The organism is Allobaculum sp. JKK-2023 (assembly GCF_034745455.1).
In the GTDB taxonomy this organism is placed as follows: Bacteria; Bacillota_I; Bacilli_A; order Erysipelotrichales; family Erysipelotrichaceae; genus Allobaculum.
Map to the genome: position 1 here is coordinate 922,744 of NZ_JAYERV010000003.1, position 461,373 is coordinate 1,384,116.

A 461,373-nucleotide genomic window follows, 5' to 3' on the forward strand; every position below is an offset into this window, starting at 1 on the left:
TGAAACCAGCCATGGCTATCCAATGGCTCTAGCCAACGGTCTGGAAGAATACACATGGCAGGAACTGCTCAAGGAAATGGCTGGCAATACCCGTCGTTCTTTCCAGAAAACCGATCTGCCTTATATCGTGACTGTCCGCAAAGATGGAACCGAGGATTTCGATCTGACGGATTTTGACGAACTGTTAGAAGCCAGCGCTGAAAAGCATCATTTTGGTGTCGGCTCCAAAGAGCACCGCAAAGATCTGGTCCGCTCCTTTGGAAATCACGGCTATGTCTCGACCGCTTATCTGGATGTAGAAGCTTACGAAAACTTCCTGAATGAAAAAGAAGCTGAATTCACCGCCAAAGAACAGGCAGCTATGGAAGTCTGTGAAAAAATGCCAAACTCCAAAAAGAAACGCAACCAGCTGCTGGAAATCCAGGAGCAGAAAAACCACAACGAAAAAGAGATCGCAGCCCTGGCCGAACTGAAACAAACTGAACCCCGCAAGCGGATTCCTCTGGCCTCTGGCATCTTCCTAGAAACGCCATCAGAGATGATTTATCTCTTCGGAGGAAGCAACCCGGCTTTAGCCCGGTATATGGGACCCTATGCCAACCAGAAAGAAATGATCCGCCTGGCTTTGGACCACGGCTTGCAGCGCTATAACTTCTGGGGGATCAGCGGCAACTTTCAACCCGAAGAAGAAGGGTATGGCGTTTATTTCTTCAAGAAAAATCTGGGGGCAACAGTCGGCGAATATTGCGGAGAATTCTATCTGATTCTCAACAATGTCTTTGGCAAACTGTTCCTCGATAAAATCCGTCCCGACCGCAAGCAGGCCTGAATCAGGATTCTGGTTTTCTCTTCTAAACCAAAGGCAAACCCATTCTTCATTCAAAGAGAAACTGCCAATTCTCTTTTTGTGAGATCTTTCTGTGGCTGGAAGAGTTCTTCTGGCTCTGGAAAAAGCCTTTCTGGCTCTGGAGGTTTTCAAGATGGATCAGCAGTATTTTTTCGGCGCTGGATAGAGTTGTCTTACAGCGTAGATTTTTCATTTAATCCACGGTTTGATTAACCGTTTAATCCATTTATTTCATACTCGAAAGAAAATTTTCGTCTGGAAATCCCTGGCAGACGCTGTTTTCAATCAAACAATGCCCAACCAAATGCCGGCCATTTATAAGGATATTCGTCCTTATTTGGCCGGCTTTTTTCATAAAAACAAAACAAATGTTCGATTATTAAATTTAAACCACATCTCACAAAGCTGTCGTCTAGTATCCGATTTGATTGATATTTGCATATGGGAAACTTGACTTATGCACCAAACCAATAACCTGATTTTAAATTGGTGTCTGTTCGATCCGATTTCGTTCTTTTTTCGTTTGTTTGCGGTTTCGACCATTTTAAAAACTTTCAAAATGATTTATCCTAAAGCCATGAAGAACCTTCATAGCGAAATCCGCCAGGAAATGGAACTGCTGCACTTTTCTAAGGCTCTTGCCCTGCTGGATTCGATCCCTGAAGATGAAAAAAGCGCGGCAGACTGGTTTAATTCCGGGATCTGCCACAGTTCCGTATATGCCTGGAAAAAGGCAGAACAGGACTATCGCAAGGCTCTTGAGCTTTCCGATTCTCCTGATCTTTCCAATAAAATCGGGCTGCGGCTGACGCACTACTTCACCCAGACCGGGCGGTTAGATCAGGCTGCTCACTGGTACAATGAGGTTCTCGAGAACCCGGTTAACGGTTCAGATGGCGATCGCCTGTTTTATGGCGCCCTGCTCGACTATGAAAGGGGTGACTTAAATGGTGCTCTTGATCTGGCCCTGCGACTGGCCAAAGGTGAAGAAAAGGCATCAACAGGAAGAATCCGCTGCGAAGCATGGCTGCTTTGCGGAGATTTGTATTCCGCAAAAGGAGACTTAAAAAAGGCAGTCCAGTCCTATGGGGAATCCTTACGGCTTTTAGATTCCTGTCCGCAAAACTGGCGTATGCTTAGAAAAGCATTAATACTGAACAACCTTGCGGATGTCTATGAACAGTTTGAATACTGGGACCAAGCCGCTTCTGTTTATGAACAGGCCTGGAAATCCATTGAGGAAATTCAGGATGATCAGATTTTCGATCTGGATGGCTACCGGCTCGAAATTCTGATGTCCATGGCCAACTTTTATGCCCTTCAGGATAACCTGTCTCAGGCAGAAGAGATTTTAAAAAAAGCCAGACCGATCGCCAATCAGATTGACATGCCTTTACGCCTGTATTGGGAAAGCCGGATGGAATACATCAGCGGCCTTTGCGAGCTGTATTCCGAAAATCCGAAGTATACCCCGTTTATCAAGCTCTTCGATGCCTGGAAGCTTCAAAGCCAGTATCTCACCCGCTTTCCGGCCGCAACCAAAGAATATCTGGCCCGCACGGCCTACTATGCTGCGTATTGTTATGATCCAAAGCTGGCCGGGGATGTCAGCCAGCGCCAGCTGTATGAACAGGCTCTCGATGAGTTTGAGCGCTGTGTGTTTAAGGACCCAAAGTTTTTCCTGTTCTGTATTGCCTCTGTCCAAAACGAACTGGGAAACCTTGACGTCGAAAACAACCCGGCCAGGGCCATTGAGCTGTACGAGAAGTCTGTGGAAGGCTACCGGGCCTACTTGAAGCTGTGGCCAGAAGACTTGCTCGCGCAAAGCTCGCTGTTAGCGGTTCTGCTCAATCTGTTTGGGGTCTATGACGAGAGAACTCTGCGCCAGAAAGGAGCCAAACTGCTCGATACCTTTGAAAAGGCGCTTTTCTCTCTCGATCAGGATGAAGAAACCCGGGCGGCAGCCAGGGATGCCCTTGCCCGCCTGCTGGATGATGACAGGCTTTATGCACTCTATGCCGATCGTCTTGAAAAGATTCATAATCACATGCAAGACCAGACGCTTTGCTAGCTCTGGTCTTTTTCTTTACACATTTCTTGAGGAGTGTCTCGACACATTTGCGATCTCTCCTTTCTTCTGCTCTTCTGCTTTCGTTTTTCACTGATGCGCTAAACCGATGGGTTTCTTATTGCGCCTTATAATAAGGACATGAGTACCCGTCCTGTATATACGCCAAAGCTTTCCCGCCCTTTCTATACAATCGAAAATTTCGAGTTCGACTGGGCAGCGGGTCAGGCTGCGGCTCAAAAAAAGAAAAATTCTGCAACTTTACAAAGCCTGTGGAAAGAGAAACATCCTGAAGAAAAAATCCTGGAAGTCTCCACGAAATCTGACGACCCAGCTGGTGTCAAGCTCTCGCCGTTTAATCTGACTCGCCGGCTTCCGAGCTTACGCAAAGAATTTCCGGTTGAAAATATTTACCAGTCTTCGAAAACCTTCCGTCATGGCGGCCCATATGTGGATCTGCTTGGGGTAACGCCAAACAAAGCGCTGGCGGATCCCAGACTGTTAGATTCTGGGGATCTTGTCTCTTTCACCCTGGAAAAAGAACAGTATCCGGTCAATCCGGACTTCTTGTTTTATCAATGGCTCTACCTGACTGCCCTGCTTGAAAATCCTGGTCTGGCCGATAAAGTCAAAAAGACTGATGCCTTCTGTGACATTGAATTTAACCCAAATAAAGGAACAAACAACCAGGCAAGAGCCTGTGCGGTGTTCAATTCCCTCGCCCGGCTGAATCTGCTGGAAGAAGCCCGTACTTTTGAGGGGTTTAAAAAAATTATGATGGCTCAGGATATTACCGAGATCAAAGAGCAGTCCCAGAAAAAGGAAGGCCCGCTTCAGCTCAATGAGCTGCGTTCGGATAAGCGCCGCCAGTCCTTTCCAGTTGGCAGTTTTGTTTCTCATCCAACAATTGGGGTGGGCGAAGTCATCCGTAAAACACCGACTAGCTACATCATTCGTTTTAAGGTTTCCGGTCCAAAAACGCTGACCAAAGACTTTGTAGAGTTCAACTGCAAAAAAGCTTGAATTTCGTATCTGCAAAAAAATTCTCGACCAGAGAACAAGAACTTTCTTGCTCCAATCGAGATTTTTTAATGCTCCACATAAGTTCTAATCCCCCGGTGAAAGTTGAGACTGAATATAGCTGCCGCAGCTGTTCAGCACAAAAAGCGACAGAATCCAACCTCTCCTTCGAGCCGTTGTCTCTCTGTCGCATTTTTCAATCCGCTCCGTGAAACGGTAGATCTAGTCTCAAAAAAGATTCAGACCTTAAAAATCACAGCTTATAAGTTATCTTAGTCTTTTTTATTAGTGCTATTTCAGTCCGTACCAGGCAGTTCCTTCATCATGCCAGCCGACCTTCACCAGCATATCTTTTTCCGCTTTGTTGTTGGTGTAATGGTGCTGACCAACTTTGGCATTCGGATTATACAGACGATAAATCACTTCACCATCATTGGTCGCTGAGTACATGCCAATCCCTTCATCTTTCCAGCCAAATCCAATCAGCACATTCTTTTCCCCTTGGCTCAGTGTGTAATGATGATCACCGGAATTAGGATTGTATAGACGATAAATTGGATATTCAGATTTCATTGGCAGCTTCCAGTTTCCAGACTCAGAATTCCAACCGGAATTTTTCAATATATCATGTTCAGCTCGGTTAGTCGTATAGAAGTGTTCACCCGTGTTTGGATTGTATAGACGATAGGAAGCTACCGGCGTATGATCATCAGAAGGCTTTTGTGGATCTGCAGGTTTTGTTGGTTTAGATGTAGATGTTGATCCCGAGTCTGAACCAGATGGACTGGTGAACTCATCAAAATACAAAACATCCCAAGTATTCTCTCCACCAAACCGATAGGTTTCTTCTTCCTGATCATTGCCGATAAAACTACCTGGCAATACATTATTTTGAATGATATAGCCAATGCTTATCGCTGCCTCGATTGACTGACTCTCTTTCTTCGTAATAGCTTGCGATCCGATATCTGTTAGTTTTACATCTTTACCAACAAGATTTTTTAATTTTTCAAGAACTGATCGAAGTTCAATCTCGCCACGAAAACTCTTTCCACAACCCATTCCTTCAGTTGGAGAATGGCCTTGCCAGTAGAAGAAAGTCGTGCAAGGATCGCTTACGTTATTCACCGGACAATCTGATAGAGATACATCATAGTTTTTTCCAGTGGTATTCGACTGGCAGCGAACGGTCAGATGCTCCAGTTTTGTTGGCAGTGGTCCAACCACAAATTCTCCTTCCTTTCCCGTCACCAACCCTGCTTGATTCTCACCATTCATGTTTGTCAAAACATCTGTTGTAGAATCGAAGTCTTTGGTAATGTTCCCGTTAGAATCTTCAACAAAGCGAAATTGGAAGGAAGGATCTGGTTTAACTTGGGTTTTATCTGCTCCTTCACCTGGAAGATAACCATAACCTGGAACAAGATAAATATATTCGTCCGAGTCTACATTAGGTGTTACAGAAACAAGATAATATTTTTTGCCACTAGTTTGAGAAGTCAGAACATCATTCAGAACTGCGGTTGCTGTCGCAAAAGTACGTGTTTCAGTTGTTCCTGAAAATCGGCCATCCGCACGCAGCTTATGGACTGTATAGGTAAGAGATGTATTTTGTTGAATAGCTGGCCAGACTTTGGTATCAAACGTATTTTCCTCATTTGTTTCCACAGCAAAGGTAGTTTCAACTGCCCTCAGACTTGCTGCATTGGTCAGAGATAATACCGTCGCTAAGCTTACCGCAAGAATCTTGTTGTATTTCATTGTCTTTGTACGTTTCCTTTCTCTGTGTCTGTTTACGTGCTTGCTTCTTGCCGCAGAATACCGATTTATTCGCTTTTCTATTTCGCATTTTTGGCTAATCTACGAAATTTTTGGTATTCGCTCCTTACAGTGCAAATCTAAAGAGAAATAGCTGCTCATTTCTTTTTATCTTATTATTTAGATTGAGACCCCCAGCAGTCCGGGAGGTCCGGAAGAACTTTTTACCCTGATTATTTGCAATTTGACTGATTTATCGTTGTCTTCATTTTTCTGAACGCAGAATTAAACAACTATCTAAATCTTATCAGGGCTTGAACGATCCATTTCTTATGTACTTTTGCTTTACCGCTATATTATGTGAGAAATATGTTAACTTATTGATGATTGCCCCTAAACTAAAACCAGTTGATCAACGAAACTTATCGCAGATTAGCCAATTTTATCACCGTCGAACCGGCTGTTCTGCATCCCATAATTTTCGCTTCCAAGACCAGACTTCCTTATTGAGGGCTGGTTTTTTTAAGAGTGCTTTAACCCTTCAGGCATAAAAAAAAACCGCCAGAACTGAATCTGACGGCCTTGATTGTCATATGAGATAAGTTTACTGAATCCTGAAAACAGATCCAGTATTGGTTTAAAAGAAAGGCTTAGGCTTCCTTGAGAATTTCATCAACCGTTTCTACGGCTTCCTGATCTTCCTTGGTTTCTTTAATCACTTTGACGTCTTTGGACTTCTTATCTTTTTTGTCCTTTTTTTCCGAAGCCAGCGGTTTCATGGTTGGGAATAAGAGAACTTCACGGATGGAAGACTGGTCAGTTAAAAGCATAACCAGGCGGTCGACACCAAGTCCAACACCACCGGTTGGCGGCAGGCCGTATTCGAGGGCTTCGACATAGTCGATATCCATATCATTGGCTTCATCATCCCCAAGCTCACGCAGTTCGAGCTGTTTTACGAAACGTTCTTTCTGGTCGATTGGATCATTCAGCTCCGAGAAAGCGTTGGCGTATTCATGACCTTTGATGAATAGTTCATAACGGTCCGTGAATCGTGGATCTTCGGCGTTCTTCTTGGCCAGCGGGGAGATTTCGATTGGATAGTGGTAAACGAAAGTTGGCTGAACAATGGTTTCTTCGACATATTTTTCGAAGAACAGGCTCAGGATATGACCGATGGAATTGTGTTTCTTTTCCAGTTCGATGTCATGTTCTTTCGCCAGACGGACAGCTTCGTCAAAATCCGTGATCTTTTCAAAATCGATCCCTGTTTTTTCCAGAACGGCATCGTTCATGCGAACGCGTGCAAAGGGTTTAGACAGATCGATTTCTGTTCCCTGGTAAGTGATGACCTGCGTGCCCAGAACTTCCTGTGCAACCGAACGCATTAAACCTTCGATCAGATCCATCATGCCTTCCAGATCCGAGTAGGCCACATACGCTTCGAAAGTTGTGAATTCAGGGTTATGGGTCTGGTCCATGCCTTCATTACGGAACAGACGACCGATTTCATATACCCCTTCCATGCCGCCGACGATCAGACGTTTCAGGTTCAGTTCGGTCGCGATCCGTAAATACATATCAATATCTAATGTATTGTGGTGGGTAACGAATGGCTGAGCCGCAGCCCCGCCAAGAATCGTGTTCAGGACAGGCGTTTCGACTTCAATTAATCCCTGACCATCGAGATAATGCTGGATGGCGCGGATAATACGAGGTCTGGTGATAGCAATACGGCGGGCTTCGTCATTCATGATCAGGTCCACATAACGCCGACGGAAACGTTCTTCCACGTCAGTCAGGCCATGATATTTTTCTGGAAGCGGACGAAGCGCTTTTGTCAGGTGAGTATATTCTTTGGCGCGAATCGCAAGATCACCATGATCGGTTTTCATCAGCACACCTTCGATGCCGACGATATCCCCTAAATCCGCTTTCTTGTACAGTTCGTATTGTTCATCCCCAACTGTATCTTTACGGATGTAAATCTGAATCTGTCCATCCAGATCCTGAATGTGCATGAAGCCGGCTTTGCCCATCCGGCGTTTTGTCATGATTCGTCCAGCTACCTTTACAGGGATCTGGAGCTCTTCTAATTCTTCTTTGGTTTTATCCTGATAGACCGGCACAATATCACCGGTTTTATGGGTTCGATGGTAAGCATGACCAAATGGATCCACACCCATATCGCGCAGATCCTGCATTTTCTGGCGTCTGACTTTTTCCTGTTCTGTCAGTTTCACGCCGCCAGTATTTTTCTGACTCATTTCGGGTCTCCTTTCTGTCTGTATAAAACAACCAGACTTCATCCTTATGCCTGAGACGCTCTGGTTATTGTCGACTTATCTGTTTTACATTAAGAAGTTTTGATGCGTCTGTCAAATCCCACCTGAATTCGGGCCAAAAAGAGTTTCGCACAGGCTTACAGCGGCTTTCCTCAATGCCTGTTCAAAAGACATGAACCGGGATGGAGGAGAGATCTGAAGCCGGTTTTGATCCCTTTTGCATGAGAGATTCCAGTTCAGAGCAGACCGGTTTCCCTTCCTTTTCTTCTATCCTTTGCCTCTTCTGTCCTTTGCCAAGGTGGTTTTCCAGTCTGCCTTATTGCTTCTTTCCTGCTTTCCAGGCCTGTTCAATCTGTTCTTGGGAAATCGGGCCCTGGCGTAAAACGACCGGTTCTTCTTTTGTGCAGTCAATGATGGTGGATGCCTGTAAATCGTGGCAGTCGCCATCCAGGATGCCGTCAAGTCCAGGAAGCATGTCCATGGCCTCCTTTTTGGTCAGGGCGGCGGGTTCACCGGAAATGTTGGCTGAAGTCACCATTAATGGTCGATCCAGCTGATCCATAACCTTTAATAAAATCGGTGCGTTGGGAATGCGCACCGCCGCGGTATCCTTGCCATTGGTCCAGCAGCGATCAACATGCTCTTTTAAGGGCATGATCAGGGTTAAAGCGCCAGGCAAAAAGGCGTCAGCAAGAATCTTTGCCATGTCAGTGACCTCTACAATTGATTCAATGGCTTCCAGACGGGAGACCATCATGGGCACCGGTTTAGTTTCCGGGCGGTGCTTAATCTGTTTTAAACGGCTTAAGGCCTGGGCATCCCCATAAATTGTGCCTACGCCATAAACCGTATCGGTTGGAAAGGCCAAAATCTTTCCCTCGTTAAGGGCTTTTGCCATCTGTTCGACCTGATCGGCCTGATATTCTTTCACGAATGAATTCCTCCATTTCTGCTCTGGTTGTTTCGATTCTGGGATTTTGGTTTCATTGGGATTCACTTTTGTTCGTTGTAGACTTTGTAGACTTTGCGGACTTTGTTTTCCTGCCCGGCAAGCTGTCACCTCTGACTGTCGGGTTGTCTGTTTCACTGAGTCGTTTTCTTTTGTCTGGCAATGCATGGCGGATTTCGGCTGACGTGCCAAAAGCTCCTCTTTCCAAATTCGGGTATAGTAAAGAAAAGTGAACCAGCCTGATCCTCAGGTTTTGTTTCCAGAAAGGATTTGCATGTTTGATGATACCATTGCGGCCATCGCAACTCCCCTTGCAGAGTCTGCTATTTCCATTATCCGGCTTTCTGGCCCGGATTCGATTGCGATTGCCAATTCAATTTTCAGCCGGGATCTGACCAGGGCAGCCAGCCATACGATCAATTATGGCTATATCGTCGATGAAGACCAGCCTGTTGATGAAGTCCTGGTCAGTGTGTTTAAAGGACCAAAATCATATACCGCTGAGGACAGCGTTGAGATCAATGCCCATGGCGGACCCTTGGTTACCCGTGAAATTTTAAAGCTTGTACTCAGCCATGGCGCGCGGCTGGCAAGACCGGGTGAATTTACCCAGCGTGCTTTTCTCAATGGTCGAATCGACCTGTCGCAGGCCGAAGCCGTTGAAGATATGATCGAAGCCTCGACGGATTCTTCGCGCAAGCAGGCGATTTATTCGATCCGCGGTCAGATTCGTGAACTGCTTGAGCCCTTAATCGATGATCTGATGGATCTGATCGCCAACATTGAAGTCAATATTGACTATCCTGAATATGAAGATGCCGAACAGCTCACCGCAAAGACTTTGCTTCCCCGCTCCAAAGCCTTGCTTGCACGGATGGATGATCTGCTGAAACGATCCAGGCAAGGGGTCATGGTGCAGGATGGCATCCAGACCGTGATCGTCGGTAAGCCAAACGTTGGGAAAAGTTCTTTATTGAATGCTTTGCTTGATGAAGAAAAAGCCATCGTCACCGATATTGCAGGCACCACGCGCGATCTGGTCGAAGGACGGGTTCGGGTTGGCGGTTTTACCCTCAATCTGGTCGATACCGCGGGCATCCGGGAAAGTGCCGATAAAATTGAACAGATCGGCATTGATAAAAGCCGTCAGTCGCTGGAGGCCGCGGACCTGGTCCTGTTGGTTCTTGATGGCTCAAGACCGCTGGAAAAAGAAGATTATGATCTGTTGGAAAAAACCCAGGACCGTAAGCGGATTGTCCTGCTCAACAAAAATGATTTGCCATCAGCTTTTGAGCCTGAAGCGATTGGACTGAATCCAGTCGTTTCGATCAGTGCAAAAGAAAAGAAAATGGATGCGCTGGAAAAAGCCCTCGAATCCTATTTCGATACCGATTCTCTTGCCTGGAAACCACGTCTTTCCAACGAGCGCCAGATTGGTCTGCTGGAACAGGCGAGGACGGATCTGCTTCGAGCCCAGGATGCAATGGAAGCAGGCATTGAGCCGGACCTGATTGAAATCGATATCGAAGCCAGCCATAATCACCTGAAAGAGATTCTTGGGGAAGTTCATCGCGAGGATCTGCTGGATACGCTATTTTCCAATTTCTGTCTGGGGAAGTAAATGGTAGACTAGAGTACAATCTAGATAACAGAATAATTATGTCTGTCTTTTCTGGAAAGTTATCAAAATAGAAAGTCAGGAATTTGTATGCCATCTCTATTGTTTACCAGCGGCCTGATGGCCAGTGAAACCTATATGTCATCGAACACCAAGTTTCTGCATGAGCTGACCATGGACATTGCTTCCTGGTCGATGTACATCCTTGAATTGCTTTCGATCTGTATCATCGTGTTTTCGACCGTTGCAGCCTTCTTCAAGCTGTTCAGGCATGAACGCTATGCCAGAGTCTATCTGCTTCACGGCCAGTCTTTAGGCTTGTCCTTCAAGCTGGGTGCTGAGATTTTAAGAACCGTCACCGCCACAAGCCTTTTAGAAATCTTTGAAGTTTTTCTGTTGATTCTGATCAAAGCCTGTATGGTGATGCTGATTGAACGTGAGCTTCGTTCCGTGGATGAAGAGGATTTCAACCATCCCAACAAACCGGATCAGATTTTATCCAAGAAATCCCTTGGCGCAAAAAATTCAAAAACTGTTGTCTCCACGACAAGTGCAGCGGTGAGTGCAGCGGTCTCGGCAGCTGTTTCTTCCGCTGTTTTGGCAGCCATTCATAAACCGGAATCCTTGAGTCCTTCTTCAGAATCTGCACCAGTCTTACAACCGGATTCCCCCTCAAGTTCAGCTTCGAATCACTCATCGGCCCTCTGAGGTGCCAGAACAGGTTTGAAATCTGATTTGCGTTTTTCTTCAACGAACACAAACATCAAGGGGCGAATCTTCCATTGATCGGAAGATTCGCCCCTTTTGTGCGTCCAATCTCTATAGCATCGGATGAAATGCCTGCATCTGGTGATAGACATGGATCTGGTGAAGATTTTTGAATGAATCATCGAATGAATTCATCGAATGAGATCATCATCGGTGGAATGCTTATTCCATGCCCTCCTGATAAGCATCGTCAGGCGTTCCCTGTTCGTATTCTCCATCCCCTTCAACCGGCAGATCGGGATCAATTTCCACGTCTGGTTCTACAGCATCGGTTCCATTGTCGACATCCGGTTCAACATAATCCGGTTCGACATAGACAGGCTCAATATAGATGGGTTCCTGCTCGCTGTCCTGGATGGAAGGATCCTGTTCTTCCGTGTCCGATCCTGCAGAATCCGTATTCGTTGTGGTTTCAGCTGGCTGCGTGGATTGGGATGTGCTGGCCTGGGTCTGGCCGCCTTCATCCCATGTGACCTCGAGAATGTCGCCGTTTAAAATCAGGTCAGCCTTTTGGGCAATGGTATGGACCGGGAAATTTTCCAGACGGTATTCCTGTTCATCCTGGCCATCTTTTGTCCTGATGACCAGTTCCAGGTTATCGACTGCCTGGTCTTTGTTGGCAATGTAAAGATCTGCCTGCCGGGAATCCATCCAGGTACGCTCATTTTTAAGCAGGTTGACAGGGTCTTGCTGGTCGCCTGATGGCTGTAAAGAAACGCTGATAATCGTCTTGCCTGTCTTGTTGGTCAGGATCACCTTTTTAGCCTGATCAGATTCTTCACCTAAAACCAGGCGGGCGCTGGCGTTTTGGGTGGTCGATGTATTGGAAGTTGATGTCTGTTCGGGTTTAGCGGCGGATGAGCAGCCGGCAAAAACACTGGCCGCCATCAGCGCACTCATGAACAGAGAAACGGATTTTTTCATTGAGAAACTCCTCCTGAAATCTGGGTAATGGAAAAACATTTCTATTGTCAGCCACTGAATGGCCGGATCGACTTGACAATCGAATATGAGATCAATTTTATCGCGAAAAGATCCAGTCCTCTTTTCCATTTTTTACACTTTGGAAAGGTCAGGCTGACTCGCAGGAATTGTAACATTTCCAGTATTCGTGCCAATACAGGCAATGATTTTTCGATTCTTTACAGCGGTTACATACTGGCTTGATTGCACAGACAGGCCATTGAGCGAAATCTATTGGGTCCTCCTTTTTGGATTGATTTCAAATCCGCTTTTGTCTGGATTGGCTTCCAGTCCTGATCTTTCTGGATTGTGCTGCCACATTTGCCCGACAGGGCGATCCCTTTCAGACGCTCCGCTTTCACTTTCAGTCATGGAAAATGGAAAAAGCCGGATTCTTCTGGTAAGTCCGGCTTGTTGAATCTGATTTCAATCGTCCCTTAAATCTTCTTTCAAGAAGGCGCCGATCGATCCTGAATCACTGCTTAATAATTGTAAACAAAAGTTGTTTTGTCGATTGGCTGCATGTAGCAGTAATTGCGTGGAAAGCCATCCGCTTTGGCATACATTTCTGGATCGCAGATGTATTTCTGGCCATCCACAACAATTTCCACCCAGGCATGCGGAGTTTCACCCGAAGTGGTTTTGATGGTTCCAACAACCATTTTGGCCTGGTAGCCTAAGGCTTTAGCCAGTTCGGCATAGACCTGAGAGTAGACATACACGTTGCCTACGCGTTGCTGCAATCCGACCAGTGCGAAGGTCTGTTCCTGAGTCATGCCTGCGTTTGCGGGAAAGTATTCAGGTTCATAGTGTTTGTAGGCGATGTTTTTAGCGGTCCAGTCAAAGGCTTTGCCAAGGTCATGGCCAGTAGAGTCGAGGACTTCCAGCGCTTCAATCTGGATGGTTTCATCTGGAGTCAGATTGGTTTTAAATCCGTTGGAATCAAAGTTCATTCCGTTGACGCTCTGATTGCGGACGGCTTTGCCGGTGCTGTCCAGATAGACAAAGCGATACTCACCATCGGCCTGGCCCGGTTCGAGCAGTGTATACCCAGTCAGGGCCTGGCCAGTTCCGGCATCGAGGAAATAGCGTTCGCCATTATAGTCGACCTGACCTCTTTGCAGGTGGCCTTCATCGTTGAACAGGTAGTATTTGCCATCGATCTGATACGATCCGGTTGCGGCCTTATTGCCATTGGATGGATCAAAATAGAAGGTTGCCGCATCGAATGTATTCCAGCCGGACAGGTATTTATCCTCTTCCTGGTCGAAATACGTAAAGCCGCCATCGGCAGCCGGTTCTTTGAGGTAGCGGATCAGACCATACCAGGCAATGCCCTCTGCATTCCAGCCGAGTTTGACTAAGGTGTCATTTTCATTCTTGCTGACTGTGTAGTTGTGGTTGTTGGCATATTCGTTGGGATTGTACTCACGATAGACCGGCTGCGCGTTTACATCTTCTTCGGTGTTGTACATGGAATTCCAGCCAACTCCTTCATCACTCCAGCCGGCTGCAATCAAATCATCCCGTTCTTCTTTGGAACGCGTGTAGTGGTGTTCCCCTTCACGGCCTTTGCCATTGTAAAGACGATACACAGGATCCCCAATATTGACTGGCGCATACCAGCCAACGGCTTCGTCTTTCCAGCCGATGCCGATCAGAGTCTTGCGTTCGTTTCCATCTTTGGTGTAGAGATGTTCGCCGGAGTTTGGATTGTACAGACGATACATCGGAACCATTTCATATCGTTCAAGCTGGTTTTCAAGCTGATCAATATAGTCCTGGATCTGCTCTTTCATGGCCGCATTGGTTTCTTTTTCCAGACGGTCTTTCTGGGTTTTGAGTGAGGCTTTAATGTCTTTGATGGTGCTCTCGCCTACGGCGACGGGAGTCGACACTTCATCATTCGATGGACTCGATTCTTCAAAGCTTTCTTCTTGGGCAAAGACAATCGAAGGCACATTGGACAGGGCCATGGTTGCCGCTGCTAAAGCAAGAAGCGCTTTTTTTCCTTTTAATGATATGTTCACTTCGTTTCTTCCTTTCTTTCGTGGCGGATCTGTTTCTGTTTCCCTCAGTTTTTCGGTTCGGATTCTTCTTATGATTGATCCAGACTCCACAAAGGGAAACAAATTCTATCTCTGAGTTTAACAATGTGTCCATTTCAGTTCAAGATCTGTCCGGCCCGGCAGACTCGATCCGGTTTATTTCTGACAATTCCGTAAGATCTTCTGTATTTTTTAGCACCGGTAATCAAAACCAGTTTTCTCTCTTTTCCAGATCTTTTCGCTCCAATGGCCCTGCTTTTTGAATCCAAAAAAAGCCGGACATTCAAAACCGGCCGGCCATTGACTCAACGAATGACTCAAACCACAGAAAAAGCCCGGCTTGCACCGGGCGTGGTTTGAGTCATTAATTGAATAAGAAGCTTAACCATGGAGTCATCTCGGCCAGAATCGGGGCCATAATCAAGGAGATGACAGACATCAGTTTGATCAGGATATCCATGGCGGGGCCAGCTGTATCTTTGAATGGGTCACCAACGGTATCGCCAGTTACAGCCGCTTTATGCGCGTCAGAACCTTTACCGCCGTGCTCACCGGATTCGATATACTTTTTAGCATTATCCCAGGCGCCGCCAGAGTTGGCCATGAAAACAGCCAGCATGATCGCGGAAACCAGACCGCCTAAAAGCATACCGCCAAGGCCCTGAGAGCCAAGGAACAGACCCACAACAATTGGGCTGAGCAGAGCGATCAGACCTGGAGCAATCATCTCATGCAGGGCAGCTTTGGTGGAGATATCTACACACTCTACATAGTTTGGCTTGCTTGTACCTGCAAGGATACCTGGATCATTTCTGAACTGTTCACGAACGTTTTCGATCATCTTATTGGCAGCACGGCCAACCGAACGGATGGTCAGGGCTGTGAAATAGAAGGGCAGCATGGATCCGATTAACAGGGCAACCAGAACACCAGGCTGCAACAGGGAGATGGAATTTAAGCCAGCAGCCTGAGCGAAGGCAACAATCATAGCCAGAGCTGTAAAGGCAGCCGATCCGATACAGAATCCTTTACCGATCGCAGCGGTCGTATTTCCTACAGAATCCAGGTGGTCCGTGATCTTGCGAACGGCTGGATCGAGGTTGGACATTTCCGCAATACCACCGGCATTGTCAGAAATTGGACCATACGCATCAACAGATACGGTAATTCCGCAGGTTGAAAGCATACCAACAGCACCTAAGCCAATTCCATACATACCAGAGAACAGATAGGCAACTACGATACCAGCAGCCAGAACCAGAACGGTTAATGCGGTGGATTCCATACCAACGGAGAAGCCGGAGATAATGTTTGTCGCATGACCCGTTTCCGATTCAGAAGCGATTTCTTTTACTTTCGGATATTCATCACTGGTATAGTATTCAGCAATCTTACCAAGCAGGATACCAACCACAAGACCGGTTGCAACAGAGAAGAACTGAGCAATCTGGCCAAACAGCCATAAAGAAGCAGCCATGGAACTGAGCAGTTCGATAATGGTAGCTACGTAAGTGGCAATATCCAACGCACGCTGTGGGTTTTCCCAGCGTTTCATCCGGACGAAAGCCTGGGCAAGAACCGCTGCGATGATTCCAAATCCAGCAATGATGAATGGGAACAGTGTAGCCTGCAGGCTATACGATTGCCCATTGATCGTAACGGTCAGACCTAAGGCAATGCAGGAAACCAGCGCACCAACATAAGACTCGTTCAGGTCAGATCCCATTCCGGCGATATCTCCAACGTTGTCACCCGTGTTATCCGCGATAACCGCCGGGTTGCGCGGGTCATCTTCTGGAATTCCAGCTTCGACTTTACCAACCAGGTCAGCCCCAACGTCAGCCGCTTTGGTATAAATACCGCCGCCAACACGGGCAAACAGAGCGATCATCGAGCAGCCAAGGGAATAGCCAGCCACAACGGGCACAGCCTGTTCAGGCTCGCCAAAGACAAACGTAAACAGCAAAAATAAGCCAGTCAGGCCTAAAAGACCAAAACCAACGACGCAGATTCCAAGAACGGAACCCCCGTTAAATGCCACATGCAAAGCATTTGGCATTCCGCCAGTACGGGCAGCTTCTGCTGTACGGACGTTGGCATAGGTTGCCGATTTCATTCCGATAAAACCAGCCAGGGCTGAGAAGGTTGCACCGACTAAGAAGCAGATGGCACCACTCCAGCCGACGCCGTCAATTCCCTGTAAGGAGGGAATGAATCCGAGCGCAGTCAGCAGGATAGCGACTGCGATCGCGAAGATTACAATGATTTTATATTCGCGGGATAAAAACGCCATTGCACCCTCGCGAATATAGGAGGCAATTTCTGTCATCCTCTCGCTTCCGGAACTTTCTTTTTTGACCGATCCGTATAAAGTAGCAGCATAGCATAATGCGAAAGCCGCTACGATCATGACGATGACCAGAATTGTCTCCATGTTGAGACTATTCATATTTTACCTTTCCTTTCTAGGCTCAAATCTTCCCTACTATATCAATTCCCCGCCAAACAATGGAATTATTTTGTGATAAGGCGGACAAATCGAAGCGTTTTTTCACATTTTTATGGAGGTATTTATGTATTTTCCACAACACCAAAACTATTTCGTTGACGACTATTGTGTTCTTGATCTGGAAACCACCGGTCTGAAAGCGAATTCATGCGAAATTATTGAAGTTGGAATCCTCAAAATCCGCCACAATCAGCCGGTTTCCAAGATGGATGTTCTCATTCGCCCCAAAAAGCTTCCGATCTCAGCCTTCATTACGTCTCTGACCGGAATCACCACCGAAATGGTGATCAATTCTCCGTCCATCGAAGAAGTCAGCTACTGGATCTGGGACTTTATTGGCGCGGATCCGATTCTGGGCTACAATGTGAATTTTGACCTGTCATTTCTTAAGGTTCATACGACCAAACACACGCCAGCCAACAGTTTTCTCGATGTCCTGCCTTTAGCCCAGATTGCCCGCCCTGAACAGAAGTCTCATTCCCTTTCTGCCATGACTTCCCTGTTCCATCTCTACCAAAATACACACCGGGCGATTGATGACTGCATTGCCACCTACCAGCTTTATACCTTGCTTAAAGAAGAACTGGCTGGAAACGATACCGAAGCCATCCATCAGGCCATTTACGACTTCAAAGCCAGACGCCGGCAGCAGCGCCAGGCTTCAAAGCGATGAAAAATGAATGTTGAGTGTTGATGGAACTGACACCTACTGCAATCGACTGAGTGACGCTTTTTGCGCTGATCCTGGTCCAGAACTCCCAGGCCTAAAAATCCGCCCCTCCCCAAACAGGAAAACTTCCTGAGACAATTAGGCTGCCCTTTCCGTGTCCACTCTCCCTTCTGCTTGCTGTCCATACGATGGCTCTGTCGATTTGCGGGTTTTGCAGGCTCAGGTAAGGGATTCGGATTCAGCTTGCTTTGCGCGGCTGGGCCTGACTGAATCTGGCTATCCATTTTTTGGTGGTTCTTTGACATTTATTCGAGAATAGCAGTCTTTCTCTGGATTTTGCCTGAACCGTGTGGTAGATTTAATGGCACATGGCGCGTTCGGCAAGTGGTTGAAGCCACAGCCCTCTCAAGGCTGCATTCACGGGTTCAAATCCCGTACGCGCTGCCAATGCAATTTACAGGTCCTCGCAAGAGGGCCTTTTTTTGCGGCTGGTCGTCAATCATCATTGGCCATATTGGCCATCCGGATGAGTTCCAAATCCTGCTGCCTGTAAAAAAAACCGGATTTTATGACATTCATAACATCCGGTCTGTTTTTATTTCGCATTTTAGAGTAGTCAGTCTTCCTTCTGGACAGTCAGTCTTCCTGGAAAACGATCAATCTTCCTTGGAAACGAACAGTCTTCTTTTGGTGGATTTCGTTTTCAATCCAAATCCCGCTTGTCAGACTGGCTGGTCAGCGGGCTGACTGGCTTTCATTTCTTTGGCCGCTTCTTTTTCGTCAATCAAAAATTTTTCCTGCAGCACTTTGAGATCCTCTTCGGTCAGTCCAAGAATCTGAATCAGGTATCCTTCCCAGCTGCCGGCCATTTCAATGACTTTGTTCTGGGCGGCGTCATAGTAGCTTTTATGAGCATACAGATAGCTGTCGATGTCATCATCAAGGGTGACTTCAAAGTTTTCAGCCACCTTCTGAACCAGCTTTTCATCTTTATTTGCTTCTTTGACCATATAGAGATTGGTCTGCAGGTAATCCTTCAGGCGATCTTCAGGGCTGACGCCCAGGGCGGTCTCCAGCAGCATGGCTGCCATGCCGGTTCTGTCTTTTCCCTGGGTGCAATGAAACAAAATACCGCCTTCATTGTTTTTAAGGATATTAAAAAATTCTTTCCAGGCAGCAATCGCGTCCTTGTCACTCATGCTGGAGGCGTACATGCTGCACATCAGTTGTCTGGAATCCTTTGCTGCTTCTTCGACCAGTTCTGCCTGGCCGCCCGCATCTTGCGACAAATCAGTTTCCCGATACACTGGATCATGAATATAGGTGCTTTCAGGAACGGGATGATCAGGGAAAAAAGTTGTTTCCCACGTGGTCCGTAAATCCACAACATTTTTGATCCCCATACCCTGTAAAGTCAGCAGATCCTGACGGTTTGCATGGCCTAAATGGCCGGAACGGATTAACATCCCCGGCTTAATGACTTTGTGATGACAGGTTTTGATACCCGCTAAATCGCGGCAGTTATGAATGGAATCAAAAGGCAGATAAACCGATACTTCGTCCATGGCAGATCCTCACTTTCTGGTTGCTGTTTTCCTGATCAAGGTTGAAATTTTGCAGCCTGATATTTCAATTGTAAATCGAATCCAGCTGATCAAGCTATTCAAAGAATTTCCGGAATTTGAATTTTCGGATTTTTTTGCACGCAAAAAGGCGTTTAAGCCGCCCGTTTGGGCATCAAAAAAGGCAGGACTGAACCTGCCTTCGTTGTTTCTATTTGTTAACGTGGTGATCAAAAATATCAGGATATTTTTCAGCGATAAATTTGATCAGAAGATCTGCAGACCGCTGGGTTCCAAGTTTATCGGAGCGGATGCACAGATCGTAGTTTTCCGACGAACCCCATTTGTGTTCACAATAGGAGTTGTGATAGTTCTTTCGTTTCCAGTTGTGCCGCTTCATCATGGCGACGGCATCTTCTCTGGATAAGCCGTGCTCTGCCATAATCCGGGGCAGTTTGAATTCTTCATCGGCCGAAACGAAGAAAGCAACCATGCAGGGATACTCTTTCAAAACTTCCTCAGCGCAATGCCCAAGAATAATGAAGGAGTCGCCGTTGCGGGCTTTATCGCGCAGAAAGTCAAATTCCATGGCGGCCAATGCCGCTTCATTGGAGTTGGTCAAACCCTTGACGGTCCGGCTGGTCAGTTTCCAGCGTGGACTTTCATCCCGGTAATACAGATCCTGAACATCTTTCTGGTTGGCAATGCCTAAGCTCTGTAAGATATTTTTTTCAAATACCGGCAGCTTGAGACGCCCGCCAATCAGGGTCGCGATTTCCTTACCGCCGCTGCCAAACTCACGGTCAATTGCGATAATCAGCTGATGATTAGGTGTTTCTTCCATTCTCTTTTATCCTCCAAGTACCACGTAGCGCAGAAGGATAATGCCTGTCGAAATTGCCAGAACAAGGATCGTAGCAGGGACAGCATATTTACAATATTCCTTCCAGCCAATCGGGTAACCGTTTTTCATTGCCACTGCGGTTCCCACAACGTTGGCACTGGCGCCAATTGGCGTTGCACTTCCACCGATATCCGTACCGATACTCAAAGCCCAGGCAAGAGTCCGGATCGAAATTCCCTGCGTAGAGGCAAGCGTCGTGATAATTGGAATCATAGTTGCCGAGAACGGAATATTGTCGACGAATGCGCTGGCCAGTGCAGAAATCCACAGAATGATGACAATCACTAACACTACATTACCACCGGAGATGTCTGCAATGAAGTAGGCAATCTGCTGGAGGACGCCAGTTTTCTCAAGTCCACCGACAACTATAAACAATCCGATAAAAAATAACAGGGTTTTATAGTCGACGCGTTTTAAAATCAAGCCGGCTTTCTTGTAGTTGCAAATCAATGTAACCAGACCAATGAATGTACCGATAAAGGCTACAGTAAGACCGGTATTGGCATGAGAAACCAGTAAAACCACCGCTACCAGAAAGATCAGAACCGACAGGATAAAAGCCGTCTGGTTTTTAATCGCTTCAGCTGGAACTGGAAGCGTCTTGGGATCAATTTCCTGGCGGTCGGCTTCTTTGAATTCTTTACGGAAGCAAAACCAGAAGTAAAGAACCGCTGCAATCAGCGAAATGCCGGCAATCAGACCAGTATTGGTCAGAAAGTCAAAGAATGTCAGACCTAATGAAGTCCCGATGATGATGTTAGGTGGATCACCGCACATTGTCGCTGAGCCGCCAAGGTTCGAGCAGAAGATTTCTGCCAGAATCACAGGGACTGGATTGAACTTGAGGATCTTGGCCAGTTCGACCGTCACCGCAGCCAGGAAAAGAATAACCGTGATGGAGTCGATGAACATGGAAAGAACAGCGGCCATAATCGTAAAGACAATAAAGATTGCGGAAGCTTTGTAATGAACAAGCTTTGCGAGTTTCAGGCATAACCACTGGAAAAATCCCGCTTCGGCCATGCCTTCGACCATAACCATCATGCCCGCAATAAAGATGATGGTTGACCAGTTGATTCCAGAAGAAGATTCAGCTCCTTCTGAAGTCACGTGCCAGAACTCTGGCGTAAAGATGCTTTGCACATTCAATGTCTGCCAAATCGCATCCCACGACTGCATGCAAAGCGCGAATACCAGAAGCAGGGTCGCAGCTCCGCAGCATAAAGTGATGTAATGATGCGGCCATTTATCGAGGATGATCAGGATGAACATCAACAAGAAGATCGCGACCGCAACCCATGGAGCTAATGCTGCCATAATTCCACCTTCCCTAGAACTTTCAGACAAGTTCTACCCATAGTCAAACAGAATTGACTTAATTTCGTATTAAGATGCCCATAGAATTTCGGATTTTTTTACTGGGGAGGCTTTCACTTTCATTGATCGCTTCCACTTTTTTTTCTGCTTTAAAACCTCTTCTTTTTGACTTCCCATACTCCTGCATAAATACGGCAGACCAGAATGAATACGCGAATTCCGACCTTTCCAAATCCAGACCTGCCGCAAAAAAAAATTCATCTGCCAGATCCAAATTTCCTTTCTGTTTTCTTTCTGACTTTGGAAAACATCCCTTTTTCGGACATTTTTCCTTTATATCAGTCTTTTCTGTTCTTTATTTCTTTGCCTTACTTTTTCGTGCAGCGCCCTTACTCTTTCTGGCAACAGGAAATGTTTTAAATTGCTGGATCGCCTGTGGGGCAAGCAAAAGCGGCCTCAATCCGATTTTTTGGCTGACTGTTCTAACCAGGCAGACTGTTCAAACTTTAAAACTTTGGGTCTTTTTGCATTGAACGTTTTGGGACAGTCTTTGTCTGGCAGTTTTCAGAACCGGTCCATTTCCTTAACCTCATGCTTATTCGGATATTCGTTCCCTCTTTAGAAGCCATCATGGAAAGAGATGCCCACGCATTCTTGCCCCTGCCTCAGCCTTAGACTCCTCACCTTTGTCTCTCCCTCTTCTAAACGCGTCTTTCAACCGCAGCCCCCTTGGCTCCTGCATCGATCCCACGGGATTTTTGAATTTTTTATCTTTTTTGTCGATTATGCTATCGAAGATTACTAATATGTGCAAATTGATTCAGATCCGATTGATTACAATACTGTTGAGGAGGGAAAAGCAATGCCCGAAAACACCTTAAAAAACATTGTCAGAAAGCAGAAAGCCGGTCAGCCGGTCGGAATCTGCTCCGCCTGTTCTTCCAATCCATTTGTCATTGAAGCTGTCCTCGAAAAAAGCCGGGATGACAACGAAGTCTGCCTCATTGAATCCACTGCCAACCAGGTCGATCAGAATGGTGGCTACTCCGGTATGACACCGGCTGATTTCAAAGCCTTCGTCCTTGAAAAAGCCGCCAAGATCGGTGCCGATCCTGCCAAGATCTATTTAGGCGGTGACCATTTAGGTCCATTAACTGTAACCAATCTGCCAGAAAAAGAAGCCATGGCTTACGCCAGACAGCTTGTCCATGACTATGTCAAAGCCGGTTTTACCAAAATCCATATCGATACAAGCATGAAAGTGGCTGACGATGACCCCAACGTCCGTCTGAGCGATGAAACCATTGCCCGTCGTGGTGCTGAACTGGCCCGCGTGTGCGAAGATGCCTACCAGGAACTGTTAAAAGAAAATCCAAATGCCGTTCGTCCTGTTTATATTGTTGGCTCCGAAGTTCCGATTCCAGGTGGGGCAACCGGAGATAATTCCGGCATGCAAATCACGCGTGTCGAAGATTTCAAAAATACCGTAGCTGCCTTTGAAAAAGCCTTTAAAGATCATGGTCTTGAAGAAACCTGGAAGGATGTCATCGGTGTCGTTGTTCAGCCTGGTGTTGAAGAAAAAGATGCCGGCTGCACTGAATACGATCGAAAGAAAGCCAAAGATCTGATGGCAAGCATCAAAGATTTTGACAATCTTATCTTTGAAGGCCACTCCACCGACTACCAGACCAAATACAAACTGCGTGAACTCGTTAAAGATGGTGTCGGGATTCTGAAAGTCGGACCAGGGCTGACTTATGCCGCCCGTGAAGCCCTGTTTGCGTTAGCCTACATGGAAAAGATGATGTTTCATGGCCGCGAAGAGCAGACCAGCCACTTCATTGACGTTCTCGAAAAAGCGATGCTTGAAGACCCCAAAAACTGGGCTAAGCATTATCATGGGAGCCCGGACGAACTCTGGTTCAAACGCAAATTCTCCTTCTCTGATCGTTCCCGCTACTACATGCCCAACGAAAACGTTCAGAAAGCGATGGAAAAACTCTTTGCCAACCTGCGAAAGGAAGGAATCAATCTTGCGGTTCTGTCCCAGTTCATGCCCGAGCAGTACACCAAAGTCCGTGAAGGCAAACTGAGAAATGATCCGGAAGACCTGGTCAAAGATCGGGTTCGCCATACTCTGGCTGAATATGGCTATGCCACTCATCAAAACGAACTTTAAAGCCGTTTTCTGCTGACTGTTTTTACTCAGTAAATCCCCTGGCCTGTTTCTTACAGGCCAGGGGATACAGTGCGGGAAGATCCTCTTTCATCTATTCTTCTCTTCTTCCTGCATGATTCAAACCGGAGGTTCTGTCTTCTCCTTTCCATTTTTCCATACCTGTTTTCCTCACAGATCTCCTGTTTGAGCCGGCATCTATCTTCAGATGGATGGACCGGCTTTTTCTTTTCTCCAATCGCATGGATCAGATCAGAAATGTAGTCAGATCCAATCCGATCTGGAAATTTTTTCCCTACACTGGTCATGAGGTGATATCCATGAAAAAAGCTGCAATCCTGATTGCGGACGGCTTCGAAGAAATCGAAACCATTGTTCCTTTTGATCTGCTCAAACGCGCTGGCATTCTGGTTGAACTGGTCAATGTAGAAAACAAAAAAGAAGCCACAGGAGCAAACGGCCTGATCATTGAAACGCCAATTGAACTGCGTGGATTTGATTTTGAAACCACTGATGCTCTGATTATTCCCGGCGGCCCTGGCGCACAGATTCTTGGCAAAACTCCATTGGTAGAAGACGAAATCCGTCACTTTGGTGAAAATTCACAAAAGATCCTGGGCGCCATCTGTGCAGGCAGTGCTTTAGTCGGTTCACTTGGCGTCTACAAAGGCAAAAATTACGTCTGCGTTCCTGATCTGAATGAAGACTCGTTTGGCGGCCATTTCGAAAAGAAACATGCGGTGGTCGATGGCCACCTTGTCTCCGGTATTTCGGTTGGCGGTGCCTTTGAATTCGCATTTGATCTGATTGAAAAACTGGTCGATAAAAAAGCAGCGGACAAGCTGAAAAAGGAAACCTGCTACAAACTCTAAACATCTTAAGTAAACAAGTTTGAACAGAAAGATTTCTGCCTGCCAGTTTGTGGCAACTGACCAAGATGACTTCCTTCAAGACTCTGAAAATCCTCAGGGTCTTTTTTTGAAACCGGCTGATCACCGTTAAATTTTCAATTTGTATAGATTTCTTTCAACAATGTTGCAACTTGGTCGGATACAGTTCTTCAGAATTTGGTACCATAGAGACATGTATATAGATGAACGAAAATATATCTCCAGCAGCTGGCTGATCTGCGGACTGCTGCTTGGGATAGCCGGGCTGGCACTTGGAACCTTTTTCGACTTGAAAATTGACCAGCTGCTCTACCAGCCTGATGCCTCGTGGGCCAAATACCTGGCGGCTTTTGGTCCAGTCCCCGCTTTCTGGGGCATTGGAGCAGCTGGATGTCTGTTGATTGATGTTCTTCGGGATCGATCAATCTGGTGGCTTGGCTGGGGTGTTGGCTTTGTCATGCTGCTGGCCGGACCAGTCTATATGATCGACAGCCTGATGACAGAAATCGACATGAACTGGCTGGCTGCCTGGATCACCGGACTATTGGTCAGCGTTTTGCCAAGCGTGCTGTACGCAGTTTTGATGCGCAACACATCGGAGCAGGACAAGATCCAGTGCATCATCATCCTGCTGATTGTCTGTGTTGGAAGTATACTTGCCGTACAAGTACTTAAGCGCATATGGTATCGTCCTCGTTTCTTCTTACTGGAAAACAATCCGGACATTCCATTTACCCGCTGGTATCAACCGGATCGGGATGTCATCAATCAGTTTGCGGCTCTGTATGCCCAGGATCATGACTACTTCCGTTCCTTCCCCTCAGGTCATACCCAATCCATTACCTGCTTATTCTTATGGGCACTGATTCCTGTCTATACCCAGAAAGGCAGTGTCAACTTCACGATGGCACTTTCTTCTGTGGTCGTTCTTGTTGTAGCGATCAGCCGTATTTTCCTTGGCGTTCACTACTTATCGGATGTCAGCATGGCTTTCCTGATCACCTTCACACTCTTTGCGATCTGTGTCTGGGGCTTTGGCTTAAGCTGGCGTGGAATCCAGAAGAAATTCGGTGACGAAGACGAAGATGACTACGATGAATACGAAGATGAGTTCGAAGAAGAACCGGTTGAAGAACCAAAACCTTCCCGTCGCCGCCGCCGAAAAAAAGACTACGATGACGAAGATGAGGATGACGAATAAACAAAGTCCGTCTCTTCTCTTCCGCCCGTAATCTTTCAATCCATTTTAAACTTTGTTTCAAACCAGATGGTAAAAAGTCAGGCTTTCGAATCACTGCATTCGAAAGCTTTTTTCTGCTTTGTCTTTATGTTCTGCCATTCGCTCTTCTCTGCTCTGATTGCTCTGAGTTCATCAGACGTTTGCTTTTCCTGAAATTCATTACGTCCAGATTTAACAAATTAAATTCCCTTTTTCCTTCGTTTCTGATTTCTTTTACCGGCTTTCAGACGTCATTGACAGTCAAAAGCATCCGTAAAGGATATGATTTTCAAAGGAAAGGACTCAGTTGATTCATCCTTCTTGTCATATGCCGTAGCAAGCCTCAAAGTATCTGACAAGCAAAAAAAAGTGAAAGGGATTCGTTTTATGGATTTATTGTATTGCGTGGGTATCGGCTATCTGTTTGGCAACTTCATCACCGCTGAAATGGTTGGCCGGATCCACAACAAAAGCCTGTTTGAACATGGCTCCGGCAATCCGGGCATGACCAACACGCTTCATGTTTTAGGAAAAGGACCAGCCGCTCTGGTTCTTGGCGGGGATATTCTCAAGACCATTCTTGCAGTTGTCCTGTGTCGATGGCTGTTTCCATCGCAGGGAGCAATGCCCGCCCTGTATGCAGGTGCTGGTGTCATGCTTGGCCATTGTTTTCCATTCTGGCACCATTTCGAAGGCGGCAAGGGCGTTGCGGTACTGTGCTCGGCCTATATTCTATTTGCCCCAATTTATGGAATTATAGCTTTGGCCTGCGGCGGCATTACCCTTCTTCTCAAAAAGGGAGTGAAAGTGGCAGCAGCTGTCATTCCAACTGTTTTCTGTGTACTGATTGCACTGTTTCAGTTTTCCTGGGTCTCCCTCATTCCTTCTTTATTGATGGGCGGCCTGGAAGCGTATCTGAACCTGCGGCCAAACAAACTGATCGATGGCAAAGTCAATGAAGCCGCTCTTTCTTCCAGCAAATCGGCTTTCACTTCCCAGAAAGATCTGGAAACGAAGACAGAGGCTCCTGTCTGCGCAGAAACAGAAATCCTCGAAATTAAAACAGAAGAACCATCAACTCTTCAAAAACAGATTGAAAAGGCTCAGACTTCAAAAAATCGGCAGGCTGCTCACTAGCAGACCTGCCGTTTTCTTTCTGTAGAACAAAATCGTTATTATGAATAGAAATAGTTCTGACTATCTTCCTTATCGAAGTCTTTTATTGATCAACAATTTCAACAGGACGCCCCCCTGTTGAAGCGACCTGTGCGGCTTGTAATTGCTGGACCTCTTCAACGGGAAGATTAGCAATTCTGGCAATTTTCTCAATTGACCATTCTGACTCTTCCAATAAACGACCAGCAAACACTGCTCTTTCTTCTTCTTTTCCTTCTTCTTTTACTTCTTCAATAATTTTGCATGTCATTCGGATTTCCTCTGCCTCTTTCGGCTTCAGTCCAGTCCTGGCTGGATGACAATTCATATCTGCCTGATCTGCAGCCATGGTAAGCGCATCAATCAAAACGACTCGCTTGCCAGATCCAATAACGACTGGATTTCTGTCTTCTTGGACTTATCTCTTGGATTCGAGCTTTACTTTCAGTTTCCTGACTTTATCAACTGGAAGCTCAACAATTCTGGCAATTTTCTCAATCGGCCAGTCTGACTCGATCAATAAACGGCCAGCGATCTCTGCTCTTACTTCTTGTCTGCCTTCTTCTTTTCCTTCATTGAATACTTCCTCGATCATTTTGCATGCCATTACAATATCCCCTTTCCTTTTGGTTTTTCATCCTGACTGGAAGGCAATATATATTTGGCCGATTCATCTGCGGATCCATTCCTCTACCTGCGATAGACCGGCATCTTACGCTTCCAATTGAAACCGCTCCTTTCTTTGATATTTGCATATACGCAAAAGCCGAAGGCTTGTTTCACCGGGTCGAGTATTTTCTTTAACTTTCTGATTCCTTATTGCTGGAAATGAAGCATGAACATTGAATCTGATAACAGAGATCTTGCTCAACATGCTGGCAGCACCTGCCTTCAGCCCATGAAGGCAAAAATAAAGAAAATAAAAGACACCAACAAAGATGTCGATGTCTTCCTAAAATCCGAACTGTATTGTTGTTTTGAACACCTACATCCTTTTCAAGGATCAGCTCTTGTTCAATCATCAGTTCTTGTGCAATGATCTGGTATTTCGAATTTCTTGTTTTCATCTCGTGATAGCAGCTTTGATTACCAGTTGACCGCGATATCAAGCTGGGTATGGTTGCTCAGCGCAAAGGTGCCCGTGTCACAAACAATACCCATGCCAAGAGAAGTTGGAACCAAAGAGCCTCTTGGGCGGGTTGGCAGATGGGCAGCAACCATGACATAGTTGCCTAACATTTTTACTCCATCCTCGCGGACCCAGTAGCGGTCGGTATTGCCAATGGAGCGCATGATTTCAATGACGCCCTCCATTGGCAGATTGTAGTAGGTTTCCTTGCCGGAAGGACCCATGATGGTGCCGGCAGATGGATTGAGGACTTCTCCATTGTATTCGTAAGTGAAATCACCATCCGTCATAGCCAATGCGCGGGCTTCAATTTCGTCCATGGTCAGCCCATCTTCATCATCCTCCTCGCTGGAGGCAGGTCGGCTGGCATCGACTTTTTTTTGCGCCTCTTCACGGCGTTCCTGCTTCTGCGCGTCTTTTTCCTGTTCCTTGCGCAGACGATCTTTATCTTCATCGGAAATCGCCAGGCATTTTGGCTGAACATTGACCGAGCCATCATTAACTTTAACTTTTAAAGTTCCATCGACATTGGCTGCGACCAGGAGTCCTTCGCTATATTTTTCGACTTTTGCAGCATGCGCAATGCTGGATAAGTCGAGCTGATTGTTGACATGATCTTCTTTAAAGAGCACAGGGATTGAAAGTTTAGCTGATTCGGCTGCGACGGTTTCATTGGCCAGAATTGCTGAACTGGATTGAACAGCCATGAGCATCGCAAAGACAAGTCCCGAAAGTTTTGTTGTCCACTTCATCATATGTCCTCCTTTTCTGGATTGAGCGCCGCCCTTCCACTAAAAAAATCGGGAGGCGATCTGGAAACAGTCTATCAGACATAAACAACCAGACTCAACCAGTCAAAAGACTGTCCTACTGTAATTCTTACCAATTTCTTAAGAAAGCGGATAATTAATCCTATTCTACTCTTCTTTGAAGCGGTTTCTAAAATCCCTGTAATCAGAATTCACTGGCTATCCTAAGCAGTCCATAAATTAAAGAAAGATTAAAACCCTGATAGTTATGAGCATTTTAACCCTGGAAGAAAAGGTTGATTCTTCATCAATACGCCAGATTGATTCAGTTTTGAAGAGCTGCTTCTTTTTTAGAAATCACAAAACAGGCCATCTGTAAAAATGAACCATTTCTGCATTTGTCTTTAATTTATGAACAATAAACAGAAAATTTCAGGAACAATTTTGGAAGCTTTCAGGATTGTGCTTTGAACTCTCCTTCCCTGCCCGAAAAGAGTATTCGATTTAAAAAGGCATAGAAAAAGAGAAGATCGCGAGGACCTTCTCTTTCGAAGTCAGAGGAATACTTAGTTATTCTGTTTAGCCATGTCAGCTTCAACAGCAGCCATGTCTAACTGATAGAATGCGTCTACGCCTGGGTACTGAGCAATAGATACTGTTCCACGTTTGTTCAGTTCGTCTTCGATGCGCATTAAGCGGTTATACTTAGCGATACGGTCAGTTCTGGACAGGGAACCTGTTTTGATCTGGCCAGCGTTTGTACCAACGGAGATGTCAGCGATTGTGGAATCTTCAGTTTCGCCGGAACGGTGAGATACAACTGTTGTGTAGTTGTGTTTCTGAGCCAGTTCGATTGCATCGAATGTTTCAGTTAAAGTACCGATCTGGTTAACTTTGATCAGGATTGCGTTTGCGATACCTTTAGCGATACCTTCTGCAAGGATCTTTGGATTGGTTACGAACAGGTCATCACCAACCAGCTGGATACGTTTGCCAAGAGCGTCTGTCAGTTTCTTCCAGCCGTCCCAGTCACGTTCGCCAAGACCATCTTCGATGGAGATGATTGGATATTTTTCAACCCATTCTTTGTACATTTCGATCATTTCATCGGAAGTCTTGTTTCCGCCGCCGGATTTCTTCAGTTCGTACAGACCAGTTTCGTGGTTGTGGAATTCAGAAGCAGCAACGTCCATAGCGATCATGATATCTTTGCCAGGAACATAGCCGGCTTTTTTCGTTGCTTCAACGAGCAGTTCGAGAGGTTCTTCGTTTCCGTCTACACAGCTTGGAGCGAATCCACCTTCGTCACCAACGTTTGTGTTGTAGCCTTTAGCTTTCAGAACGGATTTCAGGTTGTGGAATACTTCAGCAGCCATCCGTACAGCTTCTTTTTCGGAAGTAGCACCAACTGGCATGATCATATATTCCTGGAAGTCAACTGTGGAGTCGGCATGGCTTCCACCGTTGATAACGTTGCACATTGGAACTGGCATTACATGAGCATTGCATCCACCAACGTAGTTGTAGAAAGGAATGCCATAGTAGTCAGCAGCAGCCCATGCAGCGGCCATGGAAACTGCCAGAGTAGCGTTTGCACCAAGGTTGGATTTGAAATCTGTTCCATCCAGTTCGAGCATTGTTTTGTCGATCAGGATCTGGTCAGTTACATCCATACCGATGATAGCAGGAGCAATTTTTGTGTTTACGTTTTCAACAGCTTTCGTTGTTCCTTTTCCAAGGTAACGAGTTTTGTCACCGTCGCGAAGTTCGAGAGCTTCTCTTTCACCAGTAGAAGCACCACTTGGTACCATAGCGCGTCCGTAAGCACCGGATTCAGTTGTAATTTCGCATTCTACAGTAGGATTTCCACGGGAATCGAGGACTTCACGTGCGTAGACGTCCGTAATAATAGGCATGTAATATTTCCTCCTTTGCCTTCTATACGGCGTAATTATATCACAGTGGCTTTTGCTTTCGCGAACGACTATGAAATTCCGGTCAGTTTCCTTTTCCATAATCAATTTATCGCTTACCTTTCGGTTTTCATAGCGCCGTATACCTGAGGCTCTGCTTTGGTAAAATTGCATCGAAACGATCATGATTTCAGGAATGAATAGAATTGAAATTGTTTTAAACCAGCTGATTGTCAGCGCTCAATTCTTTTTTGAATTGTTCCCTTAATTTCCTGGATTCTTCGGCATTTTCATCCGTGAGCACCATCCGGAAACTCTCAATGCCAAGGTCTTTGTATTCCGGGATTTCATCGATGGTATCGATTGGATGTTCATCAAAGATCTGCATCCGGCAGTCTGGATTGCCATACAGAATAGCCGTCTTGCCGTCCTTGCCTTTGAGGGTGTACCGATTCTGCCGGCACAGACTGCAGTTGGTGCGGCTTCCATCTTTTAAGGTCGTATTCACCGGACAGTGTTTCATCAACATCAGTCTTGGTTTTTCATAGACGGTCTGCATGATTGGTGCATCAAAGCCATACCGTTCTTTGAAGGCTTCCAGCATCTCCCTGCGGCCTTTATCGGTAATTTCATAAGACAGAACTGCGCCATCGTAACCAAGCTCCAGTAAGGCAGCCAGAGCGTAAGAGTTGGTGATGTTCATGCTTTCAACAATTCGGCCTTTGCCTAAATGATCGGTGAACAGTCCTTCATCCTTGTACAGCGATGCCCTATGGACAACATCCTTGAATGGAAATTCACTGACCTGCATCAGGCCATCGTCCAGGCTCTGATCTTTGCGCATGATTTCGACAATGTTTGGCATAGGCGATGGTTTTTCTGGGTGGAAATCATAATCGAGTACGCGAAAAGGTTTTGGCTGCAGGCGCAGAGTTTCCAGCTCATCGAGAGCCTGGCGTCGCATGTCATTAAGCACCTTGGCCGGCAGGAAGGCCTGCTCGGGCAGGTGGAGAATGACTGTATTGATATATGCCCAGGTATTCCCGGTCTTCGTCAGCGATTTTTCAATCTGCTCCTTGCTTGTCGGAGCCGTCTTGGCTTCCTGCAGTTTGGGGCCATCGACCGTCACGGTATGTTCACCATCTTTTGCGATTAAGCGAAGCGGACTTCCAATCGCATCCGCTTCGAGCGTAAAGGAAACTGGCGCCTGGGGATGAACCTTCTTGATCGCATTTTCGACTTCCTTATGCATCACGAAGCTGGATGTACGGCGAACTTCGGCATGCGGCGGGACATGGCCGCTGACTTTGACTTCAACTACATCGCCAGCTCTTGCTTTGGAGATCAGTTTTCCTTTGCCATCATAAATAAAGTTGGCATTGCCACCCGTAGACTGCATGCCCTGCACAAAACGCAGCCCATCATTCTGAAAAAGATCCTGATCCAGTTTGATTTTGACTTTGTCCTTATTCTGACCAAGAACCTTGCCAATGGGTACTCCCTGATGGTTGCTTGTGACCGGATTCATCAGATCCAGACCAGTCTTTTCAAAGGTATGGCCAAGGGTATAGCCGCGGTTAAAAGCTGTCTGCATGGCGGTGATATCCTCTTTGGTCAGTTTTTTGCCATTAACGCCTTTGCGGGCCGCGCTGACACTTTCATAAACATATTCAGGGGATTTCATCCGCCCTTCAATTTTAAGTGAATACACGCCGGCATCGACCAGTTCGGAGATATTACGCACTAACGAAAGATCACGCGGTGAAAGCAGGAATCGTCCCTGAGCTTTGACTGGCTTGCCATTTTCTTCGAGGGTGTATTCCATGCGGCACGGCTGGGCGCAGGCCCCTTTGTTTCCTGAACGATTATAGCGGACCTGCGAAAACCGGCACTGTCCGGAATAGGAAATACATAAGGCACCATGAATAAACGCTTCCAGTTCCATTCCGGTTGCGGCACAGGCTTTAATTTCATCTAACGTCGCCTCGCGGGCCAGAACAACGCGCGAAACCCCAAGTTTGCGCAGCTGTTCAATCTGATAGGGTGTTGTCACTGATAACTGCGTGGAGGCATGCAGTTCCAGATCTGGAAGCCGATGGTGAAGCAGATGAATCAGGCCGAGGTCCTGAATAATCAGCGCATCCGCCCCCATCTCATTAAGGGCTTTGGCGTATTCAAACGCCTGTTCCATCCGGTCTTCTTCGATCAGCGTATTCATCGTGATATAGATCTTTTTTCCAGCCAGATGCGCCTGTTCAATGACTTTTCGTGCTTCTTCAAGGGAAAAGTTTTTGGCAAACGCTCTGGCACCAAATAAAGGCAGCCCGAAATAAACGGCGTCGGCACCTGCCGCAAAAGCGGCATCTAAAGCTTCCCGATTACCGGCCGGGGCTAGAACTTCTGCATTCATAAATTCAAAATTCTCCTGGGATCCTATGGATCCTGTCGTTATTGATTCTCATGTAAGTCTAGATTGATTGTATGGAATTTTGGTCAGGCAAGGCACTTGGATGAACTGAAGATGGTCCGAAGAACATTAAAAGCCACCTGAAAAATCAGTACAAAAAACGACATGCAAAAAAAGCAGACGGTTTATTCTGATTTTTCCGTCTGCTCTTTGTCCTGGTTTTTGTAAAATTGACGAATAGCCTGAAACGTCTCTTCCGAAATCACATGCTCAATCCGGCAGGCATCTTCCTGGGCAGTATCCAGATCCACGCCAATGCTGGTCAGCATATCTGTAAAGAAAACGTGTCGCTGATAAGTACTTTGCGCAACCTCTTTTCCCTTCTCAGTCAGAAGCAGAAATTTGTTTGGGGTCACTTCCAGCAAGCCTTCTTCAGCAAGCATTTTCACTGCATGCGAGACAGAAGGTTTGGAAAATCCTAAGTGACTGGCTACATCCACACTGCGAACGTGCGGCAGCTGGCTGGAAAGAACGAGGACTGACTCAAGATAGTCTTCTACGGATTCCGTCAGCTTCGGGTCTTTTTTATCTGGTTTCATACGTTCAGTGTAAAGATTTCCGGAAGTTAAGTCAATCTAACTAATGCATACAATCGATCGCTGGACTGTTTCTTGTGTATCCAGGCAGAATCTGCATTCATTTTGCGAGAATTGCTGCCTGATTGTAGTTCTTGTTGTGTCTAGTGAACGACTCAGTCATTGAATGGCCGAGGATTCCCGCTCCATGTCCTTAAAAACCTATCTAGCATCAACGCCCGACAGGATGAAAATTCGTAACAGGATATTAAATGCGCAAACCTTAGCGTTTTAATTCTTTAATTTTTTCCCACGGCAGTTCTGGATCGCCAAAGTGTCCATAGTTTGTGGTGCGGGCATAAATCGGACGTCTTAAATCCAGTTCTTCGAGGATATTGCCAACTTCAAAGTTGAAGTTCTTTTTGACGATATCCATGATTTCTTTGTCACTGACCTTGCCCGTGCCAAACGTATCGACAAGGATGGAAACAGGTTCTTTGCGGCCGATCGCATAGGAAACCTGAACTTCTGCTTTATCGGCCAGACCGGCTGCCACCAGGTTTTTGGCTACCCAGCGTGCATAGTACGCAGCGGAACGGTCAACTTTGGTTGGATCTTTAGAAGAGAAACAACCACCGCCAATGTGCCCCATGCCGCCATATGTATCGCAGACAATCTTACGGCCGGTGGTTCCGGAATCTCCAAAGGATCCGCCCACCACGAAAGAACCGCTTGGGTTGATGAAGTATTTGGTCTTGTCATCGAGCATATTGGCTGGAATGACAGGTTTAATGACTTCTTCCATCACCAGTTTTTTCAGATCATCCTGGGAAAGATCTTTGGAATGTTGAGTGGAAAGAACAATCGTGTCAATGCGCACTGGCTTGTCATCTTTATATTCAACAGAAACCTGCGTCTTGCCATCTGGTTTTAAAAGATCTGGATGTTCTCTTCTGACTTTGGTCAGCTGGCGGGAAAGCATGTGGGCATAATAAATGGGAGCCGGCATGAATTCTTCCGTTTCATTGGTGGCATACCCAAACATGATGCCCTGGTCTCCGGCTGCAACTTCCAGCTTGCCATCTTCCGTTTTGTTAACGGCATTATGGATTTCAGGAGACTGTTCATTGACAACAGTCGTAACGTGATATTCTTCAGGATATCCAATTTTTTTGAGGACATCCTTGGCAATTGTTTCGTAGTCAATACTGGCCTTGGTATTGGCTTCTCCATATACAAGAATAAAGTCATCTTTGATCGTCGCTTCAACAGCCATATTGGAATTCGGATCCTGGCGCAGAGCTTCATCCACAATAGAATCCGCAATCAGGTCGCAGACTTTATCAGGATGCCCTTCAGTAACCGACTCACTGGTAAAAATATAGTCTTTCATTAATTTTCTCCTTTAAAAAAAAGCATACCGAAGTATGCTTAGAAAACATGTTCTAGCGCTTCGTATCTTCGTCAGCTGGACCACCTTACGTGAGGTTGGTGCAGGATCACAGAGCTGACTCTCTAACCTGCTCTTTATACTTGTTACGACTATTTTCCTTGCCATTATAAGGCAAGTTATCCAGTTGTTGCCGGACAATGCACCGTATCTGTCTGACTCTTCCTTAAAATACTTCGGAATAGTCCGACTTGGCTAAAGTCGACTTCATGGAAGCGGTCTGCTTTTTTACAAAAACGATTCTGCGATGATCCACACCTTGTTTACACCTCTTATTCGGAGGCTATTTGCTGCGATTCTGTTTTTTCTGGGCTTCGAACTTCTCTATCCCTAAAACTGTTCCAGGAGAATTCTGGCAAAAGCTTCCAGCGAAGGGATGGCCTTTTCCTTTTTCCAGAACAGGCAGCAGTTTTTATAAACCGGGCTGCCATCGCGAATCAATGGCAGACGGCTTACGGTTGTATCGAACCAGGCACTCCCCTCCACAACATCCACTGGTAAATACGCCTGAGCGCCTAAGATCAGCAGCCTTGCTTCTGGTAATGAAGAGGCAAAGACAAATGGCGAGCGAATCTGAACCACCTGTCGGTAATATTGTTTCTCGTTTTCCTGCGATTTTGGACTGGCCACCAGAATACAGTTCATATTTTCCAGATCATTGAGATCAATCTGCTCTTTTTGAGCCAGAGGATGACTGGCCGCGATTTCAATCTGGATCTGGCTTTGAGCCAGGATAATGTTTTTGTAGGTATCTGAAAAAGCCCGCCGCTGGTCATTGATGGCCAGATCAATGCTCCCCTCTTCCATGCCCAGATACAGCTCTTCATGCGAGCCAATGGTAATCGAAAGTGAAACATCCGGATAAATCTGGCCAAACTTTGCAATTGCCAAAGAGAGCTCATCGATCTGGATGCCGCTGAAACAGCCGATCCGTAAAGCTTCCTGCCTGGGTCTGGCAATCTCTCTGGTTTTTTCAACCGTCTTATCCATCTGTCTGCGCAGCTTCAAGGACTGTCCATAAAAATAATTGCCAGCCGGCGTCAGGGAAAACGTTCGGTTATGCCGCTCCAGCAGCTCGACACCCAGCTCGGCTTCCAGTTTTTTGATCTGCTGAGAAATGGCGGACTAGGAAACATGGCAGACATCAGCGGCATCATAAAAGCTTCCTGTCTGCACAACCGCCTGAAAATATTCCATCTCTTTGGGAAACATCCTCTTCTCTCCTTGACTCTTTTCCTGATTGATCTGATGAACTTCTGTTTCTGTATCTTTCCTGAACGTTGTCTTTCACTCTTTTCGAAAGATCTTTCCATGTTATTTCTTTGATTCTTCCATCTCCATTATCGATCAGTTTTACTTATCAATTCAAGAAGAAATCGGAATTGTTCGCCTGTTTGATAAGTGATTCAATAGAGGTGTCAAAAAAAAATGCGAAACCAAAAGACACATAAAACCAAAGACACATAAAACCAAAGACACATAAAACCATAGAAAGCCCTGATCAACGAAGGAATCACATTCAAAAAGCTGCCGTTGAGAGTATTTTCTCAACGGCAGCTTTTCTTATTTTCTTTTCTAACGACCGTTCAATGTCATTTAGCTTAGTTTTTGTCCACCATCCGTGTAGGCTCTTATGCAAATAGCGTGTTTAGTCATTGTGACTATTATAAACGATAGTTATTACTACTAATGACAATAACCCAAAACGTGATAGCTAAACTCATCTCAGATTAGGTAATGTTATTTAATCAACAGCATGAATGATTCCAGCTTATTCATTCACCAGGATTATCAGTGTTAAAAACTACATTTGCGTAAGAGCCTCCGTGTACAGATGGTGGATTTTATGTTTTCTGGTTTAACGAAAATTAACTTTGACAATAACTCCATAATTATCTAAATTAATCCTTATCACGTTGAAAACATAACTTTATAAGGAGGAAAATATGGCAACTAAAGTTACTTCGCCGTCCGTGATTTATCAAAAATTCATGAAATCCCTTGAGGAATTTGCCTACAAACAGGAGAAGATTCTTGCTTCTGAAACAGGAGCTTTCTCACGCAATCATTATCGATCATCAAAAATAAACTTGTTCCATTTCCTGAATACATCCATTATCGGGAATGGGGCAACACTCTCCGATTTGTCCATGAACTATTTCGGCATGGGCAGTGTAAGACCATCTGCTTCAGCACTTGTTCAGACAAAAACCAAAACTCCAGTCAGCGTATTTTTAGCACTGCACAAAGCCATATTGGCACTTTGTTACATGGATAAAAAATATAAAGGGCTAAGGGTAATAGCCTTTGATGGAACCAATGAACCTGTTGCGCCAAATGAAGATGAACCTGACTACATCATTTATGCCAAGAACAAGGAAACCATCATCCGGGCCGGTATTCACATTAACGCTGCCTATGACGTACTTAATGACAAATATCTAGCCATCGTCACTCAAGACCAGAGGTCCAAAGACGAACGGGCCGCTGCTATGAAAATGGTCAAGGAGATTCACGAAGCTTATCCTGGCGAGACATTTCTCTTTGTCATGGACAGAGGGTATTTTTCTTATCCATTGTGTAAGCTTATTGAATCCTTAGGGCACAAATACCTCATACGTATGAAAGAACGAGAGTATAGCTGCCTGACTTATACACAGCTTGACCATACAGAAGACCAGCAGATCAGCCGCATTCTTACCCACCACCAAAGAAAAGAGGAAAAAGAAAACCCCCAGATGAAATACCTGGTCAAAAAATCAATGAGACAGATTGATCAAGAATCTGAATTTATTGATTTTGACTGCAGGGTGGTAGCTATCGAGATTGGCGACAACGTCTGGGAAGGACTGATTACCAATCTGGATGAAGCAGAATTTCCTCCGGAGGCTCTTGGATTTATTTACCACCTAAGGTGGCGAATCGAGCAGAGTTTCTCCTGGCTTAAATATGGAATAGGAATGAAACGTATCCACTCGATAAAAGCAGAATACATCATTCAGGAGATTTATTCATCCCTTATCTTCTACAATCTGGTTTCCGAGATCAAAAAGTGTGTTCTTGAATCATCCCAATCAGATAACAAAGAAGAGAATCAGACAACTTATGAATACCAAATCAATACAACTAAGGCGATACGGGCTATCAGGAACACGTTCACCCCGAAGTGGACGAAGAATCGAACGATTCGTCAAATTACAAAAGCGGAGTTTCAGGCTCTGACTGAGGAGCTGCTCAGAGAAAAACTACCTGTTCGACCAGAGAGGAGCTTCAAACGAAATCTCCATCCCAATCGTTTGATATGGTTCACTTACCGATAAGTGCGTTATACGCGCATTTAATGAATGTTATGTGCTTGTTAATTTCTTAAAAGCAGCTCTTATCAAAGAGTTGTTTTTAGTGCACCTATTTGGACGAATACATCCAGATTAATCAATATATTTTGTGCTTATTTGGTGCATATGAATGGATGAGGACCGGATTCAGTCTCGATCATTCACTTTGTCTTCAATTTTGAGACAAAGTTTAAAGTCATATTTTTCTAGCTAAATGACATTGAACGACCGTTAGAATCGATTGAGCTACTTGGTTTACGGGCAGACTGAAGAGCACTCAATCTCAAGTACAAGCATTTTAATAATCCCTACTATTTCGAGATTTGGGAATGGACCAAGTTATCACCTTTTGATTTTTTCTTCTTTGGTCCGGGAGTAGATAAGTCTATTCATAGCATCCTCATCCATGCCGCTTTTCTTCAATTCACGCAGCTGTTTCTTCAATTCACGCAGCTGTTTCTCTGCTTCACGCGCACGTCTTTCGGATTCGTTCAGCTGTTTTTTGGATTCGTTCAACTGCTTCTCCATCTCATCAAATTGTCTCATCTGTCTGTCTGAGAAAAAATTGAGACCGTCTACGTTTTTAATTTCCTGTTTTTCAATGGTTGTCAGCATGGTTAAATCGTTTTTTTATTTTTCTTCCTCTGTCCAGGAGTAGATGAGTCTATTCATAGCATCCTCATCCATGCCGCTTTTCTTCAATTCACGCAGCTGTTTCTTCAATTCACGCAGCTGTTTCTTCAATTCACGCAGCTGTTTCTCTGCTTCACGCGCACGTCTTTCGGATTCGTTCAGCTGTTTTTTGGATTCGTTCAACTGCTTCTCCATCTCATCAAATTGTCTCATCTGTCTGTCTGAGAAAAAATTGAGACCGTCTACGTTTTTAATTTCCTGTTTTTCAATGGTTGTCAGCATAGTTAACCCACCTTTCTCTTCTAAGAATTTGATTTTTTCAGCCTGATTCGGATTACGGAAAAGCATGCCCATATATAAAGCGGGATTGACAAGCGATTGACTATTCATATCCTTATCCATAGCCTGATCGTAATCATCGCCAATGAAAATCATGGTGATATCCAGTTCGTGCTGGAAAGCAAGAGCATACGGCAGCATATCTTCTGAAAGTTCATCGAGAAGAACCATTTTTGCATCCTGTCCCTCGATTCTTAACATAAATTCATCGCTATGCAGGTGAATTCGAAGGGAGTGACTCTTTTTTCCTGCAAATGGGAAAATCCAGATGGAACGAACCGGCGTCATTTGCTCATAATTATCGTTTTCAAATCCTGCATCGTCGCTGTTCTTCTGGGATGAGAAAAGACGACTCACATAATAAATCGTACGGTCCACGATTTTTTGAATGGAAATATGATTCTGAATTTCAATATTCAAAAGCATGATTTCCTTGCGGTCATTATGCAGATGACTGAGGTAATCAAAACGGACAGTTCCAGAACTGTCGGTATCTTCAACAGAGGTATGAGCCATTTTCTGATGAAGAACATCGGAATCGAACAGGAACGGACGGGAAGGATCACTGATTAAGCGAATGATTTCTTCAATGGAAAGACTTCCGCATTCTTCTGGATTGGCAAACTTTGCGATAAAAGCCGGAAATAATTTGAATTGAAGAATCAGCTTAATCCATCTATCAATCCATGGTTTTGGAAAAGCCAGATATTTTGCAGGTTCGGAAAGTGAGTTTTTATCGGGCACGGTATCCTCCTTTTTTTAGAATAACAAGTTTTTATTCAAATAAGTACTGGCACAAGGCTATCTTTTTATCTCAATCGTATTCTGAATATTTTCTATCCACAATCAGCTCTTCAATATTCTTTACCTAAAGAACTGTTGAAGTGGTCCTAAATCCGAGGACCACACAAAAAGCCAATGGGATGGAATTCTGATTTATGTTTTTGTAATTTAATTAAGTTTGTTTCCGTCATGCAGATCGGCCAGATCGCGTGAAAATATAAATTTCTACAGGAACGATTGCAAACGATGCAATCCTGCTGTAAATCCAGAAATATGATTGGTGCCTTCTCGTGTAATGACTCCTTTCATAGGTCAAGTATAAAACAGGCCCTGCGACTTTTCAAATATCTACGCAAAATTTACGCATAATTTGATTTTACAGCCCATATTTTCCTTATTCGGTGCCCATACTTGGCATTTGCTGACTTGCTCCTGCTTTGAGTTGACCTGAACTACTCGGTCATTGAATGGTCAAAGATTCCCGATCCATGTTCTGAAGAATGGGGTCTGAAGGTCTTTAGACGATAACGCCCTGAAATGCAGTACTAATAAAAATGGGATAGTGAGTTTCGGGACTATAGATAAAATATAAAATATGCTTTAACTAAAGAATATATTTTCAACTAATCTACAAATAAGTTATTTAATTGTTAGCTATTTTACCTTAGTCATATTATGACTAAGGTAAAATCCCGCATATTAATTAATTTAGCTTACTCACAACGACTTCAATATACTGCACTTAAAGTTATCTATATTCTGCTAGTATGTATCTTCTCGGGGTATATATTCGCTTTTTTAGTTCTGAAAATGTGGGAGTTATCGTTTAGATTTGCCTTGCTAAACATTTTGCGTTTAAGTCAGTCCTTATTTACTTGGACTCCAGCAGGCATACAGTTCCATTGCCTGCTCAACCTGCAAACCGAATTCAACAGGAATCTGACAAGCTGGATCCATAGCCCAGCCCTCAAAGCTGTATCCCTGGCGCGTTGGCTGTTCTGGCTTACTTAACGGTTCCAGATACTTATATGTCTGCTCAGAGACGTCGGAACCGCCTTGCGAACTATAACGGACCGAAAAGCCCTCAGACTGACTGCCCCAAACAGCCAGAAAGACCAGCGCAATCAAACCACCAATGATCACCATGGATAAGGTTTTTACCGGGACATTCAGGTTTTTGTACAGACCGCCATCTTTTTGGATTTTGGAGGGAGATCCGGGTATTGTTTTTTCTTCCACTGCTGGTTTCGGTTGAAGGATTGGTTTGTCTTTGGGTGCTGGAGAGTTTAGATTCATTTTTATTCCTCATTTCTATCTGTAATGCTTCAGTTTCTTGTCTTTCGGTTTTGTGATCATCACTTTTGGCTGCCACTAAAACCAGCAGTCATCAAACCCTTTTGTGAAAATCTGCTTTCTCATCCGCTTTATATCTGAAAATTTATACCTGAAAAAGCAGACTTCTTAATCCGAACAAAAAAACAGCCCGAACAAAAAGGCTCAGGCTGAATAAGGACTTGAAATTATTTCTTCGTAAGGTATTTTCGCATATCAATTGCACAGGCTACCAAGATAATCAGACCCTTGATGATGTACAGATAGTTCTGGTCAACCTGCATGTAGTTCAAGCCGGTAAAGATGATCTGTAATAACAGAACACCAATCACAATGCCGGAGATACGGCCAGTACCACCGACGAAGGAAACGCCACCGATAACACAGGCAGCAATGGCGTCACATTCGTAGTTCAGACCCGTATTGGCGTTAACTGAAGCGATACGTGCACCATCGATAAAGCCGGTTAAGGCGTACATGATCGCGGCAAGAACGAAAACCATAATGATAGTTTTTGATACGTTTACGCCGGATACCGTTGCAGCTTCTTCGTTGGAACCAACCGCAAACATATTTTTACCAAAGGTGGTTTTGTTCCAGATGACCCACATGACAGCAACCAGGATTACGGCATACAGAACATAGAATGGAATTTTTGCGGTTGCGCTTAAGGAGAGCAACGTTCCATTGACGATGTTTCGATAGACCGGGTCAAATCCGGACAGCGTCTGACCGTTGTTAGTCCCAAGTTTGAGGTAGATCAGGATAAGACCATAAGTGATCAGCTGGGTAGCCAGGGTCACGATAAAGGGATGCAGCTTGAATTTTGCCACAGAGAACCCATTCACAAAACCGATGCATCCGCACACAGCCATCGCAGCCAGTAAAGGAACGATAATAGGAAGTGGTTCTAACCCTGGGAAAATACGGTTGTTGGTAATGGACATGGATGCAATGATTACCGCAGCCAGACCAACCATACGACCGGCTGAAATATCGGTACCGGTCAAAACGATACATCCACCGATTCCAAGCGCGATGGGCAGTTTGGAAGCCGTCAGGTTGATGATGTTGACGATTGAGTTAATCGAAAAGTACTTTGGTTCTTTGATGCCGATGAAAATCACGGCGATCAGAATGATGATGTACATGGCGTTGTTGAGCAGCAAAGATCCAATCGCCCGACGTTTGTCGGTTGGGTTCATCGCCTTGTACTCGTCCAGCCAGATTTGCATCCGGTTTTTCTTTTTTGTCTGAGTTTCTGACATGATGATTCCTCTCTAATTCTTATACGTATTTGGCAGCCAGAGTCATAATTTCTTCCTGGCTGGTCTTGTCAGCATCGACTTCGCCAGCCAGGCGCCCGCCTGACATGACTAAGATGCGGTTGCACACACCAAGCAATTCCGGCATTTCGGAAGAGACCATCAAAACCGTTTTGCCCTGATTGGCAAGGTTGCTGATGAGCTCATAAATTTCATACTTAGCGCCTACGTCAATCCCGCGCGTCGGCTCGTCAAGCAGCAGGATTTCCGGTGTGGTCAAAAGCCAGCGTCCGAGAATGACTTTCTGCTGGTTTCCTCCTGACAAGGTGGAGATTTTGGTCTGCTGGCTAGGCGTTTTGATGCGCATCGCCCTGATTGACCAGTCGGTATCTTCCTTCATTTTCTTGTCGGAAAGAAGACCATACTTCACGTATTTTGGCAGGTTGGAAATGGTCGTATTGGCATTGATATCCAGAATTCCAAAAATCCCTGTTGCCCGGCGTTCTTCCGTCAGCAATGCAAAGCCATTTTTAACGGCTTCTTTTGGGGTTTTAATCTTGATTTCTTTGCCATGAAGTTTGAGAGTTCCTTCTTTGCGGGTGGCAACGCCAAAGATGGTTTCAAGCAGTTCCGTCCGTCCTGCCCCATCCAGACCAGCCACACCGATGATCTCGCCTTTGTGGGCTTGGAAGGAGACATCATGCAGTTTGGAGTACATTCCGCTCAAGTGTTCAACTTCAAGCGAAATTTCATCTTCGACTTTGTTTGTTTTGGGCGGGAACCGGTTGGTCAGTTCTCGTCCGACCATCAGTTTGATGATCTTGTTCATGTCCATATTTTCGACAAATTCTGTGGCCACCCACTGACCATCACGCATAACGGTGATCTCATCGGAGATGCGCAGAATTTCGTCCATCTTGTGTGAGATGTAAATGATCGCCACGCCGCGATCTCGCAGCATGTTGATAATCTTGAACAAATGTTCAACTTCTTCTTCCGTCAGTGAGGAAGTCGGTTCGTCAAAAACGATGACCTTGGAGTTGAAGCTGACCGCCTTGGCAATTTCAACCATCTGACGCTGGGCGACTGGCATGGTAGACATGATGGTTTTTGGATTGACATCAATTTCGAGGTTTTTAAAGACCGCCTGGGTATCTTTGTACATTTTGGCCTCGGAGACCAGACCGAATTTAGTCGGGTAGCGTCCTAACCAGATGTTGTCCATGACCGTGCGCTTGAGCGCCTGGTTCAGTTCCTGATGCACCATGGCCACTCCATTTTCGAGGGCTTCTTTGGAGTTGGTAAAGTTGACTTCCCCGCCATCAAAGACGATGGTTCCGTCATCCTTGGAATACACCCCGAACAGGCATTTCATCAGAGTGGACTTGCCAGCCCCGTTTTCGCCCATCAAAGCGTGAACGGAACCTGCGCGCACATTGAGGGAAACGCCATCAAGCGCTTTTACGCCTGGAAATGACTTGCTGATGTTTTTCATTTCCAGAACAACGGGATGGGCTTTCTGCCAGGTTTCATCATGAACGGTCGTATTCTTCATGCCAGCCTGTGTTACAGGGCTGGCTGTTTTGGTTTCCTGATTCATGAAACTTCCTTTCTGTATTCATCTGTCCAACAACTGCTGGATTCAGATCATGACGGCCTTCTGATCATCAAAAGACCGCCATGATCTGAAATCAGCCACGGATGTCCGTGGCTGATCAGATCAGATATCAAGAGTAAATGGAATGACTGGAATTAGTCAGCTTTGTATTCGGAATATGGAATGTTAATACGCCATGTACCGATGACATTGTCAGCATCCAGCTCAGCAAATTTGTCGCTGCCGTTGAGCATGTTCTGAACCATCTGGCAGATTGCAGCAGCCATGCCTTCGCCATCCTGCTTAACGGTACCAGTCATTTTGCCTTCATCGATTGCCGTTTTTGCATCTTCAAGCGCGTCAACACCGAAGATTGGAATGGTTGTTGTGCCATCGCCATTGTTGTAGCCGGCATTCTGTAATGCGGACAGAGCACCTAGAGCCATACCATCGTTGTTGGCAATAACCAGCTCGATCATGTCGCCATTTTCTTCGTTGTACTGAGACAGAGCGTTCTGGACGATATCCGTTCCCTGGGCAGAAGACCATGCGCCATCTTTATCCAGTTCGTATAAGGTTGGAGCATCGCTCTTGTAATAAACGAGCTCGTCGTGGCCTTCGGCAGTTAATTTCGCATTTGCATTTTCTACACCGTACTGGGTACGAGCATCAGCTTCAGCGTTTCCTTCCTGGCCCTTGAGCATGATGTAGGAGATCGCGCCATCGCCATTCAGGTCAACGGTGTCATAGTTGGCATTGAGGTAGTCACCAACCATGTCACCCTGCATTTTGCCGGCCATTTCATAGTCAGTGCCTACGAACGCAGCATTGTCGTAAGCCGTGATGACTTCTTCGTCAACGGAACGGTTGAAGAAGATAACTGGGATTCCAGCCGTTTCTGCCATATCGATGATGTTCTTGGCAGCATCCTGGCTGGCTGTGTCAACGAGATTGACAACGAGGCATTTGGAACCTTTAGAGATTGCAGTCTGAATCTGTTCAGTCTGTGTCGTCTGGTTGTTGCCGCCATCGTAGTCGTTGTAGACTAAGCCGGCATCGGACAGATCTTTGTCCAGAGCAGCGCGGACAGTGGAGATGTAGTCATCACCGAATGTGTAGTAGAAAACAGAAACTTCACCTTCGCCGGAACTTGCAGCGCCAGAAGTTGAATCTGCAGTACTGGAAGCTGTGGAAGAATCAGAGCTGCTGGAGCAGGCAGCCATGGACAGCGCCATCGCACCAACCATCATTGTTTTGTAAAGTTTGTTAAATTCCATAGTACGTTCTGTACCCTTTCTATACCCTCTTTATCAAAGAGAACGCGGTTGCGTTTTAATTACACCCGAATGATAACATAGGGTTTTATTGAATACAATGAATTTTGGTAGGGTTTTCAATTAAATTTTAGTAAAATTATCGACGCTTATCCCATCATTTTACCATTTTGTTTTAGTAATCTTATTCCCTTCATTTTTCAGGAATTTGGCTGGATTTATACGAAAGGAGTAAACATTCACAGATTTTACTGACAGATTTCCCGAACTGACCAATCCACCACTTCCCTTTCCGTTTCACTCCTGCCATTGAAAGCCTGTGAAAAGGTTATCATTTTTGGATTCTATATTATCTATAGATGTAAGCGCTTCAACCTGTTCCTATTTATTATCATCCAGATAGCAATAAAATCGAATCCCTCATTGGTGAAAATTATGGGAAGCCTGTTTCAACATTCTGGACTTCCCCACCTGAAAAAAGACCAGTCCCCCGCCGGGGAAACTGGTCTCTATTACTTGTACATTTAAAATTTCTTTTCTTTTCAAAAACGGACAGGTTTCACCCCAAACGGATGAAATCAAATCCTGCAACGGACTCTGATCTTTTTTGAAGAAGGCGTGCTTCAGAAATCTGCATGCTCAGGATTTCGGCGACGGGCTCTGAGAAGAATTCAAATCTGGGATTTTCGTCTGCTTTGGCGGCTGGCCAGGCCTGGAAGAATCGGGATTCTTTGCTTTTTTCTCATCCAGTTCAGCTTCCATGGCCCGCATCATTTTGGATTGACCGAAGCGGCGCATGAACGCCTCTTCCCATTCATCCATTGGATATTCACCTGAATCCTCTTCGTCTTCTGGTGAAAGATCCAGACTCAGATCCATCGGTTCTTCATTTTCATCCTGCTGGGAAATCACTCTGGAAAAAATCCAGGCCCGCAGCAGTCCATAGACAAAAATGCACACCCCAAAAACTTTCAGCCAGGTTTCCGACCACATCCACCCAAACGCTGCCAGCAAAACACCTACCGAAGCGATCTGCAGCTGGGTAAAGAGAACTTTCTGGCGGGGATTCATCGAATTGTCGTGCCTGGAACGACCGAATCATCGAGGAAGACCACTCTTGGTCCTTCCTTGCCGGTTGTACAAAGCAGCATTCCCTGGCTTTCGACCCCACGAAGTTGAGCTGGTTTGAGGTTGGAAACCACCATAACCATCTTGCCGATCAGATCTTCTGGTTTATAGGCTTTGGCAATTCCGGAAACAATCTGACGAGGAGCCTCTTCGCCAAGATCAACCGTTTCGACTAACAGCTTGTCAGCATCTGGATGCACTTTGGCATCGAGAATTTTGCCGGCCTGTAAAGTGACTTTGGCAAAGTCGTCGATTTCGATTGGGGCAGCGGGTTCTTTTTTCTTTTTCTTCTCCGCTTTTTTCTTGGCCTTAGCCGCTTTCTGATCCACTTTTTCGTCATTGATTTTGGCTTCTTTAGCAAATTCTTTTGGATCAATGCGTTTGAACAAAGGTTCTACGCTCTTGGCTACATGACCACCCTGTTCGAGCAGACCGAACGTGCGGGCAGAATCAAGAGAGCGTTCATTGGTATTGAGAGCATCCAGCATTTTTTTGGATGTTTCAGGCATGAAGCTTTCAAGCAGAACACCGGCAATGCGCAGGCTTTCAAGCAGATTGTACAGAACCGTTTTCAGACGATCCGCTTTTTCTGGATCTTTAGCCAGTTTCCAGGGTTCGGTTTCATCAATATATTTATTGGAACGACGAAGCAGCGTGAAGATTTCATCGAGAGCTGCGCCAACCTGGAAAGCGTCCATTTTTGCCTCCATATTGGTGATGGCTGCAGCGGCCACTTCTTTCAGTTCCTGATCAACAGGTTCTTCAACCTCTGGATTTTCGATGGCGCCATCGAAGTATTTATTTGACATGGCAATGGTGCGGGAAAGCAGATTTCCTAAGACATTGGCCAGATCAGAGTTGATGCGTTCAATGATCAGATCCCAGGTAATGGTTCCATCCTGGGCAAATGGCATTTCGTGCAGGCAATAGTAGCGGACAGCGTCCACGCCGAATTCGTCGACGAGTTCTTCAGCATAAATCACGTTGCCTTTGGATTTGGACATCTTGCCATCACCAATCAGCATCCAGGGATGACCGAAGACTTTCTTGGGCAGCGGCAGACCTAAGGCCATTAAGAAAATTGGCCAGTAAATGGTATGGAAGCGCAGAATGTCCTTACCGATAATATGAGTCGCCGGCCAGTATTTCTGGAAAGCTTCTGGCTGTTTTTCTAAAGGCAGATCCGGATCATACCCCAGTGAGGTAATATAGTTGGTCAGCGCATCCAGCCATACATAAACAACGTGACGATCATCAAAATCAACCGGAATTCCCCAGCTGAAGGATGTACGGGAAACGCACAGATCCTGCAGGCCGGGTTTGAGGAAGTTGTTGATCATTTCATTTTTGCGGCTTTCTGGCTGAATAAAATCAGGATGCGTTTCAATGTACTCCATCAGACGATCGGCATATTTCTGCATATTGAAGAAATACGCTTCTTCCTTGGCTTTATGAACAGGTCTTCCACAATCTGGGCAGTTGCCGTCAACCAGCTGGGATTCAGTCCAGAACGACTCACAGGGCGTGCAATACCAGCCTTCGTATTCCCCTTTATAAATATCGCCCTGCTCATACAGTTTCTTGAAGATTTTCTGCACAGCTTTGACATGGGGCTGATCGGTTGTACGGATGAAATAATCGTAGCTGGTGTTCATCAGATTCCAGTTGGAACGGATCTGATCGGAAATGTTATCCACAAATTCCTGGGGGCTTACACCCGCTGCAGCGGCTTTTTCTTCGATTTTCTGGCCGTGTTCATCGGTTCCAGTCTGGAAGAACACATCATAGCCCTGAGCCCGTTTAAAACGGGCGATGGCATCACTGAGAATAATTTCGTAGGTATTGCCGATGTGAGGACGACCGGATGTATAGGCAATCGCCGTGGTTAAAAAATAAGGTTCTTTCTTTGGATCCATGCGGACCACCTCTCTTTTCTTTTCTATCGTCAAGCTCACCTTTCCCCTTTCCTTTTTGTGATTTCTCTTTTGGTCTCTCAAATCCAGGCCAAAAGAACACAATCCAGTTTTCATCCTGAAAAATTCAGTCAGTCGCAGACAAAGTCTGCCCAGGAAACGAAACATGAGCTTGTTAGGAACATTGTTATTCTTTCACAAAAGAGTCCAGATTCCGATTCTGCCTCTTTGGCAGCTTTCCACTTTTTAGCTTTTTAGCTTTTTAATGCCCGCTTCCTGTTTGTCTATCTGCTTTATCAAGAAAAGCACGAAGACAAACCGGGCGCAAAGCGCAAAAAAGCGCCGCCAGGGCGAATCCAGATCTGTTGTGAATCCGAACAAAATTCTATCATACTTTTCTGGGGAAGACGGCACTCCAAAGGCACCTTGACAAATCCGCAAAAAAAGCCGTCAGTTTTCGACGGCTTTAAGGGTTTGTTGTTCAGGATTGACGGACGGCGCGGGTAAAAATCGAAACAAACTGCTCGCCTTTCGGGGTGGCCGTGGTGACGCCAAGCTGACGATCCGGCTTGCACATCCCATGGTAATCAGATCCAGCCGTGATGAAGAGTTTTTCATCGTTCACCAGAGCCAGCAGGAACGCTTTAATCCGATCTGAGTTATTGGGTGCAAAGACTTCAAAGCCGTCAATTCCGCCTTCCAATAAAGCGGTGATGACATCATTGGAAATCTCATCGAGCCGCCAGCCGGACAGAATGGCCATGCCGCCAGCTTTATGGATCGCATCAATGACTTTGATCGCCCCTGGATATTCAGTGCGCACTTCACACTTGCCGCCTGGACCAAAGTAGTCTTTACGAAAGTGTTCGCGGGCTGCTTTTTCGTCTGGATACTTCTGTAGGTATTGGGCAACGGCCGGCAGATCTCTTGCCTGATCCGTTTCAAAGACCAGGTCCGTCAGTTCACGCGGTTTGAGAATCTTGAAGCGTGAATTAGCCAGCAGGGAATCCGTATCGATTTTCAGGCCAGCTGCTTTTTCAAGGGCTGTAATCCGGGCCTGAGAGACATCTTTTTCGCGTTTGAGTGACAGACGCTCAACGCCATCAAAAAACGGATCATTCCAGTTGATGTAATAGCCAAGAATCCGTACCCGCTCTCCATACAGCTGGCAGTCGATTTCAACGCCAGGAATGTATTTGATGTGATACAGCTTGGCAAAGTGCAAGGCCAGCGCATTGGCTCTGGCATTGTTATGGTCGGTGATGGAAATGACTTCCATATGATTGGCTTGAGCCTGCTGGAAAATTTCCTCGACTTCAGCATCCGAATCATCCGAGAAGTTGGAACGAATGTGCAGGTCAATCTTAGAGATTTCCGGTTTGGGCTGCAAAGGTTCAACCATCTGAACAACCGGGCTGGAACCCTCTTCAGACATATTGCGGTGCTGCTTTTTCTCACTGGTTTTTTCTTTGTCTTTGGCCTTTTCTTTCTCTTTGGTTTTGTCTTTGGTCTTTTCCTTGCGACCTTTTTTGGGCTTGGCTGTCTCTTCTTTCGAAATTTTGGAAGTCGGTGCAGCCGGGGCCACAGCAGGGGTAGATTGTCTGCGGGCGGCGGAGGAAAGCACCTGGGCTGCGGCTGGATCGGCCGGGGCTGGCAGAACTTCCTGCTGTCCTTTCTGGTCTATTTCCGTTGGCTCTTTGACTACCTTCATCTCATAGCGCGGTGTGTAGACGTCAACCAGATTGAAAACCCAGTCAAAAATAGTCTGCTGGCGGGGCGAAAGCAAGACAACCAGTGCCTGGGCTCCCCACCAGGCAAAAATGCCAAAGAAGGAGAAAAAATAGCCAAATAACATCAGCGGAATGCCAAAGCCAAACAACTGGCGCAAGACCAGGCGAATGGCCGAAGCTGGCTGTTTATCGGCCCGGACCAGGCGCATCCCTATGTACTGGCATCCCCAGGAGCGGCCGCCATGCGCTGCGGTATAGAGAGGAAGCATGATGCAGCTCGTCAAAAAGAGCAGACCATACATCAGATAAAACAACAAGTCAAAAAATGCGGGTGGAATAACGCCAGTTAAGATCAGGATGAACTCCACCCCCCACAAATACACTGGGGTCAGACAGATATTCAGATCGATCAGAAACGCGAACAGGTGATTGGTGTAATCCGTAAAATCCCTGCCCAGATAGACGGCTTTTTTATAGCCTTCTTTCTGGTAGAGTTCTTCTTCTTTGACCCGTCGCGCCCGTTCGAGTTCTTTTTTTGAGTTTTGTCCCATAGAACCTCCTTGTCTTCAGACGAGTATCACTGTCATCAAAATCATCAGTTAAAACAAAAAACCGCTTTACAATCTCGAAAAAGTCCGTCTGAAACTCAGGCGGACTTGTCGGCTTTGGATTTACGGGCCTTGCTTGCACAATAGATCATAATTTCACCAGAAATACCGGCAATGGCCAGCGAACTGAGCACTTCACTTTCGACGCCCGTTGCCGGCGTTCTGGACGTGGAAGTGCCAGAAGCAGGCAGACCCAGGCGGATCCGGTTGGCCTGCTGATAAAGTAGCTGCCAGCGGGTCGATCCCATATTGTTGAGGTAGTTGTTGACCGTTGTCCGGGACACATTGGACAGTGCATTCCATGCTTTTGCTCCACCAAGCAGTGTCTTATAGTTGCTCGCATTGGCCTCCTTGATGACCTGGCCGCCATACAGACAATACTGGTTGATAAAGTCATTGGCCGCGCTGTCCTTGCTGGATGTGGATTCATCTGCCGAAAGGACAGGCAGCGTACCATCGGTAGAGAACACTTCGACAACCTGCTTCGAGGCCGCCGTTTCTGGAATCAGTTTGGCAAGAACCTGGGCTGTTTCTTCATTGGCGGATGGTTCTTCTGTGGCTGTTTCTTCCACAGGATCAACATCCTGGAGCGGACCCTGTTTTGGGGCGTTTGCATCATCCGGCTGGTCCGGATTCGGGTCGGCGGTGGATGCATCATTCAGGGCTGAATCTTCTTGATTTTCAGAATCGGCATCGATGGCTGCATCCGTGTTGTCCTTGGCAGAGGAATCAATCTGTTCATTTTCCAGGAAATCGAGATGCATTGAGCCAGTATTCTGTAATTTCAATACACCATTTTCGTCGATTTCACAGCTCTGATCACTGAAAAAGAGAATATCGGCATCATGATCTGAAATCTGCTGGATCTGGAAGAGGACTGGCTTGCAGTTTTCCGAAACTTTAATCAGTCCCACCGATCTGGCGGATAAGCCGTCTTTTTCAAACGTATATGTCACCGGATGCGCCTCAAAGATGGTAAAGCCAGCTTTAGAAGCCAAAGCCTGAATGAGTTTTTCGGTATTGGCATCAAAGGCGTCCAGATCATCTACAAAGCTGAGCCCTGCTGGACGTTTTTCTTCGAGGAATTTTACGTCCGGGTCAATATCGCCCTGGGGACGGACAACGATGGTTGGCTGGCCAGGAACAATGGGTTCAACGTCCAGAATCGAACTGGGGTTTTCTTCAGATTTGTTGTCTTCTGCATCGCCGCTGTCCTGTTCGGAGTCTTCCACGTTGTTCTTCGAAGAATCCGTCTGATTTTCATCCCCGCTGGAATCTGATGTCTTTTCAGAATCCTGGCTTTCCTTCTCGCTGACCGGACGAGTGCCAAGCAGGTCCACGATATTTTCACTGACTGGATGCGTGGCGGCCAGCTCTGAATCTGTTTCATCCACTGGCCCAATTCCAGCCAGATCCGAATCGTTTTCGGCAACCGGTCTGGTGTGCAGGGCATACATGGCCTGCAGGACAGTCTGTTCCTGTTCCGTTGGTTTTAAAGTCTGAATATAGACCAGATCCGTCGGTTCACTTTCGGACTGGGCCGGGGTGGTCTGTTCTGAAATGGGGGTTTCAGAATCAGGCTGGGTATTTTCATTTTCCTGGGCCGGGGTCGTTGAAGCAGGCAGGTCGGCTGGCTGCGGGTTTGAAGCATCACTCTGCTTTGCGTCAACTGGAGTGGAGTCGGCTTCAGAACCTGGCGTTTGCCCGTCGGCAGGGGTCTGCTCATTTTCCTGGTCGGCTAAAGCCTGGGCAGGCGTCTGGTTTGCCGGAGTCTGCTCAGGAGTCTCACTGGCTGGCTGTTCATTTTCTGGTTCATTTTGAATCACAGGGACATCCGGTTCGATAGCCTGACTGGGATTTGGATTGATCAGAGCATTTGCCTGTTTGCAGAGTGCTTCATAATCGATCTGTTCAGCCTGGTACTGGACCAGGATCTGCTGCTGCAAAGCAGGATCCAGGGTATCGAAAATTTCTTTTCCCTGAACGATCAGGCCAGCGTTGTCAAGCGTTGCCTGCCGAAACCAGGTAAACTGGCGGACGACGTATCCGCCCTGGGCACTTTCAACAACCGAGCCGGCAAACAGATTGATAAACTGGTCGGCATTCAGATTTTCAGGAATCTGTTCCGGTGCAAGAGGACTGATGGCCAGCACTGGCGTCATCGGCACACAAAGTGTGGCTGCCAGGGCAGCCAGTGAAAACAGATGTTTTTTTCTCATAAGCCCCTCCTTTTTGCATGTGGTCTTTAAAGTCTGTTCGTTTTTTCGTTAGATTCGCAAACTTTATCATTTCATTATAGAGATATCTTGGGTTGGGGATCCAGATTTTCAATCAGAAATCTTTCCTGTCCAAATCATCAGATCTTTTTTGGGATGTAAGCGTTACTTGCCATTTTCAAAGGCAAAAGTCTTTTCCACCCACTGGCGTGTTTTGTGATCCGTGGCTTCAAGATCTTCATAGCTTGGATCTTCAATATAGTCAATCGCTTCTAAAGCCTGGACAATTGCGTCCTCAATCTGAAGATAGCTGATTTTGCCATTCAAGAAAAGCTCCACTGCCTTTTCATCCGCCGCATTGAAAATGCAGCCCGCATTTCCCTTGCGTTTTCCCGCTTCAATGGCGGTCTTTAACATTGGAAAGCGATCGAAGTCCATTTCCTTGAAATCGAGCGTTAGTGTCCTGGTCAGATCGAGCGGCTTGTCTTCCTGAAGAACTGGACGATGTGGTGCAAACAATGCATATTGAATCGGCAGACGCATATCGGCACTGCCAAGCTGGGCGATGATCGCATGATCCTTATATTCTACCATGGAGTGCACAATAGACTGTGGATGCAGGACGGTATCGATTTTTTCATAAGGCAGATCAAAAAGATAGTGGGCTTCGATGACCTCAAAGCCTTTATTGACCATCGTCGAGGAATCCATCGTAATTCTCGCACCCATATTCCAGGAAGGATGCTTTAAGGCGCGCTTTGGCGTAATATCCATTAATTCATCCCGGCCGAGATCGCGCAGACTGCCGCCGGAAGCTGTAATGATCAGGCGGTTTACATCTTGGAAATCATTGCCCTGCAGGCACTGAAAAATCGCAGAATGTTCGGAATCAATCGGAGTTAAATGGGTAGAAGATTTGGCCAGAGCCTTTTTGACCAGTTCCCCGCCGCACACTAAAGATTCCTTATTGGCTAAAGCCAGATCTTTATTTTGCTCAATGGCAATCAAAGTTGGTTTCAGCCCGCGAAAGCCGACAACCGCATTGACCATTAAATCATAATCGCATGTTTGGGCCAGTCTTGCCATCTGGTCGTCTTTGCCATACCAGACGACGCCATCGATTTCTTCATCATGATCTAAAGTTGAAAGGCCAACTGCCTGAATGGTCGGATGCTCTTTGACAATCTCTTCCAGTCCTTCACGGTTATGACCCGCACTGATTCCCGTCACGATGAAATCATCAGGATGCTGGCTCAATACATCTAAAGTCTGCCGGCCAATTGATCCCGTCGCGCCCAACAATAAAATTTTTCGTGGCTTTCTGTCTTCTGCCATAGTGACCTCCTGTATCTTTCAATACTTTCTATCTCTCTATCGATATTTTATTTCTACCTATATTTATTTCTTTATTTCTTTGTCCCTGTATTTCGATACTTCCTGTATTTCCATATTTCGGTAAAATCCGGATGTTTTCGATGCCATTTTATCAACTTGGCACCATATTCTTTGCAAAATCGTTTTCAAAAAGAAAAAAGAGATTCACTCCATGATAGGACATGAAATGAATCTCTTTTTGTATTTACGAAAGATAAAGCGTTTTATCCAGATCAGTTTCAACTTTCCGTTTTATCTTTCAAGACTGTCCATCTCGATCAGACTTCGAGAGGTTCGCTTGCCAGCAGATAGTCTTCTTTGCTCAGTTCAAATTCCTTGAACTGTTTTTCTGTGAATTTCACTTCATCCAGGCCCCAGATTTCTTCGGCATATTCACGGATGGTCCGGTCGGAAGAGAAGTAGCCGGAACGGGCGATGTTCATCAGCATCGCTCTTGCCCATGCTGGTTTGTCTGCATACCAGCCAGCCACTTCGTTGTGGGCCATCAGATACGCATCAAAGTCAGCCAGAACGAAGAACTCATCACGGTGCAGCATCAGATCATTGAAGATCAGCTGGAATTCGTTTGGATTTTCAGACCAGGTGCAGTTGGTCAGGGAGTCAATCACCATGCGCAGTTTGGGGTTGGAGTTGTAAATGCGCCATACATCGTAGCTGTTATCGCGCTTGATGGCTTCAATCTGATCGACTTTCAGACCGAAAATCTTGGCATTTTCATAGCCAACCTGTTCGACGATTTCCACGTTGGCCCCATCGAGGGTGCCTAAAGTCAGAGCGCCGTTCATCATGAACTTCATGTTTCCGGTACCGGAAGCTTCTTTACCTGCTGTTGAGATCTGTTCAGAAACATCAGCCGCATTGGTTAACATTTCGGCAATGGATACCGAGTAGTTGGGAATGAAGACAACCTTGATGTACTGGCTGACCTGAGGGTCAGAGTTGATGCGGTTGGACACTTTTACGATCAGCTTGATGATCTCTTTAGCCAGTTTGTAGCCTGGTGCAGCTTTGGCCGAGAAGAAGTAAGTGGTCGGCTGAATGCGGAAGTTTGGATCCTGTTTCATACGCAGGTACAGATACATGATGTGCATGATGTTCATCAGCTGACGCTTGTAGGCGTGCAGACGTTTGCATTGAACATCGAACATCGAATCGACGTTGACATCGATATTTAAAGTCTCTTTGACATAGTCAGCCAGAATCTGCTTGCGCTGGCGCTTCACTTCAAAGAATTTTTTCTGGAGTTCTGAATCGTCCACATAGCGTTCAAGCTTGCGCAGATCATCCGGATGACGGATAAAGCTGTCACCAATATATTCCTTAAGCAGATCAGTCAACTGCGGGTTGGCATACACGAGCCAGCGGCGGTGGGTAATTCCATTGGTCTTGTTATTGAAACGGTCTGGATATAAAGCCGCAAAGGCGGACAGAACATCGTTGACCAGGATTTCACTGTGGATCTTGGCTACGCCATTGACACTGTGGCTGCCCACAATGGCAAGATTGGCCATGTGGACCTGGTTATCTTTTAAAATCGACATTTCCCCAAAACGGTAGCCCATGCCAGCACGATCCACTTCCCAGCGGAAACGGCGTTCGATTTCTTCGATAATCATGTAAAGACGCGGCAGAAGATTGCGCATCAGATCCTGCGGCCAGCGTTCTAAGGCTTCGGACATGATGGTGTGGTTGGTATAAGCAACGGTGTGGGTGACGATGTTCCATGCATCATCCCAGTTGTAGTTGTAGTCATCCATCAAAACCCGCATCAGTTCAGGAATTACAAGAACAGGATGGGTATCGTTGAGCTGGATGGCCACTTCATCTGAAAGGTTGTCCAGGCTTGGATTGATGCGCAGATGGCTGCGGATAATCTGATCGATTCCAGCGCAGACAAAGAAATATTCCTGTTTTAAGCGGAGTTCTTTTCCTTCGTTGGTGGAATCATCTGGATACACGTTGGCTGTCAGAGCGGAAACCGCATTGAGGTAATGGTTGAGGTTATCCGCCTGAACGGATTCTTCATCGACCTGGGCATCCCATAACCGCAAGGTGTTGGTCGTCAAGGTATGATAACCAACCACTGGCATATCGTAAGGGACAGCCTTTACGACGAAATCAGGATGGTAGGTGGAATGGAACTTTCCATACTGGTCCATATAAGCGTCTAATGTACCGCCAAATTTTACCTGTACAGCATGCTGGGGCTTCCAGACTTCCCAAACATTGCCAAGGCGCAGCCAGCAGTCTGGTTTTTCAACCTGCTGATCGTTGACAATTTCCTGTTTGAACAGACCATAGCGATAACGGATGCAGTTTCCGTTTCCAGCCAGGTTTAAAGAAGCCAGAGAGTCAAGGAAGCAAGCCGCCAGCCGACCCAGACCGCCATTTCCAAGACCGGCGTCGGCCTCGAGAATTTCAAGATCGTGCAGCTCCATGCCCAGTTCTTTCATTCCCTGTCTGACAACGTCATAGACACCCATATTCATCAGGTTGCTTGTCATCAGACGTCCAAGCAGAAACTCCATCGAGAAATAGTAAAGCTGCTTTGTATGATGTTCGGCTACGCTTTTTTTCGTTGCTTTCCAGGAATACCCTAACTGGTTGCGAATCAGAGAGGTTAAGGCAAGGTAACGCTCTTCGGGATATGCGTCTTCAAAGTCGCGTCCGAACTGAGCGGAGACTTCAGTCTGCAGGGCCTCCTTGAAAGTTTCAACGTCGCTGAAAAGATTCTTCATGAGATATTGTCCTCCAATGCAAAGAATTATCGAATAGCTCGAACCACTTGGCAAGGCTGTACAGACATGTCTGAGACAATTTCACCACAATCTCATCGTTTTTCGGATAAATAAATCCATTATATGTGATTTTTGAATAGCAATGAAGTGTTGTTGTAAGCGCTTATACTTTTTGAAAACTCACCATTCCGCTTTGAAACAGCCATCTTTGTTTTCCTCAACGAAAAACATTGAGAATTTTGCTTGCATTTGAAGGCCAGAAAACGGGTTTTGCAAAGTCTTTGCTGCCCTGGAAGACCATCTCCATCCTTTTCTTGAAAGGTCGACAGGCGGCTGGAATTGGCCGCCTGAATTTTCTACTCGTAATCCATCGGGCGGCGGGAGATGAATTTGCGGCGCACGGGCAGATTCCATTTATAGCCATTGGTCCAGCGGGTCACGATATATTCCTGATCCGCATTCTGGCCCAGTGCACTGCGGACTCGGCCGATGTGTTTGGAGATTGTATTGTCGCTGACTACCCGGTGGAAGCGGATTTTGATCATATTGCGCACCGCCTCTTTCGGACAGACCAGCGTCACATTGTCGACAAGGAATAAGACGATTTCATATTCCGTTGGCGTCAGATTTATCGTCTGACCCTTTTTATAGATTGTCTTGGCGTATCGATCGACCACCAGATCCCCGGTCTGATAGACACTGTTTTCGGCAGCCGTTAAGGAATCCCATTCTTTGCGGGGTGTATCGCAAAGGCGTCTGGACATGGAGTCGATCAGCAGCAGATCGTTTTTCTGGCTGGAGTTGGCAAGGTTGGTATACATAAATTTCCTTCTTTCCTGTCAGAGTTCTGACACGCCTATCTTATGACCTTTTTGCATTTTCCCAAACATTCGATAAATGATGATTAAATGACAGAATTTGGATGAAATTATGAATTAATTCTGTCATGTCCTTCAAATGGCCTTTGGGATCTGGAAAGCAGAAATGCCCATGGAGATGTCCACTTATGGAAGCTTGATCTGAAGTCGAGTCATGAGCCTGAAGCGGCCTGAAGTCTGCGCCCAGGCAATAAAAAAGAGCAGGCCGAAGCCTGCTGGTTCAACTCTTTGTCGATGGCTGGAAACTCCAGCTGGATCCATCTTGCCTATTGCCCGCTTTGGGCGCTTTCAGATGCTGCTTTCGAAGCGGGGGTGCTGGGGGCAGCTGCCTGAGACTGGGCTAAGGAAGTCGATGCCTCATTGTCTGAAACCCGGTCATTCTGGGTCTCGGACAGCGACGGGAAGACGAAAACCTGTTCTCCTTCACGAAGGACATGATACTTTCCACGGGCAACTAATTCCAGATAGTCCGGATTGGTCAGATTCTTCTTTGTGGCTTCCAGTTTTTCCTGCTCTGCTTTGGTGGCATCTAACAGTTCTTCATTGGCTTTGACTTCACTTTTCAGGTTGATGAACGTCTGTACATCATTGATTCCCTGAAAAGCCAGCCAGCCCGAAAGCGGCAAGCTCACCAGTAAAAACAGGATGCCAAGCTTGCTGGATACTTTATGTTTTCTCTTTTTCATACGTTCCTCTTGTCCAAGTATAGCAGACATAAATAACGAAAGACATCTTTCACAAAAAATCAACTGACAATTCTTATTGAAACCAAAAAAGCGGAACAAATCGAACAATTTTGTTCGTTTGTTCCGCTTTTGAAAATTGTGAAGATAAAAACAAATACCGTTCTGTTTTCTTTATGACATTTTAGGACTGTTTATTTTTCGCTCTTCATGTTCGCCAGCAGCGCGGACAGCACCGCAATATCGCTTGGATTGATTCCGGAAATCCGGCTGGCCTGTCCTAATGTAGCCGGCCGGATTTTGTCCAGCTTGCCGCGTGCTTCCAGAGCCAGGTTGGTTACAGAATTAAAATCAAGATCCCTTGGAATGCGGACATTTTCCAGCTTTGCCAGGCGGTCCACATCTCTTTGGGCCTTGGCAATATAGCCCTCGTATTTGCATTCCACTTCAATCTGCGTTGCTGCATCTTTGGAAAGCTTCACCCCGGTAAATGGTTCAAGCCGTTCAATCGTTACATTGGGCCGCTTGAGCAGCGTGTAAGCATCCGTTCCATGTTCCAGGCTGCCGGCCTCCACACTGGCCAGCAGGTCATTGATTTCTTTACCCGGCTTGATATGGGCCTTTTTCAGATCTTCAATGCCCTGGCTGACTTCGGCCTGCTGCATCTGGAAATGATTCCACATGGATTCTGGCAGAACGCCGATGGCATGGGCAATTGGGGCGAGTCTGACATGGGCATTGTCATGGCGCAAAAGCAGGCGGTACTCAGCGCGTGAAGTTAACAGCCGATAGGGTTCCTGAGTTCCTTTGGTCGCCAGATCATCGATCATAACCCCAATGTAGGCCTGCGCTCGTCCCAGAACCAGCGGCTCTTTGTTCTGATTTTTCAAAGCCGCATTGATTCCAGCCATCAAACCCTGGCCGGCAGCTTCTTCATAACCGGAGGTGCCGTTCACCTGGCCGGCAGTAAACAGGTTTTCAACGACCTTGTTTTCCAGCGAGGGGTACATCTGCAGCGGATCAATCGCGTCGTATTCAATGGCATACGCATATTTTTGAATCGTGCAGTGTTCAAGACCTGGCAGCGAGTGAACCATCAGCTCCTGCACATCTTCTGGCATCGAAGTGGAAAAGCCCTGAACATAGAAGGTGTCATACGCCGCTCTTTCCGGTTCCAGAAAAAGCTGATGACGGGGCCGATCCGCAAAGCGGACCAGTTTATCTTCAATACTTGGACAATACCGAGGACCGACACCGGTCACCAGGCCGGAATACATCGCTGAATCCTGAAGATGGTCATTGATGATCTGATGGGTTTTGGGGGTGGTATAGATCAGATAGCAAGGCAGCTGGTCTTCGACTCTGATAACCTGGTCCGGTGTAGTTTCATCGGAAAAATGCAGGAATTCTTCACTGCCCGGCTGAATGACAGCCGCTTCCAGATTGACTGTGTCTTTAATGATCCGCGGAGGGGTTCCGGTTTTCAGACGGATCAGCTTCAGTCCCGCATCGGCTAACGATTGCGAGAGGGTGGAGTTGGTCGGCATGCCATCGGCCCCGCTGATTGTCGACGTATGACCGCGTAAGATAGCGGAATTCATGCCCGTTCCGGCAGTCAGAATGACTGTTCTGGAGCAGATCTGCGTGCCGTCTTCACATTCAATGCCGATTACTTTGTTTCCATCCAAAAGAATGCGGGCAGCTTTCTGTTCAAGCAAATCCAGGTTTGGCTGTTTTTCCAGAGCGTTTCGCATCCACTTTTTATACGCCTCCCGATCCGACTGGACGCGCAGGCAGCGAACGCCCGGACCTTTGGCGGTATTGAGCATTTTGAACTGCAATGCGGTCTGGTCGGCCGCTTTGGGCATCAGCCCGCCAAACGCATCGATTTCACGGACCACAATTCCCTTGGCCGGACCGCCGACACTGGGATTGCAGGGCATCGAACCGATCATGGACAAATCATTGGTCACTAACAGGGTTTTCTGATTCATCCGGGCTGCCGCGGCAGCCGCTTCAATCCCGGCGTGCCCCCCGCCAACCACTAACACATCATACATAGTTAAGCCCTCTTTCTACGGAACTTGAAATGGAACAGGCGCTGTGGAATTCCAAAGAATACAGCCGTAGCCGCAAAGAAAATCGAGGCAATGATTCCATTGATCAGCATTCCCAACAGGCAGACAATCTTGCCATGGCTTGCCGAGCCAAGACCGATCGTGGTTAAAAGCCAGGCCACGACACCCATCACAAGCAGACAGATGGCCGTCTGGATGAGGGTCTTGAGCGTCGATCGAAAGGAGATGGAATACTGAATACTCATCATATATAACGAATATCCAATGATCCAGCTGTAGGAGATGACGGTCGATAACACCGCCCCGCCCAGCCCCCACCACATCACCATTGGAACCATCAGGACGCCTTTGACCACAGCAGAAATCAGCATCTGCACCAACAGTTTCTTGCGCATGCGGCAGGCCATCATCATCGAAGAGATCACCGGGGTAATTGTTCCGAATAAACCTTCAATGGCAATCCAGCGCACGCTGGTCGTACTCAAATTCAGGTCGGCCGTGTAGTAAAGCGTATAAAACAATGGTCTTGCATACATAAAAATCGCAAAACTTAAAAACAGTGCGATGAACAATACGATATTGATACATTCAAGAATGTCCTTTCGCACGGCTTTGATATCGTGGGTTTCAAGAGCTGACGTAATGTGGGGGATAATCGCGGCCACAAAGCCAGGCGAGAGAATCATGGGGATTGCGGTCAGCTTGATGCCGACATAGTTGGCAGCCGAAGTCATCGTCTGGATCTGCTCGGTGGAATAACTCGAAAGCTTCAGGCCAACTGGCAGAAGGATGGCATCATAAATATCGTTGGCATAACCGATGACCGCAAACAGCAAGTATGGAACGCAAAGCAGCACAAACTCTCTGAATAAAGGCTTAAGGGGCACGGCACGCATTTTCTGGCGATGGCCCATTCTTTGCAGCTCAGCGGTTGTGGATCTGGAAAAGCGATAGACCTGGGCAATTCCGGCAATCGCTGCAACCGAAGTTGAAAGCACCGCCGCATACAGTGCCCACACGCTTGAAAGCTTAAAGCCATACACCAAAAGACAGCTGACGCCAAGCAGAAAGGCAACACGGAAAATCTGTTCAAAGGCCTGCGAGTAAGCATACTCTTCCATTTCTTTGCACCCCTGGATAAATCCCCGATAGGCACTTAATATGGGAACAAAGAAGATGGCAATCGACAACAGACAGAGGATGATCGTCATAATAGACTGGCCATCTGGCGTGCCCTCGGACATGGCAGAGGCTAAAATGCCAGAGAAGGCCATCATGACAATCATGCCAAGCGCTCCCAGCAAAGCCATCACCAAGATGGACATTCTCTGGACCGCTAAAGCTGTACGGTAGTTTTTGCGGGTGATGTACTTGGCAACCATCGTGGCGATGGCCATCGGTGCTCCGGCTGTAAAGACGTTGAGCAGATAGCTGTAAATGCGATAGGCAGATCCATAGTAAGCCATATAGGCATCCGATCCGAGAATGCTCGAAAACGGAATCGAGTAGATCAGACCAATCGCTTTGGCAATAAAAAACCCGCCGGTCCCAATCAGACCGCCCGCGATAATGGACTTTTTCGCGGCCGACGCGGTTTTTGTTTTGTTATTTTGCTTCATAGATTCAATAAAAGTCTTTCCCTTCAATCCAAAATTATAGCATGACTTAAGATGTCACTTGACAAACACACCAATTTGACAGGCAGGTGAAACCTAATGATTCAAAACGCTTATCTTTGCAGCGCCAGCCAGGCGCGAAGCGCAGATTCTTATGCAATTTCTAACCTTCAGATTCCCTCACTTGTACTGATGGAAAATGCCGCGCAGGCGACGGCTGATGCAATCCGAAACCTCCCGGATATCCAAAGGGTTCAGATTGTATGCGGCCCGGGCAACAATGGAGCCGACGGCCTCGCGCTTGCCCGCATCCTGGCCTGCAGTGACCATAAAAAAGTACAAGTCTATCTCGATGAAAACAAGCTCTCGGCCGACGAAGCGCATCAGCTTGCGATCTGCAAAGCGCTTAAACTGACTGTTTTACCCCTTGATGCCTTTACACCCCATGCAGATCTGATCGTGGATGCTTTATTTGGAAACGGTCTGAACCGGGCTTTGACTTCTCCCTTTACCGAGCTGATCACCCTGATCAATACCAGCCACATTCCGGTGCTTTCAATCGATATGCCCAGCGGCATCAACGCCACCTCCGGCCGGATCATGGGCAATGCCATCAAGGCTGATCATACCGTTGCCCTCGATTGCCTCAAGTGGGGACACCTTTTAGCGGATGGCCGGCTGCATTCAGGCAAGATCACCGTTGCCGATATCGGCATTCCACCAAAAAGCCACGCCAAAAACGGCGCCATTCCCATTCTGAACGAACAACAGACGGCCGATTTTCTTCCGGTGCGCGATCCCTGTGGCAACAAAGGGACATTTGGCAAAGTGCTGCTGGTGGGTGGAAGTTTTCGGATGCAGGGCGCCTTATCCATGGCCGCTGATTCCTGCTTCCATGCGGGATGCGGAACCGTCACCCTCTTTACTCCAGATTCAGCCGCCAGAGCGATCGCTTCCAAAATGGATCTGGCCATGATCATCCCCGCCAAAGAAGATGAACACGGCTTTTTCGATGAGCAGGCAGCGGATGAACTTGCCCCGATGATCTCCAGCTACTCCCTGATTGGTGTTGGCAATGGCATGGGCACGGGGGATGGTGCCCTGGCCGTATTGAAAGCGGCCATCGCAGCAAAGCTTCCCATGGTGATCGATGCGGATGGCATCAATCTGCTCGCAAAAAATCCCGAACTGCTCAACCAGATCACGCGGCCGACGATCCTTACCCCGCACCTCAAAGAATTCTCACGCCTGATCAACAAGCCGATGAATGAAGTGCTGGCCAACCCCTTTGATCTGGCTGCCCAGTTTTGCAAGGATCACCCAGCCCTGACGCTGATTTTAAAATCCGACTTTACGCTGGTCATCAACGCTTGGCGTTCGGTTTTCATCCACCGCCCGGATCCCGCGCTGGCCAAAGGCGGCAGCGGCGACGTGTTGTGCGGCCTGGTCAGCGGCCTGTACGCCCAGAAAAAAGATGCCTTTGCGATGGCCGCTCTTGGTGCCTATATCCACAACCAGGCAGCCAGAGATCATATTTCGGCCTACACCTTTACCCCGCTGGATCTGATCCAGAATTTTCCGGCTGTCTTTGCCCGCCTGACCAGCCTCCAGCAAGACTGAATCAGGCCGAACTCAGATCTGCGTCTTTGTAAAAAAGTTTTGCGTGATCTGTTCAGTTGATTGAACAAAACAAACTAAAACCGACAAAAATGAACTGCCATGCCTTCAGTCCTGGATTTTCCACAATCAGATCCTCTTCACAAATCTGGCATCAAACCTTCAGAAGCCGGCATTTATTTTGAAAGAGTTTGCATGGAAAGTGTATGGAAATCAGCCATAATTTGGCGTTTGCGGACGTCTGTACAGCGGCAGAACATTTCCTGATGACGAAATTTCTGGTGATTTCACAAGAGTACGACCGGATTCAGGATCATTTCTAGTCTGATCCTGGCCCAACTGTTCTTCCCGTTTTTTGCCATCTCTCGTTCATTCCCTTGCCATCCACTCAGATTCGAGAGTCCAATTCTTAAAGAGAATATTCAACAGTTGATAGTTGATCCAGCCGATCGAAGCCTCAAAACACAATCAAGCGGCCAGCTTCCTGAACCTGAATTCAGGAAGCTGGCCGCTTTGTCTGATTTTCTGATCTGGTTTTCTTGTCTGGCTTCAATCAGGCAGCGGGCCTACTTTTGATGCAGCTTCTGGAAGTCGAGCTGCATGTAGTAGACCAGTGGGTTGAACGTCTTGGTATTGAATCCATAAGCCCAATACGTATCATCGTCTTCATCTTTGTCCCAGTCATTATCCAGAGAGTCGATTAACAGCTGACGCTGCTCTTGAGTGACATCTGCGCTGGCATAAAACTCAATGCAGTCCTGCAAAGATGGCTGTTCACGCATTGGCGAAAAAGAAAAGTCCGGCACGAAAGTTTTCAGCTGGTCCTGGACAATCTGAACGGTGGTGTCATCCAGGCTGCTGACCACGACGTGCAGCGAAACGCTATAGTGAAGTGTCGAGGACATACTGTGCCAGCTTCTTGATGTTTGCATCATTGACCAGAGAAATGATCCGCCCCATTGAAAGGTTCAGAACGGCTACTTTAATGTCACCATCTTCTGTCGCAATGGTAAACGTGCCGACATGGTCATCATATTCGAAATCAAAGACATACGTTGTCCGGGCACCGTCTTTGGTTTCATCCCGCAGATCGGCGCGGAAGTCTTCTTTATTTTTCAGAATGGTCCGCACGGCATTGGCACCCGTGAGAGTGAGTTTTTTTCCCATAAATATTCCTTCTTTCTACAAGTTGTCGAATGTAGTTTATCAACCACCTTGATTAGCGGTAAAGTCTGCTTCTTCGGATACAACCTGAAATGGCACTCCTGACGATGCTTTTGGTTTTTTAAACCGGACCTCAAGCCATCAAAAGGGATTTTAAAGCCTGGCTTCAACAGATTCGATGAAACCTTCAAAATAAGAAAAAGCAAAGATTTCCGGACACCTGTCGGGCCAGGAAATCTTTGCTTGTGGTTGTTACCTGTTCAGTCTTTTTGTTTTTTCGTTCTTCAGACGTTTGCTTTTTTAGCTTCAGACTTTTTCCGGTTCGTAAGTCACCTGAATGCCTAAAGAGTTGTACGTGTTCAGGTCGGTATCCGAAAGGGCGCAGGTCAGATGCGCCTGGCTGCCTTTGAGTTTTGGCAGCTGGGCTAAAGCTTTTGCGGCCTCTGGGTTGGACTTGGCGGACATGGACAGGGCAATCAGGGTTTCATACGTGTGCAGACGCGGGTTGACCGAACCCATAAAGTCGGTTTTCAGCATCTGAATTGGCTTGAAGGCCTCTGGTTCAATGAGCTGCACTTTATCATCAATCCCGGCCAGGGCTTTGATGGCATTCATGACCAGACCGGCGCTTGGACCCATGAAGTTATTGTTGGCAGAAAGAATCATCGTGCCCTTGCCATCGTCAAGTTCCATGGCCCCGCAATAGACTTTACGGCTTGCTTCCCGCTCACGTGCTGCCTTGACGCAGGCGCGGCTTTCTTCGGTCAGGCCAAGCTGACCAAGAAGCATTTCCTGGGTGTGCAGTTCATCTTTGGAGCAGAGTTCCTGAATGGCCCGCGTCCGGGAGGCAAAGTAGCGGCGCAGGATTTCCTGGATGGAGGCTTCACGAACCGCTTCATCATCATAAATGCAGAAACCAGCCCGGTTGACCCCCATATCGGTTGGCGACTGATAAGGAGAAGTGCCGTAGATTTCTTCAAACATTTTGCGCAGAACCGGGAAAATTTCAATATCACGGTTATAATTGACCGCCACCTTGTTATAGGCATCCAGATGGAATGGATCGATCATATTTTTATCGTTCAGATCGGCTGTAGCCGCTTCATAGGCCACATTGACCGGGTGAGAAAGCGGCAGGCTCCAGATTGGGAAAGTTTCGAATTTGGCATAGCCTGCTTTGATGCCGCGCTTATGTTCATGATAAAGCTGGGACAGGCAAGTCGCCATCTTGCCGCTGCCAGGTCCTGGTGCGGTCACGACAACCAGACGTTTGGTTGTTTCGATATAGTCGTTTTTTCCAAAGCCATCTTCAGAGATAATTTTCTTGGTATCGGTTGGATAGCCTTCAATGGCGTAATGATAGTAAACCTTGATGTTGCGATGCTGAAGCTTGCGGCGAAGTTTCTGCGCGCTCTTCTGTCCGGCATAGCGTGTGATGACAACGGAGCTGACATATAAGTCGGCTTTCTGGTATTCCTCAACCAGACGTAAAACATCTTCGTCATAGGGAATCCCCAGATCCTCCCGGATTTTGTTGCCTTCAATATCATTGGCGGAAACCGCAATGACAATTTCAGCATCTTCTTTCAGCTCAAGAAGCATCTGCAGTTTGGAGTCTGGCTGAAAACCTGGCAGAACCCGGCTTGCATGGTAGTCATCAAACAACTTGCCGCCAAATTCCAGATACAGCTTGTCGCCAAATTGCGCAATGCGTTCGCGAATATGGTCGGATTGCGTTTTAAGGTATTTTTCGTTATCAAAGCCCTGTTTCATACGATCTCCTTTTCTTTTCTTATTCATCGCTTTCAAATCCAGTTTCGTTTTTTTGAAGGCGAAATTGTTTTCGAATCCTTGCTTACAGAACAGAGTCAGAGTTGAAAACTGGCAGCTGATTCAGCCGGCCAGAAATAATCTGTTCTGTATTTTTTATATCAGTCCGCACAAAGATTCTGTACGGATTTGATTGGTAATTCTTTTAGGCAAACAGATCAAATCTGCCTGTTTCCCGCTTGATTGTAGCATATCCCCCTCCATCCCTCTTGACTCATCTTTCCCCTGTGCTCACAGAATCCATGAAAAACTGCTAGAATTTCTGTATATGTCCGAAAAACGTTATCCGCCTGTGTTAAAGGCGTTGAAAAAATATTATGGCTACGATCAGTTCCGGCCCGGCCAGCCGGAACTGATCAAGGCGCTTTTAGATGGCCGGGATGTGCTGGGCATTATGCCGACTGGAGCAGGCAAATCGGTCTGTTTCCAGATTCCGGCCATTTTTATGCCTGGCATTACGCTGGTCATTTCCCCGCTGATCTCCTTAATGCAAGATCAGGTAGCGGCCTTGCTGCAAGCCCACATTCCAGCAGCGTATCTCAACAGTTCGCTGACATTTGCCCAATACAAAAAGGCCCTCTACTTTGCCAAGCAGGGCCGCTACAAAATTATCTATGTGGCTCCAGAACGCCTGAACACCCCCGGCTTTCTGGATTTTGCGCAGAGTGTCGATATTTCCATGATTGCCATTGATGAAGCGCATTGCGTTTCGCAATGGGGCCAGAACTTTCGGCCAAGCTATCTGGAAATTTCCAAGTTTGCCAATTCGCTGAAAAAGCGGCCGATCATGGCGGCGTTTACGGCCACCGCAACCGGCCCGGTCAAAGCCGATATGCTCCGCCTGCTGGAGTTGAAAAATCCCAAAGTCTTAGTGACCGGCTTTGACCGGAAGAATCTTTATTTCGAAGTCCAGAAACCCCGCAATAAATTTGCGGCCCTGGAAAACTTTCTGGAAAAGCATTCCCATGAAAGCGGCATTATCTATTGCCTGACCCGCAAGGAAACCGAAGAAGTCTGCGACAGGCTCAATGAACAGGGCTTTTTGTGCACCCGTTATCATGCCGGTCTCTCTTTGGAAGAGCGGGCAGCCAACCAGGAGGCTTTTCTCTATGATAAAGTCCCGCTCATTGCCGCGACCAACGCCTTTGGCATGGGGATTGATAAATCCAACGTTCGCTTTGTCGTCCACTATTCCATGCCCTCTTCTTTGGAAAACTATTACCAGGAAGCCGGACGCGCCGGGCGCGATGGGGCCCCAGCTCATTGTCTGCTGCTCTATTCCGGATCTGATTTGATGACCAACAAGTTTCTGATTGAGCGCAGCAATGAAGAAACCGAAAATGAAGACCAGAAACGGCGCGAACTTCACCGCCTCAACCAGATGCAGGGCTATTGCACCACACCCATGTGCCTGCGCAGCTACATCCTGCAATACTTTGGAGAAAACTCAAGCGGCCATTGTTCAAACTGCTCCAACTGTACATCCGAGTGGATTACAGAAGACATCACCGAACCAGCCCAGCAAATCGCAGAAGCCATCAGACGCCTTCCAAGAGCCTATGGCATTACGATGATGATTGATTTTCTCAAAGGTAAAGACATCGCCAAGCTGCGAAAATCCAATCTGACTTCCGTGCCTGGTTTTGGGGCACTGCATACTTTGAGCGATGAGAAGATCCGCATGGTTCTCGAAGGCCTGCTCATTCAGGGATACCTTACCCGTTCTGTCGACCAGTATCAGGTCATTTCTTCCACTCAGAAACTGGCCCTCGCCTTGAAGAACAACGAAAAAATTGTTTTCCAGCGCAAAGCTTCTTTGGAAGATCGCAAAAAGAAAAAGAAAGAGAAAACAACCCCATCCGGCAGTGCATCTTCCATCGAACTGTTTGAAAAGCTTAAAACGGTCCGCCGCCAGCTTGCGACCAAGTATGACCTGCCGCCGTATCTGATTTTCTCCGATGCGACTTTATTGTCGATGGCCCAGAAACTGCCTACTGATGAAGACAGCCTGCTTGAAGTCAGCGGCGTTGGCGCCTTTAAACTCGAACGGTATGGCAAAGCTTTCCTGACGGCCATCAAAGCTCATATCGACCAGCAAAACCAGCCCGAAGACAAACTAAAAAAAGAAATTGCCAACAACAGCAGTTCCAATCTTTCTTCCTATACCAAACCAGACCCTGACGATACCAAGCCAGATCCTGATGATATCAAGCCAGATTCTGAAAAGAACCTACCTGCTTCATCCAGCTCTGCAAACAACTCACCGACCAGCGCAGAAACTCCACAGATTGAAGATCATACTCAGACTTCAGATTTGGCAAAGCAGGCGTAAAACGAGGTACGCATATGAACGCTCAGCTCATTATCGTTGAAGGCCTTCCCTGTTCTGGAAAAAGCACCACATCCGCCTGGATTGCTTCCCTTTTGGGCCAGAACAAGAAAGTCTGTTTTGTAGATGAGGGAACCGGCGACCATCCAGCTGACTATGAATTTCACGCCCTGGCTCCCGCTGGACTTTTATCGGAAGAAAGCCAGATTGTTCCCCTGTCCCAGTTTTCCGGCCAGCTTCTGGAAAAACTGCTCCCGTATAAAATCTACGATGGTCTGGACTGGAAAACCGAAAGTTTGCTTATGCTGGAAAAGTGGCAGGCGTTTGTCGACAACGCTCAAAAAGATAAGGACACCATTTATGTTTTCAACTGCGTCCTGCTTCAAAACCCAATGTGCGAAACGATGATGCGCTTTGGATTTTCTAGAGAAGAATCAATGTCATTTAGCTAGAAAAATATGACCTCAAACTTTGTATAAAAATCAAAGACAAAGTGGATGATAGGAATAGAATTTGCTGCTGATTATATCCATATGCACCAACCAAGCACAAAATATACTGATTGATTTGGCTGTATTCATCAAAATAGGTACACTAAAAACAACCCTTCGATAAGAGCCGTTTTTAAGAATTGTATGGGTGGTTTGTATCAATAAGATGCGCATATAATGCACTTATCGGTAAGTGAACCATATCAAACGATTGGGATGGAGATTTCGCTTGAAGCTCCTTTCCGGCCGAACGGGCAGTTTTTCTCTTAGCAGCTCCTCAGTCAGAGCTTGAAACTCCGCTTTTGTAATTTGACAGATTGTTCGTTTTTTCGTCCATTTCGGAGTAAACGTATTCCTGATAGCCCGTATCGCCTTAGTTGTATTGATTTGGTATTCATAAGTTGTCTGCTTCTCTTCTTTATTATCCGATTGAGATGATTCAAGAACACACTTTTTGATCTCGGAAACCAGATTGTAGAAGATAAGGGATGAATAAATCTCCTGAATGATGTATTCTGCTTTTATCGAGTGGATACGTTTCATTCCTATTCCATATTTAAGCCAGGAGAAACTCTGCTCGATTCGCCACCTTAGGTGGTAAATAAATCCAAGAGCCTCCGGAGGAAATTCTGCTTCATCCAGATTGGTAATCAGTCCTTCCCAGACGTTGTCGCCAATCTCGATAGCTACCACCCTGCAGTCAAAATCAATAAATTCAGATTCTTGATCAATCTGTCTCATTGATTTTTTGACCAGGTATTTCATCTGGGGGTTTTCTTTTTCCTCTTTTCTTTGGTGGTGGGTAAGAATGCGGCTGATCTGCTGGTCTTCTGTATGGTCAAGCTGTGTATAAGTCAGGCAGCTATACTCTCGTTCTTTCATACGTATGAGGTATTTGTGCCCTAAGGATTCAATAAGCTTACACAATGGATAAGAAAAATACCCTCTGTCCATGACAAAGAGAAATGTCTCGCCAGGATAAGCTTCATGAATCTCCTTGACCATTTTCATAGCAGCGCCCCGTTCGTCTTTGGACCTCTGGTCTTGAGTGACGATGGCTAAAAATTTGTCATTAAGTACGTCATAGGCTGCGTTAACATGAATACCGGCCCGGATAATGTTTTCCTTGTTCTTGGTATAAATGATGTAGTCAGGTTCATCTTCATTTGGCGCAACAGGTTCATTGGTTCCGTCAAAAGCGATTACCCTGTGTTCTTTATATTTTTTATCCATGGAATAAAGTGCCAATGTGGCTTTGTGCAGTGTTGAAAATACGCTGACTGGAGTCTTGGCTTTTGTCTGAACAAGTGCCGAAGCAGATGGTCTTACACTGCCCATGCCGAAATAGTTCATGGATAAATCGGAGAGTGTTGATCCATTCCCGATAATGGATGTATTCAGGAAATGGAACAAGTTTATTTTTGATGATCGATAATGACTTCGTGAGAAAGCTCCTGTTTGAGAAGCAAGAATCTTCTCCTGTTTGTGGGCAAATTCCTCAAGGAATTTCATGAATCTTTGATAAATCACGGACGGCGAAGTAACTTTAGTTGCCATATTTTCCTCCTTATAAAGTTATGTTTTCAACGTGATAAGGATTAAATTAGACAATTATAGAGTTGTTGTCAAAGCTAATTTTCGTTAAACCAGAAAATATAAAATCCACCATCTGTGCACGGATGGTGGACAATACTAACTATCAAAAACTAAGCTAAATGACATTGAGAGAAGAATCACAAAACCACATTGAACAGATCGTCAAAATCATTCAGCCAATGAATCCTGTCGTGATCTATCTTAAAAACAATGACATTGCCGACTCCATCGAGCAGACCTCCAAAAACCGTCCCGGCTGGCTGGAAGCTGTCATCGACTACCATATTTCGGGCAAGTATGGCCAAAGCATCCAGGCCAAAGGATTGAATGGATATCTGGATTGTCTGGAAGAAAGACAGAAACGAGAACTCGAAATTCTCAGCAAGCTTCCGCTCCAGAAACTGGTCGTAGAGAATCCTCAACGCAGCTGGTCTATTGCTCAACAAAACATCGCTGCCTACCTTCAAACTCTTTAAATTTTGCAGCAAAGCTCAAAGCCGCTCAGTGTTTACCGGGCGGCTCTTTTTTTAGCAAAAAAGGTACTCCAAAGTGGAGAATCTCCATTTGTCATCCTTAGAGTACTCGTGTGGAAATATCTAACCGCTGTCAGACTAGAAAATCAGCTGAACCAGCAGCATGTAACAGATCGTTCCACCCGCAATCGACAACAACATCTGTCTTTTCCAAAGATGCAATCCTACCACAACCGCGATCGCAATCAACTCTGGAAGGCCATGACTTCCAGATGGCAGAGAAACATCTTTGAGAGAGTACACAACAAGTAATCCAAGGACTGCTCCTGGCAGAGCATAACCAAGGTATTGAATATATTTGGGTGTCGGCCGGTTGCCGCCAAACACCATAAACGGCAGAAAGCGGGTGGTCATCGTCGCCAGAACCACCATTGCGATCGTCATGATCTGCTGAAAAATCGTCATGACATTTCCTCCTGGAGGATATCTGCCTTTCTTTGGGCGTTAAGAGCGGAATCGTCCTCTGTATCTGTATCTGCAGCGTCCATATTGATTACCAGATCCGGCCCGCATTCCAGAGCCGTGATCTTCTTGCGAAGCAGTGTAAGCACAAACAGAATCGAAACCATCGCCGGAATCATGAACTGACTCGCTCCAAAAATGGCCAGACATCCGGCGCCCAGGGCAAGACCGATTAAAGAGCTGATATGCTGCTTTTCCTTGAGCCACTGTTCCATGAAAATCACCACAAACATGGCCACCATCACAAACTCCAGACCTTCGGCATTAAACTGGATCAATGATCCAAAAAGGCCGCCAACCAATGCGCCTGAAAACCAGTAGAAGTGGTTGAGCAATGTGACAAAGAACATGAACCAGCCGCGGTCAACATCCTCAGGAATGTCTGCCGTATAGTTGATGGAAAACGTCTCATCGCACATGCCAAAAATCAGGTACAGCTTTTTCCAGCCCATCGCGCGATAGCGGTCCAGCATGGAAATTCCGTAAAACAGATGACGGGCATTGACCATCAACGTCATGAGAAAAGCAGACAATGGATCAAATGGTCCCATGAGCATGCTGACGGTGACAAATTCAATGGATCCCGCAAAAATCGTCAGGCTCATCAATGCCGGATACCAGAAACTGAATCCACAGGCATGCATATAAATTCCATAGGTCAGTGCCAGAAACCAGAACCCCGCAAAAATTGGAATCGTATAGGGAAACGCAGCCTTCAACGCTTTTTTGATCTTTTGATTGGATTCGGGTTGTGTTTTGAACTCCGTTTTTGGATCAGAAGCCATCCTTTCTTTTCCCCCTTTCCAGACCCACCATCAAAAATTGGATAAGCCAAAGTTTTTCTTCATTCAGCGAACTTCCCTTCCGGATTTTTCTCTTTGGCCGGTAAAAAACGGCTTTTGAGTTCTTCGATTAACAGTGAAGCCACTGGCGTAAAAACCTGATACTTTTTCCAGATGATATACATCGGCACCAGCAGTTCCGGTTCAAGCGGACGGAAGCACAAATCGCTCAGTTCATCGGTATTGACCAGGCCATCGAAGGTCAGCGCATAGCCAAATCCTTCCTGGACCATGATGGCGGCATTGAAAACCAGATCATACGTTGCCACAAAATTCATATCCGCAAACGTATCCCCAAGCCAGGCCGCCATTTCCGCCTGTAAAGCCTGACGAGAACACATCAATGGCAGTCCTTTGAGATCTTCAACCTGAATGGTTTTCTTTTGGGCCAACGGGCTGGTTTTTGGCAGAACCAATCCCCATTTATCCCTATACGGCAGCTTCAGGCCATTGTATTTGGTTGGGTCCATTTCTTCGACCACAATCGCAAAGTCCAGAATCCCCTGATCCAGATGCTCAATCACCGATTCGGTTCCGCCACTGTAGAGATGGTAGCGGATGTTGGGATATTCCTCATTCAGACTGGCGGCTGCGTGCATCACACAGCCAATCCCCTGCGACTCGGCACAGCCAATCCGGATATCCCCGCCATTGATTTCGTCGAGCGCCTTGAATTCATCGGCGGTTTTATCCACCAGGTCAAGAATCTCTGAAGCGCGCCGGCGCAGCAGTCTTCCCTCTTCAGTCAGCGTAATTTTGGAACTGCCGCGGATAAACAGTTTCTTGCCCAGTTCTTCTTCCAGTTCTTTAAGCTGGCGGGAAAGGGTAGGCTGAGAGATATACAGCCGCTCAGCTGCTCTGGTGATATTTTCTTCTCTGGCTACCGCCAGGAAATAGCGCAGGACGCGGATTTCCATAGATTGATCTCCTTCTTCACTCTTTTTAGAAAGAATGCTGCTTCTTATCGTATTCATTTTCTGCATGGTCCTTCATAGGAATCCGGTATTTCCAGTCTTCTGTATTTTTTCGTAAGCTAAAGGCACAGACAAGGAGAATCCCATATGAATCCCAATCAAGATAAAGTCACATTAGAAACAGTTATTGCCGGTTTTCAGGAAGGCAACCAGATTCCCCGTACTCCAGAGCGCGCTGCCAGATTCAACGAAATCTGCCAGGAAAACCTGAAGCTGCAAATGGAACTGAACTCAACTTACCATACGCCCGAAGAAATCATCCAGCTGATGGAGCAGATCACCGGCCATTCTGTTGATGAATCCTTTCACCTGTTTCCGCCTTTTTATACCGACTTTGGAAAAAACATCCAGTTTGGTCAAAATGTCTTTGTCAATTCCGGCTGTCACTTTCAGGATCAGGGCGGGATCAAGATTGGAGATGGAGTTCTGATTGGTCACAACGTGGTTCTGGCTACCATCAATCATGACCTGGACCCTGCTCAAAACCGCAAAAATCACTATGCTCCGATTACAATCGGTAACCATGTCTGGATTGGCTCCAATGCGACGATCTTATCCGGTGTGACGATTGGAGACTGGGCGGTGGTTGCTGCCGGAGCGGTCGTAACCAGGGACGTCCCGCCAAGAACGATTGTCGGCGGCGTTCCGGCCAAAGTCATCAAAACGATCGACTGATCAGTCTTTCCATTCCCATTCAACCGACTGCCTCTTGCTTTTTGACTTTTTTGGATCCTCGCAGACAATTCATTCCGGTACAGATTACGCAAAATATGTACCGGGATTTCGGGCTTTTCATGGTACGATCAATTTGTCAAAGAAAGAGAAAAGCGAGGAAATCTCTATGTACAAATTAGTTGTCAGCGATCTTGATGAAACCTTATTGACCAGTGAAAAACATGTGGGCCTGAAAACTTGCAAAGCCATACAGCAGGCCAAAAAGCAAGGCACCAAGTTTGTCTGCTCGACCGGCCGCGGGGTGTGCTCCATTCAGGGAACGCTCAAAGAAATCGGCACCTGGAATGAGCCTGGAGAGTATTCGATTTCCTTTAACGGCGGCATGATCACCGAAAACAAGGACAACAAAGTCCTGGCCTTGCAGCCGCTGGATTTTGATCTGGCCAGAGACCTGTTCAATGCTGGTCAGAAGATGAATCTTTGTGTTCATGCCTACACACCCGATGGAGTCTACATTTCCAACATCAATCCGGATGAAGCCAGCTTTTTAAAGGGCCGTATGGAGTACACAGATCTCGAAGACATTGATCAGTTAGCCGGTCAGCCGGTTTTAAAAGTCCTCTTTGAAAACAGCGATTTTGAATCCCTCAAGCCCATTCCTGCCAGGATTCACGCTTTAAGTGACCAGTGCGAGGTCTCCTTCTCTTCCAACCGCTATGTGGAATTCAATCCAAAAGGCATCAATAAAGGCTCGGGCCTGCGCAAGCTCGCCCAGATTCTGGGCATCGACCTGGCCGAAACCATCGGCATTGGCGACCATCTCAATGATGCGGCCATGATTGAAGCCGCGGGCCTTGGTGTTGGCGTAGCCAATGTCTACAAAGATGTCCTCCCGCTTTGCGATGTGGTAACCAGCCGCGACCATAACCACGATGCCGTGGCTGAAGTTCTCGAAACCTACGTTCTTTAACCTTCAGAAACTGCCGGCCATCAAATCTTTTTCATCCTTTTGAATTTTTGATGGATTTCCAGATGCAAATCTTTTCCCTTTTCGGATCAGATCTCTTTTGGGATCGGATCTCTGGCTGCAGCCTTCCCATTCTGCCTTCCATTTTCATCAAAGCTTTCTGATGATTTGCCATAAACATCGAAGCCGCCCGCCTGGGCGGCTTTTGAATGTGGTGGGGTTTGCGGGCGGAGAATTCTTCCTGAGATTTTCTAGTCCTTCTTTCTGGTATGGGCGCGGCCATATGGTTCTTTGTCAGAAAACTCGCGGACCACTTCAATGTCTTCCAGAATATATGGGGTGGTCTGGTAGACGATATAGTTGATCCAGTTGGCAAAAAACAGGTTGGCAGAAGAACGCCATGAGACTTCTGGGGCTTTGGTGTCATCGTCATTTGGATAGTAGTTTTCCGGAACCGCAATGGGCAGGCCGGCATTCTTATCACGAAGGTATTCTTTTTCCAGTGTGCGCTGATCATATTCAGAATGGCCAGTAATAAAGATCTGTCTTCCGCCTTCCGTGGACATCGCATACAGACCTGCCTGGGGAGAAGAAGCCAGAATTTTCAGCTGGTCAACGGCTTCAACATCTTTGCGGTCCAAAGTGATATGACGGGAGTGCGGAACCATGAACGTATCATCAAACCCGCGAAACAGAATTGAAGACTTGCGTTCAACATGGTGTTTGAAGACGCCAAACAATTTAGCTGGCAGCGGCTTTTTGTCAATGCCGTAATGATAGTAAAGCCCCGCAAACGCGCCCCAGCAGATATGGAGGGTGGAATAGACATGCGTCAAAGACCAGTCCATGATCTGGCAGAGTTCCGGCCAGTATTCAACCTCTTCATAACTGAGGTGTTCCAATGGAGCTCCGGTAATGATCAGGCCATCGTAGTACTGGTCTTTGATGGAATCAAAGGTGGTATAGAAATGGGCCATGTGCTCCTGAGAAACATGGGTGGAAGTATGGGTATCCATCTTGAGCAGATCGAGTTCGATCTGTAAGGGCGTATTGCCAATCAGGCGGACAATCTGCGTTTCCGTTTCGATTTTGGTTGGCATCAGATTGAGCAGCAGAATATGCAGCGGGCGAATATCCTGCGTGAGCGCCCGCTTTTCAGTCATGACAAAGATATTCTCGTCAATCAGCGTCTGGGTGGCAGGCAGTTGTTCAGGAATTTTAATCGGCATGGGTTCAGCTTCCTTTCTTTGTTCAGTTTTCTCTTATTTCTGTTTCTTGGCTTTCTATTTCTTGGCGTTTATTCCGGCATTTTCGGTTCGTTCATTTAGATCCCTGGGCGCCTTTTCGGCTGCCTGTGAATCGTTTCAACTTGGTCTCTTTTTTGGTCTTTCGTGCAGATGAAAGTCCAGTGTGAAAAAATACCCGTCCACAATGAACGGGCGATGTTTTTTCGGTTGAATCAGGCGCTGGCATCAATCGAATCAAGAGCCTGGGAAATATCCGCAATCAGATCTTTGGAATCTTCCAGACCACAGGAGAAGCGAACCAGATCTGGATAAATTCCAGCGGCTGTCAGTTCTTCTTCTGTCATCTGGCGGTGGGTCGTGCTGGCCGGATGCAAAACGCAAGTTCTGGCATCCGCTACATGGGTTTCAATGGCGGCCAGTTTTAAGGCGCCCATGAATTGTTCAGCTGCTTTGCGGCCGCCCTTTAAGCGGAAGGAGACAACGCCGCATCCGCCATTGGGCAGATATTTCTGGCCCAGTTCATAGTAGCGATCTTCTGGCAGGCCTGAGTAGAAGACTTCGAAAACCCGTGGATCCCTGGACAGGAATTCAGCAACCGCCTGACCATTTTCAACGTGGCGGGGCATGCGGACATGCAAAGACTCCAGGCCGAGGTTGAGATAAAACGCATTCTGCGGCGACTGGATACAGCCAAAATCACGCATGAGCTGCGCCGTGGCTTTGGTAATAAAGGCTCCTTCTTTGCCAAATTTTTCGGCATAGGTAATGCCATGATAACTGTCATCGGGTGTCGTCAGGCCGGGGAATTTTTCAGCATGGGCCATCCAGTCAAAGTTGCCGCTATCGACAATCGCACCGCCGACAGCCGCTCCATGACCATCCATATATTTCGTTGTCGAATGGGTAACGATATCGGCACCCCATTCAAATGGGCGGCAGTTGACTGGGGTTGCAAAGGTATTGTCGATAATGAGCGGAATGCCATTGTCATGGGCCGCTTTGGCAAATTTTTCAATGTCCAGAACGGTCAACGCCGGGTTCGCAATGGTTTCGCCAAAAATGGCTTTCGTATTCGGGCGAATGGCCGCCTGAATTTCTTCTAAAGAGGCATCCGGATCTACAAAGGTAAAATCAATCCCCATCTTTTTCATGGTGACCGCAAACAAGTTGTAAGTCCCTCCATAAATACTCGAAGAACTGACCACATGATCCCCTGCACTGGCAATGTTGAAAATTGCAAGCAGATTGGCCGCCTGGCCGCTGCTTGTTAACATGGCCGCCGTTCCGCCTTCCAGTTCGGCAATTTTAGCAGCTACGGCATCATTGGTCGGGTTCTGAAGACGGGTATAGAAATAGCCCGAATCTTCCAGATCAAACAACCGGCCCATGGCTTCGCCGGTATCATATTTAAATGTCGTGGATTGAACAATGGGAACCTGGCGGGGTTGCCCAGATCCGGGACGGTATCCGCCCTGGACGGCCTGTGTTCCTTTTCCATATGTCTTCATACTCAAAAACCTTCTTTCTACAAGAGTCTCTTCAAAGAGAATTGTTCCAAGTCTATCAAATTTGAAAAATTTTACAAAATTTTGACCTTCCGATGAAATATTTTTCATCAATTTATGCGATCAGTGTGTTTTTTGTCGGAAAGTGATGGAAAAAGAACCAAGGCAGTCCAGCCCGGCTGTTTTTCATTGCACAAAAAAAGCTGATCCCCGTTAAAGAGACCAGCGTAATTTCAGATTTCAGGATTCATTTCTTTTGGGATGGATTTCATATGTTAGGCAAGGATACCCCATCCAAATTGAGAAGCAGTTTGGGTGGGGTCATTGACGTCCCTTTCTGAACTTTGGTGGTTGGATTTTCATTTCTGGATTTCGGCATTTGAATCCGGCGCCTGATGCTCATCCGTCCTGGCAGAAACACTGCTGTGGGCAGTGGTGGAACTGGATGCGTTTGTCTTGGCGGCATTGTTCCATTTTTTGCGTCTGAGTCGGCGGCCTGTGGTATGGGAAGAAGGCAAATTGCCCATGATGGAAATCATGCCGCCATCTCCCTCAGAAACGCCCTGCCAGATATTGGCAGCCCCGCGGGTAATCTTCTTTGTGGTTCTGGTGGCTCCATGCTGGAGAAAGAGAACCAGTTTCAAAACTGCACTGACCACCATCATCCCAAAGACAAGCATACCGGCAATGGCCATGGCGTCCAGAAACCGTCCCAGACCGACATATAACCGTCCTTCCAGAAAAGCAGTCATCATCTGGAAAACAGTTCCTCCAGGAACCAATGGAATCAAAGCCGGAACCAGGAACATGGTATCCGGTTCATGACGCAGTTTGGAAAACAGACTGGCGGCCAGCGTAAAGCCAGCTGCGCCATAGAAACTGGCGGACAGTACTGTCATCCCCAGCTCCACGCAAAGCTGATAGACAAACGAGCCAATCCCGCCGGTTACGCCAGCTAAAAGCAGCGTCGTTTTCGATGTGATGTTATAGAGAACACCAAAGCCGATGGCCGCTAATGTGCCGCCAAAAAAAGCCTGTAATAAGATCATCGTCATACTCGTTACCTCTACAGCAGGGTCAGGGCGATCGCTGAACCCATCGCAATGCTGACGCCGACAAGCAGAGCTTCGGTCAGACGGCTGATGCCGGAAACATAGTTGCCCGAGACAGTATCCCGCAATGAGTTTGTCAGCGTCATTCCCGGAACCAGCAGCATCAAAACGGAAAGCAGCATCTTATCAAAATGTGTTCCCGCCAGGCCAAGCGCCGCCAGCTTGCAGGCAATCGTCGCAATAAAGGCTTCACATAAAATCTTTAAGAATCGGTTGATCTGATAGCGGTCAAACCAGTTGCCGACCAGCTGCACCAGCGCCCCAATTAAAAAGACGCAGGCAATACCTGGCAGTGTTTCATAAAAGAAAAACCCAAAGCCTCCTGCTCCAATGGACGCAAATAAAACGGTCTGCCAGGGTTTAAATTTTGGGGCTTCGACAATCTTTTCCAGTCTTTTGGCAACTGTCAGGGGAGTCTGCGGATGCCTGGAAAGATCGTGAGCCAGGGCATTGATCTGACGAAGTCTTGACAGATTATTTGAAATTCCATAAATCCGGACGATTTTTGTGGCAAACTGACTGCCGCTTGAAACGGTCACCATGATGCCAGTCAGAATGGCAAATGGTGTTACCTGATCGATTTTGTCAAAAGACTTTCCGATTTTCTGCATCAGGTATTCAACGCGCTCGACTTCACCTCCGCACTCGAGCAGCAGCTTTCCTGTGTAGGCAATGACACCGCAGCATTCATCCAGATACAGTCGCAAAGCCGCATCTTCCTGCTTGACTGTGCTCTTTGCAGAGTAATTGGGTGCAGAAGGGTGAATGGCTTTGGACTGAAGTGTTGATTCTTCCATAAAACAACCTCACTCGTATCCATTTCTGTTTATTTTTTATCTTCAATTACCTGTATCTTAACATAAAGGTTTGAAATTCCCTGACCGCATAAATGAACGGTTTTTGAATGAAAAGACGAGTCTCGATTCGAATCAAATATCAATCAGAGCATGAATTTTCTGCTTGGATCCTCCATCCAGGACCCAGGCAGAGATTCCAATTTTTGCTTTTCAAAGTCTTTGCAACGAAGCTTCAACAAATCATACCTCCCGATTTCGATTGCCTTTAACCATCCAGAATTCATTGGATGGAGGGCGAGATCATGCGGTCAAGGATGCCGTTTTGTTTCCTGTTTTCTTAGGACAGGGACTGCCTTCTCTTTTCTGGTGCAGTTTTTCTACCCAATCTAAATTTGATGGTTTCCAGCCCTTCCTGCAAAAATTGACAGTCAAATCCTTAGAAAAAGACATTTTCGAACATTCAAATCTGCGATACTATAAATCAAGAAAGCGGTTGCAGTTTTATCTGCTATCCCGTTTGCCTGCTGTTTAAAAAAGAACAGACCGATAAGAGAAAGAGGTAATATTTTATGGTTAATCGTTTTGTCCTGAATGGCATTTCGTATCACGGAAAAGGTGCCATCGAGGAAATTCCCGGCATCATCAAAGCCAAAGGCTTCAAAAAAGCATTCATCGCTTCCGATCCGGATCTGGTTAAATTTGGCGTGACTAAGAAAGTCACCGACCTGCTCGATGCCAACAGCATGGACTATGTGATCTACTCTGAAATCAAGCCAAACCCAACCATCGAAAACGTAAAAGATGGTGTGGCTGCCTATAAAGAATCCGGTGCGGATTACATGATCACCATTGGCGGCGGCTCGTCTATGGATACAGGAAAAGCCATCGGGATTATCATCAACAACCCGGAATTCGAAGATGTTCGCTCCCTCGAAGGTGTTGCTCCAACCAAAAACCCAACAGTCTTCACCATCGCTGTTCCAACGACAGCCGGAACAGCTGCCGAAGCAACCATCAACTACGTCATCACGGATACCGAAAAGAAACGTAAATTCGTTTGCGTTGATGTCAATGACATTCCAAACGTAGCCATTGTTGACCCTGACATGATGTCCACCATGCCGAAAGGCCTGAGTGCTGCTACGGGTATGGATGCCCTGACTCATGCCATTGAAGGCTATACCACGGCTGCTGCCTGGGAGCTGGCTGACTGCCTGAACCTGGAAGCCATCAAACTGATTTCCGCTAACCTGCGCAAAGCGGTTGAAAATGATCCAGAAGGGCGCGAAGGCATGGCTTTAGGTCAGTTCGTTACCGGCATGGCCTTCTCCAATGTTGGTCTGGGAATTGCCCACTCCATGGCCCATACGCTGGGCGCTGTTTATGACACGCCGCATGGTGTTGCCTGCGCAATGATGCTGCCAATCGTAATGGAATACAATCAGGAAGCCACTGGCGATAAATTCAAACATATCGCTGAGGCAATGGGCGTCGATACAACAGGCATGTCCGTTGATGAATATCGCAAAGCGGCCATCGATGCGGTGAAAGCCCTGTCCAAAGACGTTGGCATTCCAGAAAAACTGCCCGCCTTAAAAGAAGAAGATCTCGACTTTCTTGCCGCTTCTGCTTATGCGGATGCATGCCGTCCAGGAAACCCGAAAGAAACCAGCGAAGCGGATATGAAGGAACTCTTCCGCAAACTGATGTAATTTCGATCGATCATTCTGCTTTCTTTGTTCGCGTATTTCAGATGCAGCGCAGGAGAAGGACTTCCCTTCTCCTGTTTTTGTTGTTTGTTCCTGTCGTTCCTGTTGCTCTTTTCTTGTCAGTGAACAATTCAGCTTTAGTCTTTAAACCGGATTGAATTTGAAATACAGGCGCTTTATTCTTTTCCTGATAAGAAGTGATAAGAAGTGGTTTTTAGAAAGTGATTTTCATTGACCAGTATCGGCAGCATACCGATACAAGGAGGCACATGATGAAAAAAACATCTCCGCTCGGTTTAATCCCTGTGTTATTGATTCAGATGGTGTTGATTCTTATGCAGTGGCGCCAGCAGCAATATCTGATCGCATTCTGTATTGGATATGCCTGGTGCTGCATTTTAACTGTTTATATTCCTCAAACGTATCGACACACTCGAATCTGTCTTCAGGTTTTGATGGCGGTGACTGGATGCGGACTGACGTACTTGATTTTTGCCCAGGATCATCCGGCATCAATGGCTGACTGGTGCGGCGTGGTGATGGTGTGGATCGGAATCCTTTATATGGTTCTGCTTTCGCGTGTTGAAACCCGCCGAAACCGCAAAAAAGCTGACTCAAAAACGAACGAAGACAAAGTGGTCGTAAATCGGTGACTCTGTGCTTTTCGGCCTGATCGACTGGTCTGACTGCTCTGGTCGAACTGGTCTCATCTGGCTGGCAGCCGGAAACAAAGCCTCGAACTCAGAACCGATAAAAATCCCCTTCAATAAATGAGTAGAATTTGTCCTCGGAAGGATAAAATGTACTCATCCCTGTCTGCGAACAGTGTTCGGCATTAGCCGGCGGTCGAAGGGTTAAATTGAATGGTGACCCAAAGCTTTGTCTTTTGGACTCCACTCTGAATCTTCAATCTTATCTAAGTCCCGCTTTACGCACCGCACTTTCCGGGGAAAGTACAGCTTGTAATTTTAAGGGGCATACCCCAATCTCGCAGAATTGGTCCCCCTCAAAGCCCGTCCGGCGCGGTACAGGCCTGAGTTTTAAGAAACCCGAAGATTTCACAAAACAGCTCCGGCCGGGCTTGATGAAAGCTCGGACAGTCATTATGGCTGTCTATTCATTTGTTTACTTGGTTAGTTAGTTAGTTAGGGAGTTATGGTGTTACTTGACTGGTTACTTGTTTTGTTTCTTGTTTTACTTCTTGTTTTGTTTCTTGTTTTGTTTCTTGTTTTGTTGCCTGCTGATTCTTTAACTGCTCGATTCTCTCTTCATAAAGCTTCTTAATGCTCTCTCGGGGAGTCCATTTGGTGATTTCCGGATGATTCTCATAAATCCATACAAGATTGGACGCCGCATTGATATCGGCGTTCATTTCTTTGTGCACAGGACAAAACGCCTTTTCATGAGCTGATTTGTCGCGGGTAACTTTTGCTCCACAGATGTGGCAGTACTGGGAACTGTAGGCCTGGTTGACATACGAGACTCCGATCTCCTTCAGGCCGGCTTTGTATTCGATTCTCTCCTGCAGGACGCCATACATCCACTCCGAAAGCAGGCGGTTCATTCGCTTATACTTGCTGGCCGCCCCTCGGATATCCAGATCTTCCATTACAATATGACCGATACTCTGGTCTGTCTTCAGGACCAAAGCGATTTCTTCGTTGATCAGGCATTCCAGATGGGCCTGGATCTTTCTGGACTGGCGGGCAAAGGACTTTCTACCACGGGTATTGTTCTTTCTGATCCTTTCTGCCTTGCGCAAAAGCGAGTATGTTCGTTCTTCGCAGGCTTTCTTTTCCTGAGGGGAAAGATCTGGCTTTTTAGAGGCAAACTTCTCCTGGTCAGCCTGCTTTAAAAGATTTTTTCTTCGATCCCGCATTCGGTTTCTCTGAACTCCTCGGGCACTCAGAAAATCAGAAGCAGGATAAAAGCATTCTTTGTAAGTTCTTTGGTCTAAGGTTTCAGCCGCCTTGCTCTTGTTTTTGAACAACGCCTGCTTTTTATCTTCAGTTTTCTTCTTTTTAAGTTCAGCAGATAAAATATCATTGGAAGTGCTGAGCAAAGAAGTAATTCCAGCATCTACGCCAACGTTCTTCTCTGACTTGGAAGGATGGTTTCTTACTTCGACAAGTCTCTGGAAGACCAGACGGTTTTTTTCACGGTCATAGAGCACAGTAAGGTTGCCTCTGGTCTTTTCTTTTTTGGATGTATAGAAAATCCCCCGGAGTTTGACTTCAAATGGCTCCTGGTTTCCTAACCCCATCAGCTGAATGATTGTTGTATTCTCTTCATGACGGATTGTATAACCGTTTTTGTCAATTTTCATCCAGCTGCCTTTGTTGGTATGAACTGGTTTATGGTACTGTCGATACCTTCTTGCCGCATGAGTGAGAAGCCGGTGGATTCTGACAGAATCGCATTTTTTCAGGCGGCCAGCGATATCTTTATTGGAAATCTCCAGAGGCTCAAACCGATGATTTCGAATGATTGGTTTAAACAGCGAAGGCGTCTTGACCACATAAAATACAACTGAGGCTTCTTGGGCATTCATCTTGTACTTCGTATAGAGTTCATCCTTGATACGGCGGATGATCTCTTCCTCCATGGATTTACGGTTTGTGATGATAGACTGCATAGCACATGTCCAGAGCCATGAAGGAAGCATTCCCTTTGGAAAAGAAATACCCGTCAATTTAGCTACGTGATTGGTCGTATCTTTAAGAAGCTGTCGTTTTTCAGCGCGGATTTGGTCCCGGCACTTTTTCCAGGACTTTCCCATCAACTCAATGGAACAGCCAAAAGGAGCAAGAAGGTTATAGGTTTCTCTCCAGGCGAGAAATAAGTTATCTGCCTGTCTGCTCTGGTTTTTGTCCAGTCTGACGGACACCATCTGAATTGTTTTTTTTCGATCGACTCATCTTCCTTGTCCTCCTTGAGCAGTTTCCTGGTTTCTTCAATTATTTTCTTATTCGGATCTTGTGCGATGTTTGTTCTAAGACTTTGCTTTCAAGTGATTATGAAAATTTTCAATCTTCCATTAATGACTCGTTGGTATAGAAATCACTCCTATGTCTATTGGGCAGATTACTTATGAAATTTTTTCAAAATTGTGAAACAAACTATTCGGAACAAACATTGCTCAAGATCTCTTATTCTTGTTGCTGCATGAACCATATAAGCGGCCAGAAAAAACAGTAATGATGGCAATCAGGTCGTCTGTGAGTTCCGTTGATGATCACAATTTCTGTCTCCATCTTTTTGGCAAGATATTCAACCAGTTCAAAGCCGAAACGCAGCAGGCGGTCTTTGTGGGTAATGACAATGTGGCTGACTTTTCTGTTTATAAGCAGATCTATCAGTTTAAACAGACCTGGCTTTTTGTAATTCATTCCAGATCCAATATCCTCAATAATCTGGTATTGCCAGCCCTGCTTCTGCATATAGATCTCAACAACATCTGCCTGCCTTTCCAGGTCCGCCATTCTTTTCTTTGTAGAAACACGGCAATAACCAATGGCGGTTCTTTGCGACTTTTCTGGAGTCTTCCCAAGATAGACATCCAGCTCTTCAGAATCAAACATATAATGGCCGCCAATAGAAAGATGATAAGGCAGGTTATCAGTTTTGATCATTCTGTACAAAGTATGTCTGGTAACTCCAAAATACTGGCAGACCTGCGCGCTTTCTATTTCTATATTTATTGTACATCAGACGCAAAATTTATTGTACATCAGACGCAAAAAATGCGCAATAAAAAGACCGAAAACGCATTTATTTTATTTATCCAGATAGGCCTGACAAATGTCCCTTTCATGGTCAAGTTGACTAAAAACGTTCGCAATTAATGATCGTAACAAACTCTAAAATGTTGATTTCAGGCGTAAACGTTCATATATAACAGACAAAAATTTCTTTTAACGCTTTTGTCGGTCGCATCTTATCCATTATTGAATCTCAAAAGCATCTTTCAGAGGGCTTTCATCCCCATGGCAAGCCATGGCGTATTCGCCTAGCTTGATAACAAAGGACATGTTGGTGACGATGGACATGCAAAGAATAGTGGACAGGTGAAAAATGGAAGATGAGCCGATAACGGAATTTCAATCATTTAGCCCTTATTATTTTAAAATTGCCTTATTTATCCAACTGTTAAATCCCGTCTCTCTATCAGAAAGGACTTCATTTCAGATAGAGGGGCGGGATCTTTCTGGTGGGATTTCAGAGGATTAAGCGGGATTGCCTCGTATGCCTATTTATGCCTATTGGATAGAACCATCGAGTTTGCCGAGTTTTTCAATGCGGCGGATGTGGTTGGCTCCCTGGGAAAATGGTGTAGTCAGGTAAGTGTGAACGATATCCTTAGCCGTTTCAAGTCCAGTGGTGCGAGCTCCCATGGCTAACATGTTGGCGTCGTTGTGTTCACGCGTCAGGCGGGCATCCGTCACGTCCTTGCATAAGCCGCAGCGAATTCCAGGAACTTTGTTTGCGGCAATGCTGATGCCAATGCCGGTTCCGCAGATGACGATTCCACAATCTGCATCGCCATTGATGACGGCATCAGCTGCTTTTTTCGCATAGTCAGGATAGTCGACGCTGTCGTTGGTGTCGGTTCCAAAGTTGAGAACTTCATAGCCTTCATTCTCTAGCATCTTGACGATTTCTTTTTTCATATCGGTCGCCGCATGGTCGTTGGCGATTGCAACTTTTTTCATAACTTTCGGTCTCCTTTTATCGTTACTGTGTCTTCCCTATTTTCGCACAACTGTTCAGCCTGGGTGGTATTTCTCTTCGTTCCAGCCGCCTTTTTTAGATTTCTAGTCTTTTTGTCTATTCTCAATAGCTTCAAGTTGATCATTCATGGACAAAAACAAGGGGGTTTCAGTGTGAAACTGTCGGTTTTTTCACGCTTTTTCAAAAAATTATGAAAATCGTTTACAACATTTCTTTCCATCCCTTATCTCGGTGCCTATACTAGTGAAGTCACGAAATTACAAATAAGGAGGACTTATGGCAGACCTTAACGCATTGTACGAAACTGTCAAAAAAAGAAATCCCAATGATCCAGAATTCTTACAGGCTGTAGAAGAAGTCTTTGAATCTCTGAAAGTCATTCAGGATAAAAAACCAGAACTGCTCGACGAGGGCGTTCTTGAAAGACTGGTTGAACCAGATCGTCAGATCATGTTCCGTGTTCCATGGGTGGATGACCAGGGCAAAACGCAGGTCAACCGTGGTTACCGCGTTCAGTTTAACAACGCAATCGGCCCTTATAAAGGCGGATTACGTTTCCACCCAAGTGTAAACATCTCCATCATTAAGTTCCTTGGTTTTGAACAGGTATTCAAAAACTCCCTGACTACCCTGCCCATGGGCGGCGGCAAAGGCGGATCTGACTTTGATCCAAAAGGAAAATCCGATGCAGAAGTTATGCGTTTCTGTCAGTCATTCATGACAGAACTCTACAAATACATTGGTCCAAACACAGACGTTCCGGCTGGCGACATCGGCGTGGGCGGCCGCGAGATCGGCTACATGTTTGGCCAGTACAAGAAAATTACCAACGAATGGTCTGGTGTTCTAACCGGTAAAGGTCTTTCCTACGGGGGATCCCTTGTTCGAACTGAAGCGACCGGCTATGGCTTATGCTACTTCACAGAAGCTCTGCTTAACGATAAAGGCACAAGTTTCGAGGGTAAAACAGTCGCTCTTTCCGGTTCCGGAAACGTTGCGATCTATGCCTGCCAGAAAGCGCAGCAGTTAGGCGCCCTGGTTGTTACGATGTCTGACTCCAATGGTTCGATCTATGATCCAAACGGAATTGATCTGGCCGCTGTCAAAGAAATCAAGGAAGTTCGCCGTGGACGCATCAAAGAATATGTCGAAACGCATCCTGATGCTGTCTATATGGAAGGCAAACGTCCATGGTCTGTTCCTTGCGATATCGCACTTCCATGCGCTACCCAGAACGAACTCGACCTCGAAGATGCAAAAGAACTTGTTGAACACAAAGTCTTCTGCGTGTGCGAAGGGGCAAACATGCCAACGACTCCAGATGCCATTCACTATCTGATGAGCCATGGTGTTTACTATGCTCCAGGTAAAGCATCCAATGCTGGTGGTGTTGCCTGCTCCGGTCTGGAAATGAGCCAGAACGCTGAACATTTAAGCTGGACTTTCGATAAAGTCGATGAAATGTTAAAAGGCATCATGGTAGGCATCTTCAACAACTGCAAGAACACGGCAGCTGAATTCGGTCATCCTGATGAATATGTCATCGGTGCCAACATTGCCGGATTCCTGAAAGTTGCACAAGCCATGAAAGCACAGGGCTGCTGCTAAGAATTGGCCAGTCCATAAAGGAAACAATCAAATTTTTAAAACAAAAGCGGCTCCGGCCGCTTTTTGTTTTGTTCAAAAGTTATCAAAAAACGTTTGACTTTGTTCTCTTGCTTTCAAGCATGGAAAATTCTCTTTCTGCTACACTGAAACTGATCAAAGAACTGTCTGCTGATCTGAAGATAAGAATGGAAAGAACGGGGATTGACCAGATCGATGAATTCGGGGCAATCAAACAAAAAACGCGGATTGAAATCTTGAATCTGGCCTGATCCTTCTTGATCAATAAAAAGGCCGTAAAACGAAAAAGTCGTAAAACGAAAAAAAGCCATAAAACGGCAAAAGAGGCCACAAACTTCACCAGCAGCAGGATGGAGGAATTTTCATGTTTAAACCTGTCTGGGGCATTATTGGAATCGGCTGGATCGGCTCTGAAATGGCACAAGCCTTACAGAAAGCCGACAAAACCATTCATGCAGCCTGCTCGCGAAACCTTCAAAAAACACAAACTTTCTGTGACAAGTATGGAATCGCCAAAGCCTACACGGACTATCACGATCTGCTTGCCGATCCAGAAATCAATATCGTCTACATTGCCACTCCCCATTCCAACCATTATGAAGTGATGAAAGAAGCGCTTATCGCCGGCAAAAATGTCTTCTGTGAAAAAGCCATCACGGTTAATTCAGACCAGCTGGAAGAATGTGTCGCAATCGCCAATGAAAAAGATCTGGCCATTATGGATGGCGTGACCTTATTCCACATGCCCATCTATGCCAAACTCAAAAATGAAATTCTGCCCAGACTCGGTAAGATCAAGATGATCCAGGTTAATTTTGGATCTTTAAAGGATCCAGATCCAGCCAATCGTTTCTACAGCATGGATCTGGCCGGCGGTGCCTTGCTGGATATTGGTGTCTATGCGATCAGCTTTGCGCGCTATTTCATGAGCAAGAATCCAGAAGTCGTTTTGACAACCATGGAACGCTTTGAAACAGGTGTTGATGAATCCAGCGGGATCTTGCTCAAAAACCCCTCTGGCGAAATTGCGACCATTTCCCTGACCTTCAGAGCCAAACAGCCAAAACGCGGCATGGTTGCCGGCGAAAACGGCTATTTCGAAATCTATAACTTCCCACGCGGCAATGAAGCCATCCTGACGGATCCAGAAGGCCATCAGACAACGATTCAGGATGGAAAGAGTGAAGATGCCCTTCTCTATGAACTCGAAGCCATGGAAGCCTATGCCAGCCATCAGGCTGACTGGAAACCGAATCTGGATAAAATCCGTTCCGTCATGAAAGTGATGACCGATGTGCGTAAACAATGGAATCTGGTTTATCCCTTTGAAAAGTAAACAACTGTTCTTCTGTTCTTCAATCGGCCCGGCCAAGAAAATCTGCCTTTTCTTTGAACCATCGGCTGCTCTTTTGTGTCAGCCAACCGATCCAATCAGGGAGTTCTTAGCCAAAGCTTCCTTTTTTGGGGCATTGGCAGCTCATTCAGGTCATTGATTTGCTTTTACTTTTGGACAGCTTTACGATCTGCCTGTTGAAATTGACTGGTTTTAACCGAAAATGCCCGTACGGATTCAATTCCATACGGGCCTGTTTTTTTTTTCAGCTTTGAAGCCTCATCCACACGGAGACATTCCAGAACTTGTTTTGCGCAAATTCTGATTCTTTATCCGTTTGGGCAGACTGTTCACTTTTCGTTTTCATACTTCTGCAAAACAATCGGCGGGAGCTGATCCGAAGAAATCTGATCATAGTGGTAAACACCGGCACTTCTGACTTCAAGTTTCAGGCATTCACCAGGTTCAAGTTTCTGTGCAGTTTTAAAGGTCAGTTTCTTTGCTTCGCCTTTCTCGCTGTATCCCGTCAGCGTATACTCATAAGGCAGATCGCTGCCAGCTCCTGTTTCCTTGTACGAATCTGTTTCTGTCACCTTGCAATAAAAAAACTGGTCATAATTTTCCATATGGATCAGATAAGCTGCAACGGCTGTAATCAGAGCGGCAATTCCAAGAGTGACTGCGATGATTTTTGTTTTCATGACGATCCTCCATCCCCCGTCAGTATAAAAGAGCGGCTGCAAAATCAAAATCGAGTTAGAAAACACCTGCTCTACCATTCTGTGGGCAGGATGTAAGAGAAACGTCAACTGGCGGCTGGACAAAGAGACAGAAAGCCAAGGAAAAAATTCTTCTTTATTCAAGGCGGCTCTGATCTTTCTAAGCCGCGTTCAATGCAGGATGCTTTTCAGTCAGGCAAAAAGACAGATCCTGATTTCCAATCGTCTGGAAATGAGAATCTGCCTGATTGATCCGGGACAGGTTTCAAAGATAAGGAATTATAAAAGTCAATAAAACGCAACAATAATCTCAAAATGATTTAGTTTTAACTAACGGAACTCTCGATGAACAGCAACACGAAACGCACTTTCTTCTAAAGTTGGTCTTTCAAGCCATCCTTCTTAGTCTTTCCATGGTCAGGAGCCGGAATGTTACTCTGTAGTTTCGGTAGGCAAAAAAGCAAAAAGCGAAGAGCATCATTGTGTAAAAAGCAATCTGGGGCCAAGGCAGGATCAAAGCGGAAAGACCAATACAGAAGACCCATCTAAAAAAGCTCTAAACCAATTATGTGAACCGAAAATCCACACAATGGTTTAGAGCCGGTGATTTAAAAGCCATTTACAATTTTAGAATCAATGTCATTTAGCTAAGGGCTTTTAAATCCATATAAATCTGTGAATGTCTTTCTAGGATAGACACCAAGTACTCGCAACAAACTTGGGCATCTCGATTGACGACCTATAGTAATCTCAATCCATTATTAACGATGAATAAAGGATTGAATATAGTCCTTTCGAGGTTTTGCTTATGAATGTTGTTCATCGTATAAAGAATCTGTATAAGGCAGTCAACCAGGCCATACGTTCGGTTGCACAGGAAGAGAGCCGGAATTTATCCTCAAATTCTGGAGCCTACTCAAGACCGGGATCTCAGAAGGTCGATCTGGAAAGCTACATAAAGATGGGCGTTCTCCACGCCGGCGGTACTCTGTCTGATGTAGCTGCCAATTACTTTGGCCAGGGTTCCATTCGTCCTTCCGCCTCTGCTTTGTCACAGGCGAAACGCAAGACACCGCTCTATATTGCCGAAAATGTATTTAGAAAAACAAATTCGCTTTATATAAAGCAATATACTGACCATAAAAGAGATAACCCCATTCTTAAGGGATACATACCTATTCTCATTGATGGATCAAATGAGCCTATCCCGCCCGATATCAGTGAGCCGGAGTATCTGATTTTGAAAAAGAACACAGCCATCATTATTCGCGCGGGTATTCACATTAACGCTGCCTATGATGCGCTGAACAGGAAATATCTGAGGATAGTTTTTCAGGATCAAAAGAACAAGGATGAGCGCGAAGCCGCAAAAGAAATCATCGAATGGTTCAAGAAAACTTATCCAGATGAGAAGTTCATTTTCATAATGGACCGTGGATACTTCTCCTATTCGTTATCCGCACTGTGCAACACTTATGGGTATAAGTATGTTATCCGTATGAAAGATCGGGACTACGAAGCGCTGGCATTACAGTCTATCGATGTCCCGGCTGACCAGCAGGTAGACAGAATACTTACCTGGCATCTCAGGAAAGAGGAGCGTGAAGATCCTCAGATGAAGTATCTGGCCAAACGGTCACTGCAGGAGATTGAATCTTCTGCAGAATGGGTTGGCTTTTCAGCCCGTCTCGTCAGTTTCAAGATTGGACCTGCTTCCTATGAAGGCCTGATTACGAACCTAAGTTCGGATGAATTTTCAGCGGCGGCGCTTAAGCTCCTTTACCACGGGAGATGGAAAATCGAAAGCTCGTTTTCTTGGCTTAAGTACGGTGTCGGAGCCAAACGGATTCTGTCCAGAAAAGCAGAATATATCAAGCAGGAAATCTTATTTTCAATGGTTTTCTACAACCTCTGTTCAGAAATCGACCTGATGATTGAGGATAGTGAGGCAAAGGGTACCTGTATAGAAGATACGAAGAATACCGATACCGTTGAATTAAAAAGTGCCTGTGAAAACAAAGAAAAAGGCACCCGCTACGAGTATCAGCCCAACTTCACTAAGGCCATTCGTTCCATTCGTAAATTCCTTGTGGGACAATGGCATTCCAATGGGACCAGAAAGCAGATATCTATCAGACGAATACAAGACCTTGTGGAAGAGATTAGCAGAGAGAAACTTCCAATTCGTCCCGGTAGGTCGTTTCCCAGAAATATGCATCCAAACAGGCTAATACCCTTCCAGTATCGATAGATGTGCAACATAGCCGCATCAAAATGACATTATCATCCCAAAAAACACGAATGAGGGGGTGCTGGTTTTAGTATGCCATTTTTTCCAAAAACAGACGGTATAAGACATTTTTTGGTGCGTAAATATTGCATAACCTGATTAAGCCTAGCTAAAACTAAACAAAACACTTGCCTAAAGCTGCATGTTCATCTTCAAAAGACAATCAGCCTAGAAGTTATCAAAAGCTAACTGATTAGCTAAATGACATTGATTTTAGAATACCAAAGATAAAGCCACTTTTGCTTTTTCAAGCTAGAAATGCCGGTCGACATTCGTATTCTTACGGATCTGCCGATTCAGCTTTGGTACAATTTCCCGTTCATATTCTTCACGGGACATGACATATTCATGCGTTTCTTTATATGGAGTATGGTGAGACATTTTCCAGAGCTTTTCAGCTTCTGGCGTCCAGTTTCTGGCATACTCCTGAGTCTTTTCAACTAAATGTTCAACACTTTCCGGAGACTCAAGGTCAGTCGAATGGGCTTCAGTATGATGAACCATTTCGGCAATGGCATTTGGGTTTTCCAGCATTGGACAAGGTCTTAAATGATTGCCATTGAATGGCTGATGGTTCTTGTACTGCATGAACATTGGGCTGCAAAGACCTTCAAGAATGGTCTTTTCACGAATGTTGGAATCCGAGTAGTGAATGAACACACATGGATCCATATCTCCATTGGCGTTGATATGGAAATAACGACGGCCGCCGGCAATGCATCCCTGTAAATATTCACCATCATTCTGGAAGTCCATCGGGAAGATTTGTTTCTTGCCGCGGATTTCGCGGATACGGTGATACATGAATTCACGCTGGGCGGGGGATGGCAGCAATTCCGTGGCTGCATCGTTGCCAACTGGCATGTAGTGGAAATACCAGGCATATTTAACGCCGCGGCTGATCATTTCATCAATAAATTCATCCGAAACAATAGATGGAATGTTTTTGGAGGTATAGCAGCAGCTGATACCGATTGGCAGTTTGTGTTGATGAAGAATATCCATGGCGCGTAAAACTTTACTGTAGACTCCATCCCCGCGCCGGAAATCTGTGGCTTCTTCGAGACCTTCTACAGAAATAACCGGGAAGAAGTTTTTCACTTCCAGCATCTGTTCGGCAAATTCGTCATCAATCAATGTGCCGTTGGTAAAAGACATGAATACACAGTCATTGTGGCGACGGCACAGTTCAATCAGATCTTTTTTACGGACCAGTGGTTCGCCGCCAGTATAAATATAGAAATAGGCACCCATGTCTTTACCCTGCTGAATGATGTCATCCAGTTCTTCCAGGCTTAAATTCAGACGGTTTCCATATTCAGCAGCCCAGCATCCGGTGCAGTGCAGGTTGCATGCGGAAGTGGGGTCCATCAAAATCGTCCAGGGGACGTTGCATCCGTATTCCTCACGCACTTTCTGCTGCTTTTCCCAGCCAATAAAGTTGGCATTAACAACGAAGTTCGTAAATGCCTTTTTAATAATACTCAAATCAATATCGTCAAACAGTCCCTGAACGAGCTGATTGAGATTGTTGTCCGGGTCATTGATTACTTTGGTAATGGCGGCACGAGGTCCTGGGAACGAAGTATCGTTACGCATCACTGTATTGATAAAAGCCATCAGTCTTGGCAGATTCTTTTCCGGGTTGCCGTTAATGTATGACAAAGCGGTGTTGATTGTGGTTCGGGTAGCCGATTCTTTAAATCCCATATTGTTCACTCCTGTTCGTACCTGAATTCAAGGTAGTTCAATCATATTCCGATAATTCCTAGATAACATAGACACTTCATCCCTTTTGTGGGACTCAAACACATTGTGTGTAATTTTCGGTTACCTAAGAAAAGATTATCAACACCTTATCACTAAAAAATAACCCGACCAAATGTATCGCCTGAGAACTGAACCTTTTCGCCATTTTGTCAAGTACAAAACTGACAGAAGCAACATTTTGTTGATAGAAGATTGAATTTGCACAAATTCTTTTCATTGCCCTGAGATTCGATACTTAACCTGAGCTGTATCCCTTCATTCGATCGAATATCGTCGATTTAGGATTGTATCCTGTTTGTTAAACCTAACCAAAACGCGGAAGAATTATTTTTATCTTTGAGCCTTTTTGACTATAATAGGAACAGAACTTCGAAGAAAGGAGGCCTTTGAAATGGCTGCTAAAGTTAACGACGATATGTGTATTGGATGTGGAGCATGCGAAGGTGCTTGCCCAACTGGTGCGATTACTCTTCCTGATGGAAAGGCAGTAGTAGATGCTGACACTTGCATCGACTGCGGTGCTTGCGTTGGTGTTTGCCCAACTGGTGCTGTAACTCTGGACTAATTTAACTCCACATAAACAAAAATTCATACATTACATACAATAATCATAAAAAGCGGCGTAAAGCCGTTTTTTATTTTATCTATCGTTCTTTCGTCTATTGCTTATTTTACCTGTCATTCCTTTTTATTACTTTTTACTACTTTGAAAGCAGCGCCTGTCCATTCACTGTTTTCATTCCGGCATGTGGCTGCCAATCCCTGATGTTTCTTCAAAATTTCTCGACTCGATCTTCTGCTTTTTCCATCTTCTCGTTCTTTCTCATCTTGACCACAATGTCATTTAGCTTAGTTTTTGATAGTTAGTATTGTCCACCATCCGTGCACAGATGGTGGATTTTATATTTTCTGGTTTAACGAAAATTAACTTTGACAACAACTCTATAATTGTCTAATTTAATCCTTACTCAATCAAAAATGTAACCGTTTAAGGAGGAATAAAATGGCAATTAGAGTTACTTCACCACATAAGATTTATCAAAGATTCATGAAATTCCTTGAGGAATTTGCCCACAAACAGGAGAAGATTCTTGCTTCTCAAACAGGAGCTTTCTCACGCAGTCATTATCGATCATCAAAAATAAACTTGTTCCATTTCCTGAATACATCCATTATCGGGAATGGGGCAACACTCTCCGATTTGTCCATGAACTATTTCGGCATGGGCAGTGTAAGACCATCTGCTTCAGCACTTGTTCAGACAAAAACCAAAACTCCAGTCAGCGTATTTTCAGCACTGCACAAAGCCACATTGGCACTTTATTCCATGGATAAAAAATATAAAGAACACAGGGTAATCGCTTTTGACGGAACCAATGAACCTGTTGCGCCAAATGAAGATGAACCTGACTACATCATTTATACCAAGAACAAGGAAAACATTATCCGGGCCGGTATTCACGTTAACGCAGCCTATGACGTACTTAATGACAAATTTTTAGCCATCGTCACTCAAGACCAGAGGTCCAAAGACGAACGGGGCGCTGCTATGAAAATGGTCAAGGAGATTCATGAAGCTTATCCTGGCGAGACATTTCTCTTTGTCATGGACAGAGGGTATTTTTCTTACCCATTGTGTAAGCTTATTGAATCCTTAGGGCACAAATACCTCATACGTATGAAAGAACGAGAGTATAGCTGCCTGACTTATACACAGCTTGACCATACAGAAGACCAGCAGATCAGCCGCATTCTTACCCACCACCAAAGAAAAGAGGAAAAAGAAAACCCCCAGATGAAATACCTGGTCAAAAAATCAATGAGACAGATTGATCAAGAATCTGAATTTATTGATTTTGACTGCAGGGTGGTAGCTATCGAGATTGGCGACAACGTCTGGGAAGGACTGATTACCAATCTGGATGAAGCAGAATTTCCTCCGGAGGCTCTTGGATTTATTTACCACCTAAGGTGGCGAATCGAGCAGAGTTTCTCCTGGCTTAAATATGGAATAGGAATGAAACGTATCCACTCGATAAAAGCAGAATACATCATTCAGGAGATTTATTCATCCCTTATCTTCTACAATCTGGTTTCCGAGATCAAAAAGTGTGTTCTTGAATCATCTCAATCAGATAATAAAGAAGAGAAGCAGACAACTTATGAATACCAAATCAATACAACTAAGGCGATACGGGCTGTCAGGAATACGTTTACTCCGAAATGGACGAAAAAACGAACAATCTGTCAAATTACAAAAGCGGAGTTTCAAGCTCTGACCGAGGAGCTGCTCAGAGAAAAACTGCCCGTTCGGCCGGAAAGGAGCTTCAAGCGAAATCTCCATCCCAATCGTTTGATATGGTTCACCTATCGATAAGTGCATTATATGCGCATCTTATTGATACAAACCACCCATACAATTCTTAAAAACGGCTCTTATCGAAGGGTTGTTTTTAGTGCACCTATTTTGATGAATACAGCCAAATCAATCAGTATATTTTGTGCTTGGTTGGTGCATATGGATATAATCAGCAGCAAATTCTATTCCTATCATCCACTTTGTCTTTGATTTTTATACAAAGTTTGAGGTCATATTTTTCTAGCTAAATGACATTGATCTTGACCACTTAAAAAAAACGTCCACACCCCACTGGAAAGCAATGAAATGCGGACTCGCGATTGGAATATGAGTGAGAAAGATTCAGAAATATTCAGAAATATTCAGGTTCAGCTTCAGATTCCTGGAGGTTGCCAGAACAGGATGGACTCGTCTTTTCGAATTTCAGATTCAATTTCAATCAGTATAAACTGAATGTTTTTGAGGATCAGTTTTTCCACTGCGGTATTGCTTGAGAGCAGGTTCAAAAAACCAGTATGATCCCCCTGTTTTCTCAGTGATGGAAATCTGACCAATTTCATTTTCAATTGCTTTCTGCTCTTCACTGTCTTCAGGCTGCACAAAAAATGGATACCGAAACGCTTGTTTCGGTATCCGAATAATTTCTGACAAAGAATTTAAACGTTGGTCAGCACAGTTTCATGATAGCCGGCCTTGGCAGGATCAAGCGAAATCCCATCATCCGCGACCATCACGTATCTGGCCTCTGGATAGCCAATCAAAGTCAGATCCTGATCATTGATCTCATCCACGCGACGGGCCGAATGCTCAGCCACTGGAATGGCTTTATTGTTGCGAACGAAAAAGACCAGTTCGTTGAGTGGATAGCAGATATAATGCCAGCCTGCCTCTCTTGGCTGGGTCTGGATCGGCTGATCTTTGGCGAAACGGACTTCCATCATGGACTCAGGCAGATAGACCATGCGCCCGGTTTTGTTCTGCTCAAGAACTGGAGCAATCACCAGCTCATGACCAAAGAGCAGCTGATCTTCAACTTCTCTGGCAATCGGATCTTCAGGAAAGTCAAAAGCCAGCGGACGGAACATCATGTCATCAGTCTTGATGGCTTTCAGGTATTCCGAATACAGGTATGGAATCAGACGATAGCGCTGCTCGATCAGGAAGGTAAAGTCTTCGGGATGCTCGAACTGATACGGCTCCTGCTCACGGGTGCCAAGAGCCGCGTGGTTGCGCATCAATGGGGTGAACATGCCAATCTGCATGAAACGCAAAACCAAGTCACGGGTAGTATTCTGGCCAAAGCCGCCCAGATCAGCGCCCGTATATAAGAAGCCGCTCATATTGATGGCCGGCAGCTGATGAACCAGCAGGCCAAGGTGAGACCACCAGGAAACATTATCTCCGGTCCAGATCCCGCCATCACGGTGTCCGCCGATTGTGCTCGCCCGGGAGAACATCAGCGTGCGCTGCTCAGGGCGGAGTTTTTTGAATGCATCGGTCGCGGCTTTGGTCATCAGAGAACCATAGAGGTTATGCACTTTGTCATGTCGAATCCACTGGCCGTCCATATTGTGATAAAAGCGTTCGTAGTCTTTCATTGAGTTTTTGATGCCGCCGACGTGGTCGTTGAGATCAAAGACATCGTAGCAGTTCACGGGTTTTGCAGGATCGTTGGCAAACTGTGTCAGGTATTCCTTGAGTTCCTGCATCCCCTGAGCCGAGTAGAATAGTGCCGGTTCATTCATATCGTTCCAGAAGCCTTCAATTCCTGCATCCGTCAGAATTTTATACTTCATGCCAAACCAGTTGCGGGCTTCTGGATTCAGGAAGTCTGGAAAAGCCGCATAGCCAGGCCATACAGCACCAGTAAAATCGGTCTTATGGTCTTCAAGCTTGCAGAAGTAATTCTTGGCTTCCCCTTCTTCATAGATGCCGTAGCCTTCCAGCATTTTTATTCCAGCATCGATAATTGGAATCAGACGGATGCCTTTGTCTTTCATCTTTTGAACAAAACCTGGAAAATCATCCGCAAATTCTTTTTCGTTAAGAGTAAAGTCTTCAAAGTCCTGCATGTAGTCGATATCCATATAAATCATGTCGACTGGCATATTGAGTTCGTTAAACTTGTCTGCGATCTTATAGAAATCTTCTTTGGTTTTGTATCCCCAGCGACTCTGACCATAGCCAAAGCCAAAGCGCGGAGCCAGGTATGGTTTGCCAATGATGGAACGGAATTTTTTGGCGATGTCATAAGCTGTACTGCCTTCGATCACATACAGCTCCAGATTAGAATCACAGGTGATGGTCATTTCGTCCTGCTTTTGATAGCCAATGTCGTAAGTCACTTTGCCTGGCTGATCGATAAACAGTCCAACAGGCTTACGATCAGATCCAGGTTTTGGGGCAATGATCAGAAAATTGTGCGCTCCATATAAGGAGTTCTTGCCTTCACTGTGATCAAATTCATCTGTAGACCAGGAAATATATTTCCAGCCCCGCTTATTGATACCGCGTACGGTCTCACCTAGACCATAGACAATATCGCCTTCTTCAAGTGGCAAAGACAGTGTCCAGTTGTCCTCTTTGGTGGCAACGGACATAGACAGATCTTCAGGATTTCCAGAAGTGGTTTCCGGTTTGCATACCACAGCTCCCGTTTCGATCGGGGTTCCATAGACATATCGCTTCATTTTTTCTCTCCTGACCAGGTTCTGGTCTTTTCAGATGGATACGGACTGATGTTGCGCAAATTTGCATTTACTTGCAATTTGTTGCACTCCATTGGCCTTATTTTAGCGGTTCCTGCCTAAAATACAATGCTCTTATAGCGATGATTTTCTATCCATCCTGCAAAAAAAAACGAATTTCATTTGCAGCCCAGGGGAAAGAAAAAAAGCGGACATTTGTCCGCTAGAAAGAAGTGGCAACTGTGATCGCCGCAAGAAGAATGCCCGGTAGGTTCGCAATCAAAAGAGGGATATTTTTTGGCTTGCTTTTAAAGGCATAAATGGTCCACAAAATGCAGTTGAGGCAGGCAGCCAGCGGCTGCAGAAAGTTTCCTTTCACCCCATGCAAATTATTATAAATCTGAGCGATGTAGGAAACATACATCACAACCGACATAACGGAAGCGACATATCCTAGTTTTTTTACATGATCATCTGTCATACGGATACCTTTTATTCCTATTAAACTTATCCTAATCTGTTCTGAAATCCTATCCATTCCCGTGCCTGATAATCTTTTAAAGACGTTAAACGCATCTACTTCAAACATTTAAACCCAAAACCTCTGATCGTCGTGAAGAGAAATGGATGATAAACTGAAGGTTATGAACGATGTCACTTTGAATTACTACGATCAAAACGCAAAAGCGTTTATTCACAACACCCGCGATCTTGATTTTTCAGCCATACAGAATCGCTTTCTACAATATGTACCTGATGGGGGTCTCATCTGCGATCTGGGCTGTGGTTCGGGGCGGGATGCCAAAGCCTTTCTAGATGCCGGCTATCGGGTCAAAGCCATTGATGGCAGTGCAAAGCTTTGCCAGACCACTTCCAGGTGGCTTCAAATCCCCGTGGAGTGCCAAAGCTTTGACCAGTTCCATGAACAAAACCAGTTTGATGGCCTCTGGGCCTGTTCTTCCCTGCTTCATTGTCCGAAAAAAGATCTGCCCGATCTGTTTAGCCGTATTGAAAACTCGCTGAAACCTGGCGGAGTGTTTTATTGCTCTTTCAAGCAGAGTGACTTTGAAGGCTTTCGAAATGGCCGTTATTTCTGTGATCTGACCATTGATGCTCTCAAAAAACTGACCCAGAGCAGCACCACCTTCCAGCCTCTTGCCTCCTGGACCAGCGAGGATGTAAGAACAGATCGTCCGAGTGAAAAATGGACCAATGCCCTGTTTCAAAAACCTGAATCCACTCCAGAAAAGATCTGATCTTGCTTCTCTGATTCAGGTTTGATTCTGATTGGCTCACAGTCTTTATGCCGTCTGCGTTGATCAGAAACAATTGACCTATTCCTTATATTTAATGGGCAATTTTAAGAGATCCTCTTTTCAACGACAATCCCCTGACAAGAGCGAATAGCCAGTGGTCAAACAAAAACTTTGAACAGATATCGACAGAAGGAAAGGAAGGAGTATGACAGAAACCAATGCCTTTACCGGCCAGAACAGCCGGCTTTTAACCGCTCTCAAACGCAGTATGAAAACCGCCAGTTCCATTGACCTGACCATCTCTTTTCTTAAGGTCAGCGGCGTGAAATTGCTGGTGAAAGATCTCCAAGAAGCCATCGAACGCCAGGTTCCCATCCGGATTTTGACCAGCAGCTATCTGTCGATTACCGAACCCTGGGCTTTACAGATCCTGAAAAATGAATGCCCGCAGATTGATCTGCGCTTTTGCGCTCAAAATGATATTGCCTTCCACCCCAAAGCTTGTCTTTTCCAGCAAGAAGAAGGTCTGGAAATGTATATCGGCTCTTCCAATCTTTCTTACAGTGCTTTAGTAACGGGGATTGAATGGAATTATCGCCTACATGAAAAAGAAGATCCGATGGCAGCGGCCCATTTTCAGGCTGAATTTGTGGATCTGTTTGAAAACCATTCACTTGTCATCACCAGAGAAATCCTCAACGCTTATACGGCTAGCTGGACAAAACCACGAATTCCACAGGCTGACCTGTTTGAAAGGCTGCCAGAATCCGAAAAGGCCATCGAACCGCGCGGCGTACAGATTGAAGCGCTCTATGCGCTCAAAGACGCCCGCCAGCAGGGTATGGAAAAGGCTTTAGTTCAGGCAGCCACCGGCATTGGCAAAACCTACCTGGCTGCCTTCGATTCGCGGCCCTATACAAGAGTTTTGTTCCTTGCTCATCGCAAAGAAATCCTTTTGCAGGCCGCAAACTCCTTCCATCTCATTCGGCCAGACGATTCGATCGGCTTTTTTGACCAGGATCAGAAAGCCATGGATACCCAGCTGCTTTTTGCTTCGGTGGCCACGCTTGGACAGAATCAGTATCTCAATCCGGCCTGTTTTGCCCCGGATGCATTTGATTACATCGTTGTGGATGAATTCCACCATGCCATCAGCTACACGTACCAGCGGATTCTGGATTACTTCAAACCGAAGTTTCTGCTTGGCCTGACCGCCACCCCGGAACGTCTGGACCAGAAGGATGTCTTTGCGCTTTGTGATTACAATGTGCCCTACAACCTCACACTCCAGGAAGCCATTAATAAAGGCGTTCTCTGTCCCTTTCACTACTATGGCATTTACGACCAGACTGACTATGAAATTCTTCCCTCCGTCAGAACTTATACCAGCACCCAGTTAGAGTCACTGTATCTGTTCAACCAGCAGCGCATGGAACTGATCTTTCGCCACTACCAAAAGCGCGGAGGCCAGAAGACCATTGCCTTCTGTGCCTCCAAGGCCCATGCGCACCAGATGGCCCAGTACTTTCAAAGCCGGCATGTGGGCAGTGAAGTCCTGGTATCCGGGTCTGGCTCTAAAGAACGAGCCCGGATTCTCGATGATCTCCAGCAAGGCAGAATCCAGGCCCTCTTCTGTGTAGATATGCTCAATGAAGGCGTTGATGTTCCTGATATCGATACGGTCCTGTTTCTTCGGCCGACCCAGTCTCCTGTCATCTTCTTACAGCAGCTTGGACGCGGCCTGCGAAAAGCGAAAGGCAAAGAGTATCTGACAGTTCTCGATTTCATTGGCAACTATAAATCGTGTGCAAAAATCCCACAGTATTTATATGGAACCGGACCAAAAGACGGCAGCGAAAACAACCCTGGAAAGTTGACGCAGCCAAAACCGCCAATCGACTGCGTCATTGACTTTGACCTGGATCTGCTGGATCTCTTTGCTCAAATGGAAAAGCGCGAACAGAAGTTTGAAGAGCGGTTTCTTGCCGAAGTCAGGCTGCTGCAAAAAGAGCTTGGTCATGTGCCAGGCCGGGTGGAAATGTTCAACCTGATGAATTCCGATCTCTTTGATCTGTGCCAAAGCAAAGGCGCCAAAAATCCACTCAACCACTATTTTGAGTTTCTGCATGCTCATGATCTGCTTTCAGATCTCCAACAGACGCTTTATACCTCTCCGGCTAAAGAGCTGATTGAACTGCTGGAAAGCACAAGCATGACACGCAGCTATAAAATGCCAGTGCTTGAAGCTTTTCTTACAGACTCTAAAATTGAAAAATCGAGAACCGATCAAGAAGTTCTTTCGGTCTGGAAAGCCTTTTTTGCCCGCAACGAAAATTGGAAGGATCTGCCCAGAGTCGATTCTTTTGCCAGTTTGCAGAAACTCTCGGATGCCAAACATCTTAGCAATATCCGCTCTAATCCTTTCCACTTTCTGGCCAAGTCTTCCAAAGGATTGTTTCTGTTAGAGGAAAATGGACATCGGCTGGTGATCAATGAACAGCTGCATCCATTTTTGAACCATCCGGATCTGCTGGCGCAATGGAAAGATATTGTCCGCTATCGGACACTCAACTACTATCGCCGCCGCTATCTGCTTCAAAAACAAAAAGCAGAACGGCAGATGCAGACCATCCTTTCGAGACTGCCTGTATCTGCTTCTGTCAGTTAAGCAAAACGGCCAGTGAGCAGACAGTCAGTGAATACGAACCGGATAAATCATCGTATAATGGGCATTTTTTGATTAATTTGTAAAACGTCCATCTGTTTTATCTGCTTAGATCGATTCAGAACAGTATCCTTAGTTCTTTCAATACCCTGTGAAAATATACTTTTAACTTCAAAAAGTCAGCTTTTCTTTCCGGTATCAATCGGATAAAAGCTGACTTTTTTATTAGTTACAATTCTTAACGCTTATGTATTTCATTCTTATCAGATTGTTATTTCATCCTGTTGAGGAAAGTTTTACTCCCCGCAAAAAATGAAGATAATGCTTTTATCGGGCATGCATTTTTAGGTCATACCGGTTATCGACAAGACTTTAAATCATAAGAAAGTCTCTCAGGACGCACGAACGCCAGATTGGGCTGAATTTGTCAGTTAGCTTCCTGAAAGATTCAGAAAGGCAGAAAAGCACTTCATCCCCAAGATTTCAGACATACCGTCGGCCATCTTAAAAATTCAGAAGCAATTCTGGATTTCTATCACTATTGTGCGAATCCGCTCTCCATCCCGGTTTCGCTGCGGACTCCTTTGAGGTTTTCTAGAAAGGAGCCGTTATGGCCAACACGAACACTATGAACACGGTTAATGATGGAGCCGCAATCCATCCAGAGCTCGAAAGCACCAGCTTGATCCTGTCTGAAGTCACACAGGATCAACTGCCGCAGCAGACTCGGATCGACTTCGGAAATACTCTCAATCAGCCCGACCTCACCTTTGCGGACTGCTCCAAAGTCTGGCTGCAGGCAAAAAAATCCAGGTGAAAGAATCGTCCTATCAGAAATATGAAAACAATCTGGACCTCTACCTGCTTCCCACTTTTGGACCCATGCAGCTCAAAGCCATCGACAATCAGAAAGTCCAGGACTTCATCTCTTATCTGATCAACCCCTGCCGGCTTTGTGTGACCACCATCCGCAATCTGATCAACCAATTCAACTCCATCCTCCAGTTTGGATCTGCTCTGATGGCTCAGAGCCTGCCCGAACTGATCATTATCTGCCCGCGTCAGCAGGCAAAGCCCTTACGGGTTCTCTCCCCTTCTGAGCAGTCAAGACTTGAACGCTCTCTGGAATGTCAGACGAACCTGACTGGCTTTGGGATTCTGTTTGCCCTGTATACGGGTGTGCGAATCGGAGAACTTTGTGCTCTGCGCTGGGAAGATATTGATCTGGAGGACGAAACCGTTCATGTCAACAAAACACTTCAACGTCTTCGCGCAGATGACGGACCATCCAAAACCATCGTGAAAGTCACCCAGCCAAAAAGTGTTGGATCGGATCGGATTATCCCGCTGACCAAACGACTGGTGAAACTGTGCAAGAAGCACCAGGGTGGTGCGGACTGTTACATTCTGTCCGGAAACAAGCACTATGTCGAACCCCGGACCTTACAGGCTCGATTTGCGAAAATTACCAATCAACTGGGTCTGAAGGGGACCCATTTCCATACCCTTCGTCACACGTTTGCGACGCGCAGCATTGAAGTTGGTTTTGACATCAAATGCCTGAGTGAGATTCTCGGCCATTCCTCTGTCAAGATCACTCTGGATCGCTACGTCCATCCAACGCTCGCTCTCAAACGCGCCAATATGGCCAAGCTTAAAAGCGTCGAAAGCAACGCGACTCGTTGCCCGAAGGAAAAAACGAGCAGCGATCCCAAAAACGTCACCCTTAAATCGCCCCTTGGAGTTTAACGCTGACAAGATTTATACACTCGACGAACAAACAAAACTTGATGAAAAAACAGCCCTGAAGAGATTTTTCTTCGGGGCTTTTAGCCAATGTCATTTAGCTTAGTTTTTGATAGTTAGTATTGTCCACCATCCGTGCACAGATGGTGGATTTTATATTTTCTGGTTTAACGAAAATTAGCTTTGACAACAACTCTATAATTGTCTAATTTAATCCTTATCACGTTGAAAACATAACTTTATAAGGAGGAAAATATGGCAACTAAAGTTACTTCGCCGTCCGTGATTTATCAAAAATTCATGAAATCCCTTGAGGAATTTGCCTACAAACAGGAGAAGATTCTTGCTTCTCAAACAGGAGCTTTCTCACGAAGTCATTATCGATCATCAAAAATAAACTTGTTCCATTTCCTGAATACATCCATTATCGGGAATGGATCAACACTCTCCGATTTATCCATGAACTATTTCGGCATGGGCAGTGTAAGACCATCTGCTTCGGCACTTGTTCAGACAAAAGCCAAGATTCCAGTCAGCGTATTTTCAGCACTGCACAAAGCCACATTGGCACTTTATTCCATGGATAAAAAATATAAAGAACACAGGGTAATCGCTTTTGACGGAACCAATGAACCTGTTGCGCCAAATGAAGATGAACCTGACTACATCATTTATACCAAGAACAAGGAAAACATTATCCGGGCCGGTATTCACGTTAACGCAGCCTATGACGTACTTAATGACAAATTTTTAGCCATCGTCACTCAAGACCAGAGGTCCAAAGACGAACGGGGCGCTGCTATGAAAATGGTCAAGGAGATTCATGAAGCTTATCCTGGCGAGACATTTCTCTTTGTCATGGACAGAGGGTATTTTTCTTATCCATTGTGTAAGCTTATTGAATCCTTAGGGCACAAATACCTCATACGTATGAAAGAACGAGAGTATAGCTGCCTGACTTATACACAGCTTGACCATACAGAAGACCAGCAGATCAGCCGCATTCTTACCCACCACCAAAGAAAAGAGGAAAAAGAAAACCCCCAGATGAAATACCTGGTCAAAAAATCAATGAGACAGATTGATCAAGAATCTGAATTTATTGATTTTGACTGCAGGGTGGTAGCTATCGAGATTGGCGACAACGTCTGGGAAGGACTGATTACCAATCTGGATGAAGCAGAATTTCCTCCGGAGGCTCTTGGATTTATTTACCACCTAAGGTGGCGAATCGAGCAGAGTTTCTCCTGGCTTAAATATGGAATAGGAATGAAACGTATCCACTCGATAAAAGCAGAATACATCATTCAGGAGATTTATTCATCCCTTATCTTCTACAATCTGGTTTCCGAGATCAAAAAGTGTGTTCTTGAATCATCTCAATCGGATAATAAAGAAGAGAAGCAGACAACTTATGAATACCAAATCAATACAACTAAGGCGATACGGGCTATCAGGAACACGTTTACTCCGAAATGGACGAAAAAACGAACAATCTGTCAAATTACAAAAGCGGAGTTTCAAGCTCTGACCGAGGAGCTGCTAAGAGAAAAACTGCCCGTTCGGCCGGAAAGGAGCTTCAAGCGAAATCTCCATCCCAATCGTTTGATATGGTTCGCCTATCGATAAGTGCATTATATGCGCATCTTATTGATACAAACCACCCATACAATTCTTAAAAACGGCTCTTATCGAAGGGTTGTTTTTAGTGCACCTATTTTGATGAATACAGCCAAATCAATCAGTATATTTTGTGCTTGGTTGGTGCATATGGATATAATCAGCAGCAAATTCTATTCCTATCATCCACTTTGTCTTTGATTTTTATACAAAGTTTGAGGTCATATTTTTCTAGCTAAATGACATTGGGCTTTTAGCTTTATTTCCACAATTTTCCTTTAACTTGAACATTCCTGATTCGATCCTGCTTTGCAGGTTCATGAACTCAACAGATCTTGCGATCAATGGAGTTCAATCAGAACCCATTCAGAAATATTCCGCTTTTCTTACGACAGGCCCCAAAATGTCGATCTTTCAACTTTGCGTCATTGCAACAAAATCATGCCATATTTCCAGCAAACGAAAACGCTTTACTTCGTTTTTCTAAAAATGTCAAACAAAAACATCAAAATGGTCTATGATTGACATGCTTTGTCCACCACTCTTTATACAGATCCGGAATTTTACCAGATCGATGATTTCGGTCGACAAGGAAAAACAACAAGCCGTCTTCGATGGATCAAAAGATCTAAAGCAGCTTTCCTTCAACGAATTCAAACTGTCCAGACTGATTCTAATCAGGCTGGACCTTTTAAGCTGTTCGCCAAAGGATGCCTCAAAGCCATACATCCATATCGAAACTACGGTCTGTTCTGACAGGAAGGAGAAAATATTTTGGAAGAAGAGAGTTTGAAAACAAAATCTGCCAAGGATGATGTAAAAAAGCAAGGCAAAAAAGCAATCCAGGGAATGAATATGACTGAAGGTTCGCTCTGGAAAAAGGTCATCTTATTCGCCCTGCCGTTAGCCTGTACCGGAGTCTTGCAGCAGTTGTTCAATGCGGCTGACGTAGCCGTTGTCGGTCAGTTCACCGGAGAACTGGGCGCTCATTGCATGGCTGCTGTTGGTGCCTGTGGTTCTTTGATTTCCCTGCTCGTCAATCTGTTTATCGGCATTTCCCTTGGCAGTAATGTTGTCATTGCCAATGCCATTGGAGCCAATCGTCATAAGCGAGTGCGTAAAGCTGTTGTCACTTCCATCTGGATTGCGATCATCGGCGGCATCGGCCTGACTCTTTTAGGAGAAGCGATTGCGACCACCGTTCTGCACTGGATGGGCGTTCCAGATGAAGTCTTTGAAATGGCTGATTTGTATCTTGCCATTTATATGCTGGGAATGCCGGTCATCTTGCTCTACAACTTTGAAGCCGCCATTTTTCGCGGCGTCGGCAATCCAAAGCTTCCACTGATTGCCTTAAGCATTGCCGGAGTCATCAACGTCATTCTCAATATTGTTCTGGTTGCCGGCTTTCATATGACCGTCGATGGAGTAGCTATTGCTACAGTTGTTTCGAATCTGATCAGTGGGACTGTACTGTTCATTTTTCTGCTTAAAAATAAACTTGTCACTTTCAATGCCTTATTTGATCATCCGATTCAAAAGGAACTGCTGGGCAGCATTTTACGCATTGGCATCCCTTCTGGAATTCAGTCTTCTGTCTTCTCCATTGCCAATGTAGTCATCCAATCCGGATTCAACTCGTTAGGAACCATCGTCATGGCTTCGAGCAGTGCATCCATTAACGTTGAAGCCATTGAATACAACATCATGTCTTCTTTTGGTCAGGCCTGCACGACATTTACCGGCGCCAACTATGGAGCCGGCAAGATCGAACGCTGCAAGAAGGTTCTCAAAACCTGTCTGACAGAAGGCTTCCTGGTAACTTTTGTCAGCGCCGGAACCATCATTCTCTTTGGCCATCAGCTCCTTGCGCTTTTCAACAACAACCCCCAAGTCATTGAATATGGTTATCTGCGTTTAGTCACCTTGCTTTGCTCGTATTTCTTCTCCATACAGTACGAAGTGATTTCCGGCTACCTGCGCGGCTTTGGCATCTCAGTTCTGCCAGCCGTTCTCACTACGCTTGGGGTGTGCGTTCTGCGCATCTTCTGGATTCTGTTCATCTTCCCAATGAACCCAACCTTCCAGACCATTCTTGCAGTCTTCCCCCTCTCGCTGGGTAGTGCAGCGATCTTGTTGATTCTGGCTTTGATCTTTACCCAGCCTGCCAACAAACGGCTCAAAGCCACAGCTCTTAAAAAAGAAGTCCAAGAAGAAGCGGCGCTTGCCTGAGTAAGGTTTGCTCTTCATCCTAACCTGAATCTTCTTATCTTCTTGAACATCAGAACCTGTCCGAAATCTGCGGCAGGTTCTTTTCTTTTGGAAAGCTATTATTTTCAGTTATACGGATGACGTTTATCTGCCCAAAGCGAAAAAATCCCTGAAGAATATCGGATTTCTCCTTTATTCTTCAGGGATTTAACTTTGTCTGGCAACTTCCTATTTTTGCTTTTACACTATCGTCGGCGTTCAATGGCTTAACGGCCGTGTTCGAGATGGGAACGGGTGTGACCCATTGGCTATCGTCACCATACCGGTTTGTCTTACGACTTAACCATTTTATCTCATGGATCTTTCAAAAACAAACACCAGCCTCGACATAACCTTGGTTACAGTTATGATTGGATCATTTCTGATCGTTTACTTCTTATTACCGCCTGTCTGTGATTTTGAATGATTCTGGAATCATTGTCTTTAACTTGCGTCTTTGACTCTGTTTCCATCTTCTTCATTCTTCATCACTCCAACAGGCGCTCTCGTTTATCTTAGATTAAGCTTTCGACCGATTAGTACTGGCCAACTTCATTACTCACGTAACTTCCATACCCAGCCTATTTCCTTGTAGTCTTCAAGGGGTCTTATCTACCGCAGATCTTATCTTGGGGCTGGCTTCGCACTTAGATGCTTTCAGCGCTTATCCATTCCCTGCTTGGCTGCCCGGCTGTGCCACTGGCGTGACAACCGATGCACCATTGGCAGGTCCATCCCGGTCCTCTCGTACTGAGGACAGCTCCCCTCAGATCTCCTGCGCCCACAACAGATAGGGACCGAACTGTCTCACGACGTTCTGAACCCAGCTCGCGTACCGCTTTAATGGGCGGACAGCCCAACCCTTGGAACCGAATCCAGCTCCAGGATGCGATGAGCCGACATCGAGGTGCCAAACCCCGCCGTCGATGTGAACTCTTGGGCGGGATCAGCCTGTTATCCCCAGGGTAGCTTTTATCCGTTGAGCGACGGCCCTTCCATTCGGCACCGCCGGATCACTAATCCCGACTTTCGTCCCTGCTCCACTTGTTGGTGTCGCAGTCAGGCGCGCTTTTGCATTTACACTCTCTGTCTGGTTTCCATCCAGACTGAACGCACCTTTGGGCGCCTCCGTTACTCTTTAGGAGGCGACCGCCCCAGTCAAACTGCCCGCCTGGCACTGTCTGTAAGATTCTCTCTTCACGTTAGGGCTTCAAATCATCAGGGGCGGTATCCCAACGGCGGCTCCAAAGAAACTGGCGTTCCTTCTTCATAGCCTCCCGCCTATCCTGTACATGATCATCCAAAACCCAATACCAGGCTGCAGTAAAGCTCCATGGGGTCTTTCCGTCTAGTTGCGGGTAACCTGCATTTTCACAGGTACTAAGATTTCACCGAGTCTGCTGCCGAGACAGCGCCCAAATCGTTTCACCTTTCGTGCGGGTCAGAACTTACCTGACAAGGAATTTCGCTACCTTAGGACCGTTATAGTTACGGCCGCCGTTCACTGGGGCTTCGGACCACTGCTTCTCCTTGCGGATAACAGATCCCCTTAACCTTCCAGCACCGGGCAGGTGTCACCCCATATACTTCGCCTTGCGGCTTTGCATAGAGCTGTGTTTTAGTTAAACAGTCGCTTGGGCCTTTTCACTGCGGCTCTCTCGAGCGCCCCTTCTTGCGAACGTACGGGGCAATTTTGCCGAGTTCCTTGGCAACAGTTCTCTCGCTCACCTTCGCTTCCTCAGCGCGCCCACCTGTGTCGGTTTTGGTACGGGCCGCAATAAAGTTTAAGCTAGAAGCTTTTCTTGAAAGCCGCTCCATGTGCTTGGCTACTTTCTTTCGATTTCGCTTACCCTTCACGCTCTGTACGCATTGATCCGGATTTGCCTGGATCCGTACTGCCGCGCTTGGCCCTCAATCCATTAAGAGGGTCACACTTCCCGTCTTTGTCACTCCATCGCCTTTATTGCGGGTGCAGGAATCTTCGCCTGCTTTCCATCTGCTTCGCCTGTCGGCTTATCATTAGGTCCCGACTGACCCAGGGCGGACGAACCTTCCCCTGGAATCCTTGGGCTTTCGGTGTGCAGGATTCTCACCTGCATCTCGCTACTCACACCGGCATTCTCACTTCCATGTCCTCCACAGACTCTCACGATTCTGCTTCCATGAACATGCAACGCTCCCCTACCATAAAAATCTTTCAATCCTTATCCGCGGCTTCGGCAGATGACTTAGCCCCGGTACATTTTCGGCGCAGGGCCACTCGACTAGTGAGCTGTTACGCACTCTTTAAAGGGTGGCTGCTTCTGAGCCAACCTTCTAGTTGTCCGTGCGTCCCCACATCCTTTTCCACTGAGTCATCATTTTGGGGCCTTAGCCGGCGGTCTGGGCTGTTTCCCTCTTGAGCATGGACCTTATCACCCACACTCTGACTGCCAACTACTCTCCTTGCGGCATTCGAAGTTTGATTCCATTCAGTACCCCGGGATGGGGCCATCATGAATTCAGTGCTCTACCTCCGCAGGCTTGCATTAACGCTAGCCCTAAAGCTATTTCGGGGAGAACCAGCTATCTCCGGGTTCGATTGGAATTTCTCCGCCAGCCACAGGTCATCCGCCAGCTTTTCAACGATGGTCGGTTCGGTCCTCCACAAAGTTTCACCTCTGCTTCAACCTGCCCATGGCTAGATCACCCGGTTTCGGGTCTGCTCCTGGCTACTTCATTCGCCCTGTTAAGACTCGCTTTCGCTTCGGCTTCGCATTTTCCTGCTTAACCTTGCATCCAAAAGCAGCTCGCCGGTTCATTCTACAAAAGGCACGCCATCACCCTTTGACGGGCTCTGACTTCTTGCAGGCATACGGTTTCAGGTTCTCTTTCACTCCGCTTGCGCGGTTCTTTTCACCTTTCCCTCACGGTACTTCTTCACTGTCGCTCACTCTTACTTATTCAGCCTTGGCGGATGGTCCCGCCTGCTTCCGACAGGATTTCACGTGTCCCGTCGTACTCAGGATCTCGCTGACTACTTGGCTTGCTTTCCAGTACAGGGATTTCACCTTCTGTGTCCGTGCTTTCCATCACGTTCCTGTTCACTCGCGTTTCGTCTGGTGCGCTCCTACAACCCCATATCGCTATGGTTTGGGCTAATTCCCTTTCGCTCGCCGCTACTCGGGAAATCACTGTTGTTTTCTTTTCCTCCGGCTACTTAGATGTTTCAGTTCACCGGGTTGCTCTCCATATTCAGAAATATGGATGACTGGATATGACTCCAGCCGGGTTCCCCCATTCGGATACCTGCGGATCGTCGCTTTCCTGACAGCTCCCCGCAGCTTTTCGCAGTCTGATGCGTCCTTCATCATTCAAGAGTGGCAAGGCATCCTCCGTACGCCCTTCCTTGCTTGATCTAGTTTCAAATATGCTTGTTTTTAACTATGCTTTTTCGAGATTTTTCTAATAAGAACTGTTAACTGTTTTCTGACTTGGTAAATCTTGTGACTTCAAAGATTGAATTTCTTCTCTCTTTTCAGTCGGTTACTTTCGTAACGTTGTTACTTACAACTTACGTCAGACCTTCTGTTATGTCTTATACTGATGTTCGTTTTTCAAAGATCCATGTTGTGATCGAATGAAGATTTCTCTATCACTCAATCTGGAAGATCGCTCTTCCAAAACTCTGTTACAGACTCCAACTTAGTTACTTAATGCTTCCTTGTACTTTCTCCTTAGAAAGGAGGTGATCCATCCCCACGTTCCCGTAGGGATACCTTGTTACGACTTAACCCCAGTCATCGGCCCCGCCTTCGACGACTCACTCCTTTTCAGGTTATGCCATCGGCTTCGGGCGTTGCCGGCTTCCATGGTTTGACGGGCGGTGTGTACAAGGCCCGGGAACGTATTCACCGCGGCATGCTGATCCGCGATTACTAGCGATTCCAACTTCATGAAGTCGGGTTGCAGACTTCAATCCGAACTGGGACGCCTTTTCTCGGGTTCGCTCCACTTCACAGCTTCGCTTCCGTCTGTAGGCGCCATTGTAGTACGTGTGTAGCCCAGGCCATAAGGGGCATGATGATTTGACGTCATCCCCGCCTTCCTCCGGTTTGTCACCGGCAGTCTGATCTGAGTCCTCATCTTACTGGTAGTAACAGATCACGAGGGTTGCGCTCGTTGCCAGACTTAACTGAACATCTCACGACACGAGCTGACGACAACCATGCACCACCTGTGTGGATGATAACCTCCAACTTATCTCTAAGTCTTTGCATCCCATGTCAAGGCCTGGTAAGGTTCTTCGCGTTGCTTCGAATTAAACCACATACTCCACCGCTTGTGCGGGCCCCCGTCAATTCCTTTGAGTTTCACACTTGCGTGCATACTCCCCAGGCGGAGGAGTCATTGCGTTAGCTTCGGCACCGGGGCATTACCCCCGACACCTGCTCCTCATCGTTTAGGGCGTGGACTACTAGGGTATCTAATCCTATTTGCTCCCCACGCTTTCGTGCCTGAGCGTCAGTAACAGTCCAGGCGGCCGCCTTCGCCACTGGTGTTCTTCCATATATCTACGCATTTTACCGCTACACATGGAGTTCCACCGCCCTCTCCTGTCCTCGAGCGTGGCAGTTTCCAAAGCCTGTACAGGTTGAGCCCGTACCTTTCACTTCAGACTTGCCACGCCGCCTGCGCACCCTTTACGCCCAATCATTCCGGATAACGCTTGCCACCTACGTATTACCGCGGCTGCTGGCACGTAGTTAGCCGTGACTTTCTGGCAGGTTACTATCAAAAGAAAAGCATTTCCTCTTTTCTTCTTTTCTGACCTGCAACAGAGCTTTACGATCCGAAGACCTTCCTCACTCACGCGGCATTGCTCGTTCAGGCTTGCGCCCATTGACGAAAATTCCCTACTGCTGCCTCCCGCAGGAGTCTGGGCCGTGTCTCAGTCCCAGTGTGGCCGATCGCCCTCTCAGGCCGGCTATGCATCATCGTCTTGGTAGGCTTTTACCCTGCCAACTAACTAATGCACCGCAGATCCATTCATCTCCCAGGCTTTAGGGCCTGTTTCAAAAACAGAAGATGCCTTCTGTTTTCCTATGGGGTTTTAGACTTCGTTTCCAAAGCGTATCCCCCGGATATGGGCAGGTTATCTACGTGTTACTCACCCGTTCGCCACTGAACACAAAAGTGTTCCGTTCGACTTGCATGTATTAGGCATGCCGCCAGCGTTCATCCTGAGCCAGGATCAAACTCTCCATTTGATATTGACTCAACGCTATTGCGTTTTATTTCGTGAATTGATTATTGAAGTATTAAGTGTTGTTTCAAGAATCGACGTGTTAATTTCGAATATTGAATTGTCTGTAATCAGAGTTTTCAAAGAGCCATCTGTTTGTGAGCGAATCAATTTCCCTCACAAGGCTTGTTTATCTTATCATCAGCAGATCCAGAAGTCAACATCTTTTGTGAAGATTTTCTCAACATATTTTCAGACGTTTTTCGGAATTGATGATGATCTGTATTTGCGAAATCTTTCGCAAGTACTTGATTACTCTACCATAAGTGCCTCGCAGAATGCAAGTTTATTTGTGAATTTATTTTCGCTTTGAACTATCTCATCTGTTGACTGTTTTATTATCCGCTATTTAAAGCGATTGTTTAATCCAAATGATTCTTATCCTGTCATTTTTCCATCCACTGAGCGAGAGTTTCTCGTTTAATGCTTTTTGAGCATTCTTAATTCGAATTCATACCCAAAATAAGCATAACTCAATTTGAAGATAAAGTTTGTACAGGGTCCTCCTAGCGTCTATAATGGAAAAAGAACAGTCAAATGACTGAACTTTATGGGAAAGGAGATTAAAGAAAATGAAATCTGTTCAGAAACTTACGCTGGCGGCTCTGTTTCTGGCTCTTGGATTACTGCTTCCGTTTTTAACGGGCCAGATTCAATACGTCGGCTCGATGTTGCTGCCAATGCACATTCCTATCTTGCTTTGCGGGCTGATCTGTGGATGGAAATATGGTCTTGCGGTTGGTTTTGCCACTCCACTGGTAAGAAGTGCACTGTTTGGCATGCCCGTCTTATTTCCAATAGCCTTTGCGATGGCTTTCGAGCTGGCCGCATACGGGGCAATCAGTGGTCTGATTTATAATTCCAGTTCCAAACAGGATCTGGGTACCGTTTATCAGGCATTAATCAGCGCAATGATTGGAGGTCGTCTGATCTATGGTCTGGTCATGACGACGATTACTTCCCTGCTCGGTCAGCCTTATTCCTTCCAGATCTTTATGAACGCGGCCATCATGAGCGGTCTGCCAGGTATTGTCCTTCAGCTTTTATTGATTCCAACCATTATGCTCGTGCTCAATAAAACTGGCGTTCTTCGCTTCCAGAGTGAGAAAGCTGTTGCCAAAGCCTGATGGATTCCAACTTGTTTCAGCCTTCAAGTCTCGAAGAAGCAGCCGGCCTGGTCCAGAAACAGCTGGCTTCTTTTCGGGATCAGAAAGAAAAGACCAATTCAAAGGGAGTCGCTGACTTTTCAAATTTGCTGATCATCTGTATTGACGGACGCTGTGCTTCTGGAAAAACCTCTCTGGCTGCTTTACTGGAAAGTCAGATTGAAAACAGCCAGGTGATTCATCTGGATGATTTTTTCCTCCAGCCTTACCAACGCACCCCGAAGCGATATGCCACGCCGGGAAGAAACATCGATTCTGAACGGATCATTCAAGAAATTCTCGAACCAGCCAGGCATGGCCTGCCCATTGTATACCAGCCATTTTCCTGTCGAAGCATGTCCTTACAGGCCCCTGTTTCAATCGGAAAGCCAGAGGTTCTGATTCTTGAAGGGTCTTATGCTGCCAACTCGGATCTTGGTCCTTATGCCGACCTGCGGATTCTGACTACAATCGATCCTGATTTGCAGCTGGAAAGGATCGAGAAACGAAACGGCAAAGAGAAACTTCAGGACTTTAAAAGCCGCTGGATCCCGCTGGAAGAAAACTACTTCCAGACCGTGGACCCCGCCCGCTTTGATCTCGTTTTCGATTTAGGCCATCTGAAGTAAGAGATGTTTTCTGGCTTTTGGTTGCTGAAAACGAAGTACAGATTTTCGTTTTTACAGATTCATCAATAGAAGTTTCAAAAAAGAGAAAAGGAGAGCCCAATGGCAAAATCTAAAGTTTATTTTTCGAAAAGCACTTATCCTGACACACTTGTCAAACTCTACAAAGCGTTAGGCAAAGAGTTAAAAGGAAACGTTGCAGTGAAACTGCATTCTGGCGAACAGGGAAACCAGAACTATCTGCGTCCTGAATTCGTAAAACCAATTGTCGATGAAGTCAATGGTACGGTTGTCGAATGCAATACTGCTTATGGTCATGACATGGGCGGTCATCGCTCGACCACGATGGAACACGAAAAAGTTCTGGCTCAGCACGGCTGGACCGAAAACTTCAACGTCCAGATCCTGGATTCAACGGGCCCAGATCTGGTTCTGCCAATTCCTAATGGCAAAATCATCAAGGAAGACTATGTAGGACGTGATCTGTCCAAATACAATTCCATGCTCGTTTTATCCCACTTCAAAGGTCATCCAATGGGCGGCTTTGGCGGTGCACTGAAACAGTTGTCCATCGGCTGCGCTTCTTCTGCCGGAAAGTGCTTTATCCACTCCTGCGGTCAGTCCAAAGATATGAGAGACTGCTGGGAAAAAGAAGTCAAACAGGAAGAGTTCATCGAAGCAATGGCTGATGCTGCCGAAGCCGTGGATACCTACTTCAAAGATAACGTTGTGTATATCAACGCGCTCGTCAACCTGTCTGTAGACTGCGACTGCTGCCATGTTGCGGAAGACCCATGCATGAAAGATATTGGTGTCATGATTTCGACTGACCCCGTTGCGATCGACCAGGCCTGCATTGATATGATCTTCGCTTCTGACGATCCAGGACGTGATCACCTGGTAGAACGGATCGAAAGCCGTCATGGTCGTCATATTCTCGAAGCTGCAGAAGCTCTGAACTTCGGCAACCGTGAGTATGAACTGATCAACATCGACGAAGAAGCTTAAAGCTTATTGACTTTCTGATTCAACCACATTTTTATTGATCAACTTTATTCTTCAATGAAAAGAGCAGCCTGTTTTTGTGGGCTGCTCTTTTCGTATTCTCGGTTTTAGATGGTCTCACTCTTCGTTTGAAAAGATCTGGATTTTTACAGCACGCATTCCACCCAGGTCATGAAGTACTGAGCGTCGATCAACGCAGCCGCCAGACCAGAGTTCTCATATCCGGTATGAGCAAGCAGTTTCAAAACTTGATCTGCTTGATCCAGTGGAATCTGCGTAATTCTTCCCCTGGCAAGATTCAGACCGCATTCCTGGTTGATCTTGTCCAGAAGGCCAGTTTTCTCCATCCCCTTAAATTCTTCTTCACTCATTTCATAATCATGAATCGCCAAAGAATCTTCGACTTCCTGTTCGAGATCTTCAATCCCCTGCTCATTGACGGGAACACTGAATACGTAATCTGCCATATTGTCTCTTCCTCTTTTCCTTTTCCAGCCAGACTCTGGCCCGACTGGTTTCGATCAGGACTTACCGATGCTTTCGCATGGAGTACTCTGCTTTTGATTGTAGTCTGCTTTAAAGTCCTGGGACAGTTTTTACCCATGTCTGCCGGCGTCCATAAAGAAAAGGCCCTGCCCGGGCCTTTTGGATCGTTTTGAATCGCTTGAGATTTAGTTTGCAGAAAATCATCTTCTGGGGGAAAGATCTTTTCTGCAAAAGACATCTGCAGGTAAATGGTTAAGCTTTTGTGGCAGCCTGGATGCCGGCAATGGCACCATCACTGACTGCGGTGGCTACCTGTCTGATTTTCTTGGAGCGAATATCGCCAGCCGCAAAGACACCTGGAATTGCGGTTTCCATATTTTCGTCAGTTGGAATAAAGCCGGCTGCATCCAGTTCCAGCTGGGGATACATGGCAGTATTTGGAACAATACCTGCATAAACAAAGACTCCAGCTTCTGGATCTTCGACGATGGTCTTTTCACCTGTCGCCAGATCGGTGAACTCCAGTTTATTGAGATGAGCCCCACCATCAACAGCTGTCAAAGAAGTATGTGGCATAACTTCAATGTTTTCAGCAGCTTCAACTTTGTTTTTGAATTCAGGAATACTGATCAGTTCGTCTTCAACGCAGACAATCACAACTTTCTTTGCCAGATTGCTCAGATACAGAGCTTCCTTGACAGCACCATCAGCACCACCGATGACATAGACAGTTTTACCTTTATAGTTTCTGCCATCACGTGGCGCATTCAGACGCATACCCCCGAGGTTTTCACCTGGGATCCCCAGCATTTTTGGAGATCCGCCATTGGCAAGAATTACAGTTTTGGTTTCATATTCACCTTTGTCGGTTTTGATCTTTTTGGGTTCACTGACCAGATCGACGTCTTCAACTTTTTCAACGCGGATTTCAACGCCAGAACCCTCAGCCTGTTCTTTCAATCTAGCCGCAAAGGTCTGTCCGGTTTCACCTGGAAGAATTCCAGAATAGTGAGTGACAGTAGAGACATTGCCAATCAGGCCGCCTACACCTTTCTGATCAAGAACCAGAACGTCTTTGCCCCGGCTTTTTGCATAAATAGAGCTGCTGATTCCAGCTGGGCCGGCACCAATAATAATTGTATCGTACATCGTGTTCCCTCCGTTTTTACATCTGAATCCTACTCTTAAATCATCCGTTCGTCAGGATCAGACATCTTAACAAGACAATTATGATGATCTTCTGGACAAACCGCATGAACCATGACTGTCTGATTTTTTATCCCATATCTATGAGAGCGCTTTAAAAAAGCCCAACCATTTTTGGTCAGGCGATGTGCTCTTATCGATTCGATTTTTGGTCAAACTGCTGACTTTTGAATTTCTGATCATGCCTGCGCTCGATTCGCACGCATCTCTCTTGGTTCAAGCTGGAGGTGATGACGGGCGATGAATTCTTTTCGTCCCTGCCCAGAAAGATTTTCCAGGTATTTCTTTTTCAGGTAGACAAAATCCTCAAGGGTATACAGCACAACAAGCAGGACTCTTTGTGTCTGTGGAGTCATATTCTCCAGAGAGTTGGATTCAATTTTTTCAATCAGCTCCTGGTTGGTCAAAAGCAGATCTTCGGGCGGGACATAATCCGAAACCGAGTTGGCAAGCCGTTCAATATATTGAACCACTCCATAATGTCCATGGGTGTCTACCGGATTGGCTTCAATCTGTCCGGCCAGGACATGAAGCAAAGCATGCTGGGCAAAGCAAAGCTCCAGATAGGAAAGCACCCATTCATCTTTGGCAAGCAGTTTATTTTGTGTGTATTTATGAATGAGATCTCTTCCCTTTTGGGCATCTTCCAGGATATGGCTCAGCGTTCTTGAATTAGCGTTAGCCTTTCGCGTCCCACAAATCGAGTCAGCCAGTTCGTCCAGCCCAGCTCTCAGATCGATTTCAACCAGACAGATCTGCTCATAAACCAGCGAAGCAATCGTACGGTCTGGCTGGTAAAGGTTTAAGACAAAAGCAATCACAATGCCGACCAGTAAAACGCAGAACTCCAGAAAGATATTCTGCAAAGAAAAGTTCTGGTCTAACAAAAACACAGTTCCAAACACCGCATTGACCGACAGCGTATCCTTCCAGCCAATCGTCCAAAGGATAAAGACAATCAAGAACAGATACAGCCCATACGCTACGAATGCCGGACTGACACGGGGGAAAATCAACCAGCTTAAAAAAACCGCAAACAGATAGGAAATCAGCCGCTTATAGATTAACGAAACAGTCTGTTTCCGGGTCTGGACCATAATCGTCAGTAAGGCTACCGTTCCGGCAGAAGCAGGATGGGGCAATCCAAGAAAGGTACATACAACTACGGCCACAGCCGCGCCCAATCCAATTTTTAAAGCTTCAAGTAAATTCATCTTCAGCTTTCTGGATTCGAAAGCCTGCATCAGAGTTGTTCTCATTTTTCTCTCACCATCTATTCCCTGTCTATCACGGTCTTATCCTACCAAGAATCGCAATTGCGCACTACAACAGTTTTCAATTTGGAAGTGCTTTTATGTAAACCATTCCATTTTTAGCCACGATTCGAGAATAAGTTAAATTTTCCCTTTTAAAATAGATATTTTTTATTCTCTGATCCAGATTGTTTCGTCTTTTTTTCTATACAAACATTCGAAATTTCAGGTTAATAATATGGAAAGGTTTCCATATTATTAACCTGAAATTTTTTGCCCGTCTCATCATCTGCTTTTTACCTGTTATGCCAGGTTTCTCCTTTTTACAGATTTTATTTCCGCCTTCTTTCAGACCCTCTTCTTCTTTTGATTCTTCTTTTGATCCGCTTCATATTGTTCTCTGGTGATCTCGTAAACCAGATGCGGCATGGTATACCCCCGATAGGATTTGATGACCATTTCGACCGGTTTCATGTCATTGCGTATGGCAACTTTCTGACTGGCTGAATTCGTATCCCGGATAATTGAAGTGACCCGATCCGCACCAAGGATGTCAAACGCATAGGCTTTGCACGCCCTGGCTGCTTCAATTGCATAGCCCTGGTGCCACTTTCCCTTTTCCAGATGATAGCCAATTTCCAGAACCGGGGTTTCATTGACCTTCTGCCATGTAATCCCGCAATCCCCAATACTCTGGCCAGTCTTTTTATCCATCATCAGCCAGAGACCAAAACCATCTTCTCGGTACCGACGCTGATTATTGGCAATCCAGTCACGAACTTCCTGATCGTCAAAACCATGCTCATAAGCGTACATCACTTCTGGATCTGCCAGAAAACGCCGGGCATTTTCAAAGTCATCTTCGTTCATTTGTCGCAACAGGAGCCTGTCTGTTTCCAGAACTGCACCCTTTTGTTTTTTCACCTTCATACCTCTACTCCTCTGCTTTTTAAATGACCATTCTGGACATTCTAAAGTAACTTATCAGATAAACCGCATCAATATTTTCTCTGGATGACACCTGCCTGCTGCAAGTCGGTGAAATTTCCCATTTTGCTTCCCAGAAGAAGAGACTTCCTGCTCGGTCATATAAAAACAGCAGTCTGAAATCCAATCTGACATTGTTGATAGAACGTCATGATCCTGAAAGTGCATGTCCATGTTTTTACTGCCCTAAATTTCCAACCTGATTACGATAATTATGCTATACCAAGCATCGAACGCAAACGGAGAAGAAACAGAAAACATCTAGATTTAACTTCACCTAAAATAAAAGCAAAGAGTATTAGTGACAAATCCCGATAGCTTGTAATGAATAGATGTGCGGTTTGGCTGTATACCATAAAAGCCGTCCATTTCATCCTCATAATGAATCAGACGGCTTTTTAATGTCGTTCAATTTATACTCTTTATACTCAACAATATTCAGAATTCACCCTTGACTTCCAGATGTTTTAGGTAATTTACGGCGATCGAAATAAAAGCAGACCAGGAAGAAGAAAATTCCAAATACAGTTGAAATTGGAGCAGCCAGTCCGACCTGGAAAAGGGATGTCCCTGGAAGACTTGCCATCCAGGCAGAAACCGGAATCCGGACAAACAAGGCAGAAATAATTCCCTGCAGCATGACCGGCGTCGTTTTGCCGCAGCCATTGAAGTAGCCAATAAAGCTGAACAGTGTACAGGTCAGCACGCAGTCAAAACTGAAACCGCGGATATAGTCGGCTCCCTGGGCGATTACTCCCGGATCACTGCTAAAAAAGCTTGCCAGCAATGGCGCCTGGAAAAAGCCAGCCGCAAATAAAACCAGTCCGGCAGCCGTACCACCGAGAATCGCAATCAGGGTACCCCGATCTGCCCGCGATCTTAAATTCGCCCCCATATTCTGGGCGACATAGGCCGAAACACTCTGCATCAAAGCAGAGGGAACAAGCATGATGAAGGAGGTAATCTTCTGGGCGACACCATATCCGGCGGAAGGTAAAAGTCCCATGCTGTTGGCAATGACATTGATGAACAGAAAAGAAATCTGCACAGTCAGCTCCTGCAGGGCAATCGGGATTCCAATACGCAGAATCTGACGCAGTTCTGCTGGATAAAGACGAAGATCCTGCTTGCTGAACGTAAAACCAAGTTCTGTACGCTTCATGAAGAACAAAGCTACAATCACAGCAACTAGTTGCGCAAGAACCGTTGCCCAGGCAGCCCCGGCAGCATCCATCTTCAGACCTCCGACAAACGCAAAGTCCGCGATAATATTCACCACACAGGCAACTGCCACAAACAAAAGCGGCAGATTGGCATTCCCTACACCACGTAACACGCAGGAAATGACGTTATAAGCAATGATCACCAGAATTCCGCCAGAACAGATGCGCAGATAATCAATTGCCAGACTGACAGATTCTGCCGGAACCTGCATCATGGCAACCAGCTGGGGAATGCAAAGCTCCAGAATCACCGTCATCACAACACCAAGAATTCCAAACAAGACAACCGTCGTCCCTACAGTCCGCCCGGCCAGCTGCGGTTTTCTTTCACCGATATGGTGAGCAATTGTCACCGTAGAGCCGATGCCGATCTGAAAGACCAAAGATTTCTGCTTCGATATGCAATTGATGTTCTGCTGGGCCGGTTTCAGTATTTGGAGCACCAGAAGGAAGCAGCTCAATCATAGAACATTTCCTTCCCGGTCATTGAATGATCGAGAATCTTTGCCAATCAAACCTGAATCCTTCAGGCTGGCAAGTATGGTTCAAGCTTAAAAACAAACTCAGGGACTGAATCGCAATGGATTCAGTCCCTTTTCGTTCGATTTTTTCTTTTCCGTTTCTTCAAAATTCCTTTTCTTTAAAATTCTCCCTGGTCATTCAAGGTATTTCATTCCAGAACAGCAGCCACCTCTTTCAGGTAGTCGGTAATGGATAAGTGCTGCGGGCAGTGCTCTTCACATTGTCTGCATTCAATACAGGTAGAGGCCCTCCCTTTCCCCTGGGTTTCCGTAAACCGTTTATAGCTGGCTTTTGCTTTAGACTTCTGAGAATCACCGAATTTGCTGATGTTGTTCATCAGTTTGAAATAATCCGGAATGGCAATCTGCATTGGACAGCCATCGACACAATACCGGCAGGCTGTACAGGGAATGCTTTCTTTCGAAGCGATAATCTCGGTTACCCGCTTCACAAGGTTCTGTTCCTCTTCGCTTAGTGGACTGAACTCCTTCATATAGGAAAGGTTATCTTCCATCTGTTCAAGATTGCTCATACCCGAAAGAACCATTGCCACTTCAGGCAGTGATGCTGCAAACCGGACTGCCCAGGAAGCCACGGACAGATCAGGGTGGTTCTCTTTCATGAGCGCTTGCGCTTCTTCTGGCACATTGGCAAGCAGACCGCCTTTGACTGGTTCCATAACCAGGACTTTTTTTCCATGACGGACTGCCGTTTCATAACAGGCACGAGATTGCACATCATCGCTGTCCCAGTCCAGGTAGTTGAGCTGGAGCTGAACGTATTCCATTTCTGGATGCCGGGTTAAAATTTCTTCAAGAACTTCTGGGGTGTCATGGAACGAGAATCCAACATGACGGATTTTGCCTTCCGCTTTTTTCTGCAGAGCAAAATCAAACGCGCCAATGCGATCCGCCAGTTCCAGGTAGTTTTTATTCATAGCATGCAGCAGATAATAGTCAAAATACTCCACGTCGCAGCGTTCGAGCTGGCCGTTAAAGTAGTCTTCCAGATTTTCCGCCTTATCGACAACGAATAAAGACAGCTTATCGGTGATGGTATACGCATCACGGGGATAACGTTTGGCGACACAGTTTTCAAAAGCAATTTCACTGTTTTTTCCGCCATGATACGGATACGCCGTATCAAAATAATTGAATCCGGCATCCATATAACGGTCTACCATTTCCGACAGGGCTTCATAATCGATTTTCGTTGTGTCATTAGGATCTGCCAGCGGCAGACGCATCAGTCCAAAACCAAGTTTTTTAGGGTTCATCCTTCAATTTCCTCGCATCCTGCATCTCTGCTTCTTCATCCTCTGCTTTTCTTATGGGAATTTGGTCACCAAAACGATATGGGAGTCCGCTCTGTTTTCCATGCGGCCAGATCAAGCCGACCAATTTTTCAGTCTTCTTCAGCTGCCATCGCCTGGCGGCTGGATTTTATGCAGCGTTCCCTATACGCCTCTACGCATCCGACCAAAAAATATTGACATTGACCATCAAATAAATTCCCATAAATTGCAGAGCTTCTTATAAATTATATCTACAGGTTTATATTCTTCTGAATAAAATTCTGCAGAATGGCTGTTTTATCTGGTGAATCTTCCAAAATTGAAATTTGGTCATCCCTAAGCTGCCTTGTCCATCAAGCAGCCCTTTTCACTGTCCATCATGCCTGTGAAATCAGATCCAGCAGAATGCCGACTGCTGGTTGTTTGTCATCGATCCATTGTCGATCATGCTGACGGGCGATGGAAAGGGCCTGATCTTTCCAGGCATCAAAGTATTCCTGTCCATTGGCTGCCTCAAGCTTAAGCTGACTTTCCGGAGCGATGGCATCGATAGCAGCTTGCATAATCTGCCCGCGAAGTTCCGTCTGCCATCCTTTTAAAAACTCACCGAAGCAGTACTGGAGCGTGTAGGGGCCATAAGAAACCAGTTTTGAAAATTCATCAGAATGCGCCTGGATGTACTCCTGAGGGTCGGATGATTGTGCAGGAGTCTGGCAGATCGTATCGATCAGGGATCCGATCATTGGACCGGTCATCTCCTTAGCCTGTTTCAGACACTCCTGCCTTTGCACATCGGAGTAATTCTGGCTGTTGAGAGCATCTTCGCCGATATCGTCTGGAAACTTTTCCCGGATATCCGCTGCGTACAGACTGCCATCCCGCGGCTGCCAGTACTCAGTCAGGAAATATCCATTTTTGTCATGGTCAAAGGAAATTGCAACTGGGATGTGGCTGCCGCCGACTGAATCAAAACCGTTAGCCGTCACTTTATATTCTTCATAAAAAGCCATTCCATAATAGGTGACGTGTTCACCGTCACTTCCTGAGCTCATTGGACTGGAAACTTTCTTCAAAGGAAGAAAATGTGCGGCCGCCAGGTCATATTCTTCCGGATGCCAGGACTGATTGCGATTCAGTATTGCCTGACGAAACATGACCTGTTCTTCAGCGGACAGAAACAAAGCGGATCCAACCGCCGTTTGAATTTCATCAGCACCCAAAGCAGAACTACTGCTGGAGTCATAGCCAGCACCATTTTGATTCTTTCCATTATCTGCCAGATTCTCAACAGAAGTCCGATTGGTCTGAGAAATGTCCTTTTTTGGATCGGTCGCAAAGCAGGCCGTGACACCAAGACAGGCAATGATTGATCCAATGACAGCCCATACCGCTGGCTTTTTATAGTCGAGTATGTTTTTGATCCTCTCTTTTACATCGATTTCTCCAAATGCCAGCGGACAGGTCAGAACGGCCCGCCGGGCTGTACTGCAGGTTAATAAAGCCGTCGAATACTGCTTCTTTTCAGCGAGATCCATCGAGCAGATAACCTTTTCATCACAGGCCATCTCGATATCGCGGCTAAACAGAATATAGGCCAGCCAGCATAAGGGATTGAACCAGTGAACTGCAAGGATCACAAATCCAACCCATTTCCACCAGTGATCGTATCTTTCCAGATGGGCTTTTTCATGGGCCAGCACGGATCTGGTCGTCTTTGGATCCAGGCCGGAAGACAGATAAATTTTCGGCCGGATCAGTCCGAGAATAAACGGCGATTTGATCTGATCGCAAAGATAGATGTTTGCTCCAAGAGGGATACTTTCAGCCACCGTCCGGCGCATTTTCAGCAAGCGGAAAAGTCCCCAGCCCATCAGAATGACGATTCCGCTCAGCCAGAGTATGGACACAATAAAGGTCCAGCTATAAACCGGATTCAGGCTTTCAGCCGGCACTGGCGCCAAAGACGCATTCAAAAGCGGATGGACGGCCTGATTGACAGCCGGAATTGAACTGTTGGTGACAGGAACCTGGGTCTGGAGAGCATGGACGTTGAACGTTTCAGCGCTTGCCAACAGGCTCAGCCTGCTTTCAAAAGAGAACGGAGCGCTCAGCCGCAGGCCAACAATCCCCCACAAAAGAATAACAATCCACTTTGGTGCTTTCTTCTTCATGAAAAAGCGAAGAAAGATGACCGCAAGGATCAGCCAGAACGAGGTAATGCTCATATTCAGAACTTTTACAAAAAGATCAGCCATATTATTCACCTGCCCGGTCGATCAGGTCGCGGATTTCAGCGATTTCTTCAGGGCTGAGTTTCTTCTGGCTGGTAAAGGCTGCCAGAAAAGCCGGAAGCGAACCGGCGAAGGTTTGATCAACATACTCCCTGCTCTGGCGTGCATAAAACTCATCTCGTGAAAGAAGTGCTGTGACTGTACCTTTGTTGTTTTGGAACAGCCCTTTATCGCACAGACGGCGCAGGACCGTATAGGTTGTGGTGCGTTTCCAGGAAAAGGCATCGGAAGCCAGCTTGACCAGCTCACCAGTTGTCACTGGCTCTTTTTCCCAGATCAGATCCGCAAAACAGGACTCGACAGTCCCTAACTGAATTTCTGCCATAGACGGCACCTCCTGTCTACAACTTGTAGTATTGCTTTAAGACTACATGTTGTAGACAACTATGGCAAGGTCTTTTCGAATCTCTTAGAAAATGAAGCAGAATCTGGAACGATCCGAATCGCTCCGCGTATGAAAGGAGCACAGAAAGCCTGCCTGAGCAGCCGATGAAAATTACTGCGTTAACTACTGGTGCGATCTTTTTGCCAACAATCGTTGCCCGTTTTTCAGCCATTAAAAAAATCCCTGAAGAATATCGGATTTCTCCTTTATCCTTCAGGGATTTGCTTTTGTCTGGCGACTTCCTATTTTTGCTTTTACACTATCGTCGGCGTTCAATGGCTTAACTTCCGTGTGCGGGATGGGAACGGGTGTGACCCATTGGCTATCGTCACCATACCATTTCATTGAATCAGCGCATCTTTGGATGATCATTCAATGACAGATTCGGTTTCAGTATTCTTGCGAATACCGCGGGTTGATTTCATTTCACATGAATCTTTCAAAAACAAACACCAGCTTCGACATAACTTTGGTTACAGTTATGATTGGATCATTTCTGATCGTTTACTTCTTATTACCGCCTGTCTGTGATTTTGAATGATTCTGGAATCATTGTCTTTAACTTGCGTCTTTGACTCTGGTTCCATCTTCTTCATTCTTCATCACTCCAACAGGCACTCTCGTTATCTTAGATTAAGCTTTCGACCGATTAGTACTGGCCAACTTCATTACTCACGTAACTTCCATACCCAGCCTATTTCCTTGTAGTCTTCAAGGGGTCTTATCTACCGCAGATCTTATCTTGGGGCTGGCTTCGCACTTAGATGCTTTCAGCGCTTATCCATTCCCTGCTTGGCTACCCGGCTGTGCCACTGGCGTGACAACCGATGCACCATTGGCAGGTCCATCCCGGTCCTCTCGTACTGAGGACAGCTCCCCTCAGATCTCCTGCGCCCACAACAGATAGGGACCGAACTGTCTCACGACGTTCTGAACCCAGCTCGCGTACCGCTTTAATGGGCGGACAGCCCAACCCTTGGAACCGAATCCAGCTCCAGGATGCGATGAGCCGACATCGAGGTGCCAAACCCCGCCGTCGATGTGAACTCTTGGGCGGGATCAGCCTGTTATCCCCAGGGTAGCTTTTATCCGTTGAGCGACGGCCCTTCCATTCGGCACCGCCGGATCACTAATCCCGACTTTCGTCCCTGCTCCACTTGTTGGTGTCGCAGTCAGGCGCGCTTTTGCATTTACACTCTCTGTCTGGTTTCCATCCAGACTGAACGCACCTTTGGGCGCCTCCGTTACTCTTTAGGAGGCGACCGCCCCAGTCAAACTGCCCGCCTGGCACTGTCTGTAAGATTCTCTCTTCACGTTAGGGCTTCAAATCATCAGGGGCGGTATCCCAACGGCGGCTCCAAAGAAACTGGCGTTCCTTCTTCATAGCCTCCCGCCTATCCTGTACATGATCATCCAAAACCCAATACCAGGCTGCAGTAAAGCTCCATGGGGTCTTTCCGTCTAGTTGCGGGTAACCTGCATTTTCACAGGTACTAAGATTTCACCGAGTCTGCTGCCGAGACAGCGCCCAAATCGTTTCACCTTTCGTGCGGGTCAGAACTTACCTGACAAGGAATTTCGCTACCTTAGGACCGTTATAGTTACGGCCGCCGTTCACTGGGGCTTCGGACCACTGCTTCTCCTTGCGGATAACAGATCCCCTTAACCTTCCAGCACCGGGCAGGTGTCACCCCATATACTTCGCCTTGCGGCTTTGCATAGAGCTGTGTTTTAGTTAAACAGTCGCTTGGGCCTTTTCACTGCGGCTCTCTCGAGCGCCCCTTCTTGCGAACGTACGGGGCAATTTTGCCGAGTTCCTTGGCAACAGTTCTCTCGCTCACCTTCGCTTGCTCAGCGCGCCCACCTGTGTCGGTTTTGGTACGGGCCGCAATAAAGTTTAAGCTAGAAGCTTTTCTTGAAAGCCGCTCCATGTGCTTGGCTACTTTCTTTCGATTTCGCTTACCCTTCACGCTCTGTACGCATTGATCCGGATTTGCCTGGATCCGTACTGCCGCGCTTGGCCCTCAATCCATTAAGAGGGTCACACTTCCCGTCTTTGTCACTCCATCGCCTTTATTGCGGGTGCAGGAATCTTCGCCTGCTTTCCATCTGCTTCGCCTGTCGGCTTATCATTAGGTCCCGACTGACCCAGGGCGGACGAACCTTCCCCTGGAATCCTTGGGCTTTCGGTGTGCAGGATTCTCACCTGCATCTCGCTACTCACACCGGCATTCTCACTTCCATGTCCTCCACAGACTCTCACGATTCTGCTTCCATGAACATGCAACGCTCCCCTACCATAAAAATCTTTCAATCCTTATCCGCGGCTTCGGCAGATGACTTAGCCCCGGTACATTTTCGGCGCAGGGCCACTCGACTAGTGAGCTGTTACGCACTCTTTAAAGGGTGGCTGCTTCTGAGCCAACCTCCTAGTTGTCCGTGCGTCCCCACATCCTTTTCCACTGAGTCATCATTTTGGGGCCTTAGCCGGCGGTCTGGGCTGTTTCCCTCTTGAGCATGGACCTTATCACCCACACTCTGACTGCCAACTTTTCTCCTTGCGGCATTCGAAGTTTGATTCCATTCAGTACCCCGGGATGGGGCCATCATGAATTCAGTGCTCTACCTCCGCAGGCTTGCGTTAACGCTAGCCCTAAAGCTATTTTGGGGAGAACCAGCTATCTCCGGGTTCGATTGGAATTTCTCCGCCAGCCACAGGTCATCCGCCAGCTTTTCAACGATGGTCGGTTCGGTCCTCCACAAAGTTTCACCTCTGCTTCAACCTGCCCATGGCTAGATCACCCGGTTTCGGGTCTGCTCCTGGCTACTTCATTCGCCCTGTTAAGACTCGCTTTCGCTTCGGCTTCGCATTTTCCTGCTTAACCTTGCATCCAAAAGCAGCTCGCCGGTTCATTCTACAAAAGGCACGCCATCACCCTTTGACGGGCTCTGACTTCTTGCAGGCATACGGTTTCAGGTTCTCTTTCACTCCGCTTGCGCGGTTCTTTTCACCTTTCCCTCACGGTACTTCTTCACTGTCGCTCACTCTTACTTATTCAGCCTTGGCGGATGGTCCCGCCTGCTTCCGACAGGATTTCACGTGTCCCGTCGTACTCAGGATCTCGCTGACTACTTGGCTTGCTTTCCAGTACAGGGATTTCACCTTCTGTGTCCGTGCTTTCCATCACGTTCCTGTTCACTCGCGTTTCGTCTGTTGCGCTCCTACAACCCCATATCGCTATGGTTTGGGCTAATTCCCTTTCGCTCGCCGCTACTCGGGAAATCACTGTTGTTTTCTTTTCCTCCGGCTACTTAGATGTTTCAGTTGGCCGGGTTGCTCTCCATATCTAAGACATGGATGACTGGATATGACTCCAGCCGGGTTCCCCCATTCGGATACCTGCGGATCGTCGCTTTCCTGACAGCTCCCCGCAGCTTTTCGCAGTCTGATGCGTCCTTCATCATTCAAGAGTGGCAAGGCATCCTCCGTACGCCCTTCCTTGCTTGATCTAGTTTCAAATATGCTTGTTTTTAACTATGCTTTTTCGAGATTTTTCTAATAAGAACTGTTAACTGTTTTCTGACTTGGTAAATCTTGTGACTTCAAAGATTGAATTTCTTCTTCTCTTTTCAGTCGGTTACTTTCGTAACGTTGTTACTTACAACTTACGTCAGACCTTCTGTTATGTCTTATACTGATGTTCGTTTTTCAAAGATCCATGTTTTGAACTGACTGGAACTGTTCTCCATTTCTGAAGACCAGTGCCGCTTTCGCAGCTTGACCAGTCTGGAAGATCGCTCTTCCAAAACTCTGTTACAGACTCAACTGTTGCTTAATTACTTCCTTGTACTTTCTCCTTAGAAAGGAGGTGATCCATCCCCACGTTCCCGTAGGGATACCTTGTTACGACTTAACCCCAGTCATCGGCCCCGCCTTCGACGACTCACTCCCTTTCAGGTTATGCCATCGGCTTCGGGCGTTGCCGGCTTCCATGGTTTGACGGGCGGTGTGTACAAGGCCCGGGAACGTATTCACCGCGGCATGCTGATCCGCGATTACTAGCGATTCCAACTTCATGAAGTCGGGTTGCAGACTTCAATCCGAACTAGGACGCCTTTTTTCGGGTTCGCTTCACTTCACAGCTTTGCTTCCGTCTGTAGGCGCCATTGTAGTACGTGTGTAGCCCAGGCCATAAGGGGCATGATGATTTGACGTCATCCCCGCCTTCCTCCGGTTTGTCACCGGCAGTCTGATCTGAGTCCTCATCTTACTGGTAGTAACAGATCACGAGGGTTGCGCTCGTTGCCAGACTTAACTGAACATCTCACGACACGAGCTGACGACAACCATGCACCACCTGTGTGGATGATAACCTCCAACTTATCTCTAAGTCTTTGCATCCCATGTCAAGGCCTGGTAAGGTTCTTCGCGTTGCTTCGAATTAAACCACATACTCCACCGCTTGTGCGGGCCCCCGTCAATTCCTTTGAGTTTCACACTTGCGTGCATACTCCCCAGGCGGAGGAGTCATTGCGTTAGCTTCGGCACCGGGGCACTACCCCCGACACCTGCTCCTCATCGTTTAGGGCGTGGACTACTAGGGTATCTAATCCTATTTGCTCCCCACGCTTTCGTGCCTGAGCGTCAGTAACAGTCCAGGCGGCCGCCTTCGCCACTGGTGTTCTTCCATATATCTACGCATTTTACCGCTACACATGGAGTTCCACCGCCCTCTCCTGTCCTCGAGCGTGACAGTTTCCAAAGCCTGTACAGGTTGAGCCCGTACCTTTCACTTCAGACTTGCCACGCCGCCTGCGCACCCTTTACGCCCAATCATTCCGGATAACGCTTGCCACCTACGTATTACCGCGGCTGCTGGCACGTAGTTAGCCGTGACTTTCTGGCAGGTTACTATCAAAAGAAAAGCATTTCCTCTTTCCTTCTTTTCTGACCTGCAACAGAGCTTTACGATCCGAAGACCTTCCTCACTCACGCGGCATTGCTCGTTCAGGCTTGCGCCCATTGACGAAAATTCCCTACTGCTGCCTCCCGCAGGAGTCTGGGCCGTGTCTCAGTCCCAGTGTGGCCGATCGCCCTCTCAGGCCGGCTATGCATCATCGCCTTGGTAAGCTTTTACCTTGCCAACAAGCTAATGCACCGCAGATCCATTCATCTCCCAGGCTTAAAAGCCTGTTTCAAAAACAGAAGATGCCTTCTGTTTTCCTATGGGGTTTTAGACTTCGTTTCCAAAGCGTATCCCCCGGATATGGGCAGGTTATCTACGTGTTACTCACCCGTTCGCCACTGAACACCGAAGTGTTCCGTTCGACTTGCATGTATTAGGCATGCCGCCAGCGTTCATCCTGAGCCAGGATCAAACTCTCCATTTGATATTGACTCAACGCTATTGCGTTTAAATTTCGTGAATTGATTATTGAAGTATTAAGTGTTGTTTCAAGAATCGACGTGTTAATTTCGAATATTGAATTGTCTGTAATCAGAGTTTTCAAAGAGCCATCTGTTTGCGAGTGAATCAACTTCCCTCACAAGGCTTGTTTATCTTATCACCTGCCAGACAGGAAGTCAACATCTTTTGTGAAATATTTTTAAGAATTTCACAATCGATGATTTCTTCGATATCTAAAGATGATTTGCGTCAGATCATCGGCTTTGTTGCCGTGTTTCTTAACGCTCAATCACTATAACACCGGGCAGTATTCCGGGTCAAGTGCTTTTGTGAAAATATTTTACAAATTCACAATTCGCCTTTTCCAGGCTTTGAAGAATCTTTAAAGCACGATTCTCTGTGCCGGGTATTGATGTCTGCTTTTCATCCACTGAAAAACAACTTTATCTTTATAATCCTTTAACAATTCAAAGTCAAATTTAAGCACAAAAAAAACTGGTGACCCATCGAAAATCACCAGAAAAAGCAAGATCCAGCAAGAATTACGAGGCAACCTGGATAGAATTGTCTTGAAAATCAGGTTTTCTCTTCCCTGTTTTCAGTCTTGGGCGTAGGTAAATCATGACCATAATAGAGCAATAAACCAGCGCCAGCAGCCAGGCAAATGGATTAGCCAGAGCAATACCGACAAATCCAAGCCCATGAACAGCTGCAAAGCTGCCAACTGCCCGCCCAGTCACTTCTCCAAGGCCTGAAAGAACGGCCTGCAGCGAATACCCCATCCCCTGCAAGGTATTGCGCACAATCATTAAGGAGCCATGCAGGAAGAACAGCCAGGACATGATCATCAGATACCGATTAGAGTAAGCGGCCGCCTGTCCGCCATCACTTCCCAGAACCAGATCGGTCATGAACTGACGGCCAACAAAAACCAGCACCCACATCACCGCACAATAAATCAGCTGAATTGTGAGGCCAGCGCGGATTCCTTCCAGAATTCTATTCGGCTTGTGAGCTCCTTCGTTCTGGCCGGCATAAGTAGCCATTGCCATTCCGACAGATTCCATTGGCAGTGTGAGCATCTGACGGATTTTTTCACCTGTTGTCTGACCGGCGATGACCAATGAGCCCATGGAGTTGATCGCCGACTGCATGACAATGGCACCCAAAGCCGAAACGGAATATTCAAAACCCATCGGCAGACCGACCTTAGCCAGGACTCTAATATGATGGAAAGACCAGCTCATCTGCTTTTTGGAGTGAGCAAGTAGATCAGTCTTCGTAAAGATCCACCAGAAATTCAGCAGGCCGCTGATTCCCTGAGCCGTCACAGTTGCCCATGCTGCCCCGGCAATTTCTGCCTGAAACCAGTCAATCAGGATGTAGTCCAGCAAAATATTGAGAAAGCTCGAACCGACCAGAAACAAAGTCGGCCTTCTTGAGTCTCCACCGGCTCTTAAGACGGCCGATCCATAGTTAAACAGGAACGAAAACGGGATTCCCGCTAAGATAATCTGAATATATTGATTGGCTGCAGCCAGAATCTCCTGTGGAGTCTGGATCATGTTCAGCAAAAATGGGCTGAATCCAACGGATCCAAAACTTAAAGCCAGCGCAAGAAAAATGCTCAGCCAACAGCCGTTCCAGAAATAGTGCTGAAATTCTTCGCGGTTGCGGGCGCCGATTTTCTTAGCCAGGGGGATCGCAAATCCAACCGAACAGCCTTGAACAAATCCTAAAATCAGAAAGTTCAGGGAATACGTCGTCCCTACAGCCGCCAGGGCACCTTGTCCCACCAGCCGCCCGACCATGATCGTATCTACAAAAGAATACAGCTGCTGAAAAATGGTTCCCGCCACCAGCGGGAGCGAAAATTTAAAGATTAAAGGTAAAGGCTTGCCTTGTGTCAGATCCAGGACGCCTTTTACGTCTTGCCCATGCTTGCTCATAGAATTCTCCTTGCTGTTTGCAAGAAGTCTATCAGCGTGCAAGATAGGAGTAAAATATATTTTTTGTATTATAAAATAGTTTTAAACTATTTTTCTTTTCATCCCTGAACCTTGTCAGAAGGAGTTTTTTATGACCTTAACTCAGCTTGAATACTTTGTGGAAGTTGCAACCTGTGGCAGTTTTTCAAAAGCTGCCAAATGGATCCATATCTCGCAGCCATCTCTTTCTATTGCCATTCACAAACTGGAAGAAGAACTCGGCGTTTCTTTAATCGAAGCACATCGCAAGCAGGTGACTCTGACAGAGGCTGGACGAATTTTCCTCGAAGATGCCACTGCTTTGCTTCGCCAGAAGGACCAGACTCTGAACCATATGGATCAGTTTGCCCGCAAGGATACAGCCGAACTTCGAGTCGCATATACGGCTGCTTTTGCAGATCAGACCATTCCTGATCTGTTTGCGGCTTTTCTCAAAAAGAATGAGGGCCACGTCCGGATTTATGGTAACGAAATCCCCAGTGACCAAATTGCCCAGGCCCTGCGGGAAAACAAAATTGATGTCGGTCTGTGTTCCATGATTCCAAGCGATCTACTCATTCATCGTCAGCCACTCATGCAGCAGCCTTTCTGCCTGATTACTCCCCTTGATGATTTGAATGACTATGATGATCTCAATCAGTTTCAACAAGCTGTCTTACTTGGCTATCATCAGGATTATCCGATGGCGCGCAATCTGGCTGCCTTATTTGAGCATCTCAATTTCAAACCGGATTTTCGCTACTTCGGATATTCCGAAGGATCTATTGCCAGACTCGTTGAGCGCAATGTCGGCATTGCGGTTGTTGCCCAAAATGATGGTCTGGAGCAATACAAGGTGCGCATTCTCCATCCGAAATGGCTGGAAGGAAACCGCACCATCGTACTTTTAACCAGCGCCATCCATCCACTTTCACAGGCAGCTGCGGCTTTTGTAGAGATGGTGATGGATTTCTATGCCAGAAAGAGCAAAGAACAGAAGAAATAAAGAAAAGACCGCCACGTGGACGGTCTGATCAGTTCTGTTGGTTCATTCTGTATGGTTAGTCTGATTATTCAACAACAGTAACAGAAATGATATGTGGGTTAGCTCCTTCATACCAGTATAAGAAGCCTTCGCAGTCGATAACATCGCCAACTTTGAGGTTCTTGACAGCTTTATAAACATCAGTGTCCTGGTTGGTAAGGTAGGACTCAACTACGAATGTGTAAGTATTGCCATCTTTGGATACGTTGAAGTACAGGTCATCGCCTTCTTCACCGGAACCATCGTAGTTGTACAGATAAGCAGCGTCAGATCCTTCTGCCGCTGGCTCAACAGTCAGACCTTTGAAATCAACGAGCTGGTTCTGGTGTTTGATCAGTTCTTCTTCGTTGCCTAACAGGTCAGTCACATCTACTGGAGTTGCTTTCCAGGTTTCGCCTTCGATCACTTCCACTTCGGCACCTTCAGCAATTTCAACTTCACCGGACCATTCAGTCTTGAAACCTTTTACTTTGATTTTGGCGCCATCAGATAATTCGTTGTACAGATCTTCAGAAACATTGGCATTGTAAATGAAGTAAGCACCGTCTGGATCTTCAGCATAGATCGTAGCTTTATCTTCCCACCAGGACTGTTTCGCCTGAACATAGGCTTCGATGGTCACTTCAGTATCGAGGTCAGCATCTACATATTCCTGATACGTCATGACACCTTCCGATTTAGCAGCTGGATCGGCAGCAGTCGCAGTGCTGGAAGCTGTTTCGGAAGCAGTCGATGTTGTGGAAGAAGACTGGGAGCTGGAAGAGCAGCCAGTCAGGGCCATGCCTGCACAAAGAAGCAGAGCGGTTAAGGCAGTCTTTTTCATCATTTTCTCCTCGAGACGACAGAAATCGTCTAAAGCCCGCAAGGGCGGGCAGGTATCTTTAGTTTACTTGTTTTTTAAACAAGTGGCGTAAATTGTCTGAGCCAGAGAGTTGTTTTTTTAAATTTGCGTGTCATCCGATCGCGATGAAATCGCTATATTTTCTTGTTTCAACAGCATTCATTTCTTTCACGCAAATCGCTCAAACTCATCTTCTGACGCTTTTTGGGCAAAAATCTCACATGGACTGGCCATTGACTTTTTCTGGACAGGTTATCCCTTTGGGCTGTCTTTCCTTGTCTTCTCCATAACTCTGTCCATAAAAAATGGCTTCATCATCGAAACAATGAAGCCATGAAGCTATAAAGCTATGAAGTTATAAAAAGATTGAGGTTCAATCCGATTCATTGATTTTTCAAATAGTTAAGCGTGGCTCTCTTTTCGCTGCTGCAGGTAGCGGCGCAAATAAATAGCCCCGATGACCACCCAGGTTCCGGCAAGAATGCCTAAGAACCAGATCGAAGAAGCTGGCATCGGGCCCATGGATCCAGTTGACTGGATGCCCTGAGAAAGCTGATCCAGTCGATATAAGGAAGTCACTTTGTCATAGAGTTCCTGAATATAGGCATCATCAACAGTCTGTTTGCGTCTGGTCGAACGAACAACATCTTCAATCAGCTCCCCTGCCGCATTTCGTAAAGAAGCGGATCCGTTAAATACAGGAGTCGTAAAGGTATGGTCGAGATTATCCATCAACAGTCTGGCCGCATCAATTTTGACGGAATAATGTTCATCATTATCAATACCGGCTTTGGACAGATAGTCCTGATACTCAGGATCGTTGAGCGCTTTTTCAGTGACTGGAAGATACCCCTCCGTTTTGGCATAACCAATCTGTGCTTCATTGCTCATCAGATACTGAACAAAAAGCCATGACGCCAGAACTTCTTGCGGATCATCTTTGCCAAAGATGGCCATCGAAGGTCCCTGCGAAATCATTTCAATTTCATCGGTGTTGACCTGGGGAACCGGACGGACGACCGTTTCAAATTCCGTAAAGGCATCGGGGCTGATATCAGATAATGGGGCATGCGCACCCATCCAGGTTGCTCCAGCTGTGGAGTCTACCGCAAACAGTGTCTGGGAAGCGTTAAGCAGATTGGCTGGATAACCGGAAACTTTAAAAGTGGAGAAAGCCCCTTTCTTGGTTTCCTGCGCGATCGTTTTGAGATCTTCAGAAGTCGTATCATTGAAGATTTCAATGTTTCCTTCCTCATTGCTGTAACCTGCATCCTGCTGACGCAGCAGCTGAATCATCATGTTATCGGTTGATTTGTAGATAAACGGAATCAGGGTTTTCTGGCCATTGAGAGAATAAATCCCATCCGCTCCTTTGGTCGCTGCCGCCGCGTCGGCCACCTCCCAGATCCAGTCCCAGGTCACGACATCCGGAATGGTATAGCCAAGTTTTTCAACCAGGTTCTTGTTGATGTAGAGCGCTTCAGTCGAGCGCATGAATGGCATCGCATATTGGGTGCCATTGATGACCCCTTCTTCTACGAAAGCGTCGACCAGCTCATCGGCATCCGGACCATCAAATTTCAGTTCTGTTCCGCCAAGACCATACTTCTCATCGACCATCAGTTCATCCAGTCCAACAACCACTCCATCCTGCTGAATGTAGGAAGCAATATGGTCTGGATAGGTAATCGCAACGTTAGGCGTGGTGCCGGTCGCAATGTTGGTAATGACGTCGTTATAAATCTTGCCGTAATCGGTATACAGCTTCAGATTGACTTTGATATTGGGATACAGTTTTTCAAAATCTTCGATGGCCTTTTTATAGACCGCCGTCTGATTTTTGTTCGTATCATTTTTTGCCCAGAATGTAATTTCAATCGGGCGAGACTCATCCAAGGCTTCGGGAATCGCAAAAGCAGCTTTTGCCCGGGCACCATGACAACCGCTGACAAACAGGCAGCAGGCCATCAGCAAGGACAACAGCCATCCCCCAAATGTTCGGCGCTTCATCCTTTCGTTCCTCCCCGGACTACACCGGACATGATCTGCTTGCGATAGATCAGAAAGAGAACGATCAGCGGAATACTGATGACGACCACCGCCGCCATCATCGCCGGGATATTGGCTCGTCCAAATCCGGATTCTCGAATCTGCTGGATGCCATTGGAAACCAGATAGTAATTCGGATCATCGGTAATCAGGCTTGGCCAGATGTAGCTGTTCCAGCATTCAATGACTTTCAGGATTGTGATGGTCACAACCGTTGGCCGGCACATTGGCACCATAATCCGCCACAGAAATTTCCAGTCGGATGAGCCATCAATTTTGGCCGCATAGTAAAGCGAGTCTGGAATCTGGGCGAAATTTTCGCGAAGCAGATAAATATAGAAGACGGAAGTCACCGAAGGCAGGATCAGCCCTAAAAAGGTATTGCGCAGATCCAGCTCGGTAATCGTCTGGAAGTTGGTGATGACAACCAGCTCATTGGGGATCATCATCAACGCCAGAAAGCCAGTAAAGATGAGTGACTTTCCAGGAAAATCAAGTCTGGCAAACGCAAAGGCCGCCAGGATGGATACAAAGACCATCAAAGCCGTTGTGATGACAGTAAAAATCAGGGTATTGAGCAGATACCGGCCAAGATCGACTTCGGTAAATGCATAAATATAGTTTTCGATTGTCGGAGCAGTGGTAAAAAGCTGGGGTACATATTCCGCATTATAGGCGGCATAGCCTTTAATGGAGGTTAAGACCATCCAGTAAAACGGGAATAGGACTGCAATTGCCCACACAATCAGAAAGAACCAGGTAATGGGTTTATGTTTTTTCATCAAGCACCTCTAACTGTAGTGGGTATACTTTTTGGAAACCATCAGGTTGATTACCGTAATGGTCAGCACCACCGCAAAAAGCAGAATGGCCGCTGCCGACGCATAGGAAGGATACCCACCTCCATCGCGATAGAGCATGTCAAAGACATAGCCAACCATCGTATTCATGCCAGCTGCATTCAGGTTTGTTCCAAACAGGGCAACCGCGTCGGAGTACGCCTTGAATGCCCCGATAAATCCAGTAATAACCAGATAGAACACGGAAGGCGAAATCAACGGCAAGGTAATGCGGGTAAAAATCCGCCATGAACTTGTGCCGTCAATGCGGGCTGCGTTGTAATACATCGGATTCACGCTGGCCAGCGCACTGGTCAGAATCAGGATCTTGAAGGGCATAACAATCCAGATCGTATAAAAACACAACACAAACATCTTGGCCCAGTACGGTCCTTCAATGAAATCTACCGGCTGAGCGCCAAACCAGCCGATCAGCATATTAACAAAGCCCTCTGAATACGGCGTCTGCTTGAACAAGACCATAAACACCATCCCAACCGCCAGGGTATTGGTTACATAGGGCAGAAAGTAAATCGTCTGGAACAGCGAGCGCAGCTTTTCAATCCTCGTCAGCAAAAACGCAATCGCCAGCGAAAAGCCAGTCGATAATGGAACTGTGATCACTACCAATAAGAATGTATTCACCAGCGCCTGCGTGAAATACGGATCATGCAGCACATAGTCGTAGTTGTACCAGCCCACACCAAAATAACTCTGACTTGCCGAACTGTAGCCTTCTTCAAACGAGTAGATAAATACATCAATCAGCGGATAAATCAAAAAGACCGCCAGAAAGAGAAAGGCCGGAAGCAGATAAAGAAATCCCTTGTACTTTTTCATACCGGATTCCCTCTATTGCTTTTCTGCTTTTTCAAGCAGTTCGATTTCAATACGATCTTTTTGGCTATCGATCAAATCGTCATCGATCTGGTCAGCAATTTTTTGCAAAGGTGCCTGGCTTTGATCATGGAGTTGATCATGGAGCGGTTTGAGCTTTCCTCTTAACCGTTTCCCGCTCTTTTCCTCAAAGAGGAAAACCTTGTGCGGCTTGAGATTAAAGTTCGCTTCTCCTTCAACAATCCGGTGCAAATCATCACTGGAAAGAATAGAGCGCACCAGTGGATTTCGTGAAGCCGGGTTGCGCGAAACAATGCTGATATCCCGCCCTGTGACTTCTGTGCGGACCATTTCATCTTTGAGATGACCGTTGTGAGCCAGAACGAATCCTTCCGGGCGCACCCCGACAACCACTTCCTGATCAGGTACATCTTCAACCACCAGCACCGGATCCTCGCCAATCCACAGTTTTCCATCGGCTATTCGGCCATCAAACAAGTTAATGGGCGGGATACCTAAAAACTGAGCCACAAACTGATTGGCCGGATCGTCATAGACTTTCTGCGGGGAGTCAATCTGCTGAACTTCCCCATCTTTCATGACCACAATCAGATCCGAAATACTCATCGCCTCATCCTGGTCATGGGTGACAAATACCGTTGTAATGCCCGTTTCCTGCTGGATGCGGCGAATTTCTTCGCGTGTTTGCAGGCGAAGTCTTGCATCCAGGTTCGACAGCGGTTCATCTAACAATAAAACTCTGGGCAGTTTGACCAGCGCACGGGCTATTGCCACGCGCTGCTGCTGACCACCTGAAAGCTCACCCGGTTTTCGATCCAGCAGTTCATCAATCTTGACGAGTTTTGCTGCTTCTTCAACCCGCTCTTTCATCTGCTGGTCACTCAGTTTCTGGTCACCCTTGAGATTTTCAAGCGGAAATTGAATATTATCCGCAACGGTCATATGCGGATATAACGCATAGTTCTGAAAGACCATGCCTACCCCGCGCTCTTCTGGGGGCAGATTGGTCACATCTTTATCCCCAAAGAAAATTTTTCCAGAGGTCGGCTTCAGCAGGCCGCTGATCATATTCAGCGTGGTGCTCTTTCCACAGCCTGAAGGTCCTAAAAGGCCGACCAGCTTGCCATCAGGAATCGTAAAGTTGAAATCATCAACCGCAACGACTTCTTTATTTTTGTTTTTTCTTCCTTTTCCAGGAAAAACCTTGGTCAGGTTCTCCAAACCTATTTTCATAGTTTCCCTTTCTACTTCAGGAAATCTGCTTTGTTGACAGTCAGAATCACAGATTCATGACCAGCATTTCCAGCAGGCATCCAAAGTAATTCATCACATTACTCAAAGAATACCATTCTACCATCTGCCCACTGCCAGCATTCGACAAAAAAAATGAGATAAACATTTGAATCTAAATGTTTTGTTCTAACGTGCCTGTTACTTCTTGCATAATTGAATCTGAATGAAGGCCATTAAAGACTTCAACAATAGATTCAATTAGAATTGTAAGAAACGAGCCAAACGGATCCTTATAGTCTTGGACAGGACATGCAAAAAAACTTTTCAAGCTTTTCGATTTTGACCAGCCAAATCTCTTTCACATTCAGCCAGCGTCTATTCTGGAAGTATTAAAAGCCATCGAAAAAGTCTCGTATGGTTTGATAAACAAACAGGCGAGATTTTGTTCGTCCATAGAAATCTTGTTCGTCCACATATGTGTCAATGCTTGTTTCAGGTCACCAGGCTGCAACAGCAAGCAAAAGAAGGAGGAGAAAGAAAATGGCCTTGACCAATCGCTTAGGGATTAAAAACAAAGCAGAACTAGCCAGTTGCAGGGAAAATCCGGCATGAAAACTTGGCTAAAAACTATTTTCGGTTTGCTCCCGTGATGTATGACGCCTCTATAAAAATCATTGAAAAAATGCCCCAGTCTACTGTTGACGAGAGTATCGAAAAGCATGTTGAAATGAATATTGCTCATCCATTTCGCGAAGGAAATAGATGAAGTATGAGAATCTGGCTCGACCATATATTGAAACACGAAATTGGTATGGTTGTAGACTGGTCGAAAGCAGATAAAGTTGATTATCTGCTGGTGATGGAACGCAGCCCTGTCAAAGACGTAGAAATTAAAGTTCTTCTGAAAGATGCTTTAATGCTTTAACAGATAAGATCAATGACCGTGAAGTCTATAGGAAAGGCATTGATACCAGCTATAATTACGAAGGAGACAATGTATTCGACTTAAAAAGCAATTCAAGCCCTCCAGCTGTTTTCAGATTCTGACTGCTCAAAGACCGTCTTGATCCCCACTCTCCTAAATTCAAAAAACCATGCCGCTCAACTGATTGGCATGGTTTTTATAGACTTTTCAATTCCCTGTTTTTCTCACAAGCCTCGGTTTCTGGCAATTGCCAGGTTTCAGGCCTCAGTTGAATGGCGGTAAAGCATCAGAATATTCGGATTCGGACCAGAAAAATATTTTCTTAGGTCATCAGAAAAATATTTTCTTAGGTCATAAGGAAAAAGAGTTCTTTTCAAACCGCGGATATTCATCAGGCAAATATTCAATCTGTTTTATAGATGTTCTTTTGTAGATGTTCTTCGGCTTATTGGATACTCAGATTTTTGGAAGAAGCCGGCGTTTTGACGATGATGCCAAGATCAGTAAGACTCTGTCCAGGTGCAATCGTTCCATTATAGGGAACCGGTCGAATCGTCAATGTAGAACCATTTATTGAGTACTGTCCATTCCAGCTCTGGTCAATAGTAACCGGCTGATTCCAGGTCACAGCTGCCATCCAGTCAGAAAGTGATGTACTTGACATATTAGTCAACTGGATTTCATATTGCCAGAAGTTCTGGTCGTTGCTTGTCCAGTGGTTTTTGAGCGTCACTGTCTGCCGAAGCGATCCCGAAGTGGCTGTACTCTGGGATGGATCGGACGGCTGAGTGGGTGGAGTATTTGGTGTTGTCGGCGTGGATGGATTGGACGGTGCATCCTGCCCCTGGTCTGGAGCAGGACAAATACCCGGTAGTGGTTTGTAATTTTTCTGATAGGTCTCTTCAAACCAGCGGCCCGAAGGACTCAGATCATTCAGGCTCAAAGCAGTAGAGGTGCCTGGCAAGAATAAGGAAGAGGCTTCGGCTTTATTGTTCACCGCCCAGCCAACGCGGCTGATTCCATATTCATTCAACAGCGACATCCAGGCATTGCCGGAAGCTTCATCCAAAGATCCATTGCCATCAGCAGAGCTGATACCAAATTCACTGACAAAAACTGGCAGGCCTTTGGCATGGGCTGTTTTCAGTTTGTCACGGATGCCCTCTTTATGCGTGGCTGCATAGAAGTGGAGCGTATACATCACATTGGTCACGCCTGTCAACGGGTTGCTGGCGGCAATATCTACATCCTGGCTCCAGGTTGGAGTCCCGACCAGAATGATCCCCTTTGGATCATTGGCCCGGATGACTGGGATCACCTGTTGGGCATACGAGCGGATCTGATCCCAGCTGACGCCATTGGGTTCATTGCAGATTTCATAAATGACATGCTTTTCGTTTTTATAACGAGCGCTCATTTTCGCAAAGAAAGCTTTTGCTTCTTCCAGATGCGTATTGGGATTGCCATCAGAAAGAATATGCCAGTCGATAATCACGTACTGGCCCGTTGCCTTTGCGGCCTGAACCCCTTTATCAATCAGTGCTTCAAGCTGCGCCTGATTGCCGCCATTGCAGTAGCCGCCATATTCTTCCGTGTATAAAGCCAGACGGATGATTTGCGAGTGCATTTCGTTTTTCAGAAAGCGAAAAACGGATTCATCCACATACTGGGGAGCATAGTTCAGTCCAAATGTGCTGTAGCCCTGCAGCACGACTTTCCGGTTGTTTTCATCCAGCAGATCTGTCCCTGAAACATGCAGCTGGCTCAGTCCCTGACAGACCACCGCTTTTCCTGGTGCAAGTGCGTACCAGCCAATATTTTCGTTGCGCCAGCCCAGATTAATCAGATGCTCATGTTCATTGAGATCAGTCGTGTAGTTATGAGCGCCGCTGATCGCATTGGGGTTGTACTCCCGATAGACGGGCAGGGTTTTCGCTGGATCCGAATACCAGCCGACACCTTCTGCTTTCCACCCACAGTCAACAAGCATATCGCGTTCAGCTGAATTGAGCGTATAGTGGTGATCCCCCGCATTCGGGTTATACAGCCGATACACGGGATCTCCCTTTTCGACAGCCACCCAGCCGGTTCCTTCATATTGCCAGCCGACATGGATCAATGAGTCCCGCTCACCGCCCGAAGCCGTATAGAAGTGCTCTCCTGAATTCGGATTATACAAACGGTACATATCGATTCCACTTTCTTTCGCCATTGTGCTCTGGGGCCAAAACATCACTGCACAACAGGCTGCAGCCAGACTCAAAGCGATTTCGCCTGCCATTCTGGCGATCTTGTTTACTCTTTTCCATCTGAGTCTACTCGTTTTACGAGGAGATGCATCTGTATTTCTTTGGAATTGGTCCTTTTCAAAGTGATTATTGTTTCTGTTTTCTTTCATCGTCAGCCATCCTTTCCTCCATGTTGATTCTTTTTCTGGTCGTCTGTCAATCCATCCAATCAAAGACCAATAGATTCTGTCAAAATCCGTGAACAGATAGTATAGACCAAACAAGCCCAAATCCCGATCCAGGCAAAGCAAAAAAAGAGAACTCATCAGCCTGATTCAATGCTGAATCATGGTCTGAAAGTCCTCCCTGTTTCGTTTTTATGGTGCTTCTATTTTCTGCACTGCTTCATTTTTTACACCGCTTCATTTCTGCATCGCTTCATTTTTGCACGGTTTCTTTTTCCGTTTAATCTGGCTTTAAATTTGGCCTTGTTCTGGCTTCTCTTGGCTGCCAAAGACTGCCTTTCTAACAATGACCTGTAACCTGCCAGGACTGGTCGGTCAGCTGCATCAGTTCAAATTTATTGCCATCCGGATCATGGAACCATTGTTGGTAGGTATGCGACGGTCCTTGTGAAATCGCTGTGTCGGGTTTCAGACCTCTTTGCTGCAAAATCCGGGAGGCTTCATGGATATCCGGGACAGTCAGGGCAAAATGTGAATAGTCAGCGGCTTCATTCCATGGCCGATGTGGTTTCTGGTCTGGAGTGGCCGGAAAGAGTTCAATGAACTGTCCGGGAGCCAGTTCCAGATAGGTATAGAAAATGTCATCGGGACTGGTGAGGGCTTTCTGGTACATTGCCTTTCGTTCGGGATGGCTGAGATATTCTTTGTACCGGACGACTACTTTCTGTCGGGCCCCTAAGACGTTTGTGTAGAAGTCCACCATCTTATCGAGCTGAGTGGTGTAAAACGAGATATGCATGATGGCATCAAATTTCATGATTGGCATCTCCTTTTCCATATTATTTGGGTCTGAATTACTTGGAGCTGAATTGTTGTTCCGGATGGTCTGGGATTCGAATTTCTCTTCGATGATTCTGTATTCATTCAAGGACCTGGCTTCGCAGTTCATCCGCTAAAGCCATGACATTGTAAGTCTTTTCCATGTCCGCAAAGCAGCGGTCGATATCCTTTGCTTCTAAGATGCGGTCGATTTTTCCAAACTGAACATTGAAGCGATCGTTCTGATCTTCACCAATAGATTGGGTTGACTGGCCATGTATTGTCAGCGTTATGTTATTGACTTCACTGGGCATGGAATGAACCTCAATGGTTCCCTTTTCGCCCTGAAGAATCACAAATGGCTTGCTTGCAGAATCTTTGGCTGCTGAAAGGACCGCTTTAAACGAGCCATAATCCAGTACGGCTGTGCCAGAGACATCGACACCATTAAGTCCTCGGTTGGCAAAGTAACTGGCCTGGTTGGGCAGGCCAAAAAGACCAACAACAAAATGCAGGTTGTAAATATTGAGATCAAACAACGCTCCACCATATTGAGCCGGATCAAAAGCCGGTAAAACGACACCTTCTTTGTATTTGTCATAGCGGCGTGAGTATTGAGAGTAATTGGCCTGGATCATTTTGACCGGTCCAATCTGGTCAAGCAGTGAAGCAATCAGGGCATAATTATCCTGATAGCGGGTTGGCACTGCCTCAAACAGCATGCAGCCTTTTTCTTTGGCCAGATCGATCAGTTCTCTGGTTTCTTTGCCGCTGGTCGCAAACGGCTTTTCACAGATGACATTCTTGCCCGCTTCTAAAGCCCGTTTCGAATACTCATAGTGAAGCGTATTGACCACGGCCACATAGACCGTGTCAAATGAAGGATCCGCCAGAAATTCATCCATATTGGTGTAGATTTTTTCGATGTCATAGTTTCTGGCCAGATCTCTGGTACGCTCTTCACTTTTCTTGCGGCAGAGAATCGCTTTGACATCCATCTCTGGCATTGTCGCGAAGGTATTTAATGCGACCTGTACGATTGAGCCATTGCCCATAATTCCAAGTTTCATTTCTTCCTCCTGCAGGTTTAAGACCTGTCTGTTCATTGCTTTGAACTGCTGTTTTGTCTGAGCTGTCTGGATTGAAGACGTTTTGATTTGTCCGTCTTGCCTCTTCAATCTTTCTGGTTTTGCGGTTTTGTTTTTTCAGATTTTTTGCCTTCTTCTTGAAGACAATTTCAGTCTAAGTTCAATATCCTGAAGAATAAAGGTGATTTCGGGTTCTGGAAATTTGTTCTCATTTTTCCTGCTGGCCGGTTCAAAATCATGGAATAATATTTCAGAACTGTTCAAAAAGGAGGAAGATTTCATGAACCTGCAAAAAGCACTCACCACTCGAAAGGATCTGTCTGTTTCTGAAAGGAATCTGGCCGACTACATTCTTGAGCATCGCCAGCAAGTCCTGTCTTTGTCAGTACAGGCGCTGGCCAAAGCAGCATTTGTCTCTCCTTCTACGGTTGTCCGGCTATGCCAGAAGCTGGGGCTGAATGGCTATGCCCAGTTTAAAATCCAGCTGGCTTCTGATTTGCAGAAAGGCCAGGATCTTCCCACTCTGGTCAATCCAGATTTTCCAATGGCTGAAAATGACTCTTTCTTTGAGATTTCCCGCAACCTGCTCGATCTCGAACAGCAGACTTTGCAGATGACCTATCAGTCTTTGAATGCCGCCGCCTACGAAAAAGCGGCCGGCTTACTGGAAAAAGCCGACCGAATTGCTCTGTTTGCGATTGGAGATTCCTTTCTGGATGCCCTGTCCTTTCAGAATCGAATGATGAAATTGTCTAAGTCCATTCAGTTTACTCCACTTCCAGGAGAGCAGAGTATTCTGGCCAGGACGCTCAACGAAAAGGATGCTGCAATCCTCATCAGCTACAGTGGTCTGTCTGAAAGACTTGAATCCATCTTTGCTTCCCTGCTGGAAAACAATGTAAAAATGATTGTCGTGACCTCAAACTCCAACTCCCCGTTAAGCAGTGAAGCTTCTGTGATTCTTGATTTGCCGCAGACTGAAAGTTCTGGCTTTAAACTGTCCACGTTTGCGGCTCGTTTCAGTATCCAATATGTTCTCAACCTGCTCTATCTGGTCTATTTCAATCTTCATTACGAAGAAAATACCCAGCTTCGCCTCAAATCCGAAGCCGCTTTCCAGAATTATCGCTATTAATCCATGACCAGAACGCAGTTCGCCAGCCAGACTCAAAAGAAAAACGTACAAGCCAGAAAAACTCTGAACAATACCTTGTCATCTCATCGTGCTTTTTCGATACCTGGTTTTCGGTCCGCCTCCAATCCGTTCTAAGATGTGTCTCTGGACCAAAAAATTGGTATTGTTTCTTGCGCTAGATGAACTGAGTCCAGTCAGCTTTTGAATTTCCTTTAAAGACAATTCACGATTGATATTGAAAAGCTGGTAAATTTGATTCTGCTCGCTGGTAAGGCGTGGTGTATCGTTCAGTACCGGAAGAGTAATAACTAAAGCATTAGACAAGAACTCAAACTCTGGTTTCTGACAGGCATTCGCATATGGAGCATTAATTCTCATGACTCCAGTACTTAGTCCTTCGATATAACCCAGTCTTAAAAAAATCCATCCAATAACCGGATTTCTGAATTTAGACATTGCACCTCTAAGATAGGTATCTGGCTGTACTCCCTCTACAAGTGCACCAGGAGACGAAATCGTAATTTTATCTGGATACATTTTAATTAATATAGGCGAATCAATTGCCCAATTCCGATGAACAAGCGCGTTAGCCAGAGCTTCACGATAACTTTCTTCTGGAATCATTGACTTTGTAATTCTTTTGGCTCCCTCGATCTTTTCTGGCTGATATTGTTGGCGATACGTCTCCAGCGCATTTTCCATCAGTTCAATCATGGAGATATTTTCAAGATCGCGTCGAAGCCAGATTGTATTTTCGTCTTTTCCAAATTTAACGATTCTGATTCCCGGAAAATGATTCTGATCTGAGAACAATAATCCAGCATTGTTATAACCTAATCCAGAAGTATAGAGTCCAAGGATTGCAGGAAGATCGTTGGTGGAAAGCGCATTATTCGTCTCGTTTTGAAAAGTATCAGTAAGTTTGTTAAACGTCAGTTCCTGATTGGGAGAGGACAATTTATCGTATGTCAGGTTTCGGCCTTTTAGAATCAAATCATTGAACTCGTAGTCACTTACTTCTATGGTTGACGTGTCGTTTCGGATATAAGCCTTTTTCTGATAATAATAAGGAGGTTGTGAACCAGCTTCGACTTTCAGTTCCACAAGAACTTTTCCATCTTCCTCATATTGTTCCAATAAATAGCGAGGACGAGGATGAATATTATCGTTAATCTGATTTTCCACAGATAATCGCAGCTGTTCAGGATTCTCAATCCCTATTGCTTCACCATTATCTTGAACGCCAAAAATTACCGATCCTCCATCATAATTGGCAAACGCACTAACAGTCTTTAAATAAGATTTTGTCAAGGCCTCTTTGTACTCCAATGTTCTTGATTCCGATCTTCTATTTCCTAAAACACCCATTCCATCTTCCTCCATACAGATGGTAATCTCTGTCATCTGCATCCATCATTTAGTATCAACTCTATTGGTCGATATTCTATATACCAATTTATTCTTTCATGACTATTATTGGTGATAGTTTCAATCCTTGATTTCATGCTTGTATCCCTATCCTAACATATATACTTTTAAGATAGGCTCTATCTTGATGAATCAATTGAAAAGATAGATCCTATCTTGAGTCAACAATTAAAAAGATATACCCTATCATGAAGAAAAAATTGTAAATATAGATCATTCTTGAAGAAACGATTAAAAAGATAGAGGAAAATTTAGAAGAGATTTTGGACAATATCAAAAAAAGAGTGAATGACGAATCCCTATTTAAACAATTGCGTATAGATAAATGAGTGGATGAGATTGAAGTTCACATTCTCCATTAGCAAAAAAATGGAAATGCGCTCAACATCAAGTCACACTCACATCTACGCTTAACAATACCTTGTCTAAAACTATATTGTATGGTTCCAAAAAATAACCGTGGCATTAGAAAGGAGGAAATTCACGCAATTCCCTTTCGATTAAGTTTTACTAAGCTTAGGAACAGACCGTTAATGAACTGATCATTTTTCATCAATCTACTATTGGATCACAAAGCATGCATTGATCTCAAGCAAAAAAATATAATTCTAATTATTTTTTTGATTTATTAAAAGATTGTAGCTTCATTTTAGAGAACAAAGCGCCAATAAGCAAAGAAGGCAATTTTATCGGTTGAATGATCAATTTGTTTAGGGACTGTTCCTTAAGAATAAGGGATTCCCGATTATTGCCACCTCTAAAATACTGTGATCGTTTTAGCTGTTACCATAGTGTTCTCCAGCCAAAACCATTTCGTTTTCATTGACATGCGTATTATAAGGCGTACAGTATATTAAGAAGGAGAGTGATGACGGTCAGAGAAATCTTAAAGCTTTTAGAAAGGGATGGTTGGAGAAAAGTAGACCAACAAGGATCGCACATCCAACTCAAACATCCTGTAAAAACAGGCAAAGTCACTGTTCCAAAACATTCTGGCGATTTATCTAAAGGAACAGTCAACAGCATCATGAAACAGGCTGGCTTGAAATAAAGCCGTAAAGTTTCAGCCGTCAACTCATAAAGCCAGACTATGAAAAAAGTAACTTATTTAGCTATCTTAGAACCTGGGCCATCAGGATACAGCGTTTATTTTCCTGATTTTCCAGGATGTATCAGTTTTGGAAAGACTTTTGAAAAAGCCATTGCAATGGGTCAAGAAGCTCTGACTCTTCATTACTACGGCTTAGAAAAAGACCATGATATGATTCCAGAACCATCACAATCTTTAAATCCAGAAGATCTGGTTGGGAATATTATCGCTCCGATCACAATTTATCCGGAACTTTATTCCGAAGAACGTAGAAATCGACGCGTGAAAACAAACACGACTATTCCTGCGTGGTTAAAAGAAAAAGCGGAAGAACAAGGAATCAACTTTAGTCGTGTTTTAGAAAGCGCCCTGATGGAGCGGCTGGGGTCATAAATGCATTTCAGGATGCCTGGATCTGAAAGTCCAGACATCCTGTTTTTATTTATTCTTCGACATGTTTTTCTGCGAAAACGATCTGTCCTGAATCAGAGACGTCTGGATTTTTCAGGACGATGGAATCTGAATCTCTATTTGCTGATTTTTGCAGCAGCCGGAAACCGATCCAGGATGGTATAGGTTGGTCCTTGGGAACTTAAAACAGACTGATACAGGCAAACCTGATCAACATGAAAAGTTTGTTCTGGCACTGTCAATGAATAATGATCCGGATTTTTCAGTCTTCTCGCCATCGTCACATGCGCTTTAAACCGCTGATCCAAAACAAATCCTGCTTCTTGCAAAGCTTTGCGAAGTTGGTAAACATAGTCTGTCAGAAGCTTGCAGGGATTGTTTTGAAGATCAGTAATCTGGGCGTAATAAAGATCTTTGAAGTTCCCCACGGCTGCGATCTTGAGATCCATTGCAAAAAAAGGCACTTCCTGCAAAATCTTTTTGATTACAGGCAGACTGGATTCAGGCTGTTCTCCTAAAAAGGCGGCGGTAATATGAAAGTTGACGGGTTTGGTCCACGTTCCGGTAACTCCATGATCTTTCCAGTCTGAGATCGTTTCCAGAAAACAATCGACAATCGTTTCCGGCAATTGAATTGCAATAAATAAACGCATAATTCATCCTCCTGCTTTCAGGTGAAAAACAGGATTTCTGTTTTTCGTCCTTGGCCATAGATCCTTAAAACCATCTTTATTCTAAGGATCTGATTCAGCTGTATTCTGACATGGCCGACCAGGAACTTCTCCTGCGACACTCAGACTCGTCCTTTGAATGTTTTTTTGAACACTTTCTTTGAACAACTTTTTCCAAACGCAAAAAAAAATTCACCAGAAAGCTGGCGAGGCTTTCTGGTGAGAAATAAGATCTGTCTGCCTGAAAACAGGAGGAGAACAGACAGAGAAATACGAAGGTCGAAAAGCAATCCAAAAATCTGGATCCCTTCCCTGTGAGCCAGGTTATGCTCAAAAATACAGAGAGAGGTATACAGAGATTTATACAGAAAACAGGCTTCAATCATCAAAAAAACTATATTTTCCAATCATTAATACCTGTTATTTTTTGCTTCAGTCCGGTCTTCCTTCCATCCATTGCATCTTGCCAGGACAGATTCCACTTACTGACCGGCGATTGCTCTGGCGCCTGTTTCTGGCTGATGCAAAGAAGATTCTGGAAAAATACGAACAGATTATCCTTTGACTGCTCCATTGGCTACGCCGCTGAGGATCTGCTTCTGGCAAATAATATAGAACAACAGGATCGGGATCAAAGACATGGTATAGGAGGCAAAGGCAAGGTTATAGTTGGTTCCAAATGCGGTCTGGAAGTTAAGCTGTGCAATGGGCAGGGTGTTAATGCCAGTTCCAGACATAATAACCAACGGCGTCATCACGTCGTTCCAGGTTCCTAATGCAGTCAGAATTGCAACGGTTGCGTGCATTGGTTTCATCATCGGGAAGATCACTCGCCAGAACGTCTGCCAGGTGGTCGCACCATCGACTTCACAGGCTTCTTCTAAAGCAACCGGGATATTTTTCATATAGCCAGCATAGAGCATGGTATTCATCGGCATGTAGAACACCAGGTAAAGCAGAATGACACCAAGCTGGTTGCCAAGGTGCATCTGGGCGGTTTCTTTAACCAGCGGCATCATCAGAATGGCAAATGGAACAAACATACCGGAAATCAAATACAGATAAATGAACTTGCTTGCTTTGTATTTTTGCATTGTCCGCCCCAGCACGTATCCGGCCAGAGAGTAAACCACCAGACTTAAGGCAATGGTCGTCAGAGTGATGAGCAGCGAATTTCCAAGCGAATTCCAGAAATCGGTAACCCGCATGGCTTCGGTAAAGTTGGCAAAACTCCAGGTTTTGGGCAGCGCCAGAGCTCCAGATACGTCATTGGTCATTTCACTGGGCAGTTTGAAGGCGATGACCAGCGTCATGTACAATGGGAAGAAGACAGTCAGAGTCCCCAGAACCAGAACAGTCGTCAAAACCCAATTTGTTTTCTTGTGTTCTTTATATTCCTTAGCGGGTTTGTCTTTTTTCGAGAAAAGTGTCATTAGAGCTGTTCCTCCTTCTTACTTGTGATCTGCTGCTGAACGACAGAGAACAGCACAATTACGATAAAGAAGATGACGGCATTTGCGCACTGGAAACCAAACTGTCCACCATCCAGACCATTTTTATAGATCAGAAAAGAAATGGATTCTGTCGACTGCGCCGGACCGCCACTGGTTAAGGACATGATCTGATCGAAAACCATCATGAAGTTTTTCGTGGTCAGAATCAGGTTGATGGAAACAAACGGAATGATCAGAGGCAGTGTGACCTTGAAAAATTCAGTCCATTTTCCGGCGCCATCTACGCGGCTTGCTTCATAGACATCTTCTGGAACCGTCTGTAAGCCAGAAATATAAATAATCGTCGTCATAGCCACTGCCTGCCAGACACCAACAATCAGAACACCAATCCAGGCATAAGTTGGAGAAGACAGGATTGAGTTTTTCAGCCAGCCGATATTCCACATCTCGCCAAGTGCGGGAAGGATGTAGGTAAAGATGAAGCTGAAAATATACCCAATAATCAGTCCACCCAGAATATTTGGAACAAAGTAAGCTCCACGCAGAGCGGATTTAAACCGGATTCTGGAATTCAGACCCAGAGCCATGATCAAGGAGATCACATTGACCAGAATGGTTCCGCAGATTGCATATTTGAAGGTAAACAGATAGCTGTGCAAGACCCGCTCATCCTGGAATAGATCAATATAGTTTTGCAGACCGACGGTCTGATAGGTGCCATAGCCTTTATAGTTGGTAAAGGAGTAGAAGAAACCATTGAGCATCGGCCAAGTATTGAACAGGAAAAACAGCAGGACGATGGGCACCAGAATCTTGATGTAAGTCAGTTCCTTTCTCGAAAGTTTTTTCTTTTTCATAATTTCCTCAGCAGCCGGACTAATTTCCAGCCTCTTCTTTCAGGCGGCGGATCAATTCACGGTTATACCGCTGCCAGTCTTTATCAAATTTTTGCAGGAAGGTTGTTGCTGCCTGATCCGAATCGTCGAGCAAGTAAGTCTGAATCAGGGCATCGACAGCCATTTCGCTTGGATAGTGGTGATCATGGAAGTCCGCGACATGGCCACTCTCGATGAACTCTGTCATACCACTCAGATTGGATGGAATTTCAAAATCTCCCTGTTTAGCCGACATGCCGCCCTGCTCTTCCAGATACAGATCCAGAATTTCATCTGAGTACAGGAAATTCAGCACTTCTTTGGCTGCTTCTTTGTCCGGGCAGTCTTTCATGATCGAAAATTGCAGATCCACGCCTGAATTCAAAATTCGGCCATCTGGGCTGCTGGTTCCCGGGAAAACCATGGATCCAATGTTCAGATCCGGATTGTTGGAATGAATCTGGGGAATGGCGGAGCTTCCAATAGGCCACATGGCAGCCTGCCCATTGGCAAAAGCGATTGCCGCATCATTGTAGGAATAGGCGAATGGGTTTGGTTCGCAATACTCCATCATTTCTTTCATCTTGTCAGCTACTTCACGATATTCCGTTTCAAACGTGGTTTCCCCTTTGCTGACACGACTGCAGACATCGGCATCCGCGGTTTCCACAGCTAACGCATTCCAGGGAGCCAGTGTTGTCCAGGTGTCCTTGAATCCAAAGTACAATGGGGTGATGCCTTCACTTTGAATCGTCTTGCAAAGTTCAATAAATTCATCCCAGGTTTCAGGAATCTGCCAGCCATGTTCTTCGAACATGTCGACGTTGTAAAGAATTCCGGCTGCGTTGGCGGCAAACGGCAGGGCATACGTTCCGTCTTTTTCGACCAGTTCCAGGGATTTTTCAATGTCCATATAGCCCTCTTTGGCTTTCGAAACCGCTTCGACATCCGAAATGTCTTCAAATAGATCAGCATCCAGGAAGTTGGAGTAGTTGATATCTCCTCCAATTCCGACAATGTCCGGCGCATCCTCCCGGATCAGTCTGGTTTTGAGAATGGTCATTGCCTGGTTGGGGGATGAGATGGTCAGATGAATGTCATCGTGGGTCTCATTAAAGCGATCTTCAATTTTCTGCATCGTATCAATCGCTTCCGGCTTGTAGTTCAGAATTTCTATTTCTCGTTTTCCGCTTCCTGAAGAATCTGAACAGCCGCCCATGGACAAACATACTGCTGTACCGATGGCAGCAAGCCAGGCTTTTTTCAGCTTCATATTGAGTTCTCCTTTCGTTTCTCTCTTCATGGCCAAATCGTACCATTCCCCTTAAGGCGTGAAAATGAAATAAAACAGCCATTTTTATACCAATATCGCGACTTTTTCTAATTTATGTAAAAGTAGGCGCCATTTGGGTATATTTTTGTTGAAAGGGTTTTCCTAAACAGAAAAAGAAATCGATTTTTGAACACCATCAATTCGAATCTTTTCAGGCGGCCCAAAAACAAGTCAGAATCTGGACCAAAAGATACTCAGATTCATTCAAAAATGATTCCCTGTCCTCTCAACAAGCAAAAAACTCCTGGATCAGGATAAAGCGCCTTTTTGAGAAAAAGCGAAAGAAGACTGATTCTGACAATAGTGAAAAAGAAAAGCAGATTTTGAACGATGAGATCTGCAAACTTCGAAAAAAGAAGAAAACATGCCGGGGGGAGAAAAAAATCTCATGCAGCCCGGACCAAAGGAGAAAAGAACGTGAAACCTGTCGAAGGCAACCGGAAGGAAAATGTCACCTTTACAATTTTTGAAAATTTCAACTCAGTCGATTTGACCGTCTATCAGTGCGGCAGAGAAAAATGTCTGCCGGGTCATCTGTTTGGACCCGCTTCCCGAAGGCACTATCTGTTCCACTACATTCTCAAAGGGAAAGGCTCACTGATCAGTCCCGATGTTTCAGGGATCAATCAGACCTATTCTCTTCACGCCGGGCAGGGATTTTTGTTATACCCGGATACCATAACGACCTACTATGCGGATGGTGAAGACCCCTGGGAGTACATGTGGCTGGAATTTGATGGTCTGAAAGTGACCCCTGCCCTGGAACAGACCACAATGAGACCGGCCTATCCCATTTACGAAAGCATCGATAACAGCCAGCGCGACATCATGGTCAATGAAATGCAGTTTCTGCTCGAACATGCGAAAAGCTCGCCCTATCTGATCAGTGGTCATCTGTATCTGTTTCTGGAAGCCTTTATTCAGTCAGCTCGAATTCCAGATCTGGTTGAAAGCAATTCGCTGGCGGATTATTACGTCCGGGAAACCATTTCCTTTATCGAAAACAACTATACCCGCAACATTTCCATTGAAGACATTGCGGCCTCACTGGGGATCAGCCGGAGTTATCTGACGAAAATCTTCAAACGGATCATGCGTCAGCCGCCCCAGAAATTTCTGATGGCCTACCGGATTGGCAAAGCTGCGGCCCTGCTTCGGACAACAGATCTGAAAATCAATGAAATTGCGCTTCAGGTCGGGTATGAAAACCAGATGCACTTTTCCAGAGCCTTTAAGCAAACCTATAACACCACCCCCTCAAAGTGGCGCAACCAGAACCGGCTTCATCCTGTGCAGATGGTTGTCAAAATGTAATGGAATTTTGCAGGCCACAAAACAAAAAGCGGCTGTTTGATTTTCTTTTTGGCCAATGACTGCTCGATTTTTGTGGCCTTTTGAGCGCAGATCCAGCTTTGGGGGCAGGTGGGCATTGTTTTAGTGAATCTTTGCTTCGTTTTCAGTAAACTTCGGCCCGCAAAACGCAATTTTTTTAAAAAAATTTACTTCTCCTGAAATTTTCGATTCTGGCTGAATCTAGACCAGAATCGATTTTGGTAAGAGCGTTTTTTCTGCCTGCCAAGGCTTTGAGTCTCATTGACAGAAAAAACTTTTTTGTGTAAACCTTTGGCTTGAAAAAAGAGCTGACAAAAGGAGACCATGTATGCCTATTTCAATCGACGGGAATCTCTTTTCCCTTTCCACCCAGGATACGCTCTACCAGATGCAGGTAGACGAATACGGAATTCTCAACCATCTCTGGTATGGCCCTAAAACCGGAATGAGTATGAGCTATCTCAACCAGTACCCCGAAATTTCCTTTTCTGGAAGTCTCGCCGATACTGGAACTCGCCGGGACTATTCGCTCAATGACCGCCCCCTCGAGTATGCCGAAGGAGGCATGACCGACTATCGCACCCCCGCTTTGCGCATTGTCCACCCCGATGGATCCAGTGCGCTCGATTTACGATATGCGGGGTATGAAGTCCTGAATCATAAACCAGGCATTGCTCATCTGCCGGCTTCCTTTGATCGTTCCCTTCAGACCCCAACCCTCAAAATCACCTTAAAAGATGCGCTTTATCCTATTTTCGTCCATCTGTACTACAATGCGTTTGAAAAGGAAAATGTCATTGCCCGTTCGGTTGAGATTGAAAATAACACCGACCACATTCTGAGTCTTGATAAATTCAGCTCGTTGTGTCTGGATCTGCCGGATGGCGATCTGGAAGTCCTTCATTTTCATGGCCGGCATGCAATGGAACGCCTCAAAGAGAGACTGCCATTAGGCTTTGGAACTTTTCGTTTTGAATCTCGACGCGGCAATAGCTCACACCAGCATAATCCCGCAGTCATCCTGGCTGCTCCCCATACAGACGAAAGTCATGGCGCCTGCTATGGAGCCTGCCTTTTGTATTCAGGCTGCTACCAGGTTGAGGTCCAGAAAGATCAGCTGGAACAGATCCGCCTGGTCATGGGTCTGGAAGAATCGACCTTTCACTGGAAACTGAAACCACAGGCGACCTTCCACTCTCCCGAGGCTTTATTGTCTTATTCCAATCAGGGATTTGAAAAACTTTCCCACCAGTTCCATGACATGTTCCGCGAACACGTTATCCGCTCCACATTCGTTCATCGCCCCCGTCCGGTTCTGATCAACAACTGGGAAGCCACGTACTTTGATTTCAATGGCCAGAAGTTGATTGAAATTGCCGACAGCGCAAAGGAGTGTGGAATCGATCTGTTTGTATTGGATGATGGCTGGTTTGGCAACCGGAATTCGGACACTGAAAGCCTTGGGGACTGGCATGTTAACGAAGAAAAACTCGGCATGCCGCTGGCTGATCTTTCAAAAGCCATTCATGATCGCCAGATGCAGTTTGGTCTTTGGATTGAGCCAGAAATGGTCTCGGAAGACTCTGACCTTTTCCGTACCCATCCCGAGTGGGTGCTCTGGATTCCCGGACGCTATCCTTCCCGCAGCCGCCATCAGCTGGTCCTTGATTTAGGCAATCCTGAAGTCGTTGAGTATTTGTATCAGACCTTTTCCAAATTGATCCGGGAAAATTCAGTTGACTACATCAAGTGGGATATGAATCGCTCGATCAGTGATTTTTATTCCTCTTACCTGCCAGAACAGCGTCAGGGGGAACTGGCCCATCGCTACATGCTTGGCGTGTATGAACTGGCTGACCGGCTGACCACGGAATTCCCAGAGGTTCTTTTTGAAGGCTGCGCGGGTGGCGGCGGACGCTTCGATGGGGGAATGTTGTATTACTTCCCGCAATACTGGTGCTCCGATAATACGGATGCACATTGCCGCACCCAGATTCAGTACGGAACCTCCTTCTTCTACCCCATCAGTTCCGTTGGATCGCATGTATCGGCCGTTCCCAATCATCAGACTGGCCGGGTGACTTCTCTGAAAACCCGGGGCACCGTGGCGATGGCTGGAACTTTCGGCTATGAACTCGATCTGACCCTTTTAAGTCCCGAACAGAGGGAGGAAGTGCGCCAGCAGGTTCAAACCTACAAAACCCTGCAGCCGTTGATTTTTGACGGCGACTACTATCGCTTAAGTGATCCGTTTGATCATGATCTGGCCGCCTGGTCCTTTGTTTCTAAAGACGGTTTGCAGATTCTGGTTCAGAGCGTCATTTATGAGCAAAAACCCAATGTTCGTTTTCCCAGAATCCAGCTGCGTGGTCTGAAACGGGATGTCTGGTATAAGCAGCTCGATACCGGGAATGTCTATACGGGTGCGGCTTTGATGGACGGCGGTCTGCTGCTTGATCTTCCTCAGGGAACCGACAGTTCTCAGACCCTTCAGTTTGTCCGGATGGATCAAGAAGAAACATCAGAATAAGTTCTTTTTGACAACATAAATCAGGGACTGTTTTATAGCTCAGACTTCCCTTGATCAGACTGTCGTTTGGCGACCTGTTTTATCGAGCGGACGATTATATTTTTGACTCAGCCCAAAAAGGCAGCAAGCCATGGATAACCAAATCCTGGCCTGCTGCCTTTTCAATTTCTCTTCACTTCAATTCTTTTTATTGTTTCAAATTCCTTTTACTTTAAGAAGGTTGAATACTTGTTCTTAGCTTGTTCAATCTTGAAATACAGTTATACTTTCCGACTCATAGACAGCTTCCTGCTCAATGGGCAGCTCAGAGCTAATGATGTCCCCGGCTTTCTCACTTAAAGAACCGGCCAGAAAGTTGATCATAATTTCCCCGGTGCTGACCGAAGCTTCAATAGATGGCAGATCCTTTTGGTGAGCAGGATGATAACTTCCATTGGCAATTGTCATATCGTCTTCCAGAATAATCTCCCCCATACTGGTATCCAAATCCAGGTTGTAAGAAGACTGCGATCCTGCCATGTTGAGATAGATGCTGCCCATTGAAACATTGGCCTGTAAAGCGTTCAGAACTTCTATGTTATCCCCATTCACCTCACCGGCAGACTGAGATAAATCTGCATCGTTCACAACTACTTTTTCCAGGGTTAAATTACCTGCTGAAACATCCGTCTGCAGGTTGGTGATGGTACTGTCGGTGATCTGAAGATCACCTGCTGAAACATCAACAAGCAGGAAATCTGTTTTCAGATTCTGAATGGTCACTGTGCCCATTGAATTATGGATTTCAATCGATTTCACGCTGTCCGGGATGGTGATAACCAGATCCGAGGTGTCGGAAAAAAGCGGAATGGAATGGTGATCCGTATGCTGGGAAATCGACCAGCAGTGATTGGTTACCGACTGATCCAGCTCTTTCCAGCAGGAATCCTCCATGCTGTCCATCTCAATCTGAGCTCTGGATCCACCCTGCAGGATCAGATTTCCGACAGTGATATCGATCTGGACAGTATCAATTGGTTCCTCAACGGTCATGCACTTTCCTGAATGATGGTCCTCTACGATCTCATCATGATGGGTTGCAATCTGGTTTCTGGTCTCGCTGGTCACTGCTTGTCTATCCACCAGCATGGCAACTTTCACCGGACCCATTTCGATATTGAGATTGTCGGCCCGTACCACGGCACTGCCGCCAAGTCCGTAGGCGGCAGCGCAGATCAAAGTTCCAAGGCCCACAAAGGCCAGACCTGTACGCAGGCCGTGTTTTCTTCGTTTTTCACTTTTCATAGTGGTCTCCTCATAACGGTGTTCTGTTTTTCGATCCTGTTTTCATCCAGGTCTTTAGCGGCTGCTTTTTGGAGTTTATCTTCCTGATCATGAAAGATTCTCCAGTCGGCCAGCCCTAAGCCAGTCCAAAGGTCTGGGTAAAGAACGCAAAAATCTGTTTCCAGCTGTCAATCTGCCAATGCAAAACTTTGCCAACACCCTTGCCAATAAGCAGACGCAGACCCACAAAATCCATGACACCAAGGCCGGCCGCAATCAGACTGGTTCCGGCAAGAAAAAGGGCTTCAAATGGAGCATGAAAGAGCAGCTGACTGGTCCGATAGAGATACACCGGAACGGCAACCATCACCGCAATCAACAACAGGACCATCGCCAGAATCACCATAAAGGTAAACATCACAACCATCACTGAAATCATCAAAGCCACCGCAAATAAAGCAAGAATCAATGGCAGGCAGATCACCAGCAAAACAATGCGCCAGAGACTCATCCGTGAGGATCGAACCTGACTTCTGGAATGAGATCCGATTGCGGCCGTGCTTCCATATCCCGAATATCCATTCCAGGAAGACGCTTCATGATCTTCTTCATACCCATATCCATAGGCTTTTTCATGTTCTTTTTTTGGATTTCCATCCGAATACGATACGAAGCGATCAGAGTCAGACGGATCAAAAGAAAACTCGCTCTCCTGGACGTCCTCCATGGGGATTGGTGGTATGGAAGGAAGTTCTTCTTTGATGCGGTCCGCATACTCTTTTGGACTTCCAAGCTGTTCAACCACCTGATCTTCACTACCGACACCCGCCTCTTCAAAATATTCTTCAACATACTGCAGCGCTTCCCGCTTTTCAGAAGGCGGAACGGTTTCCAGATGTTTTTCAAGTTCACTCAGATATTGTTCTTTGGTCATTCTGATAACCTCCTTTGATTCAGATCGGGATCCAGATTGACCAGATCATTGATATTTCCCGAAAATTCCTGCCACTCTTTCCGATACGTTTCCAGCATCTTCCAGCCTTCTTCCGTCAGAGCATAGTAACGACGCATCCGTCCATCCTGCGGGACATCATACGTTTTTAACAGGCCGGCTCTGGTCAGCCGGCGCAAAACTGGATACAGCGAGGACTCCGAAATTTCAAAACGCTTCTTCATCTGCTGCGTCAGTTTGTATCCATACAAATCTTCTCTGGCAGCAAGAGCCAGTACACAAAGCTCCATCAGGCTGCCGCTTATTGTCATCGCCATAGCATTACTCCTGAGATAATACTATATTTCGTATAGCATCGACACAAGATCATTTTTCCAAACAATTCCGAAGTTTTTCTTAAATGCATATTTTCTTTCTGGTTCGTTTCTATATCTTGTTTTCCCGTTCCCTGCTTTCTCTGTCCCATACCGTTACCGTATCTCTCTGATGTATCATTCAGGGCAGGAGGCAGATCAGACAGTAAAAAAGCCGGTGGTCCGGCTTCTGGTTGATCGAAACAATTGATGGATAAGGTTGATCAATGCCACTGATGAAACAGTGAAGAGGAAAATGCATTCTCTTTATCGCTGATCTTTTCTGGATAACACCATTGGCGTAACAATCCATGAAACCAGACAAAGGCCAGCCATGCAGGCAAGCTGAATCCACAACAGATCGATTCGCATGTTAAAGGCAATCGCACCCTGGGATGCCTGGACTAAAGCGGATTGTCTGGTCAGCTCCTGGTTCCAGAGAACCACACAAAACGCGCCGGGAATAAATCCGGCAAAGATTGCGGCTGGAAAGGCGTTTTTGGGCAATGCGAGCAGCAGTGGGATGCCCACACTCATGGCCGAAAGGCCAAGAATGCCGCCAAGCAGACTCGAAACAAGCAAGGCTTCTTCCTGCGCCGATCCAAAACAAAGGCAGATTAGAAATCCAAGTCCAAATCCGGCCAGACCACAGATCAGGCTGAACAGATATTTCTCCGTAATGGCCCGGCTTCTGGAAATTGGAAAGGTTGTCTGATACAGATTCCAGCCGCTCATGCGGTCGGTAATGATACTGGCTACGCCCTGCATCAGAAAAAAGATGGCAGTAAACGACAACAGGCCGACCGTGGCATTCAGATAGGCCATGGTGGCGGTGGCAATCACTAAAATCCCCAGCATCACAGGCCAGCTTTTAAATGCCAGCAGAAAATCTTTTTTCAATAGTCCCTTCATACCTGTTGTTCTCCTTTCGAAATCATCACAATGATTTCATCCAGACTGGCCGGACTGATCGCATAGTCCGGGTAGCGTTTTTTAAACTCAAAGCGATCCGCAATCAAAACTTCGGTAGATAACGGCTGTTTGCGTCTGGTCATCACCAAAGCCGGATCGATAAACTCCAGCTGTTCATTGGCAACCTGGGCAAGACCTAAGGCGTCCATCTGTTCTCTGGACAGTTCAAAGTCGATCTTTCCATCCTGAATATAGGCAATGCGATCCGCAATGCGCTCAAGATCGGAGCTGATATGACTGGTCATCAAAATTGCATGGTCTTCATTTTCCATGAACTCCTGAAGCAGGTCGAGAATTTCTTCCCGGACCACCGGATCGAGTCCGGCCGTGGCTTCATCCAGTAATAGCAGATCGGGATGGTGAGCCAGCGCACAGGCAATGCGCAGTTTGGCCTGCATTCCTTTGGACAACTGGCGCAGCGGTTGATCGACAGGGACCGAAAAGCGGTTCAGAAAATCAAAGAAATAAGCCTCTTCCCAATGCGGAAAGATCTCTTTCATGATCCCGGAAATCGTCTTGGCACTGAAAAGATCCGGAAAACAGTGACCATCGCTGACCACACCGAGTTTTTCATGAATTTTTGGATCTGTCAGCGCGTTCTGATCATAAATGGTGATCGTTCCACTGTCCAAAACATCCTGACTGAGAATACAGCGCAGTGTCGTACTCTTGCCTGATCCGTTTTCTCCAATCAGCCCGACAACCATGCCTTTGGGCACATCCAGGTTGATATCCTGTAAGGCAAAATGTTTAAAGCGTTTATTGAGGTGTTCAATTTTCAGGGCTTCCGTCATTGTTAATCCTCCTTGAAAAGCAGACTGACCAGATCCTGCAGCTGGTCTAAACTGAGACCACTTTCTTTAGCCAGTCTGATCACATCTTCGATTTTTTCTTCCAGTTCTCGCTGTCTGGCTTCCGCAATCGCCTGATGGTTGGAAGCCGAAACAATCGTTCCCCTCCCGACCACCGATTCAATCAATCCTTCATTGCGCAGATTCTCATAGGCTTTCTGAACCGTGATGACACTTACCTTTAACATCTTGGCCAGAGCCCGCATGCTTGGAATCGGTGTTCCCGCTTCCAGCTTTCCGGAAAGAATCTGACTGCGGATCTGGGTTTCGATCTGTTCATAAATCGGGGTATCTCCCTGGAAGCTCAGCGCAATCTCGATTTCCATCTTCTCATCTCCAATCAGAATCTTAATGTACATGTACAATAAGTACATTAATGACATTGAGAGAGATTTGCAAGAGGGATGGGTGAGAAATAGATGGAGTTGGCAGGATGAATAGATAGGAAGTAGATAGAATTGCAGGAGGGGTGGATGAAAAATAGATGGGACGTGGAAAGTTGGACGCTTTGTTTTTGCGATTTTCTATCCTCTTTTCTCTGATCTTTCTGGCCATACTTAAATCTTCAGCCGCTTTTCATGGACAGAGCTAAAAACCGATTTTATATTGAAACTTGATTTTCTGTCTTTCGGCCTTTTGGCCATGGAGGGTATATGTCTCAGTCTTTTTCCCTTTCCCGCTCGCAGCGTGGAATTCTGTATATGGTTCTGGCCTCGCTTTTGTTTTCAACCGGGGGGCTGGTTCTCAAATGGTGTGACTGGCCTGCTCTGGCAATCAATGGTGCCCGTTCCTTTTTCGGCGCTCTCGTCATTGGCGGGTTTATGGTCGTCACGCACCGCAAACTCGTCTTAAACGCAACGACTATTCTTGGGGCCTTTTCCTATGCGGCCATGACCACCCTGTTTGTACTGTCCAACCAGCTGACAACCGCCGGGAATGCGATTGTTCTGCAGTTTTCCTGCCCGGTATGGATTGTCCTGTTCAACCTGGTTTTGTTTCATAAAAAGCCAACCCACAAAGAGATTCTCGTGCTATTTCTGGTTGCGATCGGAATTCTGTGCTTCTTTCTGGATTCGTTAAGTGCCGGTCATATTGTCGGTGACTTATGTGCGATCATTTCCGGATTCTTCTATGCGGTTCTGTTTATGATCAATTCTCTCAAAGGCGGAGATGCTCTTTCTTCCGTACTGGTTGGTCAGATCGTCTCTTTAGTATTCCTTGGTCCGCAGGCTTTACATTGTGAGTGGACATTACCAAATACTCTTTCCATCATGTGGTTAGGGGCTTTCCAGGTTGGTGCAGCCTATCTGTTCTTTTCGTTAGGAACAGCTTTGATCTCTCCACTGCAGGCCTCTTTGATCAGTGCCTTTGAGCCGATTCTCAACCCATCGCTGGTGGCGTTAGCCGGCTATGAAAAGCTCTCCGGTCTTTCTTTAATTGGGGCAGCCATCGTGATCGGGGCTGTAGTCTGGAATTCACTTCCGAAAAAAGCCAGAACCGTCTCTTCGAGGGCTTCGTAATCCTCTTCTAGCAGTAAGAATAACGGACCAGTCATCCAGCTTCGTTCAATTCAAAAGATCCTGTAAGCAAGCATCACGCATTTGCCTGCAGGATCTTTTTTCGTTTTTTGCATAATTTATGGGTTATTTCTGTTCCAATTGGTATTGCGCTCTTTTTCAACTTTGGCACAATAAAACTAGAATTATTGCCTGTCCGACTCCACTTATAATCGACAGTTCTGGCTTAGAATCGCACTGAAAAAAAGGAGCGTGAGGTTAACACTCGGCTTTATAGTCGGATCTTTTATCGGAAAGAGCAGGCAATCCTTTGAAAGAGAGAAGATGGAGGAAAGAAAATGCGATTTGAGAATCAAGTTGTTGTAATTACTGGCGGTGCTGCTGGAATTGGAGCGTGTATGGCCAAAGCCTTTGAACAAGAAGGGGCCCATGTCTACACCATCGATCTCAATCAACCCTGCAGCTTTCAGGGAGATCTGGCAGATCCCAACACCCTGGAAGCATTTGTGAAGTTTGTTATCGATCAGGAAGGAAAAATAAATGTTCTGATCAATAACGCTCTGCCGCGCTTTGTTGGTATTCACTCAGCTGGCTATGAAGATATGATGAATGCTCTGGCGGTTGGTGCGGCTGCTCCATTCTACTTGGCGAAACTGTTTGATCCGTATTTTGAACCAGGATCTTCAATCATTAACATTTCTTCTTCACGCGATCGAATGAGCATGCCCGAATCTGAAACCTATGCTGCGACTAAAGGAGCCATTTCCAGTCTCACTCATGCTCTTGCGGTTTCTTTAGGACCAAAAGTCCGGGTTAATTCCATTTCACCGGGGTGGATTGAAACGAAAGGCAGAACGTATTCGGGCGCAGATGTAACCCAGCATCCGGCCGGCCGGGTTGGAAAACCGGAAGATATCGCAAATCTGGCTTTGTTTCTGGCCAGTGATGAGGCTGGTTTTATTACAGGTGAAAATATTGTGGTCGATGGCGGTATGACCCATCTGATGATCTACCATGATGATCAGGGCTGGAGTTATCAGGGATAAAAATCGAATATCTACAGGAATTGTTGCTCTTGCCGAAACGCTGAACGATCAGGAAGCCAGCGAAACCCTGTATATTTCACAACCCGTTCTGTCTACGCATATTCAGAGGCCGGAAAAAGGAGTTGGGGCTTTCCTTTTTGATCGAACAACCCGTAAAGTCCGACTAAGCAAAGAAGGACAACTCTTCAGAATAATCCAGACTAATGAATCACTGATGGCATGATATCGCCAGGCGCAGAGCAGTTACTGTAAACATGCTTTCGCTATAATCATCGATAGAATCGACTTCTAAAAACAAACAGACCGGTTGCTCGGTCGATGCAAGTCCCTGGAATGAAGACCTGGAAACAATTAAACAACAGCACCCGGATCCAAACGACACCTCGACGAAATAAGCAGGAAATATAGACTTATACATTCCATCCTTTACAACAACAAAAAACCCGAAGGATATTGGATTTCTCCTTTATCTTCCGGGTTTCATTTTTGGTTCTTACGCAAATAGCGTGTTTAGCTACTGTTACTATTATTGACGATAGCAATTGTAGCTAATAGTAATAACCCAAAATGTGATAGACAAGCTCATCTCGAATTAGGCATTGTTATTTAATCAACAGCATAAATGATGCAAGTTTATTTATTCACCAGGGTTATTAGTGTTAAAAACTACATTTGCGTAAGATCCTCATTTTTGTCTGGCGACTTCCTATTTTCGCTTTTACACTATCGTCGGCGTTCAATGGCTTAACTTCTGTGTTCGAGATGGGAACAGGTGTGACCCATTGGCTGTCGTCACCATACTGGTCTGTCTTACGACTTAACCATCTTACCATGGATCTTCCAAAAACAAACACCAGCTTCAACATAACTTCCGTTTCAAACAGTTATGACTTTCATTTCGTTCATGAAGAGCGAAGATTGCTTGTGGCTTTCTTTCCTCTTCATGATTCTTACTGTCAGAGCTTTCACTCTGTATCTCGTTATCTTAGATTAAGCTTTCGACCGATTAGTACTGGCCAACTTCATTACTCACGTAACTTCCATACCCAGCCTATTTCCTTGTAGTCTTCAAGGGGTCTTATCTACCGCAGATCTTATCTTGGGGCTGGCTTCGCACTTAGATGCTTTCAGCGCTTATCCATTCCCTGCTTGGCTGCCCGGCTGTGCCACTGGCGTGACAACCGATGCACCATTGGCAGGTCCATCCCGGTCCTCTCGTACTGAGGACAGCTCCCCTCAGATCTCCTGCGCCCACAACAGATAGGGACCGAACTGTCTCACGACGTTCTGAACCCAGCTCGCGTACCGCTTTAATGGGCGGACAGCCCAACCCTTGGAACCGAATCCAGCTCCAGGATGCGATGAGCCGACATCGAGGTGCCAAACCCCGCCGTCGATGTGAACTCTTGGGCGGGATCAGCCTGTTATCCCCAGGGTAGCTTTTATCCGTTGAGCGACGGCCCTTCCATTCGGTACCGCCGGATCACTAATCCCGACTTTCGTCCCTGCTCCACTTGTTGGTGTCGCAGTCAGGCGCGCTTTTGCATTTGCACTCTCTGTCTGGTTTCCATCCAGACTGAACGCACCTTTGGGCGCCTCCGTTACTCTTTAGGAGGCGACCGCCCCAGTCAAACTGCCCGCCTGGCACTGTCTGTAAGATTCTCTCTTCACGTTAGGGCTTCAAATCATCAGGGGCGGTATCCCAACGGCGGCTCCAAAGAAACTGGCGTTCCTTCTTCATAGCCTCCCGCCTATCCTGTACATGATCATCCAAAACCCAATACCAGGCTGCAGTAAAGCTCCATGGGGTCTTTCCGTCTAGTTGCGGGTAACCTGCATTTTCACAGGTACTAAGATTTCACCGAGTCTGCTGCCGAGACAGCGCCCAAATCGTTTCACCTTTCGTGCGGGTCAGAACTTACCTGACAAGGAATTTCGCTACCTTAGGACCGTTATAGTTACGGCCGCCGTTCACTGGGGCTTCGGACCACTGCTTCTCCTTGCGGATAACAGATCCCCTTAACCTTCCAGCACCGGGCAGGTGTCACCCCATATACTTCGCCTTGCGGCTTTGCATAGAGCTGTGTTTTAGTTAAACAGTCGCTTGGGCCTTTTCACTGCGGCTCTCTCGAGCGCCCCTTCTTGCGAACGTACGGGGCAATTTTGCCGAGTTCCTTGGCAACAGTTCTCTCGCTCACCTTCGCTTCCTCAGCGCGCCCACCTGTGTCGGTTTTGGTACGGGCCGCAATAAAGTTTAAGCTAGAAGCTTTTCTTGAAAGCCGCTCCATGTGCTTGGCTACTTTCTTTCGATTTCGCTTACCCTTCACGCTCTGTACGTATTGATCCGGATTTGCCTGGATCCGTACTGCCGCGCTTGGCCCTCAATCCATTAAGAGGGTCACACTTCCCGTCTTTGTCACTCCATCGCCTTTATTGCGGGTGCAGGAATCTTCGCCTGCTTTCCATCTGCTTCGCCTGTCGGCTTATCATTAGGTCCCGACTGACCCAGGGCGGACGAACCTTCCCCTGGAATCCTTGGGCTTTCGGTGTGCAGGATTCTCACCTGCATCTCGCTACTCACACCGGCATTCTCACTTCCATGTCCTCCACAGACTCTCACGATTCTGCTTCCATGAACATGCAACGCTCCCCTACCATAAAAATCTTTCAATCCTTATCCGCGGCTTCGGCAGATGACTTAGCCCCGGTACATTTTCGGCGCAGGGCCACTCGACTAGTGAGCTGTTACGCACTCTTTAAAGGGTGGCTGCTTCTGAGCCAACCTTCTAGTTGTCCGTGCGTCCCCACATCCTTTTCCACTGAGTCATCATTTTGGGGCCTTAGCCGGCGGTCTGGGCTGTTTCCCTCTTGAGCATGGACCTTATCACCCACACTCTGACTGCCAACTACTCTCCTTGCGGCATTCGAAGTTTGATTCCATTCAGTACCCCGGGATGGGGCCATCATGAATTCAGTGCTCTACCTCCGCAGGCTTGCATTAACGCTAGCCCTAAAGCTATTTCGGGGAGAACCAGCTATCTCCGGGTTCGATTGGAATTTCTCCGCCAGCCACAGGTCATCCGCCAGCTTTTCAACGATGGTCGGTTCGGTCCTCCACAAAGTTTCACCTCTGCTTCAACCTGCCCATGGCTAGATCACCCGGTTTCGGGTCTGCTCCTGGCTACTTCATTCGCCCTGTTAAGACTCGCTTTCGCTTCGGCTTCGCATTTTCCTGCTTAACCTTGCATCCAAAAGCAGCTCGCCGGTTCATTCTACAAAAGGCACGCCATCACCCTTTGACGGGCTCTGACTTCTTGCAGGCATACGGTTTCAGGTTCTCTTTCACTCCGCTTGCGCGGTTCTTTTCACCTTTCCCTCACGGTACTTCTTCACTGTCGCTCACTCTTACTTATTCAGCCTTGGCGGATGGTCCCGCCTGCTTCCGACAGGATTTCACGTGTCCCGTCGTACTCAGGATTCCGCTGACTACTCCGCTTGCTTTCCAGTACAGGGATTTCACCTTCTGTGTCCGTGCTTTCCATCACGTTCCTGTTCACTCGCGTTTTGTGTATTGCGGTCCTACAACCCCATATCGCTATGGTTTGGGCTAATTCCCTTTCGCTCGCCGCTACTCGGGAAATCACTGTTGTTTTCTTTTCCTCCGGCTACTTAGATGTTTCAGTTCACCGGGTTGCTCTTCATATCTTGGATATGAATGACTGGATATGACTCCAGCCGGGTTCCCCCATTCGGATATCCGCGGATCGTCGCTTTCCTGACAGCTCCCCACGGCTTTTCGCAGTCTGATGCGTCCTTCTTCATTCAAGAGTGGCAAGGCATCCTCCGTACGCCCTTCCTTGCTTGATCTAGTTTCAAATATGCTTGTTTTTAACTATGCTTTTTCGAGATTTTTCTAATAAGAACTGTTAACTGTTTTCTGACTTGGTAAATCTTTCATTACTTTCGTAACGTTGTTACTTACAACTTACGTCAGACCTTCTGTTATGTCTTATACTGATGTTCGTTTTTCAAAGATCCATGTTTTGAACTGACTGGAACTGTTCTCCATTTCTGAAGACCAGTGCCGCTTTCGCAGCTTGACCAGTCTGGAAGATCGCTCTTCCAAAACTCTGTTACAGACTCAACTGTTGCTTAATTACTTCCTTGTACTTTCTCCTTAGAAAGGAGGTGATCCATCCCCACGTTCCCGTAGGGATACCTTGTTACGACTTAACCCCAGTCATCGGCCCCGCCTTCGACGACTCACTCCTTTTCAGGTTATGCCATCGGCTTCGGGCGTTGCCGGCTTCCATGGTTTGACGGGCGGTGTGTACAAGGCCCGGGAACGTATTCACCGCGGCATGCTGATCCGCGATTACTAGCGATTCCAACTTCATGAAGTCGGGTTGCAGACTTCAATCCGAACTGGGACGCCTTTTCTCGGGTTCGCTCCACTTCACAGCTTCGCTTCCGTCTGTAGGCGCCATTGTAGTACGTGTGTAGCCCAGGCCATAAGGGGCATGATGATTTGACGTCATCCCCGCCTTCCTCCGGTTTGTCACCGGCAGTCTGATCTGAGTCCTCATCTTACTGGTAGTAACAGATCACGAGGGTTGCGCTCGTTGCCAGACTTAACTGAACATCTCACGACACGAGCTGACGACAACCATGCACCACCTGTGTGGATGGTAACCTCCAACTTATCTCTAAGTCTTCGCATCCCATGTCAAGGCCTGGTAAGGTTCTTCGCGTTGCTTCGAATTAAACCACATACTCCACCGCTTGTGCGGGCCCCCGTCAATTCCTTTGAGTTTCACACTTGCGTGCATACTCCCCAGGCGGAGGAGTCATTGCGTTAGCTTCGGCACCGGGGCACTACCCCCGACACCTGCTCCTCATCGTTTAGGGCGTGGACTACTAGGGTATCTAATCCTATTTGCTCCCCACGCTTTCGTGCCTGAGCGTCAGTAACAGTCCAGGCGGCCGCCTTCGCCACTGGTGTTCTTCCATATATCTACGCATTTTACCGCTACACATGGAGTTCCACCGCCCTCTCCTGTCCTCGAGCGTGACAGTTTCCAAAGCCTGTACAGGTTGAGCCCGTACCTTTCACTTCAGACTTGCCACGCCGCCTGCGCACCCTTTACGCCCAATCATTCCGGATAACGCTTGCCACCTACGTATTACCGCGGCTGCTGGCACGTAGTTAGCCGTGACTTTCTGGCAGGTTACTATCAAAAGAAAAGCATTTCCTCTTTCCTTCTTTTCTGACCTGCAACAGAGCTTTACGATCCGAAGACCTTCCTCACTCACGCGGCATTGCTCGTTCAGGCTTGCGCCCATTGACGAAAATTCCCTACTGCTGCCTCCCGCAGGAGTCTGGGCCGTGTCTCAGTCCCAGTGTGGCCGATCGCCCTCTCAGGCCGGCTATGCATCATCGCCTTGGTAAGCTTTTACCTTGCCAACAAGCTAATGCACCGCAGATCCATTCATCTCCCAGGCTTAAAAGCCTGTTTCAAAAACAGAAGATGCCTTCTGTTTTCCTATGGGGTTTTAGACTTCGTTTCCAAAGCGTATCCCCCGGATATGGGCAGGTTATCTACGTGTTACTCACCCGTTCGCCACTGAACACCGAAGTGTTCCGTTCGACTTGCATGTATTAGGCATGCCGCCAGCGTTCATCCTGAGCCAGGATCAAACTCTCCATTTGATATTGACTCAACGCTATTGCGTTTAAATTTCGTGAATTGATTATTTGAAGTATTAAGTGTTGTTCAAGAATCGACGTGTTAATTTCGAATATTGAATTGTCTGTAATCAGAGTTTTCAAAGAGCCATCTGTTTGTGAGTGAATCAATTTCCCTCACAAGGCTTGTTTATCTTATCATCAGCAGATTCAGAAGTCAATGCCTTTTGTGAAATATTTTTAAGGATTTCACAATCGACGTTTTATTCGATATCTAAAGATGATTTGCGTCAGGTCAGCAGCTGTGTGCCGCGTTTCCTTAACGCTCATATAGGATACCATCTGTCCTGACCAAGGTCAAGCACTTTTGTGAAAATATTTTATATATTCACAATCGATCAACTCTTTTCCTGTTAGGGAAACACGACTTGATTTCTGGTATTCCTTCTGGTTGCCCGCTTTCGAGCAACTTGGACCAGTTTACCTTAACTTGACATTTTCTGTCAAATCTGAAACTGGCTGTGTACATGCAAAATCTTGTCCTTTCTGCTCATCTGAAGAGAATCAGAAAAATGGAATTTCCTTTTTTCTTGACTTCCCCGTCTTGCTGGCGCTTAAATATTACCGACAACCTGTCGGTTAAGGAGGAATGATCGGATGCGGACAGTGAAAGAAGCGGCCGTTCGAAGAAATGAAATTCTTGATGCAGCTGAACGATTATTTGGGACCAAAGGGTTTGATCAGACAAGCACCAATGATCTGCTTGCGGAAGTCGGAATTGCCAGAGGCACACTGTACTACCATTTCAAATCCAAGGAAGAGATTCTGGATGCGATGATTGAGCGAATCTCAAATCGTCTGCTTTCCAAAGCAAAAGCCATTGCCAGCGATCAAAGTCTGCCCATACTGGTCCGACTGACCAGAATGATGCAGGCAATGAATGTTTCTGATCCAGTTGGTCTTGAAATTGTTGAACAGGTTCATCAGCCGCAAAATGCCCTGCTCCATCAGAAAATGCAGGAACATCTGGTCTCTGGTCTTACCCCGTTAGTGACCGAAGTTGTCAAAGAGGCTAATGCACAGGGAATCTGCCAGACGGACTATCCAAAACAGACAGTTGAAATGCTTCTGATTTATACCACCTCTGCTTTCGATAACCTGATGGAGGTTAGTGAGCAGGAGCGCACCACACAGATTCAGGCCCTGATCTACAATCTGGAACGCTTATTTGGAACCAAACCTGGTGTTATGGCTGAAGTGATCTTACCTATCTTTACGCAAAACTCAACAGCCAGCGATGGTTTTCCAGATCCGAATGGAGAAGATGGAAAAGATTGATTCTGGTCCATTTCGTCAAAGTGCCAGTCTGGTCATTCATGGAGAACACGAAGAAGGGACATCGTTCCTTTTCTTTTTCCAGCATAACCGACCGACTGACGGTTTATAAAATGATTATGTAAAAGGAGAATAATTATGGAGATCCAACAGAACCGACGTCGCTTCTTTCTGCTTTGGGGCGGCGAGATGATTTCTGGAATTGGCAGCGGGCTGACCAGTTTTGGTCTGGCTGTCTATGTCTTCCAGCTGACCGGCAGTGCCAATGCGACGGCTCTGATTTCCCTGGCCGCTTTTCTTCCGACTCTGCTTGGAAGTGTTCCTGCCGGATGGCTGGCGGATCGGTTTGACCGCCGGCTTTTGATGATGCTTGGCGATGGACTTTCCGCATTGGGCATTGTCTATATCTGGTTTTGCCTGAACCAGGGTCAGGTCAGTCTTTGGCAGATCTGCCTGGGAGTATTTATCAGTTCTCTGTTTTCAGCCTTGCTGGAGCCCGCTTTTAAGGCAACAATTACCGATCTTTTAACACCGGAAGATTATGCCAAAGCAAGTGGACTGGTTTCACTGGCTAGTTCGGCAAGATATCTGATTTCTCCACTTCTTGCGGGTTGGCTGTTGGTTCATGGAGGAATTGAGCTGATCTTGCTGCTGGATGCCCTGACCTTCTTTCCGACTGTTCTTTGTGCAGCATTCATCAGGCAAAAAGTATCCAGTCCAGTTTCCAGCGATGAATCCAGCCATCATTTTATGGAAGATCTGAAAGAGAGCTGGAAGATTCTCCAAAAACAACCTGGTCTTTTGCACCTGTTAGAATTGACCGCCTGCCTGACTTTCTTCATGGGAGTGATTCAGGTTCTTTGTCAGCCATTCATTCTCGATCAGGCTTCCAGTACTACGCTGGCCCTGATTGAAACGATCAGTGCCACCGGCATGTTAGTAAGTGGTCTGTATCTGGGTGTAAAAGGAATTGCTTCTCATTATGCAGCGGTATTAAGTGGATCTTTGTTTGTGGCAGGTCTGGCAATGGTTTTGTTTGGCTTCAGTTCGGGAGTGTATCTTGCCATAACGGGATTTATCTTCTTTGCATGCCTGCCGTTTGCGAATACCGCTCTGGATTATCTGGTCCGTCTGCGGGTCGAAGACAAAATGCAGGGACGGATCTGGGGACTGGTGGGTTTCATTTCCCAGCTTGGCTATGTGCTTGCCTATGGATTGAGTGGATTGGGAGCTGACGCTCTGGCCGGTCTTTTCCATTGTTCGGTTGGTCAGGGATCCGGTTATCTGATTGTGATCAGCGGGATTCTTTGCGCTCTGATTGCGGTGGTGGCGTACCAGATACGATCCATTCGCTCTCTTGAAACAGAACCTGCTTCTTTGATTGGAGAAAGTATATGAACTCATCTTCGTTTCAGCATTCCCGTTCTTCTTCTGGATGGCTGCTCTCCATGGGCACTGTGATTTTACTCAGTGCAGCCAGTGCCCTGCTTGCCTTGACATTATTAAGCGGCGCCAGTCTGATCAGCTCGATCAGTCAGCTGAATACCCTGGCAAAAGGGTCGGATCTTTTACAGATGCATACCGGTGAAATCGAGTTTGAAAATCTGGAAGCATTCGCGTCGGATCATCCAGAAATTGAAAGCTGGCAGATTTCGCCTTTTCTGAATCTGGCCAGCGATGAAGTCGTTCTCAATGGTCAGAATCTTGCTGCCAGCAACCAGGACCATGGTGTCGTGATGCAAAATGAAGCCTTTGATTTCCTGCTCGATGACAATGGCCAGAAGCCGGAAGTAAAACCTGGTGAAATCTATCTGCCAAGCAGTTATAAAGGGCTGTACCAGCTGGAACCTGGACTTCCGATCACGCTTGCCGGCCAGCCATTCGTTCTGGAAGGATTTGTTCAGGATGTTCAGATGAATTCCATGATGTCTTCTTCCAAACGATTTCTTGTAAGTCCAGAAGACTATGAAAAACTCAAACCAGACGGTGAGGTCGAGTGGCTCATTGAATACCAGCTTAAAGAAGGCGGGGATCCTAACGCGCTGGTCCAGGCGTATGAGCAGGCTGGTCTTCCCGCAAATGGACCGATGATCACTGGGCCCTTGATCACATTGATCAACGCCATCAGTGATGGAACAACAGTTCTGGTTCTGCTTTTGATCAGTGTCGTTGTCCTGCTCATTGCCCTGATCTGTGTTCATTTCATCCTTTCCATACAGCTGACGCAGGATCGAAAAGAAATCGGACTCATGAAAGCTTTGGGCATCAGCCGACGGCAGGTCCGGATGCGCTTTTTTAAGAAATATGTCTTCTTCAGCCTTATGGCCTTTGTCATTGGAATCTTTGCGGCTCTGGCCTGTTCTTCCACAATGCTCAGACAGCTGCAGGAATTATATGGAAAAGGACTCCAGGTGCAGTTCAGTCTGTTCTGGGCCGTGATTGGTGCTTTGATTCCAGAAGTGATCATTCTTTGTTCCTTATGGATTTCTTTAAAGAAGATGGATCGACTCAGCGCTCTGCAGGCACTCTTTGAAAACGGCAGACCCAAATCCCGTCTGCAGCAGACCCTTCTGGTTGACTTGCTTTGTGGATGCTGTGCCTTTCTGGTCTGTGTCCCTCTCAACCTTTACACCACATTGGAAGATCCTGGATTTGTCCGCTATATGGGCATTGGTCAAAGTCAGATCCGCATCGATCTGCGTCAGAATTCAAAAACGGATTCCACACTGGCCGATCAATTCTCCTTCCTGCAGACCCAGCTTCAAAATGATCCAGAAGTCAGCCGCTTCTGTCTGCTGGAAACCAGACGAATGAATTCAGTCACCAAAGATGGATCAACAGTTTCGCTTCTCGTTGAACAGGGGGATCATTCCGTTTTCCCTGTTCAGTATGCAAAAGGCCATGCACCGGAGAATGATCAGGAAATCGCTCTTTCTTCCTTGAATGCCCAGGCATTGGGACTGGATGTTGGATCGACACTGCAGATCGACTGGAATGGTGAAAAGAGAACAATGGAAGTCTGTGGAATCTATGCGGATGTAACCAATGGTGGCAAGACCGCCAAAACCAGAGCTGAAGATTCGAGTCTGCCCATCATCTGGAGCGTCGGATACGTCACTTTGAATCCAGATGTCTCTGTCAAAGACTGGATGAGCCGATATCAAAGTGAAGGATATGATGTCATCGATCTGCAGGACTACATTCAGTCCACCTACACGCAGACCCTCAGTCAGCTTCAGCTTGCATTACGTATGGCTATGATTCTTTCAGCCATCGTCCTGTTTGTGGTTCTATTTTTGTTTATGCGGCTGCTGGTCGAAAGAAGCCGCTATGAGCTTTCTTTGCAGAAAGCCTTTGGCCTGAGTTCCCGTCACCTGATTCTTTCAGAGTTCAAACCTGCTCTGCTTACCGTTGGGCTTGGTCTGGGTGCCGGGATCCTGACTGGAGATTTTGGAGGCCAGCTGATCTGCGGGCAGATTCTTGCCGGACTTGGAGCCAGCGGATTCAAATTTACGATCAACTGGCCATTTAACGGCATCGTCTTTTTGATTCTCTTTGGTCTTGGAGTGATCGCCCTGCTTTTGGCCTTCCAGCCCATTACCGTCATTCAACCACAGGAGTGCTGCCATGGCCGGGAATAATTTACAAAGAGATCGGATTAAAAATTTCGAACTACAGATTCAACAGTCAGCTCGCTGGCAGATTCAGGATCTTCTTCAATCAGATTCAGAGATCTGCTTCTATAGCGATCTTCTAATATATGGAAAGGAATATTTTGATGAACCAGTCCGTCTTACAGGTCAATGATCTGTGTTTGCGCGATATTTTACATAACGTCAGCTTTGAACTGGCTGACCAGGAGATGCTTGCCATCATGGGCCCTTCAGGCTCAGGAAAATCCACTCTGCTTTATGCCATAGCCGGAATGGAAAAAGCAGATCAGGGCCATCTTGTTTTTGATGATCATGACCTTGTTGAGCTCACCGAAGACAAGCGGGCCAGTTTACGTCTTCATCAGATGGGATTTGTCTTTCAGAATATGAATATGATGGCCAGACTCAATCTTCTGGATAACATTCTGCTTCCGGTTCTGGAAACACCAATGCGCAAACAAATCGATCCCGACACCAACAAACCATTCACAAGTCGCAAAAAACGCCGCAATCATTATCAGAAACAGGCCCGTCATTTCATGAACCAGCTTGAAATTGCAGATTTGGCAGACCGTAAAATCAATGAAGTCTCTGGTGGACAGCTGCAGCGGGCCTGCATTGTCCGGGCTTTGATGAATCAACCGCGATTATTGTTAGCCGACGAGCCAACTGGCGCTTTAAACAAGGCCGCTGCCCAGGATGTTCTTCATGTCCTCAACACCTTGAACCGACAAGGAATGACCATTTTGCTGGTCACCCATGATCGCAAAGTCGCCAGCCAGTGTGATCGAATTCTGTATCTGCTCGATGGTCAGATTCAGGGGGAACTGAAGCTGGGAAAATTTAAGGAAAGCGATGAGAGAGCCAGAGAGGAACAGGTTTCAACATGGCTGCAGAGCATGGGCTGGTAACTCAAAACCGGAAAATCTGAAATGCACCCAAAATAACGCAGCTGCATCCATTCCTGACATTCTTCAATGAAAGGGATTGGGTGATCGACGAACTCAGTCCATCGAGGTAGTCTTCTTACAGTTGTTTCCCTGTCCAATCTGTGGCTTTCCTTTTATGATGGGGCTGAACCCTGTCAGATTGGAGGAATTTTTTGATGAAAGTCTTCATTGCAGGAGCAACGGGACGCGTTGCTCATTATGTCATCGATGATTTACTGGCCGAGGGAAATACGGTTGTCGCTGGATGCCGTCATCCTGAATCCTTAAAGGAAACCCCATCTTTCAAACCAGTTGTCATGGATCTGCATGCCAGTGTTGAAGATCTCGAAAAAATCATCGCTGGATGTGATGCCATCTACTTTTTAGCCGGCTCACGAGGAACTGATCTGCTTCAGACCGATGCATTTGGAGCGGTTAAACTGATGATGGCTGCACAAAAGCAGAAAATCAGCCGGTTCATCGTGCTCAGTTCCATGTTTGCGCTTGAACCAGAAAAATGGAATGAACCGGGCATCAAGGACATTACGGATTACAATATTGCAAAGTTCTTTGCGGACTCCTGGCTGGAAAAGAATACAGATCTGGACTGGACGATTATTCAAGCCGGCCTGCTTCGCGAAGAGCCAGAAACAGGATTAATTGAAATTGATCCGGAACACGAAGGTCCTGTTGCCATTCCAAATATTGCCCGTGTGCTGGCGGACGTCCTGACCATGAAAAACACCTATCATCAGCTGATCATGGTTAAAATGGCACAACACCAATTCAGGAAGCACTCGCAAAGATTCCTGCTGCCCATTAGTTTTTTCAAAGTCATTTATTTTTAATTCTTCAATACGCAAAAAGCCCTGGAAGATATGATTTCTCATATCCTCCAAGGCTTTACTTTGTCTGGCGACTTCCTATTTTCGCTTTTACACTATCGTCGGCGTTCAATGGCTTAACTTCTGTGTTCGAGATGGGAACAGGTGTGACCCATTGGCTGTCGTCACCATACTGCGCATTGAATCAGCGCATCCTTGGATGATTATTCAATGTCGGATTCGGTTTCAGTATTCCTTGGAATACCGTGGGTTGGTTTTCATAACATGAATCTTTCAAAAACAAACACCAGCTTCGACATAACTTCCGTTTCAAACAGTTATGACTTTACTTCGTTCATGAAGAGTGAAGCCATTGATGACTCTTTCTCTCCATGATTCTTACTGTCAGAGCTTTCGCTCTGTATCTCGTTATCTTAGATTAAGCTTTCGACCGATTAGTACTGGCCAACTTCACGGATCACTCCGCTTCCATCTCCAGCCTATTTCCTTGTAGTCTTCAAGGGGTCTTATCTACCGCAGATCTTATCTTGGGGCTGGCTTCGCACTTAGATGCTTTCAGCGCTTATCCATTCCCTGCTTGGCTGCCCGGCTGTGCCACTGGCGTGACAACCGATGCACCATTGGCAGGTCCATCCCGGTCCTCTCGTACTGAGGACAGCTCCCCTCAGATCTCCTGCGCCCACAACAGATAGGGACCGAACTGTCTCACGACGTTCTGAACCCAGCTCGCGTACCGCTTTAATGGGCGGACAGCCCAACCCTTGGAACCGAATCCAGCTCCAGGATGCGATGAGCCGACATCGAGGTGCCAAACCCCGCCGTCGATGTGAACTCTTGGGCGGGATCAGCCTGTTATCCCCAGGGTAGCTTTTATCCGTTGAGCGACGGCCCTTCCATTCGGCACCGCCGGATCACTAATCCCGACTTTCGTCCCTGCTCCACTTGTTGGTGTCGCAGTCAGGCGCGCTTTTGCATTTACACTCTCTGTCTGGTTTCCATCCAGACTGAACGCACCTTTGGGCGCCTCCGTTACTCTTTAGGAGGCGACCGCCCCAGTCAAACTGCCCGCCTGGCACTGTCTGTAAGATTCTCTCTTCACGTTAGGGCTTCAAATCATCAGGGGCGGTATCCCAACGGCGGCTCCAAAGAAACTGGCGTTCCTTCTTCATAGCCTCCCGCCTATCCTGTACATGATCATCCAAAACCCAATACCAGGCTGCAGTAAAGCTCCATGGGGTCTTTCCGTCTAGTTGCGGGTAACCTGCATTTTCACAGGTACTAAGATTTCACCGAGTCTGCTGCCGAGACAGCGCCCAAATCGTTTCACCTTTCGTGCGGGTCAGAACTTACCTGACAAGGAATTTCGCTACCTTAGGACCGTTATAGTTACGGCCGCCGTTCACTGGGGCTTCGGACCACTGCTTCTCCTTGCGGATAACAGATCCCCTTAACCTTCCAGCACCGGGCAGGTGTCACCCCATATACTTCGCCTTGCGGCTTTGCATAGAGCTGTGTTTTAGTTAAACAGTCGCTTGGGCCTTTTCACTGCGGCTCTCTCGAGCGCCCCTTCTTGCGAACGTACGGGGCAATTTTGCCGAGTTCCTTGGCAACAGTTCTCTCGCTCACCTTCGCTTGCTCAGCGCGCCCACCTGTGTCGGTTTTGGTACGGGCCGCAATAAAGTTTAAGCTAGAAGCTTTTCTTGAAAGCCGCTCCATGTGCTTGGCTACTTTCTTTCGATTTCGCTTACCCTTCACGCTCTGTACGCATTGATCCGGATTTGCCTGGATCCGTACTGCCGCGCTTGGCCCTCAATCCATTAAGAGGGTCACACTTCCCGTCTTTGTCACTCCATCGCCTTTATTGCGGGTGCAGGAATCTTCGCCTGCTTTCCATCTGCTTCGCCTGTCGGCTTATCATTAGGTCCCGACTGACCCAGGGCGGACGAACCTTCCCCTGGAATCCTTGGGCTTTCGGTGTGCAGGATTCTCACCTGCATCTCGCTACTCACACCGGCATTCTCACTTCCATGTCCTCCACAGACTCTCACGATTCTGCTTCCATGAACATGCAACGCTCCCCTACCATAAAAATCTTTCAATCCTTATCCGCGGCTTCGGCAGATGACTTAGCCCCGGTACATTTTCGGCGCAGGGCCACTCGACTAGTGAGCTGTTACGCACTCTTTAAAGGGTGGCTGCTTCTGAGCCAACCTCCTAGTTGTCCGTGCGTCCCCACATCCTTTTCCACTGAGTCATCATTTTGGGGCCTTAGCCGGCGGTCTGGGCTGTTTCCCTCTTGAGCATGGACCTTATCACCCACACTCTGACTGCCAACTACTATCCTTGCGGCATTCGAAGTTTGATTCCATTCAGTACCCCGGGATGGGGCCATCATGAATTCAGTGCTCTACCTCCGCAGGCTTGCATTAACGCTAGCCCTAAAGCTATTTCGGGGAGAACCAGCTATCTCCGGGTTCGATTGGAATTTCTCCGCCAGCCACAGGTCATCCGCCAGCTTTTCAACGATGGTCGGTTCGGTCCTCCACAAAGTTTCACCTCTGCTTCAACCTGCCCATGGCTAGATCACCCGGTTTCGGGTCTGCTCCTGGCTACTTCATTCGCCCTGTTAAGACTCGCTTTCGCTTCGGCTTCGCATTTTCCTGCTTAACCTTGCATCCAAAAGCAGCTCGCCGGTTCATTCTACAAAAGGCACGCCATCACCCTTTGACGGGCTCTGACTTCTTGCAGGCATACGGTTTCAGGTTCTCTTTCACTCCGCTTGCGCGGTTCTTTTCACCTTTCCCTCACGGTACTTCTTCACTGTCGCTCACTCTTACTTATTCAGCCTTGGCGGATGGTCCCGCCTGCTTCCGACAGGATTTCACGTGTCCCGTCGTACTCAGGATTCCGCTGACTACTCCGCTTGCTTTCCAGTACAGGGATTTCACCTTCTGTGTCCGTGCTTTCCATCACGTTCCTGTTCAATCGCGTTTTGTGTATTGCGGTCCTACAACCCCATATCGCTATGGTTTGGGCTAATTCCCTTTCGCTCGCCGCTACTCGGGAAATCACTGTTGTTTTCTTTTCCTCCGGCTACTTAGATGTTTCAGTTCACCGGGTTGCTCTTCATATCTTGGATATGAATGACTGGATATGACTCCAGCCGGGTTCCCCCATTCGGATATCCGCGGATCGTCGCTTTCCTGACAGCTCCCCACGGCTTTTCGCAGTCTGATGCGTCCTTCATCATTCAAGAGTGGCAAGGCATCCTCCGTACGCCCTTCCTTGCTTGATCTAGTTTCAAATATGCTTGTTTTTAACTATGCTTTTTCGAGATTTTTCTAATAAGAACTGTTAACTGTTTTCTGACTTGGTAAATCTTGTGACTTCAAAGATCGAATTTCTTCTTTCTTTTCAGTCGGTTACTTTCGTAACGTTGTTACTTACAACTTACGTCAGACCTTCTGTTATGTCTTATACTGATGTTCGTTTTTCAAAGATCCATGTTGTGATCGAATGAAGATTTCTCTATCACTCAATCTGGAAGATTGCTCTTCCAAAACTCTGTTACAGACTCCAACTTAGTTACTTAATGCTTCCTTGTACTTTCTCCTTAGAAAGGAGGTGATCCATCCCCACGTTCCCGTAGGGATACCTTGTTACGACTTAACCCCAGTCATCGGCCCCGCCTTCGACGACTCACTCCTTTTCAGGTTATGCCATCGGCTTCGGGCGTTGCCGGCTTCCATGGTTTGACGGGCGGTGTGTACAAGGCCCGGGAACGTATTCACCGCGGCATGCTGATCCGCGATTACTAGCGATTCCAACTTCATGAAGTCGGGTTGCAGACTTCAATCCGAACTGGGACGCCTTTTCTCGGGTTCGCTCCACTTCACAGCTTCGCTTCCGTCTGTAGGCGCCATTGTAGTACGTGTGTAGCCCAGGCCATAAGGGGCATGATGATTTGACGTCATCCCCGCCTTCCTCCGGTTTGTCACCGGCAGTCTGATCTGAGTCCTCATCTTACTGGTAGTAACAGATCACGAGGGTTGCGCTCGTTGCCAGACTTAACTGAACATCTCACGACACGAGCTGACGACAACCATGCACCACCTGTGTGGATGTTAACCTCCAACTTATCTCTAAGTCTTCGCATCCCATGTCAAGGCCTGGTAAGGTTCTTCGCGTTGCTTCGAATTAAACCACATACTCCACCGCTTGTGCGGGCCCCCGTCAATTCCTTTGAGTTTCACACTTGCGTGCATACTCCCCAGGCGGAGGAGTCATTGCGTTAGCTTCGGCACCGGGGCATTACCCCCGACACCTGCTCCTCATCGTTTAGGGCGTGGACTACTAGGGTATCTAATCCTATTTGCTCCCCACGCTTTCGTGCCTGAGCGTCAGTAACAGTCCAGGCGGCCGCCTTCGCCACTGGTGTTCTTCCATATATCTACGCATTTTACCGCTACACATGGAGTTCCACCGCCCTCTCCTGTCCTCGAGCGTGGCAGTTTCCAAAGCCTGTACAGGTTGAGCCCGTACCTTTCACTTCAGACTTGCCACGCCGCCTGCGCACCCTTTACGCCCAATCATTCCGGATAACGCTTGCCACCTACGTATTACCGCGGCTGCTGGCACGTAGTTAGCCGTGACTTTCTGGCAGGTTACTATCAAAAGAAAAGCATTTCCTCTTTTCTTCTTTTCTGACCTGCAACAGAGCTTTACGATCCGAAGACCTTCCTCACTCACGCGGCATTGCTCGTTCAGGCTTGCGCCCATTGACGAAAATTCCCTACTGCTGCCTCCCGCAGGAGTCTGGGCCGTGTCTCAGTCCCAGTGTGGCCGATCGCCCTCTCAGGCCGGCTATGCATCATCGTCTTGGTAGGCTTTTACCCTGCCAACTAACTAATGCACCGCAGATCCATTCATCTCCCAGGCTTTAGGGCCTGTTTCAAAAACAGAAGATGTCTTCTGTTTTCCTATGGGGTTTTAGACTTCGTTTCCAAAGCGTATCCCCCGGATATGGGCAGGTTATCTACGTGTTACTCACCCGTTCGCCACTGAACACAAAAGTGTTCCGTTCGACTTGCATGTATTAGGCATGCCGCCAGCGTTCATCCTGAGCCAGGATCAAACTCTCCATTTGATATTGACTCAACGCTATTGCGTTTATATTTCGTGAATTGATTATTGAAGTATTAAGTGTTGTTTCAAGAATCGACGTGTTAATTTCGAATATTGAATTGTCTGTAATCAGAGTTTTCAAAGAGCCATCTGTTTGTGAGTGAATCATTTTCCCTCACAAGCTTGTTTATCTTATCATCTGCCAGACAGGAAGTCAACATCTTTTGTGAAATATTTTTAAGAATTTCACAATCAATGATTTCTTCGATATCTAAAGATGATTTGCGTCAGATCAGCGGCTTGGCACCGCGTTTTCTTAACGCTCAATTACTATAACACCGGGTGGTATTCCGGGTCAAGCGTTTTTGTGAAAATGTTTTTATAATTCACAACCGGACCTTTTTCTGGCCGTAAAGATTCAATCAGGATATTCAGATTCTGGTCTAAGCGTCCCTTTTGAATCTGAGATAGGTATATGGATATAAAAATCCCTACCGCTGCGTTGGCGATAGGGATTTATTGTTGCATATTCTTTTTGAAAATCAAGCGAAATCTATTTCATAGGGTAAAAGTCTCTGGTTTTTGGCATTGTAGCTATCTTTGTCTGACTTCTTTGGTGGCAATGACGTTTACACCACTGTCAGCGGCATTTTCCAGCAAAATATCTCCAATATGAACCGGTGCAATGGCCACCACACTTTTAAGGGCTTCAATGACATCAAACATTTTATTTTTATCCACCGGTGCGGCTGTCTTGCAGGAAACCATTGGAATCACGCCGTCCTTGACTGGAACGATGCTTGTAACCATCCGGACTGGCCGGGTGACTTCACTGATTCCATATTTTGCTCCACGAGGGCAGGTATTTCCGGTTACCGAAACAGCCTGGCCGTTTTCAATCGTAACCGTCAGATTACATCCCATTGGGCAGTTGATGCAGATCAGTTCTCTTGTTTCCATCTCAGGCTTCCTCCGTTTCTACACGGATCGTCTTGGTCTCCGGTTTGATCCATTCCTTTTTCAGAATGATGTTTTCCATTTCACCTGGCGCCATGATCATTTTCTTACGGTGAATCTTGCGTTCATCATCCACATAAACATTCACATATCCGCCTTTTAAGACGTTGCCCACCCGGAAACGGACTACCTGGTTTTCATCCATCCGTTCAGGATCCACAGTAAATGGAACAGTATAGCGAACAAGGCCGCCAGTCCTCACTGGAATTTCGTGCTTGCTTGTGGGGATGCCTTCCAGAACATACTGAGCAGCTTTTTGGCCGGCTTTGGCTGCTTCCTGTGAAACAAAGTCAACCAGATCGTGGACATGGAGAACGTTGCCGCAGGCAAAGACGCCTTCAATATTGGTTTCCAGAGATTCATTGACCACTGGTCCATTGGTGATCCGAGAAAGTTCAACGCCTGCCTGCTGACTCAGCTCGTTTTCCGGAATCAGGCCGCAGCTCAGCAATAAAGTATCACAGGGATACTCCACTTCCGTTCCCGGAATTGGTTTTCGGTTTTCATCCACCTCGGCAATGGTAATGGATTCCACGCGTTCTTTGCCTTTGATATTGGTGACGGTATGAGACAGCTGCAGGGGGATATCAAAATCCTGAAGACACTGAACAATATTTCGTTTCAGACCGCCAGAATAAGGCATCAGTTCGGCAACGGTATGAACATGAGCCCCTTCAAAAGTCATACGACGGGCCATGATCAGCCCGATATCGCCAGATCCCAGGATCACGACTTCTTTACCTGGCATCAGGCCATCCATGTTGACCAGTTTCTGGGCGGTCCCGGCAGAATAGATCCCTGCTGGACGATACCCTGGAATCGACAGGGCACCCGCCGGACGTTCCCGGCATCCCATGGCCAGAATGATTGCATCGGCTTTGATATCCTTTACACCCTCATCCTTGTTGACATAGCGAATTGTTTTGTCTTTGGAAATATCCAGAACCATACTGTTCAGCTCATAGGGAATTTCCAGATCCAGCATTTGATCGATAAAGCGTTGGGCGTATTCAGGTCCAGTCAACTCTTCTTTAAAGGTATGAAGACCAAACCCATTATGAATGCACTGGTTAAGAATTCCGCCAAGCTGAGTATCCCGTTCCAGAATCAGAATATCATCGAGACCTGCTTTTTTCGCTGCAACCGCTGCTGCCAGTCCAGCTGGTCCGCCGCCGATGATTACAAGCTGCTTATTTTCCATTGTTCAGACCTTCTTTCACTTTGCCAGTAATCAGTTTGCTTCCCTTACCGGACTGACAAATTTCATCCATTGGAATATGCAGTTCTTTCGAAATGATTTCCATGGATCGCGGCGAGCAGAAGCCAGCCTGGCATCTGCCCATTCCGGCTCTGGTGCGGCGCTTAATGCCATCGAGCGAAACGGCAGGAATCGAACGATGAAGAGCATCTTTAATGGAACCTGCTGTAACGGTTTCGCACCGGCAAACGATGGTTCCATAATCAGGATCCTGTTCAATGAGCTTGTCCCATTCTTCTTTCGTCAGATTTTTAACATTCACAAAGCCTTTGCGGGTGGCTTGGTAGTTTTCTTTTTTACCTGGTTTCAGTTTGTCTTCCACCATGCCAGCAACCATCTTGCCAATTGCTGGTGCAGAAGAAAGACCTGGGGATTCAATACCGGCTGCATCGAAAAATCCATCCGCACTTTCTTCAAGAATAAAGTCTCCGCCCTCTGGTGTAGCCCGCAGGCCGCTGAACGTTCGAATTGCTTTCTGGAAAGGAATCGACGAAATGGTTTTTAAGGCTTTGGCACGGATTTCAGCCTGACCTTCAGACGTGGTATTGGTATTTTCTTTGGTTTCTGTTTCCTGTGCATTCGGCCCGATCATCATGTTGCCGTGAACAGTTGGCGTAATCAGAACACCTTTCCCGGCTGGGGTTGGAAGCTGGAATAAGGTATGCGAGCACAAATCTCCAGCTGAACGGTCTAACAGAACGTATTCACCGCGTCTTGGGGTAATATGAATTTTCTTTTCACTGACCTCATTGTGAATTTCATCCGCATATACGCCTGCCGCATTGACGATGGTTTTCGTGGTGTACTTGTCATTGATTTTCCAGCCGCCATCAATCTTCTCGATCGTTTCCACCGGCTGGTTGAAGAAAAACTTCACTCCGTTGTCGGCTGCATTTTCGGCCAGCGCAATGGTCAGTCCAAATGGACAGACAATGGAAGAAGTCGGAGCATATAAAGCGCAGACTACCTCGTCTGATACATGGGGCTCCATTTCTTTGACCTGTTCTTTTTCAAGAATCTGCAGACCCTCTACACCATTGGCCTGACCACGATCATACAGTTCGATAACACCTTTGCGGTGCTCTTCATCAAAACAAAGAACCAGTGCGCCATTGTTCTTGTATTCAAAATCAAGAAGTCTGGCCAGTTCTGGCATCATTTTTGATCCTTCGACATTCAGTTTAGCCTTCAGCGTTCCGGGCAGAGCATCAAATCCAGCATGAACAATCGCCGAATTTGCCTTTGAAGTTCCTTCACAGACATCCTCCTCTTTTTCCAGCAGGGCAACCTTCAGATCCGTCTTTGCCAGTTCGTAAGCAATCGCTGATCCCGTTACTCCGCCTCCAATGATTACGACATCAAAATCCATATCAGTACCTCGTTTATTTTCTAAGCTTCTTGGTCCACCATTTACAGAGTTAAGCAAAATGCTTTATGGTGGTTTTAATTTCCTTTTCCAGATTGTGAAACAGATCAGTCCGGATGCGTATTGCCCTACATTCTAACGGGTCTGCTCTTCAGAAACCTTGTCTGTTTCATGATCCTAGATTTCTCCTATCTATTTTGTCAGAAAATTTCACATAATTCAGGTTGAAATTCAACAATACTTTTTTTATAAAATCTCCGGCTTGAATTCTTTGCACGCCATAACCGCATGCTTCCAGTTCTGATAGCGTTTTTCCATCTCTTGAGCTGAGCGCTGTGGTTCAAAACTGCGGCCAACTTCTATTTTCAGTTCATCCTGATTCCAGAAACCAATAGCAAGGCCGGCCAGGAAAGCTGCCCCCAGAGCAGTCAGTTCATTGACTTTGAAACGATCGACTGGAATCTGACAAAGGTCCGCCTGGAACTGAAGCAGGAAGTTATTGGCAGCCGCCCCGCCATCGACTTTCAATTTCTGGATTGGAATCTGGGAATCCTGCTCCATCGCATCCAGAACTTCCTTGGCCTGATAAGCCATCGATTCAATGGCCGCCCGGACCAGATGATCACGATTTGTACCCAGGCTCAGTCCCACAATAGATGCTTTTGCCTTATCGTCCCAATACGGAGCGCCCAGTCCAACGAAGGCCGGAATCACATAAACCCCTGCAGTCGTTCCGGCTCGATTGGCCATCTCTTCTGTATCATTGACATTGGTGAACAGATGCAGTTCATCACGCATCCATTTCATGACCGAACCGGAGACGAAAATTGAGCCTTCCAGGGCATAAGTCACCTGTTCGCCGATCTTCCAGGCAATTGTGCTCAACAGTCCGTTTTTCGATCGCACAATTTCAGGACCTGTATTCATCAATAAAAATCCACCCGTTCCATAGGTGTTTTTCGCCATACCGCGATCCAGGCAAAGCTGGCCAAACAAAGCTGCCTGCTGGTCTCCAACCATCGAGCAGATTGGCACTTCCAGACCGAAGAAAGCATACGGTGCAGTATTTCCATAAACATCTGAGGTTGGAACAATCTGCGGAAGAATGCTTCTTGGAATATTGAACGCTTTAAGCAGCTCATCATCCCAGTCAACCGTTTCGATATTACAAAGCAAAGTACGGCTTGCGTTCGTCGCATCCGTAATATGCTGCTGGCCGCCGGTCAGTTTCCAGACCAGCCAGCAATCCATATTTCCAAAGAGCAGATCTCCTTTTTCTGCCTTTTCTCTGGCACCCGGAACATTATTCAGGATCCAGGCAATTTTCGATGCAGAGAAGTATGGATCAATTCTCAGGCCTGTCTTTTCACGAACCATCTCCTCTAATCCTTCTTCTTTCCAGCCATCACAGATGTCACTGGTCTGGCGAGACTGCCAGACGATGGCTTTATAAACAGGAAGGCCGGTATTCTTGTCCCACAGGACCGTTGTTTCACGCTGGTTAGAAATTCCAATTGCCTTGATCTGGCTTGGCTCGATGCCGCTGTTATTGAGTACCCCAGCCATGACGGACATTGTATCCAGCCAGATTGAAATTGCATCCTGTTCCACCCAGCCCGGAGCCGGATAGTCTACACCGCCCTCGCGCTGAGCTGTAGCCACACTGTTACAGTCATGATCAAACAGAATCGCCCGTGTTGATGTTGTTCCATGGTCAATGGCCATGATGTATTCTTTGTCTGCCATTATCTATTCCTCTTAAATTGTAAGGTCTGATCCATCCAAACAGGAACCCCCTGCACGCCTGGCTGCCTCTTGATCCTGTCCAGAACCAGTCCCCTGTTTTCTTCATTTCTTCTTGCTGCAGCCCTTTTGTTGAGGACAAGATCCACAAATAAAAGTCTGCCCAGACAAGAGCCATGATCGATTGTGCTGACCAAAGTCCTGCCAGAATTTGCGATCATGAGCTGGAAAAGAGGGAAACTTTTTCTTGCCAGCATTGAAATGAAGGAATGATTATAGTGATTCAACAGTGTAAAAGTTGTTAACTTTGATTTATTTACAGTTGTTCTCGTATTGATGGAATGCTGGTTTTCGCTTTCGTCCGGTTCTCCATAAAAGCTCATTTCGCATTCCTCAGTTCAATCCAGACCGATTTACATCGCTTTTAAGCAGGAATGCTTACCGGACGATCTGTATAATTCTAAAGATCACGCTAATATTGGTCTTACCAATTAAGTGGGCATTCAAAATTATTCTTTGAATCAGATCGTCCGAAAGCATCCAGAATGGTCTGAATTATTTCTCTTTTCTTATCGTATTGGCTTACCAGGGAATGACTCCGTAAACCAGAACCGCACAGATCGCACCGCAGATCGGACCAAAAATCGGAACCAGCAGACCATATTTCCAGTCACTGTCCGCTTTGTTCTGAATGGGAAGAACAGCGTGCGCCAGACGCGGCCCAAGATTGCGAGCTGGGTTGATGGCATAGCCCGTCAGTCCGCCAAGGGACATACCGATCGCCACAATAATTCCAAATACAAACAGTTTGTCAACACCACTGGCCAGTCCCGTTACATTGGAAATTCCCTTAATCGCAAAAACAAGAATGAACGTCCCAACAAACTCACTCAAAAAGTTCAGCCACAGATTCCGGACCGATGGAGAGGTGCAGAACACCCCTTTTTTGATGTCCGGATCGTCCGTTGCATCAAACTGTCCTTTAAACAGCAGATAAACAATGCAAGCACCGACAAAGGCTCCCGCAACCTGGGCCGCAATATAGCCAGCCACCCGGTTCCACGGAAATGAACCATCAACCGCAAGGGCAATGGTCAGTGCCGGGTTAAACGAGGCTCCCGATGCTTCGCCAAAGATGAATGCCGGGATCATAACCGCCAGACCCCAGGCAATGGTGATCTGGATGGAACCAGCGCCTTTCATTCCTGAGTGATTCAGATTCACGTTTGCAACGACTCCTCCTCCCAGAACGATCAGCAGCAGAGTTCCAATAAACTCTGATACGTAAGGTAACATGATAGGCTCCTTCCCTCTGGCTGAATCAGCCAGACAGAAATGATGACGCGTCGCGTACAGGTTCATCTGTCGGATTCTTATGCGCGCTCACCCTGATCAGACTTGCCTGCAACCTCTTACATCCTACAGGATTCTCCGTATGATCTCTATCTATCTTTCATATTTCATTTAGACATTTGCGGTTTAATGTCTAGTAGTTTCAACAACAATTCAGTTTTATCTCACCTATACGGAATTAGTATTTGCAAATTTACGATCGTTTGTTAATCTTGTCCCGCAAAATCAAATTCCCCTATACTGTTTACTATTCTCTCTTTCCATTCATTCAGTCTCTCTTTTTTCTGATTCCTCTTTTTATCTGATCTCTCTTTGATTCTCCAAATCCAGCAAGTGGAAAAGCTCGAATCAGCAATCAGAAGCTCTGCAGATCGAAAATCCACAGAGCATTTTATCCAGTTTTCAGATCAAAAAAACCAGAAGACTGATGGGCTTTCAGATCTTCTGGTTTTTTTGATCCCGCGTTTGGACGATAATCTTCATTTTCTTTTCTGCTCAGGATAAAACGGCTGCCGGCAGATAGCGCGAAACCAGAATGGTGCGATTTCGGTGGTACAGAATGAGGCAGACAATTGCCACGATTCCTTCAGTGACCGGGAAAGTCAGCCACACAGCTTCCAGGCCGAAGAAATGGAACAGCCAGGCCAAAGGCACCAGTAAAACAACCTGCCGCAAAACCATGGCCAGAATGCAGTCATTCGATCGGTTAATTCCCTGAAAATAGACGGAAAGCATCAACGTAATGCCAGCCGGAATAAAATTCAGCGAAATAGTCCGAAAAGCAGTTGGACCAATAGCCAGGATCGAAGGTTCATGGGAGAAAATACCCACCAGCTGCTCTGGAAAGAACAAGAAGATCAGGGTGCCTAAACTCATCAGGACACACGAGATGCCCAGCGACCAGTTCAGGGTTTCCTGAATCCGTTTATACTGACCAGCTCCATAGTTGAAGCTGACAATTGGCAAAATAACCTGCTGCAGACCCATCAATGGAATGAAGAAGAAAGTCTGGATTTTATAGTAAATTCCCAGAACGGTCACCGCATCTTCTGAGAACGATTTTAAAACCAGATTAAGCCCTACCACGTAGAGCGCCCCTAATGCCTGACTCAGAATTGGTGCGACACTTTCTTTGAGGATCTGTCCACACAACCAAAAACTGGACTGTCCTTTCTTCAAAGAAAAATGATGAATGACGCCCCCAAAGACAATGACCATCGAAATAGACTGACCCACTACGGTTGCAATCGCAGCACCTGTGATTCCAAGCGCCGGCACTCCCCAGAGGCCAAAAATCAGGATTGGATCCAGAATGATATTAGAAAGAGCACCACAGACCTGCCCGGCCATCGGCAAAACCATATTTCCTTTTGCCTGCAACATTTTGGTGCAGACTGCCTCCAGAAACAAGACCGGAGCAAACAGGCTGACCAGCCGGAAATAAAGAATACCGGCCTGAGCTACATCTGCCTGGCGGGTATTCATCGCAAAGTAGGTCCCCATTCCCGCAAAGGCCGCACAAAGATAAACCAGACCGCAAAAAACGCCCAGAATCAGGGCAGTGCGGACAACATCATGAATTCTGTCCTTCTGGCCCGTACCATCCAGCCGGGAAATCAGAATATTGACACCTGTTCCTGTTCCCGTTGAAAACGCCGTCAACAGCAGCTGCAAAGGGTAGACCAGGGACAGGGCAGCCAGACCTGTCTGCGAATACTGGGCGACAAAATAGCTGTCAACCACGTTATAAACCGAAACAATCAACAATGTGAGCATCACGGGTGGTGACATTTTCAGAAGAAGTTTAGGGATGGGAAGATTTTGCATGATAAGACTCCTTTCTCAAAATCCGGCAGACGCCGGAAATTCTCAAAGTACAATCCAGCTTTGAGCATCACTATCTATCGATAAAAGATATGTTTTAGAGGAAGGCAACGTTGCTGATATTGTTTTAAACCGTGGAGCAACTACACGGTCAAGAACAATCTGCGAAGAAATTCAATTTTTTTGCCTGGTCTTCTTTCCTTCTCAAATTTCTTGAATCTTGTTTCTCTGTTCACAGATATAAATTATCAGTCAACGCGATTTGATGAACTTAACTGATAATTTTGGCCAAATTTTATCAGTGAAATCCGTATTCTTGTCCTGGCTGATAAAATAGTCTCATCCATTATTAGTTCAGAATCAAAAAATCTGACCTGGCAGATCATAATGTTTCTTCCAGACTTGAGTCTTTATTCTGGCAAACCCGCTTCAATACACAGAAACAGAAAATCACAATGATCATCTCGAGAAAAACTGGAGGTAGAGATATGGCTTATCGTTCCCTTAAAAAATGCTTTCATGATCCTTCGTGTGACGAGAAGAGCATTTACGGCCAGCGGATCCATTCTGACCAATGCGTCCGCCTGTCGTTGATGAAAGAAAATAATCCATTTTTCTTTTTGCAGAATCAGGAAGTAAACGATCTGGTCTATGAGATTTTGTTATTGAACAGCCAATGTACCGCACTGTCCCAAACCGTCGACAATCTGAATGCCCTGTTGTATACAGTTCTTTTGGAGGAAATTAAGCAGAGCAATACAATTGAAGGGGTTAATAGTTCAAAAAAAGAATTATTCAGATCCGATTTGGATTATTCTATCCATCACGCCAGCCGTTTTTCCAGCCAGGTCAGGCTTTACAAAAATCTCTTAAAGCCCGAACAGAAATTTCCCCAGAACTCGCAGGAAATTTCTGAGCTCTATCACAAGATGTTTCTTGGCACACCTCTTGGAATTGACAAGGCCGATATTCCGGATGGAAAATTATTTCGCAAAGAAGAGGTATTTGTCGGAAATGATCTGAAAACAATCCACCAAGGACTTTATCCAGAAGAAAAAATCATCGTGGCGCTTGATCAATGTTTGCACGATCTCAACGGATACAACAGACTCATCCAGGCAGGCATCTTCCACTTTCTCTTTGGCTATATTCATCCATTTTATGATGGCAACGGCAGAATGGGCCGTTATCTGACAATCCGCCTGTTGGCCCAGGATCTGTCCCTTTGCGGCCTTCTCAACTTTTCGCTGATCGTTAAGCAAAATCGAAGCGAGTATTATCGAAATTTCGAACTGGCAGAAGATCCTCTCAATCGTGGAGATCTGACTCCATTTCTGATCATGATGCTCAACCTGATCAAAGAATCCATGAACAGAGGAATCCATATGGTGAAACAGACTCGTGAAAACCTCCAGCAAACTTTTTTACTCATCGATGCAATGTCCATTTCTAAAAACAAAAAGGCGTTTCTCAAGCTGATGGCAAAGACGACTCTTTATGGTTTGATTGGACTGAGTCAGGACGAGATTACCAAAGAACTGAACTGCTCAAAACCAATGGTTCAGAAAATGGTAAAAGAATTTGAAACTGATCTTTGGCGCGAAAAAGATGGAAGGATCTGGCGCTACTCTTTGCATCGTGATTTTTTTAATCGTGTTCAAAGTGTCTGACTCTGACTACAAAAAAATCCCTGAAGAATATCGGATTTCTCCTTTATTCTTCAGGGATTTAACTTCGTCTGGCGACTTCCTATTTTTGCTTTTACACTATCGTCGGCGTTCAATGGCTTAACGGCCGTGTTCGAGATGGGAACGGGTGTGACCCATTGGCTATCGTCACCATACCGGTTTGTCTTACGACTTAACCATTTTATCTCATGGATCTTTCAAAAACAAACACCAGCTTCGACATAACCTTGGTTACAGTTATGATCTGATCATTTCTGATCGTTTACTTCTTATTACCGCCTGTCTGTGATTTTGAATGATTCTGGAATCATTGTCTTTAACTTGTGTCTTTGACTCTGTTTCCATCTTCTTCATCACTCCAACAGGCGCTCTCGTTATCTTAGATTAAGCTTTCGACCGATTAGTACTGGCCAACTTCATGGATCACTCCACTTCCATACCCAGCCTATTTCCTTGTAGTCTTCAAGGGGTCTTATCTACCGCAGATCTTATCTTGGGCTGGCTTCGCACTTAGATGCTTTCAGCGCTTATCCATTCCCTGCTTGGCTGCCCGGCTGTGCCACTGGCGTGACAACCGATGCACCATTGGCAGGTCCATCCCGGTCCTCTCGTACTGAGGACAGCTCCCCTCAGATCTCCTGCGCCCACAACAGATAGGGACCGAACTGTCTCACGACGTTCTGAACCCAGCTCGCGTACCGCTTTAATGGGCGGACAGCCCAACCCTTGGAACCGAATCCAGCTCCAGGATGCGATGAGCCGACATCGAGGTGCCAAACCCCGCCGTCGATGTGAACTCTTGGGCGGGATCAGCCTGTTATCCCCAGGGTAGCTTTTATCCGTTGAGCGACGGCCCTTCCATTCGGTACCGCCGGATCACTAATCCCGACTTTCGTCCCTGCTCCACTTGTTGGTGTCGCAGTCAGGCGCGCTTTTGCATTTACACTCTCTGTCTGGTTTCCATCCAGACTGAACGCACCTTTGGGCGCCTCCGTTACTCTTTAGGAGGCGACCGCCCCAGTCAAACTGCCCGCCTGGCACTGTCTGTAAGATTCTCTCTTCACGTTAGGGCTTCAAATCATCAGGGGCGGTATCCCAACGGCGGCTCCAAAGAAACTGACGTTCCTTCTTCATAGCCTCCCGCCTATCCTGTACATGACCATCCAAAACCCAATACCAGGCTGCAGTAAAGCTCCATGGGGTCTTTCCGTCTAGTTGCGGGTAACCTGCATTTTCACAGGTACTAAGATTTCACCGAGTCTGCTGCCGAGACAGCGCCCAAATCGTTTCACCTTTCGTGCGGGTCAGAACTTACCTGACAAGGAATTTCGCTACCTTAGGACCGTTATAGTTACGGCCGCCGTTCACTGGGGCTTCGGACCACTGCTTCTCCCTGCGGATAACAGATCCCCTTAACCTTCCAGCACCGGGCAGGTGTCACCCCATATACTTCGCCTTGCGGCTTTGCATAGAGCTGTGTTTTAGTTAAACAGTCGCTTGGGCCTTTTCACTGCGGCTCTCTCGAGCGCCCCTTCTTGCGAACGTACGGGGCAATTTTGCCGAGTTCCTTGGCAACAGTTCTCTCGCTCACCTTCGCTTGCTCAGCGCGCCCACCTGTGTCGGTTTTGGTACGGGCCGCAATAAAGTTTAAGCTAGAAGCTTTTCTTGAAAGCCGCTCCATGTGCTTGGCTACTTTCTTTCGATTTCGCTTACCCTTCACGCTCTGTACGCATTGATCCGGATTTGCCTGGATCCGTACTGCCGCGCTTGGCCCTCAATCCATTAAGAGGGTCACACTTCCCGTCTTTGTCACTCCATCGCCTTTATTGCGGGTGCAGGAATCTTCGCCTGCTTTCCATCTGCTTCGCCTGTCGGCTTATCATTAGGTCCCGACTGACCCAGGGCGGACGAACCTTCCCCTGGAATCCTTGGGCTTTCGGTGTGCAGGATTCTCACCTGCATCTCGCTACTCACACCGGCATTCTCACTTCCATGTCCTCCACAGACTCTCACGATTCTGCTTCCATGAACATGCAACGCTCCCCTACCATAAAAATCTTTCAATCCTTATCCGCGGCTTCGGCAGATGACTTAGCCCCGGTACATTTTCGGCGCAGGGCCACTCGACTAGTGAGCTGTTACGCACTCTTTAAAGGGTGGCTGCTTCTGAGCCAACCTCCTAGTTGTCCGTGCGTCCCCACATCCTTTTCCACTGAGTCATCATTTTGGGGCCTTAGCCGGCGGTCTGGGCTGTTTCCCTCTTGAGCATGGACCTTATCACCCACACTCTGACTGCCAACTACTATCCTTGCGGCATTCGAAGTTTGATTCCATTCAGTACCCCGGGATGGGGCCATCATGAATTCAGTGCTCTACCTCCGCAGGCTTGCGTTAACGCTAGCCCTAAAGCTATTTCGGGGAGAACCAGCTATCTCCGGGTTCGATTGGAATTTCTCCGCCAGCCACAGGTCATCCGCCAGCTTTTCAACGATGGTCGGTTCGGTCCTCCACAAAGTTTCACCTCTGCTTCAACCTGCCCATGGCTAGATCACCCGGTTTCGGGTCTGCTCCTGGCTACTTCATTCGCCCTGTTAAGACTCGCTTTCGCTTCGGCTTCGCATTTTCCTGCTTAACCTTGCATCCAAAAGCAGCTCGCCGGTTCATTCTACAAAAGGCACGCCATCACCCTTTGACGGGCTCTGACTTCTTGCAGGCATACGGTTTCAGGTTCTCTTTCACTCCGCTTGCGCGGTTCTTTTCACCTTTCCCTCACGGTACTTCTTCACTGTCGCTCACTCTTACTTATTCAGCCTTGGCGGATGGTCCCGCCTGCTTCCGACAGGATTTCACGTGTCCCGTCGTACTCAGGATCTCGCTGACTACTTTGCTTGCTTTCCAGTACAGGGATTTCACCTTCTGTGTCCGTGCTTTCCATCACGTTCCTGTTCACTCGCGTTTCATCTGTTGCGCTCCTACAACCCCATATCGCTATGGTTTGGGCTAATTCCCTTTCGCTCGCCGCTACTCGGGAAATCACTGTTGTTTTCTTTTCCTCCGGCTACTTAGATGTTTCAGTTCACCGGGTTGCTCTCCACATTCAGAAATATGGATGACTGGATATGACTCCAGCCGGGTTCCCCCATTCGGATACCTGCGGATCGTCGCTTTCCTGACAGCTCCCCGCAGCTTTTCGCAGTCTGATGCGTCCTTCATCATTCAAGAGTGGCAAGGCATCCTCCGTACGCCCTTCCTTGCTTGATCTAGTTTCAAATATGCTTGTTTTTAACTATGCTTTTTCGAGATTTTTCTAATAAGAACTGTTAACTGTTTTCTGACTTGGTAAATCTTGTGACTTCAAAGATCGAATTTCTTCTCTCTTTTCAGTCGGTTACTTTCGTAACGTTGTTACTTACAACTTACGTCAGACCTTCTGTTATGTCTTATACTGATGTTCGTTTTTCAAAGATCCATGTTGTGACTGACTGGAACTGTTCTCCATTTCTGAAGACCAGTGCCGCTATTGCAGCTAATCAGTCTGGAAGATCGCTCTTCCAAAACTCTGTTACAGACTCCAACTTAGTTACTTAATGCTTCCTTGTACTTTCTCCTTAGAAAGGAGGTGATCCATCCCCACGTTCCCGTAGGGATACCTTGTTACGACTTAACCCCAGTCATCGGCCCCGCCTTCGACGACTCACTCCTTTTCAGGTTATGCCATCGGCTTCGGGCGTTGCCGGCTTCCATGGTTTGACGGGCGGTGTGTACAAGGCCCGGGAACGTATTCACCGCGGCATGCTGATCCGCGATTACTAGCGATTCCAACTTCATGAAGTCGGGTTGCAGACTTCAATCCGAACTGGGACGCCTTTTCTCGGGTTCGCTCCACTTCACAGCTTCGCTTCCGTCTGTAGGCGCCATTGTAGTACGTGTGTAGCCCAGGCCATAAGGGGCATGATGATTTGACGTCATCCCCGCCTTCCTCCGGTTTGTCACCGGCAGTCTGATCTGAGTCCTCATCTTACTGGTAGTAACAGATCACGAGGGTTGCGCTCGTTGCCAGACTTAACTGAACATCTCACGACACGAGCTGACGACAACCATGCACCACCTGTGTGGATGTTAACCTCCAACTTATCTCTAAGTCTTCGCATCCCATGTCAAGGCCTGGTAAGGTTCTTCGCGTTGCTTCGAATTAAACCACATACTCCACCGCTTGTGCGGGCCCCCGTCAATTCCTTTGAGTTTCACACTTGCGTGCATACTCCCCAGGCGGAGGAGTCATTGCGTTAGCTTCGGCACCGGGGCATTACCCCCGACACCTGCTCCTCATCGTTTAGGGCGTGGACTACTAGGGTATCTAATCCTATTTGCTCCCCACGCTTTCGTGCCTGAGCGTCAGTAACAGTCCAGGCGGCCGCCTTCGCCACTGGTGTTCTTCCATATATCTACGCATTTTACCGCTACACATGGAGTTCCACCGCCCTCTCCTGTCCTCGAGCGTGGCAGTTTCCAAAGCCTGTACAGGTTGAGCCCGTACCTTTCACTTCAGACTTGCCACGCCGCCTGCGCACCCTTTACGCCCAATCATTCCGGATAACGCTTGCCACCTACGTATTACCGCGGCTGCTGGCACGTAGTTAGCCGTGACTTTCTGGCAGGTTACTATCAAAAGAAAAGCATTTCCTCTTTTCTTCTTTTCTGACCTGCAACAGAGCTTTACGATCCGAAGACCTTCCTCACTCACGCGGCATTGCTCGTTCAGGCTTGCGCCCATTGACGAAAATTCCCTACTGCTGCCTCCCGCAGGAGTCTGGGCCGTGTCTCAGTCCCAGTGTGGCCGATCGCCCTCTCAGGCCGGCTATGCATCATCGTCTTGGTAGGCTTTTACCCTGCCAACTAACTAATGCACCGCAGATCCATTCATCTCCCAGGCTTTAAGGCCTGTTTCAAAAACAGAAGATGCCCTCTGTTTTCCTATGGGGTTTTAGACTTCGTTTCCAAAGCGTATCCCCCGGATATGGGCAGGTTATCTACGTGTTACTCACCCGTTCGCCACTGAACACAAAAGTGTTCCGTTCGACTTGCATGTATTAGGCATGCCGCCAGCGTTCATCCTGAGCCAGGATCAAACTCTCCATTTGATATTGACTCAACGCTATTGCGTTTATATTTCGTGAATTGATTATTGAAGTATTAAGTGTTGTTTCAAGAATCGACGTGTTAATTTCGAATATTGAATTGTCTGTAATCAGAGTTTTCAAAGAGCCATCTGTTTGTGAGCGAATCAATTTCCCTCACAAGGCTTGTTTATCTTATCATCAGCAGATCCAGAAGTCAACATCTTTCGCGAAATATTTTTTAAGAATTTCACAACCGATGATTTCTTTGATATCTAAAGATGATTTGCGTTAGATCAGCAGCTTTGTCGCCGTGTTTCTTAACGCTCAGTTACTATAACACCGGGTGGTATCCCAGGCCAAGCACTTTTGCGAAAATATTTTGAGAATTCACAAGACAGCCATTCACCGATAACCGGTAAGTATTCCCTTGTAGAATTCATCTGCCATTTCTCATTGCCTGAAAAACAGCTTTTTGACTATACGCTCTGAGGCACTTTTCTGTCAAACATTTACACCTCAATTCCCGCAAAAAGTAAATCGAAACAATAAACTCAATCCATAATCATGGATTGGCGCTGGTTCAATCAAGACCGACAGTTCTTACAAGAGGAGAATGCAAAAACGGGAAGAGCTGACTGGATCATCCCAATCAGCTCTGATGAAGTTTATAATTTTGCTTTTGGCAGCTTAATGCCCCGGTGAGTTTGTCTGTTCTTGTTCTAAAAGTTTCTGGTAAGAAAAATCCAAAATTTTCTCTTTTCGCTCCTTCAGCATGGTCTTATAAAAAGAAGCCTGCAATTCGGACAGAAACGGCGTTTCGTCTATGATCCGGTTGATCTTCTCCATATTAATCTTTGGAAGAATCCGCTTGAGTGCCTTGTTGCAGTCCTGGTTCTGCAAAGAAGACAAAAAGTCAAAGTATCGGATTTTCTTTCCATCGACTTTAATTGCGGAAAGAGGAGTTTCAAAAATCCGCAGATCTCTTTCTGCTGGATCTTCTAATACCTTTTTCATAATCTCTTCATTCATCTGGGGAAACAGGCAGCTTCCGCAGGCATAGACCGGTGCAAGAGCAATCTCGTCCCTTCGTTAAATGAGGTTATTTTATCCCTGATAGGATAAAACGGTTACATCCCTGTCTGCGAACAGTGTTCGGCATTAGCCGGCGGGAGAAGGGTTAAGATACAAGATCCTTATCTAAGCCCCGCTTTGAGGACCAAAACTCCCCGAAGGGAATCCAAATCCAAATTTTATGGGATACAGCCCAGTATCGCAGTACTGGCCTACCGCATCCCCCTTACCGACGCAGGACCAGCCTTGAGACTTTGGTACAATCCGAAGATCGTTCCGCCGCCAGCTTTGGCAGGGGGAGTAAACAAATATGAGTTCAAAACTCATATGGGATTTTTCTATGTGTTCGTGCCTGGTGTTCACACTTGTTTTTGGTTCGTATTTTTTGTGCAGAAAAACGAATTACGCAGGGTCAGGCGGATTTTGCACTGCTTAACCCTTTTAATGATGCAATAAGGCTGCAGACAGTCTGATTATAACATTCAGATCTTTTTTCATAAAACTGCTGGACCGTTTTTCTTGGAGTCCATTTGGTGACTTCAGGATGATTTTCATACATCCAGACGAGGTTATGGGCGGCGTTGATATCTGCATTGAACTGTCCATGCAGCTTACAACGCGCATTTTCATAATGAGATTTGTCTCTTTGGATTTTGCTTCCGCAGATATGGCAGTATTGGGAACTGTAAGCCTGGTTGACATACGAAGTTTTAATTGACTTTAATCCAGCTTTGTATTCCACTCTTTCCTGCAAGAGGCCGTAAATCCAGCCTGACAGCCTGCGGTTTAGTTTTGACCAGGTGCTTGCCTGTCCCCTGATGTCCAGGTTTTCCATGATGATGTGCCCAATATCCGAGTCTGCTTTGAGAACTAAGGCAATCTCTTCATTTGTGATTGTTTTTAAATGATCCTGGATTCTCTGGGACTGCCTGCGAAAGCGTTTGTTTCCTCTTCGGTTGTTTTCCTCAATCCGCTTAGCTTTGCGTCTAAGGGCATAGATCTGGTCTTCCAGTTTCTTTTTCTTGTCTTCTGAGTGTTTTGATTGTGGATCGTTAAGCAAAAACTGGATCTGGTCTGCTTCTTTTAAGGCATTTTTCCTGCGGTCTCGAATCCGGTTGCGCTGGATTCCCCGCTCGCTGAGAAAATCAGAAGCAGAATAGCTGAACTGCTTGAAGGTTGTATGGTCAAGCGTCTGAGCCGCCTTGCTCTTTTTCTCTTTCAGTTCTTTTTCCTTCTTGGCAAGCTTTTCTTCTTTTAAAGAAGCAGAAGACATATCATGGGAAGTGCTGAGCAGTGACGTGATTCCCGCATCCATCCCAACCTTTGTCGCTGACTGGTTCGGGCGGTTTCTGACTTCAACCATTCTCTGGAAAACTAAGCATTTCCTGTCCCGGTCATAGACAACAGTAAGATTGCTCCTCGTCTTGCCTGTTTTGGCTGTATAAAAGATTCCTTTCAGTTCGACCTTGAATTCTTTCTGGCTGCCTAAGCGGCGCATAGAAATAAAAGTCGTTCCATTTTTATGCTGGATGCTATATCCATTCTTATCGATCTTCATCCATGTATTTTTATTTGTATGAACTGGCCGAAGGTATTGCCTGTATCTTCTTGCTGCGTGGGCAATGAGTTTGTGGAGCCGCTTAGGATCGCATTGCCGCAGATGGCCATTGATCTCTTTGTTTGAAAACTTTTTAGGGACTTCAAACATTCTTTTTTGAAGGATCTTCTTAAAAACTTTGGGAGATTTCGCCACATACATAACAACTGCCGCTTCATGGGTCGTCATCTTGTAATCTGCATACAGCTCTTCCTGAATCCGCCTGAAGATTTCTTCATCCATAGACTTGCGGTTCGCTACTGCAGAATGCAAAGCCATTGTCCATAGCCAGGATGGAAGCATTCCATCAGGAAAAGCGACTCCGGTTACTTTTGCAACATGAGTCGTGATGTCTTTTAACACCTGCTTTTGCTTGCGCAGATCGTCCCGGATCTTTTCTGCACTTCGTCCATAAGAATTGATGGAACAGGCAATAGGAGAGAGCAGGTTATAGGTTTCCATGTAAGCAGTAAACAAATTCTCGGCGAACATCTGCTGGTCATCATTCAATTTGATTGAAACCATCTGAATCGTTTTCTTCGATTTGCTCATCTGCTCCATCTCCTTTCAACAGCCGTTTACTTTCCTCAATGATTTTTTTGTTCTTGTTGCTTCTGGAGCCATACAGCCGTCCTGAAAATACAGTAATGATCGCAATCAAGTCATTTGTTAATTCCTGGGCGCTGTTTCTTTCTTCGCCCTGGTTAAGAATTACGATTTCTGTATCCATCTTTTTGGCAATATATTCGATCAACTCAAAGCCAAAACGAAGAAGCCTGTCTTTGTGGGTAATGACAATATGACTGATCTTTCGATCCAGTAAAAGATCGATCAGTTTTAAAAGTCCCGGCTTTTTGTAGTTCATCCCAGATCCAGTATCTTCAATGATTTGATATTTCCAGCCTTGCTTTTGCATATAGATTTCAGCCACATCTGCTTGCTTTTCAAGGTCGTCTTTTCTCTTTTTGGTTGAAACCCGGCAATAGCCAACGGCCATTCGTTCAGGAAGAGCAGGAGCTTTGCCAATGTATTGATCCATTTCTTCCTGGTCAAACATGTAGTGTCCGCCAATAGAGCGATGGGCGGGCATTCCATCTTCAATCATTTTATATAAGGTGTGCCTGGCAACCCCAAGGTATTTGCAGGCTTATGCCGTCTTCATTATCATGGATTTATAATAACACATCTATATTCATTAGAAACTGTTTTTTCCTTAAAAACCTAATATAACCAACTGTTAAAATCCGTTATAAATTACAGAGATTTTGCTTCTATTAGCTCCCGCATATGTTTTATTGCGCACTGGAAGGTTGGTAAAATCAAGCATCCTCCGTCATCTCGTTTCATTCTTAAATATTTTTCCCGCAGATACCATACCTGTTGGGAGGGGATTCCCTGTCCAGATTTCGCAGCGTTAATATCTGCATTTAACTCAAACCATGCAATATCCCAATGGTAATCTGTTTGTCCGCCGTCCTCAATCGTCGCTTTAAAGCTCATCCCGATATTGTTTTGGTGTTTTACCGGTGTATTGCTGGAATCGTTTATAGAACGTCGTCAGATTCGAGATGCCGACAGACTGAGCAATTTCATAGATCGGGATTTCTTTGTTCTGGATCAGAGCCAGTGAGCGTTTCATCCGCTCTTCATTAACCAGTTCCTTAAAGGTATGGCCGGTAATCTGTTTGATCAGCTTGCTGACATAGGAAACGTCATAGCCAATTGTGGCAGACGCTTCGTTGAGGTTTCCTTGGGCATAATTATGTTTGATGTAAACCAGGATCTCATCCACAAGCTCACGGTGTTTGTGTAAAGAAAACACCAGATTGGTCTGATAAGCTTCCAGGCGTGGCAGGTGGGTCAGCAGAATCATGATGAAACTGTCAATGATGTCATCACTGCCTTCCATATTAATCACGCGCTCATTGAGAATATTATCCACACATTGTCTGGAAAGCTGATCGTCCTGGGCATGGATAAGCATGTAGTGGATATGCTTGCTGTCCATATTCATCAGTTCAATCATGAACTGCTCATAGGAGCGCTGCTTGGAAACCCGGTTGATGTACCGGTGACTGAAGAAATAATCCGACAGAATAATATTGATGCCAAGATCCTCAGGTCCGGTCGGGAAAACTTTATGCGGAACGTGACGATCCAGAATCAGAAAGTCGCCTGCCTGGATTTCCAGACCTTCACCGTCAATTTCATAAACCATTTTGCCCGAATAGCAATAGCTGATGACGATGTAGTGATAGATATGGTACGGGACTGTCGGGGAATTTCGCGGATGAAATTGAATCAGATGGTTGAGCCTGTCAAAATCCCGCTCATGATCAAAAACAAACAGAACATCATCCCGGTATGGAACCGTACTGCACTTCTCGGCAAAATGGGCGTAAATTCCCTGTTCCGTTTTATCGGAACTCGTTGCTTCCGAAGCCAGATAGTCTTCGAGGTCAATATATTCGGACATTTCCAGTTCTCCTTCTCTCTTTTCTTAATCTTCAATTTTCTCTTTGTAATTCACTTCTGAAATTCAGACTTCTGCAATTCAAATTTTTGCAGTCCATCGAGAAGATTCTCTCTTACAGCATGTTCTTGCTGCTGATTTATGGTTTTGGCAGTGGTCCTTTAGAAGATCAATATCCGTGAATCTTCTTCAGGGATAATCTGCTTTACTCCCTTTATAAACATGAATGACATTCTTTTCAATACAAATCTGTATCTTATCTTATTTCCCTGTTGTTCATGGGCGTGTATTTATCTTTGTGATTTTCTGACGGCTCTTTTCGTTCATAATGCACATCATTTTCTTACAGAATTCTGTAACCTCTCTCAAAATCCCGCAAAAATTGACAGTCTATCGGCCACATTTTAACATTTCGGCCTTCCTCGACCTTCCGTATACTAAAGCCATCAAAACACAAACCGGTTTGAAAGATTTGAGAGAAAAAAAGAAGAACAAACAAGGAGAGTTCATTTATGGAAAACAACAAGTACTTCGATAAACTCTACGATGTTCTGGGCGGCGTTTCATTGAAATTAACGTCCAACATCTATATTGGAGCAATCAAAGATGGCATGCTCGCCTATATGCCATTCACCTTCATCGCATCGATCTTTTTGATCATCGCGTTCCTGCCCATTCAGGCCTACCAGGATTTCATGGCTTCCATCTTCGGCGCCGGCTGGGTTGGCGCCCTGACGATGGTCAACTCCGCTTCTCTGGGTATTGGTGGTGTGCTCGTATTGTTGACAGTCAGCCGTCGTCTGGCTGAAAAAATGGAAATTGATGCTTTACAGATTCAGCTGACCGCTCTGGTTTCCTACATTCTGCTGATCCCATTTGGTGCAGATGATGCTGGTAATTTCATTTCCGTTACTTTCTTAGGTGCTCAGTCGATTTTCTTAAGTTTGATTATTTCGATCGTTACCTGTCTGGTTTACCGCAAAATTGACCAGAAAGGCATCAAGATCAAAATGCCTGACAGTGTTCCACCTGCTGTTTCCAAACCTTTTGAATCGATTATTCCTTCCTTTGTCTGCATCGTTCTGTTCTGGCTGATTCGCTTAACAATCGATAACTTCAGCTTAGGAAGTGCTCTTGAAGTATTTAATGCAGTACTCGGCGCTCCATTACAGGCCATCGGTGGTTCTTTACCAGGCGCTATCTTTGTCAAACTGTTCTCTCAGGTTCTCTGGTTCTTCGGAATCCATGGGGATACGATCACCAACGCTGTAATGACTCCAATCCTTCAGGTTTTACAGATGGAAAACCAGGCTGCTTCTTTAGCCGGTGCTGTTCCGACAAATATTATCTGCCAGTCTTTCTGGGATTCCTTCGCTTCCATCGGCGTTATCGGATCCATCATCGGTATCTGCCTGGTTGCCAAGAGTGCCCGCTATAAAGAAATGAAGAAAATCGCAATGGTTCCATATATCTTCAACGTTGGTGAACCAACACTGTTCGGTCTGCCACTGATGATGAATGTTATCTATCTGATTCCATTCTTACTTGCAAACGTTGTCTCGATCCTGATCAGCTATGCTGCCATGGCAATGGGTCTGGTTCCAGTCTGCACTGGTCTTGCTCAGGTTCCATGGACTACCCCGCTGTTAATCTCCGGATACTTTGCGACTGGTTCCATCGCTGGTTCCATCCTGCAGCTTGTCTGCCTGGTTGCCGCCGTTGCCATCTGGCTGCCATTCGTTAAAATTGCTGACAAACAGATCTGCCAGGAAGAAGCGCAGATGGCTGCAGCTGCCACAATTACTGATACTCACGCTGACAAATCAATCCGCCAGGAAGAAGCAGAAGAAACTGCTGTTGCTCCCGCCAAATAATCTTTCCCGCTTAAAAAAGAAGCCCTGGCCTCCAGAGCTTCTTTTTTCCTATAAATCAGAATGATACCAAACCGCCTGTCCGCTTGATTTTCACTGTCATCCTTCTGCTCTGCTTGGCAAGACTGCAAGGGATGAATGCTGCTTCATCTTTTATGAAAAGGAAATATGACTATGCAAATGAAAGAGACCATTTTATATCCCCAGAGCTGGATTTCCGCACCCGCCGTTGACTACGGACAGGATGATGCCGGCTACTATCAGGATCATCGCAACGCTATCCTGTTTAACACCTTCCAGGCCCATCAGACCGACAGCTGCCTGCTTCATCTTGCCGTTCTTGGTTTTTATGAATGCCGGATTAATGGAAAGCCCGTCAGCACCAGCGTGCTCAACGGCCCCTGGACCAACTATCAGAAAACTGTTTACTACGATACATTCGACGTTTCCGCTCTGCTTGAAGAGGGAGAAAACACAATCGAAGTCGAACTGGGCAATGGCTATTACAATCCTTCTCCCATCACTTACTTTGGCAAATACAATCTGCGCAAAAACCTCAGCGAAGTCGGCGATCCGAAAATGTGGCTGCAGCTGATGGTCAACGACGAAATTGTTTTACAGAGCGATTCTTCCTGGAAAGCCGAAGAAGGCAACCTGCTGTTTAACAATCTGTTTTTAGGCGAAAAAGTCGACTTTAACCTGACCGATTCTCAGATTCATCCGGTGACCGTCTCCACAACGCCTTATCCGCTGACTCCTTCTTTTATGGAGCCAATCACCAGACATCAGTCTATCGATCCCATCTCTGTTGTGGAAAACGAACAGGGTCTGGAACTTGATTTTGGGGAAATGATTTCCGGTTTCTTTGAACTCGACTGGAACAGCACGGACAATGCGCAGATTCTCTGCAAATTTGCCGAACGCCGTAACCTAGATGGCAGTCTGAACTATTTTTCCAATGCGAACGGATCTGTTGGCGAAGTTCGTCCTGATGGTATCAAGACGCCTGGCGGCCCGGGGGCCCCTGAAGTTGCAGTTGAGCAGGATCTTCTGGTCTCCCGTCCGGGTGAGAATCATTTCTGCAATCGCTTCTCCTATCATTCTTTCCGTTACGTGCAAATTGACGGTCTGAAAAAAGAAGATCTGATGGCTGCCCATGCCATCTATGTTCACACCAACGTCCGCCAGATCGGAACAGTTCATACCGATAATGCTTTCTATAATGATCTGTATGATGCAGCATTGCGCACCAAATTAAACAACCTGCATTCTTCCTTCGAGGACTGTGCCAGAGAACGTTTAGGCTATGGCGGCGATATGGTGACCTTAGCCGATTCCAATCTGTATACCTTTGATCTGAAAAACGTCTATGAAAAAATCATCATCGATTTTCGCAATGACCAGACCCCAGCCGGCGGTTTTCCCGAAACTGCTCCTTATATGGGCATCCAAAGCAAAGGCACAGCCCAGGGCGAAGGCCCATTGATGTGGCAATATGTCTATCCGTATATTCTGAACAAATTGATTCAATTTTATGACGATAAAGAATTTGTGCGCGGTGAATATCCATATCTGAAAAAGAACATAGATTACCTGCTTTCCTGGGATGCTGCCGAACTCTCCCAGCATGATTTAGGCGACCATGGAAGCATTCTGATCATGGGACAATTCTATAAGCCAACCCCAGATAAACCATTAGCCGGCTATTGTGCGATTCTGCTTTTCTTAAATACGTTCATCAAAATCTCCCATGAGCTTGGCTATAAAGTCTCAGAATACGAAAAGACCAGAGATCTTCTCAAAACCGAGATTCTCGAACGATTTGCCAATGCGGATGGCACGTTTGGCGAAGGTGAACAGACCGGGATTGCTTTCCTGTATGGCGCCGGCGTACTCAATGCAGATCAGGCCGGCCGACTGCTCATCGAAAAAGTAAAAGCCGACCACGGCATCTATAATGCTGGAATTTTTGGAACAAAATTCATGTATGACCTGGCTCACGAACTTGGCCGGGACGATCTGACTGAATACTGGCTGACTCAGGATTCCGATATCTCCTTCAAGAAAATGCTCTCGAACGGCTCCAAGGCCATGGCCGAATTATTTGCGGGTGAAAGCTATTCCGACAATCATGCCATGTTTACTTCCTTTATCCAGTGGTATTATGAAGCCTTAGGCGGCATTCAGATCGACAAAAACGCAGTTGGCTTTGATTCTATCCGGGTTGCACCATACTTCTCGAAACAGATCAATGAAGTCTGTTGCTCAATTGATACGATCCACGGCCGGATCGAATCCAACTGGAAGCGGGTCGATGGAAAAATCACCTGGCTGCTGCGCGTTCCTTCTGCAATCCACTACGAAATCCTTGGCGACTACGATTCCTCTGTCGAACTGATTCTTCTGCCTGCCTGAACTGCCCTTGTTTTCTTGCTTTTCAGTCTGGTTTTCTTTTTCGATCTTCCCTATTCCTTTTCAAGTCATCGCTCATCTTCTTGCTCACTCTGATTCAGGAAGCCAGCTCTAGCCGGCTTCCTTTTTTCTATCCATTTTCTTTTCCCTTCATTTTTTCCCCTCATTTTCTCTGCCACACCTATAGCAAACGTTTCAAATCTCCCAAAATTCTGGCAATTTTTAGCAGTCAGCATACGCGATTCTGTCATTTCATCCGAGCGGTAAAACCCATAAACTAAAACCATAAGAACCGAACCTGAAGTCAAGGAGAACTTCAGAAAAATCAAAATCCAGCTGAAATTTGATGACTTTACCACCCCATGAAAAGGAGAAAAAACGATGAAACGCTCAATGAGCACCTGCCTGCTTGCTGCCACTCTTACTTTAGGAAGTCTGATCCAGACCGCTCCTGTTTTTGCTGAAGAAACTTCACAGACTGAAGCCCAGTCTGAAACGGGTATCACCCTGACCAGAAACGAAGATTCCGGCTGCTATTTCTGGAAACCACCAAGTTATTCGCATCGTTCAGACATTATGACGCCTGAATACTATGTCTTTGCGGGGAACCTGAGTGAAGCGGACATGAAAGACCTGATCGATGAGATGGATGCAGAAGATGCACTCAACGAGTGGGGATCTTCCATTACCTTTATTACACCCAAAAATGGAGAGACTTATTCCGATGCAGACGTTGAAAGTTTTGAAACGATGATTTCTCACGCCCCAATTAAAAACATCAAACTGATTGGTATTGATGACGGAGCAGCCTTTATCAACAATAAGATTGCTGATCATGCCAATTACATTGCCGGCATGCTGCTGGTCAACGGCACCCAGGAAGATGGCATTGAAGTCGATCAGGCGATTCCTGTTTATCTTGTGAATCCAGATGACAACTCCAAAGCCTTCTATGAAAAAGCCAATGCCCAGGAATCGATCGCTTCTGATTTACAGAAAACCATTGTGGGTGAAGATGAAACGTTAGCCGATGCCTTCGCCAATGCTTATGATCAGCTATTTATCCGCAATTATCGCTCCCACAATGATTTAACTGAGTTTTACAACCTGCCAGCTTTAGCCGATCGTGAAAACACGCTTGAATATAATTTTGAACTGACCAATTCTCCGGTCTTTGAAGATCTGGATATGACTTATAACGAAATGGTTCACCAAAGCATTGATGGTCTGGAAGGATCTGATTATGCCTGGTTTGAATACATTCCCAAGGCAGCCCTTGAAGCCGAAGAGAAGACCGTTCCCCTGGTTGTGACTTTACATGGCAACCAGAACGACCCACGCCTCCAGGGGGATACCACTGGCTGGGAAGAATTAGCTGCAGCGGAAAATTTCATGGTTGTTTCCCCTGAATACCAGACCGCTGAAGATCATGGCTACTTCACTCAGGAAGGAAATACTGAAATTTACGGAAAAGTGGAAGGCATGGGCGATGATGGTGTGATCAACCTGATCGAAATGCTCGAAACCAAATATCCGCAGATCGATCCTTCCCGGATTTATGTCACTGGTCTTTCGCAGGGCGGCGCCCTTACCAGTTACCTGGGTTTGAAATATAACAATGTCTTTGCTGCAGCAGCTTCTGTTTCCGGCGTCAACTCTCGTCACCAGGCGATTGAAGAGCTTCAGGCTGACTATGATGGCGCAAAGATCCCATTCATGTATCTTTGCGGCGACCACGACTTCTTCCAGATGATTCCTGTCGATGGATCCAGCGAACATGGAACCAAAGACCTGTTTGACTTCAGCATCTGGGAAAAAGATGAAAACACCCACATCTACTCGATTCTGACCGGCTACCAGAAAGCCAACGGCTTCGAAACAGCCGATATGGATATGGAAGCGGATCCTTACTTTGGAATTACCCCAACTGAAACAGAAGACATCGAACTGGGCGGCAAAACAGCGCACGTTTCCCGTCTGGCTCAGGATGGAACAACGTACATGGAACTGGTTGCGATTGAAGACCAGGCGCATTGGAACAACAAAGCCGAAGCACAATACATCTGGAATTTCTTCAAAAACTATTCCCGCGATACGGAAACCGGCGATCTGGTCGTAGCTGCCACAAAAGCAGAAACTTCTGGTCCATCCACAACTACCAAGAGCATCTATCTTGCCATCGGATTTGCCGCAATCGCCCTGCTGCTCTTTGTTCCTTCCCGCAAAAAAGATCAAGCAAACAAGGCTTAAACCAAATTTACAAACCCTGAGCAAAAACAGTCCACAAACAGTTATGCCTTTGCGATCTGTTTGACAGATCCACCCTTTTTCTAAAGATAACTCATTCCCCTGAACAAATCCTCCTCTGTTCAGATCGCCGATCCTGATCAAAACTGAACCTGCCTGTCGGGCAGCCATTGACAGGCAGGTTCCTCCTGGAAAGCCAGTCTCTCTCTTACTCACTTGCATCAATTTTTCTGGCTTTTCAGTTTCTCCTTCCTGCTCCAGGCTGCCTTACCCGACTGGAGCAGAGTAAGGCAGATCTTCATTTCAAATCTTCTTCTCACTTCTTTTCTTCTTCTTCTTTTTATCTCTGTCATCGACAAACCCGTCCTGAAGACCACAAGGACGGGTTTTCTTTTGCCTGTGTCTCATCCTTGTGTCTCACCCCTGTTCCTCATCCTTGCTCTTCTGCCAGTTTTCAAAGACTGTGATCAGTTTTCCAAAACCGCATCCAATTCTTAAACGTGATGATCACAACTGACCTTCTGACCATCTGCTGATTTTCTCCAGAAAAAAAAGCCGTCACCACTTTGGATAGGATGACGGCAGGTTTGAATTCTAAGTGCATTCAATGCAAAACGAATATAAGATTTCGCCAGACAGTTTTCTGCAGACAGAATCCCGATTTCAGGACCATTCCCGAAAAGATCCGCAGCAGCGAATGAATCCGCTTATGGACGCAGACCCATACCGCCTTCTAAGGTAATGGTTTCACCAGTCATATACTTGAAGTCCGGACCGGCGATCTGAACGCAAACACGGCCGATATCCTGAATCACATCGCCATAATGACCAGCAGGGGGCATTTTTACATTCTGCTTAAATGCATCCGGGTAAGCCAGGCTGAAGTTTTCGAGCTGGGCAGTCCAGGCCAGCGGGCAGATGATGTTGACGTTGATATTGTCTTTTGCCCATTCAGTAGCGGCAACGCGGCTCAATCCACGGATGCCTTCTTTGGCAGCTGCATAAGCGCACTGACCAAAGTTGCCAAACAGACCCGCACCAGAAGCAAAGTTAATGACCGAACCCTGAGATTCTTTCAGAGCTGGATAGCACGCCTGCATATAATAGAAGGCCGCATACAGACCCGAATACAGAGCCAGGTTGAACTGATCGGTTGTGTGGTCAACCAGAGTCACACCAGAAGCAGATGCCTGGGCATTATTGATCAGAACGTCAATCCGTCCAAATTTTTCAAGAGTTTTATCGACAACCATTTTGGCAGTTGCTGCATTATCAGCACCAGCAGAAATATCTGCCTGAACAGGCAGAACCTGAATGCCATACATTTCTTCCAGTTCTGCTTTGGCATCTTCCAGCTTTTTCACATTCCGGCCGGTAATAACCAGATTTGCACCTTCTTTGGCAAAGCAATGCGCGATTCCATATCCAATTGCGCCTGGCTGCCCATTTTTCAGAGTTGCTTTTCCGCCGCCTGTAATGATGCAGACTTTGTTTTCATACATTCCCATCGTCATACTCTCCTATACTTACTTTTCCTGTTTTCGAAACGAAAAGACTAGCTTTGTTAAAGCGTTAACATTTCTGCTTCTAGTAAACAGTTTTTTTAATGTACTCAGTGTAAAAGATCTTCTACAAAAAAGAAACAAAGTCAAAAAATGAACAAGCGGATTCTGTGAACTTTACATTAAAACGATGAAATCAAAACACATACAGTCATCAGTCTGTACAGAATCTATCTGAAAACGAAACAAAATTCACATCAAAAGCAATCCCGCCAGACAATCCCTGTCTGGCGGAAAAAGCAGTCCAAGTTAAAGATAGAAACAGAAAGGACAAAAGGACATGGCGAATCGCTAAAGCTGGGAAGCTCTTAAATGGTGATGGTGATGAGAATCCAGATTTCCAACATGGGTATGCCGATGCGTAGGTTCTTACGCAAATGTAGTTTTTAACACTGGTGATCAGTAGGGATTGTCCGCAATGACAGTCCCTTTTTTGATCATTTAAATAAATTAATTATCTTTATTAGGTTTGTTAAGCATCTATAATCAATAACCTTATTGCTCATTATTGTTTATTTCATTATCATAGAATTTCATGCTCTTTAAGGGGTTTCTGAAAGGACTGTGGTGACAATGAACAAACTGAGTTTTATCCGTATTCACGAAGAGAATAAGCCTGTTCACGATATTGAGTCCTCTCTCTTTGGTGAAGATTTGATTAAAGATGCTGACCGACAGGATTATCGGGACAAGTATGGCTGCCTCCACTTTTTTCGTATTCATGCTCCAGAAACCGGGAAAATCAGTGGACCAAACGGTGAAAAATGTATTTCCACAAATGGATATCAGGAACGCATCTGTCAGACCATGCCTGTTGGAGGCCAGACTGCTTATGTTCATATTCGCCAGGAACGCCTTGTCTACTTCAATAAGCATGGTAAGAAAGTTACTTTTGTGCTTCCTGTCAAGGGATACCGCTTTAATCAGCGGAAAAGTGACGAACTTACTGTTTTTCTGCTGTCTATTTCACTCTTCTGCTCGGCAAATGTGGCAGCACACGTGTGCCAGTCCATGGGCATTGATGTCTGCCATGATACCATCACCAGAATCTACAAAAACATTACAATCGTAGATAACCCTGATATCAAGGCCATTGGTGTCGATGACGTCAGTTCCAGAAAAGGGCGAACCTACCACACAGCTATTTACGATCTGAAAACGCACCAGGTTATTGCGCTGCTTGATGGAAGAGATGGCCAGGCACTTAAGGAGTGGCTGAAAAAACACCAGAAGGTTAAGATTGTAACCCGTGATCGTGCTTCCGCTTTTGCTTCAGCGATTTCTGAGATCTTGCCAGACTGTACTCAGATAGCAGACCGTTTCCACTTATTCCAGAATCTTGTAGGCCGTATTAAGGATATTTTGAAGTGTGAAATTCCATCTACACTCTATGTAAAGGATGGAGAGATTACTTCAGTAAAACCTGAGACAGAGAAAGCCGCGCCTGCTGTTGCAGAAAAAGTGGAATATGACAATACACCCGTTGCCGAAACAAACTGCCAGATCATCAAAGACAAAGCCAAAAGTGACGATTTTTACGCAGAACAGTATGAAAGACAGGCAAAAGTCTGTTCTGATAAGTACGCAATGATCTGTTCTTTGCGAAAAGAATGGGCTGAGACCGTGAAGCCTAAGTTCAAGGATTTTCAGGAGAAATATGACATCTCCTATCCTACTTTAAAAAAATACCTGAAGATGACGGAAGAGGAAGTTGAAGGAATAAAAGAGGTTAGAAAGCGACCAAAGTATAAGACAGACATGGATAACTATATCAATATAATTTATAAAATGGTTATTGATGGCCATAAACCCGCTGTCATCTATTCATACCTGCAATCTAAAGGATGCAAGGCCTGTTATGGTACGGTCTTGCATTATATTCATCAGATGAAGAATACTCATATCAAAGACGAACTCATAAAGCCTTTTGACTATGACAGGGGCACTGAAGCGGTTCAGGTCAAACGCTACGACATCGTGAAATACATGGTAACCAGCGATCGGGACAAGATGAAGGAGACTGAAGTTGCGAAAGTGTACGAACAGATTCTGGATAAGTATCCTGCAGTGAGATTCTGCGATCAGCTCTGGAAGGATTTCCATGAGACATTGATGGGAGACAATCCAGATAAACTTGACTGGTTCTGTACCAAATATGAGGAGAGTAGAATCCAAGGCTTTATAAACGGCATAAAAAAAGATATTGCGCCGGTCAAGAACGCAATATCCTATGAGCATAGCAGCGGGTTCGTTGAAGGCGGCAACTGCCGCTATAAGCTTGTCAAACGTACCATGTTTGGCAGAGCCAACATTGAACACCTGTTCCATAAGTTTTATGCCCAATCTAGTATAACGTGTGGTGGATTAAATGCCAGAACTTTGTTAGCAGACTGGATTGAAAAATCACGTTGGGAAGACAAAACGGTCATTTAAACAATGATCATGAATGAGAAACAGTCAGAATGAGAGGCTTCTACTGATCACTAGTGTTAAAAACTACATTTGCGTAAGATCCGATGCGTATGGCGGATCGTTTTGAGTTTTTTGCCATTGGAATCATAGAGAATATGTTCATGTTCATGCTGGTGAGAAGTCATAAGAGTATCGCTGACGACAAGAACCGTTCCAGTCACCATAAACAGCAGACCCAAGAAATAAGAAACCGACAGGGATTCTCCATTTATAAAAAATGCCAGGAACGTTCCGATAAACGGGGCGGCCGCATAATAGGCGCTGGTGCGGGCTGCACCAAGATCGCGTTGAGCCCGAACATACAAAAAGATGCTCAAACCATACGCCACAAAACCCAGCAGCATGGTCAGGAAAATAGATTGCCACTCTGGAAACGGCTCACGAATGACCTGGGCAATCATAAACGAACCGAGACTACAGCATAATCCCTTGATCGTAACGATTTCATAGGAACTTTTATCCGAAATTTTACGGGTACAGTTGTTTTCAAGCCCCCAACAGCAAGTCGCCAGCAGCACGAGTAAGGAACCCAGCGAAAAATGGAAACTATCTGATCCTTCAAAAGACAGAACAATGCTGGAAGCAGTAATGAACAGAATAGCAACAAACAGTTTTCTCGAAACTTTCTCTCGAAAAACCAGGAATGCAATCAGGGCTGTTGCGACAATTTCAAAATTTCCCAGCAGGGTTGCATTGGCTGAAGAGCCAATTTCAACACCCATCATCAGAAGAATCGGAGCGATGATATCCAGAACAACCATGCCAATCGTATAGGGAAGATCTTTTCTGGACAGTCTGTCCAACTCTGTCTCTTCTTTCCAGTGAAACAGGTACAGAACAGCAATCCCTACACCAGCTCCAAAGTACAGGAAGGAGGCCATATACACAGGGGCAACATGAGCGAGAAGCAGTTTAGAAAACGGAACATTGAGCGCATAAAACACAGCGGCTAAAAATGCAAACAATACAGCTTTTGAAGTATTTGACTTCATAAAATCCTCCTTTTGCAGAATACGAAACCGATTCGAATTTCTTCCCTAGTTTTTCAGAACTAAAGCGCCTCAATTTATCTTTTACAAACAAACAATTCTGAACATTTATTTCCTAAATCACAATTGAACGTTTATAATTGGCCAATTCATCTTTGCCATAAACAGCATACTCTAGTTATGTCGGCTGCATCCTATCTAATAGGTTACGACAGATTCCACCAAAAACACCTGTTCAGCCACATACTTGAGGCAGGAGATGCATTGACCATGTCTGCTCACGTTAGCGATCGTTTCATGGGCCTCTGTATCCTTTTCATGGTTAAGGTTATCAAAAATTGTTCTTAATACATAGCCAAAATACACTCTAAACTGTTAATACCAAGCGAAATTGTTCATATACAGTAGACATAAATTTGCCTATAATGCTTTTGTCGGTCGCATTTTATCAATATGTCTATATCACCACTTATAGTGCAAACCGACGTAAAATAAAGTGGACATGTGAAAACCCTCGCCAAACTTTCAAAAGAAAGATAAATTGGTTTTATTGTTGACCAAAAAAATTCAATTGAGTCTATTATGGATTCACTGAGAACGACAAGGATTCTACGGAACTTGTACGTGTAAAAAGATCTCCATTTGGAGACCTTTTTATGTTAGAAGAATTTATGAAAAAGCCGTTTAAGTCTGTAGAAGAACAAGTTTCGCTTTTAGAAAGTCACGGATTAGATATATTTTGGATAGTTTGGGATTTCCATCAGATTGGATAAATTAAACACGTTTCATTTCATAATCATCGATATTTGTAATTTTTTCTATTGGTAATTTAATAATCATTTTTACTCTCTTTCTATTTTTCTGACTTTGGAGGAATCTTGACGTATTTTTTCTGTTTTGTGTTGATTTATCGGTTTATTTTTGGGCATTTTATGTTACTCTACAAAATACTGGTCCAGAAAGAAAGATCTTCATCAAAGAAAGGAGGAATATTTCTTTTTTATGAAACTGATCTTTCACTATTTGAAACAACACAAGCTTCTGTTTTTGTTGAATCTGATCTGTGCCGGAAGCTTCGCTTTAACCGAACTTGGCATCCCGACATTGTTTGGCCGGATGACCGACAACTACCTCGATCAGGGGCCAGAGTCATTTTATTATCAGTGCTTTTTTCTGATTCTGATTGCAGCCATCACCACGACCATTGGCATGAGTCTGCTTGCCTATACCTCCAGCAAGCTGTCTACTTTGATCGTTTATGAAATCCGTAAAGATCTGTTTGCCCATGTAATGACGTTTTCAGTCGAAGAAATCGATCACTTTACTGTTTCTTCGCTGATCACGCGAACCGGATCGGACGCCTATCAGATTCTGATGTTCTGTCATCAAATCTTTCGCAGCGCGCTGCTTGCCCCGATCATGCTGGTGGTCTGTTCCATTCTGGTCATCACCACATCCCCCACTCTTTCCTGGTTTGTGCTTGGAACGATCCCAGTCATTCTGATTGGTGCCTATGGCTTTTTCAAAGCAGCCGGTCCGCTGTCTGCTCGCCAGCAAAAGTCGATTGACCGCATCAATCAGATCCTGCGTGAAAACCTCAACGGCATCCGGGTCATCCGTTCGTTCAATCGCCAGAAAACAGAAGAAGAACGCTTTGCCAGAGAAAACAAAGAATATCAGACGGTGACCTCGAAACTGTTCAAGCTCATGGCCATGTCTGAACCGCTCTTTTTCTTTTTGATGAACCTGACTTCGATTACCATCTACTATGTGGCTTCGCACATGATTGGGGCAGGCTCTTTGCAGATTGGCGAACTTTTGATGTTTGTCGAATACCTTTTCCATTGCATGATGAGTGTTCTGGTCGTCTGCATGATCTGCATGATGTATCCGCGGGCGGCAGTGTCGGCCAGACGAATTGAGGAGGTTCTGGATACAGAACCTTCGATCAAATCCTGTGGCCATAGCGTGCTCGATCATGTGGATACACTGGAATTCAAAAACGTTTCATTTGCTTATCCCAACAGCAAGAATCACTCCCTGACCGATATCAGCTTCAAAGCGAAAGCGGGTCAGAAAGTTGCGCTGATCGGGTCGACAGGGTCAGGAAAATCAACGGTGACCAAACTGATCAGCCGTTTCTACGATCCCAGTGCGGGTTCGATTGAAATCAACGGCCAGGATATCCGCACCTATACGCTCGAATCTTTACGATGCAAAACTGCAATGGTTTCCCAGAAAGCCCATCTGTTTTCGGGAACGATCAAAGACAACATCACCTTTGGAAACCGCCAGGCGATGGATGAAGAAATCGATCATGCCATTCAGATCGCTCAGGCCCAGGCATTCATTGCCGAGCGCGAAAACGGTCTTGAAGACCTGGTCAGTGAAGAAGGAAGCAACTTGTCCGGCGGACAGAAGCAGCGTCTTTCCATTGCCCGGGCCATCGTAACCAATGCCGGATTGTATATTCTGGATGATTCCTTTTCGGCACTTGACCTGGCTACCGATGCCAAACTGCGCAAGGCGCTTGAACCGATTCAGAAAGATGCCTTGTTTTTGATCGTTGCCCAGCGGATCCCTTCCATTCTGGACTGCGATCAGATTCTGGTCCTCGATCAAGGACATCTGGCTGCAGCTGGCACGCACAAAGAACTGTACCGGGATTGCGAACTGTATCGCCAGATTGTGCTCTCGCAGATGAGTGAACAGGAGGCAGATCGCTATGCCGAGTAAGAAAACTACACCGGCCATCCACAGTGATATGCCGAAAAACCTTACCTTCCGCCAGTGCCTCCAGCATCTCTATACTTTTATCCGTCCAAACCAGAAAAAACTCTGGGCGGGTCTTATCATGGTGGTCATCACCAACCTGACCTACATTGCGATGCCGGTTGCGGAAGGGAGAATCACCTCGCAGCTGCAGATGGATGTCACCTCTGCCAATGGTGGTCCAATCCACGTTCAGATGGATGTCATTGTCCATCTGATTCTCATTCTGTTGAGCATTTATCTTATCAAGATCACTGGCCAGTTTCTCAGTACAATCTGGATGACCGATTCGATTCAGAAAACGATGTACGATCTGCGCAATGCGATCGAGCATAAGATCAACTGCCTGCCAGTCGCTTACTTTGATGCGCACAAGACCGGCGATCTGCTTTCGCGGATTACCAACGATGTCGAAACCGTCTCCAATGCGCTTCAGCAGACGCTTTCCCGTATTATTGGAGCATTCCTTTCCACCACGCTGATTCTGATCATGATGTTTACGATCAACCGGGTGATGTTTGGAATGGTTGTGCTCGGTATTCCGCTGATTATCACCATCTCAGTTTTCATTGTCCGCAAGACCCAGCCCATCTTCGATGAACAACAGGAAGCGCTGGCCACCCTGAACAGTACCGTTAACGAAATGTATGGCGGCCTGAGCGAGATCATGATTTACAACCAGCAGGACTTTGCCAAAAAAGCCTTTGATGAAGCCAATGAGCGGATGTATAAAACCAGCTTCAAAGCGCAGACTCTGTCCGGCCAGATTGGCCCATGGACAACGATTGTGATCTATATCGAGATTGGACTTTGTTGTCTGTACGGGATTTTCCAGGTGATTTCCGGTCATCTGATGCTGGGTTCCCTGCAAGCCTTCATCCGCTACATCTGGAATGTCAATGATCCTTTATCGCAGCTCTCATCCCTGTCTTCAGCCGTTCAGTCGGCTTTTTCCGGAATGAACCGTCTGTTCTCATTTCTGGACCTTGATGAAGAAGAACAGACTCTCACCCAAAAACCGATTGATGAAATCAAAGAGATCGACTTCAGGCATATCCGCTTTTCCTATACGGATCAGCCTTTGATGGAAGATGTATCCTTCCACGTTGATCGCAATCAGACGGTTGCGATCGTTGGCCATACCGGCGCCGGAAAAACAACGCTGACCAATCTGCTGGAACGCTACTATCCATTGGATGGCGGCCAGATTGCGATCAATGGCCAGAATATCAATGATCTCTCTTTTGAAGATCTGCGTGATCTGATTGGTCTGGTGCTCCAGGATCCCTGGTTATTTGAAGGCACGATTGAAGAAAACCTGAAGTATGCCAAAGATAATCTGAGTGATGAGCAAATCCATAAAGCCATTGAAACAGCCCGACTGACTGAAACGCTGGCGGCTCTGCCTGATGGCTTACAGACCGAGCTGAATGAAGATGCCCAGAACCTTTCTCAGGGAGAAAAGCAGCTGTTAACGATTGCCCGTGCCTTGTTGAAGGATCCAAAGATTCTGATTCTTGATGAAGCGACAAGCTCCGTCGATACGCGTCTGGAAAAAAGACTGCAGGCAGCCATGAATGAAGTTATGAAAAACCGAACCTGTTTTGTCATTGCCCACCGTCTGTCCACGATTCTCAATGCAAATCTGATTCTGGTCATGGATCATGGGGACCTGGTCGAAAGCGGAACGCATGAAGAATTGCTTGCCAGAGGCGGTACCTACGCCAGACTCTACAACTCCCAGTTCCAGGACTCAGGTCTTAATCTTGCTGGGTAATTTGAAGGAATGGATAAGACTTCAATTAAAAACAGAACGATTGCCAAAGAGTGATCAAAAATAACGGGAAGATTGCCCAGATTCGATCTGGTGAAATCTTCCCGTTCTTATTTTCTGGTGCTTCTTATTTTCTTTTTCTGGTATATTTTCCGGCCCTGCTGGTTGGTTTTAACTCTTTGCTGATTTTAAATCCGTACTGGCTCTGTCTCTTACCAGACTGGTCATCCGACTTTTCCCTTCTTTACCGATGCGGCTTTTAATTTTCTACTGGCCCAAACTCGATTCAATCCTGCTGTTTATCTGGCTTTTGATCGGTCCGACCTATCTTTTTACAGTCTTTGTTCGATTCGCTACAGCAGCTGCCGGTTTGTTGCAGATGACCATCATTTTTGATTAATCTTACATTATTCTTTCACTTATCTTGCGCATCTGTCATGTTTATTGAATAGATGAACATGGTTTAAGAATCAAAGGTTTTTCTTACGGGATTCTTACTATGAAGTTCATAAATTATTCACAATGCCCTCTTTGTGCACTGCTAAAATAGGTGCATGTACAAAATCATGATCGTTGAAGATGATCCTTCTGTTTCTGGAGCTCTGGCTTCCGTACTGGAAAGCTGGGGCTTTGATGCGAGAAGGGCAGAAACATTTGATGATATCCTCGAACAATTTGAATCCGTAAAACCAGACCTGGTGCTCATGGATCTGAATCTGCCAGAACGCAACGGCTTTTTCTGGACCGGCGAAATCCGGAAGTTCTCCTCAGTCCCCATCATTTTCATTTCCAGTGCGGATGAAAATATGAACGTCATCACCGCCCTCAATCAGGGGGCAGATGACTACATCACGAAGCCATTTGATATTTCGGTTCTTGTTTCAAAGATTCGTGCTCTGCTGAGAAGAACGTTTGATTATACCTCCCGCACCGATTTTCTTGAGCATAAGGGAGTTCGTCTGGATACTGGAAGCAACGAAGTCAGCTATAACGGGAAAACAATTGATCTGTCAAAAAACGAGGCAAAGATACTGAAGATTCTGATGGAAAACAAAGATCGGATTGTCCGCCGTGAACAGCTGATGGATGCCTTGTGGAAAACGGATTGCTACATTGACGAAAATACCTTATCGGTCAACGTCAACCGGCTGCGCCGCAAACTCGAAGGCATTGATTTGTTCGATTATGTTATCACCCGCAAAGGAATCGGCTACATGGTCTGATTCCTCCCAAAACCGCCCAGGCGGTTTTTTCTTTTGGGCATAAAAAATCCCTGCGATAAACATCGCAGGGAGATCAGACAATGAAAAATTAACGTTTGCTGAACTGTGGTGCGCGGCGTGCTTTTTTAAGACCGTATTTCTTACGTTCTTTAGCACGTGGGTCACGAGTTACATAACCGGCTGCTTTTAACACTGGACGGTAATCTTCAGAAGCGTTCATGAGGGCACGAGTGATACCATGACGGATGGCACCAGCCTGGCCTGTGTAGCCGCCGCCCTGTACGTTTACGAGTACGTCGAACTGATCGAGAGTATTCGTAAGTTCAAGAGGGCTGCGTACTTCCATCTGAAGGACTTCAGATGGCATGTATTCTTTCAGTTCTTTACCGTTGACTACGATTTTCCCTGTTCCATTTGGACGAAGGAAGACACGGGCAACGGCTTCTTTACGACGTCCGGTACCGAGATACTGAACAAAGTTTTCTTTTTTTGCCATTTCCTATTCTCCTATCCTTTTACCTTGAGTTCTACAGGCTTCTGAGCCATGTGTGGATGTTCTGGACCTGCATAAACAAGAACGTGTTTACGCTGAACATCACCAAGACGAGTGTGAGGGAGCATTCCCTGAACAGCTCTGCGAACCCATTCAACAGGGTATTTTTCCTTCATTTCTTTGGCAGTACGAACACGTAATCCACCATAGTATCCGGAATGGTTGTAATACTTTTCAGTGTTAAGTTTGTTACCAGTCATTTCGACCTTATCAGCATTGATAATAATTACATAATCTCCACAATCCACGTTTGGAGTATATGAAGGTTTATGTTTACCGCGCAGAACGTGTGCTGCAGTTGTAGCAAGACGACCAAGAGTCTGGCCTTCGCCATCAATTACATACCAAGTGCGTTCTACTTCAGCAGGTTTTGCCATTGTTGTCTGACGCATGATTCGCTTCCTCCGTTTCAATGAGCGTTACCGGGGCTCAAAGGCTTGGATACAGCCACGGAATATCTTAGCCAAACAAGCGCCGGATGTCAATCCAGGATGCTGTTTGCGCGCCTTCTTTTTTTGTCGACCATCACATTTGCGATTTGAAAGAAGATTTGGTTTTGCGGCTTTATCCATCGGTAATCTTTTCTTTTGTATTCATCAGTTTCCAGGGTGGGCCGCCTGGAATAGATCCCTTTTTCAATCCGATCAGATGTTACACGCTTTCAGGCGTGTCATCCTGATTAGAGATCTTTTCGATTGTAATAAATTTTTCGCAGAAATCAAAACAATTCTGCTTCTTTTTTCAAAAAAATTATCAGGGGTTCATCTTGCCTGAAGCGTTTGAAAAAGCAGCCGCAATTCGATGGCTTTTAACCGTAATTTTTCCCTATTTTGACAATTTCGCCAGGCAGGTTCCAGATGGTTTTCAGATGTTTTTCATCCAATTGCCTTATTTTCATCGATTGTCAGATTGAATGGGGTTCTGCTTCTTTGTGGTCAGCCTGAACATAAGCTATCTGTTCATGAGCCGCCTCTTGATGTTATTGATGTTCTTGATGATCGGCCTCATCGTTCTCCTTATCCACGCCCATGGCCTTGGCCAGATCCAGAGTAAGTTTCGGGAGTTCTTCAGGATAGCCGACTTCAATCAGATACAGGCCTTTAGCGGGAGCATTGAACCGGCAGGCGTTTTTGTCTTTGGCCTTTAAGATGCGTTTCAGCTCAGCCAGATCAATCTGGCCTGTGCCCACCGCAATTAAGGCTGCGCTCATCATCCGCACCTGATAGCGCAAAAAGCCATTACCCTTAAAGACAAGGCGGACATCTTTGCCTTCTTCTTTGACTTCAATGCTGGTGATGGTCTTCACGCGAGGTTTGCGCGGATCAATCTGCGCATTACAGAACGAAGTAAAGTCATGGGTTCCTTCGAGAATTTTGGTGCCCTGGCGCATCTTCTCCAGGTCCATTGGGCGGTAGACATAGGTTTTATAAGGCTCTGTAAAGGGGTTGTCTCTTTCGGTGGTGATCACGTATTCATAATGCTTCGAGCAGGCTGAAAAGCGGGCATGGAACCGATCGGGAACCTGCTCAACTTTCTGGATCCGGATGTCTTTAGGAAGCAGAGTATTTAAAGCCATGTAGTAGCCGTATTCAGAAATGTTGTCCGGTCCATCAAAATGAAAAACCTGCCCCAGCGCGTGCACACCGGCATCTGTACGGCCGGCAGCCGTGATGGCAGCAGGTTGATGGATCACTTTTTCAAGGGCTTCTTCAATCACGGACTGAATGCCTTTTGAATTGATCTGTTTCTGAAATCCGGCATAACGATGGCCATCGTAAGCAACAGTCACTTTATACCGCATTGTATTTTCTCCTATAACCAGGCAATCGCAATATCGATGCCAAGAACTAAAAACGCAAGGGCCAGACCGATATAGTCCACGTTGGTCATCTTCAGCGTTTTATACCGTGTACGCGGGCGGGATGGATCATAGCCTCTCGCTTCCATTGCGTTGGCCAGCTGATCAGCTCTGTCAAAAGCAGAAACGAACAGCGGAACGATCAGGGAAAGAATAGCACTGATCTTTTCTTTGAGCGTACCATTCTGCATATCAACGCCACGCGAAGCCTGGGCGTTCATAATTCGATTGGTCTCATCAATCAGGGTTGGAATAAATCGTAAGGCAATCGAGATCATCATCGCAATGACATGCGCTGGCAATCCGATTTTTTCAAATGGCTTGAGCAGCTTTTCAATTCCTAATGTCAGATCCAGCGGTTTGGTTGTTGCCGTCAGAATCGTACACAGAATGATCATCAGCGTCAGACGGATGATGATATAGGCAGTCTGAACCAGGGCGTCGGAATAAACTTTAAACCACCCCCACGCAAATAACAGAGTTCCCGTATGCATCACCAGCACATTGATGACCAGCAGGAAAACCATCATCAGAAGCATCGGCTTCAAGGCGCGCATCGCAAAGGAAAGCGAAAGCTTGGACAGGTATAAAGCCAGGATGATAAAGGCCACAATGGGCAGATAGCCCCAGAAGCCAGCTGGAATAAAGACCGCAATCATCAGGATAAACAAAATGAGAATCTTGGCGCGCGGGTCCATCCGGTTGACGACCGAGTTCATGGGCAGATAGCGGCCTAAAGCAATATTATTCATGCCCATTCACCTGTCTTTCTACTTCTCTGGCCAGTTCGTCTAGCGAATAGGTATCTGGATTGATCTGGAAGCCTTTGTTGCGAAGCATTTCTTTGAGTTTGACAATTCCAGGCGGATTGATATTGATCTCACGAAGAATTTCTGGATGCTTGAAAAACTCGTGGACAGGCATCTGGGATTTAACCTGACCATCGGCCATGACGATCACTTCATCGCAATACTCCAAAACATGTTCCATATCATGGCTGACCAGCAAGATCGTCTTGCCGGCTTCTTTATTCAGGCGCATGAACAGACTCATCATCTCTTTGGCAGATTGTGGGTCCAGGCCAGCAGCCGGCTCATCAAGAACCAGAATATCCGGGTCCTGCACCAGGATGCCCGCAATAGCTACCCGGCGTTTCTGGCCGCCAGAAAGTTCAAATGGCGAACGTTCCAAATAACTTTCATCCAGGCCGACCAGCGGCAGGACTTCTCTGATTCGCTTTTCGGTCTCTTCTTCCGAGACGCCAAAGTTTTTTGGGCCAAAAGCAATGTCTTTGGCAATTGTTTCTTCAAAGAGCTGGTACTCCGGAAACTGGAACACCAGGCCGACTTTCTTGCGCAGCATCTTGGCATCTTTAAGCTTTGTATCGGGAGTGATATGAAAACCTTCGATCTCAATACTTCCGTATGTTGGCTTTAACAGCGCATTGAGATGCTGGACAAGCGTTGATTTTCCAGATCCAGTCTGGCCGATAATCGCGGTGACTTTTCCTTCGGGAATTTCCAGGTTGATGCCTTTGAGGGCCTTGTGTTCAAACGGAGTGCCTGGCGAATAGGTGTATTCTAAGTCGTTTATTTTGATGGACATAACTCCTCCACAAGATCTTCTGTTGTAAGCACTGGCGGCAGATTGAGGCCGGCTTGATTGAATGCTCTGGCTGCCTTTAAGGCAAAGGGCAGCTCGAGCCGCAGGCGATTCATCAGCTGGTCATTCAGGAACACTTCTTCGGGCTTGCCAACCGCTGCAATGCTTCCCTTATCAAGAACGATCACCTGTTCGGCCTGCGCCGCTTCTTCCATATCATGGGTGATCGAAAGAATGGTGATGTTCTTTTCTTCATTGAGGCAGCGGATCTGGGCATTGACACTGGCTTTTCCCTGCGGATCCAGCATGCTGGTGGACTCATCAAAAATGATGATGTCCGGCGCCATGGCCAGGATGCCAGCAATCGCCACACGCTGTTTCTGGCCGCCGGAAAGGTTGGTCGGTTCCGCATCCAGATAGGCACTCATTCCAACTTTAGCGGCACTTTCTTCGATAATACTTTGCATCTGTTCAGTCGGGACGCAATGGTTTTCCAGACCGAATGCGATGTCATCGGCTACTGTAGAACCGATAAACTGGTTATCCGGGTTCTGGAATACAATTCCAACATGATCCCGGACTTCAGAGAGAGTTTCATCCGTCAAAGGTGTGCCAAGAACCTGAATGGTTCCAGAACCTGCTTCCAGCAGACCGATGATCAGTTTGGCCAGGGTGGATTTCCCCGAACCGTTATGACCGACGATCGCTGTATAGCTGCCTTGAGGGATCGATAAGGAAATATCCTTTAAAACCGGTGTCTCGCCATCATACGAAAACGAGAGGCGATCTAATGCAATGGCTTCCATATTCTCCGCCTTTCCAAATATCTTATGTATTATACAAAATGATTGCCGCCATCCATCATATAGCCTGCATTGCTCCATGATTTTCCTTTTTTCAAAGGGCTTTCAGCAATTTTCTGTCTGTTTTGAGCACTCACGAAAAAAGAACCTGAGCGCTTATTCTAGCTTAGGTTCTTGATTAGGCCCAAGTCGATCAATCGTGCAGACTGATTGTTATTCTGCACATCTCTTTTGGGCTTCTGAATCCGTTCTTTCGGTTTCTGACTTGCCTTTTGGTTTCTGTCCTAACGAATCCAGGTGATGCGGCTTTCATCAAAACGTTCGACCACTTTGCTTTCACGGGCTGGATGGCCAACTGGAATCAGGGCGTAAGGTTCAACGCTCTCATCCAACTTTAGAAGGTTTGCCATACTCTCCATTCTGTCTTTAAGCGGCGCCACTCCAAGGCAGACTGCGCCAAGATTCTGGGCTGTTACTTCCAGAAGCATGTTTTCAATGCAGATTCCCATATCAATGGCATTGTAGGGCGGGCATGTATTTTCCTTGCGGCAGATCACGGCAAGCAATACAGGGGCATTGGCCGCGAAGTGCGAATAGGGCGAAATCTCAGACAGTTGTTTTTTAAGCTCTGGGTTGGTGATTACGATAAACTGCCAGGGCTGCGAGTTCATTGCGGAAGGCGCCTGCATGCCAGCTTTGAGAATATTGAGGATCTGTTCATCACTGACCGGTTCATTGGTCCACTGACGGACAGAGGTGCGTTTAAAAATTGGATTGGTTTCAGTCATCATTTTCTTCCTTTCCATCCATGAAGCCATAGAAGATCTCCGATCTTCTGATCTTTGCCTCATGAATCAGGATCTATTATCCTGAACTGACTTCACTACTTTCATTATAAAATTGTGCATCCAATTCTCTGCCGAAGAGACCTAAATCACTGCATCATCATCTTCTTCTATCCGCCAGCAAGCTCAACCAAGAAAAAAAGGGATTGCTTATTCAAAAGCAAATCCCAGATAAGTCGAATTGGTGCTGACCAGCAGCGATTTGAGCAGCTCGTCAAATTCTTCAATTTCTTTGCGGTCTTTTGGGCCACGGATCATGGCATCCAGCACTTTGGTATCGTTTTCGTACGTGCTTGAATAGCCAGCATCTGCCAGAGCTTTCTGGAATTCTTCTGCTTTCGATGGATCCACTAAGAAAGACAGTGTAACAGCGGCATCATCATCCAGTTCATTCCATTCACCAAGATCCTGATCCAGGTATTCTTCATCCCCAGCCGGGTACGCAGTTGGAACTTCATCTTCGGTGTCTTCGTCGGCTTCGTTATCCATTAAGTAAGCATCCAGCTCATCCATTTTCGCGTTGTGTTTTTCAATCAGACGATAAATGGCATAGCAGGCAGCTGCAATGGCCGCAAAGGCAGCCAGGACTTTTAATACTTTCTCCAGTGCTTTCATCCTTATTCCTCCAGACTGATTCAGGCTTCAGACTCTTCGGCCGGTTTCTCTTCCGTTTCAGGTATTTCAGCGGCTTCGGCCGGCTTCTCTTCTTCTGGAGCAGCTGGTTTTTCTTCAGACTGTGCAGGCAGGTCCTGTTCAACCGGGGCAATCGCTGGTACACTCTCTACTTCTTCAGGCTTTGCAGGCGCTTCTGTAACTGGATTGACTTCTCCTTCTGGGGCAATCGCTGGCAGCGATTCTTCTTCTGGAGCCGTTTCCTGTACAGGAGGCTGGTAAGCTTCAGGTTCTTCTTCATACAGATCATCAAGAACCAGATCTTCTTCATCCGTTTTCTTGTCTTCAGTCAGTTTTTTTAACCCTTCAAGAATCAGGCCGGCCGCTCCAATCACCAGAGCGCCTTTTAACAGAAATTTAAACATGCTGCTTCTTCCTCCTTGTCAATGCAATCCCATCTCCCATCTCCAGGATCTCGGTTTCAAAGTCATCCAGAGATTCCAGAAACGTACGATAGCGCTGCAGTCTTTTGATCAGACCTTTTGTATGGCGGTTATTTGTCCGCTCTGGATGCTGGACCAGACCATGAAAGAACATGTTGTCTGAAACCACCACCCCATCCTCACTCAGATACGGAGTGTAGCGTTCAAAAAACCGTTGGTACTGGCCTTTTGCCGCATCGATAAAGATCAGATCATAGGATTCTTTGGGAATCTCTGTCTCTAAAGCATCCCCTTCAATGAGCAGAACCCGATCCTCCAGTCCGGCTTTACGAATGTTTTCACGGGCAAGGGCTGCCATTTCCGGGTCTTTTTCAATCGTCACGACATGCAGGTCTTCAACAGTCATCGCTGCAGTGATGGCTGTCCGGCCGATTGCCGTTCCGATTTCCAGAAACCATTTTGGTTTGAGACTTTTGAGCAGTGACTCCATGTATTCCATCGAATCTGCCTGCAAAATGGGAACGAGATGTACAATTCCATAGCGTGTCAGCTCGTCAAACGTATTCATAAAATGATGGTATCACAAAACGAGTTCACACGGTTTTCAGACCCCTGAAGTCTGGGCAGAGTGCATGAAAGAACCAGATTCTTACCTCTTCACAAGCAGTGATAGGGGGTATTCTTTCCTGTATTTCATCTAATACGGCAAGGAAACCCCATAGCTTGCTGTGGGGAGGAATTGCCACCGGCACTTTCTGTTCGATATTTAGAACGCTGCTTTTTGCTTATCAATAAGCCATCCATTCGATGACTCAAGCCTTTTTAATTTCTTCCATGAAGCAGAAGCGGATACCGTAGTCCCATCAAGCATTCGGATATCAAAGTATCCTGACGCTCTTTTTCCAAAGATAAAGCATTCCGTTTTCTGGTATCTGATCTTATCGAACAGCTGGAATCCCATAATGACCTTTGCTGACTGGTTCAGTTTTCTGATGCCGCCTTTAGAAGGATTTAATTTATGGATCTGTCGGTTATGACATCTCACTTTCCTGCTAAAAAAGACGATTTGAGCAGGTCTTGCTTCTGGATGGCCTGCGATGCATCTTGCATCAACGTAGTGCTCTTTGGGAAGCTCATGCTTAAGACGTTCTGCTTTGGTCAGATATCCGAATGTTTCTTCTACAGGAATGGGAGCAAATTCTGCCTGTGTTCTTTCCAGCAGAGTCTTTCGCATGGTCCCCATAAAAGCCGCATCCGCAAATGAAGCCGGCTTAAGAATCTTATCTGGAAGTTTGATCTTCCCTTTATGGTATTCCTGATGACAGTGTTTACAGAGTGTAATCAGATTTTCCGGACGGTTGTCGCCGCCATCTTTTCTTTGGTGAATATGATGGACCTGCAGTTTGTTGTCTTTGGATTCTCCTTTGCAGCACTGGCAGGTATATCGATCCCGGTACAGTACATAGTCTTTGACATTGAACCAGTCCTTCATTTCACCATTCTGGTAATCTTTGCCTTCAGGAAGTTTTGCTCCTGCAAGCTGTGCTTTCAGTTTCTGGGTATCAAAAGAGGCTGACTCTATCACGATCTTTGAAACCGGCAGGATCTTTGTCACTTTCCGGATGACATTTAAATGGCATGTAATCTTTTGTTCCACAGAAGGCGCCAGCCATCCTTTGTGTTTTGAATGCACCCGGTGGTTATATCTTGGCTTTCGATATCTTGTCTTGCGGTTTCTTCTTGTTCTTCTCGCCGCTCTTCTTGCGGTCAGTTTTTTAGACACATCGGTTCTCAACTGCGCATCTTCTGCATAGAGTTCTTTTTCGTCAGTACAGGCAGACAATCCAATATGTTTGGATCCTGCGTCTACGCCTAATGTGATCGGTTGAACCACGTGCGTATCAGGTTCATATAAAAGCTGGATGGTAAAAGGAGTTCTCTTTACGACTTTGGCTTTCTTTGCTTTTAAGAGTCTGCGGACCTTTCCGCATCGTCTGGTCGGCATCAATGGATTGCCATCAATGTCCAGAACATAGGTCAAAGCTTCCGGCATTACAGATGCCTCCTTTCTGTAAATAAACCAGCCCGAAGGCTGTAAGGTGTCCTTCGCCAATGTTGTAAATGCTTTTTACGCTCAAACTCACCGCCTGTTACCCCGAACAGGCTTTTAAAGCAGAACCACAGAGCTTAAGACTAGAACGATATCCTAAAGGTGTGATGACATAAACAACGTAGTTCGTATCGTCCGAAGAAAATATTCACCAAGGCTACTTACAGACAACAGCCGAAGCTGTCCTGTCAAGCAACAGGGGTGTATTTCAACCCCCATGGCTTGCCATGGGGTCTGTGAGTGTTTTTCCTTCCTTTCTGACCAGGTGAGTCCTGATGATTGTCTTGCAGGACACATTTCTTCTGAGCCCAAATTCAACATCTCATATCGTGCCGATCAATGCTTACGAGCATAGTCTTCACGAAATGCGCGAATGAATTCCAGATCCTTTTTCTGATCGTCAGTCAATTCAAGATGGTATTCCTCTTTCAACAAGGCACACTTCTCTTCCAGATTCATCGGATCTCGCAACATCAAATCCAGCATCTTGAGGGCGCCTGCGTAATGCCCATGTTCCGGGCTGCCAAGATTGATCAGAATCATACGATTCAGATTTCCGATTCGTTCCACGCTCTCCTGATCATCCGATGGACAGTAATGGAGCGCCATCGCGCGGGCGACAGTATTCTCTTCAACTTCCATAGGATCAATACAGATCCAGAGTGAATACTGCGCATGGTCCAGATCTCCGATGTAAACAGGTTCACCAGTCGCCAGGTCGATTTTGTCAGATCCCTGCATTCCTCTGCTAAAGGAATAGTCGAAGGTATAGACGGCGTGTGAATCAATAAAGATTCTGACATCCACCAGTTCATCTGAGTCTGGCGCCTTGAGAATGCATTCGACGCCATAGTAACCAAGCTCTTCGCCGAGTTCGCCATGATAGGTCAGGTATGGCTTGCCAATGAGGCAGTTGTTGATGATCTCACTTTCTGTACAGTCGCAGAAGGGAGCCACATACTTTTTGATGAGTTTTGGCAGGACTGCCGGATCAGACAGAAGCCGGATTGAGGCCGCGTCGACGCGCGCCTGCGGCGTTGTTTTTGGATCCAGCATTTCCTGGTCCTGAGTTGTAGTGTTTGCTTCGATTTTCATATTTTTCTCCTTCGGTGCAAGAATCATCGATGGACATGCTTTTCAGAAAGACAAGAGACCTTTCTTGAACGTCGTCAATGTCCTGCAGACCAATACTCATGAATAGCGAGTAACCAATGGAAGTGATAGATGGTTATCTTTACCATTCACTTCCATATACGCGGTTTTCAAATCTGTGTCGCAAAAACAGGTGAATTTTTTAAAAATTTTTGAACCGCAAATTTTCTCGACTATCGCCAGACTCAACGGATTTGCGATATTCTTCAAACAGGTCTTTGCGAAGCATCATCCACTCTTGACGATCCATTGACCATTCATGACCAGACGTCCTTATCGGCCTCATATCCGGCTGATTTGGGCATCTTTTCACCGATTTGTTCCATTATTCATCAATGGTAAAAAGCGTTTAGAAAGGCTTATGACAAAGAAATTTGAGAATTGGAAGAGAGGAAAAGAGCTGGAATAAGAAAAAGGAAAGGAGTCAGATCTGATCCTGTCTCACTGCCGCCAAAGCAGACAACACCTGGCCCATCACGACCAGAAGAAGCTGGCTCCAGAAATCTCAGGCAAAAGGACTGCCAAGAGCAGCCGAGCGAAAAAACGCTGGCTGGATATCCGGTCAGCATTCAAAAGTGCATTAAAAAAAGCAGGAAGGGATTTTCCTTCCTGCCTGATTGCTTCATGTATTGATTGAATTACTTCACGAATTCAACGATTGCCATTGGAGCAGCGTCTCCACGACGGATACGTGTTTTAACTACACGAGTGTATCCACCGTTGCGATCTTTATAAGCTGGACCAATTTCGTTGAAGAGCTTCTGTAAAGCAGTGGTTCCATCTTCGTCAACTTCAACGTTGCGAACGAATGCAGCAGCCTGACGGCGTGCGTGCAGATCGCCACGTTTTGCGAGAGTGACAAGACGATCCATCACTGAACTGAGCTCTTTCGCTTTCATTTCAGTGGTTTCCATGCTGCCGTTTTCGATCAGGGAAGTAGCCATGTTACGAAGCAGGGCTTTTCGATGATCGGAAGTGCGGCCAAGTTTACGGTTTTTCATCTTCGACTCCTATGCGTTTTCTCCACCGGATCTGAAGTGCAGACCCAGAGAGTAGATTTTGTCTTTAATTTCCTGCAGCGATTTCTTACCAAGGTTGCGAACATGCTGCATTTCATATTCAGTCTTCTGGCACAGTTCGTCGACCGTGGAAATACCGGCACGTTTCAGACAGTTGTAAGAACGTACGGAAAGTTCGAGATCTTCAATCATTTTAGATTTCAGAGAAGCATCACGTTCTTTCGTGGTTTCCTCTTCAGCTTCCTGAGCATTCCTCATGATGAAGTCTGCTTCAGTGATGATTGACAGGTGATCTCGAAGAATTTTCGATGCGATCGAAAGTGTTTCAGATGGTTTCAGGGTTCCATCTGTGTCAATTTCCATGGTCAGTACATCGTATGGTTTTCCGTCCTCGTTGAATTTCTGAACGGAATGGTAAGCTACGCGTTTTACTGGGGAAAACAGAGAGTCTGTATAAATCACACCCAGAGGTGCGCTGTCGCCAGACTGTCTGTGTTTATTGATTTCCGAGCCGACATAGCCGCGGCCAAGTTTGGCCTGCATTTCCATGGTGAAATCTTTGCCGGCGGAAAGCGTACAGATCGGCAGATCCGGATTGAGCACTTCAACTCCCTCCGGACACTTGATATCCTTCGCAGTAACAACGCAAGGTCCTGTTTCATGAATGCGCAATGTGTAAATATTGTTGTCACTGATATTGATTTTTAAAATGAGCTGTTTCAGGTTGAGGATGATGGTTGCCACATCTTCGGCAACGCCTTCAATTCCTGTAAACTCGTGATATACATCATCAATACGAATGCTGAAAACAGCACCGCCTGGAATGGCTGAGAGCAGTACTCGTCTCAGTGCATTGCCCAGGGTGATTCCGAACTGATCGGGAAGGGGCGCCATCTCAAATTTTCCGGAAGTCTGGTTTTCTTCCAGGGTGGTGATTTCGTATTGTGTCATCTGCCGTACCTCCTTATTGTCCCAAAAAACTGAAGAACTGGTCTCCTGTTAATTGTTATTTCCTTTACAGTTTAACAAGTAATCAGGAAATTAGCCGCGTGGCCGCTTAGGCGGACGGCATCCGTTATGTGGGATTGGTGTTACGTCATTGATCATAGTGATATCCAGACCTGCTACCTGCAGAGCACGGACAGCGGCTTCACGTCCAGGACCTGGACCTTTCACCTCAACTGCCACGGATTTCATTCCATGATCCATTGCAGCTTTACCAGCTGCTTCTGCTGCCATCTGGGCAGCGTAAGGAGTGCTTTTACGACTTCCTTTGAATCCAAGAGCACCAGCGGAGCTCCAGGAAATGGCGTTTCCGCCTTCGTCAGTAATTGTTACGATCGTGTTGTTAAAAGTAGAATGGATGTGAGCCATACCTCTGGCAACATTCTTTTTAACGCGACGTTTTCTGACCTGCTGCTGTTTCTTTGCCATATTAGTATTTCACCTGTCCTTTCTACTTCTTCTTATTCGCTACTGTTTTAGCTTTTCCCTTACGGGTTCTTGCGTTTGTTTTGGTTCTCTGTCCACGAACAGGGAGACCTTTACGATGACGGATACCTCTGTAGCATCCGATTTCCATCAGACGTTTGATGTTGAGCTGAACTTCACGACGAAGGTCACCTTCAACTTTGATCTGGTCAACTGCTTTACGCAGAGCGTTTAACTGTTCTTCGGTTAAGTCTTTAACACGAATGTCACCGTTAACGCCTGTGTCTTTCAGAATCTTTTCGGCAGTTGAATTGCCGATTCCATAAATATAGGTTAAGGCAATGACAGTCCGTTTGTTATTTGGAATGTCAACTCCTGCGATACGGGCCATTTGTTCCTCCTGTTGTTAATCCTTTAATTAACCCTGTCTCTGTTTATGTTTTGGGTTTTCACAAATTACCATGACTCTGCCTTTACGACGGATAACACGGCATTTATCACAGATGGGTTTCACGGATGGTCTTACTTTCATGTGTGTTTACCCCTTTCGATTTTCACGTATTCAACCTGCTAAAATCCCCTCAGGACTGAACGTATTTTAGCAGAAACGTGACAGTCTGCTTGGCACGATCTACCACCATGTGGCAGAATTCCCTGTTGGGCACTGACCGCGGGCCAGACGGCGAGGGAAAAGTTTCCCATTTGCTATTAAAGCAAATTCGGAACCTTGAATACAAGCAAATTGCGCCTAGATAGTATAGACGCAATTTGTTTTGCATGCAAGCATTCTTTTTCGAACTTTTATTTACCCAAAGCTTCCGTGATCTGAGCCCAGATTGTCTCAAAATCATTGTCCGCATTGATGGCTGCTACTTTATCCTGTTCACCATAGTAATCAATAACAGGCTGTGTCATCCGGGTATATTCACCAAGTCTGGTCTTCAGGCTTTCTTCATTGTCGTCAGCTCTTGCGCTTAACGCAGATCCGCAGTTGTCGCACACATTTTCAACAGCTGTCGGCTTGAAATAAATATTGTAGATTTCTCCACATTTCGGGCAAGTACGACGACCAAGAATTCGTTTCTTCAAAACATCATGGGGCACATCCATGAACAGGATCTGATCCACTTCGTTTGCGGTTCCTTTGGTCGCTTCGTCAAATGCTTTTGCCTGTTCGAGTGTTCTTGGATAACCATCTAACAGATATCCATTTACGCCTTCAGGCAAGTTTTCCAGCGTATCCAACACCAGACGGTTAACCAGATCATCAGGGACCAGCAAACCTTTATCCATGTAGGATTTTGCTTCCTGGCCAAGTGCAGTATTCTCAGAGATATTTTTGCGGAAAATATCACCAGTCGAAATGTGAGCCAGACTGTAGTTGTCTTTCAGACGGCTGCTGAATGTGCCTTTTCCTGAACCTGGGGCACCCATAATTAAAAGATTCATATTTCCTCCATTTTTCAGTCTTTGCCAGAACCAGTTATAATTGGATTCTGGCCAGAATCTCTTTGCTTCATACAAGCCATGTTCTTTGTGACAGACCCGAGAGCTTTCGAACCTAAGGCGTTCACAGAAGATTGAGCAGTTATGGTTCGCATGAATTTTAGCGCGGACCTGTTTATTCAACGCTTCCCCACACTCCAGATCAACTCTTTTTCTTTTGAATCGTCCATACCGCTTTCACAATCCGATTGATATTACTTTTGATTTTTCAGTTCTTCAGATCCAGTTTTAAGGCAGGCAGTCTCTTCTCAGACTGACTTATCGATCGGGTTATCCAGTTTCTTCGTTTCGTCACTTTTTCTCTTCTTCACTGCTTCTCTTATATATAGATAAGGATTAAGTATATACATCAACCTGATCTATACATAAGCATGGCTGGACCTATGAAACTGGCCGGCCCATCCTTAAAAAGCCGATTTCTGGGTTCCGTTCAAAGGTCTGACAGGTTTTCTCTTCCCTGTTCGTAAAAATCCAGTGATCTTGTCAATTTGCAGCTGGAACCGATCTGACCTTTCGTTTTGAGTACTTGTAGAATCCCTTTAGAATCCCTTCTTGTCAGGAGGGATTCGGGCATTGAATTCAGACCATTCAGCCGTATAGAGCATAGAAATCTGTTGGTGCCAGGATAAAAAGGACAATTGGACTGAATCGTCGTGAATCCGTCCAGATCCGTTCATAAAGTATCCAATCCGGGCATTCCGCGACGTTCCAGCCGTTATAGGCCCCATTTTCGTAAAGAATACATAAAAGTCTGTCCAGCTTTCCAAAGGGCTTAACACGCCTGCATTTTGACCAGGATCCAGACCACCAGAGTTTTTCGGGAACAATAGAGCTGACTGCATCCGTGAGACTCTCGCCGGACGGTTCTGGCGTTGATAGAACAGCCCAGCTGATCCGTATTCACAATTCATCATTCACACCGAAATTCATGCCGAAATGAATACCGATCTAAATATCCGATATAAATATTAGGAAGAAATGATTGCGCAGGCGGCTATACCCAGACCGCTTCTGCCCTTGAAAGCATGATTCAAAAACAAAAAGAAATTGAACCTGTCAGGGGGAAAGAAAACAGACAGGTTCCACCTGTTGTCATTTTCCATCAGATGGCGCCATTTTTACAAGCCCAAAAAAGAACATAAAAAAATCCATACCGGTATTTACCGATATGGATGTGAAGTCGATCAATTAGTCAAAGTCGTAATACTTCTTGTACGCCTTCTGGGTAATCAGACCCTGCACCTGACGAACAGTTTCAATCGCTACACCAACAACGATGATCATTCCGGTACCGCCAAGCGCCATGCTTGTTGGCATTTCCGGCCAGAGCAAAGGCATCAGATGCGGCAGAACCGCGATCAGTGCCAGGGCACCTGCCCCCAGAACAGTAATTCTGGATAATGCTTTATTGATGTAGGTTTCAGTCTGTTTCCCTGGTCTTACACTTGGAATATACGCGCCGGATTTACCGAGATTTTCGGCTGCCTGTTCCGGGTTAATCTGCATCTTCGCATAGAAGAATGTAAACAGAATAATCAGGATGACATAAATCGCAACGGAATACCAGGTTTTCAGACCCAGCCACTGCTGCATCGTCTGATACCAGCTCTGGTTGCTCGCAAAGAAGCTGGCGACCTGAATAGGAGCCATCATCAATGAGGAAGCAAAAATGACTGGAATAACGGATGCAGAGTTGATCTTTAAGGGCAGATAGTTCATTTTCGAGTTCTTAGCCAGCGACATCGAACTGGATGTGTACTGGATCGGAATACGAAGTTCTGCGGTGTTGATCAGCGTGACGAAAACGATGATCAGCAGGTAGATCAGAATGTAAGCTGCAAATACCCATCCACCATTTGGATGGTCTGCACCAACAAGACTGGTCCACGCGGCACTAAACTGCTGGGGCATACGGCCTACGATTCCTGCCATGATGACCATGGATACACCATTACCAATTCCCTTTGCGGAAATCTGGTCACCAATCCAGACAAGGAACATCGATCCAGCCGTAAAGATCATAGAGGTATACAGCAGACGGGCAGTGTTTAAGCCCCCGATGAATAATCCACTGTACATATGGCTGAAGCTGTAACTGATGGAGAAGGACTGTACAAATCCGAAAACTACAGCCAGATAACGGGTATACTGGTCGAGTTTTTTACGGCCGTTGGCCCCGGATTTTGACAGTTCGGTCAGAGATGGAATAACATCCATGCTCAAAAGCTGAATGATGATGGATGCAGTGATATATGGAGTGACCCCGATCGCAAATACGGAGAACTGTTCCAGGCCACCGCCTCCAAGCAGGCTCATCATCGCAAATAAGCTGTTATTTTCCAGACTGCCTACCAGACCTTCTGTGTTTACGCCCGGGACGGTAATTGCGCAACCCAGACGATAAACAAGAAAGGCAAAGAGAGTGAACAGGATTCTCTTGCGAATATCCTTGTTCGTCCACATTGCCTTAATTGCATGCATCTTAACGGACCTCTACGGTTCCGCCTGCTTTGACGATAGCTTCTTCAGCTGATTTGGAGAATTTAGCTGCAGTTACGTGCAGTTTTTTCTCGAGAGTACCTTCGCCCAGAATCTTAACACCAGCAAGCTGTTTTTTCAGGATGCCTTCGGATTTCAGAAGTTCTGGAGTTACATGTGTACCATCTTCGAAACGGTTCAGATCTTTAACGTTGATCACAGCGTATTCTTTACGGTTGAAGTTGGTGAATCCACGCTTTGGCAGACGTCTTGCAAGAGTAGTCTGACCACCCTCGAAACCAAGACGAACTCCGCCTCCGGAACGGGCCTTCTGACCTTTCTGTCCACGGCCAGCAGTTTTTCCAAGACCGGAACCAGGTCCACGACCTACTCTTTTTCTGGATTTGCGGGACTGATTTGTGGAAAGTTCATGCAGTTTCATTTCGTTTCCTCCTTCTTACCCGCGGATTTCTTCTGGCTTTTTGCCACGAAGTTCAGCTACCTGGTCGAGAGTTCTGAGGGATTTCAGACCTTCAACTGTAGCACGCACGGTATTGATTTTTCTACGGCTTCCCAGGTTTTTGGTCAGTACGTCAGTGATACCTGCCAGTTCAAGAACTGCACGTGTGGTACCGCCGGCGATTACACCAGTACCTTCAGAAGCTGGTCTCATGAACACTTTACCAGCACCGAATGTACCTACTACATCATGTGGAATAGTAGTACCTACGATTGGTACAGTGAACATGTTCTTTTTAGCTGCCTCGGAGGCTTTACGGATAGCTTCAGGTACTTCTTTAGCTTTTCCGGTTCCTACACCGACGCGGCCTTTGCGGTCTCCGACAACAACCAGAGCAGCAAAACGCATCTTACGACCACCTTTTACTGTTTTGGAGATACGGTTGATGGAGACTACCTGTTCGTCGAACTCTTTCGGTTCTCTTCTCTGTCTTCTATCGTTTGCCATGGCGACCTCCTAGAATTCCAGGCCGCCTTCACGAGCGGCATCAGCTAATGCCTGAACACGGCCAGTGTAAAGATAACCACCGCGATCAAACACAACTTTCTTGATATCTTTTTCGAGCGCGCGTTTTGCGAGCTCAGCGCCTACCAGTTTCGCAGCTTCAACATTGCCACCGTTTTTGATGTCCATGTTGACGGAGGAAGCGGAAGCGAGAGTTTTTCCGTTCACATCATCGATGATCTGAGCAGAGATGTTGGCGTTGCTTCTGAATACATTCAGACGTGGGCATTCAGGAGTTCCGCTTACTTTCTGGCGCAGACGTAAATGGCGTTTCTGTCTTGCCTGATTTCTTGACTGTTTTTTAATCATAGTCTTGCTCCTTTCCCACTACTATTTCTTACCAGCAGTCTTACCTTCCTTACGACGGATGTGTTCATCTTTATAACGAATACCTTTTCCTTTGTAAGGTTCTGGTTTGCGGACTGCACGGACGTTGGCAGCGAATTCACCAACGAGCTGTTTGTCGATACCTTTTACGTTGATGGTTGTAGCACTTGGGCAAGTAACTTCCAGGCCATCTACGATTTCAATTTCTACTGGGTGAGAGTAACCAACGTTCATTGTGAGTGTTTTACCCTTCACGGCAGTACGGAAACCAATTCCGACCAGTTCGAGGTCTTTCTGGAATCCTTCAGATACCCCAACAACCATGTTGTGTAACAGAGCGCGGGTAGTGCCGTGCAGCTGTTTGGTTGCCTTTAAATCATTGGGGCGTTTAACAGTGACTGTGTTTCCTTCGTTCTCGATTGTGAGAATGTCAGAAAATTTTCTGGAAAGAGTCCCTTTTGGCCCCTTTACAGTCACCTCATTCCCTGGAGCAACTTCTACAGTAACTCCAGCAGGAATGGTAATCAGTTTATTCCCGATACGTGACATTCAAATTTTCCTCCTGCTAGATCCAGCATTTTGAATGAAAAAGCTGGATGGGGCAAGATCAGTCAAAGAGAAAGCCAGAAACTTCTGGCTTTTCTTTCTGATTCTTACCAGATGTAGGCAATAACTTCGCCGCCTACGTTGGCTTTTTTAGCGTCTCTGTCAGTCATTACACCATTAGAGGTGGAAATGATTGCAGTTCCCAGACCGTTGAGAACGCGTGGCAGGTTTTCTGCTTTTGCGTAAACACGGAAGCCAGGTTTGGAAATACGGCGCAGACCAGAGATAACCTTTTCGCCGTTTTTACCATATTTCAGGTCGATAGTCAGGGTTTTCTTCACACCATCAGTTTCTGTAGAGAAACCGTTAACGTAGCCTTCTTCAACCAGAATTTTTGCGATACGTTCTTTCTCTTTGCTGGAAGGCATGGAGACAGTTTCATGCTTCTGAGCAAGAGCGTTGCGGATACGTGTAAGCATATCTGCGATCGGATCGGTCATAGTCATGTTGTTTTACCTCCTTGCTTACCAGCTTGCTTTTTTGACACCAGGGATCTGGCCATTGTAGGCCAGTTCTCTGAAGCAGATACGGCAGATGCCGTATTTTTTCAGTACAGAGTGCGGACGTCCGCATCTCTGACAGCGAGTGTACTCGCGAACTTTGAACTTCTGAGGACGCTGCTGTTTTAACTTCATCGCTTTCTTTGCCATGAGTTCCTCCTACTTCTTAACGAAAGGCATACCGAGGTCTGTTAACAGAGCTTTTGCCTCATCGTTGGATTCTGCGGTTGTAACGATAACGATATCCATACCACGAGTTCTGTTGACTTTATCGAAGTCAATTTCCGGGAAGATGATCTGTTCTTTTACACCGAGAGTATAGTTTCCGCGTCCATCAAACGCTGTATCAGAAACACCACGGAAGTCACGTACACGTGGTAAGGAGATGTTGAATAACTTATCCAGGAATTCGTACATCTTTTCGCCGCGCAGAGTCACTTTGCATCCGATTGGCATTCCTTCACGAACTTTAAAGTTCGCAATGGATTTTCTGGCTTTAGTGATTACTGGAGCCTGTCCAGTAATGGCAGCAAGTTCTTCAACTGCTTCGTCCATGAACTTGGAGTTCTGAATCGCGTCACCAACACCAATGTTGACAACTACTTTTTCAATCTTCGGAACCTGCATGATGGAAGAATAGTTGAACTGCTTCATCAGACTTGGAACGATCTCGGTCTGGTATTTTTCTTTTAACCGGTTCATTGTCTATCCTCCTACTTCTTTTCCTTAATTTCGTTACCGCTCTTCTTAAAGTAACGAACTTTTGTTGCTTTACCGTCTTTGTCAGTTACGACCTTATAGCCTACACGGCCAGCTTCTTTGGCTTTTTCATCGTAAAGAGCAACGTTGGAAACGTGGATTTTTGCTTCTTTTTCGATGATTCCGCCCTCAGGGTTAGCCTGAGTTGGTTTCTGGTGTTTCTTGACAATATTGACACCTTCAACGATGACCTTGTCTTCCTTCGGGAATACAGTCAGGACTTCGCCAACGGTACCTTTGTAAGCCCCGGTCATTACCTGGACTTTGTCACCTTTTTTAATCTTCACGAAAGATCCTCCTTACAGTACTTCCGGAGCCAGGGACACGATCTTCATGAAATCTGCATCACGAAGTTCACGTGCAACCGGGCCAAAAATACGAGTTCCCCGAGGGGTGTTGTCATCTTTAATCAGAACAACTGCGTTGTCGTCAAATTTGATGTAAGTTCCGTTTTCACGACGTACACCATACTTTGTACGAACGATAACGCCTTTTACTACGTCACCTTTTTTAACGGTTCCGCCAGGAGCTGCCTGTTTTACAGTGCAAACAACGACATCACCGATGTTGGCAAATTTACGCTTACTACCGCCAAGTGGACGGATAACCAGTACTTCTTTGGCTCCCGTGTTGTCGGCAACGCGCAAACGGCTTTCATTTTGAATCATTTGCTTTGTCCTCCCAGCTTATCCACGGGCTTTTTCAACGATCTGTACCAGACGGAAACGTTTAGTTTTGGAAAGAGGTCTTGTTTCCATGATCTCTACCAAGTCACCGTATCTGGCTGCGTTTTTCTCATCGTGGGCTTTAAATTTCTTTGTATATTTAACGCGTTTACCGTAGAGAGGATGTTTTTTCATCGTTTCTACAGCAACCGTAACAGTCTTGTCCATTTTGTCAGAAACGACTCTGCCACGGTAAACTTTTCTGTTGTTTCTTTCTTCCATGTTTGCGTCCTCCCTGACTACTTATTCATTTCGCCAAGAACAGTTTTGATTCTAGCGATATCTTTCTTTACGGTTTTCAGACGAGCTGTGTCTTCCAGCTGTCCTGTAGCCTGCTTAAAGCGGAGATTGAACAGCTCATCTTTCAGCAGGTTCATTTCCTGAAGCAGTTCAGCTTCAGATTTAGTACGAAGTTCACTTGCTTTCATGACTATTCAGTTTCTCCTTTCCGTACAAAACGAGTCTTAACAGGAAGCTTGTGTCCTGCCAGACGCAGGGCTTCTTTTGCGACTTCTTCAGGTACGCCGGCAACCTCGAACATTACACGTCCAGGTTTTACTACAGCTACCCATCCTTCTGGTGCACCTTTACCAGAACCCATGCGGACTTCAAGCGGTTTTTTCGTTCTTGCCAGATGTGGGAAGATTCGAATCCAAACCTTACCACCACGCTTCATGTAACGAGTCATCGCTACACGGGCTGCTTCGATCTGACGGTTAGAAACATAGTTTCCGCTTTCAGCTACCAGGCCGTATTCACCGAATTCTACTTTGCGGCCGGCTTTAGCACGGCCTTCGTAGCTTAAACGGTGAGGACGACGATATTTAGTGCGCTTTGGCATTAACATAATTAATCGTTTCCTCCTTCTGGAGCAGCGGCTGGCTTAGCTGCCTGTGCACGACGTTCGCCGCCGTTTGCACGTCCGCCTTCTCTGCGTGGTCCGCGGTTATTGCGGCCACCCTGACGACGATCATTGCCGCCGCGTCCGTTTCTGCCTCTTGCAGGACGCTGACGTCTCTGTTTTGGTGCTTCTGGTTCTTTAACCATTTCACCTGGCAGAACTTCACCGCGGCAGATCCATACTTTTACACCCAGTTTTCCATAAGTAGTCATGGCTTCTTCAAGGGCATAGTCGATATCTGAACGGAGTGTATGAAGAGGTACAACACCTTCAGAGTAACCTTCTGTACGGGCAATATCAGCACCGCCAAGACGGCCGGATACGGAAGTTTTGATTCCTTTCGCACCAGCTCTCATGGAGTTCTGGATTGCTTTTTTCTGAGTTGCACGGAAAGACTTACGGTTTTCGAGTTCGTTAGCGATCCAGCGGGCAACCAGTTTGGCATCAAGGTTAGGGTTGGCAATTTCTACGACGTTGATCTGCACGTTTTTCACATTTGTGAGTTTCTGCAGTTCTTTTTTCAGACCGGTGATGGATTTACCATCCTGGCCGATTACAACGCCTGGATGAGCAGTCCGGATGATCACGGTCAAGCGGTTCTGCGTTCTTTCAATTTCAATTCGGGAAATCTGAGGATCGGCTTTTCTCTTATCTGCTGCTGCTTTGGAGAGGTTGTCATAATACTTTTCTACGGCATTACGGATCTTCACGTCTTCCATCAGAAATTTCGAGAATTCTTTATCGTCTGCATACCATCTGGACTGCCAGTCACGGATGATACCGGTACGCATTCCAATCGGGTTTACTTTCTGACCCATGGGGATCCTCCTTATTCCTTCTCAGCCACTACAACTGTGATGTGGCTGGTGCGCTTGTTAATGGGGCTTGCGCTTCCCTTTGCACGAGGCATGAAACGTTTGATGGTTACGCCTTCGTTTGCATAGCATTCTTTAACGTACAGTTTGTCTTCATCCATATCGTGGTTGTTCACTGCGTTAGCGACTGCGGATTTTAATACAGCACCAACCATTTCCCCACCTTTGTTTGGTGTGAACTTGCAGATGGCAGCTGCTTCTTCTACGTTCTTGCCACGAATCAGATTCAGAACAAGTCTGGCTTTACGAGGCTGAATGCGAAGTGTTTTTGCTGTTGCTTTTGCTTCCATGCTGACCTCCTATTTTCTGCCTTTCTTATCATCCGATGCATGACCGGTATATTTACGGGTTGGAACGAACTCACCGAGTTTGTGACCAACCATATCTTCAGTTACGTATACAGGTACGTGTTCTTTACCGTTGTAAACGGCAAATGTGTGTTCAACAAATTCAGGGAAGATTGTTGAACGGCGGCTCCAGGTCTTGATGACTTCTTTTTTGTTGGAAGCGTTCAAAGCCTGTACTTTTTTCATCAGGTGCTCATCAATGAATGGCCCTTTTTTCAAACTACGACTCATTTCAACGTTCTCCTTGTTCTATTTGCCGTTTCTTCTGCGGACGATCAGTTTGTTAGAAGCTTTCTTCTTATTGCGTGTCTTAACACCAAGAGCTTTTTTGCCCCATGGAGTCATTGGCGCTTTACGTCCGATTGGGGTACGGCCTTCACCACCACCATGTGGATGATCGTTCGGGTTCATAACGGAACCACGAACAGTTGGGCGTACACCTTTCCAGCGAGTACGTCCTGCTTTACCAAGGTTAACCAGGCTGTGGTCTTCGTTGCCAACGGTTCCGACAGTCGCGCGGCAAGTGCCGAGCACTTTACGAACTTCGCCAGAAGTCAGACGCAGGGTTACGTATTTTTCTTCGATACCAAGGATCTGAGCGGAAGCACCGGCAGCACGTGCCATCTGTCCACCCTTGCCAGGTTTGAGTTCAACGTTGTGAACGATTGTACCTTCAGGCATGTTTCTCAGTTCAGAAGCATTGCCGACTTTGATATCTGTTTCTGGACCAGAAACGACTTTCATTCCTACTTCCAGGCCTTTTGGAGCGAGGATGTAGCGTTTTTCACCATCAGCGTAAGTCAGCAGAGCAATGTTGCAAGTACGGTTTGGATCGTATTCGATTGCAGTAACTGTAGCTGGGATGTTGTCTTTATTCCGTTTGAAATCGATGATTCGATAGGTTCTCTTGTGTCCACCACCCTGATGACGAGTAGTGATGCGGCCGGTGTTGTTACGTCCGCCTTTGCTCTTTAATGGAGCAGTCAGGCTTCTTTCTGGTTTTTTCTTTGTGATTTCTTCAAAGGTAAGACCAGACATTCCACGACGGCCAGGTGTAGTCGGTTTATACTTTTTAATTGGCATAAACTTTTTCTCCTCTCATTCGCGATATTTATTCAGGAAATAGCGTCTTCTCCCTGATGGGCAGAACTATTCTTCTTCCCCGTAGATGTCAATCTGATAACCAGGTTTTAAAGTAACGATGGCTTTTTTGAATCCATGGATTGTGGATGTGTGGCGGCCATAACGTTTTGGTTTATCTTTTGTATTGACGATGTTTACTTTTTCGACTTTAACGCCGAAGAGGTTTTCAACAGCCTGACGTACTTCTACTTTGTTGGTCTGTTTTGGAACCTCGAAGGTATATTTACGAAGGTCATCCATCGCTGCAACAGACTGTTCAGTTACAACTGGACGGATGATAACATCTCTGTAGTCTTTCATGTTAAGCGAGGGCCTCCTCTACTTCTTTTACTGCCTGTTCAGTCATGTAAACTGCGTTGGCATTGAGCAGATCGTATACGTTGATTGCTTTAGAGTTCATCATCATTACGTCTGGAATATTGCGGGCAGACAGATAAACGTTGTCTAATCCTTCTTCATCCATACCAACGACGAACAGAGTTTTTGTTGGCGCCTTCACTGCTTCAACGATTGCCGCGAAGTCTTTTGTTTTTGGCGCATCCAGTACGAGCTGGTCGATCATTCCGAATTCTTTATCAAGAACTTTGCTGGACAGAGCGGATTTCAGAGCCAGTCTGCGAACTTTTTTATTGATTCGGTAAGAGTAATCTCTTGGTTTTGGTCCGAATACGATTCCACCGCCGCGGAACTGAGGTGCGCGGATGGAACCCTGACGGGCACGGCCTGTACCTTTCTGGCGGTAAGGCTTGCGTCCACCACCGGAAACTTCGGAACGTCCTTTTGTGGAGTGAGTTCCCTGACGTTTGCCGGCCTGCTGCATTTTTACAGCTTCATACAGAGCTTCTGTATGAGGTTCAATGGCGAAGATTTCGTCATTCAGATCGTACTGTCTGATGACTTCACCTTTCTGGTTCAATACGTCGATGAGTGCCATTATTCAGTGACCTCCTTTTCAGTACGGTCGATCAGAACAACTGGAGCTTTATCGCCTTTGCTTGTTTTCGCAGTGCGGATCATTACCATGCCTTTTTTAGGACCTGGAACGTTACCTTTGATCAGAACGTAATTGTTTTCTGTATCAACTTTGATAACAGTCAGGTTTGGAGCGGTTGTTCTCTTATGACCTTCATGACCAGGCATTGCTGTGCCTTTCATGATGCGTCCCTGACGGGAAGTAATACCGTTGGTAGCCAGAGATCCGATGTGACGGATGTTCTTGGATCCACCATGGGATTTTGGGCCCTGGTGCGCATTGTTGCGGTAGATGGTACCCATGTATCCTTTACCTTTGGATGTGCCGATGACATCGACCTGTTCTCCTGGGGTAAAAATATTTACGCTGACTGTGTCGCCTGCTTTGACATCGAGGTCGCAGTCGCGTACTTCTCTGACAAAACGTTTTGGACCGGTACCTGCTTTGTTTGCATGTCCGATTTCAGGTTTTGTCGAATTTTTTTCTTTTACATCTTCGAAACCGAGCTGTACTGCATTGTATCCATCTGTATCAACAGTTTTAACCTGCAGAACTACGTTTGGTTCGGCTTCGATTACAGTTACAGGAATCAGCAAGCCATCTTCTGTGAAGACCTGAGTCATCCCTAACTTTCTTCCTAACAAACCTTTCACGATGACTTCCTCCATTAAAGTTTGATTTCGATGTCAACGCCGCTGGGCAGTTCCAGTCTCTGCAGTGCATCGATAGTTTCTTTGTTCGGTGCAACAATATCGATCAGACGCTTGTGCGTGCGGATTTCGAACTGTTCCCGGGAATCTTTGTACTTATGTACAGCGCGAAGGATCGTAACGACCTGTTTTTCTGTAGGCAGTGGTACAGGTCCTACAACCTTTTTTGCACCATGTGCCTGTGCAGCTTCTACAATTTTCTTAGCGCTGTCGTCCAGGATACGATGCTCATACGCTTTTAAGCGGATTCTCATAGTGTTTTTTGCCATGGTTGCTCCTTTCGTTTATTCAAGATAAACATGCTCCATGCGAATTCCCTGACCCATTCCATGACAACGTCTTTCAGTGGGTCAGCAACCTCGCACTTCCTTGCAGTGCTTTGGTATTCTAGCATTCTCTATCCAGCACCGCAAGTAGAAACTCTACGATTTCTTCATTTTTTATCACTCAAAACTCCGAAACCTAAAGGGTTATCCCGTTTTTAATCTTGGAAATGCTTTCAGACTCATGTAAGCGGGCTTTCAGAAGGTCTGCGCCAGAAAGGCCATAAGCGCTTGGTTTGAGCCGAAAGGGCGTCGTAAAAGACGTCGCGATCGTCTTCAAAACGAAAATCGGTGTCCAGATTGGCTTTCATGATCTTAAAAGGTCCAGATTGATCATTGCCACCAGAATGGATGTTTGCAGTCACCTGCATGTTTATGGGCAGATCATCCATCGAAGAGAAGAGGGAAGAGATTTCGCAGCTTTCCAGTCAAATCATCCGATTAAGAATTCTTTATCTGCCTGGCTCAATTCTACTCAACAGAGTCCGCTTTTGCATGGTTTGAAAGCTACATGCTCACAATTCACAAAATCCGCCGGATCTTATGGCAGGCAGAAGACCAAATTGAGTATTTTTTACGGAAGCCGCCACAAACAAAAAAAGAGCCATCCTGCAAGACAGCTCCCTTTCCCGTTTCCCTTCTGTTTCTATTTTATTCTTCTGGTGATTCTTTGCCGATTGTGATGGTCTTGTGGTTCTTCGAATCTTCTTTCTGTTAAAATCGTTTCTCTAACCTTTTCCTTGTTTATCCAAATCAGATTCTTATCTGGTTCTGATTCTCCGATTTTCCATCCGCCTGTGAATCCCGCTGCGCTTTGGACTCTTTTTGGATTCCATCTGTCCTGCCGCCTGCGACCATCCCCGGATGATCTGAGCCTGCTTCATTGAATGGCAGATAAAACGTCTGGGTCGGTCCGGTATCCAGCATCAGCAGTGCAGGTTCCGGAAACTTTTTATACAAAAGATAAAGATCATAAATATCTCCCACGCAGCCACCCCAATGGCTTGCCAGAAGCAAAATGAAAACCTCCCTGAAAAACCAGCCCGGTGAAAGCAGGATTCCCAATCCAAAAACAATTGTAAAAACAACAAGCGGGGCTGCCAGAGCTTCAATGGCAACTTTACGGCTGACGTAAACATCTTTTACGCCGCACCAGGCAATCATTCCATTGAATCCAAACGAAAGCTTCTTGTGCGTCCTGGCTGCATAGACAACTCCATGAGTCAGTTCATGGGCGACTATGTAAACCAGCAGCAGAATATAAAAGACGCCAAGCATCCCCAGAAAACTCCAGTGGTCATAGGTTTTCGTCTTCAAGTCATAAACGACCACGCCAATCAGGGCTGCAATCATGGGGACTGCCGCTGCAATATTCATTTTGACTGCCAGTTCCTTATTGGCTGCATCTACCTGAAAGACTTCCTGATAGTCTTCAGGCAGGGTCTCGATATATAGAGGAAGTTTCATATTCGTCTCCTTCTTCTTGGATCTCTCCTAACTCTTTCCTGGCATTCAATTCCATCCTGGGCTTCGGTCCTTTCCAGGACCTTCATTCTCGATCCTATTTTACGAATCCTGTCGCTGTTTTCTCATAAAATTTCGTTTTGGCTGACTTCATGACCGGAATCGACTGGCTTTCTGATGATTTTCTGAACGCCGCTGGTGCCTATCCAAAAGCACACCAAAAAACCTGGATACGACTCCTCCCTCTTTCAGGAAAAAACCATTATCCAGGCGTTTGGATCTCAATTCAATTTCTGGTCAGAAAACCGGATCAGCTGCGCACATCGTGCCCTTCAATGGAAATCTTGTTTTCACTCAGGAAAGTATCCTGCATTTTGACAAACTTTTTCTTTTCAAAATAGTAAGCAGCAAAGAACACGATCAGTGAAGTATCAAAAGCGGGCAGCAGATAGGTCAGCAGCAGCCAGAGGACAACCGCCAGCCCATCAAGCAGTACGAAATCTTTGATCGAACCGTAAAAGCCGACTGTCCTGAGCTGGGAGGTCAGATCCAGCAGCAAAATAACCAGCGCTGCAGTGGCGATCAGAGCATCCACGGAGAAGTTGATCAGATAGTTATTGCTCAAAACCGCCTTGATGAACATGCACACCAGCGAAGCGCAGATCATATTGATCATGCCGCTGATGCGAAAGATGGTCAGGTCATCCCGCAGGGTGGCTGCTACGCTGTCAAGAAACGAGGCGCTTTTCTTGCGGGAGAGCAGTTTATCCGGAATCTTTTTATTTTCCAGGCGCAGGTCTGTCACCCAGTTGATGAGCAGATGCTTCATCCCGACGGATTCATTCATCTTCTCAATGCTCTGGAAAGCACGAGTGTATTCGACATCTTCACTTAATGGAGCTGCCTTCCGATTGAGCGCTTTGGTATTCCAGTCTGGAGTGAGAAAACTCATTCGAAGGATACCGAATCCGCCCCATCGATCAGGATGTTGGTGCTGAAGTATTTCTTCATGGCTTCATACAGATAGTATGGGTCTTTCGCTCCGCCTGTTTCGAAGGAAGAGTGCATGGCCAGCTGAGCCAGACCAATATCGACGGCATGAACAGAAACCTGCGTATTGGACAGATTGCCCAGTGTCGATCCACCGGCAATGTCAGAACGGTTGGCAAAGCACTGAACAGGGATGTCAGCCATCTTGCAGATCTGACTGAAGATAGCTCTTGAGAAAGCATCGGTTGTGTATTTCTGGTTGGCTGCTTCTTTGATGATTGGGCCTTTGTTCAGTTCAACCGCATTTTCAGCATCTGTTTTTTCTGGATGATTGGGATGAACGGCATGACCATTGTCAGCGGAAACCAGGAAACTTCCGGCAATTGCACGGTAGTAATCTTCATCCGATTTACCCAGGGAGTCATTGATACGATGTAGAGTATCCTGCAGCAGCGTAGACATCGCACCCTGTTTGGTGTTGGAACCAACTTCTTCGTTATCGAAGCAGCAATAAACATCAATCTTGCCACCGTGTTCGGCATTTAAGAAGCCCTGCAGCGTGGTATAGGCACATTCAAGGTCGTCCAGTTTTGGAGAGGAAACGAATTCATCCGCATATCCCCAAACAACACCAGGCATACGGTTCACTAAGAACAGGTCTTTTCCACGGATGGCGTCAACATCAACGCCAAGTTCTTTGGCGACCATGGCATCAAAGGATCCTTTTGCCATTTCGCCAGCAGACATCAATGGGCAAAGGTCAACCTGACGGTTGAATGCATAGCCATCGTTGACCTGACGGTTGAAATGGATGGGCACGTTTGGAATCGTGAGGATGTCGCGATCGATGTAGAGCAGTTTGCTTTCGATGCCCTGTTCGGTTTCAACCAGAACACGGCCGGCAATGGATAATGGACGATCCAGCCATGTGGAGTCAATCATGCCGCCATAAGCTTCAACATTGAGTTTGAGATACTGCGCCGGGCCTGTCAGTTCAGGCACAGCTTTAATTTTGTAGGTTGGGGAATCAGAATGAGCAGCACTCATCTGGAAATGATAGTCAGTCAGATTCTCTGGAATATAGAAGCCAAGGATGGAACTATTGTTGCGGATTACATAGTATCCGTGGCCCGGTTCCAGATTCCAGGCCTCTTTTTCTTTTAAATGCGTGTATCCCTTTGCCGCCATCAGTTTTTCAATGGATGCAACGGAATGGAACATACTGGGGCACTCAGCAATAAACTGGGTCAGCTCCTGAGCGAATTGTTTGTAGGACATAGATAAACCTCCACCATCACAATAGCACATACAAATCTGCCGATTAAGTAATAATCACAATCCTCTTTAGGTTTTTCTTATCCCTGAACCTGCTTTAATCGCGATGAATTATACGAAAACGATTTCAAGGACTACCTTCTTAGGCTACAATTGCGATAACGCTCTGCGGACGAATCCATCTTCATTCTGTTTTTGTTTTCAGAAGTATGCATCTATGATCCAGGTCTGAAGAAACAGTGATCAGGCTCCATCACGATTTGAATAGAGATTTGAATAGAGATTTGAATAGACAAGAGTAAATATCCGTCTCTTCACCACAGCCTGCAAATCCAGCAAGATCATCCAGCACTGTCTGGATCCATGATCTGCCCGGTCCACGAGCGAAAGAAACGTTTTGTTTTTCAATCCCGGTCCAGTCTTTTTCAGGCTGCCTGGATATACCCGAAAGAAGACAGACAAGATCTTTTCTTGTACAGAAAGGAGAGCCCGCCAAGATATGTACCATATTCCCAATGACAAACGGACCATCCGCTCTGCCACACATATTTATGCCGGCCTGCAGGCGTGCCTGAAAACCAAGTCTTTCGAAGAAATTACCATCACTGACATTCAGAAAGCTTCGGGCGTTTCCCGAAGCACCTTCTATCGCCTGTTCGATAATCTGAGTGACGTCATCTACTGGACGTGTGACACGTATTTAGCCCGCTCTTTTGAAGCCATCAGTGAAGAAGACCAGCATGACGAACTGGCTTTGACCCGTCACTTTGTAGCGTTCTGGATGGAGCAGTCCGAATTCTTTGAGCTGATGCTTCAAGTCAGACAGCCCTTTATTCTCTATCAGTGTCTTTTACAGACCTCCGGGAAAATGCGCAAAGATGAAAAAGTTCCCTTGTGTGCTTCTTCCTGGACGGATGATACAGAAGCCCGCTATGCACTCAACCTGCATGCTGGGATCATTTTCAGTCTGCTGAAAACCTGGCTGGAAGGCGGCCGCAAAGAATCCATTGATGAAGTCATGATAATCCTTGAAAAGCAGCTGGATACCTTCTCAAAAACAAGAAGCAGCCGCCCCACCCTGCCCGACCAAATCCCTCCAAGCAAAAAAGTCCTTCATGACCATGGGGAGTCATGAAGGACTTTTCATTTTGATTTCAGTTTTCAGTTGCAGAATTGGTTCACTAAGAATACATCCCGCCCGAATTAGTGGAGAGCAGCCTTTTCAGCCTCATCCTGTTGTTTACGGATAGCCGGCATGATCAGACCTAAAGCCAGTAAAACAAATGGCATAACGATGTTCAGGATTGTACGCAGCATATCCCCTTCCTGGTAGACACCCAGGATGCAGCAGGCCGCTGTAACAAAGAAGCACCAACCGCCAAAGAAGATCGCCAGATTTTTATTCTTAACGAAGACATAATCACTGTGGAATTTGCTTCCAGCTTTGCGCAGCATGATGTAGGCAAAGAATACCCATAAGTAGCGCATTGGCATACATACAGAATTCAGCTTGGTCAGCCATGTGATGATGTCGGCTGCAGATTTACCTAACAGCTGAATTGCGATGATGGATCCGGACAGGATACCGATCAGGATGATACCGTTGACGTAAGCACCATTCTTGTTCTGTTTGAGCAGACCTTTTGGAACAAACTGTCTGGCGGATTCATCATCGAGCAGCATACGCAATGGAGCATCGATCGAAAGAACCAGAGTCGAGAACTGACCGATGGCGTTGCAGGCACCATAAACAATAACAAAGAAGCTGCCCACATGGTAGTATTCACCAAGTTTCTGGAAGCACTCGTAAGCACCGTTGGCAATGAAGGAAGCCTGTGCTTCACCAGTGATTTCAGCCGCAGGAATCATCATACCCATTGCGATGGTACCGAGTACAGCGCAGATCATAACCATGATCGCCAGGGCAATCATGCCTTTCGGGAAATCTTTTCCCGGATTGTTTACCTTATTTACATAAGGAGAAATCTTTTCACAGCCGCCGACCGCAAAGACAAGGATCGAAAGGCTGGTAAAATACTGAACATTGAATTGTGGAATTAAATGTTCCCAGCTCCAGTCAAGTGGAACATAAGTAGCCGATGGGTTAATCATTGGCGCCGCAAACATCATAACGATGTAAAGCAGGGACATGACAAACATCGAGCTTCCAGCCAGGGAGGTCAAAGCTTTTAAAGGCTGCAGACCTTTGGAAGCCACCCATAAGAAGAAGACAAAGACAACACCGGTTGCCAGCTGAACCTGCCAGGAAGGCAGAGAATCATACCATTCATTGCGTAAGAACATCCAGGCCAGTGCTTTCAGACCGCCGCTTCCTTTCGAAGCAATGTATGGGATATGAACAACCCAGTAAGTATAACCAGCGTAATAAGCCAGTTTTGGGTTCGTCGTTTCCAGAACCCAGCTGGTAACACCACCGCCTGCGTTTTTGAACGCAGAACCGAGTTCACCAACCATTAATGCATACGGTACAAAGTACAGGGCAAACATCATGATCCATGAGAAGATGACCTGTGTACCATTGAAGTAACCAAATCCGTTTACTACGTTACCAAAGCCCCAAACAGTGGAAAACGCCATAAACGCAAGGGTAATCCAGCTGATCTTCTTCGCATCCGAAGCAGCTGTAGTACCTTTGTTGGAAGACATAGAAAAACACTCCTTTCACCCGGTCATTATCCCATAAAAACAGTGAAATGTGACCTATATTTGAAATTTTGTGATGGTGTCCAAAAAGATGGGAATCCTGTTTATGAAATTTATCATCTCTGAAAGGCAATAATTTACATTTCATACAGAAACTTTCAAAAGAATGGTTTCTAAGAATGTCATAATTTATCAAAAAAGGCGGATTTTAATGTGATTTCGAATTTTCATACTTATTTCATCTTCTTTTAAGAACCATATGTTTTTCTTAAGATTGATATCGGCTTATGGGTTGAGTGATTGTTTTGCGCTTTCATATTTCAATGTAAACAGCACGCATTTTTATTTTGTTCAGATATCACGGACATTTTAATTTTCGCTCCATATTGTTTTTGTTCAGTATCTCTTTTATTCAGGCAGGTTTTAATGGACACAGCCTCTTTTTGGGATATGGACAGTGCATGCCCAAGACGGATTTTAACAGTTGGTTATATTAGGTTTTTAAGGAAAAAACAGTTTCTAATGAATATAGATGTGTTATTATAAATTCATGAGAATGAAGACGTCACAAGCCTGCAAATACCTTGGGGTTGCCAGGCACACCTTGTACAAAATGATTGAAGATGGAATGCCTGCCCATCGCTCTATTGGCGGACACTACATGTTTGACCAGGAAGAAATGGATCAATACATTGGCAAAGCTCCTGCTCTTCCTGAACGAATGGCCGTTGGCTATTGCCGGGTTTCAACCAAAAAGAGAAAAGATGACCTTGAAAGACAAGCAGATGTGGTTGAAATCTATATGCAAAAGCAAGGCTGGAAATATCAAATCATTGAAGATACTGGATCTGGGATGAACTATAAAAAGCCGGGGCTTTTAAAACTGATCGATCTTTTACTGGATCGAAAGATCAGCCATATTGTCATTACCCACAAAGACAGGCTTCTTCGTTTTGGCTTTGAGTTGATTGAATATATTGCCAAAAAGATGGATACAGAAATCGTAGTTCTTAACCAGGGCGAAGAAAGAAACAGCGCCCAGGAATTAACAGATGACTTGATTGCGATCATTACTGTATTTTCAGGACGGCTGTATGGCTCCAGAAGCAACAAGACCAAAAAAATCATTGAGGAAAGTAAACGGCTGTTGAAAGGAGATGGAGCAGATGAGCAAATCGAAGAAAACGATTCAGATGGTTTCAATCAAATTGAATGATGACCAGCAGATGTTCGCCGAGAATTTGTTTACTGCTTACGTGGAAACCTATAACCTGCTCTCTCCTATTGCCTGTTCCATCAATTCTTATGGACGAAGTGCAGAAAAGATCCGGGACGATCTGCGCAAGCAAAAGCAGGTGTTAAAAGACATCACGACTCATGTTGCAAAAGTAACTGGGGTCGCTTTTCCTGATGGAATGCTTCCATCCTGGCTATGGACAATGGCTTTGCATTCTGCAGTAGCGAACCGCAAGTCTATGGATGAAGAAATCTTCAGGCGGATTCAGGAAGAGCTGTATGCAGATTACAAGATGACGGCCCATGAAGCGGCAGTTGTCATGTACGTGGCGAAATCTCCCAAAGTCTTTAAGAAGATCCTTCAAAAAAGAATGTTTGAAGTCCCCAAAAAGTTTTCAAACAAAGAGATCAATGGCCATCTGCGGCAATGCGATCCTAAGCGGCTCCACAAACTCATTGCTCACGCAGCAAGAAGATACAGACAATACCTTCGGCCAGTTCATACGAATAAAAATACATGGATGAAGATCGATAAGAATGGATATGGCATCCAGCATAAAAATGGAACGACTTTTATTTCTATGCACAGCTTAGGCAGCCAGAAAGAATTCAATGTTGAACTGAAAGGAATCTTTTATACAGCCAAAACAGGCAAGACGAGAAGCAATCTTACTGTTGTCTATGACCGGGACAGGAAATGCTTAGTTTTCCAGAGAATGGTTGAAGTCAGAAACCGCCCGAACCAGTCAGAGACAAAGGTTGGGATGGATGCCGGAATCACGTCACTGCTCAGCACTTCCCATGATATGGCTTCTGCTTCTTTAAAAGAAGAAAAGCTTGCCAAGAAGGAAAAAGAACTGAAAGAGAAAAACAGCAAGGCGGCTCAAACGCTTGACCATACAACCTTCAAGCAGTTCAGCTATTCTGCTTCTGATTTTCTCAGCGAGCGGGGAATCCAGCGCAACCGGATTCGAGACCGCAGGAAAAATGCCTTAAAAGAAGCAGACCAGATCCAGTTTTTGCTTAACGATCCACAATCAAAATGCTCAGAAGACGAGAAAAAGAAACTGGAAGACCAGATCTATGCCCTTAGACGCAAAGCTAAGCGGATTGAGGAAAACAACCGAAGAGGAAACAAACGCTTTCGCAGGCAGTCCCAGAGAATCCAGAATCATTTAAAGACAATCACAAATGAAGAGATTGCCTTAGTTCTCAAAGCAGACTCGGATATTGGGCACATCATCATGGAAAACCTGGACATCAGGGGACAGGCAAGCACCTGGTCAAAACTAAACCGCAGGCTGTCAGGCTGGATTTATGGCCTCTTGCAGGAAAGAGTGGAATACAAAGCTGGATTGAAGTCAATTAAAACTTCGTATGTCAACCAGGCTTACAGTTCCCAATACTGCCATATCTGCGGAAGCAAAATCCAAAGAGACAAATCTCATTATGAAAATGCGCGTTGTAAGCTGCATGGACAGTTCAATGCAGATATCAACGCCGCCCATAACCTCGTCTGGATGTATGAAAATCATCCTGAAGTCACCAAATGGACCCCAAGAAAAACGGTCCAGCAGTTTTATGAAAAAAGATCTGAATGTTATAACCAGACCGTCTGCAGCCTTATTGCATCATTAAAAGGGTTAAGCAGTGCAAAATCCGCCTAACCCTGCGTAATTCGTTTTTCTGCACAAAAAATACGAACCAAAAACAAGTGTGAACATCAAGCACGAACACATAGAAAAATCCCATATGAGTTCTGAACTCATATTTGTTTACTCCCCCTGCCGAAGCTGGCGGCGGAACGATCTTCGGATTGGGCCAAAGTCTCAGGGCTGGTCCTGCGTCGGTAAGGGGGATGCGGGATGCCAGTACTGCGATACTGGGCTGTATCCCATAAAATTTGGATTTGGATTCCCTTCGGGGAGTTTTGGTCCTCAAAGCGGGGCTTAGATAAGGATCTTGTATCTTAACCCTTCTCCCGCCGGCTAATGCTGAACACTGTTCGCAGACAGGGATGTAACCGTTTTATCCTATCAGGGATAAAACAGTCTCATTTAACGAAGGGTTAAAATAATAGGCACCCCCTTAAAAATAGATCCCTGAGCACCCAACAGCTTCATGACGCATGCTGGCCTGTGTATCCTGCCACAATTGCTGCAAGGAACCGCCAAACCTGGTTGTCGACCACTTGCTTTCAGGATGGGATCTGGTGGCGCCATGATTCAATCCGGTCTATTCCTGGCCGCAAATCCTGAACCATAAATACTGATTTCATCCATGTTGATTTGATAAGGAGCGATTATGCCAATTTCTTCTTTGCGAAAACCAAAGTCTACTTGCTGCAAACGGGCCGCCAGATCCCGCGCAACCTGCCCTGCATTTTTCGCAGCTGCCCTTGCTGCCTCCATGGCGCTTTGCGGCTGTCATGGATCCACAAAAGAATCCACTTCCTCTGATTCTTCTGTGGCCCTCTCCGCCTCTTCCCCACAAGAGAATTCTGCCTCCCAGATAATTGCTGATCAGGCTGCCCAGGAGGCTCAGGCCAGACTGGATCTCATTAACCAGAGCCCTGCGCAAACGGTTGTTGATGTGACTGGACTGGATCCGGCTTTGATCCGAAATGCTTTTCACAGTATTGAACTGAGCGAAGAAGAGCTGCTTGCTTATGGCGATAGCATCTATTCCAGCGACCAGTCCTTTATCGCGCCCGATCAGCTGCGTCTTGTCCGGGTCCTCTTCTGCGATTTTTCCGGTCAGAGCCGCGTTGGGGAGCTGATTGTGAACGAAAAGATTGCGCAGGATATCGAAGAAATCTTCTACGAACTGTACCAGAACGCCTATCCGATCGATCACATTTATATTCCAGTGGAATATGGCCAGGATGATAATGCGATCATGGAAGCTGATATTACCCGTGCGCAGGCGTTTACCACTGGTGAAGATGGCCAGTATCAGGAACATGAGCATTCATTAGGCCTGGCCGTTGATCTCAACGCCCTCTATAACCCGCAAGTCATCGTCGAAGAAGAGAGCATCACCGTTTTGCCGCCAGCGGCCGCTGATTATGTTGATCGTGAAAACAAGCGCCCATATATGATGGACGAAAATGACCTGGCCGTTCAGCTTTTTGAACAGCACGGCTTTACGTGGGGCGGCATCTGGCAAGGCCGCAATGACTACCAGCATTTTGAAAAAGGTTTTGATCACGAAACCAACCATATCGATCCAAATCTTCATTATGGAGCCGACTGATGATCAGAACCAGTCAATTGGATTCCCTGTCCGGACTTGGCGCCGGACTTTTTTTCTGTGGCAAAGGCAGACTGAGAGCGCTGGAAAAGAACGACCGTTTCATCCTGCTGCAAGCGAAGCAATTATGGTAAAAAAAAAGCCGCGAAACGAAGTTTCGCAGCTTTGAAGTCTATTGATGATTATTCAACGATTTCAGTAACGTTTCCGGCACCTACAGTGTGTCCACCTTCACGGATAGAGAATGTAGTACCATTTTCGATAGCGATAGGAGCGATCAGTTCAACGTTCATTTCAACGTTATCACCAGGCATAACCATTTCAACGCCATCTGGCAGAGTGATTACACCAGTTACGTCAGTTGTACGGAAGTAGAACTGAGGACGGTAGTTGGAAACGAATGGAGTGTGACGTCCACCTTCATCTTTGCTCAGTACATAAACGTGAGCTTTGAATTTTGTGTGAGGATGTACGGATCCTGGTTTTGCCAGAACCTGTCCACGCTGTACCTGGTCACGTGCAACACCACGGAGCAGAGCACCGATGTTGTCACCAGCACGAGCTTCGTCGAGCTGTTTGTGGAACATTTCCAGACCAGTCAGAACAGTTGTACGAGTTGGTTTGATACCAACGATTTCAACGTTGTCGGACAGATGAGCAGTACCACGTTCAACACGTCCAGTTGCAACAGTACCACGACCGGAGATAGTCATAACGTCTTCGACAGCCATTAAGAATGGTTTATCAACGTCACGAACTGGGTCGTCGATCCAGTTGTCAACAGCTTCCATCAGTTCATCGATAGCTGGAGTCCATTTTGGATCGCCTTCGAGAGCTTTCAGAGCGGAACCGCGGATGATTGGTGTGTTGTCACCGTCGAATTCGTATTCATCGAGCAGTTCACGGATTTCCATTTCAACAAGGTCGATCAGTTCTTCGTCATCAACCATGTCGCATTTGTTCAGGAACACTACCATTTTTGGTACACCTACCTGACGAGCAAGCAGGATGTGTTCACGTGTCTGAGGCATTGGACCATCAGTAGCAGCAACAACGAGGATTGCGCCATCCATCTGAGCGGCACCAGTGATCATGTTTTTGATGTAGTCAGCGTGACCCGGGCAGTCTACGTGAGCGTAGTGACGTTTGTCTGTCTGGTATTCAACGTGAGCTGTGTTAATGGTGATACCACGAGCTTTTTCTTCTGGAGCACCATCGATCTGATCGTAATCAGTTTTCTGAGCCATACCTTTGTTAGAAAGAACGCTGGTGATAGCTGCAGTCAGAGTAGTTTTTCCGTGGTCAACGTGGCCGATTGTACCAATGTTGACATGGGTTTTACTTCTGTCAAATTTTTCCTTAGCCATTATATCCTCCTAGAGTAATTTTCAGACTGTTGATATTCTATGATATTCGGGAACCGAAATCAATCATTACCGTCCTTTGGATCAGGCAGACGGCCAGCCCGCATTCTTTTTTAACAGCGAATGAACTGTTTTAAACAAAAATCAGATAAGACTTAGCGTTTTCAGACTCCGCAGGCCAGTCTGTTACAGACTACTTGCCAGCTTCGGCAATAATCTTTTCAGCAACAGATTTTGGTACTTCGGAGTAGTGGTCAAAGTGCATGGAGTAGTTTCCACGACCCTGAGTGAAGGAACGCAGGTCAGTTACATAACCAAACATTTCAGCCAGTGGAATCATGGCACGTACAATTGTAGCGTTGCCACGTTCTTCCTGGTCAGTGATCTGACCACGACGGCTGGATGCGTCACCCATTACAGAACCAAGGTATTCCGATGGTGCTGTGATTTCAACGAGCATGATTGGCTCTAACAGAACAGGGTTGCACTTCTTGGCAGCTTCACGAAGAGCCATGGAAGCAGCAATCTTATAGGCCTGTTCAGAGGAGTCGACATCATGGTAGCTTCCGTCGAACAGAGTGGCTTTAACGTCGATCATTGGATAGCCGGCAAGTACACCTTTTTCCAGCGCATCCTGCAGACCTTCGTTAGTTGGTTTGATGTATTCTTTTGGCACGCTTCCGCCGACAACAGCGTCGATGAATTCGTAACCTTTACCTTCTTCGTTTGGCTCAAATTTGATCCATACGTGACCATACTGACCTTTACCACCGGACTGACGGATGTATTTACCTTCACACTCAGCCGCTTTGCGCAGAGTTTCACGGTAAGCAACCTGTGGTTTACCAATCTTGGCATCTACGTTGAACTCACGGCGCAGACGTTCTACCAGAACGTCCAGCTGAAGTTCGCCGACACCAGCGATGATGGTCTGACCGGTTTCTTTATTGGTGTATGTTTTGAAGGTTGGGTCTTCTTCAGCCAGTTTAGCCAGAGCAAGACCCATCTTATCCTGGTCAGCTTTCGTTCTTGGTTCCAGGGACAGTTCGATAACTGGTTCCGGGAACTGCATCTTTTCCAGAATAATTGGGTGATCCGGATCGCACAGGGTATCACCAGTTGTGGTGTTTTTCAGACCAACAGCGGCAGCAATATCCCCAGAGTAAACCTTCGGAATTTCGTGACGCTGGTTAGCGTGCATCTGCATGATACGGCCGAAACGTTCTTTCTGGTCTTTAGAAGAGTTCAGAACGTAGCTTCCAGAATCAGCAGTACCGGAATATACACGGAAGAACGTAAGTTTTCCGACGTATTTATCAGTCATAACCTTGAATGCCAGAGCCGAGAATGGTTCGTCATCGGAAGCGTGGCGTTCAGCAGGTTCGCCATCCATCAGAGTTCCTTTGATTGCTGGAACATCCAGTGGGCTTGGCAGGTAAGCGACAACTGCATCCAGCATTGGCTGAACACCTTTGTCTTTGTATGCGGAACCGCATAATACAGGGAAGAATTCACCAGTGCAAACAGCAACACGCAGAACGCGTTTGATGTCTTCAATGGATGGTTCTTCACCTTCGAGAACCTGCATCATCAGATCTTCATCGTAGTCTGCCAGATATTCCAGCAGTTTTTCACGATATTCTTCCATCTGATCGACCATGTCTTCTGGTACAGGTCCTTCTTCGACGATAATTCCCTTATCGCCTTTGTTATAAAGGGCTTTGCGTTCGATGATGTCAACAACACCTTCGAAGGCAGTTTCAGCACCGATTGGCAGCTGAATTGGGCAGGATTTAGCACCGAGACGATCTACGATCGTATTGCAGCTCATGATAAAGTCTGCACCGGTGGAGTCCATTTTGTTTACAAATACAATACGTGGTACACCGTATTCAGAGGCCTGACGCCATACGGTTTCTGTCTGAGGCTCAACACCGGCTTTGGCATCCAGAACGGTTACAGCACCATCGAGTACACGCAGGGAACGTTCAACTTCTACTGTGAAGTCAACGTGACCCGGAGTATCGATAATGTTGATTCGGTTGCCTTTCCAGTGAACGGTTGTAGCAGCAGATGTAATTGTAATACCACGTTCAGCTTCCTGATCCATCCAGTCCATTGTGGATGCACCATCGTGAGTTTCACCGATTTTATGGTTTACACCTGTGTAGTACAGAATTCGTTCAGTGGTTGTTGTTTTTCCGGCGTCGATATGAGCCATGATACCAATGTTACGGGTATCGTTAAGTGAATATTCTCTTGGCATGATTCGACATCCTTCCTGATTCAAAATCTATCTTAATATAAAACGGAAATTCAGATTCAGCAGTGCTGAAGCAATTGCCACAAAATTACCAGCGGTAATGAGCGAATGCTTTGTTGGCTTCAGCCATGCGGTGAACGTTGTCACGCTGTTTTACAGAAGCACCGTTGCCGTTGGCAGCATCGATGATTTCAGCAGCAAGACGCTGTTCCATTGTTTTTTCGTTACGCAGTCTTGCGTAGTTGACTAACCAGCGCAGACCTAAAGTCAGTCTTCTTTCTTCGCTGACTTCAACTGGTACCTGGTAGTTTGCACCACCAACACGTCTAACCTTCAGTTCGAGCTGAGGCATGATGTTTTCGAGAGCCTGCTCGAAAACTTCCATAGGCTGTTTGCCTGTTTTAACTTCGACAATGTCAAATGCATTGTACAGAATTTTCTGGGCTGTTCCTCGTTTACCATCAATCATGATTTTGTTGATTAAACGAGTTACGAGTTTGGAATTGTAAATAGGATCTGGTAAAACATCCCGTTTTGCAATATGTCCTTTTCTTGGCATTGGTTTATTCTCCTTTCACGATTGACGACTATTTCTTAGGTTTCTTAGTTCCGTATAAAGAACGGCTCTGACGGCGTTCGTTAACACCAGCGCAGTCAAGTGTTCCACGGATGATATGGTAACGAACACCTGGCAGGTCTTTAACACGTCCGCCGCGGATTAATACAACAGAGTGTTCCTGAAGGTTGTGTCCGATTCCTGGAATATATGCAGTTACTTCCATGCCGTTGCTCAGACGAACACGGGCATATTTACGAAGTGCAGAGTTTGGTTTTTTAGGGGTCATTGTACCAACACGAGTGCAGACACCACGTTTCTGTGGGCTAGTCTGTTTCGTAGCTCTGGACTTTAAAGAGTTGTAGCCGCGGTTCAGCGCAGGAGACTTAGACATGTTCTGGCTGGACTGGCGGCCTTTACGAATTAACTGGTTAATTGTAGGCATTGCTTCTCCTTATTTATCCTTTTAATCTAACGTTTCATGCAAACGAATCCGGGTGGTTCATAAACATCCCTTTAAAAAAGCGGGCTTGGTCACCCATTTGCATGCTCAGAAAGCTTACAAAATTCACAACCTCATGTCAACTGCAAATCTTTATGAAATTCATGAAAATTTTATGGAAGCGTTGTTTCATCTGATGAGCCATTTTCTTTACCACTTTCATACAGTTCGTCCTGCAGAGTGCGACGTTGTGTCCTCCTTATCCTGATCAAATGGGTATTTTTTTGCGGAAAACAGGCGAGAAAGCAATCTGCGAAATTCTTCTGTCCGCTTTCCTTTTCCTTTCCTTTTTCCTTTTCTTTGACTTCATCGAACTTTCCGATTTTCCAACTCCATTTCTATACCATGATCCTTCACTAGGCGCTGCGACAACGCCGCACCTCCAGCAGCAGCCTCTTGGGTTTTCAAAAACAAAAGCCGCTGCATTTCCAGCGAACATGCAGCAAGCAGATTGTCATCCTCATCACACCGACTCTGAATTCGAAACGTTCTCAGGGGCACGTCTCCAAGCCATGAAGACGGAGTACCGAGTCAGAAGATGCGGTAAGAAGATGAAATCAGAAGGTTGTGCTGGATCCATGAGATCCTTCAACCAAAAGCGGAAAAGCCTCTTTCGATACTCTGCCATCTTTGACTTGAATTTCGTTCTCATCAAAAAGATTCAGATACATTCCATCTTCAAGCGGCAGCTTGATCTGGTCTGCCGGCTTCTCCAGCAAAAAGAAGCCAGTCAGACCATCCCGCATAACGCTCAGCAGATGCTGCTCCTCATCAGGTCCGTATTCGATAACGCTCTGGGGATGAAAATAAGTTTTATGGATCGTACTCATGCGCCGGATCCAGCCGGCTGCTTCCTGATCCTCTTTCCAGCGGATTGGATCCTGGTCAAAAATACTTGGCCGGTGTGTTTCCCGCTGCTCCTGGCCATGATAAACCAGCGGCAGGCCCTTTAACGAAAACTGCAAAGCCGTCCAGTTTTTCCACAACAGGAGGTCTGAAACATATTGGGCAATGCGGTTATTATCATGGTTTTCCAGATAGCGCAATTTGATCGCATTGGCTGGCAGCGCGGCATCCTGGCGAATCAGGGCATCGATCCATTCCTGCATAGGTTTATGCTCTTTAAAAATCTTCTCGGCATAGGGATACGCATCGTAGTCATACAGAACATCAAAAGCCTGGTACAGATCGGCATCACATTCGGCAGTCCGATGATGATCGCGAATAAATTTGGTGAAAGGCAGATGGCAGCTTTCAGCAAGCCAGAAAAGATCAGGATTGACTTCGCCACATTCTTTGCGTGCCCGCTTCCAGAAGGAAACCGGAATCCGGGTTGCCACATCACAACGAAATCCATCCAGGATTCCAGCATATAGTTTCAGGATATCAATCAGGTAGTCCTGCAATCCCGGATTAGAGAAATCAAGATCGATAATATCGCTCCAGTCTTCAACGATCGAGGAAGGTCTTCCCTGCTCGTTGCGATAAAACCACTCCGGATGTTCATGATAAAGAACGGAGTCCGGTGAGGTATGGTTGAATACGATATCGACAATCACCTTCATGCCCAGACTGTGGGCTGTTTCAACGAGTTTTTTGAGACCGTCCCAGTTTCCCATGGCTGGATCAATCGCTCGATAGTCACGGATCGCATAAGGACTTCCATCCTTTCCCTTACGACATTCCTCTCCAGTTGGATAGATTGGCATGAGCCAGAGAATATCTGCGCCGAGTCCATGGATTCTTTCCAGATCCTTTGTTACCTGTTCAAAAGTTCCTTCTTGGGAATGATTGCGAACAAAGACCGAATACATTATTTTCTGCTCAAGTTCAGGATTTGTTTGTTGTGCCATAAAAATCACCTGTCATTTCTATCTCTTTACTTTTATCTTTTTCGTTTTTTTCTTTTCTCTACTCTTTTTTCTTTTTCGATTCTCTGCAGCAGGCTATCGATTGATTCAATTTTTGCGCTCACTGTTGTGCTGAAACCGGCTTTATTCCTTATCCCTTCTCAGCTATGGGTATTTTTCATTTCGGACAGCATTCAATTCTAATTTTTTCCATTTCCGGCTGTTTATTGAGCAGACGGTTCCAGCTGAAAAATTTCAGCGCCAAAAAATTCTGCTTCAGAGGGATCATGGGTGGCAAAAACAAGAGCAATCTGTTTTTTCTGGCAGATGGCTTTGACCGTTTCCATAATCTGTATTCGCAGCTGGCTGTCCAGGGCATGAAAGATTTCATCCAGCAAGAGCAGCTGCGGCTCCTTCATCATGGCTCTTGCCAGAGCAATCCGTTTTCTCTGCCCAGCTGAAAGGGTAGAGACCGGCTGATCCCAGAAGGATTCGCAATTGAATAACTTCCCCCACTTTTGGGCTTTTTCTTTTCGTTCCTTGCGAGAGCAGGCAGACCAGTCTATCCCGAGCTGAATATTGGTCATAGCAGAAAGCATCGGGTAAAGTCCTTCCTGGTCAAAAACCATGGAGATTCGTTCAGGGCGAACAACTTTTCCCTCAGTGGGCTCAAGAATTCCTGCCAGAAGCTTGAGAATGGTGCTTTTGCCAATTCCGGATTCCCCCATCAGGGCGATCCGGCTGGCTGGATAAATCTTCAGATCGATTCCTTCCAGGATTTTCTTCTGATCCAGTTCAATTCCCGCCTGCTCCAGGCCGGCCACGACTTCTTCTTTTGGATCGAGAGCTTCTTCCTCCAACCCGGATCTTTCCGGGTTCGGATCTGTCGCGATCTTTCCAGCCGCTTTCTGGTCTCTTTCCATATTTTCCCCTCCTTCAGGCATGACTTTGACTTCCAGCTTCTTTTCTGCTGCTTGGGCCGCCTTTATTCAAGCTATAGCGCACACCCTGAAAAAATCAAGCAAAAAATTGAATATTCAATCCCGGAATATTCCTTTTTCAATCTTAAAGAAATTCGTTGTCAAGAGAGACATTGAAGAAGTGATTTGCTATAATGATGTCGCTTGGAGATATAGCATTTTTCCTACAATTGAGATAAGGTAAACTGATTCCTCTTATTTGTTGTCGAAAACCGTCAACATGGTTGACAGTTATTCTCGTAATAACCTCTTCCATGTTCCGTCGGTATCCTTATAATTTGAGTAAGTTGACCACTTGACGGCATGTCAGGTAAAAATCTCGTCTTCAAGTGCCGGATTTTATTCCGGCTTTTTCTTTTTATTGATCTTCAGCGTTCCAATCCATCTGGATTGGAACGTTTTTCTTTATGATGCTGTTCTACGATATTAAACAGCTAATATTTGATTCTATTTACTATCGGTTCTCTTTTCGATTTGTCTGTTCATTCCAAAGAAAAACGCTCCGGCCGTCCTTAGACTTTGCCAGAGCGATATTTTACCTCTCATATTCAGATTTGAATGCTCAGTTTAAAATTACTCCTGTTTTTCTGTATGTATTTTTCTGAATTGATTTTGAAACTGAGATTTCTGTTTGGAGAATCCAGCTATTTTCCTGTCAATCAAACTCCATCAAAGACCAGACACCGTCAAAGATCAGACTCTGCCAAATAAATAAGGAGCTGGGGTTCCATCAGGCTTTTCAGGAGAATCAACCGGATAGAATCCGATGGGATCTCCTGCACAATACATCCAGTCATTTCCGATATAGATGCCGACATGGGAAATATAATTTGGATTTTCGCCATAAGTTCCCTGCCAGAAAACCAAGTCTCCTGGCTGTTGTGATCCTTTTGCAACCGGTCTGCAATAGGCGGAATAAATTTTGGCCGCATTGGTCATCATCGGATCCACATCAATTCCCCATTTGGCGCGCATGCTCCAGGTCACAAGTCCCGAGCAGTCAAATCCAGTCTGTGGACTTTTACCAGCCCAGACATAGGGAGTGCCTTCATACTTGAGAGCTTCCTCCATGAACAGATTCAGCCTGTCATTGCCAAGGCGCGGCATCAGATACTCACGAACAGGAATTACAGCTCCAGTCGAAGAATCTGTAAACCAGGACTTTCCGTCGGCTGCCCAGGTTTCAAAAGCCGCCTGTTCTTTGGCGGTTGAGGCATGACCTGTTTCTTTTACGCCTTCATTATTGAACCAGGCAAAGTCAATAGTTCCATCATTGTGGTCAGCCGGAAGCAGGCGGAACTGATTGCGGGCTGCTTTTCCACTTTCAGTTAAGAAGCAGTAGAGTTTTCCGTCGATGACTTTGAGTCCAGTATAGAGCGTTCCATCCCCGTTGCCGTAAATCAGATCATTCTGATCCGTCTTTTTCAGCCCGGTAAATTCAGCTTTCTTGCCATCCTGGGCCGGATCGAAATAGTAAAACTTGTCATTCAGTTTCTGAACACCGGTATGTTTTTCACCATCTTCCGAATAGCAATATCCATCTTTTTCAAAGCGAATCGTATTGGAAAGAGTGTGGAGGCCATACCAGCCAATCTCTTCATCTTTCCAGCCGGCACCAATCAGAAACTGTCGTTCATTGGTATCAACTGTATAGTGATGGTTTCCGGTTTCAGCATTCGGATTATAAAGACGATAGAGCGGAGTACTCTTTTGCGGATCTGAATACCAGCCCGTTCCTTCATCATCCCAGCCAAATTTGACCAAATCATCCCGTTCTTCAGTACTCAAGGTGTAGTGATGATCGCCAGAATTTGGATTGTAAAGACGATAAACAGGATCCCCCTGATCAGGGGCAGTCCAGCCCATGCCTTCGTCATGCCATCCAGCTTTCACTAGGAGGTCTCTTTCCGCCTGGGAAGCCGTATAGAAATGTTCTCCGGAATTTGGATTATAGACACGCAGCATCGAAACACGACCAACTTTCTTATCGTTATCCTCTGATTTTTGCGAATCCTGTCCTTGCGATTCCATCTGGAATTCACTCTCCAGATCAGCCTTCTGTCCATAGCGGCTTAATACGGTTTCTTTTGTGACTGGGGAAGTTTTTCCTTCCTCGCTGACAGAGGATCGCCCATCTGCATCCGGTGCCGAAGACGTTGTCTGTGTTTCATCTTGGTACTCCTGCGCAAGCAAAGGCTGAATCGGGCTGACCAGTATTGAAAGGGCCACTGCCCCGACAGGCAGCATATGTCCGGGTCTTGATTTCATTCTTCTCTTTTCTCCTTTTCTGTTTCTGAACCTGCAGATCGATTTCTATAGCAGACTGATCTTATTTTCGCGTGCCGATCGATCCTCTTTTCTGCTGATCGTTCTTCTTCTCATTCTCTCATTCTTCAATTCAGATCTGATCGAAATTCAAAAGAGACCAAATCCTCTCAAATCGAAGCAAATCTTCGTTACCTTACCATATTTTTCAAGATAGTGAATTGATCCTTTCGAATTTGAAGACAATTCATTCATTTCATAAGCAACAAATTCAATTTTGATAAGAATAAATCTGATTAAGGATCAAATATCCTCAAGAAGATACGCAGCCAAAGAAACAGGAAATCGAATGGATGCAGAATGGAAATCCTGAAAGAGAAGGAATCAAAGCACAGGTGTCCAGGATGGAAAAGAGCATGAAGAAAAGCAGAACAGATCAGATCAAACCAGGAACCAGAGACAGCGCATCGTCCAACAAAGCAGAAAAAAACGCAAAGCGTTTTGCCTTGCGTTTATGGTTAGGTTTTGACTGTGTGTTCGATTACTTAACAGTAACAGTTGCACCAGCAGCCATGAGTTTTTCTTTGATTCCGTCTGCTTCTTCTGGAGCAATGTTTTCTTTGATGACAGCTGGAGTGGAGTCAACGAGTTTCTTCGCATCAACCAGACCAAGACCAGTGATTTCACGTACAGCTTTGATAACTGCAACTTTAGTTCCACCAACGTCAGTCAGGGTAACAGTTACTTCACTTGGTCCTTCGTCAACTGCTTCAGCACCAGCAGCTGGACCTGCTACAGCAGCAGCTGCAACAACGCCGAATTTGTCTTCAATTGCTTTTACGAGATCGTTCAGTTCAAGAATAGTTGCCTCTTCGAGGTAAGCAAGGATATCTTCCTGAGTTAATTTAGCCATTTTCTTTTATCCTCCAATTACGCTGCAGCTTCTTCTGCAGGAGCGCCGGACTTACTGTCAGCTAAAGCTTTCAGAGTCAGCGCGAATTTAATAACAGGTGCATTCAGGGTAGATGCAAATTTTGCAATCATGCCATCTTTGTTTGGCAGACTGGAAAGAGTTTTGATGGTTGCTTCGTCTACGACGGCTCCATCGACGATGCCGGATTTTAAGACCAGTTTGTCATGTGTTTTTGCAAAGTCAGCAAGAACACGGGCAGGAGCAACCTGATCAGTACCAAATACCAGAGCGTTTGGACCTTTCAGAGCAGCTTCAAGACCTTCATAACCAAGCTGATCTACCGCACGCTGAGCGATCGTATTTTTAAATACTTTCATTTCAACGTTTTCTTTGCGCAGAGCGTGACGTAATTCAGTGATGTCAGCTACGCTCAGACCACGGTATTCAACGACAACGACAGAACTAGAGTCAGAAATCTTTTTCGACAGCTCAGCAACATCAGCTTCCTTTTGAGCAAGGACGTCTTTGTTCATGAGAATTCCTCTACTTTCTGTATTTTGCATCAATATTCAAAAGAAAACCCGCTAAGCGGGTTTGATTGGCATAGAAAAAATGCGTATCAATCCCTCGGTAACATAATTAAGCTTTCGCCGTTACTGTCTTTGGAATATTGAGAACAAACTAAGTTTAATGACGAAAAACTAGATTGTCAAATCAAGATTACTTGATTTCAACATGGATACCAGGACCCATAGTTGTAGACAGAACCAGGTTTTTCATGTAAGTACCTTTAACTTTTGCTGGTTTTGCTTTTTTGATTACATCGTAGATCGCATTGAAGTTTTCTACGAGTTTATCATTGTCAAAGGATACTTTTCCGATCAGTACGTTGATGTTTCCAGCTTTGTCAACACGGTAAGTTACTTTACCTTTTTTTACTTCGTTAACAGCGTTAGCAACATCCATTGTTACTGTACCGGTTTTTGGGTTTGGCATTAATCCTTTAGGACCAAGCACACGACCGAGACGGCCGAGTTTACCCATCATATTCGGAGTAGCGATCAGGACGTCAAATCCGAACCATCCACCCTGAATTTTCTGGATCAGTTCGTCGGAACCAACGAAATCTGCTCCTGCATCTTCAGCTTCTTTTGCTTTGTCGCCTTCAGCAACAACAGCAACAGTCTGGCTTTTACCAGTACCGTTTGGCAGAACCATAGCACCACGGATCTGCTGGTCAGCGTGACGTGGGTCTACGTTCAGGTTGAAGGAAACTTCGACAGTTTCATCGAATTTAGCGGAGCTGGCTTTTTTAGCCAGATCAACAGCTTCTTCAACGGTATAGACTTTTGTACGGTCGATCTGCTCTTTAGCAGCTTTATAGCGTTTACTTACTTTTGCCATTGTCTTCTCCTCTCTTATCCTTCGTATCCTGTTACTTTGATACCCATATTTTTAGCGGTACCGGCAATAATCTTCATCGCAGCTTCAACGTCATTGGCATTGAGGTCTGGCATTTTGTATTCAGCGATTTCTTTGAGCTGATCTACAGTAATCGTTCCTGCAGTCTGCTTCTGGTCGCCGGATGCTTTTGCTACACCTGCAGCCTTTTTGATCATCTGAGCGGCTGGAGTTGTTTTCAGTACAAAATCAAAGCTCTTATCTTCGTATGCAGTAATCACTACTGGTACGATATCGCCTCTGCGTTCTTTCGTTGCATCGTTGAATGCGCTGCAGAACTGAGGCATGTTGATACCAACACCTGCAAGACCTGGACCTGGTTTAGCTCCACCTGCAGGGAACTGGAGTTTTACAACTTTGGTAATCTTCTTTTTCTTTTTCTTTGCCATAAGACACTCCTCCTGTATTGGGTCTTATGCAGTGGTTTCCGGGCACAGGGCCCTCCCACGCATGCCCGTGTATAATACTCGTTTTCGAATCGATTTACAACTATTAAATGAAGAAAATTCACTTTATTTATCGACAACAATTTCCATGTCTGATCAAATAACTCTAAATGAACTATATCCGATTTTCTTTACTTATTTGGCGGATTTACCACCACAATCAGCCAGAATCAAGGGACAGATATCCGATGGAAACGGGAATTCTGATCTTAGAGATGGAAAATCAAAAATTGTCTGGTCACTTGGCAATGTCCGATTCGGATTTGAATTTTCCTCTTTCAGGTAAATCAGGAAAGAGAAAATGCAGCCTAAAGATTTTGGGCCAATAAACGGCCAGACGCAGCAGATCCAGAGCAGGCCCGGATCATACTGTTAAAAGCCGTCTGGAATTCAATGAACCGCTCTTTGTGCGCCCTGCGTTTGATCTGTTTTATCAGCAGAACTTCTATAAGCAGGATTCAATTCGGATCCTGTCTGTTTTCAAACCGATTTAAATGACTCGAACGTATCAGTTGTTCATGCGTGCGGGCAAAGGGACTGGAAAGCAGCAGACTGCCAGACTCGCTGAATTCACTGACAGCCTAAATTCCCGCCTTTATACACATGTCCATTAAAGGCCGAATAGTTCCATAATCTGATTCTGTAGACTGGTTGTCTGCAGAGTCAGATTTTTTCTTTTTCCTTCCACGCTGATTTTCTTAAGTTCTCCAATCTCATTCATGATTTCCTGATAGGAATACTTATTGGACCATTTCACTTCTGAAAGCTTCTGACGAATCCAAACAACCAGGATCAATGTCAGAAACTGTATGAATATCCGCCCGTTCATTGTCTCTTCACTGTGGACTCTCAATCGTTTCATATCCATCTGATTTTTCAGGTCATCAAATGACTTTTCAACGCAGTCTTTCTCTCTGTAGATGGTCAATGCTTCTGTTTTATCCTTGATGAAATTACTGGCCATGACAAACCAGCCCACTCTGTTTTTTAGATGGTTTTCGATGGCCGCATCGTTATAGAGAACCTTGCGTCCTCTGACTTTTGTCTCTTTTATGGTGAAATACGTTTCAACGAATTTCTCATCATTTACCTTTTCATCGTTGCAGAGCGCCTGGTAAGTAGTATGCAATTTATGATTGAATGCTTTCTTTTCTCCAGCAGCTTTATCGCTGTCAAAATAAATATGGAGATAGAGACGATGGCCTTCCCATTTCTGCAGCTCTGTTACTCCATAAACCTCATCACCTGCAACACTCACCACATTGTAGTGGCTTTCAATCGTATCTCTGTATTTTTCTACGGCTTCTTTGGCGATCTTACTGGTAAAAGGTACACCTAACGCAAAGTGAAAATGGTCCTTATAGAGAGCCTCCAGGTTGTATAACGAGAAAAATCCTTTATCCATGATCAAAGAAAGCATTTTTGGGGTAATCATCTTCTGGTTCTCCAAAACGGACTTCAGTGCCTTTACATCCTTGATCTTGCCATCAAGGGGCATGAAATAGATAGGAAGCTTGCTTTTCTGCCCTGTAATCATCAGAAGATTAATCTGGGGAAGAGGCTCATGATCGCGGTTATAGCCATACTTCACCATGGAAATGAATTCGGAATAGGATGAAACACTTGTGATGTCCAGGGCAAAGTATTCTTTAGACTCATTATGAGCTATCCATGTTCTGAAAAATTCTTGCTGCTTTGACAAGGTAAGACATTGCAGAAGCTCACTGACTCTTTGGCTGATTAAACCATTAGGAAGGTAGGTTTCATTATGAGCAGACCAGCGGTCAATTAAGTAGAGCGGATCACCGGTAGAGGCTAGAAATTCACAGCAGGTCATAATGTAAGGCCAGTGATTTGGGAAGACTTTTTTAAGGCAGTCCATTAACCCCGTTTCACGAGCGGCCTTATCCACAATCGAAAAACTGCCGCTGCCAGTTACAGTAATCTGTGACTCTGGTTTAGATTGACAAAGTCCGTTTCCATTTTTAGCTCTAGGCCGATTCGGAACGATTTCTCCCGTCCGTTCATCGATATGGCCGATGCATTTACGATGAGAATCAGGTTTTTTCTTCTCTTTGTTCCAAAATGACTCAACCTCATAAACATAAATCCGACCATTTTTACCTTTAACCTTCACTTGAGATGACATAGCAGGCCTCCAAAACATATGTATAACTTGTAAATATTATAGATTATACATACTTAATAAGTCAAGAGAAAAGTCCTGATATTTCTTTATAAAAAGTAATATCAGGACTTTCGGACCACTACATCTCTGTATATAGTGGGGAATTTAGGTGACAGAACAGGAAGAAAAACACAGCCTTATCTCTGCTGTTCTACCTGTTCTCCCATGCCTAGGACCAGCCAAAGAAAAACGGCAGATCATCTGATCTGCCGGTTGATTTCAAATGGTGACGCGTACGGGATTCGAACCCGTGAATGTATGCGTGAAAGGCATATGAGTTAACCGTTTCTCCAACGCGCCAGTTTTTGTTTCGCGCTTCAATCAGCGCTTGTTTAGGATACCATATCCATTCAGGATTGCAAGGACTTTTTTCAAATTTTTTTGAAATTTGGCCCTGCCGAAATCCAGCATTTACTCTTCCCTCTTGGAAGAACAGGAGGATTATCATCCATATCAGCCGATTTAGCAACTCTTATTCAATTAATTCTGTAATTTCCCATCGTTTGGAACTTCGATTGTTTTCTTTCATGCTTTTATAGACAAAATTTGGATAGCAGGCATAATTTCCTCTCAAAAGCGAATTGTTAAGGACAAGTCCAATTGATTTTTCTTTCTCCTGTTTACTCAACTGCTGCAATTTGCTTTTTCCTGTCGGGTATATCCACCAATATTCCATGATTACCGCTCGATTTCATGATTGAATCTATTTTTGCTTCCAATCTGAAGGAACAGCCCCAATTCTCAGGCTTCGGCTCACCACTCTGTCGGCGAATCTTTTATTCAGTCCATTCCGAGTCCGGTCCCTGATTCAAGATCAAAGTTCCAGTCTTCTCTTTTCTATGTATTTCTTATATCTTGTATTTCTTATATCTTGTATTTCTTATATCTTGTATTTCTTATATCTTGTATTTCTTATATCTTGTATTTCTTATATCTTGTATTTCTTATATCTTGTATTTCTTATATCTTGTATTTCTTATATCTTGTATTTCTTATATCTTGTATTTCTTATATCTTCTGCTGGATATCCATCACTGACTCCATTAGAATACTCCTACAGCCAATTTAAAAGCGGCCATCCCAAGATCTGTCTTTTCTGAAAAACGGATCGTAAGGGTCATCCATTGCTGGAAGAACGCTTGGTTTCGGGGGCTTATCCAGTCTTTAAAAATTTCTTTATATTTTGCTTGCAATCCAAACGGGATCTGATATTATAAATGAGCGCTGAGGCGCAGCACAGAAAACAAACACAAATGGCGCGTTGGAGAAACGGTTAACTCATATGCCTTTCACGCATACATTCACGGGTTCGAATCCCGTACGCGTCACCATTTGAAATCAATCGGCAGGTCAGATGATCTGCCGTTTTTCTTTATCTCCCTTTTCTGGACTCAAGTCATCCGGTCCATGCGCTCTGCTCTTCGTTTCTTGCTCACCGACGGCTGACTGCAAGCCGCCTATACAAATAATGCGGATTTTCGACCTTCCTATGGAAGATTTCGGAAATCCGCATTTTATTTTCTTCTTCGTTTCTGTTCTTCTATTTCTCCGTCGTTTCTGGATCGGCTGGGGTGGACACATTTTCCAAAGACTTTTCGCCCGCTTCAAGAGCGGCCTGTCTTTTCTTTTCGACTTCAATCCACTCATCCAGCGTCAAAGGAATATAGTTGCTGCGCACACAGAAGCAGTTGATCATCTGGAATGGAATTGGTGCTTCTTCTCCGGTTCCAATCCGCTTATGACTGCTCTTGCCAACAACTTTGGCGTACTGATCGATCAGATCCTGATCATGGGTGTTATGGATATGGCCATATAACATCCACGTTTTCGGCTGGCCGTTGTCATCAAGCCGATACTGACCGTTATAGCAGACAATCGGATAATGGCACAGAACAACTTTACGACGATTGTCATGAACTTCCGCATAGTCTTTAACCCAGACAAACAAAGACTCATCAAAGTTTTTATCCTTCAGATAGAGATCATGGTTGCCCTTGATCAGATATTTGCGGCCATTGAGCCGCTTGAGCAGCTCTTCAGTCTGTTCTCCAGTTCCCCAGCTGAAATCACCGAGAATCACAACCTCATCATTCTTTTTAATCCGTGAGTTCCATTGTTTGATCATGAACTCATTCATTTCTTCGACGCTCTCAAACGGTCTTTTATCCATGCTGGTCAATAAGGAGCGATGGAAGAAATGGCAGTCCGAAATGTAATATCTCATCGGCTCACCGCCTGACAGGCAAATCCATCCGATTCCAGTTTATCGATGGTATCGGAAAGAGAAATATAGCCTTCCTTTAATCCAAGTTCATCCGTCAGTCCGGCCTCCTTCAGCTGCGAAAGATCCGCCTGTCCATAATCAATGGTCAGCGTGCATTGAATTCCGGTCTCAACAGCCTCACTCTCGAACGTGACGCCATGGATATCTTTAAACATCTGTGCACAGAGTTCCAGGGCTTTCTGCCTGGCGGTGTCTGTATCGGTATTTTCATCATGAACGATGGCATCATAAGGCAGAATGAAAACCTGTCTTGTTTTCTGCAGGGTATCCTGGTTGTTTTCAAGCTGGAAAACTGTCGTGGACTGGGTGCACTGCCAGTTTGAAGAGGTAGCCGGATCGACTTTTGACTTTGAATGACATCCTGAAAGCAGCACACAAACTGCCAGAAGGATGATATTTTTCCATGTTTTCATTCCCTCATTCTAACACGGCCATCTCAAGCGATTGAAAATTGTAAGAGATGTTGCCCTGTACAACCTCGAACTCCCCGATTTTCGCATCAATTTCCTTCATTTTTCGTCATCACCGGTCTTTCTGGTGATTTTCGTCGATCAACCGCAGTCAGTTTTAACCGTAGCTGGATTAAAAAATCCGAAACTTCTCAACATCTAAGAAGCTTCGGATTGGTTAATCAAGATGCTTCAGCCAGTTTGCAGTCCAGGCATCGAGGTTTTCAAGAACCCCCGCCAGATTTTCATGGGTTTTCCCCAATCCAAGTCTGGCATACCCTTCTTTTTGGAAGCAGCTGCCCGGAACAAAGAAAATTCCGGTCTCTTCCAGCAAATCTCTGGCAAAGCGCTCACTTGAAACGCCTTCTGGAATTTTTAAAAACGCCACAGTCCCATGTTCCGGCAGAACACAGGAAAAGTATGGGGTCTGCTGGAGCCATTTGCGCAAAACTTCAAGATTATTGGCAACCGTCTGGTGCGTATGGTTCAAAATCTTCTCTTTATTCTGAAGAGCAATCGCTCCTAAACGTTCAGATAATGGACCAGCCGAGATAATGGTGTAGTCCCGGAAGGTATTGATCTGGCCAATCAGATCGGCATTGCCTTTGATCCACCCTAAGCGAAGCCCCGCAAGTCCCAGCAGCTTGGAAAAGCTTCCGGAAGAAACACCGTATTCATAGAGATCACTGATCGCCGGTTGTTTTTTATCCGTTGGATCGCGATACACCTCATCGCAAAGAATCCAGAGCGGCTGCCCCGTTTTTTGATTCTGGTCTCTTGCCAGATCAATCAGCTTTGCAAGTTGTTTTTCATCAAGCCACGTACCGGTTGGGTTGCTTGGATTGGCAAAGACAATCAGCCGCGTATTGGACTTTAAAGCAGCTTTGAGGGCAGCAAGATCCAAAGACCAGTCTTCTTCGCAAAGTTCGATTTCATTTACATCACAACCCAGCCAGCGTGGAAACTCCGCGAACTGCTGATAACCTGGCGTAAAGGTAATGACATGATCTCCATTTCCAAGCAGAATTGCCATCACCATTTCATTTCCCTGCAAAGCCCCGCAGGTGGTGGTCAGGGTGTCTTCATCCTGGCTGGAATACAAAGAAAGGATCTCCTGCCGTAAAGCGGGATCTCCCGAAATCCAGCCATAGTCCAGAGCCAGATTGTCTAATGCATCTGGCTGTAAGGCGAGCAGATCCGCCACGCTTAGTGCGTCGCAGGAAGTGTCGGTCAGATTAAACCGGGCTGCTCTTTCATAGTCGTTCATCCACTTTTCGGTCAGAAAATCCTTAATTTCCATATTTCCTTTCCTCTACTCTTTCAATATTGTCTTCCTTATTGTTTTGATGCGGCCATTTTGGCGCTGTTCCACTTTCTCATCTGCTTTATCCTCTGTCAGGATCCCTATATACAGTTCATCGACCGTTCAGCCAGGCTGGAACGGTCGATGAATATTGAATTCAATTGAAAACTCAGATCAGTCGTAAATGACTTTGGACAAAAATTCCTGGGCTCGTTCTGATTTAGGAGCAGTAAAGAAGGTTTCGCTGTCCGCATCTTCCACAACCCGGCCGTTTTCAAGGAAAACAACACGGGTTCCAACTTTTCTGGCAAAACCCATCTCGTGAGTCACGACCACCATTGTCATTCCCTGATCGGCGAGTTCCTGCATAACTTCCAGAACTTCCTTGATCATTTCCGGGTCAAGAGCAGAAGTCGGCTCGTCAAAGAGCATGATTTCCGGATTCATGCAAAGGGCTCTGGCAATCGCCACGCGCTGTTTCTGTCCACCGGAAAGGTTATTTGGATAGGCATCTTTCTTCTCCGTCAGACCGACTTTAGCCAGATATTCCATAGCCACTTGCTGAGCTTCTTCATCCGATCGTTTCAGGACATTGATCTGGGCAAACTTGCAATTATCAAGAACCGTCAGGTTCGGAAACAGGTTAAAGTGCTGGAAAACAAAGCCCATCTTATTGCGCAGTTCACGATACTGCACCTTGTTGGACGGATCCATCTTGACCCCATCCAGATAGACTTCCCCCTGATCCGGGGTTTCCAGACCATGAATACAGCGTAGAAACGTCGATTTCCCGGATCCAGATGGACCGATCAGGCAGACCACTTCACCTTTTTTCACATTCAGGCTGGCTCCTTTCAGAGCATGGAGCCGTTCAAAATATTTGGAAAGGTCCTTGGCTTCAATCATATATTCTGCATTTGAATCAGTCACTGACAGCCATCCTCCTTTCCAGCTTGCGGGACAGCCAGCTGATAATCAGTGTCATCGCCAGATACATGACACTGGCAACAACCAGCGGTACCAGATAGTTGTAATACTGAGAACCCAGAACCTGGGCATTATACATCAGCTCTCCGGCCCCGATACAGCTGGCCAGCGAGGAATCCTTGATCAGCGTAATAAATTCAGAAACCAGAGGTGGGATGATGCGCTTGAAAGCCTGAGGCAGAATGATTTTGAACATCATCGGCCAGTAGCCAATGCCAAGTGTTTCACAGGCTTCCCATTGTCCTTTGTCGACGCCCTGAATCCCAGAGCGAAACAGCTCCGACTGATAGGCGCCGGAGTTTAAGGACAAAGCCGTCAGGGCAACCATGTATACATCCATGCGCACCCGCACACCAGTCACCATCCGGATCAGAACCGGAACAGCCAGATAAAAGAACATGATCTGCATCAGCATTGGAGTTCCACGGAAAATCTCCACATAGCCTGTGCACAGCCAGTTCAGGATTTTAATTTTGGAAAGGCGGCCGGCAGCCATCAGAATTCCGATCACCATTCCAATCAACAGAGCACCAAGAGCAAGAGCCAGAGAAATTCCGGCTCCTTTAAGCAGAAAGAGCAGATTCTGCTGGGTTAAAATTTTACTCATCCGAAATCAGAATTATTCGGCAGCGCTGTTCGAGAACCAGGTTTCTGTTAAAGTCTGGTAATCTTCGCTTTCCTTAAACGCTTTAATTGCTTCATTGATCTGATCCATCAGATCCTGGTGGTCTTCTGTTGAGTAGATGATATTTTCTTCATCCATAAGATCTTCGCCAACAACTTTGAAGCCGCCTTCGGCTACATATTTGTCGGCAACTGCTCTATCGATGACAACTGCATCGATTCCGTGTGCTTTTAAGTTTTCCATCATGACATTCGCATCGCTGACAGCCTGAACTTTGGCGCCTTCAATGCCATTGGCTACATCCTCGCCCGTTGTTCCCATCTGGGCGCTGACGGTTTTGCCATTCAAATCATCAGTGCTGGTTACATCAGAGTCCTCAGAAACCACCAGAACCTGAGCGGAATCATAGTAGGAATCCGAGAAAATTCCTTCGCGGTCTTCATCGTAAGTGAAACCGGAAATCCCTAAATCAATCTGTCCTGCCTGCAAGGAGGAGATGATGGTATCAAAAGACAATTCTTCAAATTCATATTTGTAGTTATGACCATTTTCGTTGAGATAATCGAAAATCCATTTAGTCATATCAATATCAAATCCTTCGATTTCTCCAGAGGCGGATTTGGATTCATATGGCGGGTAGTCTGGAGAAATACCAATCAGAATCGTTGTTTCTGGTTCGGTGCTTGCTGCGGCTGTGGAACTTGCACTGCTGGCAGAAGAAGTGCTGCCGGCATTGGAAGAGCATGCTGCCATAGCGAGGGCAAAGACGGAGCATAAAGCTGCTGATGCTGTTTTGTTCATAACATTTTCCTTTCCGGGATCGGTCCCTTGAGAAGTCCTGAATAAAAAAAGCGTCCTTTCATTCTCTGAAAGGGCGCTTGATCACGCGGTACCACCTAACTTCCCTGATTCACGATCCTTTTTTTCGGTCTGATCAGGGCACTTTATCCTTAACGCGGACAACGGCAGGGATTAACCCGCACTCCAAGACACGTTCAGGACGTTCCACTGACGACTTTCACCAACCGCCGTCTCTCTGCAAGTTTCCGGTCCTTACTACTTCTCTTCTTCGTTTATGCGAAGATTTAAGCACAGGGATTCAAGAAAGGCAAACGATAGTCACCATTTTCGTAATTCTACGCCCAATTTTGTCGGATTTATCGGATGACATACCATAAATTCACATTTTTCACTTGAATTTCGAATTCTGTCTATAGGCAATGGACATTTTCATCAGAAACGAATCTCCATTCAAAAATCAGGCCTTCTAAAATTCTCAAAACAGCCGGCTTTCTCTCTATGGAGTTCGTAACTCCAGTTCTTTGCCAGTCTCTACCTGTGACCATCTGCCAGAACTTCGCCAGACTCTCTGCCAAACATCACCAGAAATCTCTACCTGATGGATCAAATCTCTGTCTGATGGATCCATCTCGACAATTCGCTCCCTCTGCCATCAGTTCACAGTTCTCACAAGAGTCATCCGTTTTTTGCCATCAGTTTTTCAGCGCCTGTAAAGGAGCTGGAATGCGGCCGCCGCGGTTGACGAAGACGGAGTTATTTTCCTGGTTGATCTCCATGACCGGACCGGATCCCAGCAGGCCGCCAAAGTCGAGGACATCACCGACTTCTTTGCCAATTGCTGGAATGACACGGACAGCTGTCGTTTTGGAGTTCACCATACCAATCGCCGCTTCATCCGCAATCATACCCGAAATGATGTCCGCACTGGTCGATCCTGGAACAACGATCATATCCAGACCTACTGAGCATACCGCTGTCATCGCTTCCAGTTTTTCAAGTTTGAGCACACCTTTGGATGCCGCATGGATCATGCCGGCATCTTCAGAAACTGGAATGAAGGCACCCGACAGGCCGCCAACGTTGTTTGCAGCCATCACCCCACCTTTTTTTACTGCATCGTTGAGCATGGCCAGGCAGGCAGTGGTTCCATAGGCGCCGCAGGTTTCCAGGCCCATTTCTTCCAGAATATAGGCAACCGAGTCCCCAACGGCTGGTGTCGGAGCCAAGGACAGATCGACAATACCAAATGGAACGCCAAGACGTTTTCCAGCTTCACGGCCGACCATCTGTCCCATGCGGGTGATTTTGAAGGCGGTGCGCTTGATCAGGTCAGCCAGTTCATTCATCGGTGCATCCTTTGGCATTTTCGCCAGCGCAGCCCGGACCACGCCAGGACCGGATACGCCAACATTGATGACGCAGTCTCCTTCACCAACGCCATGGAAAGCACCCGCCATGAATGGGTTATCCTCAGGGGCATTGCAGAAGACAACCAGTTTAGCTGCCCCAAGGCAGTTGTCATCGGCTGTCAGTTCAGCACTTTCGCGGATGATTTTCCCCATCTGTTTGACCGCATCCATGTTGATACCGGCTTTTGTGCTGCCAATATTGACTGAAGCACACACATGCTGGGTAGCCGCAAGGGCTCTTGGAATACTTTCGATCAGCGCATGATCACCATGCGAATAGCCCTTCTGCACCAGAGCTGAATAGCCGCCGATAAAGTTCACACCAAGTTTCTGGGCACAACGCTCTAAAGTCAGTGCATATTCAACAGGATCGCCGCCGCTTGCGGCTGCAAGCATGGCAATCGGGGTGACAGAAACCCGTTTATTGACAACCGGAATTCCATATTCACGGGAAATATCATCGCCTACTTTGACCAGGTCTTTGGCCAGCGTGCAGATTTTTCGTTCAATTTTACGGCAGGATTCATGAATGTCAGCATCCGCACAATCCAGCAAGGAGATGCCCATCGTAATGGTGCGGATATCCAGGCACTCCTCATCAATCATCTTGATGGTTTCCAGAATTTTATCTGTCTGCATAGCGGCCCTCTAAATCGTGTGCATCGCCTGGAAAATTTCGTAGTTCATGACCCGGATAACCAGAGCGTTTTCAATTCCGAGTGTTTCGAGTTCGCCCGCAAAGGCGTCAAAGGTAATATCCATCCGGTCCATATCGACGATCATCGTCATCGAAAACATACCATCGAGAATAGTCTGTGAAACTTCAAGAACATTCACCTGATGTCCGGCACAGACATTGGCGCACATGGCCAGGATTCCAACGCGGTCCTGTCCGATTACACTGATAACAGCTTTCATACTTTTCAAACTTCTCCTCTATTCGGGTTTTGGACTTCTTTGTGCAGTCCTGATGTCGGGATAGATTTCCAGGTCAGTTGAGCTGGAAGCTGACTTTCCCATAACGGGCCAGTTCCGCTGGCTCCATTGTGGCCATCAGTCCGTCAAGATTGACGTCATATTCTCCCGGCATGAACTCCATCTTAGCCTGTTTTTCGAAAAGCTTGTGCAGCTCTTCACTCGGTTTTGCTGCAAGCGTGGCACTTTTTACGACTTTTATCACATTATTGGCATCAAGCAGCACTGCCTGCACATCAATATTCTTTGCAGCCAGCAGCTGATCCTTTTCATCACACTCCTGAATGTTGAAATAAAAATCGCAAGTATCCAATGGGCCGCCCTCCAGCAGGAAGATGATCATGCCATTGGTCTCACACGCCATGACGCTGAATGGTTCTCTGGCTGCACTGGCCAGCTGGTTTTCGTTCCATTCATCGTCTTTGACAACCAGTAAAAGCTTGCCATCTACAAAATCCATGGCCGCTCCTTCTTCCATAGGCCATGGAAAAACTTCATTCTTTTTCATATGTCTAAGTATAGCAGTTTGCATTCGGTTTTTGCCTGCTGTCCATTTGTGTTGACTGCCAGACTTTTATCCGCCCTCCCTCCAGACGACCAAGAGCAGAAAGCCAAAAAATGAGGGCAAAAACGAGGGCAAAAACGAGGGCAAAAACGAGGGCAAAAACGAGGGCAAAAACGAGGGCAAAAACGAGGGCAAAAACGAGGGCAAAAACGAGGGCAAAAAAGCACAAAAATCGAGCGTAAAAAAAACCACCCGAAGGTGGTTTCAATGCGATCTTAATTGAGACAAATCAGATTTTCCTCTGACTTATCCTGTCATGTTTCGGCCTTAGAGGAGTTTAGAATGGCAGTGGTTCAGTCTTAGAAACATTCTGGGCTGCAGTAACGATTGCCATTTTGTAGATTTCTTCTTCGTTGGCACCGCGGCTTAAGTCGTTGATTGGAGCGTTCAGACCCTGAAGGATTGGTCCTAAAGCTTCCCAGCCGCCAAGACGGGCTGCAATCTTGTAACCGATGTTACCAGAAGACAGGTTCGGGAAGATGAACGTGTTCGCCTGGCCGGCAACTTTGGAATCTGGTGCTTTTAATTTTGCTACTTCTGGAGAAACAGCGCAGTCGAACTGCATTTCACCATCTACATCAAAGCCAATTGGCATACGTTTCAAACGAGTTGTTGCTTCGTCCATTTTTGCAACACAATGACCGGTGGCAGATCCAAAAGAAGAGTAGGAAAGCATTGCAACTTTTGGTTCAACACCAAATTTTTTTGCTGTAGCAGCAGTCTGGATGGCGATTTCTACCAGTTCATCCGGGTTTGGATCACGGTTGATTGCGCAGTCAGCCATGAATAACTGTTCGCTGCCTTTTACCAGGATAAATGTGGAAGATACAATGGACTGACCTGGAGCTGTTTTGACCAGCTGCAACGCAGGACGTACAGTATCCGCAGTGGAGTAAGTCGCACCACCGAGCAATCCATCTGCGTAACCCATTTCAACAAGCATCGTTCCGAAGTAGTTTGTATGATCTAACAGTGCACTTGCAGCATCGTGATCGAGTTTACCACGACGCAGTTCGATCATACGGGTAACCATTTTTTCTTTTTCTTCTGCTGGGAATTCAGATGGAGCGATGACTTCGATTCCTTCAAGATTAAAGCCATTGTCAGCTGCACATTTGTTGACTTCGTCATGTTCGCCAAGCAGAACTGGTTTGACTAAGTTGTCTTCTTTCAGACGAACGGCTGCACCCATAACACGTGGATCCCAGCCTTCGGTAAATACGATTCGGGTACCTTTACCCTCAATCATTTTTGCTAATTTTGAGATGATCATGATTTTTTCCTCTTCAGGCAATTGCCTCGTTTCTAAATATAGCACGCGGCTTTTGCTTTGCAAAATTGGTCAATTTCTTCACAAGCTATCATTTCCCTTTTAGTTATGGTAAATTTTCTTTTTCCTGTTAGAAATTGCCTTCTGATATCAATTTTAACCTGTTTTTGCATAGGATGGGGCATGAATTACAATCCAGACATTAAAATTTCAAAACTTCTTCCTTGAGACGTTCCACCATCTTTTCCTGCGGCAGTTTTTCGATTACCGTTCCTTTTTTGATCAACAGACCTTCATTGCGTCCGCCGGCAATGGCGATATCCGCATGTCTGGCTTCTCCAGGCCCATTGACTGCGCAGCCCATAATGGCAACAGTCACAGGTTTGTGAATATTTTGCAGCCATTTTTCCATCTCATCCACAACTGGTTTCATATCCCATGCCGTCCGGCCGCAGCTTGGACAGGCGATCAGATTGGGGACATCCTCAATGAGGCGGCAGTCTTTTAACAGTTCACGCACAATTGGAATTTCAAGATCTGCATCGCCATTGACCGAAATGCGGATCGTATTGCCGATGCCCTCTAAAAGAAGCGGTCCTAAAGCGAGCGTGGATTTCACGGCCGACGTCATAACAGTTCCTGCTTCCGTCACTCCAAGATGGAGCGGATAGTCGAATTCTTCACTGGCTTTGCGATAAACATCCAGGCAAAGCAATGGGTCACTCGATTTAAACGAGAGAACGATGTCATGAAAATCAAGATCTTCCAGAATGGCCACATGCCGCTTCGCTGATTCAATCATGCCCTCGGCCGTTGGCTTTCCATATTTTTCATGGATATCCTTTTCCAGGGATCCCGAGTTGATGCCGATGCGGATGGGAATGCCATGCTCCTTGCAGGCTTTGACCACCGCTTCAACATTTTCTCTTGGACCAATATTGCCCGGATTCAGGCGGATTTTATCGGCTCCGGCTTCAATCGCAGCCAGAGCGAGTTTATAGTCAAAATGGATATCAGCAACCAGCGGAATATGAATCTGCTCTTTAATTGCCGTGATGGCTCTGGCATCTTCAAAGTCCATGACCGATACACGGATCAGTTCGCATCCCTGACCTTCAAGTTCCAGAATCTGGCGGATCACTTCGTCAACTTTTGCGGTCTTGATAGAACACATCGACTGGACAACGACATGGTTGTTCCCGCCGATTTCCAGATTGCCGACTTTGACACTTCGTGTTTCTGTTCGTTTCATTTTCTGTTTCCTTTTTGTATTTATAATCCTTTCAGGGCTTGAGAAAAGTCCATCCTCCATGGGCCAGAACAATGGAAAGCGCATTGCCAGCCGCATCCGACGCCATCCCGACACGCCCCTGATAAAATGAGTATAAACTGTCTGAGCAGATTGTGTTTGGATCGTTCACGTCCCGCAAGAAAGGAGTATCCTCGCCATGGATGAAAAATTTGAACTTGTCTCTCCTTATCCGCCTGCCGGTGATCAGCCCGAAGCCATTCGTGAGCTGGTCGAGGGGATCAAGGAAGGCAAAAAGCATCAGGTTCTGTTAGGGGCAACCGGTACGGGAAAAACCTACACGATGTCCAATGTCATCGCGCAGGTCAATAAACCGACGCTGGTGTTCGCCCATAACAAAACCTTGGCCAGTCAGCTCTATTCTGAACTGAAAGAGTTTTTTCCGCATAACCGCGTTGAATATTTTGTTTCCTACTTCGACTACTATCAGCCTGAAGCCTACATGCCAAAAACCGACACCTACATTGATAAAAACACCAAGACCAATGCCGAACTCGACATGCTGCGCATGGCCGCAGTCAATTCGGTTCTGCATCGACGGGATACGATTATTGTCGCTTCCGTTGCCTGCATTTATGGTGCCTCGAATCCGGATCAGTATCGGGACATGATCGATACCATCCGTGTGGGCGATATCATTGAGCGCGAAGATCTTTTAAAAATCCTCGTGAACCAGCAATACAAGCGCAACGACATCGAGCAGGCCCGAGGCACTTTCCGGGTTCGCGGGGACACGATTGAAATTGCTCCCGGTCATACCGACAGTTTCATCATCCGCATTGAAATGTTCGGCGACGAAATCGAACGTATCTGTGAAGTGGAGCCGTTAACCGGCAAACTGATCCAGGCATACAACCTGTATAACTTGTATCCAGCCAGCGGCTATGCCACAAGCATGGATATCATTCACAAAGCAGCCGATTCCATTGAAGCCGAACTGAAAGAAAGAGCCGAATACTTTGATGACATGGGAAAGCCGCTGGAAAAAGAACGACTCGTTCAGCGGTGCACCTATGATGTCGAAGCCTTGCGTGAACTGGGGGTCTGCCCGGGGATTGAAAACTATTCCCGTCACATCGATGGCCGTAAGCCCGGTGAAACGCCATATACCCTGTTCGACTACTTCCCTGACGATTTCTTAATGATCGTCGATGAATCCCATGTTTCTCTGCCGCAGATTCGCGGAATGTATAACGGTGACCGTGCCCGTAAACAGACGCTGGTCGATTATGGATTTCGTCTGCCCTCAGCGCTGGACAACCGCCCACTGACCTTCAGTGAATTTGAAGAAAAAGCCCCCCAGTCCATCTATGTTTCCGCTACGCCTGGTGACTATGAACTTGATCAGACGGGCGGTGAAGTCGTCGAACAGATCATTCGTCCAACCGGTCTGCTCGATCCAATTGTAGAAGTCCGTCCAACCCAGGGACAGATCGATGATCTGGTTGAAGAGATCAAAGCGCGCATTGCCCGCAACGAACGGACCCTGGTCACAACACTGACCGTGCGGATGGCTGAAGACTTGACCGAATACCTCAAAAACCTGGATATCAAAGTGGCCTGGCTGCACCATGAAGTCAAAACCATTGAACGAACCGAAATTATTCAGGATCTGCGCAAAGGCAAATACGATGTTCTGGTCGGGATTAACCTGCTGCGTGAAGGTCTGGATATTCCGGAAGTCTCCCTGATCACGATTCTCGATGCCGATAAGGAAGGCTTCTTGCGTTCAAAACGTTCACTGGTCCAGATCATCGGCCGGGCCGCCCGCAATGCTGAAGGCAAGGTCATTATGTATGGAGATTCGATCACCGAATCCATGCAGTATGCCATTGACGAAACTGCCCGTCGCCGTAAGATCCAGATGGAATACAACGAAAAGCACGGTATCGTTCCAAAAACGATCATCAAGCCAATCCGCGAAGTCGTTCATTCCAAGGAAACCAAGGAAATGACCGCCCGCTACCTAAAAAAGAAACAGAAACTCAACAAGAAAGATACAGCCAAATATATTGAAGAGCTCGAAACCGAAATGCGTCAGGCTGCAGCCGATCTCGACTTCGAACGCGCTGCTGAACTGCGTGATATGGTTATGGAACTCAAAGGTCTTTGTTGAGTCTTGAGGTCTTATCTTTTCAACTTTCCGCTTTAACAATTAACAATCTGATGACCTGATTCAAAAATCTGTCTAAAACGATGTCTGATTCACAGGCATAGATTCACCATTCGAGTACAGTCCAATGTCCTTCAAAAAAAACCGCCAGATTCTTCTCTGACGGTTTTTTAAATGGCAATTTTGTAACCTGATCATTCCCTCAAAGTGCCCGCTCCAGACAGAAAACAGATTCTGGCCTCATTTCTTTGGTCAGAACAATCGGTCTATGCAGACAACTAATGCAGACAACTAATGCAGAAGATGAAAGTCTCCGGTTTCGTCAATGCCTTCCAGCGGATCTTCGAAGGCATCTTCGTCGGGGTGGCTCTGGCGAAAGATTTCGGTCAGTTCGTTGGCTGCTTCATCCTGGGTTTCATGATCCAGTGAGGAAAGCAGTTCTTCAAACTGTTCTTCAGATAGTCTGGCGATCTGTTCTTCGACTTCCCGTTCGCAGGCTAAAAGTCTGGTTTCGCTTTTCATCACTTCACGGATCACTTCCAAGTAGCGGGCCAGGGTTTCTTCAAGGGTGGCATTGCCCTGAATTCCTAATAGTCCCATTGTCTGCTCTACGCCATGCTCCAGCAAGAATTCATCTAAGTCCAGCGTCGTTCCATCTTCCTGGCAGATGACAATGGCTGTGTCCTTCTCAGTTCTGTGCATACTCTCACTCCTCCTGACGTCCTTTCTTTTAACCAGAATCGCGTAAATTCATTATTTTGAACTCGTCTCTGGCCAGTTCTTTTCCGTCCAGTTGACAGGCGTTACGCCTTTTGCCTGCAAAAAATCATTCGCCGTCCGGAAATGATTGTTGCCAAAAAAGCCCTTGCTTGCCGATAACGGAGAAGGATGCGGGCTTTCAAGAACCAGATGATTGGGGTTGTGTAAAAGTTTTGCCGCATTGCGTGCCTGCGCTCCCCAAAGTAAAAAGACAATCGGCTGATCCAGCTTGTCGAGCTCTCGAAGGATGTCATCGGTAAAATTCTGCCAGCCAAAACCAGAATGCGACATGGGCTTGCCCTGTTCAACAGTCAGGATGGAATTGAGCAGCAATACGCCCTGCTCTGCCCAGTCCGACAAATCCCCGCTGCGATTCACAGGCATCTGATACTCCTGTGAGATTTCCTTGTAAATATTGACCAGTGAAGGTGGAATCTTCTGGTTGGCCGGAACCGAAAACGAATATCCCTGCGCCTGGTTAGGACCATGGTAGGGATCCTGGCCCAGGATCACGACTTTGACCTGATCGAGCGGGGTCATTTCCAAAGCCTTAAAGATATTTTCTTTGGCCGGATAAACAGTCCCCTGCTCATATGCCTGGCCTACTTTGTCCCGGATAGGACCCAGAATCCCTTTATCAAATTCTTGTGAAATAAACTCTTCCCAGTTCATGATTGAAAAATACATCTCCCTTCCTGTTTTTTCGTTCCAATTCAGGTTTATCATAGATGCATGCCCATCACTCGACAACAGAAAATACTTCAGATGGAGTCCTGCCGATCGAATAATCATCCGCAGCTGACTTTACACAACTGGTACGACAAAGACTTCCAGTCGCACCGCTTTTTTCGCTCAATCCACGTTGCAGGAACCAATGGCAAAGGCTCAGTCATTCAATGGCTGGAAGCTTTGCTGAAAACAAAAGGACTGAGCACTGGTTCCTTTATTTCTCCGCACCTGATCAGCCATAACGAACGCATCCGCATCAATGGCAAGCCCATTTCCATGGATGAATGGGAAGTAATCTACGATTCCTTTGCACCCATCTTTCAGCAGCGGCAGATGACGATGTTTGAAATGGATTTATGGATGGCCGCCCGTGCTTTCCAGAACTTTCGCCCGGACTGGGTTTTGATGGAAACCGGACTTGGCGGCGGCAAAGATGCCACCAATATTCTTTCTTACCCCTTTGGCATCATCACCCGCATCGGCATGGACCATATGGCTTACCTCGGTCCAACCAAAGAAGACATTGCAAAAGCCAAAGCCGGAATTATTCATCAGGATATGTTTGTCATCACGGCTGAAACCGATCCTGCCTGTCTGAAAATCTTTGCGGATACCTGCCTGAAAGAACATGCCTGGCTTGTTCAGATTCCAGATCCGAAAACCTTTGACTTTTCTTCCTTCTGGCCAGCTTTTCTGCCAGCTTACCAGAAAGAAAACTTCTTATGTGCACTGACGACTTTACAGATGGCCGGCATGACATTCTGCCCAGGCGAGCTGAAAAAAGCTGCCAGTCATTTCAGATGGCCCGGCCGCTTCCAGCTGCTGCAAAAAGATCCAATGATCCTGCTGGATGGCGCGCACAATCCTGATGGAATCAACGCTCTGGTCACTGCTCTGCTGGAAAAAGGCCTGAGTGGATCTGACAGAAACCAGAAATCTTCTACCGATATAAGCGATTCTGCTCATTTTGCTGCTCCAGCAGCTGCTTCCTTGCAGACGATTTACTTTTCCGTCCTTGCTGACAAGCAGGCTGGGGAAATGATTGAACGCCTGCAGGATCTTCATGCTCCTATCGTTCTGGTCCACTTTGATACCTATCGGCTGGCCGATCTGGAAAGCGTTGCTGCCAAATACAACTGCCCAATGATTTCCTTTGATGACCTGATAAAAGATCTAACCCAGGCAAAAGAGCCTGCTTTAATCTGTGGTTCTCTTTATTTTGCGGGAGCGGTTCTCGAAAAGTGGATAGAACTCCATCCGGATTTCCAGCTGGACCAGCCTGTAGAAAACAAGAAAAACAAAAACAACTCCTGCCCTAAAAAGAAATAAACAGACTTCATAGCTTCAACGAAATACAATCCCAAAAAGCAGCCCTTCTATGCCATTAAACAGTTAACATTTGATGTATCTTATCGATTTCAACGTTTTGCTCCAAAGAAGATCCCTTTCACGGTATCTTCTTTTTTCTTTGCCGGCTTTTCTCGATGCGTCTGATCAAATCCAGTTTTTCAAAAAAAACAAAAGCATGCTATTGATTGCAGATAGATAGTCAGCTATACTTTCTGGCGAAAGGAGATGAATCGTATGGATGAAAAGTATTTATGCGGGCAAATGATCAAACAGATCCATGATGACCTGGAGAAAAGAGCCAACAACGCAATGCGTAAGCAAGACCTGACTTTTACGCAAGTATCCGCTCTGTTGACTCTATTGAATTTTCCTGAGCAGAAAGCTACTTTAAAAGAACTGGAAAAGGCTCTGCATGTCGCGCAATCGACCACCGTGGGCATTGTGAACCGGCTTGAACACAAAGGCCTGGTCAATAGTTTTGGAGATCCTTCTGACCGGCGCATCAAACTGGTCCAGATCACCCCCGAAGGGAAACAGTGCTGTCGGCAAGCTCAGGACAATATGAAAGAAACCGAGGCATCTCTTTTATCCCCCCTGACAAAAGAAGAACAGAAAACCTTTATCTCTCTGCTTCGAAAAGTCAGTAAAAATCTAAACTAACAGCGTCCGTTCGTAAGAGCGGACCTGCTTATCCTCCGTTCAATTGTATGCTATTAATAGCAAGCTTTCTATCTCTTGCTTTTGGTCGCAGACGAATGGAAACGTGGACGATCAAACGAGGTGAAAATGAAAATATGAATAACAATCAGTCTTTAGACGTATTCAGTACAATGTCGGTTCCAAAAGCTGTCATCAAAAATGCAGTTCCGGCCATGGTGGCTATGTTGATGGTGCTGATTTACAACCTGGCCGACACCTTCTTTATCGGTCAGACGCATGATGCGTATCAGGTTGCAACGGTTTCGCTGGCGACCCCTGTCTTTTTAATTTTTATGGCTGTAGGAACTATCTTTGGTATCGGCGGTACGCCTGTCATTTCCCGTGCTCTTGGTGAAGGAAGAAAAGAATATGCCAAAAAGGTCTGCTCCTTCTGTATGTGGGCGTGCGTGGTTGTGGGACTTGCCATGACCGCTCTTTTCCTAGCTTTCATGGATCTCCTTTTAAATCTGATTGGAGCCAGCGAAGCGACCTGGAGCTATGCCAAAGATTACCTGACGCTGGTTTCCATTGGCGGGGTCTTTGTTTTGATCTCGAACTGCTTTTCGAACATTCTGCGGGCTGAGGGCCAGGCGAACAAAGCCATGATCGGCCAGATTATCGGAAACCTTCTCAACGTTGTTCTGGATCCGATCATGATTTTAGGCTTTGGATGGCAGATTACCGGGGCAGCCATCGCAACGGTGATCGGAAACTTCATGGCTGCGGCTTACCATATTGCTTATTTCTTACGCGGTCAGTCAACACTCAGTATCAGCCTGAAAGATTTTTCGATGAAAGATAAAATCTGCAGCGGTGTTCTTGTAATTGGCATTCCTGCCTCGCTTGGTTCCCTTTTAATGAGCATTTCGCAGATTGTCATGAACAGCCTGATGGGGGGCTATGGGGATATGGCGTTAGCTGGAATCGGAGTGGCCATGAAAGTCACTATGATCACCGGTATGCTGGCGATGGGAATCGGTCAGGGCGTTCAGCCGCTGCTTGGCTATTGTGTTGGGCGGAAACATGGGATCGATACAAAAAAATCATGAAATTCTCGTTGTGGTTTGCGCTGCTGTTGGGAATTGCCATGACTCTTCTCTGTTATATTTTTACCGACCAGATTGTTCTTGCCTTTGTCACAGATCCAAGTGCCTTTGCATATGGTGTTGAATTCTCCCGGATCCTGCTTTCGACCAATTCTCTGTTTGGCGTCTTCTATGTCCTGACCAACGCCCTGCAGGCTATGGGAGCCGCGGTTCCTTCACTGATTATCAATCTGAGTCGTCAAGGTCTGATCTACATTCCAGCTCTGTTCATTCTTAAAGCCTGGCTTGAAATCAATGGGCTTGTCTGGGCGCAGCCGGTAGCTGATATTCTTTCGCTGCTTCTTGCTGTGATTCTGTATGAAAAAGATGTAAGAAAGCTTTCTTCAAAAGCACCAGAACCTGTTCCTGCTGCCGCTTAAAAACAAATCCGCCTTCTGACTTCTCTTCTTTTCGTGGAAAAGGGCCAGAAGGCTTTTTTACTTTTATTTCTTCGGTTGCTTGTGGCTGCCATTCGCTCATTCTACGTGTGGGGCAGCCGCCATCTGTTTCAGAGCGTGCCATTCATCTTCCAGAATCGCCATCAAAATGTCGTCTTCGTACCGAGCGCCATCCACAATGGCTTTTCGCAGAACGACTTCCGTTTCTTCGGTTACAAATCTCTGAAAGGTTCAGGTCAGTGCACAATAAAGCTGCTAAAATCAATGAAAAAAAAGAGGGCATCCCTTTTTTCGATCCGAAAGCCCACCTAAAGTACAATAGATTCTAATTAGTTAATAATTTATTCAGATTCATCCTAGAATTTATGAGAGTGCTCTAGGTGTTATGTGTGATTGTAAAAATGAACTGACAGGATGACGAACTGCACTTTTCTGTTTTTTCACTTCCAGCTACAGGATTCGCAGGATGAAAGTCCATGTCCGATCCTGATGTCTGGCCTTGCTTGAAAAACAGCCGATTTGAAACAGCTGGAATGATTGTGAAGCTATTGTACCATTCACCCAAAAGACAGAATCTATTTTTTAAAAGCAGCTGGCAAAAAAAGAACGGGTATCCAGAAAAAAAGCCTTCCACCCAGACAAGGCAGAAATCCTTGTCAGTTTGAAAGACTTTGTTCAACTCGATATTCACAATCTATCTTCCTGATCTCGTTGATTCAGCTGGCTTTACCAGAAGCTGTTGCAGGCCAGTCAATCAGGCAGAACGGCTCACACTCTGTCCTTTGCTGTCCGGTATACGATAGGCAAAACTGCTTTAAACGCGACATACAAGGCTGCACATTCAAACGGAAAGCACAGGGCATTTTTAACCAGGCGGGAGGTCACCAGCACCCAATATGGCATCCCATACATCAAAGTCAGAACTAGAGGATTGAGCAGCACATTGCAGACAACCACGGCGATCAGCTGGGCTAAAATCAGTCTGCTGATGGAAATGGTCTTGCGCTGATAGAAAAACCAGGTATAAATCCCAGCTTTAACAACCAGAATCAGCGCAAACAACGGCATATACGCACCATCGGGATGAACCAGATAGCCCGCAAAGTCCGCGATCAGCGCAAAGGCCACATTCGGCCAGAACCCATAAAGAGCGCAGGATAGTGCTAAGGCGATAAAGGAAAAACTGATGCGCAGGGTCGTGGAGAGATTGATGGTCACCATCTGTAAGACACAATACAGGGCAATCAGTAAAGCAAGGGTTGTCATCGTTTTAACCTCAGTAACCCGGGCGCTTTTCCAGTGGAGTAAGGCTTGAACAGATTTCATATAAAAAACCTCCTTTCCCATGCAGATGAAAAAGGAGGCTGGTCTTTTTCGTTTGCAGCGGGATGCGAAAAACAGACCGCAAGGAAATACTTTTCGTCACCGGATCAACTCCCCGTCTCCGATGCACTTAACGCCTGTTTTTCTACTCTGTCTTTCCAACTATAAAAATCCATTGGGCCTGCGTCAATGTCTGTGTCCTGATCCCTCCTGGCGCAAAACAATATCCCTTTAAAATACCCCAAAAGCATACATTTACCGGCCTTGGCTGGTGGTTGCTTTGAAAGAGGATCAGACTCCAGTCTTTCCGTTTTCCATACTTCGTTTTCTTTATGTGCCAGCCAAAACAAACGGAGTTTCTTCTTTTTTCTTTAAATCCCTTTCATAAAAGAAGATTTGGCAATAATCACGATCTGTGAATTTGGCAAGCCAGATTTTTTTAGAGAGATTCTGCGATTTGTCATGCAAATCTGACCAATTTCAACATAAAATCAGATACTTTGTATCTACGATTACATATTCAAAACAATATTATTCTTATAATTGCTGACTATGGACACTAATTTTTACTGGCCGCCCTCTTTGAACAATGGGCAGCTCTACGCCTACAACAACATTTTTGCCTGTCTTTATCTTTGTACTCTGCTTCTGTCCATTGCTGCTGCTTTTGCTCCAGCCAGGATCAGGAACAAGTACTGGCCTTTTTTACTGACCAGCTTTACCGCCGTTCATGTGCGGACCTGGGTCAGTCAGATTATTCCAGATCCAACGGACTCCTTCCAATTTCTGCTTTTCTTTACTGTCGACTGGATTTTGTTCTGGATCTACCACTTTCTGATCAAAAGACTTGATCAGCTGGACTTAAAAAAACGAATTCCTGAATCCACCCGCTTTCTGGTGAATACCGGCCTGTGTACGGGTATAGCCGGGCAGGCCGCCTATCGGTTGTTCGGAAATCACACTCTCGATGTTCTGATCATGATGGGTATCATTACAGGTGCAGCCATCATGCGTCAGGCACGTTTTAAACAGGCCAAACCACACTGGACCTATGTGGATTTGCTGGAGAAAACTGGCACCCGCCGGCCGACAAAGCCCCGGACCTATGCCTACGTGATCGTCATGTATTTCGTCTCGCTCTATCTGAGCTGGCGATTTTTATTCACCCTGCCCTTTCAGAGTCACAGTACGCTGGCTATGGTCCTGGCCATCATCCTGTTTGTGACGGAGTGCATGGCAATCATGGAATTCCTGTACCACTGCAAAACCATCAGCCAGGACTTTCATTTCCGACTGCCGGAAGCAAGCCTGGAGGACGAATGGCCGGACATCGATGTCTTTATTGCCACTTACAATGAAGATGCAGACCTCCTGTTTAAAACCATCAACGGATGCCGTCATATGCAGTACCCGGATCCGGACAAAGTCCACATTTATTTGTGCGATGATGGCCGACGTGAAGAAATCCGCCAGCTGGCTGAGGAGACCCATATTGGCTATGTGACCCGCGACAACAACGAAGGAGCCAAAGCCGGCAATCTGAACAATGCCCTGAAGCTCACAAACAGCCCGCTGGTTGTCACCTTTGATGCCGATATGATTCCCCGGGCCCGCTTCTTGATGGAAACCATCCCGTATTTCATTGATGCCCGCAAACGCAATCAGCAGCTGCTCAAAAGTGGCCAGCCACCAATCCCGCTTGGCTTTATCCAGACGCCGCAGGCCTTCTACAACCAGGACCTATTCCAGTTCCACCTTTACAGTGAAAACAGTCTGGCCAATGAGCAGGACTATTTCTATCGTGAAATCCAGCCCTCCAGAACCTTATCCAACTCTGTGATTTACGGTGGATCCAATACAGTTCTTTCAAGAGCTGCTCTTGAATCGGTTGGCGGCTTTTTTACCAAAGCCATTACCGAAGATTTTGCGACCGGCATCCTGATTGAAGGAAACGGCTACGTTTCACTGGGAACCAGCTATCCGCTTGCGTATGGACTTTCCGCAGAAGACTTTCCTTCTCTCATCCAGCAGCGCAAACGCTGGGGGCGTGGGGTGATCAACGTGCTTTACCAGATCAACCTGTTCTTTACCTGCAAATATTCCAATGCTCAGAAAATGAGCTACTGGTCAAGTATTCAGTACTGGTTCTCCCCGTTTACCCGGGCAGTGTTCAGCCTGACCCCAATTCTTTCTGCCCTATTTGGCATTGCGGTGGTCAATTGTTCGATTCAGGAGTCGCTGACTTTCTGGCTGCCCTATATGCTGGCGCAGACATTTATGCTCAACCACCTGACTCATAATCTGCGCTCTTCTTTCTGGACAATTGTCTACGATACAATTCTGGCGCCGTTTCTGTTTTTCCCGATTCTCAATGAGCTGTTTGGAATCTCCTTAAAAACCTTCAAGGTTACAAAGAAAGGCGGAACGGATCAGAAACACAATCAGCCTCGCTACATCTGGCCTTTTGCCATTTCTTTGGTTCTGACTGGCACAGCAACGATTGCGGCACTGTGGCAGATGGCCTCCTCCCATCAGTTTGGTATGGTGATCACGCTGTTCTGGTTAATCAACAACCTGTTCGTCAATCTGATTGCGCTGCTCTTTGTGGCCGATACAAAACCCGGCAGTCCAGAATTGATGAATCGTGACTATCTGAGTGTAACGGTTTCGCCAGAAACCTCCGCCCAGATTATCCGGGATGGTGCGGTGCTTCATCTGAGCGAAGACCATATGAGTATCGTCTTCCACCGTCCCTGGAACATTGATGCCGGCACCCGAGTGTGCGTGAATCTGACCTATCAGGATAAGACTATTCCCGTTCTTGGGACTGTCGATGGCATGTATCACAAAAATGGAATGCCGGTAGTCGAGCTTTTCCGACTTCAGAGTCCGAATCGGGAAGAATTTCTGACAATGGTTTATGACCGCGATCTTGTTCCCTATGAAGGGACAACGGGTCCAGTCATTTTCGTGGCTCTGGTTCGAATTTTAAATAACCGTTTCCGTAAAAGGCAGGAAACCAAAAAGCAGGCCCGGGAACTGGAACGCAGCCAAAAGCGCGCCCAGGCCCGCCGTAAGAAAACATCCAAGTAAATGACAAAAGCAGCATTCAGCCTGCTTTTTCTCAAAAAGGTCGATCCTGCTGATTGTGAAAGCCAAAAAACCTGGTGTTGTCTTACAGCTTCTTCGGATCTTACGCAAATGTAGTTTTTAACACGAGTAATCCTAGCGAATGAATAAGCTTGCATCATTCATATTGTTGATTAAATAATCAATACCTAATTCGAGATGAGTTGGCCTATCGCATCTTGGGTTATTGGGCTTAGCGGCAATTGCTATCGTCGATAATAATGATGATAGCTAAACACAATATTTGCGTAAGAGCCGCTTCTTCCATTCCTCTTCTGGCTCTTTTCTGCTTCATCGCCTTACCCAACACTAATCCCATCTGTCTTTTTCAGCCAGATGGGATTTTTTCTTTGAATCCTTGGCATCCGCTTCTCAACCAATCTCGGCACTGCTGATATTAAACAGTTAATATTTGATCAATATTCCTGCAAATTCAACCCAATCAAAAAACGCCATCCAGCCTGTCTGCCAGATGACGGTTTTCATTATTTTTTTGATGTGTCCTGTTCAATCTTTTATCCGGAACAGGTTTATGCCGCTCCACGATCAGCCTGATCGACTATTCTACAAAGGTTTCGTCGATGGTTTCTGCTTCTCCACTTTCAGCAGGGATTTCTTCATCGACTGACAGGTCTGACTGTTCAGTCTGTGTCTGAGTACTTTCAGGAATCTGTCCGCCGTTTTGAATCATCGAAAGAGCCGTGCTCAACTCCTTATCCTGGTCTGGACCCTGGACGCTCAGCCGGTTGCCCACCACTTTAAGCAGCGTATCAAAGGTCGTCTGATCGACAACACCCGTTGGTTCAAGTCCATTGTCGGACTGGAATTGTTTGAGGGCTTCACTGCTGGCGGCACTGAAGTAGTCATCCGAACGCTCAGCCGGATAGCCTAAAAAGCGCAGATACACCTGAACAGCAGCCGCATTGGAATCGACAGAATCCGGCTCAATGCGCAGTTCTTCTCCTTCGCGAGTGCCGGTGTAGGTCACCGTAGAAACTTCCTCTAAAGCAACCTCAACATCCGGCTGGAAACCGACTTTATTAATCGATGTGCCGTTGGGCGTCAGCCATTCAGCAACGGTGTATTTCAAGGAGGTTCCATCATCAAACGGAACAGTCACCTGTTCGGTTCCCTTGCCATAACTGTTGGTTCCGATGGTTGTGACTTTATCTGGGATATTGTCCTTGAGTGCTCCAATCAGAACTTCACTGGCGGAAGCCGTATTCTTGTTTTGGAGAATATAGATATGATCAAAATCAACCTGCGCATAGTTGTCGTCGGTTTTGAGTTCTTTGATCTGACCATCTTTCGTCTGTTCTTTGAAAATCACTGTGTCGTCTGGTAAGAACGAAGAAGCAATTTCTCTGGCCGCAGATAAGTAGCCGCCGGTGTTGTTGCGCAGATCAAGAATAAGATTTTTGGCACCATCTCGCTGCATGCGGCCGATGGCTTCGGTAAAGTCTTTGCCGCTGTCTGCGGAGAAAGAAGAAAGATCGATATACCCGATACCCTCTTCAAGCATCTGGGCGCTGACGGTCGAATCAAAGTTACCTGGGGTTACATCCATATCGAGGGTTTCATCCCCACGTCTGACCTGAATGGAGATCTGCTTGCCATCCATGCTCTTGATGTAATTGATCAGTTCATCCGTCCCGGTTGTCCCTGCCTGCAGGTCACCGACTTTGACGATTTCATCTCCTGGCTGCACCCCCGCACGGTCCGCAGTGGAGTTGATATAGACTTTTTTGATCACCATCTGGCCATCGTCTCCTGGATAAAAGGAGACTCCAATGCCGACATTGCTTCCGGCCAGGGATTGCGAGAAAGCTTTGGCGTTTTCCAGATCAAAGTAATTGGTGTGGCGGTCTTCTGATAAGGTGGTCATCCCCATCAATGCCTGTTCAATCAGACGGTCATCCAGATCTTCGATGTCTTTGCCATAGTACCAGCCGTCTTTGAGGAGGCCATAGACTTCTTCAAATTTGCCCAGTTCACTGGAAGAGTCGGTCGACGTTTTCTGAATTACATACGGAACCCCTGCTCCAAGTGCAAAACAAAGAACGCAGGCACCGACAATCGCAATCGGTTTCCACACCGGTTTTTTTGTTTTTTTATTTGGATCTACTTTTTGCATTCACTGTTTGTCCTGTCTAATTTCAGATTGTTTCTAGGTTTCAGAAGACAATCTTCTTCTGGCTGCTTGGTCTGTTTTTTCTGTCAGATGTTAAAAACAAGTTTTTCTGACCAGCAGATACAGACGCACATCTAAAATACACAGAAGAGTTTTCAGAGATCCCCTGAAAGATGCTTCTGGTTGTTTTGAGACCGGCAGCCAGGGAAAACGAAAGATTGGAAATTTGCTCTGTCGTTTGAAATCCGCCAGAAAATATCTCTTCTCTTTTGTTTTCTTCTTTGGATAGTTTAGTAGGCAATGCCGTTAAGATCAACGAACGAAACCAGAACATGATCATGAATCTGATTCACTGATTCAACGGCTTGTTGTTATCCTGGCTGAAAAAGTCGGCGACTGCATCTTCATCTTCCCGTTTTTTCTGGAGAGCACTCACGGTACGATCACTGTTGAGCCAGTGACGGCGGCGGATAAACAGAATCTCGCAGGTTAAAACCACCAGCGCCAGGCAGACGATCATCAGGTAGCCATATTTATTGTGCAGCAACGGCATATTTGGAAAGTTCATCCCATACCAGCCTGTCATTAAAGTCAACGGCAGAAATAACGTAGTGATGACGGTCAGTAAGGTGCTGATCTTGTTCTGCTTATCAGAAAGCTGGGTCTGGCGCAGATTCCAGATCTGGCTGGTGTTATCCTTCACATTTTCAACCAGGTTTAAAAGCTGAGAACAGCGCGATAGGAAAAGGGATAACATTGCGCTTTCGTCCGCATTATTAAAAGGAATGATGATCTGCTGGAGTGACTCTCCAATAGCCGTCAGCTGCAGATAGTAACTGCCCAGAACATTCATATCTTTACGGGCAATCATGATGACCCGCTCCAGACCTAAAGAATGGCCGTCATACAACGCTTCCTCAATTTCTTCAAGCTTCGCATTGTAATCCTCCAGATAGTAGACGTCTTCCTGAATCATGTAGTTCATAAACCGTAAAAGAAACTCAAAGGGGCTGTTCATCGTTGCATCATACTGATCCATGAAACTCTTGATAAGTCCTTCGATATCTCCTTTATCTTTAATGAAATAAAGCGTATCGCCATACAGAATGAATCCAAAGGAAAGATGGTCCTGAATCGGGCGGGACTTTTTGGGAATCACAAAGGTTCCTGAAAGCTCATTTTGGTAATTCATAACTTTCGAAAAGCCAAATTTATGGTCATCCACAATCAGCATCGTTCGTTTCAATAAATCAGGATACTCCGTTTCTAACTGAGTCCTGCTTAAAATGACAATCGCCTTGGCCGGATCGGTTGTATTCCATTCGATTTTCATTCAGGTGCCTCCTTTTCAATCGATGCCTGTTTGTAATCATCTTAAGCGGACAAGTAAGGCTTATCGCTCGCGAAAACCGAAAAGATTGTCGCAAAAAGAGCGATGCGAGGAAAAAAAAGAATGACGCGCAAAAAAAGAGCTGTAAGCAGCTCTATACAGATTGATTCTCAATTTGATGGGTGCGCTCGGAGATCGGAACATAGCGAAGTTCGACATCATAGCCAAGCCCTTCCATCATGGAAACGAAGGTCTTATTGACCAGACCATCCTTCTTTTTGATGATGTGATTGATGTACTGGGAGGTCAGACCGAGCTTTTGGGCCAATGTGCGCTGAACCATTCCGGCCTGAACGCATTTGACCTTAATATCAATCTCAAAGTTGTTTCGGACCATGGGCACTGCTCCTTATCATTACCCATATAATACAGACTTCTGTACCAAAGAACACATCCACATCAATGATTTTGTTCAATTTTTCCAATGAAAAGACAAAAACTCACCCATTCAAACAGTCTCTATCGCCCCTTAAGTGAAGTTCTGGTATACAAATAGATTTAGTTTACGCCAGCCCTTCATCACCCCTGCACACAAAAAGCTCCCATCTGTCCATTCAAACAGGAGCTTTCTTTTCCGTCCGAGGCTAAAAAGAGAGGTGTTGTCCATCAGGCTGGTTATTTTGAGGCTATTTCATAGGTTTCCGTTTCGTTTATTTTACAAATGGCATTTTCCGTCAGGCCAGATTCTTCGGTATGGTTAACTCTACTATAAATAAAGCAGATTCAAGCAAAAAAAGATTGATTGGATAAGTAAAAAACGATAACAAGCGGAATGAACGAAGTTGAGCCAGAATCTTCTCTGAAATTCAACTGATTAAAAAAAGCCTCCAGAACTACGTCTGAAGGCCAATCAGCAAGGTGGTGGAGCGTACGGGATTCGAACCCGTGACCTCCTACATGCGAAGCAGGCGCTCTCCCAGCTGAGCTAACACCCCATCAAGAAATGATGCGGCAGGGCTTGCTGACACGAAATCATCTTAGTCCATTCCCGTTGAATCCTGCAACCCCGAACTCCATTTTCTGCCATATTTTATCCAAATTTCATCCGAATTCGGCTTATTTCATTTCAGTCTGGCTTGCTCTATTCCAGTTTCCATTCTTATGCTCCCCTTTTCTGGGATTCGATATGGAACAGCAATCAAATCTGGAAATAAAAAAGTCCTCAGAGCTATTCTCTGAAGACAATATTTACAAAATGGTGGAGCGTAGGAGGATCGAACTCCTGACCCCCTGCGTGCAAAGCAGGTGCTCTCCCAGCTGAGCTAACACCCCACATATAAGTCAAAAAATGGTGGGCCTGAATGGACTCGAACCAGCGACCTCATCCTTATCAGGGATGCGCTCTAACCACCTGAGCTACAGGCCCGTTTCTTGACTGCCTGAATACTATGACAGATTCATTCGAAAAGGTCAAATATAAATTCAACCTTTTTTCCAAAAAACCATTTGAAATTCGCTATAAATTCTTTACCTAAAGAATAAATTTTAAATAATAAATTTCAGTGCAGATGGATTCCATTCAGGATCTCATTCCCGGTGGGAGAAATTTTCGTAATAAAAAACTCCAGACATCACTGCCTGGAGACTGATTTCAAAATGGTGGAGCGTAGGAGGATCGAACTCCTGACCCCCTGCGTGCAAAGCAGGTGCTCTCCCAGCTGAGCTAACACCCCACATATAAGTCAAAAAAATGGTGGGCCTGAATGGACTCGAACCAGCGACCTCATCCTTATCAGGGATGCGCTCTAACCACCTGAGCTACAGGCCCGTTTCTTGACTGCCTGATTAATATAACAGATCGTTTTTCGAAGGTCAAACATCAAAACAGACTTTTTTGAATTTTTTATCTAATTCGCTATTTTCGTTAACTGTTACCTCACCTAATGTAGTTTGGCAGCAACTTTCCTTAAATCGAGGCCGTTGCCAGCTCCAATTCAGATTTATTCGTAATCCACTGAGGAAATTTTCTACTCGCTTGGCTGATTTATTACAGGATTCACTTGCGCCTGTTTTTCACAACATCTGTCAACAGGGACGAACAGTAACAGAACTCTTTTCCCTCTCTTGCCGCTTACTATACACCTTGCCATATACTCGCTATATACAGGCAAAAAGAGGGCATAGCAACAAGCAGGCTTCTCGGGCGTTTCATCTTTTCGACGCTTGATGGCATCCGTATTTAGATTGGAATCCACTTTGGCTTGTGCTTAGATCCTCTTTTCTGCTCCAAATTTTGGCCTGGATCATCAGGATTGTGGCGTTGGATTCTTTTTTTGCTTCATTCTTTGCATCAAAAAAGGCGAAACCGACGTTTCCGTCAATTTCACCACTACCGATATAAACAAAAAAACTCCAGATATTTCTATCTGGAGATTAATTTCAAAATGGTGGAGCGTAGGAGGATCGAACTCCTGACCCCCTGCGTGCAAAGCAGGTGCTCTCCCAGCTGAGCTAACACCCCACATCAATAAAATCAAGAAATAATGGTGGGCCTGAATGGACTCGAACCAGCGACCTCATCCTTATCAGGGATGCGCTCTAACCACCTGAGCTACAGGCCCATGTTCTTGACTGCCCGATCATCATATCAGGACTTCCAATCGATGTCAATCAGAAACTTTTTAAGTTTTCTGACTGCTTCAGAAGCAGATCAGAAGTGAAGTTCCTGTCTGAACTCGACTCATTGAGTATACCTGATCTCTGATTTTTTGCAAGCAGAAACATTCATTTTTTGCCAAGAAAAATCATAAGTCATAATTTACTTTAGTTAAAGCACAATTCACAATCGATTCAAAATTCTTCAGATACTTCTTGAAAGGTTATTCCTTTTTCTTTTCAACGCTGCTTTTTTCTGATTCAGGATTCTTCTTGAATACAAGGGCCAGAGCTTCGAAGCTCTGGCCCTTGTATTCCTGTAATCCATTTCTTGTATTCTTGTATTCTTGTATTCTTGTATTCTTGTATTTTCGTTTCTTTTTCAGGCAGATTGTTCATCTTTCTGACCACAAATTGGTCCTTGGCGTTCAAGCAGCTGCTCAATTGCCCAGGCCACACCATTCTGATCATTCGATTTTGTAACGTATTTCGAAACTTTTTTGATATTCTCTTCGGCATTGCCCATGGCAACTGTCACAAAGTCCATTTCCATCATGGATAAGTCATTTTCCGAATCACCAAAGACCATCACTTCATCCATCGTATAGCCAAGCGATTCAATATATTCTTTCAAGGCTGGACCTTTCTGCGCTTTGATATCCGTAATTTCAATATTCGTTGGAAAAGAAGAAGCGATGCCAATTTTCGGGATTTGCCTGAGTTTTGCTTTAGCAGCCTGCGTCTGTTCGATTGTTCCTCCAAAACAGAAGACCTTGGCAATTTCAGGCAAATCGTCCTGAAGACTTTCAATACTGGAATAGGCCTGGCATTTGGCCATCATATTCATAAACCGGCGATCCTGGCACGCATCCTGAGGTCTCATATTGGGATGAAAAGTCAGGTAATCCTTCAACGCCTGCTGCTCAAGCTGATCTATGGTCCCGACAAATCCATTGCGTTCAAAGCCATTGTACTTAGTCGTCAGCGGTTCGTCTTTCATCACTTCATAAATCTGGCGGATCGACTCTTTCGTCAGTGGACGATGAATCACGACTTCACCTTGTGGATTCAGGATTTCGGCTCCACTGTTTAAAAGCAGATCCACATCCTGTAAAACACCATCCACTGTCCGCATCGTTCCTTCATAGAAACGGCCAGTGGCGACGATAAAGCGGATTCCTGCCTGCTGGGCTTTGGCAACCACCTTTGCGGTATAGTCGTTGATGTCATGATCCACATCACACAATGTTCCATCTAAGTCGCATGCGATAACTTTGATCAAATTTTCATTCCCCTTTCTCTCTTTGCATCCTAACATATCTTTGACTTTGGATCGCCAGATCATTCGGCTTTCAAAACCAGAGAGCCAAAAAGACCGTAATTCAGGACGATTTCTAGATTTCACTTTATGAATCCAATTTCTTCAGCCTGATACAGTTTTTGATGAGTTCTGCTTTTCAGTCCATTTTCAGGCGAGCCTGCCGGCCAGAGTCTTCCGAAAACGAACAGGGCAGATGATCGAAATCTGCATCCGGACGCCTCTATACTGAATCTATTAAGACTGACTTTTCAGGAGGCATTATGCTCAAAAATCTTTATCTGGTCCGCCATGGCGAAACGCTGTTTAACCAACGCAACATTATTCAGGGAGTCGTCAACGCCCCGCTTGTTCTGGATGGTGTTGCCCAGGCCATTCATACCCGAAAAGCGTATTTCGAATCCCGGAATATTCACTTTGATCACGTTTACTGTTCTCCAGAAGGGCGCTGCATTCAGACCACTCAGCTGCTGACAACTCTTCCTTATACGAAGGTCACCGATCTGCATGAAATGTGTTTTGGAAAGCTGGAAGGATGCCCTGGTTTTCTGGCTGCTCCAGCGAGTGAATTTGCAACCTACTATGCAAACTACGGCGGAGAAACATTAGCTCAGGTACAGGAGCGAATGAATCGAGCGCTGCTTGAAATTATGAACAAGGAAGAGAATGAGAACGTTCTGGCTGTCGCGCACAGCTGCGCCAATCACGCCTTCATGGACTATTGGGCACCTGATGGTAAGATTCCGGGACCGGAAGCTTTAAACTACGTTGCTGTCCTCCATTTCCAGTTTGATCCCGATACGCAGACCTTTGCTTTGCTGGATATTTTTAACGATGTTTATGCCGGTGAAGATCTGGAAGAGGCCAAAGCCACCCATCAGGCGTTAATTCTCGATCCAAAATATTAGGATTCAGTGTTTTCCCTCTTTATAGATTCTATTTCTTACTAACTTTGCCGATTCGTGTTGATTCCTGTTGGCTCTTGTTGATTCTTGTTAGTTCTTGTTAGTTCTTGATTTTCCTTTTGTACAAGCCCGTCTGGGGCTGTACGACTCCATCCGGCCTGCCTCACTGGCAGGCTTTTTCGCTTTGTCAAAGAAGATCCTCGATCAGAAATGAAAGACCGGCAGAATGTTTTGTCCTGCCGGTCTTCAGCCCTTTTGTGGCGATCCACGATCTATTGTCTGTTGATTCTGCGGCTAAAGGGTTTCGATGCATGCCCGGCTGCCATTGACGGGATCTTTGGTCACCAGAATCTGATGCTCAATTCGGTTCATGAGGGATTCAACGTGGGAAATAATGCCGACCATCCGGGAATCCGCAATCTGGTTCAGTGCCTGAATGGCTTTGTTCAGGCACTCTTCATCCAAAGAACCAAAGCCCTCATCGACAAATAAGGTCTGCAGGGAAACACCCCCAGCTTCCATCTGGATCTCTTCTGAAAGGCCAAGGGCCAGACATAAAGAAGCCAGAAACTGTTCTCCGCCGGATAAAGATTGTACAGGGCGCCGGGAACCGTTGAAGTGATCGACCACATCCAGTCCCAGTCCGACTTTGCCTTTTCCGCCTTCTTCGGCGCGGATGAGTTCATACTGGCCGCTGGTCATAACATTCAGTTTCTGGTTAGCACGCAAGATGATCTGCTCAAAGAATGTGATCTGCACATAGGTTTCCAGATTGATTTTAGTCTGCCCAGCCAGGGTGCCATTGAGGGTATCGGATAGATTCTTTAGAGATTGAGCTTTTTCGCACAGTCTGGGCATGTCTTTTTCGAGGGTCTGGAGCTGTTCAAAGATTGAGGTGTTGATCTTCAGTTGACCCTGTAGTTCACGAATCTGGCTGTTGACCTGATTCATAGCCTGATCAATCTGAATGAGCTGCTGGCCAAGCTGTTCGATTTGCAGGCGTGGATCTTCAGGTTGTCTGTCATATGTTTCCAGAATGCCCTGCAGCTGGAACAGACGTGATTTCTGGCTGTCCAGCTGTTTTTCGCTTCTGGTTTTTTGCTGGTCATATGCTGCCGTTTCCTGGCGCAGAGTATTCAGTCGAAGTTTCGCCTGATCTTCCTGGTCAAAGCTGAGGGTTTCTTTAAAGCTTTGAAGACGACCAGCCAGTTCACTTGCCTGAGCAGCGAGCTGTTCAAGATGATTCTGACCATTCTCTTTTTGCTTCAGACGCTTTTCGAGATTTGCCGTCAGCGAACTAAGGGTATTTAAAATGTTTTCGCGCTCGTTGCACTGATCATTAAACAGTTTCAGTGAAGTCTGGGCAGCAGCCAGGCTCTGATTGGGTGGAAGGGTGGTTTCCAGCTGGCTCAGCGATTTTTCCTGTTCTTCCCTGCGTGAGAGCAGACCTGCACAGAGTTCGGACTGGCGCTGGGCTTTTCTGGCTTTGTCATTGGCCTCTTTTTCCAGTTTTTTCAATGTCCGCTCATCCGGAATATTATGCTCAAGGGGAGCAGGATCTGGATGATGAATCGAGCCGCACACCGGACAAGGAATCCCCGGCTGCAGGCTGCCTGCCAGAATGCCAGCCTGGCCGGCTAAAAACTGGCTGTTTTTTTGAAGATAAATCTGCTGGGCGTGTTCAGATTGAGCAGCAAGCGTGGCAAAAGTCTGTTGCTGCAAAACGATGTCCTGATTGAGCTGATCAAGCTGGGCTTTGCGGTTTGCTGCTTCCTGCAGCTGCAGGCACAATGCTTCCGCCTGCTGGCGCAAAGCCGGAGCATTGACTAATTCTTCTGCTCTTGCCTGAAGCTGTTGCTGGCGGGACTGGTCGGCCGCAAATTCAGCTTTAAACGCTTCAAATGCTTCCGTTTTCTTATGGAGATCACGCTTTAAGTCCGTATATGTTTTTTCCATCTGGCGATACTGGCCAAACCGGTCGAGCTGGTCGGTCAGTCGTTTGATCTCATAGCTCTTCTCTTCCATTTCCGGCTGTTTTTTCTTCAGATCTTCGACTTCCTGGCTGGTTTTGTCATAGAGGGGCTTTAAAGTTTCCAGATCTTTGCTGGTTTTGAACCAGAGATCAAAGCGTTCTTTCTGCTGGCCAAGCTGCCCTTTCTTTTTGGAAGCTTCTGCCAGCCCTTTTTGCCAGTCAGCCTGCTCTTGAATCAGGCGTTCAAGCTCTTTTGCGTGCCCCTTGAGTGACTCTGCAATCCGTTTGGGATCCAGCAGCGTACTGGCATCCATTCCCCGAAAGGACTGATACAGCCGATCTATGGTCGCCTGGGCGGCATTGACCTCATCGCGGGCTTTTTTGGAACGCTCTAACACCTCACTTTGCAGAGCCGCATAATCGCTGGTCTGGAACAGATCTCTGAAAATCTGAGTCCGCTCTTTTGTACTGGCTACCAGCAGCCGGACAAATTCACCCTGAGCGAGAACGGCAACCTGTTTGAACTGACGCGCATCCAGCCCGATCAGCCGATTGATCGCTTCGCGCACTTCGGCAACTTTCGTCAGCGAACGCTTGTTTTCGACCTCAATCATTTCCACGCTGCTGGCATGTTTGGTCTGTCCTTTTCCATTTTTCTTTTCCCGCATATATTCAGGAGAACGGCGGATGATGTAGTTCTGATCATGCAGTTCAAATTCCAGTTCGACAAAGGTATCCACTTTTGGAGACGCATATTTCGATCGCAGCATTTCCGGTTTGCGCAGTTCTCCGGAAAGTTCTCCGTATAAGGCATAGACAATGCCATCAAAGATCGTGGTCTTGCCTGCCCCTGTATCCCCACTGATCAAAAACAGCCCTTTATCGCCAAAGGCCTGAAAATCAACAACTTCCGTCTGCGCATAAGGGCCAAAAGCCTGCATGGTCAGTTTAATTGGTTTCATGAAGTCCCTCCCAGATGCCCGCCAGCTGTCCGATCATGTCCTGACTTAAATCTTTATCATTTTGAAGAGCATAAAAATCGGCCACAATATCCAGCGGATCTTTCATGCGCTCAATTTCTCTTGCATAGTCATCCATCGCATGGGCTTTGGGCAGGTTACAGTATTCGATCTTTAAAATTCTTGGATAATGCTCCCGCAGCGTTTCATACGCCTGGAAGATTTCTTCCGAATCTTCCAGGGTGATGTAGACATAGGCCTCCCGGTCGATCTGGCGAAGATAGTCTTTATCGAGCAAATCCGCCATCTTTCCCTTCAGATGAATCATTTCCCGCTTGGGGATCACGGGAACCTCTTCAATCGTCACCGAATGATCCGGATGGGTTTCAAGGAGCGTGATGGATTTTTGAGCATTGATTTCCGAAAAGGAAAATTTCAGCAAAGTTCCCGGATAACGATTCACCGCTCTGCCCGGGGCCTGTGGATTATGAAGATGGCCTAACGCACAATAATCAAAAGGTTCAAGCAGACTGGTGCTGACCTGATCAAGAGTACCAACATTGGCTGCCTCACTTTCGCAAAGCTGTCCGCCCGCATAAAACTGGTGACTCATTAAAATATTGGTCGCTCCCTGAGCGAAACTCACCGTCTGTAAAGCCAGCTCTAACGCTTGATTCCAGTTCTGGCAGGATACGCCTAAAGCGGCCCGGACAATGCCGGGTCTTAAAAATGGGAGCAGATGAATCCGCACCACTTCCCCATTCTTTTGAAGATCGACAAATTCCACCTCCCCGCTCCAGGTGCCTGCAATATGAATGCCTGACTCTTTAAAAATTCCGGAGCCAAAATCCAGACGGCCGCCTGAATCATGGTTGCCGCTGATGATCATCACTTCAATTTGCATATGATGAAGCCGGGTGAGAAACTCATCGAGCAAAGCCACCGCATCGACCGGTGGAACAGGCGTATCAAACACATCTCCTGCAATCATCACCCCATCAATCTGGTGCGCTTTGGCCAGTTCAATCACCTGATTCAAGGCATCTCTTTGTTCTTCCATCAGATCGTAGCCAAAGACTTTCTTGCCCAGGTGCAGATCAGCCAGATGGATCAATCTCATTCCATATTCCCCTTTCTCTTCTTCAATGGTCTTGTCTGTTTTTGTTGGATTGGTTTTAAATGGTCTTGTGTATTTCAGTGTCGTCGATTTCTCAACTCTCTTCCGTCCTGATTTTTCGTTGGCCTTTTGCGCCCTGTGAGAATTGATTGTTCATTAAATCGTCTACTTAACCAGCGTATCTTCAATCGGGTATTTTCGGTATTCAGGCAATGACAGCCAGCGGCTTAGACTGGCACTGGCCGCTATTGTCTTCGTCCCTCAAACCCTTGAACGGGGATGCACTTGGCAATCCCGTTCTTCATTCTTCAGTTTTTATCATTCTTCAGTTTTTATCATTCTTCAGTTTTTATCATTCTTCAGTTTTCTGCATTCATCTTTCCATAAATCCAAAACAGAAAGGCGAAAACCCACAAACCCATACCATTATCTTGGGGCTCTTACGCAAATATCGTGTTTAGCTATCATCATTATTATCGACGATAGCAATTGCCGCTAAGCCCAATAACCCAAGATGCGATAGGCCAACTCATCTCGAATTAGGTATTGATTATTTAATCAACAATATGAATGATGCAAGCTTATTCATTCTCCAGGATTATTAGTGTTAAAAACCACATTTGCGTAAGATCCTATCTTGGAAGTCTTCACGGACTTTGTATATCTTTTTGACATTTTTCAGTCACGTTTGTTTCTTATCTTCATCCTATTTTTAAATATTGGTCCACCGAAAAACGCCAAAAAAGGCGGAGTCAACCGCCTTACGATTCAATTCAAAGAATAAGTGCTCCTTCTCTCAATACAGGACAACCTCTCAATACAGGATAAAATTCATGAACATCGAACCAATCATTCCAAGCAGGCAGATCAGCACGAAGATCACAACCAGCACCCAGAAGCCCCCATTGCTTCGAACCGCTTTCCATTCTTCTTTTGCTTTCCGGTTCTGACGGAATACACCCGCAAACTGATGTCGTTCTTTATAGATAAAATACACACCAGCAGTTGCCAGGAGCAGCATCACAATCGCATTGAGAATGGAGAACACGCCTGGAGCGTATGTCTCAAGCAAAGCCATAAAATTATTGACCGCATGCATCAGAATCGGCACCCATAAAGATCCGCTGCGCAGATACACGAAAGCCAGGATAATTCCCATTCCAAATGCCGGAATCCCCTGATACAGATTCATATGGGCAATTCCAAAGAGCAGCGCAGAAAAAATGACCGCAAAGCCTTTATTAAAACGAGCCATACTCTTGCACATGATGCCGCGAAAGATCACTTCTTCAAAGAATGGCGCAGCGACAACCGCCATCAAAAAATTCAGGAGAATGCCTGCAAAACTGCCCGAACCGCTCAGGCCAACCGGGTCAATACCGGCGCCAAAGAAACCGAGAATGCTGTTCAGCAAAGAGACCAGCAAGGAAAGAATCAGGTTGGCCGCAAACATCATCGAAGCACCCTTTACAATCCAGGAGCGGTCAAAACGGGTCTGCTCAAGCTGTGCTTTCAGGTTCACCCCCATCATCTTGATGCCAAACCAGGCAGCCATACCCCCAGAAGCCACCGTCGCAAACAGCGTCACCAGAATGATCAGAATCTGATTCAGAGTGTCAAAAACTGGTGAGTAATAGTAATAATAGCCAAGCCGGGCATTCATAAAGCCAATCATCAGGCTTGGATACAAAGCGGCGATGATCTGGACACCAAAATAGATGCCCATGCACCCTATGCAGATGCTGATCGTTCGGCGCAGACCCAAAAACCTGGCCGATGTGGAAGTCTGAGCATTTACCATAAAACAATTTCCTCCTCGTCATCCGATTGCTTCTGTTCTTTCAAAGCCTCTCGCCGTTTTTCTTCTTTCCAGATCTCAAACGGACACACGATGCCCTGATCCATGAAATCCCCCTCGAATTCAAGAGGCTGCGAAAAATCTTTCATTGCTTTTGAACGGGTCAGTTTTTCTCCCTTATTGCTTAAATGCATGGAACCTAGCAGGCCAGGATTCTTATTCATTTCCAGAAGCAGAGTTTTATCCAGACCATAAACGCCGACATGGCGCACTCCCGTGTGGAAGCTGATTTCCTGCAAAATAGCCTTGCAGAATTCTTTCAGGCTGTAGGGATCAATATTGGATTTAAACAACAGAAACGGGATTTTATCGTTAGTCAGATACAGCGGCTGACTGACGACAAATTTATTGATGATCGCCTGTGGAATTTCTTTATTGATCATCTCATCCATATAAGCGGAATACTCCGGGTCTTCTTTCATCCTTGCTTCATCGGGTACAACCCGAAAATGCAGCGTTGGATTGACAGAGCCGTTTCGAAACAGGCTGCCGCGGGTGGACAGGACATACAGGACAGGATAAGGCTTCTTTTCTTTAGCCATACGCTATTGATTCTCCCTTCGCCAGGCATAGTACTCTTCGTCTTTTTTCTCGTCGATCATCTGAGTGAAATCCGCCACGACCGCCGTATAGCGGCCATACGTATCCAGAAAGCCATTCTGATCGAGCCGCAGGGTAAAATTGGATCCACTCACCAGAAACTTCCCATTTTCAAAACGGACAAGTACAGGCAGATCGAGAAAACGCAAAGTATATCCCTGTTTGAGAACATCAATCAGTCTCATTGAAGAAAAAGTATCATACTGGTTCATATCCCTCATTGTAGTCAACCGTCCCATAAACTTCAAATTCCCTTTCATGTCTGCAAGAATTGCAAGACTTATGAGGTGCTTATTGAATCCCGGCAGATCAATATCCAACAAAAAAGGCAGATTTCAAAGATCCATCTCCAGCTTCCTGTTCGAATGAAAATGTCCATGTCGGTCCAGATGGCCTTTCTTGAATGGTCTGATTCAGCGAGTTCTTTTTTCCGGAAAGCAGCCTGTCCAATCGTGAAATACGAAATCCAAAAGCAGAATCCAAAAGCAGAATCCAAAAGCAGAATCCAAAAGCAGAATCCAAAAGCAGAATCCAAAAAAACTCCTGAATCGATCAGGAGTTTGAAAACCAAATTTACACACCAAGGATGGCATGATCTGAAACGGTATAGGGGAACTGATCAAACTGGTAGGGATACCCCGGGCCATCTACTGGTTCATAATGAACCAGACGATTGGTGGTCTCGGTAATGCAAGTCTGGAAAACAATGCCATTGTTGGCTCTTGCTCTGGCCACTTCATCCGTGGTGATAAAGTCATCCGAAACCCAGGAGTCTCTGAGGGCATAAATCTGACCGTCGACTTCGACATAAGCCGGCTGCGAGGCAATCATATCTCCGTTTGTCATGTTGGAATGGGCAATAAACCAGCCGTCTGCCCAAAGGCCAACCGAACCATCAGCAGGCGCGGAAGAAGCGCCCCAGCTGGAGACGTAATGCACAGGCCAGATCTGATTTTCTGGAATTCCTGAATCCTGAACAGAAACAGCAAGACCATCGTCGAAGCCAGTCAGATTTCCATTTCCATCCGGGTCAGCCTCGTCAAACGGTTCAAATTCAGTTTCAACAGCCGGAACAGGAGAAGCTTCGGATGGGGCAGTCTGATCAGGAGCAGCCAACGCTGGATCCATTGAGGAAGCGGCAGGTTCATGAAGGCTTGCAGAACGATCCGCCACAACCGGTTCCTGCGGCTCTGCCGGGGTCTTTGCCGCTGAATCTTTCGGGGTATCTACCGAAGGCTCATCAACCTGGGCTGTCGGATCCTGATCGGGTCTGGACCCTGCGCTTTGCTTGGTGTCGTCGACGCCTGCATCCCTTTCCTTTTTTTCCGCCTCTTTGGACTCGATCATTTTTGAATTTACAATCGCGTTTTCAGAATCAGAATTGTGATCCGTTTTTGCATCCAGAAAAGAAGAAGCCTGGACCATTTCTGTGGTTTTCACTTGATCGGCCGTAACTCGATGGGCCGCTACACTCTTTGGAGAGGTCATCACTGAGTAGCCAACAATGGCTGCAATCGCGCTGCACACAGTCATGGCAACAAGCTTGATTTCTTTTGTCTCAAAGCTGGATTTTTTGGCATTATTTTTTGATTTATACGTCATAGGCGCTCTCCTTCGATATCTTATTTCGATATCCACTTTCTTTGCTTTCTGGAAGATCGAGGGAGGAAATACGTTCTGGTGTTTATTTTTCATCATGAATTCGTATTCGATGAGCTGCTTTCAACAGGGGGTTGTCAGCTTATCTTTATTTTATTCCCTGGCCTGACCTTCCTGAAATCTAAAGCTGATAATTTTTGACAGGAACAATTCCTCTGTTCTCTGACTGGATGGTCTCTATACTAGCGCTAATAGTGACAATATAATTGCATGTTTGTTTTTTTGTGAAAAAAATTTTTACATGAATTTGACAGCTTCCAATCTGTTTTACTTTATATAATTGGTCCTTCCAATCCTTATCTGAAATCACTTGCTTTGAATCATAGCCTTAAATTTTGACATTCAAAAGGGTCAGTCTTCTCTCTGCTCAATCTTCATTTTCATGGCATTTTTCAGATCATGAATTGAGCTGCTGGTCAAGAAAAAGAAAAGAGGATTTGTTGTGGGAGTCATGATTAAATCCCTTATTCTGATCGGCATACTCAATCACGCCGATTTGGATTCAGGGTGGGCAAAGACAGAATCTGAAGAAATCCGGGTTGATTGGCGTTGAGCTGAATCGTTTTTAGTGCTCTTTCCATGAGATCGATGATTTTTCATCCTATGTCATTAAAAATCAATCTTCTATTTTGTTCTGATTTGTTCTGATTTTTTGCTGGTTCATTTCCTGTACCAGCAAAGCAGAGGCAGATTTCAACATACGCATATTTAAGTTGTTAAAGCACAGCGCTTTTCTTATTTGTTGCGTGTTCGCTATCGTCCCCTTTTCAATGTCTTTTCTGGGTGCCAAAGTGGTCAGACTGGCTCTTTTCAAAAAGGCTCGAATATGCTTTTCATTCCCAGTCATTTCATTGCCTCGCACAGCAAACGAAACCGTGAGGATGGAAGGACCTTAACTTTTGTGCCAGATGTGAATCTTTTCTGAAAGATCAAATCATTATCCAGAAGAAAAGAATTGCTGAAGCAAAGAAAAAATAAAACAGTGTTATAGGAAATCAGTCTGAATAAATTGATTATAAAACGATTATAAAAGTGGTTTTTAATGATTTACTGTTCGAATTAAGCAGAAATGAAAGAGAATGCAATCATCCGCCTGCAAGCAAATGATTTTGATGAATAAATTGGATGAACAAAAAGGATGAACAAAAAGGATTCATAAGAAAGCGGGTGTCTTTCTGGCCGAGTTGAAAAGGCAAAGCATCCAGAACAAAAAAGCTTCCCGTATAGGAGATATACAGGAAGCTTCAAGACAATGCCAGCGGGCATTGTCATTTCATCATGATCATCATTGTTCTGCCTAAACGGAATGCAGACAGAACGGTTTGTCTAGAACAAAAGCCTTAGAGGCCGGATGGGTTAGCCAGTGTCTGGTTGTAGTCAACAAGAACTTCGAACCAGCTCTGAGGATGTTTGCAGACTGGGCAGATTTTTGGTGCAGTTTTTGCTTTTGTAACATAGCCGCAGTTGAGGCAAACCCAGTTTACTTCTTCTGGCTGAGCGAACATCAGATCGTTTTTGATCAGGTTCATCAGGTCTGCATATCTGTCTCTGTGGTGTAATTCGATTTCACCAACAAGTTCCATCTTCTTGGAGATTTCCTTGAAGCCTTCATCAGCAGCAGTCTTGGCGAATTCTTTGTACATTTCAGTTGTTTCGTAATCTTCGCCATCCCATGCCATCTGTAAGCATTCCATAGTGGATGGAGTTTCATTATTGTGCAGATATTTGAACCACAGTTTTGCATGCGCTTTTTCGTTCATAGCAGTTTCTGCAAAGACGCTGGCTACATGGCAATAGCCTTCTTTTTTAGCCTGAGATGCGAACCACTGATATTTTGTGTAAGCCTGGGATTCACCCGCAAGAGCGGCCTGCAGGTTCTTCTCGGTCTGAGATCCTTTTAATTCCATAACGTTAGTTACCTCCGTTTACCCTATGAGTATATCACCACTCAAAGATTTCAAACACAGGCAACTGACTGCATCAAACAAAAAATGAAAAGTAATCATCCAAATTCGCAATCTCATCCTTTGAAGGAGATTTCGCCTTTCCACTTCAACGACCGATAAGTTTTATGTGTTCAGATCACCAAAAAGCAAAGAAATAAATCTATTAAGATTATTCCCTGAGTCAATCCGCTCTCTTTTTGCAAATTTTCGACGACTCAATTCGATTTTTAACTGGACGTTTTATTTTTTCCAAGCACATCAAATTATAAAACGCCCTAAAATCAAGGCCTGAGAAGAACCGATTCTTCCATAAAAATCCGGCGTCTTTTGGGTGTGGGCTTGTCACTCTTTTCCAAAGACCAGATCTGCCATCAGCCTGGTCTTTGATGTCGACTCCTTTCTTTCAAAACCATCTGGCCAAATGCAGTCTCTGTCTTTCAGGTTCCCAATCTTGCGCAAAGAAAATGGATACAAAAAAATGCACAGCCAGTATAAGGGCCGTGCATAGTCAGCATGTGGAGTTCAGAGGATTTCGGACGTTACTGGTCACTGGACGCCCAGGATGGGACTTCAATTCCCCGTCGGACGAGAATGGCTTTCTGAAATTCCGTTGCGTTGATGAACTTGAGAATCAGGCGGCATTCTTCTTCGGTACAGCCGATCAGAACTTTGGTAAATACTTCTCTGGACAGAATATCGGCCTGAACAATCAGTGCAGTTGCGCTTAATGAATTCAATGTGCCTTTAAAACAATAGAATGGAGTGCCAGGTGCAGAAATAGTGTCTTTCACACAGCCAAAATCCACTGGATAGATCAGGCCCGGATAATCGACACTGGGCTCTCCTTTCTTACGAATGGTTTCAATCTGACTCGACAGAATCAGCGTATCGAGTTTCTGCCAGAAAAACACGTTATTCTCGAGTTCTTTTTCTTTTCCTTTCATTTCGCCCTCCCTTTTTACATTCATTTACATTAGAGGTTTTTCATTCCGGGATCAAGAGCACTGATGTGGAATGAGTGGTTTTTGACGCGGAATCCATCGTTTCCAATCACTGTTCACATTTTTCACTCTGTTTGCTGCTTTCCAAAGCCAGTTTTTCTTGCAGAATGGACTGGTTGTGTTAATTGGAAGCAGACGGCGAGGTCAGTTTTGCCAGGTCTTCCTGATTGGCTGCAAGATACTCCCAAAGATCAACGGGTCTTGCCTGATTCCAGTCAATGGTGCTGTCTGTGCCCCATGTTGAAACGGTATGGCGGCTTTCATCATAGCCAATCCCACAGTCGACCGGTCTTCCTTCGTCAATTTTGTAAATTGCGGGGGTATACAGGAAATAAGGAAACAGGGTGAGCAGTTTCTGGCCGTCTTCCGTTGAAGAAATCAGCGTCATATCTCCTTCATTTTCGCGGTACAGCTGATAGTCTGTGGTGTTGAGTCGGTAGACGTTGTAGTCGCCCGGATGCTCTTCTCTGGTCTGTTCAATGTACGTATTCATTGCCTGGCAGAAGTTGCAGTTATCCCGTTCGACCAGCAGGGTGAAGGTTTCTTTGTCGTTCATCTTAGTTTCCAGCTCAGCCATATCCAGGTCACGAATTTCTAAAGGTTCCATGGTCTTTTTCTCGCTGCATCCAGCAAGTCCGATGACCATCGCAGCTGCCATCATCAGCGTGGCAAACTTTACGACAATCTTTCTCATTTCTATCACTATCCTTATCTGTTCTTGTTTCTGTTTATCTGTTCTTTTTTCTGTTTTTTCTATTTTTTCATCGTGCGCCGGGCGGCCAGAATCAGCCGCATCAAATTCCAGGTTTCCTGTTCCAGTTTCTGCGGGCCATGACGCAGAGCATAGGCAAAACTCATCGCCCGATCCGCTGTCGAAAACATGGCATCCACACCCTGATCATACAGTCTTTCATAGCCAGGGCCTAATGCACCGCTGATCACAACCATTGGGATCTCGTATTCTCTTGCCCATGCAGCAAGCCGGCTGACCACTTTACCATCAGCCGACTGGCTGTCGGTCTGGCCTTCACCAGTGAAAATAAAATCACATTCCTGCAAAGCGCGTTTCAGATCGCCATCTTCCAGAACTTCCATTCCGGACACCATATGCGCCCGAAACACCCCAATTAACATCCCGCCAAGCCCGCCGGCTGCCCCGGCACCCATAAAATCGTTCATATTGACATGAAACGTCTGGTCAATCTTGGCATTGAGTTTTTCCATGCCGGCTTCCACCATCTCCTGCTGGGCAAGAGTCAGTCCTTTCTGGCGCCCAAAAATCCAGGTGGCCCCCTGAGGACCTAAAAGGGGGTTGTTGACATCACAGGCGGCGATCAGTCTGACGTGGCGCGGGGGATTGAAGTTTCGTTTGTCGATAAAGGCAATTTTACTGAGACTGCGAGTACAGGGTTCGAGCACCTGGCGATATTTATCATAAAACACCGCGCCAAAGGCACTTAAAAAGCCCATCCCGCCGTCATTGCTGCCTGTGCCGCCAAGACCAATAATCAACTGTCTGACTTTTTTGCGGCGCAGCACTTCTTTACAAAGCAGGCCCAGTCCATAGCTGGACGTATCCAGGGGATGGCGCTGGCCATGATTGTATAAAGTCAGGCCGACCACACTGGCGGCTTCAATACAGGCGATTTGTTTTTCCTCACAATACGCCCAGCGCACCCAGATTGGCCGGTGATACAGATCTTCTGTTCTGGTTTCGATGACCTGGGCGTGATAGGCAAACGCAAAGGCATCCACCATCCCCTCTCCGCCATCAGAGATCGGAAAAGAGAAACATTCGATCGATGGATCGGCCCGTTTTATACCGCTTTCGATATGGCGGTTTGCCTCCTGGCTGGTCATACATCCTTTAAAGGAGTCCGAAGCTATCAGTACTTTCATACTCAGTATTGTATAGTACTTTTCAGGCTCGTGCTTGAAGGGATGGGGTTTCAGCGTGTAAGAAAACTTGCAACTGCCTCAAATTTTGGCATTTCTTCCCTCTCTAAAAGAAATTCGAGCATTGAAAGGTGAAAAAATTATGTTCGGATATACCTACCCGGTATAATTATTTTTAGCCTTTTCGCTCCGGATGCGCTAAAATCATTAAATTACTTCAGCAGCAGGATTTTTGCTTCTCAAAGTCCTGCCTCTTTCTAAGGAGATCTTCATGGAATCTGCACATATTCTGATTGGTCTGAGCGGATCAATCGCCGCCTTCAAAATTGCTACGCTGGTCAGCTCACTGACCAAGCAGGGCTATGAAGTCCGGGTTATTGAAACTAAACATGCCGCTTCGTTTATCGGCCCGCTGACCCTGGCTGCCCTGTCTCATAACGAAGTCTATATGGATGAGTTTGATGGAACCAACGAAGCCATGATCCCCCATATTGAATTAAGCCGCTGGGCCGATGTGTTCTTAATTGCACCGGCGGATGCCAATATTCTGGCCAAAGCTGCGCATGGCCTTGGGGATGATTTATTGTCCTCGACCATTCTGGCCGCAACCTGTCCCATGTTAGCGGCTCCGGCCATGAATGTCCACATGTATGAAAATCCCGCTACCCAGGCCAATCTTCAGACGCTGCATGAACGCGGCTGGACCATTATCGATCCTGCCTACGGCATGCTTGCCTGTCAGGAAGCTGGAAGAGGGCGCATGGCTGAACCAGAAGAACTTGAAAAAAACATCAAAGCCATTCTGGAAAACAAAGCGATTGCCGCCAGTGTCGCTCAGGGTGATTCTTCGATCGACCAAAAGCCTCTTGCCGGCAAGCGGGTTGTTGTTTCGGCCGGTCCAACCCAGGAATCTCTCGATCCGGTCCGCTTTCTGTCCAATCATTCCTCCGGAAAACAAGGCTATGCCATTGCCCGTGCAGCCCGTGATTTAGGGGCCCAAGTTACTCTGGTTTCAGGCCCCGTCAGCCTGGAAGCTTTGCAAGGGGTTCGAATGGTTCCTGTTGTCAGTGCATTGGATCTGGAAAAAGCGATGATCGAAGAAGCTAGAGACGCCGACTTTATCATCATGGCCGCTGCCGTAGCGGATTATCGCTTCAAGGATCATCACGAACAGAAGATGAAAAAAACCGGGGACGTTCTCACCCTTGAGCTGGTCAAAAACCCCGATATTCTGGCCGGCCTTGGCCAGAACAAAAAGCCGGGACAGATTCTTTGCGGCTTCGCGATGGAAACCGAAAATCTGGATACCAATGCCCGCGTAAAACTGGAATCCAAAAACTGTGACCTGCTGATTGCCAACAATCTGCGCACCAAAGGCGCCGGCTTTCAGACAGATACCAATGTGGTTTCCCTGTTATTCCCCGACCATACTGAACATTTAGGCCTTCAGTCCAAAGAAGCTTTAGGCCATACAATTTTAAAGACCATGCTTGCTTTGCAAAAAGGAGAAGATCCAGATGTTATTGTGCGTTGATGTAGGAAACTCAAACATTACCATCGGTGTTTTCGATGGCGACGAATTAATCTGTAACTACCGCATGAACACGAAAGTCCGCCGGACTTCTGATGAATATGGCTTTATGCTCGAAAACTTCCTGCATTCTGCCAGCCTGAAAAACTCTGACATTGAAGGCGTGATTGTCAGTTCCGTTGTTCCGAAAGTCATGCATTCCTTTCGCAATGGAATCATCAAATTTTTAGGCATTGAACCTCTTGTGATGGGGCCTGGCGTCAAAACCGGCGTCAGCGTTCAGCTGGAAAACCCGCGTTCGGTTGGCGCAGACCGGATTGCGGATGTTGTCGGTGCTGTTGAAGAATATGGATACCCTTTACTGATCGTCGATTTTGGAACCGCAACGACTTTTGACTATGTCGATGAAAACGGTGTCTTCAAAGCGGGCGCCATCGGCGTTGGCATTGAAACAGGGGCCAATGCTCTGTGGGGTCAGACAGCCCAGCTGCCGGAAATCGAAATCAAAAAGCCGCGTTCAGTCATGGGCAAAAATACCCAGACAGCCATGCAGGCTGGTATTTTCTATCAGTTTTTAGGCGGATTCGAAAAGACTGTGGATGCATTTCGCAAGGAAGCCGGCGTTGATTTCAAAGTCATTGCAACCGGCGGCCTGGGCCGGGTGATCTGCCAGCATACCGATAAAATCGACGTGTATGATCCCCAGTTAATTTTTAAAGGCCTGAAAACTGTTTATGAGCGCACCATGGAATACGAAGCCAGCCGTATGGCCAAGTACCTTGAAAAAGTCGAGAAGTCTTCCCCAGAGTCTCTAGGCTGATCATACCTTTGATCCAGATCTATAAGGCATCCAAAGCCAAAGCCCTCCTGTCCTCTTTTATACTGAGGGCAGGAGGGCTTTTTTATGGAAACGACAAATCTTACCGAAGAACAGAAATATAACAAGATGGTTCAGCTGTACAACGAATGCCGCGATTACTTTCTGCGCCGCTATATGAAACTGTCTTACAACGCCATGGACCGAAAAATCCGGGTTTTGCAGGCACGAGTGGATGGCAAGACTCCTCCTGAAATTGGTCCGGACTGGGATGCTGTTCAGGAAGAAGACTGATTTTAAAAACTGCTCCATCTTCATGGAGCTTTCTTCTTCTCTGGATGCTCTTACATCCTTCTTTCTGATGCTTTCAGTTTTGGTGCGTTCATTTTCGATTTGAATGATCGACTTTTGACCGATTTGCTGCCCACTCAAAGCCTCCAACGGCGTTTTGCATCGTTATGGTTTTTATTTCAAAAGCTGTGAATTCACTTCAAAACAGCTCCTGTTTTCTATTTGTTTTGAAAAAGATTGTAGATTCATCAAAAAATTGAGATATTAAAACACACATACCGCAGGATTTACCGCATTGTCGCGGCATCAAATCCCGCAGGAGGAAAAAGATATGATCAGGAATCCAAATCAAGACCAGGAAATCACGTCCATGCCAGGGCTGGAAGAAGAAAACCTGGAAATTGCAGACATCCAGAAAATTGCTGCCTCTCAGAGTCCCGCACAAATTGCCATGCGCCGGGCTCAGATTGAGAAGATGGAAGCACTGATGACTCAGTTAGAGAAAGACTATGATGCCTTTAAAGTGATGGAAGAAAAAATCCAACAGGCAGCGCAGGACTTAACGACCTTGAAAAGCTGGTATTTCAGTCCTGAATGGCTGCTCGATTACGCTTTAGATGAGGCTGGCGCCTATGAGGGCGTCGATCGCGGTGTTTTAAGTGAAGATGGTCTGTACAATCTGTTTCTGGACTATTCCCAACTTGGAGCTGATCTGGCCAGGGCCAGTGTAAAACTGACCGAATCCGAAGACGAAGACGAAGTTCTTGAAGCCAAAGTGTAACCCTGCAGCCAAATTCAAAACAATCCATGGAAAAAACAGGCGGTCCATCTTTCGGTTCTTACGCAAAGTGTGTGGTAGAACCTCTTTCTGGACAGCCTGTTTCCATATTCTGAAATTTCTTCCCTTGGCAAATTCTTGCTCTAAGCGTTTTCTGCTCAAAGCACCTGCTCAGCCAGCGAGCAGCACACTGGATGGAGGCAGCTGGCCTGAAAGATCTTCGGGAAAATTCATAAAGCCAGTGTCGATCTCTGTCTCATGGCGGCAAGCCGCACATGGTGCGCCTGTTCCCGCATCGGAAGGTCTTGGCGGGCGTTGGGCTGGGTGCCAGAAGCACCAATAGAGAGTCCGGGAAAATCCAGGGCGTTTTTTAGGATTCTTCTTTGTATAAGGGGCGTTTATCCTGGCCAATGGCGGGTCATCCAGAAACTGGAGACTGCTCATTTCCTGGATAAGCTGCTCTATTTTTGTATGGATCATGATTCTCTTCTTTCTTCTCATTATTTTCAAGTTAGATTTCAATCTATATAAGTCTGAATTTCCATTTCAAGCTTGAATAAAAATGGAACTATTCATCCCTGTCCAGATAAGTGGGACGCCGCCTTTGCGATTTTTTCTTCTTCTCCCAGGCCAGATACAGTCCGCCTGCGGCCAGCACCCCGCCTGATGCAGCCCCAATACTCAACCATAAGCCGGCCTGGGTTAAAGTGGCGGTAGCTGGTTTGGTGGGTGAATAAGTTGGAGGCGTTGTCTGGATGACTGGGGTGTTGTTTCCAGGTCCTGGTGTTGTCACCGGCTGATCTGGGGCTGGTGTTGGCGTATCTCCATTCGTCTCGGGCACAGGGACAGTCAGCGGTGTATTCTCATAGGGAATCGTCACCAGATTGTCGACAGGCTCTTTTTTCTGGTCATCGACATACATGCTGCCATCCAGATCCATCGTCACCTTCACCAGTCTTTCAGAAAGCTGATAGCCAACAGGCGCCGTGATTTCCTTGACGTATATCGTCTGACCAAGATTCGGGCGGAAGACAACGGTTCCCGTTGTTGTATCCGCACTTTTGGCCGCAATCATCCCACTCTTTTTGGCATCATTGTAAGCCGCAAAGACAAACTTGGCGTTGCAGATCGGCTGGTTGTCTGGATCAATTTTCTGAATCTGCAAATCTGGAATCGGATTGGGTTTGACGCGGATCGTAATCCGGTTTTCTTCCTTTTGTTCTTGGGCATTCCAGATCGGCAGAATCCCGAGAAAATCGCCTATCAGTTCGTATTGGGCAGGATTGCTGACAACGAAAAGATATAGACCGTAAGGCAGTTCCTTGAAATAGGCACTTCCATCGCTGTCCACGCTCGCATTGGCCTGGGGCGTGGTTTTGTGTTCTTTTAAAAAACCAATTGCTTCTTTCATCGGTTCAGACTGATCAAGCTGACTGCTTTTGAGGCTGCATTCCTGATAAGGGTCCAGAAAGACAAACTCGCTTTCCACCAGATCGGCAACCCGGTAGGCTTCAAATTCAACCCCCTGGCTTGGCCGTCCGGAAGCAGCGGGTTCCAGCCGGATTTCAATGGTGCCTGTCTGCTGGTTAAACTGCTCAGGATCAAGTTCCTGGGCAGCCAGAATGGAAATCGTTCCACTCAGACAAAGAACACCCGCAATCAGGATCAGAATCAGTGATTTCCATTGTTTCATTTCAGTTCCTTTCTTCTTGAGGATCGCCAGGAAATAAACAAGACCAAAGCAACCAGAACCGCCATCATCCAGGGCCATGTCCGGAAGATTTGCTCGCGCAAAGAAGGCCTGGTTGAAACGGGTTCACTGATCTTTTGTTCGACCTGCTCATTCCACTCCACCCGATGCCCGGTTACAAGCAGCCGATGGTCATTGATCCCATATGGCGTACAGGTCACCAAAGTCACAAGGTCCTGGCCTTCGACAATCGCCAGTTTTTCGACTTCTTCGGGCAGAATGACGTCAATGCTCTCCACTTCATAGGCCATCGTCTGACGGGGATTTTCGATCTGGAACAGATCACCCTTTTCCATCTCATCAAGCCGGGTAAAGAGTTCACTGGACATCAGACCGCGATGGGCGGAAAGCACACACCGACTGTTCGAAGAGCCAATCGGCAAAGAAGAGGAAGGCAGATGCCCCGCCCCTTTGGAAAGGGCTTCCTCTTCAACGCCATGGTAAATCGGCAGCGTGACATCAATCCGGGGAATATGAAGGATTCCCATCACTCCATGATCCAGAACGCAGAGCTGCTGATCATAGGGCAAAACTTCATCATTGATTGCCTGTTCAAAGGCCTGCTCACCCGTATTGGCAAGCTCCAGGATGCCGATCTGGTTTTCTGGCAAATGGCCGGCGAGCAGTTCATTCCAGCGCTCGGCCTGATTCCATAAAGCATTGAGCTGAGACTGGTCAATCTGTTTTGTCTGCTCGTGATAGCTTTGGATCTGGTCAGCGGCCACGTGGCTGGAAAAACAGGACCAGATCGTCGGCGCCAGGCACAACCCCAGTCCTCCAGCCAACATGATCGTCTGGATGGTCCGTTTGATTCCTGTCATGCTCGGGTTCCTTTAGTTCTTTTTCTTCTTTTGCAGGCCGATCCCGCCAAGGACCAGCACACTTCCCGTCGCCAGTGAGATCCAGGCCGTATTTGATCCCGTTAATGGCAGCTCTTTACCGGTGCGGTTGATCACCGGAAATTGCACAGCCCCCTCATCTAAGTCGACTTCCACCTCCGGTGTTGCCTCGTGACTCTGGCCATCATAGCTTTCGTTGTAGCTGACCGTTGCCGCAAGCTCTCTGGGCACCGCTTCCGTATCTCCCTGGCCGGCCTCGTATTCATTACGGTTTTCTGGATAAGTTGCCGTAATGGTCAGCGTCAGCGGAGTCAGTGGCGCATGGTAGCCATCCGGCGCCTGTGTTTCTTTAAGATAGTAGGTTCCGTGGTCCAGACCGATGATCTGAATTTTTCCGGTGCCATCCGTAACAATGTCAATACCACCACTATTCTGATCAGCCTGAACGATATATGTATTCTCAGATTCGCTTTGCTTGAGCTGAATTTCCTTTGTGCACTCCGCATCGCGATAAAGACGGAAATGGGCATTGGCCAATGGCTGAGTCAGCTCACTGCCAGCTGCCGGTTCGGCATATTTGGTTGCATCGACTTTAAAGGTAAAGGCAACAACCGTATCCCATGGCGTCGTTCCAGTATCGCCTTCACCATCACTGTCCGGGTTGTTGGAATACTCCAGACAAACATGGTTTTCAAAACCTGGCTTGCCCGGATCGGCAGCAGCGGCCGTTGTCAGCTTGGCATTGTAAATGATTTCGACCTTCTGGCCATAGGTATGATCCTGCACACCTCCTTCTGCGGCCCCATAAATTTTACGATCGATAATCCCTTTGATATCGTCAATCTTGATTTTAAAGCTGTCCTCACCGGTAAGATCTTCCGGATCTGTATAAACTTTATAGTCATCTGATGTGAGAGTGTAATCCTTTGTTTGTCCGGCGTCGTCCTGGCCAGTGAGTTTGATGGAAATACTGTCAGGCTGGAAAGCGAGTGCCGGATCCATCTTGTCATGGAAAATCAGCTTGTAGGTCTTGTAACCGCTGATGTTGGGGATGGTTGTCAGATAGCGATAAGGAACCGTCTGGCCGATTTCAAAATCACCAATATCATTCCAGCCGATCTTATCGTCGTCTTCCTGGATCTTCTTTTCCACAGTTGGATAAACACCTTTGACATCGATCGTTTCGTCTCCATCTACCGTCAGCACCATGCAGAGTGATTTTCCATAACCCTTCGCTGTCTTATCAGAAGGGCCGGTCACTTCATCAATCAGGTAATATCCCTTATTCAGGCCGGTAATCTGCTCTGATTCTCCTCCATGACCGGTGTACTCTTTGACAGGAGTAATGCCTGCACTGACAAATTCTTTGCGCAGAATTTCACTGAATCCTCGAAATGAGCCGGACTGAGAGGTTGTATCTCCTGCCTTTTCACCTTCCTGAAGATCGCTGATATACTTCAGAGCCTCAGCTATTGTAATTTTTCCGGCTTCCTCGGCAATTTTTGTGTCATCTTCTACTGATGAATATCGAGATTTATATATAGCCTTTTGGATTGCAAGCTGGGTGGAAGCATTATCCGTAAACGTATAGTTAATGGCTCCCCCTGTACCCGTAGTGACATCAAAGATCGAATAGACATTGAACTTTCTTCCTTTCAAAGAACCAGAGGATGCAGGATTGAGGGTGATTGTACAAGTCGTGTCTGCCGGCTGCTCATTCAGCAGAACTGGTGAAGGGTTTGCCTGAATGCTTTGAATCGTGGTCAGCGGCACAACCAGTGAAGCGGCCAGAAAGGCCAGTGCATAGTGCGGACGGATAAGATTTCTTTTCATAACCATATTTCCTTTTCTTAATTTCTCTTTATGTTTCTTCGTATTTTGAGCTCTGAAAGCTGTCTGGCAGCTTTCAGGTATTTCTTTTTGGTAATGAATTCTTTGAATGTTTCTTTCGGCTGCCAGAAAGCAAGCTGCCGGCAATGATCAGACTTCCCAAGACCATCGCAGCAAGTCGTTGCCAGGAGCCAGTTTTAGGGAGGGTAACCTTTTTCTTGTTGGCAAATTTTGCATGTAAAACCGGTGAAGGAAGACTTCCCTTTTTCCAGAAGACGTAGGTCTGCGTCCCCATTGATTCAGGTTCCTGCTCATCGGTCACCGTATCTGGTGTTGTAAATGAGTAGTTTCCGTCCCATTCGAAGGCTTTGATCATGCAGACCAGTTTCCTTCCCGTGGTGGTGAGCATTGGCAGATAGCCAGCTGGCGGACTGATTTCGCTCAGATAGTAAGTTTTCCCTGCTTTGAGCGGTCCAAAATCGAGTCTGCCCTGCTCATCTGTTGTTCCTTCGTCAATCTTTTGGGAACACTTAAGATCTTCGAACAGTCCAAAAACCGCCCCAGCCAGCGGCTGATTCTGGTCATCGACCTTATGAACCTGGAGGGTGTACCCGCCTGTATCGTTCAACACCGTCATCTCGAGGGTATTTTCGTCAAATTCAACCTGGTCATCCGTTTGTGTGCAGCGGACCGTGGAGCCATTGACCTGGATGCTGATGGAACGCGTATAAGCCGTATAGCCCGCCGGCGCTCGGCTTTCCTTGAGCGTCCAGGTTCCATTTTCATCGAGAATGATCTTGCAGCCCTGCTCGCCTACTGTAATCGTGGTTCGTTTTCCGGATGGACTTTGAAGGGTAAACTGGGCCCCGCTTAAAGGTGTGCGGGATCCCATGGATTTTTTGTGAAGGACCAGACTGGCAATCGGCGCATTGGAAACCTGAACCGGATTGAGCGTCATGAAGATTTCATTTGTGCTTCCTTTAGGATCCAGAGCGATAATGTGCAGCGTATCGTCCATTCGGTAGCCTGTCGGCGCTTCGATTTCCTGAATCGTCAAGACGCCAATCGGAAGAATCTGGCCTGGAACCGAAATTTTGCCCTGCTCATCCGTGCGGTAGGTTGCGCTGACAACCGGTTTTGCTTTGGCTACTTCAGCGGCATTGGCCTTAGAGGGATCCAGGTTATAAAACTTCACCTCAAACACCGCGCCAGCTAACGGCTGACGAGTTCGTTGGTCCGTTTTTACCACCAGCAGCTCCGCCTTACAGCCCTGCGCCTTATCCCGGACGACAATCCGGTTTGGCGCCGCTGTAGAAGAACCTGCCGTGACAATCACCTCGTAATAATTGGGATCGAGCGCATAGCCTTTGGGGGCCTGCTTTTCTTTGACCCAATACGTTCCCGGTTTAAGTTCGACAACCTGCGAGCAGCCATCAGACCCTATGGTCAGAGTGCCAAGAGATTTGCCAGGGCTGGATTTGGACCCTTCCCCATATTCGTAAACAGCACCCGTCAGTGAATAGTTTGTCGGCGCCGCATTAGCCAGGCCGCCCGTTGATGGATCGACCGATTTGATCAGCTGGAAAGCCCCTTTGTCTTCTTCTCCTAAAAAGCCAAAAGCCAGCGGCTGCCGGTTGACCATATTGCCCTGATAGTTTCTTCCGGTTCCCGCAAAATGCGCGATGTAAACCTTATAGCGGGCGGGTGGGTCTGGCTGGCTTTGGACTTCATTCCAACGCGCTTTCATCCCCCCATTCCAGATGGCGTTGTTAAAGACCGTCTCGGAAATGGAGGTGTTCGCGTAAGCGTGAGAGACCATCTCGTTGGTAAAGACAATCTGCTGGCTGACCGAATACCCGCCAAAGATATTTCCCGGGCCGCCATAGCCGTAATACAGGGCTTTTCGCACATCGGACTTGGTGCATGGTTCAACAGAGATTGACTTTTCACCGGCAGCCGGTTCGGAAAGCGGGGCATTGGCACAAAACGCCTTGCAGCCATTGTCTAACGTCCACAGATGGTTGCTCATGGTGTAGCCGCCAAAGGCCGGGACTTGTGAATAGAGTCGGGCATCGGTAATCGTGACCGAACCATCCACACCACCTGTATTTGGCGCCATGGCTCTGGCCTGCGCTTTCATGCGGACTTGCGGGGCCGAAACTTTCACATCGGCTGAATTGAAGACCTGCAAATAGCCAGGAACAGTTTCTATCTGTTCGAAGAATTCGGCCGGCAGAAATCCAGCATCATCCAGCCAGTTTTCGACTTCACACTTGTGGGCGAAGGCTTTTCGGAAATTTCGGTATTCCCTTTCATTTCCCTGCCGGTAGTTGGAATAAACCGTCAAATAATCCAGATGCCATTCGTGATAAAACAGTTCCACGTCCAGCTGCTCCAGCTTTGCCCAATGGATATCCTGAACGTCACTGGCGTCCAGAGAAGACGAAAGGGTGCTCGAAGTCTGCTGGCTGTCTTTCCCGTTTTCGATGGTTTCCTTTTCGATGGTTTCGTTTTTTGCCGCTTCCTCTTCAGTCGTTTCCTGCGGCAAACTGATCGGCTCAGAAAAGTCAGAAGCCGGATTCTGTTTTTGCAAAGAAGCCCTGGATTCGCTTTCTTCCAAAACAGAAACGCTGGAAGATTGTTCGCCGCTCAGCTCTTGTCCATCGAGTCCATTTGCCGGATTCCTGTTGAATCCAAGGCCGGCGGAAAGCTGGCCGGCGACCTTTTCCAGCCAGTCCAGAACTCCTGTCGAAGAAGACTCTGAATCAGAGAAATCCCTAAAATCCGAACGATTCTCTGAAGACTCCCTGTGGAAAACAGAGGAATCATTTTCTGACTCAGAGCGCCTGTTGACTTCAACTTTGGATTGCTCTGATTCCTCCTGATTCTGGCCAGACTGAGAAAATCGGATGTAAATCGGGGTATTGGCGCTGATCGTCTCGGTCAGCCTGAAACTGTTCTGGCCGATCGCTTCCTGGATTTGCCGCCCATCGATTTGGAACTGTTCAATCTGTTCCTCTTCATCGGCTTTGGCGCTCAGCGTAACGGAGCTTTGATCAGACAACGGGATGAGCAGCTTCTGGTTTTTGCAGCTCCAGTGGTGCTCGTCCTGCTCGACATCCGCCTGACCAGCTCCCCTGACTTCAATCGAAAGCGTGGGCGGATCGCTGTTGGCCATCTGCCAGACACCCCCAAGCAGACTGCCAAGAGAAAGGGCAGCGCTCAGAGTAAGTTGGATAAACGCTTGAAGCATAGAATTTCCTTTCTACTCGTTTACTCGCGAGATCTGTTTGGACAATTGTCGGGTTCTTCAAAACCCACCTGCACTCTACCCCGACATCCGATCGAACGTAAACCCTTTCAATCCGGATTTTTTATGTGTTAATTTCGATAAAGAATCGTAAATTCCCTATTCCATCTAATTTTCGTTCATTTTTTCTTCAGGTTTATGATTGACTCGCACCTGACTTGCAAGCCTCTTCTTCTTAAAGTCTGGATGTTGCTCGCCAAGGCAAAGAAAAACAGCCCCGAAAGAGACTGCACGTTTCAAATGCATGATCAAAGAAAAAATTCGGCCAGACTCCTTTGTGTGAACAAATCAAGAATGGTTTTGGGCAAAGTTCTGATCCTTTCATCACAGACAAAAAGCGCAAAGTCTTCCTCAAGCGGCTTTTCTTTTTTGCCAAAAAGAAAAGCCTTCGCCTCGGATTGCTTTGCGCTTTGGGCCGGTAAAGCTGAATCTGCCTGATGGCCATGAGAAGACAGATTCTTGATTATGAATTGGTTTTGCCTTTTTTCAGGCCTTTCTTGTTGATGAAGGCCTTCAGGCTGGCATACGTGCCTGGCAGCTGGTCGGGCGGTAAGGTCTTTCGATACTCATCATGAATCGCACGGATGGTTGCTCCTTCCACTTGGTACTTGTGGGTAATCTCTGCTTCATAGGGATCCCACCGGCTGAACTGGATTCTCTTTTTACGCTGCGGGACTTTTCCCCCATTGTCGTAGTACTTTTTAATGGTTCGATAATCCATGCCGTAGTGTCTGGCTAATTCCGCAAAATTCGGCCGCATCTGCATATCATGCAAAACCTTCAAATCGGATTCCAATGCTTTTTTCTTCTTTGCGTCCATAGAGGTACCTCTCTATTTCCATTGTGGGCCAAATCAGGCAAATTGCCCATCATTGATTTTCACTTTTTTTTGCATTTTTATGATTTCGACTGGCTCCTCTTCTAAAATCTCCGCCAGCCGGGCGATTCGCTTTTTGATTGTGAATGGACTGAACATCTTGATGCCAAAAAGGCAGAAGTAAGAAACGCAAAAAACTCCGAGACTGTCTTTTTGGACAGTTCGGAGTTTTTTACAAAAATCGAATTTCTCGAAGACAAAAATTCAGGCCAAAAGAAATCCGGCGGGCTGCAGCGTTTAAAAACTGGCCACTCTCTTTTCAATGCGGGTCATCAGATCTTCCAGCACTGGAACCGGAATGTTGAACTCTCTTGCTTTCGGGACAATGGTGCCTGAAAACAGTTCGAGTTCCACCGGGCGATGATACATCACATCCTGGGCCATGCTTGGCATCGAGTCTGGATCGAGAGTGGAAAGTCTGGCCGCCCAGTTTTCCATCCTCTCTTTGCCAGGATCAGTACCCAGGCCAGCCAGAACCCGGCGGGCTTCTTCCATCGCCTGCCTGAAGATCTGATTCAGTTTCGGATCAGCAGCAACCTGCCCATAAGTGGCCTGGTACGCCGCACAGACCTGATTGATGCCGCAGTTGAACATCAGCTTGCTGTACTGGTCCAGCAAAATCGTTTGGGAGCGAGTATAGGGCAGATGGCAGCGATCAAACAGTTCCTGCACCTGATCTGCTTTTTCTTCCAGTTCAGGCGCAATCACCCCGAAAACCAGTTCCCCGCGCGTGGAAAACTGCAGCGTCTGCTCGTGCGGGTCATAGCGAGAGTCCATATTCTGAGCGATGGTATGAATCACTGGATTGTTGGGGAAAGTCTTCATCAGCTTTTCTTCACTGCTGATTCCATTGATAGCGCTCATTAAAATTGTCTGCTCATTCATGAAGGGTCTGGCCTGTTCCATGGCTTCATCCAGAGAATAAGCCTTGCACGCAAAAAGAATCAGATCCGCCACAAATGGCTTGGAAGAATCACTGGCAAGGATTGGATATTGCGTAACTGTCCCATTGACCTGAACCGGTTTTGAAGCATACCGTCTGGCCCTTGCAGGATCACAAAGAAATGCGAACTGTCCTTGAGGAAGCGTTTTGGCGAACAGATCGCCCATGGTCATCCCCACCGCACCCCGGCCGCAGACCAGAACAGTGGCTAAAGATTGATTTGAAGTACTCATCCTGTTTTCTCCTGAATTTTTTCTCTTCTTTTCGATTTATCTCTTCGGTTCGGTGTTACCTGAATCCGAAAATCAGGCCTTTATCTGCTGCTCTCTGGCTTTTTTCTTTGCCTTGAGTTCGGCCTGATAGGCATCCAGTCTGTCTTTTTTACAGAACGACACAAACGGGCATTCTTCACATTTTGGCTTGCGCGCCGTGCAGAAATACCGGCCAAAGAAAATCAGATCATGATGCCCCTGATTCCAGCGCTCCCGCGAGATTTTGCGGCGCAGTTTGGTTTCAACCTTAAGCGGATCGTCATCCACTTTGGCCAGCCCCAGCCGTTTGGCAATCCGTTCGACATGGGTATCCACCGCAAAGGAGGGCACATCAAATGCAACCGAGCGGACGACGTTGGCCGTCTTGCGGCCAACTCCGGGCAGTGATTGCAGCTCTTTAAATGTCGATGGCACTTCCCCATGAAACTGATCCTCCAGTGTCTGGGATAATGCCACGATATTTTTGGCTTTTGAGCGATACAGGCCAATGGTCTGTATGGTCTTTTCCACTGCATGCACATCCGCCTGCCGAAGACTCTGGGCATCCGGCCAGCGTGCAAACAAGGCTGGCGTGACTTTATTGACGGAAGCATCAGTAGTCTGGGCCGAGAGCACCACGGCCACTAACAGCTGGAATGGGGTGTCATGGAGCAGCTCGCACTTTGCATCCGGAAACAGAATTTCAATCTGATCAAGAATTTCATCACCAGTCATCAGCGTTTCCCACTTTCAATATCGGCTGCATCCAGACCTCTGGATTTCCACGCTGCTAACAGGGACTCCACGTAGTTGAGCGAGCGCTTGTTATACGCTGAGGCTTCATCCAGGGCATGCAGAATCATGTCTTCATCAAATTCATTGGAAAGATTTAAAATCCGTTCCATCTCCGATCCGGAAAGTGGTCTGCCAAACTCGGTGGAAAACTCCCGCAACAAAGACTGCGAAACCGGATCATTTAAATTTGCTGCTGGCAGATCCAGCAGTCCTTCCAGATTAAAAAAAAGCTGCTTATTGCGCGAATCGGTGCGCCCGTAGCCTGCCGTAATCAAAAAATCATAAACGTCATCCACCACCTCTTCATCCAGGCCTGTTTTTTCACAGATGATGTCCGGTGTAAATGGCAGATGGGTATCATTTAAAAAGGCCAGAACGGCCACGACCAGTTTCTGGTTCGGATCCAGATCGAACCGCTCCAGATTTCCCATGACCCAGCTTAACTGGCTGAACCATGGCTGATTCCAGTCACTATGATCCACCATATCCTGTTCCCCTTTCATAAACCCAGTCCAGGGTGTCATAATCCAGCATCAGAATCTCGTTTTCAGATTCCAGCTGGTAGACCGGACCGGAATAGCCATAGGCAAGAAAAACGGTATCGGCCTCCATGTTATAGGTGTCCAATGCTTTCTGTCTGGCTGCGTTATAGTTCAGGCTCGAAAGTTCTCTGGTTGTGATGACGGAGCCTGTGACGTCAAACCAGTATAAAGTGTCTTCGGTATATCCCTGCCAGGTAACAAAATCGAATTCGGTCTCACGAAGTGACTGGATCTCGGGTACCTGTTCGGTAATGGCGGCTTTGACTTTTTCAATGGATTCTTCATGAATGCGTGCCGGGCCGCTGATAAACAATGCCCACAGGGTCATGATGATCCCGACAAGCAAGCACACAAGGCCTGCTGTCAATGGCCAGCCATAGGTTTTTCGGGCTGGCTTTATCGAATGCGAAGCCCTGCTTTTAGAAGAGCGGGCTTTGGTTTTTGTTTGGTTTCGGGTTGTCTTTTTTTTACCGACTGCTTTGGGCGTTGAGAGGGCCTGGCCGGTTTTTGACTCTGTCTTTTTACTCATGCAAGTATTATACGATTCTGATTCCAAATTCAAAAAAGCCCTTGAAAAAAGTCGCTCATGTCCGAAGCCATGAACGACAATGATCATTCTGTAAGATTTTTCTATCTGACAAAGAGCGTCCAATCTGACGGATTTTAACAGAAAACTGTCTTCTGTTCTGACTGGCCGCTCATCTTCAATTAAAGGGAGCAGAAGGTTTCAAGCAGGCTGGCGGCTTTTTGGGACGAAGCAATGCTGAAGGTGGAGAATTCAACCGGATTGTCTTCGTGCACGACAACATCACTGAGCGTGCGCAAAATCACGAAAGGCAGACCAAATGCATCAGCCACCTGGGCTACAGCCCCGCCTTCCATTTCCGAGCAGGCTGCCTGCGGGAAATTTTTCATCAGTCTGGCATAGTCATCAGGGTGGGCCATGAACAGATCCTGGGTAGCCACCGCTCCGACTCGATAGGGAATGCCATGCTTTTGGGCGGCTTGTTCGGCCCGGTCGATCAGGCCGGCATCGGCCTTGAAAACTTGGCCAATTCCTTCTGGTCCATCGATAAAGGAGGTATCAAAATCAGCCTGGATGGCTTCATTGGAAATCACCAGGTCGCCAACTTCCTGCTCATCGCACAGTCCCCCTGCAACCCCGATGGAAATCAGGCATTCTGGCTGATAAAGCTGGCACATCAATGTCGCTGCAATGGCGGCATGGACTTTTCCAACGCCGGAAAGCGCAATCACCAAGTTTTTATTGCCAAGCGTGCCTGTACGAAATTCAACATCTGCAACTTTGCAAATCGAGATAGTTTCCATGCGCGCGCTAATCGCATCGATTTCCTGCGGCATGGCTGCAATCAATCCAATCATAGTGTTCCCCTTTTGCTTCTTGTTCATCGCCTTATGTTCTTCGTCATGTGTTCTTTGCTCATTTCTGTTTCTGCTTCCAAAACGTCAATCGTGAATGCTTTTCCAGTTTTTTTGGCCTTCTGGATTGCGCGATTGATTTCCTGTTATTTTCTGCGGCAGGCAAAGAAATATTTTTCACACTCGGCCAAAGGCGCCTGGCCAAAATCGCCGCGCAGATCCAGCACTTCAAAACCGGCTTCCTGCAACCAGTCTTTGAGATCTTCCGGATCATACACACGCTGCATATGGTGTTCTTCAATCGTGCGGCCATCGGGAAGATAGAAGGCAAAGTCCTGGTAAATCAGTTCATCATCCGCACTGATTACCCACTGCACCTGGGTGCCGTCGTCAAATTCTCCGGCTTCTTCATAGTCCTGGGCAAACTCATCGAGCCTGTCCAGGCCATGGCTGTCAAACAAAAACAGTCCGCCTGGTTCGAGATGGCTGGCCACTTCTTTGAAGAAATCGCGCATTTCCTGATCTTCCACCAGATAGTTAATCGAATCGCAGAAGCAGCCAATCGCATCAAACTGCCCCAGGGAACTTAAATCTCGCATGTCCTGCCAAAGGAAGGTGACCTTTTTATCTGGATCCTTGGCGGCTGCTCTTTCAAGCATCGCCTGGGACAGGTCCAGGGCAGTCATTTCGTGGGTTGCTGTTAACATTTCGGTGATCTCCCCGCTGCCGCAGGCCAGTTCAAGAAAACGGCGGCCGGGATGGAAGGATTCAATCCAGTCGACCCACTGCCGGCTGGCTTCTTCATCTTTGACCAGCGCATCATAATAGTGACCCAAGGTTTCGTATTGTGCCATAATCCCTTGTCAGTCCTAATCTTCGTACCGGGTAACCGGGCATTCTTCATACAGACGATCAAGCGAATACAGGTCGCGTTCATTGCCGACAAACAGATGAATCACGACATCTTTTAAGTCGACCAGAATCCAGCGGGACTCACTGCTGCCTTCCATCCGGAAGGTTCCCGTCCAGCCGGCTTCAAATAAACGGTCTTTGATATTCTGCGCAATCGCGTAGTTTTGTTTGGCGTTGTCGCTGGAAGCAACAATCATCGTATCCATAAATGGGGTCAGCGAAGTGGTGTCGTAGACCTGAATGTCATGACCTTTGCGTTCGCTGATTGCTTTACAAACAATTTCAGAGGGTTCCATGTTTCTGTTTCTCCTTTTCAAGGAAGGCTTTGTTTTCCGCTTTCACCAGTAAAAAGCCATTGTACAGATCATGCAGGCAGGCATGATACAAAGCCGAAGAATCATACCCGCGCAACGGATCGACTTTATCGGCGATAAAAACCATCATCGCATACGGATCATAACTGGTTCCTTTGACATGGTTGCCGATCGCATTGGCAATCATTGGATCATGAATGCCAAAGACACGGTCAATGACCTGACTGCCCACATAGCCATGCCAGATGGCGTGGTGCTCATTGATGGCTTCGGGAAAGCAGGCCCGGATCCATTTTTCCATCTCGGCTTTGGGCATGTCTTTGGCGACATCATGAAACAGACCAGCCAGATACGCTTTGTGCTCATCATAGCCATGGGCTTTGGCAAGTTCCCGGCAGACTCTGGCGACACTGTTGGAGTGGGCAAAACGGGCCGGGTTCATCTGCGGTTTGATCCACCAGGTCAGGTACAGTTCTTCATCGAGAATGTACTGCCGGATATAGTCCGGCATCAGATTGAGGCGTTTGCCATTGCGAATCTGGGAGGAGGAGACATCCACCGGTTCCATGGGCAAAGGAATAAATCCTTTGGGGATCCCGATTTTTTCCAGCACCTCTCCGCGCTCAGCCACCGCAAAGTGCGCCAGCGTTTTGAGCGTCTGTGAGTCTTTCCATTGCTCAAACTGAGCTGCCTGATCGGCGCCCAGCAGCCAATAAAATTCATAGTCCGGATACTGGTCATGCAGGGTTTTTAGCGTATCGATGGTGTAGCTGACGCCATGGCGTTTGAGTTCAACATCACAGATACGAAACTGCGGATGATGCTGGCAGACCAGTCTGAGCATGGCCAGCCGTTTTGAGCCCTGGGTCAGGATTCGGCTTTTTAATGGCGACTGACTGGCAGGAATCAGCCATACCTCGTCTACGCCAAGCTTTTCTAAAGCCGCATCGGCCATTGCGATATGGCCATTGTGCACAGGATCAAATGATCCTCCAAGCAGGGCGACTTTTTTGGTCATTTGGAAATACCCAGCTTATTGTTCTTGCTCTGACGATAGAGCACGAAGGTGCGGCCGATCGTCTGAATGACTTCACTGCCGGTTTCGCTGGCACATTCAATGGCTGCCTCGCGGACAGTCAGCGTGCTGGTTTTCTGTAAAGTGACTTTCACCAGTTCATGGGCTTCCAGTTCGGCATCGAGGCCTTCAAAGAAGGTTTCGGATAGGTTGCCTTTTCCAATCTGGATCATGGAAGGAAGATCCACCGCTAAGGATCTTAATTTCTTTTTATTCTGAGCACTGAGCATTAAATCATCGCCTTTCGAAATGTTACCTGAATGCCCTTATGGGCTTTAACTGTAATTTCCTGGATATCTCCCGAGACACAGAACCATCCCAGCCCCTGAATGACAACATCCATTTTTTCTTTGCCTTTCAGGCGGGGCGCATGCCAGGTTTTCATCGTATCCAGATTTTCATCGAGAGCTGGAGAGAGCATCTTGCCAAGATGTTCCGTCCATAACCGGTCGGCATCGGCCAGTTTGCCGCGATGAATCGGCAAAGATAACGAGAAGTAGCCGACAATGCTGGCCTTTCCATTGCATACGACATCTACGCGCGCAAGACCGCCTGCGGCAAAGGACTGATCTTCATAGATCTGGCAGATATAGGGTTTAAGCGGCTTGGTTGGAATGACTTCCTTCAATTCCAGAGATGGCAGCCACGACAGCACGGATTTGTCATTTTCCAGGCCCGGAGTGTCGTAAAGCTTACGGCCATGCCAGTCGCGTTCAATGACATCCAGGGTAGTGCCCGGGTTGCGCGAAATGGTCAGCTCCTTAGAGCCAAGCAGTTTGTTGACCAGGGTTGATTTGCCGGAGTTGGCCATGCCCATAAAGATGACATCTTTATTTTTGGCATACCGGTCAGCAGCGTCTTCGATTTCATGAATGACAGCCTCACTCTTGCCGCCGTCTTTGGTCATATAGCCGGCAATAATGATGTCTTTGACATGAATATCATCTTCTTTTAAACGGCGTTCAAGATACGCCTTGATTTTGGCATCGGTCAGGGTCGGAGGCAGAATATCCCGTTTGGTCAAAACCAGGATAATCTCTTTACCCGGCAGTTTATGGTTGAGCCGGCTGACCAGATTGCTTTCGAGGTTGAACAGATCGACTGTCCAGAAGACAGTTCCATCGAGTTCGTTGATTTTATCTAAAGTCTGGCTGGTCGCAATGCCCTGCTGCATATTGATCGTCACATCCCCATAGTGGCGCAGACGATAACAGCGCTGGCAGTATTGCGAATCCAGCGATGGGACATAGCCAAGCGCGTCGGGGTTTTCATTTTGCAGTTTCACCCCGCAGCCTTTACAGAATTCTGACATGGTTTTCCTCCCGTTTCAGTTTGTTGCTTTTTTCAAGCGATGTATAAACCATCTCTTCCAGCTTGCGCATCAGTTTGGTATCTCTTCTTTCTTCTTTGGAAAGGGGCGAAGACAGAATGGTATAACAGCCGCTGAGATTTCCGCCGAGCATATCCGTAAACAGCTGATCGCCAAGGACGGCCACCTGGCTTGGCTTCAGATGCTTTTTGCGCATCATCCACCAGAAAGAAAACGGCAGCGGCTTGCAGGCAAAGGTATGCATTTCGACGTTGGGGTGACCATGCATGACTTTGAGGGCGTGCGCCTGGAAGTTATTGGTAAACAGAACCGGCTGGATGCCCGCCTTGCGAACTTCATCCAGAAATCTGGCCGCCTGTGGCGAACAGCCCTGATCCCCGATGATCGAGAGCGTATTGTCCACATCGCAAAGCAGCAGATGGATGCCTCTGGCCTTGAGCAAGGCCAGATCCAGATCGCGAAACGAGTCCACCGCCTGTCTGGGTAAAAACAGATTCATTTCCTTATTCTAGCGGGGAATTTGAGGGCTTGTCAAAATTGTCCATCAGCGCCATGGCACACTTCATGCCATCCAGCGCGCTGGTCATGATGCCGCCCGAATAACCCGCTCCTTCTCCGCATGGATAGAAGCCATATACATTGGCCAGCAGGCTTTCTTTATTTCGCAAGATCCGCACGGAAGAGGAGCTGCGCGTTTCCACCCCGGTTAAAACCGAACCCTTCAAAAAGCCGGGAACCTTCTTTTCGAAAGCGATTAAAGCCTCTTTTAAAGAAGAAGCAATCGGCTCAGGAAGCAAGGTGCTGAAATCAGTAAAGACAGTGCCTAATGGATACGTTGGTCTGACGTCCTCAAAGTGGTCACTGACTTTCCCCTCGACAAAATCACTGGCCAGCTGGACGGGAGCTTTGTAGGAATGGGAGACATCATAGGCAGCATGTTCAAGCTTTTCCTGGTAGACCAGACCATCAAAGACTCCATTTCCGGTATCTTCAGGGCCAACCTGGACCAGCAGGGCGGCATTGGCATTTTCGCCGGCCCGGTCGGAATACGACATGCCATTGACCACAACCGTTTCAGGTTCACTGGAAGCCGCAATCACATAGCCGCCCGGACACATGCAGAAGCTGTACACGCCCTTGCCCGTCGCAACGGTATCCGTCAGCTGGTAGCGGGCCGGAAGCAGGGCCGGATCAGAGGCTCTGTCTTTGAGCATGGCCTGGTTGATAAAGTCCTGCTTATGTTCAATGCGAACGCCAATCGCAAAGGGTTTGCCTTCAATAACAAGGCCATGCCGGGCAAACATGCGGATCGTATCCGATGCAGAATGGCCGACGGCCGCAATCAGAGCCTGGGCCGGAATCCAGCCTTTGTCCTTGATATGAATCGCTTTGAGCCTATCGTTTTCAATTTCCAGATCGTCAAGCTGGCTGTCAAAGCAGAACTTTCCGCCTAAGCGTTCAATTTCATCGCGCAGGCCTTTGATAATTTTGACAAAGCCATCGGTTCCGACGTGCGGATGCTGCTCATACAGAATTTCGGGACTGGCTCCAAAGCGAACCAGTTCATCAAAGACTTTGCGGCTCTTGAGATCTTTGGAGCGGGTGGTCAGTTTGCCATCGGAAAACGCCCCTGCCCCGCCCATCCCAAACTGGACGTTGCTTTCCGGCTTCAGCTGCTGGCCTTTCCAGAAGGCCTGAACATCTTGGGTGCGCTGGTCGATTTGGGGACCGCGTTCAATGACCAGCGGCTTGTAGCCATATTGGGCCAGCAGCAAAGCCGCAAACATCCCCGCCGGCCCAAACCCGGCGACAACCGGGCGGTTTTGAAGGGGGCTGGTTCCTTTTGGGGTAAAGGTAAAAGTTTCATCAGGTGCCTTGCTGACATCTTTTTTGCGCAGGTATTTCTTTTCATTGCGAACTTCGGCATCGATGATAAAGGAAAAAAGGACCTTTTGTCCTCTGGCATCCAACGATTTCCGGTGGACTTTCCAGCTTAAAAGATCCTGTCTGGGCATATTTAATTTTTTTAACAGCGCGCCCTCGATGTCCTTTGGGTCGGCGCATTTTACTTGGTGGATTCTGAGCATAGTTACATTAACCAGTGCAGCCATGGATATTTCGGAGTGAACCGGATGATCGTGCTGGCCAGAACCTGGGAACAGGCCAGAGTTGCCAGGTAGACAACCAGGTGAACCTGCGGGAACATGAGCAGCAACAGGCGGGCAAAAAGGATATGGCTGACATAAATAAGGGTAGATTCCCGCCGCATCGTCGTGTACATCGGCTGATTGGGAATACGGATCTGCAAAAGCATGTTCATCAAAAAGTACAGACTTGGAATCAGCGATAAGAACATGCAGCTTTTATCGGTCAATACGCCAAGAGCAGAGTACAGGGTTACTTCCAGTATCAGGCAGATAAAAGAAATCGCAAAGCCGAGCGCACAGGATTTCAGATTTGGACGGCGCAATTTGGCTGCGGCAGCCCCAATGCAGATAAAGATCGGGGCAAAGAAAATGCCGTCTCGCGCCGTGACCAGCGTTTTGCAAAAAAAGCCATACACAACATACACCCCAGGCAGCGATTCCCAGATCGGGGCATAAACATTAATCAGATAGCCCGCCAGGTATAATACCAGGGAAACTTCCAGCGCATAGACCATGCCCTTTTGCCGATACAGGCTCCAGACAATCACCATCCCCAGCATCAGGGCCGGTAAAAACCACAGGTGATAATACGAACCATTCAAAAAGAAATCTCGAATCCAGCCAAGCAGGCTCATAAACGAGAAGCCGGCTTCTGAATAGTTCCAGATCGTATAGGGCAGATAAATGACGGTCCACACCAGATACAGAATTCCGATGCGTTTCAGCCAGGCCATCACCAGCTTTTTGCCCTCTGTCGCCTGATTTTTTGTATGGTGAATTTTGCGAAACAGAAAGAAGCTGCTGCACACAAAGAAAAACGGTACAGCCAGCCGGCAGACAGTCGCGATAAAAAATAAGTTGAAGGACGGTGAAATGTCCTCAAATGGAAACGTATGGATGGCCACCACAAGCATGGCGCCAATATATTTAGCGATATCAACCGCTGGGTATTGTCGTAGTTTAGCCAAAATAAACCTCCTCATCTGGGGATGTATTCCTGTTATGAATTTTTATGAATGTAAGTTTGCAGCCACTGACCCAGGGTTTGATCCAGAACGCTCTTTCTGGGGGCTGGCTGCCTGCTTTTATGGCCTGCTTTTATGGCCTGCGATTTTTGTCGGGTAGTTCTTTTCTTAGAGCATCCTCTTTTCAGAGGTTTCTTCTGTCGGGGCTTCTTCCCTGGTCTTTTCTCTTTTCTAAGAGTTTTTCTCTTTTCTGGATTTCTCCTCTTGATTTCTCTTCTTATTGTAAAACATCAGGCCCAATTTAAAGACTTACAGCGAACCGATCGTCAACAGTTCTTCCCTTCCCTCTGCCAAACCGTAAAAAAACTGCCGCATTCTGACTGTGCGGCAGTCAAAGGATCATTTTGATTTTTCCAGGTTCAAAAAACAAGCTCAGTCTTTGGCCACGCGGCTCAGGCGCCTGGAAAGGGTGCTGAGCGTTTCGTTGTTGATGGTATGGGCAGCGCGGCTGATCGAATCGATGGTCATCACGTTCTGGCCATCAACACCAACGATCGTGGCAATATCGCCTTCTTCAATGTCATCAAAGCCGGTGACATCGGCCATGCACTGGTCCATACAGATATTACCAACTAACGGAACCTTGTGGCCGCGAATGGAAATCATCAGATTCTGGTTGGAAATCAGGCGCGGCAGACCATCCGCATAGCCAATCATCAGCGAGGCAATGCGGCGCGCCCCCTGACAATGGTAGTGGCGGCCATAGGAAACAGTCGCTCCATCAGGAACCGTCTTGACCATGGCTACTTTGGTTTTCAAAGACAGAATCGGGATAAAATCAGGGGTCGAAGCAATCGGAACCTGATCATCACTGGTCACCCCCATGTACAAAAGACCAGGCCGGCAATAGTCCATGCCAAGATCTTTGTAGTTGAGAATGCCATACGAATTCTGAATATGGCGCACGCCTGGATCAATATCATCTTCTTTGAGGCGTTCAAGCACTTCCTTAAACAGCCGGACCTGATTGCGGGTGAATTCCCGGCTGTCAAAGCCTAAATCATCGCTGACGGGAAAGTGCGAGAAGATCCCCTGCACATCCAGGCCGTCGAGTTCATAAACGGCACGGATCTGGTCATAGCGGCGGGCGCCCTCCTGATAGACGATACCCACCCGGTTCATGCCGGTATCCACTTTGACATGGCCTTTGGCTTTCGTGTTGCAAGCTTTGGCATAGTCAGAAAGTTTCTGCGCATACTCCAGCGAAACCAGTGTCTGAATAAAGTCACCGGCCAGCAGTTCATCAAAAGCAGCCGGCGGGGTGGCACCTAAAATCAGAATCGGCTGGTCAAAGCCGGCCTTTCGCAGTTCCTGCGCTTCGGACAGGCAGGCCACCGCAAAGAAGTCGACTCCGGCTTTGGCAAGCTCATGCGCACATTCAATGGCTCCATGGCCATATGCATCGGCTTTGAGAATGCCAAGAATCTTGGTATTGCCCACCAGCTTGCGCACTTCCTCCACGTTATGGCCAATCGCCTGATAATCAATTTCAGTCCAGGCTCTTAATTTTGCAGTATCCGTCATAACAAATTAAATGTTGATTTCTTTTTCCATGGCCAGATCGACGAGCTGATCAATCAGATCCGCAAATTCGATGCCGGCTTCTTTCATCATGGTTGGATAGCGGCTGGTCGAAGTCAGGCCTGGAATCGTATTGACTTCGTTGAGCACAATCCGGCCATCCGAGCAGACAAACATGTCCACACGGGCCATATCCCGACAGCACAGCGTCCGATACGCGGCCTTGGCAAGTTCTTTGGCTTGGGCGGCTTTCTGGGAAGAAATACGAGCCGGGCAGTAAATGGCGGAACCAACCAGCTCGTATTTGCCTTCAAAGTCGAAGACTTTTCCTTCCAGTTCGATTTCATCCGGTTCGCCGACCGTCAGATGTTCATCTCCCATAACCGCGCATCCGATTTCAAAGCCATCGATGGCTTCTTCAACCAGGACTTTGCCCCGGCCATCATATTTGAAGGCGTCTTGAATGGCCGATTCAAATTCAGAGCGGTCGGCTACATAGTGAACGCCATAGCTGCTGCCGGCATTGCAAGGTTTGACAAACCAGGGCAGTGGAATCTGACGTTCGATTTCTTCAAACGTCGGGTTGTCGCCATGGGCATACAGGCAGATATATTTGGCAGCGGGAATGTGGTTGAGCTCAAAGAGGCGGTGCATGACTTCTTTATCCATGCAGATTGCAGACCCCAGCACATCACAGCCAACGATTGGCAGATCCAGAATATTCATCATGCCCTGGATGGAGCCATCTTCCCCGTTTTTGCCATGGAGGATTGGAAAGATGCAGTCCATTTCGATCAATTTCTGTTCTTCTATTTCAAAGATTCCTTTATGAACCCAGGCAATTGGCTTGGCATGCGCCTGCCAATGGTCGTGTTCAATATCCTCAATATTTCCTTCATAGTGGTAAAAGCCGCCATCCATCGAAATCCCGATCATGGTGATCTCATAGCGGTCTTGGTGAACGGAACGTAAGAATGATCCGGCAGAATGAAGTGAAACACTGTACTCAGAACTCTGGCCGCCAAAAATGACGCCAAGACGAATTTTATTCATTGCTTTCTCCTTCTAAACAGCCGTTTACAATGGTATCCATCGCCATTGCCCGGCTGCCTTTGACCAGAATTGCTGCATTTTCAAGCGCATAAGGCTTGAGGGCAGCCAACAGGTCTTCTTTCGTTTCAAAATGCTGCTTTGTCCCTTCAAAGGCAGCAGACGTTTCTTTGCTTAAAGGTCCCCAGGTAAACAGGACATCCACCCCGGCATCATGGGCATACTGGCCAATGGCGGCATGAATGGCCTTTTCTTCAGGACCAAGATCGAGCATATCACTCAGAACAGCAATATGCACATTTGCGGGGATTTCCATCAAGGTAGAAATGGCACTTCGAGCAGCTTCTGGGTTAGATTTGTAGGTATCGTCCAGAATGCAGCTGTTTTTCCAGACTTTCAGATCGCCGCGCATCGGGGTTAAAGCGGCATGCGCCAGCGCATCCTGCCAGTTTTTTTGGGGCACCCCACCGGCTTTTGCCGCCAGCAGCGCACCGGTGGCGTTATAGGCCTGCACCGTATTGGCAGAGGGAATCTGGAACGGGTCTGAATCAAGGGCTTTCAGTTCGAAAGACAGCCCTTTGCGGGTCACTTTCAGATTTTCTGGGTCATACTCGGTCTTTTCGCCATAGGGAATCAGCGTCCAGGAAGGATCCAGGCTCAGTTCACTGAGCGCCTGGCGGATTTCCTGGCCATCGTTGTGATAGATCAAAGATCCATCCGGTTTGAGTGAAGTGGTGATTTCACACTTGGCTCTGGCAATATTGGTTTTGGAGCCAAGATTTTCCATGTGGGCCGAGCCAATGGAGGTAATCAAAGCCAGATCGAGCGGGGCGATCGAACAAAGGTAAGCGATCTCTCCCCGGTTTTCCATGCCCATTTCCAGAATGAGCACCTTCGTATCAGCGTCCATTTCAAAAACCGTCAACGGCAGGCCAATTTCATTGTTGTGATTGCCCTGGGTTTTATAGGTTTTGGCAAGGCTGGAAAAAAGAGCGGCCACAAAGTCTTTTGTGGAGGTCTTGCCGTTGCTTCCTGTGATCCCAATCGTATACGGACAAACTTTAGCCAGCCATGCTTTGGCAAGACGGCCCATCGCCAGGATCGAATCTTCCACCACAATGGCTGGAACCCCTTCGGGGACGGGCAGGTGGTCTTTTTGCCAGAGCATGACGTGCGCACCATTTTTCATGACCTGATCGGCAAACTGATGGCCATCGACTCTGGCCCCGGCAATGGGAACAAACAACATGCCCGGTTCAATTTTTCTTGAATCCGTCGACACGCCGCAAAATTCGGTATTTAAATCGGCATGGACAAGCTGGCCGCCCATTGCGTCGGCAGCGTCCGCCAGTTTCATCGTAATCATACTTAAACCTCTTTCGAATTATATCAATCAAAAAAGCAAGTACAAAACTTCCTGAAGACTCAAATCCCCTGTAAGTTCTTTCATCAGCCGCCACTCACTGCTCCAATCCCCCTTGCCAACGTCCGTTTGTTTTTCATTTTGGGATAAGCAATGGGAAAAATTGTGACAAACTCGCCACTTTCGAGGCTTTTTTGGAGTTAACCAGTCAGATTTTCGGGTTTTTTCTGCTTTTTTATGGCGTCTTCTTCCACACATGCTATAATTCGTACCAGCAAGGCGTTCCTGCTTTGCTGGTGCGGATCCCTGATCACGCACCGTCAAATCCCCTTAATATGAAAAGTCAGGCCTCCCCTTAGCCTGGCTTTTCGTTTATTCTGGTAAAAGACAAGGCTTTTTTGCCCGGAAAGGATACCAATTCTTACGATGGACTGCATTTTCTGTAAAATCGCCAATGGCGAAATCCCAAGTACTACCCTGTACGAAGACGATGATCTTCGCGTGATTTTCGATATCAACCCGACCAGCGCTGGTCATGCGCTCATTTTGCCCAAAGAACACGCCGCAAGCCTGCTTGAATATCCAGCAGAAAAATTAGGCCATATTTTTGAAATCGCTCAGAAAGTGGGCAAATCCATGGAAAAAGGACTTCATGCCGATGGCGTAAATATTCTGGCTAACTGTCGGCCAGCCGCCGGGCAGAGTGTAGATCACTTCCATGTGCACGTCATTCCCCGCTATGCAAACCAGCCTGAAAAAGATGCGCTGGTCATTGAAACCCACGAAATTCCAAAACCTGACCTCGATGCCCTGGCCAAAGCCATCCAGGAAAATCTCTGATCCAGGACAGCCCAAAAAAAGCCGGACCCCATTGCGGTCCCGGCTTTTTTCATAGCCTGGCAGCATCCAGGCCAAGCTCATTTTCTTTTGGTTCCCTGGTAATGCTCTGGCTTCTGATGTTTTTCTGGCTTCTGGCGATTCTCTGACTTCTGGATTTCTCTTCCAATTTCAAATGGTCTGGTTTGATTGCTGAATTCTGAATCCTGGCATAAAACTCAATAGGATGCTCTATTGTTTTTTTGGATACAGCTGATCGAGAATTTCAAGAACACCATCTTCGTCATTCGAAGCGCAGAGGAATCTGGCAGTCTGTTTCACTCTGTCGTCGGCATTGGCCATCGCATAGCTCTGTCCACAGTATTGCAGCATTTCGATATCGTTTCCGCTGTCTCCAAAAGCAGCCAGATCTTGGGGATCGATCTGCCAGCGTTTGCACAGTCTTTCCAGGCCGGAAGCTTTATGGCAGCCTGGAATGATCAGGTCAATGCAGCCATGGCCGCTTGCGGTCGGTTCAACAAGTCCCTCCAGATTCTGGCAAAGCAGCGTATAAAATTCCATGGTGCGTTCTTCAGGAACTTCCAGCGCAAATTTAAGGATCTGGTCATCAACAGCTTTCAGATCATCAACCCAGGCCAGACGGTGATAATACAGGGAGGCAACGTCAAAAAACGCCTGACTGACTGTACCTTTTTGGCAATAGGCCGAGTTCACGCCGCACAGGATGGTATTGATTTGTGGATATTTCCGACACAGGTCAATGACCTGCTCAACGGTTGAATGAGGCATGTCAGCCGCAAAAATCCTCTCTTTTCCATCTTTGACAAACGCACCATTTTCCGCAATAAAGGCAATCTCATCCTCAATATCCAAAAAGAAATCTTGCAGCTGATAATACTGGTTGCCGCTGGCGACCACAAATTTCGCATTTTGCTCTTTCATTCTTTTAAGAATTCCAACAAAGCGATCTTGATTATACGTATTATCGCTGCGCAAAAAGGTGCCATCCATATCCACGGCCACAAGCCGCGGCGATTTGGGTCTGTTCTCCATTTGTTTTTTCTCTCCTTTTGCTTTTGTACACTCAGCTGCCAATTGATGCAGCTTTTCTTCCATTTCATTCTAAAGAAATTTTCATCCATCCAACAGCCGCTTCTTCAGTTTTGATCCCCTCAGTTTTAATCCCTCTGTCTTTTTGATGCCTCTGTCTTTAGGAAAGGCAGGAAGAAAAACACTCTGGCTAATCCACAATGCTTTTTTGGGAGACTTGCTTAAGGTAGTGCATCATTGCGCGGTTTTCCGGGTTTTCGGGATGTTCCAGGATTTCCGCTGCGTCTTTTTCGCAGCAGTCCATCATCGCCAGATCTTTGCCGGCATCACCCAGAATGAACGCGGGAATGCCAGATTGTCGGGTGCCGAGTAAATCTCCCGGCCCGCGCAGCTGCAGATCATAAGCCGCCAGATCAAAGCCGTTATCGAGCGTTTCCATCTTTTTCAGGCGGTCGATGGATTGGGCATTGCGGGTATTGGAAAGCAGATAGCATTCTCCCTGCACCGGACCCCTGGCACACCGGCCGCGCAGCTGATGCAAAGCCGAAAGACCAAATCGATGGGCATCATAGATGACCATCATCGTCGCGTTGGCCACATCAATGCCCACTTCAATCACAGTCGTGGAAACCAGGATCTGCGTTTCATTGCGCTTAAAACGGTCCATGATTTCCTCTTTCTGCTCCGGCTTCATGCGGCCATGAAGCAGATCAATGGAAATCTGCCTGCCTAAAACGGATTGCATCCCTTCATAAATCGACGTGGCCGCCGTAATGCCCTCATCCGGATTTTCATCAATCGCCGGACAGACGACATACACCTGCCGGCCTTCTTTCAAAATCCCCTCTAAAATCCGCCCCAGAACCGGCTTCATACTCGAAGAGCGATAATAACGGGTGATCACCGGTTTACGGCCGGGCGGCATTGTGCGGATGGCGGACAGGTCAATATCGCCATACAGAAAATGAGCGGCAGTTCTTGGAATCGGGGTCGCACTCATCAGCAGCACGTCGACCTGATGGCCCTTTTCAATCAAAGCTCTTCGCTGCAAGACACCAAAGCGGTGCTGCTCATCGGCAATGACCAATCCCAGCTCAGCGTATTCCACCCCTTCCTGAAAAAGCGAGTGGGTTCCGACAATCAGATCAATCTTTCCTTCCTGGAGTTCTTTGCGAATTTTGCGCTTCTCGGCCGCCTTTAAGGATGAACAATAAAGGGTTGCTTCAATGCCGAGTTTCTGCAAAGAGAGTACGTGCTGGCGGGCCAGAATTTCAGTTGGCGCAAGCAGAGCCGCTTGTTTGCCAGAAAGCTTGCAGGCATACAGGGCCATGGCGGCCACCATCGTCTTGCCGCATCCCACTTCCCCCTGCAAAAGCCGGTACATCGCCTGATCAGAGCGCAGATCCTGGAGAATCTGCTGAATGCTCGAAGCCTGATCCTGGGTGAGCGTATAGGGCAGCTCGGCAATCTTCTGATCGATCAGACTCTGATCAAACTGCTTTGGTGTTTTTTCAATGCGCACTGACTGCATCAGTCTTGCGCAATGGAAGCAAAGAAACTCTTCATATTTTAAAGAGCGCACCCCTTGATATAACTGGGTTTCATTCATCGGCTGATGAACGGCTTTTAAGGCTTCAGCCTGGGAAAGGAGTTTGTACCTTGCCCGCAGGCTGGCTGGAATGCGATCAGGCAGATCGTCGACATGCTTGAGCGCTTTGTCCATGATTTTGAGCATCATGTCGCGCCGGGTTTTAAGCGGCAGCGAGTAATTGGGATAGAGCACCTGGCCGGGTTCAATCACTTTGGCCGTACTTGTCCAGCTGGCGCTGACCATGTCTGGTCGATGATAGGTGCCGCATACAGTAAAGGGCTTATCCACCGCGATCTGCGGCGAATAGCCATACGAGAAAATGGAAACGGTCAGCTGTTGATCCCACGCATAGACCACAACTTTCGTCACCATCCGATTGTGCGCAATGCGTACAGCCCGGCTTGAGCGGATCACAGTCCCTTCAAACAGAACCTCATCCCCGTCTTCCCATTGAAAATAGGGACGGATCGGCGTATAGCGCAGCGGATAGGTATGAAGCAGCTGGCTGAGGGTATCAATTTTTCGCCCGGCCAGAAACTGACTTTGTGAAGGCGTCAGTTTGAGGGGCTTAAGCTCCTGGGGACTTTTACGTTCAGCCATAGACACTCTCCTTTCTTCAGTTCAGCTTTCTCTTGTTTCAGCTTTCTTCTCATTTTCCCCTATCTCTGATCGTTTTGCCATTGGCAATTGGACCCGCACTTTCATTTCGCAGCCATGAAAATGAATCCCTGTGAAAAGCCATAAGAATCAAAGGAAAACCATGAACACGACATGAACACACGAATGGAAAAGACGAATAGAAAAGCGCCAGGAATTTCTTCCACGGCGCTTGAAGGTCTTCCAGAAGGATCAGCTCATCGTCTGGAAACTGGTGAATTTTTTTCGATCGGCTTGTTGTAGTGGTACTCATTCCACATCTGCTGACCAGCCTCACCAATAGCGGCGATCAGATTGCATTCCAGAAACACCATCAATAAGGATTCCAGAATGCCAAGCATCGTCAGCTCCCAGGTTCCAGCCGCCCCCTGGGAGAGAAGCAGGATCATTTCAAAGTAAATCGTCGGCTCTTTGAGATACATCAGAGTAGTAAAAATCGATGGCGCATCAAAACCACCGCCGCTGTACAACGGGCCGCCCATGAAATTATCCCAGGCGTACATCAAGACAAACAACATCAGCCACAAATTCAGGATGTACCAGAACCTGCCTTTCCAGGCCAGCCGGACAAATTTAACCTGCTCACCAAACGAGTCAATACCATCATAAATCGCCCGAAAAAACAGGACCAGCGTCGGCAGGGCAAACAACAGACAGAACGTTCCCAGAATGGCTCCGACAATCAGCCAGACCACATGGTTTCCCTGCAGGGATAAAGGCGAGATGACCACGGTAGTGAACACGGCCATAAACAGGCACAATCCAAAGACTTCAGCCGTCCGTTTTAAAGCTAAAGTTTTTCGCTTTTTGCCCCAGATCAGGGTGGAGACAAAATACAGTCCCAGCCCAAACACCGCCAGAAGCAGCGTGCGGGTGATGTCATTCCATGGAGCAGGCAGATCCAGCAGCATCAGGGTTCCAAACCCATAGATCAGAGAAAACAGAAACAGGTAGATCATCGGCCGCAGCAGACTGGTAAACCGGAACGGATTTTTTAAAGGTTTCATATTTTTCAGCATCCGATCACGTCATTGTCTCTTTTTAGAAGAAGCAAATGGCGTGATATAGACATCTCCTGTCGAAATTGTATAAGAATGCGGCTTGTTTTTTGATGTTTCCCCGTTATTTCCGGTCATATTGTTCACTTCAGGATTGGTTTTTATCCGGTGATGATCGTTCCCCTGCTTTCGGGGAGGAGTCGGGCTGGCCCCAATGGGCTTTTGAACTGGACCTGGCTTTGGCATTTCCTGTGTTTTTTGAGATACACTTTCTTTTCCAGCCTCTGACTGCCAAAACGGACTGTGTCCCTGCTTCAAAAGCGGTTTGCCGGCACTGATCCAGATGCCCTGTGAATTGGCGATATGGCCAATTCCATCAGCCCTGTAAAAATCTACGGAATCGATCAGCAAAGAATCCAGATAAGCCGCCATGAGCCGAAGCGCGTTTTCTCTGCCCTGGGCCTGGCGTTCGAGCACATTGAACCGGCCAAGAATGATTCCACAAAGCGAGTCCAGAGCCCCAATCTGGGCAAGATGCGCACTCATCGATCGAAATGCATTCCAGTTGGCACTCGACGATTCCAGCAGCAGATATCCATCCGAAAGATCCGGGAAGCCATCTGTTCCGGCCAGCTTTAAAAAGCAGCGGATGTTGCCGCCAAAAATCCGGCCATGGCGGGGCATCGGATTAGCCTGATTCATCGGCTCAATGGTTGTCGGCATCTTGCGGGTTTTGAACAGCGAAATGGTCTGGCCAAAGTCGGTCTGATTCCAGATAGGAAAAAGCATGGCCTTTTTATGGGCTCTGGCGGCGAGCGCATTGACGATGCAGGTCCCATCACTGAAAGCGGCATAGTAGGTCGATCCACTCTGGTAAGCTTCATAATCCAGATACGGCAGCACCAGATTGGCAAGATTTCCGCCGGAAACATCGACAATCCAGCTGTAACGCCCACTGCGCAGCGCCTTATTAAAATCGTCGGCTTTTGTGGGAGCAGGCAGATCTTTTTCAAGCAGCGGGGAAAGTTCAAGGACAATTCCCTGTTTTTCAAATTCCGGTTTCAGTTTTTCATAGCGGCTTCGATCCGTAATCGGATCCGAAAGGGCGCACAGATAGACACGCTCACTCATGAGGAAACTCCTCCATTCTCTGTTTTCTTCTCATGCTTTTATTCCTGTATTCTTGTAGTCTTGTACTTCTATTTAGTCTTGTACTTCTATTTAGTCTTGTACTTCTATTTAGTCTTGTACTTCTATTTCTGGCCTTTTAATATGCAGTCTTTGATCTTTTGATGATCCGCCTTTTTTTGGCAGTCTTTATGATTGGTCGGTTTGTTTTACAGCTGCCTGGCGGATCCGATTTCTGGAATCTGCAATCCAGTTTTCTTCAGACTTCATTTTCCAAATCCAGTCAGTTCTTATCTGACCACTCTTGAAGTCTTCCCGCTACAATAATACAAGGAAGACAAGGATTCTTGTCGATTGGAGGAAAACCAATGGCTAAAACATTTACAATCACCATGGACAATGGTGACGTCATCAAGGGCGAACTGTATCCTGACAAAGCGCCCAAAACAGTTGAAAACTTCGAGAAACTCGCCAATGAAGGCTTCTATGACGGACTCAATTTCCACCGTGTCATTCCTGGCTTCATGATCCAGGGCGGCGACCCGGCCGGTAATGGAACCGGCGGTCCTGGTTACAGCATTCCTGGCGAATTCAAGGCCAACGGCTTTGCCCAGAACGATCTCAAACATACCCGCGGCGTTCTGTCCATGGCCAGAGCGCAGGATCCAGACTCGGCCGGCAGCCAGTTCTTCATCATGCACGCTGATTCTCCATGGCTCGATGGCCAGTATGCAGCATTTGGCAAAGTCACTTCCGGCATGGAAGGTGTTGATCATGTGGCCAGCGTGAAAACCGATTTTCGTGATATGCCAAAAGAACCACAGGTCATCAAATCTGTCCGCGTAGAAGGATAAATCCTTCTTCATTAATCTTTTTACAAGATTTCGTCTGTACCGCAGGCTGGTAAAAATCCAGTTATCCACTGGCTGACCAGGCTGGAATCTTCGACTGCTTTGAAACACCAGAAACTCTGCTCTTCATTAAAAGGCAGAGTTTTTTCTTTGTCTGTCCGCCTTTCAATGCCTTTTCCAGGCTGCCTTCTGCTTTGATATTGTCTTATTCGATTGCCCAGGCAGAATCGCATTGAGGAATTCAGGATGACTCTTGCAAGTGACTCCGGTTAGGGCGGTGGGTTCTCGAACTTTTGGGCTGGAAATTAGGTGAAAAATATGCTAGTGTTAAATTACAAAGGAAGGAAAAATACCAATGAAGAGTTTTAAGACACTGTCAGCCTATTTACTTACATTCGCATTCCTTCTCTCAGCTTGCAGCAGCGAAACTGATCCCTCTTCGCAAACATCGTCCGCTGTTCAGAACACCGAAAGGAAAGGATATGTGTTTACCGGAGAAACGGATTTTGGTGTTGAACCAGATAGCACAGATCCAGACTTGCAATCGCTGGTTCAGATTACTGATCCATCTCTAAAAGCAGTATTAAATTACGATCAGGCCAAAACGATGGAAATTCAGCAAGCAGAACTACAAATTATTGATTCAAAGGATCAGGTGATTGATTCAGAAACGATCAATGTCTGGATCCGTTCAACTCAAAATCCAGAAATAGAGCTGACTTCACCAAATGAACCTGTCCTGACAACCGATTTTTCCATTCAAAACTACGTCCACGCCACTCTGTTTAAAGGCGGGCAGCCTGTTTCTCTGGACTGGATTTCTTCCCAGGATCTGGTTGAAGGAAAACCAGGTTATGTTCTTTACGATCTGAGCACTGGCGAACCTTTCAATCCAGGAACCCCCTGGCTGGATGGCGATTACCAGTTTTCAGTCATCGTCAGTGATGGCTTTGGACTCAGTGTTCTGGCTGGCCCTTTGACTTTCACACTTGCCGGATAATTCGTCAGCCGTGAAAACCAATGATTAACGAAAACACCAGACAAGCTTTCTTTGAGCCAATCTCCAATCCCATCATGGTCGGATGAGCATTTAGTTTAGCTGTCATTTTGGCTTCATTTCTATCGAGCCTCAATCGTTCATCAAAATCAGATACTGGCCAAAAACACCTCTAACAAGCCTGTTTTTGGCCATTTTAATTTTCACCAGACCGATCAGTACCAATTGTTCTTTGCTCCTGTATCCTGTAGCTGCCCAACAAGAGGAAGCCTCCATTTCTTTCGAATACCACCTCACCTATCGGAGTTTCCTAATCCCAATCGAAAAGAAAACAGGCTTGAAGTCCGGAAAGAGTCTCCAGATTTCAGGCCTGTTTTGTTCGCAATACTCAGTTTGTCAATCAGAAACGGCAGCTGACCTGGCCACCAGTGGCAGTTTATTGAGATACTTTGACCAGCGTACCTGCCAGAGCTGGTAAAGCAAAAACTCCTGGCCAGCCCCAACGGCAAGGACAATCAGGTTCAGGGTCCAGCTTAAGCGGTACAGGAAGAATATATTGGGCAACAATAAAATGCCGCCAATGGCCATGAGCACAGAAAAGCTTAAAACCAGCAGCCGCAAAAAAGAAAGCGGCCGGCAGATCATATACAGGACACCCAGCGCATTGAGCGCTGCCAGCAGAGTGCACATGGTCTGGTATTGTTCCATACTGACATCAACCGAACCATACTGCACGATACAATACAAAACCGAAATGCCGCATGAAATCGCCAGGGCGCCCGGAATGGCCCGGGAGAGCACGCTGACCAGAAAACTGCCTTTCGGGCGGGAAATATCATTTTCAAAAGTCAGGATAAAGGCTGGAATTCCGGTACCAATCGCGGAGACAAAGGTCAGCTGAATCGGAACAAACGGGTAGGCCTGCATCCAGATGACGGTCAGAACGGTCAGCAGGAAGCTGAAAATGGTTTTCACCAAAAATAAGGAAGCCGTTCGCTGGATATTATTGATGACACAGCGTCCCTCGGCGACAATCTGCGGCACCACCGCAAACTGATCCTGCAATAAAACCAGGGAGGCAACGGCCATGGCGGCCTGCGCTCCTGAACCCATCGCAATGGAGCAGTCTGCCTGTTTTAAAGCCATAACATCATTGACGCCATCCCCCGTCATCCCCACGGTATGGCCCTGTTGCTGGAGGGCTTTGACCATTAACATTTTCTGGGTGGGCGAAACCCGGCCAAAAATTGAATTGTGCGCGACGACTTCTCCAATCTGGTCGTCGGCTACTTTGGACATGTCGACTGCATGGCCATCGACACCGGCTTTCTTGGCAATGGCGGCCACAGTCGTGACCATATCACCGGAAATAATTTTCAGATCGACATCCTGTGATTTGAAGTAATCCAGGATTTCTTTTGCGTTTGGACGAATTTCATCTTCAATCAGAATCAGGCCGCAAAGGGTATAATTGCCTTTTGCCAGTTTTTCAATGGGGCCGGTTTTGGCCAGAACCAGGACCCGTAATCCCTGGGCAGCATATTGTTCAATCTGCGCCAGAACTTTGGGGTCTGTCTTTTCAAAAATAAAGGAATACGCCCCCACAATCAGAGTTGTATCACCAAATACTGCCCCTGAAGATTTCCACGTCGAAGAAAACGGAAACCGGACGTTTGATTTTTCTGTGGGAGTCAATGGATAGAGCGATCGTCTGATCGCCTGGGCGGTCATGTTGTCATCCTCCAAAGAGCCAAACAGATTGGCCAGAGCCTGCTTCATCTGCGCTTCTGACTGGCCATCAAGCGGAAGATACTGGACTACATTCATCTTGCCGCTGGTAATGGTGCCCGTTTTGTCCAGACAAAGCGTATCCACCCGGGCCAGGTTTTCAATGCAATAGAGTTCATGAATCAGCACGGCTTTGCGCGCCATTTTCACTGCGGCTGCAGCCAGAGCGGTCGAAGTCAGGATGATCAACCCTTCTGGAATCATGCCCACCATCGATGCCGTTGTGTTCAGCAGTGCTGTATTGAGCTCAACCCCGGAGTAAAAAAACAGTTTACAAAACAATAAAATGCCGGCTGGGAAAAGAATAATCGTGCAGAATTTGATAATGGAATTTAAAACATCCCGCAGCTGACTGGGATATTCCTTTTCCCGTCGGGCTTCTTTAATGATGGTGGCCATATATTGCGCGCTGCCCACATCAACAGCCTGCATCAGACAGGTGCCAGACACAACAAAGCAGCCGCCATATAAACTGCCGCCTTCAATGCGGTCAAGCGCATCGGATTCACCGGTCAGCGGTGATTCATTGACCTGGCATTCTCCGAAACGAATCACCCCATCACAGGGAATCTGAAGCCCGGCATTCAGCCGCAGGATATCGCCCTGGGCAATGTCCTCACTTTCGATTGCCTGCCATTTGCCATCGCGCAGCACCTGGTATTTCTGGGCATGGAGCAAGGCCAGCTTATTCAGGATCCGGCGGGAATGAATTTTCTGGTACAGGCCAATCACCGTGTTAGACAGAACAATAATCATAAACAACAGGTTGCGATAACTGCCTGTATAGAGAACAATGGCGGCCAGAATGTAGTTGACGATATTAAAAAACGAGAAAAACTCCTCAAAAGCCAGCTGGCCGATGGTTTTTTGAGGATTGGAATCAATTTGGTTTTTGGGCGCCTGCCTGACCTGCTCTAAAGTCAGGCCGGTTTTCAGACTGGTAGGCGCTAAGAGTTCTAGAGGTTTCATGTCCTTCATTGTAAAGCCTTGATGTAAAGCCAAAGTAAAACGAAGCTTATGATTTCCTTAAGATCATGTCACAATTTTCTCTTTGAACTGGTCAGGCGCCTGTCAAAACAAATCAAAAAGCCGATGTCTGTTCTGTTACTTCAAGCAGGCATCGGCTTTATCACCAAAGCAGATCAGTGGCTGGGCTTGTTTTTCTTTAGCCGAAGCCGGCTGGTCGATCAAAGATCGATATCTGACTCTGACTCTTCTGGCTTCGGACTTCCGACTTCAGGCTTCTTCCTTTACTTCGGTGAGTCGTTCGAGATCCTGGGGGGTAGTCACTTTAAAGTTCGCCAGTTCGCCAGGGACACAATACGATTTTTTCCGTTTAAACAGCTCAACAGCCATCGCATCATCGCTCACCAAAACTCCCTCTTCAATAGCCCGTCTTAATGCCTCTTTGACTAACACGGTTTTAAAAGCCTGCGGGGTCTGGACCGCGCGCAGATGGTCACGCATCGGTGTGCAAACAAAGAAGCCTTTGTCATCAATTTCTTTGATGGTATCCACGACTTCCACGCCCGGAACAACAGCTTCATAGTCCACGACGGCTTTTTTGAGGCGCTCAATCAGCTGGATACTGGCAAATGGTCTGGCACCATCATGAATGAGCACATAAGGCTCCTTTGTACAGTTCAGCCCATTAAAAACAGAATTCTGTCGGGTCTTGCCCCCGATCGTAAACAGGGTTTTGGAATTGGCAAAGCGGGCTTTAAAATCAGCCAGCTCCTCACGGGCACACACCACGACAATCTGGGTGCAGTCCGGATCGGACTCAAAAAGGTCCAGGCTTTTCTGTAAAATCGGCTGGCCCTGGTAAGGAAACAGGACTTTGTTATAGGAAAGATGACTGCGGCATCCTTTGCCCGCAGCCAGGACAATAGCGGTATAGTTCATGGTTTCAGTATAGGTCCACTCAACAAAAAAGCGGCTTTCAGACTTCAGCTTGTCCAAAAAGCCGCTGGTTTGTCGCAGTCAGTAAAATCCGGAAATCGAATGGAACTTAACGCTGATGGCTGATCATCGTCTGCCATACCTTTTTGAGGTGAAGGCCATACGTTAAAAAGACTCCGCCAACTGCTCCGATCAGCCCCTGGGCAATTTCATACGGGAGTTTGAGCATGGCGTATTCAAAGGTCGAATACACAAAGATTTTTCCTAAGGTATAGCCGACCACCAGAATTACGCAGCCAACCGAAACACCAAGAATAGCCCCGTAGATCGGTTTGTTTTTAAAGGTATTGTGGGCCAGATAGCTGATCACATACGCCTGCAGGCCATGCACCACCAGTGAAACCCACATCGGAGCCGGATAAAACAGGGCATCCCCAATAAAGGCCCCCAGCCCGCCAACCAGCATCGCGCCAATCGGATCCAGCAGAATGGCAGCGGTCGTAATCGCCAGATCACACAGGTACAGTTTGCCGCCCGGGACAGGAACACCAAAGCTGGACAGCAGGATCGTTAAAGCCATGAACAACCCGCAGGTTGTAATCCAGAGCACAGAATATCGTTTTGGATATGCAGGTTTTGTGGTTAAAGTCTGAATCATCACAATCACTCCTTTTTTTACATTCTTTTTCAGATCATTTCATTTCCACTTTCATATCAGAACTGCTCTCTAGTATACTCTGAACTGATCTGACCGAAAGGGTCAGAAAAATAAAAAAGGAGCAGACCAGATGATCAGTTACACCCTTTCCCACCCGTTAGCCCTCTCACTTTACCGGGCAATCCGGCATGATATTGAATCCGGGCTTCTTGGCCCGCACACCCGCCTGCCCTCCAAAAGACAATATGCCATGGATCTGCATCTTTCCTTGTCCACCGTTGAGCAGGCTTTAAGTCTGCTGGAGCAGGAAGGCTACATTGAACCGAAGGAACGCCGCGGCTATTTTGTTCTGGAAGGCAATCAGAAGAATGCGGAAAATGATTCGTTTGTCCTCACTCCCCTTCCACCCGATCCCCTCAGACCGGATCCAGACTTTCCGGTCTCCTTATGGTTTAAGACGATGCGCTTTGTGATGAGTAAGTACCAGGACTATCTGGTCCAGACCTGCCCGGCCCCTGGCAGCAGCCGGCTTCGCAATGTGATTGCCTCCTATCTCCATACCAGCCGCCAGATGCAGGTACAGCCCGAACAGATTGTGATTGCCTCCGGAACCCAGGAGTTATATTTCCTGCTTTGCCGCATGTTCCGTCAGTCATTCGACGTGGCGATTGAGTCTCCCTGCTATCCCGTTCTCGAGCAGGTCTATACCGCTGCGGCGGCCCGAATCTCTCGGCTGCCTTTAGACCATCAGGGAATTGAACTGAAAAGCCTTCATTCCTGTTCAAGCCAGTTTTTGCATGTCTCGCCCTTTTCGAGTTTTCCTTCGGCCATCAAGGCCTCAGCCTCCAGGCGGCGGGCCTATCTTTCCTGGATTGAAAAGCGGGAAGGCTATCTGATTGAAGATGACTTCAACTCCGAATTTTTCCAGAACGGCCCCATGCTGCAGACTTTGTTTGCGATGGACAGCCATGAAAAAGTGATCTATCTCAATACGTTTTCCAAATCCCTGTCCTCTTCTCTGCGTCTGGCCTATATGGTGCTGCCCCGATCCTTACTGGATCTGTACCATCAGACGGCCGGCTCTTTAGCCTGTACCGTCACGATGCTTGAACAATATACGCTGGCCGAATTTATTGAAAATGGCAGCTTTGAAAGATTGATTGTCCGCCGTCGGCGTCACCAGGCGCAAAATCGCAAATAACGGTTCTCCGGTGCTTCTGAGCTGATGTACTTCTGGTTCCCCGCAAAAAGCTGCATCCATCCCAGTCTGGATGCCTGTTTTTCTTCCTTTGGCCTGAAACCGCTGACAACCATTTTCGATCTGATGGGGATTCGAAGGGAACAGACAGTCTTTCTAGGAGAATTTAAGAAGATCAGGATAAAATAAAGATCAGGATAAAATAATGGCATGGAAAAGGTTATTTACCGGAAACGAGATCAAACTATGAGAAAAAACGGTGTTATGCTTCACATTACCTCACTGCCCAGTCCTTATGGTGTGGGAACCATGGGTCAGGCAGCGCGGGATTTTATCGACCAGCTGGAGCGAAATGGCCAGAGCATCTGGCAGATTCTGCCGATCAATCCAACCGGCTTTGGTGACTCCCCTTATGCGGCCAGCTCGACTTTTGCGGGCAATCCCTATCTGATCGATCTGGATCAGCTGGCTTTTGACGGCTTGCTGCAATGGCACGAATTCCAGCACGAACAATGGTATACCTATCCGGACCGAACCGATTTTGCGATTCTGGCGCAAAAACGCATGCCCGTCCTGCAGCAAGCAGCCAGACGGCTGCTGGATCGCAAACCGGCCGATTACGACCAGTTTTTGAAAGACAATCAATCCTGGCTGGATGACTATGCCCTCTTCATGGCGATTAAAAACGCCCAGGGCGGCCAGGGATGGCAGGACTGGCCGGAAGAGTATAAGGTTTACGACCGCAATAAGATTGAGGTCTGGAAAGAACAGTTCAAAGACACAATTGAACTCTATCAGGCTGTTCAGTACCTCTTTTTCCATCAGTGGCATCAGCTGAAACAATATGCCAATGATCATGGTATTGAAATTTTAGGCGATATTCCCATTTACGTTGCCATGGATTCAGCCGATGCATGGTCGCATCCTGAACTCTTTATGATGGACGAACACTCCAATCCGACCTGTGTGGCCGCTGTCCCTCCTGATGCCTTTTCCAAAGAAGGACAACTTTGGGGAAATCCGGTCTATGACTGGAAATACCACCAGAAAACCGGCTATCAATGGTGGATCGACCGGATTGAGCGGATGTCCAGACTTTATGACATCCTGCGCATCGACCACTTCCGCGGCTTCGATTCTTTCTACACCGTCAAAGCCGATGCGAAAAATGCACTGGATGGCAAATGGCTCAAAGGCCCAGGGGCAAATCTGTTTAAAAAGATGACCAAAAAGATCGGCCCTCGCAACATCATTGCCGAAGATTTAGGCATCCTGACCCCTTCCGTCGAAAAAATGCTTCACGATGTCGGCTATCCAGGCATGAAAGTTCTGGAATTCGGCTTGTTCGCCAACACCACAGAGGGCCAGGAATATCTGCCGTTCAGCTATCCCATCAAAAGCGTTGCCTATGCCGGAACTCACGATAATGACACCATTTATGGATGGTTTAATTCCTTATCCGAAGTGGATCAAGAATATGTGCGCGAGTATCTGGATACCTGGGATCCCAACAAGATTCACTGGCGCATGTTTGCGCAGCTGCTCAATTCTCCATCAGATACCACGATTGTCATGGCGCAGGATCTGCTTGGTCTTGGCAGTGAAAGCCGCATGAATAAGCCAGGTGAGCTGGGAAGCTGGCAATGGCGTCTGATTCCTGGTCAGCTTGATGAAGATACGATGCGCCACCTCAAATACCTCACCCGTGTCTATCGCAGGCTGCCCGAACAACGAATTGATCCCAAAAAGAAAAAGACTGTTTCGGCTGCCCTGGCTGTTGCAGACTTGCCGGATTGATTGAACAGTCAATTTTCTGGCCTGCAAATATGGACCCGAAGAGTCTCAGGAAAAATTCAACACATTCAATCCATTCAATATTGAAAAAGCACGTACGGCTCTCTGTACGTGCTTTTTGGCATTTTTGACTGGACTGCTTCAGGCACAGGTATCAAACAACGTATGCGGAAGCGTTGGCGTATGCCATGAACGGTAGACAACATTGGAATTTGGATCCTGGAAGGCCTGACTGAAAAAGGTGAAATATTCACCCGGAGTATTGATGCCGCGAGGCAGAACATAGTTTTCATCGAGCTTATGCAAAATGGTAGAGGCAAATAATGAGCAGTTGTTACCCAATACCCAATAGGTTTTCCAGATGCCATGACGGAATTTATAAAATTTGCTTCCGGTACGCCACACAAGCCGGCACGCATAGTCTTTTTCCAGTTTTCTGAATTCTTCTTCACTGAGCGGCTGGCGGGAAATTGGGGCATACCAGCGATAAATATCCTGTTCGATGCCCGCCAGAAGACTTTGGAGCTTTTCCTCCTGACTGGCAGAAAGGCTGAGGCCAAATTCAAACAGCGTGCTTTCTTCATACAGGCAGCAGTTGTTGACATAAATTTCCATGGGCACGGTAAACAGGATTCCCGGACCAAAAGTACGGAACAGTTTTTCTTCAGCTACATCATAGTTGCCATAAGAATACATGATCCCTTTATAGGAGAAGGTCATATGACCAAACTGGTGATCCCCGCTCAACCCCGTATGGATAAAGACGCGCAGATTGACCGGCTTGTCATTTTTCGCCTCGTCAAAGGGGAAGCTTTCACAGTTCATGTTGTGCTTTTCAGCCATTCGCAAAAGAATACTCGGCCCCATGGCGACGATGTAAACCGGCAGGGAACTCCAGTAGCGAAACGACCAGGTCCGCGAGGTGGAACTGGAACGAAATGCCCAGCGCTCAACGAGCATCTGCACCCCCTGATAAAGCAGGTACGCCCCGATGAGCATCTGAATAAAACGCTGGTCTTTATGAAGACCAGACAGAGCAATAGACCCCAGGATCAACTCGCCAACTGCAAGCGCCAGAAAGTACCAGCCTTCTTTGGATTTTTCATGCAGGTCCATCAGGCCCTGAATGACCATGATGATCGCTGTAGCGATCATATACAGGCCAAACAGTGTTGCGATCAGGCCGACGCCAGCCAGGCGGTAGCTCCAGAACAGGGAAGCCAGCAGCCCGGCTCCAATCCCCTTCAGCCCTTCCATTGCACTCTTGCGGCGAATCGCCTGGTAAAGCAACAGCAAAGCCGAAAGCGTGCAGACAATCGAAACGGTAATCATCAGTCCATCCGCCGACAGAACCGGAAAGCACAGACACGCCAGGCCAGCCGCCATCAACACGATCCCGACAGTCCATTCTATTTTTTCTTGTGGATTCTTTTTCATAACTCTATTTTTGACAATCCTTTCCTGTTTGCGGATCATGCTGACCGAAAAGAAAGAAACAAGACGGCCGGAATGCAAAAAACCAGCCCATTGATGGACTGGCAGAAATTTTTAATCATGCCCGCCGACATTTGGCAGGGCGATGCTGGAGCCTCTTTCGAAAGAACAGAAGACTTATTTTGAAGCTTTGGCTTTCTGTTCAGCCTCAACCACTTCTTCGAGCACTTTCATTTCACCCTGTGGCTCAGAAGAGTTTTCATTAAGCAGATGGAGTTTATTGAAGATATAAATCATCAAGGACATCAGGATACCGACTAAAGCAGCCAGAACCATGCCGGACAGAGCAATGTCACCAAGCTGAACGGTTACCCCAGAAAGACCAGTAACGAAGACAACCGAAGTCAGAATCATGTTCACAGTGTTGCCGTAATCTACTTTTTCATCAATCAGAATGCGCAGACCCGATACCCCGATCATTCCATACAGCAAGAAGGAGATTCCGCCGATAACCGCAGAAGGAATCGACTGAATCAGTGCACACAGCGGACCGATGAACGCGCAGCAGATCGACAGAACCGCGGCACCGCCGATTACCCATACAGAGTAAACGCCCGTTAAAGCCATAACACCGATGTTTTCACCGTAAGTTGTTGTTGGAACGGAACCGACCAGACCAGAAATCATCGTTGAAAAGTTATCCGCGAAGATCGTTTTGTCCAGACCTGGATCTTTAATCAAATCACGGCCAACAATCTGGCTGGTTACAATCTGGTGGCCGACATGTTCAGAGGCAATAACCAGAATAACCGGCAGCATGGTCAGAATTGCGCTCCAGGAAAACTTTGGAAACTGGAAGTTCGGCATCTGGAACAGGGCAGCCTGGCCGATTGGCGCAAAATCGACTGCACCAAGACAAGCCGCCGTAATATAGCCGACAATTACTGCAATCAGAATCGAAATAATCGAGAAGAACTTGCGAAAGCACAAGTTACCGATGATTGCCGTTCCTAAAGTCACTAAGAAGATGATGACATTGCTCATCAGGATGCCATCGCCAACAATGCCGGCTGTGCTGGCAGCCGAGCTGGACAGCTCCAGACCAATCAGCGCGACAACAGGTCCCATTGCAGCAGGCGGCAAAACAACGTCAATCCATTTGGTACCGAATTTTTTAATGATAAAAGCCAGGATACAGCCCATGAATCCGACTGCAACAAATCCGCCCAGCGCGTAAGGATACCCCCAGCGGGCGATGACCAGCGAAGCCGGTCCTAAGAACGCAAATGAACTTCCAAGGTAAGCAGGCGCTTTTCCTTTCGTGATTGCGATAAATAATAAGGTGCCCACACCATTCATGAACAGAACAATCGCAGGATTGATTCCCAGAACGAATGGCACCAGAACGGTTGCGCCAAACATGGCAAACAAGTGCTGCACCGAGAGCGGCAACATCAGACTTGCAGGAACTTTTTCCTCAACCTGGATGATTTTTTTAGCCATATCTAATTGTTTTCCTCCCCATTTCAGTTCCCTGTTCCATCCACGGGCAGGGCCTGAATTTCTTGAGTATTTATACCATATGAGCCTGTGAAACAAAATACGCTTTTCAACCCCCTTGACGGTACCAGATTGGATCCGTCAAAATTGCGATGATCCTGCGATATTGTTTCCGTTTTTTGACCTATCAAAATATACGGCTTTCTGCAGGGAAAAGGAAATGGTCCGCATACCAAAAAACGCCCATCCTCGATGAGAACGGGCGAAAAAGTCATGATTCCTCGTATTTTTATGGTATAGATAACTATCCAGGCCTGACCCATGATTCTGCCAGATTTGGCAGACTGTGAAGGCTTTGTCCAGAAAGTAAAGCGGTTATCATTAAACTGATTCTTAACATTTTCGCAAGAAAAGCTGACCAATCCCGATAAAGCAGGCCTTCAAAGGATCGAATTTTGATCACAATCCCGACAAAATCAAGTTCAAACGCCCCATTTTGCGCAGTCAGAGCGCATGGGGCAAGGCTTTTGACAGGAGACAGTCTGCCTGAAATTTATCTGATTGAAGAACTCCTTTCGAGCGAGGAAGCGGACTTTCCTCATTTTCAAAGGAAGGGATTCGGTTATACATCAGGTTATACTGTTCAGATCGATCAGAAAGAACGGATAGAGCTCGCAATTCAAACTGTTCAGGTGGATGGATGGAAGATCTGCTGCCTCGATCTGAAAAGGCTTTTCGATCACTGAATCTGGGAAGAAAGGACAAGAATAACAGAAAAGCTCACAGCGGGCAAGTAAATTCATCCGGTCTGTCCTGAATTTCCTATGGAATTAGATTGCACATCAAAGCTTGAATTAAGCGGTTCATCAAGCAGAGATCATTTTTGTGTAGCTTTCCTTTTTCCAGCCCGGAAAATATGAAGGAAAATATGAAAGTGCAGCGAATCTCAAAGCGAAAAGGAAACAGACAATTCAATCCCCCATTCCAAAAGATTTAAATCGCAGACAAATATCGATCCAGACCCAGATCCATCTCAGAAAGGAAGATTTTCATGACTCCAGCTCAGATCAACGACCAGTTCGAACATGGCAAACAAGATGAAAAGCATTTATGCCGCCTCTATCTGTATGCCGGTGCCTCCAGCGGCATCAGTGATGACTTTCTGGAAAGCCTGCGCGATGGCATCTGTCAGAAACTGCAGCTTGATGAGGCTGGTTTCTATCAGGCGATGGAAAAAGCCTGCCAGCTCTGGCAAACCAAAGTAGACCAGGCACTTGCCCAGGCCGAAAACCTGGAGCTGATCCGCACTTTTGAAAGAGAAAGAGCAGCTGCCTACCGCAAAAACGGGATTCTGCCTTCCAAAGCCCGAACGCTGATCTGCACCCGCTTTGTGCTGATTCTTGAAAATCTGTCCGTCATGACCGGCAAAAATCAGCTCAAGCCAAAATCCATTGCCCGCCTCAACGCGCTCTTTCATGATCCAGATGGTCTGAAAGACTATGTGAAGTGGCTTTTCTACCCCGCCTTAAAAGCCAGCCAGGGTAAATGGAAGCTGACTGAAGAGAAATTTATCTTTACGACCTTATTTGTCAATCAGCTTTTTGCGGATTATCTCTATGCGCGTCTCACTAACAATATCGGCCTTGCGCAGATTGTTCTTGACCGGCTGAATACCACCGGTAAAATCAAAATTCCGGAAATCAAGCTGTTTCTCAATCCAGATCAGGCTTCCCTTGAACAGGATGCCGGGCCTTTTGAAATTTCTGCCCATCCACTGGCTGGACTGGACCGGGTTTTCAGTGGCGACAGTCTGAAATAGGTGCCTTGTGCAAGTTTGCTCTTTTGAAGCGCTCTTTCCTTCTTTTGGTCCGGGATCGCTGCCTGTTTTTGGGTTGCTGCGTGCAGCCGCTGTTTGAGGTTTCTCATTTTTGCCACGTAAAAAGGTGCCCGCAAGGACACCTTTCTTATGTTTGGTCGCTTATTGTGTTTGATCGCTTATTGATTTCATCGCTTCTGTTTTAAGCCTGTTCTCTTTGATCCGATCAGAATTCAGGTCCATTTAGATCTTTCCTTCTGTATTTCAGTGAGCAGTTTTGGAAGCAGAACTCTGGGCTTCTTTTGAAGTCTCAGACTTATCAGACTTAAAGGAAGACTCGGACTTAGAAGAGGACCCAGATTGATCAGAAGTCGTTTTGTCTTCTGTTTTCGTCTTGGAAGACTCTGAAGACTGTTCCGATTCAGAATCTTCCAAATCCAGATCCAGATCCTTTTCCACTTCTTCTTTTTCCTTCCAGGCCTGTTTATGGTGATCCGGGGCAACATCAAAGATATAGTCGTCGGTTTTCGGATCATGCCACACAATCGTATAGGGATAGTTATGGCCATCGAGCAGCAGCTTCACGCGCTCGCCACCCGAAATATAGGAAACATCCAGTTTTTTCAGGTCAGTGGATGGAATCCGGAGCATCACCCAGTCATTCTGAATCTTTTCAACGCTCATCTTTTTATCGTTGGTGATCTCAACAAGAATATGCGCATAGCGGTTTTCCAGCTTGTGGTATTTGCCCTTTGGATCAATCAGTTCCCACTTTTCAAAGTCAGGATAGAAGTTCACGCCGTTGAGCACTTTCCCGCCATTGGCCAGAACCAAAGCCTGCGAAAAGTCATGGCCGGTGGTCAGCCACCAGGCATCTGGATCGTCTTCAACGATCTTGGCCACTTCACGGGCAAAAGCATAGTCCGTTACGGTCGCATCCGAGCACATAATCGGATTGACCAGGCAGCCGCTTAAGGCTGTCCAGGCCAGCATGAAGGCCAGAAACAGCTGGCGCCATTTGGTAAAGGCCAGCCAGAAGAAAAAGCCCAGGACAACGACCACAAACACGGTAGCTGTTTCTGTTCCGCCAAAAGCATCCAGCGTATGAGCGCCGAGCACCTCGCTAAAGGCATCAATAGTGCTCGGAATCGTCATGTAGTGCGCCACCGAAACTGCAGCAATGGTGTACACAACGCATACGCCAAGAGCCACCAGCTGTTTTCGGGGCAGGCGAACCTGGGTAACGATCCATACCGTCCAGACGGTAAAGATCGTTGCCGTAAAGCCATAGACAGTCTGCATCCGGTTGCAGTAGGAAAGCAACGTGATTCTGGCCAGCCATTCCGGAATTTCGAATTCCATGAACAGTCCCTGGATAATCATGGCCGCAAACAGAACCACTCCAATCCAGCGGCTGTTGTTTTTCTGTTTGAACAGATACCAGCCAAGATATGGAAAGAACAGCACACAGGCAATTCCAAAGTGCGAATAGGAGGACAGTTCACTGTTATTGGACAATGAAGGGTCAACAAAGGGCTGAACGATTGAAATTGGATTGATAAAGTACATCCAGTGCGCATTGTGAGAGCGGCCGCCCGTCACAATCCGCGCACCGGGATAATCCGTTTCGTTTAACAGCTGCAAAGCCTCCCGCATGGAAAGCAGCGCCGGAACCAGGACAATGCCCACCCCAATGATGACGACGGCCACATTAAGCAAATCAAGTTTGCAAAACTGCAAATCGGCCCGATCCCGCCACAGACAGGCAATCATCAGGCAGAGCATTAAAATGCCCATCGGGACCTGCAAAGATGGGAATAAAGCCAGAACGAAGCCGGTCAGCGAACAGATTGCCAGCAGGGTCATCGCCCATTTTTTCCCGCCCGTAAACATGAAGAACCAGTACCCGACCACAAACAAAGTGACCGCCCAGAAACAAACATCATAGAAATGGGGCGAATACCACCATTGCATGGCAGGTGCATAAGTCAAAATGAAAGCCCCAAATACCGACATCCAGCGGTTTCGGGTCAGAATATGGAACATTTCCAGACTGACCATGAACATCAGGATGGTCTTGAGCGAGAAGTACCAGGAAAGTCCGTATTCATTGCCAAACAACAGATATCCCCAGACAAATGGCTTGCCGATCAGAGTCAGTCCCAGTACTGGCGCATTGTAACCGACAATCATATCCTGACCGCCCACCGACATCTGGTGGGAAATCTGGCTGAAGTCATTGTAAAACTGCGAGAAGTAGTACGGCAGCTGAACGGCGTATTCGTCGGAACGAATTTCACGATACGTTCCAAACAAAATAGAATCTTCCACCGAGGCATCCGGCGTAAAGTACTCCATCAAAGCGGCTGCGTTGGAGGTATGAATTTTGTTTTTGACCAGAAGAGTAAAAACAATCAGGGCCACCACCCAGCGCCAGCGATAGAGAAAGTCAAAGCAATCTCTTAAAAACGCTCCGAAACAAAGCCTGGTCAGATTGAGAACAATCAGCAGGCTTCCAATCGGATAGGCAATTTCACCTTTGGGAAAGTAATAGCCGATTAAAAGCATCACCAGAAAGATGAGACCGCTCTCGATCAGGATCTCAATGATCCGTCTTGCTCTGGGAGCGTGGGGACGCCATCTTTCCAGCATTTCTATCATGAAATGTCCTTTCCAGATTGTGAAAGATCTTCAACAATCTCAATCTGGGCAGCTTGTTCCAGGGCCTGAAGCTTCTGGCTGATTTCTCGATCAAGCCGCAGCGTAGTCAGATCTCGTTCAAACTCTTTTTTCTGATTTTTACGAAAGCTGGTCAGCACGACACCTGTAAAGAAACAAAGAAGGGTGCTGATGCCAAACATGCACACCATGATCAGTGTCGGAATCTTATCCACCAGCCCGGTTTTCAGATACTCGGCATACACCGGAATAAAAAGCCCCAGCGTAATCAGCAGGAAAACCAGGGAGATCGTGGTAAAGAAGGCAAAGGGTCTGGTATCGCGAAGCAGAGTTCCAATGGTCTTGAGCACTTTGAGACCATCGCTGACGGTATTCAGCTTCGAAACGCTGCCTTCTGGCCGATCTCGATAGCCAATGGGGATTTCTGCAAGCTGCATATTGTTATCCAATGCAAAAATCGTCATTTCAGTTTCGATTTCAAATCCTTTGGAGCAGACTGGAAATGACTTGACAAAATCCCACGAGAAAGCCCGCAGCCCTGTCATAATGTCAGTCACATCCGCCTGATAGCAGGTGTTGATCAGCCAGCGGACCAGACGGTTGCCCGTGTTGTGAAACGGACGTTTATTTTCAGTAAAGTAAGTTGAAGACAGACGGTCACCAATGGCCATATCTACGCCCTGTTCATTGACCAGCTCGGCCAGTTTCACTGCATCCTGGGCGGGATAGGTATCATCTCCATCCACCATGATGTAACAGTCTGCCTCAATATCCCGGAACATCGAACGCACAACGTTGCCTTTGCCCTGCTTGTGCTCGTAGCGCACGATCGCGCCAGCCTTACGGGCAAGTTCATCCGTGTGGTCGGTTGAGTTGTTATCATAAACGTAAATGTCTGCCTCCGGGAAGGCAGACCGATAATCGCGGACAACTTTTTCGACTGTCCGCGACTCGTTATAGCACGGTATTAAGATGGCTGTTTTTTTCATACTTGACCTATTATAGACGGCCAAGTCGCGCATGCAAACTCTCTTAGCATCCAAATCTGCCTATTGTAAGCGACTTGCTCTTTCGAAAGAGAGAGTCTTCCTTGCGTTTTCTTTCATCTTATTTTTCAGAATCAACGGTCGGTATGTTAAATTTTTCCTTAGACAGTTCAGGAAACAATTCAGGCGCTATTTTTAAACACCTTGAGCTGTACAGGATCCAAAAACGCAAAAATGGATTGATACAGCTTTCAATCTGTTCACTTTTTGGGATCCCATCTCTTCTTTTGGATAGGTAAACGGCTGATCTTGACGATCCCTGTCTGTTTGACCATCGTAAAAGGTTGTTTCGAAGGAGGTTGAAAATGGAACGAACTCGCACGGCCAGAAAACGTGAGTTTTCTGCACGCCGGTTTATTACGCACTACTCGAAGCTGACCTGGGTCTTTCTGGCAGCTTTTCTGATTTTTGATCTGGTCCTCAATATTCTGTGGATGAAACTGATCCCAATGGCCAAAGCCCCCGATGAACCCGTCCGAATCATTCTTTCGGATTATGTATTCTTCCATGACCAGCTGCCCAATGCCTGGGATCCGGCCGTCCGCATTCGGGAGTGGGGATTTTCGTATGCCCTGCGCCCGATGCTGGTCAACATTCTGGGAGCATTCAATATGTGGGTGGTCTCCTGGTTTACGGATGATCCCTACGCCCTGCTGTTGAGCGTACGCATTATCTCGGCTTTTTCCAAAACCGCCATGCTCTATTTCCTGTTTCGGACTTGTGAATGGTTAGGCTGGAAGCCAAGATGGGGATGGTGTGTCATCCTGATCTGCTCGCTTGTCCCCCAGCTGACTTTCCTGGCAGGCTATCACAACAACGATACTTTTTGCATGTGCTGTGTCTCCGCCGTGCTGTATTGCTGGGTGCGCGGCATGAAGGAAAACTGGACGTGGCCAGACTGCATCAAATTTGCGATTGCCATGGGACTGACCATTCAGTCCTACTACAATGCCTATCCGTATATTCTGTTTTCAGTCCCCCTTTTCTTTATGACCGCTTTCCATCGTCATATGACCAGGGAAGAAAAACTGGAAACCTGGAAAAAGACCGGCGTCATTATCCTGATTACCTTCCTGATTGCCGGCTGGTGGTTTATCCGGAATATCGTGCTCTATGATGGGGATGTTCTTGGTTCAAAAACCCGTCTGGCTATGGGTGAGATGTATGCCGTCTTCTCCAAGAAGCCGTCCATCATCTTTAAACCAATCCGGCAAGGTCTTTCCTATTGGGATACTTTGTTCTATTTCAATGGATCCCCATTTGACTGGGCCTCGAAGACATTCATGTCCTCCTTTGCGCTGCTTGGCCTGATGGACTTCTTGATGCCGGCTGAACTGTACCGTTTCTTCTACATCCTGGTTGTCACTGGACTGGCCTTATTTATCGTCCAGTTTGTTGTCTGGATCGTTCAGGCACTGTGGTATGCCATCAAGAAGCATTGTGCGGATCATGAAGCAAATCAGAATATTCTGTTCTTCTTATTTATTTCAATCTGTGCCGTGATGGTCATCATGCTCAGCCTGTATTATTCCTGGACAGATGACTTCCAGCCACAAGGGCGCTACATCATGCCAGGCTTTACGTCGGTGATTCTTGCAGTCGTGGCAGGATACCGGTTTGCGTTTAAGACGGTATCGAAGATCTTCTTCAAATATGAAAAATACGGCTATGCCGTTCTGTCATGGGCGGGCGTGGCTTACCTGGCTTTCTGCCTGGGCTGGATTCAGCTGTATTCCTACCAGCGCGTCGAACCTCAATACTCCTCACTGCCCCGCTTTACGCAGAACTATCTGAAGCATCGTGAGAAATACAATCCAAACAATCCGGACGGCCAGCTGACCGAACGTGAAATCGAGCTGTCCACCCCGAAGGCAGGCAAATCCCAGCTGGATTCCACTTCACCGGATGCACCTGGTGCCAGCGAAGCGTCTTCACAGACTCATTCTGAAGCTCCAGCAAATGAAATCCCAACAGACCCAGGCCTTCCAGCGGAACAAAGCCAGCCTGATGCCAATCCAGCTGTAAACCAGCCGCCTCTTGACCCTTCACTTCCAACCCAGGCCGCCCCTGAACAGCCATCCCCCGACCAGCCTGTTGTGGATCAGGCGGCTTCCGATGTTCCTGCTCCTGAGCAGACTGTCGATTCAGTCGTTGACTCTGCCTTTGAGGAACCGGATTCAGGCGAACAAAGCTTCGAATAAGAACTGTGGATTCTGTTGAATTCAGGTCATTTATAAGGTTATTAATAATATGGTAGAAAAAGCGCAAAATTCTTGATGTGTCTCTTTCTTACCAGCAATTATAAGGTCTCTTTTCCTTCAGAAATCGAGGCCTTTTTCTTTTTGACTGTTCTTGCCAAAAGGATAGTCATCCTCCAAAAGCAATCTCTTTCAACATCTCCATCCTGTCATAGAAAAACCGGTTTCTTTTTCCTGGACAGGCAAAGGAGAAAGAAACCGGTAAGCGCAGCCAGTCAGATGGCTGCTGATGTGTACAGGGTGTGATCTTAAAAGTGGCTTTCTGTCTGTTCCTGGTCTTCTGTTCCCTATCTTTTCCCTGGAGCAGGCAGCTGCCGGTCTGATCGATGGAGCGTTATTCTGTTTTTGCGCAAATCAGCTTCCTGCTTTGCCAGAAATTCAGGCCGAAAAATACATTTTGAATCTGCCTTTCGTTTTGTTTTTCAGCGTTCTGATTTTTCCGGCAGCTTCTGTCTTTCTTCTAATCCTGGAATATAGACTTCCGATTCCAGAAACCAGCGATTCCTTTCCCAGAACAGATTTCGCTGCTGGCTGCCGATCCGACAGGTATAGCAGATGCCGCAGCCGCCCGCTTTCGAATACGTTTCCCGGACCCTTCGTTAAATGAGGTTGTTTTATCCCTGATAGGATAAAACGGTTACATCCCTGTCTGCGGACCTTTCCGCATCGTCTGGTCGGCATCAATGGATTGCCATCAATGTCCAGAACATAGGTCAAAGCTTCCGGCATTATAGATGCCTCCTTTCTGTAAATAAACCAGCCCGAAGGCTGTAAGGTGTCCTTCGCCAATGTTGTAAATGCTTTTTACGCTCCAACTCACCGCCTGTTACCCCGAACAGGTTTTTAAAGCAGAGCCACAGAGCTTAAGACTAGAACGATATCCTAAAGGTGTGATGACATAAACAACGGAGTTCGTATCGTCCGAAAACAATATTCATCAAGGCTACTCACAGACAACAGCCGAAGCTGTCCTGTCAAGCAACAGGGGTGTATTTCAACCCCCATGGCTTGCCATGGGGTCAGTGAGTGTGTACAATTACTCGTTTCATGGGTTCAGTATAGGTCAGACGACGCGACATTCCTTTTTTTTAACGCAACAATCACGCATTTTATGTTTCGTAATCCTGTTTATTTCCTTGTTTGATGCCCGATACCTGCTTGAAAGTCAGAATCTAATCCGATTTTTGTGCATTGCACAGGCATGTTTTCAGGTGATATTTCGCATTTAATTTGCATTTAATGCAAGATAATTGCTTTGACCCGCCTTTAAATGTGTTATAATCTGACCATGAGAATCAATATTCCAGAAGCACTGAACCAGTTCAAGCATGACAACAATCTGACCAACGACTATATCGCTAACTATTGCGGGGTAACCTGTTCTACGGTTTCGCGCTGGTGCAACGGCAAAATCCGTAAAATCGCACCGGAAACACTGGCCAAACTGGCCGAGATGCTCAATATCGATCTGGAAGACATGAACCGGATTCGCGGGCTGCAGCTCAAGCGCCCGATTCTTGGCACCGTCAAAGCTGGCTACGGACTGCTTGCTGACGAAAATATCGATGGCTATGTAGAAGTATCCGAAAGCGATTATTCTAAAGGTGATTATTTTCTGCGGGTAACTGGGGATTCAATGAAAGATGCACACATTCACGATGGCGACTTGCTCTACGTGAAGCAGTGCACAGATCTGCCCTCTGGTTCCATTGCGGTTCTTTTAATCGGCGGGGAGGAAGTTACAGTGAAAAAGCTGATCAAAAAAGACCGCTACTGGATTTTACAGGCTGCCAATGCTGCAGTTGAACCAAGAGTCTATACACTTCAGGAAGTCGAAGAGACACCCGTCCAGATTATCGGCCGGGCCATTTATTCACGGACTGAGCTGAGCGTTTTCCATTGATTTTTCTGTACAGAGCTGCTGCTGCATACCGGCTTTTGAAGGGGCAGTTTTTCTGAACCAGTCTTCACACGACTGGTTTTTTTCTGGCTTTTTTCTCCCGCTTTTTTACCAATATTCATTCAATTAACTAAAAATATGGCCTTTTTCATACTTTTTATGAACTTCTGCGCCACTTTGTGAAGTTTTTGTTGCATCTCAGTTAAAAAATGAACCAATTTTCACGATTCGATGGAATGTTTGAACTTTTCTTCCAAAATGGTCTTTTTTGCTTTCAGAGGCTGTGATCTGCCGCTATACTAATCCGTGAACCCTCTTCCTCCACTTGGTGGACTTCGAAGAAGGACAGACAGAATCTGGCAGCTGTTCTGGCTGCTTTTGCAGATTCACCTTTGTCTGTAAAATGATCTACTTAATTTAATGAACAATCGAGTTTGTTCTGAATTATCTCTGCATTCAGGATGCAGATGGCTGCCAGCCGCTGCCTTTTGAGAACCTGCCAGGCGCTATTCACCTAGTCTTCTTGAAAGCAGCTTGATCTGACTAGCCCTATTTTTATTTTCGACCCCTTTATCGGGATATTCGTTTTTTCAGGATTTTGATCCTGTACCGTCCGATTCAAATCAGATGTTATTTATAAAAAGAAAAGGAGAGACAGCTATGAAAGTTATTAAACGAAGCGGTGAAGAAGCAATTTTCAACGTAGCAAAAATTGAGAATGCGATCCGTAAAGCCAATAAAGCCACGACGCATAATCAGCTGACTGAAGAAGATATCTTCCAGATTGCCGGCCAGGTTGCCAACGAATGTGAAAACATGAATCGTTCTGCTGGTGTAGAAGAAATCCAGGATATGGTTGAAGCTTCATTGATGAGCCACGGCTACTATGCAGTTGCAAAAAACTACATCACTTACCGTTACGAGCGCGCACTCGTCCGTAAAAACAACTCCACTGACCAGCAGATCATGTCTTTGCTGGAACGCAATAATGAAGAAGTCAAACAGGAAAACTCCAACAAGAACCCCTTAGTCAACTCTGTTCAGCGTGACTATATGGCTGGTGAAGTTTCCAAAGATATTACCCGTCGTTTCCTGCTGCCCCACGACATTATGGAGGCTCACGACAATGGAGTCATCCACTTCCACGATTCCGACTACTTTGCCCAGCACATGCACAACTGCTGCCTGGTCAACCTGGAAGACATGCTCCAAAACGGAACAGTCATTTCCGAAACGATGATCGAAAAGCCACACAGCTTCTCGACTGCCTGCAACATTGCCACTCAGATCATTGCTCAGGTTGCAAGCTCCCAGTACGGTGGACAGTCCATTACCCTTTCCCACCTTGCTCCATTCGTTCAGATTTCCCGTGAAAAAGCACGTGCTGAAGTCTATGAAGAACTCAAAACAATGAACCTGCCAACGGATACCGATACCGTCAATGAAATCGCAGAAATGCGTGTTCAGAAGGAAATTGAAAAAGGTGTCCAGACCATCCAGTATCAGGTCATCACATTAATGACAACCAATGGACAGGCCCCATTCATCACTGTGTTCATGTACCTCAATGAAGTAGAAGATCCACAGACAAAGGCTGACCTTGCTTCCATCATCGAAGCCGTTCTCAAACAGCGTATCCTTGGTGTTAAGAACGAAAAAGGCCACTACATTACTCCAGCCTTCCCAAAACTGATTTACGTTCTGGAAGAAGACAACATTCATCCCGACAGCAAGTACTACTACCTGACAAAACTGGCGGCTAAATGCACAGCGAAGCGTATGGTTCCTGACTACATCTCCGAAAAGATGATGCTCAAGCTCAAAATCGATGCCAACGGTAATGGTAACTGCTATCCAGCCATGGGTTGCCGTTCTTTCTTAACTCCTTATGTTGACGAAAATGGCAAGCCAAAATATTATGGCCGTTTCAACCAGGGTGTTGTGACGATCAACCTCGTTGACATTGCCTGCTCTTCCAAAGGCGATTTCAAAGAATTCTGGCGGATCTTCGATGAACGCCTTGATCTTTGCTACCGCGCTTTGATGATCCGCCACAACCGTCTGCTTGGCACTCCAAGTGATGTTGCTCCAATCCTGTGGCAGAACGGTGCTCTGGCCCGTCTGAAAAAAGGCGAACCAATCGATAAACTGCTCTTTGGCGGCTACTCTACAATTTCTCTTGGATATGCCGGCTTATGCGAATGCGTCTACTACATGACCGGTGTTTCCCATACTGATCCAAATGGCTACCAGTTCGCCAAACGGGTTATGGACTACCTCAATGCTGCCTGCGCAAAATGGAAAGCCCAGAACAACATGGACTTCTCCCTGTATGGCACCCCAATGGAATCCACAACTTACAAGTTTGCGAAAAAACTGCAGGACCGTTTCGGTGTAATTCCTCACGTAACCGACAAGAACTACATCACTAACTCCTATCACGTACATGTAACCGAACCAATCGATGCCTTCACAAAACTGACCTTCGAATCTCAGTTCCAGAAACTCTCACCAGGTGGAGCAATCTCCTACGTTGAAGTTCCAAATATGGAAAACAACCTGCCAGCCGTTATGGCGTTAATCCAGCACATTTATGATCACATCATGTATGCTGAACTGAACACCAAGTCTGACTACTGCCAGGAATGCGGCTATGAAGGTGAAATCGAAATCGTTGAAGATGAAAGCCACAAACTGATCTGGCGCTGCCCGAACTGCGGTAACACCAACCAGGAAACCATGAACGTTGCCCGTCGTACATGTGGCTACATCGGCACACAGTTCTGGAACCAGGGCCGTACTCAGGAAATCAAAGAACGTGTAACTCACCTCTAATAGTTACTTTTGAATCAAATGAAAAGTTGCGACATAATCGTATTTATAACGACTGATTCGAAATTATGAGTTTGAAGATGAGTTGTATAATAACGACTTAATCACATTTATATTCGCTTATAAAGTCCCAAACGGTTCAAAAATATCTTTAAATAAAGGTAATAAGGAACTGGATTCTAGAAACGGAATCCAGTTCCTTTTTTATCGGCTAAATTACGACGTATTCGAATCCATACTTATCGACAATCACATGATATTACGACAGATATATCTTTTCAATTAAACTCGATAATCCCCCTTCGACTAATCAGATTATTTTGGTTCTTACGCAAACAGTGTGTTTGGCTACCATCACTATTATCAACGATGGCAATTGCCGCTAATTCCGATAACCCAAAATGCGATAGTAAAGCTCATCTTGAATTAGGTATTGTTATTGAATCAACGATATGAATGATGCAAGCTTATTCATTCGCCAGAATCATCAGTGTTAAAAACTACATTTGCGTAAGATCCATTATTTTTTAGTCTGTAATCACGGCGTTTTACTTTTGGATTTGATTAGTACTTTGTATTTGCATTTTCCGGCCATCAATTACTTTTTCCAATTTTCCCTCAGCAATCATTTTGTTAACGGTCTTGGATAATTTCGGAGTAATCCCTTTATAGCCCATCCGTTTAGCAAGCTGGGTTAGCGAATCTGGCTGTTCTTCCAACAGTTGTAAAATTTTTGCTTCATAATCCAATTGTTTCGAACTGCGTGCTGATGATGAGGAAAATGCGGGATGAATCCCGATTACCACTGAAAGAAATTGCCTGCTTTCATCCATAACAATTTTTAGTTTAGGAGACCCATTCTGCTCTAAGGCTCTACGTGCATTTGGATATCCAGTATTCCGTCCTTCAATCAAATGAAGTTCTTTAAGAAAGTCTCCAATTCGACGATTACGGTAACTGCGGGATCTTATACGTTCAGCCGCTATATCGGCATCCAATATAGATCTATCAAAGCCAGGATGACTTGTAATTTCAATCTCTTCTTCAGTAATTCGTACCGTTATAGGCTCTGGAATCTCATACGACTTATGATAAACCGCATTTGCAAGAATTTCTTGTACCGCCCGAAGTGGATAGTTCCAAATTCGGGATGATTCCGGCTGGTCATCGTGTTTAATGATTTTTTCAACCAGATATTTCCCCCTGATCGTTTCCAGCGCTTCTTTAAGTTGGTACTGCAAGGGGCCCTGAAAAATCTGTTCCTCCATTCCAGTTCCATCTGGTCTAGGGATCCAGACAAGTTCAATTCGAGCATAACGGAAATACTTCTGTGGATCTTTTCCAAAGAGCAGAAGCCCTACATTTCGTGGACGAATATCTTCAGGTGGTCCTTCAACAATCTGCAGATCTTCCGCTAATTCTTTCAAAGACTTTTCCTGCTTGTCATCCAACAATGTACTGTTAGTCAATCGCAGATGTTCTTTCATCCGTTCCAAGCTCAAATCGTCCAAATGGGCGCTTAAATTTGGGCGATCATCAAACGGAATGGAACTCGAAATGTAAAACAGTTCGGCTTCCTCTTCGTGAGAAGCGGCCAATGTCGAAGATCCTTTTCGGATATAATATTTTTTATCTCGATTTTCTGGAGAAGATTTCTGGGATTGTTCTTTCTTTTTCTTAGGAATATTTACAAGTGTTTTATATGGACGACCGTGTCCACCCGGAACTCGAACAAGTAAAACAAACTGATCATCGATCTTTTCTACTTGGATTTCCGGGATAATAAGGGGCTCAATGAAATGACAGCACCGGATCAGTTCAAGCTGAATTTCATCTAGTTTCTCTTTCTTCAGGCCAGTTACAGGCCGTACTGGAATTCCATTCTCTTCTTTAACCCCGATAAACAGGTAGCCTCCGCCGATATTGTCAATATCGTTTGCAAACGCACAAATAGTATGAGTAATCGGGTCTGGATTGAAATTCTCTTTCAATTCAATTCTCGAGGATTCAACAATATCTCCTTCAAGAAGATCTACAGGGTTCACAGGTATTGCCATAGACTTCTCCTTTCTGACTTGATTGTATCGACTGTTGACAGACTCGACAAGAAAAACATCGATACTATCGACGAAATTTCATCGATACCATCGATATTTTTTTCGATGCTATCGATAATTTTATCGTCAATGGTTTCGAGGTCAGGTTTTCCCGGTTACCCATATTGGTTTTTCGATCAATTCAGCTCCTTAAAAGGGCAATCGGAGATATTCCAATCTATCCAGGTGTTCCTGCAAGAAGACGAACTGGATTGACCGGTATGGCTATAGACTTCTCCTTCCTGATTCAATTGGATCGAGAGGGACGACCCTCGACAAACGAGCATCGATACTGTCGACAGACTTTTTATCGACATCCTCGATAAAAAAATATCGACACTATCGATAAAATGATTATCGATAGCATCGATGTTGCCAACCAGATCCGTATTTCCGTTTCAAACGCTTGAAGTATTCATCTATGAATGCTGTGGCATCCTTTCCTCCATAATGATCAATGTGTGGTGAACAAAAAGGGAGAGATTCAACACCGAATCCGGTGATGATCTCTCCCTTGCTGGTCAACCCCTGAACATTTTGTCTTATGGACTCTGAGCAACTGGTTGACCTTTTAGCTGCCCTTATGCAGTCCTTTCAGTATCTTTGAACGAGACTGAAACTGGAGATTCACTTTTAATGTATCTGATCTATTTCAAAGCGACCAGAGAAACAGTGCTTCCGATTTCCATATCTTCAGATGGCTCTACCTGTTTGATCTGGGAAACTGCATCCATATTTGTGACCAGAACCATAATCGTTGGATCTTTTTCTTTCTTCTTCAGGAATTCCAGGTCCATTTCAGCGATTTTCTGATTTGCCGAAACGGTCTGCCCCTGTTCAACAAATACTTTGAATCCTTCACCATTTAATTCGACTGTATCGATTCCCATATGAATCAGAATTTCCAGTCCGGTATTGGTTTTAATGCCAATCGCGTGTTTTGTTGGAAAAACTGTTTCTACTGTCCCGGAGACTGGAGAATATACAGTTCCCTTTTCTGGAATAATGGCATATCCATCGCCAACCATTTTGCTGGAGAAAATCTCATCTTTTACATTTTCTAACGCGATCACTTCGCCCTGGGCAACTGCATTCATCGCAATGTCTTTGATCTCTGTTTGCTCATCTGCTTTGGCGGCAGCTTTTACATCGTTACCTTCCGGCTTTTTAATCAGGAAGTAAGCAATCAGGAAAGAAGAACCTAAAGCAATCAGGATTCCTAATACAGCATAAACAAAGTATTCACCGATGTAAGCAGGCAGACTGAAGATGCTCGATAAGATATAGCCATAAATTCTTACGCCAAAGAAGCTGATAAACGCAGAGGCAATTGCACTTCCGCAAGTTGCTGCAATAAATGCTTTTTTATACTTGGACAGAACACCGAACAATGCTGGTTCTGTAATACCCAGTAATCCGGAGACAGCGGAAGAAAAAACGATTGATTTTTCTTTTTGGCTATTCATTTTGAAGTAAACAGCTAATGTAGCGCCTGTAATTGCCATATTGGCCATCAGCATCATTGGCATGAGCATATCCCATCCCTGGTTGGCAAAGTTCTGCAGGGCAATCGGAGTCATTGCATGATGGAGCCCAGTAAAGATCGCGATTGGCCGGATGGCTCCAAAGATAATACCGCCAAGAATTGGAGAGATGGAGAAAATCCATTTGATGAAATCAGCTAACAGATTGCCTAAGTAGATTCCAATCGGTCCAATAACAGTCAATGTTAATAAACCGGCAACGAACAGTGAAATAGTTGGAGTGAAGACTGTTCTTAATACTTCTGGAAGCATTTTGTCGACCCAGCGGTAAATGTAGCTTAAGCACAGAACCGCAAAGATAATTGGGATGACTGTTCCTGAATAGTTAAATACCGGTACAGGAATAAAATTAAACAACATGAAATTTGATATTTCTTTTGCGGCTGCCGCACTGGTCATGGTTGGAAACTGTAAGGTTGCAGCAATGGCAATCGCCAAATACGGATTGGTTTTGAAAATCTTTGCGGCGGAAGCAGCTACGAAAAACGGTAAGAACGTAAATACGCCGCTTGCCAGCATATCAATTACAAGGTAAGTATCTGTCTGGTTGGAAATAATGTTTAATCCTTAGATAATCGAAAAAGTAGAAGCACAACTTTGGATTTTAAACTAGTTTAGCTATACACATCAATGACTGTTACAGATGAGTATAGCCGCGCATTCTACTTCGTTCCTTATCAAGGTTTAGATGAGTTGGAATTTCTATATCTAAAATTTTATAAAATTGTTTTACGTGCTTGTTAGGAACTTCGATCACAACTTTTTTATTAGGTCCTAGGCAGCACATCAACGATTGGGTTTTCCCAAATAATCGTGATGTAGATACGCCGGTATTTTCCATTTGTTTTCGAACGAGCAACAGAATGATTGTATCGATAATATCGTGCAGGATTTTCCCTCTGACTGTTGTATCGCTCCATTTTGAAAGAGGAAGCAGTTCCAAATATTCTTTACTGGTTTTGAAAACTGTCTCTATCTCAGTGCGGCAGAAATACCGATAAAGCAAATCTTCAGGAGAAGTATCGATGTTGGATAGAAGAACAAAATATCCGAATTTGACAGTCATCCAGTCCTTGTCTTTATCCTTCATCTTTTGAAACTCATCTTTGTGGTCTTCAAGATAATCAATAAAGTGGTAAAGCGCATTGTTCTGATCTACATAAACGTAGGCGTATTCGTCATATTTTCCGTATAGTTTGATTTTCTTCTTTCTTCCGAAATAGGTGTGATCCTTACGAACAAACTGGTATTTCCCTTTATTTATCTGGTCTTTGAACTGCCAGTAGAGTTCTTTGAACGGGTACCCCCGTCTGGCTGGCATCCGGCTGATGACGGATTTTGAACTTCCAATATGGAAAGCGGCTATCAGCGGCTCACATACATAGCCAGCATCAAGAACCAGCGATTCAATTTCAATATCCAAAGTCGAAGCGACATCATTGACAATGTTCATCACCGTGCTTAAATCCAGCACATTGCCAGGAATGATGTCATACCAAACTGGCAGGCCAGTCGCATCGTCTAAAACCAAGACCAGGCGGATTTGAATTTCAGATGACGAAAGTCCATGGCAGCATAGTGCATTAAAAGGGTTGTTGGTAATCTGGTTTGGAAGAGGAGTAGAGTCTACGTAGCATCCCTGGCCAAATTTTGGATTTTGTTTCTTCATCAGCTTTATAAACTCTTTGAAGAATGCCACCCGGGTTTTATCGCTTCCCAGCAAAGAGAAAAAAGCTGTATCGGAGTGTAGGGATTGAATTGGCAAGTCTTCAAATAAATAAGATGCATAAGATTTTTCAAGAAAATCATCACAGCCAATTTTTGATCCATCTCTGAGAACTCCATGAAGAATATGAGCAAGAACCCTTTCCAGTTCTTCTTTTTTTGGAAAAACCGTTTTGAAAACCTCCAGCAGGCCACGTTTTTCTAAAAATTGTAGAAGTAGATATGAGTCACCAAAAACCGTATGAATTTGCGGCTCTGGGAAAACCAGCTTACATTGGTTCTCTTTTTCTTCTTCTGAAACAGGAGAAAAAGTATCCGTAGTCACGTTATAGTGAACTAAACCACGTGTTGGAGAAAGAAAAACCCCGGATTTCTTATCCTCAGCAAGTGAAATCACCTTGCCAAGACGTTCTAAAACCTGTTGAGCAGAATGGTTTTTCCTCTCTGGCGCATAAATAGACTTAACAATGGCCGCGGACCCAGAGACTATGTTATTTTCAGCATCACGAACGATTTTCTGAACCTTGATATAAGCCATAAGTAGAAGCACACTCCTCTATGCTTCAAAGTAGAAGCACATTTAGTATAGTTCTACCGAGGAAGATATGAAATTTAATTGATGCTTAAAGGGTTTGTTGGAAAAATAGACAGTGTGCTTCTACTTTCCTGATTATCTAAGGTTAATGCGGCTAAACCGGCGATCAGACCTTTGATCATTCCAGCCCCGGCAATTGCTGGAACAATGGGTCCAAATACACCGGAAACTGTATCCATGAACATGGCAACCAGACCCTTTTTCTCTTTTGGCTGTGATGCCTGTGCTGAATCCAATCCTAAAATCTTTGCTGTTTCATTGTAGTATTCACCTACATTGGTTCCAAGAACCACCTGCAGCTGATCACACTGGAATTTTGTTCCCATTACTCCAGGGATCGACTCTAATTCTTTGTAATCAACTTGATCCACATCTTTCAAATCGAAACGAAGCCGGGTCATACAATGCCATGCATTATTGATGTTTTTCTCTGATCCAACGGCTTTGATAATCTTTTTCGCAACGTCCTTCTTATTCATAACGTATTCTCCTCCAGGCTCTCCGCCCTCCAAAAATGCACTCTGTCATGTGCCTTTAAATGCTTTCCGATTTTTAAAACTGTTTGAATTGGGAACGTCCAGATCGACTGGTGATCAGTCTGTGATCGATCTAGATAAGAAAATTCACACTCAACTTCTAACTGGTCTCATCTTTTTTCATCCGCATCCTCCTTGGTATCTGTGCTCTCTGGACACCAAGATAGTAGCATCTGCGAACGCTTCCAAAAACTGACCAATTTTTAACCGAAAACTAATTTTTATCTTTATATATCATCGTTTTTTACAGCTTATTTTCAAAATTGGACTGGTTTTATCCGTCTATTTTCCGTTCTGCCTGTCCACTGGCAAAACCCATTGAGAGATGAAATTCCAGCCTCTACAATGAAGGTCGTACAAAGAGAAGGAGAACAACATGACGCCGACAATCATTACTGATGTGAAGTGCTTTATTACAAAACCAGACAAACACAACTTAGTCGTTGTAAAAGTAGAAACAGATAAAAACGTCACAGGTTACGGCTGCGCTACATTCCAGTTCAGACCGACCACGGTAAAAGAAGCCGTAGAAGAATACCTGAAGCCTATCCTGATTGGCAAAGACGCAAACCAGATCGAAGACTTATGGCAGATGATGCATAAAAACTCATACTGGAGAAATGGTCCCGTATTAAACAACGCCATTTCCGGAGTAGATATGGCCTTATGGGACATTAAAGGAAAACTTGCGAAGATGCCGCTGTATCAGCTCTTTGGCGGAAAATCCCGGACCGCAATTCCTGCTTATACCCATGCAGTAGCTGATAACCTTGACGACTTATATAAAGAAATTGATCGATATTTAGAAGAAGGATATCGTTATATCCGCTGCCAGTTAGGATTTTACGGAGGAAATGCAAGCAATTTAAGCACCCCTGAAAATCCTCTGGATGGTTCGTATTTTGATCCAGAACAATATGCGAATACAACCATTCATATGTTTAAATCCATTTATGAAAAATACGGAAATAGATTCCAGATGCTCCATGATGTCCACGAAAGACTGGAGCCTTCCCAGGCATTAAGGTTTGCCAAACAGGCCGAACCCTATAATCTCTTTTTCCTGGAAGATGTTGTCGCACTTGAAGCCAATGACTGGTTAAGAAACATCAAAAACCAGACGGCTACCCCCATTGCGACCGGTGAATTATTCAATAATCCAAGTGAATGGAAATCACTGCTGGTCAATAAAGATATCGACTTTTTAAGAATTCATGTCTCGCAGATTGGTGGGATCACACCGGCACTGAAAGTCGCCCACTTTGCCGACGCCTTGGGCATCCGCATTGCATGGCATACTCCTTCTGATATTTCACCAATTGGATTGGCCGTAAATACTCATCTGAATATTCACCTGCACAATGCGGCGATTCAGGAAAACATTGAGATCCCGGAAAACTCCAGAAAACTTTTTTATCCAATCCCTACTCAGAAAAACGGATATTTCTATCCAATTGAAGAAGATGGAATCGGAGTAAACTTCAATGAAGAACTAGCTGCAAAGTTTCCTGCTGAATTTAAAGAACATCCATGGACCCTGAGCAGAACTCCAGATGGCACCATTGTTGCTCCTTAATCCAAATAGAAAGAAGAAAACAAATTGGCAGAATTGTAATCGTATCATCATCCATGAAATCAAGGAACGATCATCCAGAAGTGAAAGTCCAGAAGTGAAAGTCCAGATCTACATGGAGCAGACACCCAACACAAATTCGAAAACGCAAACTCAGTAGAAGACGGAATATCAAAAGGTCTGTCCTGAATCAGGGATACTTCCCTGGTCTGGGACAGACCTTTGTTGGTTGGATATTTACTTCAATCTCTGGCTGTGCCGTTCCCGATCAAAGGGCCGGATATAAGAAACGGAGTAATCAATCGCCAAAATTTCACTGATCTCATAGACTTGTCCATTTCTTAAAAAGCCTCTGTTCTGTATTTTCATCGCCGGCGTTCCTTTTTTGCACAGAAGCAGTTCTGCATCTTCTTTTGTTACAACAGTGGGTATGTATTGCGTCAGATAATACGAGATCTTATATCCCTGTGACTCAACATAATCCTGTATAGACTTACGAGCATGATCTACAGTCAGATCCGGAAACAGGCGCACCGGCAGGCAGCTTTTTTCCACCTGTTCCAGTTTATAATCCACAAATCTGGCTCTTGTAAATTCCCAAACGTCGCTGTCCATTTGAAAAATCATGGTTTCCTCTTTCGTTGCGCTTCTTCTGTGAAAATCCAGGACTTTGGAATCGATCTTTGTATACGGAGATTTTGTCAGAGAATTGAAAACAAGTGGATTTTTTATAATCTTCTCCTGGATAAAAATCCCAGATCCTTGAATGACGTCAACAACTCCCATTTGAAACAGCTGATCTACAACTTTCTGAATCGTAAACCGTGAGACATTATACTGTTTAGCCATTTCTCTTTGGGTCGGCAGTTTGTTGTCTTTAAAGCATCGTTGATAAATCTTGCTGATGATATCCTGGATAATAAAGTCCGTTTTATTCATACCGCTGCCTCAATCACCTCAATTATTCACTTGCCTAAGTTTCCAAAGCTCCTGCTTTCCAAAGCCCCTGCATAACAGTAGAGCATCCTGACTCATCTCATTGAATTTATTTTAAAGCACTTATTCTCTTCACAAACCCCGAAGACTAACCTGTTGTCATTCTTTCATAACTGTTATATGTAAATACATTAAAAAAACAATGGATTATTCGTTTTCTCTATAATAAAAAAGGTTTGATTTGTCGTTGATCTTCATGACTATCTGACTGACATGAAAGGAGCCAAAATAATGTCTTATCCTGTCTGTGATCTTCATTGTGATACGATTCTGCGCCTGCGTGATGCCCGTCGCGAGGGCAGCCCACGTATACTGGCAAAAAACGATTTTGCAATTGACTTAGAAAAAATGGAGCAAGGAGGAATGGCTATCCAGACCTTTGCGTTGTTTACCGATCGAAAGAATAAAACTGGCTATTCACCGGAGCACGAAGCATTAAGTCTGCTCAATGAATATCAGAAACAAATTTCTGCCAACCCGGATGCCATCATCCCGATCCAGACGCTGGCTGATCTTGATGGCGTTCTTGAAAAAGGATGTTTAGGATCTTTGTTGTCGCTGGAAGAAGGCGATGTCATGTTCCAGGATCTGGATCTGCTTGAATTCTGGTACAACGCCGGCGTACGCCTGATTACTTTAACCTGGAACTATCCAAATGTGATTGCTTCGCCAAACATTTCATTTGATGATCTTGAAGAAGTCGATTACCGAGTCCCTTCCCCGCTCTTTCGCATCGAAACCGAAAAGGGCCTGACTGACTATGGTAAAGCCTTTGTTCGAAAATGCGAAGAGTTAGGTATTCTGATCGATGTCTCTCATTTAGGGGACAAATCGTTCTGGGACCTGATGGATATTGCCACCAAGCCGGTTATCGCTTCCCATTCCAACTGTCGGGCTTTATGTCCAGTCAGCCGCAATCTGGATGATGACCAGATCCGGGCGATCGCCAGAACCGGCGGGATCATTGGGTTGAATTTCTGTGCTGATTTTCTGAAGGAAAACACCGATAACAAGTCTCACATTTCTGATATGATTGCTCATCTTCGTCATCTCAAGGAAGTCGGCGGTATTGATGTCTGTGCCATCGGAACTGACTTTGACGGCATTAATTCGAAAGTCGAAATCCAGGATGCCTCCGAGCATCAGAAACTGGCCCAGGCTTTGTCAGAAGATGGCTTTACCTCACAAGAAGTTGCCCAGATCATGGGCGGGAATGTAATCAATCTGCTTCGAAAAACACTTCGTTAGCTTCATCCATAGCAAAAAGATGGTAAACAGAACCACATACAGCGCACCTGTATCCAATCGATAAATTCCCTCATCGTATCCTCCAGCTCGTTTATAAAACATAGAAATGCCGGAGACCTCGATGAGGGTTTTCTTCGCAAGACTGTCACTCAAAATGATTTATCATCTATTGCGGGGATCGATTTGTGACTATAATGAAGCAAACGGCCAATATGGTGAAAAGAAAGTTAGAAAACTGTAGAAGAAGGAAGCAAAAACATGAAAGTGAAGCATTCTGATATAGCCAGTGATCTGCGCATTCCCGGCGATTTTCTTAAACTGATCACACCCTATACCAGCCTGAAGCACGGGCAGATGCCGGCCATGAACTGGCTTTTAAAAAGCAACGAATGTACAACCGAGCTCATCCGCTCAGATGGATCAAAAATGCGATTGCTTGTGAGCGCCCCTAAAAATAAAACCAACCGGAAGTGTCCTGTCGTCTTATGGCTGCATGGCGGCGGATATGCGGGCGGATTTCCGGAAATGATCAGGATCTCCGCCGGCAAAGAACTTCAGAACTCCTGCATTGTGGTCAGTCCTGACTATGCTTTATCTTACGAGCATCCCTATCCGGCTGCTTTATTCGACGCCTATCGTTCTCTGCTCTGGCTTAAAGAACACGCTGAAGAACTGGGCGGGCGATCCGATCAGATTTTTGTTGGTGGAGAAAGTGCGGGCGGCGGCCTGTGTGTTGCTCTTTGTCTTCTGGCCCGGGATCTTGGAACCGTCAACATCGCCTGCCAGATGCCTATCTATCCCATGCTGGATGATCGGATGAAAACCAATTCTATGAAAAACAACGATGCTCCGGTCTGGAACGAAGAATTGAATCGGAAAGCCTGGGGCCAATACCTGGCCGGCCAGAAGATCATTACAGAATATGCCGCTCCAGCAAGAGCCAGAAACTACCGCAATCTTCCACCCGCAATCAGTTTTGTGGGAAGCGTTGATCCATTTTATGATGAAATGCTGATTTATATGCATCATCTCAAACAGGCTGGAATTCCTGTTCACTGTCTCAAAGTTCCAGCCGCTTTTCACGAATTCGACATGATGGTTCCTTTTTCCAAAGAAGCCAAGGCAGCCAGAAAGTTCTTCCGTACTCAGGTTGAATACGCCACTCATCATTACTTCGCCTGCCAGCCACACTCCTGACCCGGCCTTTCAAGTCTCTGGTTCAGAACTTCTATCTTCTTAAGCTGGCTCAGGCAGACGACAGTCGTTTCCACCAACGACCAAACACCGATCAAATACAGCCCAGATACAAGAAAAGCCCAAAGCCTCATCCATCTGGCCGAATTTTCGATTTAGTCAGCTGAAGCTTTGGGTTCTATTTTTGCATTAAACTTCCAGTTTTTACTCTGGTTTGGATCCAGATTTCAGGTCTATCAGGATTCTGGAATGAAAAGTGTGTAGCTGATTTCACCTGATCCTAAAGCATCTTCCAGACCAGTGGTATCTTTCAGGCTGGCCAGTTTCGTATAGGACCAGCGGTTGGATCCGTAGAACAGGACAATCTGATCAGACTGATACAGGACCAGGTCGCCAGATTCAGTTGTCATCTGGTGATCAGAAGCAGACAGAGTCTGTCCAAGATCGCCAATCTTCTCAAAGCCGCCATAATCATGCGCTGTAATTGTCAGTGGCTCTTTTTCTAACCAGGTATAAAGCTGGTCAGCTGCAACCGTATGCGCAAGATCAGCCAGGAAAACCTGATCCTGAATCCGAACCGCAATCCTTCTTGCCATTTTCGTCTCATCCCCTTCTGTTGTTCCGAACTCTTCTGAATCCATCTCTGCCAGTTTTTCTGTCTTTAACCCGGATTCAATCTGATCCGATCCAGACGATAAACTCGAATCCAATGGGGCCAAGTGGCAGCCACTCAGAAACAGGAAACTGCTCAGCAATCCTCCAAGCAAGATTCGAACAGGCAGCAATCGGCAGCGAAAATCCATCTTGTATTCCTATAGTCTTGTATTCCTATAGTCTTGTATTCCTGCTATTTATCTGCGACAGCCAGACTTCTGGTAAAGAAAGCGGCAATTTCATCGAATGGAATGAAATCCATGTTGTCATACAGATCCGTATGGTTGGCCCCTTCGATGATTTTCAGCTCCTTATTATCACCAGTCAGTCTGGCGAAAGCATCTTGGGAAAAGTACAGCGAGTGCGCTTTGGATCCATGGAGCATCAGCACCGGGGTGTCAATTTCATTGATATATGTCAGTAAAGGCGTATTCATAAAGGACAATGGTACAGTTTCATTCCATCCGCCATTCGAGTTACCCGATCTTGGATGATAGCCGCGGTCCGTTTTGTAATAGTCCCAATAATCCTGAAGAAACTGTGGAGCATCCTCTGGTCTTTGAGCAGCCACTCCGCCATCTCGCGCATACGCGCCTGCCAGATAGTCTTGCGTCCGGCGGGCATTGAGAGCCTGCTTTTTAGCCAGCCGATCTTCCTTTGAATTCTGCGCATCAAAATATCCATTGGCATTTACGCGGGACATATCGTACATGGTAGAAGTGACTGTGCCTTTAATCCGGGTATCAATTGCGGCTGCATTTAAAGCCATGCCCCCAAAGCCGCAGATGCCAAGAATTCCGATTCGTTCTGGATCGACTTCATCATTGGTCGAAAGATAATCAACGGCTGCCTGGAAATCTTCGGTATTAAGATCCGGTGAAGCAACATAGCGAGGAGTACCGCCGCTTTCACCCGTATAGGAAGGATCAAAGGCAATTGTCAGAAAGCCGCGCTTGGCCAGCTCTTGTGCATACAGCCCTGAAGCCTGTTCTTTCACGGCTCCAAACGGTCCGCTGATCGCAATCGCAGCCATTTTTTCTTTTGGCTTACGATTCTTCGGTTCGTAAAGATCAGCAGCCAGCTCGATGCCATATCGGTTATGGAATGTAACTTTGCGATGACCGACCTGGTCGCTCTTCAAAAAGGTTTTATCCCAGTTCAGATTCAATTCTAAAGGTTTCATCATCCGTCCTCCTTGCAATCATTAGACTTGGATTCATTCTGGTCGATATCAAATATTAACTATTTAATATCATTTTTGATTGATATCTCTTCAAAATTCGATTGATCTGTTCCGAAAAGAAGAAAAGCGCTGGATTCAGTCTTTTCGCCCAAGCTCATAGACCAGATAGTCAAGGCAGTCGATGCATTTCTCTTTTTCATGCACCTCACTGACCAAATTTTTGCGATGCCGGGACAGGCGCTGGAGCAAACGCTTTGGCCGGTCGGCTTTCAGATCGCAAAGACATTTTTCAATGGTCTCCGAATCACAACCGGCCGCTTTCAGATTCTGTTCAATGGCTGTCTGTTTACTCAAGGCAGATCTCCCCTTTCCGCGCATCCTTGCAGATGGTCGTATCCATCGGATGAAGGCCATCAGTCTGAATGATGGATCATCAGGCCGCCCAGTTTCGCTGAAATGAAATAAAACATCTTCATGATGCTAGTTACTTCTCTTTTCTGTCTTCTTTTCTGAACTGATTTCATTGTATTTCCCGACTGGTGAAATAGCGAATACTCATTTTGCATACCGTGAAATGCCTTTAAAGCATGGGAGCGGTTCTCACCTCCCTGAAGGAATCGAAGCTTGTTCAAGATCCCAGCCGTTTTGGGGCAGCGAGATTTGCGGCTCGCCCAGATGGTCCTGACCTAAGTCTTTCATGCGATGCTTGTGCATCCATCCCTCGCTGCAAAGAACTCTGGCCGCATCACCGGACCAATGACAAGATCTTTTTTATTCCGTAGGCATTCCCCCAAGGAAATATGGCTTTTCTAATCTGCTGCTCTTTTCTCGAACTTACGGCTGCTCTTTTCTGGTATAGGCTCAAGTACCTAAAGGCATCGGTTTCGCTATTTATCATATTCGTGCGTTTTAGCTATTAAAACTTATAAGAAAACTACTACATAATTTCGTGCGAGACGCACGAGATTCTTATATAATTTCGTGCATATCGCACGAAATTATACTTCTTAGCGATTCTCAAGCCTAATAACCTGAACTCACGGAAAAACTACACCTATTGGACTAAATATAGATAAAAACACTTTTAATAAAATAAATAATAAGAATCATTCGTTTGCATTAAGCATTTTCTATAAGTGTAAATATACCGATAGAAAAGAGGTAAATTTATTCTGCAATAAATTGTTTTTACTTTAGCAAAAGTATTTCTAGCAATTTTCGATTTCATGGGTATATTTTGAGCGTGAGTTCAGGTTAAAAGAACTTGAATCGAATAAGAGTATAGGGGAATAGTTTCTACATCCTTGCGGCAGCCATTATCAACCATTGTAAATCAAACAAGGATTAAATCCCCTGCCTGATCATTCATCTCAACCCACTTCCTGCCCAGCAGCCAGTGCCGAAGCAGATACCGATCCGGCAAACCCTTTGCACAAACTCAGATCGCCTTGTCTGCTTCTGTCAAAAACTGACCGCACCACTGAAAACGCAGCAGGATCGAAAGAGCTATAGCAGCAAAAGAGAAGCAGAAATGAAAAATTCACAAGCTTGGCCTATGCGATAGATGCCAAAATATAAATGCCCAAAATAGGATAAGATATTTATGTAAAAAAGATGGAGGATAAACTATGTTTTATGGCTTGCTGGGCGGTTGTTTATGGGCGTTGGATACTGTTTTGCTTTCCATTGCGATGGCTCCTTTTGAACTCGAATGGACTGCTCCTCTGATTTCAACTGGGCTCCATGATCTGTTTTCTGCTCTCTGGATGGGCGGCCTGATTACATTGAAAAGAAAATGGTCCGCCATTGGGCAGGCTTTGCGTGTGCGCAGCGGGCGAATGGTTATGGCTGCGGCCTTGCTTGGCGGACCAGTTGGAATGAGTGGCTATGTGTTTGCGGTTCAGTTTCTTGGTCCTTCTTTAACAGCCGGAATTTCCTCGTTTTATCCTGCGCTGTCAGCGATTCTTTGCTGGGTGTTCTTTGGCCAGAAACTTCGAAAAAGCCAGATTTTCGGTCTGTGTCTGTGTCTTGGATGTATTGTGGCCATGTCCGTATCCGGCCAGTCTCAGGCTTCCAATTATGTTTTCGGTCTGATCATGGCGATTTGCTGCGTCGTAGGCTGGGCTTTAGAAGGTGTCATTGTCCAGCAGTCGATGAAAGAGGATCTGGATAATGAGATCTGCCTGTTTTTACGGCAGTCAACTTCCGCCACTGTGTTTGCCTTCCTGATTATTCCCCTGGTCAGTTCATGGTCTTTTGCGGGAACTGTTCTGGATCAAAGCTGGCTTTTGCTTCTGGCTGCTTCGTTTTGCGGAACTGCAAGCTACCTTTCCTACTACAAAGCAATTGGCCAGATCGGCGCCAATAAAGCCATGCCGCTTAATTCCACCTATTGCGCATGGGCGGTTGTCTTTGCGTTTCTTTTACAGGGAACGATTCCTACTCTTGTGCAGGGGATTCTTTGTGTTGGAATTGTTGCCGGCGCCATCCTTTGCGCCTATGAGCCTTCATGATTCCGGCCAATCGTCTTGAGCTATTGCTTCTTCGATCAGACCGAAACCAGATCGAAGAAAAAACGGATAGATTCGAAACAAAAAGGATATTGCATCTGATCGATAGTCGATGGTCGCTGCAATATCCTTTTTTCCATTTTTATGCTGTTCAGAAAGACGAAATTCTGTTTCATTTTCTGAATTGCGTTCTTTGCCTGATCGATGTGTAACAGCAGGTCAGGCTCCCGATTTTTCCTCCATCTCTTCTTTTCCTGAGAAATTTCTCTTTTGCGTGAGATTTATCGTGAGAATTCTCACGCAAATCTCAAGAAAAACAGATTTAGATCATAAATTGACCGTTTTCTTTCAATTTTTTTTCGACTCGAAAAACTACCCTGTTCACTTGGAGTGCTCTGGAAATATACAGATTTCCACTCTGAATCAGCTTAATTCACTATTCTCATCCACAGAATCCACTCCATCGAAAGTTATTTATCACTCACATAACAGTGAAGAGCGCTTTTATCCATCATCCGATCTGCCTGCCTTATCTAGATGGCTGGCTGTGTTCTGACTGATCTATCTTCTCTATTTGCATCGTTTTCCTGAGAAAATCAGATTTTCGTGAGATTTTTTTTGTTTTCTTGAGAATAATTTGCATTTGCGTGAGATTTATCGTGAGAATTCTCACGCAAAACCGTATAATAAAATCAAAGTATAGATATAGAAGAGAGGAGTTGGTATTGATATGTTAAATGAGCTCAAAATGCTGACGGAACAAACAACGATTACCGAATCTCAGGCTGAACGTCTTCTTAAGAAGATTAAAGAAAATGATCAGATTGAGCTAAAAGAAAGCTCCCAGCTGCCAAAATCCTTCTGGGAAAGCTGCTCTTCATTCGCGAACACGAAAGGCGGCTGTATTATCCTGGGCATCAAAGAAATGCCTTCGAACCAAAACGAAATCATCGGCCTTGCCAATTCCACTAAAACGTTAACCGATCTCTGGAACGGAATGAGCAATCCAAACAAAGTCAGTTTTCGAATCCTCAAAAATGAAGATGTCTTTGCTTTAAAAATCCATGACCACGATATCCTCCTTGTTTTTGTTAATGAGGCCGACCGTCTTCACAAACCTGTTTATCTGAACGGAAAGCTGGAAGATTCATATATCCGCAGTGGTGATGGAGATCGCAAAGCAACCAATGAAGAATTGAAAGCCATGTTTCGCAATCAGAATCTGAATGCTGATACCGAACTTCTTCAGTACTACACGATGGACGATCTTGATCCATATTCTTTGCACCAGCTGAAAGCGCTGACCGCTTCCCGCTATCCTGCCCAGAATATGATGGCCATGTCAGATGAAGAATTTCTGATTCGTATTGGCGCAGCGAAAAGAAACCGTAAAGACAACAGCTTTATTCTAAAAGCCGGAACCATCCTATTTATCGGGAAAACAAACATTATTCGTGAGATTTTTCCTCACTTTCATCTAGACTATTTCGAATTCAATAGTGACTCTCATCACCGATGGGATTATCGAATTTCTGATGATGACTATCTGAACAGTGAAATTAACCTTCTGACCTTTTACGAAAAAGTGAAGACCCGACTTAGTGCTGTGGCATCCGAACCATTTGCCCTTGACTTTGCTATGCAAAGAAAGCCTGATGCTGGTCTTACTGAAACCGCCCTGAGGGAAGCTCTTGTGAATACTTTAGTCCATGCGGATTATCAGATGAGTGATGCATCAGTTGTCATCAAGGCTTATTCAAATCGCTTTATTTTTTCAAATCCGGGCCAGATGCTGATTGATCAAGATTCCTTTTTCTCTGGAGGAACTTCTATCCCCCGAAATGAATTGCTGATGTCTTTGTTTCGCAATATCGGAGCAGCTGAAAGGCAAGGATATGGTGGAGTACAGATTTATGAAACCGCCCTCAAACGTGACTGGAAAATCCCGGATCTGAAATCTACACTCCCCCGGACTACCTTGACCATATGGACAGAAGGACTCATGGACCTCGATCCTTCATTGACAGATGCTGAGAAAACCACTCTATACTGTTTTCTAAAAAACAAAGAGAAAAAAGAGCACACATTTGCCGAATTATGCAAGCTGACCCAGCTTTCCGAATATTATCTACGTAAAAGCCTGCATGCTCTGGTAGAAAAAGGATATGTAGAAAAGAAAGGGGCGGGCCGGGGAATCACCTATCTTCTCAGATAGCCAGACCACTCCATTCCGTTTGGGGCATTCTTGGCAATCAGACACATCAAAAAGGTCAGTCCAGATAGTCGTTGGACTGACCTTTTTGATAAACGACAAGAAATCCAGGAAATGCAGCCAACAAGCCGGATACACTTTTAACATTTCGAAAGAAACTGGACTTCCTGCTTATTTTTCGACTGATTCCTGTTCGCTTTCCAGTTTTCCTGGCTGACTGGTCTGGGGATCAATTGTGACCACAGTCATTCCATTTTCACGCAGACGATTGATAATAGCCGGATCCGCTCCAGTATCGGTGATAATGGTTCCCGGATTTTGCAGGGTAAAACTGCCCATGGATTCAGTCTTGCCCAGTTTTGAAGAATCAGCCAGGATGAAATACTCCTTAGCATGGGAGATCATCGTTTCATTGATCCCAAGTTCGGCCGGAATTCCGCACAGAATTTCGCCGGCAGGAGAAATTCCCGAACAGCCCAGAAAGGCTTTCTTGCGATAGGTATCCAGCAAGTTACGAACGCAATAGTCACCGACCATGATATGGTCCCGCAACAGGCCTCCAGTCAGCTGAATCTGAATCGTTTCTAGTTTGGAATAGCCAGGTGCAAAGGCATTATTGGTGACCACGGATACGTTTCTGGCCTTCAGATATTCAAGAATTCCGGCAGCTGTCATACTTCCGTTAATGAAAATGGAATCCCCATCTTCAATCAGGGTTGAAGCGTAATTACTGATGGCATCTCTGGCCTTCTGGACTTTGAGATCTTCGTTGGAAACATAACTGGAATTGAGTCTGGCTCCACCATGATAGCGGATGAGCAGACCTTTACTTTCAAGCAGCTGCAAATCCCGGCGAGCAGTCATCAGGGAAATGTCGAAGACCTCCGCTAATTTATCTACTTTTACCTCGTGTTGTTCGTTAAGTAACTTCATGATATTTTCATGACGTTTTATTATCGATTGTTGGTCTCTTTTCATAATTTTTGAAGGATATGTTCTTTCTGAGAAAATTATAAACGAATTCAAAGAAAAAGAAATGGAGCGGTGGTCTCCAGTCCTTTTAATTGCCGCGTTTTTCGAAATTACCAGTTTTTTGATTCCATTCATCCTCGAAGTGTAGCTTTTCTACTCAATCTGCTCGTGTTCACAAAACAGGAAGGGGCAATGATAAGTTTTGTCATTCTGGCCCAGCGAAAAAGCTGCTGGTAGAATTCGGTCTTTGTGCAGATCATCTGATTGAAGAGGCCAGAAAACTCATGGACCTTCAATCGTAATCGTTTCTCATACTCATCTATCTACTCATCTACTCTCACAGTTTTCCATGTTTTCCATCTTCCAAGTCCTCTGGTTTTGCTTCCGGAGGACTTTTCGTTTTTTCATTCGATTCCAAATTGTTAGTTTAGAATTACTTTCTTTGACTGTTTTGTCTCGTTCAGGCGCCAACTTCCACCTGCTTTTGTACAGCTCAGTATAATAAGGCTGGACAAACTTTGTCTGAACGTTTCAGACAATCCAGAATTTTTGTAGAAAGCAGATTATTTTATGAAAACACTCAATACGGTTGAGATCGGGCAGACAGTAGAAGTCACCCGTTTTGATCTCGATGAGGCAACCGCCCTGCGGCTGCAGTCATTGGGGATGATTATCGGGACCCGGATTACAGTTCTGGCCCGCAAAGGAAAAGGAACGATGATCATTGATCTGCGCAAAACCCGTTTTGCGCTGGGTCCTTCGATCACAGATCACATTGAGGTGAAATATGTCTGAGATCACTCTTGGGTTTATCGGGAACCCGAACTGCGGAAAAACAACTTTATTTAACGCATATACAGGGGCTAATTTAAAAGTGGCCAACTGGCCTGGCGTTACGGTGGAGAGAATGGAAGGGGCCATTTCCTCCCATGGCCAGAAAATCCGCCTTGTTGATTTACCAGGCACCTATTCCCTGAACTCCTTTACGATGGAAGAACAGGTTTCCCGTCAGTTCATCATTTCGGATGAAGTCAGTGTCATTGTCGATGTGGCCGATGCCAGCGCTCTGGAACGCTCTTTGTTTCTGACCTTGCAGCTGAGCGAAATGGAAAAGCCCATGGTCATGGCCTTAAATATGATGGATATTGTAGCCAAGCGCGGCATCGATCTGGACTTGCACCGGCTGCAGGAAATTCTTGGGATCCCCGTTATTCCAGTCATTGCCCGTAAAAAACGAGGACTGAAAACTTTATTGCATGCAGCTTTGCATCAAGCTGAAGATGCCAAGGCCTCCAACCACCAGCCGCGCATGATCCATTCCGAAGAAATCAAGCCCCATGTCATGGTCTATTCCGATGACATCGAACAGAAAATTAAGGCGGTTGAAGATCTGCTGCCCGCAGATACCCCGCGCAAACGGTGGGTTGCCATTTCGATGCTGACCGCCGATCCGGAAATGAAACAGCGCTACCCGATGGATCTGTCCGAAATTGTGGATGGCCAGGAAGCCAACCAGATCGTCAACCAGCGCTACGACCTGATTCAGGACATCATGGAAGAAGTCATGCTGGGCAAAGAGCAGTCTGATACCCTGACCGAACGAATCGATGATGTGGTGACCAGACCGTTCTGGGGTGTCGTTATCTTCCTTTGCATGATGGCGCTTGTCTTTGCGCTGACTTTTACAGTCGGCGACTGGCTGTCCGGATATCTCGAAATCGGCATTGACTGGTTTACCCAGCTTGTCGGGTCGCTGCTGACAAACCTGCACGCTTCTGACTGGCTGATCAATCTGATCTGTGATGGGATCATCTCGGGTGTCGGGGGCATCCTGACTTTCTTACCAAATATCACCATCCTCTTTCTGGCCATGGCCTTTTTGGAAGACTCGGGATATATGGCCCGTGTGGCCTATGTCATGAATGAAATCATGGAAAAGATCGGGCTTTCCGGCCGCGCTTTTATTCCCATGGTTCTTGGGTTTGGCTGTACGGTGCCGGCCATTATGGCAAGCCGTGCTCTTGAATCGCCAAAAGATCGCAAGCGGGTTATGCTGCTGACTCCTTTTATGAGCTGTTCGGCAAAACTTCCGGTTTACATTCTGTTTTCCGGCATGTTCTTTGCCCACAATGCCATGTGGGCTGCCTATTCCATGTATCTGATCGGCATTGCGATGGCTTTGCTTCTGGCATGGATTTTGCATTGGATGGATGGCGAAAAAGGCGCGATTCCGCTTCTGATTGAACTGCCCGCCTATAAAACACCAAGCGCACACTCTGTTGCGGTCTATGTCTGGGAAAAAGTCAAAGACTTTCTGACAAAGGCGGGCACCACAATTTTTGCCGCATCAATTCTGTTATGGATCTGCATGCATTTTGGTCCATCTGGCTATACATCGGATATCGCTATCTCCCTTGCCGCTTATCTTGGCAAAGGTCTTGCCGTCATCCTGATTCCATGCGGCCTTGGATTCTGGCAAATCGCAGTGGCGCTGATCGCGGGGATATCCGCCAAAGAAGTGGTTGTCAGCTCCATTGCGGTTCTCTACGGGATTGCCAACGTTAACAGTTTTGGAGGAATGCAGCTTCTGCACGCCGAACTGCTCGCTTCCGGTTTTGGCCCGCTCAATGCCTATTGCATGATGCTCTTTACCTTGTTCTATATTCCTTGTGTTGCCGCTTTGTCGACAATTCGCAAGGAGTCGCACTCCACTGCCTACATGTTCAAGGTTGCTGCCTTCCAGTTTGGGATTGCCTGGGTTGTAACCACAATTGTCTATCAGGTCGGCTCCCTGTTTCTTGGCATCTAGATCGCTTTGAAGTCAAGAAAGGATTCAGTCTTTCAGGTCTCAGGCCTATCTTTTAACATTCGTTTTATTTCCATAATCGATTATGATTTGGATCCAGACCGGCGCAGGCCGGTCTGTTTTCTGTTCATCGCATCGATCAGTTTGATCCTTCTCGATTAAGATGGAGACAGAAACATCAAGAAAGCAATGAGGTAAAACAATGTATCCTTTTGGTTATGGCTACGGTTATGGTGGATATGGCTTTCGAATGGATGCCGGCTATATCTGGGTATTGATCGCAATGGCGCTGTCACTGGCCGCTTCTGCCTGGGTCAATGCAACCTTCCGTAAATATTCTCAAGTTCCATCCACAATGAGCGGTTATGAAGCCGCCCGCTATGTTCTCAATCATGCCGGGCTGCAGAATGTCCGGATTCAGGAAATCCGGGGCAATCTGACCGACAACTATAACCCGACAACGAAAGTTCTTTCACTTTCCCAGTCAACCTACAATTCCTACTCAGCCGCTGCTGTTGGGGTGGCTTGTCATGAGTGTGGGCATGCTATTCAGGATGCCCGACACTACCTGCCTAACCGCATCCGGGCGGCTTTAGTTCCCGTTGTCAACATTGGTTCAAATGCTGCAATTCCTTTATTTTTACTGGGGCTGCTTTTGAATCTTTCGGGTCTGACCTGGGCAGGAATCATTCTGTTCTCACTGACGCTGGTATTTGGTCTGGTGACTCTGCCCGTTGAATTCAACGCAAGTTCTAGAGCTTTGAAAATTCTCAAAACTGACCCGCATTTTACTCAGACTGATTACAATGGCGCCCGCAAAGTCCTGATTGCGGCTGCCAGCACCTATCTGGCTTCGGTTTTCATGTCCCTGACCCAGCTGCTTCGGTATATCGGCATCGCCAACCGCAATAACGATCGCCGCCGGTAAGTCGTTTTCTGAATTCCCATTCATTTCATGTTTTCAACCAGGTGCCCTGATCTTCGGATCGGGCTTTTTCTTTTTGACTGCTGAAGATGAAACGCCAAAATGAAACACCAAGAAAAAAGATCTCTTGTGAAACGCCAAGAAAAAAGATCTCCTGAAGGAAAGCATCAGAAGATCAAGAGATTGGTAAGTTTATAAGATTGTTTGTTTTACTTTTTGCCGCGCAGGAAAGCGGGAAGCTTCTTTCCTGTTTTAAGCCAGGAATAGTATTCAGCCACGGCGGTAAATTCCACATCCCCAGCAGAGTTGAGGGCTGTTTCAACCGAATCCTGAACCACACCGATGATAAAGCCAACACCAACAACCTGCATGGCAATTTCCTGGGGAATGCCAAATAATGAGCAGGCCATCGGAATCAAAAGCAAAGAGCCGCCGGCAACCCCAGAAGCACCGCAGGCCCCTAAAGCCGACATAACAGATAACAGAATGGCCGCTGGAATCGAAACATGAATGCCCATCGTATTGCAGGCGGCTAAAGTCATAATCGTGATCGTAATCGCTGCGCCATCCATATTGATTGTCGAGCCTAGTGGAATGGAGACAGAATAGAAGTCTTCATCCAGCCCCAGGGACTTACAGAGTTCCATATTGACTGGAATATTGGCTGCGGAACTGCGGGTAAAGAAGGCGGGAATACCGGATTCTTTCAGGCAGCGGAAAATCAACGGATACGGGTTGACATGCAGATAGGCAAAAATCACGATTGGATTGATGACAAAGGCCATGACAAGCATCGTACCCACCAGCAGTAAAAGCAGTTTTCCATAGTCGGTAAAAATCGCCAGACCACTGGTTGAAACCGTGGTGTAGATCAGCCCCATGACACCAAAAGGAGCCAGGTTGATGATCCAGCGGACAATCTTGCTGACACCATCCGCTGTATCCTGCATAAATTCCTTCGCTGATGGATGAGCGATGGTTTTCATGGCCAGGCCAAAAAGAACCGCATAGAACAGAATCCCAATATAGTTGCCATCTGCTACAGACTGCACTGGGTTCGTGACAATGTTATTGAGCAGGGTATGGAAGACTTCCTGCAATCCCTGGGGAGCAGCGGCATCGGTTACAGCCTCAGGCAGAGCAATCGTCTGGGGGAAAAAGTTACTGGTAAAGACAGCAAGAACCGCTGCCAGAAAAGTCGTTAACATATATAACCAGATGACAGTTCCAAATCGTTTGTCCAGCTTGGACGAGTTTTTAGCCAGCGAACTGGAAACCAGAACAAAAACCAGAACTGGTGCTGTCCCTTTCAGGGCGCCGACAAATAAGTTTCCAAACTCACCAATCCAGCTCCATTTCGGGACAATCAAAGCCAGCAGAACACCAACAATCAGACCAATCAGAATCCTGAGAATCAGACTCGTTTTATTGTAGGTGCGGGCGGCTTTCTTCAGCCATAAACCAACATTTTTCATAAAACTTCTCCTTTTGTATTTCCATGTTGAAATATAGACATGAAGATCCCATAAAGAAAAAGAAACGCCCATGTTTCTGAAAGCGTCTCTTTCATCCCCTGTTTTCTTTTCTGATTTGGCCTCCACTTCTGACACCGCTCAACCATCCTGGTTTTATGCTTTATCTTTCGACGATTTAAGGCTTTCTCTTCTGACTTTTCTGCCTTAAGATTTCACTTTTGTCCCCTTTGTTTTCCCTTTGTTTTCCCTTTCCGCTCGCTTAAAACTGTCGTGTGTTTCATGATTTTACAAGTGTCTTCGTATGGACGACGAATTCCAATCGCCAAAATTCACTGCTTAACACAATTCTGAATTTTATGTGATCAACAGCCAAAAACCTGTAACGAAAGGCCAAAAAGAGAAACAGGTCCTGTCGGCCAAAAGAAAAGAGCCAGCCTTCACGAAAGAAAGCTGGTTCTTCTTGAAATCTTGTCCATCCAGTTACTTGTATTTGTAATACTTCAGGTTGCTCTGGAGTTCTTCCAGGCTCTCGGTCAGATCATCCACATCATCTTCTACGGCACTTTGCTGGTGAGTGACTAGAGCATCGAGCAGTTCACCCGTTTTCTGGTTAATCATATTCGAACGATCCAGAAATTTCTGAAGCACTTCAGGATTATGACCAACCTGCACATATTCTTTGGCCGCCTGTAAAGTCTTGCCTGAGAGTTCAACAGCTTCTTCAATGCTGGCCTGATACTTATCCTTGGTCAGCTTGCTTCCGCCAAACATGACATCCAAAGCATGAACAGAAACCTTGGAAATATCCCGCAGTTCCTGATCATTTCTGGCAATCTGTTCGATGACTTTCGCTTCTACCTGAGCACGAACCAGATCTGGGTCCGGTTTGGTTTGCTTCTCTTTCCATGCCCCTTCTTTGGGCTGGGATGTTGAAGCCGCATTTGAAGAAGCAAATGGCGGTTTAGGCATTTTAAATTTGCCATTCGTTTTTTGCGTCCTGGTTTCGGTCTGACCATTCTGCGAAGCCATGAATTCTTTAAACAGTTCGCTGACATTCTTTGTAGAATCCTGAACAAAGCTGGCAACAGCTTTGGCCAGTTCTGCAATCTGTTCTTCATCTATAGACGGACCATCGGGCTGACGTTTTTTATTTTTCTTCGCCTTGCTTGCGGCGTATTCACCCGTTTCATTATCGAAACGAATCTCGTTCTCCTCAAAAGGCTGGTCATTGAAATCCTTCTTTCCAGGCAGATCCGGAATTGGAATCAGTTTCTTTGAGCACATTCCCGAATAAATATCACCCCAGTTCAGAAAGTACTTGGATACCGGCGGAATGAAAAAGAAAACCATACCTGTAAGCGAAAGAAAAAGGCTGACAATTCCATACAGCCAGCGCGGCATGAGAATGGGATGAGGATATTCACGCATCGCTTCATAAAAAGGAATATCTTTATAGCGGGATTTGTACTTCCGCTTCTTTTTCGAAACATACGCATTTCGAGGTTTGATGACTTTTAACAGATAGAGTCCATAAAAAATCAATGGGAGCAGGGATACAATGTTCACCAGGGCAAACAGCCCAGAACCTCCAAATAAAACACTGAGTAAAAACAACATCAAGGCGGGCACAAGATCCCGTCTGGCATCTTCATTCATCGCAATGTCCTCCTTGCTCGTACCATTTTAGACTACACAAGAGGCAAATGGGCCAGTTTGTAAAAATTTAGTTTTCTTTTTCGGCGTTCTTCCTGATCCTTTCACAATTGTTCGAAAAAAAGGCAAGTTCTACGCGAGCCGGGATTCAATGATCCCGAATTCGACAAAACTTACCTTTTTGTTTTTCTTGTAATTCTGATGATTCTGATAATCCTGTTAAACTCTCCCGATCAGGACTGTTTTAGCTTTCCTGAAAGGAGGGACCTTTTTTGAAACGGCCAAAAAATTCGTTCAGCTTTTTTTCAATTGGAGCCATCTTTTTTGCCAGGGCCGGATCCTCTTGTGAGCGATCCAGCAGCATTTTCCACAGGCTATACAATCCAGTCATCAGCCAGGCCATCGTTTCGATCACAAAGCCAAAAATCTGGAGACCGGTTTTCTGGTAATAGAGCTTTACATGACCAGAGCCCTGAACATCCAGGCTGATCTTGCCATCATAAAGCACTTCTTCATCGACATCTGGCATTCGGTCTTTCTTGTATCGGGCTTTCTGTTCATCCGTTAAAGGGCGGGTTTGAAGAGCCGGTTCGCTGCCGGAAGCCCTATTGGAGTATTCCACCTGATAGCCTTTGTACCAGACTCTTGGAACAATCATCGAGGCGGGTTGGCTTTCGTCGATCACCTGATAGTCAAATTCCAGATTGTTATAGCCTTTTTGGATATTGGTTACTTCCACATTGTCTAACGCCATGAACGTTCCAAAATCATCTGCCTCAACATTGGCCGGATTGATATTGAGCGTAAAATATTCATCCCCGCTCGCCCCAAAACTTGAAACCTCTGGATCGATTCGCGACTGGTCAAACACTTCCTGATGAATTCCCATCTGCTCCAGATTTGCAGCGGTCGGCAAATTGACCATCAGGCAGCCAATTCCATAGACTACCGCCTGCACCAGAAGCACCAGTCGGTTCATAGCCAGTGAGAGGGATAAAGCCAGGGCCATAACCACCAGCAAGGGAACAAAAAAGGAGATTCTCCTTAAATCCTGTAAAACCAGTACGGGGGTCTGCTTGAGCAGGCTGATTCCGGGAACCAGATGCGTCTGCAAAAGAAATGTAATCACACAGACAATGACCAGCTGCCGGCAAAACGGCTTCAGTCTTTTGATGACCACAAGCAAAACAATCAATACAACGAGCATCGGAATGTAAGCCGAGCGAAAAATGGACTCCCATAACCAGAACGTCTTCAAAAGCATGTCATAGCTGAATGGATAATCGCGGGCCGCCCAATGGAAAAAGAACATCTGGGAGTTGGCCTGTTCAACATATTGAATCAGAAAGCCGCTGGCCAGAACCAGGCCAATCAATGCCGACTGGACAAAAGAAACAATTCGGGGCATTGTCCAGCGTCTGACATTCAACAAGACAAAGATCAGACTGGAAAAAGCCAGAACCGCTGTGGAAAGCAGATGGGTCTGAATGAGCAGGCCAATAATCACGCCCAGCAGCACCGGATTGTTCTGGTCTTGATACAGCACTTTATACATCGCATAAAACAAGATCGGCACAAAGGCCGCAACCATCGTCATGCCATATCCAAACCAGGTCAGAACCAGCGTGGAGAGCAGGGCCGCACACATCGCCCTTTTTCTTCGCTGCCCGATTTTGAACACGCTGTAATACATGGAACAGGCTAAGGCAAAAGTCAGTAAAAACACAAAAAAGCTGTAGACAATTGCCACATTCCTGATCAGCAGATACAACAAAGCCGGCAGATAAAACTGCCAGTTGCCATAAAACATGGGGGCAGCATACCCGACCCCCTTGGTAAACGCAAAGTTCAGACTGGGCAGAAAATCACCATGTTCAAAAGACTGAACCAGTCCGGCCAGACGTCCTAAATGAAAGGTATAATCATGCCGGACATCACCGAGATTGATATAGACAATGCTGACCAGGGCAAACAAAGCACTGTACACCAGTAAAAAGAGATAAGGATGATTCTTGATAAATTTTTTCATATACTCTTTCTATATATACTTCTATAACTCTATATACTCTGGATTCTTCTGAAAACCAGAATCGGCCCTTCTGAATCTTGAGTGTCCAGGACTATTGTTGATGGCGGCGATGGATGGCTGCCATCTGGCTCTTTCCTTCTTTCCTTTTTCTTCTTTCCTCTTTTGAAAGATAAATCTTCAGATTTCCAGGCTTTATTTTTCAAGCCTGATTTGTCGATCAGGCTTTTCTTCCAGTTTTCCCCCTGAATCACCAGTCCATCTCGATTCAAATCGGGTCCCGGCAAATTCAGACTTTTTTACCATACCATATCCTGTCCTGAAGTAAACCACTGCCCGAAATCGTTGATTTCTCTTCAAGTTCACGCTCAAATCTGTTCAAACTTGCTATTGTGTTCGTTAACTCTAAGTAAGAAGAATTGCTATTTTTGCCTTTCTTCTGTCATTATAAAGGCGATTGTTTTGGAGGCCGCTGTTTTTTGGGACAGTGGTCAAAAACTTAGAATGGAATACTTTCTCTATGATTTACTGGCTTTTATATCTTTTCTGCGGCCTGATTATCGCTGGCTGCATGATTGTCTTTGGACGCAATCTCACTCAAAATCCTGACAGCGGTTTTTCCGCTTCTATCGCTTATAAAAACAAACTGCTCACTGCCCATCCCGAACTGAATGCGCGGGTGCAGAAACAATACGGGAACTACCTGAATAAGGGCGGCTTTGGACTGGCCGTGATTGTCATCGTTGGATTGCTTTGCGTGGTCAGCCAGTCCCAGGATGCCATCATGATTGGCGGCAACATTGTTCTGGTCATTGAACTGCTCTATGCCTTAGGCCTTCAGATCTGGATGAACCAATCTGTTCAGAAACTGACAGGAACCCAGCCTGCTTCTTCCAAAAGGAAAAAAGCCGCAAGGCCTTCTCACTCCAAAGCACCTGCTCAAAGCAACCAGGATCAGGCGGGTGTGCATTCTGCCTTGCACCAGGCAACTCCAGCAAATGAGCCTGCTCCAGAAATGGTCTCTGAAAAGACTCCAGCGCCAATACAGGCGTCTGCTGCTGATCCAACGCAGGTCGAAGAAGTTTTGGTTCAAAAAGAAAATGAACCGACAACAGAAGCGGAATGGACTGAGAAATCCGAATCCGCTGAAACGGAACAGGCTGGGGCTGTCCAAGAAAACGAAACGAGCATTGATTCAACGATTGTTGAATCCTCTGAATCCCCAGTTTTTGAAGCGGAAACAGCAACTGAGTGGGCTGGAGAAGAAAATGAAGACGATGATCCCATCGATCCTTCCATGCAGGCTCTGATTCAGGCCGATATCCAGACTTCTGTTCCTGAAGAAGACGCTCCAGCTGAAGCTGAACTGGATGAACAGGCCCGTGATGAGCAGATTGCGCAAGCGCTCCGGATTGCCAATCGCACGCTCGCTGCTTCGATGATTCAAAACGCATCTGAACAGTCCGCCACAATTGCCAAACGAGCAGCCATAGAAGAAAAAGAAGAAGTATCTGTTGAAAAAGACGCGCCTGCTGAAGAAGAGGTGCGCGAAGAAATTCATACCCCGGGGGTAAAACTGGTCGCCACCAAGACTTCTCCTTTGTCCAGCGCACCCGATCCGCAAAGAAAATAGACTTCTGGTACGGACATCGCAAAAACAAAGATCTCTTTTGATTCCCTATCCGCCCATTCAAGGCTTTGGCTTTGGATGGGTTTTATTCTGGTCAAAAAAAAGAATCACTGGCTTTTCACCAATGATTCCTTGATCAATTTCTTCCGAATTTGATTGAGTGTACGGTTAATTTACGCGTTCCATATAGGTCATTTCGGAATCATTCAGGCACACCCAGTGCGATGTTCCAGAAATCCGACCCCATGTTGAGCCATCGTTTTGCTTGCTGACTTCATCAATCTTGACTTCTTCATTTTCCGCTAACCGGCCAACCTGATCAGCATCCATTGAAGGTTTGCTGCGAACTTTCATGACATATTGAGCCCGATACGTCTGGGATTCTTCCAGATCACTGGAGTCAAATTCCTGGGAAGCAGAATTCTCCTGGCTGACCGGGTTTGTTTCCTGCTGGGAGGACGGACTGCTGAGATCTTCAAATTCCTGCTCCCCTTCATCGGATGGCCGACTGTTTTTCCAGTCATCGTTGTAAGAAGAATCAAAATAAGTGACCTTGGATTCTTCCAGGGTATCAATTTTTGGCGGATTGAATGTTGGTTCTTTGGATCCGCTCTGGTTGATCATCTGTAAGACCACAATCGTTCCCAGAAGCAACACCAGAGCACTTAAAATCAGGACAACCGCAATGACGGCCGGTTTTGGACTGTTGTCATCGGAATCTGAGTCTTCTTCGCCCTCTTTTTTCTTTTGATCCGATTCAGGCTCATCATCCGGCTCATACTCGATCTTCAGGCCGCCGGACTGCTGGAGTTCTTCAAGCTGTTTTTCATCCGCCGTCTTGGGTGCTTTCTCTTCCGGTGCGGAAACAATATCCGGTTTCAGGCCGGAAAAACCGCCAGGTAACGAAGACGCCGGTGCTTTTTCTTCTTCGCTGGGGACATCACTTAAAGGCATGCCGCAGGAAGAACAGAAATTCGCCTGGTCTGGATTTGGTTGTTTACAATTTGGACAAATTTTCATGCTTCCTCCTCTGGCCGGCACTCCAATCCCCCAGCCTTTTTCTCGTCAATAAATCTTTGAATACTATAGCAGTTCTTCTTGGGCCAGACTATTGTCTGCTTACGAATTTCAAAATTTCCAACCCTTTCAAAAAAGCGGCATAAGTTTTTCTGTTTTCATGGCGAGAGAATTCATCCTGCCAGCATCTGTCCTCTGTACTTCTATACCGGCCAGCATGGGTCTGTTTCTATAAATAGAAGACGCGGTCCGGTTTGCGGGCAGGAGCTGAAGCTGCCTGATCTGCCGGATAGCCAAGCGCAAGGAAACCAATGCCTTCTACCGGGGCTGTAATTCCAGCTTTTTTGAGGACTTCTTTTCCCAGATCTGTTTCAAATTCTTCCTTTGCCCGGTGGATCCAGCAGGAACCCAGCCCAAGGGCATGGGCAGCATTCTGCATGTTGCCGCTGGCCAGAGCGCCATCATAGACATGGGTCGGTATCTCTTTGTCAGCTACAATGGCCATAATAACAGGCGCTCCATAAAAAGGATTCATGCCTTCTGGCCAGCCGCCAATTCGCCGATTGCCTTCAGCCAATTCATGAATCAGCTCTGGATCGGTAACGACGATAAACCGTGGAGACTGCAGCCCACGGCCAGTTGGTGCATACAGGCCGGCTTCAATAATTTCGTTGAGTTCTTCTTTAGTGGGAAGATCTGGTTTAAACTTCCGGACTGAGCGGCGTTCCATCATGTTTTCAATTACTGGATTCATACGTTTTTCCTCTTTTCATTTCTGGACAATGCACATTCAGAATCTTTCCTTATATCAATATCAGATACCAGACCGAGAGAGGGCGGATATAAGACAAAGATAAGACAGGTCCTTAGATATCCATCAGATCTGTGTTCCTGGCCATTCAAATTCTGTATTGCATTGCTCTCTGTTCTGTGTCTGTCTCCATTCTACTCGCAAAGAAAAATACCGGAAATGATCTTCTTTTGATCATTCCGGTAGGAATATGCTCAACGCAGGTTGTTAGCCTTCATATATGAGCTGTCAAAATTTTTCATTGCTTCCGTCAGTTTTGAAAGATCTGTCGTTTCCTTCTGATCACTGCCGGTGATCTGTTTGTAGATCTCTTTGGTCTGGTCTTTGAGAGCCTCCAGTGACTTGCGAAGTTCAGGATCCGATTTGAGCGCTTCATAGGTCTGCTCATAGGCAGGCGATACCCCTTCATAAAGCTGTGTAAACTGATCGGTCAGTTTCTTTTTGGTCTCGGTATAGGCTTCGCTGGACATTTCTTTTTCATTGAGATCCCGCAGTTCATCGTAAAGATCCTGCGACTGATCTCGGAAGGTATCGAGTAGTTTACGCGTGGTCTCGTCCAGGCTGGACACCGCACTTTCACTGATCGATTCCGCTGCTTTTTGTTCGGACTGGGTCTGTGTCATACAACCTCCACTGATCAAAGCTGCCAGGGCACAAAGAAGAACAGATGATTTTTTCATATTAACAATCCCCCTGAACTCAGTATAGGGAATTAAAAAATCATCTGAACATAGTTAGACCAGAATCTTTTCCATGCCGATTTTCTGGGGTTTGAGATCCAAAGACTCATAAAATTTCAAAGCACTGGTATTACCTGCCCAGACATTCAGTGTAACATTATAGCAGCCGATTTCTTTGGCATACTCGCAGACATAGGCATACAGCTGATGGCCGATCTTCTGGTGTCTGGCATTCTGGTCCACGCATAAATCATCAATATACAAAGTTTTTATATCAGTCAGAATGTTATTGTTGAGATGCTGCTGGAGAACGCAAAACGCATACCCAAGAATCTCGCCCTTCTCATTTTCATAGACAAAGATCGGTCGTTTGGGGTCCTCGAGAATTTCAGTCAGTTCTTCATCCGTGTATTTGCACGCGCCGCTTTTAAACAAATCCGGACGGGCAGCATGATGAACGTTGAGAACCTGGCTGAGCAGGTCATGAATCTTTTCAATATCTTTTGGGGCAGCCTCGGCTTGACGAATCATAAATTTTTCCTCCAATTTTCTCTTCCAAGTCTTTCTTCAAATCTTTTTTGACATTCACTTTTCGGGTAAATTTCTGCTCTTACTCTATACCTCAAAAAGGCCATGGCTGATTTTCTGAGAAAGCAGAAAGCCGCCATGGCCCGGATTAAATTCAAATTGTCAGGTTTTGCCCTGTTTTAATGAAACTCATTTCTGTAACCCAATGAAACAAGGAGCCAAGAGATCCATAAGCAGAACAGTTCCTGCTCTGGAATTGTTCTTGCTTTGCGCCTATTGCAAAGTTCCTTCCGACCGCCAGCCTGCTGCCTGCAAAGCAGAAGCTTCACTGGCATTTCGGGTAAAGTGGTGAGTTCCCGTACGGGCATTCGGGTTATAAAGCCGATACACCGTTCGATCATTCGCACCCAGTTTCCAGCAGGCACCTTCCCCTTTCCAGCCCAGACTTTCCAGATGAGCCACTTCAGTCTTGCTGGTGGTGTAGTGGTGATCGCCCGCATTCGGATTATAAACGCGATAGACTGGTTTGCCTTCGTCTTGCGCACTGTACCAGGCCAGACCTTCGTCCCGCCAGCCTGCCTGAACCAGGATAACCAGCTCCCTGAAACTCATCGTATACACATGTTCACCCGAGTTGGGATTGTATGCGCGATAGACCGGAGAGCCGATATCCCCATTGGTGCTCATCCATTCAATCCATTGTGAATTGAAGCAGGGCCCCATACTGGCCCGCTGTCTGGAATCACCAGATAAAAAGGCACCATAACTAAGCACACCAACCGCCTGACCTTCCAGATTGACAAAGGGGGATCCACTGGAACCGCCGCTCGAATAGATTCCGGCCGCAATTTCACCCTGGGAAATGTCAAGTACCGGACCCGAAGCCGCATATAAAGGTCGTTGAGTCGGGGTGGCAAGATCGCCCGGATAGCCGGCATTCAAAAGCGTATCCCCTTGATGAACATCCGTTGAGGCTTCTAATCGACCATGCCAGTTGCCAACCGGACTGCTCAGGCAGATCATTCCCATATCCAAAGCTGAATCGGCACTCAGTCCATACCCTTCAGGAATCACTGCGTTCACGTCTTCTTTCTGGCTGTCATAGGCGGTGTATGTTCCATCCAGATTGGGCACTTCAACGACAATCCGCTCAACCCAGCCTAAACGATCTTCATGATCGTACAGACAATGCGCACTTGTGATCACACTGGTCTGTCCCACGATAAATCCACTGCCCGCAAACCGGCGTAATTCACTGGTATAGGGATCCTTAAAATATAAGGAAAGGCGACAGAGCGCACGATTGCCGGCCAGAGTAAAATCAGTCACCTTCTGCCGTAAGTCCATCAGCACTGGCCAGTGGCGAATTGAGCTTTCTGTCTGGAAAGAGAAATCTTCTTGGAGCATGCCGCTCTCCGAAACAATGCCGTCCACTTCTTTGGGCAAAGAATAAATCCAGGCATCCTTTGTGATTTCCGTTGCCTGACCTTTCTGGACGGTAGAAACGACAGAATTTACAGACTGATCTTCCATGGCCTGCAATGAAAGTGGGCAGACAGCACCAAGGCTGAGTCCTCCTGCCAAGACCACCGCCATCACCCTGGCAGTCAAAGATCTTCTTTGTCCATTCCATCCAGGCAAATCAGTAAAATGCGAAAACTTCGTCATAACAATTTCCTTTCTTTCGTCACCAAATTCAAAAACACAACGAAAATCGACGCTTCCGGTTCATTTTCGTTCGAATTTCGGTAATTTCATTGTAAAAGCCAGACTGTAACCTGTCGATAGCCTCTGATTTCTTTCCCCTTTTCCAAACACGACGTCACCACTAACGATCTTGTTTCAAAGCGATTAGACTTCTATCCGCCTATCAAGCAGAAAAAATCCGAAGACATCCTTTTAATCAAGAGAATCTGGAAATATAAATTTGTAAGTGGATGAGACCTACCTATAAATTCATTTGTGGTTGAAAAAACGCGAGTTAAAGACGGGCTATAAAATGAATCTGTGGTAACCCATTCGGATTGGACGGAGCTTCAACAGACTTGGAGAACAAGAAGCCCCGATCATGAAACCGATGAGACAGCCACGCTCGCAGTGACGAAAAAATTTCTGGAGCGGCCCTTTACAGTGGGCTGCCCCCTGAGAGACTACCCGCGTCCCCTGTCGGGAGACATTTTTTCAACGACTGGGACGCTTTTCGGGGGTCAGGGGGCAGGGGTCCCACTGTCAAGGGTTTAAGCGGAGGAAAATTTTTCGGAACGGCTGCGTCACGATTCTCCAGATTCCCGCTTCCTTTGCGCGGCCATAAGCCACATCGGTTTTATGATCGGAATGTTTTTGAAATATGAGTATCCAACCTGAACAATTCATCAAAACCGACAAATGGCCGGAAACACCTTTAAAGAACGTGTTTCCGGCCATTTTGCTTTTCACCAATCAGGTGAGTGTAAATCGTTCATCATTCCTGTACAATGTTATTCGCACAAACAACCAAGAAAGGATTTTGAACAATGACACACACCCTGAACAACAGTATGGCCGGTTTTATTCCTGAATGCAACATTTCATTTAATGGAGGGGATCTTTCTTCCGACACCGGTGCAATTCTCCCTCTCGATTTCATCAATTCTAATTCACTTCTTCAGCCTTATGCAGACCTTCCTTTTTCGGACGAAAGGCAATCCTGCCATCAGAAAAATTCCAACTTCTCTTTGATGAGCCAGCAGGTTTTCAAGTATCTCCTTGGTTATTCATCTCAGGCTGATCAGGAGGTTCTTGCCAAAGATCCAATTCTTTGTCAGTACTTTCAGGGGATTTCTTCCCAAAGCTCTGTCAGCCGTTTTTTCAGCCGTGTCTGTGAAGATACGAATAATGCTTTCTGGCCGATTTTTATGGATCAGGCCTGTCAGTTTATCAGTTCTAACCAGGACGATATTCTTCTCGATGCCGATTCGACAAAAACCGATACCTATGGAAAGCAGGAAGGGGCTGCATGGATCCATCACTATAGTCAGACTGGATATCATCCATTTGTCATTAACGAATACAACTCGAAAACCCTTGTTGGGGCATGGCTGCGTCCTGGATCCACTTATTCTGCCGACGAAGCTGAATCGATCATGGCCGAAGTCCTCAAACGACTGCCTGACTGTACTGGAGCTGGCAAAATACGGATTATCATGTTCCGTGGAGACGCTGCTTTTTACTCGGGCAGCCTGATGGATCTGTTTGAAGGCCGTTTCAATCCAGTTCGTTATGCCATCAGAGCCAAAGGAACAGACAGACTTGAAAGCTTATGTCAGGATGCCTACTACGACAGTTCCGATCACGAAGAAGACAGCACTTATACTTCAGCTAAGCCTTTTTATGGAGAAATCCGCTATCAGATGTCCAACTCTTCAAAAAGCAGAAGGGTCTGTTTTAAGCTCTATTTCACCGAAGAAGAGGATGAGAAAGGGCAGGCTCAGCTTCTGCTGGTCCCTCATGTTTTTGCGGTAATCACCAATATCGAAGACATGACCGTAAAACAGGTCATCGACTTCTATTGTCAGAGAGGCAACAGTGAAAACTACACCAAGGAGTTGAAAAGTGACTTCATGGCAAATACGCTTTCGCATCGCTCATTTGAAGCCAATGCCTTTGAATTTCTTCTGAAATGCCTTGCCTATAACCTTTTTCACTTTTTCCAGTTCCGGGTGATGGAAGGTGCTGATCAGAATATGACATGTGGCTCATTCCGGAAAAAGTATCAGAAAGTTGCTTCAAGGCTGAGCTTTCATGCGCGAAGTTTTCACTTGAAGATTGCCAGTTCATTTCGTCATGCCGACAGATTCACCCGATATCTGCAAAAGTCCAGGACAATCGGATGGATAGCCGCTCATTTGTGTTGAATATATTTTAAATAAAGTAAAATTTTATATTCGGCAGTCTTCGGACTGTCTTTTTGTCGTGGACAAAAGGTTGTTATATGCGATTTCGACCAGTTTTTGCCCGTCATTTTTGAAAAAATCAAGTACCCCCCTCCACCGGAAACAATGTGGATAACCGAATCGAGAAAGATTTGTTTGCGTTTTGAAGACAAAACACGAAAAATGGTTTTGTGAAAAAAGCCATGAATTATTTGGGTCCAAAGTGATTTTTTTGTGGTCAAATAGATTTAGAAGGAGCCTTGCTCATAGAAAAAAGGATCCGCGTCATAGAGTTGCACCTCTGACGGATCCTTTCCCATACGCAAGTCTATGACTTACTTACTCATATGATACTTCAACTGCAGTTTGATGAAAACCGCTTTAGGGACAGTATCATGGATCTGATGCTTATTATCTGCTTAAACATCAGTCAAGATTACTTAACATCCGTCCGGATGCAAAGGTTAAGGGCTCGAAAGAGTTGGTCCTTGATCCTGCAGCCCCACGGGTATACAACAAACATTTCAGAACTTACCTGAACCAATACGAACTTCTCCAGAAACTGCTGGCCGTTAGCCCGGATATCAAAGAAATCTATGTTCTGAAGAATCGTCTTGGCTCATTTTTCCGCGACAACGAGGGAGATAAGATCAGTCCGCAGGAGAGACTGAATAACTTCTATCTTCTTGTTCAACATTTTGCCGAGTCGAGTGCAGAAGAGATGACTGGCTTCGCCATCCTTCTTGAAAAGTGGCAGAAGGAGATTCTCAACTCGTTCGTAGTCTACAAAGTAGAATACGAGATCAATAAGAAAAATGGACATGTTCGCCGGCGGAAAAGACACCTCAATTCCAGTCTGATCGAAAACAAGAACAGAGTCATCCAGACACTGATCAAGTAACCTGGCTACTCCCAAGAGAGTTGGAGAGCCTAAGAAAATCACATACAAAAAAGCTCTAAACCAATTTGTGAATCGAAAATCCACACAATGGTTTAGAGCCGGTGATTTAAAAACCACTTACAAATTTAGAATGCCGAGAATCTTCGGATTCAGATAAACGAATAAATGAATGAGTACACTTCATGCCAAACTCATCTGTATCAGGAACTAAATATCCACTGACCATGTCAGGGGAAGTCTGCTCTAAAAAGGGCAATCCATTCAGATCATTGAGGGATTTCTATAGTCTTGCGACTGAAATTGCCATGGCCGTCCCACGCGAGGACTTCAATTGTTGAATCTCGACCTGACAGTTCGCTGAAGGGAAAAATAACTTGGTTATGGTTGATCGTCGTATAGGCGTACCAGCCAGGCTGGTCGTAATTCACTGTGCTGGGGTTAAATTGAGTAATAAATGGAATTTCATATACCGCGCCAGTCCAGTCGACTTGATCCTGAACCTTGATAATATCCGTGATCTGGTCATCCTTATCCGGCTTTTCAGGCAGGTTGACAGTGATTTCAGGTGGATACTGATCCAGAATAATCAGCTTGATTGTCCGGGCAATCGAATCAGATCCACTGGTCACGCTGACTGGAACGGTTTGAGTGTGATTATACAAGTTTTCATCCAATTCAATTTCGACCACCGGCATCGGGCCATCAAAATCGTCTGCCACACTGTACAGAAAACCGGCATCGTCGCCTGTAAACAGGCCATTGAGATTCTGGCCATAGTAGTAAGTATAAAGATCATTGCTGGCAGACGTAAAAGAAAGCTTGCTTTCAGAAGAATTGCATCCAGCCATAGCAAAGCCACTACACATGGCCATAGACAAAGCGATTGTTCGTTTCTTTAACTTTTTCATTTACATTCTCCTCCCTTCGTTAAATGAGGTTGTTTTGTCCCTGATAGGATAAAACGGTTACATCCCTGTCTGCGAACAGTGTTCGGCATTAGCCGGCGGGAGAAGGGTTAAGATACAAGATCCTTATCTAAGCCCCGCTTTGAGGACCAAAATTCCCCGAAGGGAATCCAAATCCAAATTTTATGGGATACAGCCCAGTATCGCAGTACTGGCATCCCGCATCCCCCTTACCGACGCAGGAGCAGCCTTGAGACTTTGGCCCAATCCGAAGGTCGTTCCGCCGCCAGCTTCGGCAGGGGGAGTAAACAAATATGAGTTCAAAACTCATATGGGGATTTTCTATATGTTCGTGCCTGGTGTTCGCACTTGTTTTTGGTTTGTATTTTTTTTGTGCGGAAAAACTAATTACGCAGGGTTAGGCAGATTTTGCACTGCTTAACCCTTTTAATGATGCAATAAGGCTGCACACGGTCTGGTTATAACATTCAGATCTTTTTTCATAAAACTGCTGGACCGTTTTTCTTGGGGTCCATTTGGTGACTTCAGGATGATTTTCATACATCCAGACGAGGTTATGGGCGGCGTTGATATCTGCATTGAACTGTCCATGCAGCTTACAACGCGCATTTTCATAATGAGATTTGTCTCTTTGGATTTTGCTTCCACAGATATGGCAGTATTGGGAACTGTAAGCCTGGTTGACATACGAAGTTTTAATTGACTTCAATCCAGCTTTGTATTCCACTCTTTCCTGCAAGAGGCCATAAATCCAGCCTGACAGCCTGCGGTTTAGTTTTGACCAGGTGCTTGCCTGTCCCCGGATGTCCAGGTTTTCCATGATGATGTGCCCAATATCCGAGTCCGCTTTGAGAACTAAGGCAATCTCTTCATTTGTGATTGTCTTTAAATGATCCTGGATTCTCTGGGACTGCCTGCGAAAGTGTTTGTTTCCTCTTCGGTTGTTTTCCTCAATCCGCTTAGCTTTGCGTCTAAGGGCATAGATCTGGTCTTCCAGTTTCTTTTTCTCGTCTTCTGCGTGTTTTGATTGTGGATCGTTAAGCAAAAACTGGATCTGGTCTGCTTCTTTTAAGGCATTTTTCCCGCGGTCTCGAATCCGGTTGCGCTGGATTCCCCGCTGGCTGAGAAAATCAGAAGCAGAATAGCTGAACTGCTTGAAGGTTGTATGGTCAAGAGTTTGAGCCGCTTTGCTCTTTTTCTCTTTCAGTTCTTTTTCCTTCTTGGCAAGCTTTTCTTCTTTTAAAGAAGCAGAAGACATATCATGGGAAGTGCTGAGCAGTGACGTGATTCCCGCATCCATCCCAACCTTTGTCTCTGACTGGTTCGGGCGGTTTCTGACTTCAACCATTCTCTGGAAAACTAAGCATTTCCTGTCCCGGTCATAGACAACAGTAAGATTGCTCCTCGTCTTGCCTGTTTTGGCTGTATAAAAGATTCCTTTCAGTTCAACCTTGAATTCTTTCTGGCTGCCTAAGCTGTGCATAGAAATAAAAGTCGTTCCATTTTTATGCTGGATGCCATACCCATTCTTATCGATCTTCATCCATGTATTTTTATTCGTATGAACTGGCCGAAGGTATTGCCTGTATCTTCTTGCTGCATGAGCAATGAGTTTGTGGAGCCGCTTAGGATCGCATTGCCGCAGATGGCCATTGACCTCTTTGTTTGAAAATTTTTTGGGCACTTCAAACATTCTTTTTTGAAGGATCTTCTTGAAGACTTTGGGAGATTTAGCCACGTACATGACAACTGCTGCTTCATGGGCCGTCATCTTGTAATCTGCATACAGCTCTTCCTGAATCCGCCTGAAGATTTCTTCATCCATAGACTTGCGGTTTGCTACTGCAGAATGCAAAGCCATTGTCCATAGCCAGGATGGAAGCATTCCATCAGGAAAAGCGACTCCGGTTACTTTTGCAACATGAGTCGTGATGTCTTTTAACACCTGCTTTTGCTTGCGCAGATCGTCCCGGATCTTTTCTGCACTTCGTCCATAAGAATTGATGGAACAGGCAATAGGAGAGAGCAGGTTATAGGTTTCCATATAAGCAGTAAACAAATTCTCGGCGAACATCTGCTGGTCATCATTCAATTTGATTGAAACCATCTGAATCGTTTTCTTCGATTTGCTCATCTGCTTCATCACCTTTCAACAGCCGTTTACTTTCCTCAATGATTTTTTTGTTCTTATTACTTCTGGAGCCATACAGCCGTCCTGAAAATACAGTGATGATCGCAATCAAGTCATCTGTTAATTCCTGGGCGCTGTTTCTTTCTTCGCCCTGGTTAAGAACTACGATTTCTGTATCCATCTACTTTGAAAATTCAGCCCCTCAGGCCCCCTTGCCAGTACCCTAAAGTCGAAATCACATATGTGCAGGGGGGCCTGAGGGGCTGGTCTTGCTACACATTGATTTATGATTAATTCTTTAAATTTTTAAAAAGGTGTAGTACCCCCTTTCCCCCGTTAGTTTCAATTAACTAGCGGGTATTATGTCGTATTTGATTAGTTCACTGCTCCCTGATTTGACATTCTTTTCGGAAATGTGAAGACTCTTTGCAGTTTTAGCTTTCTTGATGGTAGGGGGATCCGTTACTAAGACTTCTCCAGTAAAATGGTCAAATACTGCTTCTTCTTTAAGATTCTTTTCGTAGAGATCAGCACTGGTATTGACCGTTTCAAGAAGTTCTTCGCGATCCATTCCCATTGCCAGCAGGGATTGAACGTTGGTTCTAAGCTTTCGAGCTTCTTTGGATTGCGATACATTATTTGGAATGAATTCCTTGTTGCAGTCTGTGGGATGCCAGATAGCTTTCTTTTTAAACATGTGATAAATCGATACTAAAATCTTTCGGGCTATGGCGACTATTGCTTGTTTTGGTGTCATCCGCTGCTTCAGGCTTTCAAACTTAATCTTGTAATAAGGAACCTTCTTCGATTTGACCGCTGCCCAGGCCACTTGAATAAGTGTTGGTTTTAGATTAGCTCCACCTTTGGTTACGTGTTTTGAAAACACTTTGCCAGCAGATTCATTGCTTCCTGGAGCCAAACCAGCCCATTTAGCGAACTGAGATGCAGTCTGGAAATGGCTCATGTCTACTCCAATCTCAGCCAGAATCGTTCGAGCGCTTACCCGACTAATTCCAGGCACAGTTAAAAGCAGATCAAAATATGATCTGAACTCACTGTTGATTAAGTTCTGCATCGTCTGATCTAAATCTAGAATCATTTGATCCAGTCGCTTGATATTATCCAGAAGCGTTACAATCTTCTTCTTTGCCCAATCATCTAGTTTTATCCCCCGGCAAGCCTTGAGAATATCTTCCCTTGAAGACTTACATTTTCTGTGTACGCAAGCCATAATCTGATCATCTGTGCAGTCTTCATTTGATATAATCAGATTGGTAATCTTTGTCGCAGAACTGCCTCTGATATCAGAGAAAACTGTATCGAGTTTTAAACCGTGTGAGGCGAAGCAGGCTAGAAGTACGTTGTGTTCAGCGGTCCGATTCTGGACATAATTCTTCCTCATTCGGCTCATTTCTCGCAGATTCCTGATATTTTGTTCTGGAATATAACTGTTTCGGGTCATTCCATTTCTATAGAGGTCACAGATTCGTTCTGCATCTTTTCTATCATCCTTCTCATTCTTTACCAGGGACAGCCATTTAGGATTGCACACACTTACTTCTTGCATGGCTCGTTCAAGAGCGTTAAAGACCGGGTGCCAGTATACACTTGTCGATTCCATGCATACATTGGTACAATCCAGGTCAATTAACCAATCTTTGAACTGTTCAAGATCCTCGTTAAAGATTGGGAAGGATTTTTCGTATTTCGTTATTGTCCCATCCGCATTGACTATTTTTGCGCAAGCGACAAGAAACTTGCTGTGAACATCGATGCCACAAGCATGGGTAAGGACAGGTTTCTGAGAAACAGTTACTGGCCTATGTGTTTTTGTCGAAGATTTGGCTCTTCTCATAGTTAATCTCCTCCAATTTAATATAAGAAGGAGCTATCAGAAGCGTTGCGAACGCAACAACTATCAAACATTAATTAGTAAGACGATGAAATCTACTTTACAGCCTCTAAGGACTTCTGGCATGTTCTCTGGCGCTTCTGATTGTGCAGTCTTTTTGACTGCCTTGATCATGAATATGAAATCCACAAAAGATAAAACGCACTTATTAACTCCTCTTACAGATTAATTGTAATGGATATATCTTATGAACTGAGTCCTTTATTGAGTTCGATTCACCCATTTTCATTGCGGCATGTGGCCGAAGGCCATGGCGTCTTTTTGGCAATATATTCAATCAACTCAAAGCCAAAACGAAGAAGCCTGTCTTTGTGGGTAATGACAATATGGCTGATCTTTCGATCCAGTAAAAGATCGATCATTTTTAAAAGCCCCGGCTTTTTGTAGTTCATCCCAGATCCAATATCTTCAATGATTTGATATTTCCAGCCTTGCTTTTGCATATAGATTTCAACCACATCTGCTTGTCTTTCAAGGTCATCTTTTCTCTTTTTGGTTGAAACCCGGCAATAGCCAACAGCCATTCGTTCAGGAAGAGCAGGAGCTTTGCCAATGTATTGATCCATTTCTTCCTGGTCAAACATGTAGTGTCCGCCAATAGAGCGATGGGCAGGCATTCCATCTTCAATCATTTTGTATAAGGTGTGCCTGGCAACCCCAAGGTATTTGCAGGCTTGTGACGTCTTCATTCTCATAAATTTATAATAACGCATCTATATTCATTACGAACTGTTTTTTTCTTAAAAACCCAATATAACCAATTGTTAAAATCCGTTCATCAAAAGCAAAAATTATATTGAAAATTAACTGGCATAAGCTTACTCCACCAAAGGGAGGACCTAGAGATAGATCCGCTAAGACAGATATTTATTGTGTTTTCAGTATCCGCTTAGGCATCGTATTTTTTGTTTATCCCCCAACAAATTTCAAAATAACAGTTAATGCTGCTTTTCTCATCCGTACAAAAATCAAAATGACCTTTATCCATTGTGTATTTTATAATTTAATATTTGCACATAAAATCAAATAGCACAATCAAAAAAAGCAATAGATAGATGTGTATACTCTAACTCCCGAAAAGACTGGTTTCTGGGCAGCGGTTGAGCGATTTTTTAGGGGAACAAGAGCAATGTCATTTAGCCAGAAAAATATGACCTCAAACTTTGTATAAAAATCAAAGACAAAGTGGATGATAGGAATAGAATTTGCTGCTGATTATATCCATATGCACTAACCAAGCACAAAATATACTGATTGATTTGGCTGTATTCATCAAAATAGGTGCACTAAAAACAACCCTTCGATAAGAGCCGTTTTTAAGAATTGTATGGGTGGTTTGTATCAATAAGATGCGCATATAATGCACTTATCGATAGGTGAACCATATCAAACGATTGGGATGGAGATTTCGCTTGAAGCTCCTTTCCGGCCGAACGGGCAGTTTTTCTCTTAGCAGCTCCTCGATCAGAGCTTGAAACTCCGCTTTTGTAATTTGACAGATTGTTCGTTTTTTCGTCCATTTCGGAGTAAACGTATTCCTGACAGCCCGTATCGCCTTAGTTGTATTGATTTGGTATTCATAAGTTGTCTGCTTCTCTTCTTTATTATCCGATTGAGATGATTCAAGAACACACTTTTTGATCTCGGAAACCAGATTGTAGAAGATAAGGGATGAATAAATCTCCTGAATGGTGTATTCTGCTTTTATCGAGTGGATACGTTTCATTCCTATTCCATATTTAAGCCAGGAGAAACTCTGCTCGATTCGCCACCTTAGGTGGTAAATAAATCCAAGAGCCTCCGGAGGAAATTCTGCTTCATCCAGATTGGTAATCAGTCCTTCCCAGACGTTGTCGCCAATCTCGATAGCTACCACCCTGCAGTCAAAATCAATAAATTCAGATTCTTGATCAATCTGTCTCATTGATTTTTTGACCAGGTATTTCATCTGGGGGTTTTCTTTTTCCTCTTTTCTTTGGTGGTGGGTAAGAATGCGGCTGATCTGCTGGTCTTCTGTATGGTCAAGCTGTGTATAAGTCAGGCAGCTATACTCTCGTTCTTTCATACGTATGAGGTATTTGTGCCCTAAGGATTCAATAAGCTTACACAATGGATAAGAAAAATACCCTCTGTCCATGACAAAGAGAAATGTCTCGCCAGGATAAGCTTCGTGAATCTCCTTGACCATTTTCATAGCAGCGGCCCGTTCGTCTTTGGACCTCTGGTCTTGAGTGACGATGGCTAGATATTTGTCATTAAGTACGTCATAGGCAGCGTTAATGTGAATACCGGCCCGGATGATGGTTTCCTTGTTCTTGGCATAAATGATGTAGTCAGGTTCATCTTCATTTGGCGCAACAGGTTCATTGGTTCCATCAAAGGCTATTACCCTTAGCCCTTTATATTTTTTATCCATGTAACAAAGTGCCAATGTGGCTTTGTGCAGTGCTGAAAATACGCTGACTGGAGTCTTGGCTTTTGTCTGAACAAGTGCCGAAGCAGATGGTCTTACACTGCCCATGCCGAAATAGTTCATGGATAAATCGGAGAGTGTTGATCCATTCCCGATAATGGATGTATTCAGGAAATGGAACAAGTTTATTTTTGATGATCGATAATGACTTCGTGAGAAAGCTCCTGTTTGAGAAGCAAGAATCTTCTCCTGTTTGTGGGCAAATTCCTCAAGGAATTTCATGAATCTTTGATAAATCTTATGTGGTGAAGTAACTCTAATTGCCATTTTATTCCTCCTTAAACGGTTACATTTTTGATTGAGTAAGGATTAAATTAGACAATTATAGAGTTGTTGTCAAAGTTAATTTTCGTTAAACCAGAAAATATAAAATCCACCATCTGTGCACGGATGGTGGACAATACTAACTATCAAAAACTAAGCTAAATGACATTGGGAACAAGAGTAAGAAATCTCTCTTATTTTCCATATCTGAGCATATAAAAAGTCCCGGACGAGGGTTCCATCTGGGACTTCTGGCCGGCCTCAAAATGAAGCAGCCGGGAAAGTTTTATTCTTTGTTTTTGAAAATTTATTTGGCCTGACTGGATGCAGCTTCTAAAGACTCAGAAGAGTCGGAAGATTTTGAATCCGTAGTTTTACCACTGTCGATGTCTTCCATCTTGAAGATGTATCTGACTTTGGTTGCTCCAGCGTTTTCAGTCGTTCCGGCAAATCCTTCAGAAGAAGCGTTGAGGTCTTTGACTTCATTGCAGATTGTCTTGAAGGCATCAATCTTGCCTTCGCTCCAACCGAGAACTTCTTTCAGTTTGCCCATACCTTCGGTATTGAACTTCACAGCACCCGCATGTAATTCATCAGCGCCAGACTTTAAGTCACTGGCACCTGAAGCTAACTGATGGGCACCATTCTGAACCTGGGTTGCGCCATCCATCAGCTGGGCTGCTCCAGTATCCAGTTCCCTGGCTCCAGCATCAGCCTGTTTGATGCCAGCATCCAGCTGTTGTGCACCAGCATGTACCTGGCTTGCACCGTCTTTAAGCTGAACAGCACCATCATACAAAGCAGCTCCACCGGTATACAGAGCAGCAGCTCCATCATTGACCTGAGCGATTCCTGCATTTAAAGCGCCAGCTCCAGCATCCAGTTTGGATGCCCCAGCAGCCAGAGCGTTTGCGCCATTATCCACTTCAACTGTGCCGGAAGATAACTGGGCACTGCCATTTGCAAGCTCAGAAGCACCTGAAGCAATCTGCTGGACAGCCGCATCATTGGCGACAGCCCCATCACTGAGCTGTTTGGTTCCAGCCATTAACTGTTCAAAGCTGTCTTCTAATTGAGGCTGTGCCCCTTTAATCGATTTGGATAACTGTTCGGCGCCAGCTTGAAGACTCTGTGCTCCATTGACGAGTCCTGGATTTTCTTCTGTTCCAGCTCCACTGAAGGCCGCACTCAGCTGTGTTAAGCCTTGTTCCAGACTTTGGCTGACCACTTTTGCAGTTTGCACAGCAGCTTTAATTTCCCCATTCGCCGTTTGAATTGCCTTTACCTTGACACTGGGATCACTGCTGGCATCGGGATTGGTTGGATCCGTTGCCGGCGTGTCAAGCAGAGTATTGATCTGGTCTGCAGCATAGGCCACATTGGACTGCGTCATGGAAACGGATCCTGCTGTCGAACTGATCGTGTTGCTTGCATTGGCGACATGGCCAGCGGAAGCATTCAGGTCATTGATCGCATCCTGAACCGTGCTGGCAGCCGATGCGTCAACCCCTGGAATCTGGGCATCAATACCCGCTACAACATCTGGCATTTGTTCAGCCGAGCCGGCCGCTGCCTGCATGGAACCACTGGCAGCCAGCAGAGCGGATTGGGCAGAGGAAGTATCTGGCAGACTGTTGGCTGCATCCGTTAATACTGCAGCGGCTTCCGGGTTGGATTCCTGGAGAGCACTGGCTTGGGCCATCAGGTTTGCACGGGAGTTTTCTACGCTGCTCTGAACGCCACTTAATTCAGCCTGGGCACTGGCATTGGCAGACTGGGCTGCATTCAAATTTTCCTGCACCCCAGCTTTAGCGGCCCCAGCCTGGCTGAGACTGGCATTGACATTAGCAATCTGTGCATTGGCATTGTCAACAGACTGCTGAATATTGCTTACCGAAGCATTGAGCTGATCACTGCCAGCCTGAATCTTATTGGCAGCATCAGGCAGAGTGCTGGCTGCAGCATTCAAAGAACCCTGGGCCTGATCAAGGGCTGCACTGTCACCGCTCAGATTGGCGGCGTTAGTTTGCATAGCGGAAATCGCATTGGCCGCCTGAGTCCGTGCTGCGCTTAAGTCCTGTTGTAAAGCTTCTTTCTCTTTGGTCAGTTGCTCAACCTGACTGGTTAAGGAAGCAATATCTGAACTCAGTCCACCTGCTTGGGAATCAATTTCACCAGATGCGGTCTCAATTGTACCTAAAGCCTGGTTAAGCGTTTCAGTTGGTTTCTTGGACTCTATCTCTTTAAAGGAAGCAGCAACGGTCTGCAGGCCAGAGGAAAGTTTAAGAACACCATCATAAATGGCAGCAGCCCCCTGATCGAGCTGGTGCATGTTTTCGGAAATCTTAGTTCCGGCCTGGTTTACTCCATCATCAAGCTGTTTTGCACCATCCACCAAGGCTGGTGTCCGTTGGGCGAGCTGGCCTGCTCCATCAGCCAGTTTGGAAGCACCGGCAGATAAAGTAGCGGCTCCATCTTTTAACTGGGATGTACCAGCGGTTAACTGACTGCTGCCACTTGCCAGTTCAGAAGTTCCGGCTTTCAGATCATTTGCTCCATCAACTAAGGCAAGAGTTCCAGCCTGTAATGCCGATGCACCATCTTTTAACTGGGCAGTGCCATCAACAGCCTGGATGGTTCCCTGTTCGAGCTGGTAAGTACCATCGACCAAAACGGAAGAACCAGCGGAAAGCTGGGAAGTTCCATCGACTAACTGGCTGGTTCCGTTTTTCAGCTGACTGATCCCTGCAGTTAACTGGTCGGTGCCCTGCGCAAGCGTTCCAGCACCAGAAGAAAGCTGGCCGGCACCATCTGCAAGCTGGGCAGTGCCGTCTACGAGCTGATCAGCACCATCAAATAACTGACTAACCTGACCACTCAGATCCGAAATTTTATCCAGATCAGCCAGTTCAGATAATTCAAATTCGTTGGAAGCCCCCATATACATCTCTGGGGCTTTGTAGTCTTTTACATCCGCCTGCACAACGATGTCATCTGAAGCATCCAGCTTATCCGTCAAATCACCCAGGCCGGCACTTTCCATGGTTTCAGTTAAGCCAGGAACAGCCGCAAACGCGAGGAATTCTTTATCGCCATCATTGACGGTTTTTCCCTGATCACAGGTCACATTGCTGAAAGTATCCCCGTCTAAAGACATCAGGCCACCGGCAAGGAAAGTTGGATGAATGACAATGTCTTTGCCATCTACCTTGACGGTACGGTTTTCGGTGTTGGTGAAATGAATGGTTGTCACCAGATGACCGCTCTTGCCTTCCAGTTGGGATGCTTTGATTGGTTTGCCATCGAGGGTATAGGTAATCGAAATGGCAATTGGCGGCTTCTTTGTGGTTTCCCCCTGGTAGTACAGGTCGTTGCCTTTAACATTCCAGGTGTAGTTTTGCCCATCGACGGCTGGTTCTTCATCCCCTTTCAGGTTCTGGACATCCGTTAAGTTGAGGACTTCTTTGACGGTATCCAGGCCGTCATCGTTATGTAACCAGCTGGAAACGATGGTTTTATCGATGTTGCCATCTGGATCTACAAAGGTATAGACCGTTTCGGTTTTTTCGGTCTTGTTTTCATCTGCTTCTTCATCGTCGGCCAGAATGGCTGTTGGCAGGGTGGTAACAACCATAGTGCCGGAAAGAATGGAAGCTTCAAGAATACGGATTGTGCGGTTTGTATGGTTATGCATGAACAGAGATACCTTCACTTTCTGAATGCTTCTGATCGTGGGCGGCTTGGGCTTTCGGCCAGCCTTTCGTGGTTTTCGCGATCAGCGAATTGGATAAATACAGCAGACTTGGCAGAACAGTCAGAATGACAATGACACTGATGACTGCGCCACGGCCAAGCAAAGTACATAAGGACTTAATCAGGTCCATTTTGGCAATTAAGGAGACACCCGAGCAGGCGGCAAAGAAAGACATACCCGATGTAATAATGGATGGCATCGTCTGCGTAATCGCAGTGGTAATCGCTTCTTTTCGGTCTTTACCTTTCGAGAGTTCTTCTTTAAACCGGCTGGTCATCAGGATCGCATAGTCGATGCAGGCACCTAACTGAATGGTGCCGATAACAATGCCGGCAATGAACGGCAATTCAGTATGGGTCAGATATGGGATACCCATATTGACAACAATCGCAAATTCAATACATACAACCAGAATGAATGGTAGTGAGAAAGATTTAAAGGTTAGCGCGATAATCACCAGAATAGCCAAAATCGACACGATGTTAACCATCTGGAAATCGACGTTCGTGACATCGATCAAATCTTTTGTCATGTTGCCCTCACCAGCAATCATTGCGTTCGGGTCATATTTCTGAGTAATGGTATACAGATCATCAATCTGTTTGTTGATCTCATCGGTTGCAGAACGATAGGACGTATTGACAAGCACCAGTTTGAGATCCTCCGTTTCGGTCAGATCCTTAATGGCTCCTGGTTCGAGTTCAGCCGGGATCATTGGACCGACAAATTTGTCATAGGCTACGACATTGGTAATGCCATCCAGGCCTTCAATTTCTTTAATCATGGCCTGGGTATCAGAAGAAGAAAGATCTTTGTTAACCATGATGAAGTGCGAGGTCGTCATATCAAATTTGTCTTTCAGCTCATTGGTGCCTTTGACACTTTCCAGATCTGCTGGAAGCGAAGCAGCTAGGTCGTAATACTGACCGACGTTGGCATTACAGTAGATGGCCGGAATGAACAGGATCACAAACGCAATCAGAATGGCTTTGTGATGACCAACCACCCAGGAGGAGAATTTCGGCAGTGGACGGATGAGTGCCGGATGCTGCCATTTTTCGATCCATGGATCAAAGAACATTAATAAGGAAGGCAGAATCAGGATTGTACAGATAACGGCCAGCAAAACACCTTTGGCCATAACCAGTCCAATATCTTTTCCTAATGTCAGCTGCATGACCAGCAGCGCTAAAAAGCCAGCGATTGTTGTAATCGAAGAAGAAGTAATGGAAGTCCATGTAGCGTGAATTGCTTTCGCCATGGCTTCTTCTTTCCCTTCTCCTTTCTGTTTTTCTTCCTGGTAACGATGCAGCAGGAAGATGGAGTAGTCCATCGAGACAGCCAGCAGCAAGATCATGCTTAAGGCTTTTGTCACGTAGGAAATTTCACCTAAGAAAATGTTGGTGCCCATGTTGTAAACAATTGGATACACCATGCCAAGGATGAAGATGAATGGCGCAAGCCATGACTTCAGTCCTAAGGAAAGAACAACCAAGACAAGCAACACCGCAATGCCGGTATAAATCGGCGTTTCACGGTCGATCATATCTTTCGTATCTGCTGTGATCGCGGAGAATCCGGCGACATGCTCATTCTCGTTGCACAACGCCTTGATCTGCTCGATGGCATTCATCGTTGAATCACTTGCCGCCGGTTCCTTGAAGGTAACGATAATCATCGTCGCATTATCCGCATACAGAGCATTGCGAAAGGCGTCAGGCAAGATGCTTTGCGGGATGCTTAAATCGACCACATCACTGCGCCATAAAGTCCGATCAACGCCAGGGACTTCGGCGATTTTGGCTTCGAGGTCCTTGACCTCTTTTTCCGGCGTATCGTCAACCACGATCATCGCGGTGCCCGCTAAATTAAAATCATCATTCAGATGGTCCTGAGCCACGATTGAAGGTGAACTGGTTGGCAGGTAGGTCAGAATATCGTAGTTAACACGCGTATTGAAATAGCCGATCATGGACGGAATCAGAAGAATCGTCGCAATCAACAGGATCCAATTTCGATACTTAACAATAAATTTTGAACAGTTTTCCATACCAGAATTCCTTTCACGCAAGACATGATAGTTCCAAACTGACCAGTGGTCAATTTTAACCCCTTTATTTTTCCTGTACACTTTTGGAGGAATGTCCAAATAATGACCATTGGTCATTTTATTGAAATCAGAAACCGATCGACTATAATAAGCGTATGCCAACCAAAATCCAGCAAAACAAAGCGCTCAAACGAAACCGTCTGATTGAAGCCGCTTACGAACTCTTTACAAAAAACGACGTCCAGGAAGTCTCCATTGCCGACATCACCAATCATGCCGGCGTTGCCAAAGGAACCTTCTACCTGTTCTTCAAGGATAAATACGATATCCGCGACCATCTGATTGCGGGCGAATCCCGCCGTCTTTTAATGCATGCGGTCGAAGAACTGGAAAAAAATGACTTCCGCAATCTGCAGGACGCCGTGATTTTCATGATCAACCAGATCCTGGCCCAGCTCATCTCCAATCCCCTGCTCTTAAAGCTGATCCGCCGCAATCTTTCTTTCGGCCTGTTCCATAAACATCTGGCCAGCACCATGGTCGAAAAAGATATCGACCTGGCCGAACGCTTCAATGCTCTCGCCCTGAAATGCGGCTATCACTACCAGCAGCCGCGAATTGTCTTTTCCATGATTCTTGAACTGACCGGATCGATCTGCTACAGCTCCATTGTCGAAAACCAGCCCGCACCAATCGAAACCGTCAAGCCTGCCTTATTTGAAGCCATCCGGGCGATTTTAAGCAGTGCAGCCCAGATCCAGGAACCGTTATCTTCAAATCCTGTGGATGCTCTTTAACTCTGATCTGCTCTTTTGTTTCTCCTGGCTTGTTCTCCTGGCTTGCCGTTTTATCTCATCGATCCTGACTAAAAGAGTGCACAGCCATCAAAGCCCTCATTTCCTTTTTTCCAAACAAAAAGCCTGCCAATCGACAGGCTTTTTGTTTCGCACCCTGAGTAAAGCATCTATATCCTGGAACCTAGAATCGAAAAAATATGTACTATATAGGGCCAACAATCAATGACCATCCAAATTTACTATAGATTAAGCAGATTCTTCTTTCTGATCCGTTTTATACGAAAAATGATCTTATATAAAGGATTAGAACGTTTGGTAGTATAAACATTACCAGTACTCGTTGATTGTATATTAACTTTTATATTCAAAATACAGATGATAAACTCCAGTCTAAGAACATAAACTTTATATACTATGAATTCACCTCAAAAAGCAGAGATAAATTCTTCTTAACTTGCTTTATCTATAGTAGCGCTTTGATTTTATACTCAGTAAAATTCTGAAATCATAGGTTATAAAAATTAGATTCCAGGCTGGAATCTAAAATTTTATGAAGAGGAATAGAACCGCTGTGGTCCCATGAGGTCGAAACCTCATGGGACCACAGCGGTTCTAAAGTAAATGAGGTTTTGAGACCGCAAGCCCTTAGAAAGATTGCCGATATCAAAACCTCGTGAAATTTTAGAACGCCTTTATTCTTCTGCTCGATTCTGGACGCGTATTTTTGGGGATTGCAATTTTAGAAAATCATGTTAAACAGGCAGCTGATGGCGGTAAATTCGGGCTTGCTGGCGGTAAGCGTCATTGAGCAGTTCTATCTCATTTTTCGATTCGTAGTATGCAATCATCAGTTGATACAGGACCATTAACATACACCAGTTCTTTTGTCGGACACAGATTTGCATCATTTTAATTTTCGCATTTTCGATGCCCTTAGAATCTTGATTGAGGATACGTTTTAAAATCTCAAAAAGAGCCCGATCATCATCGGTTGGTTTTTCTTTAGATAAATCCTCAATGCTTTTCAGACATTCTTCATTTTGTTCCAGTCGGTAATAACAATAGGGGATCAGTGACAGATTTCCAATAAAGCCATTTTCAATCGGAAAAGGGTGATCTCTGGCAAATTCAATGGCATGTTCAAATTTTTCTTCCAGTGTTAAGGCAATAATCATAAGAGTCGTTGTATTTGAGTAGGTCAGACTGTCATGAAACCATCTTTTCTGGCACCTCTGCATATTATGGATACAATTTTTGGCAGCTTCAAACTCATGCATACTGATGAGATAAGAAGCACTGTTATTATCACAAAAAAGCATCCGTATATGATTGTTATGATTCACAAAAATAGAACGAGCTTCCTGGACTGTTTTATAGGCCTGAAAAAAAGAAACAGTTGCGCCCAGAACATGTGCCAGATGAAATTTGATGATCCCTTCAAGTTCTGGCCATTGTTTGCCATCTAGTATTCTCAAGGCATTTTCATAATGATCCAAAGCCGCTTGATATTTCTTTTTTTTCATCACCTCAAAGCCTTTGAGAAAGCTGATTAACGCTTGTTCATCCTGTGAGAAGAGAGGCAGATAGTTCTCAATTTCTTCTAAAAAGCTATTCATCCGGACCTCTGAGGGTTGAGCATAAAGATGAACAGACAAAAAAATATCGGTCAGAAGCAAATACAAGCATCCCAATGAGTTTTGTAAGGCCGGTTTATTGATCGCCAGTTCTCTTTTGGTCTTCTCTTCATCGACAAGATCCCGGTCTATCCAAGCTGAAACGAAGGCATCCAATAAAGATTTGGCTTTATCTATTGATGATTTATCAACAGAAAAATTAATTTTATATTGTTCCAGAAACCTGGAGAAAATCTCTGGCTTTAAAAGTCTTCTTCCTTTTTCAGCATCACTCAAAAAACTCTTTGAGATTCCAATATCATGGGCCACATTTTCCAAAGAATAGCCGTAGCTCTTTCGCAGCCACTTCTCAAACAGTCCAAGGTTATCACATATAGTCATATTATCTTTTCCATTTCGTACGCGGAATTATGGGTATTGGCTAATTATCAAATCCGCTTTAGACTTTAATTGTAAAAAGTAAGGAGATGAAAAACAATGAGAAAAACGACGGTAATCCAGATTTTTATTATCGCTTTATCAATCGGTCTATCAATAGTTCCATTATTTTGTCCTATCCATCAGACTGAGGACTATTGTTGGGTCGATGAAATTATGCCTCACGGAGGAAATGGCGAAATCTTTGGATAGTTGACTATCCTCCCGCATAGTTAATTAACTGTGTATAAATGTATTCTAAAGAGTACAGCCGAAAAAATTAGGAATAGTCCGTTAATTAACTGATCATTTTCCATCGATCTACTATTGGGACCACAAAGGGCATATTAATCTCAAACAGAAATATATGAATCTATATTAGTTTGATACAATTCATTAAAAATGATAACTCTATTTTAGAGAACAAGGCACCAATAAACGGAGCACGCAATTCTATCGGTTGAATGATCAATTTGTTTAGGGACTGTTCCTAAGAAAGCCATTCCATAGAGATCACGTTCTTCAGGAAGGTATGACAGAAGCTTCTCCATGAATGAGTGAAAAACCTTTGCGAAGAATTTTGGACTCAATTTAAATCTTGACATAGGACCATCTTGCTTCTGTCAGAGAAGACTGGGCAGGGCATAAGTCACCTATCCCAAAATATTCTGTGAGTACCACATTCAAGTTGGCTCCAGTCATGAAATAGATCAGGTTTACAACATTTTCGAGACTAAGGAACAGAAAAGAAATAACCCCCTTACAGACTGCCATCATTTCTGCTTTATATAAAGAGAACCAATAGCCTACTTATTGGGAAATTAATATCCAACTGATCCTAAGCTTTTTGTATGCCGTGAAAACGCTTTAGGGTCATAGTACTTATTGTGTTCCTTAAGTGCTTCAGCGAGAGAGTCAAGAAGCATGTCTCGCAATTGATCGGGAGCGATATCGATTTTGGGCTTAGAAGGGTTAACACCCGCCGAGGCTGTCTTTTCAGCAGTGAATCCAGAATCACATGATGTAGATTGGGCTGCGGCAGCCACATTATGTTCAGGGAAAAATGTGATCATAAGTATCTCCTATCGTCTTAATAGATCGATAAAACAATCAGAAATATAAATTTGTAAGTGGATGAGACCCACCTATAAATTTATATTTCCTCAAAAAATTGATCATCTTCCGTATAGGGGCTTTTTGCGTAAAAAAATCGCTTATGCCATGGCAGTATTAGCTATAAACGTAAGAAGAGTGCTGAAATATACACAAGAAGGCACTTGATCTTTGTTTACAGCTGCTTCTGATGATCGATTTTGTGATGTCATCCAATATTTCACAAGCCAATCGAAAATATAGTCAAGAACTGTTTGTGGTAGCTAGATGTCAGCGTTGAACAGCTGATAATTCGGCACTTTTGTTGGTCGCATCTTAAGAATGTCTAAAAAAACTTTTGATCAATTTTCTATATTGAAAAAATATAAAAGTAACAATTTACAAATATGTAGAACAAATACTGTTAAAGCAGAAAAATATAAAATCTGATAATAGGAGAACTGACCATGAAAAAATTTCTTATAAGCGCTGCTATTTTATCTTTAATTGCGACTATAGGCACTAATTACCCTATTTTGGCAAAAGTGGATGATGAACCTATGTTTCCGTATCAAGGTATAACAGAAGAAGAAATTCACAAACTGACGGATGATGCTTTTGAATGGGCAAGTCATGCTCCCATAGTTGCCGATAAGGGAACAAACCCAAATACTCGTATTGCAGCAAATGGAACCTGGAGTTGGCGGGATGGTGTAATTTGTGTAAGTGATTCAACAACTTATGGATTTGAACATGGACATGCTGGAATCGTATCCGCTTCATGGGCGTATACGACAACTGAAGCTTTGAATAAAGTGGAAGGTGTTGGGACAAGATATGGTGAATGGTACATTCGAGAACCGAGCGTTAGATGTTATCAATGCGGGGTTAGATCGACGAGTATAGAACAAGATCATGCAGCTGCCGTAGTCGCAGATCAATGGGCGATTCAAAACAAACCTTACAACCCATTGGCAACCGTTAATCAAACAAATGAATTTCAATGCGCGCAATTGGTTTATGAAGCATATCGAGTTGGCACTGGCGTTCAGCTTCCTCATACTTCCCCCTGGCACATTTTTCCTGCTGAACTCTTGCATAGCACAGCTACCGATCTGATTTTCCGTTATGAATAGACAGGAATCAAATTTATGAAAAAATGGATGAAGATAATTCCTATACTGTGTTTTTGTATCCAGATAATCGGATGCAAAAACAACATACAATTACCGGATAAAGCGGATCAAATCGTTTTAATGAATGATCAAAACTATCTTATTCTGGATAAAGAATGGAATATTTTAAAGCAAATCAAGCGGCCTAAAAGAAATTCCAACACATATTATTCTTTTCGATTTGAAGAAGTGAATTCAAATTGTATAGGTGGTCCATGCATTGGTTTTCCTGGTTCAGAATTTTATTTTGAATCTATTGATCTCGATCGTTATGAAGTAAATAATATTTTGCTTCCTACTACATCCCTCAATTCTTTTTGCTTAAATGGCGACAGAATTGCAACAATAGATAACCGGACTCCTTCACGAATGATTAACGAATGCAATTTAGAAGGTGAACTTATCCAACAAAAGCCCTTTACTTATTTTGATACAAATCCGCAGCTGCTCGTTGACTATCAACTGATTCCCGACCCATCAGGCTATTATTTGCTGTGCTCATTAATTCCAGAAGGAACGATCGGTGATTATATCGAAAATCATATCCTGCATTTCAATTCCGATTTACAAATTGATATGGATATTGATTTGGGCGTTTATGATGGAGGATGCTATTCAATGGCAATCATGCCGGAAACACAAACCGCCTATGTAGTTCAAACTTCCGAAGGATTGGATTTTGCAACACGTGAGCCAGGTCTGTCTGACAATTTATTTGTCGTCGATCTTTCAGCGCAACAAGTCATCGAACATATTGATTTAGGCTACTATGGCAGTAATGGAATCGAAATTGATCCAGATACAAAACAATTAATTATTCGACGTACTTCTTTTAACAAAACTGATAATGTACAATTCATTCTTTTTGATCCAATAACCTATGCAATGAATACTATTGAGTTTGATCAAGCTATTCTAGATGGAGAATTTCTGAATCCGATGTTTTCTAAGCAAAATGGGCTCTATCTGATTCTCTTTGAAAATTGTCTAATTACATACGATCCGGAGCTTCAAACTCAAAATATAATGAATTTGAATGCATATGGAGTTGAAAATGCCCGGGCAATTTGGTGCGGCTCTAACACAATAACGAAAGAATCAACCAATCTGTGAGCAATTTTGGGATCTTGTGCCAACACTGTGTTTAACTAAAGCACACGTCCAACCCCATGCCATACTCTGGATGCCTCAACCTGAATAGGCTGAGACTGGAGACAGCCGCCGTTTCTCTTTCCCCAGGGCTTGATATAGTCCTGAAGTCCGTATTCACTGCATCCCATCTCATTGCGGATCTGCTTCATCTGTTTGGAGAGCGCTCTTTTTTCAGCCTGTTTGGCTTTCGAGAGCTTTTCTTTGCGAAGCAGAGTGCAGTACTGGTCTTTACGCATCCGATATTCTGGGTTGCGATCCAGACCATGCAGTATGTTGATCGCATGCTTGACAAGGACGTTATGACATTGGTTCATCATTCGAAAACGTTTTTCAAGCTCTTTTCTGTCGGAAGCTGTTGTGTTTAGCTTGAACTGTAAAGTGTGCATGGTCTGCTCATTTCTGCCAGTATTATCTGGTTTTTTGGTTTTTTACATAATGCTGAACGGTTTCTGCGCTGACCTGACCAGCTGTGCTGACGAAATAACTTCTTGTCCACAGAGAAGTCATGCGACTTAGGAACTTCGTAAAAGTAATTCCCGATTTAATGTTGCACATAATTCCCATAATTGATTTTGTCAGTCCGATTGGATCCACTAAGACAAAACCATGGTTCTGATTTTAGCTTCCATTCGTTCTATACTTTAGCCGAAGAACTTGTTTTTCTTTGGAGGTATGGATCAATGTCATTTAGCTTAGTTTTTGATAGTTAACCTTAGATCCCGCTAAAAGTAGAACTACACTCTTTTATTAATAAATACCGTGCTTTAAGTATGGCTAAATTTAGACATTGACTTTCTTTGAACTACACTAAAATGTAGTTCTACTTAGAACTATATTTGAAGGGTGATGCATCATATGGCGTTTATCAAAGTCCAAAATGTTGTCAAAGACTCTGCCAGTTCGATTGTTTCGGTTCAGCCGCAATTGTTGAGGCTGTTTATATACCAGGCAAGCAAAATCACTCCCACCAGAGGATTTGGGAGCATCTCGGAAAGGTCATTTATCTGGTTGAAGACAAAACACGAAAAATGGTTTTGTGAAAAAAGCCATGAATTATTTGGGGTAATCTTATCGCCGAAAGAAGATGGAAAATGAAATATAAATTATCAAACTACAATAGAGTATACTCCTTTAATAATGAGCAGTATTTATTTAACGCGAGGACTCAGGCTCTTGCAAAACTATCTCCCGAAGAATCAAAACAGATCTCAAGCAAAGATTTATCTGCTCTTCAAGCAGATTTGCATTTTTTGTCTCAGCTGCTGTATGGGGGATTTATTCTTCAGGACAACATGGATGAGCTTGAACTGATCCGTTTTGAGATGCAGCAAAGCCGCTTTCAAAGCCGGCATCTGACATTGACAATTGCACCCACTGCAGACTGCAATTTTCGCTGTGTTTACTGCTATGAAAAGGGAACCTATTCTCATTGCAAAATGAGTGATGAAACTGCAGATTTATTGGTTCATTTTGTCGAAAGCCAGGCTCAATCGATTCAGGTCTTATCGGTCTGCTGGTATGGTGGTGAGCCGCTTTTAGAAATGAAGCGGATTACAGATCTGAGCAGAAAATTTATTGAGATCTGTGAGAAGAATGATATTTCCTATAATGCCTCGATGATCACCAATGGGTATCTGCTTTCTAAGAAGAATATCGAAAAGCTGAATAAAGCGAAAGTGAGCATGATCCAGGTGACTTTAGATGGGGACAAAACAACGCATGATCAACGTCGGTTCCTGGCTGATGGGCAGGGAACGTATCAGACCATTATTCAAAATTTATTCGAAAACTATGACCAGCTACCCCATGTATCCCTTCGGGTCAACATCGACAAAACGAATGTAGATTCTTTAATCCGAATTCGAGAATGGATTCAGGAAAACCATATGGAAGAGAAGATCCATCCCTACGCCGGGCACGTGCAGTCAATCTTTGATACCTATGATTCCAACACCTGTCTGGAAATTGGAGAATATTCCCAAATTGACTTTAGTTTTATTTCTGAGATGCCTAATCACGAAAGATTGCTTTATCCATTACGACTTTTTAACTGCTGCCAGGCCGATACTATGCTATCAGCTGTTATTGGATGTGATGGATCGATTTACCGATGCTGGGATGACATTGGTCGCCAAGAGCGAAGAACTGGAACTCTGAAAGATGGCATTGAGGTCAATTCAGTCTTTTTGAAGTATCTGATGCAGGACGCTACCCAGGATGCAGAATGTCGAGACTGTTTTTATTTACCGCTCTGTCTTGGCGGGTGTCCTCATCAGTGGCAAAAGAAAAAAGTATGCTCGCGCTATAAATACACCTTGGACGAACGAATTCTGGATTTTATCCAAAGTACTCAGACAAATAAGCCGGAGGCAGAATAATCATGCAATTTATACAGCAACCGCTCAGTACGAGAGCAAACTGCACGTGCTATGCAAGCGGCGCCTATTGCGCTCATTGCAATATTTTGACGTGTGGGACCAATGGCTGCACTTATCGTTCCTGTACCAGTCACTGCTGGGGCCATCTCTGCAACCCACGCAACGATCCATTAGCCTTTGACCATGGATCTGACGAGTAGCCTGTTTTAGATCCAATTATCCAATTATACATTTTGGTCTTGTGCGATGCGTGTTCTAAGGAACCGCTTTCAAATGGCTATGAGATTTTTCAACCTTCTGTTAATGGTTTGTTGGTATAGAAATTGCTCCTATGTTTATCGGAGCAGATTACTGATGAAAGCTTTTCAAATTTACGAAGCAAAAATTTTGGAACAAACATCGCTCAAGATCCCGATTTTCCCATAAAAATTACATCTGACGCATCTGAAATTTTAATTCTAATCGAGTAAATACATGGTTCAGTTTTTTCTTTTTTGAAAGGATGAGCCTGGCAAAAGTCCTTTTCATGGTTAGGCTGGCTAATAACGTTTGCGATATATGACCCGAAACAACACTAAAATGTTAATTCTAAGCGTGAATGTTCATGTATAACAAACCTCAATTTGCCTACAGTATTTTTGTCGGTCCCATCTTGAAAGTAGTGTTTAAATTTCAGACTAAAAATCCTTAAAAAGGAAGAAAGAAGAGGGATGAAGATGATTTTGCTTGTTACGCCTTCTGCCAGTACGCAGTCCTTAAATGGAAGCCCTTTGTGCTTTGTCGACGGAGGTGGTTGTAATCACTGTGAAAATAACAAGTGTACAATTAACTTTTGCGATTATAAAAGTTGTCAACAGTACTGTGTTGGATACTTATGCCATCCTACGAAGTTGAATCCTACAGGAAATTTAGATTGCGAATAACTTGAGTCATGTTTCAGTTTCTGTATCGAAATCTTAAAAAAGAGTCTTTCGGCATTTTGTATCTGCAGATACTTGCGATAACGCAGACTCTATTGGCATTACTGACAACATGGCTGTCTGCCAGACTGATTGATGAAATTGGACAAGAATGCGACCCCTCCTTTTTGATCACACTAGTGGCTTTGAGCTTTGTACTGATTACAGCGCGAATGTGGATCGGAAGAAGGCAGATGCTTTTCAATATCAAGGTTCAGCTTTCTCTTTCTACGGATTTGATTGGAAGAGTCTGCCGGCATGTACTTCACCTTCCTGCTCTCGAGCTGGAATCCATGGATCTGGTCAAAGTCAATCAACAGATTAATCAGGATGTAAATTCACTTATTTTGTTTGCTTTAAACGGATTGGTTTCATTGCCCGGCTGGATTTTGAGCGGATTGATCTGCGGCGTATTTTTAATACAGATCAGTCCTGTCCTTTTGCTCATGTCTTTTGTAAGTGTCATTCTGTATAGCCTGCTGCTCAAGCAGACCTCACAGCAGATTGTATCTCGATCCAGACAATATATTCAGGCGCAGACGGATTATTTTTCTGCCTTTTTTCAATGGCTCCAGCATTGGCAGCTTCAGAAATTCAATAACGTGCCCTATTTTCGAAACCATATTCAGGAAAGTTGTGAACAAATCAAGACATCGGCAGTTCATCAGGCAAAGCTGACCAATAGTCTGGGGATTGCTAAGGAGCTTCTGTTTTATCTTCCTCAAATGCTGTTGCTGATGTTTGGCGGTTTAAAAGTGATTCACCATGAGCTGGATCTTGGCTATTTTGTCGCTTCCATCTCCTATTTGCAGATGTTTCTGAATTCTCTGGAATCCTTTTTAGGTCTGGCAGATGGATGGCAGGCGCAAATATCAGTCTGGCAGCGTTTAAATGCTCTGCTGAACAGGCCTAAAGAAGCCAAGGCTGACAAAGTTGTCAATGGTAAAATTGAGTCTTACGGGATTGTAATAGATCATTTTTCATATGGTGAAAAGCAGGTTCTTCAGTCGATGGAAAAAGTCTTTGATTCGGGAAAAATATTCTGCTTGTATGGAACAAACGGTTCTGGGAAAAGTACATTTCTGAAGCTTCTTGCCAACTGCTATGTACAGGGAAAGCGAAAAGTGAATCAAAGTCCGCTGTCTTTGCCCGAAATGATCAGTTTTCGGGGGCAGGCCGTTTCCTACTTACCGCAAGAACCGATTTATATTGATCAGCTCAATGCCATGGATAATCTCTTTGTCTCACTTAAAACGGTTCCGATGGAACTGCGCAACTGGATTGATGAGCTGGGGGATAAGAAATCCAAGCACAAAAAGGAAGAATATTCAATTGGCCAGCTCCAAAAAATATCGATCATGAGAACTCTTGCGGCCAATCGGCCGATTCTTCTTTTGGATGAACCGACCAATCATCTGGACCAGAAAGCAAAAGAAACGCTAATTGAGTGCATCCAACAGCTTAGAAAAGAGCATATCATCATTATTGCTTCTCATGACCAGCGAATCAAAGAGATAGCGGACGAAACGATTGTTATTGGTGAAAGAAAAGAAAAAGTACAAATCAAAGAAGATCTGCCTTCAACAGCGGTACATCAGATCGATTAGATAGAAAGGACTCATCCGGAGACCTGAATAGAAAAGCCGGTTTTCGGAAAAGGTTACTCATTATGGAATTTATTAAACAACCTATTCTGAATCAAGACGTTTTTGGATCCTCTGATGGAGCCTCGTGCTCTCTATGTGGTTCTAACGAATGTGTGATCAACGCCTGTTCAGGAGACAGCTGGATTCGTAATAAGCCGGCTGACTTAACCAAAGACGAATCGATTTGCTGGGGAAAAATCTGCCGGCCAGTTCATCTTCTGCCCTGGTAAGTCTGCTTGTTTGCGCCTGTCAGCCCGCCCGCACTCATCCGCCCGTTCAAGAAAGCGAAGAATTTTTTCCAATTCAGTGGTTTTCCGATAGGAAGTCCTGAAGTTGAGAGAATATCTCCGCTTTTTTTTGGATCATTGAAAAAGTTACTGTTCACATCTTCTGTTGAAAAATGATGCTCTATGCTCCATCAAACCATGTTTCTTTATATAAAGTGGCGATAAACTTGCTGCAGTTTGAACTTATATTCCGATTAATTCGTTAATATTTATTTCTAAGCGTAATATTGATTTAATCTACTATTGTTGATCTTTGCAAACATCAACCCAGCCTTTGGAATGGGAATACTTTTCCAGTTCCGGTAAAGTGAGTTCAATGGCACTGTTTGAACTGCCGCAGGCTGGAAACACAGTCTCATATTTTTTAAGGGATTCATCCAGATAGACTGAAACATTGTCTTTAACGCCAAACGGACATACCCCGCCCACTGCATGACCGACCAGGTCTTCAACTTCATCGGCTTTGAGCATGGTGGCTTTGGTATGAAACGTCCGTTTGAACTTTCCGCTATGTACCCGACCCAGACCAGAAGTCACGACCAGAATCGGACCGTCATTTCCCATAAAGGATAATGTTTTGGCAATATGATCCGGCTCACAACCTAAAGCTTTTGCGGCCAGATCCACCGTTGCGCTGGACGCATCCAGTTCGAGGATTCTGTCTGCAATTCCATATTGTTCAAGTTCTTTACGTACACGCTCAATTGACATATTCAAACATCCTTTCAGTCCTTCATTTCCAGAAGGTTGTCTTTTCCGATCAATCTTTTTAATCTTTTCCTTTCCTGATTTTTTCTGGCTCATCCTGGTCCATGCATCCCAGTCTTTTTGAGCGATGCTGTACCGATACATTGTCAGCCAATACAGTGAGGACAAAATGGAATCCAGACGATGTAAGGAAAAGAAAGAGAAAGAAACATATTGAAAATCATAAGTCAGCCAATGCTGAGCGTCAATTTTCAGCTCATCAAAAAAAGCCTGAACCCTGCCCTTTCAGGCAAAATCCAGGCTTTAAACTTCTTTATCTTTTCAAGTGCAAGTTCTCAGACGTGTTCTATCTTTAACGGAAGATATCGCATTGCATGTCGACTCCGTAGAATTCTCTATGCCAAATATCGTATATATTGATCAAAGAAGCCAATTAATATCCATACCGCTTACGCAGGCAGACCAGAAAGGCAATGCTCATCACCAGCGACAGGCCTTCGGCAACCGTTGTCGCACTCCAGATTCCATTTAAGCCAAACCAGATCGGCAGAAGTAAAACTGCGCCGACCTGAAACAGAAAGGTGCGCATCAAAGACACAACAGCCGAAACGACACCATTATTCAAAGCCGTAAAGAAGCTGGATGTAAACACGTTAAATCCGGCCGCCAGAAAGCACAGCGAATAAATCCGGATCGCATGCTGAGTCATTTCCATCAAGGTCGGTGAATAAGAAACAAAGATCGAACTGAGTAATGGAGCCAAAGCATCAGACAGAATCACGATCGCAACAGAAGCCGCTGCAATGATGCCAATCGATTTTTTCAGAAGACTGCTCAGTTCTTCATGGTTCTGGGCACCATACTGGTAGCCGATGCACGGAGCCGTAGCCATGGAATATCCGAGAAATGCTGCAATAAACAGGAAAGTCAGATACTGAATGATCCCGTAAACAACAACCCCATCCGGACCGGCGATCTTCATCAGTTCGAGATTGTATAACAAAGCAACCAGGTTCATGGAGACATTGCTGACCATCTCGCTCATGCCATTAAAACAGGCTTTGCCCAGCGCACCAAAGCGCCATGAAAATCTGGTGAAATGAATCGGGCTTTCCTGATGTTTATAAAACCAGACCATTGGAATGACGGCTCCGACTACCCAGTTCAGGCCAGTCGCAAAGGCAGCCCCGAAAATTCCCCAGCCAAAGATTGCGATGCAGACATAGTCCATGACCATATTCATCACGCCGGCAGCCAGAGAAATCATCAGTCCCATCTTCGGCTGGCCAGCTGCAACCAGAAAAGACTGGAAAGAAGCCGACAGAAAGCTAAAAGCCATGCACGCCAGTAAAGGCAGACCATAAGCGATGCAGTCAGGAATCAGATCCTCGGTTGCGCCACAAAGTCTGGCCAGAGGCTCAATTCCGACCATCGTCATCACAGAAATCAAAAGGCCCAGAAGAATCTCAAACACGATCAGCATCGTGAAGTATTCACAGGCACGCTGTTCTCTTTTTTCTCCCAGTGTTTTCGAAACCAGGGCAGTCCCTCCGGTTCCGATCATAAATCCAAAAGCGGAAAAGATCCCAATCGCCGGCCAAATCAGGTTGAGCGAAGTAAAGGCTTCCTGACCCACCAGGTTGGATACAAAAAGCCCATCCACAATGGTATACATACTGGTAAAGACCATCATCACAATGCTGGGAAACGCAAAACGTAACAGTTTTGGGGTTGTGAAATGATCCGAAATCTGAATCTGCATAAAGAAATCAAGCCTCCTTTCAAATTGAACGTACGACCTACTCTAATCGATCTTTGTCAAGAAGACAACTTTTTTTCGCCGCAAAAATGGTATTTATCCAAAGTTTTTTCCCACTCTTGTTTTCAATGACCGTTTTCTGGTTTTGGTCGCCATTCGATTTTGGCCGTAATTGAATCCAGATCCGCTCCAGAATCAGAGCCAGAGCCAGAGCCATTTTTCTATTTGGCCTGCTTTTCAATCCGGTTCATTTCCCTTACGGTCTTTGCGGATTCAATTTTGACAATCTGGGTAGCCACTGCCTGCTGGAAAGCGGCATCATGTTCCACCAGAATCATTGTTGGCTCAAAACGTTGAATCAACTCTTCAATCTGGCGCCGGGAATCCAGATCAATATAATTCAGCGGTTCGTCCCAGATGTAGAGATGCGCTTTCTGGCAAAGGCTGCCCGCTATCAGGACCTTCTTTTTCTGACCTGCGGAAAAATCTTCCATCTGCTTTTCGAACTGCGCTCTCTCAAATCCCATTTTGCGTAAAATTGCCTTGAACAGGCTTTCATCAATCTCCTGGTCTCTGGCATAGGTTTTCAGATCTCCCTTTAAAAAGGAAGGATCCTGGCAGACATAGGAAATTCGAAGTCTGGCCGGTTTATATAAAGTTCCCTGATACTCCAGGTCGGCCCCGCTCAAAGAAGAGCCGCAGATCAGTTTCAACAAAGAAGACTTGCCAGATCCATTCACTCCATTGAAAACGATGCGTTCTTTATCCTGAATCCGAAAGCTGACTGGTCTGGACACGGGATGACCATCGTAGAAAATTTCCACCTCGTCCAGCTCGACCAGATCTCCGGAAATATCATGCAAAGGAAACAGCTTCAGATCATCAATCGTTTCGAGATCCTGTAAAAGTCCGGCTTTCTGTTCAATGGCATCGGCCCGGCGCTTTTCGATTGCTTTCGCCCGTTTCATCATCTTGGCCGATTTGTGGCCAATAAAGCCCCGGTCAACCGGTCCATTGCCAAACTTTTGGGCTTCCGTTTTCTTTGACCAGTCTGCCCGCTGTCTGGCTGACTTCTGCATGGATGCAATTTCTTTTTTCAACTGGGTATGGCGGGCAAGCTCTCCACTCTGCCGTTGTTCAAAGTTTTGAAGCCAGGAAGAGTAGTTCCCGCTTTGGATGTCCATGCTGGCTTTATTGATTGCCAGGACATGGTCAATACAGCCATCCAGAAACGACCGGTCATGGCTGACCAGAATGAAGCCCCGTTTTCGTTTCAAATACTGGGCAACCAGCTGGCGGCCGTTCAGATCTAAATGATTGGTCGGTTCATCAATAAGCAGAAAGTGTCCTTCTTTTAAAAACAATGTTGCCAGCAGCACCTTGGTCTGTTCCCCGTTGGATAACGTTTCAAATGGGCGGTCCAATACTTCCGGGTTTACATCAAGAAAAGACAGTTCTCGATCAACCTGCCATTCTTCCACTTCCGGATTGATCTCCTGGACAATCTCACGAGTCTGTTTTTGTTTGTCTGCAACCGGATAAGGAAAGTAGTCAAAAAGAACGGGAGATTGAATCATCCCTGTATATTCATACCGATTTTGTAAAAGCCTCAGTAAGGTGGTCTTCCCCCGCCCGTTACGGCCAATCAGTCCCAGCTTCCAGTTGGTATCAATCTGCAGACTGACATCTTCAAAAATATTTTCACTGCCTGTCGGATAAGCAAAAGTCAGATGTTGAATTTGAATTTGTGCCATAGTACTTCCCTCCTGATTTCAATGCAAAAAAAAGAGTCACAGGAAAGAAACCTCCGTGACTCGAATGATCAGGATAAATATCGGTAAACTTTCATCCAAATTCAAAAAGCTCGCGCAATGAACAAGCTTATGGCAGCCGCAGATCAAAAGATCTATGGACCGAAAGACCTGTCTGTTTTACCAGGCTGTCTCTTGTTCACTTTTGATGATGATTGATGAAAATTTGAAATGGAATCTGGCAATGTTCACAATGGCACTGCAACAGAAACAATGAAGATCGAGTGACAGATTTTCCTTTCCCGATCGATCCGATTTTTCCATGACTGCTCTGCAAATAAGCACGATAAAAACAACAGAAAACAAATCTTAAAAAGACTTCAATTCAATCGTTGCCGGCTTTAAAGCCAATATTGGCTTGTGATTGGCCACAGAATTTGATTCTTCCTGATTTTTAAAGGAAGACTGGATCGATTACTTATCGAATGGAAAAGGAATTCATCTTTTCACCTCGTTTTTCTCATCTTCTTGTTCAAGCTAACCACATTCATCAAAGAAAAGCAACTCTGTTTCGGTCGCCTGAACTAATTCTCTCTATCCAGTTTTTTTAAAATATCGTAGAGAATCTTCAAAGACACTCCCATAATTGCAGCCCAAAAGAATGGTTGAACATAGTATTTAAAATTATAATAAACCTGTTGGAATTCAACCGTAGCCTATTTTTAGCTAATCCAGCTATACGGATAAAATGAAGCTGCCCTAGAATCCCTACGGCTGGTTCCTCTGCTGGGTTGAAAAAAGCTCTTTCACCTTCAGAGCAAGGCTAATGATCCGCTGGCCATTAACCGGGATGAAGGATAAACTTTTCCGTGCCCAACAAACTTGCGTTTGTACAGAGTTGGACTCGCTTCATATATAGCGGACTGCAGATTAAATGCATTTCAAAAATACATTGCAAGACACCTTGGGCTTTCGCCCATGCCGCAATAAAAACAAGTGAGGCCTCTTCAATCAAGTGGACTAAGAGGCTGAATTTTCAAAGCAGAATGGACTTACATCATTGCTGAATGCCAGTTACGCACATGGTTTTGATGCCTTTGTTTCAGACTTCTTTGTTACAGTTTTCTTTGCCTTGGACTTTCCTTTTTTGGGAGGAATATAGAATTCGCTGTAATTCTGAGCCCGCCGGGCAATCACATAGGCTGCCGCCTGATGACGGCTGATCCCCAGCTTTTCAGAGTACTTCTCGTCTCCAAGAACGGATGACCAGTAAGGGGAGACGTAATAAAGGGGAACACCGCTTTTAAGTGATAATGCTTCACAGTTGTCCATATATCTTAAGTATGGGAAATTGGAAATCATTCGGTTATATTTTCTTTCCCATCTCTTTTGAATCTTTGTTTTCTTCTTCGTAAGATTGATTGTCTCGATGGCAACCCCATAATGGAGCTTCTCTGCTCTGGTAAAAATTTCAGACAGCTTCTGAGCCATAACGGTGGCATTTACCGCTTTGGAGCCTGAATTTGAATAGGTGATATCCTGGGAAGAAACAAATTTTCCCTGGCCGTCACTTTCAGTAACCGAGAAGAATCCATCATTAATATCGATTCCAAGCATTCCCTGTGGTTCATAGGTTTCTTTTTTCTGTAACCCCTGCACCCATTATTCCTAAAAAAGCGCAAAATGCCCCTATCAAACAAATTAAATATCATTTATAGCTATTTATGCATCTAATATAGCTAGCTGATCTGGTGTCAAAGTTACCCCTAAATGCTGAAGTTTCTTCTTGAGTGAAGTGATCTTTCCTTCTCGTTCTTTCTTTTCAAAGTAATCTGCTCCCAAATCATGATATTTCTCGCCCTTCTTTAGAAGATGCCAAATGGTTTTCAGCATGGCATGGGCTACTGCAACTATTGCTTTCTTATTCGTTCGACGCTTAGAAATCCGTTTGTACATCTCTCCAAAGTAGGAATCCTTTTTCTTAACGGCAGAATGAGCACAGACAACCAAGGTGGTTCGCAATACCTTGTTGCCTTTGTTTGTTCTGCCTGTTTTTCTTTTTCCTGCGCTTTCATGGTTTCCTGGACATAGTCCAGCCCAGGAACATAACTGGCCATCCGTCGGGAATTGATTCATGTCAGTTCCGATTATAGAAATAATCGTTTGGGCGCTCGTATCTGAGATTCCTGGAATTTCTTTGATCAATTCACAGGCTTCCTTCTCTTCCTTGTTCAGCTGATCATCAATATCATCGGTGAGCTCTTGAATATGAGTTTCTAACTCCTGGATATGAGTTCTCAGAATGTTGATCATTTTAACCTGCAAAGGTGTCAGACAGCCATGCATATCTCTGATCAAATCTCCTTTTGTGGCCTTAAGTCTTTTAGATATCTTCTTTTCTTTAATAAGACGATCATAAGCTTTTTCATCAAACACTTCTCCGGTCAGGACAAAATCCATCAATGCTTTTCCGCTCATCCCGTTAATATCTGAAATGGTTCCAGAAAGCTTGATATTGCCTCCTTCAAGCATTTTCTGCAGTCGATTCTTTTCGGCACCAAGATCAGCAATTAAGGATTTTCGGTAAGTGCATAATTCCCTCAGTTCGCGCTGGCGCTTTGTAGGAATGAAGCTGGCCTTAAGCAAGCCGTGCATAAGAAGATCGGAAATCCATTCGGCATCTTTGACATCTGTTTTTTTTCCAGGAACATTTCTCATGTGCTGGGCATTGACTACCATTGGATTCAGACCATGTGATTCGAGAATGTTATAAACAGGTTTCCAGTATGAAGCTGTACTCTCCATAGCTACAGCTTCGCAGTGATTGGAGGTAAGCCAATCAGCAAGATCAAGGAGATCCTGCGTTGAAGTACCATAAGAACGGACTGTAATTGTCTCTTTTGTTCTTAAACAGGCAACCAAAAGCTTCTTATGGACATCGATACCACAACAAACCGCATATTGTTTTTCCATATTGATTTTCTCCTGAAAATAGCAGCGGCCGATCTTCTGAAATCTTCATTTTTTTCTTCGTTCTCGGACGGAATCCAATAAAACACAATTCCGTTTGGAAACAGTCAGTGGTGCGCACAGAAGATCTTCTATCAATTTTTTCTGCGAGATCTGTGCCTCAAAAAGAAGTCGATCTCTTCCGCTAAATTCAGTATATAGAATGCTCGATGAAAAAATAATAATTCTCAACACCCCCAGTTACATGGGGAGTGGCAGCGCCCGAGCTATGGGAATTTTTTCTGGATTGTAACCATCGGCTGGATATACAGTCCTCTATCTTTCAGAACAAAACGATAGGAAACAGAGCGGTTTTCGAGATTGTCTTTCAGTTCTTTTTTCAGATATGGAATCCGCACTGCGATGTGATGCCCAGTTTTGTCATCTTTAAACCCGCTTCTAAGAAGCAGACTGAACCAGTCAGAGCCAAGTTTAGATTCTGATGTTAATTGACACAACTGGTTTCCCTGAGTCTCATCCGAACTGCCAAACAGATAATAGCTTTTCTTTCTGGCTTTTCTCCAGGCCGCTTTCCATTCCTCGTGGTTTGCAAATCCTGCTTCTATTAAATGGTATTGAGCCTTAAAGAGTTTTCTAGATCCAAAGCAGCATGAAAAAGAACTGTTTTCAATTTTTTCTTTCCAGCTTGCCAGTTTCTGCTTCATTCCATGGAGGCGGTTTTTCATGTTGTTGAGTTTTCGTTTCCAGTATCTGTTTTTCTGGCAGTCACCTTTTTGCGGCTTATGCCAGTTTACGCCCTGGTGCCATTCTTTATGCTCCTTTTTCTGATCTTCAAGCAGCTCCTCGTAGGCGCTGATTTTGGATTCAAGCTCCTCCATCTGTGTCACTTTGAGAGCACTCAGGGAATTCATTCTGGTGCGAGCCTGGTTGATTACCGCATTCGCTACTCTTGCTTTAACAGAATACTGTTTGGTCAGAGAAGCTTTAATCTCGCCATCTTCCAATCCATGGCAGATCATCACCCATGCCGAATGAACCATCCGGGAAAAATGTTCTGCCATTGTTTCAATATAGGCTCTAAGTTCCGCCAGCTGCGCCACAGCTTCTTCCTTTGGTTTGAGCAGTGATTTTTTATCCAGACATCCTTCTTTACCAAAACGGCCGGAGGAAGTGAGTGTAAACGATTCTTCATCAAAAAGAGCTGCTCTTTGATGGATCTTACGCAAATGTGGTTTTTAACACTAATAATCGTGGCAAATGAATAAGCTTGCATCATTCATATTGTTGATTAAATAACAGCGCCTAATTCAAGATGAGTTTTCCTATCCCATTTTGGGTTGTTAAGCTTAATCGCAATTGTCATCGCCGATAATAGTGATGATAGCTAAACACACTATTTGCGTAAGAGCCTCTTTGGGGACTTTTTCTCGAATTTTCATTTTTGTCGCCATATACGCATCTCCTTTCTTTTACAGGCCTCTCAATCTTTTGTTTCTTCCTGTTTGAGAGGTTCTTCAATTGCCTCTTTGGCCTGTTGTGCAATCTTTTTTCTTTGAGACCTTCTCATTCCATACATTTGCCCGGAAAAGAAGGCAAGGAGCGACATCATATCGTCTACCAGCTCCTCCTGAGAGTTCTTATCCGGCTTATCCTCGGTCACTATGATTTTGACTCCATGGGCATTAAAAAACTTTTCAAGATAGCCATATCCAAATCTGGTGAGTCTGTCTTTATGAGTGATATAGAGGACATCAATCTTATTATGAATGACCTCATCTATGAGTTTGTTTAGTCCTTTTCGTTCTGTATTCAGGCCGCTGCCAACATCAGAAAAGATCATTGCGCCAGAAGCTTTCTGGCAGAGCCTGCCGATCTGTCTGTCCAGATCACCATGTTTCTTTTGATCATGGGAAGAAATCCTGGCATAGATAGCATTCTTTTTCTCGGAATTGTTCCATAACCCGAGTTTTTTCAGATAATCAATCAGGTCTTTTTTATCGGCATACCAGAACCCGGAAACGGGATCCTGCACCATATTAATCATTCCCTTGTTTTTATGAAGGGCAATTGTATGGTAGTTTTTCCCTACAAGTTTTCCAATTTGTCCAGTGGTATAGCGTTCTCTTCTTAAGTCTTCAGGACCGATCATAACGTCATCTCCTGTTTGAATGATACCATAAAAAATCCACAATTAGTTGAATTATAAAATAGTTATATAAGAATATTAATATCTTGATTCGCCAAGATAAGGTAACAGTTGTGTACCCATGAATTCGTACAACGTTTTTAGATCGACCCCTGAATCCGACAGGCAATGGAAGCGAGAAAATCGAAAAAGCATTAAGAAGCACGACAACTGACGAGTATTCTGAAAAAGATCCAGAGACTCGCCTCTTTGTCGTGCTTTGATTATCTATAAGGTGTAAACAGTAATGTTGTAAATAGCACCACATTGATCTATAGACAACAAAAGCAAAAAAAATAATACACAATTCAAAAGCACCATGTTATAGTAAAAATGCAATCCATCTCTGCTAGAAGAATTGGATCTTACGCAAATGTAGTTTTTAACACTAATGATTCTGGTGAATAAATAAGCTCGAATCATTCTTGTTGTTGATTAAGTGACATTACCTAATTTGAGATGAGTTTATCTATCGCGTTTTGGATTATTATCATGAGCAGGAATTACTGTCATCGATAATAGTGATGATAGCTAAATACACTGTTTGCGTAAGAGCCTTTGGAAAAACGAACACCAGGAAGATGCGATATCAGGATGCTTGACGGAAATACGGTATCTGCTTCTGTATCCTGGAAGAAATTAAAAAGACTTGAGTCATCGAATGGATGGCTTATTGATAAGCGACAAAACAATATTGTAAACATTGAATAGGAGGTGTAGGCGGCAATTCCTCCCCACAACAAGCTATGGGGTTTCCTTGCCGCATTAGATGACATCAAATTATGGTTCTTACGCAAATAGCGTGTTTAGCTACTGTTACTATTATTGACGATAGCAATTGTAGCTAATAGTAATAACCCAAAATGTGATAGACAAGCTCATCTCGAATTAGGCATTGTTATTTAATCAACAGCATAAATGATGCAAGTTTATTTATTCACCAGGGTTATTAGTGTTAAAAACTACATTTGCGTAAGATCCCAAATTATTTAGATCCTGGAACCATTATTTTCTTCTTAATATTATATATATTAGTTACATACTGGATTGCTAAAGCATTTCAATCTGTTTGTAAAATGAAAGGTTATAATAGTTTGTTGTATTTTTGGATTTGCATGGTTGTTCCCCTCGCTGGCTGGATTTTAGTAGCCGCTCTTCCAGTTAAAGAAGATAAGCGAAACACTTAACCTGAATTTCCGCCTCACATTCTTGTGGTGCAAATTAATCCCATGTATACATATACCACTTTTTGCAGGCAACTACACAGTCCCGGATAGCTGCGCAGCTATTCGGACTGTTTCATTTTTGGGTTATCCTGTTGTTAGCTGATATTGAAAGGAATGACAACACGCAAAACAAGACCCGCATCGTCGAATTGCAGCTCTAGCAGCCCCACTATGGGGATCATTGACTGTTTCGCTGCATCAGGTCACGATCCTGAACAAATTACTTGCGTACATAAAAACAGAGAACCTCTTTCGGCTCTCTGCTTTCTTTTCGCCAATCATGAAATTTCGACAGAAAGGATGAAGGTCGAGTGGCAGACTTTCCTTTTTCGATTTTGATCCCTCCTGATTTTTAAAGGAGGACTGGATCGGTTACTGATCGAATGGAAAAGGAATTCATCTTTTCATTCCGTGCTTCTCGTCTTCTTATTCAAGAGACTCAAATCCATCAAAGAAAAACAACTCTTCTTATTGGACAGTCTGACTGAAAATCTCCTGGATTTTATGACTGAGGGTCTGGGCCAGCATTTGATGGTTTGCTTCATCCATATGAATTCCATCAAAGTCACTGGCCTGGGCATATTTTGAAGCATCCAGAAAATAGACTGGATAAGGAGCAATCGCGTTTTGAATCTCATCCGCTAACAGTTTAGACTGCTCGACCGAATAGGCGTCGAAGGTACCGCCAGGACCCTGAAGTTCTGGCAGATGATCAGCGAGCAGGATTGGAGCCACCACCAGCAAAGCTGGCGTGGGCATTCCCTCGAAAAGGGTCGGATTCATATATTCGCGTACATACTGGCGGATCCCATTGGCAATAAACCGGGCTGAAGAATGATAAGACGACTTTAAATCATTTGTTCCAAGCATAAGAATAATCAGATCAAGGGGATGATGCGTCAGAATCGCGGTTTTAAAATCCTTAAAGCCGGATTTTTCGGGCTGGAAGGTATCGATGCACACCGCATTGCGTCCGGACAGACCTTCTTCAATAACTTCCAGCTCATCCAGGCCGCCATCCAGATGGCGGGTCCATCTTTCATCCATCCGGCGATATTCATAGGGGCAATATCCCCAGGTATTTGAATCTCCAAAGCATAAAATTCGTTTTGTCATTCTGATTACTCCTTTTGTTCGACTATTGACTATTCTTCTTCAGTCTGTTCGCTTGTGCTTCGCATTCGACTGCACTCTTATTCAATTTACTCGGCTTTCCATTCAGCCGCTCTGCTTTTCTGGCTGTTGCTTTTCTGGTGGTTTACTGCCGCCTGCCCTGACTCACTTTTGACTGCTACTTTGCTGGGCATCGCTTAGGACTCGGTCACGTTCAACCATCTGGACAGTCTGGCCGTGCAGGTTTTCTTTTTCACTTCTGTTCTGGCGCATATAGGCCGCATATAAAATATCAATCATCACCAGCAGCGGAAACTGCGGGGAGATCAGATTGCCGTGATTCAGATGCAAAAGCGAAGGAACAATGATCACTTCATCCACAAACTCCTTGAAACACTCACGGGGGCTGGAGGTGATCAGAACTGTTTTCGCTTTGCGCTGGTGGGCAACATGGAGATATTCGAGAAATTCTTGCCGCGTTCCTGATAAAGAAAGACCAAAAACCAAATCCTGGTCGTCACGGAAAACCGAAATCATCCGCATCATATCGACATCATCAAAGGCCTCGATGCCGACACCAACCCGCATAAATCGATAGGCCATTTCTCTGGCGGCATATCCCGATGACCCAATTCCACCTACATATACCCGTCTGGCCTCCGAAATCATCTGCGCCACTTTGCAGATCTGTTCTTCCCGGATCAGGCTGTAGCTTTTCGTCAGCAGATCCTGATAGGCATTGAGTACCTGTAAGGAAGACTGGGCAATGTTTTCGCCGGTTTTCTTCATTTCCAGACTATTGCTGTACTGAAAGATAAATTCTCGATAGCCTTTAAACCCACATTTTTTGGCAAAGCGGACCAGAGTGGCTTCCGAAACCGCAAGCAGATGAGCCATTTCTTTTAATGAGAGATCATTTGGTTCATTTTCTTCAAGGAAATAGTGAGCAATTCCTTTTTCGGTCTGGGTCATATTGGAATAGGCGGCCTCAATTAGAGGCAGAGCCGATTTTTCTGTATACTGCATGAATACCACTCCTTTCTTTACCGCTTTGTCCGAATCTATAGGCGTGCACTTTCCCATAGATCTACTTCAGTTCTATCAACCTTTTATATCTATATCGACATTTGCTCGATATATCAGACATTAACGATGGATCATCCTCCTGAATGCAAAAACTCATCAGGCAAGATCGGGATGAGAATTCAGGAAATGAACCAGGGCCCCTTGCATGCCTGCTGCATTCTGGTGGCTGGCAAATTCAATCCGGGTGGACTCAGAAATCAGGGGAATCGATGCCTGGGTAAAGCTTTTTTCGATCATTGGGCGCAAAATTTTGTCCTGAGCCATAATTCCGCCGCCAAGTACCACAACTTCCGGGTTAAGGATATAACAGATGGCTGCAATCCCCTGTCCAAGGTAGGTACACATCCGCTCAATTTCTTCCTGACAGATTTTGTCGCCAGCAGCCGCCAGTTCAAAAATTTTCCGGCCATTCCACTCTTCAATTGGCTCTTCTTTGCGTTTGGCAACATTGGCCGTCATCGCCGAAGTGGCAGCCAGTTTCTGGAAATGTTCTCCATATAATGGCATATAACCCACTTCACAGGCTGAATACGTATTGCCATGAAGAAGCCGTCCATGATCAATAAAGCAGCCACCAATTCCTGTTCCAATTGTTAAAACCAGAGCAGATCCGGCCCCTTTGGCACTGCCGCTTGCATATTCAGAAAGGCCGGCACAATTGACATCATTTTCAACTTCAACGGGCAGAGTCAGACTGGCCAGTTCATCCCTGAAGCAGATTCCCGCATACCCTGGGATCGCATCGGATGCATATAAAATTGACGCGTTGTCTGTATCCACCATTCCCGCACTTGAAATGGCGACTCCTTTTACCTCTGGATATTCTTCCCTGCACTCAGCGGCCAGTCCACACACTTTCTGTGCCAGAGCTTTGCCGCCCTTATTGGCGTGGGTCGGGGTTTCCTGGGCTTTTACGATCATTCCATCGCTTTGAACGACTCCATATTTAATGGCTGTTCCGCCAATATCAATGCAGATAAACTTATTCATTTTTCTCGCTCCTTTTCATAGACCTTCTCATGTCTTCAAACCTTCATCTGCGAAGCTTTTCAAAGAATCGTTACGATAGCACGCCATTCCTGCCAACACGCGGGTTTCTCTCCGCTTTGAAAAAGCTTCCAATTACTATTATTTTAGCCAGCACAGTCCATGATTGGAATCTGGCAGTAAAAAACCGTCTTCCGGTTTTTGAAAGACGGTTTGATGATTCAAAGTGCTTGGTCAATCAATAGAATCAGTCGATTTTGACTTTGAAAATCGCTTTTTTGATCATTTCTGGCTGATCACCGGCTTTAACTGCGGTGCGATGAGCATCATTGGGATAGCAGACCAGAAAGTCACCTGGATTCATGATGACACTGGCCATCTTGTCTCCAAAGGCTGGCTGGAAATCCCCAGCCTTTTCATATTCGCCTTTCTCTAAATTTTCGAGGAAGTTCAGATCAATCTGTTCAGCCCCAGAAATGGGAACATGGACATCCAGATAGTCTTTATGAGCCTCCCAGAACCGTTCTTCCGGCGTTTTCGTCTCATAGCTGACGATGTTGACAAACAAGCGGTCACCATCAATCGGATGAGATCCATTTTCAAATGAAGCCAGGTCATGGCTTAAGGCAAAGTCAACAGCTTCTTGAACTCCGGCCTCCAGTTTTCCCTGGCTGGCCGGGTCAGCTAATCTTGCAAAAATCATGCCATACCTCCTGCCGCAGCATCGCGGACTTCAGCAAGTCTTTCTTCGGTTTTGAGACCTTTTCTGAAATCAGCGTACACGGTAAACTTTGGTGCATCTGTTTTCTTGCCAGTCGCTTTGTTATACAGCCAGCTTGCCGGCAGGCCAACAGCCAGGCAGACAGCAATCGAGATCAGAGAATAAGACCAGATCGATACGTTGGTTGCATAGTATTTGACGATGATCATGACGATCGTTGAAGCGGCAAATCCTGCGAAAGCACCACATGCATTGGCTCTGCGGAAGAAAACACCCAGAATAAAGATACCAACGAGAATTCCAAGAACAAGACCCATGAATCCGTTGAACCATTCGTAAGCCGAAGTAATTCCGCCAGAAGCCAGTAGCATTGCGACCACGATAGAGAAAATTCCAACAGCAAGAGAAACATACTGACCAATTTTGGTCTGTTTTTCAAAGCTCATTTCTTTTTTGGTCAGGCGGGACTGAATATCCAGTGTCCAGGAGGAAGCAATGGAGTTCAGACCTGTAGAGAGTGTGGACTGTGCGGCCGCGTAGATGGCAGCAAGCAGCAGACCGGTAATTCCAACTGGAAGTTCAAAAGCAATATAGGAAGCAAAGATCTGGTCCTGCGCAGCTGCTGGTGGAAGCGGATGCTGCTGATAGAAGACATACAGACCTGTACCAATCAGGTAGAATGCAGTAGCAAGACCGATGGAGAGGATTCCATTGGTACGCATCATTTTGTTCAGTTTCTTTGTATCGGTTGTGGTAACGAAACGCTGAACGATATCCTGGCTGGATACGTAAGAACCAAGCGTGTTGAGTCCGGCACCAAAAACCATCAGGAACACGGAATCACGAAGCAGGTTGGCATCAAAGATCGGCTGATCTGGAGCCAGGAATTTGTGTTCTGTCCAGAAGGAAGAGAAGACAGCACCTACACCACCGTCAATGTTGCTCATCAGGTAAACCAGCGCAAAAATAATGCCGACAATCAGTACAGATCCCTGAATAAAGTCAGTCCATAATACGGATTTCAGACCACCTGTATAGGAGTAGATAATCGCAATGATTCCCATGATCAGAATCAGGATGTTGACGTTAATCCCGGTTAAGGATGCAAGGACCATGCAGGGCAGATACATGATGATGGACATTCTTCCGATCTGGTAGACGATGAACATCACCGCACCCAGAACGCGAAGGGCTTTGGATCCAAAACGCAGCTCAAGATAATGGTAAGCTGTGTCGATATCCAGTTTTGCATAAACGGGCAGGAAGTAGCGAATAGCCAGCGGAATGGCAATGAGCATACCGAGCTGGGCAAACCACATAATCCAGGTGCCGGCATAGGAGTTTCCGGCCAGCGAGAGGAAGGAAATTGGGGAAAGCAGGGTGGCAAAAATTGATACAGAAGTTACCCACCAGGGGATGGTTCCGTCACCTTTGAAGTACTCCTTGCCTTTCATGTCTTTCTTGGCGAAAAACAGACCAGCTACAAGGACGGCTCCAAGGTAGACAACGAGGATGATAAAGTCATAGATCGTAAATCCTTGCATAATTTGTCTCCTTTATTTATTTGTGTATTGTTTGTGCGTCTTGATTGGACGATTCGTATTTCGTCTGATTTTGAGAATTGACCGTTGATCATGAATTGTTGATTCATGAGTTTCTGATCATGAGTTACTCATTTATGAATTGCTGATCATTGATCTCGGATGGCTTGAACTGACTCTTCGTGTCCGGTTGGACGATCTGACCGTCAGTTTTTTGGTCCGACCAGTGCCCGGCCCAAAGCGACGGCGTTTTGCGGTCGCTTTGGAGGGTAGTGGGCAATAAGACCAGACAGAAGCGAAGTTACGGCTTCAAACCTGTCTGGATTTGATTTATTTCTGGTTGTTTCTGGTTTCTGTTTTTTGTTTAGAGGTATTTAGCGCGGGCGTCGCGGATCATTTTAGCTGCTTCTTTAACGATGGCTTCATCTTCGGTGGCAAGTGGAGCAAGCGGGGCAGCAACACTTCCAAGTTCCAGGCCTTCGTTTTCTTTCAGGATGGCTTTAATGACTGCATACATATTTCCATGCGCGGAGCACATCTTGTAGATGATATTGTTGATGTCGTACTGCATGGCTTTTGCCAGTTCCCATTCCTTGTTTTCAAGCGCTTCATTCATTTTTAAGAACAGATCTGGCATCACACCATAGGTACCGCCGATGCCGCCTTTAGCGCCCATCAGTCTTCCGGAAATGAACTGTTCATCTGGTCCGTTGAAGACAATGTAGTCATCGCCGCCATCGGCAACGAACATCTGAATGTCCTGCACAGGCATCGAGGAGTTCTTAACGCCGATTACATTCGGGTTTTTGCGCATTTCGGCATACAGAGCCGGAGTTAAGGCAACGCCAGCCAGCTGTGGAATGTTGTAGATCACAAAGTCCGTATTTGGAGCTGCTGCGGAGATGTCATTCCAGTATTTGGCGATGGCATGTTCTGGAAGCTTGAAGTAGATTGGTGGAATGGAAGCAATTGCATCGACACCCAGAGATTCTGCATGGCGGGCCAGTTCCTGACTTTCCTTGGTCGAGTTGCAGGCAACGTGAGCAATGACAGTTAAAGAACCATCGTTAGCTGCCATGACATTTTCCAGAACGGTTTTGCGCTGTTCAGGTGTGAGGTAGATGCATTCGCCGCTGCTTCCATTGACATAAACACCTTTGACACCCTTTTTAATGAAGTAGCGTGTTAAGTCCTGGACAGCTTCGGGGCTGATTTCGCCGTTTTCATCGAAGCAGGCATAGAATGCTGGAATCACACCTTCGTATTTCGTTAAGTCTCTCATTTTGTTCTCCTTCTTGCTGCCAGTGGCAGATCTTTCTTCAAACATAGTTTTAGATTTCAATCCGTTTGGGGTTTCTGTTTCCTTTGTTTTTCACGTTTTCCGGCTTCAGTCTTCAAGTGCATCCGTAAAACGCTTTGTGATCAACTGAGGACGGGTAATTGCGCTGCCCACAACACTGGAAAAACATCCCAGTTCCATTACGCGGCGCAGTTTAGAGGGGGTATCAATATTGCCCTCCGCAATGACCGGATGGGTAACGTTCTTTAAAATCGTGCGAATAATTTCAAAATCGTTTTCTTCAATCCGATCGTTTTGGGATTGCGGTGTATATCCCACCAGTGTTGTGCCGATGTAATCGAAACCAAGCTGATCGGCATGGAGGGCTTCTTCAATCGTTGAACAGTCTGCCATCCATTTCTGTTCTGGATATTTGGCCTTAATATGGGCGAAAAACTCATCCAGAGTTTTCCCATCCGGCCGCAGACGATCCGTTGCATCTAAAGCGATGATTTCCGGTCTGACTTCCATTAGTTCATCGACTTCTTTGATTGTAGGCGTGATGCGTACACCATTTTCTGGATAATCTCGTTTGATAATGCCGATTACCGGAAGATCCACCTGACGCTTGATTTCAGCAATATCTTCTACGGAATTGGCCCGAATCCCTGCAGCTCCGCCTTCTTTGGCCGCCAGCGCCATTCGTCCCATAATGAAGGAGGAATGAAGCGGCTCTTCTGGCAGTGCCTGACAGGAAACGATCAGTTTGTGCTCAATAGCCTGGGCTGTCTTATCTTTCATGTCTGCTCCCTTCGTTTGACAGATATGAGTATACCCAATCTGAAATTTATTTCAATTTCATAATCTAATTTAGAAATTACTTTCATAAAAACTTTTATAGGAGCCTAATTGATTTATAACTAAGTCTTAAGTTGCAAATAAACTGAAATTTATTTCTTTGCAAAACACTTCCATAATGAAATTTCCGTGCTACAAAGATTTATTTATATTCAGTCTACGAATATAAACATTGTTATTTCATCTTTTTAATCTAAATCCCCTTTTGACCAACGCCGCTTTCTGTCCTCTGTATCCTAAATTCCCGCCTTTATACACATGTCCATTAAAGGCCGAATAGTTCCATAATCTGATTCTGTAGACTGGTTGTCTGCAGAGTCAGATTTTTTCTTTTTCCTTCCACGCTGATTTTCTTAAGTTCTCCAATCTCATTCATGATTTCCTGATAGGAATACTTATTGGACCATTTCACTTCTGAAAGCTTCTGACGAATCCAAACAACCAGGATCAATGTCAGAAACTGTATGAATATCCGCCCGTTCATTGTCTCTTCACTGTGGACTCTCAATCGTTTCATATCCATCTGATTTTTCAGGTCATCAAATGACTTTTCAACGCAGTCTTTCTCTCTGTAGATGGTCAATGCTTCTGTTTTATCCTTGATGAAATTACTGGCCATGACAAACCAGCCCACTCTGTTTTTTAGATGGCTTTCGATGGCCGCATCGTTATAGAGAACCTTGCGTCCTCTGACTTTTGTCTCTTTTATGGTGAAATACGTTTCAACGAATTTCTCATCATTTACCTTTTCATCGTTGCAGAGCGCCTGGTAAGTAGTATGCAATTTATGATTGAATGCTTTCTTTTCTCCAGCAGCTTTATCGCTGTCAAAATAAATATGGAGATAGAGACGATGGCCTTCCCATTTCTGCAGCTCTGTTACTCCATAAACCTCATCACCTGCAACACTCACCACATTGTAGTGGCTTTCAATCGTATCTCTGTATTTTTCTACAGCTTCTTTGGCGATCTTACTGGTAAAAGGTACACCTAACGCAAAGTGAAAATGGTCCTTATAGAGAGCCTCCAGGTTGTATAACGAGAAAAATCCTTTATCCATGATCAAAGAAAGCATTTTTGGGGTAATCATCGTCTGGTTCTCCAAAACGGACTTCAGTGCCTTTACATCCTTGATCTTGCCATCAAGGGGCATGAAATAGATAGGAAGCTTGCTTTTCTGCCCTGTAATCATCAGAAGATTAATCTGGGGAAGAGGTTCATGATCGCGGTTATAGCCATACTTCACCATGGAAATGAATTCGGAATAGGATGAAACACTTGTGATGTCCAGGGCAAAGTATTCTTTAGACTCATTATGAGCTATCCATGTTCTGAAAAATTCTTGCTGCTTTGACAAGGTAAGACATTGCAGAAGCTCACTGACTCTTTGGCTGATTAAACCATTAGGAAGGTAGGTTTCATTATGAGCAGACCAGCGGTCAATTAAGTAGAGCGGATCACCGGTAGAGGCTAGAAATTCACAGCAGGTCATAATGTAAGGCCAGTGATTTGGGAAGACTTTTTTAAGGCAGTCCATTAACCCCGTTTCACGAGCGGCCTTATCCACAATCGAAAAACTGCCGCTGCCAGTTACAGTAATCTGTGACTCTGGTTTAGATTGACAAAGTCCGTTTCCATTTTTAGCTCTAGGCCGATTCGGAACGATTTCTCCCGTCCGTTCATCGATATGGCCGATGCATTTACGATGAGAATCAGGTTTTTTCTTCTCTTTGTTCCAAAATGACTCAACCTCATAAACATAAATCCGACCATTTTTACCTTTAACCTTCACTTGAGATGACATAGCAGGCCTCCAAAACCTATGTATAACTTGTAAATATTATAGATTATACATACTTAATAAGTCAAGAGAAAAGTCCTGATATTTCTTTATAAAAAGTAATATCAGGACTTTCGGACCACTACATCTCTGTATATAGTGGGGAATTTAGGCTGTATTTCTCTTGCCTGTCTGCTCTTGTGCATCTTCTCTCCCATAGCTTCTCTTCCGTAGCTTCTCTTCCGTAGCTTCTCTTCCGTAGCTTCTCTTCTCCATCGCAATCGATCGAACAGCCAGTCATCAAAAAAACTGAGCAGGTATACGCTGCCTGCTCAGTTTTTTTGATCGATAAATTGATTTTTATTTCCTGGTTTCTTTTTCCTGATCCCTTTTGCCAGATGGACAGGCAAATCAGGCGGATTGAATCTTCTGCTGGTCCAGAGCGGTCTGCAAACTGCTCCTGTTTATTCCTGGAAACCAGTCAGTGTCATTTCTTCCACCTGCAGATCGACTTCCTGTGCCGACTGATCAGCTTTCTGTTTCTTCCGGGCTTCTTTTGCCCGATTGGCTTCGACATATTTGCGAAGATCGCGCTGCATGATTTCATATTGTTCGATGCTCATGTCAGCCAGACGCTTTTTCATATTCTCAGTGATTTCCTGGACTTCTTTTACAGCCTTTTCTTCACGCTGCTTTTTCTTTTCTTCCTGGCGTCGATCCATCTCCTTTCGGATATCCCGGCGGCGCTGGGCAAGCAGACCATTGAGTTCTCCACCCAGAATGAAAGTCAGGCTGGTCAGATACAGCCACAAAAGCAAAACGATAAATCCACCAAGGGTACCGTAAATGACCGAATACTTGGCAAAATTTTCGACATAGAAAGAGAAGACCACGCTGGCCAGAATCCAGAGCACGATCGCAAAGATATTGCCCGGAGCCAGGTATTTAAACTTCTGATGGCCATCGAGGGAAAGATTATAGACAATGCCCAGCGCAAAAAACATCAGCACACCTGCTCCCAGAAATCGCCCATAGTCCCAGATTCTCAAAATCATCTCGCCCGCAAACTGTTCGGCAGCATTCTGGCTGAAGAGATGGATAATATACAGAATGACATTGCGGCCAAAAACAAACATCACCAGCGTCAGCACCAATGTCAGCGGCATGATAATCGCGCCGACAATGGATTTCAGAATGAATTGAAGCCGGGGTGCAGGCGGCTGGCCATAGGACATCCGGATCGTTTTCATCAAAGAACTGACAACCCGCCAGGGAAAATAGATGGAAAAAACCAGGGTAAATGTCAGCATTGTTTTGGATGGAGCTTCCTGGACATAGTTGAGATAGCTTTCGATGATGGAAATGATGCTTTGCGGCAACACATTGCGAAGTCCATTTAAAGCCTGTAGCACATCGATATCCAGTCGTCCAACCAGAAAGGACAGCAGAATCAACAACGGAAAGATTGAAAAAATAAGGTAGTAAGTGGTTGCTGCCGCACGGGTTCCGAGATCATCGGTAAAATAGTGGATCAGCATCTGCCCGGGCAGCGACTGAAAAAAAGACTTCATCGCCCCGGAAAACGGTGATTGTTTTTTATCTGCCATATCTATGCTCAACAGTCAGCTTTAGCTGCTGTCCACTCCCCTCTACTGTTCAAATTGATTATGCCGTCTTCAAACGGCCTGAAAATGGTTATTCTTCTTTATCTAGCCAGATTTCTTACGAGATCGCAAGACGAATCTTCGAATTCTGGCCATTCTTTCTTACAGGATGTCCGCAAAAAGAAAAGACAATTCTCCCATCTTCGTCCTGTTTTTTCAATTCCTCATGCAATCTCGATGGCTTCCTTTTGAAATTGCGAGAATCGAACCTGTAAAACCGTCTCAGGTGATATCCTGTTACTATCTTTGATTTTTTATGCACCCTGCCGTCCCTTTCAAAACAGATGCCTGGATCAGGATCGACATCCACCGTCTCTGATTACCTGAATAGATGCACTACCTGGATAAACATCTGAATAAATATAAGGAAAGCATTGGATGGGCAGCGATGCATACCCCTTTGAGGAGAACGGTTATGAAGACTTTGAATTATCTTGACGAACTCAATGAACTGCTGGATCTGGCCACCAAAAAAGAACTGATCACTGTCTTGCGTGAGCTGGCGCAGGATCCAGCCAGCCAGTTTGCACTGATCGAAGCTTTGAAAGCGGCCAGAACTGCTGGCGGGCCATCGATAAATTCCATCCGCGAACAGGCTAAAGATCTCGAACAGAGATGGAACGAGGCTGCCGGAGCTCAGTTAAAGCTGGAAGCTGAACCTGTATATGGTGAAGATTTGCTGGTCGACGCACCTGAACATTTTGTTTTAACCGATGAAAAGAATGTCCGCTCGTTAATTCAGGAAAGCGAAGCCCTGATTCATCAGGCTGCCACAGCCCGTGATTTTACGACTGCCTTTAAGCTGATGGATCTGCTTTCTAACCCATCTTTTACCCTGACCTTCATGGACTATGAGATCCCATCCGAAAAACCACTGGCTCTGCTTGAACGCCATGGTCTGGTTGATGAAAAGCTCGAAACCATCTGGCTGAACATTCTGCCTGCTTACCTGACCTTAAGTCAGGATCGTCCAGAAGTGACTTTCGATACCATTCTGGAAAAAGCTTGCCAATATCATTTCAGTCTGGCTATTTTACGCCCATTATTTGAAACGAATGATTTCAATGTGACCGAACGTCAGAACATTTCCCGCGGCTGGCGGGACTGCCTGATCCGTCATCAGGCTCATCATTCCAGCGATGGCCAGGAAGCCTTAAATCAGGCTGAAGAACACCTGCCTGAAACCTATACGGCTGACCTGCTTTAAGCGATTTTTCTTCCTTTCCAAGATTCTTCTTTTCCACTTACGACTGCTGGTCACTCAGCAGTCGTTTTGTCTTTTTCTCTCAGATTCATTTGACAAAGTTAGTCTAAGCTAATATCATTTCTTCCGTAAGTTAGTTTAAACTAACCGAAAAGAAGAAGCGCGATTGCCATTATCAAAAAGGCAATCCAAGGAGGACGAAGATGAATACAGCTACAATGAAGATTAACCCTGGAAAAACAAGTGCAGTTCCGGAATGGTACGCCAGCTTTGAAGCGGAGCTGGTTCCAATTTGTGCCCCAACTCTTGCGGGATTTAAATCCGCCAGCATTTTCTCCGTCCGCCCCACCGATCCTGAGTATATTCGCTTGAAAGTTGAATACTGGGATCAGAAGCTTTCAAAATTTGGCGTTCGCGTAACGATTCTCAAAGACGGCACATCCCCGCGTCCAACGATCATTTATGTCTATCGCCCGCATCAGGTGATGGCAGATCTGAACAAAGCCGGGGTCCGTGACTTTCTAGGCCGCTATGGCTATGACCCGGATCTTTCTTTGGAAGAATGTCTGGATGTTCTGCGCGAGCGTCTGTTAAAAGGCAACGAATTTCCTCATGAGATTGGTATTTTTATCGGCTATCCATTGGAGGATGTGGTGCTGTTTGTGGAAAACAAAGATAGAAGCGGCTGCTGCATGGGGCTTTGGTGCGCCTACTGTGACCAGGAAGAAAAAGAGAAATTCTTCAATCACTGCAAGCGATGCACCTCCATCTACACCCACCTTTTCCATCAGGGACGCCCTGTTGAACAGATGGTCGTCGCCTGCTAAAGCCATTCTTTCCTGAACCGGTCAGCCATCCTCCAACTCCCCACTTAAAAATCAAATCGCACAGTCTCCATAAAACGAAAGCAGGTATTCAGCGCCGGATATCACGGATAGAACAGATAGAACCGGATATCACTGACAGATAGGAAACAATTGAAAAGTCCGCCTGTTTGATGAGCGGACTTTTCAATTGTTTTAATTTTGTTTCTGTGATTCCATTTGTCGTTTTCTTGCCTGTCTATTTATGGTTGTACGTATGACAGGGAAACTTTATTGA

Annotated in this window: 350 protein-coding genes, 10 tRNA genes, 15 rRNA genes, 7 pseudogenes, 1 riboswitch and 2 other annotated features (2 of these 385 cut by a window edge); of the genes and pseudogenes, 100 read left to right on the forward strand and 282 right to left on the reverse strand. The window is 45.9% G+C overall.

From position 1 onward, the window contains the following. The 3 genes from U4956_RS03730 to U4956_RS03740 form a co-directional block, all read left to right on the forward strand. A protein-coding gene (locus U4956_RS03730; RefSeq protein WP_323089121.1) for a peptidoglycan bridge formation glycyltransferase FemA/FemB family protein crosses the window boundary here: on the forward strand, positions 1 to 829 show its 3' portion. The gene continues 515 nt to the left of window position 1, outside the view; the window shows 829 of its 1,344 coding nt (coding positions 516–1,344); its start codon lies beyond the left edge, outside the window; it ends in the stop codon at positions 827 to 829. A 475-nt stretch (positions 830 to 1,304) separates the two neighbouring features. Further along, entirely contained in the window at positions 1,305 to 2,918 is a 1,614-nt protein-coding gene (locus tag U4956_RS03735) for a hypothetical protein (protein ID WP_323089122.1), read from the forward strand. A gap of 138 nt (positions 2,919 to 3,056) precedes the next feature. Beyond that, positions 3,057 to 3,938 (forward strand): DarT1-associated NADAR antitoxin family protein, encoded by an 882-nt coding sequence (locus U4956_RS03740; protein ID WP_323089123.1) that lies wholly within the window; start codon positions 3,057 to 3,059, stop codon positions 3,936 to 3,938. A gap of 288 nt (positions 3,939 to 4,226) precedes the next feature. Here U4956_RS03740 and U4956_RS03745 read toward each other — a convergent pair whose 3' ends face one another. The 3 genes from U4956_RS03745 to U4956_RS03755 form a co-directional block, all read right to left on the reverse strand. Further along, positions 4,227 to 5,696, reverse strand: coding sequence for a hypothetical protein (locus tag U4956_RS03745; protein WP_323089124.1), 1,470 nt, complete (start codon positions 5,694 to 5,696; stop codon positions 4,227 to 4,229). Between the two features lie 647 nt (positions 5,697 to 6,343). After that, entirely contained in the window at positions 6,344 to 7,960 is a 1,617-nt protein-coding gene (gene lysS, locus U4956_RS03750) for a lysine--tRNA ligase (protein ID WP_323089126.1), read from the reverse strand. A 334-nt stretch (positions 7,961 to 8,294) separates the two neighbouring features. Next, positions 8,295 to 8,909, reverse strand: coding sequence for an L-threonylcarbamoyladenylate synthase (locus tag U4956_RS03755; RefSeq protein ID WP_323089128.1), 615 nt, complete (start codon positions 8,907 to 8,909; stop codon positions 8,295 to 8,297). A gap of 292 nt (positions 8,910 to 9,201) precedes the next feature. Here U4956_RS03755 and mnmE point away from each other — a divergent pair, with 292 nt between their 5' ends. Next, a complete protein-coding gene (mnmE, locus tag U4956_RS03760) occupies positions 9,202 to 10,548 on the forward strand; it encodes a tRNA uridine-5-carboxymethylaminomethyl(34) synthesis GTPase MnmE (protein WP_323089130.1) in 1,347 nt (448 codons plus the stop codon). 87 nt (positions 10,549 to 10,635) lie between these two features. Beyond that, the gene (locus U4956_RS03765) at positions 10,636 to 11,253 is read left to right on the forward strand and encodes a DUF1622 domain-containing protein (RefSeq protein ID WP_323089131.1); all 618 of its coding nucleotides are present in this window, start codon (positions 10,636 to 10,638) and stop codon (positions 11,251 to 11,253) included. 222 nt (positions 11,254 to 11,475) lie between these two features. Here the strand turns inward: U4956_RS03765 and U4956_RS03770 are convergent, their stop codons facing one another. The 3 genes from U4956_RS03770 to U4956_RS03780 all read right to left on the reverse strand — a co-directional run bounded on the left by U4956_RS03770 (position 11,476) and on the right by U4956_RS03780 (position 16,773). Continuing rightward, positions 11,476 to 12,237, reverse strand: coding sequence for a hypothetical protein (locus U4956_RS03770; RefSeq protein ID WP_323089134.1), 762 nt, complete (start codon positions 12,235 to 12,237; stop codon positions 11,476 to 11,478). Between the two features lie 521 nt (positions 12,238 to 12,758). Continuing rightward, positions 12,759 to 14,306 carry a transglutaminase domain-containing protein gene (locus U4956_RS03775; RefSeq protein ID WP_323089136.1) on the reverse strand — a complete coding sequence of 516 codons (1,548 nt, stop codon included), beginning with the start codon at positions 14,304 to 14,306 and terminating at the stop codon, positions 12,759 to 12,761. Between the two features lie 382 nt (positions 14,307 to 14,688). Next, positions 14,689 to 16,773, reverse strand: coding sequence for a sodium-translocating pyrophosphatase (locus U4956_RS03780; RefSeq protein WP_323089137.1), 2,085 nt, complete (start codon positions 16,771 to 16,773; stop codon positions 14,689 to 14,691). A gap of 124 nt (positions 16,774 to 16,897) precedes the next feature. Between U4956_RS03780 and U4956_RS03785 the strand changes: the two genes are divergently transcribed. Together U4956_RS03785 and U4956_RS03790 are read left to right on the forward strand one after the other, a co-directional pair. Further along, on the forward strand, positions 16,898 to 17,506 hold the full coding sequence (locus U4956_RS03785) for a PolC-type DNA polymerase III (protein ID WP_323089139.1): 609 nt from the start codon (positions 16,898 to 16,900) through the stop codon (positions 17,504 to 17,506). A 367-nt stretch (positions 17,507 to 17,873) separates the two neighbouring features. Then, positions 17,874 to 17,950 (forward strand) — tRNA-Glu (locus U4956_RS03790). A gap of 275 nt (positions 17,951 to 18,225) precedes the next feature. On the opposite strand, the gene U4956_RS03795 is transcribed toward U4956_RS03790, so the two are convergent. From U4956_RS03795 to U4956_RS03810, 4 genes are all read right to left on the reverse strand, one after another. Next, positions 18,226 to 19,068: a tyrosine-protein phosphatase gene (locus tag U4956_RS03795; RefSeq protein WP_323089140.1), complete on the reverse strand. Its 843-nt coding sequence runs from the start codon at positions 19,066 to 19,068 to the stop codon at positions 18,226 to 18,228. A 208-nt stretch (positions 19,069 to 19,276) separates the two neighbouring features. After that, positions 19,277 to 19,909: a cytidylate kinase-like family protein gene (locus U4956_RS03800; protein ID WP_323089142.1), complete on the reverse strand. Its 633-nt coding sequence runs from the start codon at positions 19,907 to 19,909 to the stop codon at positions 19,277 to 19,279. A gap of 6 nt (positions 19,910 to 19,915) precedes the next feature. After that, positions 19,916 to 21,289: an SLC13 family permease gene (locus U4956_RS03805; RefSeq protein ID WP_323089143.1), complete on the reverse strand. Its 1,374-nt coding sequence runs from the start codon at positions 21,287 to 21,289 to the stop codon at positions 19,916 to 19,918. A 58-nt stretch (positions 21,290 to 21,347) separates the two neighbouring features. Further along, positions 21,348 to 21,563 carry a hypothetical protein gene (locus tag U4956_RS03810; protein WP_323089144.1) on the reverse strand — a complete coding sequence of 72 codons (216 nt, stop codon included), beginning with the start codon at positions 21,561 to 21,563 and terminating at the stop codon, positions 21,348 to 21,350. A 588-nt stretch (positions 21,564 to 22,151) separates the two neighbouring features. Here U4956_RS03810 and U4956_RS03815 point away from each other — a divergent pair. From U4956_RS03815 to U4956_RS03830, 4 genes are all read left to right on the forward strand, one after another. After that, the gene (locus U4956_RS03815) at positions 22,152 to 23,468 is read left to right on the forward strand and encodes a class II D-tagatose-bisphosphate aldolase, non-catalytic subunit (protein WP_323089145.1); all 1,317 of its coding nucleotides are present in this window, start codon (positions 22,152 to 22,154) and stop codon (positions 23,466 to 23,468) included. Positions 23,469 to 23,785: 317 nt separating this feature from the next. Continuing rightward, positions 23,786 to 24,337: a DJ-1/PfpI family protein gene (locus U4956_RS03820; protein WP_323089147.1), complete on the forward strand. Its 552-nt coding sequence runs from the start codon at positions 23,786 to 23,788 to the stop codon at positions 24,335 to 24,337. Positions 24,338 to 24,548: 211 nt separating this feature from the next. Next, positions 24,549 to 25,556, forward strand: a complete 1,008-nt coding sequence (locus U4956_RS03825; protein ID WP_323089149.1) for a phosphatase PAP2 family protein — start codon at positions 24,549 to 24,551, stop codon at positions 25,554 to 25,556. A gap of 405 nt (positions 25,557 to 25,961) precedes the next feature. Next, the gene (locus tag U4956_RS03830) at positions 25,962 to 26,711 is read left to right on the forward strand and encodes a glycerol-3-phosphate acyltransferase (RefSeq protein WP_323089150.1); all 750 of its coding nucleotides are present in this window, start codon (positions 25,962 to 25,964) and stop codon (positions 26,709 to 26,711) included. An 82-nt stretch (positions 26,712 to 26,793) separates the two neighbouring features. On the opposite strand, the gene U4956_RS03835 is transcribed toward U4956_RS03830, so the two are convergent. The 9 genes and pseudogenes from U4956_RS03835 to U4956_RS14385 all read right to left on the reverse strand — a co-directional run. Further along, entirely contained in the window at positions 26,794 to 27,096 is a 303-nt protein-coding gene (locus tag U4956_RS03835; protein ID WP_323089151.1) for a hypothetical protein, read from the reverse strand. Positions 27,097 to 27,147: 51 nt separating this feature from the next. Next, a complete protein-coding gene (locus tag U4956_RS03840) occupies positions 27,148 to 27,336 on the reverse strand; it encodes a hypothetical protein (protein WP_323089152.1) in 189 nt (62 codons plus the stop codon). Between the two features lie 479 nt (positions 27,337 to 27,815). Further along, the gene (locus U4956_RS03845; RefSeq protein ID WP_323089153.1) at positions 27,816 to 28,610 is read right to left on the reverse strand and encodes a hypothetical protein; all 795 of its coding nucleotides are present in this window, start codon (positions 28,608 to 28,610) and stop codon (positions 27,816 to 27,818) included. A gap of 563 nt (positions 28,611 to 29,173) precedes the next feature. Then, positions 29,174 to 30,523, reverse strand: a complete 1,350-nt coding sequence (eno, locus tag U4956_RS03850; RefSeq protein WP_323089154.1) for a phosphopyruvate hydratase — start codon at positions 30,521 to 30,523, stop codon at positions 29,174 to 29,176. A gap of 214 nt (positions 30,524 to 30,737) precedes the next feature. After that, entirely contained in the window at positions 30,738 to 32,930 is a 2,193-nt protein-coding gene (locus tag U4956_RS03855) for a peptidase U32 family protein (RefSeq protein WP_323089156.1), read from the reverse strand. 182 nt (positions 32,931 to 33,112) lie between these two features. Continuing rightward, positions 33,113 to 33,526 carry a metal-dependent transcriptional regulator gene (locus tag U4956_RS03860; RefSeq protein WP_323089157.1) on the reverse strand — a complete coding sequence of 138 codons (414 nt, stop codon included), beginning with the start codon at positions 33,524 to 33,526 and terminating at the stop codon, positions 33,113 to 33,115. 259 nt (positions 33,527 to 33,785) lie between these two features. After that, positions 33,786 to 34,895 (reverse strand): methionine adenosyltransferase, encoded by a 1,110-nt coding sequence (gene metK, locus U4956_RS03865; RefSeq protein WP_323089159.1) that lies wholly within the window; start codon positions 34,893 to 34,895, stop codon positions 33,786 to 33,788. A gap of 387 nt (positions 34,896 to 35,282) precedes the next feature. After that, entirely contained in the window at positions 35,283 to 35,942 is a 660-nt protein-coding gene (locus U4956_RS03870) for a substrate-binding domain-containing protein (protein WP_323089160.1), read from the reverse strand. A 51-nt stretch (positions 35,943 to 35,993) separates the two neighbouring features. Next, positions 35,994 to 36,071, reverse strand: a pseudogene (locus U4956_RS14385) (LysR family transcriptional regulator); the annotation flags it as partial. 827 nt (positions 36,072 to 36,898) lie between these two features. On the opposite strand from U4956_RS14385, the gene U4956_RS03875 reads away from it, so the two are divergent. Then, complete coding sequence (locus U4956_RS03875; RefSeq protein WP_323089161.1) at positions 36,899 to 38,272, forward strand: IS4 family transposase; 1,374 nt, start codon at positions 36,899 to 36,901, stop codon at positions 38,270 to 38,272. Between the two features lie 357 nt (positions 38,273 to 38,629). Here the strand turns inward: U4956_RS03875 and U4956_RS03880 are convergent, their stop codons facing one another. From U4956_RS03880 to U4956_RS03955, 16 genes are all read right to left on the reverse strand, one after another. Further along, positions 38,630 to 38,902: a hypothetical protein gene (locus U4956_RS03880; RefSeq protein ID WP_323089162.1), complete on the reverse strand. Its 273-nt coding sequence runs from the start codon at positions 38,900 to 38,902 to the stop codon at positions 38,630 to 38,632. A gap of 15 nt (positions 38,903 to 38,917) precedes the next feature. Then, positions 38,918 to 40,003: a hypothetical protein gene (locus U4956_RS03885; protein ID WP_323089164.1), complete on the reverse strand. Its 1,086-nt coding sequence runs from the start codon at positions 40,001 to 40,003 to the stop codon at positions 38,918 to 38,920. Between the two features lie 906 nt (positions 40,004 to 40,909). Further along, the gene (locus U4956_RS03890; RefSeq protein WP_323089165.1) at positions 40,910 to 41,338 is read right to left on the reverse strand and encodes an InlB B-repeat-containing protein; all 429 of its coding nucleotides are present in this window, start codon (positions 41,336 to 41,338) and stop codon (positions 40,910 to 40,912) included. Positions 41,339 to 41,562: 224 nt separating this feature from the next. After that, positions 41,563 to 42,642 (reverse strand): galactose/methyl galactoside ABC transporter permease MglC, encoded by a 1,080-nt coding sequence (locus U4956_RS03895; RefSeq protein ID WP_323089166.1) that lies wholly within the window; start codon positions 42,640 to 42,642, stop codon positions 41,563 to 41,565. 19 nt (positions 42,643 to 42,661) lie between these two features. Next, positions 42,662 to 44,194, reverse strand: a complete 1,533-nt coding sequence (locus U4956_RS03900; protein WP_323091447.1) for a sugar ABC transporter ATP-binding protein — start codon at positions 44,192 to 44,194, stop codon at positions 42,662 to 42,664. Positions 44,195 to 44,391: 197 nt separating this feature from the next. Further along, on the reverse strand, positions 44,392 to 45,513 hold the full coding sequence (locus tag U4956_RS03905; RefSeq protein WP_323089167.1) for a galactose ABC transporter substrate-binding protein: 1,122 nt from the start codon (positions 45,511 to 45,513) through the stop codon (positions 44,392 to 44,394). 636 nt (positions 45,514 to 46,149) lie between these two features. Beyond that, the gene (locus U4956_RS03910) at positions 46,150 to 46,581 is read right to left on the reverse strand and encodes a hypothetical protein (protein ID WP_323089168.1); all 432 of its coding nucleotides are present in this window, start codon (positions 46,579 to 46,581) and stop codon (positions 46,150 to 46,152) included. Next, positions 46,578 to 48,554 carry a methionine--tRNA ligase gene (gene metG / locus U4956_RS03915; RefSeq protein ID WP_323089169.1) on the reverse strand — a complete coding sequence of 659 codons (1,977 nt, stop codon included), beginning with the start codon at positions 48,552 to 48,554 and terminating at the stop codon, positions 46,578 to 46,580. The genes U4956_RS03910 and metG overlap by 4 nt, the downstream gene beginning before the upstream one ends. Positions 48,555 to 49,032: 478 nt before the next feature. Then, on the reverse strand, positions 49,033 to 50,832 hold the full coding sequence (locus U4956_RS03920; RefSeq protein WP_323089170.1) for a PHP domain-containing protein: 1,800 nt from the start codon (positions 50,830 to 50,832) through the stop codon (positions 49,033 to 49,035). A 95-nt stretch (positions 50,833 to 50,927) separates the two neighbouring features. Continuing rightward, on the reverse strand, positions 50,928 to 53,108 hold the full coding sequence (locus tag U4956_RS03925) for a hypothetical protein (RefSeq protein WP_323089171.1): 2,181 nt from the start codon (positions 53,106 to 53,108) through the stop codon (positions 50,928 to 50,930). 162 nt (positions 53,109 to 53,270) lie between these two features. Further along, the gene (gene dxr / locus U4956_RS03930; protein ID WP_323089172.1) at positions 53,271 to 54,440 is read right to left on the reverse strand and encodes a 1-deoxy-D-xylulose-5-phosphate reductoisomerase; all 1,170 of its coding nucleotides are present in this window, start codon (positions 54,438 to 54,440) and stop codon (positions 53,271 to 53,273) included. 317 nt (positions 54,441 to 54,757) lie between these two features. Further along, positions 54,758 to 57,238, reverse strand: a complete 2,481-nt coding sequence (locus U4956_RS03935) for a glycogen/starch/alpha-glucan phosphorylase (protein ID WP_323089173.1) — start codon at positions 57,236 to 57,238, stop codon at positions 54,758 to 54,760. A gap of 356 nt (positions 57,239 to 57,594) precedes the next feature. Continuing rightward, positions 57,595 to 58,059 carry a winged helix-turn-helix domain-containing protein gene (locus U4956_RS03940; protein WP_323089174.1) on the reverse strand — a complete coding sequence of 155 codons (465 nt, stop codon included), beginning with the start codon at positions 58,057 to 58,059 and terminating at the stop codon, positions 57,595 to 57,597. 323 nt (positions 58,060 to 58,382) lie between these two features. Beyond that, positions 58,383 to 58,802, reverse strand: coding sequence for an FtsB family cell division protein (locus U4956_RS03945; protein WP_323089177.1), 420 nt, complete (start codon positions 58,800 to 58,802; stop codon positions 58,383 to 58,385). Between the two features lie 191 nt (positions 58,803 to 58,993). Beyond that, positions 58,994 to 60,859, reverse strand: coding sequence for a tRNA uridine-5-carboxymethylaminomethyl(34) synthesis enzyme MnmG (gene mnmG / locus U4956_RS03950; RefSeq protein WP_323089178.1), 1,866 nt, complete (start codon positions 60,857 to 60,859; stop codon positions 58,994 to 58,996). A gap of 2 nt (positions 60,860 to 60,861) precedes the next feature. Further along, complete coding sequence (locus U4956_RS03955) at positions 60,862 to 62,496, reverse strand: polysaccharide biosynthesis C-terminal domain-containing protein (RefSeq protein ID WP_323089180.1); 1,635 nt, start codon at positions 62,494 to 62,496, stop codon at positions 60,862 to 60,864. 96 nt (positions 62,497 to 62,592) lie between these two features. Between U4956_RS03955 and U4956_RS03960 the strand changes: the two genes are divergently transcribed. Continuing rightward, entirely contained in the window at positions 62,593 to 64,113 is a 1,521-nt protein-coding gene (locus U4956_RS03960) for an NAD(P)H-hydrate dehydratase (protein ID WP_323089182.1), read from the forward strand. Between the two features lie 563 nt (positions 64,114 to 64,676). Here the strand turns inward: U4956_RS03960 and U4956_RS03965 are convergent. The 3 genes from U4956_RS03965 to U4956_RS03975 all read right to left on the reverse strand — a co-directional run bounded on the left by U4956_RS03965 (position 64,677) and on the right by U4956_RS03975 (position 67,047). Next, entirely contained in the window at positions 64,677 to 65,015 is a 339-nt protein-coding gene (locus U4956_RS03965) for a hypothetical protein (RefSeq protein ID WP_323089183.1), read from the reverse strand. Beyond that, positions 64,993 to 65,277 carry a hypothetical protein gene (locus U4956_RS03970; protein ID WP_323089186.1) on the reverse strand — a complete coding sequence of 95 codons (285 nt, stop codon included), beginning with the start codon at positions 65,275 to 65,277 and terminating at the stop codon, positions 64,993 to 64,995. The genes U4956_RS03965 and U4956_RS03970 overlap by 23 nt, the downstream gene beginning before the upstream one ends. A 303-nt stretch (positions 65,278 to 65,580) precedes the next feature. Further along, positions 65,581 to 67,047, reverse strand: a complete 1,467-nt coding sequence (locus tag U4956_RS03975; protein ID WP_323089187.1) for a DUF1846 domain-containing protein — start codon at positions 67,045 to 67,047, stop codon at positions 65,581 to 65,583. A 325-nt stretch (positions 67,048 to 67,372) separates the two neighbouring features. Between U4956_RS03975 and recQ the strand changes: the two genes are divergently transcribed. Then, positions 67,373 to 69,436: a DNA helicase RecQ gene (gene recQ, locus U4956_RS03980; RefSeq protein ID WP_323089189.1), complete on the forward strand. Its 2,064-nt coding sequence runs from the start codon at positions 67,373 to 67,375 to the stop codon at positions 69,434 to 69,436. A gap of 14 nt (positions 69,437 to 69,450) precedes the next feature. Beyond that, positions 69,451 to 69,885 (forward strand): hypothetical protein, encoded by a 435-nt coding sequence (locus U4956_RS03985; protein WP_323089191.1) that lies wholly within the window; start codon positions 69,451 to 69,453, stop codon positions 69,883 to 69,885. Positions 69,886 to 70,107: 222 nt separating this feature from the next. Here the strand turns inward: U4956_RS03985 and U4956_RS03990 are convergent, their stop codons facing one another. Continuing rightward, the gene (locus U4956_RS03990; RefSeq protein WP_323088877.1) at positions 70,108 to 71,481 is read right to left on the reverse strand and encodes an IS4 family transposase; all 1,374 of its coding nucleotides are present in this window, start codon (positions 71,479 to 71,481) and stop codon (positions 70,108 to 70,110) included. Between the two features lie 158 nt (positions 71,482 to 71,639). Here U4956_RS03990 and U4956_RS03995 point away from each other — a divergent pair, with 158 nt between their 5' ends. Continuing rightward, positions 71,640 to 71,996: a hypothetical protein gene (locus U4956_RS03995; RefSeq protein ID WP_323089193.1), complete on the forward strand. Its 357-nt coding sequence runs from the start codon at positions 71,640 to 71,642 to the stop codon at positions 71,994 to 71,996. Between the two features lie 135 nt (positions 71,997 to 72,131). Here U4956_RS03995 and U4956_RS04000 read toward each other — a convergent pair whose 3' ends face one another. Genes U4956_RS04000 through U4956_RS04010 form a run of 3 tightly spaced genes read right to left on the reverse strand, consistent with a single transcriptional unit; the run spans position 72,132 to position 74,274 of the window. After that, positions 72,132 to 72,458 (reverse strand): branched-chain amino acid transporter permease, encoded by a 327-nt coding sequence (locus tag U4956_RS04000; protein ID WP_323089195.1) that lies wholly within the window; start codon positions 72,456 to 72,458, stop codon positions 72,132 to 72,134. Next, a complete protein-coding gene (locus U4956_RS04005) occupies positions 72,455 to 73,300 on the reverse strand; it encodes an AzlC family ABC transporter permease (protein WP_323089196.1) in 846 nt (281 codons plus the stop codon). The genes U4956_RS04000 and U4956_RS04005 overlap by 4 nt, the downstream gene beginning before the upstream one ends. Positions 73,301 to 73,359: 59 nt before the next feature. Next, entirely contained in the window at positions 73,360 to 74,274 is a 915-nt protein-coding gene (locus tag U4956_RS04010) for a LysR family transcriptional regulator (RefSeq protein WP_323089198.1), read from the reverse strand. Between the two features lie 144 nt (positions 74,275 to 74,418). On the opposite strand from U4956_RS04010, the gene U4956_RS04015 reads away from it, so the two are divergent. Together U4956_RS04015 and U4956_RS04020 are read left to right on the forward strand one after the other, a co-directional pair. Then, a complete protein-coding gene (locus U4956_RS04015) occupies positions 74,419 to 75,006 on the forward strand; it encodes a DapH/DapD/GlmU-related protein (protein WP_323089199.1) in 588 nt (195 codons plus the stop codon). Positions 75,007 to 75,172: 166 nt separating this feature from the next. Next, entirely contained in the window at positions 75,173 to 75,976 is an 804-nt protein-coding gene (locus tag U4956_RS04020) for a Cof-type HAD-IIB family hydrolase (protein ID WP_323089201.1), read from the forward strand. A 248-nt stretch (positions 75,977 to 76,224) separates the two neighbouring features. Here the strand turns inward: U4956_RS04020 and metA are convergent, their stop codons facing one another. The 4 genes from metA to U4956_RS04040 form a co-directional block, all read right to left on the reverse strand. Then, entirely contained in the window at positions 76,225 to 77,202 is a 978-nt protein-coding gene (metA, locus tag U4956_RS04025) for a homoserine O-acetyltransferase MetA (protein ID WP_323089202.1), read from the reverse strand. A gap of 230 nt (positions 77,203 to 77,432) precedes the next feature. Beyond that, positions 77,433 to 78,728 (reverse strand): O-acetylhomoserine aminocarboxypropyltransferase/cysteine synthase family protein, encoded by a 1,296-nt coding sequence (locus tag U4956_RS04030; protein WP_323089204.1) that lies wholly within the window; start codon positions 78,726 to 78,728, stop codon positions 77,433 to 77,435. Between the two features lie 356 nt (positions 78,729 to 79,084). Next, a complete protein-coding gene (locus U4956_RS04035; RefSeq protein ID WP_323089206.1) occupies positions 79,085 to 79,780 on the reverse strand; it encodes a threonine/serine exporter family protein in 696 nt (231 codons plus the stop codon). A gap of 11 nt (positions 79,781 to 79,791) precedes the next feature. Then, the gene (locus U4956_RS04040) at positions 79,792 to 80,634 is read right to left on the reverse strand and encodes a threonine/serine exporter family protein (RefSeq protein WP_323089207.1); all 843 of its coding nucleotides are present in this window, start codon (positions 80,632 to 80,634) and stop codon (positions 79,792 to 79,794) included. Positions 80,635 to 81,203: 569 nt separating this feature from the next. Here U4956_RS04040 and fucO point away from each other — a divergent pair. Together fucO and U4956_RS04050 are read left to right on the forward strand one after the other, a co-directional pair. Next, positions 81,204 to 82,346 (forward strand): lactaldehyde reductase, encoded by a 1,143-nt coding sequence (fucO, locus tag U4956_RS04045; RefSeq protein WP_323089208.1) that lies wholly within the window; start codon positions 81,204 to 81,206, stop codon positions 82,344 to 82,346. 269 nt (positions 82,347 to 82,615) lie between these two features. Next, positions 82,616 to 82,996: a hypothetical protein gene (locus U4956_RS04050; RefSeq protein ID WP_323089210.1), complete on the forward strand. Its 381-nt coding sequence runs from the start codon at positions 82,616 to 82,618 to the stop codon at positions 82,994 to 82,996. 500 nt (positions 82,997 to 83,496) lie between these two features. Here the strand turns inward: U4956_RS04050 and U4956_RS04055 are convergent, their stop codons facing one another. The 3 genes and pseudogenes from U4956_RS04055 to rpiB form a co-directional block, all read right to left on the reverse strand. Then, entirely contained in the window at positions 83,497 to 85,233 is a 1,737-nt protein-coding gene (locus U4956_RS04055) for a zinc ribbon domain-containing protein (protein ID WP_323089212.1), read from the reverse strand. Positions 85,234 to 85,482: 249 nt separating this feature from the next. Next, positions 85,483 to 86,038: pseudogene (locus U4956_RS04060) on the reverse strand (IS607 family transposase). Positions 86,039 to 86,602: 564 nt separating this feature from the next. After that, a complete protein-coding gene (rpiB, locus tag U4956_RS04065; RefSeq protein ID WP_323089214.1) occupies positions 86,603 to 87,055 on the reverse strand; it encodes a ribose 5-phosphate isomerase B in 453 nt (150 codons plus the stop codon). A gap of 295 nt (positions 87,056 to 87,350) precedes the next feature. Between rpiB and gdhA the strand changes: the two genes are divergently transcribed. Both gdhA and U4956_RS04075 read left to right on the forward strand, forming a co-directional pair. Next, complete coding sequence (gene gdhA, locus U4956_RS04070; RefSeq protein WP_323089216.1) at positions 87,351 to 88,682, forward strand: NADP-specific glutamate dehydrogenase; 1,332 nt, start codon at positions 87,351 to 87,353, stop codon at positions 88,680 to 88,682. A gap of 382 nt (positions 88,683 to 89,064) precedes the next feature. Beyond that, a complete protein-coding gene (locus U4956_RS04075; RefSeq protein WP_323089217.1) occupies positions 89,065 to 90,036 on the forward strand; it encodes a Gfo/Idh/MocA family oxidoreductase in 972 nt (323 codons plus the stop codon). Positions 90,037 to 90,383: 347 nt separating this feature from the next. Here the strand turns inward: U4956_RS04075 and U4956_RS04080 are convergent, their stop codons facing one another. Then, a complete protein-coding gene (locus U4956_RS04080) occupies positions 90,384 to 90,734 on the reverse strand; it encodes a YxeA family protein (RefSeq protein WP_323089218.1) in 351 nt (116 codons plus the stop codon). 826 nt (positions 90,735 to 91,560) lie between these two features. On the opposite strand from U4956_RS04080, the gene U4956_RS04085 reads away from it, so the two are divergent. Beyond that, positions 91,561 to 93,003, forward strand: coding sequence for an IS4 family transposase (locus U4956_RS04085; RefSeq protein WP_323089220.1), 1,443 nt, complete (start codon positions 91,561 to 91,563; stop codon positions 93,001 to 93,003). A 291-nt stretch (positions 93,004 to 93,294) separates the two neighbouring features. Here the strand turns inward: U4956_RS04085 and U4956_RS04090 are convergent, their stop codons facing one another. Then, on the reverse strand, positions 93,295 to 94,752 hold the full coding sequence (locus U4956_RS04090; protein ID WP_323089222.1) for a radical SAM protein: 1,458 nt from the start codon (positions 94,750 to 94,752) through the stop codon (positions 93,295 to 93,297). Positions 94,753 to 95,203: 451 nt separating this feature from the next. On the opposite strand from U4956_RS04090, the gene U4956_RS04095 reads away from it, so the two are divergent. Further along, positions 95,204 to 95,377, forward strand: coding sequence for a DUF362 domain-containing protein (locus tag U4956_RS04095; protein ID WP_323089223.1), 174 nt, complete (start codon positions 95,204 to 95,206; stop codon positions 95,375 to 95,377). 438 nt (positions 95,378 to 95,815) lie between these two features. Beyond that, complete coding sequence (locus U4956_RS04100; protein ID WP_323089224.1) at positions 95,816 to 97,189, forward strand: IS4 family transposase; 1,374 nt, start codon at positions 95,816 to 95,818, stop codon at positions 97,187 to 97,189. Positions 97,190 to 97,606: 417 nt separating this feature from the next. On the opposite strand, the gene U4956_RS04105 is transcribed toward U4956_RS04100, so the two are convergent. The 3 genes from U4956_RS04105 to U4956_RS04115 all read right to left on the reverse strand — a co-directional run bounded on the left by U4956_RS04105 (position 97,607) and on the right by U4956_RS04115 (position 100,447). Further along, on the reverse strand, positions 97,607 to 97,822 hold the full coding sequence (locus U4956_RS04105) for a hypothetical protein (RefSeq protein ID WP_323089226.1): 216 nt from the start codon (positions 97,820 to 97,822) through the stop codon (positions 97,607 to 97,609). A gap of 5 nt (positions 97,823 to 97,827) precedes the next feature. Beyond that, positions 97,828 to 99,861 carry a TIM-barrel domain-containing protein gene (locus U4956_RS04110; RefSeq protein ID WP_323089228.1) on the reverse strand — a complete coding sequence of 678 codons (2,034 nt, stop codon included), beginning with the start codon at positions 99,859 to 99,861 and terminating at the stop codon, positions 97,828 to 97,830. Between the two features lie 220 nt (positions 99,862 to 100,081). Then, positions 100,082 to 100,447 carry a SemiSWEET family transporter gene (locus U4956_RS04115; RefSeq protein ID WP_323089229.1) on the reverse strand — a complete coding sequence of 122 codons (366 nt, stop codon included), beginning with the start codon at positions 100,445 to 100,447 and terminating at the stop codon, positions 100,082 to 100,084. A 34-nt stretch (positions 100,448 to 100,481) separates the two neighbouring features. Here U4956_RS04115 and U4956_RS04120 point away from each other — a divergent pair, with 34 nt between their 5' ends. From U4956_RS04120 to U4956_RS04145, 6 genes are all read left to right on the forward strand, one after another. Beyond that, positions 100,482 to 101,114 (forward strand): class I SAM-dependent methyltransferase, encoded by a 633-nt coding sequence (locus tag U4956_RS04120; protein WP_323089231.1) that lies wholly within the window; start codon positions 100,482 to 100,484, stop codon positions 101,112 to 101,114. Between the two features lie 205 nt (positions 101,115 to 101,319). Then, a complete protein-coding gene (locus U4956_RS04125) occupies positions 101,320 to 103,782 on the forward strand; it encodes a DEAD/DEAH box helicase family protein (RefSeq protein WP_323089233.1) in 2,463 nt (820 codons plus the stop codon). Between the two features lie 607 nt (positions 103,783 to 104,389). After that, a complete protein-coding gene (locus tag U4956_RS04130; RefSeq protein WP_323089234.1) occupies positions 104,390 to 104,596 on the forward strand; it encodes a hypothetical protein in 207 nt (68 codons plus the stop codon). After that, positions 104,593 to 105,528 (forward strand): tyrosine-type recombinase/integrase, encoded by a 936-nt coding sequence (locus U4956_RS04135; protein ID WP_323089236.1) that lies wholly within the window; start codon positions 104,593 to 104,595, stop codon positions 105,526 to 105,528. The genes U4956_RS04130 and U4956_RS04135 overlap by 4 nt, the downstream gene beginning before the upstream one ends. Before the next feature lie 252 nt (positions 105,529 to 105,780). After that, positions 105,781 to 107,154 carry an IS4 family transposase gene (locus tag U4956_RS04140; protein WP_323089238.1) on the forward strand — a complete coding sequence of 458 codons (1,374 nt, stop codon included), beginning with the start codon at positions 105,781 to 105,783 and terminating at the stop codon, positions 107,152 to 107,154. Between the two features lie 765 nt (positions 107,155 to 107,919). Next, the gene (locus U4956_RS04145) at positions 107,920 to 109,377 is read left to right on the forward strand and encodes an MATE family efflux transporter (protein WP_323089239.1); all 1,458 of its coding nucleotides are present in this window, start codon (positions 107,920 to 107,922) and stop codon (positions 109,375 to 109,377) included. Positions 109,378 to 109,571: 194 nt separating this feature from the next. Here the strand turns inward: U4956_RS04145 and rrf (U4956_RS04150) are convergent. The 3 genes from rrf (U4956_RS04150) to U4956_RS04160 form a co-directional block, all read right to left on the reverse strand. After that, positions 109,572 to 109,678: ribosomal RNA gene (rrf, locus tag U4956_RS04150) — 5S ribosomal RNA — on the reverse strand. Positions 109,679 to 109,911: 233 nt separating this feature from the next. Beyond that, a 23S ribosomal RNA gene (locus tag U4956_RS04155) occupies positions 109,912 to 112,793 on the reverse strand. 322 nt (positions 112,794 to 113,115) lie between these two features. Next, a 16S ribosomal RNA gene (locus tag U4956_RS04160) occupies positions 113,116 to 114,644 on the reverse strand. The 16S, 23S and 5S rRNA genes sit together here, the layout of an rRNA operon. 607 nt (positions 114,645 to 115,251) lie before the next feature. Between U4956_RS04160 and U4956_RS04165 the strand changes: the two genes are divergently transcribed. The 3 genes from U4956_RS04165 to U4956_RS04175 all read left to right on the forward strand — a co-directional run bounded on the left by U4956_RS04165 (position 115,252) and on the right by U4956_RS04175 (position 117,458). Then, positions 115,252 to 115,806 (forward strand): ECF transporter S component, encoded by a 555-nt coding sequence (locus U4956_RS04165; protein WP_323089240.1) that lies wholly within the window; start codon positions 115,252 to 115,254, stop codon positions 115,804 to 115,806. A gap of 11 nt (positions 115,807 to 115,817) precedes the next feature. Continuing rightward, the gene (locus U4956_RS04170; protein ID WP_323089241.1) at positions 115,818 to 116,453 is read left to right on the forward strand and encodes a hypothetical protein; all 636 of its coding nucleotides are present in this window, start codon (positions 115,818 to 115,820) and stop codon (positions 116,451 to 116,453) included. 99 nt (positions 116,454 to 116,552) lie between these two features. Beyond that, the gene (locus tag U4956_RS04175; RefSeq protein ID WP_323089242.1) at positions 116,553 to 117,458 is read left to right on the forward strand and encodes a DUF362 domain-containing protein; all 906 of its coding nucleotides are present in this window, start codon (positions 116,553 to 116,555) and stop codon (positions 117,456 to 117,458) included. Positions 117,459 to 117,601: 143 nt separating this feature from the next. On the opposite strand, the gene U4956_RS04180 is transcribed toward U4956_RS04175, so the two are convergent. The 12 genes from U4956_RS04180 to U4956_RS04235 all read right to left on the reverse strand — a co-directional run bounded on the left by U4956_RS04180 (position 117,602) and on the right by U4956_RS04235 (position 134,459). Next, positions 117,602 to 117,922 carry a hypothetical protein gene (locus tag U4956_RS04180; RefSeq protein WP_323089244.1) on the reverse strand — a complete coding sequence of 107 codons (321 nt, stop codon included), beginning with the start codon at positions 117,920 to 117,922 and terminating at the stop codon, positions 117,602 to 117,604. A 271-nt stretch (positions 117,923 to 118,193) separates the two neighbouring features. Beyond that, entirely contained in the window at positions 118,194 to 119,090 is an 897-nt protein-coding gene (locus U4956_RS04185) for an NAD(P)/FAD-dependent oxidoreductase (RefSeq protein WP_323089245.1), read from the reverse strand. Positions 119,091 to 119,326: 236 nt separating this feature from the next. Further along, entirely contained in the window at positions 119,327 to 120,361 is a 1,035-nt protein-coding gene (locus U4956_RS04190; protein ID WP_323089246.1) for an aromatic acid exporter family protein, read from the reverse strand. A gap of 387 nt (positions 120,362 to 120,748) precedes the next feature. Next, on the reverse strand, positions 120,749 to 121,330 hold the full coding sequence (locus tag U4956_RS04195) for a GNAT family N-acetyltransferase (protein ID WP_323089247.1): 582 nt from the start codon (positions 121,328 to 121,330) through the stop codon (positions 120,749 to 120,751). A 502-nt stretch (positions 121,331 to 121,832) separates the two neighbouring features. Then, positions 121,833 to 122,993: an MATE family efflux transporter gene (locus U4956_RS04200; RefSeq protein WP_323089248.1), complete on the reverse strand. Its 1,161-nt coding sequence runs from the start codon at positions 122,991 to 122,993 to the stop codon at positions 121,833 to 121,835. 287 nt (positions 122,994 to 123,280) lie between these two features. Beyond that, positions 123,281 to 124,408, reverse strand: coding sequence for an aldo/keto reductase (locus U4956_RS04205; RefSeq protein ID WP_323089249.1), 1,128 nt, complete (start codon positions 124,406 to 124,408; stop codon positions 123,281 to 123,283). A 395-nt stretch (positions 124,409 to 124,803) separates the two neighbouring features. After that, positions 124,804 to 126,681 carry a M56 family metallopeptidase gene (locus U4956_RS04210; RefSeq protein WP_323089250.1) on the reverse strand — a complete coding sequence of 626 codons (1,878 nt, stop codon included), beginning with the start codon at positions 126,679 to 126,681 and terminating at the stop codon, positions 124,804 to 124,806. Between the two features lies 1 nt (position 126,682). After that, complete coding sequence (locus tag U4956_RS04215) at positions 126,683 to 127,042, reverse strand: BlaI/MecI/CopY family transcriptional regulator (protein WP_323089251.1); 360 nt, start codon at positions 127,040 to 127,042, stop codon at positions 126,683 to 126,685. A 289-nt stretch (positions 127,043 to 127,331) separates the two neighbouring features. Further along, positions 127,332 to 127,438: ribosomal RNA gene (gene rrf, locus U4956_RS04220) — 5S ribosomal RNA — on the reverse strand. Between the two features lie 293 nt (positions 127,439 to 127,731). Continuing rightward, positions 127,732 to 130,612: ribosomal RNA gene (locus tag U4956_RS04225) — 23S ribosomal RNA — on the reverse strand. Positions 130,613 to 130,964: 352 nt separating this feature from the next. Next, positions 130,965 to 132,493 (reverse strand): 16S ribosomal RNA (locus U4956_RS04230). A 559-nt stretch (positions 132,494 to 133,052) separates the two neighbouring features. After that, entirely contained in the window at positions 133,053 to 134,459 is a 1,407-nt protein-coding gene (locus U4956_RS04235) for an MATE family efflux transporter (RefSeq protein ID WP_323089252.1), read from the reverse strand. A gap of 130 nt (positions 134,460 to 134,589) precedes the next feature. On the opposite strand from U4956_RS04235, the gene U4956_RS04240 reads away from it, so the two are divergent. Further along, the gene (locus tag U4956_RS04240; protein ID WP_323089253.1) at positions 134,590 to 135,483 is read left to right on the forward strand and encodes a LysR family transcriptional regulator; all 894 of its coding nucleotides are present in this window, start codon (positions 134,590 to 134,592) and stop codon (positions 135,481 to 135,483) included. A 64-nt stretch (positions 135,484 to 135,547) separates the two neighbouring features. On the opposite strand, the gene U4956_RS04245 is transcribed toward U4956_RS04240, so the two are convergent. The 5 genes from U4956_RS04245 to U4956_RS04265 form a co-directional block, all read right to left on the reverse strand. Then, positions 135,548 to 136,345 carry a hypothetical protein gene (locus tag U4956_RS04245; RefSeq protein WP_323089255.1) on the reverse strand — a complete coding sequence of 266 codons (798 nt, stop codon included), beginning with the start codon at positions 136,343 to 136,345 and terminating at the stop codon, positions 135,548 to 135,550. 420 nt (positions 136,346 to 136,765) lie between these two features. Continuing rightward, positions 136,766 to 138,373 carry an extracellular solute-binding protein gene (locus U4956_RS04250; RefSeq protein ID WP_323089256.1) on the reverse strand — a complete coding sequence of 536 codons (1,608 nt, stop codon included), beginning with the start codon at positions 138,371 to 138,373 and terminating at the stop codon, positions 136,766 to 136,768. Then, positions 138,370 to 139,194 (reverse strand): carbohydrate ABC transporter permease, encoded by an 825-nt coding sequence (locus U4956_RS04255; protein WP_323089257.1) that lies wholly within the window; start codon positions 139,192 to 139,194, stop codon positions 138,370 to 138,372. The genes U4956_RS04250 and U4956_RS04255 overlap by 4 nt, the downstream gene beginning before the upstream one ends. Positions 139,195 to 139,203: 9 nt before the next feature. Further along, positions 139,204 to 140,091: a carbohydrate ABC transporter permease gene (locus U4956_RS04260; protein WP_323089258.1), complete on the reverse strand. Its 888-nt coding sequence runs from the start codon at positions 140,089 to 140,091 to the stop codon at positions 139,204 to 139,206. Positions 140,092 to 140,103: 12 nt separating this feature from the next. Then, positions 140,104 to 141,342: an ABC transporter ATP-binding protein gene (locus U4956_RS04265; RefSeq protein ID WP_323089259.1), complete on the reverse strand. Its 1,239-nt coding sequence runs from the start codon at positions 141,340 to 141,342 to the stop codon at positions 140,104 to 140,106. A 592-nt stretch (positions 141,343 to 141,934) separates the two neighbouring features. Between U4956_RS04265 and U4956_RS04270 the strand changes: the two are divergent. Beyond that, positions 141,935 to 142,389 (forward strand): annotated as a pseudogene (locus U4956_RS04270) (cell filamentation protein Fic); the annotation flags it as partial. 323 nt (positions 142,390 to 142,712) lie between these two features. On the opposite strand, the gene U4956_RS04275 reads toward U4956_RS04270, so the two are convergent. The 3 genes from U4956_RS04275 to U4956_RS04285 form a co-directional block, all read right to left on the reverse strand. Next, on the reverse strand, positions 142,713 to 144,455 hold the full coding sequence (locus tag U4956_RS04275; RefSeq protein WP_323089260.1) for a cellulase family glycosylhydrolase: 1,743 nt from the start codon (positions 144,453 to 144,455) through the stop codon (positions 142,713 to 142,715). Between the two features lie 565 nt (positions 144,456 to 145,020). Further along, a complete protein-coding gene (locus U4956_RS04280) occupies positions 145,021 to 145,497 on the reverse strand; it encodes a VOC family protein (RefSeq protein WP_323089261.1) in 477 nt (158 codons plus the stop codon). A gap of 103 nt (positions 145,498 to 145,600) precedes the next feature. Next, positions 145,601 to 146,569 (reverse strand): Gfo/Idh/MocA family oxidoreductase, encoded by a 969-nt coding sequence (locus U4956_RS04285; RefSeq protein WP_323089262.1) that lies wholly within the window; start codon positions 146,567 to 146,569, stop codon positions 145,601 to 145,603. Positions 146,570 to 146,867: 298 nt separating this feature from the next. On the opposite strand from U4956_RS04285, the gene U4956_RS04290 reads away from it, so the two are divergent. Beyond that, positions 146,868 to 147,722 carry a MurR/RpiR family transcriptional regulator gene (locus U4956_RS04290; RefSeq protein ID WP_323089263.1) on the forward strand — a complete coding sequence of 285 codons (855 nt, stop codon included), beginning with the start codon at positions 146,868 to 146,870 and terminating at the stop codon, positions 147,720 to 147,722. A 78-nt stretch (positions 147,723 to 147,800) separates the two neighbouring features. On the opposite strand, the gene U4956_RS04295 is transcribed toward U4956_RS04290, so the two are convergent. Further along, positions 147,801 to 149,126, reverse strand: a complete 1,326-nt coding sequence (locus U4956_RS04295) for an RNA-binding domain-containing protein (protein WP_323089265.1) — start codon at positions 149,124 to 149,126, stop codon at positions 147,801 to 147,803. Positions 149,127 to 150,018: 892 nt separating this feature from the next. On the opposite strand from U4956_RS04295, the gene U4956_RS04300 reads away from it, so the two are divergent. Together U4956_RS04300 and U4956_RS04305 are read left to right on the forward strand one after the other, a co-directional pair. Continuing rightward, a complete protein-coding gene (locus U4956_RS04300; protein ID WP_323089266.1) occupies positions 150,019 to 150,201 on the forward strand; it encodes a type II toxin-antitoxin system HicA family toxin in 183 nt (60 codons plus the stop codon). Positions 150,202 to 150,240: 39 nt separating this feature from the next. Beyond that, complete coding sequence (locus tag U4956_RS04305) at positions 150,241 to 150,633, forward strand: type II toxin-antitoxin system HicB family antitoxin (RefSeq protein ID WP_323089267.1); 393 nt, start codon at positions 150,241 to 150,243, stop codon at positions 150,631 to 150,633. A gap of 134 nt (positions 150,634 to 150,767) precedes the next feature. On the opposite strand, the gene thpR is transcribed toward U4956_RS04305, so the two are convergent. From thpR to U4956_RS04325, 4 genes are all read right to left on the reverse strand, one after another. Further along, positions 150,768 to 151,304: an RNA 2',3'-cyclic phosphodiesterase gene (gene thpR, locus U4956_RS04310; protein ID WP_323089268.1), complete on the reverse strand. Its 537-nt coding sequence runs from the start codon at positions 151,302 to 151,304 to the stop codon at positions 150,768 to 150,770. A 572-nt stretch (positions 151,305 to 151,876) separates the two neighbouring features. Beyond that, entirely contained in the window at positions 151,877 to 152,755 is an 879-nt protein-coding gene (locus tag U4956_RS04315) for a carbohydrate ABC transporter permease (protein WP_323089270.1), read from the reverse strand. After that, on the reverse strand, positions 152,755 to 153,633 hold the full coding sequence (locus U4956_RS04320) for a sugar ABC transporter permease (RefSeq protein WP_323089272.1): 879 nt from the start codon (positions 153,631 to 153,633) through the stop codon (positions 152,755 to 152,757). Before U4956_RS04320 ends, U4956_RS04315 begins: the two co-directional genes overlap by 1 nt. A gap of 19 nt (positions 153,634 to 153,652) precedes the next feature. Continuing rightward, positions 153,653 to 154,924 carry an ABC transporter substrate-binding protein gene (locus tag U4956_RS04325; protein ID WP_323089273.1) on the reverse strand — a complete coding sequence of 424 codons (1,272 nt, stop codon included), beginning with the start codon at positions 154,922 to 154,924 and terminating at the stop codon, positions 153,653 to 153,655. 477 nt (positions 154,925 to 155,401) lie between these two features. Between U4956_RS04325 and U4956_RS04330 the strand changes: the two genes are divergently transcribed. After that, positions 155,402 to 156,298, forward strand: a complete 897-nt coding sequence (locus U4956_RS04330) for an AraC family transcriptional regulator (RefSeq protein WP_323089274.1) — start codon at positions 155,402 to 155,404, stop codon at positions 156,296 to 156,298. A gap of 346 nt (positions 156,299 to 156,644) precedes the next feature. Then, the gene (locus U4956_RS04335) at positions 156,645 to 158,846 is read left to right on the forward strand and encodes an alpha-galactosidase (RefSeq protein ID WP_323089276.1); all 2,202 of its coding nucleotides are present in this window, start codon (positions 156,645 to 156,647) and stop codon (positions 158,844 to 158,846) included. Between the two features lie 243 nt (positions 158,847 to 159,089). On the opposite strand, the gene U4956_RS04340 is transcribed toward U4956_RS04335, so the two are convergent. The 6 genes from U4956_RS04340 to U4956_RS04365 all read right to left on the reverse strand — a co-directional run bounded on the left by U4956_RS04340 (position 159,090) and on the right by U4956_RS04365 (position 163,563). Beyond that, complete coding sequence (locus U4956_RS04340) at positions 159,090 to 160,130, reverse strand: DUF4097 family beta strand repeat-containing protein (protein WP_323089278.1); 1,041 nt, start codon at positions 160,128 to 160,130, stop codon at positions 159,090 to 159,092. A 115-nt stretch (positions 160,131 to 160,245) separates the two neighbouring features. After that, complete coding sequence (locus U4956_RS04345; RefSeq protein ID WP_323089280.1) at positions 160,246 to 161,043, reverse strand: DUF1700 domain-containing protein; 798 nt, start codon at positions 161,041 to 161,043, stop codon at positions 160,246 to 160,248. After that, the gene (locus tag U4956_RS04350) at positions 161,040 to 161,378 is read right to left on the reverse strand and encodes a PadR family transcriptional regulator (protein ID WP_323089281.1); all 339 of its coding nucleotides are present in this window, start codon (positions 161,376 to 161,378) and stop codon (positions 161,040 to 161,042) included. The genes U4956_RS04345 and U4956_RS04350 overlap by 4 nt, the downstream gene beginning before the upstream one ends. A 303-nt stretch (positions 161,379 to 161,681) precedes the next feature. Further along, entirely contained in the window at positions 161,682 to 162,326 is a 645-nt protein-coding gene (locus U4956_RS04355; protein ID WP_323089282.1) for an ABC-2 transporter permease, read from the reverse strand. Continuing rightward, on the reverse strand, positions 162,323 to 163,180 hold the full coding sequence (locus U4956_RS04360) for an ABC transporter ATP-binding protein (RefSeq protein ID WP_323089283.1): 858 nt from the start codon (positions 163,178 to 163,180) through the stop codon (positions 162,323 to 162,325). The genes U4956_RS04355 and U4956_RS04360 overlap by 4 nt, the downstream gene beginning before the upstream one ends. A 2-nt stretch (positions 163,181 to 163,182) precedes the next feature. Then, positions 163,183 to 163,563: a GntR family transcriptional regulator gene (locus U4956_RS04365; RefSeq protein ID WP_323089284.1), complete on the reverse strand. Its 381-nt coding sequence runs from the start codon at positions 163,561 to 163,563 to the stop codon at positions 163,183 to 163,185. A gap of 327 nt (positions 163,564 to 163,890) precedes the next feature. On the opposite strand from U4956_RS04365, the gene U4956_RS04370 reads away from it, so the two are divergent. The 3 genes from U4956_RS04370 (at position 163,891) to U4956_RS14390 (ending at position 166,023) form a co-directional block, all read left to right on the forward strand. Continuing rightward, positions 163,891 to 164,757 carry a DMT family transporter gene (locus tag U4956_RS04370; RefSeq protein WP_323089287.1) on the forward strand — a complete coding sequence of 289 codons (867 nt, stop codon included), beginning with the start codon at positions 163,891 to 163,893 and terminating at the stop codon, positions 164,755 to 164,757. A gap of 335 nt (positions 164,758 to 165,092) precedes the next feature. Then, complete coding sequence (locus U4956_RS04375; protein ID WP_323089289.1) at positions 165,093 to 165,800, forward strand: SDR family oxidoreductase; 708 nt, start codon at positions 165,093 to 165,095, stop codon at positions 165,798 to 165,800. After that, on the forward strand, positions 165,772 to 166,023 hold the full coding sequence (locus U4956_RS14390) for a helix-turn-helix domain-containing protein (protein ID WP_416347418.1): 252 nt from the start codon (positions 165,772 to 165,774) through the stop codon (positions 166,021 to 166,023). The genes U4956_RS04375 and U4956_RS14390 overlap by 29 nt, the downstream gene beginning before the upstream one ends. A gap of 470 nt (positions 166,024 to 166,493) precedes the next feature. Here the strand turns inward: U4956_RS14390 and rrf (U4956_RS04380) are convergent. From rrf (U4956_RS04380) to U4956_RS04390, 3 genes are all read right to left on the reverse strand, one after another. Continuing rightward, positions 166,494 to 166,600, reverse strand: a 5S ribosomal RNA gene (gene rrf, locus U4956_RS04380). 186 nt (positions 166,601 to 166,786) lie between these two features. Beyond that, positions 166,787 to 169,667, reverse strand: a 23S ribosomal RNA gene (locus U4956_RS04385). Between the two features lie 314 nt (positions 169,668 to 169,981). Then, a 16S ribosomal RNA gene (locus U4956_RS04390) occupies positions 169,982 to 171,510 on the reverse strand. A 633-nt stretch (positions 171,511 to 172,143) separates the two neighbouring features. Between U4956_RS04390 and U4956_RS04395 the strand changes: the two genes are divergently transcribed. The 5 genes from U4956_RS04395 to U4956_RS04415 all read left to right on the forward strand — a co-directional run bounded on the left by U4956_RS04395 (position 172,144) and on the right by U4956_RS04415 (position 178,251). Further along, on the forward strand, positions 172,144 to 172,824 hold the full coding sequence (locus U4956_RS04395; protein WP_323089290.1) for a TetR/AcrR family transcriptional regulator: 681 nt from the start codon (positions 172,144 to 172,146) through the stop codon (positions 172,822 to 172,824). Positions 172,825 to 172,959: 135 nt separating this feature from the next. Further along, positions 172,960 to 174,219, forward strand: a complete 1,260-nt coding sequence (locus tag U4956_RS04400; protein ID WP_323089291.1) for an MFS transporter — start codon at positions 172,960 to 172,962, stop codon at positions 174,217 to 174,219. Next, a complete protein-coding gene (locus tag U4956_RS04405; RefSeq protein WP_323089292.1) occupies positions 174,216 to 176,462 on the forward strand; it encodes an ABC transporter permease in 2,247 nt (748 codons plus the stop codon). The genes U4956_RS04400 and U4956_RS04405 overlap by 4 nt, the downstream gene beginning before the upstream one ends. A 137-nt stretch (positions 176,463 to 176,599) precedes the next feature. Next, complete coding sequence (locus U4956_RS04410) at positions 176,600 to 177,385, forward strand: ABC transporter ATP-binding protein (RefSeq protein ID WP_323089293.1); 786 nt, start codon at positions 176,600 to 176,602, stop codon at positions 177,383 to 177,385. Positions 177,386 to 177,579: 194 nt separating this feature from the next. Further along, on the forward strand, positions 177,580 to 178,251 hold the full coding sequence (locus U4956_RS04415) for an NAD(P)-binding oxidoreductase (protein WP_323089294.1): 672 nt from the start codon (positions 177,580 to 177,582) through the stop codon (positions 178,249 to 178,251). Between the two features lie 62 nt (positions 178,252 to 178,313). Here the strand turns inward: U4956_RS04415 and rrf (U4956_RS04420) are convergent. The 9 genes from rrf (U4956_RS04420) to U4956_RS04460 all read right to left on the reverse strand — a co-directional run bounded on the left by rrf (U4956_RS04420) (position 178,314) and on the right by U4956_RS04460 (position 191,936). Beyond that, positions 178,314 to 178,420 (reverse strand): 5S ribosomal RNA (gene rrf / locus U4956_RS04420). 242 nt (positions 178,421 to 178,662) lie between these two features. Continuing rightward, positions 178,663 to 181,543 (reverse strand): 23S ribosomal RNA (locus tag U4956_RS04425). Between the two features lie 322 nt (positions 181,544 to 181,865). Further along, a 16S ribosomal RNA gene (locus U4956_RS04430) occupies positions 181,866 to 183,394 on the reverse strand. A 572-nt stretch (positions 183,395 to 183,966) separates the two neighbouring features. Next, on the reverse strand, positions 183,967 to 184,332 hold the full coding sequence (locus U4956_RS04435) for a DUF1667 domain-containing protein (protein ID WP_323089295.1): 366 nt from the start codon (positions 184,330 to 184,332) through the stop codon (positions 183,967 to 183,969). Between the two features lies 1 nt (position 184,333). After that, entirely contained in the window at positions 184,334 to 185,590 is a 1,257-nt protein-coding gene (locus U4956_RS04440; protein ID WP_323089297.1) for an NAD(P)/FAD-dependent oxidoreductase, read from the reverse strand. Further along, positions 185,580 to 187,016, reverse strand: a complete 1,437-nt coding sequence (locus tag U4956_RS04445) for an NAD(P)/FAD-dependent oxidoreductase (RefSeq protein ID WP_323089298.1) — start codon at positions 187,014 to 187,016, stop codon at positions 185,580 to 185,582. The genes U4956_RS04440 and U4956_RS04445 overlap by 11 nt, the downstream gene beginning before the upstream one ends. A 243-nt stretch (positions 187,017 to 187,259) precedes the next feature. Further along, positions 187,260 to 188,759 (reverse strand): glycerol kinase GlpK, encoded by a 1,500-nt coding sequence (gene glpK / locus U4956_RS04450; protein WP_323089299.1) that lies wholly within the window; start codon positions 188,757 to 188,759, stop codon positions 187,260 to 187,262. A gap of 579 nt (positions 188,760 to 189,338) precedes the next feature. Next, complete coding sequence (locus tag U4956_RS04455) at positions 189,339 to 190,052, reverse strand: MIP/aquaporin family protein (RefSeq protein ID WP_323089300.1); 714 nt, start codon at positions 190,050 to 190,052, stop codon at positions 189,339 to 189,341. Between the two features lie 552 nt (positions 190,053 to 190,604). Then, positions 190,605 to 191,936, reverse strand: coding sequence for an MATE family efflux transporter (locus tag U4956_RS04460; RefSeq protein WP_323089301.1), 1,332 nt, complete (start codon positions 191,934 to 191,936; stop codon positions 190,605 to 190,607). 485 nt (positions 191,937 to 192,421) lie between these two features. Between U4956_RS04460 and U4956_RS04465 the strand changes: the two genes are divergently transcribed. After that, positions 192,422 to 193,603, forward strand: a complete 1,182-nt coding sequence (locus tag U4956_RS04465; protein WP_323089303.1) for a Fic family protein — start codon at positions 192,422 to 192,424, stop codon at positions 193,601 to 193,603. A 66-nt stretch (positions 193,604 to 193,669) separates the two neighbouring features. Here the strand turns inward: U4956_RS04465 and rrf (U4956_RS04470) are convergent. The 8 genes and pseudogenes from rrf (U4956_RS04470) to U4956_RS04505 all read right to left on the reverse strand — a co-directional run bounded on the left by rrf (U4956_RS04470) (position 193,670) and on the right by U4956_RS04505 (position 203,885). Further along, positions 193,670 to 193,776: ribosomal RNA gene (gene rrf, locus U4956_RS04470) — 5S ribosomal RNA — on the reverse strand. A 225-nt stretch (positions 193,777 to 194,001) separates the two neighbouring features. Further along, positions 194,002 to 196,882, reverse strand: a 23S ribosomal RNA gene (locus U4956_RS04475). Between the two features lie 351 nt (positions 196,883 to 197,233). After that, positions 197,234 to 198,762, reverse strand: a 16S ribosomal RNA gene (locus U4956_RS04480). 666 nt (positions 198,763 to 199,428) lie between these two features. Next, positions 199,429 to 199,755, reverse strand: a complete 327-nt coding sequence (locus U4956_RS04485) for a hypothetical protein (protein WP_323089305.1) — start codon at positions 199,753 to 199,755, stop codon at positions 199,429 to 199,431. 469 nt (positions 199,756 to 200,224) lie between these two features. Continuing rightward, entirely contained in the window at positions 200,225 to 201,961 is a 1,737-nt protein-coding gene (locus U4956_RS04490) for a zinc ribbon domain-containing protein (RefSeq protein ID WP_323089307.1), read from the reverse strand. Next, a pseudogene (locus tag U4956_RS04495) lies at positions 201,912 to 202,544 on the reverse strand (IS607 family transposase); the annotation flags it as partial. The pseudogene U4956_RS04495 and the gene U4956_RS04490, both read right to left, overlap by 50 nt. A 119-nt stretch (positions 202,545 to 202,663) precedes the next feature. Next, complete coding sequence (locus U4956_RS04500; RefSeq protein ID WP_323089309.1) at positions 202,664 to 202,909, reverse strand: hypothetical protein; 246 nt, start codon at positions 202,907 to 202,909, stop codon at positions 202,664 to 202,666. Continuing rightward, entirely contained in the window at positions 202,899 to 203,885 is a 987-nt protein-coding gene (locus U4956_RS04505) for an AraC family transcriptional regulator (RefSeq protein WP_323089311.1), read from the reverse strand. Before U4956_RS04505 ends, U4956_RS04500 begins: the two co-directional genes overlap by 11 nt. Positions 203,886 to 204,394: 509 nt before the next feature. On the opposite strand from U4956_RS04505, the gene U4956_RS04510 reads away from it, so the two are divergent. After that, positions 204,395 to 205,756 carry a PTS sugar transporter subunit IIC gene (locus U4956_RS04510; protein ID WP_323089313.1) on the forward strand — a complete coding sequence of 454 codons (1,362 nt, stop codon included), beginning with the start codon at positions 204,395 to 204,397 and terminating at the stop codon, positions 205,754 to 205,756. A 171-nt stretch (positions 205,757 to 205,927) separates the two neighbouring features. Then, positions 205,928 to 208,168 (forward strand): family 78 glycoside hydrolase catalytic domain, encoded by a 2,241-nt coding sequence (locus U4956_RS04515; RefSeq protein WP_323089314.1) that lies wholly within the window; start codon positions 205,928 to 205,930, stop codon positions 208,166 to 208,168. Positions 208,169 to 208,233: 65 nt separating this feature from the next. Here the strand turns inward: U4956_RS04515 and U4956_RS04520 are convergent, their stop codons facing one another. Next, on the reverse strand, positions 208,234 to 208,566 hold the full coding sequence (locus tag U4956_RS04520; RefSeq protein WP_323089316.1) for a hypothetical protein: 333 nt from the start codon (positions 208,564 to 208,566) through the stop codon (positions 208,234 to 208,236). On the opposite strand from U4956_RS04520, the gene U4956_RS04525 reads away from it, so the two are divergent. Next, the gene (locus U4956_RS04525) at positions 208,547 to 210,415 is read left to right on the forward strand and encodes an alpha/beta hydrolase family esterase (protein WP_323089318.1); all 1,869 of its coding nucleotides are present in this window, start codon (positions 208,547 to 208,549) and stop codon (positions 210,413 to 210,415) included. The two genes, U4956_RS04520 and U4956_RS04525, sit on opposite strands and share 20 nt — an antisense overlap. Positions 210,416 to 211,119: 704 nt before the next feature. Here U4956_RS04525 and U4956_RS04530 read toward each other — a convergent pair. Then, the gene (locus U4956_RS04530; protein WP_323089319.1) at positions 211,120 to 211,920 is read right to left on the reverse strand and encodes an SDR family oxidoreductase; all 801 of its coding nucleotides are present in this window, start codon (positions 211,918 to 211,920) and stop codon (positions 211,120 to 211,122) included. A gap of 627 nt (positions 211,921 to 212,547) precedes the next feature. Between U4956_RS04530 and U4956_RS04535 the strand changes: the two genes are divergently transcribed. Then, complete coding sequence (locus tag U4956_RS04535; RefSeq protein ID WP_323089321.1) at positions 212,548 to 214,407, forward strand: ISL3 family transposase; 1,860 nt, start codon at positions 212,548 to 212,550, stop codon at positions 214,405 to 214,407. 56 nt (positions 214,408 to 214,463) lie between these two features. Here U4956_RS04535 and U4956_RS04540 read toward each other — a convergent pair whose 3' ends face one another. Continuing rightward, the gene (locus tag U4956_RS04540; protein WP_323089323.1) at positions 214,464 to 215,438 is read right to left on the reverse strand and encodes a DMT family transporter; all 975 of its coding nucleotides are present in this window, start codon (positions 215,436 to 215,438) and stop codon (positions 214,464 to 214,466) included. A 999-nt stretch (positions 215,439 to 216,437) separates the two neighbouring features. Between U4956_RS04540 and U4956_RS04545 the strand changes: the two genes are divergently transcribed. The 3 genes from U4956_RS04545 (at position 216,438) to U4956_RS04555 (ending at position 221,204) form a co-directional block, all read left to right on the forward strand. Next, positions 216,438 to 218,171, forward strand: a complete 1,734-nt coding sequence (locus U4956_RS04545; RefSeq protein WP_323089324.1) for an ABC transporter ATP-binding protein — start codon at positions 216,438 to 216,440, stop codon at positions 218,169 to 218,171. Next, the gene (locus U4956_RS04550; protein ID WP_323089325.1) at positions 218,161 to 219,984 is read left to right on the forward strand and encodes an ABC transporter ATP-binding protein; all 1,824 of its coding nucleotides are present in this window, start codon (positions 218,161 to 218,163) and stop codon (positions 219,982 to 219,984) included. Before U4956_RS04545 ends, U4956_RS04550 begins: the two co-directional genes overlap by 11 nt. Positions 219,985 to 220,535: 551 nt before the next feature. Then, entirely contained in the window at positions 220,536 to 221,204 is a 669-nt protein-coding gene (locus tag U4956_RS04555) for a response regulator transcription factor (RefSeq protein ID WP_323089326.1), read from the forward strand. A gap of 88 nt (positions 221,205 to 221,292) precedes the next feature. Here U4956_RS04555 and rpsI read toward each other — a convergent pair whose 3' ends face one another. The 42 genes and pseudogenes from rpsI to U4956_RS04765 form a co-directional block, all read right to left on the reverse strand. Beyond that, complete coding sequence (gene rpsI / locus U4956_RS04560) at positions 221,293 to 221,700, reverse strand: 30S ribosomal protein S9 (protein ID WP_323089328.1); 408 nt, start codon at positions 221,698 to 221,700, stop codon at positions 221,293 to 221,295. 11 nt (positions 221,701 to 221,711) lie between these two features. Further along, a complete protein-coding gene (gene rplM, locus U4956_RS04565) occupies positions 221,712 to 222,149 on the reverse strand; it encodes a 50S ribosomal protein L13 (protein ID WP_323089330.1) in 438 nt (145 codons plus the stop codon). Positions 222,150 to 222,736: 587 nt separating this feature from the next. After that, on the reverse strand, positions 222,737 to 223,558 hold the full coding sequence (gene truA / locus U4956_RS04570) for a tRNA pseudouridine(38-40) synthase TruA (protein ID WP_323089332.1): 822 nt from the start codon (positions 223,556 to 223,558) through the stop codon (positions 222,737 to 222,739). Between the two features lie 11 nt (positions 223,559 to 223,569). Further along, positions 223,570 to 224,367 (reverse strand): energy-coupling factor transporter transmembrane component T family protein, encoded by a 798-nt coding sequence (locus tag U4956_RS04575; RefSeq protein ID WP_323091449.1) that lies wholly within the window; start codon positions 224,365 to 224,367, stop codon positions 223,570 to 223,572. Next, positions 224,360 to 225,220: an energy-coupling factor transporter ATPase gene (locus U4956_RS04580; RefSeq protein ID WP_323089334.1), complete on the reverse strand. Its 861-nt coding sequence runs from the start codon at positions 225,218 to 225,220 to the stop codon at positions 224,360 to 224,362. The genes U4956_RS04575 and U4956_RS04580 overlap by 8 nt, the downstream gene beginning before the upstream one ends. Further along, positions 225,205 to 226,023 (reverse strand): energy-coupling factor transporter ATPase, encoded by an 819-nt coding sequence (locus tag U4956_RS04585; RefSeq protein ID WP_323089336.1) that lies wholly within the window; start codon positions 226,021 to 226,023, stop codon positions 225,205 to 225,207. Before U4956_RS04585 ends, U4956_RS04580 begins: the two co-directional genes overlap by 16 nt. Positions 226,024 to 226,304: 281 nt before the next feature. Next, entirely contained in the window at positions 226,305 to 226,838 is a 534-nt protein-coding gene (locus tag U4956_RS04590) for a nitroreductase family protein (protein WP_323089338.1), read from the reverse strand. A gap of 177 nt (positions 226,839 to 227,015) precedes the next feature. Then, positions 227,016 to 227,480 (reverse strand): hypothetical protein, encoded by a 465-nt coding sequence (locus U4956_RS04595; RefSeq protein WP_323089340.1) that lies wholly within the window; start codon positions 227,478 to 227,480, stop codon positions 227,016 to 227,018. Positions 227,481 to 227,500: 20 nt separating this feature from the next. Continuing rightward, a complete protein-coding gene (locus tag U4956_RS04600; RefSeq protein WP_323089342.1) occupies positions 227,501 to 227,902 on the reverse strand; it encodes a hypothetical protein in 402 nt (133 codons plus the stop codon). Beyond that, on the reverse strand, positions 227,895 to 228,488 hold the full coding sequence (locus tag U4956_RS04605) for an O-methyltransferase (RefSeq protein ID WP_323089343.1): 594 nt from the start codon (positions 228,486 to 228,488) through the stop codon (positions 227,895 to 227,897). Before U4956_RS04605 ends, U4956_RS04600 begins: the two co-directional genes overlap by 8 nt. Before the next feature lie 198 nt (positions 228,489 to 228,686). Further along, a complete protein-coding gene (gene iscB / locus U4956_RS04610; protein WP_323089344.1) occupies positions 228,687 to 229,973 on the reverse strand; it encodes an RNA-guided endonuclease IscB in 1,287 nt (428 codons plus the stop codon). 393 nt (positions 229,974 to 230,366) lie between these two features. Further along, a complete protein-coding gene (locus U4956_RS04615) occupies positions 230,367 to 231,125 on the reverse strand; it encodes a hypothetical protein (protein WP_323089345.1) in 759 nt (252 codons plus the stop codon). A gap of 695 nt (positions 231,126 to 231,820) precedes the next feature. Further along, positions 231,821 to 232,183 (reverse strand): 50S ribosomal protein L17, encoded by a 363-nt coding sequence (gene rplQ / locus U4956_RS04620; RefSeq protein ID WP_323089346.1) that lies wholly within the window; start codon positions 232,181 to 232,183, stop codon positions 231,821 to 231,823. Between the two features lie 9 nt (positions 232,184 to 232,192). Continuing rightward, positions 232,193 to 233,155 (reverse strand): annotated as a pseudogene (locus U4956_RS04625) (DNA-directed RNA polymerase subunit alpha); the annotation flags it as partial. Positions 233,156 to 233,242: 87 nt separating this feature from the next. After that, positions 233,243 to 233,635: a 30S ribosomal protein S11 gene (gene rpsK / locus U4956_RS04630; RefSeq protein WP_323089347.1), complete on the reverse strand. Its 393-nt coding sequence runs from the start codon at positions 233,633 to 233,635 to the stop codon at positions 233,243 to 233,245. A 22-nt stretch (positions 233,636 to 233,657) separates the two neighbouring features. Then, on the reverse strand, positions 233,658 to 234,023 hold the full coding sequence (gene rpsM, locus U4956_RS04635; protein ID WP_323089348.1) for a 30S ribosomal protein S13: 366 nt from the start codon (positions 234,021 to 234,023) through the stop codon (positions 233,658 to 233,660). Between the two features lie 27 nt (positions 234,024 to 234,050). Continuing rightward, the gene (gene rpmJ / locus U4956_RS04640; protein WP_075819078.1) at positions 234,051 to 234,164 is read right to left on the reverse strand and encodes a 50S ribosomal protein L36; all 114 of its coding nucleotides are present in this window, start codon (positions 234,162 to 234,164) and stop codon (positions 234,051 to 234,053) included. A 269-nt stretch (positions 234,165 to 234,433) separates the two neighbouring features. Continuing rightward, complete coding sequence (locus tag U4956_RS04645) at positions 234,434 to 235,081, reverse strand: adenylate kinase (RefSeq protein ID WP_323089351.1); 648 nt, start codon at positions 235,079 to 235,081, stop codon at positions 234,434 to 234,436. Positions 235,082 to 236,326: 1,245 nt separating this feature from the next. Then, positions 236,327 to 237,619 (reverse strand): preprotein translocase subunit SecY, encoded by a 1,293-nt coding sequence (gene secY, locus U4956_RS04650; RefSeq protein WP_323089353.1) that lies wholly within the window; start codon positions 237,617 to 237,619, stop codon positions 236,327 to 236,329. A gap of 1 nt (position 237,620) precedes the next feature. After that, on the reverse strand, positions 237,621 to 238,058 hold the full coding sequence (gene rplO / locus U4956_RS04655) for a 50S ribosomal protein L15 (protein WP_323089354.1): 438 nt from the start codon (positions 238,056 to 238,058) through the stop codon (positions 237,621 to 237,623). A 15-nt stretch (positions 238,059 to 238,073) separates the two neighbouring features. After that, positions 238,074 to 238,583 (reverse strand): 30S ribosomal protein S5, encoded by a 510-nt coding sequence (gene rpsE / locus U4956_RS04660; RefSeq protein WP_323089355.1) that lies wholly within the window; start codon positions 238,581 to 238,583, stop codon positions 238,074 to 238,076. A 9-nt stretch (positions 238,584 to 238,592) separates the two neighbouring features. Next, entirely contained in the window at positions 238,593 to 238,949 is a 357-nt protein-coding gene (gene rplR, locus U4956_RS04665; protein WP_323089356.1) for a 50S ribosomal protein L18, read from the reverse strand. 21 nt (positions 238,950 to 238,970) lie between these two features. Next, complete coding sequence (gene rplF, locus U4956_RS04670; protein ID WP_323089357.1) at positions 238,971 to 239,516, reverse strand: 50S ribosomal protein L6; 546 nt, start codon at positions 239,514 to 239,516, stop codon at positions 238,971 to 238,973. Between the two features lie 104 nt (positions 239,517 to 239,620). Then, entirely contained in the window at positions 239,621 to 240,019 is a 399-nt protein-coding gene (gene rpsH / locus U4956_RS04675; protein ID WP_323089358.1) for a 30S ribosomal protein S8, read from the reverse strand. A gap of 18 nt (positions 240,020 to 240,037) precedes the next feature. Next, a complete protein-coding gene (locus U4956_RS04680) occupies positions 240,038 to 240,223 on the reverse strand; it encodes a type Z 30S ribosomal protein S14 (RefSeq protein ID WP_323089359.1) in 186 nt (61 codons plus the stop codon). 9 nt (positions 240,224 to 240,232) lie between these two features. Continuing rightward, entirely contained in the window at positions 240,233 to 240,775 is a 543-nt protein-coding gene (gene rplE, locus U4956_RS04685) for a 50S ribosomal protein L5 (RefSeq protein ID WP_323089360.1), read from the reverse strand. Between the two features lie 11 nt (positions 240,776 to 240,786). Then, positions 240,787 to 241,119 carry a 50S ribosomal protein L24 gene (gene rplX, locus U4956_RS04690; RefSeq protein ID WP_323089361.1) on the reverse strand — a complete coding sequence of 111 codons (333 nt, stop codon included), beginning with the start codon at positions 241,117 to 241,119 and terminating at the stop codon, positions 240,787 to 240,789. A 12-nt stretch (positions 241,120 to 241,131) separates the two neighbouring features. After that, positions 241,132 to 241,500 carry a 50S ribosomal protein L14 gene (rplN, locus tag U4956_RS04695; protein ID WP_323089362.1) on the reverse strand — a complete coding sequence of 123 codons (369 nt, stop codon included), beginning with the start codon at positions 241,498 to 241,500 and terminating at the stop codon, positions 241,132 to 241,134. 18 nt (positions 241,501 to 241,518) lie between these two features. After that, entirely contained in the window at positions 241,519 to 241,779 is a 261-nt protein-coding gene (gene rpsQ / locus U4956_RS04700; RefSeq protein ID WP_323089363.1) for a 30S ribosomal protein S17, read from the reverse strand. Positions 241,780 to 241,796: 17 nt separating this feature from the next. Then, a complete protein-coding gene (gene rpmC, locus U4956_RS04705) occupies positions 241,797 to 241,985 on the reverse strand; it encodes a 50S ribosomal protein L29 (protein WP_323089364.1) in 189 nt (62 codons plus the stop codon). A 2-nt stretch (positions 241,986 to 241,987) separates the two neighbouring features. Then, positions 241,988 to 242,404 (reverse strand): 50S ribosomal protein L16, encoded by a 417-nt coding sequence (gene rplP, locus U4956_RS04710; RefSeq protein ID WP_323089365.1) that lies wholly within the window; start codon positions 242,402 to 242,404, stop codon positions 241,988 to 241,990. A 2-nt stretch (positions 242,405 to 242,406) separates the two neighbouring features. Further along, positions 242,407 to 243,276 carry a 30S ribosomal protein S3 gene (rpsC, locus tag U4956_RS04715; protein ID WP_323089366.1) on the reverse strand — a complete coding sequence of 290 codons (870 nt, stop codon included), beginning with the start codon at positions 243,274 to 243,276 and terminating at the stop codon, positions 242,407 to 242,409. An 11-nt stretch (positions 243,277 to 243,287) separates the two neighbouring features. Then, the gene (rplV, locus tag U4956_RS04720; RefSeq protein ID WP_323089368.1) at positions 243,288 to 243,623 is read right to left on the reverse strand and encodes a 50S ribosomal protein L22; all 336 of its coding nucleotides are present in this window, start codon (positions 243,621 to 243,623) and stop codon (positions 243,288 to 243,290) included. Between the two features lie 9 nt (positions 243,624 to 243,632). Further along, complete coding sequence (gene rpsS, locus U4956_RS04725) at positions 243,633 to 243,911, reverse strand: 30S ribosomal protein S19 (RefSeq protein ID WP_323089369.1); 279 nt, start codon at positions 243,909 to 243,911, stop codon at positions 243,633 to 243,635. An 18-nt stretch (positions 243,912 to 243,929) separates the two neighbouring features. Continuing rightward, a complete protein-coding gene (gene rplB / locus U4956_RS04730) occupies positions 243,930 to 244,763 on the reverse strand; it encodes a 50S ribosomal protein L2 (RefSeq protein ID WP_323089370.1) in 834 nt (277 codons plus the stop codon). 66 nt (positions 244,764 to 244,829) lie between these two features. Further along, entirely contained in the window at positions 244,830 to 245,123 is a 294-nt protein-coding gene (rplW, locus tag U4956_RS04735) for a 50S ribosomal protein L23 (RefSeq protein ID WP_323089372.1), read from the reverse strand. Between the two features lies 1 nt (position 245,124). Then, on the reverse strand, positions 245,125 to 245,757 hold the full coding sequence (rplD, locus tag U4956_RS04740; protein WP_323089373.1) for a 50S ribosomal protein L4: 633 nt from the start codon (positions 245,755 to 245,757) through the stop codon (positions 245,125 to 245,127). Next, positions 245,757 to 246,449 carry a 50S ribosomal protein L3 gene (rplC, locus tag U4956_RS04745; RefSeq protein ID WP_323089375.1) on the reverse strand — a complete coding sequence of 231 codons (693 nt, stop codon included), beginning with the start codon at positions 246,447 to 246,449 and terminating at the stop codon, positions 245,757 to 245,759. The genes rplD and rplC overlap by 1 nt, the downstream gene beginning before the upstream one ends. A gap of 14 nt (positions 246,450 to 246,463) precedes the next feature. Then, positions 246,464 to 246,775, reverse strand: coding sequence for a 30S ribosomal protein S10 (rpsJ, locus tag U4956_RS04750; RefSeq protein ID WP_323089378.1), 312 nt, complete (start codon positions 246,773 to 246,775; stop codon positions 246,464 to 246,466). Positions 246,776 to 247,582: 807 nt separating this feature from the next. Further along, positions 247,583 to 248,296 carry a DUF3267 domain-containing protein gene (locus U4956_RS04755; RefSeq protein WP_323089380.1) on the reverse strand — a complete coding sequence of 238 codons (714 nt, stop codon included), beginning with the start codon at positions 248,294 to 248,296 and terminating at the stop codon, positions 247,583 to 247,585. A gap of 307 nt (positions 248,297 to 248,603) precedes the next feature. Next, on the reverse strand, positions 248,604 to 249,245 hold the full coding sequence (locus U4956_RS04760) for a hypothetical protein (protein WP_323089381.1): 642 nt from the start codon (positions 249,243 to 249,245) through the stop codon (positions 248,604 to 248,606). After that, on the reverse strand, positions 249,242 to 250,561 hold the full coding sequence (locus U4956_RS04765) for a M18 family aminopeptidase (RefSeq protein ID WP_323089382.1): 1,320 nt from the start codon (positions 250,559 to 250,561) through the stop codon (positions 249,242 to 249,244). Before U4956_RS04765 ends, U4956_RS04760 begins: the two co-directional genes overlap by 4 nt. A gap of 496 nt (positions 250,562 to 251,057) precedes the next feature. On the opposite strand from U4956_RS04765, the gene U4956_RS04770 reads away from it, so the two are divergent. Further along, positions 251,058 to 251,693, forward strand: a complete 636-nt coding sequence (locus U4956_RS04770; protein ID WP_323089384.1) for a TetR/AcrR family transcriptional regulator — start codon at positions 251,058 to 251,060, stop codon at positions 251,691 to 251,693. 68 nt (positions 251,694 to 251,761) lie between these two features. Here U4956_RS04770 and U4956_RS04775 read toward each other — a convergent pair whose 3' ends face one another. Next, entirely contained in the window at positions 251,762 to 253,225 is a 1,464-nt protein-coding gene (locus U4956_RS04775) for an APC family permease (protein WP_323089385.1), read from the reverse strand. 553 nt (positions 253,226 to 253,778) lie between these two features. Here U4956_RS04775 and U4956_RS04780 point away from each other — a divergent pair. From U4956_RS04780 to U4956_RS04790, 3 genes are all read left to right on the forward strand, one after another. Beyond that, positions 253,779 to 254,438 (forward strand): IS607 family transposase, encoded by a 660-nt coding sequence (locus U4956_RS04780; RefSeq protein ID WP_323089386.1) that lies wholly within the window; start codon positions 253,779 to 253,781, stop codon positions 254,436 to 254,438. Beyond that, positions 254,389 to 256,125, forward strand: a complete 1,737-nt coding sequence (locus tag U4956_RS04785) for a zinc ribbon domain-containing protein (RefSeq protein WP_323089387.1) — start codon at positions 254,389 to 254,391, stop codon at positions 256,123 to 256,125. The genes U4956_RS04780 and U4956_RS04785 overlap by 50 nt, the downstream gene beginning before the upstream one ends. A gap of 637 nt (positions 256,126 to 256,762) precedes the next feature. After that, positions 256,763 to 257,713 carry a M15 family metallopeptidase gene (locus U4956_RS04790; protein ID WP_323089389.1) on the forward strand — a complete coding sequence of 317 codons (951 nt, stop codon included), beginning with the start codon at positions 256,763 to 256,765 and terminating at the stop codon, positions 257,711 to 257,713. 179 nt (positions 257,714 to 257,892) lie between these two features. Here the strand turns inward: U4956_RS04790 and tuf are convergent, their stop codons facing one another. From tuf to U4956_RS04855, 13 genes are all read right to left on the reverse strand, one after another. Then, complete coding sequence (gene tuf / locus U4956_RS04795) at positions 257,893 to 259,077, reverse strand: elongation factor Tu (RefSeq protein WP_323089390.1); 1,185 nt, start codon at positions 259,075 to 259,077, stop codon at positions 257,893 to 257,895. A 190-nt stretch (positions 259,078 to 259,267) separates the two neighbouring features. After that, entirely contained in the window at positions 259,268 to 261,340 is a 2,073-nt protein-coding gene (fusA, locus tag U4956_RS04800; RefSeq protein WP_323089391.1) for an elongation factor G, read from the reverse strand. 85 nt (positions 261,341 to 261,425) lie between these two features. Beyond that, entirely contained in the window at positions 261,426 to 261,896 is a 471-nt protein-coding gene (gene rpsG, locus U4956_RS04805; RefSeq protein WP_323089393.1) for a 30S ribosomal protein S7, read from the reverse strand. Between the two features lie 28 nt (positions 261,897 to 261,924). Continuing rightward, a complete protein-coding gene (rpsL, locus tag U4956_RS04810) occupies positions 261,925 to 262,338 on the reverse strand; it encodes a 30S ribosomal protein S12 (RefSeq protein WP_323089395.1) in 414 nt (137 codons plus the stop codon). A 614-nt stretch (positions 262,339 to 262,952) separates the two neighbouring features. Beyond that, positions 262,953 to 264,248 (reverse strand): alpha-amylase family glycosyl hydrolase, encoded by a 1,296-nt coding sequence (locus U4956_RS04815; RefSeq protein ID WP_323089396.1) that lies wholly within the window; start codon positions 264,246 to 264,248, stop codon positions 262,953 to 262,955. Positions 264,249 to 264,469: 221 nt separating this feature from the next. Beyond that, on the reverse strand, positions 264,470 to 265,168 hold the full coding sequence (locus U4956_RS04820; RefSeq protein ID WP_323089397.1) for an ATP-binding cassette domain-containing protein: 699 nt from the start codon (positions 265,166 to 265,168) through the stop codon (positions 264,470 to 264,472). Positions 265,169 to 265,918: 750 nt separating this feature from the next. Beyond that, positions 265,919 to 267,493 carry an NlpC/P60 family protein gene (locus U4956_RS04825; RefSeq protein ID WP_323089399.1) on the reverse strand — a complete coding sequence of 525 codons (1,575 nt, stop codon included), beginning with the start codon at positions 267,491 to 267,493 and terminating at the stop codon, positions 265,919 to 265,921. A gap of 538 nt (positions 267,494 to 268,031) precedes the next feature. Further along, complete coding sequence (rplL, locus tag U4956_RS04830; RefSeq protein ID WP_323089401.1) at positions 268,032 to 268,403, reverse strand: 50S ribosomal protein L7/L12; 372 nt, start codon at positions 268,401 to 268,403, stop codon at positions 268,032 to 268,034. A 17-nt stretch (positions 268,404 to 268,420) separates the two neighbouring features. Continuing rightward, entirely contained in the window at positions 268,421 to 268,936 is a 516-nt protein-coding gene (gene rplJ / locus U4956_RS04835) for a 50S ribosomal protein L10 (RefSeq protein ID WP_323089402.1), read from the reverse strand. Positions 268,937 to 268,968: 32 nt separating this feature from the next. Further along, positions 268,969 to 269,087: a sequence feature (ribosomal protein L10 leader region), on the reverse strand. A 36-nt stretch (positions 269,088 to 269,123) separates the two neighbouring features. Beyond that, positions 269,124 to 269,807 carry a 50S ribosomal protein L1 gene (gene rplA / locus U4956_RS04840; RefSeq protein WP_323089404.1) on the reverse strand — a complete coding sequence of 228 codons (684 nt, stop codon included), beginning with the start codon at positions 269,805 to 269,807 and terminating at the stop codon, positions 269,124 to 269,126. Positions 269,808 to 269,821: 14 nt separating this feature from the next. Next, positions 269,822 to 270,253, reverse strand: coding sequence for a 50S ribosomal protein L11 (gene rplK, locus U4956_RS04845; protein WP_323089405.1), 432 nt, complete (start codon positions 270,251 to 270,253; stop codon positions 269,822 to 269,824). Between the two features lie 667 nt (positions 270,254 to 270,920). Beyond that, complete coding sequence (locus U4956_RS04850) at positions 270,921 to 272,459, reverse strand: IS1634 family transposase (protein WP_323089407.1); 1,539 nt, start codon at positions 272,457 to 272,459, stop codon at positions 270,921 to 270,923. A 263-nt stretch (positions 272,460 to 272,722) separates the two neighbouring features. Continuing rightward, positions 272,723 to 272,798, reverse strand: a tRNA-Glu gene (locus U4956_RS04855). A gap of 955 nt (positions 272,799 to 273,753) precedes the next feature. Here U4956_RS04855 and U4956_RS04860 point away from each other — a divergent pair. Continuing rightward, a tRNA-Glu gene (locus U4956_RS04860) sits at positions 273,754 to 273,829 on the forward strand. Positions 273,830 to 274,038: 209 nt separating this feature from the next. Here U4956_RS04860 and U4956_RS04865 read toward each other — a convergent pair. The 11 genes from U4956_RS04865 to ispG all read right to left on the reverse strand — a co-directional run bounded on the left by U4956_RS04865 (position 274,039) and on the right by ispG (position 284,478). Beyond that, positions 274,039 to 274,722 (reverse strand): metallophosphoesterase, encoded by a 684-nt coding sequence (locus tag U4956_RS04865; protein ID WP_323089408.1) that lies wholly within the window; start codon positions 274,720 to 274,722, stop codon positions 274,039 to 274,041. Beyond that, positions 274,719 to 275,195 carry a DUF1307 domain-containing protein gene (locus U4956_RS04870; protein ID WP_323089409.1) on the reverse strand — a complete coding sequence of 159 codons (477 nt, stop codon included), beginning with the start codon at positions 275,193 to 275,195 and terminating at the stop codon, positions 274,719 to 274,721. Before U4956_RS04870 ends, U4956_RS04865 begins: the two co-directional genes overlap by 4 nt. 214 nt (positions 275,196 to 275,409) lie before the next feature. Further along, positions 275,410 to 276,531: an aminotransferase class I/II-fold pyridoxal phosphate-dependent enzyme gene (locus U4956_RS04875; protein ID WP_323089411.1), complete on the reverse strand. Its 1,122-nt coding sequence runs from the start codon at positions 276,529 to 276,531 to the stop codon at positions 275,410 to 275,412. A gap of 177 nt (positions 276,532 to 276,708) precedes the next feature. Further along, complete coding sequence (locus tag U4956_RS04880; protein ID WP_323091451.1) at positions 276,709 to 277,440, reverse strand: amino acid ABC transporter ATP-binding protein; 732 nt, start codon at positions 277,438 to 277,440, stop codon at positions 276,709 to 276,711. Between the two features lie 16 nt (positions 277,441 to 277,456). Next, the gene (locus U4956_RS04885) at positions 277,457 to 278,128 is read right to left on the reverse strand and encodes an amino acid ABC transporter permease (protein WP_323089412.1); all 672 of its coding nucleotides are present in this window, start codon (positions 278,126 to 278,128) and stop codon (positions 277,457 to 277,459) included. Positions 278,129 to 278,140: 12 nt separating this feature from the next. Then, positions 278,141 to 278,947: a transporter substrate-binding domain-containing protein gene (locus U4956_RS04890; RefSeq protein WP_323089414.1), complete on the reverse strand. Its 807-nt coding sequence runs from the start codon at positions 278,945 to 278,947 to the stop codon at positions 278,141 to 278,143. Positions 278,948 to 279,013: 66 nt separating this feature from the next. After that, positions 279,014 to 279,225, reverse strand: a binding site (T-box leader). A 414-nt stretch (positions 279,226 to 279,639) separates the two neighbouring features. Continuing rightward, positions 279,640 to 280,995, reverse strand: coding sequence for a PFL family protein (locus U4956_RS04895; RefSeq protein ID WP_323089416.1), 1,356 nt, complete (start codon positions 280,993 to 280,995; stop codon positions 279,640 to 279,642). 9 nt (positions 280,996 to 281,004) lie between these two features. Beyond that, complete coding sequence (locus tag U4956_RS04900; RefSeq protein ID WP_323089418.1) at positions 281,005 to 281,274, reverse strand: ACT domain-containing protein; 270 nt, start codon at positions 281,272 to 281,274, stop codon at positions 281,005 to 281,007. A 73-nt stretch (positions 281,275 to 281,347) separates the two neighbouring features. Next, positions 281,348 to 281,791, reverse strand: coding sequence for a hypothetical protein (locus tag U4956_RS04905; protein ID WP_323089420.1), 444 nt, complete (start codon positions 281,789 to 281,791; stop codon positions 281,348 to 281,350). 382 nt (positions 281,792 to 282,173) lie between these two features. Beyond that, positions 282,174 to 283,169 (reverse strand): phosphate acetyltransferase, encoded by a 996-nt coding sequence (pta, locus tag U4956_RS04910; protein ID WP_323089422.1) that lies wholly within the window; start codon positions 283,167 to 283,169, stop codon positions 282,174 to 282,176. 199 nt (positions 283,170 to 283,368) lie between these two features. Beyond that, the gene (gene ispG, locus U4956_RS04915; protein ID WP_323091453.1) at positions 283,369 to 284,478 is read right to left on the reverse strand and encodes a flavodoxin-dependent (E)-4-hydroxy-3-methylbut-2-enyl-diphosphate synthase; all 1,110 of its coding nucleotides are present in this window, start codon (positions 284,476 to 284,478) and stop codon (positions 283,369 to 283,371) included. A 136-nt stretch (positions 284,479 to 284,614) separates the two neighbouring features. Between ispG and uvrB the strand changes: the two genes are divergently transcribed. Continuing rightward, entirely contained in the window at positions 284,615 to 286,591 is a 1,977-nt protein-coding gene (gene uvrB / locus U4956_RS04920; RefSeq protein WP_323089424.1) for an excinuclease ABC subunit UvrB, read from the forward strand. A gap of 288 nt (positions 286,592 to 286,879) precedes the next feature. Here uvrB and U4956_RS04925 read toward each other — a convergent pair whose 3' ends face one another. Beyond that, positions 286,880 to 287,290, reverse strand: a complete 411-nt coding sequence (locus U4956_RS04925) for a hypothetical protein (protein WP_323089425.1) — start codon at positions 287,288 to 287,290, stop codon at positions 286,880 to 286,882. A 51-nt stretch (positions 287,291 to 287,341) separates the two neighbouring features. After that, positions 287,342 to 288,034, reverse strand: a complete 693-nt coding sequence (ung, locus tag U4956_RS04930) for a uracil-DNA glycosylase (RefSeq protein ID WP_323089427.1) — start codon at positions 288,032 to 288,034, stop codon at positions 287,342 to 287,344. 78 nt (positions 288,035 to 288,112) lie between these two features. Between ung and U4956_RS04935 the strand changes: the two genes are divergently transcribed. The 3 genes and pseudogenes from U4956_RS04935 (at position 288,113) to U4956_RS04945 (ending at position 291,590) form a co-directional block, all read left to right on the forward strand. After that, the gene (locus U4956_RS04935; protein WP_323089429.1) at positions 288,113 to 289,405 is read left to right on the forward strand and encodes a bifunctional folylpolyglutamate synthase/dihydrofolate synthase; all 1,293 of its coding nucleotides are present in this window, start codon (positions 288,113 to 288,115) and stop codon (positions 289,403 to 289,405) included. A 255-nt stretch (positions 289,406 to 289,660) separates the two neighbouring features. Continuing rightward, complete coding sequence (locus tag U4956_RS04940) at positions 289,661 to 290,086, forward strand: MarR family transcriptional regulator (protein ID WP_323089430.1); 426 nt, start codon at positions 289,661 to 289,663, stop codon at positions 290,084 to 290,086. 212 nt (positions 290,087 to 290,298) lie between these two features. Then, positions 290,299 to 291,590, forward strand: a pseudogene (locus tag U4956_RS04945) (MATE family efflux transporter). Positions 291,591 to 292,376: 786 nt separating this feature from the next. Here U4956_RS04945 and U4956_RS04950 read toward each other — a convergent pair. Continuing rightward, the gene (locus tag U4956_RS04950; RefSeq protein WP_323089431.1) at positions 292,377 to 292,934 is read right to left on the reverse strand and encodes a folate family ECF transporter S component; all 558 of its coding nucleotides are present in this window, start codon (positions 292,932 to 292,934) and stop codon (positions 292,377 to 292,379) included. A 53-nt stretch (positions 292,935 to 292,987) separates the two neighbouring features. Then, a riboswitch (THF riboswitch) is annotated at positions 292,988 to 293,086 on the reverse strand. A 397-nt stretch (positions 293,087 to 293,483) separates the two neighbouring features. On the opposite strand from U4956_RS04950, the gene U4956_RS04955 reads away from it, so the two are divergent. After that, the gene (locus U4956_RS04955; RefSeq protein ID WP_323089432.1) at positions 293,484 to 296,024 is read left to right on the forward strand and encodes a glycosyltransferase; all 2,541 of its coding nucleotides are present in this window, start codon (positions 293,484 to 293,486) and stop codon (positions 296,022 to 296,024) included. Between the two features lie 595 nt (positions 296,025 to 296,619). On the opposite strand, the gene U4956_RS04960 is transcribed toward U4956_RS04955, so the two are convergent. From U4956_RS04960 to U4956_RS05010, 11 genes are all read right to left on the reverse strand, one after another. Continuing rightward, positions 296,620 to 298,194 (reverse strand): S41 family peptidase, encoded by a 1,575-nt coding sequence (locus tag U4956_RS04960; RefSeq protein ID WP_323089433.1) that lies wholly within the window; start codon positions 298,192 to 298,194, stop codon positions 296,620 to 296,622. Between the two features lie 346 nt (positions 298,195 to 298,540). Then, complete coding sequence (locus tag U4956_RS04965; protein ID WP_323089434.1) at positions 298,541 to 299,524, reverse strand: CorA family divalent cation transporter; 984 nt, start codon at positions 299,522 to 299,524, stop codon at positions 298,541 to 298,543. 151 nt (positions 299,525 to 299,675) lie between these two features. Beyond that, the gene (locus tag U4956_RS04970; RefSeq protein WP_323089436.1) at positions 299,676 to 299,918 is read right to left on the reverse strand and encodes a helix-turn-helix transcriptional regulator; all 243 of its coding nucleotides are present in this window, start codon (positions 299,916 to 299,918) and stop codon (positions 299,676 to 299,678) included. 522 nt (positions 299,919 to 300,440) lie between these two features. Beyond that, positions 300,441 to 300,516: transfer RNA gene (locus tag U4956_RS04975), tRNA-Ala, on the reverse strand. Positions 300,517 to 300,777: 261 nt separating this feature from the next. Next, positions 300,778 to 300,853, reverse strand: a tRNA-Ala gene (locus tag U4956_RS04980). A 17-nt stretch (positions 300,854 to 300,870) separates the two neighbouring features. Next, positions 300,871 to 300,947, reverse strand: a tRNA-Ile gene (locus U4956_RS04985). 231 nt (positions 300,948 to 301,178) lie between these two features. Continuing rightward, positions 301,179 to 301,254: transfer RNA gene (locus U4956_RS04990), tRNA-Ala, on the reverse strand. An 18-nt stretch (positions 301,255 to 301,272) separates the two neighbouring features. Beyond that, a tRNA-Ile gene (locus U4956_RS04995) sits at positions 301,273 to 301,349 on the reverse strand. A 617-nt stretch (positions 301,350 to 301,966) separates the two neighbouring features. After that, positions 301,967 to 302,042, reverse strand: a tRNA-Ala gene (locus U4956_RS05000). 23 nt (positions 302,043 to 302,065) lie between these two features. Then, a tRNA-Ile gene (locus U4956_RS05005) sits at positions 302,066 to 302,142 on the reverse strand. A 416-nt stretch (positions 302,143 to 302,558) separates the two neighbouring features. Beyond that, positions 302,559 to 303,458, reverse strand: coding sequence for a Cof-type HAD-IIB family hydrolase (locus tag U4956_RS05010; RefSeq protein ID WP_323089437.1), 900 nt, complete (start codon positions 303,456 to 303,458; stop codon positions 302,559 to 302,561). 299 nt (positions 303,459 to 303,757) lie between these two features. On the opposite strand from U4956_RS05010, the gene U4956_RS05015 reads away from it, so the two are divergent. Then, positions 303,758 to 304,402, forward strand: a complete 645-nt coding sequence (locus U4956_RS05015; protein ID WP_323089439.1) for a histidine phosphatase family protein — start codon at positions 303,758 to 303,760, stop codon at positions 304,400 to 304,402. 291 nt (positions 304,403 to 304,693) lie between these two features. Here the strand turns inward: U4956_RS05015 and U4956_RS05020 are convergent, their stop codons facing one another. From U4956_RS05020 to U4956_RS05070, 11 genes are all read right to left on the reverse strand, one after another. Next, positions 304,694 to 307,333 carry an SMC family ATPase gene (locus U4956_RS05020; RefSeq protein WP_323089441.1) on the reverse strand — a complete coding sequence of 880 codons (2,640 nt, stop codon included), beginning with the start codon at positions 307,331 to 307,333 and terminating at the stop codon, positions 304,694 to 304,696. Beyond that, entirely contained in the window at positions 307,320 to 308,450 is a 1,131-nt protein-coding gene (locus U4956_RS05025; protein WP_323089442.1) for an exonuclease SbcCD subunit D, read from the reverse strand. The genes U4956_RS05020 and U4956_RS05025 overlap by 14 nt, the downstream gene beginning before the upstream one ends. Before the next feature lie 811 nt (positions 308,451 to 309,261). Then, the gene (locus tag U4956_RS05030; protein ID WP_323089443.1) at positions 309,262 to 310,248 is read right to left on the reverse strand and encodes a CPBP family intramembrane glutamic endopeptidase; all 987 of its coding nucleotides are present in this window, start codon (positions 310,246 to 310,248) and stop codon (positions 309,262 to 309,264) included. Continuing rightward, positions 310,242 to 310,847 (reverse strand): hypothetical protein, encoded by a 606-nt coding sequence (locus U4956_RS05035; RefSeq protein WP_323089445.1) that lies wholly within the window; start codon positions 310,845 to 310,847, stop codon positions 310,242 to 310,244. Before U4956_RS05035 ends, U4956_RS05030 begins: the two co-directional genes overlap by 7 nt. A gap of 3 nt (positions 310,848 to 310,850) precedes the next feature. Beyond that, positions 310,851 to 311,117 (reverse strand): hypothetical protein, encoded by a 267-nt coding sequence (locus U4956_RS05040; protein ID WP_323089447.1) that lies wholly within the window; start codon positions 311,115 to 311,117, stop codon positions 310,851 to 310,853. Between the two features lie 361 nt (positions 311,118 to 311,478). Next, complete coding sequence (locus U4956_RS05045) at positions 311,479 to 312,507, reverse strand: hypothetical protein (RefSeq protein WP_323089448.1); 1,029 nt, start codon at positions 312,505 to 312,507, stop codon at positions 311,479 to 311,481. A 673-nt stretch (positions 312,508 to 313,180) separates the two neighbouring features. Further along, positions 313,181 to 313,411: a hypothetical protein gene (locus U4956_RS05050; protein ID WP_323089449.1), complete on the reverse strand. Its 231-nt coding sequence runs from the start codon at positions 313,409 to 313,411 to the stop codon at positions 313,181 to 313,183. 493 nt (positions 313,412 to 313,904) lie between these two features. Then, entirely contained in the window at positions 313,905 to 314,471 is a 567-nt protein-coding gene (rbr, locus tag U4956_RS05055; RefSeq protein ID WP_323089451.1) for a rubrerythrin, read from the reverse strand. Positions 314,472 to 315,049: 578 nt separating this feature from the next. Further along, positions 315,050 to 315,454, reverse strand: a complete 405-nt coding sequence (locus tag U4956_RS05060) for an Inorganic pyrophosphatase (protein WP_323089452.1) — start codon at positions 315,452 to 315,454, stop codon at positions 315,050 to 315,052. Positions 315,455 to 315,632: 178 nt separating this feature from the next. After that, on the reverse strand, positions 315,633 to 316,205 hold the full coding sequence (locus U4956_RS05065) for a hypothetical protein (protein ID WP_323089453.1): 573 nt from the start codon (positions 316,203 to 316,205) through the stop codon (positions 315,633 to 315,635). Positions 316,206 to 316,264: 59 nt separating this feature from the next. Continuing rightward, positions 316,265 to 317,410 carry a glycerate kinase gene (locus U4956_RS05070; protein WP_323089455.1) on the reverse strand — a complete coding sequence of 382 codons (1,146 nt, stop codon included), beginning with the start codon at positions 317,408 to 317,410 and terminating at the stop codon, positions 316,265 to 316,267. 268 nt (positions 317,411 to 317,678) lie between these two features. Between U4956_RS05070 and coaBC the strand changes: the two genes are divergently transcribed. From coaBC to U4956_RS05090, 4 genes are all read left to right on the forward strand, one after another. Further along, the gene (coaBC, locus tag U4956_RS05075) at positions 317,679 to 318,941 is read left to right on the forward strand and encodes a bifunctional phosphopantothenoylcysteine decarboxylase/phosphopantothenate--cysteine ligase CoaBC (RefSeq protein ID WP_323089457.1); all 1,263 of its coding nucleotides are present in this window, start codon (positions 317,679 to 317,681) and stop codon (positions 318,939 to 318,941) included. Next, positions 318,925 to 319,758: a type III pantothenate kinase gene (locus tag U4956_RS05080; protein ID WP_323089458.1), complete on the forward strand. Its 834-nt coding sequence runs from the start codon at positions 318,925 to 318,927 to the stop codon at positions 319,756 to 319,758. The genes coaBC and U4956_RS05080 overlap by 17 nt, the downstream gene beginning before the upstream one ends. A gap of 84 nt (positions 319,759 to 319,842) precedes the next feature. Continuing rightward, complete coding sequence (locus tag U4956_RS05085; protein ID WP_323089459.1) at positions 319,843 to 320,049, forward strand: hypothetical protein; 207 nt, start codon at positions 319,843 to 319,845, stop codon at positions 320,047 to 320,049. 328 nt (positions 320,050 to 320,377) lie between these two features. Continuing rightward, positions 320,378 to 320,827: a DUF4298 domain-containing protein gene (locus tag U4956_RS05090; protein ID WP_323089460.1), complete on the forward strand. Its 450-nt coding sequence runs from the start codon at positions 320,378 to 320,380 to the stop codon at positions 320,825 to 320,827. Positions 320,828 to 320,995: 168 nt separating this feature from the next. Here U4956_RS05090 and U4956_RS05095 read toward each other — a convergent pair whose 3' ends face one another. From U4956_RS05095 to U4956_RS05185, 19 genes are all read right to left on the reverse strand, one after another. Next, complete coding sequence (locus U4956_RS05095; RefSeq protein ID WP_323089461.1) at positions 320,996 to 321,304, reverse strand: hypothetical protein; 309 nt, start codon at positions 321,302 to 321,304, stop codon at positions 320,996 to 320,998. An 88-nt stretch (positions 321,305 to 321,392) separates the two neighbouring features. Then, positions 321,393 to 322,517, reverse strand: coding sequence for an MSCRAMM family protein (locus U4956_RS05100; RefSeq protein ID WP_323089462.1), 1,125 nt, complete (start codon positions 322,515 to 322,517; stop codon positions 321,393 to 321,395). Beyond that, on the reverse strand, positions 322,514 to 323,395 hold the full coding sequence (locus U4956_RS05105) for a class C sortase (protein ID WP_323089463.1): 882 nt from the start codon (positions 323,393 to 323,395) through the stop codon (positions 322,514 to 322,516). Before U4956_RS05105 ends, U4956_RS05100 begins: the two co-directional genes overlap by 4 nt. Before the next feature lie 12 nt (positions 323,396 to 323,407). Continuing rightward, positions 323,408 to 325,246 (reverse strand): isopeptide-forming domain-containing fimbrial protein, encoded by a 1,839-nt coding sequence (locus tag U4956_RS05110; RefSeq protein WP_323089464.1) that lies wholly within the window; start codon positions 325,244 to 325,246, stop codon positions 323,408 to 323,410. 73 nt (positions 325,247 to 325,319) lie between these two features. Next, positions 325,320 to 328,496: a SpaA isopeptide-forming pilin-related protein gene (locus U4956_RS05115; protein ID WP_323089466.1), complete on the reverse strand. Its 3,177-nt coding sequence runs from the start codon at positions 328,494 to 328,496 to the stop codon at positions 325,320 to 325,322. Between the two features lie 520 nt (positions 328,497 to 329,016). Further along, positions 329,017 to 329,373: a hypothetical protein gene (locus U4956_RS05120; protein WP_323089467.1), complete on the reverse strand. Its 357-nt coding sequence runs from the start codon at positions 329,371 to 329,373 to the stop codon at positions 329,017 to 329,019. 294 nt (positions 329,374 to 329,667) lie between these two features. Continuing rightward, entirely contained in the window at positions 329,668 to 330,606 is a 939-nt protein-coding gene (locus U4956_RS05125; protein ID WP_323089468.1) for a 2-dehydropantoate 2-reductase, read from the reverse strand. Positions 330,607 to 330,678: 72 nt separating this feature from the next. Next, the gene (gene nth, locus U4956_RS05130) at positions 330,679 to 331,359 is read right to left on the reverse strand and encodes an endonuclease III (protein WP_323089469.1); all 681 of its coding nucleotides are present in this window, start codon (positions 331,357 to 331,359) and stop codon (positions 330,679 to 330,681) included. After that, complete coding sequence (locus tag U4956_RS05135) at positions 331,359 to 331,904, reverse strand: DnaD domain protein (protein ID WP_323089471.1); 546 nt, start codon at positions 331,902 to 331,904, stop codon at positions 331,359 to 331,361. The genes nth and U4956_RS05135 overlap by 1 nt, the downstream gene beginning before the upstream one ends. Next, positions 331,891 to 332,490 carry a hypothetical protein gene (locus U4956_RS05140; protein ID WP_323089472.1) on the reverse strand — a complete coding sequence of 200 codons (600 nt, stop codon included), beginning with the start codon at positions 332,488 to 332,490 and terminating at the stop codon, positions 331,891 to 331,893. Before U4956_RS05140 ends, U4956_RS05135 begins: the two co-directional genes overlap by 14 nt. 179 nt (positions 332,491 to 332,669) lie before the next feature. Further along, complete coding sequence (locus tag U4956_RS05145) at positions 332,670 to 333,344, reverse strand: 5'-methylthioadenosine/adenosylhomocysteine nucleosidase (protein ID WP_323089473.1); 675 nt, start codon at positions 333,342 to 333,344, stop codon at positions 332,670 to 332,672. Positions 333,345 to 333,487: 143 nt separating this feature from the next. Beyond that, positions 333,488 to 334,195, reverse strand: coding sequence for a class I SAM-dependent DNA methyltransferase (locus tag U4956_RS05150; RefSeq protein ID WP_323089475.1), 708 nt, complete (start codon positions 334,193 to 334,195; stop codon positions 333,488 to 333,490). 15 nt (positions 334,196 to 334,210) lie between these two features. Then, positions 334,211 to 334,549: a ribosome silencing factor gene (gene rsfS / locus U4956_RS05155; RefSeq protein ID WP_323089476.1), complete on the reverse strand. Its 339-nt coding sequence runs from the start codon at positions 334,547 to 334,549 to the stop codon at positions 334,211 to 334,213. Beyond that, positions 334,536 to 335,585 (reverse strand): nicotinate (nicotinamide) nucleotide adenylyltransferase, encoded by a 1,050-nt coding sequence (gene nadD, locus U4956_RS05160; RefSeq protein ID WP_323089477.1) that lies wholly within the window; start codon positions 335,583 to 335,585, stop codon positions 334,536 to 334,538. The genes rsfS and nadD overlap by 14 nt, the downstream gene beginning before the upstream one ends. Further along, positions 335,582 to 335,872: a YhbY family RNA-binding protein gene (locus tag U4956_RS05165; protein WP_323089478.1), complete on the reverse strand. Its 291-nt coding sequence runs from the start codon at positions 335,870 to 335,872 to the stop codon at positions 335,582 to 335,584. Before U4956_RS05165 ends, nadD begins: the two co-directional genes overlap by 4 nt. After that, complete coding sequence (locus U4956_RS05170; RefSeq protein ID WP_323089479.1) at positions 335,872 to 336,954, reverse strand: GTPase; 1,083 nt, start codon at positions 336,952 to 336,954, stop codon at positions 335,872 to 335,874. Before U4956_RS05170 ends, U4956_RS05165 begins: the two co-directional genes overlap by 1 nt. After that, positions 336,938 to 337,471 (reverse strand): YqeG family HAD IIIA-type phosphatase, encoded by a 534-nt coding sequence (locus U4956_RS05175; RefSeq protein WP_323089480.1) that lies wholly within the window; start codon positions 337,469 to 337,471, stop codon positions 336,938 to 336,940. The genes U4956_RS05170 and U4956_RS05175 overlap by 17 nt, the downstream gene beginning before the upstream one ends. 4 nt (positions 337,472 to 337,475) lie before the next feature. Next, the gene (locus U4956_RS05180; RefSeq protein WP_323089482.1) at positions 337,476 to 338,987 is read right to left on the reverse strand and encodes an NAD(P)/FAD-dependent oxidoreductase; all 1,512 of its coding nucleotides are present in this window, start codon (positions 338,985 to 338,987) and stop codon (positions 337,476 to 337,478) included. 74 nt (positions 338,988 to 339,061) lie between these two features. Further along, positions 339,062 to 340,087: an acyltransferase gene (locus U4956_RS05185; protein ID WP_323089483.1), complete on the reverse strand. Its 1,026-nt coding sequence runs from the start codon at positions 340,085 to 340,087 to the stop codon at positions 339,062 to 339,064. Positions 340,088 to 340,121: 34 nt separating this feature from the next. Between U4956_RS05185 and U4956_RS05190 the strand changes: the two genes are divergently transcribed. Continuing rightward, entirely contained in the window at positions 340,122 to 340,244 is a 123-nt protein-coding gene (locus tag U4956_RS05190) for a hypothetical protein (protein WP_323089484.1), read from the forward strand. 272 nt (positions 340,245 to 340,516) lie between these two features. Here the strand turns inward: U4956_RS05190 and alr are convergent, their stop codons facing one another. The 3 genes from alr to U4956_RS05205 are packed head-to-tail and all read right to left on the reverse strand — an operon-like array spanning position 340,517 to position 344,081. Further along, complete coding sequence (gene alr, locus U4956_RS05195; protein ID WP_323089485.1) at positions 340,517 to 341,668, reverse strand: alanine racemase; 1,152 nt, start codon at positions 341,666 to 341,668, stop codon at positions 340,517 to 340,519. A 6-nt stretch (positions 341,669 to 341,674) separates the two neighbouring features. Then, on the reverse strand, positions 341,675 to 342,718 hold the full coding sequence (locus U4956_RS05200; RefSeq protein ID WP_323089486.1) for a D-alanine--D-alanine ligase family protein: 1,044 nt from the start codon (positions 342,716 to 342,718) through the stop codon (positions 341,675 to 341,677). Next, positions 342,711 to 344,081, reverse strand: a complete 1,371-nt coding sequence (locus U4956_RS05205; RefSeq protein WP_323089487.1) for a UDP-N-acetylmuramoyl-tripeptide--D-alanyl-D-alanine ligase — start codon at positions 344,079 to 344,081, stop codon at positions 342,711 to 342,713. Before U4956_RS05205 ends, U4956_RS05200 begins: the two co-directional genes overlap by 8 nt. Positions 344,082 to 344,504: 423 nt before the next feature. Between U4956_RS05205 and U4956_RS05210 the strand changes: the two genes are divergently transcribed. Then, positions 344,505 to 344,918: an HIT family protein gene (locus U4956_RS05210; RefSeq protein ID WP_323089489.1), complete on the forward strand. Its 414-nt coding sequence runs from the start codon at positions 344,505 to 344,507 to the stop codon at positions 344,916 to 344,918. A 228-nt stretch (positions 344,919 to 345,146) separates the two neighbouring features. On the opposite strand, the gene U4956_RS05215 is transcribed toward U4956_RS05210, so the two are convergent. The 4 genes from U4956_RS05215 to U4956_RS05230 form a co-directional block, all read right to left on the reverse strand. Then, positions 345,147 to 345,968 (reverse strand): Cof-type HAD-IIB family hydrolase, encoded by an 822-nt coding sequence (locus U4956_RS05215; RefSeq protein WP_323089490.1) that lies wholly within the window; start codon positions 345,966 to 345,968, stop codon positions 345,147 to 345,149. Positions 345,969 to 346,155: 187 nt separating this feature from the next. Further along, a complete protein-coding gene (locus U4956_RS05220) occupies positions 346,156 to 348,156 on the reverse strand; it encodes an ATP-dependent DNA helicase RecG (RefSeq protein WP_323089491.1) in 2,001 nt (666 codons plus the stop codon). Positions 348,157 to 348,410: 254 nt separating this feature from the next. After that, a complete protein-coding gene (locus U4956_RS05225; RefSeq protein ID WP_323089492.1) occupies positions 348,411 to 349,220 on the reverse strand; it encodes a hypothetical protein in 810 nt (269 codons plus the stop codon). 21 nt (positions 349,221 to 349,241) lie between these two features. After that, a complete protein-coding gene (locus tag U4956_RS05230; RefSeq protein WP_323089493.1) occupies positions 349,242 to 350,342 on the reverse strand; it encodes an LD-carboxypeptidase in 1,101 nt (366 codons plus the stop codon). A gap of 365 nt (positions 350,343 to 350,707) precedes the next feature. Between U4956_RS05230 and U4956_RS05235 the strand changes: the two genes are divergently transcribed. Next, positions 350,708 to 351,193: a peptidylprolyl isomerase gene (locus U4956_RS05235; protein WP_323089494.1), complete on the forward strand. Its 486-nt coding sequence runs from the start codon at positions 350,708 to 350,710 to the stop codon at positions 351,191 to 351,193. A gap of 481 nt (positions 351,194 to 351,674) precedes the next feature. Beyond that, positions 351,675 to 352,190, forward strand: a complete 516-nt coding sequence (locus tag U4956_RS05240; protein ID WP_323089495.1) for a hypothetical protein — start codon at positions 351,675 to 351,677, stop codon at positions 352,188 to 352,190. Positions 352,191 to 352,583: 393 nt separating this feature from the next. On the opposite strand, the gene U4956_RS05245 is transcribed toward U4956_RS05240, so the two are convergent. From U4956_RS05245 to U4956_RS05255, 3 genes are all read right to left on the reverse strand, one after another. Next, entirely contained in the window at positions 352,584 to 354,944 is a 2,361-nt protein-coding gene (locus U4956_RS05245) for an HAD-IC family P-type ATPase (protein WP_323089496.1), read from the reverse strand. Between the two features lie 267 nt (positions 354,945 to 355,211). Next, on the reverse strand, positions 355,212 to 355,937 hold the full coding sequence (ispD, locus tag U4956_RS05250) for a 2-C-methyl-D-erythritol 4-phosphate cytidylyltransferase (RefSeq protein WP_323089497.1): 726 nt from the start codon (positions 355,935 to 355,937) through the stop codon (positions 355,212 to 355,214). Between the two features lie 49 nt (positions 355,938 to 355,986). Continuing rightward, a complete protein-coding gene (locus tag U4956_RS05255) occupies positions 355,987 to 356,535 on the reverse strand; it encodes an ECF transporter S component (protein ID WP_323089498.1) in 549 nt (182 codons plus the stop codon). Positions 356,536 to 356,665: 130 nt separating this feature from the next. Between U4956_RS05255 and U4956_RS05260 the strand changes: the two genes are divergently transcribed. Both U4956_RS05260 and malQ read left to right on the forward strand, forming a co-directional pair. Continuing rightward, positions 356,666 to 357,736, forward strand: coding sequence for a PLP-dependent aminotransferase family protein (locus tag U4956_RS05260; protein ID WP_323089499.1), 1,071 nt, complete (start codon positions 356,666 to 356,668; stop codon positions 357,734 to 357,736). 243 nt (positions 357,737 to 357,979) lie between these two features. Then, on the forward strand, positions 357,980 to 359,530 hold the full coding sequence (gene malQ / locus U4956_RS05265; protein WP_323089500.1) for a 4-alpha-glucanotransferase: 1,551 nt from the start codon (positions 357,980 to 357,982) through the stop codon (positions 359,528 to 359,530). Between the two features lie 138 nt (positions 359,531 to 359,668). Here malQ and U4956_RS05270 read toward each other — a convergent pair whose 3' ends face one another. Further along, positions 359,669 to 360,964 (reverse strand): HdeD family acid-resistance protein, encoded by a 1,296-nt coding sequence (locus U4956_RS05270; protein ID WP_323089501.1) that lies wholly within the window; start codon positions 360,962 to 360,964, stop codon positions 359,669 to 359,671. A 174-nt stretch (positions 360,965 to 361,138) separates the two neighbouring features. After that, positions 361,139 to 362,464 (reverse strand): uracil permease, encoded by a 1,326-nt coding sequence (gene uraA, locus U4956_RS05275; protein WP_323089502.1) that lies wholly within the window; start codon positions 362,462 to 362,464, stop codon positions 361,139 to 361,141. 1,048 nt (positions 362,465 to 363,512) lie between these two features. On the opposite strand from uraA, the gene U4956_RS05280 reads away from it, so the two are divergent. Continuing rightward, positions 363,513 to 364,280 (forward strand): hypothetical protein, encoded by a 768-nt coding sequence (locus tag U4956_RS05280; protein WP_323089503.1) that lies wholly within the window; start codon positions 363,513 to 363,515, stop codon positions 364,278 to 364,280. A gap of 261 nt (positions 364,281 to 364,541) precedes the next feature. Here the strand turns inward: U4956_RS05280 and U4956_RS05285 are convergent, their stop codons facing one another. Both U4956_RS05285 and U4956_RS05290 read right to left on the reverse strand, forming a co-directional pair. Next, positions 364,542 to 366,938, reverse strand: a complete 2,397-nt coding sequence (locus U4956_RS05285) for a hypothetical protein (RefSeq protein WP_323089504.1) — start codon at positions 366,936 to 366,938, stop codon at positions 364,542 to 364,544. Further along, entirely contained in the window at positions 366,935 to 367,945 is a 1,011-nt protein-coding gene (locus tag U4956_RS05290) for a glycosyltransferase family 2 protein (RefSeq protein WP_323089505.1), read from the reverse strand. The genes U4956_RS05285 and U4956_RS05290 overlap by 4 nt, the downstream gene beginning before the upstream one ends. Before the next feature lie 362 nt (positions 367,946 to 368,307). Here U4956_RS05290 and U4956_RS05295 point away from each other — a divergent pair, with 362 nt between their 5' ends. The 3 genes from U4956_RS05295 to nrdD all read left to right on the forward strand — a co-directional run bounded on the left by U4956_RS05295 (position 368,308) and on the right by nrdD (position 374,995). Next, positions 368,308 to 370,203 (forward strand): hypothetical protein, encoded by a 1,896-nt coding sequence (locus U4956_RS05295; RefSeq protein WP_323089507.1) that lies wholly within the window; start codon positions 368,308 to 368,310, stop codon positions 370,201 to 370,203. 1,345 nt (positions 370,204 to 371,548) lie between these two features. Further along, positions 371,549 to 372,163, forward strand: a complete 615-nt coding sequence (locus U4956_RS05300; protein WP_323089509.1) for a LexA family protein — start codon at positions 371,549 to 371,551, stop codon at positions 372,161 to 372,163. Positions 372,164 to 372,820: 657 nt separating this feature from the next. Continuing rightward, positions 372,821 to 374,995, forward strand: coding sequence for an anaerobic ribonucleoside-triphosphate reductase (gene nrdD / locus U4956_RS05305; protein ID WP_323089510.1), 2,175 nt, complete (start codon positions 372,821 to 372,823; stop codon positions 374,993 to 374,995). Positions 374,996 to 375,540: 545 nt separating this feature from the next. Here nrdD and U4956_RS05310 read toward each other — a convergent pair. The 4 genes from U4956_RS05310 to U4956_RS05325 form a co-directional block, all read right to left on the reverse strand. Then, the gene (locus U4956_RS05310; RefSeq protein WP_323089511.1) at positions 375,541 to 377,049 is read right to left on the reverse strand and encodes an RNA-binding domain-containing protein; all 1,509 of its coding nucleotides are present in this window, start codon (positions 377,047 to 377,049) and stop codon (positions 375,541 to 375,543) included. A gap of 686 nt (positions 377,050 to 377,735) precedes the next feature. Continuing rightward, the gene (locus U4956_RS05315; protein WP_323089512.1) at positions 377,736 to 379,151 is read right to left on the reverse strand and encodes a glucose PTS transporter subunit IIA; all 1,416 of its coding nucleotides are present in this window, start codon (positions 379,149 to 379,151) and stop codon (positions 377,736 to 377,738) included. A gap of 118 nt (positions 379,152 to 379,269) precedes the next feature. After that, a complete protein-coding gene (locus U4956_RS05320) occupies positions 379,270 to 380,895 on the reverse strand; it encodes a transposase (protein WP_323088133.1) in 1,626 nt (541 codons plus the stop codon). A 74-nt stretch (positions 380,896 to 380,969) separates the two neighbouring features. Next, positions 380,970 to 381,431: a PTS transporter subunit EIIB gene (locus U4956_RS05325; RefSeq protein WP_323089513.1), complete on the reverse strand. Its 462-nt coding sequence runs from the start codon at positions 381,429 to 381,431 to the stop codon at positions 380,970 to 380,972. Between the two features lie 433 nt (positions 381,432 to 381,864). On the opposite strand from U4956_RS05325, the gene U4956_RS05330 reads away from it, so the two are divergent. Beyond that, positions 381,865 to 383,064 carry an enolase C-terminal domain-like protein gene (locus tag U4956_RS05330; RefSeq protein WP_323089514.1) on the forward strand — a complete coding sequence of 400 codons (1,200 nt, stop codon included), beginning with the start codon at positions 381,865 to 381,867 and terminating at the stop codon, positions 383,062 to 383,064. Positions 383,065 to 383,298: 234 nt separating this feature from the next. Here U4956_RS05330 and U4956_RS05335 read toward each other — a convergent pair whose 3' ends face one another. Beyond that, positions 383,299 to 384,000, reverse strand: a complete 702-nt coding sequence (locus U4956_RS05335) for a GntR family transcriptional regulator (RefSeq protein ID WP_323089515.1) — start codon at positions 383,998 to 384,000, stop codon at positions 383,299 to 383,301. Positions 384,001 to 384,288: 288 nt separating this feature from the next. Between U4956_RS05335 and U4956_RS05340 the strand changes: the two genes are divergently transcribed. Then, the gene (locus tag U4956_RS05340) at positions 384,289 to 385,305 is read left to right on the forward strand and encodes a dipeptidase (RefSeq protein ID WP_323089516.1); all 1,017 of its coding nucleotides are present in this window, start codon (positions 384,289 to 384,291) and stop codon (positions 385,303 to 385,305) included. 258 nt (positions 385,306 to 385,563) lie between these two features. After that, the gene (locus tag U4956_RS05345; RefSeq protein WP_323089517.1) at positions 385,564 to 386,502 is read left to right on the forward strand and encodes an alpha/beta hydrolase; all 939 of its coding nucleotides are present in this window, start codon (positions 385,564 to 385,566) and stop codon (positions 386,500 to 386,502) included. A 233-nt stretch (positions 386,503 to 386,735) separates the two neighbouring features. On the opposite strand, the gene U4956_RS05350 is transcribed toward U4956_RS05345, so the two are convergent. The 3 genes from U4956_RS05350 to U4956_RS05360 all read right to left on the reverse strand — a co-directional run bounded on the left by U4956_RS05350 (position 386,736) and on the right by U4956_RS05360 (position 388,690). Further along, positions 386,736 to 387,302: a cyclophilin-like fold protein gene (locus tag U4956_RS05350; RefSeq protein ID WP_323089518.1), complete on the reverse strand. Its 567-nt coding sequence runs from the start codon at positions 387,300 to 387,302 to the stop codon at positions 386,736 to 386,738. A 44-nt stretch (positions 387,303 to 387,346) separates the two neighbouring features. After that, the gene (locus U4956_RS05355; protein ID WP_323089520.1) at positions 387,347 to 388,339 is read right to left on the reverse strand and encodes an alpha/beta hydrolase; all 993 of its coding nucleotides are present in this window, start codon (positions 388,337 to 388,339) and stop codon (positions 387,347 to 387,349) included. 132 nt (positions 388,340 to 388,471) lie between these two features. After that, positions 388,472 to 388,690: a hypothetical protein gene (locus U4956_RS05360; protein ID WP_323089522.1), complete on the reverse strand. Its 219-nt coding sequence runs from the start codon at positions 388,688 to 388,690 to the stop codon at positions 388,472 to 388,474. A gap of 1,274 nt (positions 388,691 to 389,964) precedes the next feature. On the opposite strand from U4956_RS05360, the gene U4956_RS05365 reads away from it, so the two are divergent. Both U4956_RS05365 and U4956_RS05370 read left to right on the forward strand, forming a co-directional pair. Beyond that, positions 389,965 to 390,849, forward strand: a complete 885-nt coding sequence (locus U4956_RS05365) for a DMT family transporter (RefSeq protein ID WP_323089523.1) — start codon at positions 389,965 to 389,967, stop codon at positions 390,847 to 390,849. 727 nt (positions 390,850 to 391,576) lie between these two features. Beyond that, a complete protein-coding gene (locus tag U4956_RS05370; protein WP_323089526.1) occupies positions 391,577 to 393,061 on the forward strand; it encodes an RNA-binding domain-containing protein in 1,485 nt (494 codons plus the stop codon). Between the two features lie 168 nt (positions 393,062 to 393,229). On the opposite strand, the gene U4956_RS05375 is transcribed toward U4956_RS05370, so the two are convergent. Beyond that, positions 393,230 to 394,165: a DeoR/GlpR family DNA-binding transcription regulator gene (locus U4956_RS05375; RefSeq protein ID WP_323089527.1), complete on the reverse strand. Its 936-nt coding sequence runs from the start codon at positions 394,163 to 394,165 to the stop codon at positions 393,230 to 393,232. 435 nt (positions 394,166 to 394,600) lie between these two features. On the opposite strand from U4956_RS05375, the gene U4956_RS05380 reads away from it, so the two are divergent. From U4956_RS05380 to U4956_RS05390, 3 genes are all read left to right on the forward strand, one after another. Beyond that, positions 394,601 to 394,825: a FeoA family protein gene (locus U4956_RS05380; protein WP_323089529.1), complete on the forward strand. Its 225-nt coding sequence runs from the start codon at positions 394,601 to 394,603 to the stop codon at positions 394,823 to 394,825. Next, a complete protein-coding gene (gene feoB / locus U4956_RS05385; protein ID WP_323089530.1) occupies positions 394,818 to 396,839 on the forward strand; it encodes a ferrous iron transport protein B in 2,022 nt (673 codons plus the stop codon). Before U4956_RS05380 ends, feoB begins: the two co-directional genes overlap by 8 nt. A 199-nt stretch (positions 396,840 to 397,038) precedes the next feature. Beyond that, a complete protein-coding gene (locus U4956_RS05390) occupies positions 397,039 to 397,764 on the forward strand; it encodes a zinc metallopeptidase (RefSeq protein WP_323089531.1) in 726 nt (241 codons plus the stop codon). Between the two features lie 206 nt (positions 397,765 to 397,970). Here the strand turns inward: U4956_RS05390 and sstT are convergent, their stop codons facing one another. The 3 genes from sstT to U4956_RS05405 all read right to left on the reverse strand — a co-directional run bounded on the left by sstT (position 397,971) and on the right by U4956_RS05405 (position 402,918). Next, on the reverse strand, positions 397,971 to 399,236 hold the full coding sequence (gene sstT / locus U4956_RS05395) for a serine/threonine transporter SstT (RefSeq protein ID WP_323089533.1): 1,266 nt from the start codon (positions 399,234 to 399,236) through the stop codon (positions 397,971 to 397,973). Between the two features lie 480 nt (positions 399,237 to 399,716). Next, a complete protein-coding gene (locus U4956_RS05400; RefSeq protein ID WP_323089535.1) occupies positions 399,717 to 400,892 on the reverse strand; it encodes a hypothetical protein in 1,176 nt (391 codons plus the stop codon). Between the two features lie 241 nt (positions 400,893 to 401,133). Then, a complete protein-coding gene (locus U4956_RS05405) occupies positions 401,134 to 402,918 on the reverse strand; it encodes a hypothetical protein (RefSeq protein ID WP_323089536.1) in 1,785 nt (594 codons plus the stop codon). 517 nt (positions 402,919 to 403,435) lie between these two features. Between U4956_RS05405 and U4956_RS05410 the strand changes: the two genes are divergently transcribed. Further along, entirely contained in the window at positions 403,436 to 404,548 is a 1,113-nt protein-coding gene (locus U4956_RS05410; protein WP_323089538.1) for a hypothetical protein, read from the forward strand. A gap of 165 nt (positions 404,549 to 404,713) precedes the next feature. Here U4956_RS05410 and U4956_RS05415 read toward each other — a convergent pair whose 3' ends face one another. From U4956_RS05415 to U4956_RS05435, 5 genes are all read right to left on the reverse strand, one after another. After that, positions 404,714 to 405,565 (reverse strand): 4-Cys prefix domain-containing protein, encoded by an 852-nt coding sequence (locus tag U4956_RS05415; protein WP_323089539.1) that lies wholly within the window; start codon positions 405,563 to 405,565, stop codon positions 404,714 to 404,716. 226 nt (positions 405,566 to 405,791) lie between these two features. Further along, the gene (locus tag U4956_RS05420) at positions 405,792 to 406,316 is read right to left on the reverse strand and encodes a nitroreductase (protein WP_323089540.1); all 525 of its coding nucleotides are present in this window, start codon (positions 406,314 to 406,316) and stop codon (positions 405,792 to 405,794) included. Positions 406,317 to 406,567: 251 nt separating this feature from the next. Then, entirely contained in the window at positions 406,568 to 407,053 is a 486-nt protein-coding gene (locus U4956_RS05425) for a hypothetical protein (protein WP_323089541.1), read from the reverse strand. Positions 407,054 to 407,107: 54 nt separating this feature from the next. Beyond that, the gene (locus tag U4956_RS05430; RefSeq protein ID WP_323089542.1) at positions 407,108 to 407,584 is read right to left on the reverse strand and encodes a GNAT family N-acetyltransferase; all 477 of its coding nucleotides are present in this window, start codon (positions 407,582 to 407,584) and stop codon (positions 407,108 to 407,110) included. A 270-nt stretch (positions 407,585 to 407,854) separates the two neighbouring features. Continuing rightward, the gene (locus U4956_RS05435) at positions 407,855 to 409,249 is read right to left on the reverse strand and encodes a trypsin-like peptidase domain-containing protein (RefSeq protein WP_323089544.1); all 1,395 of its coding nucleotides are present in this window, start codon (positions 409,247 to 409,249) and stop codon (positions 407,855 to 407,857) included. 845 nt (positions 409,250 to 410,094) lie between these two features. Here U4956_RS05435 and U4956_RS05440 point away from each other — a divergent pair. After that, positions 410,095 to 411,474, forward strand: coding sequence for an IS1380 family transposase (locus U4956_RS05440; protein WP_323088959.1), 1,380 nt, complete (start codon positions 410,095 to 410,097; stop codon positions 411,472 to 411,474). A 499-nt stretch (positions 411,475 to 411,973) separates the two neighbouring features. Continuing rightward, positions 411,974 to 412,393: a transposase gene (locus tag U4956_RS05445; protein WP_323089545.1), complete on the forward strand. Its 420-nt coding sequence runs from the start codon at positions 411,974 to 411,976 to the stop codon at positions 412,391 to 412,393. Positions 412,394 to 412,659: 266 nt separating this feature from the next. Here U4956_RS05445 and U4956_RS05450 read toward each other — a convergent pair whose 3' ends face one another. The 8 genes and pseudogenes from U4956_RS05450 to U4956_RS05485 all read right to left on the reverse strand — a co-directional run bounded on the left by U4956_RS05450 (position 412,660) and on the right by U4956_RS05485 (position 425,903). After that, positions 412,660 to 413,301, reverse strand: a complete 642-nt coding sequence (locus U4956_RS05450; RefSeq protein ID WP_323089546.1) for a hypothetical protein — start codon at positions 413,299 to 413,301, stop codon at positions 412,660 to 412,662. 415 nt (positions 413,302 to 413,716) lie between these two features. Continuing rightward, positions 413,717 to 415,453: a zinc ribbon domain-containing protein gene (locus tag U4956_RS05455; protein WP_323089547.1), complete on the reverse strand. Its 1,737-nt coding sequence runs from the start codon at positions 415,451 to 415,453 to the stop codon at positions 413,717 to 413,719. Between the two features lie 19 nt (positions 415,454 to 415,472). Next, positions 415,473 to 415,580: pseudogene (locus tag U4956_RS05460) on the reverse strand (IS607 family transposase); the annotation flags it as partial. A gap of 216 nt (positions 415,581 to 415,796) precedes the next feature. Next, positions 415,797 to 417,305 carry an IS110 family transposase gene (locus tag U4956_RS05465; protein WP_323089548.1) on the reverse strand — a complete coding sequence of 503 codons (1,509 nt, stop codon included), beginning with the start codon at positions 417,303 to 417,305 and terminating at the stop codon, positions 415,797 to 415,799. 272 nt (positions 417,306 to 417,577) lie between these two features. Beyond that, positions 417,578 to 418,051 carry an IS607 family transposase gene (locus tag U4956_RS05470; RefSeq protein ID WP_323089549.1) on the reverse strand — a complete coding sequence of 158 codons (474 nt, stop codon included), beginning with the start codon at positions 418,049 to 418,051 and terminating at the stop codon, positions 417,578 to 417,580. A 677-nt stretch (positions 418,052 to 418,728) separates the two neighbouring features. Further along, positions 418,729 to 420,102, reverse strand: a complete 1,374-nt coding sequence (locus U4956_RS05475; RefSeq protein WP_323089550.1) for an IS4 family transposase — start codon at positions 420,100 to 420,102, stop codon at positions 418,729 to 418,731. A gap of 304 nt (positions 420,103 to 420,406) precedes the next feature. Next, positions 420,407 to 423,793, reverse strand: coding sequence for a hypothetical protein (locus tag U4956_RS05480; protein ID WP_323089551.1), 3,387 nt, complete (start codon positions 423,791 to 423,793; stop codon positions 420,407 to 420,409). Continuing rightward, positions 423,786 to 425,903 (reverse strand): efflux RND transporter permease subunit, encoded by a 2,118-nt coding sequence (locus tag U4956_RS05485; RefSeq protein WP_323089552.1) that lies wholly within the window; start codon positions 425,901 to 425,903, stop codon positions 423,786 to 423,788. The genes U4956_RS05480 and U4956_RS05485 overlap by 8 nt, the downstream gene beginning before the upstream one ends. A gap of 155 nt (positions 425,904 to 426,058) precedes the next feature. Between U4956_RS05485 and U4956_RS05490 the strand changes: the two genes are divergently transcribed. Then, positions 426,059 to 426,700: a TetR/AcrR family transcriptional regulator gene (locus tag U4956_RS05490; protein WP_323089553.1), complete on the forward strand. Its 642-nt coding sequence runs from the start codon at positions 426,059 to 426,061 to the stop codon at positions 426,698 to 426,700. 752 nt (positions 426,701 to 427,452) lie between these two features. On the opposite strand, the gene U4956_RS05495 is transcribed toward U4956_RS05490, so the two are convergent. Both U4956_RS05495 and U4956_RS05500 read right to left on the reverse strand, forming a co-directional pair. Next, positions 427,453 to 428,715: a helix-turn-helix transcriptional regulator gene (locus U4956_RS05495; RefSeq protein WP_323089554.1), complete on the reverse strand. Its 1,263-nt coding sequence runs from the start codon at positions 428,713 to 428,715 to the stop codon at positions 427,453 to 427,455. 857 nt (positions 428,716 to 429,572) lie between these two features. Next, the gene (locus U4956_RS05500; protein ID WP_323089555.1) at positions 429,573 to 429,824 is read right to left on the reverse strand and encodes a hypothetical protein; all 252 of its coding nucleotides are present in this window, start codon (positions 429,822 to 429,824) and stop codon (positions 429,573 to 429,575) included. Positions 429,825 to 430,310: 486 nt separating this feature from the next. On the opposite strand from U4956_RS05500, the gene U4956_RS05505 reads away from it, so the two are divergent. Beyond that, positions 430,311 to 430,979, forward strand: a complete 669-nt coding sequence (locus tag U4956_RS05505) for a hypothetical protein (protein WP_323089556.1) — start codon at positions 430,311 to 430,313, stop codon at positions 430,977 to 430,979. Between the two features lie 15 nt (positions 430,980 to 430,994). Beyond that, a complete protein-coding gene (locus U4956_RS05510; RefSeq protein ID WP_323089557.1) occupies positions 430,995 to 432,131 on the forward strand; it encodes a hypothetical protein in 1,137 nt (378 codons plus the stop codon). A gap of 35 nt (positions 432,132 to 432,166) precedes the next feature. On the opposite strand, the gene U4956_RS05515 is transcribed toward U4956_RS05510, so the two are convergent. Both U4956_RS05515 and U4956_RS05520 read right to left on the reverse strand, forming a co-directional pair. Continuing rightward, positions 432,167 to 432,487, reverse strand: coding sequence for a hypothetical protein (locus U4956_RS05515; RefSeq protein ID WP_323089558.1), 321 nt, complete (start codon positions 432,485 to 432,487; stop codon positions 432,167 to 432,169). 91 nt (positions 432,488 to 432,578) lie between these two features. Further along, positions 432,579 to 432,764 carry a transposase gene (locus U4956_RS05520; RefSeq protein WP_416347407.1) on the reverse strand — a complete coding sequence of 62 codons (186 nt, stop codon included), beginning with the start codon at positions 432,762 to 432,764 and terminating at the stop codon, positions 432,579 to 432,581. Positions 432,765 to 433,420: 656 nt separating this feature from the next. Between U4956_RS05520 and U4956_RS05525 the strand changes: the two genes are divergently transcribed. Both U4956_RS05525 and U4956_RS05530 read left to right on the forward strand, forming a co-directional pair. After that, positions 433,421 to 434,548: a radical SAM/SPASM domain-containing protein gene (locus tag U4956_RS05525; RefSeq protein ID WP_323089559.1), complete on the forward strand. Its 1,128-nt coding sequence runs from the start codon at positions 433,421 to 433,423 to the stop codon at positions 434,546 to 434,548. Positions 434,549 to 435,479: 931 nt separating this feature from the next. After that, entirely contained in the window at positions 435,480 to 437,114 is a 1,635-nt protein-coding gene (locus U4956_RS05530; RefSeq protein WP_323089560.1) for an ABC transporter ATP-binding protein, read from the forward strand. Between the two features lie 566 nt (positions 437,115 to 437,680). On the opposite strand, the gene U4956_RS05535 is transcribed toward U4956_RS05530, so the two are convergent. From U4956_RS05535 to U4956_RS05610, 16 genes are all read right to left on the reverse strand, one after another. Further along, a complete protein-coding gene (locus tag U4956_RS05535; protein WP_323089561.1) occupies positions 437,681 to 438,151 on the reverse strand; it encodes a YbaK/EbsC family protein in 471 nt (156 codons plus the stop codon). Positions 438,152 to 438,581: 430 nt separating this feature from the next. Then, entirely contained in the window at positions 438,582 to 439,910 is a 1,329-nt protein-coding gene (locus tag U4956_RS05540; RefSeq protein WP_323089562.1) for an MATE family efflux transporter, read from the reverse strand. A 218-nt stretch (positions 439,911 to 440,128) separates the two neighbouring features. Then, complete coding sequence (gene abc-f / locus U4956_RS05545) at positions 440,129 to 441,661, reverse strand: ribosomal protection-like ABC-F family protein (protein WP_323089563.1); 1,533 nt, start codon at positions 441,659 to 441,661, stop codon at positions 440,129 to 440,131. Between the two features lie 1,071 nt (positions 441,662 to 442,732). Next, positions 442,733 to 443,317 (reverse strand): hypothetical protein, encoded by a 585-nt coding sequence (locus tag U4956_RS05550; RefSeq protein ID WP_323089564.1) that lies wholly within the window; start codon positions 443,315 to 443,317, stop codon positions 442,733 to 442,735. Between the two features lie 63 nt (positions 443,318 to 443,380). Beyond that, on the reverse strand, positions 443,381 to 444,631 hold the full coding sequence (locus tag U4956_RS05555) for an IS110 family transposase (RefSeq protein ID WP_323089565.1): 1,251 nt from the start codon (positions 444,629 to 444,631) through the stop codon (positions 443,381 to 443,383). Positions 444,632 to 444,894: 263 nt separating this feature from the next. Beyond that, a complete protein-coding gene (locus U4956_RS05560) occupies positions 444,895 to 445,854 on the reverse strand; it encodes a hypothetical protein (RefSeq protein WP_323089566.1) in 960 nt (319 codons plus the stop codon). A gap of 254 nt (positions 445,855 to 446,108) precedes the next feature. Continuing rightward, positions 446,109 to 446,777: an IS607 family transposase gene (locus U4956_RS05565; RefSeq protein ID WP_323089568.1), complete on the reverse strand. Its 669-nt coding sequence runs from the start codon at positions 446,775 to 446,777 to the stop codon at positions 446,109 to 446,111. A gap of 1,730 nt (positions 446,778 to 448,507) precedes the next feature. After that, positions 448,508 to 449,155, reverse strand: a complete 648-nt coding sequence (locus tag U4956_RS05570) for a GDSL-type esterase/lipase family protein (protein ID WP_323089569.1) — start codon at positions 449,153 to 449,155, stop codon at positions 448,508 to 448,510. 162 nt (positions 449,156 to 449,317) lie between these two features. Further along, positions 449,318 to 450,178: a MurR/RpiR family transcriptional regulator gene (locus U4956_RS05575; RefSeq protein WP_323089570.1), complete on the reverse strand. Its 861-nt coding sequence runs from the start codon at positions 450,176 to 450,178 to the stop codon at positions 449,318 to 449,320. Between the two features lie 156 nt (positions 450,179 to 450,334). Then, the gene (locus tag U4956_RS05580; protein ID WP_323089571.1) at positions 450,335 to 451,228 is read right to left on the reverse strand and encodes an ROK family protein; all 894 of its coding nucleotides are present in this window, start codon (positions 451,226 to 451,228) and stop codon (positions 450,335 to 450,337) included. A gap of 244 nt (positions 451,229 to 451,472) precedes the next feature. Continuing rightward, a complete protein-coding gene (locus U4956_RS05585) occupies positions 451,473 to 451,928 on the reverse strand; it encodes a YhcH/YjgK/YiaL family protein (RefSeq protein WP_323089572.1) in 456 nt (151 codons plus the stop codon). Beyond that, the gene (locus U4956_RS05590; RefSeq protein WP_323089573.1) at positions 451,925 to 453,490 is read right to left on the reverse strand and encodes a sodium:solute symporter; all 1,566 of its coding nucleotides are present in this window, start codon (positions 453,488 to 453,490) and stop codon (positions 451,925 to 451,927) included. Before U4956_RS05590 ends, U4956_RS05585 begins: the two co-directional genes overlap by 4 nt. Positions 453,491 to 453,851: 361 nt before the next feature. Then, the gene (locus tag U4956_RS05595) at positions 453,852 to 454,769 is read right to left on the reverse strand and encodes a dihydrodipicolinate synthase family protein (protein ID WP_323089574.1); all 918 of its coding nucleotides are present in this window, start codon (positions 454,767 to 454,769) and stop codon (positions 453,852 to 453,854) included. A 105-nt stretch (positions 454,770 to 454,874) separates the two neighbouring features. After that, a complete protein-coding gene (locus tag U4956_RS05600) occupies positions 454,875 to 455,567 on the reverse strand; it encodes an N-acetylmannosamine-6-phosphate 2-epimerase (protein ID WP_323089575.1) in 693 nt (230 codons plus the stop codon). 322 nt (positions 455,568 to 455,889) lie between these two features. Then, the gene (locus U4956_RS05605; protein WP_323089576.1) at positions 455,890 to 457,428 is read right to left on the reverse strand and encodes an IS1634 family transposase; all 1,539 of its coding nucleotides are present in this window, start codon (positions 457,426 to 457,428) and stop codon (positions 455,890 to 455,892) included. Between the two features lie 440 nt (positions 457,429 to 457,868). Beyond that, a complete protein-coding gene (locus tag U4956_RS05610; protein WP_323089577.1) occupies positions 457,869 to 459,011 on the reverse strand; it encodes a YihY/virulence factor BrkB family protein in 1,143 nt (380 codons plus the stop codon). Positions 459,012 to 459,483: 472 nt separating this feature from the next. Here U4956_RS05610 and U4956_RS05615 point away from each other — a divergent pair, with 472 nt between their 5' ends. Together U4956_RS05615 and U4956_RS05620 are read left to right on the forward strand one after the other, a co-directional pair. After that, positions 459,484 to 460,275, forward strand: coding sequence for a hypothetical protein (locus tag U4956_RS05615; protein WP_323089578.1), 792 nt, complete (start codon positions 459,484 to 459,486; stop codon positions 460,273 to 460,275). 200 nt (positions 460,276 to 460,475) lie between these two features. Beyond that, positions 460,476 to 461,099, forward strand: a complete 624-nt coding sequence (locus U4956_RS05620; RefSeq protein WP_323089579.1) for a DUF3793 family protein — start codon at positions 460,476 to 460,478, stop codon at positions 461,097 to 461,099. A gap of 267 nt (positions 461,100 to 461,366) precedes the next feature. Here the strand turns inward: U4956_RS05620 and U4956_RS05625 are convergent, their stop codons facing one another. Continuing rightward, positions 461,367 to 461,373, reverse strand: the final stretch of a protein-coding gene (locus tag U4956_RS05625) for a transaldolase family protein (RefSeq protein WP_323089580.1). It continues 677 nt past the right edge of the window; the window shows 7 of its 684 coding nt (coding positions 678–684); the start codon falls outside the window, past its right edge — the gene reads right to left on this strand; it ends in the stop codon at positions 461,367 to 461,369.

What these genes read in the sequence shown, in the direction of transcription:
- U4956_RS03735 (WP_323089122.1), top strand. Translation starts at nt 1,305, where the DNA reads ATGCACCAAACCAATAACCTGATTTTAAATTGGTGTCTGTTCGATCCG.
- U4956_RS03740 (WP_323089123.1), top strand. Translation starts at nt 3,057, where the DNA reads ATGAGTACCCGTCCTGTATATACGCCAAAGCTTTCCCGCCCTTTCTAT.
- U4956_RS03745 (WP_323089124.1), bottom strand. Translation starts at nt 5,696, where the DNA reads ATGAAATACAACAAGATTCTTGCGGTAAGCTTAGCGACGGTATTATCT.
- lysS (WP_323089126.1), bottom strand. Translation starts at nt 7,960, where the DNA reads ATGAGTCAGAAAAATACTGGCGGCGTGAAACTGACAGAACAGGAAAAA.
- mnmE (WP_323089130.1), top strand. Translation starts at nt 9,202, where the DNA reads ATGTTTGATGATACCATTGCGGCCATCGCAACTCCCCTTGCAGAGTCT.
- U4956_RS03765 (WP_323089131.1), top strand. Translation starts at nt 10,636, where the DNA reads ATGCCATCTCTATTGTTTACCAGCGGCCTGATGGCCAGTGAAACCTAT.
- U4956_RS03770 (WP_323089134.1), bottom strand. Translation starts at nt 12,237, where the DNA reads ATGAAAAAATCCGTTTCTCTGTTCATGAGTGCGCTGATGGCGGCCAGT.
- U4956_RS03780 (WP_323089137.1), bottom strand. Translation starts at nt 16,773, where the DNA reads ATGAATAGTCTCAACATGGAGACAATTCTGGTCATCGTCATGATCGTA.
- U4956_RS03785 (WP_323089139.1), top strand. Translation starts at nt 16,898, where the DNA reads ATGTATTTTCCACAACACCAAAACTATTTCGTTGACGACTATTGTGTT.
- U4956_RS03795 (WP_323089140.1), bottom strand. Translation starts at nt 19,068, where the DNA reads ATGGACGAAGTATCGGTTTATCTGCCTTTTGATTCCATTCATAACTGC.
- U4956_RS03800 (WP_323089142.1), bottom strand. Translation starts at nt 19,909, where the DNA reads ATGGAAGAAACACCTAATCATCAGCTGATTATCGCAATTGACCGTGAG.
- U4956_RS03805 (WP_323089143.1), bottom strand. Translation starts at nt 21,289, where the DNA reads ATGGCAGCATTAGCTCCATGGGTTGCGGTCGCGATCTTCTTGTTGATG.
- U4956_RS03815 (WP_323089145.1), top strand. Translation starts at nt 22,152, where the DNA reads ATGCCCGAAAACACCTTAAAAAACATTGTCAGAAAGCAGAAAGCCGGT.
- U4956_RS03820 (WP_323089147.1), top strand. Translation starts at nt 23,786, where the DNA reads ATGAAAAAAGCTGCAATCCTGATTGCGGACGGCTTCGAAGAAATCGAA.
- U4956_RS03825 (WP_323089149.1), top strand. Translation starts at nt 24,549, where the DNA reads ATGTATATAGATGAACGAAAATATATCTCCAGCAGCTGGCTGATCTGC.
- U4956_RS03830 (WP_323089150.1), top strand. Translation starts at nt 25,962, where the DNA reads ATGGATTTATTGTATTGCGTGGGTATCGGCTATCTGTTTGGCAACTTC.
- U4956_RS03840 (WP_323089152.1), bottom strand. Translation starts at nt 27,336, where the DNA reads ATGGCATGCAAAATGATCGAGGAAGTATTCAATGAAGGAAAAGAAGAA.
- U4956_RS03845 (WP_323089153.1), bottom strand. Translation starts at nt 28,610, where the DNA reads ATGAAGTGGACAACAAAACTTTCGGGACTTGTCTTTGCGATGCTCATG.
- eno (WP_323089154.1), bottom strand. Translation starts at nt 30,523, where the DNA reads ATGCCTATTATTACGGACGTCTACGCACGTGAAGTCCTCGATTCCCGT.
- U4956_RS03855 (WP_323089156.1), bottom strand. Translation starts at nt 32,930, where the DNA reads ATGAATGCAGAAGTTCTAGCCCCGGCCGGTAATCGGGAAGCTTTAGAT.
- U4956_RS03860 (WP_323089157.1), bottom strand. Translation starts at nt 33,526, where the DNA reads ATGAAACCAGATAAAAAAGACCCGAAGCTGACGGAATCCGTAGAAGAC.
- metK (WP_323089159.1), bottom strand. Translation starts at nt 34,895, where the DNA reads ATGAAAGACTATATTTTTACCAGTGAGTCGGTTACTGAAGGGCATCCT.
- U4956_RS03870 (WP_323089160.1), bottom strand. Translation starts at nt 35,942, where the DNA reads ATGGATAAGACGGTTGAAAAAACCAGAGAGATTGCCAGACCCAGGCAG.
- U4956_RS03875 (WP_323089161.1), top strand. Translation starts at nt 36,899, where the DNA reads ATGGCAACTAAAGTTACTTCGCCGTCCGTGATTTATCAAAAATTCATG.
- U4956_RS03880 (WP_323089162.1), bottom strand. Translation starts at nt 38,902, where the DNA reads ATGCTGACAACCATTGAAAAACAGGAAATTAAAAACGTAGACGGTCTC.
- U4956_RS03890 (WP_323089165.1), bottom strand. Translation starts at nt 41,338, where the DNA reads ATGAATCTAAACTCTCCAGCACCCAAAGACAAACCAATCCTTCAACCG.
- U4956_RS03895 (WP_323089166.1), bottom strand. Translation starts at nt 42,642, where the DNA reads ATGTCAGAAACTCAGACAAAAAAGAAAAACCGGATGCAAATCTGGCTG.
- U4956_RS03900 (WP_323091447.1), bottom strand. Translation starts at nt 44,194, where the DNA reads ATGAAGAATACGACCGTTCATGATGAAACCTGGCAGAAAGCCCATCCC.
- U4956_RS03905 (WP_323089167.1), bottom strand. Translation starts at nt 45,513, where the DNA reads ATGGAATTTAACAAACTTTACAAAACAATGATGGTTGGTGCGATGGCG.
- U4956_RS03910 (WP_323089168.1), bottom strand. Translation starts at nt 46,581, where the DNA reads ATGAATCCCCGCCAGAAAGTTCTCTTTACCCAGCTGCAGATCGCTTCG.
- metG (WP_323089169.1), bottom strand. Translation starts at nt 48,554, where the DNA reads ATGGATCCAAAGAAAGAACCTTATTTTTTAACCACGGCGATTGCCTAT.
- U4956_RS03920 (WP_323089170.1), bottom strand. Translation starts at nt 50,832, where the DNA reads ATGGGACAAAACTCAAAAAAAGAACTCGAACGGGCGCGACGGGTCAAA.
- U4956_RS03925 (WP_323089171.1), bottom strand. Translation starts at nt 53,108, where the DNA reads ATGAGAAAAAAACATCTGTTTTCACTGGCTGCCCTGGCAGCCACACTT.
- dxr (WP_323089172.1), bottom strand. Translation starts at nt 54,440, where the DNA reads ATGGCAGAAGACAGAAAGCCACGAAAAATTTTATTGTTGGGCGCGACG.
- U4956_RS03935 (WP_323089173.1), bottom strand. Translation starts at nt 57,238, where the DNA reads ATGAAGAATCTTTTCAGCGACGTTGAAACTTTCAAGGAGGCCCTGCAG.
- U4956_RS03940 (WP_323089174.1), bottom strand. Translation starts at nt 58,059, where the DNA reads ATGTATACCAACCTTGCCAACTCCAGCCAGAAAAACGATCTGCTGCTG.
- U4956_RS03945 (WP_323089177.1), bottom strand. Translation starts at nt 58,802, where the DNA reads ATGAAAAAGAGAAAACATAAAGTATCCAGCAAGCTTGGCATCCTGTTT.
- mnmG (WP_323089178.1), bottom strand. Translation starts at nt 60,859, where the DNA reads ATGTATGATGTGTTAGTGGTTGGCGGGGGGCACGCCGGGATTGAAGCG.
- U4956_RS03955 (WP_323089180.1), bottom strand. Translation starts at nt 62,496, where the DNA reads ATGAAGCAAAATAACAAAACAAAAACCGCGTCGGCCGCGAAAAAGTCC.
- U4956_RS03960 (WP_323089182.1), top strand. Translation starts at nt 62,593, where the DNA reads ATGATTCAAAACGCTTATCTTTGCAGCGCCAGCCAGGCGCGAAGCGCA.
- U4956_RS03965 (WP_323089183.1), bottom strand. Translation starts at nt 65,015, where the DNA reads ATGTCCTCGACACTTCACTATAGCGTTTCGCTGCACGTCGTGGTCAGC.
- U4956_RS03970 (WP_323089186.1), bottom strand. Translation starts at nt 65,277, where the DNA reads ATGGGAAAAAAACTCACTCTCACGGGTGCCAATGCCGTGCGGACCATT.
- U4956_RS03975 (WP_323089187.1), bottom strand. Translation starts at nt 67,047, where the DNA reads ATGAAACAGGGCTTTGATAACGAAAAATACCTTAAAACGCAATCCGAC.
- recQ (WP_323089189.1), top strand. Translation starts at nt 67,373, where the DNA reads ATGTCCGAAAAACGTTATCCGCCTGTGTTAAAGGCGTTGAAAAAATAT.
- U4956_RS03985 (WP_323089191.1), top strand. Translation starts at nt 69,451, where the DNA reads ATGAACGCTCAGCTCATTATCGTTGAAGGCCTTCCCTGTTCTGGAAAA.
- U4956_RS03990 (WP_323088877.1), bottom strand. Translation starts at nt 71,481, where the DNA reads ATGGCAACTAAAGTTACTTCGCCGTCCGTGATTTATCAAAGATTCATG.
- U4956_RS03995 (WP_323089193.1), top strand. Translation starts at nt 71,640, where the DNA reads ATGACATTGAGAGAAGAATCACAAAACCACATTGAACAGATCGTCAAA.
- U4956_RS04000 (WP_323089195.1), bottom strand. Translation starts at nt 72,458, where the DNA reads ATGACGATTTTTCAGCAGATCATGACGATCGCAATGGTGGTTCTGGCG.
- U4956_RS04005 (WP_323089196.1), bottom strand. Translation starts at nt 73,300, where the DNA reads ATGGCTTCTGATCCAAAAACGGAGTTCAAAACACAACCCGAATCCAAT.
- U4956_RS04010 (WP_323089198.1), bottom strand. Translation starts at nt 74,274, where the DNA reads ATGGAAATCCGCGTCCTGCGCTATTTCCTGGCGGTAGCCAGAGAAGAA.
- U4956_RS04015 (WP_323089199.1), top strand. Translation starts at nt 74,419, where the DNA reads ATGAATCCCAATCAAGATAAAGTCACATTAGAAACAGTTATTGCCGGT.
- U4956_RS04020 (WP_323089201.1), top strand. Translation starts at nt 75,173, where the DNA reads ATGTACAAATTAGTTGTCAGCGATCTTGATGAAACCTTATTGACCAGT.
- metA (WP_323089202.1), bottom strand. Translation starts at nt 77,202, where the DNA reads ATGCCGATTAAAATTCCTGAACAACTGCCTGCCACCCAGACGCTGATT.
- U4956_RS04030 (WP_323089204.1), bottom strand. Translation starts at nt 78,728, where the DNA reads ATGAAGACATATGGAAAAGGAACACAGGCCGTCCAGGGCGGATACCGT.
- U4956_RS04035 (WP_323089206.1), bottom strand. Translation starts at nt 79,780, where the DNA reads ATGACGATGATCTTATTACAGGCTTTTTTTGGCGGCACATTAGCGGCC.
- U4956_RS04040 (WP_323089207.1), bottom strand. Translation starts at nt 80,634, where the DNA reads ATGGAAGAATCAACACTTCAGTCCAAAGCCATTCACCCTTCTGCACCC.
- fucO (WP_323089208.1), top strand. Translation starts at nt 81,204, where the DNA reads ATGGTTAATCGTTTTGTCCTGAATGGCATTTCGTATCACGGAAAAGGT.
- U4956_RS04050 (WP_323089210.1), top strand. Translation starts at nt 82,616, where the DNA reads ATGAAAAAAACATCTCCGCTCGGTTTAATCCCTGTGTTATTGATTCAG.
- U4956_RS04055 (WP_323089212.1), bottom strand. Translation starts at nt 85,233, where the DNA reads ATGGTGTCCGTCAGACTGGACAAAAACCAGAGCAGACAGGCAGATAAC.
- rpiB (WP_323089214.1), bottom strand. Translation starts at nt 87,055, where the DNA reads ATGAAAAAAGTTGCAATCGCCAACGACCATGCGGCGACCGATATGAAA.
- gdhA (WP_323089216.1), top strand. Translation starts at nt 87,351, where the DNA reads ATGGCAGACCTTAACGCATTGTACGAAACTGTCAAAAAAAGAAATCCC.
- U4956_RS04075 (WP_323089217.1), top strand. Translation starts at nt 89,065, where the DNA reads ATGTTTAAACCTGTCTGGGGCATTATTGGAATCGGCTGGATCGGCTCT.
- U4956_RS04080 (WP_323089218.1), bottom strand. Translation starts at nt 90,734, where the DNA reads ATGAAAACAAAAATCATCGCAGTCACTCTTGGAATTGCCGCTCTGATT.
- U4956_RS04085 (WP_323089220.1), top strand. Translation starts at nt 91,561, where the DNA reads ATGAATGTTGTTCATCGTATAAAGAATCTGTATAAGGCAGTCAACCAG.
- U4956_RS04090 (WP_323089222.1), bottom strand. Translation starts at nt 94,752, where the DNA reads ATGGGATTTAAAGAATCGGCTACCCGAACCACAATCAACACCGCTTTG.
- U4956_RS04095 (WP_323089223.1), top strand. Translation starts at nt 95,204, where the DNA reads ATGGCTGCTAAAGTTAACGACGATATGTGTATTGGATGTGGAGCATGC.
- U4956_RS04100 (WP_323089224.1), top strand. Translation starts at nt 95,816, where the DNA reads ATGGCAATTAGAGTTACTTCACCACATAAGATTTATCAAAGATTCATG.
- U4956_RS04110 (WP_323089228.1), bottom strand. Translation starts at nt 99,861, where the DNA reads ATGAAGCGATATGTCTATGGAACCCCGATCGAAACGGGAGCTGTGGTA.
- U4956_RS04115 (WP_323089229.1), bottom strand. Translation starts at nt 100,447, where the DNA reads ATGTTTGAAGTAGATGCGTTTAACGTCTTTAAAAGATTATCAGGCACG.
- U4956_RS04120 (WP_323089231.1), top strand. Translation starts at nt 100,482, where the DNA reads ATGGATGATAAACTGAAGGTTATGAACGATGTCACTTTGAATTACTAC.
- U4956_RS04125 (WP_323089233.1), top strand. Translation starts at nt 101,320, where the DNA reads ATGACAGAAACCAATGCCTTTACCGGCCAGAACAGCCGGCTTTTAACC.
- U4956_RS04130 (WP_323089234.1), top strand. Translation starts at nt 104,390, where the DNA reads ATGGCCAACACGAACACTATGAACACGGTTAATGATGGAGCCGCAATC.
- U4956_RS04140 (WP_323089238.1), top strand. Translation starts at nt 105,781, where the DNA reads ATGGCAACTAAAGTTACTTCGCCGTCCGTGATTTATCAAAAATTCATG.
- U4956_RS04165 (WP_323089240.1), top strand. Translation starts at nt 115,252, where the DNA reads ATGAAATCTGTTCAGAAACTTACGCTGGCGGCTCTGTTTCTGGCTCTT.
- U4956_RS04175 (WP_323089242.1), top strand. Translation starts at nt 116,553, where the DNA reads ATGGCAAAATCTAAAGTTTATTTTTCGAAAAGCACTTATCCTGACACA.
- U4956_RS04180 (WP_323089244.1), bottom strand. Translation starts at nt 117,922, where the DNA reads ATGGCAGATTACGTATTCAGTGTTCCCGTCAATGAGCAGGGGATTGAA.
- U4956_RS04185 (WP_323089245.1), bottom strand. Translation starts at nt 119,090, where the DNA reads ATGTACGATACAATTATTATTGGTGCCGGCCCAGCTGGAATCAGCAGC.
- U4956_RS04190 (WP_323089246.1), bottom strand. Translation starts at nt 120,361, where the DNA reads ATGAATTTACTTGAAGCTTTAAAAATTGGATTGGGCGCGGCTGTGGCC.
- U4956_RS04195 (WP_323089247.1), bottom strand. Translation starts at nt 121,330, where the DNA reads ATGAAGGTGAAAAAACAAAAGGGTGCAGTTCTGGAAACAGACAGGCTC.
- U4956_RS04205 (WP_323089249.1), bottom strand. Translation starts at nt 124,408, where the DNA reads ATGAACCCTAAAAAACTTGGTTTTGGACTGATGCGTCTGCCGCTGGCA.
- U4956_RS04210 (WP_323089250.1), bottom strand. Translation starts at nt 126,681, where the DNA reads ATGGCTGATCTTTTTGTAAAAGTTCTGAATATGAGCATTACCTCGTTC.
- U4956_RS04215 (WP_323089251.1), bottom strand. Translation starts at nt 127,042, where the DNA reads ATGGCAGAAATTCAGTTAGGGACTGTCGAGTCCTGTTTTGCGGATCTG.
- U4956_RS04235 (WP_323089252.1), bottom strand. Translation starts at nt 134,459, where the DNA reads ATGAGCAAGCATGGGCAAGACGTAAAAGGCGTCCTGGATCTGACACAA.
- U4956_RS04240 (WP_323089253.1), top strand. Translation starts at nt 134,590, where the DNA reads ATGACCTTAACTCAGCTTGAATACTTTGTGGAAGTTGCAACCTGTGGC.
- U4956_RS04245 (WP_323089255.1), bottom strand. Translation starts at nt 136,345, where the DNA reads ATGAAAAAGACTGCCTTAACCGCTCTGCTTCTTTGTGCAGGCATGGCC.
- U4956_RS04250 (WP_323089256.1), bottom strand. Translation starts at nt 138,373, where the DNA reads ATGAAGCGCCGAACATTTGGGGGATGGCTGTTGTCCTTGCTGATGGCC.
- U4956_RS04255 (WP_323089257.1), bottom strand. Translation starts at nt 139,194, where the DNA reads ATGAAAAAACATAAACCCATTACCTGGTTCTTTCTGATTGTGTGGGCA.
- U4956_RS04260 (WP_323089258.1), bottom strand. Translation starts at nt 140,091, where the DNA reads ATGAAAAAGTACAAGGGATTTCTTTATCTGCTTCCGGCCTTTCTCTTT.
- U4956_RS04265 (WP_323089259.1), bottom strand. Translation starts at nt 141,342, where the DNA reads ATGAAAATAGGTTTGGAGAACCTGACCAAGGTTTTTCCTGGAAAAGGA.
- U4956_RS04275 (WP_323089260.1), bottom strand. Translation starts at nt 144,455, where the DNA reads ATGTACCGTTTGTATAATCCGAATTCAGGAGAGCACTTCTATACGGCT.
- U4956_RS04280 (WP_323089261.1), bottom strand. Translation starts at nt 145,497, where the DNA reads ATGAAATTTGATGCCATCATGCATATCTCGTTTTACACCACTCAGCTC.
- U4956_RS04285 (WP_323089262.1), bottom strand. Translation starts at nt 146,569, where the DNA reads ATGAAACTTGGAATTATGGGCAATGGCTCAATCGTACAGGTCGCATTA.
- U4956_RS04290 (WP_323089263.1), top strand. Translation starts at nt 146,868, where the DNA reads ATGAACCTGCAAAAAGCACTCACCACTCGAAAGGATCTGTCTGTTTCT.
- U4956_RS04295 (WP_323089265.1), bottom strand. Translation starts at nt 149,126, where the DNA reads ATGACAGAGATTACCATCTGTATGGAGGAAGATGGAATGGGTGTTTTA.
- U4956_RS04300 (WP_323089266.1), top strand. Translation starts at nt 150,019, where the DNA reads ATGACGGTCAGAGAAATCTTAAAGCTTTTAGAAAGGGATGGTTGGAGA.
- U4956_RS04305 (WP_323089267.1), top strand. Translation starts at nt 150,241, where the DNA reads ATGAAAAAAGTAACTTATTTAGCTATCTTAGAACCTGGGCCATCAGGA.
- thpR (WP_323089268.1), bottom strand. Translation starts at nt 151,304, where the DNA reads ATGCGTTTATTTATTGCAATTCAATTGCCGGAAACGATTGTCGATTGT.
- U4956_RS04315 (WP_323089270.1), bottom strand. Translation starts at nt 152,755, where the DNA reads ATGACACTTTTCTCGAAAAAAGACAAACCCGCTAAGGAATATAAAGAA.
- U4956_RS04320 (WP_323089272.1), bottom strand. Translation starts at nt 153,633, where the DNA reads ATGAAAAAGAAAAAACTTTCGAGAAAGGAACTGACTTACATCAAGATT.
- U4956_RS04325 (WP_323089273.1), bottom strand. Translation starts at nt 154,924, where the DNA reads ATGAAGCTGAAAAAAGCCTGGCTTGCTGCCATCGGTACAGCAGTATGT.
- U4956_RS04335 (WP_323089276.1), top strand. Translation starts at nt 156,645, where the DNA reads ATGCCTATTTCAATCGACGGGAATCTCTTTTCCCTTTCCACCCAGGAT.
- U4956_RS04340 (WP_323089278.1), bottom strand. Translation starts at nt 160,130, where the DNA reads ATGAAAAGTGAAAAACGAAGAAAACACGGCCTGCGTACAGGTCTGGCC.
- U4956_RS04345 (WP_323089280.1), bottom strand. Translation starts at nt 161,043, where the DNA reads ATGACCAAAGAACAATATCTGAGTGAACTTGAAAAACATCTGGAAACC.
- U4956_RS04350 (WP_323089281.1), bottom strand. Translation starts at nt 161,378, where the DNA reads ATGGCGATGACAATAAGCGGCAGCCTGATGGAGCTTTGTGTACTGGCT.
- U4956_RS04355 (WP_323089282.1), bottom strand. Translation starts at nt 162,326, where the DNA reads ATGAAGGGACTATTGAAAAAAGATTTTCTGCTGGCATTTAAAAGCTGG.
- U4956_RS04360 (WP_323089283.1), bottom strand. Translation starts at nt 163,180, where the DNA reads ATGACGGAAGCCCTGAAAATTGAACACCTCAATAAACGCTTTAAACAT.
- U4956_RS04365 (WP_323089284.1), bottom strand. Translation starts at nt 163,563, where the DNA reads ATGGAAATCGAGATTGCGCTGAGCTTCCAGGGAGATACCCCGATTTAT.
- U4956_RS04370 (WP_323089287.1), top strand. Translation starts at nt 163,891, where the DNA reads ATGTCTCAGTCTTTTTCCCTTTCCCGCTCGCAGCGTGGAATTCTGTAT.
- U4956_RS04375 (WP_323089289.1), top strand. Translation starts at nt 165,093, where the DNA reads ATGCGATTTGAGAATCAAGTTGTTGTAATTACTGGCGGTGCTGCTGGA.
- U4956_RS14390 (WP_416347418.1), top strand. Translation starts at nt 165,772, where the DNA reads ATGATCAGGGCTGGAGTTATCAGGGATAAAAATCGAATATCTACAGGA.
- U4956_RS04395 (WP_323089290.1), top strand. Translation starts at nt 172,144, where the DNA reads ATGCGGACAGTGAAAGAAGCGGCCGTTCGAAGAAATGAAATTCTTGAT.
- U4956_RS04400 (WP_323089291.1), top strand. Translation starts at nt 172,960, where the DNA reads ATGGAGATCCAACAGAACCGACGTCGCTTCTTTCTGCTTTGGGGCGGC.
- U4956_RS04405 (WP_323089292.1), top strand. Translation starts at nt 174,216, where the DNA reads ATGAACTCATCTTCGTTTCAGCATTCCCGTTCTTCTTCTGGATGGCTG.
- U4956_RS04410 (WP_323089293.1), top strand. Translation starts at nt 176,600, where the DNA reads ATGAACCAGTCCGTCTTACAGGTCAATGATCTGTGTTTGCGCGATATT.
- U4956_RS04415 (WP_323089294.1), top strand. Translation starts at nt 177,580, where the DNA reads ATGAAAGTCTTCATTGCAGGAGCAACGGGACGCGTTGCTCATTATGTC.
- U4956_RS04435 (WP_323089295.1), bottom strand. Translation starts at nt 184,332, where the DNA reads ATGGAAACAAGAGAACTGATCTGCATCAACTGCCCAATGGGATGTAAT.
- U4956_RS04440 (WP_323089297.1), bottom strand. Translation starts at nt 185,590, where the DNA reads ATGGAAAATAAGCAGCTTGTAATCATCGGCGGCGGACCAGCTGGACTG.
- U4956_RS04445 (WP_323089298.1), bottom strand. Translation starts at nt 187,016, where the DNA reads ATGGATTTTGATGTCGTAATCATTGGAGGCGGAGTAACGGGATCAGCG.
- glpK (WP_323089299.1), bottom strand. Translation starts at nt 188,759, where the DNA reads ATGGCAGACAAAGAATACATCATGGCCATTGACCATGGAACAACATCA.
- U4956_RS04455 (WP_323089300.1), bottom strand. Translation starts at nt 190,052, where the DNA reads ATGTTACCTTACGTATCAGAGTTTATTGGAACTCTGCTGCTGATCGTT.
- U4956_RS04460 (WP_323089301.1), bottom strand. Translation starts at nt 191,936, where the DNA reads ATGCAAAATCTTCCCATCCCTAAACTTCTTCTGAAAATGTCACCACCC.
- U4956_RS04465 (WP_323089303.1), top strand. Translation starts at nt 192,422, where the DNA reads ATGGCTTATCGTTCCCTTAAAAAATGCTTTCATGATCCTTCGTGTGAC.
- U4956_RS04485 (WP_323089305.1), bottom strand. Translation starts at nt 199,755, where the DNA reads ATGAAAAAGGTATTAGAAGATCCAGCAGAAAGAGATCTGCGGATTTTT.
- U4956_RS04490 (WP_323089307.1), bottom strand. Translation starts at nt 201,961, where the DNA reads ATGAGCAAATCGAAGAAAACGATTCAGATGGTTTCAATCAAATTGAAT.
- U4956_RS04500 (WP_323089309.1), bottom strand. Translation starts at nt 202,909, where the DNA reads ATGAGCTTTAAAGCGACGATTGAGGACGGCGGACAAACAGATTACCAT.
- U4956_RS04505 (WP_323089311.1), bottom strand. Translation starts at nt 203,885, where the DNA reads ATGTCCGAATATATTGACCTCGAAGACTATCTGGCTTCGGAAGCAACG.
- U4956_RS04510 (WP_323089313.1), top strand. Translation starts at nt 204,395, where the DNA reads ATGGAAAACAACAAGTACTTCGATAAACTCTACGATGTTCTGGGCGGC.
- U4956_RS04515 (WP_323089314.1), top strand. Translation starts at nt 205,928, where the DNA reads ATGCAAATGAAAGAGACCATTTTATATCCCCAGAGCTGGATTTCCGCA.
- U4956_RS04525 (WP_323089318.1), top strand. Translation starts at nt 208,547, where the DNA reads ATGAAACGCTCAATGAGCACCTGCCTGCTTGCTGCCACTCTTACTTTA.
- U4956_RS04530 (WP_323089319.1), bottom strand. Translation starts at nt 211,920, where the DNA reads ATGGGAATGTATGAAAACAAAGTCTGCATCATTACAGGCGGCGGAAAA.
- U4956_RS04535 (WP_323089321.1), top strand. Translation starts at nt 212,548, where the DNA reads ATGAACAAACTGAGTTTTATCCGTATTCACGAAGAGAATAAGCCTGTT.
- U4956_RS04540 (WP_323089323.1), bottom strand. Translation starts at nt 215,438, where the DNA reads ATGAAGTCAAATACTTCAAAAGCTGTATTGTTTGCATTTTTAGCCGCT.
- U4956_RS04545 (WP_323089324.1), top strand. Translation starts at nt 216,438, where the DNA reads ATGAAACTGATCTTTCACTATTTGAAACAACACAAGCTTCTGTTTTTG.
- U4956_RS04550 (WP_323089325.1), top strand. Translation starts at nt 218,161, where the DNA reads ATGCCGAGTAAGAAAACTACACCGGCCATCCACAGTGATATGCCGAAA.
- U4956_RS04555 (WP_323089326.1), top strand. Translation starts at nt 220,536, where the DNA reads ATGTACAAAATCATGATCGTTGAAGATGATCCTTCTGTTTCTGGAGCT.
- rpsI (WP_323089328.1), bottom strand. Translation starts at nt 221,700, where the DNA reads ATGGCAAAAAAAGAAAACTTTGTTCAGTATCTCGGTACCGGACGTCGT.
- rplM (WP_323089330.1), bottom strand. Translation starts at nt 222,149, where the DNA reads ATGCGTCAGACAACAATGGCAAAACCTGCTGAAGTAGAACGCACTTGG.
- truA (WP_323089332.1), bottom strand. Translation starts at nt 223,558, where the DNA reads ATGCGGTATAAAGTGACTGTTGCTTACGATGGCCATCGTTATGCCGGA.
- U4956_RS04575 (WP_323091449.1), bottom strand. Translation starts at nt 224,367, where the DNA reads ATGAATAATATTGCTTTAGGCCGCTATCTGCCCATGAACTCGGTCGTC.
- U4956_RS04580 (WP_323089334.1), bottom strand. Translation starts at nt 225,220, where the DNA reads ATGTCCATCAAAATAAACGACTTAGAATACACCTATTCGCCAGGCACT.
- U4956_RS04585 (WP_323089336.1), bottom strand. Translation starts at nt 226,023, where the DNA reads ATGGAAGCCATTGCATTAGATCGCCTCTCGTTTTCGTATGATGGCGAG.
- U4956_RS04590 (WP_323089338.1), bottom strand. Translation starts at nt 226,838, where the DNA reads ATGGCTTCATGGATGGAAAGGAAGAAAATGATGACTGAAACCAATCCA.
- U4956_RS04595 (WP_323089340.1), bottom strand. Translation starts at nt 227,480, where the DNA reads ATGAAAGCACTGGAGAAAGTATTAAAAGTCCTGGCTGCCTTTGCGGCC.
- U4956_RS04600 (WP_323089342.1), bottom strand. Translation starts at nt 227,902, where the DNA reads ATGTTTAAATTTCTGTTAAAAGGCGCTCTGGTGATTGGAGCGGCCGGC.
- U4956_RS04605 (WP_323089343.1), bottom strand. Translation starts at nt 228,488, where the DNA reads ATGAATACGTTTGACGAGCTGACACGCTATGGAATTGTACATCTCGTT.
- iscB (WP_323089344.1), bottom strand. Translation starts at nt 229,973, where the DNA reads ATGCCGGAAGCTTTGACCTATGTTCTGGACATTGATGGCAATCCATTG.
- U4956_RS04615 (WP_323089345.1), bottom strand. Translation starts at nt 231,125, where the DNA reads ATGAAAATCGAAGCAAACACTACAACTCAGGACCAGGAAATGCTGGAT.
- rplQ (WP_323089346.1), bottom strand. Translation starts at nt 232,183, where the DNA reads ATGAAAAACCGTAAACTTGGCCGCACTTCCGATCATCGAAAAGCCCTG.
- rpsK (WP_323089347.1), bottom strand. Translation starts at nt 233,635, where the DNA reads ATGGCAAAGAAACAGCAGCAGGTCAGAAAACGTCGCGTTAAAAAGAAT.
- rpsM (WP_323089348.1), bottom strand. Translation starts at nt 234,023, where the DNA reads ATGGCCCGTATCGCAGGAGTTGACATTCCAAATAACAAACGGACTGTC.
- rpmJ (WP_075819078.1), bottom strand. Translation starts at nt 234,164, where the DNA reads ATGAAAGTAAGACCATCCGTGAAACCCATCTGTGATAAATGCCGTGTT.
- U4956_RS04645 (WP_323089351.1), bottom strand. Translation starts at nt 235,081, where the DNA reads ATGAATCTTTTAATTATGGGTGCCCCAGGTTCAGGAAAAGGCACATTC.
- secY (WP_323089353.1), bottom strand. Translation starts at nt 237,619, where the DNA reads ATGCATGCAATTAAGGCAATGTGGACGAACAAGGATATTCGCAAGAGA.
- rplO (WP_323089354.1), bottom strand. Translation starts at nt 238,058, where the DNA reads ATGAAACTGCATGAACTTTCCACAAATCAGTCCCGCAAATCCAGAAAA.
- rpsE (WP_323089355.1), bottom strand. Translation starts at nt 238,583, where the DNA reads ATGGCAAACGATAGAAGACAGAGAAGAGAACCGAAAGAGTTCGACGAA.
- rplR (WP_323089356.1), bottom strand. Translation starts at nt 238,949, where the DNA reads ATGATTAAAAAACAGTCAAGAAATCAGGCAAGACAGAAACGCCATTTA.
- rplF (WP_323089357.1), bottom strand. Translation starts at nt 239,516, where the DNA reads ATGTCACGTATCGGGAATAAACTGATTACCATTCCTGCTGGAGTTACT.
- rpsH (WP_323089358.1), bottom strand. Translation starts at nt 240,019, where the DNA reads ATGACTATGACCGATCCGATCGCAGATATGCTTACACGTATCCGCAAC.
- U4956_RS04680 (WP_323089359.1), bottom strand. Translation starts at nt 240,223, where the DNA reads ATGGCAAAGAAAGCGATGAAGTTAAAACAGCAGCGTCCTCAGAAGTTC.
- rplE (WP_323089360.1), bottom strand. Translation starts at nt 240,775, where the DNA reads ATGAACCGGTTAAAAGAAAAATACCAGACCGAGATCGTTCCAAGTCTG.
- rplN (WP_323089362.1), bottom strand. Translation starts at nt 241,500, where the DNA reads ATGATTCAAAATGAAAGCCGTTTGCGCGTTGCCGACAACACGGGAGCC.
- rpsQ (WP_323089363.1), bottom strand. Translation starts at nt 241,779, where the DNA reads ATGGAAGAAAGAAACAACAGAAAAGTTTACCGTGGCAGAGTCGTTTCT.
- rpmC (WP_323089364.1), bottom strand. Translation starts at nt 241,985, where the DNA reads ATGAAAGCAAGTGAACTTCGTACTAAATCTGAAGCTGAACTGCTTCAG.
- rplP (WP_323089365.1), bottom strand. Translation starts at nt 242,404, where the DNA reads ATGTTAATGCCAAAGCGCACTAAATATCGTCGTCCTCACCGTTTAAGC.
- rpsC (WP_323089366.1), bottom strand. Translation starts at nt 243,276, where the DNA reads ATGGGTCAGAAAGTAAACCCGATTGGAATGCGTACCGGTATCATCCGT.
- rplV (WP_323089368.1), bottom strand. Translation starts at nt 243,623, where the DNA reads ATGGAAGCAAAAGCAACAGCAAAAACACTTCGCATTCAGCCTCGTAAA.
- rpsS (WP_323089369.1), bottom strand. Translation starts at nt 243,911, where the DNA reads ATGAGTCGTAGTTTGAAAAAAGGGCCATTCATTGATGAGCACCTGATG.
- rplB (WP_323089370.1), bottom strand. Translation starts at nt 244,763, where the DNA reads ATGCCAATTAAAAAGTATAAACCGACTACACCTGGCCGTCGTGGAATG.
- rplW (WP_323089372.1), bottom strand. Translation starts at nt 245,123, where the DNA reads ATGAAAGACTACAGAGATGTTATCATCCGTCCAGTTGTAACTGAACAG.
- rplD (WP_323089373.1), bottom strand. Translation starts at nt 245,757, where the DNA reads ATGGCACTCATCGACGTATTGAACCAGAAAGGTGAAGTCATCAGACAG.
- rpsJ (WP_323089378.1), bottom strand. Translation starts at nt 246,775, where the DNA reads ATGGCAAAAAACACTATGAGAATCCGCTTAAAAGCGTATGAGCATCGT.
- U4956_RS04755 (WP_323089380.1), bottom strand. Translation starts at nt 248,296, where the DNA reads ATGAAACTTCCTCTATATATCGAGACCCTGCCTGAAGACTATCAGGAA.
- U4956_RS04760 (WP_323089381.1), bottom strand. Translation starts at nt 249,245, where the DNA reads ATGAGTTTTCTCACTCCAGACTGGAATACCAAAGCGCTCAATCGGAAG.
- U4956_RS04765 (WP_323089382.1), bottom strand. Translation starts at nt 250,561, where the DNA reads ATGTCCTACAAACAATTCGCTCAGGAGCTGACCCAGTTTATTGCTGAG.
- U4956_RS04770 (WP_323089384.1), top strand. Translation starts at nt 251,058, where the DNA reads ATGTACCATATTCCCAATGACAAACGGACCATCCGCTCTGCCACACAT.
- U4956_RS04775 (WP_323089385.1), bottom strand. Translation starts at nt 253,225, where the DNA reads ATGTCTTCCAACAAAGGTACTACAGCTGCTTCGGATGCGAAGAAGATC.
- U4956_RS04780 (WP_323089386.1), top strand. Translation starts at nt 253,779, where the DNA reads ATGAAGACGTCACAAGCCTGCAAATACCTTGGGGTTGCCAGGCACACC.
- U4956_RS04785 (WP_323089387.1), top strand. Translation starts at nt 254,389, where the DNA reads ATGAGCAAATCGAAGAAAACGATTCAGATGGTTTCAATCAAATTGAAT.
- U4956_RS04790 (WP_323089389.1), top strand. Translation starts at nt 256,763, where the DNA reads ATGCCAATTTCTTCTTTGCGAAAACCAAAGTCTACTTGCTGCAAACGG.
- tuf (WP_323089390.1), bottom strand. Translation starts at nt 259,077, where the DNA reads ATGGCTAAGGAAAAATTTGACAGAAGTAAAACCCATGTCAACATTGGT.
- fusA (WP_323089391.1), bottom strand. Translation starts at nt 261,340, where the DNA reads ATGCCAAGAGAATATTCACTTAACGATACCCGTAACATTGGTATCATG.
- rpsG (WP_323089393.1), bottom strand. Translation starts at nt 261,896, where the DNA reads ATGCCAAGAAAAGGACATATTGCAAAACGGGATGTTTTACCAGATCCT.
- rpsL (WP_323089395.1), bottom strand. Translation starts at nt 262,338, where the DNA reads ATGCCTACAATTAACCAGTTAATTCGTAAAGGCCGCCAGTCCAGCCAG.
- U4956_RS04815 (WP_323089396.1), bottom strand. Translation starts at nt 264,248, where the DNA reads ATGGCACAACAAACAAATCCTGAACTTGAGCAGAAAATAATGTATTCG.
- U4956_RS04820 (WP_323089397.1), bottom strand. Translation starts at nt 265,168, where the DNA reads ATGGAAAGAGACCAGAAAGCGGCTGGAAAGATCGCGACAGATCCGAAC.
- U4956_RS04825 (WP_323089399.1), bottom strand. Translation starts at nt 267,493, where the DNA reads ATGAAATCAAGACCCGGACATATGCTGCCTGTCGGGGCAGTGGCCCTT.
- rplL (WP_323089401.1), bottom strand. Translation starts at nt 268,403, where the DNA reads ATGGCTAAATTAACTCAGGAAGATATCCTTGCTTACCTCGAAGAGGCA.
- rplJ (WP_323089402.1), bottom strand. Translation starts at nt 268,936, where the DNA reads ATGAACAAAGACGTCCTTGCTCAAAAGGAAGCTGATGTTGCTGAGCTG.
- rplA (WP_323089404.1), bottom strand. Translation starts at nt 269,807, where the DNA reads ATGGCAAAAGTAAGTAAACGCTATAAAGCTGCTAAAGAGCAGATCGAC.
- rplK (WP_323089405.1), bottom strand. Translation starts at nt 270,253, where the DNA reads ATGGCAAAGAAAAAGAAAAAGAAGATTACCAAAGTTGTAAAACTCCAG.
- U4956_RS04850 (WP_323089407.1), bottom strand. Translation starts at nt 272,459, where the DNA reads ATGTCATCTCAAGTGAAGGTTAAAGGTAAAAATGGTCGGATTTATGTT.
- U4956_RS04865 (WP_323089408.1), bottom strand. Translation starts at nt 274,722, where the DNA reads ATGAGATATTACATTTCGGACTGCCATTTCTTCCATCGCTCCTTATTG.
- U4956_RS04870 (WP_323089409.1), bottom strand. Translation starts at nt 275,195, where the DNA reads ATGAAAACATGGAAAAATATCATCCTTCTGGCAGTTTGTGTGCTGCTT.
- U4956_RS04875 (WP_323089411.1), bottom strand. Translation starts at nt 276,531, where the DNA reads ATGGAAATTAAGGATTTTCTGACCGAAAAGTGGATGAACGACTATGAA.
- U4956_RS04880 (WP_323091451.1), bottom strand. Translation starts at nt 277,440, where the DNA reads ATGATTGAAGCCAAGGACCTTTCCAAATATTTTGAACGGCTCCATGCT.
- U4956_RS04885 (WP_323089412.1), bottom strand. Translation starts at nt 278,128, where the DNA reads ATGAGTAAAATTTTAACCCAGCAGAATCTGCTCTTTCTGCTTAAAGGA.
- U4956_RS04890 (WP_323089414.1), bottom strand. Translation starts at nt 278,947, where the DNA reads ATGAACAAAACAGCATCAGCAGCTTTATGCTCCGTCTTTGCCCTCGCT.
- U4956_RS04895 (WP_323089416.1), bottom strand. Translation starts at nt 280,995, where the DNA reads ATGCAGACAGATAAAATTCTGGAAACCATCAAGATGATTGATGAGGAG.
- U4956_RS04900 (WP_323089418.1), bottom strand. Translation starts at nt 281,274, where the DNA reads ATGAAAGCTGTTATCAGTGTAATCGGACAGGACCGCGTTGGAATCCTG.
- U4956_RS04905 (WP_323089420.1), bottom strand. Translation starts at nt 281,791, where the DNA reads ATGGATTTTGTAGATGGCAAGCTTTTACTGGTTGTCAAAGACGATGAA.
- pta (WP_323089422.1), bottom strand. Translation starts at nt 283,169, where the DNA reads ATGATCATCTCAAAATTAGCAAAAATGATTGAGGGTAAAGGTACCCGA.
- ispG (WP_323091453.1), bottom strand. Translation starts at nt 284,478, where the DNA reads ATGGAGGATGGACTTTTCTCAAGCCCTGAAAGGATTATAAATACAAAA.
- uvrB (WP_323089424.1), top strand. Translation starts at nt 284,615, where the DNA reads ATGGATGAAAAATTTGAACTTGTCTCTCCTTATCCGCCTGCCGGTGAT.
- U4956_RS04925 (WP_323089425.1), bottom strand. Translation starts at nt 287,290, where the DNA reads ATGCACAGAACTGAGAAGGACACAGCCATTGTCATCTGCCAGGAAGAT.
- ung (WP_323089427.1), bottom strand. Translation starts at nt 288,034, where the DNA reads ATGTATTTTTCAATCATGAACTGGGAAGAGTTTATTTCACAAGAATTT.
- U4956_RS04935 (WP_323089429.1), top strand. Translation starts at nt 288,113, where the DNA reads ATGGAGTCCTGCCGATCGAATAATCATCCGCAGCTGACTTTACACAAC.
- U4956_RS04940 (WP_323089430.1), top strand. Translation starts at nt 289,661, where the DNA reads ATGGATGAAAAGTATTTATGCGGGCAAATGATCAAACAGATCCATGAT.
- U4956_RS04950 (WP_323089431.1), bottom strand. Translation starts at nt 292,934, where the DNA reads ATGAAATCTGTTCAAGCCTTACTCCACTGGAAAAGCGCCCGGGTTACT.
- U4956_RS04955 (WP_323089432.1), top strand. Translation starts at nt 293,484, where the DNA reads ATGGACACTAATTTTTACTGGCCGCCCTCTTTGAACAATGGGCAGCTC.
- U4956_RS04960 (WP_323089433.1), bottom strand. Translation starts at nt 298,194, where the DNA reads ATGCAAAAAGTAGATCCAAATAAAAAAACAAAAAAACCGGTGTGGAAA.
- U4956_RS04965 (WP_323089434.1), bottom strand. Translation starts at nt 299,524, where the DNA reads ATGAAAATCGAATGGAATACAACCGATCCGGCCAAGGCGATTGTCATT.
- U4956_RS04970 (WP_323089436.1), bottom strand. Translation starts at nt 299,918, where the DNA reads ATGGTCCGAAACAACTTTGAGATTGATATTAAGGTCAAATGCGTTCAG.
- U4956_RS05015 (WP_323089439.1), top strand. Translation starts at nt 303,758, where the DNA reads ATGCTCAAAAATCTTTATCTGGTCCGCCATGGCGAAACGCTGTTTAAC.
- U4956_RS05020 (WP_323089441.1), bottom strand. Translation starts at nt 307,333, where the DNA reads ATGAAACCAATTAAACTGACCATGCAGGCTTTTGGCCCTTATGCGCAG.
- U4956_RS05025 (WP_323089442.1), bottom strand. Translation starts at nt 308,450, where the DNA reads ATGAGATTGATCCATCTGGCTGATCTGCACCTGGGCAAGAAAGTCTTT.
- U4956_RS05030 (WP_323089443.1), bottom strand. Translation starts at nt 310,248, where the DNA reads ATGGTAAATGCTCAGACTTCCACATCGGCCAGGTTTTTGGGTCTGCGC.
- U4956_RS05035 (WP_323089445.1), bottom strand. Translation starts at nt 310,847, where the DNA reads ATGGCTAAAGAAAAGAAGCCTTATCCTGTCCTGTATGTCCTGTCCACC.
- U4956_RS05040 (WP_323089447.1), bottom strand. Translation starts at nt 311,117, where the DNA reads ATGAACCAGTATGATACTTTTTCTTCAATGAGACTGATTGATGTTCTC.
- U4956_RS05045 (WP_323089448.1), bottom strand. Translation starts at nt 312,507, where the DNA reads ATGACGTATAAATCAAAAAATAATGCCAAAAAATCCAGCTTTGAGACA.
- U4956_RS05050 (WP_323089449.1), bottom strand. Translation starts at nt 313,411, where the DNA reads ATGACTGGGAATGAAAAGCATATTCGAGCCTTTTTGAAAAGAGCCAGT.
- rbr (WP_323089451.1), bottom strand. Translation starts at nt 314,471, where the DNA reads ATGGAATTAAAAGGATCTCAGACCGAGAAGAACCTGCAGGCCGCTCTT.
- U4956_RS05060 (WP_323089452.1), bottom strand. Translation starts at nt 315,454, where the DNA reads ATGAAAGGAAAAGAAAAAGAACTCGAGAATAACGTGTTTTTCTGGCAG.
- U4956_RS05065 (WP_323089453.1), bottom strand. Translation starts at nt 316,205, where the DNA reads ATGAGAAAGATTGTCGTAAAGTTTGCCACGCTGATGATGGCAGCTGCG.
- U4956_RS05070 (WP_323089455.1), bottom strand. Translation starts at nt 317,410, where the DNA reads ATGAAAGTACTGATAGCTTCGGACTCCTTTAAAGGATGTATGACCAGC.
- coaBC (WP_323089457.1), top strand. Translation starts at nt 317,679, where the DNA reads ATGGAATCTGCACATATTCTGATTGGTCTGAGCGGATCAATCGCCGCC.
- U4956_RS05080 (WP_323089458.1), top strand. Translation starts at nt 318,925, where the DNA reads ATGTTATTGTGCGTTGATGTAGGAAACTCAAACATTACCATCGGTGTT.
- U4956_RS05085 (WP_323089459.1), top strand. Translation starts at nt 319,843, where the DNA reads ATGGAAACGACAAATCTTACCGAAGAACAGAAATATAACAAGATGGTT.
- U4956_RS05090 (WP_323089460.1), top strand. Translation starts at nt 320,378, where the DNA reads ATGATCAGGAATCCAAATCAAGACCAGGAAATCACGTCCATGCCAGGG.
- U4956_RS05095 (WP_323089461.1), bottom strand. Translation starts at nt 321,304, where the DNA reads ATGATCCATACAAAAATAGAGCAGCTTATCCAGGAAATGAGCAGTCTC.
- U4956_RS05100 (WP_323089462.1), bottom strand. Translation starts at nt 322,517, where the DNA reads ATGAAACAATGGAAATCACTGATTCTGATCCTGATTGCGGGTGTTCTT.
- U4956_RS05105 (WP_323089463.1), bottom strand. Translation starts at nt 323,395, where the DNA reads ATGACAGGAATCAAACGGACCATCCAGACGATCATGTTGGCTGGAGGA.
- U4956_RS05110 (WP_323089464.1), bottom strand. Translation starts at nt 325,246, where the DNA reads ATGAAAAGAAATCTTATCCGTCCGCACTATGCACTGGCCTTTCTGGCC.
- U4956_RS05115 (WP_323089466.1), bottom strand. Translation starts at nt 328,496, where the DNA reads ATGCTTCAAGCGTTTATCCAACTTACTCTGAGCGCTGCCCTTTCTCTT.
- U4956_RS05120 (WP_323089467.1), bottom strand. Translation starts at nt 329,373, where the DNA reads ATGGACGCAAAGAAGAAAAAAGCATTGGAATCCGATTTGAAGGTTTTG.
- U4956_RS05125 (WP_323089468.1), bottom strand. Translation starts at nt 330,606, where the DNA reads ATGAGTACTTCAAATCAATCTTTAGCCACTGTTCTGGTCTGCGGCCGG.
- nth (WP_323089469.1), bottom strand. Translation starts at nt 331,359, where the DNA reads ATGACTGGTGATGAAATTCTTGATCAGATTGAAATTCTGTTTCCGGAT.
- U4956_RS05135 (WP_323089471.1), bottom strand. Translation starts at nt 331,904, where the DNA reads ATGGTGGATCATAGTGACTGGAATCAGCCATGGTTCAGCCAGTTAAGC.
- U4956_RS05140 (WP_323089472.1), bottom strand. Translation starts at nt 332,490, where the DNA reads ATGAGTAAAAAGACAGAGTCAAAAACCGGCCAGGCCCTCTCAACGCCC.
- U4956_RS05145 (WP_323089473.1), bottom strand. Translation starts at nt 333,344, where the DNA reads ATGATTGGATTGATTGCAGCCATGCCGCAGGAAATCGATGCGATTAGC.
- U4956_RS05150 (WP_323089475.1), bottom strand. Translation starts at nt 334,195, where the DNA reads ATGGCACAATACGAAACCTTGGGTCACTATTATGATGCGCTGGTCAAA.
- rsfS (WP_323089476.1), bottom strand. Translation starts at nt 334,549, where the DNA reads ATGGAACCCTCTGAAATTGTTTGTAAAGCAATCAGCGAACGCAAAGGT.
- nadD (WP_323089477.1), bottom strand. Translation starts at nt 335,585, where the DNA reads ATGACCAAAAAAGTCGCCCTGCTTGGAGGATCATTTGATCCTGTGCAC.
- U4956_RS05165 (WP_323089478.1), bottom strand. Translation starts at nt 335,872, where the DNA reads ATGCTCAGTGCTCAGAATAAAAAGAAATTAAGATCCTTAGCGGTGGAT.
- U4956_RS05170 (WP_323089479.1), bottom strand. Translation starts at nt 336,954, where the DNA reads ATGTCAGAATTCTGTAAAGGCTGCGGGGTGAAACTGCAAAATGAAAAC.
- U4956_RS05175 (WP_323089480.1), bottom strand. Translation starts at nt 337,471, where the DNA reads ATGAATCTGTTTTTACCCAGACAGGCGGTGGACTCGTTTCGCGATCTG.
- U4956_RS05180 (WP_323089482.1), bottom strand. Translation starts at nt 338,987, where the DNA reads ATGCCCAGACAGGATCTTTTAAGCTGGAAAGTCCACCGGAAATCGTTG.
- U4956_RS05190 (WP_323089484.1), top strand. Translation starts at nt 340,122, where the DNA reads ATGAATTTTTATGAATGTAAGTTTGCAGCCACTGACCCAGGGTTTGAT.
- alr (WP_323089485.1), bottom strand. Translation starts at nt 341,668, where the DNA reads ATGACGGATACTGCAAAATTAAGAGCCTGGACTGAAATTGATTATCAG.
- U4956_RS05200 (WP_323089486.1), bottom strand. Translation starts at nt 342,718, where the DNA reads ATGAATAAAATTCGTCTTGGCGTCATTTTTGGCGGCCAGAGTTCTGAG.
- U4956_RS05205 (WP_323089487.1), bottom strand. Translation starts at nt 344,081, where the DNA reads ATGATTACGATGAAACTGGCGGACGCTGCCGACGCAATGGGCGGCCAG.
- U4956_RS05210 (WP_323089489.1), top strand. Translation starts at nt 344,505, where the DNA reads ATGGACTGCATTTTCTGTAAAATCGCCAATGGCGAAATCCCAAGTACT.
- U4956_RS05215 (WP_323089490.1), bottom strand. Translation starts at nt 345,968, where the DNA reads ATGGAGAACAGACCCAAATCGCCGCGGCTTGTGGCCGTGGATATGGAT.
- U4956_RS05220 (WP_323089491.1), bottom strand. Translation starts at nt 348,156, where the DNA reads ATGGCTGAACGTAAAAGTCCCCAGGAGCTTAAGCCCCTCAAACTGACG.
- U4956_RS05225 (WP_323089492.1), bottom strand. Translation starts at nt 349,220, where the DNA reads ATGAAACCTTTAAAAAATCCGTTCCGGTTTACCAGTCTGCTGCGGCCG.
- U4956_RS05230 (WP_323089493.1), bottom strand. Translation starts at nt 350,342, where the DNA reads ATGAGTGAGCGTGTCTATCTGTGCGCCCTTTCGGATCCGATTACGGAT.
- U4956_RS05235 (WP_323089494.1), top strand. Translation starts at nt 350,708, where the DNA reads ATGGCTAAAACATTTACAATCACCATGGACAATGGTGACGTCATCAAG.
- U4956_RS05245 (WP_323089496.1), bottom strand. Translation starts at nt 354,944, where the DNA reads ATGAAACCTCTAGAACTCTTAGCGCCTACCAGTCTGAAAACCGGCCTG.
- U4956_RS05255 (WP_323089498.1), bottom strand. Translation starts at nt 356,535, where the DNA reads ATGATTCAGACTTTAACCACAAAACCTGCATATCCAAAACGATATTCT.
- U4956_RS05260 (WP_323089499.1), top strand. Translation starts at nt 356,666, where the DNA reads ATGATCAGTTACACCCTTTCCCACCCGTTAGCCCTCTCACTTTACCGG.
- malQ (WP_323089500.1), top strand. Translation starts at nt 357,980, where the DNA reads ATGAGAAAAAACGGTGTTATGCTTCACATTACCTCACTGCCCAGTCCT.
- U4956_RS05270 (WP_323089501.1), bottom strand. Translation starts at nt 360,964, where the DNA reads ATGAAAAAGAATCCACAAGAAAAAATAGAATGGACTGTCGGGATCGTG.
- uraA (WP_323089502.1), bottom strand. Translation starts at nt 362,464, where the DNA reads ATGGCTAAAAAAATCATCCAGGTTGAGGAAAAAGTTCCTGCAAGTCTG.
- U4956_RS05280 (WP_323089503.1), top strand. Translation starts at nt 363,513, where the DNA reads ATGACTCCAGCTCAGATCAACGACCAGTTCGAACATGGCAAACAAGAT.
- U4956_RS05285 (WP_323089504.1), bottom strand. Translation starts at nt 366,938, where the DNA reads ATGATAGAAATGCTGGAAAGATGGCGTCCCCACGCTCCCAGAGCAAGA.
- U4956_RS05290 (WP_323089505.1), bottom strand. Translation starts at nt 367,945, where the DNA reads ATGAAAAAAACAGCCATCTTAATACCGTGCTATAACGAGTCGCGGACA.
- U4956_RS05295 (WP_323089507.1), top strand. Translation starts at nt 368,308, where the DNA reads ATGGAACGAACTCGCACGGCCAGAAAACGTGAGTTTTCTGCACGCCGG.
- U4956_RS05300 (WP_323089509.1), top strand. Translation starts at nt 371,549, where the DNA reads ATGAGAATCAATATTCCAGAAGCACTGAACCAGTTCAAGCATGACAAC.
- nrdD (WP_323089510.1), top strand. Translation starts at nt 372,821, where the DNA reads ATGAAAGTTATTAAACGAAGCGGTGAAGAAGCAATTTTCAACGTAGCA.
- U4956_RS05310 (WP_323089511.1), bottom strand. Translation starts at nt 377,049, where the DNA reads ATGGCAATACCTGTGAACCCTGTAGATCTTCTTGAAGGAGATATTGTT.
- U4956_RS05315 (WP_323089512.1), bottom strand. Translation starts at nt 379,151, where the DNA reads ATGCTGGCAAGCGGCGTATTTACGTTCTTACCGTTTTTCGTAGCTGCT.
- U4956_RS05320 (WP_323088133.1), bottom strand. Translation starts at nt 380,895, where the DNA reads ATGGCTTATATCAAGGTTCAGAAAATCGTTCGTGATGCTGAAAATAAC.
- U4956_RS05325 (WP_323089513.1), bottom strand. Translation starts at nt 381,431, where the DNA reads ATGAATAAGAAGGACGTTGCGAAAAAGATTATCAAAGCCGTTGGATCA.
- U4956_RS05330 (WP_323089514.1), top strand. Translation starts at nt 381,865, where the DNA reads ATGACGCCGACAATCATTACTGATGTGAAGTGCTTTATTACAAAACCA.
- U4956_RS05335 (WP_323089515.1), bottom strand. Translation starts at nt 384,000, where the DNA reads ATGAATAAAACGGACTTTATTATCCAGGATATCATCAGCAAGATTTAT.
- U4956_RS05340 (WP_323089516.1), top strand. Translation starts at nt 384,289, where the DNA reads ATGTCTTATCCTGTCTGTGATCTTCATTGTGATACGATTCTGCGCCTG.
- U4956_RS05345 (WP_323089517.1), top strand. Translation starts at nt 385,564, where the DNA reads ATGAAAGTGAAGCATTCTGATATAGCCAGTGATCTGCGCATTCCCGGC.
- U4956_RS05350 (WP_323089518.1), bottom strand. Translation starts at nt 387,302, where the DNA reads ATGGATTTTCGCTGCCGATTGCTGCCTGTTCGAATCTTGCTTGGAGGA.
- U4956_RS05355 (WP_323089520.1), bottom strand. Translation starts at nt 388,339, where the DNA reads ATGATGAAACCTTTAGAATTGAATCTGAACTGGGATAAAACCTTTTTG.
- U4956_RS05365 (WP_323089523.1), top strand. Translation starts at nt 389,965, where the DNA reads ATGTTTTATGGCTTGCTGGGCGGTTGTTTATGGGCGTTGGATACTGTT.
- U4956_RS05370 (WP_323089526.1), top strand. Translation starts at nt 391,577, where the DNA reads ATGTTAAATGAGCTCAAAATGCTGACGGAACAAACAACGATTACCGAA.
- U4956_RS05375 (WP_323089527.1), bottom strand. Translation starts at nt 394,165, where the DNA reads ATGAATGGAATCAAAAAACTGGTAATTTCGAAAAACGCGGCAATTAAA.
- U4956_RS05380 (WP_323089529.1), top strand. Translation starts at nt 394,601, where the DNA reads ATGAAAACACTCAATACGGTTGAGATCGGGCAGACAGTAGAAGTCACC.
- feoB (WP_323089530.1), top strand. Translation starts at nt 394,818, where the DNA reads ATGTCTGAGATCACTCTTGGGTTTATCGGGAACCCGAACTGCGGAAAA.
- U4956_RS05390 (WP_323089531.1), top strand. Translation starts at nt 397,039, where the DNA reads ATGTATCCTTTTGGTTATGGCTACGGTTATGGTGGATATGGCTTTCGA.
- sstT (WP_323089533.1), bottom strand. Translation starts at nt 399,236, where the DNA reads ATGAAAAATGTTGGTTTATGGCTGAAGAAAGCCGCCCGCACCTACAAT.
- U4956_RS05400 (WP_323089535.1), bottom strand. Translation starts at nt 400,892, where the DNA reads ATGAATGAAGATGCCAGACGGGATCTTGTGCCCGCCTTGATGTTGTTT.
- U4956_RS05405 (WP_323089536.1), bottom strand. Translation starts at nt 402,918, where the DNA reads ATGAAAAAATTTATCAAGAATCATCCTTATCTCTTTTTACTGGTGTAC.
- U4956_RS05410 (WP_323089538.1), top strand. Translation starts at nt 403,436, where the DNA reads ATGATTTACTGGCTTTTATATCTTTTCTGCGGCCTGATTATCGCTGGC.
- U4956_RS05415 (WP_323089539.1), bottom strand. Translation starts at nt 405,565, where the DNA reads ATGAAAATTTGTCCAAATTGTAAACAACCAAATCCAGACCAGGCGAAT.
- U4956_RS05420 (WP_323089540.1), bottom strand. Translation starts at nt 406,316, where the DNA reads ATGAATCCAGTAATTGAAAACATGATGGAACGCCGCTCAGTCCGGAAG.
- U4956_RS05425 (WP_323089541.1), bottom strand. Translation starts at nt 407,053, where the DNA reads ATGAAAAAATCATCTGTTCTTCTTTGTGCCCTGGCAGCTTTGATCAGT.
- U4956_RS05430 (WP_323089542.1), bottom strand. Translation starts at nt 407,584, where the DNA reads ATGATTCGTCAAGCCGAGGCTGCCCCAAAAGATATTGAAAAGATTCAT.
- U4956_RS05435 (WP_323089544.1), bottom strand. Translation starts at nt 409,249, where the DNA reads ATGACGAAGTTTTCGCATTTTACTGATTTGCCTGGATGGAATGGACAA.
- U4956_RS05440 (WP_323088959.1), top strand. Translation starts at nt 410,095, where the DNA reads ATGACACACACCCTGAACAACAGTATGGCCGGTTTTATTCCTGAATGC.
- U4956_RS05450 (WP_323089546.1), bottom strand. Translation starts at nt 413,301, where the DNA reads ATGAAAAAGTTAAAGAAACGAACAATCGCTTTGTCTATGGCCATGTGT.
- U4956_RS05455 (WP_323089547.1), bottom strand. Translation starts at nt 415,453, where the DNA reads ATGAGCAAATCGAAGAAAACGATTCAGATGGTTTCAATCAAATTGAAT.
- U4956_RS05465 (WP_323089548.1), bottom strand. Translation starts at nt 417,305, where the DNA reads ATGAGAAGAGCCAAATCTTCGACAAAAACACATAGGCCAGTAACTGTT.
- U4956_RS05470 (WP_323089549.1), bottom strand. Translation starts at nt 418,051, where the DNA reads ATGAAGACGTCACAAGCCTGCAAATACCTTGGGGTTGCCAGGCACACC.
- U4956_RS05475 (WP_323089550.1), bottom strand. Translation starts at nt 420,102, where the DNA reads ATGGCAATTAGAGTTACTTCACCACATAAGATTTATCAAAGATTCATG.
- U4956_RS05480 (WP_323089551.1), bottom strand. Translation starts at nt 423,793, where the DNA reads ATGCATAACCATACAAACCGCACAATCCGTATTCTTGAAGCTTCCATT.
- U4956_RS05485 (WP_323089552.1), bottom strand. Translation starts at nt 425,903, where the DNA reads ATGGAAAACTGTTCAAAATTTATTGTTAAGTATCGAAATTGGATCCTG.
- U4956_RS05490 (WP_323089553.1), top strand. Translation starts at nt 426,059, where the DNA reads ATGCCAACCAAAATCCAGCAAAACAAAGCGCTCAAACGAAACCGTCTG.
- U4956_RS05495 (WP_323089554.1), bottom strand. Translation starts at nt 428,715, where the DNA reads ATGACTATATGTGATAACCTTGGACTGTTTGAGAAGTGGCTGCGAAAG.
- U4956_RS05500 (WP_323089555.1), bottom strand. Translation starts at nt 429,824, where the DNA reads ATGATCACATTTTTCCCTGAACATAATGTGGCTGCCGCAGCCCAATCT.
- U4956_RS05505 (WP_323089556.1), top strand. Translation starts at nt 430,311, where the DNA reads ATGAAAAAATTTCTTATAAGCGCTGCTATTTTATCTTTAATTGCGACT.
- U4956_RS05510 (WP_323089557.1), top strand. Translation starts at nt 430,995, where the DNA reads ATGAAAAAATGGATGAAGATAATTCCTATACTGTGTTTTTGTATCCAG.
- U4956_RS05515 (WP_323089558.1), bottom strand. Translation starts at nt 432,487, where the DNA reads ATGATGAACCAATGTCATAACGTCCTTGTCAAGCATGCGATCAACATA.
- U4956_RS05530 (WP_323089560.1), top strand. Translation starts at nt 435,480, where the DNA reads ATGTTTCAGTTTCTGTATCGAAATCTTAAAAAAGAGTCTTTCGGCATT.
- U4956_RS05535 (WP_323089561.1), bottom strand. Translation starts at nt 438,151, where the DNA reads ATGTCAATTGAGCGTGTACGTAAAGAACTTGAACAATATGGAATTGCA.
- U4956_RS05540 (WP_323089562.1), bottom strand. Translation starts at nt 439,910, where the DNA reads ATGCAGATTCAGATTTCGGATCATTTCACAACCCCAAAACTGTTACGT.
- abc-f (WP_323089563.1), bottom strand. Translation starts at nt 441,661, where the DNA reads ATGGCACAAATTCAAATTCAACATCTGACTTTTGCTTATCCGACAGGC.
- U4956_RS05555 (WP_323089565.1), bottom strand. Translation starts at nt 444,631, where the DNA reads ATGGAAAAACAATATGCGGTTTGTTGTGGTATCGATGTCCATAAGAAG.
- U4956_RS05565 (WP_323089568.1), bottom strand. Translation starts at nt 446,777, where the DNA reads ATGATCGGTCCTGAAGACTTAAGAAGAGAACGCTATACCACTGGACAA.
- U4956_RS05570 (WP_323089569.1), bottom strand. Translation starts at nt 449,155, where the DNA reads ATGACAAAACGAATTTTATGCTTTGGAGATTCAAATACCTGGGGATAT.
- U4956_RS05575 (WP_323089570.1), bottom strand. Translation starts at nt 450,178, where the DNA reads ATGCAGTATACAGAAAAATCGGCTCTGCCTCTAATTGAGGCCGCCTAT.
- U4956_RS05580 (WP_323089571.1), bottom strand. Translation starts at nt 451,228, where the DNA reads ATGAATAAGTTTATCTGCATTGATATTGGCGGAACAGCCATTAAATAT.
- U4956_RS05585 (WP_323089572.1), bottom strand. Translation starts at nt 451,928, where the DNA reads ATGATTTTTGCAAGATTAGCTGACCCGGCCAGCCAGGGAAAACTGGAG.
- U4956_RS05590 (WP_323089573.1), bottom strand. Translation starts at nt 453,490, where the DNA reads ATGCAAGGATTTACGATCTATGACTTTATCATCCTCGTTGTCTACCTT.
- U4956_RS05595 (WP_323089574.1), bottom strand. Translation starts at nt 454,769, where the DNA reads ATGAGAGACTTAACGAAATACGAAGGTGTGATTCCAGCATTCTATGCC.
- U4956_RS05600 (WP_323089575.1), bottom strand. Translation starts at nt 455,567, where the DNA reads ATGAAAGATAAGACAGCCCAGGCTATTGAGCACAAACTGATCGTTTCC.
- U4956_RS05605 (WP_323089576.1), bottom strand. Translation starts at nt 457,428, where the DNA reads ATGTCATCTCAAGTGAAGGTTAAAGGTAAAAATGGTCGGATTTATGTT.
- U4956_RS05610 (WP_323089577.1), bottom strand. Translation starts at nt 459,011, where the DNA reads ATGGCAGATAAAAAACAATCACCGTTTTCCGGGGCGATGAAGTCTTTT.
- U4956_RS05615 (WP_323089578.1), top strand. Translation starts at nt 459,484, where the DNA reads ATGAAGACTTTGAATTATCTTGACGAACTCAATGAACTGCTGGATCTG.
- U4956_RS05620 (WP_323089579.1), top strand. Translation starts at nt 460,476, where the DNA reads ATGAATACAGCTACAATGAAGATTAACCCTGGAAAAACAAGTGCAGTT.